The sequence below is a fragment of the Actinacidiphila sp. DG2A-62 genome (assembly GCF_035825295.1).
In the GTDB taxonomy this organism is placed as follows: Bacteria; Actinomycetota; Actinomycetes; order Streptomycetales; family Streptomycetaceae; genus Actinacidiphila.
In genome coordinates, this window is record NZ_JAYMGI010000002.1 from 3220210 (window position 1) to 3681582 (window position 461373).

At 73.5% G+C, this 461373-nt stretch carries 369 protein-coding genes, 5 tRNA genes, 20 pseudogenes and 3 riboswitches (2 of these 397 cut by a window edge); of the genes and pseudogenes, 186 read left to right on the top strand and 208 right to left on the bottom strand.

What is annotated here, in order from left to right:
- Positions 1-1289, bottom strand: the 5' portion of a protein-coding gene (locus VSR01_RS14090; RefSeq protein WP_326449559.1) for a sensor histidine kinase. 214 nt of this gene lie to the left of the window's left edge; only the first 1289 of its 1503 coding nucleotides appear in the window; the start codon lies at positions 1287-1289; the stop codon falls past the left edge of the window.
- Positions 1290-1561: 272 nt separating this feature from the next.
- Between VSR01_RS14090 and ppc the strand changes: the two are divergent.
- Together ppc and VSR01_RS14100 are read left to right on the top strand one after the other, a co-directional pair.
- Positions 1562-4290 (top strand): annotated as a pseudogene (gene ppc, locus VSR01_RS14095) (phosphoenolpyruvate carboxylase).
- A 294-nt stretch (positions 4291-4584) separates the two neighbouring features.
- Positions 4585-5565, top strand: a complete 981-nt coding sequence (locus tag VSR01_RS14100) for a response regulator transcription factor (RefSeq protein WP_326449560.1) — start codon at positions 4585-4587, stop codon at positions 5563-5565.
- Here the strand turns inward: VSR01_RS14100 and VSR01_RS14105 are convergent.
- Positions 5524-6021 carry a MarR family winged helix-turn-helix transcriptional regulator gene (locus tag VSR01_RS14105; protein ID WP_326449561.1) on the bottom strand — a complete coding sequence of 166 codons (498 nt, stop codon included), beginning with the start codon at positions 6019-6021 and terminating at the stop codon, positions 5524-5526. The two genes, VSR01_RS14100 and VSR01_RS14105, sit on opposite strands and share 42 nt — an antisense overlap.
- Before the next feature lie 110 nt (positions 6022-6131).
- Here VSR01_RS14105 and VSR01_RS14110 point away from each other — a divergent pair.
- Together VSR01_RS14110 and VSR01_RS14115 are read left to right on the top strand one after the other, a co-directional pair.
- Positions 6132-6938: pseudogene (locus VSR01_RS14110) on the top strand (trans-aconitate 2-methyltransferase); the annotation flags it as partial.
- A gap of 79 nt (positions 6939-7017) precedes the next feature.
- The gene (locus VSR01_RS14115) at positions 7018-7389 is read left to right on the top strand and encodes a VOC family protein (protein WP_326449562.1); all 372 of its coding nucleotides are present in this window, start codon (positions 7018-7020) and stop codon (positions 7387-7389) included.
- A 156-nt stretch (positions 7390-7545) separates the two neighbouring features.
- On the opposite strand, the gene VSR01_RS14120 is transcribed toward VSR01_RS14115, so the two are convergent.
- The 6 genes and pseudogenes from VSR01_RS14120 to VSR01_RS14145 all read right to left on the bottom strand — a co-directional run bounded on the left by VSR01_RS14120 (position 7546) and on the right by VSR01_RS14145 (position 12615).
- A complete protein-coding gene (locus VSR01_RS14120) occupies positions 7546-8049 on the bottom strand; it encodes a hypothetical protein (RefSeq protein ID WP_326449563.1) in 504 nt (167 codons plus the stop codon).
- Between the two features lie 133 nt (positions 8050-8182).
- On the bottom strand, positions 8183-8776 hold the full coding sequence (gene pth / locus VSR01_RS14125; RefSeq protein ID WP_326449564.1) for an aminoacyl-tRNA hydrolase: 594 nt from the start codon (positions 8774-8776) through the stop codon (positions 8183-8185).
- 142 nt (positions 8777-8918) lie between these two features.
- Positions 8919-9539, bottom strand: a complete 621-nt coding sequence (locus tag VSR01_RS14130; RefSeq protein WP_326449565.1) for a 50S ribosomal protein L25/general stress protein Ctc — start codon at positions 9537-9539, stop codon at positions 8919-8921.
- Positions 9540-9807: 268 nt separating this feature from the next.
- The gene (locus VSR01_RS14135) at positions 9808-10785 is read right to left on the bottom strand and encodes a ribose-phosphate diphosphokinase (RefSeq protein WP_326449566.1); all 978 of its coding nucleotides are present in this window, start codon (positions 10783-10785) and stop codon (positions 9808-9810) included.
- A gap of 176 nt (positions 10786-10961) precedes the next feature.
- Positions 10962-12433, bottom strand: a pseudogene (glmU, locus tag VSR01_RS14140) (bifunctional UDP-N-acetylglucosamine diphosphorylase/glucosamine-1-phosphate N-acetyltransferase GlmU).
- A 110-nt stretch (positions 12434-12543) separates the two neighbouring features.
- Positions 12544-12615 (bottom strand) — tRNA-Gln (locus tag VSR01_RS14145).
- 322 nt (positions 12616-12937) lie between these two features.
- Between VSR01_RS14145 and VSR01_RS14150 the strand changes: the two genes are divergently transcribed.
- Together VSR01_RS14150 and VSR01_RS14155 are read left to right on the top strand one after the other, a co-directional pair.
- Positions 12938-13963, top strand: coding sequence for an acyl-CoA desaturase (locus tag VSR01_RS14150; protein ID WP_326449567.1), 1026 nt, complete (start codon positions 12938-12940; stop codon positions 13961-13963).
- 85 nt (positions 13964-14048) lie between these two features.
- Positions 14049-14651: a TetR family transcriptional regulator gene (locus VSR01_RS14155; RefSeq protein ID WP_442785673.1), complete on the top strand. Its 603-nt coding sequence runs from the start codon at positions 14049-14051 to the stop codon at positions 14649-14651.
- Between the two features lie 97 nt (positions 14652-14748).
- Here the strand turns inward: VSR01_RS14155 and galK are convergent, their stop codons facing one another.
- The 11 genes from galK to rsmI form a co-directional block, all read right to left on the bottom strand.
- Positions 14749-16044, bottom strand: coding sequence for a galactokinase (gene galK, locus VSR01_RS14160; protein WP_326449569.1), 1296 nt, complete (start codon positions 16042-16044; stop codon positions 14749-14751).
- Positions 16041-17060, bottom strand: a complete 1020-nt coding sequence (gene galE / locus VSR01_RS14165; protein WP_326449570.1) for a UDP-glucose 4-epimerase GalE — start codon at positions 17058-17060, stop codon at positions 16041-16043. Before galE ends, galK begins: the two co-directional genes overlap by 4 nt.
- Positions 17057-18100 carry a galactose-1-phosphate uridylyltransferase gene (gene galT, locus VSR01_RS14170; RefSeq protein WP_326449571.1) on the bottom strand — a complete coding sequence of 348 codons (1044 nt, stop codon included), beginning with the start codon at positions 18098-18100 and terminating at the stop codon, positions 17057-17059. The genes galE and galT overlap by 4 nt, the downstream gene beginning before the upstream one ends.
- Before the next feature lie 256 nt (positions 18101-18356).
- Positions 18357-19028 (bottom strand): helix-turn-helix transcriptional regulator, encoded by a 672-nt coding sequence (locus VSR01_RS14175; RefSeq protein ID WP_326449572.1) that lies wholly within the window; start codon positions 19026-19028, stop codon positions 18357-18359.
- Between the two features lie 154 nt (positions 19029-19182).
- Entirely contained in the window at positions 19183-21036 is a 1854-nt protein-coding gene (locus tag VSR01_RS14180) for an outer membrane protein assembly factor BamB family protein (RefSeq protein WP_326449573.1), read from the bottom strand.
- 168 nt (positions 21037-21204) lie between these two features.
- A complete protein-coding gene (locus VSR01_RS14185; RefSeq protein WP_326449574.1) occupies positions 21205-22992 on the bottom strand; it encodes an ABC-F family ATP-binding cassette domain-containing protein in 1788 nt (595 codons plus the stop codon).
- A gap of 329 nt (positions 22993-23321) precedes the next feature.
- On the bottom strand, positions 23322-24227 hold the full coding sequence (locus tag VSR01_RS14190; protein WP_326449575.1) for a 4-(cytidine 5'-diphospho)-2-C-methyl-D-erythritol kinase: 906 nt from the start codon (positions 24225-24227) through the stop codon (positions 23322-23324).
- 112 nt (positions 24228-24339) lie between these two features.
- Positions 24340-25260, bottom strand: coding sequence for a 16S rRNA (adenine(1518)-N(6)/adenine(1519)-N(6))-dimethyltransferase RsmA (gene rsmA, locus VSR01_RS14195; RefSeq protein ID WP_326453654.1), 921 nt, complete (start codon positions 25258-25260; stop codon positions 24340-24342).
- 160 nt (positions 25261-25420) lie between these two features.
- Positions 25421-26311 carry a TatD family hydrolase gene (locus VSR01_RS14200; RefSeq protein WP_326449576.1) on the bottom strand — a complete coding sequence of 297 codons (891 nt, stop codon included), beginning with the start codon at positions 26309-26311 and terminating at the stop codon, positions 25421-25423.
- Positions 26312-26334: 23 nt separating this feature from the next.
- Entirely contained in the window at positions 26335-26955 is a 621-nt protein-coding gene (locus VSR01_RS14205; RefSeq protein WP_442785457.1) for a hypothetical protein, read from the bottom strand.
- Between the two features lie 420 nt (positions 26956-27375).
- Entirely contained in the window at positions 27376-28206 is an 831-nt protein-coding gene (gene rsmI / locus VSR01_RS14210; protein WP_326453656.1) for a 16S rRNA (cytidine(1402)-2'-O)-methyltransferase, read from the bottom strand.
- 397 nt (positions 28207-28603) lie between these two features.
- Between rsmI and VSR01_RS14215 the strand changes: the two genes are divergently transcribed.
- Complete coding sequence (locus VSR01_RS14215) at positions 28604-30328, top strand: dolichyl-phosphate-mannose--protein mannosyltransferase (protein WP_326449577.1); 1725 nt, start codon at positions 28604-28606, stop codon at positions 30326-30328.
- Between the two features lie 239 nt (positions 30329-30567).
- On the opposite strand, the gene VSR01_RS14220 is transcribed toward VSR01_RS14215, so the two are convergent.
- Positions 30568-31434, bottom strand: a complete 867-nt coding sequence (locus tag VSR01_RS14220; RefSeq protein WP_326449578.1) for a bifunctional 5,10-methylenetetrahydrofolate dehydrogenase/5,10-methenyltetrahydrofolate cyclohydrolase — start codon at positions 31432-31434, stop codon at positions 30568-30570.
- 23 nt (positions 31435-31457) lie between these two features.
- Positions 31458-31543: riboswitch (ZMP/ZTP riboswitch) on the bottom strand.
- Between the two features lie 264 nt (positions 31544-31807).
- On the opposite strand from VSR01_RS14220, the gene VSR01_RS14225 reads away from it, so the two are divergent.
- Positions 31808-33460, top strand: a complete 1653-nt coding sequence (locus VSR01_RS14225; protein ID WP_326449579.1) for a penicillin-binding transpeptidase domain-containing protein — start codon at positions 31808-31810, stop codon at positions 33458-33460.
- Between the two features lie 230 nt (positions 33461-33690).
- On the opposite strand, the gene VSR01_RS14230 is transcribed toward VSR01_RS14225, so the two are convergent.
- The 4 genes from VSR01_RS14230 to VSR01_RS14245 all read right to left on the bottom strand — a co-directional run bounded on the left by VSR01_RS14230 (position 33691) and on the right by VSR01_RS14245 (position 40027).
- Positions 33691-34449, bottom strand: a complete 759-nt coding sequence (locus VSR01_RS14230) for an SDR family NAD(P)-dependent oxidoreductase (RefSeq protein ID WP_326453657.1) — start codon at positions 34447-34449, stop codon at positions 33691-33693.
- A 103-nt stretch (positions 34450-34552) separates the two neighbouring features.
- Complete coding sequence (locus VSR01_RS14235; protein ID WP_326449580.1) at positions 34553-35725, bottom strand: serine hydrolase domain-containing protein; 1173 nt, start codon at positions 35723-35725, stop codon at positions 34553-34555.
- Positions 35726-36063: 338 nt separating this feature from the next.
- Positions 36064-37941, bottom strand: a complete 1878-nt coding sequence (locus VSR01_RS14240; protein ID WP_442785458.1) for a glycoside hydrolase family 6 protein — start codon at positions 37939-37941, stop codon at positions 36064-36066.
- Between the two features lie 409 nt (positions 37942-38350).
- A complete protein-coding gene (locus tag VSR01_RS14245; protein ID WP_326449581.1) occupies positions 38351-40027 on the bottom strand; it encodes an FAD-binding dehydrogenase in 1677 nt (558 codons plus the stop codon).
- A 383-nt stretch (positions 40028-40410) separates the two neighbouring features.
- Here VSR01_RS14245 and gltX point away from each other — a divergent pair, with 383 nt between their 5' ends.
- Complete coding sequence (gene gltX, locus VSR01_RS14250) at positions 40411-41793, top strand: glutamate--tRNA ligase (protein ID WP_326453659.1); 1383 nt, start codon at positions 40411-40413, stop codon at positions 41791-41793.
- Positions 41794-41959: 166 nt separating this feature from the next.
- On the opposite strand, the gene VSR01_RS14255 is transcribed toward gltX, so the two are convergent.
- On the bottom strand, positions 41960-42808 hold the full coding sequence (locus VSR01_RS14255) for an SAM-dependent methyltransferase (protein ID WP_326449582.1): 849 nt from the start codon (positions 42806-42808) through the stop codon (positions 41960-41962).
- 293 nt (positions 42809-43101) lie between these two features.
- On the opposite strand from VSR01_RS14255, the gene VSR01_RS14260 reads away from it, so the two are divergent.
- Positions 43102-46956 (top strand): S41 family peptidase, encoded by a 3855-nt coding sequence (locus VSR01_RS14260; RefSeq protein ID WP_442785459.1) that lies wholly within the window; start codon positions 43102-43104, stop codon positions 46954-46956.
- Here the strand turns inward: VSR01_RS14260 and VSR01_RS14265 are convergent.
- The 5 genes from VSR01_RS14265 to VSR01_RS14285 form a co-directional block, all read right to left on the bottom strand.
- Positions 46881-47684, bottom strand: a complete 804-nt coding sequence (locus VSR01_RS14265) for an endonuclease V (protein ID WP_326449584.1) — start codon at positions 47682-47684, stop codon at positions 46881-46883. The genes VSR01_RS14260 and VSR01_RS14265 overlap by 76 nt on opposite strands.
- Positions 47685-48325: 641 nt before the next feature.
- Positions 48326-48556 carry a hypothetical protein gene (locus VSR01_RS14270; protein ID WP_326449585.1) on the bottom strand — a complete coding sequence of 77 codons (231 nt, stop codon included), beginning with the start codon at positions 48554-48556 and terminating at the stop codon, positions 48326-48328.
- A gap of 106 nt (positions 48557-48662) precedes the next feature.
- Positions 48663-49577 (bottom strand): SDR family oxidoreductase, encoded by a 915-nt coding sequence (locus VSR01_RS14275; protein ID WP_326449586.1) that lies wholly within the window; start codon positions 49575-49577, stop codon positions 48663-48665.
- Positions 49574-50653 (bottom strand): alpha/beta fold hydrolase, encoded by a 1080-nt coding sequence (locus VSR01_RS14280; RefSeq protein WP_326449587.1) that lies wholly within the window; start codon positions 50651-50653, stop codon positions 49574-49576. Before VSR01_RS14280 ends, VSR01_RS14275 begins: the two co-directional genes overlap by 4 nt.
- Positions 50650-52155, bottom strand: coding sequence for a flavin-containing monooxygenase (locus VSR01_RS14285; RefSeq protein ID WP_326449588.1), 1506 nt, complete (start codon positions 52153-52155; stop codon positions 50650-50652). Before VSR01_RS14285 ends, VSR01_RS14280 begins: the two co-directional genes overlap by 4 nt.
- Positions 52156-52480: 325 nt before the next feature.
- Here VSR01_RS14285 and VSR01_RS14290 point away from each other — a divergent pair, with 325 nt between their 5' ends.
- From VSR01_RS14290 to VSR01_RS14310, 5 genes and pseudogenes are all read left to right on the top strand, one after another.
- Positions 52481-53437 (top strand): MerR family transcriptional regulator, encoded by a 957-nt coding sequence (locus VSR01_RS14290; RefSeq protein ID WP_326449589.1) that lies wholly within the window; start codon positions 52481-52483, stop codon positions 53435-53437.
- Between the two features lie 156 nt (positions 53438-53593).
- Complete coding sequence (locus tag VSR01_RS14295) at positions 53594-53803, top strand: DUF2630 family protein (RefSeq protein ID WP_442785674.1); 210 nt, start codon at positions 53594-53596, stop codon at positions 53801-53803.
- Entirely contained in the window at positions 53800-54114 is a 315-nt protein-coding gene (locus VSR01_RS14300; protein WP_326449591.1) for a GNAT family N-acetyltransferase, read from the top strand. Before VSR01_RS14295 ends, VSR01_RS14300 begins: the two co-directional genes overlap by 4 nt.
- 96 nt (positions 54115-54210) lie before the next feature.
- Positions 54211-55724: pseudogene (locus VSR01_RS14305) on the top strand (AlkA N-terminal domain-containing protein); the annotation flags it as partial.
- A gap of 119 nt (positions 55725-55843) precedes the next feature.
- Positions 55844-56353, top strand: a complete 510-nt coding sequence (locus VSR01_RS14310; RefSeq protein ID WP_326449592.1) for a methylated-DNA--[protein]-cysteine S-methyltransferase — start codon at positions 55844-55846, stop codon at positions 56351-56353.
- Positions 56354-56397: 44 nt separating this feature from the next.
- Here VSR01_RS14310 and VSR01_RS14315 read toward each other — a convergent pair whose 3' ends face one another.
- The 6 genes from VSR01_RS14315 to VSR01_RS14340 all read right to left on the bottom strand — a co-directional run bounded on the left by VSR01_RS14315 (position 56398) and on the right by VSR01_RS14340 (position 65470).
- On the bottom strand, positions 56398-59091 hold the full coding sequence (locus VSR01_RS14315) for a YfhO family protein (protein ID WP_326449593.1): 2694 nt from the start codon (positions 59089-59091) through the stop codon (positions 56398-56400).
- Between the two features lie 262 nt (positions 59092-59353).
- Positions 59354-61561: an MMPL family transporter gene (locus tag VSR01_RS14320; RefSeq protein ID WP_326449594.1), complete on the bottom strand. Its 2208-nt coding sequence runs from the start codon at positions 61559-61561 to the stop codon at positions 59354-59356.
- A gap of 149 nt (positions 61562-61710) precedes the next feature.
- A complete protein-coding gene (locus tag VSR01_RS14325) occupies positions 61711-62286 on the bottom strand; it encodes a TetR/AcrR family transcriptional regulator (protein ID WP_326453660.1) in 576 nt (191 codons plus the stop codon).
- 310 nt (positions 62287-62596) lie between these two features.
- On the bottom strand, positions 62597-63229 hold the full coding sequence (locus tag VSR01_RS14330) for a GTP cyclohydrolase II (protein WP_326449595.1): 633 nt from the start codon (positions 63227-63229) through the stop codon (positions 62597-62599).
- Between the two features lie 862 nt (positions 63230-64091).
- A complete protein-coding gene (locus tag VSR01_RS14335; protein ID WP_326449596.1) occupies positions 64092-64598 on the bottom strand; it encodes a nucleoside deaminase in 507 nt (168 codons plus the stop codon).
- Positions 64599-64621: 23 nt separating this feature from the next.
- Positions 64622-65470, bottom strand: coding sequence for a GntR family transcriptional regulator (locus VSR01_RS14340; protein ID WP_326449597.1), 849 nt, complete (start codon positions 65468-65470; stop codon positions 64622-64624).
- Between the two features lie 277 nt (positions 65471-65747).
- Here VSR01_RS14340 and VSR01_RS14345 point away from each other — a divergent pair, with 277 nt between their 5' ends.
- From VSR01_RS14345 to VSR01_RS14365, 5 genes are read left to right on the top strand one after another with little or no spacing between them, the layout of a single operon-like run.
- The gene (locus VSR01_RS14345; RefSeq protein ID WP_326449598.1) at positions 65748-66179 is read left to right on the top strand and encodes a hypothetical protein; all 432 of its coding nucleotides are present in this window, start codon (positions 65748-65750) and stop codon (positions 66177-66179) included.
- Complete coding sequence (locus VSR01_RS14350) at positions 66176-66370, top strand: hypothetical protein (protein WP_326449599.1); 195 nt, start codon at positions 66176-66178, stop codon at positions 66368-66370. Before VSR01_RS14345 ends, VSR01_RS14350 begins: the two co-directional genes overlap by 4 nt.
- The gene (gene repSA / locus VSR01_RS14355; protein ID WP_326449600.1) at positions 66367-67803 is read left to right on the top strand and encodes a replication initiator protein RepSA; all 1437 of its coding nucleotides are present in this window, start codon (positions 66367-66369) and stop codon (positions 67801-67803) included. The genes VSR01_RS14350 and repSA (VSR01_RS14355) overlap by 4 nt, the downstream gene beginning before the upstream one ends.
- Positions 67794-68000 carry an excisionase family DNA-binding protein gene (locus VSR01_RS14360; protein ID WP_326449601.1) on the top strand — a complete coding sequence of 69 codons (207 nt, stop codon included), beginning with the start codon at positions 67794-67796 and terminating at the stop codon, positions 67998-68000. The genes repSA (VSR01_RS14355) and VSR01_RS14360 overlap by 10 nt, the downstream gene beginning before the upstream one ends.
- Positions 67988-69217 carry a site-specific integrase gene (locus VSR01_RS14365; RefSeq protein ID WP_442785460.1) on the top strand — a complete coding sequence of 410 codons (1230 nt, stop codon included), beginning with the start codon at positions 67988-67990 and terminating at the stop codon, positions 69215-69217. The genes VSR01_RS14360 and VSR01_RS14365 overlap by 13 nt, the downstream gene beginning before the upstream one ends.
- A gap of 117 nt (positions 69218-69334) precedes the next feature.
- On the opposite strand, the gene VSR01_RS14370 is transcribed toward VSR01_RS14365, so the two are convergent.
- From VSR01_RS14370 to VSR01_RS14400, 7 genes are all read right to left on the bottom strand, one after another.
- A tRNA-Ala gene (locus VSR01_RS14370) sits at positions 69335-69408 on the bottom strand.
- Between the two features lie 101 nt (positions 69409-69509).
- Positions 69510-70865: a divisome protein SepX/GlpR gene (sepX, locus tag VSR01_RS14375; protein WP_326449603.1), complete on the bottom strand. Its 1356-nt coding sequence runs from the start codon at positions 70863-70865 to the stop codon at positions 69510-69512.
- Positions 70866-70983: 118 nt separating this feature from the next.
- Positions 70984-71610 carry a GNAT family N-acetyltransferase gene (locus tag VSR01_RS14380; protein ID WP_326453661.1) on the bottom strand — a complete coding sequence of 209 codons (627 nt, stop codon included), beginning with the start codon at positions 71608-71610 and terminating at the stop codon, positions 70984-70986.
- A complete protein-coding gene (locus tag VSR01_RS14385) occupies positions 71607-72236 on the bottom strand; it encodes a MogA/MoaB family molybdenum cofactor biosynthesis protein (protein WP_326449604.1) in 630 nt (209 codons plus the stop codon). Before VSR01_RS14385 ends, VSR01_RS14380 begins: the two co-directional genes overlap by 4 nt.
- Positions 72233-72715: a cyclic pyranopterin monophosphate synthase MoaC gene (moaC, locus tag VSR01_RS14390; protein WP_326449605.1), complete on the bottom strand. Its 483-nt coding sequence runs from the start codon at positions 72713-72715 to the stop codon at positions 72233-72235. Before moaC ends, VSR01_RS14385 begins: the two co-directional genes overlap by 4 nt.
- A 113-nt stretch (positions 72716-72828) precedes the next feature.
- The gene (gene glp / locus VSR01_RS14395; protein ID WP_442785461.1) at positions 72829-74178 is read right to left on the bottom strand and encodes a molybdotransferase-like divisome protein Glp; all 1350 of its coding nucleotides are present in this window, start codon (positions 74176-74178) and stop codon (positions 72829-72831) included.
- Positions 74150-75064 (bottom strand): UTP--glucose-1-phosphate uridylyltransferase, encoded by a 915-nt coding sequence (locus tag VSR01_RS14400; protein ID WP_326449607.1) that lies wholly within the window; start codon positions 75062-75064, stop codon positions 74150-74152. The genes glp and VSR01_RS14400 overlap by 29 nt, the downstream gene beginning before the upstream one ends.
- A gap of 81 nt (positions 75065-75145) precedes the next feature.
- Between VSR01_RS14400 and VSR01_RS14405 the strand changes: the two genes are divergently transcribed.
- Positions 75146-75760, top strand: a complete 615-nt coding sequence (locus VSR01_RS14405) for a 5-formyltetrahydrofolate cyclo-ligase (RefSeq protein WP_326449608.1) — start codon at positions 75146-75148, stop codon at positions 75758-75760.
- A 40-nt stretch (positions 75761-75800) separates the two neighbouring features.
- On the opposite strand, the pseudogene VSR01_RS14410 reads toward VSR01_RS14405, so the two are convergent.
- Positions 75801-78517: pseudogene (locus VSR01_RS14410) on the bottom strand (penicillin acylase family protein).
- A gap of 169 nt (positions 78518-78686) precedes the next feature.
- Here VSR01_RS14410 and VSR01_RS14415 point away from each other — a divergent pair.
- From VSR01_RS14415 to VSR01_RS14435, 5 genes are all read left to right on the top strand, one after another.
- Positions 78687-80195, top strand: a complete 1509-nt coding sequence (locus VSR01_RS14415) for a potassium/proton antiporter (protein WP_326453662.1) — start codon at positions 78687-78689, stop codon at positions 80193-80195.
- 390 nt (positions 80196-80585) lie between these two features.
- Positions 80586-81752 (top strand): MFS transporter, encoded by a 1167-nt coding sequence (locus VSR01_RS14420; RefSeq protein ID WP_442785462.1) that lies wholly within the window; start codon positions 80586-80588, stop codon positions 81750-81752.
- Between the two features lie 66 nt (positions 81753-81818).
- Positions 81819-82145: an FmdB family zinc ribbon protein gene (locus VSR01_RS14425; protein ID WP_326449609.1), complete on the top strand. Its 327-nt coding sequence runs from the start codon at positions 81819-81821 to the stop codon at positions 82143-82145.
- Positions 82146-82278: 133 nt separating this feature from the next.
- Positions 82279-83136: an S-methyl-5'-thioadenosine phosphorylase gene (locus VSR01_RS14430; RefSeq protein WP_326449610.1), complete on the top strand. Its 858-nt coding sequence runs from the start codon at positions 82279-82281 to the stop codon at positions 83134-83136.
- A gap of 662 nt (positions 83137-83798) precedes the next feature.
- Complete coding sequence (locus tag VSR01_RS14435) at positions 83799-84098, top strand: hypothetical protein (protein ID WP_326449611.1); 300 nt, start codon at positions 83799-83801, stop codon at positions 84096-84098.
- A 94-nt stretch (positions 84099-84192) separates the two neighbouring features.
- Here the strand turns inward: VSR01_RS14435 and VSR01_RS14440 are convergent, their stop codons facing one another.
- Positions 84193-84495, bottom strand: coding sequence for a hypothetical protein (locus VSR01_RS14440; RefSeq protein ID WP_326454013.1), 303 nt, complete (start codon positions 84493-84495; stop codon positions 84193-84195).
- Positions 84496-84608: 113 nt separating this feature from the next.
- Here VSR01_RS14440 and VSR01_RS14445 point away from each other — a divergent pair, with 113 nt between their 5' ends.
- Positions 84609-85793: a PLP-dependent cysteine synthase family protein gene (locus VSR01_RS14445; RefSeq protein WP_442785463.1), complete on the top strand. Its 1185-nt coding sequence runs from the start codon at positions 84609-84611 to the stop codon at positions 85791-85793.
- 37 nt (positions 85794-85830) lie between these two features.
- Positions 85831-87042, top strand: coding sequence for a low temperature requirement protein A (locus VSR01_RS14450; protein WP_442785464.1), 1212 nt, complete (start codon positions 85831-85833; stop codon positions 87040-87042).
- Between the two features lie 51 nt (positions 87043-87093).
- On the opposite strand, the gene VSR01_RS14455 is transcribed toward VSR01_RS14450, so the two are convergent.
- Both VSR01_RS14455 and VSR01_RS14460 read right to left on the bottom strand, forming a co-directional pair.
- On the bottom strand, positions 87094-87816 hold the full coding sequence (locus tag VSR01_RS14455) for a VIT1/CCC1 transporter family protein (RefSeq protein WP_326449614.1): 723 nt from the start codon (positions 87814-87816) through the stop codon (positions 87094-87096).
- 117 nt (positions 87817-87933) lie between these two features.
- Entirely contained in the window at positions 87934-88929 is a 996-nt protein-coding gene (locus tag VSR01_RS14460; RefSeq protein WP_326449615.1) for a sigma-70 family RNA polymerase sigma factor, read from the bottom strand.
- 216 nt (positions 88930-89145) lie between these two features.
- Between VSR01_RS14460 and VSR01_RS14465 the strand changes: the two genes are divergently transcribed.
- The 3 genes from VSR01_RS14465 (at position 89146) to VSR01_RS14475 (ending at position 91255) form a co-directional block, all read left to right on the top strand.
- Positions 89146-89655: a GNAT family N-acetyltransferase gene (locus VSR01_RS14465; RefSeq protein ID WP_326449616.1), complete on the top strand. Its 510-nt coding sequence runs from the start codon at positions 89146-89148 to the stop codon at positions 89653-89655.
- A gap of 117 nt (positions 89656-89772) precedes the next feature.
- On the top strand, positions 89773-90558 hold the full coding sequence (locus tag VSR01_RS14470; RefSeq protein ID WP_326449617.1) for a dioxygenase family protein: 786 nt from the start codon (positions 89773-89775) through the stop codon (positions 90556-90558).
- Positions 90559-90577: 19 nt separating this feature from the next.
- Positions 90578-91255 (top strand): hypothetical protein, encoded by a 678-nt coding sequence (locus VSR01_RS14475; protein WP_326449618.1) that lies wholly within the window; start codon positions 90578-90580, stop codon positions 91253-91255.
- A gap of 130 nt (positions 91256-91385) precedes the next feature.
- On the opposite strand, the gene VSR01_RS14480 is transcribed toward VSR01_RS14475, so the two are convergent.
- Entirely contained in the window at positions 91386-92891 is a 1506-nt protein-coding gene (locus VSR01_RS14480; protein ID WP_326449619.1) for an MFS transporter, read from the bottom strand.
- Between the two features lie 406 nt (positions 92892-93297).
- Positions 93298-93945, bottom strand: coding sequence for a TetR/AcrR family transcriptional regulator (locus tag VSR01_RS14485; protein WP_326449620.1), 648 nt, complete (start codon positions 93943-93945; stop codon positions 93298-93300).
- Between the two features lie 174 nt (positions 93946-94119).
- Between VSR01_RS14485 and VSR01_RS14490 the strand changes: the two genes are divergently transcribed.
- The gene (locus tag VSR01_RS14490; RefSeq protein WP_326449621.1) at positions 94120-94596 is read left to right on the top strand and encodes a MarR family winged helix-turn-helix transcriptional regulator; all 477 of its coding nucleotides are present in this window, start codon (positions 94120-94122) and stop codon (positions 94594-94596) included.
- Between the two features lie 21 nt (positions 94597-94617).
- Here the strand turns inward: VSR01_RS14490 and VSR01_RS14495 are convergent, their stop codons facing one another.
- Both VSR01_RS14495 and VSR01_RS14500 read right to left on the bottom strand, forming a co-directional pair.
- Positions 94618-95475 carry an ABC transporter ATP-binding protein gene (locus VSR01_RS14495; RefSeq protein ID WP_326449622.1) on the bottom strand — a complete coding sequence of 286 codons (858 nt, stop codon included), beginning with the start codon at positions 95473-95475 and terminating at the stop codon, positions 94618-94620.
- A 166-nt stretch (positions 95476-95641) separates the two neighbouring features.
- Entirely contained in the window at positions 95642-97174 is a 1533-nt protein-coding gene (locus VSR01_RS14500) for an MFS transporter (RefSeq protein ID WP_326449623.1), read from the bottom strand.
- A gap of 620 nt (positions 97175-97794) precedes the next feature.
- On the opposite strand from VSR01_RS14500, the gene VSR01_RS14505 reads away from it, so the two are divergent.
- Positions 97795-99096, top strand: coding sequence for a hypothetical protein (locus VSR01_RS14505; RefSeq protein ID WP_326449624.1), 1302 nt, complete (start codon positions 97795-97797; stop codon positions 99094-99096).
- Between the two features lie 245 nt (positions 99097-99341).
- Here the strand turns inward: VSR01_RS14505 and VSR01_RS14510 are convergent, their stop codons facing one another.
- Both VSR01_RS14510 and VSR01_RS14515 read right to left on the bottom strand, forming a co-directional pair.
- Positions 99342-100040: a CE1759 family FMN reductase gene (locus VSR01_RS14510; RefSeq protein ID WP_326453664.1), complete on the bottom strand. Its 699-nt coding sequence runs from the start codon at positions 100038-100040 to the stop codon at positions 99342-99344.
- Positions 100041-100153: 113 nt separating this feature from the next.
- Positions 100154-101314 (bottom strand): LLM class flavin-dependent oxidoreductase, encoded by a 1161-nt coding sequence (locus VSR01_RS14515; protein WP_326449625.1) that lies wholly within the window; start codon positions 101312-101314, stop codon positions 100154-100156.
- 134 nt (positions 101315-101448) lie between these two features.
- On the opposite strand from VSR01_RS14515, the gene VSR01_RS14520 reads away from it, so the two are divergent.
- Positions 101449-101521, top strand: a tRNA-Arg gene (locus VSR01_RS14520).
- A gap of 71 nt (positions 101522-101592) precedes the next feature.
- On the opposite strand, the gene VSR01_RS14525 is transcribed toward VSR01_RS14520, so the two are convergent.
- From VSR01_RS14525 to VSR01_RS14540, 4 genes are all read right to left on the bottom strand, one after another.
- A complete protein-coding gene (locus tag VSR01_RS14525) occupies positions 101593-102735 on the bottom strand; it encodes a tyrosine-type recombinase/integrase (RefSeq protein ID WP_326449626.1) in 1143 nt (380 codons plus the stop codon).
- Positions 102735-102938 (bottom strand): helix-turn-helix domain-containing protein, encoded by a 204-nt coding sequence (locus VSR01_RS14530; protein ID WP_326449627.1) that lies wholly within the window; start codon positions 102936-102938, stop codon positions 102735-102737. The genes VSR01_RS14525 and VSR01_RS14530 overlap by 1 nt, the downstream gene beginning before the upstream one ends.
- Positions 102939-102940: 2 nt before the next feature.
- Positions 102941-104341 (bottom strand): replication initiator protein RepSA, encoded by a 1401-nt coding sequence (gene repSA / locus VSR01_RS14535; RefSeq protein ID WP_326449628.1) that lies wholly within the window; start codon positions 104339-104341, stop codon positions 102941-102943.
- A 136-nt stretch (positions 104342-104477) separates the two neighbouring features.
- Positions 104478-104678, bottom strand: a complete 201-nt coding sequence (locus tag VSR01_RS14540; RefSeq protein WP_326449629.1) for a hypothetical protein — start codon at positions 104676-104678, stop codon at positions 104478-104480.
- Positions 104679-105273: 595 nt separating this feature from the next.
- Between VSR01_RS14540 and VSR01_RS14545 the strand changes: the two genes are divergently transcribed.
- From VSR01_RS14545 to VSR01_RS14555, 3 genes are all read left to right on the top strand, one after another.
- The gene (locus VSR01_RS14545; protein ID WP_326449630.1) at positions 105274-105933 is read left to right on the top strand and encodes a GntR family transcriptional regulator; all 660 of its coding nucleotides are present in this window, start codon (positions 105274-105276) and stop codon (positions 105931-105933) included.
- 14 nt (positions 105934-105947) lie between these two features.
- Positions 105948-106460: a GNAT family N-acetyltransferase gene (locus VSR01_RS14550; protein ID WP_326449631.1), complete on the top strand. Its 513-nt coding sequence runs from the start codon at positions 105948-105950 to the stop codon at positions 106458-106460.
- Between the two features lie 772 nt (positions 106461-107232).
- Entirely contained in the window at positions 107233-108192 is a 960-nt protein-coding gene (locus tag VSR01_RS14555) for a pseudouridine synthase (protein ID WP_326449632.1), read from the top strand.
- Between the two features lie 122 nt (positions 108193-108314).
- Here VSR01_RS14555 and VSR01_RS14560 read toward each other — a convergent pair whose 3' ends face one another.
- On the bottom strand, positions 108315-109103 hold the full coding sequence (locus VSR01_RS14560) for a VOC family protein (protein WP_326449633.1): 789 nt from the start codon (positions 109101-109103) through the stop codon (positions 108315-108317).
- Between the two features lie 215 nt (positions 109104-109318).
- On the opposite strand from VSR01_RS14560, the gene VSR01_RS14565 reads away from it, so the two are divergent.
- A complete protein-coding gene (locus tag VSR01_RS14565; protein ID WP_326449634.1) occupies positions 109319-109534 on the top strand; it encodes a hypothetical protein in 216 nt (71 codons plus the stop codon).
- A gap of 159 nt (positions 109535-109693) precedes the next feature.
- On the opposite strand, the pseudogene panD reads toward VSR01_RS14565, so the two are convergent.
- Both panD and VSR01_RS14575 read right to left on the bottom strand, forming a co-directional pair.
- Positions 109694-110115: pseudogene (panD, locus tag VSR01_RS14570) on the bottom strand (aspartate 1-decarboxylase).
- A 198-nt stretch (positions 110116-110313) separates the two neighbouring features.
- Positions 110314-112878, bottom strand: a complete 2565-nt coding sequence (locus VSR01_RS14575; RefSeq protein WP_326449635.1) for an FUSC family protein — start codon at positions 112876-112878, stop codon at positions 110314-110316.
- A 192-nt stretch (positions 112879-113070) separates the two neighbouring features.
- Between VSR01_RS14575 and VSR01_RS14580 the strand changes: the two genes are divergently transcribed.
- From VSR01_RS14580 to VSR01_RS14590, 3 genes are all read left to right on the top strand, one after another.
- Positions 113071-113505 carry a MarR family winged helix-turn-helix transcriptional regulator gene (locus tag VSR01_RS14580; protein ID WP_326449636.1) on the top strand — a complete coding sequence of 145 codons (435 nt, stop codon included), beginning with the start codon at positions 113071-113073 and terminating at the stop codon, positions 113503-113505.
- Between the two features lie 491 nt (positions 113506-113996).
- A complete protein-coding gene (locus VSR01_RS14585; protein WP_326449637.1) occupies positions 113997-114209 on the top strand; it encodes a heavy-metal-associated domain-containing protein in 213 nt (70 codons plus the stop codon).
- 121 nt (positions 114210-114330) lie between these two features.
- Complete coding sequence (locus VSR01_RS14590) at positions 114331-116826, top strand: heavy metal translocating P-type ATPase (protein ID WP_326449638.1); 2496 nt, start codon at positions 114331-114333, stop codon at positions 116824-116826.
- A 316-nt stretch (positions 116827-117142) separates the two neighbouring features.
- Here VSR01_RS14590 and VSR01_RS14595 read toward each other — a convergent pair whose 3' ends face one another.
- Complete coding sequence (locus VSR01_RS14595; protein WP_326449639.1) at positions 117143-119596, bottom strand: D-alanyl-D-alanine carboxypeptidase; 2454 nt, start codon at positions 119594-119596, stop codon at positions 117143-117145.
- A 250-nt stretch (positions 119597-119846) separates the two neighbouring features.
- Between VSR01_RS14595 and VSR01_RS14600 the strand changes: the two genes are divergently transcribed.
- The 5 genes from VSR01_RS14600 to VSR01_RS14620 all read left to right on the top strand — a co-directional run bounded on the left by VSR01_RS14600 (position 119847) and on the right by VSR01_RS14620 (position 125727).
- Complete coding sequence (locus VSR01_RS14600; protein ID WP_326449640.1) at positions 119847-120554, top strand: GOLPH3/VPS74 family protein; 708 nt, start codon at positions 119847-119849, stop codon at positions 120552-120554.
- A gap of 479 nt (positions 120555-121033) precedes the next feature.
- Positions 121034-121888 (top strand): helix-turn-helix domain-containing protein, encoded by an 855-nt coding sequence (locus tag VSR01_RS14605; protein ID WP_326449641.1) that lies wholly within the window; start codon positions 121034-121036, stop codon positions 121886-121888.
- 232 nt (positions 121889-122120) lie between these two features.
- Positions 122121-122330 carry a DUF397 domain-containing protein gene (locus VSR01_RS14610; protein WP_326449642.1) on the top strand — a complete coding sequence of 70 codons (210 nt, stop codon included), beginning with the start codon at positions 122121-122123 and terminating at the stop codon, positions 122328-122330.
- A 284-nt stretch (positions 122331-122614) separates the two neighbouring features.
- A complete protein-coding gene (locus tag VSR01_RS14615) occupies positions 122615-123805 on the top strand; it encodes an aminotransferase-like domain-containing protein (protein WP_326449643.1) in 1191 nt (396 codons plus the stop codon).
- Between the two features lie 371 nt (positions 123806-124176).
- The gene (locus VSR01_RS14620; protein ID WP_326449644.1) at positions 124177-125727 is read left to right on the top strand and encodes a sodium:solute symporter family protein; all 1551 of its coding nucleotides are present in this window, start codon (positions 124177-124179) and stop codon (positions 125725-125727) included.
- Between the two features lie 33 nt (positions 125728-125760).
- On the opposite strand, the gene VSR01_RS14625 is transcribed toward VSR01_RS14620, so the two are convergent.
- The 4 genes from VSR01_RS14625 to VSR01_RS14640 form a co-directional block, all read right to left on the bottom strand.
- A complete protein-coding gene (locus VSR01_RS14625) occupies positions 125761-126864 on the bottom strand; it encodes an ADP-ribosylglycohydrolase family protein (RefSeq protein WP_326449645.1) in 1104 nt (367 codons plus the stop codon).
- Between the two features lie 190 nt (positions 126865-127054).
- Positions 127055-129655: a bifunctional FO biosynthesis protein CofGH gene (locus tag VSR01_RS14630; protein ID WP_326449646.1), complete on the bottom strand. Its 2601-nt coding sequence runs from the start codon at positions 129653-129655 to the stop codon at positions 127055-127057.
- A gap of 132 nt (positions 129656-129787) precedes the next feature.
- Complete coding sequence (locus VSR01_RS14635) at positions 129788-130615, bottom strand: TIGR03619 family F420-dependent LLM class oxidoreductase (RefSeq protein WP_326449647.1); 828 nt, start codon at positions 130613-130615, stop codon at positions 129788-129790.
- 107 nt (positions 130616-130722) lie between these two features.
- On the bottom strand, positions 130723-131496 hold the full coding sequence (locus tag VSR01_RS14640) for an AMP-binding protein (protein ID WP_326449648.1): 774 nt from the start codon (positions 131494-131496) through the stop codon (positions 130723-130725).
- Between the two features lie 503 nt (positions 131497-131999).
- Between VSR01_RS14640 and VSR01_RS14645 the strand changes: the two genes are divergently transcribed.
- Both VSR01_RS14645 and VSR01_RS14650 read left to right on the top strand, forming a co-directional pair.
- Complete coding sequence (locus VSR01_RS14645) at positions 132000-134936, top strand: AfsR/SARP family transcriptional regulator (protein ID WP_326449649.1); 2937 nt, start codon at positions 132000-132002, stop codon at positions 134934-134936.
- Between the two features lie 195 nt (positions 134937-135131).
- Positions 135132-135305, top strand: a complete 174-nt coding sequence (locus VSR01_RS14650) for a hypothetical protein (RefSeq protein ID WP_326449650.1) — start codon at positions 135132-135134, stop codon at positions 135303-135305.
- 299 nt (positions 135306-135604) lie between these two features.
- Here VSR01_RS14650 and VSR01_RS14655 read toward each other — a convergent pair whose 3' ends face one another.
- Both VSR01_RS14655 and VSR01_RS14660 read right to left on the bottom strand, forming a co-directional pair.
- Positions 135605-138139 carry an outer membrane protein assembly factor BamB family protein gene (locus VSR01_RS14655; RefSeq protein ID WP_326449651.1) on the bottom strand — a complete coding sequence of 845 codons (2535 nt, stop codon included), beginning with the start codon at positions 138137-138139 and terminating at the stop codon, positions 135605-135607.
- A gap of 242 nt (positions 138140-138381) precedes the next feature.
- The gene (locus tag VSR01_RS14660) at positions 138382-139113 is read right to left on the bottom strand and encodes a VOC family protein (RefSeq protein WP_326453665.1); all 732 of its coding nucleotides are present in this window, start codon (positions 139111-139113) and stop codon (positions 138382-138384) included.
- 341 nt (positions 139114-139454) lie between these two features.
- On the opposite strand from VSR01_RS14660, the gene VSR01_RS14665 reads away from it, so the two are divergent.
- The 3 genes from VSR01_RS14665 (at position 139455) to VSR01_RS14675 (ending at position 142094) form a co-directional block, all read left to right on the top strand.
- Positions 139455-140102: a TetR/AcrR family transcriptional regulator gene (locus VSR01_RS14665; protein ID WP_326449652.1), complete on the top strand. Its 648-nt coding sequence runs from the start codon at positions 139455-139457 to the stop codon at positions 140100-140102.
- A gap of 277 nt (positions 140103-140379) precedes the next feature.
- Positions 140380-140631: a hypothetical protein gene (locus VSR01_RS14670; RefSeq protein ID WP_326449653.1), complete on the top strand. Its 252-nt coding sequence runs from the start codon at positions 140380-140382 to the stop codon at positions 140629-140631.
- Between the two features lie 281 nt (positions 140632-140912).
- Positions 140913-142094 (top strand): flavin-containing monooxygenase, encoded by a 1182-nt coding sequence (locus VSR01_RS14675; RefSeq protein ID WP_326449654.1) that lies wholly within the window; start codon positions 140913-140915, stop codon positions 142092-142094.
- Positions 142095-142250: 156 nt separating this feature from the next.
- On the opposite strand, the gene VSR01_RS14680 is transcribed toward VSR01_RS14675, so the two are convergent.
- The gene (locus VSR01_RS14680) at positions 142251-143666 is read right to left on the bottom strand and encodes an MFS transporter (RefSeq protein WP_326449655.1); all 1416 of its coding nucleotides are present in this window, start codon (positions 143664-143666) and stop codon (positions 142251-142253) included.
- Positions 143667-143931: 265 nt separating this feature from the next.
- On the opposite strand from VSR01_RS14680, the gene VSR01_RS14685 reads away from it, so the two are divergent.
- Entirely contained in the window at positions 143932-144876 is a 945-nt protein-coding gene (locus VSR01_RS14685) for a GlxA family transcriptional regulator (RefSeq protein WP_442785675.1), read from the top strand.
- Between the two features lie 56 nt (positions 144877-144932).
- Here VSR01_RS14685 and VSR01_RS14690 read toward each other — a convergent pair whose 3' ends face one another.
- Positions 144933-145340 carry an ATP-binding protein gene (locus tag VSR01_RS14690; protein ID WP_326449657.1) on the bottom strand — a complete coding sequence of 136 codons (408 nt, stop codon included), beginning with the start codon at positions 145338-145340 and terminating at the stop codon, positions 144933-144935.
- 464 nt (positions 145341-145804) lie between these two features.
- Positions 145805-146182, bottom strand: a complete 378-nt coding sequence (locus VSR01_RS14695; RefSeq protein ID WP_326449658.1) for an STAS domain-containing protein — start codon at positions 146180-146182, stop codon at positions 145805-145807.
- 246 nt (positions 146183-146428) lie between these two features.
- Between VSR01_RS14695 and VSR01_RS14700 the strand changes: the two genes are divergently transcribed.
- Together VSR01_RS14700 and VSR01_RS14705 are read left to right on the top strand one after the other, a co-directional pair.
- Positions 146429-147016 (top strand): sigma-70 family RNA polymerase sigma factor, encoded by a 588-nt coding sequence (locus tag VSR01_RS14700; RefSeq protein WP_326449659.1) that lies wholly within the window; start codon positions 146429-146431, stop codon positions 147014-147016.
- Positions 147013-148437 carry a maleylpyruvate isomerase N-terminal domain-containing protein gene (locus VSR01_RS14705; protein WP_326449660.1) on the top strand — a complete coding sequence of 475 codons (1425 nt, stop codon included), beginning with the start codon at positions 147013-147015 and terminating at the stop codon, positions 148435-148437. Before VSR01_RS14700 ends, VSR01_RS14705 begins: the two co-directional genes overlap by 4 nt.
- A 102-nt stretch (positions 148438-148539) precedes the next feature.
- Here VSR01_RS14705 and purU read toward each other — a convergent pair whose 3' ends face one another.
- Together purU and VSR01_RS14715 are read right to left on the bottom strand one after the other, a co-directional pair.
- Positions 148540-149439 (bottom strand): formyltetrahydrofolate deformylase, encoded by a 900-nt coding sequence (gene purU, locus VSR01_RS14710; protein ID WP_326449661.1) that lies wholly within the window; start codon positions 149437-149439, stop codon positions 148540-148542.
- Positions 149440-149531: 92 nt separating this feature from the next.
- Positions 149532-149987 (bottom strand): SCO4402 family protein, encoded by a 456-nt coding sequence (locus tag VSR01_RS14715; protein ID WP_326449662.1) that lies wholly within the window; start codon positions 149985-149987, stop codon positions 149532-149534.
- 295 nt (positions 149988-150282) lie between these two features.
- On the opposite strand from VSR01_RS14715, the gene VSR01_RS14720 reads away from it, so the two are divergent.
- Positions 150283-151416, top strand: coding sequence for an ABC transporter substrate-binding protein (locus VSR01_RS14720; protein WP_326449663.1), 1134 nt, complete (start codon positions 150283-150285; stop codon positions 151414-151416).
- Positions 151417-151538: 122 nt separating this feature from the next.
- On the opposite strand, the gene VSR01_RS14725 is transcribed toward VSR01_RS14720, so the two are convergent.
- Both VSR01_RS14725 and VSR01_RS14730 read right to left on the bottom strand, forming a co-directional pair.
- Positions 151539-152381, bottom strand: coding sequence for a hypothetical protein (locus tag VSR01_RS14725; RefSeq protein WP_326449664.1), 843 nt, complete (start codon positions 152379-152381; stop codon positions 151539-151541).
- A gap of 1275 nt (positions 152382-153656) precedes the next feature.
- The gene (locus tag VSR01_RS14730) at positions 153657-155036 is read right to left on the bottom strand and encodes a transcriptional regulator (protein ID WP_326449665.1); all 1380 of its coding nucleotides are present in this window, start codon (positions 155034-155036) and stop codon (positions 153657-153659) included.
- 367 nt (positions 155037-155403) lie between these two features.
- On the opposite strand from VSR01_RS14730, the gene VSR01_RS14735 reads away from it, so the two are divergent.
- From VSR01_RS14735 to VSR01_RS14745, 3 genes are all read left to right on the top strand, one after another.
- Positions 155404-156018, top strand: a complete 615-nt coding sequence (locus tag VSR01_RS14735) for a bifunctional DNA primase/polymerase (protein WP_326453666.1) — start codon at positions 155404-155406, stop codon at positions 156016-156018.
- 207 nt (positions 156019-156225) lie between these two features.
- Positions 156226-157107, top strand: a complete 882-nt coding sequence (locus VSR01_RS14740; RefSeq protein WP_326449666.1) for an ABC transporter ATP-binding protein — start codon at positions 156226-156228, stop codon at positions 157105-157107.
- Positions 157104-158861 (top strand): transporter, encoded by a 1758-nt coding sequence (locus VSR01_RS14745; protein WP_326449667.1) that lies wholly within the window; start codon positions 157104-157106, stop codon positions 158859-158861. Before VSR01_RS14740 ends, VSR01_RS14745 begins: the two co-directional genes overlap by 4 nt.
- A 98-nt stretch (positions 158862-158959) precedes the next feature.
- Here the strand turns inward: VSR01_RS14745 and VSR01_RS14750 are convergent, their stop codons facing one another.
- Positions 158960-160330 (bottom strand): MFS transporter, encoded by a 1371-nt coding sequence (locus tag VSR01_RS14750; protein ID WP_326449668.1) that lies wholly within the window; start codon positions 160328-160330, stop codon positions 158960-158962.
- 216 nt (positions 160331-160546) lie between these two features.
- On the opposite strand from VSR01_RS14750, the gene VSR01_RS14755 reads away from it, so the two are divergent.
- Complete coding sequence (locus tag VSR01_RS14755) at positions 160547-161164, top strand: CGNR zinc finger domain-containing protein (protein WP_326449669.1); 618 nt, start codon at positions 160547-160549, stop codon at positions 161162-161164.
- A 29-nt stretch (positions 161165-161193) separates the two neighbouring features.
- Here the strand turns inward: VSR01_RS14755 and VSR01_RS14760 are convergent, their stop codons facing one another.
- The 16 genes from VSR01_RS14760 to VSR01_RS14835 all read right to left on the bottom strand — a co-directional run bounded on the left by VSR01_RS14760 (position 161194) and on the right by VSR01_RS14835 (position 175323).
- Positions 161194-161829 carry a hypothetical protein gene (locus VSR01_RS14760; protein WP_326449670.1) on the bottom strand — a complete coding sequence of 212 codons (636 nt, stop codon included), beginning with the start codon at positions 161827-161829 and terminating at the stop codon, positions 161194-161196.
- A complete protein-coding gene (locus VSR01_RS14765; RefSeq protein WP_326449671.1) occupies positions 161826-162236 on the bottom strand; it encodes a hypothetical protein in 411 nt (136 codons plus the stop codon). The genes VSR01_RS14760 and VSR01_RS14765 overlap by 4 nt, the downstream gene beginning before the upstream one ends.
- Positions 162233-163588 carry a hypothetical protein gene (locus tag VSR01_RS14770; RefSeq protein WP_326449672.1) on the bottom strand — a complete coding sequence of 452 codons (1356 nt, stop codon included), beginning with the start codon at positions 163586-163588 and terminating at the stop codon, positions 162233-162235. The genes VSR01_RS14765 and VSR01_RS14770 overlap by 4 nt, the downstream gene beginning before the upstream one ends.
- 5 nt (positions 163589-163593) lie before the next feature.
- Positions 163594-163887, bottom strand: a complete 294-nt coding sequence (locus VSR01_RS14775; RefSeq protein ID WP_326449673.1) for a hypothetical protein — start codon at positions 163885-163887, stop codon at positions 163594-163596.
- Positions 163888-164099: 212 nt separating this feature from the next.
- Positions 164100-167174, bottom strand: a complete 3075-nt coding sequence (locus tag VSR01_RS14780) for a BTAD domain-containing putative transcriptional regulator (RefSeq protein ID WP_326449674.1) — start codon at positions 167172-167174, stop codon at positions 164100-164102.
- Between the two features lie 145 nt (positions 167175-167319).
- The gene (locus tag VSR01_RS14785) at positions 167320-167775 is read right to left on the bottom strand and encodes a pilus assembly protein TadG-related protein (RefSeq protein ID WP_326449675.1); all 456 of its coding nucleotides are present in this window, start codon (positions 167773-167775) and stop codon (positions 167320-167322) included.
- On the bottom strand, positions 167768-168178 hold the full coding sequence (locus VSR01_RS14790; RefSeq protein ID WP_326449676.1) for a TadE/TadG family type IV pilus assembly protein: 411 nt from the start codon (positions 168176-168178) through the stop codon (positions 167768-167770). The genes VSR01_RS14785 and VSR01_RS14790 overlap by 8 nt, the downstream gene beginning before the upstream one ends.
- A gap of 83 nt (positions 168179-168261) precedes the next feature.
- The gene (locus VSR01_RS14795; protein WP_326449677.1) at positions 168262-168741 is read right to left on the bottom strand and encodes a TadE family protein; all 480 of its coding nucleotides are present in this window, start codon (positions 168739-168741) and stop codon (positions 168262-168264) included.
- Positions 168742-168806: 65 nt separating this feature from the next.
- Positions 168807-169052: a Flp family type IVb pilin gene (locus VSR01_RS14800; protein ID WP_326449678.1), complete on the bottom strand. Its 246-nt coding sequence runs from the start codon at positions 169050-169052 to the stop codon at positions 168807-168809.
- Positions 169053-169105: 53 nt separating this feature from the next.
- Positions 169106-170014 carry a type II secretion system F family protein gene (locus VSR01_RS14805; protein ID WP_326449679.1) on the bottom strand — a complete coding sequence of 303 codons (909 nt, stop codon included), beginning with the start codon at positions 170012-170014 and terminating at the stop codon, positions 169106-169108.
- Positions 170011-171147, bottom strand: coding sequence for a type II secretion system F family protein (locus tag VSR01_RS14810; protein ID WP_326449680.1), 1137 nt, complete (start codon positions 171145-171147; stop codon positions 170011-170013). Before VSR01_RS14810 ends, VSR01_RS14805 begins: the two co-directional genes overlap by 4 nt.
- Positions 171147-172454 (bottom strand): CpaF family protein, encoded by a 1308-nt coding sequence (locus VSR01_RS14815; protein ID WP_326449681.1) that lies wholly within the window; start codon positions 172452-172454, stop codon positions 171147-171149. Before VSR01_RS14815 ends, VSR01_RS14810 begins: the two co-directional genes overlap by 1 nt.
- A gap of 49 nt (positions 172455-172503) precedes the next feature.
- Complete coding sequence (locus VSR01_RS14820) at positions 172504-173304, bottom strand: hypothetical protein (RefSeq protein ID WP_326449682.1); 801 nt, start codon at positions 173302-173304, stop codon at positions 172504-172506.
- A 17-nt stretch (positions 173305-173321) separates the two neighbouring features.
- The gene (locus VSR01_RS14825) at positions 173322-173990 is read right to left on the bottom strand and encodes a hypothetical protein (protein ID WP_326449683.1); all 669 of its coding nucleotides are present in this window, start codon (positions 173988-173990) and stop codon (positions 173322-173324) included.
- 787 nt (positions 173991-174777) lie between these two features.
- Entirely contained in the window at positions 174778-175044 is a 267-nt protein-coding gene (locus tag VSR01_RS14830; RefSeq protein ID WP_326454014.1) for a hypothetical protein, read from the bottom strand.
- Positions 175045-175119: 75 nt separating this feature from the next.
- The gene (locus tag VSR01_RS14835; protein ID WP_326454015.1) at positions 175120-175323 is read right to left on the bottom strand and encodes a hypothetical protein; all 204 of its coding nucleotides are present in this window, start codon (positions 175321-175323) and stop codon (positions 175120-175122) included.
- Positions 175324-175759: 436 nt separating this feature from the next.
- Between VSR01_RS14835 and VSR01_RS14840 the strand changes: the two are divergent.
- A pseudogene (locus VSR01_RS14840) lies at positions 175760-179048 on the top strand (FtsK/SpoIIIE domain-containing protein).
- An 80-nt stretch (positions 179049-179128) separates the two neighbouring features.
- Here VSR01_RS14840 and VSR01_RS14845 read toward each other — a convergent pair.
- The gene (locus tag VSR01_RS14845) at positions 179129-179611 is read right to left on the bottom strand and encodes a hypothetical protein (RefSeq protein ID WP_326449684.1); all 483 of its coding nucleotides are present in this window, start codon (positions 179609-179611) and stop codon (positions 179129-179131) included.
- A 311-nt stretch (positions 179612-179922) separates the two neighbouring features.
- Here VSR01_RS14845 and VSR01_RS14850 point away from each other — a divergent pair, with 311 nt between their 5' ends.
- The 4 genes from VSR01_RS14850 (at position 179923) to VSR01_RS14865 (ending at position 184195) form a co-directional block, all read left to right on the top strand.
- Complete coding sequence (locus tag VSR01_RS14850) at positions 179923-180216, top strand: hypothetical protein (protein ID WP_326449685.1); 294 nt, start codon at positions 179923-179925, stop codon at positions 180214-180216.
- 5 nt (positions 180217-180221) lie between these two features.
- Positions 180222-181565, top strand: a complete 1344-nt coding sequence (locus VSR01_RS14855; protein ID WP_326449686.1) for a putative T7SS-secreted protein — start codon at positions 180222-180224, stop codon at positions 181563-181565.
- An 84-nt stretch (positions 181566-181649) separates the two neighbouring features.
- Complete coding sequence (locus tag VSR01_RS14860) at positions 181650-183401, top strand: hypothetical protein (RefSeq protein ID WP_326449687.1); 1752 nt, start codon at positions 181650-181652, stop codon at positions 183399-183401.
- On the top strand, positions 183398-184195 hold the full coding sequence (locus VSR01_RS14865) for a hypothetical protein (protein ID WP_326449688.1): 798 nt from the start codon (positions 183398-183400) through the stop codon (positions 184193-184195). Before VSR01_RS14860 ends, VSR01_RS14865 begins: the two co-directional genes overlap by 4 nt.
- On the opposite strand, the gene VSR01_RS14870 is transcribed toward VSR01_RS14865, so the two are convergent.
- Both VSR01_RS14870 and VSR01_RS14875 read right to left on the bottom strand, forming a co-directional pair.
- The gene (locus tag VSR01_RS14870; RefSeq protein ID WP_326453667.1) at positions 184171-185082 is read right to left on the bottom strand and encodes an alpha/beta fold hydrolase; all 912 of its coding nucleotides are present in this window, start codon (positions 185080-185082) and stop codon (positions 184171-184173) included. The two genes, VSR01_RS14865 and VSR01_RS14870, sit on opposite strands and share 25 nt — an antisense overlap.
- 410 nt (positions 185083-185492) lie before the next feature.
- A complete protein-coding gene (locus tag VSR01_RS14875) occupies positions 185493-186194 on the bottom strand; it encodes a metal-dependent transcriptional regulator (protein ID WP_326449689.1) in 702 nt (233 codons plus the stop codon).
- Between the two features lie 141 nt (positions 186195-186335).
- On the opposite strand from VSR01_RS14875, the gene VSR01_RS14880 reads away from it, so the two are divergent.
- Entirely contained in the window at positions 186336-187112 is a 777-nt protein-coding gene (locus VSR01_RS14880) for an SIS domain-containing protein (RefSeq protein WP_326449690.1), read from the top strand.
- A 126-nt stretch (positions 187113-187238) separates the two neighbouring features.
- Here the strand turns inward: VSR01_RS14880 and VSR01_RS14885 are convergent, their stop codons facing one another.
- Positions 187239-188639, bottom strand: a complete 1401-nt coding sequence (locus VSR01_RS14885) for a PAS domain-containing protein (protein WP_326449691.1) — start codon at positions 188637-188639, stop codon at positions 187239-187241.
- 396 nt (positions 188640-189035) lie between these two features.
- Positions 189036-189675: pseudogene (gene pdxH / locus VSR01_RS14895) on the bottom strand (pyridoxamine 5'-phosphate oxidase).
- A gap of 319 nt (positions 189676-189994) precedes the next feature.
- Between pdxH and VSR01_RS14900 the strand changes: the two are divergent.
- Both VSR01_RS14900 and serC read left to right on the top strand, forming a co-directional pair.
- Positions 189995-191095 (top strand): citrate synthase 2, encoded by a 1101-nt coding sequence (locus VSR01_RS14900; protein ID WP_326449692.1) that lies wholly within the window; start codon positions 189995-189997, stop codon positions 191093-191095.
- A gap of 114 nt (positions 191096-191209) precedes the next feature.
- Positions 191210-192328, top strand: a complete 1119-nt coding sequence (gene serC, locus VSR01_RS14905; protein WP_326449693.1) for a phosphoserine transaminase — start codon at positions 191210-191212, stop codon at positions 192326-192328.
- 32 nt (positions 192329-192360) lie between these two features.
- On the opposite strand, the gene VSR01_RS14910 is transcribed toward serC, so the two are convergent.
- The gene (locus VSR01_RS14910) at positions 192361-193416 is read right to left on the bottom strand and encodes a hypothetical protein (RefSeq protein ID WP_326449694.1); all 1056 of its coding nucleotides are present in this window, start codon (positions 193414-193416) and stop codon (positions 192361-192363) included.
- A 47-nt stretch (positions 193417-193463) separates the two neighbouring features.
- Between VSR01_RS14910 and VSR01_RS14915 the strand changes: the two genes are divergently transcribed.
- Both VSR01_RS14915 and VSR01_RS14920 read left to right on the top strand, forming a co-directional pair.
- Complete coding sequence (locus tag VSR01_RS14915) at positions 193464-194147, top strand: GDSL-type esterase/lipase family protein (protein WP_326449695.1); 684 nt, start codon at positions 193464-193466, stop codon at positions 194145-194147.
- A 32-nt stretch (positions 194148-194179) separates the two neighbouring features.
- Complete coding sequence (locus VSR01_RS14920) at positions 194180-195175, top strand: aldo/keto reductase (protein ID WP_326449696.1); 996 nt, start codon at positions 194180-194182, stop codon at positions 195173-195175.
- A gap of 211 nt (positions 195176-195386) precedes the next feature.
- On the opposite strand, the gene thpR is transcribed toward VSR01_RS14920, so the two are convergent.
- From thpR to VSR01_RS14935, 3 genes are read right to left on the bottom strand one after another with little or no spacing between them, the layout of a single operon-like run.
- On the bottom strand, positions 195387-196085 hold the full coding sequence (gene thpR, locus VSR01_RS14925) for an RNA 2',3'-cyclic phosphodiesterase (protein ID WP_326449697.1): 699 nt from the start codon (positions 196083-196085) through the stop codon (positions 195387-195389).
- Positions 196086-196094: 9 nt separating this feature from the next.
- Complete coding sequence (locus tag VSR01_RS14930) at positions 196095-197546, bottom strand: MFS transporter (protein WP_326449698.1); 1452 nt, start codon at positions 197544-197546, stop codon at positions 196095-196097.
- Between the two features lie 56 nt (positions 197547-197602).
- Positions 197603-197980, bottom strand: coding sequence for a MarR family winged helix-turn-helix transcriptional regulator (locus tag VSR01_RS14935; RefSeq protein ID WP_326453668.1), 378 nt, complete (start codon positions 197978-197980; stop codon positions 197603-197605).
- Between the two features lie 242 nt (positions 197981-198222).
- On the opposite strand from VSR01_RS14935, the gene VSR01_RS14940 reads away from it, so the two are divergent.
- Positions 198223-198444 carry a ribbon-helix-helix protein, CopG family gene (locus VSR01_RS14940; RefSeq protein ID WP_326449699.1) on the top strand — a complete coding sequence of 74 codons (222 nt, stop codon included), beginning with the start codon at positions 198223-198225 and terminating at the stop codon, positions 198442-198444.
- Here the strand turns inward: VSR01_RS14940 and VSR01_RS14945 are convergent.
- Positions 198414-199868: an NCS2 family permease gene (locus VSR01_RS14945; RefSeq protein WP_326449700.1), complete on the bottom strand. Its 1455-nt coding sequence runs from the start codon at positions 199866-199868 to the stop codon at positions 198414-198416. The genes VSR01_RS14940 and VSR01_RS14945 overlap by 31 nt on opposite strands.
- Positions 199869-200056: 188 nt before the next feature.
- On the opposite strand from VSR01_RS14945, the gene VSR01_RS14950 reads away from it, so the two are divergent.
- Both VSR01_RS14950 and VSR01_RS14955 read left to right on the top strand, forming a co-directional pair.
- On the top strand, positions 200057-200353 hold the full coding sequence (locus VSR01_RS14950) for a DUF2530 domain-containing protein (RefSeq protein WP_326449701.1): 297 nt from the start codon (positions 200057-200059) through the stop codon (positions 200351-200353).
- Between the two features lie 83 nt (positions 200354-200436).
- Positions 200437-202824, top strand: coding sequence for an HAD-IC family P-type ATPase (locus VSR01_RS14955; RefSeq protein WP_326449702.1), 2388 nt, complete (start codon positions 200437-200439; stop codon positions 202822-202824).
- 102 nt (positions 202825-202926) lie between these two features.
- Here the strand turns inward: VSR01_RS14955 and VSR01_RS14960 are convergent.
- Positions 202927-206201, bottom strand: a pseudogene (locus VSR01_RS14960) (sacsin N-terminal ATP-binding-like domain-containing protein).
- A gap of 398 nt (positions 206202-206599) precedes the next feature.
- Positions 206600-207499, bottom strand: a complete 900-nt coding sequence (locus tag VSR01_RS14965) for a DUF3027 domain-containing protein (protein WP_326449703.1) — start codon at positions 207497-207499, stop codon at positions 206600-206602.
- A gap of 267 nt (positions 207500-207766) precedes the next feature.
- Here VSR01_RS14965 and VSR01_RS14970 point away from each other — a divergent pair, with 267 nt between their 5' ends.
- The 4 genes from VSR01_RS14970 (at position 207767) to VSR01_RS14985 (ending at position 211557) form a co-directional block, all read left to right on the top strand.
- A complete protein-coding gene (locus VSR01_RS14970; protein ID WP_442785465.1) occupies positions 207767-209227 on the top strand; it encodes an MFS transporter in 1461 nt (486 codons plus the stop codon).
- 87 nt (positions 209228-209314) lie between these two features.
- A complete protein-coding gene (locus tag VSR01_RS14975; protein WP_326449704.1) occupies positions 209315-209806 on the top strand; it encodes a hypothetical protein in 492 nt (163 codons plus the stop codon).
- A gap of 148 nt (positions 209807-209954) precedes the next feature.
- Complete coding sequence (locus VSR01_RS14980; RefSeq protein ID WP_326453670.1) at positions 209955-210623, top strand: futalosine hydrolase; 669 nt, start codon at positions 209955-209957, stop codon at positions 210621-210623.
- Positions 210616-211557: a 1,4-dihydroxy-6-naphthoate synthase gene (locus VSR01_RS14985; protein WP_326449705.1), complete on the top strand. Its 942-nt coding sequence runs from the start codon at positions 210616-210618 to the stop codon at positions 211555-211557. Before VSR01_RS14980 ends, VSR01_RS14985 begins: the two co-directional genes overlap by 8 nt.
- 143 nt (positions 211558-211700) lie before the next feature.
- Here the strand turns inward: VSR01_RS14985 and VSR01_RS14990 are convergent, their stop codons facing one another.
- Positions 211701-212084, bottom strand: a complete 384-nt coding sequence (locus VSR01_RS14990; RefSeq protein ID WP_033173507.1) for a cold-shock protein — start codon at positions 212082-212084, stop codon at positions 211701-211703.
- A gap of 324 nt (positions 212085-212408) precedes the next feature.
- Here VSR01_RS14990 and VSR01_RS14995 point away from each other — a divergent pair, with 324 nt between their 5' ends.
- Positions 212409-212681 (top strand): hypothetical protein, encoded by a 273-nt coding sequence (locus VSR01_RS14995; protein ID WP_326449706.1) that lies wholly within the window; start codon positions 212409-212411, stop codon positions 212679-212681.
- On the opposite strand, the gene VSR01_RS15000 is transcribed toward VSR01_RS14995, so the two are convergent.
- Entirely contained in the window at positions 212660-213265 is a 606-nt protein-coding gene (locus VSR01_RS15000) for an HAD family hydrolase (RefSeq protein WP_326453671.1), read from the bottom strand. The genes VSR01_RS14995 and VSR01_RS15000 overlap by 22 nt on opposite strands.
- Before the next feature lie 199 nt (positions 213266-213464).
- On the bottom strand, positions 213465-214757 hold the full coding sequence (locus VSR01_RS15005; protein WP_326449707.1) for a hypothetical protein: 1293 nt from the start codon (positions 214755-214757) through the stop codon (positions 213465-213467).
- Between the two features lie 147 nt (positions 214758-214904).
- On the opposite strand from VSR01_RS15005, the gene VSR01_RS15010 reads away from it, so the two are divergent.
- Positions 214905-217790: a helicase C-terminal domain-containing protein gene (locus VSR01_RS15010; RefSeq protein ID WP_326449708.1), complete on the top strand. Its 2886-nt coding sequence runs from the start codon at positions 214905-214907 to the stop codon at positions 217788-217790.
- On the opposite strand, the gene VSR01_RS37760 is transcribed toward VSR01_RS15010, so the two are convergent.
- The 4 genes from VSR01_RS37760 to VSR01_RS37765 form a co-directional block, all read right to left on the bottom strand.
- Positions 217753-218133 carry a VanZ family protein gene (locus VSR01_RS37760; RefSeq protein ID WP_442785466.1) on the bottom strand — a complete coding sequence of 127 codons (381 nt, stop codon included), beginning with the start codon at positions 218131-218133 and terminating at the stop codon, positions 217753-217755. The genes VSR01_RS15010 and VSR01_RS37760 overlap by 38 nt on opposite strands.
- Entirely contained in the window at positions 218106-218429 is a 324-nt protein-coding gene (locus VSR01_RS15015) for a hypothetical protein (protein ID WP_442785467.1), read from the bottom strand. The genes VSR01_RS37760 and VSR01_RS15015 overlap by 28 nt, the downstream gene beginning before the upstream one ends.
- Before the next feature lie 483 nt (positions 218430-218912).
- Positions 218913-219494 carry a Uma2 family endonuclease gene (locus VSR01_RS15020; protein WP_326449709.1) on the bottom strand — a complete coding sequence of 194 codons (582 nt, stop codon included), beginning with the start codon at positions 219492-219494 and terminating at the stop codon, positions 218913-218915.
- A 171-nt stretch (positions 219495-219665) separates the two neighbouring features.
- The gene (locus VSR01_RS37765; RefSeq protein WP_442785468.1) at positions 219666-220481 is read right to left on the bottom strand and encodes an LPXTG cell wall anchor domain-containing protein; all 816 of its coding nucleotides are present in this window, start codon (positions 220479-220481) and stop codon (positions 219666-219668) included.
- 210 nt (positions 220482-220691) lie between these two features.
- Here VSR01_RS37765 and VSR01_RS15025 point away from each other — a divergent pair, with 210 nt between their 5' ends.
- Entirely contained in the window at positions 220692-222350 is a 1659-nt protein-coding gene (locus VSR01_RS15025; RefSeq protein ID WP_326449710.1) for a DNA repair helicase XPB, read from the top strand.
- Between the two features lie 69 nt (positions 222351-222419).
- On the opposite strand, the gene VSR01_RS15030 is transcribed toward VSR01_RS15025, so the two are convergent.
- A complete protein-coding gene (locus VSR01_RS15030) occupies positions 222420-222839 on the bottom strand; it encodes a hypothetical protein (protein ID WP_326449711.1) in 420 nt (139 codons plus the stop codon).
- 130 nt (positions 222840-222969) lie between these two features.
- Positions 222970-223143 (bottom strand): hypothetical protein, encoded by a 174-nt coding sequence (locus VSR01_RS15035; RefSeq protein ID WP_326449712.1) that lies wholly within the window; start codon positions 223141-223143, stop codon positions 222970-222972.
- 391 nt (positions 223144-223534) lie between these two features.
- Here VSR01_RS15035 and VSR01_RS15040 point away from each other — a divergent pair, with 391 nt between their 5' ends.
- Both VSR01_RS15040 and arr read left to right on the top strand, forming a co-directional pair.
- Positions 223535-225619, top strand: a complete 2085-nt coding sequence (locus VSR01_RS15040; RefSeq protein WP_326449713.1) for a HelD family protein — start codon at positions 223535-223537, stop codon at positions 225617-225619.
- A 120-nt stretch (positions 225620-225739) separates the two neighbouring features.
- A complete protein-coding gene (arr, locus tag VSR01_RS15045; protein ID WP_326449714.1) occupies positions 225740-226168 on the top strand; it encodes an NAD(+)--rifampin ADP-ribosyltransferase in 429 nt (142 codons plus the stop codon).
- A gap of 64 nt (positions 226169-226232) precedes the next feature.
- Here arr and VSR01_RS15050 read toward each other — a convergent pair whose 3' ends face one another.
- Positions 226233-226943, bottom strand: coding sequence for a copper homeostasis protein CutC (locus tag VSR01_RS15050; protein WP_326449715.1), 711 nt, complete (start codon positions 226941-226943; stop codon positions 226233-226235).
- Positions 226944-227003: 60 nt separating this feature from the next.
- On the opposite strand from VSR01_RS15050, the gene VSR01_RS15055 reads away from it, so the two are divergent.
- Positions 227004-227777: an HD domain-containing protein gene (locus tag VSR01_RS15055; RefSeq protein WP_326449716.1), complete on the top strand. Its 774-nt coding sequence runs from the start codon at positions 227004-227006 to the stop codon at positions 227775-227777.
- Between the two features lie 167 nt (positions 227778-227944).
- Here the strand turns inward: VSR01_RS15055 and VSR01_RS15060 are convergent, their stop codons facing one another.
- The gene (locus VSR01_RS15060) at positions 227945-228826 is read right to left on the bottom strand and encodes a TIGR03620 family F420-dependent LLM class oxidoreductase (protein ID WP_326449717.1); all 882 of its coding nucleotides are present in this window, start codon (positions 228824-228826) and stop codon (positions 227945-227947) included.
- A 941-nt stretch (positions 228827-229767) separates the two neighbouring features.
- On the opposite strand from VSR01_RS15060, the gene VSR01_RS15065 reads away from it, so the two are divergent.
- Positions 229768-231084, top strand: a complete 1317-nt coding sequence (locus VSR01_RS15065) for a helix-turn-helix domain-containing protein (RefSeq protein WP_442785676.1) — start codon at positions 229768-229770, stop codon at positions 231082-231084.
- A 42-nt stretch (positions 231085-231126) separates the two neighbouring features.
- Here the strand turns inward: VSR01_RS15065 and VSR01_RS15070 are convergent, their stop codons facing one another.
- Complete coding sequence (locus VSR01_RS15070) at positions 231127-231396, bottom strand: DUF4031 domain-containing protein (protein WP_326453673.1); 270 nt, start codon at positions 231394-231396, stop codon at positions 231127-231129.
- Between the two features lie 8 nt (positions 231397-231404).
- Positions 231405-231728: a hypothetical protein gene (locus VSR01_RS15075; RefSeq protein ID WP_326453674.1), complete on the bottom strand. Its 324-nt coding sequence runs from the start codon at positions 231726-231728 to the stop codon at positions 231405-231407.
- Between the two features lie 232 nt (positions 231729-231960).
- Here VSR01_RS15075 and VSR01_RS15080 point away from each other — a divergent pair, with 232 nt between their 5' ends.
- Positions 231961-232929 (top strand): MurR/RpiR family transcriptional regulator, encoded by a 969-nt coding sequence (locus VSR01_RS15080; RefSeq protein WP_442785469.1) that lies wholly within the window; start codon positions 231961-231963, stop codon positions 232927-232929.
- A gap of 88 nt (positions 232930-233017) precedes the next feature.
- Positions 233018-233953: an N-acetylmuramic acid 6-phosphate etherase gene (gene murQ / locus VSR01_RS15085; protein WP_326449718.1), complete on the top strand. Its 936-nt coding sequence runs from the start codon at positions 233018-233020 to the stop codon at positions 233951-233953.
- Positions 233954-234112: 159 nt separating this feature from the next.
- Here murQ and groL read toward each other — a convergent pair whose 3' ends face one another.
- The 4 genes from groL to thrC form a co-directional block, all read right to left on the bottom strand.
- Positions 234113-235735: a chaperonin GroEL gene (gene groL, locus VSR01_RS15090; RefSeq protein WP_326449719.1), complete on the bottom strand. Its 1623-nt coding sequence runs from the start codon at positions 235733-235735 to the stop codon at positions 234113-234115.
- 378 nt (positions 235736-236113) lie between these two features.
- The gene (locus VSR01_RS15095) at positions 236114-236317 is read right to left on the bottom strand and encodes a cold-shock protein (protein ID WP_009339379.1); all 204 of its coding nucleotides are present in this window, start codon (positions 236315-236317) and stop codon (positions 236114-236116) included.
- A gap of 443 nt (positions 236318-236760) precedes the next feature.
- Complete coding sequence (locus VSR01_RS15100; protein ID WP_326449720.1) at positions 236761-237036, bottom strand: ubiquitin-like small modifier protein 1; 276 nt, start codon at positions 237034-237036, stop codon at positions 236761-236763.
- Positions 237033-238406 carry a threonine synthase gene (gene thrC, locus VSR01_RS15105; RefSeq protein ID WP_326449721.1) on the bottom strand — a complete coding sequence of 458 codons (1374 nt, stop codon included), beginning with the start codon at positions 238404-238406 and terminating at the stop codon, positions 237033-237035. The genes VSR01_RS15100 and thrC overlap by 4 nt, the downstream gene beginning before the upstream one ends.
- Positions 238400-238532: riboswitch (SAM riboswitch) on the bottom strand. Its footprint overlaps the gene before it by 7 nt.
- A 151-nt stretch (positions 238533-238683) precedes the next feature.
- On the opposite strand from thrC, the gene VSR01_RS15110 reads away from it, so the two are divergent.
- Both VSR01_RS15110 and VSR01_RS15115 read left to right on the top strand, forming a co-directional pair.
- A complete protein-coding gene (locus VSR01_RS15110) occupies positions 238684-239649 on the top strand; it encodes a glucosyl-3-phosphoglycerate synthase (protein WP_326449722.1) in 966 nt (321 codons plus the stop codon).
- Positions 239650-240029: 380 nt separating this feature from the next.
- Positions 240030-241480: pseudogene (locus tag VSR01_RS15115) on the top strand (alpha,alpha-trehalose-phosphate synthase (UDP-forming)).
- Between the two features lie 7 nt (positions 241481-241487).
- On the opposite strand, the gene VSR01_RS15120 reads toward VSR01_RS15115, so the two are convergent.
- From VSR01_RS15120 to VSR01_RS15140, 4 genes are all read right to left on the bottom strand, one after another.
- The gene (locus VSR01_RS15120; protein ID WP_326454016.1) at positions 241488-242642 is read right to left on the bottom strand and encodes a hypothetical protein; all 1155 of its coding nucleotides are present in this window, start codon (positions 242640-242642) and stop codon (positions 241488-241490) included.
- Between the two features lie 612 nt (positions 242643-243254).
- Positions 243255-244103, bottom strand: coding sequence for a trehalose-phosphatase (gene otsB / locus VSR01_RS15130; protein WP_326449723.1), 849 nt, complete (start codon positions 244101-244103; stop codon positions 243255-243257).
- A gap of 178 nt (positions 244104-244281) precedes the next feature.
- Positions 244282-244554, bottom strand: coding sequence for a DUF3263 domain-containing protein (locus VSR01_RS15135; RefSeq protein ID WP_326449724.1), 273 nt, complete (start codon positions 244552-244554; stop codon positions 244282-244284).
- Positions 244555-244692: 138 nt separating this feature from the next.
- Positions 244693-245967, bottom strand: a complete 1275-nt coding sequence (locus tag VSR01_RS15140) for an extracellular solute-binding protein (RefSeq protein WP_326449725.1) — start codon at positions 245965-245967, stop codon at positions 244693-244695.
- Between the two features lie 236 nt (positions 245968-246203).
- On the opposite strand from VSR01_RS15140, the gene VSR01_RS15145 reads away from it, so the two are divergent.
- The 3 genes from VSR01_RS15145 (at position 246204) to VSR01_RS15155 (ending at position 249481) form a co-directional block, all read left to right on the top strand.
- A complete protein-coding gene (locus VSR01_RS15145; RefSeq protein ID WP_326449726.1) occupies positions 246204-247136 on the top strand; it encodes an ROK family protein in 933 nt (310 codons plus the stop codon).
- Positions 247136-248368, top strand: a complete 1233-nt coding sequence (nagA, locus tag VSR01_RS15150; protein WP_326449727.1) for an N-acetylglucosamine-6-phosphate deacetylase — start codon at positions 247136-247138, stop codon at positions 248366-248368. The genes VSR01_RS15145 and nagA overlap by 1 nt, the downstream gene beginning before the upstream one ends.
- A 180-nt stretch (positions 248369-248548) precedes the next feature.
- Positions 248549-249481, top strand: coding sequence for a 1-phosphofructokinase family hexose kinase (locus VSR01_RS15155; RefSeq protein ID WP_326449728.1), 933 nt, complete (start codon positions 248549-248551; stop codon positions 249479-249481).
- 39 nt (positions 249482-249520) lie between these two features.
- On the opposite strand, the gene VSR01_RS15160 is transcribed toward VSR01_RS15155, so the two are convergent.
- The gene (locus VSR01_RS15160; RefSeq protein WP_326449729.1) at positions 249521-250561 is read right to left on the bottom strand and encodes a hypothetical protein; all 1041 of its coding nucleotides are present in this window, start codon (positions 250559-250561) and stop codon (positions 249521-249523) included.
- 134 nt (positions 250562-250695) lie between these two features.
- Here VSR01_RS15160 and VSR01_RS15165 point away from each other — a divergent pair.
- A pseudogene (locus VSR01_RS15165) lies at positions 250696-251834 on the top strand (SAM-dependent methyltransferase).
- On the opposite strand, the gene VSR01_RS15170 reads toward VSR01_RS15165, so the two are convergent.
- Positions 251779-252333 carry a Uma2 family endonuclease gene (locus VSR01_RS15170; RefSeq protein WP_326449730.1) on the bottom strand — a complete coding sequence of 185 codons (555 nt, stop codon included), beginning with the start codon at positions 252331-252333 and terminating at the stop codon, positions 251779-251781. The pseudogene VSR01_RS15165 and the gene VSR01_RS15170 overlap by 56 nt on opposite strands.
- A gap of 150 nt (positions 252334-252483) precedes the next feature.
- On the opposite strand from VSR01_RS15170, the gene VSR01_RS15175 reads away from it, so the two are divergent.
- The gene (locus VSR01_RS15175) at positions 252484-252837 is read left to right on the top strand and encodes a DUF6247 family protein (protein WP_326449731.1); all 354 of its coding nucleotides are present in this window, start codon (positions 252484-252486) and stop codon (positions 252835-252837) included.
- Between the two features lie 63 nt (positions 252838-252900).
- Positions 252901-254043 carry an NADH-quinone oxidoreductase subunit D gene (locus VSR01_RS15180; protein ID WP_326449732.1) on the top strand — a complete coding sequence of 381 codons (1143 nt, stop codon included), beginning with the start codon at positions 252901-252903 and terminating at the stop codon, positions 254041-254043.
- Between the two features lie 22 nt (positions 254044-254065).
- On the opposite strand, the gene VSR01_RS15185 is transcribed toward VSR01_RS15180, so the two are convergent.
- The 9 genes and pseudogenes from VSR01_RS15185 to VSR01_RS15225 all read right to left on the bottom strand — a co-directional run bounded on the left by VSR01_RS15185 (position 254066) and on the right by VSR01_RS15225 (position 261658).
- Positions 254066-255046, bottom strand: a complete 981-nt coding sequence (locus VSR01_RS15185) for a hypothetical protein (RefSeq protein ID WP_326449733.1) — start codon at positions 255044-255046, stop codon at positions 254066-254068.
- A gap of 156 nt (positions 255047-255202) precedes the next feature.
- Positions 255203-255643: a rhodanese-like domain-containing protein gene (locus VSR01_RS15190; RefSeq protein ID WP_326449734.1), complete on the bottom strand. Its 441-nt coding sequence runs from the start codon at positions 255641-255643 to the stop codon at positions 255203-255205.
- Complete coding sequence (locus tag VSR01_RS15195; RefSeq protein ID WP_326449735.1) at positions 255643-256215, bottom strand: cysteine dioxygenase; 573 nt, start codon at positions 256213-256215, stop codon at positions 255643-255645. Before VSR01_RS15195 ends, VSR01_RS15190 begins: the two co-directional genes overlap by 1 nt.
- A 276-nt stretch (positions 256216-256491) precedes the next feature.
- A complete protein-coding gene (locus tag VSR01_RS15200) occupies positions 256492-256986 on the bottom strand; it encodes a DUF3180 domain-containing protein (RefSeq protein ID WP_326449736.1) in 495 nt (164 codons plus the stop codon).
- A 53-nt stretch (positions 256987-257039) separates the two neighbouring features.
- Entirely contained in the window at positions 257040-257636 is a 597-nt protein-coding gene (gene folK / locus VSR01_RS15205) for a 2-amino-4-hydroxy-6-hydroxymethyldihydropteridine diphosphokinase (protein WP_326449737.1), read from the bottom strand.
- Positions 257633-257992 (bottom strand): dihydroneopterin aldolase, encoded by a 360-nt coding sequence (folB, locus tag VSR01_RS15210; protein ID WP_326449738.1) that lies wholly within the window; start codon positions 257990-257992, stop codon positions 257633-257635. Before folB ends, folK begins: the two co-directional genes overlap by 4 nt.
- A 265-nt stretch (positions 257993-258257) precedes the next feature.
- Positions 258258-258719, bottom strand: a pseudogene (locus VSR01_RS15215) (nuclear transport factor 2 family protein); the annotation flags it as partial.
- Positions 258716-259737, bottom strand: a pseudogene (folP, locus tag VSR01_RS15220) (dihydropteroate synthase). The pseudogenes VSR01_RS15215 and folP, both read right to left, overlap by 4 nt.
- 118 nt (positions 259738-259855) lie before the next feature.
- On the bottom strand, positions 259856-261658 hold the full coding sequence (locus VSR01_RS15225) for a phosphatidylglycerol lysyltransferase domain-containing protein (RefSeq protein ID WP_326453676.1): 1803 nt from the start codon (positions 261656-261658) through the stop codon (positions 259856-259858).
- A 303-nt stretch (positions 261659-261961) separates the two neighbouring features.
- Here VSR01_RS15225 and VSR01_RS15230 point away from each other — a divergent pair, with 303 nt between their 5' ends.
- Positions 261962-263206, top strand: a complete 1245-nt coding sequence (locus VSR01_RS15230) for an alpha/beta hydrolase (RefSeq protein WP_326449739.1) — start codon at positions 261962-261964, stop codon at positions 263204-263206.
- Positions 263207-263340: 134 nt separating this feature from the next.
- On the opposite strand, the gene folE is transcribed toward VSR01_RS15230, so the two are convergent.
- The 5 genes from folE to VSR01_RS15255 form a co-directional block, all read right to left on the bottom strand.
- Entirely contained in the window at positions 263341-263946 is a 606-nt protein-coding gene (folE, locus tag VSR01_RS15235; RefSeq protein WP_326449740.1) for a GTP cyclohydrolase I FolE, read from the bottom strand.
- 138 nt (positions 263947-264084) lie between these two features.
- Entirely contained in the window at positions 264085-266130 is a 2046-nt protein-coding gene (gene ftsH / locus VSR01_RS15240; RefSeq protein ID WP_326449741.1) for an ATP-dependent zinc metalloprotease FtsH, read from the bottom strand.
- A 234-nt stretch (positions 266131-266364) separates the two neighbouring features.
- A complete protein-coding gene (gene hpt, locus VSR01_RS15245; protein ID WP_431056317.1) occupies positions 266365-266919 on the bottom strand; it encodes a hypoxanthine phosphoribosyltransferase in 555 nt (184 codons plus the stop codon).
- A gap of 28 nt (positions 266920-266947) precedes the next feature.
- Positions 266948-267943, bottom strand: a complete 996-nt coding sequence (gene tilS / locus VSR01_RS15250; RefSeq protein ID WP_326449743.1) for a tRNA lysidine(34) synthetase TilS — start codon at positions 267941-267943, stop codon at positions 266948-266950.
- 195 nt (positions 267944-268138) lie between these two features.
- Positions 268139-269455: a zinc-dependent metalloprotease gene (locus VSR01_RS15255; protein ID WP_326449744.1), complete on the bottom strand. Its 1317-nt coding sequence runs from the start codon at positions 269453-269455 to the stop codon at positions 268139-268141.
- A 396-nt stretch (positions 269456-269851) separates the two neighbouring features.
- Between VSR01_RS15255 and VSR01_RS15260 the strand changes: the two genes are divergently transcribed.
- A complete protein-coding gene (locus tag VSR01_RS15260) occupies positions 269852-270385 on the top strand; it encodes a DoxX family protein (protein ID WP_326449745.1) in 534 nt (177 codons plus the stop codon).
- 172 nt (positions 270386-270557) lie between these two features.
- Here VSR01_RS15260 and dacB read toward each other — a convergent pair whose 3' ends face one another.
- Positions 270558-271955, bottom strand: a complete 1398-nt coding sequence (gene dacB / locus VSR01_RS15265) for a D-alanyl-D-alanine carboxypeptidase/D-alanyl-D-alanine endopeptidase (protein WP_326449746.1) — start codon at positions 271953-271955, stop codon at positions 270558-270560.
- Between the two features lie 87 nt (positions 271956-272042).
- Here dacB and VSR01_RS15270 point away from each other — a divergent pair, with 87 nt between their 5' ends.
- Positions 272043-272537, top strand: coding sequence for an inorganic diphosphatase (locus VSR01_RS15270; protein ID WP_326449747.1), 495 nt, complete (start codon positions 272043-272045; stop codon positions 272535-272537).
- Positions 272538-272873: 336 nt separating this feature from the next.
- Here VSR01_RS15270 and VSR01_RS15275 read toward each other — a convergent pair.
- Both VSR01_RS15275 and VSR01_RS15280 read right to left on the bottom strand, forming a co-directional pair.
- Positions 272874-274396: pseudogene (locus tag VSR01_RS15275) on the bottom strand (threonine/serine ThrE exporter family protein); the annotation flags it as partial.
- A gap of 114 nt (positions 274397-274510) precedes the next feature.
- Positions 274511-275248 carry a DedA family protein gene (locus tag VSR01_RS15280; RefSeq protein ID WP_326449748.1) on the bottom strand — a complete coding sequence of 246 codons (738 nt, stop codon included), beginning with the start codon at positions 275246-275248 and terminating at the stop codon, positions 274511-274513.
- 191 nt (positions 275249-275439) lie between these two features.
- On the opposite strand from VSR01_RS15280, the gene VSR01_RS15285 reads away from it, so the two are divergent.
- The 5 genes from VSR01_RS15285 to VSR01_RS15305 all read left to right on the top strand — a co-directional run bounded on the left by VSR01_RS15285 (position 275440) and on the right by VSR01_RS15305 (position 280540).
- Positions 275440-276936: an ATP-binding cassette domain-containing protein gene (locus VSR01_RS15285; RefSeq protein WP_326449749.1), complete on the top strand. Its 1497-nt coding sequence runs from the start codon at positions 275440-275442 to the stop codon at positions 276934-276936.
- A gap of 244 nt (positions 276937-277180) precedes the next feature.
- The gene (locus tag VSR01_RS15290; protein WP_326449750.1) at positions 277181-278581 is read left to right on the top strand and encodes a glutamate decarboxylase; all 1401 of its coding nucleotides are present in this window, start codon (positions 277181-277183) and stop codon (positions 278579-278581) included.
- Between the two features lie 17 nt (positions 278582-278598).
- On the top strand, positions 278599-278814 hold the full coding sequence (locus VSR01_RS15295; protein WP_326449751.1) for a dodecin: 216 nt from the start codon (positions 278599-278601) through the stop codon (positions 278812-278814).
- 164 nt (positions 278815-278978) lie between these two features.
- Entirely contained in the window at positions 278979-279464 is a 486-nt protein-coding gene (locus tag VSR01_RS15300; protein WP_326449752.1) for a DUF7144 family membrane protein, read from the top strand.
- A gap of 62 nt (positions 279465-279526) precedes the next feature.
- Positions 279527-280540, top strand: coding sequence for a rod shape-determining protein (locus VSR01_RS15305; protein ID WP_326453677.1), 1014 nt, complete (start codon positions 279527-279529; stop codon positions 280538-280540).
- Between the two features lie 349 nt (positions 280541-280889).
- Here the strand turns inward: VSR01_RS15305 and VSR01_RS15310 are convergent, their stop codons facing one another.
- Positions 280890-281411 carry an HD domain-containing protein gene (locus VSR01_RS15310; protein WP_442785677.1) on the bottom strand — a complete coding sequence of 174 codons (522 nt, stop codon included), beginning with the start codon at positions 281409-281411 and terminating at the stop codon, positions 280890-280892.
- Between the two features lie 73 nt (positions 281412-281484).
- A complete protein-coding gene (locus tag VSR01_RS15315; protein WP_326449754.1) occupies positions 281485-282591 on the bottom strand; it encodes a helix-turn-helix domain-containing protein in 1107 nt (368 codons plus the stop codon).
- Positions 282592-283079: 488 nt separating this feature from the next.
- Between VSR01_RS15315 and VSR01_RS15320 the strand changes: the two genes are divergently transcribed.
- The 4 genes from VSR01_RS15320 (at position 283080) to VSR01_RS15335 (ending at position 285781) form a co-directional block, all read left to right on the top strand.
- Positions 283080-283286, top strand: coding sequence for a hypothetical protein (locus VSR01_RS15320; RefSeq protein ID WP_326449755.1), 207 nt, complete (start codon positions 283080-283082; stop codon positions 283284-283286).
- The gene (locus VSR01_RS15325) at positions 283283-283669 is read left to right on the top strand and encodes a hypothetical protein (RefSeq protein WP_326449756.1); all 387 of its coding nucleotides are present in this window, start codon (positions 283283-283285) and stop codon (positions 283667-283669) included. The genes VSR01_RS15320 and VSR01_RS15325 overlap by 4 nt, the downstream gene beginning before the upstream one ends.
- Before the next feature lie 441 nt (positions 283670-284110).
- On the top strand, positions 284111-284968 hold the full coding sequence (locus VSR01_RS15330) for a radical SAM protein (RefSeq protein WP_326449757.1): 858 nt from the start codon (positions 284111-284113) through the stop codon (positions 284966-284968).
- A 12-nt stretch (positions 284969-284980) separates the two neighbouring features.
- Complete coding sequence (locus VSR01_RS15335; protein WP_326449758.1) at positions 284981-285781, top strand: hypothetical protein; 801 nt, start codon at positions 284981-284983, stop codon at positions 285779-285781.
- Between the two features lie 393 nt (positions 285782-286174).
- Here VSR01_RS15335 and VSR01_RS15340 read toward each other — a convergent pair whose 3' ends face one another.
- The gene (locus VSR01_RS15340; RefSeq protein WP_326449759.1) at positions 286175-287551 is read right to left on the bottom strand and encodes a BlaI/MecI/CopY family transcriptional regulator; all 1377 of its coding nucleotides are present in this window, start codon (positions 287549-287551) and stop codon (positions 286175-286177) included.
- Between the two features lie 114 nt (positions 287552-287665).
- On the opposite strand from VSR01_RS15340, the pseudogene VSR01_RS15345 reads away from it, so the two are divergent.
- From VSR01_RS15345 to VSR01_RS15355, 3 genes and pseudogenes are all read left to right on the top strand, one after another.
- A pseudogene (locus VSR01_RS15345) lies at positions 287666-288319 on the top strand (DedA family protein); the annotation flags it as partial.
- A 119-nt stretch (positions 288320-288438) separates the two neighbouring features.
- Positions 288439-289050, top strand: coding sequence for a phosphatase PAP2 family protein (locus VSR01_RS15350; protein ID WP_326449761.1), 612 nt, complete (start codon positions 288439-288441; stop codon positions 289048-289050).
- Positions 289051-289542: 492 nt separating this feature from the next.
- On the top strand, positions 289543-290583 hold the full coding sequence (locus VSR01_RS15355) for an ArsR/SmtB family transcription factor (protein ID WP_326449762.1): 1041 nt from the start codon (positions 289543-289545) through the stop codon (positions 290581-290583).
- Between the two features lie 157 nt (positions 290584-290740).
- Here VSR01_RS15355 and VSR01_RS15360 read toward each other — a convergent pair whose 3' ends face one another.
- On the bottom strand, positions 290741-291292 hold the full coding sequence (locus tag VSR01_RS15360) for a YceI family protein (protein ID WP_326449763.1): 552 nt from the start codon (positions 291290-291292) through the stop codon (positions 290741-290743).
- Between the two features lie 96 nt (positions 291293-291388).
- Between VSR01_RS15360 and VSR01_RS15365 the strand changes: the two genes are divergently transcribed.
- Positions 291389-291892: a MarR family winged helix-turn-helix transcriptional regulator gene (locus VSR01_RS15365; protein WP_326449764.1), complete on the top strand. Its 504-nt coding sequence runs from the start codon at positions 291389-291391 to the stop codon at positions 291890-291892.
- Positions 291893-292302: 410 nt separating this feature from the next.
- On the opposite strand, the gene VSR01_RS15370 is transcribed toward VSR01_RS15365, so the two are convergent.
- From VSR01_RS15370 to VSR01_RS15405, 8 genes are all read right to left on the bottom strand, one after another.
- Positions 292303-293463 (bottom strand): PucR family transcriptional regulator, encoded by a 1161-nt coding sequence (locus VSR01_RS15370; RefSeq protein ID WP_326449765.1) that lies wholly within the window; start codon positions 293461-293463, stop codon positions 292303-292305.
- Between the two features lie 263 nt (positions 293464-293726).
- Positions 293727-294005 (bottom strand): Sec-independent protein translocase subunit TatA, encoded by a 279-nt coding sequence (gene tatA / locus VSR01_RS15375; RefSeq protein WP_326449766.1) that lies wholly within the window; start codon positions 294003-294005, stop codon positions 293727-293729.
- Between the two features lie 195 nt (positions 294006-294200).
- Positions 294201-294797 (bottom strand): GtrA family protein, encoded by a 597-nt coding sequence (locus tag VSR01_RS15380; RefSeq protein WP_326449767.1) that lies wholly within the window; start codon positions 294795-294797, stop codon positions 294201-294203.
- Positions 294798-295186: 389 nt separating this feature from the next.
- Positions 295187-295453 (bottom strand): DUF6295 family protein, encoded by a 267-nt coding sequence (locus VSR01_RS15385; RefSeq protein ID WP_326449768.1) that lies wholly within the window; start codon positions 295451-295453, stop codon positions 295187-295189.
- 2 nt (positions 295454-295455) lie between these two features.
- On the bottom strand, positions 295456-296241 hold the full coding sequence (locus VSR01_RS15390; RefSeq protein WP_326449769.1) for a dienelactone hydrolase family protein: 786 nt from the start codon (positions 296239-296241) through the stop codon (positions 295456-295458).
- Positions 296242-296354: 113 nt separating this feature from the next.
- A complete protein-coding gene (locus tag VSR01_RS15395) occupies positions 296355-296867 on the bottom strand; it encodes an SPW repeat protein (RefSeq protein WP_326449770.1) in 513 nt (170 codons plus the stop codon).
- Positions 296868-297037: 170 nt separating this feature from the next.
- Positions 297038-297697: a TetR/AcrR family transcriptional regulator gene (locus VSR01_RS15400; RefSeq protein WP_326449771.1), complete on the bottom strand. Its 660-nt coding sequence runs from the start codon at positions 297695-297697 to the stop codon at positions 297038-297040.
- A 164-nt stretch (positions 297698-297861) separates the two neighbouring features.
- On the bottom strand, positions 297862-299250 hold the full coding sequence (locus VSR01_RS15405; protein WP_326449772.1) for an MFS transporter: 1389 nt from the start codon (positions 299248-299250) through the stop codon (positions 297862-297864).
- A 288-nt stretch (positions 299251-299538) separates the two neighbouring features.
- Between VSR01_RS15405 and VSR01_RS15410 the strand changes: the two genes are divergently transcribed.
- The 4 genes from VSR01_RS15410 (at position 299539) to VSR01_RS15425 (ending at position 304536) form a co-directional block, all read left to right on the top strand.
- Positions 299539-300216 carry a DNA polymerase ligase N-terminal domain-containing protein gene (locus VSR01_RS15410; protein WP_326449773.1) on the top strand — a complete coding sequence of 226 codons (678 nt, stop codon included), beginning with the start codon at positions 299539-299541 and terminating at the stop codon, positions 300214-300216.
- On the top strand, positions 300213-301295 hold the full coding sequence (ligD, locus tag VSR01_RS15415; protein WP_442785470.1) for a non-homologous end-joining DNA ligase: 1083 nt from the start codon (positions 300213-300215) through the stop codon (positions 301293-301295). The genes VSR01_RS15410 and ligD overlap by 4 nt, the downstream gene beginning before the upstream one ends.
- Before the next feature lie 108 nt (positions 301296-301403).
- Positions 301404-302729, top strand: coding sequence for a betaine/proline/choline family ABC transporter ATP-binding protein (locus VSR01_RS15420; RefSeq protein WP_326453679.1), 1326 nt, complete (start codon positions 301404-301406; stop codon positions 302727-302729).
- Positions 302722-304536, top strand: coding sequence for an ABC transporter permease/substrate binding protein (locus tag VSR01_RS15425; protein ID WP_326449774.1), 1815 nt, complete (start codon positions 302722-302724; stop codon positions 304534-304536). Before VSR01_RS15420 ends, VSR01_RS15425 begins: the two co-directional genes overlap by 8 nt.
- Positions 304537-304660: 124 nt before the next feature.
- On the opposite strand, the gene VSR01_RS15430 is transcribed toward VSR01_RS15425, so the two are convergent.
- From VSR01_RS15430 to VSR01_RS15440, 3 genes are all read right to left on the bottom strand, one after another.
- A complete protein-coding gene (locus VSR01_RS15430) occupies positions 304661-305821 on the bottom strand; it encodes a glycosyl hydrolase family 18 protein (RefSeq protein ID WP_326449775.1) in 1161 nt (386 codons plus the stop codon).
- Between the two features lie 114 nt (positions 305822-305935).
- Entirely contained in the window at positions 305936-306409 is a 474-nt protein-coding gene (locus tag VSR01_RS15435; protein WP_326449776.1) for a GntR family transcriptional regulator, read from the bottom strand.
- Entirely contained in the window at positions 306301-306858 is a 558-nt protein-coding gene (locus VSR01_RS15440) for a GntR family transcriptional regulator (protein ID WP_326449777.1), read from the bottom strand. The genes VSR01_RS15435 and VSR01_RS15440 overlap by 109 nt, the downstream gene beginning before the upstream one ends.
- A gap of 315 nt (positions 306859-307173) precedes the next feature.
- On the opposite strand from VSR01_RS15440, the gene VSR01_RS15445 reads away from it, so the two are divergent.
- Positions 307174-307680 carry a lamin tail domain-containing protein gene (locus VSR01_RS15445; RefSeq protein ID WP_326449778.1) on the top strand — a complete coding sequence of 169 codons (507 nt, stop codon included), beginning with the start codon at positions 307174-307176 and terminating at the stop codon, positions 307678-307680.
- Between the two features lie 76 nt (positions 307681-307756).
- On the opposite strand, the gene VSR01_RS15450 is transcribed toward VSR01_RS15445, so the two are convergent.
- From VSR01_RS15450 to VSR01_RS15460, 3 genes are all read right to left on the bottom strand, one after another.
- The gene (locus tag VSR01_RS15450) at positions 307757-308764 is read right to left on the bottom strand and encodes an SCO2400 family protein (protein ID WP_326449779.1); all 1008 of its coding nucleotides are present in this window, start codon (positions 308762-308764) and stop codon (positions 307757-307759) included.
- A 167-nt stretch (positions 308765-308931) separates the two neighbouring features.
- Positions 308932-309537, bottom strand: coding sequence for a dihydrofolate reductase family protein (locus tag VSR01_RS15455; RefSeq protein WP_326449780.1), 606 nt, complete (start codon positions 309535-309537; stop codon positions 308932-308934).
- 475 nt (positions 309538-310012) lie between these two features.
- Positions 310013-310903: an SDR family NAD(P)-dependent oxidoreductase gene (locus tag VSR01_RS15460; protein WP_326449781.1), complete on the bottom strand. Its 891-nt coding sequence runs from the start codon at positions 310901-310903 to the stop codon at positions 310013-310015.
- A 129-nt stretch (positions 310904-311032) separates the two neighbouring features.
- Between VSR01_RS15460 and VSR01_RS15465 the strand changes: the two genes are divergently transcribed.
- Positions 311033-311611 (top strand): TetR family transcriptional regulator, encoded by a 579-nt coding sequence (locus VSR01_RS15465; RefSeq protein ID WP_326449782.1) that lies wholly within the window; start codon positions 311033-311035, stop codon positions 311609-311611.
- A gap of 288 nt (positions 311612-311899) precedes the next feature.
- Complete coding sequence (locus tag VSR01_RS15470) at positions 311900-312682, top strand: DUF6008 family protein (protein WP_326449783.1); 783 nt, start codon at positions 311900-311902, stop codon at positions 312680-312682.
- 88 nt (positions 312683-312770) lie between these two features.
- Here VSR01_RS15470 and VSR01_RS15475 read toward each other — a convergent pair whose 3' ends face one another.
- Complete coding sequence (locus tag VSR01_RS15475) at positions 312771-313835, bottom strand: cobalamin-independent methionine synthase II family protein (RefSeq protein WP_326449784.1); 1065 nt, start codon at positions 313833-313835, stop codon at positions 312771-312773.
- Positions 313836-314035: 200 nt separating this feature from the next.
- Between VSR01_RS15475 and VSR01_RS15480 the strand changes: the two genes are divergently transcribed.
- From VSR01_RS15480 to VSR01_RS15495, 4 genes are all read left to right on the top strand, one after another.
- Positions 314036-314620 (top strand): MarR family winged helix-turn-helix transcriptional regulator, encoded by a 585-nt coding sequence (locus VSR01_RS15480; RefSeq protein WP_326449785.1) that lies wholly within the window; start codon positions 314036-314038, stop codon positions 314618-314620.
- Positions 314617-316089 carry an MFS transporter gene (locus VSR01_RS15485; protein WP_326449786.1) on the top strand — a complete coding sequence of 491 codons (1473 nt, stop codon included), beginning with the start codon at positions 314617-314619 and terminating at the stop codon, positions 316087-316089. Before VSR01_RS15480 ends, VSR01_RS15485 begins: the two co-directional genes overlap by 4 nt.
- Positions 316090-316201: 112 nt before the next feature.
- On the top strand, positions 316202-316759 hold the full coding sequence (locus tag VSR01_RS15490; RefSeq protein ID WP_326449787.1) for a cysteine hydrolase family protein: 558 nt from the start codon (positions 316202-316204) through the stop codon (positions 316757-316759).
- A 164-nt stretch (positions 316760-316923) separates the two neighbouring features.
- Positions 316924-318180, top strand: a complete 1257-nt coding sequence (locus VSR01_RS15495; RefSeq protein WP_326449788.1) for a cytochrome P450 — start codon at positions 316924-316926, stop codon at positions 318178-318180.
- A gap of 121 nt (positions 318181-318301) precedes the next feature.
- Here VSR01_RS15495 and VSR01_RS15500 read toward each other — a convergent pair whose 3' ends face one another.
- Positions 318302-319444, bottom strand: a complete 1143-nt coding sequence (locus VSR01_RS15500) for a DUF1996 domain-containing protein (protein WP_442785471.1) — start codon at positions 319442-319444, stop codon at positions 318302-318304.
- A 287-nt stretch (positions 319445-319731) separates the two neighbouring features.
- On the opposite strand from VSR01_RS15500, the gene VSR01_RS15505 reads away from it, so the two are divergent.
- The gene (locus tag VSR01_RS15505) at positions 319732-320664 is read left to right on the top strand and encodes a carbohydrate kinase family protein (RefSeq protein ID WP_326449789.1); all 933 of its coding nucleotides are present in this window, start codon (positions 319732-319734) and stop codon (positions 320662-320664) included.
- Between the two features lie 711 nt (positions 320665-321375).
- Here VSR01_RS15505 and VSR01_RS15510 read toward each other — a convergent pair.
- Positions 321376-324363, bottom strand: coding sequence for a tetratricopeptide repeat protein (locus tag VSR01_RS15510; protein ID WP_326449790.1), 2988 nt, complete (start codon positions 324361-324363; stop codon positions 321376-321378).
- 535 nt (positions 324364-324898) lie between these two features.
- On the opposite strand from VSR01_RS15510, the gene VSR01_RS15515 reads away from it, so the two are divergent.
- From VSR01_RS15515 to VSR01_RS15530, 4 genes are all read left to right on the top strand, one after another.
- Positions 324899-328087 carry an AfsR/SARP family transcriptional regulator gene (locus VSR01_RS15515; RefSeq protein ID WP_326449791.1) on the top strand — a complete coding sequence of 1063 codons (3189 nt, stop codon included), beginning with the start codon at positions 324899-324901 and terminating at the stop codon, positions 328085-328087.
- 410 nt (positions 328088-328497) lie between these two features.
- Positions 328498-329985, top strand: coding sequence for a hypothetical protein (locus VSR01_RS15520; protein WP_326449792.1), 1488 nt, complete (start codon positions 328498-328500; stop codon positions 329983-329985).
- A gap of 200 nt (positions 329986-330185) precedes the next feature.
- Entirely contained in the window at positions 330186-331544 is a 1359-nt protein-coding gene (locus VSR01_RS15525; RefSeq protein WP_326449793.1) for an AAA family ATPase, read from the top strand.
- Positions 331541-332944 carry a vWA domain-containing protein gene (locus VSR01_RS15530; RefSeq protein WP_326449794.1) on the top strand — a complete coding sequence of 468 codons (1404 nt, stop codon included), beginning with the start codon at positions 331541-331543 and terminating at the stop codon, positions 332942-332944. Before VSR01_RS15525 ends, VSR01_RS15530 begins: the two co-directional genes overlap by 4 nt.
- Positions 332945-333239: 295 nt before the next feature.
- Here the strand turns inward: VSR01_RS15530 and VSR01_RS15535 are convergent, their stop codons facing one another.
- Positions 333240-333572 carry a hypothetical protein gene (locus VSR01_RS15535; RefSeq protein WP_326449795.1) on the bottom strand — a complete coding sequence of 111 codons (333 nt, stop codon included), beginning with the start codon at positions 333570-333572 and terminating at the stop codon, positions 333240-333242.
- Positions 333573-333814: 242 nt separating this feature from the next.
- Between VSR01_RS15535 and VSR01_RS15540 the strand changes: the two genes are divergently transcribed.
- The 4 genes from VSR01_RS15540 to VSR01_RS15555 all read left to right on the top strand — a co-directional run bounded on the left by VSR01_RS15540 (position 333815) and on the right by VSR01_RS15555 (position 339888).
- The gene (locus tag VSR01_RS15540) at positions 333815-335086 is read left to right on the top strand and encodes a sensor histidine kinase (protein ID WP_326449796.1); all 1272 of its coding nucleotides are present in this window, start codon (positions 333815-333817) and stop codon (positions 335084-335086) included.
- Between the two features lie 147 nt (positions 335087-335233).
- Positions 335234-335986 (top strand): response regulator transcription factor, encoded by a 753-nt coding sequence (locus VSR01_RS15545; RefSeq protein ID WP_326449797.1) that lies wholly within the window; start codon positions 335234-335236, stop codon positions 335984-335986.
- A gap of 206 nt (positions 335987-336192) precedes the next feature.
- Positions 336193-337641: a DHA2 family efflux MFS transporter permease subunit gene (locus VSR01_RS15550; RefSeq protein ID WP_326449798.1), complete on the top strand. Its 1449-nt coding sequence runs from the start codon at positions 336193-336195 to the stop codon at positions 337639-337641.
- A 540-nt stretch (positions 337642-338181) separates the two neighbouring features.
- The gene (locus VSR01_RS15555) at positions 338182-339888 is read left to right on the top strand and encodes an FAD-binding oxidoreductase (protein ID WP_326449799.1); all 1707 of its coding nucleotides are present in this window, start codon (positions 338182-338184) and stop codon (positions 339886-339888) included.
- A 57-nt stretch (positions 339889-339945) separates the two neighbouring features.
- Here the strand turns inward: VSR01_RS15555 and VSR01_RS15560 are convergent, their stop codons facing one another.
- Positions 339946-340404 carry an SgcJ/EcaC family oxidoreductase gene (locus VSR01_RS15560; protein ID WP_326449800.1) on the bottom strand — a complete coding sequence of 153 codons (459 nt, stop codon included), beginning with the start codon at positions 340402-340404 and terminating at the stop codon, positions 339946-339948.
- Between the two features lie 210 nt (positions 340405-340614).
- Here VSR01_RS15560 and VSR01_RS15565 point away from each other — a divergent pair, with 210 nt between their 5' ends.
- Positions 340615-341604, top strand: coding sequence for a TIGR03557 family F420-dependent LLM class oxidoreductase (locus VSR01_RS15565; RefSeq protein WP_326449801.1), 990 nt, complete (start codon positions 340615-340617; stop codon positions 341602-341604).
- Positions 341605-341694: 90 nt separating this feature from the next.
- Here the strand turns inward: VSR01_RS15565 and VSR01_RS15570 are convergent, their stop codons facing one another.
- The 5 genes from VSR01_RS15570 to VSR01_RS15590 all read right to left on the bottom strand — a co-directional run bounded on the left by VSR01_RS15570 (position 341695) and on the right by VSR01_RS15590 (position 346512).
- A complete protein-coding gene (locus tag VSR01_RS15570) occupies positions 341695-342699 on the bottom strand; it encodes a sigma-70 family RNA polymerase sigma factor (protein ID WP_326449802.1) in 1005 nt (334 codons plus the stop codon).
- Between the two features lie 87 nt (positions 342700-342786).
- Complete coding sequence (locus tag VSR01_RS15575; RefSeq protein WP_326449803.1) at positions 342787-343734, bottom strand: LLM class F420-dependent oxidoreductase; 948 nt, start codon at positions 343732-343734, stop codon at positions 342787-342789.
- Between the two features lie 150 nt (positions 343735-343884).
- Complete coding sequence (locus VSR01_RS15580) at positions 343885-345042, bottom strand: epoxide hydrolase family protein (RefSeq protein ID WP_442785678.1); 1158 nt, start codon at positions 345040-345042, stop codon at positions 343885-343887.
- Between the two features lie 130 nt (positions 345043-345172).
- Positions 345173-346060: a hypothetical protein gene (locus VSR01_RS15585; protein WP_326449805.1), complete on the bottom strand. Its 888-nt coding sequence runs from the start codon at positions 346058-346060 to the stop codon at positions 345173-345175.
- A complete protein-coding gene (locus VSR01_RS15590) occupies positions 345970-346512 on the bottom strand; it encodes a hypothetical protein (RefSeq protein WP_326449806.1) in 543 nt (180 codons plus the stop codon). The genes VSR01_RS15585 and VSR01_RS15590 overlap by 91 nt, the downstream gene beginning before the upstream one ends.
- Positions 346513-346757: 245 nt before the next feature.
- Between VSR01_RS15590 and VSR01_RS15595 the strand changes: the two genes are divergently transcribed.
- A complete protein-coding gene (locus VSR01_RS15595) occupies positions 346758-347438 on the top strand; it encodes an NADPH-dependent F420 reductase (RefSeq protein ID WP_326449807.1) in 681 nt (226 codons plus the stop codon).
- Positions 347439-347573: 135 nt separating this feature from the next.
- On the opposite strand, the gene VSR01_RS15600 is transcribed toward VSR01_RS15595, so the two are convergent.
- On the bottom strand, positions 347574-348539 hold the full coding sequence (locus VSR01_RS15600) for an LLM class flavin-dependent oxidoreductase (RefSeq protein ID WP_326449808.1): 966 nt from the start codon (positions 348537-348539) through the stop codon (positions 347574-347576).
- 603 nt (positions 348540-349142) lie between these two features.
- On the opposite strand from VSR01_RS15600, the gene VSR01_RS15605 reads away from it, so the two are divergent.
- Together VSR01_RS15605 and VSR01_RS15610 are read left to right on the top strand one after the other, a co-directional pair.
- A complete protein-coding gene (locus tag VSR01_RS15605; RefSeq protein ID WP_326449809.1) occupies positions 349143-349682 on the top strand; it encodes a hypothetical protein in 540 nt (179 codons plus the stop codon).
- Positions 349646-351079 (top strand): cellulose binding domain-containing protein, encoded by a 1434-nt coding sequence (locus tag VSR01_RS15610; protein WP_326449810.1) that lies wholly within the window; start codon positions 349646-349648, stop codon positions 351077-351079. Before VSR01_RS15605 ends, VSR01_RS15610 begins: the two co-directional genes overlap by 37 nt.
- 115 nt (positions 351080-351194) lie before the next feature.
- Here VSR01_RS15610 and VSR01_RS15615 read toward each other — a convergent pair whose 3' ends face one another.
- The 3 genes from VSR01_RS15615 to VSR01_RS15625 form a co-directional block, all read right to left on the bottom strand.
- Entirely contained in the window at positions 351195-351812 is a 618-nt protein-coding gene (locus VSR01_RS15615; RefSeq protein ID WP_326449811.1) for an HD domain-containing protein, read from the bottom strand.
- 47 nt (positions 351813-351859) lie between these two features.
- A complete protein-coding gene (locus tag VSR01_RS15620) occupies positions 351860-352804 on the bottom strand; it encodes an NADP-dependent oxidoreductase (protein ID WP_326449812.1) in 945 nt (314 codons plus the stop codon).
- Between the two features lie 1145 nt (positions 352805-353949).
- The gene (locus VSR01_RS15625; RefSeq protein ID WP_326449813.1) at positions 353950-354351 is read right to left on the bottom strand and encodes a hypothetical protein; all 402 of its coding nucleotides are present in this window, start codon (positions 354349-354351) and stop codon (positions 353950-353952) included.
- 762 nt (positions 354352-355113) lie between these two features.
- On the opposite strand from VSR01_RS15625, the gene VSR01_RS15630 reads away from it, so the two are divergent.
- The 3 genes from VSR01_RS15630 (at position 355114) to VSR01_RS15640 (ending at position 364425) form a co-directional block, all read left to right on the top strand.
- Positions 355114-356766 (top strand): serine/threonine-protein kinase, encoded by a 1653-nt coding sequence (locus VSR01_RS15630; protein WP_326449814.1) that lies wholly within the window; start codon positions 355114-355116, stop codon positions 356764-356766.
- Between the two features lie 61 nt (positions 356767-356827).
- Positions 356828-360076, top strand: coding sequence for a DISARM system SNF2-like helicase DrmD (gene drmD / locus VSR01_RS15635; protein WP_326449815.1), 3249 nt, complete (start codon positions 356828-356830; stop codon positions 360074-360076).
- On the top strand, positions 360076-364425 hold the full coding sequence (locus VSR01_RS15640) for an Eco57I restriction-modification methylase domain-containing protein (RefSeq protein WP_326449816.1): 4350 nt from the start codon (positions 360076-360078) through the stop codon (positions 364423-364425). Before drmD ends, VSR01_RS15640 begins: the two co-directional genes overlap by 1 nt.
- Before the next feature lie 13 nt (positions 364426-364438).
- Here VSR01_RS15640 and VSR01_RS15645 read toward each other — a convergent pair whose 3' ends face one another.
- Positions 364439-365476, bottom strand: coding sequence for a type IIL restriction-modification enzyme MmeI (locus VSR01_RS15645; protein WP_326449817.1), 1038 nt, complete (start codon positions 365474-365476; stop codon positions 364439-364441).
- An 89-nt stretch (positions 365477-365565) separates the two neighbouring features.
- On the opposite strand from VSR01_RS15645, the gene VSR01_RS15650 reads away from it, so the two are divergent.
- The 7 genes from VSR01_RS15650 to VSR01_RS15680 all read left to right on the top strand — a co-directional run bounded on the left by VSR01_RS15650 (position 365566) and on the right by VSR01_RS15680 (position 376884).
- Positions 365566-366417, top strand: a complete 852-nt coding sequence (locus tag VSR01_RS15650) for a tyrosine-type recombinase/integrase (protein WP_326449818.1) — start codon at positions 365566-365568, stop codon at positions 366415-366417.
- 236 nt (positions 366418-366653) lie between these two features.
- Positions 366654-370439 carry a DISARM system helicase DrmA gene (gene drmA / locus VSR01_RS15655; RefSeq protein ID WP_326449819.1) on the top strand — a complete coding sequence of 1262 codons (3786 nt, stop codon included), beginning with the start codon at positions 366654-366656 and terminating at the stop codon, positions 370437-370439.
- Entirely contained in the window at positions 370436-372367 is a 1932-nt protein-coding gene (locus VSR01_RS15660; protein ID WP_326449820.1) for a DUF1998 domain-containing protein, read from the top strand. The genes drmA and VSR01_RS15660 overlap by 4 nt, the downstream gene beginning before the upstream one ends.
- Before the next feature lie 13 nt (positions 372368-372380).
- The gene (drmC, locus tag VSR01_RS15665; protein ID WP_326449821.1) at positions 372381-373151 is read left to right on the top strand and encodes a DISARM system phospholipase D-like protein DrmC; all 771 of its coding nucleotides are present in this window, start codon (positions 372381-372383) and stop codon (positions 373149-373151) included.
- A gap of 119 nt (positions 373152-373270) precedes the next feature.
- A complete protein-coding gene (locus VSR01_RS15670; RefSeq protein ID WP_326449822.1) occupies positions 373271-374623 on the top strand; it encodes a hypothetical protein in 1353 nt (450 codons plus the stop codon).
- 111 nt (positions 374624-374734) lie between these two features.
- Positions 374735-376345: a UvrD-helicase domain-containing protein gene (locus tag VSR01_RS15675; RefSeq protein WP_326449823.1), complete on the top strand. Its 1611-nt coding sequence runs from the start codon at positions 374735-374737 to the stop codon at positions 376343-376345.
- Positions 376240-376884, top strand: coding sequence for a 3'-5' exonuclease (locus VSR01_RS15680; RefSeq protein ID WP_326449824.1), 645 nt, complete (start codon positions 376240-376242; stop codon positions 376882-376884). The genes VSR01_RS15675 and VSR01_RS15680 overlap by 106 nt, the downstream gene beginning before the upstream one ends.
- A 105-nt stretch (positions 376885-376989) precedes the next feature.
- On the opposite strand, the gene VSR01_RS15685 is transcribed toward VSR01_RS15680, so the two are convergent.
- The 3 genes from VSR01_RS15685 to VSR01_RS15695 form a co-directional block, all read right to left on the bottom strand.
- A complete protein-coding gene (locus tag VSR01_RS15685; protein ID WP_326449825.1) occupies positions 376990-379575 on the bottom strand; it encodes a GmrSD restriction endonuclease domain-containing protein in 2586 nt (861 codons plus the stop codon).
- 165 nt (positions 379576-379740) lie between these two features.
- The gene (locus VSR01_RS15690; protein ID WP_326449826.1) at positions 379741-380706 is read right to left on the bottom strand and encodes an FAD-dependent oxidoreductase; all 966 of its coding nucleotides are present in this window, start codon (positions 380704-380706) and stop codon (positions 379741-379743) included.
- A 10-nt stretch (positions 380707-380716) separates the two neighbouring features.
- Positions 380717-382162 carry a carph-isopro domain-containing protein gene (locus VSR01_RS15695; protein WP_326449827.1) on the bottom strand — a complete coding sequence of 482 codons (1446 nt, stop codon included), beginning with the start codon at positions 382160-382162 and terminating at the stop codon, positions 380717-380719.
- A gap of 243 nt (positions 382163-382405) precedes the next feature.
- On the opposite strand from VSR01_RS15695, the gene VSR01_RS15700 reads away from it, so the two are divergent.
- The 3 genes from VSR01_RS15700 to VSR01_RS15710 are packed head-to-tail and all read left to right on the top strand — an operon-like array spanning position 382406 to position 385038.
- The gene (locus VSR01_RS15700) at positions 382406-382867 is read left to right on the top strand and encodes an ATP-binding protein (protein WP_326449828.1); all 462 of its coding nucleotides are present in this window, start codon (positions 382406-382408) and stop codon (positions 382865-382867) included.
- The gene (locus VSR01_RS15705) at positions 382864-383742 is read left to right on the top strand and encodes a phosphotransferase (protein ID WP_326449829.1); all 879 of its coding nucleotides are present in this window, start codon (positions 382864-382866) and stop codon (positions 383740-383742) included. Before VSR01_RS15700 ends, VSR01_RS15705 begins: the two co-directional genes overlap by 4 nt.
- A gap of 45 nt (positions 383743-383787) precedes the next feature.
- Positions 383788-385038 (top strand): methionine adenosyltransferase, encoded by a 1251-nt coding sequence (locus VSR01_RS15710; RefSeq protein ID WP_326449830.1) that lies wholly within the window; start codon positions 383788-383790, stop codon positions 385036-385038.
- A 68-nt stretch (positions 385039-385106) separates the two neighbouring features.
- Here the strand turns inward: VSR01_RS15710 and VSR01_RS15715 are convergent, their stop codons facing one another.
- Positions 385107-385457, bottom strand: a complete 351-nt coding sequence (locus VSR01_RS15715) for a hypothetical protein (RefSeq protein WP_326449831.1) — start codon at positions 385455-385457, stop codon at positions 385107-385109.
- A gap of 173 nt (positions 385458-385630) precedes the next feature.
- Here VSR01_RS15715 and VSR01_RS37770 point away from each other — a divergent pair.
- The 6 genes and pseudogenes from VSR01_RS37770 to VSR01_RS15735 all read left to right on the top strand — a co-directional run.
- Positions 385631-385699, top strand: a pseudogene (locus VSR01_RS37770) (hypothetical protein); the annotation flags it as partial.
- A 6-nt stretch (positions 385700-385705) separates the two neighbouring features.
- Positions 385706-385957, top strand: a complete 252-nt coding sequence (locus VSR01_RS15720; RefSeq protein WP_326449832.1) for a hypothetical protein — start codon at positions 385706-385708, stop codon at positions 385955-385957.
- Complete coding sequence (locus VSR01_RS37775) at positions 385954-386613, top strand: histidine phosphatase family protein (protein WP_442785472.1); 660 nt, start codon at positions 385954-385956, stop codon at positions 386611-386613. Before VSR01_RS15720 ends, VSR01_RS37775 begins: the two co-directional genes overlap by 4 nt.
- A gap of 41 nt (positions 386614-386654) precedes the next feature.
- Entirely contained in the window at positions 386655-387950 is a 1296-nt protein-coding gene (serS, locus tag VSR01_RS15725; RefSeq protein ID WP_326449833.1) for a serine--tRNA ligase, read from the top strand.
- On the top strand, positions 387951-388973 hold the full coding sequence (locus VSR01_RS15730; RefSeq protein WP_326449834.1) for a glycosyltransferase: 1023 nt from the start codon (positions 387951-387953) through the stop codon (positions 388971-388973). It begins immediately after the preceding gene.
- Positions 388967-389215 carry a hypothetical protein gene (locus VSR01_RS15735; protein ID WP_326449835.1) on the top strand — a complete coding sequence of 83 codons (249 nt, stop codon included), beginning with the start codon at positions 388967-388969 and terminating at the stop codon, positions 389213-389215. The genes VSR01_RS15730 and VSR01_RS15735 overlap by 7 nt, the downstream gene beginning before the upstream one ends.
- A 170-nt stretch (positions 389216-389385) precedes the next feature.
- On the opposite strand, the gene VSR01_RS15740 is transcribed toward VSR01_RS15735, so the two are convergent.
- Positions 389386-389541 carry a hypothetical protein gene (locus tag VSR01_RS15740; RefSeq protein ID WP_326449836.1) on the bottom strand — a complete coding sequence of 52 codons (156 nt, stop codon included), beginning with the start codon at positions 389539-389541 and terminating at the stop codon, positions 389386-389388.
- Between the two features lie 21 nt (positions 389542-389562).
- Between VSR01_RS15740 and VSR01_RS15745 the strand changes: the two genes are divergently transcribed.
- Both VSR01_RS15745 and VSR01_RS15750 read left to right on the top strand, forming a co-directional pair.
- Complete coding sequence (locus VSR01_RS15745; protein WP_326449837.1) at positions 389563-389994, top strand: hypothetical protein; 432 nt, start codon at positions 389563-389565, stop codon at positions 389992-389994.
- Between the two features lie 440 nt (positions 389995-390434).
- Positions 390435-391118 carry a restriction endonuclease gene (locus VSR01_RS15750; protein WP_326449838.1) on the top strand — a complete coding sequence of 228 codons (684 nt, stop codon included), beginning with the start codon at positions 390435-390437 and terminating at the stop codon, positions 391116-391118.
- Positions 391119-391171: 53 nt separating this feature from the next.
- On the opposite strand, the pseudogene VSR01_RS15755 reads toward VSR01_RS15750, so the two are convergent.
- The 4 genes and pseudogenes from VSR01_RS15755 to VSR01_RS15770 form a co-directional block, all read right to left on the bottom strand.
- Positions 391172-392862, bottom strand: a pseudogene (locus tag VSR01_RS15755) (relaxase/mobilization nuclease domain-containing protein).
- The gene (locus VSR01_RS15760) at positions 392862-393404 is read right to left on the bottom strand and encodes a MobC family plasmid mobilization relaxosome protein (protein ID WP_326449839.1); all 543 of its coding nucleotides are present in this window, start codon (positions 393402-393404) and stop codon (positions 392862-392864) included. The pseudogene VSR01_RS15755 and the gene VSR01_RS15760 overlap by 1 nt, the downstream one beginning before the upstream one ends.
- A 329-nt stretch (positions 393405-393733) precedes the next feature.
- A complete protein-coding gene (locus tag VSR01_RS15765) occupies positions 393734-395050 on the bottom strand; it encodes a DUF3631 domain-containing protein (protein ID WP_442785473.1) in 1317 nt (438 codons plus the stop codon).
- A gap of 607 nt (positions 395051-395657) precedes the next feature.
- A complete protein-coding gene (locus tag VSR01_RS15770; protein ID WP_442785474.1) occupies positions 395658-395852 on the bottom strand; it encodes a hypothetical protein in 195 nt (64 codons plus the stop codon).
- Between the two features lie 136 nt (positions 395853-395988).
- Here VSR01_RS15770 and VSR01_RS15775 point away from each other — a divergent pair, with 136 nt between their 5' ends.
- Positions 395989-396699: a helix-turn-helix domain-containing protein gene (locus VSR01_RS15775; RefSeq protein WP_326449841.1), complete on the top strand. Its 711-nt coding sequence runs from the start codon at positions 395989-395991 to the stop codon at positions 396697-396699.
- Entirely contained in the window at positions 396696-398288 is a 1593-nt protein-coding gene (locus tag VSR01_RS15780; protein WP_326449842.1) for a tyrosine-type recombinase/integrase, read from the top strand. Before VSR01_RS15775 ends, VSR01_RS15780 begins: the two co-directional genes overlap by 4 nt.
- Positions 398289-398413: 125 nt before the next feature.
- On the opposite strand, the gene VSR01_RS15785 is transcribed toward VSR01_RS15780, so the two are convergent.
- From VSR01_RS15785 to VSR01_RS15800, 4 genes are all read right to left on the bottom strand, one after another.
- Positions 398414-398490 (bottom strand) — tRNA-Thr (locus VSR01_RS15785).
- Between the two features lie 245 nt (positions 398491-398735).
- The gene (locus tag VSR01_RS15790; protein ID WP_326449843.1) at positions 398736-400385 is read right to left on the bottom strand and encodes an alpha/beta hydrolase; all 1650 of its coding nucleotides are present in this window, start codon (positions 400383-400385) and stop codon (positions 398736-398738) included.
- Between the two features lie 217 nt (positions 400386-400602).
- The gene (locus tag VSR01_RS15795; RefSeq protein WP_326449844.1) at positions 400603-401661 is read right to left on the bottom strand and encodes a hypothetical protein; all 1059 of its coding nucleotides are present in this window, start codon (positions 401659-401661) and stop codon (positions 400603-400605) included.
- 560 nt (positions 401662-402221) lie between these two features.
- Positions 402222-403553, bottom strand: a complete 1332-nt coding sequence (locus tag VSR01_RS15800; protein WP_442785475.1) for a N,N-dimethylformamidase beta subunit family domain-containing protein — start codon at positions 403551-403553, stop codon at positions 402222-402224.
- A 528-nt stretch (positions 403554-404081) separates the two neighbouring features.
- On the opposite strand from VSR01_RS15800, the pseudogene VSR01_RS15805 reads away from it, so the two are divergent.
- Positions 404082-404725: pseudogene (locus tag VSR01_RS15805) on the top strand (dihydrofolate reductase family protein).
- 89 nt (positions 404726-404814) lie between these two features.
- Here the strand turns inward: VSR01_RS15805 and VSR01_RS15810 are convergent.
- Together VSR01_RS15810 and VSR01_RS15815 are read right to left on the bottom strand one after the other, a co-directional pair.
- Positions 404815-406029, bottom strand: coding sequence for a DNA polymerase III subunit delta' (locus VSR01_RS15810; RefSeq protein WP_326453682.1), 1215 nt, complete (start codon positions 406027-406029; stop codon positions 404815-404817).
- A gap of 742 nt (positions 406030-406771) precedes the next feature.
- Complete coding sequence (locus tag VSR01_RS15815; protein ID WP_326449845.1) at positions 406772-409123, bottom strand: asparagine synthase; 2352 nt, start codon at positions 409121-409123, stop codon at positions 406772-406774.
- 839 nt (positions 409124-409962) lie between these two features.
- Here VSR01_RS15815 and VSR01_RS15820 point away from each other — a divergent pair.
- The 4 genes and pseudogenes from VSR01_RS15820 to VSR01_RS15835 all read left to right on the top strand — a co-directional run bounded on the left by VSR01_RS15820 (position 409963) and on the right by VSR01_RS15835 (position 415339).
- The gene (locus tag VSR01_RS15820) at positions 409963-411378 is read left to right on the top strand and encodes an MFS transporter (RefSeq protein ID WP_326449846.1); all 1416 of its coding nucleotides are present in this window, start codon (positions 409963-409965) and stop codon (positions 411376-411378) included.
- A 107-nt stretch (positions 411379-411485) separates the two neighbouring features.
- Positions 411486-412717 (top strand): annotated as a pseudogene (gene lhgO, locus VSR01_RS15825) (L-2-hydroxyglutarate oxidase).
- A gap of 125 nt (positions 412718-412842) precedes the next feature.
- A pseudogene (trmB, locus tag VSR01_RS15830) lies at positions 412843-413690 on the top strand (tRNA (guanosine(46)-N7)-methyltransferase TrmB).
- Between the two features lie 83 nt (positions 413691-413773).
- Positions 413774-415339, top strand: a complete 1566-nt coding sequence (locus VSR01_RS15835) for a PrsW family intramembrane metalloprotease (protein ID WP_326449847.1) — start codon at positions 413774-413776, stop codon at positions 415337-415339.
- A 56-nt stretch (positions 415340-415395) separates the two neighbouring features.
- On the opposite strand, the gene VSR01_RS15840 is transcribed toward VSR01_RS15835, so the two are convergent.
- Positions 415396-416352, bottom strand: coding sequence for a GlxA family transcriptional regulator (locus tag VSR01_RS15840; RefSeq protein WP_326449848.1), 957 nt, complete (start codon positions 416350-416352; stop codon positions 415396-415398).
- A gap of 338 nt (positions 416353-416690) precedes the next feature.
- Here VSR01_RS15840 and VSR01_RS15845 point away from each other — a divergent pair, with 338 nt between their 5' ends.
- From VSR01_RS15845 to VSR01_RS15855, 3 genes are all read left to right on the top strand, one after another.
- Positions 416691-417152, top strand: a complete 462-nt coding sequence (locus VSR01_RS15845) for a hypothetical protein (RefSeq protein WP_326449849.1) — start codon at positions 416691-416693, stop codon at positions 417150-417152.
- 5 nt (positions 417153-417157) lie between these two features.
- Positions 417158-417403, top strand: coding sequence for a DUF3817 domain-containing protein (locus VSR01_RS15850; RefSeq protein ID WP_326453683.1), 246 nt, complete (start codon positions 417158-417160; stop codon positions 417401-417403).
- 126 nt (positions 417404-417529) lie between these two features.
- Positions 417530-418015 carry a very short patch repair endonuclease gene (locus tag VSR01_RS15855; protein WP_326449850.1) on the top strand — a complete coding sequence of 162 codons (486 nt, stop codon included), beginning with the start codon at positions 417530-417532 and terminating at the stop codon, positions 418013-418015.
- On the opposite strand, the gene VSR01_RS15860 is transcribed toward VSR01_RS15855, so the two are convergent.
- The 5 genes from VSR01_RS15860 to VSR01_RS37780 form a co-directional block, all read right to left on the bottom strand.
- Positions 417935-419272 carry a DNA cytosine methyltransferase gene (locus VSR01_RS15860; RefSeq protein WP_326449851.1) on the bottom strand — a complete coding sequence of 446 codons (1338 nt, stop codon included), beginning with the start codon at positions 419270-419272 and terminating at the stop codon, positions 417935-417937. The two genes, VSR01_RS15855 and VSR01_RS15860, sit on opposite strands and share 81 nt — an antisense overlap.
- A 145-nt stretch (positions 419273-419417) precedes the next feature.
- Positions 419418-421256, bottom strand: coding sequence for a DEAD/DEAH box helicase (locus VSR01_RS15865; protein WP_326449852.1), 1839 nt, complete (start codon positions 421254-421256; stop codon positions 419418-419420).
- The gene (locus VSR01_RS15870; protein ID WP_326449853.1) at positions 421256-422674 is read right to left on the bottom strand and encodes a hypothetical protein; all 1419 of its coding nucleotides are present in this window, start codon (positions 422672-422674) and stop codon (positions 421256-421258) included. The genes VSR01_RS15865 and VSR01_RS15870 overlap by 1 nt, the downstream gene beginning before the upstream one ends.
- A gap of 45 nt (positions 422675-422719) precedes the next feature.
- Positions 422720-423415 (bottom strand): hypothetical protein, encoded by a 696-nt coding sequence (locus VSR01_RS15875; protein ID WP_326449854.1) that lies wholly within the window; start codon positions 423413-423415, stop codon positions 422720-422722.
- A gap of 729 nt (positions 423416-424144) precedes the next feature.
- Entirely contained in the window at positions 424145-425062 is a 918-nt protein-coding gene (locus VSR01_RS37780; protein ID WP_442785476.1) for an NADPH-dependent FMN reductase, read from the bottom strand.
- Positions 425063-425306: 244 nt separating this feature from the next.
- On the opposite strand from VSR01_RS37780, the gene VSR01_RS15880 reads away from it, so the two are divergent.
- On the top strand, positions 425307-425867 hold the full coding sequence (locus VSR01_RS15880) for a GNAT family N-acetyltransferase (protein WP_326449855.1): 561 nt from the start codon (positions 425307-425309) through the stop codon (positions 425865-425867).
- A gap of 105 nt (positions 425868-425972) precedes the next feature.
- Here VSR01_RS15880 and VSR01_RS15885 read toward each other — a convergent pair whose 3' ends face one another.
- Together VSR01_RS15885 and VSR01_RS15890 are read right to left on the bottom strand one after the other, a co-directional pair.
- Entirely contained in the window at positions 425973-426593 is a 621-nt protein-coding gene (locus VSR01_RS15885; protein WP_442785679.1) for a class I SAM-dependent methyltransferase, read from the bottom strand.
- Between the two features lie 191 nt (positions 426594-426784).
- On the bottom strand, positions 426785-427918 hold the full coding sequence (locus tag VSR01_RS15890; RefSeq protein WP_326453684.1) for an NAD(P)/FAD-dependent oxidoreductase: 1134 nt from the start codon (positions 427916-427918) through the stop codon (positions 426785-426787).
- A 319-nt stretch (positions 427919-428237) separates the two neighbouring features.
- On the opposite strand from VSR01_RS15890, the gene VSR01_RS15895 reads away from it, so the two are divergent.
- Complete coding sequence (locus tag VSR01_RS15895; protein ID WP_326453685.1) at positions 428238-428819, top strand: helix-turn-helix domain-containing protein; 582 nt, start codon at positions 428238-428240, stop codon at positions 428817-428819.
- 180 nt (positions 428820-428999) lie between these two features.
- Here the strand turns inward: VSR01_RS15895 and VSR01_RS15900 are convergent, their stop codons facing one another.
- Positions 429000-430793: a peptidoglycan DD-metalloendopeptidase family protein gene (locus VSR01_RS15900; protein WP_326449857.1), complete on the bottom strand. Its 1794-nt coding sequence runs from the start codon at positions 430791-430793 to the stop codon at positions 429000-429002.
- A gap of 11 nt (positions 430794-430804) precedes the next feature.
- A riboswitch (cyclic di-AMP (ydaO/yuaA leader) is annotated at positions 430805-430945 on the bottom strand.
- Positions 430946-431349: 404 nt separating this feature from the next.
- Between VSR01_RS15900 and VSR01_RS15905 the strand changes: the two genes are divergently transcribed.
- The gene (locus tag VSR01_RS15905) at positions 431350-432051 is read left to right on the top strand and encodes an N-acetylmuramoyl-L-alanine amidase (protein WP_326449858.1); all 702 of its coding nucleotides are present in this window, start codon (positions 431350-431352) and stop codon (positions 432049-432051) included.
- 93 nt (positions 432052-432144) lie between these two features.
- Here the strand turns inward: VSR01_RS15905 and VSR01_RS15910 are convergent, their stop codons facing one another.
- Complete coding sequence (locus VSR01_RS15910; RefSeq protein ID WP_326449859.1) at positions 432145-432744, bottom strand: DUF4240 domain-containing protein; 600 nt, start codon at positions 432742-432744, stop codon at positions 432145-432147.
- Between the two features lie 284 nt (positions 432745-433028).
- On the opposite strand from VSR01_RS15910, the gene VSR01_RS15915 reads away from it, so the two are divergent.
- Positions 433029-434102: a hypothetical protein gene (locus VSR01_RS15915; protein ID WP_326449860.1), complete on the top strand. Its 1074-nt coding sequence runs from the start codon at positions 433029-433031 to the stop codon at positions 434100-434102.
- Complete coding sequence (locus VSR01_RS15920; protein ID WP_326449861.1) at positions 434099-434683, top strand: helix-turn-helix domain-containing protein; 585 nt, start codon at positions 434099-434101, stop codon at positions 434681-434683. The genes VSR01_RS15915 and VSR01_RS15920 overlap by 4 nt, the downstream gene beginning before the upstream one ends.
- Here the strand turns inward: VSR01_RS15920 and VSR01_RS15925 are convergent.
- A complete protein-coding gene (locus VSR01_RS15925; protein ID WP_326449862.1) occupies positions 434631-435179 on the bottom strand; it encodes a hypothetical protein in 549 nt (182 codons plus the stop codon). The genes VSR01_RS15920 and VSR01_RS15925 overlap by 53 nt on opposite strands.
- 407 nt (positions 435180-435586) lie before the next feature.
- Here VSR01_RS15925 and VSR01_RS15930 point away from each other — a divergent pair, with 407 nt between their 5' ends.
- The 3 genes from VSR01_RS15930 (at position 435587) to VSR01_RS15940 (ending at position 438402) form a co-directional block, all read left to right on the top strand.
- Entirely contained in the window at positions 435587-436483 is an 897-nt protein-coding gene (locus VSR01_RS15930) for a YhjD/YihY/BrkB family envelope integrity protein (protein WP_326449863.1), read from the top strand.
- 229 nt (positions 436484-436712) lie between these two features.
- Positions 436713-437282 carry a TetR/AcrR family transcriptional regulator gene (locus VSR01_RS15935; RefSeq protein ID WP_326449864.1) on the top strand — a complete coding sequence of 190 codons (570 nt, stop codon included), beginning with the start codon at positions 436713-436715 and terminating at the stop codon, positions 437280-437282.
- A 262-nt stretch (positions 437283-437544) separates the two neighbouring features.
- Positions 437545-438402: an NmrA family NAD(P)-binding protein gene (locus VSR01_RS15940; protein WP_326449865.1), complete on the top strand. Its 858-nt coding sequence runs from the start codon at positions 437545-437547 to the stop codon at positions 438400-438402.
- A gap of 79 nt (positions 438403-438481) precedes the next feature.
- Here the strand turns inward: VSR01_RS15940 and VSR01_RS15945 are convergent, their stop codons facing one another.
- A complete protein-coding gene (locus VSR01_RS15945) occupies positions 438482-438997 on the bottom strand; it encodes a hypothetical protein (RefSeq protein WP_326449866.1) in 516 nt (171 codons plus the stop codon).
- A gap of 251 nt (positions 438998-439248) precedes the next feature.
- Here VSR01_RS15945 and VSR01_RS15950 point away from each other — a divergent pair, with 251 nt between their 5' ends.
- Together VSR01_RS15950 and VSR01_RS15955 are read left to right on the top strand one after the other, a co-directional pair.
- Positions 439249-440298 (top strand): zinc-binding dehydrogenase, encoded by a 1050-nt coding sequence (locus VSR01_RS15950; protein WP_326449867.1) that lies wholly within the window; start codon positions 439249-439251, stop codon positions 440296-440298.
- Between the two features lie 132 nt (positions 440299-440430).
- Entirely contained in the window at positions 440431-441666 is a 1236-nt protein-coding gene (locus VSR01_RS15955; RefSeq protein ID WP_326449868.1) for an acyltransferase family protein, read from the top strand.
- Positions 441667-441748: 82 nt separating this feature from the next.
- On the opposite strand, the gene VSR01_RS15960 is transcribed toward VSR01_RS15955, so the two are convergent.
- A complete protein-coding gene (locus VSR01_RS15960) occupies positions 441749-443497 on the bottom strand; it encodes a TIGR03767 family metallophosphoesterase (protein ID WP_326449869.1) in 1749 nt (582 codons plus the stop codon).
- Positions 443498-444036: 539 nt separating this feature from the next.
- Between VSR01_RS15960 and VSR01_RS15965 the strand changes: the two genes are divergently transcribed.
- On the top strand, positions 444037-444558 hold the full coding sequence (locus VSR01_RS15965; RefSeq protein WP_326449870.1) for a hypothetical protein: 522 nt from the start codon (positions 444037-444039) through the stop codon (positions 444556-444558).
- A 96-nt stretch (positions 444559-444654) separates the two neighbouring features.
- On the opposite strand, the gene VSR01_RS15970 is transcribed toward VSR01_RS15965, so the two are convergent.
- A complete protein-coding gene (locus VSR01_RS15970) occupies positions 444655-445413 on the bottom strand; it encodes an FHA domain-containing protein (protein WP_326449871.1) in 759 nt (252 codons plus the stop codon).
- A gap of 177 nt (positions 445414-445590) precedes the next feature.
- Positions 445591-447846 carry a serine/threonine-protein kinase gene (locus tag VSR01_RS15975; RefSeq protein ID WP_326449872.1) on the bottom strand — a complete coding sequence of 752 codons (2256 nt, stop codon included), beginning with the start codon at positions 447844-447846 and terminating at the stop codon, positions 445591-445593.
- 242 nt (positions 447847-448088) lie between these two features.
- Between VSR01_RS15975 and VSR01_RS15980 the strand changes: the two genes are divergently transcribed.
- A complete protein-coding gene (locus tag VSR01_RS15980; RefSeq protein ID WP_326449873.1) occupies positions 448089-448679 on the top strand; it encodes a hypothetical protein in 591 nt (196 codons plus the stop codon).
- Here the strand turns inward: VSR01_RS15980 and VSR01_RS15985 are convergent.
- Positions 448618-449454, bottom strand: a complete 837-nt coding sequence (locus VSR01_RS15985; protein ID WP_326449874.1) for a hypothetical protein — start codon at positions 449452-449454, stop codon at positions 448618-448620. The genes VSR01_RS15980 and VSR01_RS15985 overlap by 62 nt on opposite strands.
- 317 nt (positions 449455-449771) lie before the next feature.
- Here VSR01_RS15985 and VSR01_RS15990 point away from each other — a divergent pair, with 317 nt between their 5' ends.
- The 7 genes from VSR01_RS15990 to VSR01_RS16020 all read left to right on the top strand — a co-directional run bounded on the left by VSR01_RS15990 (position 449772) and on the right by VSR01_RS16020 (position 457503).
- Positions 449772-451010 (top strand): protein kinase domain-containing protein, encoded by a 1239-nt coding sequence (locus VSR01_RS15990; RefSeq protein ID WP_326449875.1) that lies wholly within the window; start codon positions 449772-449774, stop codon positions 451008-451010.
- Complete coding sequence (locus tag VSR01_RS15995) at positions 451007-451717, top strand: vWA domain-containing protein (RefSeq protein WP_326449876.1); 711 nt, start codon at positions 451007-451009, stop codon at positions 451715-451717. Before VSR01_RS15990 ends, VSR01_RS15995 begins: the two co-directional genes overlap by 4 nt.
- Positions 451714-452424 carry a hypothetical protein gene (locus VSR01_RS16000; RefSeq protein ID WP_326449877.1) on the top strand — a complete coding sequence of 237 codons (711 nt, stop codon included), beginning with the start codon at positions 451714-451716 and terminating at the stop codon, positions 452422-452424. The genes VSR01_RS15995 and VSR01_RS16000 overlap by 4 nt, the downstream gene beginning before the upstream one ends.
- Positions 452425-452544: 120 nt before the next feature.
- Positions 452545-453876, top strand: a complete 1332-nt coding sequence (locus VSR01_RS16005; RefSeq protein WP_326449878.1) for a hypothetical protein — start codon at positions 452545-452547, stop codon at positions 453874-453876.
- 25 nt (positions 453877-453901) lie between these two features.
- Positions 453902-454303: a TOBE domain-containing protein gene (locus VSR01_RS16010; RefSeq protein WP_326449879.1), complete on the top strand. Its 402-nt coding sequence runs from the start codon at positions 453902-453904 to the stop codon at positions 454301-454303.
- 490 nt (positions 454304-454793) lie between these two features.
- A complete protein-coding gene (locus VSR01_RS16015) occupies positions 454794-455813 on the top strand; it encodes an aldo/keto reductase (protein WP_326453686.1) in 1020 nt (339 codons plus the stop codon).
- A 493-nt stretch (positions 455814-456306) separates the two neighbouring features.
- Positions 456307-457503: an FAD-dependent oxidoreductase gene (locus VSR01_RS16020; RefSeq protein WP_326453687.1), complete on the top strand. Its 1197-nt coding sequence runs from the start codon at positions 456307-456309 to the stop codon at positions 457501-457503.
- Between the two features lie 84 nt (positions 457504-457587).
- On the opposite strand, the gene VSR01_RS16025 is transcribed toward VSR01_RS16020, so the two are convergent.
- Positions 457588-457663 (bottom strand) — tRNA-Glu (locus tag VSR01_RS16025).
- A gap of 204 nt (positions 457664-457867) precedes the next feature.
- Here VSR01_RS16025 and VSR01_RS16030 point away from each other — a divergent pair.
- The 3 genes from VSR01_RS16030 to VSR01_RS16040 all read left to right on the top strand — a co-directional run.
- Positions 457868-458218 (top strand): metallopeptidase family protein, encoded by a 351-nt coding sequence (locus VSR01_RS16030; protein ID WP_326449880.1) that lies wholly within the window; start codon positions 457868-457870, stop codon positions 458216-458218.
- 396 nt (positions 458219-458614) lie between these two features.
- Positions 458615-459250 (top strand): hypothetical protein, encoded by a 636-nt coding sequence (locus VSR01_RS16035; RefSeq protein WP_326449881.1) that lies wholly within the window; start codon positions 458615-458617, stop codon positions 459248-459250.
- A gap of 280 nt (positions 459251-459530) precedes the next feature.
- Positions 459531-461373, top strand: partial view of a DEAD/DEAH box helicase gene (locus tag VSR01_RS16040; RefSeq protein WP_326449882.1) — the 5' portion only. It continues 356 nt past the right edge of the window; only the first 1843 of its 2199 coding nucleotides appear in the window; the start codon lies at positions 459531-459533; its stop codon lies off the right edge, out of view.

The following is a 461373-nucleotide window of genomic DNA, read 5'->3' on the forward strand; positions in this document are numbered from 1 at the left end:
TTCGCGCCGGCCGCGTGCTTGTGGACGTTGGTCAGCGCCTCCTGGACGACGCGGTAGACGGTCGCCTCGATCCGCGCCCCGCACGGGCGGGACTCCCCCTCGACCGCCAGCTCGACGCCCATCCCGGCCGCCGCCGACTGCTCGACCAGGTCGGAGAGCCGGGCCAGGCACGGGCCCTCGCCCGCGGCGACCAGCGCGGCGGCCGCGTCCGCGTCCTCCGGCTCCCACCGCGCCTCCACCCCCGCTCCCGCCGTCGGCACCGCCGCGAGTGCCGCGCCCCCGGCCGTCCCGGCGGACGCCACCGCCTCGCCCGCCGCCGCGAGGCCCCCGGCGGCGGCCGTCACCGCCGTCCCCCCGGACGCCCCGGACACCGAGCCGGCCGCCGCCGATCCCGCCCCCGCCGATCCCGCCGCCGCGGCCCCCGCCGCGGACCCCGCCTCGGGCTCCGCCCGCAGCACCCCCAGCATCTGCCGCAGCTCGTTCAGCGCCTGCCGCCCCATGTCGCCGAGCAGCTCCGCGCCGGCCGACGCCTTGGCCGGGTCCTTCAGGGCGACCGCCTTGAGCGCGGCGGCGTGCACCACCATCAGGCTCACGCGGTGCGCGACCACGTCGTGCATGTCGCGCGCGATGCGGGTGCGCTCGTCCGCGCGGGCCCGCTCGGCCCGCTCCAGCGCCTTCTCCGCGAGCAGCTCCAGCTCGCGTTCCAGGCCGTCGGCGCGCTCGCGCAGACTCTCCACCAGCCGGCGCCTGGCCCGCACGTAGAGGCCGAGCAGCACCGGCGGCGCGGTCAGGCCGAGCGCGGTGAGCACCGAGACGACCAGCACCAGCGGCAGCGACATGGAGCTGTCGCTGTCGGAGTCGCGCAGGCTGCCCTGGAAGCTGAGGAAGACGACGATGCCGGTGCCGACGCCGTTCATGCCGGCCAGCAGGGCGGTGATGCGGCGCGGCACGTCGGACGCGGCGAGGGTGTACAGGCCGACCAGGGAGAGGAGGTAGCCCATCTGGGCCGGGCACACCGCGATGCCGACCAGCACCACCGCCACCGGCCGGCGCTGGCGCAGCAGCAGCACCGCGCCGACCAGCACGCCGAACAGCGCGCCCGCGCCGGCCGCCACGCCGATCTTCTGCGCGAAGGTCGCGCCCTCGAAGGCGCTCTCCACCGCCGACACCGCGGCGAGCGTGGCGTCCAGCAGGAAGCTGCGCCGCCGCGTCCACCACCACAGGCCGGTCCGGGCCCGGGGCCGTCCCCCAGCCCCGTCGTCCGGTACGTGCGCCCCCGTCGTACTCATGGCGTCCAGCCTAGGCGCTGCCCCCTACCACCTGGCCAGCCCACTCCCGCCCGCGCCACGCCCCGCCGCCGCGCCGCGGCAACCGGCCCCCCCGCCCGCGCCACGCCCCCGCCGCCCCCGTACCGCCCCGCGCGAGCGCCCCTCGTCCCGCCAGGTGGGCTGGCCGTCTCACCGGCGGGGACGCGACCTATCCTTGAGCCGTCGGACAGCGCGGTCCGCGAGCCCATTCGTCATCTGCCGTCGTCCATCCCACTGCACAAGGAGCCGCACCTGTGAGCAGCGCCGACACCGCACCTGACAGCAGCACCGCCCTGCGAGCCGACATCCGACGCCTGGGCGACCTGCTCGGCGGCACGCTCGTCCGGCAGGAGGGGCAGGAGCTGCTGGACCTGGTCGAGAAGGTCCGCGCCCTGACCCGCAGCGACGGCGAGGCCGCCGCCGCCCTGCTCGGCGAGACCGACCTGGAGACCGCGGCCAAGCTGGTCCGCGCCTTCTCCACCTACTTCCACCTGGCGAACGTCACCGAGCAGGTGCACCGCGGGCGCGACCTGCGGGCGCTGCGGGCGGCCGAGGGCGGGCTGCTGGCGCAGACCGCCGACCTGCTCAAGGAGGGCGACCCCGAGCACGTACGGGAGACCGTCCGCAACCTCAACGTGCGGCCGGTGTTCACCGCGCACCCCACCGAGGCGGCCCGCCGCTCGGTGCTGAACAAGCTGCGCCGGATCGCCGAGCTGCTGGACGAGGGCGACGCGGCCGGCGACCGCCGCCGGACCGACCTGCGGCTGGCGGAGAACATCGACCTGCTGTGGCAGACCGACGAGCTGCGGGTGGTGCGCCCGGAGCCGGCCGACGAGGCCCGCAACGCGATCTACTACCTGGACGAGCTGCACGCCGGCGCGGTCGGCGACGTGCTGGAGGACCTGGCCGCCGAGCTGGAGCGGGTCGGCTTCCCGCTGCCGCCCGGCACCCGGCCGCTGACCTTCGGCACCTGGATCGGCGGCGACCGCGACGGCAACCCGAACGTCACCCCGCAGGTCACCTGGGACGTGCTGATCCTCCAGCACGAGCACGGCATCACCGACGCGCTGGAGCTGGCGGACGACCTGCGCGGCGCGCTGTCGAACTCCATCCGCAACTCCGGCGCCAGCACCGAGCTGCTGGACTCGCTGTCCAACGACCTGGTGGCGCTGCCCGAGATCAGCCCGCGCTACAAGCGGCTGAACGCCGAGGAGCCCTACCGGCTGAAGGCCACCTGCATCCGGCAGAAGCTGGTCAACACCCGCGAGCGGCTGGCGGCCGGCTCCCGCACGTGCCGGGCCGCGACTACCTGGGCACCGCCGAGCTGCTGCAGGACCTGCGGCTGATCCAGGAGTCGCTGCGCGCCCACCGCGGCGGGCTGATCGCCGACGGGCGGATGGACCGCACCATCCGCACCCTGTCCGCGTTCGGCCTGCAACTGGCCACGATGGACGTGCGCGAGCACGCCGAGGCGCACCACCACGCGCTGGGCCAGCTGTTCGACCGGCTCGGCGAGGAGTCCTGGCGGTACGCCGACATGCCGCGCGACTACCGGCGCAAGCTGCTGGCCAAGGAGCTGCGCTCGCGCCGCCCGCTGGCCCCGACGCCGGCCCCGCTGGACGCCGCGGGCGCCAAGACCCTCGGCGTCTTCCACACCATGCGCGAGGCGTTCGAGCGGTTCGGGCCCGAGGTGATGGAGTCGTACATCATCTCGATGTGCTTCGGCTCCGACGACGTGTTCGCCGCCGCGGTGCTGGCCCGCGAGGCCGGGCTGATCGACCTGCACGCGGGCGTGGCGAAGATCGGCATCGTGCCGCTGCTGGAGACCACCGTCGAGCTGAAGATCGCCGACAAGCTGCTGGACGAGATGCTCTCCGACCCCTCCTACCGGCGGCTGGTGTCGCTGCGCGGCGACGTGCAGGAGGTCATGCTCGGCTACTCCGACTCCTCGAAGTTCGGCGGCATCACCACCTCGCAGTGGGAGATCCACCGGGCGCAGCGCCGGCTGCGCGACGTGGCGCACCGGCACGGGGTGCGGCTGCGGCTGTTCCACGGCCGCGGCGGCACCGTCGGCCGCGGCGGCGGCCCCTCGCACTCGGCGATCCTCGCCCAGCCGTGGGGCACGCTGGAGGGCGAGATCAAGGTGACCGAGCAGGGCGAGGTCATCTCCGACAAGTACCTGCTCCCGGCGCTGGCCCGGGAGAATCTGGAGCTGACGGTCGCCGCGACGCTCCAGGCGTCGGCGATGCACACCGCGCCGCGGCAGTCCGACGAGGCGCTGGCCCGCTGGGACGCGGCGATGGACATCATCTCGGACGCGGCGCACGGCGCGTACCGCGAGCTGGTGGAGGACCCGGACCTGCCGCCGTACTTCTTCGCCTCGACGCCGGTCGACCAGCTCGGCGACCTGCACCTGGGCTCGCGGCCGTCCCGTCGCCCGGACTCCGACGCGGGGCTGGACGGGCTGCGGGCCATCCCGTGGGTCTTCGGCTGGACCCAGTCCCGGCAGATCGTGCCCGGCTGGTACGGGGTCGGCACGGGTCTGAAGGCCGCGCGGGAGGCGGGCCTGGACGCGGTGATCGACGAGGCGTACGGGCAGTGGCACTTCTTCCGCAACTTCCTGTCCAACGTCGAGATGACGCTGGCCAAGACGGATCTGCGGATCGCCCGGCACTACGTCGACACGCTGGTGCCGGACGAGCTGAAGCACGTCTTCGCCACGATCGAGGCCGAGCACGAGCTGACGGTCCGCGAGGTGCTGCGGATCACCGGGGAGAGCGAGCTGCTGGCCGGCAGCCCGGCGCTGGCCCGTACGTTCCGCATCCGCGACCAGTACCTGGACCCGATCTCCTACCTCCAGGTGTCGCTGCTGGCCCGGCAGCGCGCGGCGGCGGCCGCGGGCGAGGAGCCCGACCCGCTGCTGGCACGGGCGCTGCTGCTGACCGTCAACGGCGTGGCGGCGGGCTTGCGCAACACCGGCTGACGCGACCGCGCCGGCCGCCGGTGGCCGCCCGCACGGCCGCGGGCGGCCGGTTGGTGCGGACCTTCGGCGGTCGGCCGGGTATCGGGCACGTGAAGTTCTGCCAAGACGGTTCCATTCGCGCACCGAACCCCTACGCTTTTCCCACAGCGCCGGTGGGGCCGGCGCTCATCAGGGGGCGAGACGCAAGGGGTCCGGTACCCGGCGCGGGACGGCGGTCCGGCGCCGGGTACCGGGCTCTACGCGCAGCACGCCCCGCCGCCGCCGGGGGAGCGCGCAACATCGGGAGTGGTGTCCGTGGCACGAATCCGCGTACTCGTGGTCGACGACCATCGCATCTTCGCCGAGTCCCTCGCGGCCGCGCTCGCGGCCGAGCCGGACGTCGACGTGTCGGCCGCGGGCAGCGGCCCGGCGGCGCAGCGCTGCCTGGACCGGGCCGCGGTGGACAACCGCCGCTACGACGTCGTGCTGGTGGACGCGGACCTGGGCGGCGAGCCGCGCCCGCCGGTGACGCTGGCCGCGGTGCCGCCGCTGCCGGTCGGCGCGGGGGTCGCGGGCCCGGCGGCGGGAACGGCGTCGGTCGCGGCGGCCGGGCTGTCCGCGGCGGCCAGGACCGCCGTCCCGACCAGGCCGGCCGGGACGACCGGTCCGACCAGGCCGGCCGGGATCTCCGGCGCCCCCGGCATGGCCCGCGCGCTGGAACCGCGCGACCCGGTGCTCGACGGCCTGGCGCTGGTCGAACGGGTCAGGGCCGAGCACCCCGGCACCCGTACCGTGGTGCTGGCCGAGCGGGACGACCCGGTGCGCGCGGCCCGCGCGCTGCAGGCGGGGGCCTTCGGCTGGGTCGCCAAGGACTGCTCGCTGTCGCGGCTGCTGGCCGTGGTGCGCGGTGTGCTGCGCGACGAGACGCACCTGCCGCCGGCGCTGCTGACCGGGGTGCTGCGGGAGCTGACCGCGGCGCGGCGCGACCGCACCGAGAGCGAGCGGCTGGTGGAGTCGCTGACGCCGCGCGAGCAGGAGGTGCTGCGCTGCATGGTGGCGGGGCTCGGCCGCAAGGCGGTCGCCGAGCGGCTGTTCCTGTCCCCGCACACGGTCCGCACCCACATGCAGAACGTGCTCGGCAAGCTGGGCGTGCACTCGACGCTGGCGGCGGTGGCGCTGGCCCGCAGAGCCGGGGTGGGCCCGGCGGACTCCGGCACCGGCCCGGTGCCGTCGCTGCTGCCCTCGCTCGCGCCGTCAGCCGGGGACGTTGTCGAACGGCGCGGTCAGCTGTCGTAGCAGCGCGGCCAGTTCGACGCGCTGGCGCTCGCTCAGTTCGGCCAGGATGGCTCGCTCCTGGGCGAGCAGGCCGGCCAGCGCCTCGTCGGCGCGGTCGCGGCCCTCGGCGGTGAGGCGGACCAGCACCCCGCGCCGGTCGGAGGGGTCGGGGAGCCGCTCGACCAGCTTCTTCTTGGCCAGCCGGTCGATCCGGTTGGTCATGGTGCCGGAGGTGACGAGGGTCTGGGTGAGCAGCTGGCCCGGGGAGAGCTGGTACGGCGGCCCGGCCCGGCGCAGCGAGGTGAGCACGTCGAACTCCCAGGGTTCGAGGCTGTGCTCGGCGAAGGCCAGCCGCCGGGCCCGGTCCAGATGCCGGGCGAGCCTGCTGACCCGGCTGAGCACCTCCAGCGGCTCGACGTCGAGGTCGGGGCGCTCTCGGCGCCATGCAGCGACCAGCCGGTCGACCTCGTCCTCCATGGCGTTCAGTGTAGTAGGTCTGTCGACATGAAGTCTCTTGACATCAAGATATCTCGGGGTGGAGCCTGGAAGCAGTTGCTCAGGCTCCGAGAACCCAGGGAGTACGAACGATGCAAGCAGCCCCGACGTGGGACCCGCAACAGTACCTCCGGCACTCGACCCATCGCACCCGGCCGTTTCTCGACCTGCTGACCAGGATCACCGACCTGCCCGGGGGCGACGCGCCGCGGATCGCCGACATCGGGTGCGGCCCCGGCAACGTGACGGCGCTGCTCGCCGACCGCTGGCCCGGCGCGCGGATCACCGGGTTCGACAGCTCGCGCGAGATGCTGGCCGCCGCAGAGCACTACGCGGGGCCGACCGCGGGCGGCGGCAGCCTGGACTTCCGGCGGGCCGACGCGGCGCAGTGGACGCCCGAGGAGCCCTTCGACCTGATCGTCTCCAACGCGGCGCTGCAGTGGGTGCCCGGCCACGCCGACCGCTTCCCCGACTGGCTCGCCCGGCTGACCCCCGGCGGCGTCCTGGCCTTCCAGGTGCCGGGCAACTTCACCGCGCCCAGCCACGCGCTGCTGGACGAGCTGTGCGACACCCCGCGCTGGCGGGCCCGGCTGGACGGCCACGGCCGGCGCTACGTCCACATCCTCAGCCCGGCCGGCTATCTGGAGAAGCTCACCGAGTACGGCTGCGCGGACGCCGACGTGTGGGAGACCACCTACGTCCAGCTCCTCCAGGGCGAGGACCCGGTGCTGGAGTGGACCAAGGGCACCGCTCTGCGCCCGGTGCTCACCGCGCTGGACGAGGACCGCGAGGCGATCCGCGAGTTCGTCGGCCAGTACCGCGACCTGCTCCGCAAGGCGTACCCGGCCGGTCCGCACGGCACGGTCTTCCCGTTCCGCCGGATATTCGCGGTGGCCCGCGCGCCGCTGCACGACGCGTCCCCGGCCGGCGGCGCCCGGGCCGCGGGCCCGGCGTCAGGCGCGGACGCCGGGGGCCGGCGTGATCACCGGCCTGGACCACGTGCAGCTCGCCGCGCCGCCCGGCAGCGAGGAGGCGCTGCGGGCGTACTACGGCGGTGTGCTCGGCATGACCGAGCTGGCCAAGCCGCCGGTGCTGGCCGCGCGCGGCGGCTGCTGGTTCGCCGGCGGCGACGCGGTGCTGCACCTGGGGATCGAGCAGGACTTCCGGCCCGCGCGCAAGGCCCACCCGGGCCTGCGGGTCACCGGTATCCGCGACGTCGCCGAGCGGCTGGGCGGGCACGGCGTCGCCGTGGTGTGGGACGACGACCTGCCCGGGTACAGGCGGTTCTACGCCGAGGACCCGGTCGGCAACCGGCTGGAGTTCCTGGAGCCGGCGGCCGCGGCGGGCTGACGCCCCGGTGCGTGCGGCCGGCCGGGCGCGGGGCGACCCGGCCGGCCGTGCGCCGGTCAGCCCGTGCGCCGGTCAGCCCGTGCTCAGGGTCAGCCCGTGCTCAGGGTCAGCCCGTGCTCAGGATCGGCCCGTGCGCCGGTCAGCCTGTGCTCAGGGTCAGCCCGTGCTCAGGGTCAGGAACGCCGCCCCCAGCAGCGCCGCGCCCAGGACCGCGAGGGTCCAGGCGGTGCGGCGCATCCGCAGCCCACCGGCGACGACGACCGCGGCGAGCAGCAGGGCGCCGCCGAGCGGGACCCAGGCGAAGAAGACGCCGCCCCAGCCGGAGCGGACCGCGGTGTCCGTGCCGGGCTTGATGACCACCGGGACGCGGTCGCCGACGTGGTGGCGGACCGGCAGGCCGACCGTGACCCGCGGCCGGGCGGTCGCCGACCCGTCGGGTGTGAACGGCCCGGTGCAGTCGGTGTCGCCGCAGTGGACGAGGGTGACGGTGCCGTGCTCGCGGCCCTTGGTCAGCATCACGTAGTGGGCGGTGCGCCAGGAGTCCCAGCCGCCGGAGACCACGATCAGCAGCGCGAGCAGCGCCGCGCCCACCACCCGCGCGAGCAGCACCAGCCCCCAGGCGCCCTCGGCGGCCCGCCGCGAACGGCTGCGTGTGACCATGCGGGCGATCTTTGGCCATGGCGTGCCGTCCGGTCAACCGCCGCGCGGGACGGCCACGTCCGCGCCCGGCGCCGACCGGACCGCCCTCCGGGTACGGCCCCGCGCGGGGCCCCCAGGGCGGCCCGGCGTCGGCTCAGCCGTTGTAGGCGCTCTGCGCCCGCTCCAGGCCCTCGGTGACCAGCGCCTCGACCGCGTCGGCCGCGCGGTCCACGAACCAGTCCAGGTCCTTGCGCTCGGCGGCCGAGAAGTCCTTGAGCACGAAGGCCGCCACGTCCATCCGGCCGGGCGGCCGGCCGATCCCGGCGCGCACCCGCAGGTAGTTCGCGCCGAGCGACTTGGTGATGGACTTCAGGCCGTTGTGGCCGTTGTCGCCGCCGCCGAGCTTGAGCCGCAGCGTGCCGTAGTCGAGGTCCAGCTCGTCGTGGACCGCGACGATCCGCTCGGTGGGCGCCCGGTAGAACTCCTTGAGCGCGGTCACCGGTCCGCCGGACAGGTTCATGTACGACATCGGCTTGGCGAGCACCACCCGCTGCCCGGCCGGTCCCGGCGGGCCGATCCGCCCCTCGATCACCTGGGCCTGCGCCCTGCCGGACCGCTTGAACTTCCCGCCGACGCGCTCGGCGAGCAGGTCGGCCACCATGAAGCCGATGTTGTGCCGGTTGCCCGCGTACTCGGGGCCGGGGTTGCCCAGGCCCACCACCAGCCAGGGCCCTTCGGTGTCGCTCATCGGGTCTCTCCCTCACGCGGCGGCTCGGACAGACGGCCGCCGCCGCACCCGCAGGGCACGACGGCGGCCGGCCGGTTCGTCGTGGATCGGGCCGTCCCCCGCGGTCCGGGCGGCGGCGGCCGATCGCGTCGGACCGACGGGATCAGGCCTCGGCGGGGGCCTCGGCGGCCTCGGCGGACTCGCCCTCGGCGGCCTCCTCGCCCTCGCCCTCGGCGGCGGCCTCGACCTGGGCGGCGACGACCTGGATCACCACGGCGTCCTCGTCGACGGCCAGCGTGGCGCCCTTGGGCAGCTCCACGTCCTTGGCGAGGATGGAGGCGCCCGCCTCCAGGCCCTCGACGGAGACGGTGAAGCCCTCGGGGATGTGGGTGGCCTCGACCTCGACCGGCAGCGCGGCGAGGACGTGCTCCAGCAGGTTGCCGCCGGGGGCCAGCTCGCCCTCGGAGACGACCGGGACCTCGACGGTGACCTTCTCGCCGCGCTTGACCGACAGCAGGTCGACGTGCTCCAGGAAGCCCTTCAGCGGGTCGCGCTGCACGGCCTTGGGGATGACCAGCTCGGAGGTGCCGCCGATCTCCAGCGAGATCAGGACGTTCGGCGTGCGCAGCGCGAGCAGCAGCTCGTGGCCGGGGACGGTGACGTGCTTGGGGTCCGCGCCGTGGCCGTAGATGACGGCGGGGACCTGGTTGGCGCGGCGCACCCGGCGGGCGGCGCCCTTGCCGAACTCGGTGCGCACCTCGGCGGCGATCTTGACCTCGGCCATGTCGCTCAACTCCTCGTGTGTGGAAGGGCTCGTGCGGAAGAGCACGATCGGGTCGCCCGACCCACGACAGGCCGTTCTCCTAGGAGTCTCCTGCGAGCTGTCCACGAGGAGCGCGTCGATAACGGAGATCCGCCGGACACGCGTCCGGGGCCTCCCTCGCCGAGCAACGCGGACAGCGTAACCGGCGGGCGGGCCCCGGACGAAATCGATCAGTGCGGGCCGGCCGGCGGCGGACCGGCCGACGCGGGCCCCGGACGGGCCCGCGCGGTCAGTGCGCGCCCTCGAAGAGGCTGGTGACCGAGCCGTCCTCGAAGACCTCGCGGACGGCGTTGGCGATGGTCGGCGCCATCGACAGCACGGTGATCTTGTCCAGGTCCAGCTGCCCGGGCGTGGGCAGCGTGTCGGTCAGCACGAACTCGCTGACCTTGGAGTTCTTCAGCCGGTCGGCCGCCGGGCCGGAGAGCACGCCGTGCGTGGCGGTGACGATGACGTCCTCGGCGCCGCTGGCGAACAGCGCGTCGGCGGCGGCGCAGATGGTGCCCGCGGTGTCGATCATGTCGTCCACCAGCACGCACACCCGGCCGCGCACGTCGCCGACCACCTCGTGCACCTTGACCTGGTTGGCGACGTCGGGGTCGCGGCGCTTGTGCACGATGGCCAGCGGCGCGCCGAGCCGGTCGCACCAGCGGTCGGCGACCCGGACCCGGCCGGCGTCCGGCGAGACCACGGTGAGCTTGGTGCGGTCGACCTTGGCGCCCACGTAGTCGGCGAGGATCGGCAGCGCGAACAGGTGGTCCACCGGGCCGTCGAAGAAGCCCTGGATCTGGTCGGTGTGCAGGTCGACGGTGAGGATGCGGTCGGCGCCCGCGGTCTTGAACAGGTCGGCCATCAGCCGGGCCGAGATCGGCTCGCGGCCGCGGTGCTTCTTGTCCTGCCGGGCGTAGCCGTAGAACGGCACGATCACGGTGATGCTCCGCGCGGAGGCCCGCTTCAGAGCGTCGATCATGATCAGCTGTTCCATGATCCACTGGTTGATCGGGTTGGTGTGGCTCTGGATCAGGAAGCAGTCGGCGCCGCGCGCCGACTCCTCGAACCGCACGTAGATCTCGCCGTTGGCGAAATCGAAGGCGCGGGTGGGCACCAGCTCCACGTCCAGCTCGTGGGCCACCGCCTCCGCCAGATCGGGGTGGGCGCGGCCGGAGAAGAGCATCAGCTTCTTCTCACCGGTCGTCTTGATCCCGGTCACTGCACCGTCTCCTTGGTGTTCGACTGGTGTTCGACACAGCGCCGCCCTGGGTTCGGACGAGCCGGCGGAATTGTGTGCACGGCACACGGTACGCCCGATCCGGCGCATCTGTGCACCTGGGACCGGCCGGTGAGACGCCCCTCACGTACTCCCCTCACCGGCTCCTCACGCGACCCTCACGCGTCCTGGCCGGGACCGTCCGCCGGCTGGTCCCGCCGCTCCGCGCGCTCGGCGGCCTGCGCGGCGGCGCTGCCGGGGCGCTTGCGGGCGACCCAGCCCTCGATGTTGCGCTGCTGCCCGCGGGCGACGGCCAGCGAGCGGCCGGCACGTCCTTGGTGATGACCGAGCCGGCCGCGGTGTAGGCGCCGTCGCCGACCACGACGGGGGCCACGAACATGTTGTCCGAGCCGGTCTTGCAGTAACTGCCGATGGTGGTGTGGTGCTTGGCCTCGCCGTCGTAGTTCACGAAGACGCTGGCGGCGCCGATGTTGGTGTACTCGCCGATGGTGGCGTCGCCCACGTAGCTCAGGTGCGGCACCTTGGTGCCCTCGCCGATGGCGGCGTTCTTCATCTCGACATACGTGCCGGCCTTGGCCTTCTCACCCAACCGGGTGCCGGGACGCAGGTACGCGAACGGGCCGACGCTCGCCTGCGCGCCGATCTCGGCGTGGTCGGCGACGGTGTTGGACACCTTGGCCCCGGGGCCGACCTCGGTGTCGGTGAGCGTGCAGTTGGGGCCGACCTCGGCGCCCTCGCCGACCGAGGTGGCGCCCAGCAGCTGGGTGTTGGGGTGCACCACCGCGTCGGGCGCCAGCCGCACGTCGACGTCCAGCCAGGTGGAGGCGGGGTCGACGACGGTCGCGCCGTCCAGCATGGCGCGGGTCAGCAGCCGCTCGTTGAGCACCCGGCGGGCCTCGGCGAGCTGCACCCGGTTGTTCACGCCGGCGATCTCGCGGTGGTCCGCGGCGGCGCAGGCGCCGACCCGGTGGCCGGCCGCGCGCAGGATCGCCAGGGTGTCGGTGAGGTACTCCTCGCCCTGGGAGTTGTCGGTGGTGACCTTGCCGAGCGCCTCGGCCAGCAGCCGGGCGTCGTAGGCGTAGACCCCGGAGTTGATCTCGCGGACCGCGCGCTGGGCGTCGGTGGCGTCCTTCTGCTCCACGATCGCGGTGACCTGGCCGTCGGCGGCGCGGATGATCCGGCCGTAGCCGGTCGGGTCGGGGACCTGGGCGGTGAGCACGGTCACCGCGTTGCCCTCCGCCTCGTGCGCGGCGACCAGCCCGGCCAGCGTCCCCGCCGTCAGCAGCGGCACGTCCCCGTAGGTGACCACGGCGGTGCCGTCGAGCACGACGCCGCGGGCGGTCAGCTCCTGGAGCGCGACGCGCACGGCGTGGCCGGTGCCGTTCTGCTCCTCCTGGACGGCGACCACCGCGGCCGGGTCGGCCTCGGCGAGGTGCGCGGCGACCTGCTCGCGGCCGTGTCCGACGACCACGGCGAGGTGTTCGGGGTCCAGGGCGCGGGCGGCGGCGACGGCGTGGCCGACCAGCGAGCGGCCGCAGATGGCGTGCAGGACCTTGGGGGTTGCCGACTTCATGCGTGTGCCCTCACCCGCGGCGAGGATGACGACGGCAGCCGGGCGATCGGGACTCACGGGAGGGGGCTCCTCGGCTTCGGGTGCTGGACACCCGCAGGATACCGACCGGTCGAGGGACCGGCGCCGGCCGACATCCGGCCGGGCGCGTGCCCGCGCCGCGCTTCCCGCTCCGCCGCCAGGACTCGAACCCGGACTTAAGGCACCAAAAGCCCCAGTGCTGCCAATTACACCACGGCGGATCAACTCGGCGGGTCCCATGGGCCGGTTGGACCCGCCGGACCTGCGGTTCCCATCATGCCGCACCTCGGGTGATGGATGCGACGGAGATCAGGGTAGGTATGCGGGGTAGGCAAGGCAAGCCTTTCCTACTCCAGGCGCCGTCCGCGAGGCCCTCGGCGCGCCCCGCGGCGAGGCCGGACGGACCCGGGAACCCGTGTGGTCCTGTTGCCGCCGCGAGCGCCGCTGCAATACTTACGGAGCCGTAGGTTACGGGCGCCGCCTCCACCGACCCTTCCGCACACCCCTCTCACCCCCATCCGAACCCCTCCACAAGGGACAGGTATGACCACTCAGACGGACGTGATCACAGAGTCCCGGGACCCCGGGCCCACAGGACAGCAACCCGAGACGCCGCTCGCCACCCGGGGCGGCGAGAGCAAGCGGTCGATCGAGCAGGTCGCCCTCCTGCTGTTCATCTGCATCCCCTTCGTCGCGCTGGCCGCGGCGATCCCGCTGGCCTGGGGCCGCGGGATGAGCTGGCTGGACTTCGGCCTGATGGTCGGGATGTACTTCCTGGGCTGCCACGGCATCACCATCGGCTTCCACCGGCACTTCACGCACGGCTCGTTCAAGGCGAACCGGCCGCTGAAGATCGCGCTGGCGATCGCCGGCTCGATGGCCGTCGAGGGCCCGATCGTGCGCTGGGTGGCCGACCACCGCAGGCACCACAAGTTCAGCGACGCCGAGGGCGACCCGCACAGCCCGTGGCGCTACGGCGAGACGCTGCCGGCCCTGATGAAGGGCCTGTGGTGGGCGCACATGGGCTGGCTGTTCGACGAGGAGCAGACCCCGCAGCAGAAGTACGCGCCCGACCTGATCAAGGACCCGGCGATCCGCCGCATCTCGCGCGACTTCTGGCTCTGGACGGCGATCTCGCTGCTGCTGCCCCCGCTGGTCGGCGGCCTGGCCACCATGTCGTGGTACGGCGCGTTCACCGCGTTCTTCTGGGGTTCGCTCGTTCGGGTGGCGCTGCTGCACCACGTCACCTGGTCCATCAACTCCATCTGCCACGCGGTCGGCAAGCGCCCGTTCAAGTCCCGTGACCGCTCCGGGAACGTGTGGTGGCTGGCGGTGCTCTCGTGCGGCGAGTCCTGGCACAACCTGCACCACGCCGACCCCACGGCCGCCCGGCACGGGGTGCTGCGCGGTCAGATCGACTCCAGCGCCCGGGTGATCAGGTGGTTCGAGCAGGCCGGCTGGGCCACCGACGTGCGCTGGCCGGACGCCGCCCGGATCGAGTCGCGCCGGCAGACTCCCACGAAGGCCGCGGCCGGCGCCGCCGAGGAATCGGTGCGCGAAGCGGCGTGATGACCCGGTGAGCGACGGCAGCGACGAGCGGGGGACGCCCGGCGCCGCGGCGGGCCCGGCGGCACGCCGCGGACGCCGGGTCCGCATGACCGGCAAGGAACGGCGCGAACAGCTGCTGGACGTCGGCCGGGTGCTCTTCGCCGAACGCGGCTACGACGGCACCTCGGTGGAGGAGATCGCCCACAAGGCGGGCGTGTCCAAGCCGGTGGTCTACGAGCACTTCGGCGGCAAGGAGGGGCTCTACGCGGTGGTGGTGGACCGCGAGATGCACCGGCTGCTGGACATGGTCACCGGCGCGCTGACCGGCGGCCACCCCAGGGAGCTGCTGGAGCAGGCCGCGTTCGCGCTGCTCGACTACATCGAGCAGCACACCGACGGCTTCCGCATCCTGGTGCGGGACTCGCCGGTCGCCCAGTCGACCGGCACCTTCGCCTCGCTGATCGGCGACATCGCCACCCAGGTCGAGGACATCCTCGGCCAGGAGTTCGAGCAGCGCGGCTTCGACCCGGGGCTCGCCCCGCTGTACGCGCAGGCGCTGGTGGGCATGGTGGCGCTCACCGGCCAGTGGTGGCTGGAGGTGCAGCGCCCCGGCAAGGCCGAGGTGGCCGCGCACCTGGTCAACCTGTCCTGGAACGGCCTGTCGGGCCTGGAGCCCGCGCCGCGGCTGATCGGCCACCGCAGGAGCTGAGCCCCGGCGGGCAGGGCCGCGTCGGCGGCCACAGGCATCGGCCCGCGGCCGTACGGGTACGGGCCCGCGCGGACCCGTACCGTACGAGAGGCGCCGGTCAGCCGAGCCTGCGGGCTCCGGCGCCGGGCGTGGTGGTGAACTGGCGGGCCTGCGGCAGCGCCGCGGCCAGCGCCGCGGACACCTTCTCCTCGTCGGCCGCCTCGATCAGCACGATCGCCGAGCCGCCGAAGCCGCCGCCGGTCATCCGCGCGCCGAGCGCCCCGGCGGCCAGCGCGGTGTCCACCGCGAGGTCCAACTCCTCGCAGGAGATGCGGAAGTCGTCGCGCAGCGAGACGTGGCCCGCGGTAAGCACCGGGCCGATCTCGCGGGTGCGCCCGGCGTCGAGCAGCGCGAGCACCTCCTCGACCCGGCGGTTCTCGGTGACCACGTGCTTGGTCAGCCGGCGCAGCCGCTCGTCGGGCAGCGCGGCCAGCGCCTCGTCCAGCGCGTCGAAGGCCACGTCGCGCAGCGCCGGCACGCCGAGCGCGGCGGCGGCGGCCTCGCAGCCGGACCGCAGCCGGCCGTAGGCGCCGTCGGCGTGGGCGTGCTTGACCCGGGTGTCGCACACCAGCAGCCGCAGGCCCTCGGCGGCCAGGTCGAACGGCACCTGGCGCTGGGCCAGGCCCCGCACGTCCAGGTGCAGCGCGTGGCCCTCGGTGCAGCAGGCGGACGCGGTCTGGTCCATGACGCCGACCGGCGCGCCGACGTAGGTGTTCTCCGAGGACTGGCAGAGCAGCGCGAGCTGCTGCCGGGACAGGCCGCGCACGCCGTGCAGCTCGGTCAGCGCGAGCGCGGTGACCACCTGGAGCGCGGCGGAGGAGGACAGGCCGCCGCCGACCGGCACGGTGCTGTCGTAGTGGATGTCCGCGCCGCCGATGTCGTGCCCGGCCTGCCGCAGCGTCCACAGCACGGCCGCCGGGTAGCGGCCCCAGCCCTCGGTGCCGCCGGGCGCGAGGTCGGCGACGCGCAGTTCGACCACGCCGCCGTCCATGTCGGCGGAGTGCAGCCGCAGCAGGCCGTCGTCGCGGCGGGCGACCGCGGCGCGGGTGGTGTGCGGCAGCGCGAAGGGCATCACGAAGCCGTCGTTGTAGTCGGTGTGCTCGCCGATCAGGTTGACCCGGCCGGGCGCCGCCCAGCTGCCCTCGGGGGCCCGCCCGAAGACGTCCTCGAACGCGGCCTCGAATGCGGCGAGGTCGCCCCTGGCGGTGTCGGCGCCCGCGCTGCCGGCGCTTGCGCTGCCCGCGCTGCCGGCGCTTGCGCTGCCAGTGCTCGCCGTGTCGCCTCTCGCGGTGTCGGTTCTCGCGGTCGCGGTCGTCCCCGCTCCCGCCGTCCCCGTCGCGGCGGTGTCGCTCATGCGTCGTCCTTCCCGGCCGATGTGGCGAAGGTCCATGCGTCGCGGATGATCTCCGCGAGGTCGGTGCGGCGCGGGCGCCAGCCCAGTACCGTGCGGGCGCGCTCCGCGGAGGCGACCAGCACCGCCGGGTCGCCGGGCCGGCGCGGCTCGACGGTGACCGGGATCGGGTGGCCGGTGACCTCGCGCGCGGCCTCCACGACCTGGCGCACCGAGAAGCCCTCGCCGTTGCCGAGGTTGCAGATCAGGTGGCCGCCGGATCGGGAGGGGCGGTGCGCGGCATCGCGGCCGGGGGCGGTGGCGGGCGACGGGTGGGCGTGGTCGAGGGCCAGCAGGTGGGCCTCGGCGAGGTCGGCGACGTGGATGTAGTCGCGCAGGCAGGTGCCGTCGGGCGTCGGGTAGTCGTCGCCGAAGACCGAGATCGCGGCGCGGCGGCCCTGGGCGACCTGGAGCACCAGCGGGATCAGGTGCGACTCCGGGTCGTGCCGCTCGCCGTGCCGGCCGTACGCGCCGGCCACGTTGAAGTAGCGCAGCGACACCGCGGACAGGCCGTGCGCGGCGCACTCGGCGGAGATCATGTGGTCGACGGCGAGCTTGCTCGCGCCGTAGGGGTTGGTGGGCGCGGTCGGCATGTCCTCGGTGATCGGGGTGCCGGCCGGCTCGCCGTAGGTGGCGGCGGTGGAGGAGAAGACCAGCGTGCGCACCCCGGCGTCGCGCATCGCGTCCAGCAGGTCGAGCGTGCCGGCCACGTTGTTGCGCCAGTACTTCTCCGGGCGCGCCACCGACTCGCCGACCTGCGAGGAGGCGGCGAAGTGCAGCACCGCGTCGTAGGAGCCGTCGAGCACCTTGGCGGCGTCCTGGATCCGGCCCTCGACGAAGTCCGCGCCGTCCGGCACCCCTTCGCGCACGCCGGTGGACAGGTCGTCCAGCACGGTGACGGCGTGTCCGGCCTCCAGCAGGTGGGCGGCGACCACGCCGCCCACATAGCCGGCGCCGCCGGTCACCAGCAGCTTCTTCACGGGGTTGCCACCTCTCGCAGTCGTGCGGCCGCGGACTCCGGCGGCACGTCGTTGACGAAGGCGCCCATGCCCGATTCCGAGCCCGCGAGGAACTTCAGCTTGCCGGAAGTCCGGCGGATGGTGAAAAGCTCCAGGTGGAGGGCGAAGTCCCGGCGGTCCGGCGCGGTGAAGGGCGCCTGGTGCCAGCCGGAGATGTACGGGGTCGGCGGCTGGTCGTCGCCGAAGATCCGGTCGAAGCGGCGGAGCAGTTCGAGGTAGATCCCGGGGAACTCCGCGCGCGCGTCCTCGTCCAGGCCCAGCAGGTCCGGCACCCGGCGGTTGGGGTACAGGTGCACCTCGTAGGGCCAGTGCGCGGCGTACGGCACGAAGGCGGTCCAGTGCTCGCCCGCCAGCACGATCCGGCTGCCGTCGGCGCGCTCGTCGGCGAGCACGTCGTCGAAGAGGTTGCGGCCGGTGCGCTCGCGGTGCTCGGCCAGCGAGCGGAGCATCAGCTGGGTGCGCGGGGTGGTGAACGGGTAGCCGTAGATCTGGCCGTGCGGGTGGCCGAGGGTGACGCCGATCTCCTCGCCGCGGTTCTCGAACGGGTAGACCTGGACCACGCCGGGGAGCTGGGACAGGTCCTGGGTGCGGTCGGTCCACGCGTCGAGCACCTGCCGGGCCCGCTCGGGAGTGAGGTCGGCGAAGGACGCGTCGTGGTCGGAGGTGAAGCACACCACCTCGCAGCGGCCCTTGTCGCCGGTCAGCGAGGGGAAGCGGTTCTCGAAGACCACCACCTCGTAGTCCGCCGCCGGGATCTCGCTGCGCCGGCCCTCACGCGAGGGGCACAGCGGGCACTGGTCGGCCGGCGGGTGGTAGGTGCGGCCCTGGCGGTGCGAGGCGATCGCCACGGTGTCGCCGAGCAGCCGGTCGTCCCGGGTCTGCGAGGTGGTGGCGACGGGTTCGAGTGGGCGCAGGTCGACGGCGTCTCGGACCACCGCGTCCGCGGAGTCGTAGTAGATCAGTTCGCGGCCGTCCGCGAGCCGCGTCGAAGTCTTCTTCACCCGGCAGGCACCTCACACCACAATCACAATCACCCAACAGAACCGAACACAATGAATCACAACGCAACAGTACAGTCAATGCGCCGAGCAGCGCGAAGTTGGGGGCGACAGGAAAAGGGCACCACGAGTCCCGAGAGGGCACAACTAAACAAACCCGAACAAGTGTCGGAGAGTATGCGCAGACACCGCGCGGCGGGGAGCGGGCGCGCGGCGGGGCTTCCGCCCTGGTGTCAGTGCCGGGGCTTCGGCCCTGGTGTCAGTCCTGGTCGGCGGCGCGGTCCAGGAGTCCGGTGCGGGCCGCGAGCGCCGCGGCCTCCAGCCGGGAGCCGACCCCCAGCTTCATCAGCACCCGCTGCACATGGGTGCGCGCGGTGCTCGGCGCGATCCGCATGCCGGCCGCGATCAGCCGGGTGTCCTCGCCCTCGGCGACCCGGACCAGCACCTCGACCTCGCGCGGCGTGAGCATCCCCAGCAGCCGCGCGCCCTCGTCGTCGGGCTGCCGCGCCGGGTTGAGCAGCTCGGCGAAGGCGCCCTGCAGCAGGCCGGGGGCGATGGCCGCCTCGCCCGCCCTGGCCTTGGCCATCGCCCGCTCGACGCCCTCGATCCGCTCGTCGTGCCGGACGTAGCCGCACGCGCCGGCCGCGAAGGCCGCCGCGATGCCGCGCGGGTCGGGCACCGGGCCGAGCACCACCACGGCCACCGCGGGCCGCTCCCGCCGGATGCGCGCCACCGCGTCGAAGGCGCCGGGCTCGGCCGGCGCCGCGGTCCCGAACAGGCACACCTCGGGCGACCTGGTCAGCACCAGCTCCGCCGCGCCCTGCGCGGGGGCCGCCGCGGCGAGCACCCGGTGCCCGCGCAGCTTCAGCGCCGAGGCCAGCGCCTCGGCCAGCAACCGGTGGTCGTCGACCACGACCAGCCGTACACCCATCCCGGGTCTCCCCCGTCCCCCCGGGCGAACCGCCGCCCGTGCCGATCGCCCGTTCCCGGGTCCCGTTTCCCAGTCATACCGCGGCCGGCGCGGTCCCAACCGTCCCCACGGCGAGGTCCGCGTCACTGGGCGTGAGGGTACACGCGGGTCCCGGTCATCCGTAGCAGATCAGGTACTTCTCGTCGCTGGAGGTCGAGGCGTAGATGGTGTTGTTGGCGATCAGGAACTTCCCGTCGTGCCAGACCGGGTAGGCGTGCATGCCGGCCAGGTCCAGGTGGTCGTAGGCGTCGTCGGGGAAGGTCGCGTAGGGGCTGATCGCGCCGGTCGCCGGGTCCAGGGTGACCAGCTTGCCCTTGGCGTCGTAGTCCGGCGGCTCGTAGGCGAGCACCTTGCCGTCGACCAGGTCCAGGCCGGTGATGTCCCGCTTGTCGGCGGGCTTGGCCACCCACTTCTGCTTCGCGGCGGCGGCGCTGGTGTCGAAGGCGACGATGCCGCCGAGCACCTGGCCGTTGGCGTCGCTGCGGCCGTTCAGCGACAGGTAGACGGTGCCGTCGGCGCCGACCAGCACGTTGTGCACGGACTGCTCGTCGGTGCCGTCGTCGTCGATGTCGTACTTCTCGGTGCCCAGCGAGATCCGCGACCTCATCCGGCCGTTGTCCAGGACCGCCACGTCGGTGTACGTGGTGCCCTCGGTGCCCAGCAGCACCACCACCGGGTCGGTCGAGACGATCGCGTTGACCTCGGTGCCGGCCGGCGCGGTCCAGCTCCACTTCGCCGCGCCGTTGTCGGCGGGGTCGATGACCTGCACCTTGTAGGTCTTGTAGTCGCAGTTGACGACGCCGACGAACTGCTTGCCGCCCGCGTAGCCGTCGTCCTCGCAGTCGCCGTCGCCGCCCTGCCACAGCACCTTCTGGTCGCTGAGCCGGTAGGCGATCGAGCCGGACAGCCAGTCGATGCCGACGGCGTCGCCGCTGATGGCCATCTGCGTGTAGTCGAAGTCGGACTTGTCGCCGGTGCCGCCGGGCAGATTCTTGCTCCACAGCGCGGCACCCGTGGTCAGGTTGATCGCCATGACCTTCTCGCAGTTCGCGCCGTACTGGATCGCCGCGATGTTGTTGTAGGAGTCGCGGGCGGCGGCGCACTGGCCGTTGGAGGGCGCGGCGAGCGTCCACGCCTGGGCCCCGGTGTCCAGGTCGTACGCGACGACCTTGCCGATCTCGTTCTTCACCACGTACTTGTCGGTGAACCACATGCCGAGGACGTCCTTGAGGTTGTCCTTCTCGGCCACCTTGTCGGCGTTCACGTCGTACTTGAAGCTCAGCGCGGTCGGCCCCTGCGGCTTGGGCGTCCCGGTCCCGGTCTTGTCGCCGCCGCTGGTGCCGCCCGAACTGGCCTGCGGCTTCTTGTCGTCGCCGCCGCCCTTGGTGGCCAGGTACACGCCGCCGCCGACCACCAGCACGGCGGCGACCACGGCCGCGATGATCATCACCATCTTGTTGGACGAACGCCCGCCGGCGGGGGCGCCCTGGTACGGCTGCGGGTAACCGCCGGGGGGCGGCGTCTGGCCGTAGCCGTACGGGGGCTGGCCCGGCTGACCGGGCTGGCCCGGCTGCCCGGGGTAGCCGTAGCCGGGCGGCGTCTGCCCGTACTGCGCCTGCGGGAAGGCCGGCTGGGTGGGCGCCGCGGCGTACGGGTTCTGGCCGGGCGGAGGCGGCGCGGCCGCGTACGGGTTCTGGCCCGGCGGCGGGGGCATCTGCCCGGGCGGCGGCGGGGGCGTCGGGCTCACCTGGGTGGCCGGGTAGCCGTAACCGCCGGGCGGCGGGGGCGGCGCGGGGCTGACCTGCGTGGCCGGGTAGCCGTAACCGGGCGGGGGCGCCTGGCCGGGCGGCGGGGGCGGGGTCTGCTGCTGCGGCGGCTGCGGGGGGCCCTGTGGCGCAGGCGGCGGCACGGCTCCTTCGGGCTTCCCGAACTGGGGCGGGTTGCCGGGGGGCGGGGGCGGCTGCGACATCAGCGGGTCCTTCTCGTGACGCAAAAGCGATGGTCGGGTGAGCGGTCATTCTTTCTATCACCCGGCTTACTCGACGCCGCCGGCCGCCGCCGGACCGTTACCGCCCTGCTACACGTCCTCCCCGTCCCGCCCGGTCCTCCGCGCCCGGCCCGCTCCCGCCCGGCACGGCTACGCGTCCTCCGCCAATTCCAGCCAGCGCATCTCCAGTTCCTCCCGCTCGTCGTTCAACGAGCGCAGTTCCGCGTCGAGTTCGGCGACCTTGGTGAAGTCGGTGGCGTGCTCGGCGATCTGCGCGTGCAGCTTGCCCTCGCGCTCGCCGAGCTTGTCCAACTGACGCTCCACGCGCTGGAGTTCCTTCTTCGCCGCGCGGGTGTCGCCAGGCTTCTCCCGGGCCGGCGGCGCGGGCGGCGCGGCCGCCGGGGCCGCGGCGCGGCGCCGCTCCAGATACTCGTCCACGCCGCGCGGCAGCATCCGCAAGGTCGCGTCGCCGAGCAGCGCGTAGACCCGGTCGGTGGTGCGCTCGAGGAAGTAGCGGTCGTGGCTGATCACCACCATCGAGCCCGGCCAGCCGTCGAGCAGGTCCTCCAGCTGCGTCAGCGTCTCGATGTCCAGGTCGTTGGTCGGCTCGTCCAGGAACAGCACGTTGGGCTCGTCCATCAGCAGCCGCAGCAGTTGCAGCCTGCGGCGCTCGCCGCCGGACAGGTCGCCGACCGGCGTCCACTGCTTCTCCTTGGTGAAGCCGAACTTCTCGCACAGCTGACCGGCCGTCAGCTCCCGTCCCTTGCCCAGGTCCACGCGCTGCCGCACCGACTCCACGGCCTGCAGCACCCGCTGCGCCGGATCGAGCTCCGCGACCTCCTGGGACAGGTACGCCAGCCGCACGGTCCTGCCGACGACCACCGTGCCGCGCGCCGGCTGCCGTTCGCCGTCGCTGGCCGCCGCGTCCGCGAGCGCCCGCAGGAACGAGGTCTTGCCCGCGCCGTTCACCCCGACCAGGCCGAACCGGTCGCCGGGGCCGAGCTGCCAGGTGATGTGCTTCAGCAGCTCCTTGGGGCCCGCGGTGATCGTCACGTCCTCCAGGTCGAACACCGTCTTGCCCAGGCGGGAGTTGGCGAACCGCATCAGCTCCGCGCTGTCGCGCGGCGGCGGCACGTCCTCGATCAGCGCGTTGGCCGCCTCGATCCGGAAGCGCGGCTTGGAGGTGCGGGCCGGCGCGCCGCGGCGCAGCCAGGCCAGCTCCTTGCGGACCAGGTTCTGCCGCTTGGCCTCCTCGGTCGCGGCGATCCGCTCGCGCTCGGCGCGGGCGAAGACGTAGTCGCTGTAGCCGCCCTCGTACTCGTGCACCGCGCCGCGCTGCACGTCCCACATCCGGGTGCAGACCTGGTCGAGGAACCAGCGGTCGTGGGTGACGCAGACCAGCGCGGAGCGCCGGGCCCGCAGGTGTCCGGCCAGCCACGCGATGCCCTCGACGTCGAGGTGGTTGGTCGGCTCGTCGAGCACGAGCAGGTCCTGCTCGTCGATCAGCAGCTTCGCCAGTGCGATCCGGCGGCGCTCGCCGCCGGACAGCGGGCCGATCACGGTGTCCAGGCCGTCGGGGAAGCCGGGCAGGTCCAGCGCGCCGAACAGCCCGGTCAGCACGTCGCGGACGCGGGCGTCGCCGGCCCACACGTGGTCGGGGCGGTCGCCGACGATCTCGTGCCGCACGGTGGCGGCGGGGTCGAGCGCGTCGGCCTGCGTGAGCACGCCCATGCGCAACCCGCTGCTGTGGGTGACCCGGCCCGAGTCCGGCGGCTCCAGCTTCGCCAGCACCCGGATCAGCGTGGTCTTGCCGTCCCCGTTGCGGCCCACGACGCCGATCCGGTCGCCCTCCGAGACCCCGATGCTCAGGCCCTCCAGCAGCGTCCGGGTGCCGTACGTCTTGCCGACGGCCTCGGCGTTCACGAGATTGACGGCCACGTCAGCATGTCTCCTACGATCGCCCGTTCCTTCCCCCAACCCTAGCCCGCCCCGCCGACCCACCCGGCCGTCCCGGCTGGGGCCTCGGCGGCGCTGCCGCCTGCGGCTGGGCTCCGGCCCCGGGCTCCGGCCCCGGGCCTACGGCTTCGGGCTGCGCTGCGGGCTGGGGGCTCGGCCGTCCCGGGCGGCGCCCCCGGTTGCCGTCCCACCCGCGGCGGGTGAGCCGCCGGCGGCGGGGGCGGGGCACTGGTGGGCGGAGGGGGCGCCGTCAGCGCAGACGGGTGGGCGAGTGGGGAGGGGTTGCGCCGGAGGCGCGGAGGGGGGCGCCGTCAGCGCAGACGGGTGGCGCCGGGCGCCGGGGAGGACGCCGCGCGGGCCGCGGGCCCGAACGTGAGGACGAGCTTGTCCGCGGCGTCCTCGTCGGAGACGAGGAACGCCACGGTCGGGCCCGACCCGGACACGATCCCCGCGAGCGCCCCCGCCGCCACCCCCGCGCCGAGCGTCTCCGCCAGGTCGGGCCGCAGCGACAGCGCCGCCGCCTGGAGGTCGTTCGCCAACGCCCCGGCCAGCTCCTCCGGGTCCCCGGCGCGGAGCGCCGCGAGCAGCGCCGGCGCCGCGGCCGGCGCCGGCACGTCCGCCGCCGAGTCACCGCCGCCCGCCGCGCGCCGCAGACGGTCGCACTCGCGGTAGACGGCCGGCGTCGACAGCCCCTCGTCCGAGGCCACGAACACCCAGTGGAACTCCCCGCCGACCTCCAGGGGCGTCAGCACGTCGCCGCGCCCGACCCCGAGCGCCGCCCCGCCGACCAGGCTGAACGGCACGTCGCTGCCCAACTCCGCGCAGATCTCCAGCATCTCCTCGCGGCTCGCGCCGGTCCCCCACAGCGCGTCGCACGCCACCAGCGCGCCCGCCGCGTCGGCGCTGCCGCCGGCCATGCCGCCCGCGACCGGGATGTCCTTGGCGATGTGCAGGTGCGCGTCCGGCGCCACGCCGTGCCGCCGGGCCAGCGCGAGGGCCGCCTTCGCCGCCAGGTTCGACTCGTCCAGCGGCACGGCGTCCACGCCGCGGCCCTCCGCGGTGATCCGCAGCCCCCGCGCCGGCGCCGCGGTCACCTCGTCGAACAGGCCGACCGCCAGGAAGACGTTGGCCAGGTCGTGGAACCCGTCCTCGCGCCGCCCGCCCACGGCGAGCTGGACGTTGACCTTGGCGGGGACGCGTACGGTGACGGCGGTCACGGGCGGATGCTCCTCGAAAGCGCGGACGGCGGATGCGGCGCGGACGGCAGGGACGGCGGGACGTGTGCGGACGACCCGTTCCGTACAGCCCGGTCCGCACGGGCGGCGTCGATCATACGGACGGCCTGCTCCCGGCGGGCGGCGCGGGCGGCGCGGCGGGGGCGGGCCGCTGCGACCGCGCGGACCGGCCCCGCTCGCCCGCCGGGCGGTGCTCGGCGATCGCCGCGAACTCCTCCACCGTCAGCGACTCGCCGCGCGCCTGCGGCGAGACCCCCGCCGCGGTCAGCGCGGCCTCGGCCGCCGCCGCCGAGCCCGCCCACCCCGCCAGCGCGGCGCGCAGCGTCTTGCGGCGCTGCGCGAAGGCCGCGTCGACCACCGCGAACACCTCCTCGCGCGCCGCCCGCGTCGCCGGCGGCTCGCGCCGCACCAGCGAGACCAGCCCGGAGTCCACGTTGGGCGCCGGCCAGAAGACGTTGCGGCCGATCGAGCCGGCCCGCCGGACCTCGGCGTACCAGTTGGCCTTCACCGACGGGACCCCGTAGACCTTGCTGCCCGGCCGCGCGGCCAGCCGGTCGGCGACCTCGGCCTGCACCATCACCAGCGTCCGATCGATGCCCGGGAACGTCGCCAGCATGTGCAGCAGCACCGGCACCGCCACGTTGTACGGCAGGTTCGCCACCAGCGCGGTCGGCGGCGGGCCCGGCAGCTCGCCGACGCCCATCGCGTCGGCGTGCACCAGCGCGAACCGGTCCGCGCGCTCGGGCAGCCGCGCCGCCACCGTCGCGGGCAGCGCCGCCGCCAGGACGTCGTCGATCTCGATCGCGGTGACCCGGTCGGCGGTCTCCAGCAGCGCCAGCGTGAGCGAGCCGAGCCCGGGCCCGACCTCCACGACGGTGTCCCCCGGCCCGACCTGCGCGGTGCGCACGATCCGCCGCACGGTGTTCGCGTCGATCACGAAGTTCTGGCCGCGCTGCTTGGTCGGGCGCACCCCCAGCGCCGCGGCCAGCTCCCGGACGTCGGCCGGGCCGAGCAGCGCGCCGGGCTCCGCGGGGTCGGCGGCGTCGGCCGCGGTGTCGGCGGCGTCGGCCGCGTCGTCGGCGGCGTCGGCCGCGGTGTCGGCGGGGTCCGGGGGGCCGGGGGCGTCGGGACGGTCGGGGGGCGTCGTACTCACACCGGCAAGGCTAGCGGCCCGCTCAGTACGCGAACGCCCGCGCCGTGTTCGCCGCGATCGCCGTGGCCAGCGTGTCCTCGTCGACGCCGCGCGCCGCCGCCATCGCCCGCACGGTCAGCGGGATCAGGTACGGCGCGTTCGGCCGCCCCCGGTACGGCACCGGCGGCAGGAACGGCGCGTCGGTCTCCACCAGCAGCCGGTCCAGCGGCGCGACGGCGACCGCGTCCCGCAGGTTCTGCGCGCTCTTGTAGCTGACGGTCCCCGCGAAGGAGAGGTAGTAGCCGTGCTCCGCGCACACCTTCGCCATCGCCGCGTCGCCGGAGTAGCAGTGGAAGACCACGGTGTCCGGCGCGCCCTCCTCGTCCAGGACGCGCAGCACGTCCTCGTGCGCCTCCCGGTCGTGGATCACCAGCGCCTTGTGGTGCTTCTTGGCGATCGCGATGTGGCGGCGGAAGGAGTACGCCTGCGCGTCCTTGCCCTCCGGCCCGGTGCGGAAGTAGTCCAGGCCCGTCTCGCCGACCCCGCGCACCTGCGGCAGCGCCGCCAGCGCGTCGATCTCGTCCAGCTGCGCGTCGAGCGCCGCCGTGCCGCCCGGTGCGCGCCGGTCCTCGCGGCGCGCCCAGTCGTCGCCGTCGCCGTGCACGATGCGCGGCGCCTCGTTGGGGTGCAGCGCGACGGTCGCCCAGACCGCCGGGTGGCGGGCGGCGGTCTCCGCCGCCCAGCGCGACCCGTCCAGGTCGCAGCCGACCTGGACGAGGGTGTCCACCCCGACGGCCGCGGCCCGCGCCAGTGCCTCCGGCACGGTGGTCTGCTGCATGTCGAGGTGGGTGTGCGAGTCCGCGACCGGGACCCGCAGCGGCTCCGGCGCCGGGGGTGGGGTGCGCCGGTCGTCCTCGGCGGTCTTCTTGGGCATGGCCCGATCCTAGGCGGCCGTGGTCAGCGCTCCTGCGCGCGGTGGGGGGCTTGCGCGGTGGGGGCGCCGGGCGCGGTGGAGGCGCTGGTCGGCGTGGGGCCACCGGGCGCGGCGGGGTCGCCGGGCGCGGCGGCGTCCGGGGTGTCCGGGGCGTTCAGGGCGTCCGGGTGCGCGCGCCGCCTGCGGCGCAGGAAGTGCAGCGCCGGCCAGTGCCGGGTGCGGTGCACCCCGCGGTCGGCGTGCTCCAGCGACCAGCGGTGGGCGACGGCGCCGTCCACCTGCCCCGAGCGCATGATCCGTACGTGGTGCCCGTCGCAGTTGCCGCAGTTCGGGCGGGTCAGCGGGGACGGCACGACGACGCCGTCGGCGCGGTAGGTCACGTACAGCCGGCCCGTGGTGTCGCGGTGGTGCCGGATCTCGTACGCCTGCTCCCAGCAGTGCCCGCAGTTCATGCAGGCGAAGGAGTACGCCTCCTCGACGTCGGCGGCGTCGGGGGCCGCGGCCGCTGGGGCCGTGACGGCGAGGCCGGTGACGGCGGGGGTCGCGGCGGCGGGGACGGGTATGCGGCCGGCGGCCGTGCTGTCCCCGGCGGCGTCCGGGGCGGCGGCAGCGGCCGGGCGGTCGCTTCCGACGGTGTCGCTCATGGCAGCTCCTGCGTGCCCTCCGGACACGCTGTCCGGACCGGGACTTCCACCGTCCAGCGAACGCCTCGCGGGCCCGCGCCGCAGCGGGGGCATCCGACTCTTGGACCAGATTTGGCCCGTATGTGGGAGTCGGCCGCCATTGCTTTGCCCGGTACGGGGTTTATGCCGCGGGCCGGTCGGACGCGCCCTCCCACGCGCCCCCGCCGACCGCCGTGCGAGCGCCCCCGCCGCTGGTCAGAGGCGGCGGGGACGTCGTGACGGAGGCCGGTGCCGTACCGGAGCGCGGGCGCCGTCGGGCGGTCGCGAGGTCGCAGCGGGACGCCCGGCGCCGTACGGGACGCGGGTGCCCTCGGGCGGTCGCTGGGCGGTCGCCGGGTCGTACGGGACGGGTCCGCGCGTGGCGTCCCCTCGCCCTCCCCGTCACCCTGCCGCGTGCTTGGCCGCCACCACCGCGTCGAACACGTCCCGCTTGGGCAGCCCCGCCTCCGCCGCGACCGCCGCGATCGCCTCCTTGCGGCGTTCGCCCGCCTCCTCGCGCGCCGCCACCCGGCGCACCAGCTCGGCCGGCGACAGGTCGGCCGGGTCGGGAGCGGGCGCGCCCTCGACCACCACGGTGATCTCGCCGCGCACGCCCTGCGCGGCCCACGCGGCCAGCTCGCCCAGCGGTCCCCGCCGGACCTCCTCGTACGTCTTGGTCAGCTCGCGGCACACCGCGGCGCGCCGGTTCTCCCCGAACACCCGCGCCATCGCGGCGAGCGAGTCGGCGATCCGGTGCGGCGCCTCGAAGTACACCAGCGTCCTGCGGTCGCCGGCCGCCTCGCGCAGCCGGGACAGCCGCTCCCCCGCCTTGCGCGGCAGGAACCCCTCGAAGCAGAACCGGTCCACCGGCAGCGCCGACAGCGCGAGCGCGGTCAGCACCGCGGACGGCCCCGGGACCGCGGTCACCCGCAGCCCGCGCGCGACCGCCGCGGCCACCAGCCGGTAGCCGGGGTCGGACACCGACGGCATCCCCGCGTCGGTCACCAGCACCACGCGCGCGCCGCCCGCCAGCGCCTCGACCAGCTCAGGGGTGCGCGCGCTCTCGTTGCCCTCGAAGTACGACACGACGCGACCGGGCACCTCGACGCCGAGCGCCTGCGCGAGCCGCCGCAGCCGCCGGGTGTCCTCGGCCGCGACCACGTCGGCGCCGGCCAGCTCCGCGGCGAGGCGGGGCGGCGCGTCGGCCGGGTCGCCGATGGGCGTCCCGGCCAGGACGAGGACGCCGCCGTCCGCGGCGCGCGCGGGGGGCGCGGTCGCGGGGGTGGTGCCGGGCGCCGCGGCGGGCGCGGTGTCGGGCGCGGTGTCGGGCGCGGGCGCCGGGGCTGGGTCGGGGGCTGCGCTGTTCACCACCGCATCCTCCCACCCGGCCCGGGGCGCGGGCGCCGACGCCCGCGCGACCTCACGGGAGCGCCGGGACCGTACGGGAGCGCCGGGACCGTACGAGAACCCCTGCGCGACCGCGCGCGAGCCCCGCGCGGCTGTGCCCGAGCCCCGCGCGACCGTCCGCGAGCCGCGCGCGGCCGTCCGCGAGCCGCGCGGATACCCGCCAAAACCGGCCCGGGGCCGCCAGGCACATCGCATTCTCAGACCGTTTCCCTACGATGGCCCGGTGACGAGTGAGACCGCGACGCGAGGCCGCGTCGCCGACGACGCCCAGGAGCCGCCCGTGCCCAGTGCCTGGGCTCAGCGGCTGCGCCGGTTCGGGTACGCGGAGCCGCCCCGTACCGACACCCGCGAGCGTCTTGTCCCGCCGTTCCCCGAGCCGGGGACGCGGATGTGGCAGGCGCTGGGCCTCGGCCCCTCGGCGGCGTACCGCGTCGCGAAGGCGATGGGCTGGGTCGGTCCGCTGATCGTCGCGACCCTCGCCGGCGTCATCCGCTTCTGGCGGCTGGGCAACCCGCGCGCGGTCGTCTTCGACGAGACGTACTACGCCAAGGACGCGTGGGCGCTGCTCAAGCTCGGCTACGAGGGCAGCTGGCCCGACGGCAAGATCTCCAACCCGCAGATCCTCGCCCACCCGCAGACGATCCCGCTGTCCGACGCGCCCGGGTACGTCGTGCACCCCCCGATGGGCAAGTGGGTGATCGCGCTCGGCGAGTGGATGTTCGGGCTGAACCCGTTCGGCTGGCGGTTCATGATGGCGGTGCTCGGCACGCTGTCGGTGCTGATGCTGTGCCGGATCGGCCGGCGGCTGTTCCGCTCCACCGCGCTGGGCTGCGTGGCCGGCACGCTGATGGCGGTCGACGGCCTGCAGTTCGTGATGAGCCGGATCGCGCTGCTCGACCTGGTGATCATGTTCTTCGCGCTGGCGGCGTTCGGCTGCCTGCTGGTGGACCGCGACTGGTCGCGAGCCCGGCTGGCGGCGGCGCTGCCGGTGGACGACGACGGCTTCGCCGGGCCGGACCGGCACACCGGCGATCGCGCCGGGATGGGCTGGCGGCCCTGGCGGCTGGCGGCCGGCTTCTTCCTGGGGCTCGCCGCGGCGAGCAAGTGGAACGGCCTGTACTTCCTGGCGTTCTTCATGGTGATGACGCTGCTGTGGGACGTCGGCTCGCGCCGTCTGGCCGGCGCCCGCCGCCCGTGGGTGGCGATGCTGCGCAAGGACCTGGGCTGGTCGGTGGTGTCGATCGTGCCGGTGGCGCTGGTGACGTATCTGGCGACCTGGACCGGCTGGTTCCTGTCCGACAACGGCTACGGGCGGCACTGGGCGGACGGCCGCGGCGGCACGTGGTCGTGGATCCCGGCGCCGATCCGCAGCCTGTGGCACTACGAGTACCAGGTCTACCAGTTCAACGTCGGCCTGCACACGCCGCACCCGTACCAGTCGAACCCGTGGAGCTGGATCGTCCTCGGGCGGCCGGTGTCGTACTTCTTCGAGTCGCCGAAGTACGGCGAGGCCGGCTGCCACACCAGGAGCGGCTGCTCGCGGGAGATCCTGGCGCTGGGCACGCCGCTGCTGTGGTGGTCGGCGTGCTTCGCGCTGGTCTACCTGCTCTACCGCTGGATCATGCGGCGCGACTGGCGGGCCGGCGCGATCCTGTGCGCCGCGGCGGCGGGCTGGGTCCCCTGGTTCCACTACCAGGACCGCACGATCTTCTACTTCTACGCGGTCGCCTTCGTCCCCTACCTCTGCCTCGCGGTCACCATGATGATCGGCGCCTTCCTCGGCCCCCCGGGCTCATCAGAACCCCGCCGCATGTGGGGCGCCGTGGGCGCCGGCACCCTCGTCCTCCTCATCATCTGGAACTTCATCTACTTCTTCCCGATCTACACGGGCATGACCATCCCCTACTCGGGGTGGCAGGCGAGAATGTGGTTCGACTCCTGGATCTGACCAGGTCACGAGCCTGACGTCGTACGCCGAGGGGCCCCGCGCCGGTTGATCGGGCGCGGGGCCCCTCGGGGAGTCGGACCGTGGCGGCTTCGACTCGGCGCGGCACGGGCCGCCGGCCGATCTCCTCACCGCTCCCGCGCGGCGCGGCGCGCCCGCAGCCGATCCCGGAGCGGCCTCCTCCTGGGGCGATCGTGGGTCACCGCCCCCCGGCAGCGCGAGGCGGGGCGCGCCGGGCGGGGTCAGATGTGCTGGACTCCGAGCTGGTTCGCCGCGGCGGTCACGGTCTGTTCGAGCAGGACCGCGATGGTCATCGGGCCCACGCCGCCGGGTACGGGAGTGATGAGGCGGGCGCGGGTGCGGGCGGTGTCGAAGTCCACGTCGCCGACGTTGCCCGGGTTGTATCCGGCGTCGATCACGACGGCGCCGGGCTTGATGTCCTCGCCGCGGATCAGCCGGGGGCGCCCCACGGCCGCCACGACGACGTCCGCCCGGCGGACCGTCCCCGGCACGTCGGCCGTGCGCGAGTGGCAGTACGTCACCGTCGCGTCCCGCGCGAGCAGCAGCATCCCCGCCGGTTTGCCGAGGATGGCGCTGCGGCCCACCACGACGGCGTGCTTGCCGGCGAGTTCGACGCCGTACGCGTCCAGCAGCCGCATGATCCCGCCCGGTGTGCAGGACACGAAGCCCGGCAGGCCGAAGCCCATCGCGGCGAAGGAGTGCATCGTGACCCCGTCGACGTCCTTGTCCGGCGCGATGGCCTCGAACGCCGCGCGCTCGTCGATGTGCGGACCGCAGGGGTGCTGGAGCAGGATGCCGTGCACGTCGGGGTCGGCGGACAGGCCGGCGAGGGTGTCGACCAGCTCGGCGGTCGTGGTGGCGGCGGGCAGCCCGACGTGCCGGGACCGGATGCCCGCCTTCGCGCACCGCGCCTGCTTCATGCGGACGTACGTGGCGGACGCGGGGTCCTCTCCCACCAGCACGGTCGCCAGGCACGGGACCGTGCCCGTCGCCCGTGAGATCTCCGCCGCCTTGACGGCGGCCTCCTCGACGATGCGTCCGGCGAGGCCGGTGCCGTCCATGAGCTGGGCCGTCTGCGTCTCGGACACGGCTGTCCTCCAGGGCGTTGCTGGCTGCTCGCCCAGGCGCACGGCATCGACGTCTCGTCGGACCGCTCCCCGGTGGTGCTCCACCTCAGCGCCAGTCACGGCCCGACCCGACTGTAGTCGACCCGCCGGCGGGGCGGCGCGGGGTCGGGCCACGGGAGCCTGAGCCGCACGCGGGGGCCAGGGTTCGGGGGCGCGGGGCCGGCCGCGGGTTCGCGGCCCGGTTGGGGCGACGGTCCGGCATCGGGGCGGCGGGTTCCGGTTCTTACGAAGTCGTGTGAAGCCGTGGCCTGTTCGAGACCCAGGAGGTCGTACGGGTCCCGTAGAGTCCCGAGGGCGTCGGCGTGGGGGCCGCGCTCATGGGGAGGGGGCGGCCGTGCCCGTCGCAAGGGGAGTCAAGATCGGCATCGTCGGCGCGGTGTTCGCCGGGATGCTGGGCGTCGCAGGGTTCGGCGCGTACAACATCTACACCTCGCTCGACGGGAGCGGCGGCGGAAGCGGCAGCGGGAGCGGGAGCGGCGGGTCGGACACGACGCGGGCCGCGGCCGTGAACACCGCGCCGCCCAGCGCGAAGGAGGTCGCGGACACCGCGAGCGCCTTCCTGACGGCGTGGTCGTCCGGCGACACCGCGAAGGCGGCCGCGCTGACCGACTCCGCGCCGGCCGCGACCGCCGCGCTCAACGGCTACCGCACCACGGCCCGCGTCGGCACCGTGACCGCCACCCCGGGCGTCCCGGCCGCGGCCACGCCGACGAAGGTGCCGTTCACGGTGAACGCCGTGGTCACCTACCAGGGCGTCAGCAGGACCTGGCGGTACGAGTCCTCGCTCACGGTGGCCCGCGCCGCCTCGGGCCACCCGGCGGTCGCGTGGGCCGCGTCGGTGCTCCAGCCGGCCCTGGCCGACGGCGACACGCTCGTGACCGGGCCGGCGGCGACGCCCGACCTGGAGTTCCTGGACCGCAACGACCATGTGATGACCGCCGCGCAGTACCCGTCGCTCGCCGGGATCTTCGCCAAGATGCGCACCTCGTACACCGACAAACTGACCGGCGGCACGCCGGGCGTGGACACGTACGTGCGCAAGGCCGACGGCAGCCAGGGCGCGACGCTGTTCGTGCTGAAGAAGGGCGTCGGCAGGAAGCTGCACACCACGCTGGACGCGACCGTGCAGGCAGCCGCCGAACAGGCGGTCAAGGGCAAGCCGCACGCGGGCGTCACCGCGCTGGACACCGACAGCGGTGAGATCCTCGCGATCGCCAACAGCCCGGCGGCCGGCTTCGACTACGCGATGAACTCCAGCGTCGCCCCCGGCTCGACGTTCAAGATCGTCACGGCTGCGGCGCTGCTGCACAGCGGCATGACCCGCACCTCGCCCGCACCCTGCGTCAACGGCACCGGCATGCCCAACCACCGCGCCTACCACAACGACAGCGGCGTCCCCGACAAGAAGAGCGCCGACCTGGACTGGGACTTCGCGGTCTCCTGCAACACCGGCTTCATCACCCAGGCCAGGCTCGGCGCCTCGGGACTGCGTGACACCGCCGCCGACTTCGGGCTGACGCAGCCGTGGAACGTCGGGACGCCCTGCACCGACCCCGACGTGCCCGGCGGCACCGACGACGAACTCACCTCGGAGATGATCGGGCAGGGCCAGTTGAAGATGAGCCCGCTGATCATGGCCTCGGTCGCGGCGACCGCCCGCGACGGCTCCTTCCACCAGCCGCGCATCGTGGCCAGGAGCCTGCTGAGCGGGCCGGTCGCCACCGCGCCGGGCGTCTCCCCCGGCGTCTCCTCGCAACTGCGGAAGATGATGCACAGCGTGATCGCCTACGGCACGGGCGTCGGCGTGCTGTCCGGCGCGGACGCGGGCGCGAAGACCGGCTCCGCCGAGGTCGACGGCCAGGCCGCCACCAACGGCTGGTTCACCGCCTTCCGCGGCCACGTCGCCGCGGCGGCGATCGTCGTGGACGCCGGACACGGCAACTCCTCCGCGGGCCCGATCGTCGCGTCCGTGCTGCGCGCGAGCTGACGGGGAGCAGGCGCGGGGCGCCCGGCGCGACCGGGTGGGTTGTCCGGCGGGACGCGGAAGCGCGGCGCCAGCCGGGCTGGGTGCCCGGCGGGACGCGGGAGCGCGGCGCGGGCCGCGCGGGGTGCCCGGCGGGACGCGGGGCGAAATCTGCGGCCGGGCGGGGGTGCCGGCCGGATGCCGGCAGGGGGCCGCAGCGTGTCCCGGGGGCCGGGGCCGGCTCGACGGTTCGCTCAGCCCTCCTTGAGGGCGTCGGTGAACCCCGTGTTGGCCACCAGCACGCCGCCCTCCACCGGCAGCGTCACCCCGGTGATCCACGCCGCGTCCGCCGAGGCGAGGAACGCCACCGCGGCCGCGATGTCCTCCGGCTCGCCGATCCGGCCGAGCGGATACGCCCGCGCCGCCGCCGTCAGCACCGCCTCGCGCCCGCTCCAGGCCGGGGTGCGGATCGTGCCGGGCGCGACCAGGTTGACCCGCACCCCCTGCGGCGCGGCCCGCACCGCCAGGCCCTGGGTGAACGAGACCAGGCCGGCCTTGGCCGCGCTGTAGGCGTGGTTGCCGAAGTACGACAGGCCGTTGACCGAGCCGATGTTGACGATCGCACCGCGCCGGCCGGGGGCCGCGGCCAGGTGCGACAGCGCCGCCCGCGCGCAGCGCACCGCGCCCACCAGCGTGACGTCCAGATCGAGCAGCCAGTCCTCGTCGGACTCCTCGGCGAAGTCCTCCTTGTGGTCGCTGCACGAGTAGGCGTTGTTCACCAGCACGTCCAGCGTCCCGAAGGCGTCCACAGCGGAGGCGACCGCGGCCTCCACCGAGACGCGGTCGGCGACATCGCACCGTACGGCCTCGGCGCGTCCGCCCGCGTCCCGGATCGAGCGCGCGGTGCGCTCGCCCGCGTCGCCGTCGAGGTCGGCGATCAGCACGCCCGCGCCCTCCGCGGCGAACCGGCGCGCGGTCGCCTCGCCGATGCCCCGGGCCGCGCCGGTGATCATCACGCCGTACGCCTCGAAACGCCCGGTCGCCCGCGGCCCCGCCGCGTCCCGCTCCACCGGTGCCGCCCCTGGTCCGCCTGCCGTCGCGTCAGTCGCCATCGGGTCAGCGTATGCACTCCCTGACGGCCCTGACCAGGGCCTGCGCACGCGGGTCGGCGGTGACGTTCTTCTGCAGTCCGTTGGTGACGTAGCCGAATCCGATGCCGTGCTCGGGGTCGGCGAAGGCCAGCGATCCGCCGCGGCCGGGGTGGCCGAAGGAGCCGGGGCCCAGCAGCGGCGACGCCGAGCCGTGCAGCATGTAGCCCAGGCCGAACCGGGTGTTGACCACCAGCACCCGGTCGGGGCCTTCGGAGTGCGGCGTCCGGGCCGCCTCCACCGTCGCGGGGTCCAGCAGCCGCTCCCCGTCCGGCACGTCGCCGATCAGCGCGGCGTAGAACCGGGACAGGGCCCGGGCGGTGGCGATGCCTCCGGACGCCGCCAACTCCCCCGCCCGGTACGCCGGATCGTTCTCGTCCGGCAGCGGGGTGATCGCGGCGAAAGCGCGGCGGGTCAGCGACCCCGGGTCGGCCCAGGCGTCGTGCACCGCCTGCTTGGGGCGCGCCCGCAGGCTCCCGGAGGCGGTGGGCTCGGGCGTCGGTGTGTCCCCGACCCTGCCGACCCGGTGCGCCTGGTCCTGTGGCAGCCCTATCCACAGGTCGAGGCCGAGCGGTCTGGCGATCTCCTCGGCGGTGAAGCGACCGATCCCCCGGCCGTCCACCCGCCGCACCAGTTCGCCGGCCAGCCAGCTGAAGGTCTGGGCGTGGTAGCCGTGCGCCTGTCCGGGCGGGAACAGGGGGGTCTGCGCGGCGACCGCCGCCGGTCCCGACACCCCGTCGAGCGCCTGCCGCGGCGTCAGCGGCCGGTCCAGGGCCGGCACCCCCGCCCGGTGCGCCAGCAGGTCCCGTACCGTCACGCGCTCCTTGCCCGCCGCCTTGAACTCCGGCCAGTAGTCGCCGACGGGCGCGTCCAGATCGAGCCGACCGCGCCGGTGGAGCAGGAGCAGACCGGCCGCGGCCACGCCCTTGGTCGCCGAGCGGATGATCTGCGCGGTGCCGGGCTGCCAGCGCCCCTCGCCGTCGAAGTCCCTCGCGCCCGCCCACAGGTCCACCACCGGCCGGCCGTGGTGGTGGACCGCGACGGCCGCGCCGCGGTCGCCGCGATGCGTGAAGTTCCGCGCGAACGCGTCCAGCACCGGCTGCCAGCCGTCCGCCGCCTCACCTCCGATCTCGATGTCCATCTGCGCCGCCTCCGCTTCCCGCGTGCCGTTTCCCGTGTCCGCCTGCGTCCCTGACCGCCTGCTCCTCCATGGTGCACGAACGGCCCGACGCGCCGCGCCGGGCCTGTGGATAACTCCGCGATCCGGATGGAAAGAGCAGGTCAGAGAACTTTCGGGACGACGGACGGGCGGACGGGCGGACGGGCATCGGCGGCCAGGCAGGGCGGCCGAGGTAGGGCGGCCGTGGGGCCGGCCGGGGACGCGGATCGGGCCCGAGGCGGGACCGCGGACCGGTCGAGTGACCGGCCGCAGCCCCGTCGCGGGCCCGGTGGGGGGAATCCGCTGCCAAGGTGCAGGTACTACGACAGCGGCGGGTACGCGTTCTGGATCAGCTGGTGGAACTCCGCCGAGAACCAGTGACCCGCGAGCGGCGCGTTGGGCAGGGCGCCGGTCGGGTTGTTGCCGTTGCGTGCGTTGCCGCCGTAGGTCGGGTCGCACATCTGGTCGAAGCCCTTGCCCTCGTCGTTGCTGACGGGCTGGCTCGCGCCGTCGGACTCACCCGGCGGCTTGATCCAGACGTAGGCGTCGATGTTCGCCGCGGGGGCGGCGGTCGGCCGTGCTCCGATGCCCGCGCCGGTCTGGTTGCACCAGTTGCCCGCGTGGATGCGTCGGTCGATGCGGCCGCCGTTCACGTAGGTGTCCACGCTGGTCGTGGCGCCCGGCCCGGAGGGACGCGCGGAGCCGCCCCAGCCGTTGCGGCCGGTGTCGATCAGCATGCCGATGGTGGACGGGAAGCCGTCGGAGATCAGCGTGTTGCGCAGGCCGAGCGCGTAGGACTGCTCGTCCACGTAGTTGTTCCAGTCGACCCACTTGGACTGCCGCACCGTGGTGCCGTTGACGGTGTCCGTCACCTTGAAGTTGGGCTCCACGGTGGCGCTGTAGTTCGCCGTGTTGGTGATGAAGCCCTGGACGTCGCCCAGGCTGGCGCCGTTGGTCGTGGCGACCTTGTAGAACTCCTGCGCGGACGGGCCGAGGTTGCTGTCCCAGCCGAGCCAGGCGTGGTGTCCGGCGTCGATGTAGTTGTACGTGTTCGACAGCGAGCCGAGCTGCCCCAGCGCGTAGCTGACGCCCTTCTCGTAGTTGCCGTTGGCCTTCATCGTGGCGCACGCGTCGGTGGAGCCGGCGGTGCCGCCCGCGTTGGTGACCAGGTTCGGCAGCGAGTCGGGCTCGATGATGTTCACGATCCGCAGGTTGGCGTACTTCGAGTCGCCTTCGAGCGCCTTGATCGGGTCGATGTAGTCGGTCTCGTACCGGCCGATCTCCGTCGGGCCCAGCTCGCCGTTGGACGCCAGCGCGGAGCAGTCGCGTCCGGGCAGGTCGTAGATGACGAACTCGATGGTCAGGGGCTGACCGCCGGCCTGGCTGACCGCCTCGTCGAGGTGGTCCTTGAGGCCCATGCCGCCGTTGACGCCGGCGATCGCGGCGATCCGGTCCAGCCACACCGCGGTGGACTGGTTCGCGATCGCGGAGCCGCCGTCGCCCGCGGCCTCGGCCGACCACTCGGGGTTCACGTAGCCCTTGGCGCCGACGTACGGGTTGTCGACCTTGCCGCCGGCCGGCGGAGTGGTGCCGCCCGTCGAGCCGCTGGTCGTGCCCGAGGAGGTGCCGCTGGACGTGCCCGACGACGTGCCGCTGGAGGTGCCGCTGGACGTGCCCGACGACGTGCCCGAGGAGGTGCCGGCGGACGTGCCGCTGGACGTTCCCGAGGAGGTGCCGGTCGACGTTCCCGTCGAGGTGCCTCCGTTGCTGCCCGTGCCGCCGCAGGCGACGCCGTTGAGCGTGAACGCGGTGGGCGAGGCGTTGGTGCCGCTGTAGGAGCCGTTGAAGCCGAAGCTGGCCGTGCCGCCCGTGGCGATCGCACCGTTGTAGGACAGGCTGGCGGCGGTGACCGCGGAACCCGTCTGGGAGATGTTGGCGTTCCAGCCCTGGGTGACCTTCTGGTTCCCGGCGAACGACCAGCCCAGCGTCCAGCTCGTCAGCGCCGGGCCGGTGTTGGTGACGGTCACGTTCGCGGTGAACCCGCTGTCCCAGGTGTTGGCCGTGTAGTTGACGGAACAGCCGGCCGTGGCCGCCGAAGCGGTCGAGGTGCTCATCGCCGCCGCGACGCCTGAGGCGACGACCAGTGCGCCCGCCGCGGCTATCGCGGCGGTTCTGCGCCTGACTATCGGGACTGCCATGTGCGAACAACCTCCATAGGGGGGATGTGACCCTCCGGAACTCGCCCGGGAGCCAAGGGAGGTGAAGCGATGGTGCCTTGGTGCCGTAATGCACTTGTGCGTCGATCACACCGGACGCGATGTCCGGCGGGTGCTCACTGTGGGGTTACACGCTCTTAACGTGGGAGCGCTCCCATAGTGGGCAGCGGCCCTCCCCCTGTCAATGCTTGAAGCAAGACAGGGAGCGAACCGGGCGCCCGGGCATGTCCTGAAGCGCATCCAGGGGACGCCGCCCGCGGGCGCGCGCCGGCCGCGCCGACATCCCACCGGCATCGCTCTGACGTGGGGGAACCTTCCGCGGGGCGCGGTCGTTCGACCTCGTGACCGGGTCCGCGCGACGCGCCCCGGGCGGACGGCAGGCCCCCGACCGCTACGCCGTCGCGCGCGCCGCCGCCCGCCCGGCGGCCCGCCCGGAGAACAGGCAGCCGCCCAGGAACGTCCCCTCGAGCGAGCGGTATCCGTGCATGCCCCCGCCGCCGAAACCGGCCGCCTCACCTGCGGCGTACAGACCCGGCAGCGGCGCGCCGCGCTCCTCGCTCCCCGCCGGGGCCGGGGTGAGCACCCGGGCGTCCAGGTCCGTCTCCAGACCGCCGAGCGACTTGCGCGTCAGGATGTTCAGCCGCACCGCGATCAGCGGCCCCGCCTTGGGGTCCAGCAGCCGGTGCGGCGCGGCGGTGCGGATCAGCTTGTCGCCCAGGTAGTTGCGCGTCCCTCGGATCGCCGTGACCTGCAGGTCCTTGGTGTACGCGTTGGCGATCTCCCGGTCGCGCGCCTCGATCTCGCCGCGCAGGCGTGCCTCGTCGATCAGCTGCTCGCCGGTCAGTGCGTTCATCCTCCGTACGAGGGCGGGCAGTTCGCGTTCCACGATGAAGTCGACGCCGTTGCGCATGAACGCCTCGACCGGGCCGGGGGCGCCCGGCCGCACCCGCTTGAGCACCTCGCGCACGCTCTTGCCGGTCAGGTCGGGGTTCTGCTCGGACCCGGAGAGCGCGAACTCCTTCTCGATGATCTTCTGGGTGAGCACGAACCACGTGTACTCGTGCCCCGTGCCCATGATGTGCTCCAGCGTCCCCAGGGTGTCGAAACCGGGGAAGTAGGGCACCGGCAGGCGGCGTCCGGTGGCGTCCAGCCACAGCGAGGACGGGCCGGGCAGGATGCGGATGCCGTGCCGGGCCCAGATCGGGTTCCAGTTCTCGATGCCCTCGGTGTAGTGCCACATCCGGTCGCCGTTGATGCCGGACGCGCCGGCGTCCTGCGCGATGCCCAGCATCAGGCCGTCCACATGCGCCGGCACGCCCGACAGCAGCTTCTTCGGCGGGGTGCCGAGGCGGGCGGGCCAGGCCGCCCGCACCAGGTCGTGGTTGCCGCCGATGCCGCCCGAGGTGACGATCACCGCCTGCGCCGTGAACGCGAACGCCCCCGTCACCTCGCGCGAGCTGGCCTCGCCGCGCTCGACGCCGCTGGGGGCCAGCACCTCGCCGGTGACGCCCTGCACCACGCCGTCGGTGACGGTCAGCCCGGTGACCCGGTGCCGGAATTTCAGCTGGACCCGGCCGCGCGCCGCGGCCTCCCGCACCAGCCGCTCGAACGGCGCGACCACCCCGGGGCCGGTGCCCCAGGTGATGTGGAAGCGGGGCACCGAGTTGCCCGGGCCGGTCGCCAGGAAGCCGCCGCGCTCGGCCCAGCCGACCACCGGGAAGATGCCGACGCCGTGCTCGCGCAGCCAGGCGCGCTTCTCACCGGCGGCGAAGTCGACGTAGGCGCGCGCCCACCGGCGCGGCCAGTAGTCCTCCGGCCGGTCGAAGCCGGCCGTGCCCAGCCAGTCCTGCCAGGCCAGCTCGACGCTGTCCTTGACCCGCATCCTCCGCTGCTCCGGCGAGTCCACCAGGAACAGCCCGCCGAAGGACCAGAACGCCTGCCCGCCGAGCGAGGCCTCCGGTTCCTGGTCCAGCAGGATCACCTTGCGTCCCGCCGCCGCCAGTTCCGCGGTGGCCACCAGCCCGGCCAGTCCCGCGCCCACCACCACGACGTCCGCGTCCAGCGCCATCGCCCGCTCCTGTCGTCCTGTCGTCCTGTCCACCGGTTCTCTGGATGGCCCGGCGCCGCCCGGACGGCCGCGGAGCGGTTGCGGCGGCCCCTCGCAGGGACGCCGGTTTCCACGACGCGACAGCTCCTGAACACCTCATGAGGACCCTCACGAGATTGCTCACGAGATCCTCATGAGGACATCGAGATCCTCACGAGGACATGAGGACGCGAGGTCGTCAGGACCTGCCGGCGGCCACCGGGGTTACCGGTCGGTACTCGCGTGTACGTTACGCGCGCGGCCGCGGCGAATCATTGGCGATGAGGTCACGAGATGGGGCCGATAGGCTGTGGCCCATGTCTGATGCCGCTCCCCGCGTACGCTTCGCCCCCTCGCCCACCGGCATGTTCCACGTCGGCGGCGCCCGCAGCGCCCTGTACAACTGGGCCGTCGCCCGCCGCTCCGGCGGCGCCTTCGTCCTGCGGATCGAGGACACCGACGCGGCGCGCAACAAGCCCGAGTGGATCGACGGCATCATCAGCGCGCTGTCGGCCATCGGCATCTCCGCGGCCGACCCGCACTTCGAGGGCCCGTACTTCCAGTCCGCCAACGCCGAGCGGCACCGCGAGGCGGCCCTCGGCCTGCACGCGTCCGGGCGCGCGTACTACTGCGACTGCACCCGCGAGATGCTCGCCGAGCGCACCGGCTCCCAGCAGCTCGGCTACGACGGCTTCTGCCGCGACCGCGGGCTGGCGTACGAGGAGGGCCGGGCGCTGCGCTTCCGCACCCCGGACGAGGGCGAGACGGTCGTCGTGGATCTGATCCGCGGCGAGCCGGCGTTCCCCAACAGCGCCATCGAGGACTTCGTGATCGCCCGCGGCGACGGCTCCCCGGTGTTCCTGCTCGCCAATGTGGTGGACGACCTCGACGAGGGCATCACCGAGGTGATCCGCGGCGAGGAGCACCTGTCCAACACCCCCAAGCAGCAGCTGCTGTGGGAGGCGCTCGGCGCGACGCCCCCCGTGTGGGCGCACCTGCCGGTGATCGTCAACGAGAAGCGCCAGAAGCTGTCCAAGCGCCGTGACAAGGTCGCCCTGGAGGACTACCTCGCCGAGGGCTACCTCCCCGAGGCCATGGTCAACTACCTGATGCTGCTGGGCTGGGGCCCGGGAGACGACCGCGAGATCCTGCCGTACGAGGAGCTGGAGGCGCTCTTCCGGGTCGAGGACGTCAACGGGTCGTCGGCGTTCTTCGACATCAAGAAGCTCACGGCGTTCAACGGCGAGTACATCCGCGCGCTGTCGCCGGCGGCGTTCGTCTCGGCGTGCGCGCCCTGGCTGACCGCGCCGCACGCGCCCTGGCCCGCCGACGCCTTCGACGAGGCGCTGTTCGAGTCGGTGGCCCCGCTGGCGCAGACCCGGGTCGCGGTCCTGTCCGAGATCACCTCCTACGTGGACTTCCTGTTCCTGGACGCCCCCGCCGACGACGAGGCGTCCTGGGCGAAGGCGATGAAGCCGGGCGCGCTGGAGCTGCTGCGTGACGCCCGTACGGCCTTCGAGGCGCTCCCGGCCGACGGATGGGAGCCGGAGCCGCTCAAGGCCGCCCTGGAGGGCGTCGCGGCCGGCCACGGCCTGAAGCTGGGCAAGGCGCAGGCGCCGGTCCGGGTGGCCGCGATGGGCCGCACGGTGGGGCTTCCGCTGTTCGAGTCCCTGGTGGCCCTGGGCCGCGAGCGCGCGCTGGCCCGCCTGGCGGCGGCGCAGGAGAAGCTGGCGGCGCAGCCGCAGTAGCGCGTGCGGCGCCGCGCCGGAGGGGCGCGGCGCCGGTTCGGGTGCGGCGGCGCGGGCGGTCGGCGGCGGGGACGCCGGCGCGTACACGTAGACCGCCGCAGGCATACCGGCCGCAGGCCGACGTTTCGGAGGCGTACGGGCGCGGATCCGTACGCCTCCTGCCGCCTCAGCCGGCCACGGGCACGAGCGTGAGGTACGCGATGCCGAGCACGCCCCGGTAGGCGGTGTACGCGGCGCGGTGGGCGTCGACCCTGCGCCGGGTCTCGTCGGCGAGCGGGTGGCCGGGGTGGGCGGCGAGCCACTCCTCGACGTCGGCCTGGTAGCCGGACTCGAAGTCGTCCCACTCGTCGGCGTTGGCCGTCTCGGTCCACTCGGGGCGGAAGCCGGCGTCGACCGCGAGGCCGACGAGGGCGCCGAGGTCGACGTGGTCGTCCGCGCCCGCGCCCGGCCACATCCGGGCCAGCTCGGCGGGCCGCGGCGTGCGCTCCCAGAAGCCCTCGCCGAGCAGCACCCGGCCGCCGGGCGCGACCAGCCGGCGCAGTTCGGCGAGCGCCTGCGGGGTGCGCCGCGGCGGCGGCGCCTGGCTGAGCGCCTGGCTGGCGCCCAGGCACAGCACGACGTCGGCGGGGCCTCGTGCGGTGCCGAGCGCGGACTCCTCGACGAAGGCCGCGCGGTCGTCGAGTGCGCGGTCGGCGGCGTTGCGCCGGCCGCGGTCGAGATCCTCGGCGTTCAGGTCGAGGCCGGTGCCGGTCGCGCCGGGCGCGGCGGCCAGCAGGCGCAGCATCAGCTCGCCCCAGCCGCAGCCGACGTCCAGGACGCTGCGCGGACCGGTGCGGGCCAGCCGGGCGACCATGCGGGCGGCCCGCTCGTCGGACAGCGGCCCGTGGAAGTCCAGCCGGGTCAGCCGCGGCGGCCCGTCGCCGCGCGCGGTCCCGGCGGCGTCGGGGACGGGGGTCGCCGAAATCCCGGCGGGGGTCTGCGCGGCCGTCTGCGGCGTGTGCTCGTACTCGGTCATGGGGCGCGACGATAGGCGAGGCGGGCGGTGCGACGACAACGTTTTTCCGGTGACGTCGCGGCCTATGCGCCGCCGCGACCTATGCGACGCCGCGACCTATGCGACGCCGCGATGCCTCCGGGGTCCGCGGGCTGTGCAGGGGGCGCGCAGCGGCAGGGGCGGGGCAGGCGCGGAGACGAGGCGCGACGGGGCTCGGCGGGGCAGGCGCGGAGACGAGGCGCGACGGGGCTCGGCGGGGCGCGGCGGGGCGCGGCGGGCGGGAAAAGTTGCTGGGCCCAGCGGGGCCCCGAACCATGGGAGAGGTGAGCGATGGCGCGTACCTCCGGTTCCCGCACGTGCACGGCGAGCTGCTCTGCTTCGCCGCCGAGGACGACCTCTGGGTGGCCCCGCTCGGGCCACCCGGCGGTGCGCCCGGGCGCGCGTGGCGCGTCACCGCCGACCGTACGCGGGTGGGTCCGGCGCGCTTCTCACCCGACGGTACGACGATCGCCTTCACCACCTGGCGCAGCCTGGACCCGGAGGTGTACGTCGTCCCGGTGGACGGCGGCACGTCCCGACGATTGACGTACTGGGGCAGCACCGACACCAGGGTGTGCTCGTGGACGCCGGACGGCCATGTGCTGGCCGTCTCCTCCCACGGTCAGCCGTTCGCCCACCACACCTGGGCGCACAGCGTGCCGATCGAGTGCGAGCCCGGCGCGCCGCTGCCGTGGGGGCCGGTGTCGGACATCGCCGTGCAGGACCGGCCGTCGCCCGAGGGCTGCGGCACCGGCACCGAGCGCCGCACCCTGCTGCTCACCGGTACGCCGCCGCACGAGCCGCACGCCTGGAAGCGCTACCGCGGCGGCGCGACCGGCCGACTGTGGCTGCACGGCGAGCGCCTGGTGCCCGAGCTCGACGGCCATCTGGCCTCGCCGATGTTCGTCGCCGGGCGCATCGCCTTCCTGTCCGACCACGAGGGCGTCGGCAACCTCTACTCCTGCGCACCCGACGGCTCCGACCTGCGCCGCCACACCGACCACGCCGACTTCTACGCCCGCAACGCCGCCACCGACGGCGAGCGCGTGGTCTACCAGTGCGCGGGCGAGCTGTGGCTGGTCGAGGACCTCGCCGCCCCCGACGCGGTGCCCCGGCGCCTGGACATACGCCTGGCCGGCCCGCGCAGTGGCCGCCGTCCCTACCAGGTGCCCGCGTCCTCCAACGTCGACGGCCTGGCCATGGACCGCACCGGCCGCGCGAGCGCCGTCTGCGTCCGCGGCAGCCTCTACTGGCTCACCCACCGCGACGGTCCGGCCCGCACCATCTCCGACGTGCCGGGCGCGCGCGTGCGCCTGCCGGAGATGCTCGGCGACACCGGTGTGGTCGCGTACGTCACCGACGCCGGGGGTGAGGACGGCATCGAGCTGGCGCAACTGCCGGGGCGCGCCTCGCGGGCCCTGTCCCGCGGGCCGCAGACCGCCGCGGACGTCACCGCGGACGTCACCGCCGACGACCTCGCCGCGGACCTGGCCGCAGGCGCGGCGGGCGCGGACGCCGGCGGTGCGGACGCCGTCCCCGTCGCCACCCGTACAGGTTCCACGCGCTGGCCGGACACCGCATCGTCGGACGATCACTCTTCCGACGAGCGTTCTTCGTACAGCGGCGACCGGCTCACCTCCGGCGGTGGCGGTGATATGACCGGTGACGGTGGCAGTGAGGGTGACAGCGGGGGCGGCACAGGGGGTGACGGCGGCGGCCCGGACGGCCGGGGCGGCACCGGCGGCCGGGGCGCGGGTGAGGCTTCCGCGCGCGGTGTCGACGGTGACGACGACGCGGTCGCCCGACTGGCCGTGGGCAGGCTCGGCCGCGTCCTGGAGATGGTGTCGTCACCCGACGGCGGCACCCTGGCGGTGGCCGCCCACGACGGTCGGCTGCTGCTGGTGACCACCGGTGAAGGTGACGACGCGGTCGGATCATCCGATGTGGCGAGCGACGCGGCGGACGATACGACCGGTGGGGGTGACCCGGGCGACGAGGGTGACTTCGCGGGCGCCGCCTTGACGCGGCCGGACCCCGGGCCGGGCCGCCGCGGTCACGTCCAGGAGCTGGTGCGCTCCACCAACGGCCCGGTCCGTGACCTGGCCTTCTCCCCCGACTCCGCGTGGCTGACCTGGTCACACCCGGGTGTGGGGCGTTCACTGCGCTCCATCAGGATCGCCCGACTGGCCGACCATACGATCATCGACGTCACCGATGGCCGCTTCGAGGACGAGCAGCCCGTCTTCACCCCTGACGGCCGATACCTGGCGTTCCTGTCCTGGCGCGGCTTCGACCCGGTGTACGACGTCCACACCGGCGACCTGTCGTTCCCGCTCGGCTGCCGCCCGTACCTGGTGCCGCTGAACTCCGCGACGCCCTCGCCATTCGCGCTGCGCGTCGAGGGCAGCCCGGTCGGCGCCGGCCTGGAACCGGGCGAGAGCGGCGACGGCCCGGTCGTCGTGGAGACGGAGGGTCTGCCCAGCCGGGTCGTGCCGTTCCCCGTCGCCGCCTCCAAGTACTCGTCCCTCGAACCGGTCGCCGGCGGCCTGGTGTGGCTGCGCTGGCCGATCTCCGGGGCCCTCGGCGAGACCTTCGTCAACCCCGCCGACCCCTCCGCCCGCCCGACCCTGGAGTTCTTCAGCCTCGGCAAGTCCAAGCGCGTCGAACTGGTCCGCCACATGGACTGGTACGCCGTCAGCGGCGACGGCGAGCGCCTGGCGGTCTTCGACGAGGGAGAGCTGGCGGTGCTGCCGGCCACCGAGCGCGGCGACGACGACACGACCGTGTACGTCGACATGCGCCGCATCCTGCACGAGGTCGACCCCGCCGCGGAGTGGCGCCAGTCCTACGCCGAGGCCAGGCTGATCCGCGACTACTTCTGGGCGCCCGACATGTGCGGCGTCGACTGGCCGGCGATCCTCGACCAGTACCGGCCGCTGGTGGAGCGCGTCGCCACCCCCGACGAGTACGCCGACCTGCTGCGCGAGGTGCTCGGCGAGCTGGGCACCTCCCACGCGTACGTGCAGCCCGCCCGCCGCAACGAGGGCCCGCCGCACTACCAGCGCCCCATCGGCCTGCTCGGCGCGGACTTCCGCCACGACAAGAACGACGGCACCTGGTCGGTCGCGCGCATCCTGCCGGGCGAGTCCTCCGACTCCAAGGCGCGGTCGCCGCTGGCCGGCACCGGCATTCGCGAGGGCGCGGTCCTCACCCACGTCGACGGCCGCCCGGTGCTGTCGCACGCGGGACCGTACCCGCTGCTCGCGGGCGCCGGCGGGACGACGGTCGAGCTGACGTTCCGGCCGCCGGGGGGCCGCGGCGCGCCCCGCAGGGTCGCCGTCGTGCCGCTGGTCGACGAGCGGCCGCTGCGCTACCAGCACTGGGTGGCCCGGCGCCGCAAGCTGGTGCGCCGGCTCAGCGGCGGCCGCTGCGGCTACCTGCACATCCCCGACATGGGCGGGTCGGGCTGGGCGCAGTTCAACCGCGACCTGCGCAAGGAGGTCGCCTACGACGCCCTGCTGGTCGACGTGCGCGGCAACGCCGGCGGCAACATCAGTGAACTCGTCGTCGAGAAACTCACCCGAAAGGTGCTCGGCTGGGACCTCACCCGCAACGCCCAGCCGGTGTCGTACGCCAGCGGCGCCCCGCGCGGCCCGGTCGTGGCGATCGCCGACGAGGCGACGTCCTCGGACGGCGACATGATCACCGCGGCGTTCAAGCTGCTCGGCCTCGGGCCGGTGGTGGGCCTGCGCACGTGGGGCGGAGTGGTCGGCATGACGGGCCGTCACCGCCTGGGCGACAACACGGTGATCACCGTGCCGATGAACGCCGCCTGGTTCGACGACTACGGCTGGGCGGTGGAGAACCACGGCGTCGCGCCCGACATCGAGTGCCTGCGCACGCCCCTCGACTGGGCGGAGGGCCGCCACGGGCAGCTCGCGGTGGCGGTGCGCACGGCCCTGGAGCTGCTGGAGCGCAGCCCGGCGGCGGTGCCGCCGGACCTGTCCGCGCGGCCCGACCGCGCCCGCCCGCCGCTCCCTCCGCGCCCCGGCCCTCAGCCGCCGCCCGACCAGGCGCCACCGGCCCCCGCGTCACCGGACCAGCCCCCGCCCGGACCGTCAGCCGGCTGAGCGCCGGCCGTCACCTCGCGCAACCGGGCGCGCGAGAGCCGGTCGGCCCAGCGCGTCGTCTCGGGCAGCCGGTAGCGCGGCGCGAGCCGCAGCGCGTGTACGCAGGCGCGGTCCAGCCCGATGCCGCCGCCGACGGACACGAACACCGGCTTGACGCCTTCTTGCGTCCGCAGCGCCCGACCGACGACCTCGCCGCCGTCGGCCGTCAGCGGCGCGCTGTCCCCGCGCCGCGGCCCGGGCGGTTCGTGCTCGAACACGAACGGCGCCTTCGCCACGCCGAAGCACGGCAGCCCGGTCAGCACCCCCAGATGCACGGCCAGCCCGGCCCGTCGCGGGTGCGCGATCCCGTACCCGTCGCAGACGATCAGGTCGGGTGTTGCCTTCACCCGCTCCAACGCTTCCATCACGGACGGAAGTTCCCGGAACGCCAGAAGTCCTGGAACGTATGGAAATCTGCTCACGCCTTCCACGAGCACGGTCTCCAGCGGTTCCAACGTCCCCGCGTCCAGCACCACAGCCGCGGCGACCAGCCGTTCACCCCCCTTGTCGTACGAGACGTCCACTCCCGCGACCCGCCCCACGTCCCCCACCGCGGGTCCTTCGACGTCCAGCACGGCCCGCTCGGCGAGCGCCGCCTGAACCTCCAGCGCCTCCCCCACCGTCCCCGGCCACGCCACCCGCCCCACCCCCTCGACATCCCCCGCCACTACGCGGTCTCCCCGCACCATGGCCGCACGCTACCGGTGCACCACCGCGCCTCCTGGCACGATCCACCGGCACGCGCCGCGGAGACCCCGCCACGCTTCAGCGCACCGAATGCAACCGGCAATCCCGACGGCGGCGACCTATGAACGCTCTGCGTGATTCAGATCGGCCGACTTCGCCGTCGAATAGCGTCAGACACCCAGAAGGCCGATAGAACTGAACACCAACGGCGCCTTAACAGGCATTCAGCAAGATGCATCCCATTGAGGCGAAGCACCCCGACGTTCACCCGAAAGCCAAGCCACCGCCTGGAAATCCGCAAGTCCAACGGAGCGCAGTTGTACTACTCGGCTCGTCACCAGCTCGCCCTACACGGGAGCGGACTGGAACGCGGCCGGGCCGCTGCAGATCGGGCGGAGGCTGTACCAGGGCAGCTACGGCGAGTACGCCAACGGCTGGATCAGTGACGTGGAGACGTTCGACGAAGCGCTCACGCCCGCGGGCGTCTCGGCGCTGGAGGGTGACATCCCGGTTCCGGCGCAACTGAGCTGATCTTCGTCCAGCGCGCGAAGGAGGGGCACCCCCGGCGGGGTGCCCCTCCTCGTGTCACGGGGTTCGCGTGGCCGCGGCGCGCGGGAACGCGCCGGGCAGGCGGCAGTTCAGGTCAGGCGTCCCACTCGTCCTGCTCGCGCCGGCCGTCGCGGCCCATGCGCTCGCGGGCCTGGTCGCGGGCGTCGGAGGCGCGCTCCTGCAGCTCGTCCTGCATGCCGCCGCGCTGCGGGTCCTCGGAGTTCTCCGAGCCGGGGGCGGACTTGCCGCGCCGGTTGCCGAGCTGCTCCTTGGCGTCGTCCGCGACCTCGCCGGCCTTGTCCTTGAACTGGTCGAAAGCACCCATGGTTACTCCTCCTGGAGTGTGTGGGAGTGGGGCCTCGACAAGGTTGACATGCAGGGATGACCCTCGCATCTTGGGACAATAACCCCAGGTCAGTGGGTGGCTACGCTCAGCATTGGTCACACTGTGTGATCGGCGGACGAGACGCGCGCCGCTTCGTCGGCCGCTCCTCCCCGCCCCACCAGGCCGCGCGGGCCTCCCGCGCCGCCGCCCAACGCCGTTCCCGCGCGCCGCAGCTCGCGCTGCCCGAGGGGCCGGCGATGACGGACGGCAGGTGGCCGCGCAGCGGCTGCATCCCGCGCAGCCACCACTGTCCGTACACATGAGGCGATCGTCGGATGATCCCGGTGACGAGGCGGTCGACGGCCGGCTCCAGCGGGTAGGTGCGGTTGGTCGGCCAGGGCAGGCGGGCGCGCATCTGCCGCAGCGCGTCGTCCTCGTCGGCGCCGCGCACCATGTCGGTGTCGGTCCAGCTGAGGTAGCCGACGCCCACGCCGACGCCCTGGACGCCGAGTTCCGCGCGCACGCTGTGCGCGAACGCCTCCACGCCCGACTTGCTCGCGCAGTAGGCGGCCATCAGCGGTGCCGGGGTGATCGCCGCGAGCGATGCGATCTGCAGGTAATAGCCGCGCGAGGCGACCAGCGCCGGCATGAACGCGCGCGCGGTGGCGACGCTGCCGAGGAGGTTGACCTGGATCACCCGGTCGAACGCGTCGGGGTCGGACTCCAGGAACGGGCCGCCGGTGGCGACGCCCGCGTTCGCCACGACGACGTCGACCCGGCCGAAGCGCGCGGCGATCTCCCGCGCGGCCTGCGCCATGGCGGTGCGGTCGGTGACGTCGGCGGTCCAGTGCGCGGCCTCACCCGGGAGTGACGTCGCGACGTTCATCAGCTCATCGGGCTCCAGTCCGACGAGTGCGAGCCGCGCGCCGCGCACCGCGAGCTTGCGCGCCAGCATGGCGCCCACGCCGCGGGCGGCGCCGGTGACGACGACGACCTTGCCGTGCAGCGATGTTCGGCTCATGCGCTCTTCTCCTTCTCGACGTCGTCGGCCCTGCCGGCGTCGCGGGCGTTGCTGATGTCGCTGCCGTTTCGGGCATCGCGGACGGCGCCGGCTTTCCGGACGACGCCAGCGACATCGCCGGCTTCGCCGACATCCCCGACATCCCCGACGACGGCGGCCGCGTTCGTCGCACCGTCTGCCCGCAGGTGATCGGCGACCAGCGTGCGTATCGCCCGTGCGACCGCGTCCGGGTCCTCGATGGGCGTCATGTGGCCGAGCCCGGGCAGTTCGGTGACTCCCAGGGAGTCGGGCAGTGCGGCCGCCATCGCGTGGGCGTGCACCTTGGGGGTGAGTTTGTCGTGGGTGCCGACGAGGACGGCGGTGGGCGCGGTGATCGCGGCGAGTTCCGCGTCGAGGTCGAGCACGGCCAGCACCCTGCCCCATGCCGACCGCTGCCGGGCGCGGCACGCGTGCACGATGCGCGCGGTGAAGGTCACCTGTTCGGGGGTGGGGGCGACGCCGAGGATGCCGTATGCCAGGGCGGCCTTCGACAGCGCGGTCACCGGCCCGAGTGGCATGCGCGACACGAGGAGTTGACGGTGGATCAGGTGGCGCAGGCGTCGTGCGCCGATCCGCGGCGGCAGCACCTCGGTCGCTCCGAGCAACCGACCGCTGCCGGTGCTGGCGAGCAGCACGGCGGCGGTACGGTCGGCGACCGGCGACCGACCGGACGCCGCCATGATCGTCATACCGCCCATCGAGTGGCCTGCGAGGACCGCGCGTTCACCGTCCGGTACGACCGCTTCCAGTACGGCTTGCAGATCATCGGCCAGGCGCGCCGTCGAGTAACCCGCGCGGGTGGCCGGCGCAGCGCTGCGGCCGTGGCCGCGCTGGTCGTAGGCGACGATCCGGTGATCGGCGGCCAGCAGCCGTACGACCGGCGCCCAGAACAGCGTCGAGCACGTCCACCCGTGCGACAACACGACCGTGGGACCGTCGGCGCGGCCGTACTCCGCGACGTGCAGTCGCGTCCCGTCCGCTGATACGACGGTCGTCTCGCGGCGCGCGGGCACCGCTTCGTAGGGCGTGGCGTTCACGAGACCGCCTCCACCGACCGCTGCGGCGCGGCGACCGGCGCCAGCTGTTCGTACTCCGACAGCCGCAGCTGCCGGGTGGCCCGCCGGAACTCCGCCGTGGTGCCCGGCCAGGCAGTGGTGTTGCGGCCGTTGGCGTCCAGGTACCAGCTCTGGCAGCCGCCGGTGTTCCACACGGTGCGCGAGACGCGGCGCTGCATCTCCTCGTTCCACGCCGCGACCGCCGCCGGCTTGGCGTCCAGGGCCGCGGCGCCCGTGCGTTCCAGTGTCTTCAGATAGTCGGCCATGTAGTTGAGCGATGATTCGATCATCAGGATCATCGAGCTGTTCCCGAGGCCGGTGTTGGGGCCGACGATGAACACCAGGTTGGGGAACCCGTCGACGGTGCAGCCGCGCAGCGCGGCCATGCCGTTCTTCCAGTGGTCGCTGAGCGAGCGGCCGTCCGATCCGATGATCCTGTCGCCGATCGGCATGTCGGTGACGTGGAAGCCGGTTCCGAAGATGATCGCGTCGACGTCGCGCTCGGTGCCGTCGGCGGTGACCACCGTCGAGCCGCGCACCTCGGTGAGCGCGGAGGTGACCACCTCGGTGTTGGGCTGGGCGAGCGCCGGGTAGTACGTGTTGGACAGCAGGATGCGCTTGCACCCGATCGTGTAGTCGGGGGTGAGCCGGGCCCGCAGTTCCGGGTCCTTGACCGAACGCCGAAGGTGCGTGCGCGCGACCCGTTCGGCGGCCTTCATCAGCTTCGGCTGCCGCACGAAGGCGCCCACCTGGAACTCCCGGATCAGCCACAGCAGCCCGCGCCGCGCCCTCGCGGTCCCCGGCACGTTGCCGTGCAGCCACCGCTCCACGGCGCCGATGGGGCGGTCGGCGCGCGGCAGCACCCAGGGCGGGGTGCGCTGGATGACCGTCAGCCTCCCCACCTCGGGCTGGATCGAGGGCACGATCTGGATCGCCGATGCGCCGGTGCCGACCATGGCGACCCGTTTGCCCTTCAGGTCGTAGTCGTGGTCCCAGCGCGAGGAGTGGAAGACGGCGCCGGGGAAGCTCTCGATCCCCGGGATGTCGGGGATCTTGGGGTCCGACAGGGCGCCGGTGGCGGAGACCACGACGTCCGCGGTCAGGTCGCCGGCGGCGGTCGACAGGCGCCACTGCCGCGCCTCGCCGTCCCAGCGCGCCTCGCGCACCTCCGCGCCGAACCGCAGGTGCGGCCGCAGTCCGAAGGTGTCCGTCACCCGTTCGAGGTACGCCTGGATGTGCTCTTGGCCAGAGAAGGCGCGCGGCCAGTCCGGGTTGGGCGCGAAGGAGAACGAGTACAGGTGCGAGGGCACGTCGCAGGCGCACCCGGGGTAGCTGTTGTCGCGCCAGGTGCCGCCCACCGCGTGCGCGCGCTCCAGGATCACGAAGTCGGTGATCCCCTCGCGCCGCAACCGTACGCCCACGCCCAGCCCGCCGAAACCGGAGCCGATCACCGCCACCCGTACGTGTCCGAGATCGCCGTCCATGGCACCACCCTTCGTTTCCGACTCCGCCGCCTTCGTTCCGGCCCGCCCGGCCGCCGCGGCGCCACGAGCATTGCGCCAGCAATCACTGGCACGATGGCACACTCGGACTGTAGGGCACGCGGGTTACCGGCGGTAGAGGGCGGAGGGAATTCATTACCGACCGGTAGCGCCAGGTGTCGTGCCGGGGCGATCGCCCCGGCGCGCCGAACCCGTCCGGCCGCGCACCGCACCACGCCCCACTCCACATCGCACCCGCGCACCGCACCCCGCATCTCGCACCACGCACCCCGCGGGACACGATCACGTCACCCCATAGGCTGACCGTGTGGACGACAAGGCACCCGGCGCGCGCGAATACCGAGTCGAGGAACTGGCCCGGGCAGCCGGCATCCCTGTCAGGACGCTGCGTTTCTACCGGGAGCGCCGTCTGCTGCCGCCGCCGCGCCGGGACGGCCGGATCGCGTGGTACTCCGAGGACCACCTGGCGCGGCTGCGCACCATCGCCGCGCTCCTGGACCGCGGCCACACCCTGGGGGGCATCGCCGACCTCATCGCCGCGTGGGAGAAGGGGCGCACGCTGGACGGCGTCGCCGAGCTCCTGGGGCTGGAGAGCGCCCTCACGACGCCATGGTCCGACGAGACGCCGGTAAGGCTCACCCCCCAGGAGCTCGCCGATTACTTCGGCGCCGACGTCAGCCCCGAGAACCTCACCTCCGCCCTGGAGATCGGCTACATCGCGGTCGACGGCGAGAACGTCATCCACATCAGCCGGCGCCTCCTGGACGCCTCGGCCGCGCTCGTACGCGAAGGGGTGCCGCTGTCGGCGGTGCTCGACGCGGGCCGCCAGGTCAGGGCCCACGTCGACGCGATCGCCGACCTGTTCACCCAGGTGGTCAAGACGCACGTGCTCGGTCCGGGGGCCGCGTCCGGCGTTCCCACGGAGTCCGGAGCCTCCAGCGCGCTCGGCCCGGCCGGTGCTCCCGCCGCGTCCGCCGAGGAGGGCGCGGACGCCACGGCGGCGCCCACGGGCGGCACCGGCGCCGCTCCCGACATCGCCGGGATCTCGCAGTCCCTGCAACGGCTGCGCCCCCTGGCGAAGAACATCGTCGAGGCGGAGATGTCCCTCGCCATGGACCGCCGCGTCCGCGCCGAGATCGACGCGTGGATGCGCGAAGGCGCGCCCCCAGGGGCCGCGGCCGGCCGGGGCGACACCCCCAGGGGCGGCGAGAGCGAGGGCGACGGCCTGGAGCGCGGCTCGACCCAGGGCTCCGGCGACGCCTGATCTCCCGCTGATCTCCCGCGCCCGATCGCCTGCGTTCCCGCGCGCGACCTGCAAGAGTGGAAGAGCCGGACCGACCGGCCGCGAATCGGGAGGTGTCCCGTGCAAGAGCCCCACGACACCAAGGCGGAGCAGGCCATCCTGGGCCGCATCAGCCAGATGGTCGCCGACGAGAAGATCCTGCGCGACCTGCTCGCCCAGGGCGGCATCGACGGCGGGACCGAACGCGAGCGGCTCGCCACCCTGGAACGCGAGCTGGACCAGTGCTGGGACCTGCTGCGCCAGCGCCGCGCGCTCACCGAGGCGGGTGAGGACCCCGGCGCCGCCCGCGTGCGCCCCTCCTCCACCGTCGAGGGCTACCGGTCGTGAGCGGGGACAGCCCCGTCACCGTCACCGACGACCCGCAGGCGCGGCGCTACGAAGCCCGTGTCGCCGGCAGCCTCGCCGGCGTGCTCGCTTATATGCGCACGCCCGACCTGATCGCCCTGGTGCACACCGAGGTCGACGAGGCGTACGAGGGCCAGGGCGTCGGCTCCGCCCTGGCGCGGGCCGCCCTGGACGAGGCGCGTGAGCAGTCGACGCGGGTGGTGGTGATCTGCCCGTTCGTGGAACGCTGGCTCACCCGGCACCCGGAGTACGGCGACCTGCGCTACGAACCCGCGAGCAAGGTCACCGACTGACCCCCGCGCGGAGGGCCGGCCGGTCCGGGTGACTCGTCTCCCTGGGCGCCGCGCGGCTCCGCCGCGGTCCTCCGCGGGCCCGCCTCCGCGAACTCCATGTCGGATTTCCGCCAGACCACACCCGTGACGCCGCGCGATGCTTGTCAGGTGTTCACCGACTTCGACTCCTATGTGAGAGCCGTCCAGTCGAAGGACGCCCGCTTCGACGGGTGGTTCTTCACGGCGGTGCTCACCACCCGCATCTACTGCAGGCCCAGCTGCCCGGTCGTGCCGCCCAAGGTCGAGAACATGACCTTCTACCCGAGCGCGGCGGCGGCCCAGCAGGCCGGCTTCGCGCCTGCAAGCGCTGCCGCCCCGACGCCAGCCCCGGATCGCCCCAGTGGAACGAGCGCGCCGACCTGGTCGCCCGCGCGATGCGGCTGATCGCCGACGGCGTCGTGGACCGCGACGGCGTACCGGGTCTGGCCGCGCGCCTGGGCTACAGCGAGCGCCAGATCGAGCGGCGGCTGCGCGCCGAACTCGGCGCGGGCCCGCTCGCCCTCGCCAGGGCGCAGCGCGCGCAGACCGCCCGGCTGCTGATCGAGACCAGCGCGATGCCCATGGGCGAGATCGCGTTCGCGGCCGGTTTCGCGAGCATCCGCGCCTTCAACGACACCGTGCGTGAGGTCTTCGCGCTGTCGCCCAGCGAGCTGCGCGCCCGGGTCGCCAAGGGCCGTCCGCCGGCCGCCTCGGGCACGCTGGCGCTGCGGCTGCCGTTCCGCCGTCCGCTCACTCCCGACAACCTGTTCGGACACCTGGCGGCCACCGCCGTGCCGGGCGTGGAGGAGTGGCGCGCGGGCGCGTACCGGCGGACGCTGCGGCTGCCGCACGGCCCCGGCATCGCGTCGCTGCGGCCCACCCCCGACCACATCGCCTGCCGGCTCTGGCTCACCGACTGGCGCGACCTGGGGCAGGCGATCAGCCGCTGCCGGCGGATGCTCGACCTGGACGCCGACCCGCTCGCGGTGGACGCCCTGCTGTCCGAGGACCCGGTGCTCGCGCCCCTGGTGGCCAAGGCGCCCGGGCGGCGGGTGCCGCGGGTAGCCGACGGCCCGGAGTTCGCGGTGCGCGCGGTGCTCGGCCAGCAGGTGTCGACGGCCGCCGCGCGCACGCTCGCGGGCCGCCTGGTGGCCGCCCACGGCGAACCGGTGGCCGATCCCGCGGGCGGCCTGACGCACCTGTTCCCGTCCGCCGAGGCGCTGGCCGGCCACGACCCGCAGGCGCTGGCGATGCCGCGCGCCCGCCGGGCCACGCTCGCCGCCCTGGTGCGGGCTCTGGCCGCCGGCGAGGTCGACCTCGACGTGGGCAGCGACTGGCAGCAGGCGCGCGCCGGCCTGGCCGGGCTGCCGGGCTTCGGCCCCTGGACGGTGGAGGCCGTCGCCATGCGCGCGCTGGGCGATCCCGACGCCTTCCCCGCGACCGACCTGGGCGTGCGGTACGCGGCGCGCGATCTCGGGCTGCCAACCACCCCGGCCGCGCTGACCAGGTATGCGGCGACTTGGCAGCCGTGGCGCGCGTACGCGACGCAGTACCTGTGGGCGGTGGGCGACCACCCGATCAATTTCATGCCCACCCAGACGCCGGACACACTCACTCCATCGGGTGAGACGACGCCGGCCGACGATCCGACAACCAGTCGTACGATGACCGCCGCTGCGGCGACCGCAGCCGTCACGAAAGGCATGGTCCGATGACGACCAGTGTCCACACCGTCCTCGACAGCCCCTGCGGCCCGCTGACCCTGGTCGCGCGCGAGGAGCGGCTGGCCGGACTGTACATGACCGAGCACCGCCACCAGCCGGCCCAGGAGACGTTCGGCCCGCGCGTGGCCGCCGACGACCTGCCGGTGCTCAAGGACGCGGCGCGCCAACTGGAGGCGTACTTCGCGGGTGACCTCACCGACTTCGACATCGACGTCGCGGTCACCGGCACGCCCTTCCAGCAGCGCGTCTGGGCGGCCCTGCGCGACATCCCCTACGGCGAGACCGTCTCCTACGGAGAACTCGCACGCGCCCTGGGCCAGCCGACCGCCTCGCGCGCCGTCGGCCTGGCCAACGGCCGCAACCCGGTCAGCATCATCGTCCCCTGCCACCGCGTGGTCGGCGCCGACGGCAGCCTCACCGGCTACGGCGGCGGCCTGGAGCGCAAGCGCTGGCTCCTCGGCTTCGAGAGCAGCAGCCGGCAGCCCACCCTCATCTGATCCGACGATCGGGCGCCGCTCCTACGAAGCAGGTCCGCACGACGTCAGACGACCGCCTCCGCGGGCCGTGTCCCAGGGTCCGCAGAGGTGACCGCGTCAACGTCCGTCCGCGCGCCGTCACCCCTGCGCCTGCGCCACCACGCATAGGCGGCGACCCCCAGGGTGCCGGCCAGCGACGCGGCGCCGACCGCCTCCCCCTGGTGCAGCCCGGGCGGGGTGAACGCGCAGTCCACGGTGTGCGTGCCGTCCGTGCCCACGCCCGCGCCGGCGCCGAGCGGCGCCGACACCAGGCCGAGGTAGGCGTGGGCCGGGCGGGAGGGACCGCCGTCGACCGCGCACGACCACCCGGCGATGGCCGGCGCCGCGACCACGGCGTACCCGCGGGCACCGCGCGGCAGCCGTGCCCGCACGCCGTCGGCGGTGACGTCCACGCGGGTCGCGCCGCTCGCCGCCAGGCGCCGTTCCGCGGCCGCCAGACGCGGCAGCGACAGGCAGCCGATCCCGCCCGGGTCGACGGTGAACCGCCCGTCCGCCGCGGTCAGCCGCAGCGCGAGGCGGCCGTCGGCCGGTGCGTCGCCCAGCAGTTGCACGGGCGCGCGATGGCTGGGCAGACCGCCCAGGTAGCGGACCACGGACGCGGGGCCGCCGCTGCCGCCGCCGCGCCCGTCCAGGCGGACGTCGCCCCGGAAGTCCGGCGCCCAGAAGTACACCTGGCTGTTGCCGGGGCAGGAGGACTGGACGCGGTACGTGCTGTGCCGGGCGTCCCCGGCGCGGCCGGGCGTCTCGTAGGCGCCGCCGCGGCCGGGGCGCAGGACGCGTCCGTCGCCGTCGCGCAGGGTCATCCGCGCGACGTCGTAGACGTCGCTGCCCAGCAGCAGCTCCTGGTTGCGGTAGGGCGAGTGGCCGTAGCCGGCGGTGGCCTCGGGGTGCACGGTGACCAGGGGAGGCACCGGTCGGCGCGTCACCGTGGGCGTCACCCCTGGTGCGGGCGTCCCGGGCTTGGCCGGGTTCTCCGGGGAGCGCAGGCGGGCGCCGACGGAGAAGAGGGTGTCGGTGACGGGGTTGTCCAGGCTCTGCAGCGACCGGCCGCGCGAGGTCCAGCCGCCGCCCAGCGACTCCAGGGTGCGCGTCCACACGTCGGCGGTCAGGCTGCTGTAGTACTGGGCACCCTGGCCGCCCACCGCCAGCGGGTCGTTGCCGACGGTCTGGGCGCGCCCCGGGTCGGTGCGATAGCGCGGCCAGTCGTCGGCATCCTCCAGGACGCCGCGCTGGGCGTTCTGCCGCGTCCCCCACACGGGGTAGTCGTCCATGGCGGCCAGCCGTTTGCGGTCGATCCAGGCGTTGCTCGCCGCCAACTGGCCCACCTGGGCGGCGACGAGCACACCTATGGCGACCGCGGCGGGAACCGCGGCGGCGGAGGCGCCGCCCTCCTTGAGGCGCCGCAGCCACAGCAGCATCCCCGCGGTGACCGCCACGCCGACCGCGAGCATCGGGTAGCTGCCGACCCCCGCGAGCCCGGAGTCGGCGTCCAGGGCGGCGATCGCGGCGACCAGCGCCATCACCCCCGCGCCGTAGGCCAGCGGCCGCCGGGCGGGCAGACCGTGGGAGACCGTCAGCCACGCGGCGATCACCAGGATGCCGCTGAGCACGAACGTCTGCCGGTACGGGCTGCCGTTGGGCGTGGTGAACGCGTGCCACAGCAGGTGCGTCGGCCGCCAGTCGAACGACGCGGCCACGACGACCGCCAGGACCGTCCACACCGCGCGGGTGCGCCGCGCGACGGCCGGGTGGAACGGCAGCACGAACGCCAGCAGCAGCGCCGCGGTGTCGACGTACGTGGACGGGCTGGAGAAGCCGTAGGTGCCCGGCAGGAGCCGTACGAGGAAGTCGGACCAGGGCAGGGGCCGGAAGGTGCGCTGCAGGCCCGGGTAGGCCTGCTCCGTGCCCTTGACGACGGTCAGCAGCAGCGGCGCGGTGAGGCCGATGCCGAGGGCGGTGGTCAGCGCGGCCCGCCCGAGCGCCCACGCTCGGCCCCTCGCCGGGGTGCGGCCGACCGGCGCTGGCTCGGTGATCAGCCGGGCCGCCAGCACGAGGGCCGCGCCCAGGGTGGCCATGTAGGCGGTGTAGAAGTTCGCGGTCCAGCACACCGCGGCCACCGCGACGCCCGCCACCGGCCGCCGCCCGTGCCGTGCCCACTCGCCGACCATGCACAGCAGCGGGAACGCGATGAGGCCGTCGAGCCACATCGGGTTGTACGACGCGAGCATCATCGTCCAGCCGCACAGCGCGTAGGACGCGCCGAGCATGCCGGCCGCCCACCGCGGCCCCGGGCGCAGCGCGAGCAGCAGGCACGCCATGGCCGCGGCGGCGGCGCCGAGTTTGAGGACGGTGACGACATAGACGGCCAGGTCGATGCGGTCGCGGGGGAACAGCGCCACCAGGGGCGCGAACGGGCTGCTCAGATACGTGCCGTAGTCGGGGAGGAAGCTGCTGCCGTATCCGGACTGCCAGTTGAGCAGCCAGCCGCCGTCCGCCCTGCCGTGCAGCAGGTCCCACAGGTGGGCGTGGAAGGGAACGAACTGGTTGCCGAGGTCGTTGACGTCGCGCGTCCTGCGCCCGAACGGGTACTGCCCGGCCATCGCGTCCCCGGCGCAGAAGGCGACGACCGCGATCCCGGCTGCGAGCAGTGCCGCCCGCAGCCTGTCGGCCCCCGCCACGGGGACGTGCTCGGCTGCCATGGGTTCCCCCGGTGTGCATCATTCGGTAAAAGTCAGCGCATGCTAGGCAGCCGGGCGGGGCGGAACGGTGACGTCCGCCCGACTCCGGGGTGAACGCAGCGTCCCCGGCCGGTAATTGACCGCGGCCGGGGACAGCTTTTAGGCAAAGATGAACGCGAGGCGGACAACCACCGGGGGCGTTCTCCCCTCGGCCCCTCCGCCCCAGGTGTCGCCCTTGGTGAGCCGCCACGCCCCAACCGGGCGACGCCCAAGGCGGCGGGCGCTACACGGTGACCGGTTCGCGCTCCTGCTCATCGGCGCGCGCGGCGGCCTGCGCGGCCAGCGTCCTGCGCAACTGCTCGCCCTCGACGTCCACGTTGGGCAGCGCGCGGTCCAGCCGGCGCGGCAGCCACCACGCCGCGCGTCCCAGGAGCGCGAGCACCGCCGGGACGATCGTCATCCGTACGACGAACGCGTCGAAGGCGACGGCGATCGCCAGCCCGAAGCCCATCATCTTGATCATCGATTCCGACGATCCGATGAATCCGGCGAAGACGCTGATCATGATGACCGCGGCGGCCGACACCACCCGGGCGCCGTGGGTGAATCCGGTGACGACGGCCTGACCGGGTGTCTCACCGTGGACGAACGCCTCCCTCATACGGGTGACCAGGAACACCTCGTAGTCCATGGCCAGTCCGAAGACCACGCCGACCATGAAGATCGGCATCATGCTCATGATCGGACCGGTCTGCTGAACGCCCATCAGACCGGACAGCCATCCCCACTGGAACACCGCGACGACCGCGCCGAGCGCCGCCAGCACCGACAGCAGGAAGCCGACAGCGGCCTTCAGCGGCACCAGGATCGACCGGAACACGACCATCAGCAGCAGGAACGCCAGTCCCACCACGAGCGCCAGATACGGCAGCAGGGCGTCGTTCAGCTGCTGCGAGACGTCGATGTTCATCGCGGTCGTGCCGGTGACGAGCACCTTGGCGCCGGTGGCCGTCCCGAAGGCGTCGGAGTGGTCCCTGATGACGTGCACCAGGTCCTCGGTCCGCGTGCTGCTCGGCTTGGACTCCGGCACCACGGTGAGCGTCGCCGTGTCGCCCTTGGTGTTGAACGCGGGGTCGCTCACCGTCTTGACGTCCGGGAAGCCGGCGACGGTCTTCTCGACGTCCTGGGCGGCCTGCTTCGGGTGGTCGCTGTGCGCGGTGTCCACCACGACCATGAGGGGTCCGTTGAAGCCCGGTCCGAAGCCCTCGGAGAGCATGTCGTACGCCCTGCGCTGCGTGGTGCTGACGGGCTGTGAGCCGTCGTCGGGCAGGCCCAGCTCCATCCGGCTCATCGGCACCGCGGCGAGCCCCAGCGCCACGACGGCGCCGATCAGGAACGGAACCCTGCGGCGTACCACCAGCCGGGCCCACCGGGTGCCCAGGTTCGGCCTGCGGGTGTCCTTCACCCGCCCCTTGCGGACCTTGCGGGTGAGCACCTTGGGGCCGGCGAAGCCGAGCAGCGCGGGGATCAGGGTGAGCGCGATGAGCACGGCGAGCGCGACGGTGGCCGCGGCGGCCAGTCCCATCTTGGTGAGCATCGGGATGCCGACGACGGCGAGGCCGGCGAGGGCGATCAGCACGGTGAGCCCCGCGAAGACCACCGCGGAGCCGGCGGTGCCCACCGCGCGCCCCGCGGCGTCCTCGCCGTCGCGGCCCTCCATGAGCTCGTGCCGGTGCCGGGAGACGATGAACAGCGCGTAGTCGATGCCGACCGCCAGTCCGATCATCGACGCCAGGGTGGACGAGGTGCTCGACAGCCCCAGGGTGGTGGCCAGCGCGGTGATCCCCGCGATGCCGACGCCGACGCCCATCACCGCGGTGAGCAGGGGCAGTCCGGCCGCGACCAGGGAGCCGAAGGTGAGCAGGAGCACCACCGCGGCGATGCCGATGCCGATGACCTCGCTGTCGCCGGTCTCCGGTGACGCCTCCAGGGCGGTGCCGCCCGTCTCCACGGTCAGGCCGGCGTCCCTGCCCTCCTGGGCGGCGTCCTTGATGGCCTCGTGAGTGGCGTCGGTGATCTCCGTGGACTTCGCGGTGTACGTCACCGTCGCATAGGCGGTGGTGCCGTCCTTGCTGACCGCGTCGGCGGTGAACGGGTCGGTGACGCTCGCGTGCTGCGGGCTGTTCTTCAGATCGGTGACGACGTGCTCCACTGCGGCCCTGCTCGCGCCCACGGTGATCTTCTGGCCGTCGGGCGCCTGGAAGACCATACGGGCGGTCGCCCCGTCGGCGTCGGAGGCGGGGAAGCGCTCGTGCAGCAGGTCGAACGCCCGCTGCGCCTCCGTGCCGGGCACGGTGAAGTTGTCGCTCGGCGCGGACGGCGCGCTGGCGGCCCCGACGCCGGCGAGCGCCAGCAGGGCTATCCACAGCAGGACGACGTACCGCCGTTGCCGGAAGGAGAACCGGCCGAGTCTGTACAGGAATGTGGCCATGGAGACAGGGGCTCCCGTCAGGAGGGCGTATGTGGGCGTGTGGAACCAGCCCGACGACGAGAGCGGCGTGTCAGGTGGGGCGGTGGCGCGGGTGTGGCGGCGGGCCGGGCCCGCCGGTCGTCGCGATGGTCAGGGGATGCCGGGCGGCCTTACGACAGGCCCAGCGCGGGGACGACGACGGCGTCGATGTACCGGTGGGTGTATTCCGGGTCCGGGTCGATGCCCTCGATGATCGGCCGGGCCAGGGCGCAGCCGAACAGCATGTGCGGGAGGTAGTCGCGGGCGGGGTTGTCCGCGCGCAGCTCGCCGCGGTCGACGGCGCGCTGCACCACGCCGCGGAAGCTCTCCAGCTCCGGTTCGATGAGCAGCTCGCGCAGCGCGCGGAACAGGTCCTCGTTGCGGAACGCGGCGTGCGCCAGCCCCCGCATCAGCTCCTGGTCGCGCTTGATCTCGTGCTCATCGTGACATCTGACGAGTTCGTGCAGGTCACCCGCGAGCGAGCCGGTGTCTATGTCTCCGATCGACACCGGTGCGTTGTGGCGCAGCGCGGTGGCGACCAGTTCCGGCTTGCCCTTCCACTGGCGGTAGAGGGTGGCCTTGCTCGACCGGGTGCGCGCGGCGACGGCGTCCATGGTCAACGCCTCGTAGCCGACCTCGCGCAGCAGCTCGACGACGGCGGTGTACAGCTCCCGCTCACGCTCGGGGGTCAGGCGCGTACGGCGCACGGCGGTCGTCTCCGGCGACATGACCTGTCCTCCCTCTCACCTGGGGTGTGTGCACGCACACCGTACGGGTACGGGGCGCGGCGTTGTCGAAACGATGTCGTACACATAAGACTAGACGGCGCACGAACGAAACGCCACCGTTTCGATCGTGGGCCGCATCACGTGGCCGGCGGTCAACCCTGGGGCGGCGACGCGGGCGCCTGGTGCGGCAGGCTTCGCGCGGGTGCCCCAGGCGGGCGCCTTGTGCGGGCCGACGCCTTATGCGGGGCGGACGCCTTATGCGGGCGGACGCCTTATGCGGACGGGTACCCTATGCGGGCAGCGCCAGGGTGTGGCCGGTGTGCTCGACCTTGGCGCGCAGGTAGCGGACGTTCGAGGACGAGACGTGGACGCCGGTGGGGACGCGCTCGGCGACGGTGATGCCGTGCGCGGTGAGCTGCGCGGCCTTGTCGGGGTTGTTGGTCAGCAGCCGTACGCGGTCGGCGCCCAGGGCGTGCAGCATCTGCGCGGCTGCGGTGTAGTCGCGCTCGTCCTCGCCCCGACCTAGCGCGACATTGGCCTCATAGGTGTCCAGGCCGCCGTCCTGCAGCGCATAGGCGTCGAGCTTGGCGTACAGGCCGATGCCGCGGCCTTCCTGGCGCAGGTACAGCAGGTAGCCCCCGGTGTCGGCGATGCGCTGCACGGCCTCCCGTAACTGGGGCCCGCAGTCGCAGCGTTCGGACCCGAACACGTCGCCGGTCAGGCATTCGGAGTGCGGCCGCACCAGGGGCACGTCGGCCCGCTCGTAGTCGCCCACCCCGAACGCGAGGTGCTCCTTGCCGTCGGCGAGCCCGGTGAAGGTGAACACGTCCGCGGTCGTCCCCCACCCGTCGGCGAACCGCAGCGGGACCCGCACTTTCGTACGAACAACGGCTGGGGCCACCGGACTTGCGTCTACCGACATGACGACTCCCTCGTAAGATCTTGAACCCTCAAGCTCTTACGACCAGCGGATTATTTCCGCCAGGGCGACGAGTGAGCCGGGTCACACGAAGGAGTGAGCCGGTCCGGGGCCCGCGGCACCCGCGGCACCCGCCAACGCGTGCAAGGTCCGACAACGACAAAGACCCGACCGATCGTCATGATCAGCGGGATCTCGCCAACCGTTCCCGAATCGAGAAGCGGCTCGGTGGTTGGTTGTGGACCTGAGGGGATTCGAACCCCTGACCCCCTCGATGCGAACTACGGGCAGGGCGGTTGTTGAGGTTTGTTCACGTGGTCAACGCGCTGGTGGCGGCTGCTCTGGGTCGCTGAGCGTTGATGAGGTTGCTGTACTTCGCTGCTGTACAGCAACCTTCGCCACGCACCCTCACCACCACCTTCCCCAGCTTCCATCCCGTCTGCCGTCGGCCCGCACTCCTGTGGAGCGGGCGTGGTTCCTGGCGTCCAGATGGAGCGCGCCACTGTACGAACGATCTGGACGCCAGGGGCCGCGTCTGCTCGGCTTGCCCGGGTCGATGGCAGATGGGATGGGAGCTCCCGCCGGCACTACGACGATCGCGCAGACGCTGTCGGCGATGGGCCATCTCGGAGCCGGAGCGCCCCCGCCGGAGGCATGTCGTGACCCCTGCTGTGGGCTGTCGGGTTCTCGCTCATGCCCTGGGCCTCCCCCGCCGCGGGCGCGCGCGGTGCCGGCCGGGCCGAGCGGGGCGGAGACAGGAGCGACGGCGCGGCCGAGCGCCGGACGCGCGCCCGGCGGAGCGGCAGCGACGCCGGGTGCCTTGATGAGGTAGAGAAACCTGTAACCCGTCTCTCTGGGGGCATGGTCACATCTTCGGTACGACCGGTTCCGGCAAGAGGGCAGCCCACTCCCGAAGAACGTCCGCGGCTTCCTCGTGAAGCGCACCCTCGGCAACGTCCTCGCGCATGGCTCGTTGATTGGCAGGATGGGCAAGCTCCCTGTATAGCTGCAAATCCTCGAATCCGTTCACTGCCACGTCCTCACTCGTCGCACCAAAGACAATTCGCGGCAGCCGTGCCCAATAGCACGCGACGAGACACATTGGGCACGGCTCGCTGCTTGCGTACATGACGCCATCGGGCATGAGGTGGCGTCCGAGCTTACTCCCCGCATTCCTCAGCGCCATAATTTCGGCATGAGCCGTTGGATCAGACTTTTCTACAACGCTACTATTTCCCTCGCTCACAATTTCACCATCGATAACGATGATCGCGCCGAAAGGTGTCTTCCCTTCGTCTTCGAGTGAGTGGCGAGATAGGTCGATCGCACGCTTAAGGAACCGTCGATCAGCTTCGCTCAGGGTCTCGGGCACTTGTCACTCCTCGATGCTTGGCTCTACTTCTTGGGCTGTGAGTTCCTTCGCCAGGGCTTGAGTGGGGTAACGAACCGCAGTTCAGTCCGGTCGGCCGGGTACTCGGCGTCCGAGATTTCGACGGTCCGATTGTCTGCATCGATCGAAATTCGGCGGCAGATCAACAGGGGCACGCCATCAGGTAGACCCCACTGCTGAACCTCGACGGTTGTAGGCATCCTGCCGGTTACCTGGTCGACCATGCACATGATCTCAATCCCAACTGTTGACAGTTGGTGTTGAGTTCCGCCGGGCCATGGTTCGTTACTGCCATCCAGTAGGGCTGGATTGGCACTGATGAGAGATACCGGAATGTAGGACGTGCTATATGACAGCAAGTGGCCAGTACGTTTGTCGGTCGACACAAAGCGGCGTCGGAGGATGGGTTCCTTCGGATTCACGCCGAACAATTCAGCAAGCTCCGGCGTCGCTTCGGTGATCTCATACTCCGAGCCGAATTCTTGAGCGTCGATGGACATCCCAAGGTTGGTCTCAGCCTCGCCTATGTCGGCACGCTCCCGCTCCGGCCGGCGCGCCAGATCCTTCTCGGCCTGGTGACGCTCAGAGGACCGGACAACGCGCCCGGGTGCGATGCGAACGACCGGAGCCTTACCACGCCCCGCGGTGATCAGCCCTTGAGCCTTGAGCAACGCGACTGCCGACCGTGCTGAGTTCATCGAGCATGACCAGCGCTCGGACAGGTCGGCCAGGGTGGGCAGGGAGTCACCAGGGGCGAGGTCTCCTCGCTCGATCTGCATCCGGATGTCGTCTGCGATGCGGAGGTGGATCGGGGACGGTACGGCCGTGGGCTGAGGCTCCATGCGCTCCATCATCTCAGTTCGTAGGTTTGTGGGCAAACCTCTTGCGGACCCATCCTTGCGGAGCTACCGTCATTACTAGTTCGCGGGTTTGCCCACAAACTTACGAACATCGCAGAGAGCGGCGTCCTACCGCCAAGCAGACCGCCGCTCCCGTCCCTCTCTCAAGGGAGCTTCCATCATGCCTGCTTCTGCTGTGCTCGCGCCGGTTGCCGCGTTACCTGCCCCCGCTGCCGTATCGGTTTACGAACTGTCGAACGCGGAGCGCCGGGTGGCGTTGTACGCGTCGGACATGCCGGATCGCTTCCGCTGGCACAAGGGCGACGACGCGCGGGTGAAGGCGTGGATCGTCCAGGGTGCTGAGCGTCTGGGCCTGGAAGAGCTGTACCGGGCGGCTGCCTTCGTCCAGAGCTACCGGCGCCTGTGGCTGGCCGGTCTGAACACCCCGGAGCAGGACGCGGCCCACGCCTCGCGGTTCCTGAAGGCGTCCCGGCTGGTGCGGGCCGAAGAGGCGGCCTCGGTGCTTCTGCTGGGCAACAAGGTGAGCGATGCCGCGCTGGCACGCTCCGCGCGCCCGCTGGTCGAGGGGCGTTGTAGGTGCGGGGGAACGGGCTGGCTGGGCGGCATGTTCGACCCGGACGACTCGGCCACCTGCTACCTGACGAACTGCCCTGGCCACAACCCCGAAGGCCGCGCCGTGCCCGCGCTGGGGGTGGCGGTGTGAGCAGCTTCGATCACGAGTGGGCTGATGAGGCGCTGACTGATGAGATCGCGCTCTACCTCGACGCGCAGCAGCCGAGTGTGACGGTGGAGTTCATTCGGGTGCTGGATGAGGCGTTGTGCGGTGAGTGGTGCGGGAAGCTGCGCGGTGAGTACCCGCCGGCCGGGCACGGTTACCCGCGGGAGGGTCTGTGACTGCCTTCCCCGTCCCCCCGGAGCACGTCGCCCCGGCCGCTGTCCACCTCGGCACCGACCCCGTGACCCTCGCTGATCTGCTGCGCGTCGCCGGTGATCCAGGCTTCGAGCGCTGGCAGGAGCAAGTGCGGCGTACCGGCGGTTGCTCGGACCCCATCCACCTGTCGGGCCTGACCGTGACCCGTGACCGCGCCTCGGGCAACGTCCTGTACTCGTACTCCACGGCCGGGGAGCCGGGCGGCCGGCTGCGGGTGGCGTGCGGGAACCGTCGTGCTTCGCGGTGTCCGTCGTGCGCGTGGCTGTACGCCGGGGACACCTTCCACCTGATCCGCGCCGGGCTGTCGGGGGACCCGGCCAAGGGCACGCCCCGCACCGTGCGCACGCACCCCAAGGTGTTCGCCACGCTGACGGCCCCCTCGTTCGGGCCGGTCCACAATCGTCCCGCTTCGGGCCGGTGCCGGTGCGGGGCCCAGCATGCCGACAACGCCCCCGAGCTGGGTACGGCCTTGGACCCGGACCGGTACGACTATGCGGGTGCGGTGCTGTGGAACAACCACGCGGGGGACCTGTGGCGGCGCTTCACGATCTACCTGCGCCGGGAACTGGCGCACCGTGCGGGGCTGTCGCAGTCCGCCCTGGGCGAGGTGTGCCGGGTCTCGTTCGGGAAGGTCGCGGAGTTCCAGAAGCGCGGCGCGGTCCACTTCCACGCCATCGTCCGCCTCGACGGCCCCGAAGGACCGGACACGGCTCCGCCCTCCTGGGCGAGTGCGGGCCTGCTGGATGAGGCGATCCGGGCCGCCGTGGGACGGGTCTCGGTCCCGGTGCCGGCCACGGGGAAGCGCCCCGCCGTGGTGCTGCGCTGGGGCACGCAGGTGGACGTGCAGCCGATCACGTCGGCGGTGACGGACGGCACGGAGCTGACCGAGCAGGCCGTGGCCTCCTACGTCGCCAAGTACGCCACCAAGGCGGCCGAGACCACCGGCACCGTCGACCGCAGGATCGGGGAGCTCCCGGAGCTGGACAAGCTCCCGGAACTACCCGACCACGCCCGACGCCTCATCGAAGCCTGCTTCGCCCTGGATGAGCACTACCCCGGCCGGATGCTGGCCCGCTGGGCGCACATGCTCGGCTTCCGCGGCCACTTCTCCACCAAGTCCCGCCGCTACTCCACCACGCTTGGCGCGCTGCGCCAGGTCCGAGCGGACTACCGGGCCCGCCAGGAACGACGGGAACGGGGCCTGCCCGACCCCGACGACGCCCCGGAGGGCTCCACACTGACCCTCGCGCACTGGACCTACGCCGGCCACGGACACACTCCCGGCGAATCCTGGCTCGCCCAACAGATCCACCGCGACATCACCGAGAGCCGGATCACAGCCCGTGAAGCGCTCGCCGAACTGCAAGACCCGGAAGGAGAAACGGCATGGCTGTAGCCGTGATCGAACGCAAGTGGCACACCACCGCTGAGGTTGCCGAGATGCTCGGCTTCGGCCTGTCCAAGACCAAGATGCTCGTGCTCACCGGAGAGATCCGTTCCGTCAAGATCGGACGCAACCGGCGCATCCTGCCTGCCTGGGTAGACGAGTACGTCAACCGCTGCGCTGAGCTGGCCGGGGAGTGGTTGGCGTGAGCGGGAAGCGGAGCAACGGAGAAGGCTCCATCTACCCCTACAAGAACGGCTACGCCGCGTACGTCTGGGTGACCAAGCCCGATGGCAAGCGGGCCCGGAAGTACGCGTACGGCAAGACCCGTGAAGAGGTGCACGCCAAATGGGTCAAGCTCCACGCCGAAGCGGCCCAAGGGCCAGTGGCCACCTCGACACCGACGCTCGGGCAGTACCTCACGCGCTGGTTGGCGGAGGTGGTCGAGCCGGATTTGAAGCCGAAGACGGCTGAGACGTACGCGATGCATGTCCGGCTGTACATCGCGCCGGGCCTCGGCGGGAAGCGTCTGGACAAGCTCACGGTGCGAGACGTGCGGACCTGGGTCAACGGCCTGCTGACTCAGTGCCAGTGCTGCGCTCAGGGTAAGGACGCCAAGCGGGACGAGCCTCGGTGCTGTGCGGCCAGCGACTGCTGCAAGCAGGTGGCATCACGCCGGACGGTGCAGGATGCGCGCGCGGTCCTGCGGTCGGCGTTGACGAACGCGATGACGGAAGAGGTGATCACGAAGAACGTCGCGGCTCTGGTCAAGGTTCGGTCCGGTCGAAAGGTGAAGCGTCACCCGTGGTCGGTGGAAGAGGCGCGTCAGTTCCTCGAAGCGGCGCGCGCTGCCCGTGATCCGCTGTACGCGGCTTACGTGCTCATCCTGGTTCTTGGTTTCCGGCGCGGTGAGGTGCTGGGCCTGACCTGGAACAACGTGAACCTCGACGTCGGAGAGGTGACCGTGGAACTCCAGTTGCAGCGCATCCGGCGGCAACTCGTTCACGATGAGACCAAGACCGAGGCATCGACGGCCGTGCTCCCGCTGCCTCAGATCTGCATCACCGCGTTGCAGCTCCGGCAGAAGGAGCAAGAGGCAGCCAAGCAAGCGGCCGGCGAGCTGTGGACCGCATCCGATTTCGTCTTCACCACGCGGTACGGTTCGCCGGTCGAGCCCCGCAACTTCAACCGCTCGTTCGCCTTCCGGTCCGACAAAGCGGGAGTACGGCGGATCAGGCTGCATGACACCCGGCACACCTGCGGCTCGCTCCTCGCCGCGCTCGACGTGCACCCCCGGGTCGCCATGCAGATCCTTCGCCACAGCAAGATCGCGGTCACGATGGAGGTCTACACGCACGTACCGTCCGAGGCGACCCGGAAGGCGTTGCGGAAGCTCGGCAAGCACCTTGGGCCGAGCAAGCCGTAGCGGCGCGACTTCCGCCGGCTTGTGTCGTCGCGGTTGAAGGTTCGTTGCTGTACTCCGCTGCTGTACGGCGCGGAAAAGCCCCTCCCCGATCATCTTGGGAGGGGCTTTGACCTGCTGTGGACCTGAGGGGATTCGAACCCCTGACCCCCTCGATGCGAACGAGGTGCGCTACCGGACTGCGCCACAGGCCCTTGCAACGAGGAAAACTCTAGCATCCCGGCGAGGGTGCTCGTGACGCGATATCCGCTGCGCCTGCCCGGTGTCCCCGGGGCATGAGGAGCGCGTCGACGCCCTACTCGTTGGCGGCGCGGGGGCGGTCGGGGTCGGCGTACTGGTCGAAGAGCGGGGTGCGGCTGGTGCGCGACCGGCGGCCCGGCGCCTGGGGCTTGTCGCGGCCCTCGGGCGTCTCCCGGGCGTCGCGGGGGCGGGGGTCACGCGCCTCGCGCCCGTCACGCCCGCGGGCGGCGTCACGGGACGGCGGGTGCGGCTCGGCGGGCGTCGTGCCCGAGCGCGCGGAACTCCACGTGTCGGGGGCGCCGAGGTCGATGCCCCCGGGCGTGCGGGGGGCGACCGGCGCGGTGACGTAGGTGGGCAGCGGCACGGGTACGGGGTCCCAGCCGTCGTCGGCGGCCTGCTGCGCCCGCTGCTGGTCGACCCACTCGGCGTGGTCGGTCTGCTCGACCACCGCGCGGCGGTCGGCCGTGCGGGGCGAGGCCGCGGAGCCGGAGGACGCCCTGCCGTGCGGCCTGTCGGCGGCCTGGGACGCCTGGGACGCCTCCGGCGCGGGAGACTGCGGGTGACCGTGTCCGGGACCCTGGACGGGGCCGTGAGCGTGACCCTGGCCGTGACCCGGGGCATGACTGGGGGCATGGCTGGGGGAGCGCTCCGGGGTGTGCGGGCGGGCGCGGCGGCTTGCGGGGCCGCCGGCCTTGCCCGCGGGGGCGGCAGCGCCCGCGGGGCCGGAGGACGCCTGGGGCGCGGCGGGGCGCGGGTGCTCCTCGCGCTCGTGCGGCGCGGCGGCCTGGCCTCGCGCGCGCAGCCTGCGCGCGGCCTCGGCCGCCTGCCGCTGGTCCAGGCGCACTTCGTAGCGGCGGCGCTCCTGGCGGCGCATCTGGCCGATGTAGAGCGTCAGCAGCACCGCGGGGATCGCCGGCGCCCACAGGAGCGCGACGCCGCCGACGGCAGCGGCGATCGCGCCCACGGTGAACGCGACGAACAGCAACGTGGTCGTACGGCGCCGGCGGGCCAGCACCTGGGCACGCGGGCTCTGGGTCCCCGGGGCGCCGTCGACGCCTTGGGGCGCGCGCGGGCCGTGAGCGGCGGCGCGGCCCGGGGCGGCGCGCCGGACGGGGCGCACCTCGGTCGCGGGCACGGCGAGGGCGCGGACGTCCACCGACGGGTCCGGCTCGACGGCGTCCTCGTCCTCGTCACCCTCGTCGGCGTCGGTCCCGGGCTCGGGGATCTCACCTCGGGCCCTGGCGACGCGTCGCTCCATCGCCGCACGCCCCGACAGAAGCCGGATGGCGGTGCTGAAACGTTCGGTCGGCCGCGCCTCGTTGAGTTCGTCCTGCCTACGGAGCCACATCGGCACCAGGTAGGCAGCCCAGGCCCCCACGATGACTGCATAGATGAGGCCACTACTGCTCACGCGCTACACGGTAGGGGTGATCGAGACACGCCATCCGCAATTTGGCCCGGTGTGTCGCACGATCTGGCTGATATGCCGAGAATTTTTTGCGATTGGCATTCCGCTTCGAACAATAGTCTTATTTGCGCGCCGTGTCAGTGCCCGGCCGCGCCTGCCGCCAGCGGTTCATGAGGCCGTCGGGGACCTCTTCCGCGGTCAGGGCGTAGACGAGGTGGTCGCGCCAGCCGCCGTCGATATGCAGATAGCGCGGGCGCAGACCCTCCTCCCGGAAGCCGAGCTTTTCGGCGACGCGGCGGCTGGGGCCGTTCTCCGGGCGAATGCAGACCTCCACTCGGTGCAGGCCGACACGGCGGAAGCAGTGGTCGACGGCGAGCGCGACAGAGGTGGGCATCACGCCCCGCCCGGCCACCGCCTCGTCGACCCAGTAACCGATGTGCGCGGAGCACATGGAGCCCCAGGTGATTCCCGCGACGGTGAGTTGACCCGCCAGCCGGCCCTGGTAGTCGATGACGAAGGGCAGCATGCGGCCGGCGCGCGCCTCGGCACGCAGATGGCGCACCATTTGTCGATATGTCGGTCGTTGGGCGACATGACCGGGGGGTGCGGGCGGCACGGTGGCCTCCCAGGGGCGCAACCAGTCGCGGTTGCGCCTGTTGACCTCGCGCCAGGCGCGCTGGTCGCGCATCCGGATCGGGCGGAGGGTGACGTCACCGTCGACCAGCTCGGCCGGCCAGGAACCGTTCAGCTCGGTCTCCCAGAGACGGAATCCGGATGATCACTCTTGTGGTCATCCGCGTGGACAGTGGTGTGGGCGGGCGGGTGATCGCCGCCGTTGATCTGATCGACGGCGTGTACGACGAGCGGAGCCAGTACGGCCAGGCCGTCCTTGACTCCTCCTGTGGAGCCGGGGAGGTTCACCACCAGGGTGCGTCCACTGACCCCCGCGACGCCACGGGAGAGCACGGCGGTCGGCACCTTCGCGGCGCCGGCGGCGCGGATCGCCTCGGCGATGCCGGGGATCTCGTAGTCGAGGAGGGCGCGGGTGACCTCGGGCGTCCGGTCGGTCGGCGAGATGCCGGTGCCACCGGTGGTGACCACCAGGTCGTATCCGGCGGCGACCGCCTCGCGCAGCGTCCGGCCGACCGGCTCGCCGTCCGGCACCACGCGCGGGCCGTCCACCGCGAAGCCCAGGTCGCGCAGGGCGGCGGCGATCAGCGGGCCGCCGCGGTCGTCGTAGACGCCTGCCGCGGCCCGGTTGGAGGCGGTGACGGCGAGGGCGCGGCGGGTTGTGGGGGGCGGGCCACCGGCGTGCGCGTCGGCACCGGGGCCCGGGCCGTGCCCGACCTCGGCGCCGTCCTCGGGGGCGGTCACGGCCGGTGCCAGTCGCCGGACTTCCCGCCGGTCTTCTCCTCGACGCGGACGTCGGTGATCACCGCGGCCTTGTCGACGGCCTTCACCATGTCCACGACGGTGAGCGCGGCGACGCTGACCGCGGTGAGCGCCTCCATCTCGACGCCGGTGCGGTCGGTGGTCTTCACCGTGGCGGTGATCTCGACGGCGTCGTCGGCGACGGCGAGGTCGACGGTCACCCCGGAGACGGCGAGCGGGTGGCACAGGGGGACGAGGTCGGGGGTGCGCTTGGCGCCCATGATGCCGGCGATCCGCGCGACGCCGAGCGCGTCGCCCTTGGGAACGCCGTCGCCGCGTAGCAGCTCGACGACACGCGGGGCGACCAGGACGCGGCCGGTGGCGCGGGCGGTGCGCGCGGTGACGTCCTTGCCGGAGACGTCGACCATGCGGGCCGCGCCTGCCTCGTCGATGTGGGTGAGGTGCTGGGGGGCGCTGCTCATCGTTCTCCCGGTGCGGTCTCTAGGGCAGACACCGTACCGGCCCTCCCCCTGTCGCGGTCCGCCGGGCCGCCGGGCGGTGCGGCGGTGGCGGTCGCCGCACCCGGCCGGGTGAGTCAGTCGAGCAGGACGACGTCCACCTCGGCGCCCCTGGCGACCGATGTGTCGGCTTCGGGGACGACGATCAGGCAGTCGGCGTGCGCGAGCGCGGCGACCAGGTGGGACCCGGCGCCACCCACAGGAGTGACCTTCCCGGTACGACGGTCGTACCGGCCGCGCAGAAACTGTCGTCTTCCTTCGGGTGACCTGTCGATCGCCTCGTCGCACACCGCCCGTACGACCTCCCGGTGAACGGGCTGCGCGCCCATCAGCGTGCGGATGGCCGGTCGTACGAACAGCTCGAAGGACACGTACGCGCTCACCGGGTTGCCGGGCAGCGCGAGCAGCGGCGTGCGGTCCGGGCCGATGCGGCCGAAGCCCTGCGGCTTGCCGGGCTGCATGGCCAGCTTGCGGAACTCGACGTGGCCGCCGACGTCCTGTGCGTCCTCGCCCTCCTCGAAGGAGTCGCCGATCGAGGACAGCGCCTCCTTCACCACGTCGTAGGCGCCGACGCTCACTCCCCCGCTGGTGACGACCACGTCGGCGCGGATCAGCTGGTCCTCGATGGTGGCGCGCAGCGTCTCCACCTCGTCGGCGACGCCGCCCACCCGGTACGCGATGGCGCCCGCGGCGCGCGCCGCGGCGGTGAGCGCGTAGCTGTTGGAGTCGTGGATCTGGCCGGGGCCCAGCGGCTGCCCGGGTGCCACGAGTTCGCTGCCGGTCGACAGGACGACCACCCGGGGGCGCGGGCGCACCCTGACGGTGTCCCGGCCGATCGCGGCGAGCAGGGCGATCTGCGGGGCCCCCAGGACCGTCCCGGCGGCCAGTGCGAGCTCCCCCACGGCGACGTCGTCGCCCCGCGCGCGCACGAACTGCCCCGCGCGGGCCGGCCGGTGCACCCGCACCTCGCCGCCGGCGCCGGCGGGATCGGTGCTGTGGGCGGCCATCTCGGTGGCCGGGCCGCCCCCGGTGCCGCCGTCGGTCCACTCCACCGGCACGATCGTCTCCGCGCCGGGCGGTATCGGGGCGCCCGTCATGATCCTGGCGGCTTGGCCGGGCCCGACCTCGGGGAGGTCGCCGCTGCCCGCCGCCACGTCGCCGATCACCTCCAGGACAGCAGGGTGTTCCGCGGTGGCCGCCTCGACGTCGGCGACGCGCACCGCGTAGCCGTCCATCGAGCTGTTGTCGAACGGCGGGAGCGCGGCCTGCACGGTCACGTCCTCCACCAGCACGCACCCCTGGGCGTCGAGCAGTTGCAACTCGATCGCCTCTAGGGGCTTCACCTGCGAAAGGATGCTTTCCAGATGTTCGGAGACGGACCACAGGCGGTCGGCGCCGTCACTCACTCGGGATCTCCTTGTCGACATAGCTACGAAGCCAGGTGCGGAAGTCGGGGCCGAGGTCGTCGCGTTCGCAGGCGAGGCGGACGATGGCGCGGAGGTAGTCGGCGCGGTCGCCGGTGTCGTAGCGGCGTCCGGTGAAGACGACGCCGTGGACGGGTCCGCCGGGGTGGTCGGGGGTGGCGAGGGTTTTGAGGGCGTCGGTGAGCTGGATCTCGTTGCCGCGTCCGGGTGGGGTGTGGGCCAGGACGGTGAAGACGGCGGGGTCGAGGACGTAGCGGCCGATGACGGCGTAGTGGGAGGGGGCCTGGCCGGGTTCGGGTTTTTCGACCAGGCCGGTGACGCGGACGACGTCGGGTTCGTCGGTGGGTTGTATGGCGGCGCTGCCGTAGAGGTGGATGTGGGCGGGGTCGACTTCCATGAGGGCGATGACGCTGCCGCCGTGGTGGTGCTGGACGGTGGTCATGCGGGTCAGGAGGGGGTCGCGGGGGTCGATGAGGTCGTCGCCGAGCAGGACGGCGAAGGGCTGGTCGCCGATGTGGGGTTGGGCGCACAGGACGGCGTGGCCCAGGCCGCGGGGGTCGCCCTGGCGGACGTAGTGCATGGTGGCCAGGTCGGAGGATTCGCGGACGCGGGCCAGGCGGGAGGCGTCGCCTTTGCGGGAGAGGGCTTCTTCGAGTTCGTAGTTGCGGTCGAAGTGGTCTTCCAGGGGGCGTTTGTTGCGGCCGGTGACCATGAGGACGTCGGTCAGGCCCGCGGCGACGGCTTCCTCCACGACGTACTGGATGGCCGGTTTGTCGACCACCGGCAGCATCTCCTTGGGCGTGGCCTTCGTCGCCGGCAGGAACCGGGTCCCCAACCCCGCCGCGGGAATGACCGCCTTCGAAATCCGCCCAGGGTGCGTGTGCGTCATGCGGTGCACCCTAGCGGCCTCGAATGTGTGGAAGATGAAGAACCGATGGTTGGCGGCTGATAGGCGGCGGTTGTGCATGATATGACGAGCGTCCGGGCGCTCAAGGCGGACCTGCGGACGCGGCTGCTGCGGGAGCGGCGCGGCCTGAGCGCCGAGGACCGGCAAGCGGCTGCCGCCGCCCTGGCCACGAGGGTACGCGAGCTGCCGCGGCCCGCGGCGGTCGCCACCGTCGCCGCCTATGTGTCGACGGGCACCGAACCCGGCACCCGCGAGCTGATCGACGCCCTGCGCGCCGAGGGCGTACGCGTGCTGCTGCCGGTGCTGCTCCCCGACAACGACCTCGACTGGGCGGTCTACGACGGCCCCGAGGCCCTGCAGAAGGCCTCGCGCGGGCTCGTGGAGCCCGTGGGGCCCCGGCTCGGTCCGCAGGCCGTCACACAGGCGCACACGGTCCTCCTGCCCGGACTGGCGGTGGACGGCCGCGGGGTCCGTCTGGGGCGCGGCGGCGGCTCGTACGACCGCGTCCTGGCACGCCTCGCGGACGCCGGCGCCCGCCCGGCGCTCGTCGTGGTCCTGTACGGCCACGAGGTGCTCGCGTCTGTTCCCCGGGAACCCCACGACCACCTCGTGGACGCGGCGCTGACTCCGGAGGGCGTCCGGGTCTTCCCCAGGGCGCCGGAACGGCCCGCGCGGTGAGCCGGGCCGCCGTCCGGGCGGGCCGGGGCGGCCGGGAGCGCTACGGGGTGAGCGCCATCTTCGCCTTGGCGGCCCTGTCCACCTGGTCGTCGGAGAAGTACCAGGGAAGCAGCTCGCCGTCCGCCCACTTGCGGGTCTGGTCGGTGTAGTGCGGGTTGTACGCGTGGCCGGACGCACCGGTGAGGTTGATCCAGCGTGACTTGTCGAAGTCCTGGAGGTTGACGATCATCCGCATCGACGGCACCCAGACGACGTCGTAGCCGCCCGCGGCGTTCCATCCGGTGGCGTCCACGGCGGCCTCGCCGCCGCTGAGCTGGTAGGGACCGCGGTTCAGCAGCCACTTGACGACACCGGGACCGTCGGTGCCCAGGGTCTGGTTCTTCAGGTCCAGCTTGTGCAGCCGGCCCAGCTCCAGGTGTCGATGTCCTTGCCGAGCTTGGCGGTCAGCTCGTAGCGGGCGTCCTTCATGGCCTGCGCGAGGAGTTGGTCGCGGTCGCTGCGGTGCGCCTTGTCCTGGTCGGTGCCGAAGAACGCCGGTGTCGACATGACCCACCAGGGGCTGTTCTGGTCGTCGATGATGTTGCGGACGACCTCGAACCAGCGGTCGCCGCCGTCGGGCTGCGCCTCGTCGGGGTCCCGTTCGCCGCACTCCTCCACGGTGTCGCTCTTGCCGTCGAGATTGTCCACGGGACCGGTCTGGCCGGCGGGCGGCACCCGCAGGCACTGTCCCTTGGGGCGCAGTTCCTTGGGCAGCTTGTTGCCGAAGGCGAGTTTGAGGACGTTGCGCCACACGGCGTTGAAGTACGCGGCGGCGGCGGAGTCGGAGTCCTGGTTGTAGTCCCATCCGACGAGCAGCTTCTGCGCCTTGCCGACGTAGTCGCCCTTGTCGCCGGTGAGGTGGATCTTCGTCAGCAGCGGCACCAGGAGCTTGGCGATCTCGCTGCTGTCGTCGTTCTGCATGGACTGCATGTCGTCCATGGAGATCTTGCCGCCGTCCTTGATCTTGGACGCGATGAGGTCGTTGATCCGCTGGCTGCGGGTGCCGTAGTCCCAGTCCTCCGTGAGGAGGTAGGGGTACTTGCTCTGGTCGATCACCGGCTGGTTGGCGGTGACGATGTAGCCGCGCGGGGGGTTGTACTCGTAGGGCATCGACGCGAAGGGGATGTAACCCTTCCACTTGTACGCGGAGTCCCAGCCGGGCTGCGGGTAGGTGCCGGTGTCGCCGGCGGGGCGGATGGGCACCTGGCCGGGGGCCTGGTAGCCGATGTTGCCCTTGGTGTCGGCGTAGATCAGGTTCTGCGACGGCACGGCGAAGTCCTTGGCGGCGTCGCGGAACGCGGTGAAGTCGGTCGCCCGGTCCAGCTCGAAGACCGCGTCCATGGTCTTGGACGGGCTGAGGGCGGTCCATTTGAGGGCGACCGCGTAACCGCTGTTGACGCCCCCGGGGGGGTCGCTGACGGGCGCGGTCTTCCCCACGGAGGTCAGTTCGTCGCTGCGGTCGGAGACGATCGGCAGACCTTCCTGCGTCTGCCGGACGATGATCGTACGATCTTTTCCGCCGGCGACCTTGATGGTCTCCTTGCGGGTGACGAACGGCTTCTGCCTACCGTCGTACAAGTACGTGTCGGCGGTCACCTTCTCCAGGTACAGGTCGGTGACGTCGGCGCCGAGGTTGGTCATGCCCCAGGCGATCGACTGGTTGTGTCCGATGACCACGCCGGGCATGCCGGAGAACGTGTAGCCGGCCACGTCGTACGGGCAGGCCGGGCCGACCTGGCGGCAGTGCAGCCCCATCTGGTACCAGAGCGACGGAAGCTGCGGCGCCAGGTGCGGGTCGTTGGCCAGCAGCGGCTTGCCTGTCGTCGTATAGGCGCCGGAGACGACCCAGGAGTTGGAGCCGATGCCGTTGCCGGACGGGCCGAGCAGCGCGGGCATCTGGTCGATGATCTGAGAAATGCCGGCGAGTTGCGCGTTCACGCCGGCGTTGAGGCCCTGGGGGCCGTCGGAGCCGGCCGGTTCATATGTTCCGGTGATCTGATCGACGGTGCCCGCGTCGACGATCGGACGATTGCGGTCGTACGGGTACGCCGGGTACAGCTGCTTGATCTGCGCCTGGCTGAGGCGACTGGTCATCAGCGCCCGGTCGATCTCGTCCTGCATGTTGCCGCGCAGGTCCCACGCCATGGCCTTCAGCCAGGCGACGGAGTCCACGGGCGTCCACGGCTTCGGCTTGTAGCCGTGGACCAGCGACAGCGCCTCGAATTCCACGGAGAGGGCGGCGCCGCTGTGGTCCCGCAGGTAGGCGTTGACGCCCTCGGTGTACGCCTGGAGGTACTGCTTGGTCTTGGCGTCGAGCTTGGTCTCGTACTCCTGCTGTGCGATGCCGTGCCAGTCGAGGGTGCGCAGGAAGGCGTCGGTCTCGACCTGCCCCTTGCCGAACATCTCCGACAGCCGCCCGGAGGTCAGGTGGCGGCGCACGTCCATCTCGTAGAAACGGTCCTGCGCCTGGACGTAGCCCTGTGCGCGGAAGAGGTCGTCCGGGGTGTCCGCGTAGATCTGCGGGATGCCGTTGGCGTCCCGCTTGACGTCCACCGGCCCGGTGAGCCCCTTGAGCTTCAGGGACCCGGTCGTCTGCGGGAAGGAGGCGTGCACCGTGCTGACGCCCCAGTACGACCCGTAGCCGATGCCCGCCACCAGCAGCAGCACTATCGCGATCACGATCAGGCGTAGGCGGCGGGACTTCTTCCGTGCGGGCATCGCTGTCCTTCGAGGGGCAGGTGGACCGGAGATCAAGTGCTCGTGGTGCAAGGGCAACCATAGGCGTAAGTCGTTTGGCGCAAGGACGCGGCGTCCGGGTGACCAGACCGGTGGACCATGCATCGTCAAGGGCGGGTAAAATATTAGGTAAGGCAATGAAGTTGAAAGGATCGGGCCCCTGACTGTCCACCACCTCAACGAGATCCTGCTGATCGGTGCCGCCGTGCTACTGGTCGCCGTCGTCGCCGTGCGGCTCGCCTCTCGCAGTGGGCTGCCGACCCTCCTCGTCTACCTGGGCATCGGTGTGGTCATCGGACAGGACGGCCTGTTCGGTTTCACCTTCGACGACGTCCAGCTCACCCAGGTGCTGGGCTACGCGGCACTGGTCGTGATCCTCGCCGAGGGCGGTCTGGGGACGAAGTGGCACGAGATCAAGCCGGTGGTGCCGGCGGCGGCGGTCCTGTCGACGGTGGGCCTGCTCGTGAGCGTCTTCGTGACCGGAGCCGCGGCGCACTACCTGGTGGACCTGGAGTGGCGGCAGGCGCTGATCATCGGGGCGGTGGTGTCGTCCACGGACGCGGCGGCGGTCTTCTCGGTGCTGCGCAACATCTCCCTCGCCAAGCGGGTGACCGGCGTCCTGGAGGCGGAATCGGGTTTCAACGACGCACCTGTGGTCATCCTGGTCGTCGCCTTCTCCAAGACGGGCGCGGTGGACCACTGGTACACGCTGATCGGCGAGATCGCGCTGGAGCTGGTCATCGGGGCGGCGATCGGCGCGGCGGTGGGGTTCATCGGGGCCTACGGCCTCAAGCACGTCGCGCTGCCGGCGTCGGGGCTCTACCCCATCGCCGTGATGGCGATCGCGGTGGGCGCCTACGCCCTCGGGGCGACCGAGCACGGTTCCGGCTTCCTCGCCGTCTACGTCGCGTCCCTCATACTCGGCAACGCCAAACTCCCGCATCGCCCGGCCACCAGGGGCTTCGCCGAAGGACTGGGCTGGATGGCGCAGATCGGACTCTTCGTACTGCTCGGTCTCCTGGTCACCCCGCACGAGCTCGGCGACGACATCATCCCGGCCATCGTCATCGGGCTGTTCCTCACCGTGGTCGCCAGACCGGCGTCGGTGGTGGTCAGCCTGCTGCCGTTCGGCATCCCCTGGCGCGACCAGGCGCTGATGTCGTGGGCGGGCCTGCGCGGCGCCGTCCCCATCGTGCTGGCGACCATCCCGATGGTGGCGGGAGTGGACGACAGCCGGAGGATCTTCAACATCGTCTTCGTTCTTGTGATCGTCTACACACTGGTGCAGGGCCCGACGCTGCCGTGGGTGGCCCGGCGCCTTCACCTCGCCGACGCCGACGCGAACGGAACGGATGCCGCGGACCTCGGCATCGAGTCCGCGCCGCTGGAACGCCTGCAGGGACACCTGCTGTCCGTCGCCATCCCGGAGCGCTCCAGGATGCACGGCGTGGAGGTCAACGAGCTGCGCCTGCCGACCGGCGCCGCGGTCACGCTGGTCGTCCGCAACGGCTCCAGCTTCGTGCCCCTGCCGTCGACCGTGCTGCAGCGCGGTGACGAGCTCCTCGTCGTCGCCACCGACCCGGTGCGCGACGCGGCGGAGGACCGGCTACGGGCGGTCGGACGCGGCGGCAAGCTGGCGGGCTGGCTGAAGGACGCCTGAGCCGGTGGCGGACCGTCTGGCCCGGCGGCGGCTCGACGGGGGACCGCGACGCCCGTCACCCAGGAGAGGCCGCCCCAGGCATGCCCCAGGTATTACGTATGATGAACCGGTACATGTCGAGTGCAACCTCCGTCTGACGCAGGGCCGGCGCGGACACCACCCGCGCACAGCGGACGGCCTTCGGCGTGCCGGTGTGACGAACCGCCCGCGCGCTACCAGACGGCAGAAAGTCCGGATCGTGGCATCCAAGGTGCCCACCTCCTCCCCAGCCTCCTCCCCCGTCCGGGAACGACCGTCCCAGCCCGCAGGTCCGGCTACCGGCAGCTGCTCGGCACGCCGGGCGCGTGGGCGTTCCTGGCGCCGGGGTTCGCGGCGCGCCAGCCGTTCGCGATGCTGACCATCAGCCTGGTCCTGCTCGTCGAACACACCACCGGCTCGTACGGGACGGCGGGCTCGGTGGCGGCGGTCACCGGAGTCTCGATGGCGTTCTGCGCCCCGCGCGGAGGGCGCCTCACCGACCGGTACGGCCAGCGGGCGGTCCTGTTGCCCGGCGTCGCCCTGCACGCGGCCTCGGTGACCGGCATGGTGGCGCTCGCACTCGCCCACGCTCCGGCGTGGGCGCTGCTGGCAGCCGCGGTTCCGACCGGCGCGACCGTCCCGCAGATCGGACCGATGGTGCGCTCCCGGTGGGCCGTGGCCCTCGGCGGGCAGGACGGGGCGCTGAAGGCGTCGGCGGCGGCGTTCGAGTCGGTGACGGACGAGTTCACCTTTGTCATCGGCCCGGTGCTGGCCACGGCTCTGTGCACCTCGGTGCACCCTGCGGCCGGTCTGGCCGCCGAGGCGCTGCTCACCCTCATCGGAGGCGTCCTGTTCGCGACGCAGCGCAGGTCCGCGCCCGCGCCCCGGGCGGCAGCCGGCGGTCAGGCTGTCGAGCACGCCTCCGCGCTCTCGTCTCCCGGGCTGCGTGCCCTCGCGGTCGCGTTCCTCGGCATCGGGGCGGTCTTCGGCGGCATGCAGGTGTCCCTGACCGCGTTCACCCATGACATCGGGCGCCCGGGGCTGAACGGCGTCCTGTACGGCATCTTCGCTGCCGGAAACATGCTCGCCGGGGTGATCTACGGCACGGTGTCGTGGCACCGGGGCCCGCGCCTGCGGCTCATGGCGTCCTACACGGCTCTGACCGCCGCGTGCGCGCCGTTGTGGGCCGCGCACTCGGCCCCCCTGCTGGGCGGGCTCGGCCTGGTGACGGGGCTGTGCATCGCTCCCGCACTCATCACGGGCTACACGCTGGTCGACGCCCTGGTGCCGGCGGGCGCTCGCACCGAGGCGTTCACCTGGCTCACCGGGGCGGTCGCGCTCGGCCAGGCGGTGGCGGTCACCACGGCCGGCGTGCTGACCGACCACGCCGGCTCCCACGCGGGCTTCTTCGTGCCCTTGGCGGGCACGGCGCTGGCCCTGGCGGTACTGGTCGGGCTGCGCGGCCGGCTGGTCCCGCGCCCGCACGGAGTGGTCGCCGCGGGTGCGATCGGTCACCGTGCGCCGGTCGCGGTGGACTGACGGCGGGAAATACTGCACTATTGAGCGTCGTTAGCACTCAACGAATGCGAGTGCCAGGAGGAGCAAGTGCCGACGTACCAGTACCAGTGCACCGAGTGCGGCGAAGCCCTTGAGGCGGTGCAGAAGTTCACCGATGACGCACTCACCGTGTGCCCCAACTGCGATGGACGCCTGCGCAAGGTTTTCTCGGCGGTGGGCGTGGTCTTCAAGGGTTCCGGGTTCTACCGGACCGACAGCCGCGGCTCGTCGACGAGCAGCAGCCCGGCGGCCAAGAGCAGCGGTTCGGACACCAAGTCGTCCAGCGGCTCGTCCACGTCGGAGTCGACGTCCTCGTCCTCTGGTTCCGCTTCCGCATCCTCCTCGTCGTCCTCCAGCAGCACCTCGGCGGCCTGAGAACAGCGCGAGCACGTTCGCGAGCACGCCGGCCCGCCCACGCGGCCGCGAAGCCTGACGAAGATCTTACGAACCCCCGTCGCCACCACGGCGGGGGTTCGTGCCGCCGGTTTCGCCGCATAGGGTGATCGCCATGGCGCAGAGCAGCAGCGGAGTGCAGGCAGCGGCCGAGATCGGCGTGATCGGCGGCTCGGGGTTCTACTCGTTTCTCGATTACGTGAGGGAAGTCACAGTCGAGACCCCGTACGGTCCTCCCAGCGATTCGCTGTTCCTCGGCGAGGTCGCGGGGCGGAAGGTGGCGTTCCTTCCGCGGCACGGACGTAAGCATCACCTGCCGCCACACAAGATCAACTATCGGGCGAACCTCTGGGCGCTGGCCTCGGTCGGGGCACGGCAGGTTCTCGGGCCGTGCGCCGTGGGCGGGCTGCGGGCGGAATACGGCCCCGGCACGCTTCTCGTGCCCGACCAGCTCGTGGACCGTACGAAATCGCGCGCGCAGTCGTACTTCGACGGCGAGGTGCGGCCGGACGGGCAGGTTCCGAACGTCGTCCATGTGACGTTCGCCGACCCCTATTGCCCGGTGGGGCGGCGCGCCGCGATCGACACCGCGCGGGCAAGCGGCTGGGAGGCCGTGGACGGCGGAACCTTGGTCGTCGTGGAGGGCCCGCGGTTCTCCACGCGCGCCGAGTCGGTGTGGCATGCGGCGCAGGGGTGGTCGGTGGTGGGGATGACCGGACACCCGGAGGCGGTGCTCGCCCGTGAACTCGGGCTTTGCTACACATCGTTGACGCTGGTCACCGACCTGGACGCGGGCGCTGACACGGGCGAGGGCGTGTCGCACGAAGAGGTGCTGGAGGTGTTCGCGGCGAATGTGGGGCGGATGCGCGACACGTTCTTCGACGTGATCGGCGCGCTGCCCGACAACGACACGCGGAAGTGCCTCTGCGTGAATCCGCTCGGCGGCCAGGAGCCGGGCATCAGCTTGCCGTAACCGCACTCGTCCGCCAGACATGCCGCCGGCGCGCGGCAGTGTCGCGCCGACGGGCGGCGCGGGGCGGACGGCGACCCGGCGCCCGAGCCCGCCTTGCTCGGGTCGCTCGGCTCCGCAGGACCCATTCTGCCCGTCGCCGTGCGAAGGGCCGGAAAGTTATCCACAGGCTGTGGGTTATCCACAGGCGGCTCGGCACGATGTCGGTTCGCTGAGCGAAAGTGGACGGCGTCGGCCCGGTCCGTGGTCGGCGTCCGCTCCCTGCCAGGCGGTGATCCGTCATGTCCTTCTCCAGCCGTACCCCGGTCCGTGCGCGGCCCACGCACTCGCCGTACGCGCCGTCGCGAGCGGCGAGGCCCGCTCTGCCCTGCGTCTCCCCTGCCCCGCCGGTGCCCGAGCCGCATCTGCCGCCGCGGCACGATGTCCCCCATTTCGAGCCGATCGTGCCGCCCGTCCCGGGCGTCAGCCGGCTCGCGCGCCACTTGTTCGGCCGACGCCGGGTACTCGCCGCGAGCCTCGCCGTGGCGTCAGCGGCGTTCGCGGTGTCAGCCGCCCGCGGCGACGCCCCGGCCCGTGTTTCGGCAGGCCCATCGTCGCCTCCTCCCGCACCGTCACGAACAACAGCCCACCATCCGCCACCGAGCGACGTGGTCGTGCGCGCACCCGTGAGAATCGCGGACACCGCTGTCGCCGGCATGCTGCGTCCCGGCGACAAGGTGGACGTGCTGGCAGCGTCACGGGTCGTCGCCACCGGAGCCACGGTCGTCGCCGTGCCGTCGCTCAAGTCCACGGACCCGAGCGAGGCCACAGGCAGTGCCGACTCCTCTGATTTCGCAGCGGCGCTCACCGGCCGGGCCGATGGCGTCCCCGGCGGGACCCTGGTGGTCCTGAGCGTCCCGCGCCGTACTGCGGCTGCTCTGTCCGGAGCAGCGGCCTCGTCTCCTCTGGCGGTGACACTGTGCTGAACGAACTGAGCACGGCGCTGGATCGGCTCGTGGAGAAGACGGCCGCCGCGGCGGCCCGGCTGTGGAACGGCGCGCAGTGGGTGGCCGAACGTCTTCAGAGGTGGTGGGGCGGCTTCTCGTTGATGAACCGCGTGAAGTCGTCATCGAAGCCGTCGGAGGATGAGCTTCCCCAGCCGCGGTCGGAGTCGTCGGGAGAACGGCGGTCCAGTGGATCGTCGAAGACGAGCGCGGAGCCGGCCGCGGCGGGTGACGGCGCGGCGGCGCCTCCGGCGGGGACTTCGGCACCGGATGCAGCCGCGTTGCCGGACGCCGCTCGCCGGCCGTCCGAGGATGGCGCCCCGACGCCGGAGCCGGCGGCGGCAGGTGAGGCGTCCGTGCGGTCGTCGGCTGTGCTCATGCCCCCAGGGTACGACGCGCTCTCCGCCCCTGACGCCGCCGTCCGGTCCAAGGGGGTGTACGGAGATGCTCCAAGTGTCCGTTTGAGGCGGGCCGGCGGATATACCTGGCCTCATGACGACGCCCGATCCGACGCGGTCCCCCGCCCCGCCGCACAACGCGCTCCACGCGGGGGAGGTGGACATCGACCGAAGCGACCGCCCGTACCGTCTCTGGTTGAGCGATGCTGTGGCGAAGGTCCATGCCGACGCCAACCGGTCCGCCGATACCCATTTGCTGTCAGTGCCGCTCCCGGCGGACTGGGGCGTCGACCTCTATCTGAAGGACGAGTCGACGCATCCGACCGGGTCGCTCAAGCACCGCCTGGCCCGTTCGCTGTTCCTGTACGCGCTGTGCAACGGGTGGATCCGCCCGGGACACCCGGTGATCGAGGCCTCGAGCGGGTCTACGGCCGTTTCGGAGGCGTACTTCGCCCGGCTGATCGGTGTCCCCTTTGTGGCCGTGATGGCGCGTGGGACCGTGCGCGCCAAGGTGGAGCTGATCGAGTTCCAGGGGGGCCGATGTCACCTGGTGGACGACCCGTGCGAGGTGTACGAGACGGCGGCGAGGCTGGCACGCGAGACGGGCGGCCACTACATGGACCAGTTCACGTACGCGGAGCGGGCGACCGACTGGCGGGGCAACAACAACATCGCCGAGTCGATCTTCCGGCAGATGGCGGAGGAGCGTCATCCGGTACCGGAGTGGATCGTCGCCACGGCGGGGACGGGCGGAACCTCGGCGACCTTGGCCCGCTACGTCCGCTACGCGCGGGCGACGACCGGGATCTGCGTGGCCGACCCGGAGAACTCGGCGTTCTTCCCGGGCTGGCGGGACGGCGACCCGTCCGCGACGACCGACAAAGGGTCCAGGATCGAGGGCATCGGACGGCAGCGCGTGGAGCCGAGCTTCGTGCCGGGCGCGATCGACCGGATGATGCGCGTCCCCGACGCCGCGTCGATCGCAGCCGTCCGCGTCCTGGAAAGCCTCCTCGGGCGCCGCGCCGGCGCATCGACGGGGACGGGGCTGTGGGCGGCGTTCCGGATCATCTCGGAGATGCGTGAGGCAGGTCGGCACGGCAGCGTGGTGGGGCTGATCTGCGACCCGGGAGAGAGGTACGTCGAGAAGTACTACTCGGACGCCTGGCTGGCGGAGCAGGGCATCGGCATCGGCCCCTACACGGCACGCCTGGAACGCTTCCTGGAGACCGGGCACCTGGACGGGCCCGAACCGGAACGGTCGGCCCGAGGGGCGAGTTGAGCTGCGCCGGGGCCACGGTTGCCCCATGGTGTCTTCCATGAGTGATCCCACTTCGCCGTCCGGCCCGACCGCTCCCCTCCAGCGTGCCGGCGTCTTGCACAAAATGACGGCACGGAGCCGTTCCGAGCGGCACCGGGCGTCCACGCCGCTCGAGTTGTTCTTCGATCTGTGCTTCGTCGTCGCGGTGGCGCAGGCCGGCACCCGGCTGGTGCACGCCGTCGCCGAAGGCGACACGGGGCACGGAGTGGTCGGTTATCTGATGGTCTTCTTCGCCATCTGGTGGGCGTGGATGAACTTCTCGTGGTTCGCCTCCGCCTACGACACCGACGACGTGCCGTACCGCGTGACCACACTCGTACAGATCGTGGGTGTCCTCATCCTGGCCGCAGGCGTGCCGCGGGCGTTCGACGACAGCGACTTCCGGCTGGTGGCGATCGGCTACGCGGTGATGCGGCTGGCGCTGGTGACGCAGTGGCTCCGGGCCGCCTGGGCCGCCCGGGACCATGCCGCCGCCGGGAGCAGAGTGACGGCGCTGCGGTACGCGGGCGGGGTGACGTTGTGCCAGGTCGGCTGGATGATCCTGCTCCTGCCCCACGGTGCGCCGCCGGTGTGGGCGTTCGTGCTGCTGGCTGTCGCCGAACTGGCGGTGCCGCCGCTGGCGGAGATGAGCGCGCCCACGTCGTGGCATCCCCACCACATCGCCGAACGGTACGGGCTCTTCACGATCATCGTGCTCGGGGAATCGGTGTCGGCGGCGACCGTCGCGGTGCAGTCGGCCGCCGACGAGCACGGGACGTCGGCGCAGCTGGTGCCGATCGCGGTGGGGGGTCTGCTGATCGTGTTCGCGGCGTGGTGGATCTACTTCGCGGTTCCCATCCACGACCACCTGGCCTCCAACAGGCAGGCGTTCTTGTGGGGGTACGGGCATTTCGCGGTGTTCGGTTCGGCAGCGGCGATCGGGGCGGGGGTGGAGATCGCGGTCGAGCAGGCGACGGGTAAGGCGGAGATCTCCACGCATGCCGCTTCGGCGGCGGTGACCGTGCCGACGGTGGTCTTCCTGCTGACCGTGTGGGCGCTGCACGCGCGTCATTACAAGCAGGGCCTGGCGCAGCAGTTGATCCTGCCGGTGGCGGCGGTGGGCGTTCTGGCGTGCACGGTGGCGGGGTCGCACGCGGTGTTGTGGGCGGGGCTGGTGTGCGCTGCGGCGGTGGCCGCGGGAGTGGGGCTGGAGGCACGCGGTCGGCGGTGACCGCTCCGGACGCCCGGGCTCGCTCCCGGCCGGCGGGTGCACCTGTCGGGCTCAGACGCCGCTGGCGCCGAGGAGCGTGCCGACCGCGTAGGTGATGGCCATGGCGAGGGCTCCGCCGGCGGCGTTGCGGATGACTGCCGGGCGGACGGGGGCGCCGCCGAGGCGGGCGCTCACCCAACCGCAGGCGACCAGTGCGATGAGGACCGACACCACGGTGACGGCCAGCCGCCAGTGGGCCGACGGCAGCACGATGGCCAGCAGCGGGAGGAGCGCTCCGACGGTGAAGGCCACGAAGCTGGCCCAGGCCGCGTGCCAGGGGTTGGCGAGTTCCTCGGGGTCGATGCCGAGTTCGACGCGGGCATGGGCGCCCAGGGCGTCGCGGGCGGTGAGTTGTTCGGCGACCTCGCGGGCGAGGTCGTGGCTGATGCCGCGGTCCTGGAGCAGGCCGGTGAGTTCGTCGAGTTCGGCTTGGGGGGTGGTGGCCAGTTCTTCGCGTTCCAGGGCGAGGGCTGCCTGTTCGGAGTCGCGCTGGGTGCTCACCGAGACGTATTCGCCGGCCGCCATGGACAGGGAGCCGGCCAGCAGTCCCGCCAGGCCCGCGGTGAGGAGGGCAGAGCGGGAGTCGGTCGCTCCGGCGACGCCGACGACGAGGCCGGCGGTGGACACCACGCCGTCGTTGGCGCCGAGGACGGCGGCGCGCAGCCAGTTGAGGCGGGTGCCCAGGCCGTCGTGGTGCGGCTCCTGTGGGTGGGGGCCGGCCGTGTCGTCGCTCATGGATGCAGGTTCTCACCCCGCGCCGGGTTCGGGTGTCCGGACACAGGCCGGACCCCGGCGCGGGGGGGGATGCACCGGGGTCCGGGTCTGCGGGGCCCCACGCGGGGGCCCGTCGGGTCAGGCGGCTTCGTAGTCGAGGCCGGTGGCGCGGGCCATGCGCTTGAGGTCGGCCAGCGCGTGCTTCTCGATCTGGCGGATGCGCTCGCGGGTGAGGCCGTGTTCCTTGCCGACCTCGGTGAGGGTGCGCTCGCGGCCGTCGACGATGCCGTAGCGGGCGCGGATGATGGACGCGGTGCGGTCGTCGAGCCGGTCGATGAGGCTGTCGAGCTCCTCGCGGCGGAGCATGACGAGCACGGAGTCCTCCGGCGAGGGCGCCGCTCCGTCCTCCACCAGGTCCCCGAACTCGGTCTCGCCCTCGGCGTCCACCGACATGTTGAGGGACACCGGGTCGCGGGCCCAGTCCAGAACGTCGGAGACGCGCTCGGGGGTGGAGCTGAGTTCCGCGGCGATCTCGGCGGGCTCGGCGTCGCGGCCGTTCTCCCGGTTGAACTCGCGCTGCACGCGGCGGATGCGGCCGAGCTCCTCCACCAGGTGCACGGGCAGCCGGATGGTGCGGGACTGGTCGGCGATCGACCGGGTGATGGCCTGGCGGATCCACCAGGTGGCGTAGGTGGAGAACTTGAAGCCCTTGGCGTAGTCGAACTTCTCCACGGCGCGGACCAGGCCGGCGTTGCCTTCCTGGATCAGGTCCAGGAGCGGCAGGCCGCTGCGCGGGTAGCGGCGGGCGACGGCGACCACCAGGCGCAGGTTGGAGCGGATGAAGACGTCCTTGGCGCGCTCGCCCGCGGCGACGAGCGCCTCCAGCTCCTCGCGCTCGGCCCCGCCGCCGGCGTTCGCGGGCAGGTCGACGTCGCCGGCGAGGATGCGCTCGGCGTAGACGCCGGCCTCGATGACGCGCGACAGCTCGACTTCGCGGGCGGCGTCGAGCAGCGGGGTTCGCGCGATCTCGTCCAGGTACATGCCGACGAGGTCGCGGTCGGCGACTTCCCCGCCAGCGGCGCGAACACTGCTGGTCCCGCCTGCTTGTCGACGGGCGACGGCACGGGTTGCCATGCGAGCTCCCTTACGTACGAAAGGTGCGGTCGGTATCGGTCGGACGCGGGCCACGCCATCGGCTGCTTCCGGTTCGCGGCTCTCGCTTCTGCGGTTGCCCCGTCCGATGGGGATAACGACTGGAATCCGGACACAATTCCCATGTCGTCACCTGTTTTTTATGATCATGCAGTACCCTGTCCCGCCACCCTGAGAGGTCGAACGGTGCCCGCTCGTATGGAAGTGCAGGTCAGCCCTGGTGAAGAGAGGGATCTGGCCGCGCTCACGGAGATCTACAACCACTACATCCGCGAGACCGCCATCACGTTCGACATCACTCCCGTCACCCCCGGTGAGCGCCGGCCGTGGCTGCTCTCCCACCCTGAAGACGGCCCGCACCGCCTGCTGGTTGCTCGACGGCCGGGACCGGGAGGCCAGGTGCTCGGTTACGCGACCAGCAGCGCGTTCCGACCGAAGGCCGCCTATGCGACATCGGTGGAGACGAGCATCTATCTGGCGCCGGGCGCGGGCGGCGGCGGCATCGGCACTCTCTTGTACGAGCGGCTGTTCGCGGCACTGGAGGACGAGGACGTCCACCGCGCGTACGCGGGCGTCACCTTGCCGAACGAGGCGTCGATACGCCTCCATCGCCGGTTCGGATTCGAGCAGGTCGGCGTGTACCGGGAGGTGGGCCGCAAGTTCGGCGTCTACCACGACGTCGCGTGGTTCGAGAAGCGGCTGGACTGAACGCAGCCGGCGCCCCGCGGGCACCTTCCGGCACCCCTGATCCACTGTTTGAAGTTTCAATCACTCAGGACTAGGGTCGTGACTGTCGATACGCTTGAAACTTCAAGGAGGCCCGCCATGGTCGCAGCGGTCGAGGGGCGGATGCCCGCCCTGTATCTCTCGCACGGCGCGCCGCCGCTCGCCGACGATCCGGTGTGGCCGGGCGAACTGGCCGCCTGGGCGTCCGCGCTGCCGCGCCCGAAGGCGATCCTGGTCGTCTCCGCCCACTGGGAGGAGGCGCCGCTGGCGATCGGCGCGACCACCACACTGCCGCTGGTCTACGACTTCTGGGGCTTCCCCGAGCACTACTACCGGGTCGCCTACGAGGCGCCGGGCGCCCCGGCGCTCGCCGAGGACGTGCGCAAGCTGCTGCGCGGCGCCGGACGCCCGGTGCAGGACGTGCCGGACCGCGGCCTGGACCACGGCGCGTACGTGCCGCTGGTCGAGATGTACCCGGACGCCGACGTACCGGTGCTCCAGGTGTCTCTGCCGACACTGGACCCGGCCGGGCTCTTCGACATCGGGCGGCGACTCGCGCCGCTGCGCGACGAGGGCGTGCTGATCATGGGCAGCGGCTTCTTCACCCACAACCTGGCGGCGCTGCGGCACGCCGGGGACGGGCCGCCGAGCTGGTCGGCGGAGTTCGACGACTGGGGGCGCCGCGCGCTGGCGGCGCAGGACGTCGACGCCCTGCTGGACTTCGCGCACACCGCGCCCGCCGGGCGGCTGGCGCACCCGCGGACCGAGCACTTCGCCCCGCTGTTCGTTACGCTCGGCGCGGCCGAGTCCGAACTCGGCAGTCAGCGCAGCGTCATCGACGGTTTCTGGATGGGGCTGGCCAAACGTTCCGTCCAGCTCGGCTGAAGAGGAAGACACCCACTCCATGCAGAAACGACGCATCGCGATCGGTGCGGCCGTGCTGGCCGCCGCCGTGAGCCTGGCCGCGTGCGGTTCGGACGGCTCGTCGCACTCCCAGGGCGGTTCCACGGACGCCAAGGGCGGCGGCTCGGCCTCGGCCCCCGCCTCCTCGTCCCCGTCAGGGTCCTCGGCGCCCTCGGGGTCCTCCGACGGCAAGCCCGCCGCGCCCGCCGTGTCCTGGCCCGCGCCCGCCGACGCCTCCGCACAGGTCAAGGCCGCGGGGCTGCCGATGCTCGGCCAGGAGGGCCAGGTGCTGCACATCCACACCCACCTGGACGTGTTCGTGGACGGCAAAGCCGTCACCGTCCCCGCCGAGATCGGCATCGACGAGCTGAGGCAGCAGATCAGCCCGCTGCACACGCACGACACCTCGGGCGTGGTGCACATCGAGTCCCCGGTGAAGAAGGACTTCACCCTCGGGGAGTTCATGACCGAGTGGAACGTGCCCATCTCCGCGCACTCCCTGGGCACGCTGAAGACCGGCGGCGGCAAGACGCTGCGCGTCTATGTCGACGGCAAGGAGTACGGCGGCGACCCCGCGGCGCTCAAGCTGGTCGCCCACGACGAGATCGCCATCGTGTACGGCTCGCCCGCGAACAAGGTACGCGTCCCCGCCTCGTACAACTGGCCCGAGGGCCTTTAGCCGCCGGCTCGCCCTTAAACGGCGACGCCCCGCCTCCTTCGGGTGACCGAAGGAGACGGGACATCGCCGTGGGTGCGGGCGCCGGGCCGGCTTCAGCGGAAGCGGGCCCGGCGGCGCGGGCGGCGCAGTCTCAGTGGGCGACGACCGGGATCGCGAAGTCCTCGGCGTTCTCGCCGTCCACGTGCTCGCCGGTGTTCTGGACCTCGGCGTCCACGAGGACGAAGGCCAGGACCGACGCGAGCAGCAGGATGCCGAACGCCCAGTAGATCGCCACGGAGTAGCCGTGCACGGCGCTCTGGTTGATGAAGAGCTGGTTCTTCACGTCCGACGGGCTCTTGACGTGCGACTTGATCCACGAGGTGGTGGCGCTGGCCGCCAGGGTGTTCAGCAGCGCGGTGCCGATCGAGCCGCCGACCTGCTGCGAGGTGTTCACCATGGCGGAGGCGACACCGGCGTCCTCCGGCCGCACGCCGTGCGTGGCCATGCTCATGGCCGGCATGAACGCGGTGCCCATGCCGAGGCCCATCAGGATCAGGCCGGGCAGCAGGACCGCCGCGTAGCTGGAGTCCACCTTGATCTGGGCGAGGATCACCATGCCGATGGAGGCGACCAGGAAGCCCGGCGCCATCAGCAGCCGCGGGCGGACCCGCAGCATCAACCGGGCGCCGATCTGGGTGGAGCCCACGATCATGCCGCCGACCATCGGCAGGAAGGCGAACCCGGACTTCAGCGCCGAGTAGCCCATGACCTGCTGCAGGTAGTAGGTCAGGAACAGGAAGAGGCCGAACATGCCGATGATGGCCAGGCCCAGCGAGAGGTAGACACCGCCGCGGTTGCGCTCGGTGACCACGCGCAGCGGCAGCAGCGGCGCCTTGACGCGTCCCTCGACCACCGCGAACGCCACCAGGAGGACCGCGGACGCCACGAACAGGCCGATGGTGATGCCGGCGCCCCAGCCGTCGCTCTCGGCGCGGCTGAAGCCGTAGACCAGGGCGACCAGGCCCGCGCTGGCAAGGATGACACCGGGGATGTCGAGCCTGTTGCGGTTGCGTCCGTACTCCGGCTCGCGGATGACGGTCGCGGCGCCGATGACGGCGGTGACGGCGAAGGCGATGTTGACGAACAGGGCCCAGCGCCAGTTCAGGTACTCGGTGAGGACGCCGCCCAGGATCAGGCCGACGGCCGCGCCGGCGCCGGCGATGGCGCCGTAGATACCGAACGCCTTCGCGCGCTCCTTGGCGTCGGTGAACATCACCGCGAGCAGCGACAGCGCGGCGGGCGCCAGCAGTGCGCCGAAGACGCCCTGGAGGGCGCGGGCGCCGAGCAGCATCGCGGTGTTGACCGCGGCGCCGCCGACTGCGGACGCGGCGGCGAAGCCGAGCAGGCCCACCACGAAGGTGTTCTTGCGTCCCCACAGGTCGGCCACGCGGCCGCCGAAGAGCAGGAGACCGCCGAACGCCAGGGTGTAGGCGGTGACGACCCACTGGCGGTTGCCGTCGGAGATGCCGAGGTCGGCCTGGGCGGACGGCAGGGCGATGTTCACGACGGTGGCGTCGAGAACCACCATCAGCTGGGCGATGGCGATGAATATGAGCGCTGTCCAGCGCTTCGGATCGGCTTGAGGTGTTTCTGGCATAACGGGTCTCACTAAGGATGCGGAGTGACAGGACGTGGGGACGTTTGTCAGCAAGGGTGGTGCTGGTGGTGCCGGTGAAGGCGTCCGGGCCGTGTGGCTGCTGCCCGGCGACGGCTCCGGCGCCGACGTGATGAGCGGACTTCTCTCACGTTGCCGATTGTCGGGTACGGCACTGACAATCGGGCTCCCCGGCCCCCCGGCCGGTGGTCGGTGTACGGCGATGATCTGCGATGGACGGCGTCACGGTGTCGACGGCGTCAACGGCGTCGACTGCGGTCTGCCACCACGGGCGGCGGCGCCGGCGTGCGCTCCCGCAGGACTGTGCGGCGCGCCGTGCCCGCGCGGTGTGCCGCGACGAACCCGCCAACGCTATAGCCGGACAGTCGGCGTGTGCGACTGGTTATTTTCAGGCCTTCAGGTCCTCCAAGGTCGCGGCGGAGCCCTCGAGCACCGACTGCGCCGGGGCGCGCAGCCCGTCGAGGAAGATCTGCAGGTGCCGGTGGACGAAGCGGTCCAGGCCGGCGCAGCGGGTGCCCGGCAGCGGCCGGGTGAGCTGCGTCAGCGCGATCATCAGGTCGCCGACGGCTATGTCGGCGCGCAGCCGTCCCGTGCACTGGGCGCGGTCGACGATGGCGGCGACGGAGGCCTCCATCCGCCGCGTTCCCGCGGCGATCTCGCTGTCGCGCCGGTCGAACGCTTCGGAGAGCATCGGGCACAGCGCGCCCACGCGTTCCTCCGCCGCCTCGAAGACGAAGCGGTGGAGGGCGTCGAAGGCGTCCGGCTCCTCTGCGAGGGCGGCCTCGGCCCGCTGGGCGGTGCGCGTCATCACCGACAGGGCGACCTGACGGACCAGGTCGGCGCGGTCGGTGAAGTGGCGGTAGAGGGTGGCGTTGCCGACGCCGGCCCTGCGGGCCACCTCGTCCAGCGCCACGTCGGGCCCGTGCTCGACGATCGCCTCGCGCGCCGCTGCGATGATGCGCTCGCGGTTGCGGGTGGCGTCCGCGCGCAGCCGTACTGTGCGCGGTTTGACGCTGGCGACGGCATCCGTGGTCACAGCTGGCTCCTTTCGCGGTCGCTCCCGGTGAAGCGGAGACTCAGTCCCCGTTTCCTTCCACCGTGTGCAAACGGGGAGCCCCTCCCCGGATATTTCATCGCGGTGATGTGACCTGCATCACACTCGCATGCGACATTTTATTGAACTTTCAAAGAGTGTCGGTATCATGGGCGCATGGAATGGCTGACGGCGGAGGAGCAGGCGGCGTGGCGGGCCTTCCTGCAGGCCACCTATCTGCTGGAGGACCACCTCGACCGCCAGCTGCAACGCGACGCGGGTATGCCGCATGTGTACTACGCGCTGCTGAGCACATTGTCAGAGACCCCCGGGCGCAGCATGCGGATGACCGAGCTGGCCGAGCGCGTCAAGATCACCCGGTCACGGCTGTCGCATGCCGTCTCGCGGCTGGAGGGCAACGGCTGGCTGCGCCGGGAGAGCTGCCCGTCGGACCGGCGCGGGCAGATCGCCGTGCTCACGGACGCGGGCTACGACAAGGTTGTGGAGACCGCTCCCGGTCACGTCCAGGCGGTGCGCGGCGCGATCTTCGACCGGCTCAGCGCGGAGCAGACGGCGCAGCTCGGTGAGATCGCGCGGATCATCGCCGAGGGGCTGCACGGACCGGACGGCACGGACGTCCCCTGGCTGCGCTGAGGCCGCCGCGGCCTCACGGCCTCAGCCGCGGCCGGACCTGGCCAGCCAGCGCCCCTGGTGGTTGCCGACCTCGATGGGCCGGCCGAAGCACTCGGTCAGGTGAGCCGCCGTCAGCACCTCCTGCGCCCGCCCCGAGGTGAGCACCCGGCCGTCCTTGAGCAGCAGGACGTGCCCGATGGCCGGGGACAGCTCTTCGAGGTGGTGGGTGACGGTGATCGTCGCCAGGTTGGCGCGGGTGAGCGCGAGGCGGTGCATGGCGTCGATGAGGTCCTCGCGCGACGGCAGGTCGAGTGCGTTGAAGGGCTCGTCCAGCAGCAGCAGCGACGGGTCGGCCATCAGCGCGCGGGCGACCAGGATGCGGGCGCGCTGACCGCCGGAGCACACGCCGTACGGGCGCTCGGCCAGCTCCTTGATCTCCAGCTCGGCGAGCAGCGCGTGCGCGCGTTCGCGCACCTCGGCGTCGTACTTCCGCCACAGGGGCTGCACGGTGCCGGTGTGGCCGGTCAGGACGACGGTGTGGGCGGTGGCGTCCTGGGGCACCTTCTGGGCGGAGGACACCAGGCCGATGCGGGCGCGCAGCTCGCGCATGTCGACGCTGCCCAGGCGGTGGCCGAGGACCTCGACGGAGCCGGTGGTCGGGTGCATCAGCGCGCCGATCAGCCGCAGCGCGGTGGTCTTGCCCGCGCCGTTGGGTCCCAGCAGCGCCCAGTGCTCACCGGAGCGCACCGACCAGGTGACGTCGTCGAGGATGACCTGCCCTGTGGTGTAGCGGCGCACGCTCGCGGCGTGCAGGGCGGCGACGACAGGGGAGGCGCCGCGCGCGCCGTCGGAACCATGGGTGCTGTCGGCGCCCGGGGCGCCGGTGCCGGTGGCTGCCATGACGGCACGATAGCTGTACGCGCCATCTTCCGGCCGGGGCGTTCCGCGATGTGGTCGCCGCCCCTGGAGCGTGCGCGCCGCCGATGTCGTCCCCTGGTGCCGCCGCGGGCGCAGACGGGCGCGCCGGACACGCCGTCCCCTTAACGCCGGGTCGGCGTCGGAACGGTCACATCGGCACGGACGCGGACTCCGGGCTGGGATCGGACAGGCTCTTGGGGACGCCGCGGCGGTAGAGGACGAGGGTCACCAGGAAGCCCACCGCGAAGAACGCGGCCGACCACCAGTAGGCGACCGAGTAGCTGTGCAGCTGCGCCTGTGCGGCGACACCGGGCGACGGGCGCCTGGAGCTGGCGTAGTGGGCGGCGGCGCTGGTGGCCAGGGTGTTCAGCAGGGAGGTGCCGATGGAGCCGCCGACCTGCTGCGAGGTGTTCACCATGGCGGACGCGACGCCGGCGTCACGGGCCTCCACTCCCGCGGTCGCCAGGTTCATGCCGGTGGCGAAGATCGCGCCCAGACCGAGGCCCATGATCAGCAGCGGCGGCATGACGTGCGCGGCGTAGGTGCTGTGGCCGTCCAGGGCGGTCAGCCAGGCCATGGCGCCGGCGGCCAGCAGCATCCCGGTGGGGACGATGGGCTTGGCGCCGAAGCGCGGCACCAGGGAGTTGGTGGTGGTCACCGAGGTGATCATGATGACGGCGACCATCGGCAGGAACGCCAGTCCCGTCATCACCGGCGAGTACGACAAGGTGCGCTGCAGGTAGTACGTCAGGAACAGGAACACGCCGAACATCCCGGCGCCCGAGATGAACATCGCCAGGAACGACGCGCCGCGGTCCCGGTCGCCGACCACGCGCATCGGCAGCAGCGGGTGGCGGGCGCGGCGCTGCCAGGCCACGAAGGCGATCAGCAGCAGGCAGCCGGCCACCAGGAAGCCCCAGGTGCTGGTGGCGCCCCACTGGTGGCGTTCGGCGTTGGAGAAGCCGTAGACGATGCAGAACAGGCCGCCGGAGACCAGGACCGCGCCGGGCAGGTCCAGGTCGGGGCGGTCGGCGGGGGCGCCGGACTGCAGCAGCCGCAGGCCGCCGAGGAACGCGATCAGGGCGAAGAACAGGTTGACGTACAGGCACCAGCGCCAGTCCAGGTACTCGGTGAGCAGTCCGCCGAGCAGCAGCCCGACCGCGCCGCCGGCGCCCGCGACGGCGCCGTAGATGCCGAACGCCTTCGCGCGCTCCTTGGGGTCGGTGAACGTCGTGGTCAGCAGCGACAGCGCGGCGGGCGCCAGCAGCGCGCCGAACAGGCCCTGCAGGGCGCGGGCGAGGACCAGCACCTCGAAGCTGGGCGCCGCGCCGCCGACGGCGGAGGCGACCGCGAAGCCGATCAGTCCCACCAGGAAGGTCGTCTTGCGCCCTATGAGGTCCGCGAGGCGACCGCCGAGCAGCAGCAGGGAGCCGAACGCCAGGGCGTAGGCGGTGACGATCCACTGCCGGTTGCCGTCGCTGAACCCGAGATCCTGCTGGGCGGAGGGCAACGCGATGTTCACGATGGTCGCGTCGAGGACCACCATCAACTGCGCGAGGGCGATGACGACGAGCACCCACCAGCGGTGGGACGGCGAGCCGTGGACGCCGCGTCGGCCCGATGGCCGCGGACCGACGCCTGCGGCGGTCGGTATGGAGCTGTCCTGGGTGCTACGGGCCATGACGTGGGTCTCCTCGCGGCGACAGCGCTCCCCCGCCCCTTCCACGCTAGGTGCACCCATCCGGAGCCGCCACGCGGGCCGGGAGCCCCGCGGCGCCCGGTCCCCGTACCGGTCGCCGCGGCGGCCCCCGGGCGCCCGCCGGTCTCCGGCCCGCCGGTCCGCCCTGGGGACGGGCCGGCGCACGGGAGAAACCGACCGCGACCGTCATCGGTCGACCGTCCCTGGTGGCGATGACGGTCACGGCGTGTTCGGCCGCGGACTCGACGCGGCTCGGACATGACGATGCGTAACCGCCCCTCCGATACGGCTAACTCACGGCCACCCGTTTGGCGTGACCCGATGAGCGGATCTGCGGACCGGGGTGTACACGCGCGGGTGACGTGCGCGGCGGGCGGCTGACGCCCAGGGGTGCGCCTTGCGAGCGGCCCACGGATGCGCCTGCGGGCGGCACGTACGGGTGACCGGCGACGACCCGCGCACGCCGGCGGCGGTTCGCGCGCTCGTACACCCATGCGGGCATGCGCCCGTACGCAGTAATCGCGCGCGCGGACGAGCGCTCACCGCCGTTTTCTGATGATCACAGGATCGGCTGCGACAGGACGGCGGCGAGGGGTACGCGGATGGCGACGGTCGCGGGCGGCGCGGGGCCCGGCGGGGACGACGGCTCCGGTCCCGGTCCGCTCGCCGCCGGGGAGCGGGCAGAACTCGCCGCGCTGCGCCGTCGGTTCTCGCCGCACCACGCCTGGCGCGCGCCGCTGTCCGCGCTGCTCATCACACTGGCCGCGGTGCTGGCGCCGCTGAGCGCGGTCGCCGTGTGGGTGAGCGACGAGATGGCCGACACCCACCGCTACGTGGCGACGGTGGCACCGCTCGCGCGTCAACCCGACGTGCGGGCGGCCGTCACCGAACGGGTGACCGACGCGATCACCGCGCGGATCGACCTGGACGCGCTGCTGTCCGCCGCGGCGCCCGGGCAGCGGCCGGCGCTGAAGAAGGCGCTGGGCGCGCTCGGCGGTCCGATCACGGGCGGCGTACGGGACCTCGTACGGGACGCGGTGGCGCGGTTCGTGTCGAGCGAGCAGTTCGCGCGGCTGTGGACGCAGCTCAACCGGCACGCCCACGCGGCGTTCACCGGCGCGCTGACCGGTGAGGGCGACACGGCGGTCCGGGTGACCGGTGACGAGGTCGTGCTGGACCTGGCGCCGGTCGTGGCGCAGGTCAAACGGCAGCTGGTGGACCGAGGGCTGACCGTGGCCGCGCACATCCCCGAGACCCGCACCGACTTCACGCTGGTCCAGTCACGGGACGTGCGGCGGGTCAGGACGGGGTTCCGGGCGCTGGAGCTGGCCGGGAACTGGCTGCCGGCGATCACCGTTGTACTGGCGGGTGCGGGGGTGCTGCTGGCGGCGCGGCGGCGCAGAGCCCTGGTGACGGCGGCCCTGGCGGTGGCGGCGGGCGCGGCCGTCCTGGCGGTGGGACTGTCCGTCTTCCGGATCGTCTATCGGGACCACCTGCCGGCGCGCACCGACGAGCGGGCGGCGGGCGCCGTCTACGACCAGCTCGTGCGTTTTCTGCGGATGACCGTCCGGATGGTCGTCACCCTGGGCGTGGTCGTCGCCCTGGGAGCCTGGCTCAGCGGTCACGGCCGGCGGGCGCGGCGGGTCAGGGACGTGTGGGAGTCGTCCGTCGCCGCGGCTCGCGAGGCCGCCGGGGTGACGACGGTCGGCGCCGTCGGGCCCTGGGTGCACCGGCACCGCACGGCGCTGCGGTGGGCCGTCGTGGTGGCGGCGTGCCTCGCGGTGCTGCTGTGGTCCGACCGGACCGGTCAGGTCGTCGCATGGGTCGCGGTGGCCGTGGTGGCCGCGCTGGCGGTCGTGGAGTTCCTCGACGAGCCGGGCGCCCGCGGGCCGACGACGCGCTAGCCGCCGACCGGCGCCACTCCGCCCGTACGCACCAGGACGCACGGGGCGCGGGAGGGTGTCACGGAGTGCCACGGGGTTCACGGGGTGCACGAGTTGTGCAGGGTGCCACGGGCGTGCGGCCTCCCCCGGGTGCCTCCGTCCGCGCGCGCCGTACGCACGCACACGAGCGCGCGGGGCGGACCGTCAACCGTCCGCCCCGCAGGTCACCCTCGCGCCGCGTCAACCGCGCGCCGCGCACCTCACCCTCAACCGTCGGTGACCGCGAGCGCCGCGAGCTGTTCGGCGAACGGCACGACCTGCTCCTCGGCGGCCGGCCCCACGGGACGGGCGTCGACCAGGGCGGCGAGTTCGCGGCCCGCGCGGTCGATGCGCGCGTTCAGGGCACCGTCGCCTCCCGCGGCACCAGTCGCGGCACCAGTCGCGGCACCGGTCGCGCCGTCGCCCGTGCCGCGCGCGACGGCACCGGCGGCGCCGTCCGCGCCCCAGTCCTCCGTGGCCGCGTAGACCGCGGTGGGAACGACGACGGCGCGCAGGTACGCGAACAGCGGTCGCATCGCGTGCTCCAGGACCAGCGAGTGCCGGGCCGTGCCGCCGGTGGCGGCGATCAGCACCGGTACGCCCGCCAGCGCGTCCTTGTCCACGACGTCGAAGAACGACTTGAACAGCCCGCTGTAGGAGCCCGTGAACACCGGGGTGACGGCGATGAGCCCGTCCGCGGACGCGACCGCGTCGACGGCCTCGCGAAGGCGAGGTCCGGGGAAGCCGGTCACCATGTTCTGCGCGATCTCGGTGGCGAGTTCGCGCAGCTCGACCACCCGCACGTCGGCCGCGACCCGCCCGGCGGTCGCCGCCGCCAGGCGGTCGGCGAGCAGCCGGGTGGAGGAGGGGCGGCTGAGCCCGGCGGTGACGACCACCAGGCTCCTCGCGGTGCCCGCCGTGCCCATGGCGCCCACGGTCGTGTCGGCCGCCGTGGCCGCAGCGCCCACGGTCGTGTCGGCCGCCCCGCCCGCGGTGCCCACCGTCGCGTCGGCCGTCGTGCCCGTCGTGACGTTCCTCGTCATGCGTCCGCCTCCTGCTTCTGCCGTTCGCCCGCGTCGGCCACGGTGCCGGCTCCGGCCGCCGCCTCGGCGTCGGCCCGCGCCGCCGCGTCGCGGCGCTCGACCAGCGCCCGGTGGGTGGGGCCGTCGGGCACGTTCGCCGGGCGCCCCTTGGCGAACTCCTCACGCAGCACCGGCACCACCTGCTCGCCCAGGATGTCGAGCTGCTCCAGCACGGTCTTCAGCGGCAGGCCCGCGTGGTCCATCAGGAACAGCTGGCGCTGGTAGTCGCCGAACGACTCGCGGAAGGTCAGCGTCTTGTCGATGACCTCCTGCGGGGAGCCGACGGTCAGCGGCGTCTGCTCGGTGAACTCCTTCAGCGACGGCCCGTGCCCGTAGACCGGGGCGTTGTCGAAGTACGGGCGGAACTCGCGGACCGCGTCCTGGGAGTTCTTGCGCATGAACACCTGGCCGCCGAGCCCGACGATCGCCTGCTCGGGGGCGCCGTGGCCGTAGTGGGCGAAGCGCTCGCGGTACAGGCCGATCAGGCGTTTGAAGTGCTCCTTGGGCCAGAAGATGTTGTTGGCGAAGAAGCCGTCGCCGTAGTAGGCCGCCTGCTCGGCGATCTCCGGGCTGCGGATGGAGCCGTGCCAGACGAACGGCGGCACCCCGTCGAGCGGGCGCGGGGTGGAGGTGAAGGACTGCAGCGGCGTGCGGAAGCGGCCCGCCCAGTCGACCACGTCCTCGCGCCACAGCTTGTGCAGCAGCGCGTAGTTCTCCACCGCGAGCTCGATGCCCTGCCGGATGTCCTTGCCGAACCACGGGTAGACCGGACCGGTGTTGCCCCGTCCCATCATCAGGTCGACGCGGCCGCCCGCCAGGTGCTGGAGCATCGCGAAGTCCTCGGCGATCTTCACCGGGTCGTTCGTGGTGATCAGCGTGGTGGAGGTGGACAGGATCAGACGATCGGTGCGCGCGGCGAGGTATCCGAGCATGGTCGTGGGAGACGACGGCACGAACGGCGGGTTGTGGTGCTCACCGGTCGCGAAGACGTCCAGGCCGACCTCCTCGGCCTTCTGCGCGATGGCGACCATCGACATGATCCGCTCGTGCTCGCTCGGCGTCCGTCCCGTCGTCGGGTCCGTCGTGACGTCGCCGACCGTGAAGATTCCGAACTGCATCGCTCCCACCATCCCAATTGGTTGATCGTTCAACCACCCGAACATTCCGCCGCCCGACCCTATTCCCCGCCCCGGGAGGCCCCGAGGCGCCCCCGCCCAGCCGCTACACTGTGCCGTGGCCCGGCCAGCCCGGCGCCCCAGTAGCTCAGGGGATAGAGCACGGCTCTCCTAAAGCCGGTGTCGCAGGTTCGAATCCTGCCTGGGGCACACGACAAAGGGCCAGATCAGGGGCTTGATTCCCTGGATCTGGCCCTTGCCCATGATCACGGCCGTGCCACTCACGTACCAGAAGGCCCCGGGTCGCTCTCCTCCCGGCTCTTACGGATCATCTCGCCGAGCGCACCCGCGATGTGCTGATCACGGTCACTGGTCATGTGCTGGTAGATCAGCGCGGCCCGCGCCGTGCTGTGGCCCATGCGCGCCATCAGCTCCCTGGTACTCGCCCCGGCCGAGGACGCTAGCGTGTTGCCGGTGTGCCGCAGGTCGTGAAAGTGCACACCATCGGGGACACCCGCCTTGTCGCGCGCGGTGGTCCAGTCGTCCCGGAAGTTGCTCCGCCGCAGGAGCCCACCCTGCGGCCCCTGAAAGACGTGCCCATCCTGGCCCTTGCCGGCGAAGTGCTCCAGGTGACGCAGCACATCGGGCAGCAGTTCCGCAGGGAAGGCCACCGGGCGCACGCCGGCCGCCGACTTGGGTGCCTTGTCCTTGAGTCGGCCGCGCGCCTCTGACTGGGCGCGCAGGACGTGTACCCGGCACCGGTCGGTGTCGATGTCGCGGCGGCGCAGCGCGGCCAGCTCACCAAAGCGGAGCGTGGTGAAGGCCGCCAGCAGGATCAGCAGACGATACCGGGGCCGGACGGCGTCGGCCACGGCGTAGACCTGTTCGACGGTCAACACCGGCCGTTCCGGCACGTCGTACTGATCGGCCCTCTTGATCCGGCAGGGGTTGCGGCGGATCAGCTCATCCTCAACGGCCGTGTTCAGGATCGCGCGCAGGAGTTGGTACGCCTTGACCACGGTCGGCTCACCGAGGCCACCGGCCAGCAGCCGGGTACGCCAGGCCCGCACCTTGGACGTGGTGATGTCGGCCACCGTGCCTGCTCCGAAGGTGGGCTTGATGTGCAGCCGGATCACCGACTCGTTCCGCTCCCGGGAGCTGTCGGCCAACTTGCGGTCCCGTAGCCAGGCGTCGGCAAACTCCCCGAAGTTGACCTTGCCCGCGTCAGGATCGGCCCACTGCCCGCGCGTAAGGTCGGCCTCGATCAGAGACAGCGCCACTTCGGCGTCCGTCTTGGTCGGGTACGTGCTCTCACCCGGCCGCAGCAGACCCGTACCGGGGTCCGGGTAACGGATCTGCCACCGCCCCGAACGCAGTTGCCGCACCGAGCCGAACCGACGCCGATTGCCCTTGGAGTTCGCCATCACGCCACCGACCGCAGACGACGAGTCGCCGGCAGGACCGTGTTCGCCATCACGTAAGCGTCAAGGTCACTTTCGGGAATGCGGACGTGCCGCCCCACCTTCACAAACGTGATGCGCCGCTCTTCGATCAACCGGCGCGGGAAGCGCACGGAGGTACCGAGCCGTTCCGCAACCTGCTCGACGCTCAACAATCGATCAGCCATAGTCACCAGTCCCCCTCTTCCAGGTCGGCCAGGTCGGCGAGCGCTTCGCGGGCAGTCCGCCGGTTGTCGGTGATGTCGCGGTGGATCTGTGCGGCGAGCCAGGATTCGCCGGGGGTGTGGCCGTGTCCGGCATACGTCCAGTGCGCGAGGGTCAGTGTGGAACCCTCCGGGGCGTCGTCGGGGTCGGGCAGGCCCCGGGTCTGGCGTTCCTGACGGGCCCGGTAGTCCGCGCGTACCTGCCGCAGCGCGCCCAGCGTGGTGGAGTAGCGGCGGGACTTGGTGGAGAAGTGGCCGCGGAAGCCGAGCATGTGTGCCCAGCGGGCCAGCATCCGGTCCGGATACGCCGCGTCGAGCTGGAAGCAGGCTTCGATCAGGCGTCGGGCGTGGTCGGGCAGGCCCGGGAGCTTGTCCAGCTCCGGGAGCTCCCCGATCCTGCGGTCAACGGTGCCGGTGGTCTCGGCCGCCTTGGTGGCGTACTTGGCGACGTAGGAGGCCACGGCCTGTTCGGTCAGCTCCGTGCCGTCCGTCACCGTCGAGGTGATCGGCTGGACATCGACCTGTGGGCCCCAGTGCAGCGCCACGGCGGGGCGTTCGGCTGTGGCCGGCACCGGGACCGAGACCCGAGCGGCAGCGGCGCGGATCGCCTCATCCAGCAGGCCCGTACTCGCCCAGGAGGGCGGGGGCGTGTCGGGTCCTTCGGGGCCGTCGAGGCGGACGATGGCGTGGAAGTGGACCGCGCCGCGCTTCTGGAACTCCGCGACCTTCCCGAACGAGACCCGGCACACCTCGCCCAGGGCGGACTGCGACAGCCCCGCACGGGCCGCCAGTTCCCGGCGCAGGTAGATCGTGAAACGCCGCCACAGGTCCCCGGCGTGGTTGTTCCACAGCACCGCACCCGCATAGTCGTACCGGTCCGGGTCCAAGGCCGTACCCAGCTCCGCAGCGCCTTCCGTGTGGGCGGCCCCGCAGCGGCAGCGCCCGGAGGCGGGGCGGTTGTGGACCGGCCCGAAGCTGGGGGCCGTCAGCGTGGCGAACACCTTCGGGTGCGTACGCACCGTGCGGGGAGTGCCCTTGGCCGGGTCACCCGACAGCCCGGCGCGGATCAGGTGGAAGGTGTCCCCGGCGTACAGCCACGCGCACGACGGGCACCGCGAAGCACGCCGGTTCCCGCACGCCACCCGCAGCCGGCCGCCCGGCTCCCCGGCCGTCGAGTACGAGTACAGGACGTTGCCCGAGGCGCGGTCGCGGGTGACGGTCAGGCCGGACAGGTGGATGGGGTCCGAGCAGCCGCCGGTACGGCGTACCTGCTCCCGCCACCGCTCGAAGCCCGGGGAGTTCGCCACCCGCAGCAGATCCGCCAGGGTCACGGGGTCAACCCCGACCGAGGCAGCCACCGGGGCCACCACAGCCGGGGCAACGGGCAGTAACGCGCGATCGGGCACTATAGGGGTTCCCTTCCGGATCGTAGGTCTGGGATGGAGCGAGGCACCCGGGGCGGCGGATACTTGGCGGTAGAGGCCGCCCCGGGGGCCGGATGGATCACTTCTTGCGCTTGTTGGCCAAGAAGACGCTGCGGGGCGGGACGCTCGGACCGGGCTCGATCCCGGTGGACCAGCACGGGTCGCAGCCCGCGTCGTTCACCTCGCCGGAGCCCTCGCAGTTCTGGCACGGCGGGCAGCCGCCGTACTGCTTGACCCTGGCCTGATGCGCAATCTCCTCTTCACTGCGCCTGCGGAACATGAGTCCTCCTTGTGGACCAGTCATGACGGGAATGACGCGGAGACGGTCGCGCCGACCGGCAGGGAGCAGGTCATACCTCGACGGCACCAGAGCCGACACACACCGGGCACCAGATGTCGAAGCCGCTCGTGTCGAAGCCCGAACCGCCACAGTCGGGGCAGCTCACCCACGACCGATTGGCGAAGTCGACAGCACACGCAGCGGTATTCGCGCAGCTCCGACAGGCGCACACCGGGCACGCCCGACCACCGCGCACCAGCCGAACCAGCTTGGGGCGAGTAGCAGGTAAGGCGACCACCGGCGCGAGCACAGCAGAAGCAGGCATGATGAAAGCTCCCTCTGATGGGACCGGGGGCGGCGACTGCTTGGCGGTGGGACGCTGCCCCCAACTGGCTTGAGCCACTTACTGGCTTAAGCCAGTTGAACACGTCCGCGAACCCATGTCAAGCAACTGGCTTGAGCCACCTGTATGCTGAGGTCATGACCCCGCCCGCCCCCTCCCCCAGCAGCCGCCGAGCCGACGCATCGCCGATGAACTCCGAGCCCAGATCGAGCGGGGGAGCTGGCGGCCGGCGACAAGCTGCCCTCGGAACGCGTGCTCGCGGAGCAGCACGGGGCAGCGCGGAACACCGCGCGCGAGGCGATCCGCATCCTTGCCGAGCAGGGATTGGTGACCGCGAAGCACGGGCGGGGCGTGTTCGTCCGGGAGCCTCAGCGGCTGTTCCGGTTCGGCAGTGACCGCTACTCGATCAAGAACCGGGAGACCGGACTCACGCCGTTCCGGCTGGAGACCCAGCGCCAGGGGAAGACCGCCCGGATCGAGGTGCCGAGCATCGCGCGCGAGGTGCCGCCGGCCGATGTCGCCGAGCGCCTCAAGGTGGCCGGCGATGACGCCAGCGTGGTGCACCGCGAAAACCACTACTTCGCCGATGACGAGCCGGTGCAGATCGTCTCCACCTACCTCCGGTGGGAGGAGGCGCAGGGCACGCTTCTCATGGAGAAGAAGTCCGGCCCCAACGGGATCTACGGACGCCTCGAAGAGCTGGGCCACGTGATGACCCGAGTACGCGACGAGATCAGCGCGCGCATGCCCACACCTGACGAAGCGTCAGTTCTCGACCTTCTTCCCGGCGTCCCGGTGCTGGAAGTGCTGCACACCAGCCTTGACCAGAACGGGGAGCCCTTCGAGGTGACCCGCTACGTCCATCGCGCCGACCTAACCGGTCTCCTGTACGAACTTCCCGTCGAGCAGTGACCAGCGGAGGCTCAGTGACCAAGATCGTTGTCCGACCGATCACCGACGCGGACATCCCAGGAGCAGCCACAGCGTTGGTCGAGGTTCACGCGACGGACGGTTACCCGGTCGAAGGCGTGGAGAAGCCCGAGGCGTGGGTTCGCCCCACCGGCATCATGGGCGCATGGGTGGCGGAGAGGGAAGGGAAGATCGTCGGCCACGTAGCGGTGATGCAACCGCACGATGAGGGGGCGGTCAGCCTGTGGCGAGAGAAGAGCGGGGAGGCAGTAGAGCGGATCGGGGTTCTGGCGCGACTCTTTGTGGTCCGTGAAGCGCGCCAGTACGGCACCGGGGAACGCCTGATGCGCGCAGCCATGGGCTACGCCCAGGAGAGTTCCCTCCGACTCGTACTCGACGTGATGACCAAGGACGCCGCCGCAATCCGCCTGTACGAACGTCTCGGCTGGCAGCACATCGGCGAGGTCACGCACCACTTCGGGGCCGGGCAGCAGATCCCCGCCGTGTGCTACGTCTGGCCTGCCGACTGAGACGGTTACAGGTTTCCCTACCTCATCAAGGCACCCGGCGTCGCTGCCGCTCCGCCGGGCGCGCGTCCGGCGCTCGGCCGCGCCGTCGCTCCTGTCTCCGCCCCGCTCGGCCCGGCCGGCACCGCGCGCGCCCGCGAGGGGGGAGGCCCAGGGCATGAGCGAGAACCCGACAGCCCACAACGGGGGTCACGACATGCCTCCGGCGGGGGCGCTCCGGCTCCGAGATGGACCATCGCCGACAGCGTCTGCGCGATCGTCGTAGTGCCGGCGGGAGCTCCCATCCCATCTGCCATCGACCCGGGCAAGCCGAGCAGACGCGGCCCCTGGCGTCCAGATCGTTCGTACAGTGGCGCGCTCCATCTGGACGCCAGGAACCACGCCCGCTCCACAGGAGTGCGGGCCGACGGCAGACGGGATGGAAGCTGGGGAAGGTGGTGGTTAAGGTGGGTGACGAAGGTTTCGGAGCCGTGCCACAACCGCGCCAGGTCGGGCGGGGAGCTACGGGGAACAGCGGCGAACCACGGGGAAGTGAACCGGCCTCGACCCAGCGAGCAGAAGGGCAGGTCACGGCCCCGATCGACTACCCGCTCTCCTAAAGCCGGTGTCGCAGGTTCGAATCCTGCCTGGGGCACACAGACAGATCCGCCGGACGCCGCTCGGCGCCGCTGCCGGCGGTGCGCCGCCGGGCAGAGCCCCAAAGCAGAGGCCGGACAGAGGCCGGGAGCGCGGCGGGGCGCGGTGGCTCGGGGCTGATCGAAAGGCGGCGGACACGGTGGCGCGCAGGCCCAGGCGCAGGCCCCCTCCCGCGCCGCTGGCGCAGCGCGAGGGCGTCGATCCGGTACGGGTACGGCTTCCGGGCGACGGGCGCTGGAGCACCGTGGCGCAGTTTCTGCACGAGCGCTACGACGCGGGTGGGGGCGCGGCGCGGATCGACGCGATGCTGGCCGGCGGGCGGTTCGTCGGCGTGCGCGGGCCGGTGTCGGCCGCGACGCCGTACGAGGGCGGCGGCTGGGTGTGGTACCACCGGGACCTGGCGGCCGAGCAGCCGGTGCCGTTCCCCGTCACGATCGTGCACCGCGACGAGCGGATCGTCGTCGCCGACAAGCCGCACTTCCTGGCCACCGTCCCGCGCGGGGGCCACGTCACCGAGACCGCGCTGGCCCGGCTGCGCCGCGACCTGGGACTGCCGGAGCTGTCGGCGGCGCACCGGCTGGACCGGCTGACCGCGGGCCTCGTGCTGTTCGTGGTGCGACCGCGGGACCGCGGGGCGTACCAGACGCTGTTCCGGGACCGCAGGGTGCGCAAGGAGTACGAGGCGGTCGCAGCCTACGACCCGCGGGTGGAGCTGCCGCGCACGGTGCGCAGCCGGATCGTCAAGGAGCGCGGTGTCATCCCGGCCCGCGAGGAGGCCGGGCCGCCGAACGCCGAGAGCCGCGTCGAACTGCTGGAGCACCGCGGCGGCCTCGGACGCTACCGGCTGCTGCCCACGACCGGGCGCACTCACCAGCTGCGCGTCCACATGAACGCGCTCGGGCTGCCGCTGCTGGGCGATCCGGTCTATCCGGAGCTGCTGCCGCAGGCCGCCGCGGACGACTGGACGAGCCCGCTGCAACTGCTCGCCCGGGTGCTGGAGTTCACCGACCCGCTGACCGGGCATGCGATGCGGTGGGAGAGCGCGCGGCGGCTGGCCGCCTGGCCGGACGCGGAACACGGCGACGCGGACGGGGCGTAGGTCCGCGCCGTGGGCCCGAAGGCGGGCGCTGGACGCGGACGGGGCGGGCCCGGGCGTGGCCTCCGCCGGCGCGGACCGAGGGGGCGCGGGGGCGCGGGCCGAGGGGGTGCGATGGCGCGGGGTCAGGCCATGGACTCCTCCGGGCGCAGCAGTGCGAAGAACGCGCCCTCGGGGTCGCGGAGCAGCGCGATGCGGCCGACGCCGGCCATGTCGGTGGGCGGCATGAGGGTGCTGCCGCCGTGCGCCTGGCAGGCGGCGGCCACCGCGTCGCAGTCGGCGACGGCGAAGTATGGCTGCCAGTAGGAGGCGCCGTCCGGGAGCCGGTCGGCGGCCAGTTGCATGATGCCGCCGTGCGAGCCCTCCTGGCCGCCGCCGGCGCAGGAGACCACGGTGTACGCGCCGCCGTCGGGCAGCGGCATGTCCTCGTAGTCCCAGCCGAAGACCGTGCGGTAGAACGCCTTCGCCTGGGCGGCGTCGGTCGTGTAGAGCTCGGTCCAGCACAGGGCGCCGGGGCCGACCCGGTCCAGGCCCTTGTTGGCGCCGGGCTGCCAGACCGCGAACTCGGCGCCCGCCGGGTCCGTGAAGCCGGCCAAGCGGCCCTGGTCGAAGACGTCCATCGCCGGGAAGCGGACGCCGCCGCCGGCCTGCTCGACGGTCTCGCCGGTCGCGTCGGCGTCCGCGGTGTGGAAGTACACGGTCCAGGCCGGCCTGGCGCCGTCGTCCTGGAGCGGGCCGAGGGCGGCGACGGTCTGGCCGGCGAGCTGGAAGAGGCCGTATCCGCCGGCGTCCGGGCCCGCGGAGACCCACTCCCAGCCGAACAGCTCCTTGTAGAACGCCGCGGCGGCGGCGGTGTCCCGGCTGCCCAGGTCGATCCAGTCGGGCGCGCCGGGGACGTAGTCGGTGGTGAGCATGGTGCCGTCCTCCGTACGGGGGGGTGCGAAATGTAAGGACCGCCTGATTTATACGCTGTGTCCTCCCTCACACTCAGCATGGCAGCCGGGTCGGACAATCGCCGTTCGGACGCGAGTCGGGGCAGGCGGCGGGCGGTGCCCGGCGGTGGCGGAGCGGGCACGCGCCGTGCGAAACGGATTCGGGATTGTCAGTGCCGCCGTTTAGGGTGGTTCACATGTTTGGGGGAGAACTCGATCAGGCGAACGCCGCTCTGCGCGCATACGTGCAGGAGCACGGCGACCGGCAGTGGACGGCCGAGGAGCTGTCCGAGCTGGCACGGCTGCGTGCGCAGTGGACCGCTGCGGCACGTGGCGTCCGCGTGGAGATACGCCCTGTCACCGGGTCGGGTTCCGGCCCGGTGACGGGCGCGGCGGTGGTGCGGGCTGCCTGAAAGGGCGCATGACGTGAAGGCCGCGCCCTCGTCGGGCGCGGCCTTCGTCGTTCTCGCGGGCGGTGCGCTTCCGGACGGTGCGCTTCCGGGACGGCGTCTCCGCGTGGGTCGTCCCGGTGCCCCGTGGGTTCTGCCGACGCGGTCGTTCCGGCGCCTCGTTCAGGCGTGGGCGACGGCGTGCGGGGGCCGGACGGTGTCGGTGCCCGGGCCGGCTCTGCGGCGTCGTCACCGAGTGCGGTGATGCGGTTGGCGGCGTCGACGTGGACGACCGCCGGGCGCAGGCTGCGGGCCTCCGCGTCGTCGACCTGCGCGTAGCTGATCAGGATGACCAGGTCGCCGGGGTGGACGAGGTGGGCGGCGGCGCCGTTGATGCCGATGACGCCGGAGCCGCGCTCGCCTTCGATGACGTACGTCTCCAGGCGCGCGCCGTTGGTGATGTCCACGATGTGCACGAGTTCGCCCGGCAGCAGGTCGGCGGCGTCCATGAGGGCGGCGTCGACGGTCACGGAACCCACGTAGTGCAGATCCGCCTGGGTCACGGTGGCCCGGTGGATCTTGGACTTGAACATGGTGCGCAGCACGGTGCGGCCCTCCTGCTGATCACTTGGTCGCGTCCCGGTACGGGTACGCGCCGACGGCTCCCAGGGTAGGTCCACGCGCGCGGGGTGCGGCGGCGGGGGCGGCAGGAGTGCGGAAGATCTCAGCAGGTGCTCGTGCCGGGCCGGCGCGGGCAGCAGGGGCGGACGGCGGACGCGGCGGGGCGGACGGCGGGGTCCGGGTCAGCCGGTGGCGGGTTCGGGGGCGGGCGCGACCGGCGGTGGTGGTGCGGGAGAGGTGGTGACAGGTGCGGGCAGTTGGTCGTAGAGGCGGGCGAGGACGGCGTTGAGCCGGAGCAGGTGGGCGGGGCTTCCCGCGGGCAGCGGGCGGGGCGGCTCGGCGTCCGGCCGGCGGCCGAGCCTGCGGCGTACGTGGCCGAGGTTGCGGGCGGTCAGGCCGAGGTGGCGGCGGAGGGCGGCGAGTTCGGCGGGCGCCGCGGCGGCCAGTACGCGCGCTGCCTGGGCGCACGCCGCGAGCGCGTCGGCCCAGTCGGCGGCGTGCGCGGCGCGGGGAGGGTCCGCCGGAGGCCAGGCCCCCGGCGGAGGCGTTGTCACGGGCGGGCCCGGCGGGGGTACGTCGTCGGGCCGCCGGAAGGGGATGCGGAGGGAGGGTGTGCGGAGGACGGGAACGCGGCGGGACGCGAGGCGGGGGCGGCGGCTGCTGGCGGCGCGGCGCAGGAGGGGGTGGTGGAGCAGGGCGCGGTGGGCGCGGGCCGGGGCGGCGGCCGTGGCGAGGTCGCGGACCGCGTGGTCGAGGCGGCGGGTGCGGCCGCGCAGCTCGGCCGGGTCGGGCTGGTCGGCCCGCGCCGCGCCGAGCAGGTCCTGCAACGCGGCCAGGGCGCGGCCGGTCCGGGCGCGCAGCACGGTCTCGGTGCGCAGCGGCAGCACGAAGTACGCGGCGGCGATGCCGCAGGCCGAGCCGACGAGGATGCCTTCGGGCCGTTGGAGCAGCAGCGCGGAGCCGCTTTCGCCGTCGAGGCCGTAGAGCACGGCGAGCAGGCTGGTGACGCAGAACGCCCAGGTGGCGTAGGTGACGTCGCGCAGCCAGAGGCCGACCAGAAGGTACGACAGGATGATCGCGACGGCGGCGGTGTCGTGTCCGGCGACGGCGTGCGCCACCAGGGTGCCGGTGAGCGCGCCGACGAAGGCGCCGGCGATGCGCAGGCCACTGCGGTGCACCACGTCGCCGCAGCCTCGGGCGGCGCTGCACACCACGAACGCGGTGATCACCGGCCAGCTCCAGCGGTGCGGGAACAGCACGTGCCCGAGGGCGAACGCGGCGGCCATCGCGGCGGCGAGCTGCGCCGACAGGCGGGTCTGCGGTTGCAGGGCCGGGCCGCCGGGTGGGCGCCCGCGCGGGGCGGGCGGGGGCTCGGGGGCGGGGCGCTCCCGCGAGGGTGTCCGACGGACGGCCTCCGCGTGCTCGCGGACGGACGCGAGGGCGGTGGTCAGCGCGGCGGGGGTGGTTGCCGGGTCCGCGGCGAGGACTTCGGCTCTGAGGACGGCCTCGGCGAGGTCGCTGGCCGCTGTGGCGCTGGCCGCTGTGGCGTGGGAGGTTGCTCCGGTTGCGCCGGAGGTCGCGCGAAGGCTTCCGGCTGCGTCGGTTTCGCTCTGCCCGGTCGCCGGGGGCGTGGGGGGTTGCGGGGTTCGGGCTGCCCCGGGCTCGACGTGACCGGCTGCCGGATTCGCTGGGGGGTGCGGGGTCCGGGCTGCCCCGGGCTCGCCGTGACCGGCTGACGGGTTCGTTGGGGCTGGGCGCGCAGTTCCCCGCGCCCCTGCGGGGCGCTCGGGTGCCCCGGGCTGGCCGTGGCCGGCTGGCGGGTTCGTTGGGGCTGGGCGCGCAGTTCCCCGCGCCCCTGCGGGGCGCTCGGGTGCCCCGGGCTGGCCGTGGCCGGCTGGCGGGTTCGTTGGGGCTGGGTGCGCGTTTTTTCGCGTCCCTTTGGGGGGTTGGGCGTGGGGGGTTGGGGTGGCGGCGGTGAGGCGGGTGTCGAGGGTCAGGGCGATGTGGTGGAGGGCTCGCGGGGTCGGGTGATGGGTGGCGACGTGGAGGAAGTCGCGGGCGGCGGCTGCGGCCTCGCGGGTGGGGCGGGTGGGCAGCGCGGTCTGGACGGCCAGGACGGAAGCGACCGCGATCAGGCCCGCGACGCCGCCCCAGAGCGGGCCGGTGGCCTTGGCCGCGGTGGGCGGGATGGGCGTCACCAGGACCGCGATCAGGGGGGTGAGGGCGAGCCGGCCCAGGCGGCGGGTCCGGCCGCCGAAGCGCACCAGGTAGCGGGAGGCCCAGACCGCGGACACGAAGAGCGCCGCGCCGAGCCAGGTGTGGTGCAGCATGAAGCGCCCGATGAACGCGGCGGCGACGCCGATCACGGGGACGTAGACCAGTGCGGTGAGGCGATGGGCGAGGGTGGTGGCGTGCAGCGAGCGCGAGACGAGGACGGCGACGACGGTCGCGACGACCACCATGCCGCCGGGCAGATCGGCGTATCGGCACACCGCGTCGGTGACCAGCAGCGCCGTCAGCGCGGCGATGATCGTACGGACGGCGATGTGCAGGGTCACTCGTCCGGGGTCGAGCAGTCGCAGTCGGATCGTCGCACGCACCCACCGGCTGCTCGTCGTCCGCCGGCCACCCGTACGGTCACCGTCGCCCCCGGTCGTCGCGGTCGCCGTGTCGGCCACGGTCACGGTCGCGCCCTCCCCGTCCCTCGTCGCGTCATGGGCCGCGGCGCCGGCCGCGTCAGTGGTCACGACGCCTCTCGCGTCACCCGTCGCGTCACTCGTCACGGCACAGATGCGTGTCACACCGCGCGGTTCGCTTGTCGTATCGCGCGGTCACTCGTACGCCTTGCGTATGACTATCGGCTCAACGGTCGCACAGTCACCCTTGATGATGCGGTCAGCATCTCTCAGATAGTACGCCTTACTTAGGAAATGGCAGCCATGTTTCCTCCCCCACCCACCGACCCCGCGGCGACGATCCGACGAGCGGTCAATCGGCTCGGCCGCCGGATGCGTGCCGAGCGGCCGCCTGGCGGACTGCCCAGCGGGCGGCTGGGCACGCTCGCGCATCTGTACCGGGAGGGCCCCGGCTCGCCCGGGGCGATCGCGGCGGCGCTGCACGTGCAGCCGCAGTCGCTCACCCGCACGCTCGCCGCGCTGGAGCAGGACGGGCTGGTGACCCGGGTGCGGGACGCGGCGGACGGGCGGCAGCAGCGGGTGGAGCTGACGCAGAGCGGGTTCGAGGCGCTGAGCCGCGACGTCGACCACCGCGACGCGTGGCTGCGCGCACGCATGGAGGCGGAGCTGAACGAGACCGAGCGCGAGGTGCTGCGGCTGGCGGCCGGCCTGCTCGACCGGCTCGCCGCGGACGACTGACGCTGATCGCCGACCGCTGACGGCTGACCGCTGACGGCTGACGGCTGACGGCTGACGGCCCCGAGGGAGCCCACCCGGCGTCCCGTACGGCCGCCGCGCGCCAGCGTCGCCCGCTCCGCCGCGCGTCCCGGAAGCGGCGATCCCGCACCCCCGCCGACCGGCGCCCCGCCGTACCGCGCCCCCGCCGCACCGCGCCCCCGCCGCACCGCGTCCCCGCACAGCCCGCACGCCGCGGCCCGCACCCGGCGCGCTCCTCCGTGCCGGCCGACCGGCCCGCGCCGCCGCCGCGCGCGCTCTCACCCTCCGCTGCCGCGCCACCTGCGCCCGTGCCCCGCGCTCCCGCCCGCGGGGGCGTGACGCGGGACACCTCCACCCGGGCCGACCGGAATACCCCCTAGGGGTATAGGGTTGAAGGTGAGGGAAGGGGAAGCCGCCCCTTCGTGCAGCGTGGTCCGCGCAGGACAGGACCGACCGAGTCGAGGAGAGCCACCATGACCGAGGCCGTCTACTCCGTTGCCGGCATGAGCTGCGGCCACTGCGAGGCCGCCGTGAGCCGTGAGGTGACCGCGATCCCGGGGGTGACCTCGGTGACCGCCGTCGCGAAGAGCGGACTGGTGACCGTCGCCTCCGAGCAGCCGCTCGACGAGGCCGCGGTGCGCGCGGCCGTGGACGAGGCGGGCTACGAGCTGGTCGGCCCGGCCTGATCCGGGCCGCCGGGCCCGCCCCGCCTCGGCGCCGGCGCGCGACGCCGCGGGCAGGCACGCGGGACACGCCCGGGAACGGCAGCGGGAGGAACGGGACGGCACGCGAGCGAGTGGAGGGACGATGACGATACGCAGCGGACAGGACGCCGAACAGCGGGCGGACCGGGTCGAGTTGCTGATCGGCGGCATGACGTGCGCGTCGTGCGCGGCCCGGGTCGAGAAGAAGCTCAACCGCATGGAGGGCGTGACCGCGACCGTCAACTACGCGACGGAGAAGGCGCGGGTGTCCTTCGGCGAGGGCACGGCGGTGCGCGACCTCATCGCGACCGTCGAGGCCACCGGCTACACCGCCGCGCTGCCCGCACCCCCTCCCCCGCCCGCGCCGTCTCCCGCCGCGCACGCGACCGCCGGCACCACTCCCGGCGCGGCCGCGGCCGGTGCCGACACCGCGGCCGAACTCCTCTCGCTGCGCCGGCGATTGCTCACCGCCGTCGTGCTCGCCGTGCCGGTCGTCGCGATGTCGATGGTCCCGGCCCTGCAGTTCACCGACTGGCAGTGGCTGTCGCTGACGCTCGCCTCGCCCGTGGTGGCGTACGCGGCATGGCCGTTCCACCGCGCGGCGTGGAAGAACGCGCGGCACGGAGCGGCGACGATGGACACGCTGATCTCGGTGGGCACGCTCGCCGCCTACGGCTGGTCGGTGTGGGCGCTGTTCTTCGGGACCGCCGGCATGCCGGGGATGAAGCACCCGTTCTCCCTCGCAGTCTCGCGCGGGGACGCCGGCGGCGACATCTACCTGGAGGCGGCGGCGGGCGTCACCGCCTTCATCCTGGCCGGGCGGTACGCGGAGGCGCGCGCCAAGCGGCGGGCCGGGGCGGCGCTGCGGGCGCTCCTGGAACTGGGCGCCAAGGACGTCGCCGTGCTCGGCCCGGACGGGCGGGAAGTGCGGGTGCCGGTCGGGCAGTTGGCGGTCGGCGACCGGTTCGTCGTACGGCCCGGGGAGAAGATCGCCACCGACGGGGTGGTGCGCGAGGGCGGCTCCGCGGTCGACGCGTCGCTGCTGACCGGGGAGTCGGCGCCGGTGGAGGTCGGGCCCGGCTCGCAGGTCACCGGCGCGACGGTCAACGCGGGCGGCCGGATCGTGGTCGAGGCGCTGCGGGTCGGCGCCGACACCCAACTGGCCCGGATCGCCCGGCTGGTGGAGGACGCGCAGAACGGCAAGGCCGCGGCGCAGCGGCTCGCCGACCGTGTCTCGGCGGTGTTCGTGCCGGCGGTCATCGCGATCGCGCTGGGCACGCTCGGCGTCTGGCTGGCGCTGGGCCAAGGGGCGAGCGCGGCGTTCAGCGCGGCGGTCGCGGTGCTGATCATCGCCTGCCCGTGCGCGCTCGGGCTCGCGACGCCGACCGCGCTCATGGTCGGCACCGGCCGGGGCGCCCAACTCGGCATCCTCATCAAGGGGCCCGAGGTGCTGGAGTCCACGCGGGCGGTCGACACGGTCGTGCTGGACAAGACCGGCACGGTCACCACGGGCGTCATGTCCCTCACCGAGATCCTGCTCCCGGCCCACGCGACGGCAGGCGCGGCAGGCGCGGCAGCGCTCGACGCTCCTGCCGCAGCCCACGCCACAGCCCACGCCACAGGCCACGCCGCAGCCCCCGCCACAGCCCACGACGCCCGGGCGCTCCGGGCCGCCGAGGACGACGTCCTGCGGCTGGCCGGAGCGCTGGAGCACGCCTCCGAGCATCCGATCGCCCGCGCCGTCGCCGACGCCGCGGCGCAGCGCCTCGGCCTCTCCGGGACCGCCGGGAGCCCCGACGACCCCGGCAGTCCCGGCAGCCCCCGCGAACTCCCGCCGGTCGGCGCGGACTTCACCGCCGTCCCCGGGCTCGGCGTGCGCGGCACGGTCGACGGCCACGTGGTGCTCGCCGGCCGCGAACGGCTGCTGCGCGAGGCCGGGATGCCGCTGCCCGAGGACCTGGCCGAGGCGAAGGCGGCGGCCGAGGCGCGCGGCGGCACGGCCGTCGCGGTCGGCTGGGACGGCGCGGCCCGCGCGGTCCTGGTGGTCGCCGACGCGGTGAAGGACACCAGCGCCGAGGCCGTACGGCGGCTGCGCGCCCTGGGGTTGCGGCCGGTGCTGCTCACCGGCGACAACGCCGCGGTGGCCGCCGCCGTCGCCGACGAGGTCGGCATCGCGCCGCAGGACGTGCACGCCGAGGTGCTGCCGGAGGAGAAGGTCGCGGTGGTACGGGAGTTGCAGGCGCGCGGGCGGGTCGTGGCGATGGTCGGCGACGGGGTCAACGACGCGGCGGCGCTCGCAGCGGCCGACCTGGGCCTGGCGATGGGGGCCGGCGCGGACGCGGCCATCGAGGCGGGCGACCTCACGCTGGTGCGCGGCGACCTGCGGGACGCGGCGGACGCCATCCGGCTGGCCCGGCGCACGCTCGGCACGATCAAGGCGAACCTCTTCTGGGCGTTCGCCTACAACGTCGCCGCGATTCCGCTGGCCGCGGCGGGCCTGCTCGACCCGATGATCGCGGGCGCGGCGATGGCCTTCTCGTCCGTCTTCGTCGTCGCCAACAGCCTGCGGCTGCGCGGCTTCACACCGCTCGCGCGCTGACGGCCGGCTCCGGGGCGGACGGCCCGGCGCACCGGCCGCCCCTCGCTGACGGCCGGCGCCGGGGGACGGTCCGGCGCGCCGGCCGCCGCAGGCCCGCGGCCGCCCAACGGCCCGGCGCCGTACGGACGAAGCGCCCGCGGCCGGGACGACTCCCGGCTGCGGGCGCTTCGTTGTCCCACGGCGCTTCGTTGTCCCACGGCACTTCGTTGCCGACGACAGTGCGCACGGAACCCCGTGCGAGGCGTGCGCGCCGCCGCCCGGCGCGAGGGCGCCCACGCGGGGCGCCCCCAGGGAGGCGCCCCGCGGGCCGCCGGGCTCAGCCCAGCCGGGTGAGCTTGGTGCCGAACGACGGCTTGCTCAGGTCGGACTGGAGCACCACCGGCACCGAGGTGCGGGCCGGGCCCGAGCCGAAGCTGAGCGTGCCGACCTGGGTGCCGGCCTTGGCGCTGTGCGGCACTCCGGAGGCGACCGGGTCCAGCGACAGACCGGTGCGCATGCCCGGCCAGCCGATCGCGGTCAGATCCTTGGCGGCGACCACCGGGGTGCTGCCGCCCAGTCCGTCGGAGACGTGCCCGACGACCTCGCCCTTCTTCACTATCGTCGCCGTGGTCAGGCCGTTCTGCACGGACTGCATCAGCGCGAGGCTGCGGTCCAGGGCGGTCTGCAGGCTGTCGTTGACGGTGGTGCCGCCGTGCTGCTGGAGGGTGACGCCGAGGATCAGCTGCTCCTTGCCGCCGATCCGTTTCTGCGCGGCCCACATCAGGGCGCCGCCGGCCGGGGTGCTCGACCCGGTCTTGACGCCGATGACGCCGGGGTGGACCAGGTCGTTGTTGTTGTTGAAGATGCGGCCGACGCCGGGCAGCGTGACGTTCGGCTGGGCCACGACCCAGCGGAACACGTCGTTGCGCATCACCTGGCGCTCCAGCTTGAGCAGGTCGACCGCGGTGCTCTTGGTCGTCGACTCGAAGCCGCTCGCACCGGTGTACGTGGTGTGCGTCATGCCGAGCCCGGCCGCGGTCCTCTGCATCTTGGCGACGAACGCCTCCTGCGTGCCGGCGTCCCAACGGGCCAGCAGACGGGCGATGTTGTTGCCGGACGGGATGAGCAACAGCTGCAGCATCTGCCGTTCGGTGAACTTCTGGCCCTCCTTGACCGGCGCGGTCGACTCGTCCTCGGAACCGGCCTCCTGCGCGGCCTGCTTGTCGACGGTGATCACCGGGCCGTTCTGCTTCCCGCTCAGCGGGTGGTCCCGCAGGATCACGTACGCGGTCATCACCTTGGTGACGCTCGCGATCGGCACGGGGGTCTGCGCGCCGTGCACGCCGAGCGAGCCGAGGCCCTCGACCTCGGCCGCGGTCTGGCCCTCGGCCGGCCACGGCATGCTCTGCGGCAGCGGCGCGCCCTGGAAGGTGTACGAGGTCGCGCCGGTCGACTCCAGAGCCGCCGTCGGCAGCGGGCGCAGCGCCTGCACCAGCACGAAGACGATCGCGAGCAGGACGACCAGCGGCGTCCAGATCTTGAACCTGCGGATCGTGCTGCGCAGGAAGGTCTGCGGCGGGGGCGGGGTGTTGGTCAGCTCGGCGAGGAGCTTCAGCGGCTCCTTGTCGGGCAGGGGCGGCGCGGGCATGCTGCGGGTGCCGCTGGGGCCGACCGCCTCGTCCTCCTCGGCGTCCGCGCCGGCGCTCGCGGCGGCGGCACCGGTTGCGCCGGCGGCGGGCTTCGCCGCGCTCCGCGGCGGCAGCGGCTCGGGGGCGCCCGCGGGCTTCGACGGGGCCTGCGCGGGCTCGGGCGGCGTGCCGGGACGCGCGGGAGCGCCCGCGGCGCCGGAGGCCGTCTGAGGGCCCTTCACGGCCCGCGTGGGGGTCCCTGGCGTCCCGTACGTCACGCGCGGCTCGGGGAGGTCCGAGACGAGGGGGCGCAGCACGGAGGTGCGCGCCGGCGGCTCCCCGCCGGCGGCGGCCCTCCCCGACTCCCCCGGCTCCTCCGGCTTCCCCGACTCCCCCGGCTTCTCCGCTACGTCCGGCGTCTCCTGCCTCTCCGGCTCGGAGGGCTTCACGGACGCCGCGTCCGAGGTCGCCGCGTCCTCCGCTTCCCGCCCCGGACCGGCGTCCGAGGTCGCCGTACCGTCCTGGCCGTCGGCCGTACGAGTGCCCGTCTCGGCCGTACGGGTGGCGGCGTCACGCGCGTCCGAGCCGTCCGCCCCGGACCCCTCGGCGTCCTCCTCGGCATCCTGGAGGTTGCCGGGAGCCCCTTCCGTCACCGCTGCCGGGGCGTCCGCGCGGCCCTCCGCGGGCTCCGGGTCCGCGGTGTCCGCCGCGGGCTCCGGCGCCTCCTCGGGCGCTTCCTCCTGGTCACGATTCGGTTCCGTTTTCCCGCCGCCGGAGGAGTTCGCGGGCGGCTTCGGCCCGTTCCCGGGCGTAGCGACATCGGTCTCGGCGTCCACCGCGCCTACATCATTCGGCGTAGACACCTCGGAGGACTCACCGCGCCCGTCGGCCGGACCCGGGCGGTCGGCGGGGCCGTCGGGGACGTCTGCGGGGTCCTCGACCAGCGGTTCCGCCGCCGAGGCGGCCACCGGCAGGGGGTCGGAGACACCGCGGACCGTGACGGCCTGCTCCCTGCGCACATCGGACGTCAGGCGCACCTCTGTCGCCTCACGCGTCACAGAAGCCGATCCGAACACCACCAGCCTCGGGTCCGGGGCCACACGGTCGACCACCTCCCCCGACGTCTCGTGCTGCTTCTCCCTGCCGGGGGAATCGCCCGCCACGCAGACCTCCTCCACACATCGTCAACGGTCGTGCACTCATGGTGAGGGGCAAGGCCGGATGGCGCCTCTACCCGTCCTGACGGACACTGGCAAGTGTCCCGCGACAGGCGCGCAGCCCGTCTGCGACACCCCACCCACCCCGTAGACGAGAACGACATACCACCCGGTTCCCGCCGATATGGAAAAGGCGCTCTCGACAGGCCGGTGTGAGAGGCGTCACCCTGTCATTCATCCACGCGGGGAGGCATGGATGGGCAAGAGCCGCAGAACAATTCCGGAAGAGCTGTTGCTGCTCGCCCTGGACCCGACCACCGGGACCACGGCGCAACCGCAGTCGCTCGACCTCGGCCTCGCCGGGGCGCAGCTCGTCGAGCTGGCCCTGGCCGGACGGATAGCCCCTGACGGGGATCGTATCGCCGTGGTGCACCCACGGCCGACTGGAGATCCGACACTGGACTCCGCGCTCGAACTGCTGCGCCGCCGCGGCAGCCCGGTGCGCGCCGTCCACTGGATCGGCGGGCCCCGGCTGGGGCTGCGCCAGACGTATCTCGCGCACCTGGAGCGGTGCGGCATGGTGCACGCCGTGCCGGGACAGATGTGCGGGGTGCTGCCGACGACTCGGTATCAGGCGACCGACAGCGCGGTCAGCCGGGAGATTCGGGCCCGGCTGGACAGCGCGATCCGCACCGGCGTGCCGCCGGACCCGCGGACCGCCGCGCTCGCCGCGCTCGCCCACGCCGTGGGACTCGGCAAGCACCTCTACCCGGGCAACGAGGGCCGGTCCTCGCGATCGCGCCTGCGCGACCTGATCAGGTACGACCCGATGGGCGGCCTCGTGGCGCACGCCGTGATGGACGTGCAGAACGGGGTGGCCGCGCAGCCCAAGCGCCCACCGGCCCAGGCGCAGCGTTCCGCTCCGGCGGCCCACGGGACGATGGCCCGCGCCGGCGCGCGCTGAGCACGGGCGGCGGCGCCGCACAGGAGCAGTTCCAGCAGCACCGGCACCACCGGCAGTACCGGCACTACCCGGCACCACCGGCAGTACCCGAACCGACGTACCGACCTGCCGAGCAGCAGTCGAGCAGACCGTTCCGGGAGCCGCCGCGACGCGCGGGGCGGCGGTGTGCGAGGCCTTCTCGCCCACCGGCACCCCGCGCGTCGCGCTGTCCGGTCGTGGCCCACGCGGTCCGGTCCGACGGTCCGGTCCAAAGGTCTGGTCCGCACGGCCCGGTCCGCACGGCCCGCTCGTGGCCCACGCGGTCCGGTCCGGGCGCCGCGGGCCCCGCGCCGGGCGCTTCCGGGCGCCGAACCGGGCGTCCCCGGGCTCTGCCGTCCCCGGTCCGGGCAAGCTTGTTCCGCCCATTCGCCAGCGCGGTGATGACCGGTAGTGGCAGGCTGCTGACCATCGGTACGGATCAGCGTGGAGGTGCAGTCCCAGTGGTCGCCAACGTCAACCCCACCGTCAGGCGCCGGCGGCTCGGCTCGGAGTTGCGCAAACTCCGCGAGCAGAAGGGCATGACGGCCGAGGAGGTCGCGGCCCGGCTGCTGGTCTCGCAGTCGAAGATCAGCCGGCTGGAGAACGGGCGGCGCAGCATCAGCCAGCGCGACGTGCGGGATCTGTGCGGGGTCTACGGCGTCGAGGACATGCGGATCGTCGACTCCCTGATGCAGATGGCCAAGGAGTCGCGGCAGCAGGGCTGGTGGCACGCCTTCGGGGACATCCCGTACAGCGTGTACATCGGCCTGGAGACCGAGGCGGCGAGCCTGCGGGTGTTCGAACCCCAGGTGGTGCCGGGCCTGTTGCAGACGCCGGGGTACGCCGGCGCGGTCATCGCGGGCAACCTCCCGGAGGCCACGCCGGAGCAGGTCGAGAAGCGGGTGAGCGTACGGCTGCGCCGCCAGGACCGGATCACCGACGAGGACACGCCGCTGCGGATGTGGGCGGTGATCGACGAGGCCGCGCTGTGCCGCAAGGTCGGCGACAGCCAGATCATGCGCGAACAGCTCCTGCACCTGGTGGAGTTGAGCCACCTGCCGCACGTCACCGTGCAGGTGCTGCCGTTCGAGGCGGGCGCGCACCCGGGCCTGAGCGGGCAGTTCGCGGTGCTGGAGTTCACCGACGCGACCGACGCCACGGTGGTCTACCTGGAGGGCGTGAACAGCGACCTGTACCTGGAGAAGGACACCGACGTGCAGGCGTACAGCGTGATGTACGAGCACCTGCGGGCCCAGGCGCTGAGCGCGGAGCAGAGCCGGCAGTTCATCGAGGAGGCGGCGCACCGCTACGAGTGAGGGGGTGCGCCCGGGGGCGCGGGCCGGTACGGGCGGAGCGCCGGCGGGCGCCTGGCGGGAAGCGCGCGGAGGTCTGTGCGGGCGGTAAGGTACACCGCTCCCCGGCCGACTGGGAAGGTTTGCAAGGAATATGCCATCCGGTTGGGTGAAGTCCCCCACCGGGCCCGGAGGGTGGCCGGTAGCGTCGAGACGTTCAGTCAAAAACCGCCACCAGCACAGACCGGAGCTAGAGATGGCTATCAAGCTGGGCAACACCCTCGCGTGGCAGAAGTCCACGCGGTCCACGGGGAACGGCGCCTGCGTGGAAGTGAAGTCCCCCGCCACCGAGTCGGTGGTCGTCCGCGACTCCAAGGACCCGCAGGGGCCGGTCCTGACCTTTTCCCCGGAGGCCTGGTCCTCCTTCGTCACCGACGTGGACGGCGGCGCGTTCGACCTGCACTGAGTCCGCGTGCACACCGGTAGCTGAGCGCGTCTCGGCTGGAGCCCTCTCGACTGGCCGCCGTCCTGGCCGAGGGGGCTCACCGCTGCCATGGGGCCGGTGTGCGCATGGGGCCGGTGTGCGCACGGGGCCGGTGTGCGCACGGGGCCGGTGTGCGCACGGGGCCGGTGCTCGCTGGAGGCCGGTGTGCGCACGGGGCCGGTGCTCGCTCGGGGCGCCGGTGCCCGCATTGTGGGAAGCACCGGAAAGTAGCTGGACAGTACATCGATTGTCCGTAGGCTGCGGTCATGACGACCGCCACCGCCCCGCTCTCCTCGCTCGCCGCCCGCGCCCGCGATGTCGGCGCCTCGCCGGTACGGGAGATCCTGGCGCTGACCGCGCGGCCCGAGGTGATCTCGTTCGCCGGTGGGCTGCCGGCGCCGGAGCTGTTCGACGCGGCGGGGCTGCGGGCGGCGTACGACGCGGTGCTGGCGACCGCGCCGCGCACCGCGCTGCAGTACTCGACCACCGAGGGCGATCCGGCGCTGCGCGGCGCGGTGGCCGCGCGGCTGTCCGCGCGGGGGCTGGCCACCGGCGCGGCGGACCTGCTGGTGACCGGCGGCTCGCAGCAGGGGCTCTCGCTGCTGGCGACCGCTCTGCTGGAGCCGGGCGACACCGTGCTGGTGGAGAACCCGACGTATCTGGCGGCGCTCCAGTGCTTCGGCTTCGCCGGCGCGCGGGTGGTGCCGGTGCCGACCGACGCCGACGGGGTGGACCCGGAGGCGCTGGAGCAGGCGGTGCTGCGCGAGCGGCCCAAACTCCTCTACCTGGTCCCGGACTTCCAGAACCCGACCGGGCGCACGCTGCCGGGCGAGCGGCGCGCCGCGGTGGCCGAGGTGGCCGGGCGGCACGGCCTGTGGATCGCCGAGGACGACCCGTACGGGGAGCTGCGGTTCGAGGGCGAGCGGCAGCCGTGGATCGCCGGGCTGACGCCGGCGGCGGACCGCACGGCGCTGCTGGGCAGCTTCTCGAAGGTGATGGCGCCGGGGATGCGGCTGGGCTGGCTGCGCGCGCCGGCGGCGCTGCTGCGGGCCTGCGTGATCGCCAAGCAGGCGGCGGACCTGCACACCTCGACGGTCGATCAGGCCGCCGCGGCCCGCTACCTGGTGGACAGCGACCTGGACGCGCACCTGGAGCGGGTGCGCGGCGCCTACCGGGCGCGCCGGGACGCGCTGCTGGCCGGCCTCGACTCGGCGCTGCCGCCGGGCAGTTCGTGGAGCCGGCCGCAGGGCGGCATGTTCGTCTGGGCGCGGCTGCCGCGCGGCTGCGACGCCACCGCGCTCCTGCGCGAGGCGGTCCGCCGCGACGTGGCGTACGTGCCGGGCGCGCCGTTCTTCGCGGCCGACCCCGATCCGCGCACGCTGCGGCTGTCGTTCACCACGCACACGCCCGAGGAGATCACGCGCGGCCTGTCCCGGCTGGCCGGCGTCTTCGCCTGACGCTCCCGGCGGCGTCCTGCGACGCCTCCGCCGTGCCGCGGTCCGCCTCCTTCCTCACGGCCGTACGGGACTCCCGTGTCCCGTACGGCCGTTCGCCGTGCGCCGCGTGATGCGGGCGGGGTCCAGCGAAGTGCCCGCTCATGGTGGGTGCGGTGCGACGGTCATCACAATGCCAAGGAGTGTAAAGGGACGGCAAAATCGTTCGGCGCTCTGATCTGCGTTCAGATTCTTGAACGACGAAGGTCTTGACCAGCCCCTCCCGCAGGGGTTCAATCCCGGGAAGTCCCCAACTCCCGTACGGGGGCGACCGCCCGACGCAGCGTCACAGCGAAGTGCGCTCACGTTCACAAGGCGGACCCCCTGGAGGGGACATGAATGGTCTCGACTGGACCGTGCTGATCGCGTACTTCGCCGTGATGGTCGCGATCGGCTTCTGGTCCCACAGCCGGGTCGACGACGTCGGCGACTACTTCACCGCGGGCGGCCGGATGCCGTGGTGGCTGTCCGGCATCTCGCACCACATGTCGGGCTACAGCGCGGTGATGTTCACCGGCTACGCCGGCATCTCCTACCAGTACGGCGTCACCTCCTACTTCACCTGGGCGTTCCCGATCGCGATCGGCGTCGGGCTCGGCGCCCGGTGGTTCGCGCCCCGGCTGAACCGGATGCGCTCGCGGCTGCGCGTGGCCTCGCCGCTGGAGTACCTCAAAGACCGCTACAACCTGCCCACGCAGCAGGCGCTGGCCTGGTCCGGCGTGCTGCTGAAGATCGTGGACGTGGGCGCGAAGTGGGCGGCCATCGCCACCCTGCTGTCGGTCTTCACCGGCATCACCATCACCCAGGGCATCGTGATCACCGGGGCGATCACCGCGGTCTACTGCACCGTCGGCGGCCTGTGGGCGGACGCGCTCACCGAACTCGGCCAGTTCGCCATCCAGTTGGTCGCCGGGCTGGCGATGCTGGTCGCGGCGCTGTCCAAGCTCGGCGGCGTCGACAGCGTCTGGAACGTGTGGGACGAGCCGGCGCTGCGCCACCACGGCCACCCCACCGCCGGCCCGTACACCGCGGTGTTCCTGCTGGCGTACCTGTTCATCAAGACCTTCGAGTACAACGGCGGCATGTGGAACCAGGCCCAGCGCTACATGGCGACCGGCTCGGCCCGCAAGGCCGCCCGCAGCGCGATGCTCTCCTCCGCGCTGTGGTTCGTCTGGCCGCTGGTGCTGTTCTTCCCGATGTGGATCGCGCCGCTGCTGGTGCACGCCAAGAAGCCGGACGCCTCGGACTCCTACGCGCTGCTCACCGAACGGCTGCTGCCGCACGGCCTGTTGGGCCTGGTGGTGGTCGGCTTCTTCTCGCACACCATGGCCATGTGCTCCTCCGACGCCAACGCGATCGCCGCCGTCGTCACCCGCGACATCGCGCCGGCCGTCTCGCGCACCGCGCGGGAGTGGGGCAGCCGGATCGGGCTGATCGCCGCCCGCGCCACCACGCTGCTCTTCCTCGGGCTGTCGATGGCCATCGCCACGCAGGTCGACTCGCCCGCCTTCAAGGACATCATCACGATCGTCATCAAGTGGGTGGCCGGGCTCGTCGGTCCGATCGCGATCCCGTTCCTGCTCGGGCTGATGCCGCGGTTCCGCAGGTCCGGGCCGACCGCCGCGCTGGTCAGCTGGGCGCTCGGACTGGTGGCGTTCTACCTGGTCAACTACCCGGTCAACGACGCGGTGTCGGGCGGGGTCGGCCTGGAGTACCAGATCTCCGTGCCGGTCGCGATCTCGCTGGTGCTGTACATCGCCATCGGCTGGATCAAGCCCGAGGACACCCCGGAGCGCGACGCGCTGATCGCGAAGGTCAACGCCGACGGCGACGGGGCGGCGGCAGCGGTGCTGCCCGAGCCGGAGCGGGGCTACGCGGCGGGGTAGCGGCGTACGGTCCCAGGCGCACGGACGGCGCGCCTACGCCGCCGGGTAACGGTCCAGCCAGGCCGGGCTCGCGCCGGCCGGGCCGTGCAGCGCGGGCGCCTGGGTCATCTCCATGGCGAAGTCGTCGGCGAGCTGGAGGATCGTGGCACGGCCCTCCAGCTCGGCGATCCAGGCCGGCGGCAGCGCGGTCTCGCCGTGCTGCACGCCCAGCAGGTTGCCGCAGACCGAGCCGGTGGAGTCGCTGTCCCCGGAGTGGTTGACGGCCAGCAGCAGGCCGTGCCGCACGTCCTCGGCGACCAGCGCGCAGTACACCCCGATGGCCAGCGCCTCCTCCGCGGTCCAGCCCTCGCCCAGCGCCTCCACGCGCTGCGGCGAGGGCAGGCCCTGGCGCACCGCGCCCAGCGCGCTCTGCAGCGCGTCGGTGGTCTCCTGGTGGCCGGGGCGGGCGCCGAGCAGCGCCAGGGCGTGCTGCACCGAGCCGTCCAGCGCCTCGCCGCGGGCCAGGCCGTGCACGATGACGGCGAAGGCGCCGGCCGCGAGCTGCCCGGTGGGGTGGCCGTGGGTCTGCGCGGCGCACTCCACCGCGAGTTGGAAGACCAGTTGCGGCTCCCAGCCCACCAGCAGGCCGAACGGCGCGGAGCGCATCACCGTGCCGCAGCCCTTGGAGCCGGGGTTCTTGGGCGCCTCCAGGGTGCCCATGGTGTCGTCGGCCAGGCCGCTCAGGCACGCGCCGCCGGGCGCGCGGCGGGCGTACAGCCACTCCTCCTTGGCCAGCCAGCCGGTGTCCTTGCGGCGCTCGTCCGGCCCCCACTCGGTCTGCGTGGCCGACCAGCGGCGGTAGGCGCGGTGCACGTCGGTCGGCGGGTGCCAGGCGCCGGTGTCGCGGCGCACCTGGGCGCGGATCAGGCCCTCGACGGTGAACAGGGTCATCTGGGTGTCGTCGGTGATCGCGCCGCGTCTGCCGTACGCGGGCACGTAGTCGGTGACGCCGTCCGCGCCGTGGTTGGTCCTGATCGCCTCCAGCGACTCGAACTCCACGCCCGCGCCGAGGGCGTCGCCGATCGCACCGCCGAGCAGGCAGCCGCGGACCCGGCTGCGGAAGTCCTGCTGCTGCGCGCGGCCCCAGACTGCGGTCAAAGCGGTCCCCTTCGGTCATCTCCCGGTCCGAACCCGTTCTGCGCCAGCACGATATCCGACCCGGCCAGGAGCGGAAGGGGAGCGATGGACACCAGGGGACGGGTGGGACGTACCGCCCGAGCACCCCGCACGGCCCCCCGCGAGCCCCCGGAGGGCCCCCGCGAGCGCCCCGCCGCGGCCCCCGCCGCGGTTAGGACGAGGCCGGGAGCACGGGCAGCAGGGCCGGCAGGTGGCCGTCGGAGGCGCGGCCGGCCTCGACGCGCTCGGCGGGCACCGGGCCGTAGAGGGTGGTGCGCTGGCGGGAGGGGCGGCCGGCCGCGGCGGCGATGGCCTCCAGGTCGCGGATGGAGCGGTAGGAGCCGTAGGAGGAGCCGGCCATCCGGGAGATGGTCTCCTCCATCAGCGTGCCGCCGAGGTCGTTGGCGCCCGAGCGCAGCATCTGCGCGGCGCCGTCCGCGCCGAGTTTGACCCAGCTGGTCTGGATGTTGGTGATGTGCGGGTGCAGCAGCAGGCGGGCCATCGCGGTCACCGCGCGGTTGTCGCGGGCGGTGGGGCCGGGGCGGGCGATGCCGGCCAGGTAGACCGGCGCGTTGGTGTGGATGAACGGCAGCGTGACGAACTCGGTGAACCCGCCGGTGCGCTGCTGGATCTCGGCCAGCAGCCGCAGGTGGCCGAGCCAGTGGTGCGGCTGGTCGACGTGGCCGTACATCATCGTGGAGGAGGAGCGGATGCCCAGCTCGTGCGCGGTGCTGACGACCTCCACCCAGGTGGCGGCGGGCAGTTTGCCCTTCGTCAGCACCCAGCGGACCTCGTCGTCGAGGATCTCGGCGGCGGTGCCGGGGATCGAGTCGAGCCCGGCCTCCTTCGCGGCGGTCAGCCAGTCGCGCACCGACATGCCGGTGCGGGCCGCGCCGTTGACGACCTCCATCGGCGAGAACGCGTGCACGTGCATCCCCGGCACCCGCTCCTTGACCGCGCGCGCGATGTCGAAGTACGCGGTGCCGGGCAGATCCGGGTGGATGCCGCCCTGCATGCACACCTCGGTCGCGCCGACCTGCCACGCCTGCTCCGCGCGGTCGGCGACCTGGTCCAGGGACAGGGTGTAGGCGTCGGCGTCGGTGCGGCGCTGGGCGAACGCGCAGAACCGGCAGCCGGTGTAGCAGACGTTGGTGAAGTTGATGTTGCGGGTGACGATGTACGTCACGTCGTCGCCGACGGTGTCGCGGCGCAGGTCGTCGGCGATCCGGCACAGCGCGTCCAGGGCCGGGCCGTCGGCGTGCAGCAGCGCCAGCGCCTGCGCGTCGGTCAGCCGGGTCGGGTCGTCCGCGGCGGTGCTCAGCGCCTGCTTGACGTCGGCCTCGACGCGGTCGGGCACCAGGCCGGGCGCGGCCTGCTCGCGCAGCGCCTCCCAGTCGCCGTACACGTCCTCGAAGTCCTCGCGGCGGTCGCCGGTGCGGCCGTCGGTGTCGATGGTGGCGTGCAGGTCGGTGCGCCCGGAGGCGGTCGCGGTGAAGCCCTCGTCGGGCTCCTGCCACGGGCGGCCCTCGACCACCGCGTCCTCGCGGGCCAGGCCCGTCTCCGGGTCGGCCAGCGCGGTCACGTGCGGCAGCAGCCGCGGGTCCAGCCACGGCTCGCCGCGGCGGACGAACTCCGGGTAGATCGTGAGGCGTTCGCGCAGCGTGAAGCCGGCCTGCGCGGTGCGCGCGGCCAGTTCCTCGATCTGCGGCCAGGGGCGCTCGGGGTTGACGTGGTCCGGGGTGAGCGGCGACACCCCGCCCCAGTCGTCGATGCCGGCCGCGATGAACCGGTCGTACTCGCCGTCCACCAGGTTCGGCGGCGCCTGGATGCGCGCCGAGGGGCCCAGCACGGTCCGCGCCACCGCGATCGCCGCGGCCAGTTCCTCCAGTTCCGCGTCCGGCATGCCGCGCATCGCGGTGTCCGGCTTGGCGCGGAAGTTCTGGACGATCACCTCCTGGACGCCGTGGTAGGCGCGCGCGGTGCGGCGGATGGCGAACAGCGACTCGGCGCGCTCCTCGTGGCTCTCGCCGATGCCGATCAGGATGCCGGTGGTGAAGGGCACGTTGGACCGGCCGGCGTCCTCCAGGACCCGCAGCCGGACCGCGGGCTCCTTGTCCGGCGAGCCGTGGTGCGGGCCGCCCGGCTCGGACCACAGCCGGGTCGCGGTGGTCTCCAGCATCATGCCCATGGACGGCGCGACCGGCTTCAGCCGCTGGAAGTCCGTCCAGGTCAGCACCCCGGGGTTCAGGTGCGGCAGCAGCCCGGTCTCCTCCAGCACCCGCACCGACATCGCCCGCACGTACGCCAGCGTGTCGTCGTAGCCGTGCGCGTCCAGCCACTCGCGCGCCTCGGGCCAGCGGTCCTCCGGGCGGTCGCCGAGCGTGAACAGGGCCTCCTTGCAACCCATCGCGGCGCCGCGCCGGGCGATGTCCAGCACCTCGTCGGGCGACAGGAACATCCCGTGGCCCGCGCGGCGCAGCTTGCCCGGCACGGTCACGAAGGTGCAGTAGTGGCACTTGTCCCGGCACAGCCGGGTCAGCGGGATGAACACCTTCCGCGAGTACGTCACCACGCCCGGCCGCCCCGCGGCCTCGAGCCCGGCGTCCCGCAGCCGCGCCGCGGTCCGCGAGAGTCTCTCCAGGTCCTGGCCGCGGGCCTGCAGCAGCACCGCGGCCTCGCCCACGTCCAGCGCCACCCCCGTCTCCGCGCGGTGCAGGGCGCGTCGCATCGCGCCGACGGCAGGGGCACTGGCGGGGTGCGTCTGCGAGGTCATCCTCCGAGGATATGCGGCCTTCGCCCGGCGGGCACCGGTCACCGCGACCGGCCCGGCGAACGGGCCTGTCGGCATTCTCACTGCGACGCGGGCGCCGTTGCGGGAATACGGCCGGCCGGCCGGGTCGGAGGGTCAGAGGTAGCGCGCGTACGTGTCGAGGGTGCGCAGCACCTCGTCGGGGCCGGCGGCGGGCAGGTGCAGGGCGACCTCCTCGACGCCCAGGTCGCGCAGGTGCGCGAGCTTGCCGGGGTCGGGGACGACGGAGGTGGGCAGCACGACCGGGCCCTCGGGGCCGCGGCCGGCCTCCTGCCACGCGGCGCGCAGCCTCGGCAGCGCCTGGGTCAGACCCCCGCCGCCGATGGGCATCCACCCGTCGGCGTACTCCACGACCGCGCCCAGCGTCTTGGGTCCCGCGCCCCCGCCGATCAGGGTGCGGACGCTGCCGCCGCGCGGCTTGGGCCAGGCGAGGCTGGCCTCGACGGCGACGAACTCCCCGGTGTGCGCGGTGGGTTCCGGCGCCCACAGCGCGCGCATCAGGGCGACGCTGTCGCGCACCCGGTCGCGCCTGGTGGCCCAGTCCACGCCGTGGGCGGCGGCCTCCTCGACGTTCCAGCCGAAGCCGACGCCGAGGGTGAAGCGGCCGCCGGACAGGTGGTCCAGTGTCGCGATCTGCTTGGCCAGCACGATCGGGTCGTGCTGCGCGAGGAGGGTGATGGCGGTGCCGACGCGCAGCCGCTCGGTCACCGAGGCGGCGGCGGTCAGCGCGCCGAACGCGTCCAGCGTCCTGCCGTACTCCTCGGGCAGCGGACCGCCCGCCGGGTAGGGCGTGGCCCGGGAGACGGGGATGTGGGTGTGCTCGGGCACGTAGAGGCCCGCGAAGCCCCGCTGTTCCAGTTCGCGGGCCAGGTGGGTGGGCGTGATCGTCTGATCCGTCAGGAAGATCATCACGGCAAGTCGCATGACGTGACTCTATGCGGCCCGCGGGAGGCGGCGCGGTCCCGCTCGGCGCCCCGCGGGAGTCGGCCCGGTCCGGCTCAGCGCCCCGCGTCGAGGCGCCCCGGTCCGGCTCAGCGCCCCGCGTCGAGGTGGACCGGCAGCAGGATGCGCCAGACCGCGTCCTCCACGCCGTGCACCGCGGCGATCCAGCCCACGTTCTCCTCGTCCGTGCCCAGCCGCACCGCCTGCGCCAACTCGCCCATGACGTCGGACAGGTCGCCGTGCCCCATCGCGGCCTCCAGGCGTCCGCCGACCGCGCCGTCGTCGTGGTGGCGCTGATAGGCGGGGGCGCTGCGCAGCACCCCGACCGTGCGCCAGCTCTGCGCCAGCCGCCAGACGGGCTCGCCGCCCACGCGTACCCCGTCCGCCTCGACGACCGCGGTGCGGTTGCGGTCGACCGCCAGCGGCGTCCAGGTGTCGCCGCCGGTGAGCACCAGGTCGGGCGCGCAGCGCCGGACCGCGGCCGGCACGGCCTCGGTGGCGCCGGGCGCGGGCAGCACCAGCGGGATCGCCGTCATGCCCGCGTAGAGGCAGCCGAAGAACGCGCCGGCCAGGTCCGGCCCCTGCGGGTAGACGAGCATGACCCGGCTGCCGGGCTGCAGCAGCGCGCCCAGGCGCGCGGCCACCGCCCGTGCGCGGCGGTCGAGTTCGGCGTGGCTGCGGCCCGCCGTGCCCAGGACCGCGGAGCTGGGGTAGGGCAGCAGTGGCACCGTCTGCGGGCGGCGCGCGGCGCGGTGGCGCAGCAGCGGGCCGGGCAGCCGGAGCACGTCGCCACCGCGCTTGCCGCCGCCGCGCCCGCCACGGCCCGGCCGCGGCTCGCCCCGGTGCGGTCCCTCGCCGCTCACCGCGGCCGCCTCGGCCGGGGCCGGCCGGAGCCGCCGGCCGGGCCGCAGGAGGGTCCCGGACGGCCCGGCGTACGGGCGGACCGCCGCCGACGATCCCCGTGGAAGACGAGATTCCCCGTCGGCGCGGACGGTCCGGAACGGTCGGACCTGAACCTCAGCACCGGATGGGACGGACGCGCACCAGACACACATGAGGGCCCGTTCACCAGCCCTGTCGCAGAACGCACACCGGCATGGACGATCCCCACACAGCACAACCTCCGCGCACGCACAGACGGAACCTCAAATTCAGCCCAACTTTTGCCAGGAGGCCGGATCGGGACCATGGACGGGGTGACCGCGGCGTCCCGACACGGCAAACTGGCACGGACGGGGGCCGAACTCCCGGCCCCGCGTGTCATGCGGACAACTGTTCCGTCCGGCGATGAACGATCGATATACGCGCGGAGAGACGGGCCTTCGGGGGAGGCTCCGGGCTCTCGCGGGCGGTTCAGGGGGCAGAGATGGAAACCAGGGCGGCGCCGGCACCGGGCCTGCGGTTCGCGGTCCTCGGTCCGGTACGCGCCTGGCGCGACGGCGAGCCGATCGCGACCGGGGCGCCGCAACAGCGCGCCCTGCTGGCCGCGTTGCTGCTGCGCGGTGGACGCACGGCCACCGCGTCGGAGCTGCTGGACGCGGTGTGGGGCGAGAGCCCGCCCAACACCGCGCTGGCCGCGCTGCGCTCGTACGCCTCCCGACTGCGCAAGGGGCTCGGTCCCACCGCGCTGGTCACCGACTCCGGCGGTTACGTCCTGCGGGTGGCCCCCGGCGCCCTGGACGCCGCGGTGGTCGAGCAGTTGGCCGTCGAGGCGGAGAAGCTCCGGCACAGCGACCCGGTGCGGGCCCGCGAACTGCTGGGCGAGGCGCTGGGGTTGTGGCACGGCGAGCCGCTGGCCGGGCTGCCGGGGCCGTACGCCGAGACGCAGCGCGCCCGGCTGGCCGAGTGGCGGCTGGGCCTGGTGGAGGCCCGCCTGGAGCTGGATCTGGACCTGGGCGCGCACGCCGAGGCGGTGTCCGAGCTGACCGCGCTGTCGGCCGAGCACCCGCTGCGCGAGCGGGTGCGCGCGCTGCTGATGCTGGCACTGTACCGCAGCGGACGGCAGGCCGAGGCGCTGGGCGTCTACGCCGACACGCGCCGGCTGCTGGCCGAGGAGCTGGGCATCGACCCGTCGGCCGAACTCGCCGACCTGCACCAGCGGATCCTGGAGGCCGACGCGGGACTGGCCGCACCGGCCGGCGGCTATCCGGGCGCGGCGGGCGAACCGGTGCGCCCCGCGCAACTGCCCGCGACCGTCGCGGACTTCACCGGACGCGAGACCGTGGTGCGCGAGCTGGGGCAGCAGTTGGCGCAGGCGTCGCTGGGCGGCGGGGTGATGGCGGTGTCGGCGGTGGCCGGCATCGGCGGCGTCGGCAAGACCACGCTCGCGGTGCACGTCGCGCACGAGGCCCGCGACGCGTTCCCCGACGGGCAGTTGTACGTCGACCTGCAGGGCACCGACGCGCGCCCGGCCGAACCGGAGGCAGTGCTCGGCGGGTTCCTGCGCGCGCTGGGCGTGCCCAACCCGGCGATCCCCGACTCGCTCGCCGAGCGCGCCGCGCTCTACCGCTCCACCCTGGACGGCCGCCGGGTGCTGGCGCTGCTGGACAACGCCTACGACGCGGCGCAGATCCGGCAGTTGCTGCCGGGCACGCCGGGGTGCGCGGCGCTGGTGACCAGCCGGGTGCGGATGGTGGACCTGGCGGGCGCGCACCTGGTGGACCTGGACGTGATGTCGCCGGAGGAGGCGCTGCAGCTGTTCACCCGGATCGTCGGCGAGGAGCGGGTGGCCGGCGAGCGGCAGGCGGCGCTGGACGTGGTGGGTGCGTGCGGGTTCCTGCCGCTGGCGATCCGGATCGCGGCGGCCCGGCTGGCCGCGCGGCGGACCTGGACGGTCTCGGTGCTGGCCCGCAAACTCGCCGACCACCGGCGGCGGCTGGACGAGCTGCGGGCCGGCGACCTGGCGGTGAAGGCGACCTTCGCGCTCGGTTACGGTCACCTGTCGGCCGCGCAGGCGCGGGCGTTCCGGCTGCTGTCGCTGCCCGACGGGCCGGACATCTCGCTGGGGGCGGCGGCCGCGGTGCTGGACCTGGACCCGTACACCACCGAGGAGTTGCTGGAGGCGCTGGTCGACATCAGCCTCATCGAGTCCGCGGCGCCGGCCCGTTACCGCTTCCACGACCTGCTGCGGCTGTACGCGCGCGAGTGCGCTGAGCGCGACGAACTGCCCGAGGAGCGCTGCAACGCCGTCACCCGGCTGCTGGACTACTACCTGGCCTCGGCGGCCTCCGCGTACGCGCTGGAGCGGCCGGGCGACCGGGCGCTGGGCCACCTGGCGCCGACCACCCACCCGGGGCTGCGCTTCACCGAGCGCGACGAGGCGCTGGAGTGGCTGTTCTCCGAGGCGCAGGCGCTGCTCGCGGCGATCGAGCAGGCCGCGGCCGACGGCTGCCCGAGCTCGCTGCGGCAGGCCGTCGACCTGCTGCTGGCCACCCAGGACCTGATGGAGACCGGCATCTACGCGCGGCAGTACCAGCAGGCGGCGCGCGCGGTGGTGGCCACCGCGCAGGAGCTGGGCGAGGGACTGGTCGAGGCGCGCGGCCGGATCTGGCTGGGCCAACTGCTGTGCCTGTCCGGGCGGTTCCCCGAGGCCGAGGAGGAGATCACCCGCGCGCACCTGCTGGGCGTGGCCGCCGAGGACCCGATGGCCAGCAGCTACGCGCCGAACATGCGCGGCATCATCGCGCTGCACACCCGCAGGTTCGAGGAGTCGGCGGCGTACTTCACCACCGCGCTGGAGGCGTTCCGCAGCGACGGCAGCCGCTACGGCGAGGCCGCGACGCTCAGCAACCTGTCCCGGGCGCAGCTCGAACTCGGCGACACCGAGGCGGCGTTGGACGCCTCGCGACAGGTGGTGGAGATATACCGGGACCTGGGCGCGGGCTTCCGCCCGGCCAACGGCCTGTACGCGCTGGGCATCGCGCTGACCGCGACCGGCCGGCTGGACGAGGCGCTGGAGGGGCTCACCGAGGCGCTGCACGTCTTCCGCGAGGGGCGGCAGCAGTTCTGGGAGGGCATGACGCTGTTCCGGCTGGCCAAGGTGCACCTGGCGGGCGGGAGTTGGCGGCAGGCGGCGTCGCACGCGGAGCAGGCGCTGGTCATCCTGCGGGACGTCGGCGGCGAGTGGCGGGTCGCCAACGCCCTGACGGTGCTGGGCAGCGCGCTGTTCGGGCTGGGCCAGCCGGTGCGGGCGCACGCCTGCTGGCAGGACTCGCTGGGCATCTACACCGCGCTGGGCTCGCCCGAGGCCCAGGAGGTACGGCAGTTGCTCGGCGGCGACGCGGAGACCACGGTCGCCGTCTGAGGCGGGCCGAGGCGCGGCCCGGGCACGGTCGTGTCCCGGCGGCGTCTCAAGTCATCACCAGAGCCGTTTATCGGTTGATTATCGGTGCCTGCCAGGATTCCATCACTGACATTGAGCCGCCCGCCTGGTGATGTACGGGGGTCGTCGCTGGGCGGGCTTCATGACAGCACGTCCTCGACAGCGCAGGAGAGCACCATGAGCACCGAGCCCGCTCCGACCGACGGCACGCCGGACGACCCGGACAACATCCACGCGGACGGCACGACCGACAAGCCGGTCGCCAAGCCCACCAACATCCACGCGGACGCCACGACCGACGCGACGGTCGTGAAGCCCACCAACATCCACGCGGACGGCACCAAGCTCTGACCCGGGGGGGACCACGGGGAGGGGCCCACCGGACGACGGGGGAACGACGGGGGACACGGAAAGCGCGGGGGATCACGGGGGACCAGGGGGATCACGGGGAACCACGGGGGGGACCGGGAAAAGGGGGAAGGCCCAGGGGGCCGGGAACTCGGGGGGCCGAGTGCGATTCCCGGGGGGCCGAGGACCGACCGCGGCGCGGAGGGGGCGCCGCGGTCGGTCCCTTTTCCGCGTCCGGCGCCGCCGCGGCCACGAGCGGACCCGGGTGCCCGCGACGGGCGCGTCAGGCCCGCGACGGGCCGTCAGGCCCGGCGGGAGGTGACGCCGGTGCCCTTCGCCGCGTCCAGCGCGTACACGCAGCGGTCCTTGGAGCAGGCGTAGACCACGCCGTCCGCGGCGACCGGGGAGCCGGTGATCTCCCCGCCGGTCTCCAGCCGCCAGCGCAGCATGCCGCCGGCCGCGTCGACGGTGTAGAGGCAGTGGTCCTTGGAGCCGAAGTGCACCCGGCCGCCGGCCGCCGCGGGCGACCCGACGATCTCGCCCTGCGCGGCGAACCGCCAGCGCGGGGTGCCGGCCACCGCGTCCAGCGTGTAGAGGGCGCTGCCCGCGCCGAGGTGCACCGAGCCGCCGCTGACCACGACCGGCTCGACGGACTGCCGCGGCTCGGTGGCCACCCGCCAGCGGTCCCGGCCGTCGGCCGGGTCGAGCGCGTAGACCGTGCCGAGGTGGTCCACCACGTAGACCCCGCCGCCGGAAGCGGCGGGGCCCGGGACGTGCGCGGGCGGCGCGAACATCACCGCCGGCGCGTCGAAGTGCCAGCGCTCGGCGCCGGTGCGCACGTCGAGCGCGAGCACCCGGGTGCCGGCGACGAGGTGCACCACGCCGTCCGCGACCACCGGCCGGGTCGGCACCGCGCCGGCCGCGCCGGGGTCGCCGACCGGGTGCGACCAGCGCTCGGCGCCGGTGACCGCGTCGACCGCGTGCAGCAGGCCGCCGCCCTGGTAGTAGACGACACCGTCGGTCACCACCGGGCCCGACTCGGGCGACTCGAACTCGGCCTGCGCGCCGCCGCGTTCCCAGCGCAGCGCGCCGGTCGCCGCGTCCCAGGCCTGGACGCCGCCGCCGCGGGTGGCGGTGACGACGGCGCCGCCGCCGGCCCGCACCGCGTAGACCCAGCCGTCGATGGAGGTGCGCCAGCGGTCGGTGCCGTCGGCGGCGTCGAGGGCGAAGAGGCTGGGGCCGTCGGAGGCGTGGATGCGGCCGCCCTCGACCGCCATCGTCCAGGCCACGTCACGGGTCTTGAACTGCCGCCGGCCGCTCGCGGTGTCCAGGGCGTGCACCTCGAAGGAGGTGACGTAGAGCAGGCCGCCGGCGACCGCGGGGGTGCCCCACACGTCGTTCGACATCCGGAAGCGCCAGGGGCGCCACTCCCCCGGCGCGGCGGCCGGAGACGACACCTGGGCGGGAGGCGCGGCGGAGGAGGCGGAGGCGGCGCGGTGCGCGCCCCTGCCCCCGCCGCCGCCCGGGCCGCCGGGTCCCTGCTGCCCGGTCCTGCCGTGCACCCACTCGGTGCCGGGCGCCGGGCCCGCCGCCGCCTTGCGGCCGGCCACCTCGGCGACCCGGGGGCCCGGCCCGATCGGGGCGGAGCCGGCCAGCCGGACCGAGGCGGAGGGCCAGACCGGGGGCGCGGCGCCGTCGGCGGCGGGCGCGACCCGCGGGGCCTGCGCGGGCCGGGGCGGCGACTGGGGCGCGGGCGGGGACTGCGGCGGGGGCGGCGCGTTCAGCACCGGGACCTGCGGTCCCGACGGCAGCGCGCCCTGTCCGGCGGGCGGCTGCGTCCCCGGTGACCGGGGGCCGGGCGACTGCGGGCCGGGCGGCGCGCCGACCGGCTGGGGGCGTGCGGCGTGCGCGCCCCGGCCGCTGCCGGCGGGCACGGCGGAGCGCCCGCTGCGGCGCTGCTCTATCAGCGCGACCGCGCCGGGCGGCAGCCAGGCGGAGGCGGTGCCGGTGTCGTCGCCGCCGGCGGAGAACAGGTGCGGCGCGAGCTGTGCCTGGAGGTCGGCGGGGGTGGGCCGGCGCTCGGCCTCCATCCGCATGCACGACTCGATGAGCGGACGCAGCTCGTCCGGCAGCCCGGCCAGGTCCGGGCCCTCGCGCAACAGCATGAAGACGGTCTCGACCGGGTTGGCGCCGTGGAAGGGCGCGTGTCCGGTGGCGGCGAAGACCAGCGTCGAGCCGAGCGAGAAGACGTCGCTGGCGCCGCGCACGCTGCGCGAGTCGCGGGCCTGCTCGGGCGACATGTAGGCGGGGGTGCCGACCGCGACGTTGGTCATCGTCAGGCGGGTGTTGGAGACGCCCGAGGCGATGCCGAAGTCGATCACCCGCGGGCCGTCCTCGACCACCAGCACGTTGGACGGCTTCATGTCGCGGTGGACCAGGCCGGCGGCGTGGATGGACTGCAGCGCCTCGGCGATGCCGGCGGCGAGCCAGCGCACCGCCTGCGCGGGCATCGGCCCCGACTCGTTGACGATCTCCTCCAGGGAGGGCGCCGGGACGTAGGCGGTGGCGAGCCAGGGCACCGCGGCGCGCGGGTCGGCGTCGACCACGGCGGCGGTGTAGAAGCCGGAGACCGCGCGGGCGGCCTCCACCTCGCGGGTGAAGCGGACCCGGAAGAGCTGGTCCTCGGCGAGTTCGGCGCGCACCGTCTTGATCGCCACGCGGCGGCCGGAGGCCGAGCGGGCGAGATAGACCAGCCCCATGCCGCCGGCGCCGAGCCGCCCCAGCACCTCGAAAGGGCCGATCCGTCTCGGGTCGTGCTGCGTCAGCTGCTCCACCACTGCCCTGTCACCTCCCCGTGCCCGCGCGGTCCGCGGCCGTTCCCCGTGCGGTCCGGCCCCGTGCGGCCCGTCGTCGGCTCCCGCGCCAGGGTACGGGCCTGATTCTTCCTGGGAAGGGCCCCGGTTGCGAACCCGGGGCCGCCGCGACACGCCCGCGGACCGAACTCGTTATCATCCGCGCGGTCGTCCGCGGGCGCCGTCCCCGCCGCCCGCGAGTCCCGCGGCGCGAGGCCGCGCGGCTGTCACGCCGCGCCGCTCGTGCGCAGGACGTCGATGACCGCGAAGGCCGCGCCCTGGTCGTCGGTGACGACCGCGGTGCGGCCGAACGGCGAGTCGTGCGGCTCGTGGAAGACCGTCCCGCCGAGCCTGCGCACGGTGTCGGCGGCCGTGTCGCAGTCCGCGACGACGAAGTACGTCTGGTACGCGGACGGCGCGTCGGGCGGCAGGTCGCCGCCGCGCCGCATCCGGCCGGCCACCGGGTCCTCCGGGGCCTCGGGCAGCGACCAGACCTTGTAGTCGAAGCCGACGCCGTCGCCGATCTGGCGCGTCCGGTAGCCGAACACCGCCTCGTAGAAGGGGTCGACGGCGGCGGCGTCCAGGGTGTGGTTCTCGGTCCAGCAGTACGCGCCGGGCTCGCCGACCACGTCGAAGCCGGGGCGGGCGCCGGGCTGCCAGAGGGAGAACGCCGAGCCGCCGGGGTCGAGCGCGCCGACCATCACGCCGGCGGCCCCCACCGGGTCCGGGCCGAAGAGGATGTGGCCGCCGGCGTCGGTGATCCGCACGGCGGTCCTGGCGGCGTCCGCGGTCGCGAAGTACACGCCCCAGGCGGTGGGCATCGCGGGATCGGCCTTGGGCATGAGCGCGGCGGCGGCCCTCCCGTCGCGGCGGGCGATCGTGTAGTTGCCGGCGCTCTCGCCCTGGTCCTCGAAGGTCCAGCCGAACAGCTCCCCGTAGAAGCGCGCAGGCCGCGAGATCGGGCAGCATCACGTCGGCCCAGCAGGGCGCGCCCTCGCCGAAAGCGGTCATGATCGGGTCCTCTCTGTGCTCTTCTCCCGCGTACCGCCCACCGTAGCGAGTGATCTGCGTCACCACACCGACGTTAATCGAACATATGGTCAATTCTTTTCGGCCGCCTCCGACGACCCCTCCAAACCGCCGCAAACCCCTCGTTCGACGCAATCCGAGCGGCCTCGACGGGACCCGAGGGACGTCTGAGAAACCGTGGCTGAGCTGCCGGTTCGTCAAGTGGAGTCGGGCATTCCCCGTTTGCACGCGGCCAGATCGCGCGCTGATCACGCGTCGGTAAACTGACGGCATGACAGGACAAGTTCGCACCGTTGACGGCCGCGTGGCGGGCCGCCGCGGACAGGCGACGCGGCAGAAGCTGCTCGACTGCCTCGGCGAGATGCTCAGCACGTCGCCGTACCGCGACGTCAAGGTGATCGACGTCGCCCGGATGGCGGGCACCTCCCCCGCGACCTTCTACCAGTACTTCCCCGACGTCGAAGGCGCCGTGCTGGAGCTCGCCGACGAGATGGCCAAGGAGGGCGCGGGGCTGACCTCCCTCGTCGCCGGCCGCACCTGGACCGGCCGGGCGGGCGCGCAGGCCGCCGAGGAGCTGGTCGACGGCTTCCTCTCCTTCTGGCGCAGGAACGACGCGATCCTCCGGGTGATCGACCTCGGCGCGGCCGAGGGCGACAAGCGGTTCCACCGCATCCGGATGAAGATCCTCAACGCGGTGACCGGCTCCCTCACCGAGTCCATCCGGGAGCTGCAGGAGAAGGGGCGCGTGGACAAGGAGGTCAGCGCGCCGGCCGTGGCCGGCTCGCTGGTCGCCATGCTGGCGGCCGTCGCGGCCCACCAGAAAGGTTTCAGCGGCACCGGCGTCAAGCAGGCCGACCTGAAGCCGAACCTCGCGCTGCTGGTGCACCTAGGGGTGACCGGCAAGAAACCGCCGAAGTAGGCAGCGGTTCCAGCCCGCCGCCGGCCGCCCGCCGGGCATCCGCCCGGACCCGGCCGCCCCGGGGGCTCCGGCCGCCCGCCGCTCCAGCCGTCCTGCCATACGACGCCACGTCGTCCTTCCGGCGCGGGCGCCCGCACGTGACCTCGGGGAAGTCCGCGCGGCGCCCGCGCCGTACGCGTGTCCGGCGACGCCGCCCGTACGCCCGCCGACGCCCGGTCGCCGCCCGGTCGCCGCCCGGGCGGCGACCCGCGCCGCCGCGCCCGGCATGATGGCGTCCATGACCAGCAGCCCGACGCCCGGCGGACCGCGGCGCAGCGCCCTGTCCCGGTTCCTGTCCCCCGGCGCCGACTCCTCCACCCCGCAGCTGCGCGCCTACGCGGCCGTGTGGGGCCTGTTGCTGCCGCTGTGGGTGAGCGCGCAGTGGTGGACGCATCCGGACACGCTGCGGCGGGTACTGTACGTGCTGCTGTCCGTCGTCTCCCTGACGCAGTCGCTCAGCGCCCTCGCGCTGCTGCGCAAGCGCCGCTGAGGGTACGGCCGGGGGCCGCCGAGCGCACGGGCGGGGGCCGCCGAGCGTACGGCCGAGGCCGTGACGGGCCGGGCGCGCGGCGGGCGGCAGGCGCCACCCGCACGCTGGGCGGGCGGCGCCGTCCCCGCGGCGGGCGACGGCGCCGCCCGCGAGCCGTCCCGTGTGCCGAGGCGCGCACGTGTCCGGTCCGCGCCCCCGGGGGTTACCGCGCGATACCACGACGCTTACCGTCTTCTTGGCATTTCATCGTCACGACACTTCAGGTCCCGGGAGTCCCCACCATGGCCGAACCCTCCACCGCCGCACCGGACGTGCCCGCCAGCACCGCGACGCCGGACGCGCTCGTCATCGGCGCGGGCCCGGGCGGGCTGGCCGCGGCGGCGGAGCTGCGCCGGCGGGGGCTGCGCCCGCTGGTGCTGGAGCGCGCCGAACGCCTGGGCGCCTCCTGGCGCGGCCACTACGACCGCCTGCACCTGCACACCACCCGCCGGCTGTCCGCGCTGCCGGGGCTGCCCATCCCCCGCGCGTACGGCCGCTGGGTGGGCCGCGACGACGTGGTGCGCTACCTGGAGCAGTACGCCGAGCACCACGACCTGGACGTGGCCACCGGCATAGAGGTGCGCAGGGTGGAGCGCGGCGGCGCCGGCTGGGAGCTGCCCGCGACCGGCGGCCGGGTGCTGACCTCGCCGGTGGTCGTGGTGGCGACCGGCCACAACCACACGCCGTACATCCCCGACTGGCCCGGGCGCGACGGCTTCTCCGGCGAGCTGCTGCACGCCTCGGCCTACCGCAACCCGGCGCCGTACACCGGGCGGGACGTGCTGGTCGTCGGCGTCGGCAACACCGGCGCCGAGATCGCGGTCGACCTGGCCGAGGGCGGCGCCGGCCGGGTGCGCCTGGCGGTGCGCACCGCGCCGCACATCCTGCGCCGCTCCACCGCGGGCTGGCCCGCGCAGGCCAGCGGCATCGTCTGCCGGCGGCTGCCGGTCGCCCTGGTGGACCGCATCGCGCCGTACGTGGAGCGCGCCGGCACCCCGGACCTGACGCGGTTCGGACTGCCGCGGCCCGACAGCGGGCTGTACTCGCGGGTGCGCGAGGGCGCGATCCCGGTGCAGGACGTGGGCCTGATCGACGCGGTGCGCTCGCGCCGGGTCGAACCGGTCGCCGCCGTCGAGCGGTTCGACGGCGACAAGGTCCACCTGGCCGACGGGACCGACGCCGGGCCCGAGGTCGTCATCGCCGCCACCGGCTACCGGCGCGGCCTGGAGCCGCTGGTCGGTCACCTGGGGGTGCTGGACGGCCGGGGCCGCCCGGTAGTGCACGGCCCTTACACCGACCCGGCCGCGCCCGGCCTGTACTTCACCGGCTTCACCAACCCCATCAGCGGCATGCTCCGCGAGATGGCGATCGACGCGCGGCGCATCGCCAGGGCGGTGGCCCGGCAGGCGGTGCGGAACGGGTAGCGGCACCCCGCGCCGGGCCGCGTCTTCCGCCGCCTCTTGGAGGCGACGCCGCCGCCTGGGGCTGCGTCACCGCATAAGGCGACGCCGCCGCATAAGGCGACGCCGCCGCCCAAGGACGCGCCACCGCCCAAGAACGCGGCGGCGTCCAACGTCGCGTCACGCCGCCGCCGGGACCGTCGGCGGGAGGGCCGGCGGGGCCGGGCGGGCCGCCGGGCGGTGCCGGATGACCAGCGACATCAGCGCCGCCACCGCGCACAGCGCGCCCGAGCAGTACCAGACCACGTCGTAGGAGCCGAGCGCGTCGCGGGCCACGCCGCCGAGGTACGCCACCAGCGCCGCGCCGATCTGGTGCGCGGCCAGCACCCAGCCGAAGACGATCGCGCTGTTCTCGCCGTAGTGCTCGCGGCACAGCGCGATCGTCGGCGGCACCGTGGCCACCCAGTCCAGGCCGTAGAAGACGATGAACAGCAGCATCGGCGGGTGGATCGTGTCGTCGAGCAGCATCGGCAGGAACATCAGCGACAGGCCGCGCAGCCCGTAGTAGATCGCCAGCAGCCGGCGCGGCGAGAGCCGGTCGGTGAACCAGCCCGAGGCGACCGTGCCGGCGATGTCGAAGACGCCGATCACCGCGAGCAGCGAGGCGGCGGTGGTCACCGGCATGCCGTGGTCGTGCGCGGCGGGCACGAAGTGCGTCTTGACCAGGCCGTTGGTGGAGGCGCCGCAGATCGCGAAGGTGCCGGCCAGCAGCCAGAAGGTGCCGGTGCGCGACGCGTCCGCCAGCGCCCGCAGCGCGCGCCCGGCCGCGCCGGTGACCGGCGGCGGCTTCGGCGTGAACCGCTCGGCGCCGTAGGGCGCGAGGCCGACGTCTGCGGGGTGGTCGCGCAGCAGGAACCACACGAAGGGCGTGACCGCGAGCGCCGCGCAGGCCACCGTCAGCGCGGCCGGCCGCCAGCCGTGGTGCTCGGTGATCCAGGACAGCAGCGGCAGGAACACCAGCTGCCCGGCCGCGCCGCCCGCGGTGAGGATGCCGGTCACCAGGCCGCGGCGGGCGACGAACCAGCGGTTGCTGACGGTCGCGGCGAACGCCAGCGCCATCGAGCCGCTGCCCAGGCCCACCAGGACGCCCCAGCACAGCACCAGTTGCCAGCTCTGCGTCATCCGCACGGTCAGCGCGGAGCCCAGCGCGATCACCGCGAGCGCGCAGACGACCACCCGGCGGATGCCGAACCGGTCCATCAGCGCGGCGGCGAACGGCGCGGTCAGCCCGTACAGCGCCAGGTTGACCGACACCGCGAAGCCGATCATGCCGCGGGACCAGCCGAACTCGCCGTGCAGCGGGTCGATCAGCAGTCCCGGCAGCGAGGCGAAGGCCGCGGCGCCGATGATCGTCACGAAGGTGACCGCGGCGACCGCCCAGGCGCGGTGGACGCGCGGGCGGTGGACGCGCGGGCGGCGGACACCGGGCCGGGGCGCGGGGGCGGAGGCGGAGGCAGGGCCGCGCTCGGCGCCGCCGTCGCCGTCGCCGTCGCCGGAGGTCAGGGCGGGCTCGGGAACGGGAGAGGTCTGCGTCACCCGATCAGTGTCGGAATCCGGTCGTGCCGGAACGAGTGGCCCGAGGGCCACACTGTGGAAGAATCGGGCCATGCCCGCGGACCTCGACGCCACGACAGCCGACGCCCCGACATCCGCCGCCGCGCCCCTCGGCGCCACCGCCGACGCCACCGCCGACGCCACCGCCGACGCCACCGCCGGCGCCACCGCCGGCGCTCCCGCCGACACCGGCGTCTTCCGGCACCCCGGCCGCCATCGCGTCGCGGTCTTCGCCCTCGACGGGGTCATGCCCTTCGAACTGGGCATCCCGCTGCGGATCTTCGGCCTGGCCCGCACGCCCGAGGACGGCTCGCCGCTGTACGAGGTCGTCACCTGCGGGTTGCGGCCCGGCCCGGTGGACACCGACGCCGGCTTCCCGATCGTGGTCGAGCACGGCCCCGCCGCGCTGGCCGAGGCGGACACCGTGGTGGTCCCGGCGTCGCACGAGCTGGGCCCGGTGTACGAGGAGGGGCGGCTGACCGCCCCGCTGGCCGAGGCGATGGCGGCGGTACGGCCCGGCGCCCGCGTGGTGTCGATCTGCACCGGCTCCTACGTGCTGGCCGCCGCCGGACTCCTCGACGGGCGCCCGGCGACCACCCACTGGACCAGCGCCGAGCACTTCCAGCGGATCTTCCCCCGGGTCCGGGTCGACGCCGACGTGCTCTACGTGGACGACGGCGACGTGCTGACCTCCGCGGGCGTCGCCGCGGGCCTGGACCTGTGCCTGCACATCGTGCGGCGGGACTTCGGCTCCGCGGTCGCCGCCGAGGTGGCGCGCCGCACCGTCGTACCGCCCCACCGCGAGGGCGGCCAGGCGCAGTACGTGCGCAGGCCGCTGCCCGCGCCGCGGCTGGCCGGCACCGAGCGGGCCAGGGCGTGGGCGCTGGAACGGCTCGCCGAGCCGCTGTCGCTGCGGCAGCTGGCCGAGCGGGAGTCGATGAGCGTGCGCACCTTCACCCGCCGCTTCCGGGAGGAGGTCGGGATGAGCCCGGGCCAGTGGCTGACCCAGCAGCGCGTGGAGCAGGCGAGGCATCTGCTGGAGTCGACGGGCCTCGGCGTGGACGCCGTGGCCCGCCAGTGCGGGTTCGGCACCGCCGCGTCCATGCGGCAGCACCTCCAGGCGGCGCTGGGGGTGTCCCCGAGCGCGTACCGCAGGACCTTCAGGGCGGCGCCGACGCAGCCGGTCGGCTGAGGCCGGCGGGCGTTCCGCTCCCGGCGCGGGCGCGGCCTGACCGGCCCGCGGGGCGCTCAGCTCAGGACCGCGCCGCGGTCCACCTCGCACCAGATCTGCTTGCCGCCGGCCTCGGGGCGCCAGCCCCAGCGGTCGGCGAGGCCGTCGACGAGTTCCAGGCCGCGGCCGCCGGTCTCGTCGCGCTCGGCGTGGCGCGGCGCCGGCGGCGCCTGGCTGCGGTCGGCGACCTCGACCCGTACCGGCTCGGCGGGCGCCGTCGGGAACAGCATCCGCAGCACGGCCGGACATCCGGTGTGCACGACGGCGTTGGTGACCAGCTCCGAGATCAGCAGGATCAGCGTCTCCGCGACCGGCTCGTCGGCCCCTATCCCGGAACCCGCGAGCCGCGACCTCGCCCAGCGGCGCGCCCGCCCCACCTCGGCGGGGTCGACACCGACCTCCAGCTGCACCTGAAGCACCTGCACTGCTCACACCATCCGAACCGGCGGAAACGACGCCTCACGCCTGCTCAAGATCACCGTGCGTGACCTCGACGCCACCCAGCATGATTGACCGACAGTCACCCCAACAAGCGCTTCGGGCATATTCCAACGCGACCGGGGGGTCATGCTGCATACTGTGCCGCCGATGCCGCGAGGGGTCCGCGCAGGCTCAGCGCCGCCCCGGCGGGACCGGGCGGCGACTGTGGACTCCCCTGAACGCGACGGCACCCGATGGAGCGTACCCGAGGTCGATCCCGACTCCACCGCGTCACAAGTCACGCATCGGACACAACACCGTGCGGACGCTCTGTGACCGGCGTCACGTATGCGGGGCCGCCGGAGGCCGGCCAAGGGCCGGTGGGGGGCCGGTCGGGGGCCGTCGCGGGCCCGTCACCGGCACGTCACAGGCCCGCCGAAGGTCCGCCGCGGCCCGCCGGGACGCCGGCTCAGGCGGACAGCGGGCGCGCCTGGTCGTCCACCGCGGCGTCCAGGTCGGGGAAGACCTCGAACAGGCGTCGTACGCCGAGGGCGGCGAGCACGCGGTTGACGTGCGCGTCGCCCACGGCCCCCGGGCTGCCGCCCTCGGGTAGCACGATCCGCAGCCGCCCGGCGCACGAGCGCATGAGCCGGCGCGCGCCGATGAGCACGCCCACGCCGCTGGAGTCGCAGAACCGCACCCCGGCGAGGTCCAGCACCACGCTGCGCTGCCCGTCCGCCACCGCCTCGTGCACCTTCTGCCGGACCGCGGGGGACGAGATGAGGTCCATCTCGCCGGCGACGGTGACCACCGCCCACCCGTCCCGCTCGGCCTGGGTCACCTGCACGGGTTCCCACCTCGCCTCGCCGTCGACGTCTCCTCGGTCATCCCTACGACCCTAAGCCCGAATCCGGTCGGAACCGCGCGCGGAACCGATCACACCCGGATAACGGAGCGCCGAAAACGGTCACACTCGGTGTGAGGTTGGTGCAAAGGGGCGTACGCCACGGCGCACGGCCGGTACCTTCGGGTCTGCACGCGGGAGAAAGATGGAGACGGAACGAGGCGGGGGACGAAGCGAGGGGGGCGACCCATGGCGACACCCGCACCGCCGCGCTGGGACCGCAAGATGCAGCAGCGGCTGGCGCGCGGCGAGGAGGCCGCGCTCGCCGAGCTGTACGACCGCTACGCCTCCCTGGTGCACAGCCTCGCGCACCGCGTGATGGAGGACGACGAGGCGGCCGACCTGATCACCCGCGAGGTGTTCGGCTATGTCTGGGAGAACCCGGACGCGTACGACCCCAGGGACGGCTCGCTGCGGTCGTGGATCGCCTCGCTGACGCAGCGCCACGCGGTCTCCCAGCTGCGGCAGTACGAGAACCGCGGCCGCTCCACCCCGGCGGAGGTGGAGGAGCGGGTGCGCGAGGCCAACACCGCGGCCCGCGCCGACTTCATCGTCACGTCCATGCCGACGCCGCTGCGCGCCGCCCTCGAACTCGCCTACCGCGAGCGGCTCGACTACCGCGCTGCGGCGGCGGGCCTCGGCGTCAGCGAGGACGAGGCGCGGCGCAGGCTGCGGCTCGGCCTGCAACTTCTGTCCACCGCGATGGAGCCGGGCGGCGGCCCGGACCAGGGACTCGGCCGGCCCGGCGGACGCCCCGACCCGAGAGGCCCGCGATGAGCGGACCGGCCTACCACGACGGAGGCGGCGGCCACACCCCCGGCGAGGGCGGCGACGTGCCCCGCGTGCCGTACCAGCGCACCGACGCGGGCGGCACGGGCGACGGCGGATCCGACGCGGACAACGCGGGCGACCGTGGCTGCGACGCGGGCGCGGACGGCACGGGGGACGGCGGATCCGACGCGGGCGGCGCGCCGGGCGGCGGGGGCGACGACGAGATGCGCCCGCGCGGGGACTTCGACCACCCGACGCTGAAGTCGCTGCTCGGCGCCTGGGCGCTGTCCGCGTGCTCGCGCGAGGAGGCGCTGGCCGTCGAGGTGCACCTCACCGACTGCGCGGCCTGCGCCGACGAGGCGCTGCGGCTGCGCGACGCGGTGCGGCTGCTGCACCAGGAGGAGTCGCTGGACCTCGACCCGCTGCTGCGCGCCCGGGTGCTGGAGGGCTGCCTGGGCCGGCGTCCCGCGCGCATCCCGACGCCCGAGTGGGCCGGCCCGTACGGCGCGGAGGCGGCGCGGCTCGACGCCCTGCTGCGCGACCTCGGCGACGGCTACTGGGAGGCCCCGGTGGACCTGCGCTGGTTCGACGGCGCGCCGGCCACCCGCCGGTTCACCGTCGGCCAGGTCATCGCGCACCTGTCCGCCGTGGACGGCCTGGTGACCAGGTCGCTGGGCCTGGCGGGCTCCGGCGGCGCGGGCGGCTCCCGCGACGAGGGCGGCTCGGGCGGAGCGAGTGGTTCCGGGGCCCCCGAGGGCCGCGGACCGCTGCGCCGGGCGCGGCAGGACGTCGAGCTGCCGCTCGACCCCTGGCAGCGCACCGAGGCGCACTGGTCGGCGCGCCGACATCTGCCCGGCGCGACGCTGCGCTCGCAGTGGCGCGAGCAGAGCCTGACGCTGATGCGCACGGTCTCCTTCGCCGGCCGCGGCGCGGCCGAGCTCCCGGTGGACTACGGCGCCTTCACGCTGCCGTTGCAGGACGCCTTCCTGGACCGGGCGTTCGAGTGCTGGATACACGCCGGCGACATCGCCGAGGCGGTGGACTACCCGTACGATCCCCCGCCGCCGCACGCCCTGCACGGCATGGTCGACCTGGCCGCGCGCCTGCTGCCCGGTGTGCTGGCCGAGCGCCGCAGAACCGGCCTGGCCGAGTCGCCCGCGCGGCTGCTGCCCGCCGGCCGGGCGGGGCGCTCGCTGCGGCTGGAGATCGAGGGCGCCGGCGGCGGCGACTGGTACCTGCCGCTGGACTCCCCGGGCGCCACCGCCTCGCCGGACGAGATGGTCGCCCACGTGGCGATGGACAGCGTGGAGTTCTGTCAGCTCGCCGCGGGCCACGTGGAGCCCGAGCGGGCCGCGGCGGGCCGGCTCGGCGACCGTACGGCGGTGCGGGACGTGCTCTACGCGGCGGCGTCGCTGTCCCGGCTGTAGCGCCCCGGGCCCGGCTGTAGCGCCCGGGCCCGGCAGGGCGCCCGGGCCTGGCCGAGCGAAAGGACCGGGCCGGGTGAAAGGAGCGGGCGGGGCGCCCGGGGCTCAGGCGAAGACGACCGTGCGGCGGCCGTTGAGCAGCACGCGGTGCTCGCAGTGCCACTTCACCGCGCGCGCGAGCGCCTGGCACTCCACGTCGCGGCCGATCGCCACCAGCTGCTCGGGCGTGACCTCGTGGCCGACCCGCTCGACCTCCTGCTCGATGATCGGGCCCTCGTCGAGGTCGGCGGTGACGTAGTGCGCGGTCGCGCCGATCAGCTTCACGCCCCGGGCGTGCGCCTGGTGGTACGGCTTGGCGCCCTTGAAGCTCGGCAGGAAGGAGTGGTGGATGTTGATGATCCGCCCGGACAGCTTCGCGCACAGGTCGTCGGAGAGCACCTGCATGTAGCGCGCGAGGACGACCAGCTCGACGCCCTCCTTCTCCACCAGAGCCAGCAGCTCCGCCTCGGCGTCGGCCTTGGTCTCGCGGGTGACCGGGATGTGGTGGAACGGCACCCCGTAGGAGCCGGCCAGCGCCCGGAAGTCCTCGTGGTTGGAGACGACCGCGGCGATCTCCACCGGCAGCGCGCCGATGCCCGCCCGGAACAGCAGGTCGTTCAGGCAGTGCCCGAACTTGCTGACCATGAGCACGATCCGCATGCGCTCCTCGGACGGGTGGATCGTCCAGTCCATCCGGTACGCGCCCGCGACGGCGGCGAAGCTCGCGCGCAGCTTGTCGACGGTCACCCCGGCGTCGGCGGAGAAGTGGACGCGCATGAAGAACAGGCCGGTGTCCTGGTCGCCGAACTGCCGGCTGTCGACGATGTTGCACCCGGTCATGAAGAGGTAGCTGGAGACCGCGTGCACGATCCCCTGCTTGTCCGGGCAGGACAGCGTGAGGACGTACTGCGGCGGCTCCTGCGCCGGAGGCGGCCCGGCGGGCGTCCGGCTCTGCTGTGCGTTCACACGCGCCAGCCTCGCACACCGGACCGGGCTCCGGCAGGGATGTCCGATCGGCGGAACGGTGCGCACGCGGTCGGCGGGCCGGGCCCGAGGGGTCAGGAAGCGGCGGCCGTGCGGTTGTAGATCGCCAGGATCTCCAGGGAGCGCGGCGGGGCGTCGGGGTCCTCGCCGTCGGCCCGGGCCATCCGCACGTGGGCCTCGCGGGCCGCGCGCACCGCCTCGGGCCAGGCGTGGTGGTCCAGGTACGCGGCGACCGGGGCGTCCGCGCCCACCTGGTGCAGGATCTTCAGCACCCGCAGCACCGCCACGTCGACCAGCGCGGCTTCCTGGGAGTCGCGGAAGATCGTGCCGACGTACTTCTCGGCCGACCAGTTGTCCAGCCAGGTGTCCTCCACCAGGCGGTACACGGCGTCGGTGACGTCCCCGTACCCCTCGCGCCCGGCCTGCCAGACCTCGCGCTGGAACACCGGGTCGCCGATCATGTGCAGTGCGGAGCGCACATTGCTGCGCCATCGCCACCAGGGCATGTCGTTGAGCGGCATGCCTCCCATCGTGGAGGAGGCACGGCCACGGCGGGAAGACTTCTCCGAAGCTTGCACGGTCCCCGATCGTACGCACCCGGACGCCGGTACCTGCAATTCACCCGAAAGTGACCTCCCGTTCCCCCGCGCGCACCCGGGCGTTGGCGACAGACCGGAATCTTCCGGATACATGACTGGACTGCGTGCGCGCGGATTCCGCAGGACCTCCGCCGCTTTCCTGGCCGCTTCCGCGCTGCTCACGCCGATCAGTGCATGCGGTGTGCTCCCGGGGAGCGCGGGGGGCTCCCCGGGCCCCGTCGTGGTGATGACCTGGGCGCCGGTGGGCACCCACGCCACCAACAAGCCGGGCATGCTGGCGATGGCCGAGGTCTACGAGAAGTACGTCAACGACCACGGCGGGCTCAACGGCCGCAAGCTCAAGGTGCTGACCTGCAACGAGAAGGACGACCCGAACACGGTCAGGGACTGCGCCCACCAGGCCGCGGACGCCGGCGCGGTGGCGGTCGTCGGATCGTACAGCGAGCAGGGCGACTCCTTCATCTCCTCGCTGCAGACGCTCGGCATCCCGTACGTGGGCGGCTTCGGGATCACCGAGGAGGAGTTCCAGTCGCTGATGTCGTACCCGGTCAACGGCGGCATGCCGGCGCTCCTGGCGGGCAGCGGGCGGCAGTTGGCCGACCTGTGCAAGAAGGTCACCCTGGTGCGGCCGGACTCGGCCACCGGCGACCAGTACCCGGCGTTCCTGGACGCCGGGCTGAAGACGGGCGGCGAGAAGGCGGCGGTGGACCAGCCGGCCCCCGACGACACCAGCGACTACACCGAGGCCGCGGCCCGCGCGGTGGGCTCGGACAAGGCGAGTTCGTGCGTCTCCGCGGTGCTCGGCGACCACACGCCGACGTTCTTCGACGCGCTGCGCAGGACCGGCGACAAGGTCCCCAAGGTGCGGCTGTCGTCGGTGCTCGGCAGCGTCGAGCAGTCGGTGGTGGACTCCACCGGCGGCGCCTCCAGTCCGCTGGAGAACGCCTACGTCACCGGCTGGTACCCGGTCGCCAGCGACCCCAAGTGGAACGGGATGAAGGCCGCGGTCACCAAGTACGCCTTCGACGACGACGACATCGACGTCGCGGACGTGGGCGAGCAGACCACGTGGATCGCCTACACCGTCTTCACCGAGGTGGTGCGCGCGATGGACGAGAAGACCAAGGTGACCCCGGCGAGCGTCCAGCACGCCCTGGACCACACCACCCACCTGTCCACCGGCGGCCTCACCCCCGAACTGGGCTGGACCGCCGCGGACATGAAGGGCATCCCGGACTACGCGCGGATGGTCAACTCCAAGGTCACGTACCAGGTGATCCGCAACGGCCGCCTGGTGTCGGCGCGTCCGGGCTTCATCGACCTGGCGCCGACTCTGAGGTCGACGATCTCCTGGTCCTGACGAGGAGCTGAGGAGCTGAGGAGTCGAGGACTTGAGGTGCTGAGGACGCGGGTGCCTCAGCACCTGACGTCCTGACCTCTTGAGGTGCTGACCTCTTGAGGAGCTGAGGAGCTGACCTCGGGTCAGAGCTGGCTGTACGTGCGGGTGGTGAGGCCGTACTTCTCGGCGATGGCGTTCCACAGCTTGACCGCGCGCTTCTTCTGCTCGGTCGCGGTGCCGCTCTGCCGGTTGCCTTCCTCCGCTTCCTTGGTGGTGCGCGCGTGGCCGCCCTTGCAGACGCTCTTGTTCGTGGCCGCCTGGTGCGCCCAGTTCGCGTAGTGGCCGTCCGCGGCGGCCGACGCCTGCCACGCCTTGGTCAGCGCGTCGGTCAGCGCCGCGTGGTCCTGCAGCTTGTCGACCTGGAGGCTGCCGAGCTGGGTGACCAGGCCGGTGCGCTGGGCCTGCGCGGCGCGCAGGTCGCTCGCCGCGGCGCCCAGGTCCTTGCACTCCTTGGTCGAGGCGACCGCGCCGACCACCGAACTGCGGCTGTTGCCGCTGGTCTTGAGCAGCGCGTCCAGCGACTGGGCCTGCTGCTTGGCGGGGTCGGCCGCGGCCGGTGCGTCCGAGCCGGACGCGGACGCCGAGGCGGCGGCGGACGGCGAGGTGGACGACGTGCCGCCGGCGTTGTCGGCGCTCGCGCTGCCGCCGCTGTTGAGGAGGCCGCCGACGACCAGGCCGGCGACCACGCACCCGGCCACGACGATGCCGATGAGCACCTTGGGCGACAGCTTGCGTCCGCCCGAGCCCCGGTCGCCGGTGTAGCCGTCGTCGTGGCCGGCGTACCCGTCGTAGCCGCCCTGGCCGCGCCCGTCGGGGCCGTAGCCGCCGGGGCCGTAGCCGCCGGGGGCGCCGGGGTGGCCGCCGTACGGGGGCTGGCCCTGCTGCTGGCCCGGCGGGCGGTCGGGCTGGATGATGTGCGGCCGCATGGGCGCGGGGCTCGGCACGTCCTGCCGGAACAGGTGGTCGTAGTCGCTGTCGTGCTGCGGCGGCTGCCCGGGCTGCTGGAACTGCTGGGTCCGCTGTTCGTAACCGTCGTAGGAGGCGTAGTCCTGGCCCTGGCCGCCGTAGGCCTGCTCGTACGTGGGCTGCTGCGGCTGCGACTGCGGGGGCCGCGGCGCCTGCTGACCGGGGTAGCCGTCCTGCGGCTGCCCGTACGCGTCCTGCTCCTGGAAGATCGACAGCGGCAGCGCCTGGGTCGCCTCGGCCGGCGCGGGCTCCGGGGCGGCGCCATGCCCTGCCTGCCCTGCGGCGGCTGTACCGGCTGTGCCGGCTGCGGCGGCGGGGCCTGCGGCATGGGCGGTACGGGACCGGGTGCGGCGGCCTGCTGCGGCGCCCGGTGCGGGTCGGCGCCGGGGTACGGCGGCAGCATCTGCGTCGCGTCGGCGACAGGCGCGGAGGCGGGGGCGCCGGGACCGCCGGAAGCGGGCGCGTTCCCCGGGTACGGCGGCAGCATCTGCGTGGCGTCGGCGACAGGCGCCGGGCCGGGCGCGGCGGGACCGGGAGCGTCACCCGGGTAGGGCGGCAGCATCTGCGTGGCGTCGGCCGCCTCGGGCAGGGCGCCGGCCGGGCCGTTCTCCAGCTGGCCGGTGATGATCTGCGGCTGCCCGGGGCTCCCGGGGTGCCCGGGGTATCCGGGGTACTGCGGCAGGCCGGGCGCCTGGGGGGCGCCGGGGAGCCCGGGCGCCTGCGGCTGCTCGCCCTGCGGCTGCGGCGAACCCCAGGGGGTGCCGGCGGCGGGCTGGACGTGTTCGCCGTAGCTCAGGGGCGCCTGGTCCTGCTGCGAGGGGAGCACCACGCCCCGGTACGCATCGGGCGATTCCTCGCCGCGTCCGCTGCTGTGCATCGCCGCCCACTCCCACCCTCGCCGCCCGGCCGCCCGACGGTCGTCGCACGGCTGTCGTCACAACCGTCCGCCAACGCTACCGGGTCAATCCGAGGGGCGGCCACGGCCCCGAACGAGTGAGCGCCATGCCACACCGGGTGCGTGGCGCGGCGCGCCGTGCCGCGCCTGCCCGCGGCGGGCCTGCCCAGGGGTTTGGCGGACGTGCGGAGACGGGGTGTCGGTACGGTAACGATTCGGTGCCGGCCCGCACTTGGCTGCGGTTTTCGCCGTCAGGGGCGGCGCGGACGGGCCTGGCGGTGCGGGCGCGGCGGCGGTGTGCGGCGGCCGGGCAGCGGCCCGGACGCGGCCCTCGGGCGGCTCAGGCGGCCTCCCGTTCCTCGATCCGGGCGGTGAACTCCCGCACCGCCGGCTCGTCCGCGTACGGCTCCAGGCGGTGGCGGAAGTCCTCCAGATACTCCGCGCCCCGGCTGGAGCGCAGCCCGGACAGCAGGGTGACCGCCTCGGTGCCGGTGTGGCACGCCTGTTCCAGGTCGCGCTGCTGCACCTGGGCCTCGGCGAGCAGGAACAGGTCGATCGCGCGGCGCCGGGAGCGGGTGACCGGGTGCGCGGCGAGCGCCTCCTCGGCGCGCCGGGCGGCGGGCACGGCCTGGCCCAGATCGCGGTGGCAGTGGGCGAGTTCGTCGGCGAGGTAGGCGTGGTCGAAGTGGGCGATCCAGTCCGGGTCCTGGTCGGGCTCGGAGCGCTCCATCGCCTCCACCGCCGCTCCCGCGACCGCCGCGAAGGTGCGTGCGTCGCCGAGCAGCGCGTGCCCGCGGGCCTCCGCGGCGTGGAACATCGCCTCGGCGGTCGCGGTGACGTGGCCGCGGGCGCCTTCCTGCGCGGCGCGGGCGAGTTGGGCGATCTCGCGCGGGTTGCCCAGGGCGGCGGCGAGGTGGCTCATGCTCGCGGCCAGGATGTAGCCGCCGTAGCCGCGGTCGCCGGCGGCCTGGGCGAGGCGCAGCGCCTGGATGTAGTACCGCTGGGCCAGGCCAGGTTGGCCGGTGTCGACCGCCATGTATCCGGCCAGTTCGGTCAACCGGGCGGCGGCGGAGAACAGTTCGCGGCCGACCGCCTCGCGGTAGGTGCCGGCGAGCAGGCCGGAGACCACGCTGTTGAGGTAGTGGACGACGACCGGGCGGACGTGGCCGCTGCCGAAGCGGTGGTCGAGGTCGGTGAGCGCCTGGGTGGTGGCCTTGACCGCCTCGACGTCCGACATGCCCACCCTGGCCCCGCCGTTGCGGGCCACGCCCTGGTCGGGGCGGGTGATCAGCCAGTCCCTGCTGGGCTCCACGAGCGCGGAGGCGGCGACGGTGGAGCCGCTGAGGAAGTCGCGCCTGCCGACGTCGCTGCGCCACAGCTCGCAGACCTGCTCGATGGCGCCCAGTACCGTGGGCGCGAAGTGCAGGCCGATGCCGGTGGCCAGGTTCTTGCCGTCGGCCATGCCGATCTCGTCTATCGAGACGGTGCGGCCGAGCTTGCGGCCGAGGGCCTCCGCGATGATCGCGGTGGCCCGCCCGCGCGGTTGCTGGCCGCGCAGCCAGCGCGCCACCGACGTCTTGTCGTAGCGCAGGTCCAGTCCGTGCTCGGCCCCGCAGACGTTGACCCTGCGGGCGAGCCCGGCGTTGGAGCAGCCGGCCTCCTGAATCAGCGCCTGGAGCCTTTCGTTGGGCTGCCGCGCCACGAGCGGTCGTGCCGCCATGGGTCCCCCCTTATCGTACCTCGGGTTCTTCTCTTCCCTGCTGTCCGGCGAAATATGCCTGCATTGGCGGCATTTCGGCTTTGCCCGATGGTCTCCGGCGCCGGACGCGGGCTGCCGCGGCCGGACCCGGCCGCCCCTCACGGCCGACTGCACGGGCGCCGTGGGCGCCGCGCGGCGCCGGTCGCCGACCGGCTGCTTCCTGCCTACCCCCGGGCGGAGCCCGCTGCCCGCGCGCGCCCCCGGCAGTGCATCCGTGCGCCCGGCATGAGCCGCGCGTCGACGGCCGTAACCCGGGGTGGTGCGGGCAGTTGTGCAGCGCGTGGAAGAGACCAACAGAGTTCCGCGGCAGCTCACGGGCCAACTGCTCATGGCGGCGGTGGGTTACGCGGAGGAACGCCACTGGGACGTGCTGCCCGGCTGCTGGCTGGAGACGCCCCCGGGGGGCGCACCGCGCTGCTCGTGCGCCTCACCGGTGTGCGCGTCCCCCGGCGCGCACCCGACCAGGCCGGACTGGGCCGGTCAGGCCAGCGGCAACGCGGTGGCGCTGCGCCGGATGTGGCACAAACACCCCCGTGCGTCGGTGCTGTTGCCCACGGGGCGCACGTTCGACGCGCTGGACGTGTCGGAGACCGCCGGGTTCCTGGCGCTTGCCCGGCTGGAGCGCATGGGGCTGCCGCTCGGGCCGGTGCTCTCCACCCCGGCCCGGCGGATCGTTTTCCTCGTGCTTCCGGGCGCGCGGGCCAAGGTTCCTGAGCTGCTGCGGCGGATGGGCTGGGCGCCGGGCTCGCTGGACCTGACGGCGCGCGGCGAGGGCGGCTGGGTGCCGGCCCCGCCGACCCGGATGTGCTCCGGCGGCTCCGTGCGCTGGCTGCGTCCGCCGACCGCCCTCAACCGCTGGCTGCCGGACGCGGAGGAGTTGCTCAGCCCGCTGGCGTATGCGTGCGGACGCGACCGGGAGGAGGCCGCGGCGCCCGGGCGGTGAGGGGCGGCGCTCGCCCCGGGGTGGGCCTCGGCGCTGACCTCCGGGTGGCCTCGGGGTGGGCTCGGGGTGGGCTCGGCGGTGGCCGGATCTCGGGGGTGCCGCGGAGTTGTCCACAGGCCCGGCGGGCGGGGCGGGCGGCGCCGTCGTGATCCGTTCTAGGGTGGCCCTGGCAGGCGGGACATCGGGGGTTCGGGGAGGTGACGGGCGATGGGGCGGTCGCGGGACACGACGGACGGGACGGTGCCGCAGCGGTACGGCGGACCGCTGCCGCGGTACGGGGACGGCGGCCGCCCCGGCGGGGACGGACGCCCGGCGGACGGGCCTCCGCCGGCGGTGCGGGTGCGTGGGCTGTGGAAGCGCTTCGGCGAGCAGACCGCGGTGGCGGGCATCGATCTGACGCTGCCCGCGGGCCGCTTCATCGGGCTGGTCGGGCCGAACGGCGCGGGCAAGACCACCACGCTGTCGATGGTGACCGGCCTGCTGCGGCCGGACGACGGCCTGGTGCAGGTGGGCGGGCACGACGTGTGGACGGACCCGGTGGCGGTGAAGTCGCGGATCGGCGTGCTGCCCGAGGGGCTTCGGCTGTTCGAGCGGCTGTCGGGGCGCGAACTGCTTGCCTACACCGGGCGGTTGCGCGGCCTGCCGGGCGAGGAGGTCGACAAGCGGGCGGCCCAGCTGCTCCAGGTGCTGGATCTGACCGACGCCCGGCACAAGCTGGTCGTCGACTACTCCACCGGCATGCGTAAGAAGATCGGGCTGGCGGCTGCGCTGCTGCACAACCCCGAGGTCCTCTTCCTGGACGAGCCGTTCGAGGGCGTCGACCCGGTGTCGGCGCAGGTCATCCGGGGCGTGCTGGAGCGGTACACCGCCTCGGGCGGCAGCGTGGTGTTCTCCTCCCATGTGATGGAGCTGGTGGAGAGCCTGTGCGACTGGGTCGCGGTGATGGCCGCGGGCCGGATCGTGGCGCACGGCGCGCTCGCCGAGGTGCGCGGCGCGGCGCCCACGCTCCAGGACGCCTTCCTCGCCCTGGTCGGCGCGCGGCGCGCGGGCGGCGAGGAGCTGGACTGGCTGGGCGGGGGCCCGCGATGAGCGCCGCCGGGCCGCTCCCCTCCCCCGGCGGGCCCCCGCCCGCGGGCGCGGGAGCGCTCGGGAGCGCGGGCGCGGGGCCTCTCGCCGGCCCGGGGCCCTTCGCGGGACCGGGTGCGGACCCGGGCCGCGCGCCGTCGGTCACCGGGGTCTTCGTCCGGCTCAAGCTCGCCTTGGTGCGCAACGGCCTGCGGCAGTCCCGGGGGCGGACCGTGGGCTGGGTGCTCGGCGTGGTCTTCGCGCTGCTCTACGCGCTCGGTCTGGGCGCCGGCATGATCGCCCTGCGCGGGAACGAGTACGCGCCGGTCGCCGCCGTCACCCTGGCGGTGGTGTGCGGGCTGTGCTGGGCGGTGATGCCGCTGTTCTTCTTCGGCGGCGACGACACCCTCGACCCGACCCGGCTGGCCATGCTGCCGCTGCGTCCGCGTCCGCTGATCACCGCGCTGACGGTGTCCTCGCTGATCGGCGTGGGCCCGGTGGTGACCGCCCTGGTGTCGGCGGGCGCGGTGGTCGCGGTGGCGCACAGCGCGGCGGGCGCGACGGTCGGCGTGCTCGCGGTGGCCCTGGTGGTGCTGACCTGCGTGGCGGTCGCCCGCGCGGTGGCCGCCGCCAACACCCGGCTGCTGACCAGCCGCAAAGGCCGCGACCTGGCCCTGCTCAGCGGCGTGGTGATCGCGGTGGGCGCGCAGGTGGCGAACGTCGCGGCGAGCGCGCTGTCGTCGGGCCACCGTCTGCGCCAGGCGGGTTCGCTCACCGATGTGCTGCGCTGGATCCCGCCGGCGCCCGCGGTCGACGCGGTGCGCTCGGCCTCGCGCGGCGCGTACGGCCTGGCCGTGGCCCAGCTGGTGTGGGCCGCCGTCGCCGTGGTGCTGCTGCTGCGCTGGTGGCACTCCAGCCTGCGGCGGCTGATGGTGTCCCCGGACGCCTCCACCCTCCAGGCCGCGGCCGACGGCGGTTCGCGCGCCGCTCGCGGCGGGCGGCCTCGCGGCCTGGCGGCCACGCTGCTGACCGCGCCGCTGCCGCGCCGGCTGGTCGCCGGGCGGACCGGCACGGTGATGGAGCGCCAGTTCCGCTACCTGTGGCGGGACCCGCGGTCCCGGGCGTCGCTGACCGCCGGGGTCGCGGTCGGGCTGCTGCTGCCGCTGGCCGCGGTGGTCCAGCACGGCAGCGTCTACCAGTGCCTGTGGGCGGCCGGGCTGCTCGGCCTGCAGATGTACAACCAGTTCGGCACCGACGGCTCGGCCTTCTGGACGGTGGCGGCGACGATCGCCACCAGGTCCGACGCCGCGCACGAGCTGCGCGGCCGGGCGCTGACGCTGACGCTGATCGCGGTGCCGTACGTCACGGTGGTCACCGCGGGCGCGGCGCTGCTGCTCGGCCGGCCGCAGGCGCTGCCCGAGACGCTGGGCCTGGGCCTGGCGTATCTGGGCGCCCTCATAGCCACCGGCGCCTACGCCAGCGTCCGCTACCCGTACGCGGTGCAGCAGGACCACCCGTTCCAGAACGCCGCACCCGGCCAGACCGGGCTCGTGGTGATGAACGTCCTGGGCGGCACGGTGGTCGGCGGCGCGCTCACCCTGCCGGTGCTCGCGCTCACCGTGGGCCTGCACCTGAGCGGCGAGCACGCGCTGTTGTGGACGGTGCTGCCGGTCGGCGCGGTCTACGGCGCGGCGCTCGGGGCGGCGGCGGTGCGCTTCACCGCGCCACGGCTGCTGGACCGACTGCCGGAGATCCTCGCGGTGGTCGCGCGCAGCTGACGGCACGGCGGCGGACGGGGCCGCGCGAGCCGACGCCCGAGCGAGCGCGGCCGGCGGGCGAGTCGCGGCCGGGCCGCGGGCGGGCGGCGGCCCGGAGGTCACCGGGCCGCGGGGCCCGCGCCGGCAGCCGGAGAGCGGGGGCGGCGGCGTTCGGTGGCCCAGCCGAGCAGGCCGAGCAGCGGCAGGGCGGCGCCGAAGAGCGCCGCGGCGGTCCAGCCGCCCGCGTGGTAGGCGTACGCGCCGGCCTGCGAGCCGACCGCGCCGCCGACGAAGAAGGTGGCCATGTAGGCGCTGTTCAGCCGGGCCCGGGCCCCGGCGTCGAGCTGGTAGACGACCTGCTGGCCGAGGACCAGGGTGGTCTGCACGGCCATGTCGAGCAGCACCGCGGCAGCGCCGAGCGCGAGCACGCTGTGCCGGCCCACGTCCGCCAGGCCCAGGGCGAGCGCGGCGACGACGAAGGCGGCCGCGGTCATCGGCCGCACCAGGCCGCGGTCCGCCCACCGCCCGGCCAGCGGCGCGGCGAGCGCCCCGCCGGCCCCGGCGAGCGCGAACAGGCCGACCTGCCACTGGCTGTAGTCGAAGGGAGCGGAGGTCAGCACGAAGGAGATGGTGGTCCAGAAGGCGGAGAAGGCGCCGAACATCGCCGCCTGGTACAGCGCCCTGCGGCGCAGCGCCGGATGCACCTTGAGCAGCCGGGTGGTCGAGCGCAGCAGCCGCCCGTACGAGAGGCCGGCCGCGTCCGCGCCGGGCGCGCGGCGGGGCAGCGCGGAGCGCAGCACCAGGGTCAGTACGGTCATCAGCCCGGCCGACACCAGGTAGACCGCGCGCCAGCTGGTGGCGTCGGCGACCAGGCTGCCGAAGGTCCGGGACAGCAGGATGCCGGTGAGCAGGCCGCTCATCACCTGCCCGACCACCCGGCCGCGTATCGCGTCCGGGGCCAGGTCGGCGGCGAACGGCACCAGGATCTGGACCACGACCAGCGTGGTGCCGCCGATCAGCGACGCGGCCAGCAGCACCGGGAAGTCCGGCGCGAGCCCGGAGACCACCAGCGTGCCCACGGTCAGGGTGAGCAGCACGGTCGACAGCCCGCGCTTCTCCCGCACGTCGCCGAGCGGCACGAGCAGCAGCAGGCCGAGCGCGTAGCCGAGCTGGGTCGCGGTGACGAGGCTGCCCGCGGTCACCGCGGAGATCCCGAAGGTGTGCCGCAGCTCGCTGAGCAGCGGCTGCGCGTAGTAGAGGTTGGCGACGGTCAGGCCGCAGGACACCGCGAGCAGCACGATCAGGCTGCGCGGCGGCCCCGCCGGGGAGTCCGGGTGGCCGTGCGCGGGCGCGGTGGCAACCTCGTCGCGGAGGCCGCCGGCCGGGGTGGTCGGCTCACCCGGGCCGGTCGAGCGCGCCGGCCCCGCGGGGTCGTCCGCGCCGCTCGGAGTGGCTGCGGCCTGGCGGGGCTGCGATCCGCCTGTGCTCATGGTTGCGACCGTTCCTCCGGGTCGGGTGTGCCTATCGGGCCGGGCGGCCGGGGCCGTCTCCCGCGGTCGGGACGGCCGGGCGTCCGCGGGTCACGGCGACGGGCCGCTGCGGCGCTCGGGCCCGCTGCCCGCGCGTTCGCCTCACGCGTTCCCCCGCCGTCGCTTCACCCGCCCGAAGGTACCAGTTTAACCGGTTCCATGGGTACGCTGGTCCGCATGACGAACAGCACGGTCCCCGCTCCGGCGGACGCGCCCGGCGCGACCGCCCGCGGCCCGCGGTTCCGGCAGGGCGCGGGCCGCCTGAGCCTGGACTACGTGCGCACGCTGCGCCGCCGCGGCACCGCGGACGTCGAGGAGGAACTGCCCGACGGCCGGGCGCTCGCCGCGTGGGTGCGGCAGTGCGGGCCGTGCGGTGACGCGGAGTTCGCGCCGCCCGCGGAGCCGGTCGCCGCCGAGGCCCGCGCGCTGCGCGAGGCCGTTTACGCGCTGGTCACCGCGGCACTGGACGGCGGCGGCCCGGCGGCGCTGCGCCCGGAAGACCGCGACCTGCTCAACCGCGTCGCCGCGCAGCCCGTCCCCGCTCCCCGGCTCACCGCCGCCGGCACGCTGGAGCAGCGCGCCGCGGACCCGGTCGCCGCCACCCTCTCCCTGGTCGCCCGCGACGCGCTCGACCTCGCGACCTCCCCCGCGCTGCTCGCCCGCCTGCGCCCCTGCGCCTCCCCCACCTGCGGCGCGCTCTTCCTCGACCACTCGCGCCCCGGCACCCGCCGCTGGTGCTCGATGGACGTCTGCGGCAACCGCGCCAAGAAGGCCACGCTGCGCGCCCGCGCCTGACCGCGTGCTCCGCCCCGGCGGCGTCGTGCTCAGTACGTCCAGCGGAACGTCGTCATCACCGCGTCGAACAGATCGGTCAGCGCCTGCGTGTACGGGCTGCCGAGGTCGCCGTCGCCCGGCGTCGCGTGGCTGACCGCGAGCCACCGGCCGGGGTCCTCGGGCACCGGCAGCACGTACTCCACCCGCCGCGACGCGGGCGCCCCCGTTCCCGCGCCCGGCCCCGCCGCGTCCTCGCCGTCCGCGGCCCGCCCCACGTACTCCCAGCGCACCGCGAGGCCGTCGCCCACCGACCGCAGTTCCCCGGGCGTCCCCTCCCCCGGGCCGGGCCGGTACCCGGCGGCGTACCGGGCGAGCGCCGCCTCCGGCTCCGCGTCCAGGCCGTGCGGGATCTCGGCGACCACGAAGGAGGCGGGCAGCGGGCGGGCGGCGCGGACCGGCACGTACAGGTCGAGGCCGCCGGCGCGGCGGGCGTCGCGCACCATGCGCTCGACGGTGCGGCGTACGTGGGCGCGGTACGCCATGCCCTGGTCGCGCGGCACCTGCGCGGGCAGCCGGTCGACGCGGCGGAAGACCTCCCGGTCGAGGGCTTCCCGGGTTCCCGCGCGCAGCGGCACCCGCGCCCACCCCTGCGGCAGGACCACGCTGTACCCCCGCGCCGCCGTCACCCCCGAACCTTCCGGTTACGCCACCGCGCGAAGGTGGCCCAGGTTGGCGCCGCCAACGGAATAAGGGTCAGGACTAGGACGCCGGTTGATGCGACAGCGGCCGCGCTCAGGATGCCGCTGACCCAGACGTAGAAGAGCACGCCGTCGAAGGCCCAGCCACGGCACCGCCGCAGGCCGTTCATGCCCGACCAGACCAGGAGTTGGCCGACAGCCGCGACGCAGAGCATGCAGGCCACGAACGTCCCGGTGCTCGGCCGCAGGAGCCAGCCCGTGAGGCCGGCCAGGGCAAGCCCGAGCCAGGGAAGCAGCCCTCCCCACCGAATCAGCCTGTCGCTGCGCGCGAGCACCGGGTCATCCGTCTCATTGCTGGGGAACACGCCGTCTCCGTTGTGCTCGGGGCCCGTCACCAGGACGTTCCCACTTCCTTCGTGTACCGGTCCTTGGCCCGTCCGTACGGAGCGAAGTCGGGCTTGAACCAAAGGAGGTCGCTGCCGCCGAGACCCTTGTCCAGTCCATCGACGGACGTCGCGGCAGCCCACGCCAGCCGCGAGGCGTTGTGCAAACCCTCTGCGTTGCGGCTGGCCGCGCGCACCGCCGGGCTGGCCGGGTAGGCCGCGCGGAGACGGCGGATGTCCTTGATGTGGGCGGCCTCCTCAAGGTCTCCGCCGACGGACGCCGCCTCCCAGCGGGAGGCTTGGGGGATCGGGGCGGCTGCCTCCGCCGCCTCGGCTGCGGCGGCGGCCCTGCGCGTCACCGCGTGAGCGATGTTGCGGGCGTGGCGGGCGCGCGCCCGCTCCGCCCGGGTGGCGCCGCGGCGGTTGAGCACGGCCGACGCGCGGTCGCGGACCGCGCGCCCCGCGCGCGCGGAGTTCGCCGCCGCGGTCTCCCCCGCCGCGTCCCGCGCGGCCAGCCGCGTCGCCTCGCGCACCGCGCGCAGTTCCGCGAGCGCGGCGTTGCCGACGTGCATGGTGAGCAGGCCGAAGACGTCCATGGCGACGTCCGCCCAGGAGCCGTCGCCCGCCGCGGCGAGCGCGAGGTGGCCGGCCAGGACGCCGGCGGAGAGCCACACCGCGAGGCCGGCGACCCAGCCGGCCGGCGTGGTGAGCAGCGCGGCGACGGCGATGACGGTCGCGGTCCAGCTCATCACGTCGACGGCGAGGGAGATCACGCCCTGCCAGTCGTCTGCGGTGTCTTTCAGCCGCTCCCACCAGCTGTCCTTGATCACGTCGTCGATGCCGTGGCCGATCAACCGCGCGTAGTGGTCGGCCCGTTCGTCGCGCCGGGCCTCGATCCGGGCCAGCGCGGCCCGGTGGACGGCGAGCGGGTCGGCGCCGCCCGCGTCGGTACCGCCCGCGTCCGTACCGCTCGCGGTCGAGTCGCTCGCGGTCGGGTCGCCGACGTCCCCAGCCGTACGGGACGTCTCCGCCGCCACCGCTCGCGCAGCACCCAGCACGCGGTCCGCCTCGTCCTGGAAGCCGGCCAACTCGTGGGCCCAGGCGGTGAGATGGCCGTGGACGCGTTCGTAGCGGCCGGCGGTCTGCCGCAGGTGGACCTCCAACTCGCGGGCGCCGTCGCGCAACGCGTCCGCGTACCGGCCGGTCAGGCCGTCACCCGCGCCGACCGCGCGCAGGTCGCCGGACTCGCGGCGGAGCATCGCGGCGACCAGCGTGAGATGGGCGACCTCGGCGAGGATCGCGTCGGGGTCGCCCGGCACGGGGTCGGCGGCGGCCAGCGGGCTCCAATCGCGGGGGCGGCCCACCGCGGTCAACCGGCCTTCGCCAGGCGCCGGTCGGTGGCCTGGAAGGTCTCGCGAGCCGAGCCCACCAGCGTGCCGACCGACTCGATGCGCCCGAGGAGCTTCTCGCGGTTCCAGGACCAGTTGTCGACGAACGCGCCCATCGCGCCGGCGACCTCGTCCGCGCCCCACACGTGCCGCAACTCGTCGCGGTGCGCGGCGATCGCGCCGAACTCCGCGTGCAGCCGGCCCAGCAGCCGTTCGGCGTCGGCGAGCAGCTCGTCGGTCACCCGGAGGTCGCTGCGGTCCCTGGCATCGCTCACGGGCTGACAACGGCCGCGCACGGCGGCGGCGTTACGGGCCTCGGGCATATGCCAGCCGATCGGGTCACACCCGACCGTCACGCTGACGGTCCGTCAGTCCCGTCCTGCCACGGACGTTCGCAAGGCACCGGACGCCCCGCGGGCCGGCGGTTCGGCCTCGCCGACCGGCGCTTGAGGCCCCGGAGACCCGACAACCCCCGGGCCGCCCGGCCTCAGTTCGCGATCTCCCCCCGCCACTGCGGCAGCAGCTCGTCCAGCAGCGCCTCCACCCGCGGCGGCAGGCCGCGCGCCGCGCCGCTCACCGCGTTGCTGCGGGCGATCAGCGACTGCGCCGCCGCGTCCAGGCGGCCGGGGTCGCCGGTGGCGTGGGTGGCGCGCAGCAGCTCCAGCCAGAGCCGCTCGTCGTTCGGCGCGACGCTCATGCCGGTCTCGATCGCGGCGACCGCCGCCTTCGGCTTGCCCGCGTCCAGGTGCAGCGCGCTCAGCGCCAGGGCGATCTCGGCGACCAGCACCGGGTGTTGGGCGTCGACGATCTCGTGGCTCAGCCAGCCGTAGCGGCCGGCCGCGCGGTCGACGAGCAGCGGGCCGCGGGCCAGCGAGAGCGCGTCGGTGAGCAGCCGGCGACGCGCGGTGGGGTCGGAGGCGGCGGCGCCCTCGGTGGCCTCGTGGTGCAGCGTCTGCAGCACGTCCCAGTCGGAGACCACGGAGGTGGCCAGCACGATCCGCCCGGTGTCGTCGAAGGACAGCCGGGCCGCGCCGCCGGGGTCGGTGCCGAGCCAGTCGCGCAGCCGCTCGACCAGCGCGTCCCGCACGTCCTCGGTGACGCCGCGCGGCCACAGCGCGGAGGCCAGCACCCGCGGGTGGACGCCCTCGCGGTGCAGCAGGAGCAGTGCGAGCGCCTCGTGCATCAGCGCGCCGCGCTCGGCGGCCGGCGCGTCGACGCCGATGACCTCGAACGGGCCGAGCAGCCGCGCGTACACGCCGGGGCGGCCCTGGTCGGACAGGTCGACCAGGAACGGCGGCGCGTCGGGGCCCGGCCCGTCCTCGCCGCCGGCCTCGGCGAACAGCCGCAGGACCGCCTGGTACTGGGCGGCGGGCAGCGTCTGCGCCTCCAGATCGAGGCCCAGCAGCGGCGCCAACAAGCGCCCGGCGGGGGTCACTTCGAGCTCCCAGGCGGCGCCCGGCAGGTCGGAGCGGCCGGAGGCGACGAGGTAGCCGATGCCGAGGCGGCCCGCGTCGGCGGCCAGTTCGGCGAGCCGCTCGGCCTCTTCCTCGGTGGGCTCGGCGGCCAGCAGCACCAGGTGCGGCGCCCACTGGGTGTGCTGGGTGTGGCCGGTGCGGCCGGTCAGCACGCTGTCCTGGCCGGCGCTGCGCAGCGCGCCGGAGCGCTGCGCGGTCTCGGCGGACATGATCTCGATGACCTCGGGGACGTCGGCGAGATGCCGGATGCGGGCGGGCGCCAGCGCGGTGAGGTCCTCGGCGAACCCGACCAGGGTGACCGTCATCCGGTCCGACCAGCCGTTGGTCGCCAGCTCCGCCGCCACCGAGGCGAGCACCGCGTCCCGGTCGGCTTTCGCGCCCGACAGCGAGACGATCCCGGGCACCGCTTCGAGGTTGAGCAGCAGCCGCGCGCCGTCCAGCGTGCCGAGCCCGACCAGGCCGGGGTAGGGGGCCGCGGCCGACAGGTCGTCGTCGCCGGCCAGGTCGGTGCGAGTGAGCTGCCAGAAGGTCTGGTCCTGGCCGACTTCCCAGGGCGCCGGCGGCTGGCCCTCGGGCCAGGCGAGTTGCAGGTGCAGCGCCTCGTCGGTGAGCCAGGCGGCGTAGACGGTGGGGAGCTTGCGGCCCTCGGCGGCCAGCCGCGCGGACAGCGAGCGCAGCGCGCGGTCCAGGAACGCGACGGTCTGCGGGTCGGCGCCGACCCGCAGCGCGTCCGCGGCGTCGGCCTCCGGCCCGGTCGGGGTGCGGGGGGTGCGCAGGCCGCCCGCGGTGACCGACTGCCACAGCGCGGTGCGGCGCCGGCGGCCGAGCGCGGCGAGCAGCCCCGCGGCCAGCAGCGGCGCGCCGATCAGCGCCTCGGACAGGTCGAAGCCGTGGCCGCCGAGCCCGGACATCACGGCGCTGACCGCGGAGCCGCCGTGGTCGGCGTGGGCGGCGTGGGCGCCCTGATCGGCGCGGTCGGCGTGGTCGGCGCGGCCCGCCTGCGCCTGGTCCGCTCCGGCGTGCGCCGCCGCGGCCTGCCCGCTCGTCGCCTGCCCGGCCTCGGTGGTGACGCCGGCGTGCTGACCGCCGCCTCCGCCGCCGCCCGCGCCCGTACCGCCGCCGCCCGCGCCGCCCTGCTCGGCGGCCGGCGTCTGCGTCGCGGCGTGCGCGCCCTCGGCGACGGTGTCCTTCGCGCCGCCGTGCTGCGCGTAGTGCTCGATGTCGGGCGCGGTGTGCGGCGCGGCAGCGGGCATCTCGACGAGGTCGCCGCCGTACGCGTCGCCGGGCATCTCCATCACCCAGCCGGGCCGGATCAAGCTGGCCTGCGACAGCCGCGAGCCGTCGGGCTGCACGCGGTCCTTGTTGAGCTCGTAGATCTCCTTGTAGCGGCGGCCGTCGCCGAGGTGGCGCTGGGCGATCTCCCACAGCGAGTCGTGGTGCCGGCCCTCGGGGGGCTGGATGCGGTAGAACTTCGTGTCCTTGGCGGCGTCGGCCGCCGTCCCCTGGCCCGCCGCGGCGCCCTGCCGGCCGGCCTGCTGGTGCGGCACGGCGGACGCGGGCCGCAGGTGCTGCTGGCCGGGCGTCTGCTGGGCGGTCACCGCCGGACCCTGCCGGCCCTGGTGCTCGATCTGGTGGTGCTGGCCGAGCTGCCCGATGCCGGGGATCAGTCCGGAGGCGCTGACGCCGACGAGCAGCAGCGCCGCGACCAGTTGGCGCGCGAGCAGCTGGCTGGGCCCGGAGCCCGGCACCCGGTGCGGCATGCCGACGCCGGAGACCGCGGCCTTGGCCTCCACCAGCACGCACGCGGTGAACTGCGCCCAGGCCAGCCAGACCACCACGGCGAGCGTGTTGACGAACGTCTCGGAGGTGATCGGCTGCTGGATCAGGTCGGAGTCGAGGTGGTGCGGGAACGGCGACCCGATGAAGTACAGCAGCGCGCCGGGAACGCCGACGACGAGCACCAGCAGCGCGAGGAACGCGCCGAAGGCCCGGACGATGTCGCCGAAGGTACGCCGGCGGCGCGGCGGTCGGGCCGCGGCCCCAGCCTGCTGTGCGCGGGTACGGTCCGTGGCGGTCGTGCGTGCCATGGCTGCTTCCTCTGTTTCTCTGCTTTCGCTGCGGGTCTCGGGCTCGGTCTTCGGTACGGGTCCGCGGGTCGGGTGTCGGGTGTCGGGCGTCGGGTCTCGGGCGTCGGGTGTCGGGCAATCGGGGTCGTGCGTACGGTTCCGGCGGTCAGTCGCCGCTGAGGTTGGTCGCGGACGCGGTGGCCTTGGCGGTGAAGTCCTTGTCGAACAGGAAGGCGCTGAGCATCGCGTGGTAGGTCACCTGGACGTGCACGGTGACCTCCTGGGCGTTGGGGTCGTCGCAGCCGGAGGCGCTGACGTCCCCGGTGGACAGTCCGGCGGTCTGAAGATAACGCCGGACGTCGCCGGTGCAGTTCTGGAAGTTGATGGGCGCGGTGTCCTCGGTGCCGGTGGCGTTGCGCAGCGCCTCGACGTCGATGTCCTGCGCGGCGTAGCGGGCCGCCTGTTCGGCCAGGTCGGCGGCGCGCTCGCGCTTGGAGATGGCCATGCCGCCGTCCACCACCAGAGCGGCCAGCGCCAGGAAGAGCACCGCGAAGATCAGCACGGCGATCGCGCCGGAGCCCCGCTCGTCCACGGCGTCGGTCCGCCTCCGCCCCTCAGCCACCGGTCAGCCTCCGATACGGGTCGAGCGGCGAGGAGAACGTCCCGCGCATGGTGGTCTTCGGCCCGAAGCCGACCGAGCGCAGGCCGCGCACCTCGCAGCTGACCTGCACGGCGAAGATGCCCTGCTGGGGCGTCCAGCGGGTGCCGTCGAACGTCACGTCGACGTCGTCGCCTATGCAGATGCCCTTGAGCTCGTCGGCGACCGCGTTCCTGGCCTGGCTCTCGGCGGTGCCCAGGTCGCCCTGGAGCGAGCCGGACCTGGCCGCGTCGCGGGCCGCGCCGTCCAGCGAGCTGCGGGCGTCGACCATCTGGCCCAGGCCCACCAGCACCATGATGAACAGCACCAGCAGCGGCGCGAGGATCACCACCTCGATGGTGGCGATGCCCGCGTCGCGGTCCGTCACGGCCCCGCGGCCCCGGGCGGGTACGGACCGCGCGCCCGCGCCGTCGCGTACGGCCGCACGCGGCGTCGTCCGGGCTCCCCGCGTCACGGCGCACCGTCCGGGACGAAGCGCTCGACCGGTGAGGTGGACACCGCGGTCACGTGCAGGCCGAGCCACGGGACGACCGAGGGGACGGAACCGGTGACCGTCATCGTCACGACGTTGCCGTCCACCGTGGGCACGGCGCTCGGCGAGTCCAGCATCCCGCCGCCGAGCTGGTGGATGTACCAGTCGGCCTTGGCCCTCGCCTGGTCCTGCCAGTCCGAGCTGACCTGCTCCTGCTCCGCGCCCTTGCGCGCGCCCGCGCGGGCCGCCGCCACCGCGATGTGGTCGGCGAAGTAGTACATGGCGAACTGGACCGTGACGAAGACGATCATGAAGAACAGCGGGGTGAGGAACACGAACTCGATCGCGCTCATGCCCCGGTCGTCCAGCGCGCGGGCGCGCCTGCCCACGCCGCTGTCGCCGTGGACGGCGTCCAGCCGACGGCGTACGGCGCGGCGAAGCGCGTGGTGAGTTCTCATCCCCGTTGTCTTCCGTGTGGTGCGGCGCCCGGGCCGCGCGTGACGCGACCGGCCCTAGGCAGCGCTCAGCACTTGCTGGTGTCGGCCTTGTCGATGCACGTCTGGACCTTGTCGGTCTTGGTCTGCACGGCCTGGCTGATCGCGTAGCCGACGCCGGCCACCAGCGCGGCGACGATCGCCGAGATGATGACCCACTCGACGGCCGAGGCGCCGCGGCTGCGGCCGTCCCGTGAACGCGCTTGGCCGAAGCGCCGCTTGACGAAGGAGGCGACCGAATGGGTCACCTTCCGGAAGCTGTTGGTTCCGTCCATGGTCCAGGTCCTTTCGAGACTGACGAAGCGGGTGGTGCGGTGGCGGGGCTTGCTCACGCAGCTTGGAACACGCGCATGGCCGCGGGGAACAGGAGAAAGACGAGGAAGCCCGCGCACAGCAGGAGCTGGGCGACGAGCATGGACTGCGAGTTCTCGCCGGCCTTGCCCTCGATCTCGGCGAGTTCGCGGTGCCGCATGGTCTCGGCGCGCGAGGCCAGCGACTCGCGGACCTTGGCGCCGTCGTCGGCGACCAGGCCCAGGGTGACCGACAGGTCGGTCAGTTCCTCGATGCCGAGTTCGGCGCCGAGCCGGCCGAGCGCCACCCACTGGGTGGTGCCGGTGATCCGCGCGTCGGACAGGCAGTTGCGGATGCGCAGCAGCGCCCAGCCGTCGCTGACCTCGGCGGCGGCCATCAGCGCCTCGGGCAGACCGCGCCCGCCGGCCAGGTTCATCGACACCAGGTCGAGATAGGCGCCGATGACGCGGCGCAGGTCCTTGCGCTTCTTGGCCGCGTCGCGCCGCACCTCCAGGTCGGGCAGGAAGAAGAAGACGATGGCGAACAGCAGCGCGAGCCACACCGGGATGATCGGGTTGAGTCCCAGGCCCAGTTCCAGCACCGCGGCGAACACGAACGGCCCGAAGACCAGGCCGAACGCCGACAGCATGACCTTGGTCGCCAGGAAGCTCTCCCAGCTGCGGTCGAGCACCGCCAGGTCGGAGCGCAGCGAGCGCAGCTCCCAGCCCTGTTCGAGGTAGAAGAGGGCGACGCGGTGGCCGATCCGGCCGCGCAGGTCGGTCGGCCGCGGCTCGGGGCCGCCGGCCGGTCCCGCCGCGCGCATCGCGTCGATCTCGGCGACCCGCGCGGCGGCGCTGCGGCGGCTCGGCGACAGCGCGCGGATCAGCGCGAAGACGCCGAGTCCGACGAGTGCTCCCAGCAGGCAGCTCAGCAGGATCGTGCTCACCGCGGCCTCCCGTCCTGCGTCGGCACGGCGCCTTGGGCGGCGCCGGGCGGCTGGTGCCCTGGTGCGTAGGGGCCGGCCGGGCCTGCCTGGCCGACGGCGCCCGCGTGGCCGACGGCGCCCGCGCGGCCGGGCACGTTCGCGTGGCCCGCGTGACCGGGCGCGGCCTGCGGGCCGGCCTGCGCTCCGTAGACGCCGGCCTGGGCGCCCGCGGAGGCTCCCGGCGGTACGAACCGGCCGGGCACGGCGTGCTGGTCGCCGGCCCGTTCCGGGGCGTGCACCAGGAACCGGTCCGGCGTCTCCACCTTGGACAGGCTGCGCAGCCACCAGAACCCGGCGCCGAACAGCGCGCACACCACGGCCAGCACCAACTGGCCGAGCAGCGTGCCGTAGGGCTCGACGAAGCTGCGGTTGAAGATGGCCAGCGCGAGAATCACCACGACCGACACGACGACGACGATCTGCACGCTGCGCCGGGTGCTGGCGCGTTCGGCCATCACGCGCTGGCGCATGTCGACCTCCTCGCGGGCGGACTTGGCGAGCGCGCCGAGCACCTCGCGCAGGCCGGGGCCGCGCAGCCGGGCGTTGAGGATGAGCGCGGCGATGATGATGTCGGCCGACGCGTCGTCGATCTCGTCCGCCAGGTGCTGGAGCGCCTCGGGCAGCGGGGTGCGGGCGCGCAGCCGGTCCACCAGGGAGTCCAGGTGGCCGCGGAGCGCGGGGGCCGCGGCGCGGGCCGAGGCGGGTATGGCCTGCTCCAGGCCGACGGCGCCGGCGATGGTGTCGCGCAGCGACTCCGTCCAGCCGGCCAGGGCCTCGACGCGCTTCATCGCCGCGCGCTCCTCGGCGGCGCCGCCGAACAGCCGGTCCCAGACGAAGACCAGGACCGCGGTGGCCACGCCCAGCACCGCCCAGCGGGTCAGGCCGAGCACCGCCAGGCCCACGATGACGGCGATCGAGCCGCGCTGGGACAGGAAGCGGATCAGGTCCGAGGCGCGCTCGGCGGTGGTCTCGCCGGCCTGCGGCGGTTTGGGCGCCCAGCCGCGCATGGCGACGACGAACAGCGCGACGCCGCCGCCCGCCAGGGCGCCGGCCAGCAGTCCGTAGAGCACCGACAGGGAGAAGACTCCGGTCATCACCGCCACACCCCCGTGGGCTGGTAGCCGTTGGCGAGCAGTTCGTCGAGGCAGGCGATGGGGGCGTGCGGCATGGCGACGCCCTCCCTGCCCTCGGCGAAGACCTCGCTGGAAAGGACCCGGCCGTCCACGCCGTTGACCTCGCGGATGGAGGTGACGACGCGGCGCAGGGTGCCGCCGCGCTGGAAGTCGTTGCGCCGCTGGACGAAGACGACGAAGTCGATCGCGCCGGCCACCAGCATCTGGGACGCCTCGACGGGCAGCCGCTCCTGCGCCTGGAGGGCGTAGGTGGAGATGCGGTTGAACACCTCGGAGGAGCTGTTGGCGTGGATCGTGGACAGCGAGCCGTCGTTGCCCTGGGACATCGCGTTGAGCATGGTGACGATCTCGTCGCCGAGCACCTCGCCGACGATGACCCGGGAGGGGTTCATGCGCAGCGAGCGGCGGACGAGTTCGGCCATGGAGATGGCGCCCAGGCCCTCGGAGTTGGGCAGCCGCTCCTCGAACGCCACCACGTTGGGGTGGAGTTCGGGGAACTGGTCGAGGCCCAGCTCCAGGGCGCGTTCGACGGTGATGAGCCGCTCGTGCGGCGGGATGACGTTGGCCAGCGCGCGCAGCAGCGTGGTCTTGCCGGCGTTGGTGGCGCCCGCGATCATGATGTTCTTCCTGGCCAGCACGGCCGCGGACAGGAAGGAGCCGATCTCGGGGGTCAGCGTGTAGTTGCCGACGAGGTCGGCGAGGAACACCTTGCCGAGGCGGGCGCGGCGGATGGACAGCGCGGGCCTGCGGGTGACGTCCATGACCGCGGAGAGCCGGGAGCCGTCGGGCAGCCGCAGGTCCAGCTGCGGGTTGGCGGTGTCGAAGGGGCGCGAGGACAGGCCGGAGTAGGCGCCCAGCACCTGGATCAGCTCGACGAGTTCCTCGTCGGAGTCCGCGACCGCCTCGCCCTGCACCTCGCGGCCGTCGGCGTAGCCGATGAAGACCTGGTCGCAGCCGTTGATGTCGATGTTCTCGACCTCGGGGTCGTCCAGCAGCGGCTGCAGCCGGCCGACGCCGAAGAGCGCGGCGTGCACCGCGGCGGCGTACGCCTCCTCGGCCTGCGCGTCCGGCGGGGTGCGGCCGATGGAGATCTCGGCGCGGGCGTACTCCTCCAGGATCTGGGCGATGATGGCGCGCGCGAAGTGCCGCTCGTCCTCGGCCGACATGGCGAGGCGGCCCTCGACCTGGTCGGTGCGGCGCTGTTCGGCGATGCGGTCGCCGGCCTCCTGGCGGAAGCGCTTGACGAGCTGGTGGTCGACGTCGCTCATCGCCGATCGCCGCCGCTCGGGCGTGCGGCCCCCCGCCGCGGCCGACCGCTCATCGGAAGACTCCGTAGCGCTGCGGGACGTCGGCGGCGACCTGGCGGGCGGAGCGGATCAGCAGGGACTTGTCGAGGCGGCCGCGGCGGCGGCCGTTGAGGGTCTCGGCGCCCGCGGTGTCCATGGCCAGGGTGCCGACCACCCGGGCGGAGATCTGCGAGGCCACCAGCATCTCGTTGACCTGCGCGGCGATGCGGGCGCTCGATCCGGCGTCGGCGATCAGCAGCACGCCGATCGGCGGGAAGCCGAGGGTGGCCGCGCCGCGCTGGGAGCCGTGCAGTTTGGCGGAGAGCGCGCCGGCCCGGTCGCGGACCCTGGCCAGGTGCTCGGGCTCGGTGCGGGAGACCAGCAGCACCAGGGCGGCGTGCGGGAAGAGGTCGAGGATGGCCGAGTCGGGGCCGATCCGGCCGCAGTCGGCGATGACGTCGGCGGCGCCGTTGGGCGACTCGGCGAGGGTGGCGAAGGCGCTGCCCAGGATGTTCCACAGGCCGGCGATGCCGGCGGCCTGCTCGGCGCTGCCGAGGCCGACCAGGACGTCGAGGCCGCCGGCCAGCGGCTGGGCGTGGTCCCACAACTGCTCGGCGGCCAGGCCGTGCCGGGCGGTCGCGGCGAGCGAGAGCATCCCGGAGTTGGGGTTGAGCACGCCGCCGTGCGCGCCGACCGCGCGGTAGACGAGGTCGCCGCCGGACGGGTCGGCCTCGGCGAGCAGCACCCGCCGGGGCCACACCGCGGCCAGCGCGACCGCGGTGGTGCTGACGCCGGGCGACCCCTTGTCGGCGGCGATAGCGATCAGTGCCATGTCGTGTCGCCGCTCGCTCAGTTCTTGCCGGACGGGACGACGACCAGCGCGACGCCGCCGTTGGACGCGGCGTAGGCCAGGGCGCCGGCGACCGTGGAGTCGGCGACGACGGAGACGGTGGTGTCGCCGCTCGCGCCCTGGCTGTCGGAGCCGCCGGCCAGTGTCTTGACGACCAGGCTGCTGCTGATCGGGGTGCCGGTGGCGGCGCTGTCGGCGCCGGACTTGCCGGTGTCGCTGCCGACGGCGAAGGCGGCGACGGTGTCGCCGACCTTGAGGTCGGTGGGGTACTGCCCCTCCTTCAGGGACAGTCCGACCAGCGACTTGCCCGCGGGCAGGCCGACCTGGTTCTTGGTGATCATGGAGGTGACCAGGACCGAGCCGCGGGTGAGATCGGTGGCCGCCCGGTAATGGGCGGTCAGGTCGCCGCGCTGGGCCCAGGTGACGAAGTCCACGCCGGTGTTCTCGGAGACCTCGACCTCGCGCAGCGCGGAGGACGGGATGGGCGCTCCGGCCGGCACCGGCTCGGCGATCTCCACCACGGACACCTTGTTGCCGGCGCGCATCACGACGACCGTGGCGCCGAGCGCGCCGACCAGGATGAGCAGGACGGCCAGCGCGGCGAGCGCGGGCTTGCGCTCGCGCGGCGCGGACGGCAGTCGGTCTCCGCCTACCGGCGCGCCGTGCACCGGTGCAGGAACGGACTGGCGGCTCCGGCCGCCGCCCGCAGCGGATCGTTCCCTGGTCTTCACGTCACTGCCCCCGTCGAGCCGGCGTGTGTGCGATATGGCGTCTGTGGATCGGCCGCGTGGTGAGGTCCGCCGCACTCCGGTCCGGCGACGGCCCCGCGGGCCGGTGTCAAGTCACCGCACGCTATCAGCGCCTTACAAACACCCTCAAGGCGCATTGCGTGACAACCGACTCACAGCCCTGCAACAGAACGGAACGACCTTTCGCTGACATGCCCACTTCGAGGCTGCCCGGTCAGGACGCCCGGTCCCACCCCTTTTGCGCGGTCCGGCTCCGTACCACTGTCCCACCGCTCACCGGGCCCGTGTCCAGCCCCGATTCCGGCCTGTGGACAAACATGTGCAGGTTGTCCACAGGCATCGCACCTGCCGTCCCGCGAGCCGTCCCGAGCGGTTATCGTCCTTGGACAGAACGTGGAAGAACGTGGACGGAACACAGCAGGTACCGGGGGAACGAGGACGCCGTGCGCTTGTCGTTGACCGTGGTCGACCCGCTCGGCGGGGACCGCGCCGATGTGGTGGTGGACACCGAGCCCGCCTCGACCGTGGCCGACGTCGCACGCGAGTTGGGCCGCACGGTCGGCGGCGGCGGCGCGGAGATCATCTCGATCGCCGGCGGCACCGCCCGCACGCCGGGCGCGCCCGCGGTCTACGTGGACGGGTACGCGGTCGACCCCGGCTGGTCGGTGGCCCAGTCGCCGCTGCGCGAGGGCGCGGTGGTCAGCCTCTACGACCCGGCGGGCTGCCTGCCCGGCGAGCCGGCCGGCGTGGTCGAGGTGCGGGTGGCCGGCGGTCCCGACGCGGGCGCGGTGCACCGTCTGGGCATCGGCCGGGTGGAGATCGGCCGCGGGCCGGCCGCCCGCATCCGCATCGACGACTCCGAACTGGCCGACCGCGCCGCGGTGCTGACGGTCGGCATGGGCGGCACCTGCCAGGTGACGATCGGCGGCGAGACGAGGGAGTGGCCGCTGGGCGACCAGCTGGCCCTGGGCAACAGCCTGCTGGAGCTGGGCCCCTACGTCCCGCCGAACGCCGCGCTGCACCCGGGCGAGGACGGCGCCACCTACGACTACAACCGGCCGCCGCGGCTGACGCCGCCGGAGCGCACCACCCACTTCCGGCTGCCCAGCCCGCCGCGCGAGCCCAACGCCCGCCCGCTGCCCTGGCTGATGGCGCTCATGCCGCTGGTCATGGCGGTGACCATGGCGTTCATGATGCACCGGATGATGTATCTGGTCATGGCGGTGGTCAGCCCGGTGGTGATGGTCGGCAACTACTTCATGGACCGCAAGAACGGCCGCAAGTCCTTCGCCAAGACCGTCGCGGAGTACCGCGAGCGCAAGGAGGCCATCGAGCGCGACGCGCGGACAGCGCTGGACCTGGAGCGCAAGGACCGCGCGGCCGCCTCGCCCGACCCGGCCACCGTGCTCAACACCGCGACGGGACCGCGCACCCGGCTGTGGGAGCGCCGCCGCGGCGACGCCGACCACCTGCTGCTGCGGGTGGGCACCGCCAAGCTGCCGTCCGAGGTCGTCCTGGACGACCCGGAGCAGGAGGAGCACCGCCGCAAGGTCACCTGGGAGATCGACGACGCACCGGTGGCGGTGGAGCTGCGCCGCCTCGGGGTGATCGGCTTCGCCGCGCCGGGCGAGGACGCGCGGGCGATGGGCCGCTGGGCGGTCGCCCAGATGGCCGCGCTCAGCAGCCCGATGGACGTGCAGTTCTACGTGCTCACCGAGCAGTCGGGCCGGGACAGCTGGGACTGGGTGCGGTGGCTGCCGCACTCGCGGCCGACGGACGGCCAGGACGCGGTCGCCCTGATGGGCACCGACGCCGAGACGGTCGCCGCGCGCATCGCCGAGCTGGGCTCGATCCTCGACGGCCGGCAGAAGGCCAAGCAGAAGGCGGGCAGCGCCGCCAACCACGCGGCGTTCTTCAAGGACCCGGACATCGTGGTGGTCCTGGACGGCTCGCGCCGGCTGCGCGCGATGCCCGGCGTGGTGCAGCTGCTGCGCGAGGGGCCCGGCGTCGGGATCTTCTCGATCTGCCTGGACTCCGAGGAGCGCTTCCTGCCCGGCGAGTGCCAGGCCGTGGCGAGCGCGGAGTTCGAGGCCGCGGCCGAGCCCGCGCAGGTGTCCTCGGTGCCCGGCCCGCGCGGCGGCGCGGCCCCCCAGGGCGGCTTCCCCTCGCTCAACGCCTGGTACACCGGCGCCCAGCAGACCCAGACGGTGGCCGCCGAGCCCGCGCCCGGCGCGTTCCGGCTGCGGGTGGAGCAGGCGGGCGCGGCCCGCATCCGCAAGGTCCGCCCTGACCTGGTGTCGGCCGCCTGGTGCGCCCGGCTGGCCCGCTGCCTGTCCCCGATCCGCGACATCAGCGGCGACGCGGAGGACTCGGCGATCCCCGGCTCCAGCCGGCTGCTCGACGTGCTGGAGCTGGAGCCGCCGACCGCCGACGCGATCGCCGCGCGCTGGCGGCTGAGCCCGATCTCCACCCAGGCCGTGGTCGGCGAGTCCTACGACGGCCCGTTCGCCATCGACATCCGCAAGGACGGCCCGCACGGCCTGATCGCCGGCACCACCGGTTCCGGCAAGTCGGAGCTGCTGCAGACCATCGTCGCCTCGCTCGCGGTGGCCAACACCCCCGAGGCGATGACCTTCGTCCTGGTCGACTACAAGGGCGGCTCGGCGTTCAAGGACTGCGTCCAGCTGCCGCACACCGTCGGCATGGTCACCGACCTCGACGCCCACCTGGTGGAGCGCGCGCTGGAGTCGCTCGGCGCGGAGCTGAAGCGGCGCGAGCACATCCTGGCCGAGGCCGGCGCCAAGGACATCGAGGACTACACCGACCTGATGCGGCGGCAGGGCGGCCTGACGCCCATGCCCCGGCTGCTGATCGTCATCGACGAGTTCGCCTCGATGGTCCGCGAACTGCCGGACTTCGTCACCGGCCTGGTGAACATCGCCCAGCGCGGCCGTTCGCTGGGCATCCACCTGATCCTGGCCACCCAGCGCCCCAGCGGCGTGGTCTCGCCCGAGATCCGCGCCAACACCAACCTGCGCATCGCGCTGCGCGTCACCGACGGCAGCGAGTCCTCCGACGTCATCGACGCGCCGGACGCGGGCACCATCTCCAAGTCCACGCCCGGCCGCGCCTATGTGCGTCTCGGCGCGACGTCGCTGGTGCCCTTCCAGTCCGGCCGGGTCGGCGGCCGGCGCCCCGGCGCGGTGCAGAACACCACGGTGGCGCCGTGGGTGGGCGTGGTGGAGTGGGCCCAACTGGGCCGCAGCGCACCGCGCCAGGCCTGGCGCGACGACCGAAGAGGACGAGATCACCGACCTGAAAGTGCTGGTCGAGGCGATCTGCGCGGCCAACGAACGGCTCGGCATCCCGGCCCAGCACAGCCCCTGGCTGCCGGCGCTGCCCGATTCGCTGCGGCTGGACGAGGTGCCGGTGCCGGCCGCGGCCGGCGCGCTGCCGCCGGCCCCCTACGGCGTGGAGGACCTGCCGGCGCTCCAGGCGCGGCGGCCGGTCGCCATCGACTTCCACAGCTTCGGGCACCTGCTGGCCGCGGGTGCGCCGCGCTCGGGCCGCTCGCAGCTGCTGCGGACCGTCGCCGGCTCGCTGGCCCGCACCCTGTCCACCGCCGACCTGCACCTGTACGGCATCGACTGCGGCAACGGCGCGCTGAACGCGCTGACGAAGCTGCCGCACTGCGGCGCGGTGGTCGGCCGTTCCCAGACCGAGCGGGCGATCCGGCTGATCGGCCGGCTCAAGGCGGAGCTGACCCGCCGCCAGGAGCTGCTGGCCGCCGACGGCTTCGCCGACATCGGCGAGCAGCGCGCCGCCGCGGCCACCGAGGAGGAGCGGCTGCCGCACATCGTGATCCTGCTGGACCGCTGGGAGGGCTGGACGCCCTCGCTGGGCGAGCTGGACCACGGCGCGCTGACCGACGAGCTGTTCACGTTCCTGCGCGAGGGCGCGTCCGTCGGCATCCACCTGATCATCACCGGCGACCGGACGCTGATGGCCGGCCGCATCGCCACCCTGACCGAGGACAAGATCGCCTTCCGGCTGGCCGACCGCTCGGACTTCTCGCTGATCTCGATCAACCCGCGCAAGGTGCCCGAGGAGATCCAGCCCGGCCGCGCCTACCGCGCGGAGTCCGGGATCGAGACGCAGGTCGCGCTGCTGGAGGGCGAGAGCACCGGCCAGGGCCAGGCCGCCGCGCTCACCGCGATCGGCGCCGCGGCCACCGAGCGGGACGCGGGCCTGCCGCGCTCCCGGCGGCCGTTCCGGGTGGACGTGCTGCCCTCCCGGCTGGCGTTCGCCGACGCGTGGGAGATGCGCGACACCGACGCGGCGCGGCGCCCGCTGTGGGCGCTGGTCGGCGTCGGCGGCGACGAGCTGACCGGCTACGGGCCCGACCTGTCCGACGGGCTGCCGGCGTTCGTCATCGGCGGCCCCGGCAAGTCCGGCCGCTCGACGCTTCTGCTGACCCTGGCGCGCAGCTACCAGCGGCAGGGCGTCAAGCTGGTGATCGCCGCGCCGCGCCCGTCGCCGCTGCGCGAACTGGGCGGCGACGAAGGGGTGCTGCGGCTGTTCACCGACAGCGACATACCCGCGGCAGACCTCACCGAGGCGCTGGAGGAGGCCGCGGGCGGCCCGGTGGTGGTGCTGGTCGACGACGCGGAGCTGCTGAAGGACTGCGAGGCGCGGGACGTGCTGCGGGGGATCATCGCGCGCGGCTCCGACCAGGGCAGGGCCGTGGTGATCGCCGGCGGCGAGGAGGACATCTGCACCGGGTTCTCCGGCTGGCAGGTCGACGCCAAGAAGGCCCGCCGCGGCGTGCTGCTCTCGCCGCAGCAGACCATGAGCGGCGAGCTGATCGGCACCCGGCTGTCGCGCAGCAGCGTCGGCGGCCAGGTCACGCCCGGCCGGGCGCTGCTGCACCTCGGTGACGGCGAGCCCAGGACGGTGACCGTGCCGCTGACGGTCTGAAGGCCGCGGGCCGGTCGGATGCCGGGCAGCAGCCGGTCAGTTGCCCGACAGCTGCTGGTCAGTTGCCGGTCGGTTGCCGGTCAGTTGCTGGGCAGGCCGGTGCGGGAGAAGGTGTCGGTCGGGCCGTCGGTCCACTGGACCGTCAGCGTCCTGCCGTCGGCGGCGAGCGTCCCGTGCCCGGTGGTGCGCTCCTTGCTGCCGTCCATGCAGGTGAGGTTGAGCCCGAGGCCGCCGTGCTCGGTGTAAGTGCCGCCGCACAGGCTGGTGCTGGTCAGACCCGCCTTGCCCTGGCCGAGAACGAGTTGCACCTTGGTGCCGCCGGCGGTGGCCAGCCAGACGCCCTGGACGCTGTGGTCGCCGGCGGCGGAACCGTCGGACGGGCTGTCGGTGGGCGTGCCGGTCGGGCCGTCCGTGGCGGTGGCGGCCGTCGAACCGGACGGCGTGGGCGGGGTGGTGGCGGGTCCGCTGCCGGTGACGCTCGCGGTCGGCGTCTTGTCGGCGTCACTGTGCCCGCCGCCGCTGCCGCATCCGCTCAGCGCCAGCCCCGCGGCCACCGCCAGCACGGCGACGCCCGCGCCAGGTCCGGGCGGTCGGGTGCGCCGAACGGGCCGGAAAGTGGTGTCCGAACCCGTACGCGTTCGACGTCGACTGCGCATCTGTACTCCCCCATGTGGCGACAAGGATTCAGCGGTCCGCAAGCTACCAGCAGGTCGCGCGGGGGCGCGCCGGATGAATGGGGGTGGAACGCAAGCGTCGCAGGACCGTGACGCGCGGCCCGGTGATCAGGTCCGAACCGGCCAATAGAGTGGGGGGCGCACGGCTCCGCCGACGGCAGGCGGACATTCGGGAGATGCCGGGAAAGGGTAGATTTTTCATGGGGGACCTGCAGATCAGCGGAACGGTGCTGGGCGACCTGCGCCGGACGTTCTCGACGATCGCCGACCGGATGGACACGGTCAGCCGGGCGATGGGCAATGCCAACGGCGAATCGGTCGGCGCACCGAAACTCATCGACGACGTCCACGACTTCGCCGACGACTGGCATTACGGAATAGGGCAGATAGGCAAGCACGCCGACGACGCGGTCCACATGATCGACCAGATAGGCAAGACCTTCGACGACGCGGACCTGCAACTGGCGAACTCGCTGAAGACCGGGAAGAAGTGACGGCGATGACGCGCAGCTTCCCGCATCTGGGTTTCGACCCCACCCCCGGTGACGTCGAGCGCACCCGCGCCCTGGCCCGCCAACTCGGCGACCTGCACGGCGACCTCACCACCACGGTCGGCGAACTCGACCGCATCGACTGCGGCGCCTGGAAGGGCGAGGCGGCCAAGGCGTTCGTCGCGCACATCGACGACGATGTCACCCCGCTGATCAAGAAGGCCCACGATTCCTTCGGCCGTGCCTCCGACGCCCTCGGCCGCTGGGCCGAGCAGCTGCGCGGCTTCCAGGACGAGGCCGACGCCCTCGAACGCGAGGCCGCCACCAAGCAGAGCGCGCTCGACCACGCCAAGACCGCCGCTGGCGTCACCACCGACCACACCGCGCCGCACCCGCGGCCCGAGGCCTCGCCGGACCCCGACCCGCAGGCCGCCGCGGACGCCAAGAAGAAGCAGCAGGCCGTCACCGACGCCTCCGCGGCCCTCGACGGCGTCCACCGCCGCGCCGACGAGCTCCACCACCGCTTCACCGACGCCGCCAAGGCCATCAGCCACGACCTCGACAAGGCCGGCGACATCGCCCCCGACAAGCCGGGCTTGTTCAGCCGCATCGTCCACGGCGTGGAGAGCGCGTGGAACGACACCGTCCAGTGGGTCAAGGACCACGCCGACCTGATCAAGCTCATCGGCGACCTGCTCAGCGACCTCAGCGGCCTGCTCGGCGTCCTGGCGATCATCACCGCCCCCTTCGAGCCGCTGGGCGCGATCTTCGCCACCGCCGCGGTGATCACCAGCGCCGCCGCGCTGGTCACGCATCTGGTGGCCAAACTGGCGGGGGCAGACGTGAGCTGGCTGAGCATCGGCTTCGACGCGCTGGGCGCGATCCCGGGCATCGGCGCGTTCGCCAAGGGCGCCAAGGTCGCCGACGGCGCGGTCGCCGCGGGCCGGGCCGCCGAACTCGGCGAGGGATTCCGCGGGGTCACCACCATCGGCCGCAACTTCGTGAGCAAAGCGGGCGATCTGGTCGCCGGCGGGAAGCAGGTCACCCTCTTCAACAAGGTGACACTGGAATTCGGCGGCTTGAAGGCGGCGGGCAAGGTCATATCCGACGGAAAATTCATCAACCGCGCCCAACTGGTGTCGGAACAGCTTTACCACGGCGGCCAGATCCTCGGCACGAAGGGCATCAACGCCCTCACCAAGGGCCGGGTCGCGATCGACGCGATGAGCAATGCCGGGCGGGCGATCGACGCGGGCCTGAAACTCGCGCCGAAGCTCTACTCCATTCCGCAGCACATCGGCGACGCCGTGCACCTGGGCGACCGTTTCAACCAGGCCGCGACCTCCCACTGAGCCCCCGACGAGACCTCGTCCGAGGCCCCGCCGAACCTCCCACCGACCCACGACCGAGCGACGAGCCAGCGAAGGGCGACACGAATGGACTGGTACCCGGACCCGGACGAGACCGTCCTGGCGCGCACGCCGATCCGGTTCGCCACCGGGTACGCACACCCGGTGGCCGGATCGCGCTGGTTCCGCGACACCGAACGCCGCGACATCCAGGCCGAGTTGCCCGGCTGGCCCGCCGGCCCCGCGTACACCCTGCACTCGCCGAGGCAGCAGAAGACGGACAAGGTCGCCGGGGGCTTCCTCAGCGGCGTGGTCACCGCCGTGCAACTGGCCGTGGAGGCGGTGGTCGGCGGCAACTCCGCGGGCGCGAGCGACGGCCCGCCGCGTTCCCGGCCGGCCGACCCGCCGAACGAGTCCGAGGACTTCCCGGTGATGTGGGCCGCGCCCGGCACGCTGGCCCGCACGGTGCCCTGGCAGCTGGACCCCGCGCGGCGCCCCGACCGCTACCGCGTCGACGCCGTGGTCACCGAGCGCCGGCTGCTCGTGCTCGGCGCCGGCCCCGACGTGACCGCGCCCGCCGAAGTGCTCTGGCAGTGCCCGCGCGAGGCCGTCGCCGAGGCGCGGTCGCTGCCGTTCAGCGAGCGCGGCCACGACCTGCGGCTCACCTTCGCCGACGGCTCCTGGGTACGGCTGGCGACCGGTGACGCGGTCAAGCTGGTCGGCCTCCTGACCGAGCGCCGGCGCGCGGTGCAACAGGGCGAGTTGACCCCCGGCCAGCGGGAGCGGCTGGAGCGCTTCGGCGCCGAGCTGCCGGCGGACGCCGAGCCGCCGCAGGTCTTCCGGTTGCCCAGCGGGGCCTTCCTGGTCGAGGCCCGGGTCCCGGCGAAGGCCGGCAAGGGCCTGTTCGAGACCCACACCATCGTGATGGGCGAGGCCGGCGAGCCGGCCCGCCCCAACCCGGCGATCTGTGAGCGAACCACCATGACCACCCCGCACGACACCGTCCCCCGCGCGGCATCCGAGGCCGCGCCCGGCACGCCCGGCGCCGCCTCACCGGACGCCGCGACCGACACGACCGGCGCGACCGCCGCGCCGGACACGGCCGACACGCCCGGCGCCGCCCGCGAGGAGACGCTGCAGGCCGTCGACCTGCCCGACATCCCCCCGCTGAGCTTCGTCGTCCCCGAGTCCTTCCACGCCCTGCCGATCGCCGCCACCGAGGAGGAACGCGCGGCGCTGGCCCGGGAGTTCGTCCGCGAGCTGTACCCGAACGGGGACGACGCGCTGTGGACGCCCGCCGCGCCCTACTACGCCGCGCTCGGCGAGAGCATGGGCGACCAGGGCCTGGCCTACTCCGCGCTGGGCCTGTTCGCCATCGACGAGGGCGTGGCCCACTGCTCGTTCACCGTCGCCGCGGTGGCCTCCGACCACCCTTCGGCGGAGGTCGCCGCGCTGGGCATCCGCGAGATCCTGGCCCGCGACGAGACCAACGACGTGCGCTGGCTCGACCTGCCCTGCGGCCCGGCCGTCTCCTGCGTGACGCTGCGCCGGTTCACCATCGGCGCCGAGCTGACCTCGACCGGCGAGGAGGCCACGCTGACCATGGGCCAGGTGCAGGTCTACGTGCCCTTCCCCACCGGTCCCTTCACCGCCGTCTTCACCATGGACACCGCGGCCGTCGACTACTGGGGCGAGTTCAGCGAGATGACGACGGCGGTCCTGCGCAGCATCACCTTCCCCGACCCCGCGGCGGCCCCCGCCGCCACGGCGACCACGGCGGCCACGGCGGCCACCGGCAGCGCGGACCCGGCCGGCTCCCCCGACCCCGCGGTCCGATGAGCGCCCCGCCGCCCGCCGCGCCGGAGCCGACCGCCCCGGACCCGCGCGGCCCGGACCCCGCCGGCGCCCCGCCGCGGCCCCGCGGCTTCGCCCGGGTGTGGGAGGCCGGGCGGATCGGCGCCCCCACCCGCGGCGCGGCCTGGGCGCGCTGCGCGGTCACCGTGCTGGTCACCGCGGTCGCCACGGCCGGCGTCTCGGCGGGCTGGGCGCACGCGACCTACGCGGGGGCGTTCGCGGTCGCCGGGGTGGCCGTGGTGGTGCTTGCGGCGACGGTCACGCTGCTGCTCACGGTGTACTGGCTGCACGGTTCGCTCGGTCAGGTCATGGCGGCCTTCTTCCTGGTGGTGTTCTGCATGATCGCCGGCGGCTTCGCGCTGTCCGGCGCGGTCTTCGCGGCGCGCGGCGAGGTGTCCCACGGGGTGATCGCCTCGTACACCGAGCGCACCACCCTGCGCACCACCTGGGACGCCTGCCGGGTGCGGCTGGACGACGGCTCCGAGGTGGGCCGGGAGATCCGCTGCGGCCGGCCGCACGTCGGCGAGCGGGTCACCGTCACGCAGGACCCGTCCGGGCTGGCCGCGCCGGCCTTCGGCGACCGCACCTGCGGCTCCCCGGCGCTCCCGGCGGTCGTCGGCGGCGCCTTCCTGCTGCTCGTGGCGGTCCTCGTGCGGGCCACCGCGACCGGGGAGCGGCACCGGCTGGCCGGGACGCCGAGCCCGGCCGAGGGCCCGAATCCGGGCTACTACCCGCGCCGGCTGGCCTCCCCCGACTACGGTTCGCGCCGCGCGGCCTGAGCGGGCGCGGGCAGCACCCGGTCGAGGAAGTCCTCGACGGCGGCGCAGAACGCCTCCGGCCGGTCCCACGGCAGCAGGTGGCCGGCGTCGGCGATCTCGGCGTAGTGGCCGCGCGGCAGCACCCGGACCATCTCCTGCGCCTCGGCGCGGCCCAGTTCGCCGGCCGGTCCGCGCACCACCAGGGCGGGGCAGCCGACCCGCGCCAGCTCGTCCCAGTGCGCGTCGCGTATCCAGGGGTCGCGCGAGGCCAGCAGGTGGCGCGGGGAGTACACCGGCCGCCAGCCGTCCTCCCGCTCCTCCATGACCTCGGCGAAGAAGTCGCCCCTGACCGCCCTGGCCTCCGGCGGCCCCTCCGCCCAGGGGTCCTGCGCAGCGAACCAGCGCCGTGCGTCGCCGAGCGAGGCGAACGGCACCGGCCAGCCGGCGAGCCAGTCCTCCCACTCCCGCCGCCCGGACTCGCCGACCGCCGAGGCCCGCATGTCGCAGATCACCAGCGCCGCGGCCAGGTCCGGCCGCCGCACCGCGCACTGCCAGCCGGTGAGCGCGCCCATGGCGTGGCCGACCAGGACCGCGGGGCCCAGCCCCAACTGCTCGACCGCGGCGACGGCGTCCGCGGCGTACGCCTCCGGGTCGTACGGCCCCTCGGGCTTGTCGCTGCGGCCGTGCCCACGCTGGTCGAGGGCGAGCACCCGGAACCTCGCGGACAGCCGCCGGGCGACGGGCGCCCAGTGCGAGGCACGGCCGAGCAGGCCGTGCAGCAGGAGCACGGCGGGGCGGTCGTCCCCGGCCGCGCGCCCGCCCTCCCGCACGCCCGGGTCCGCCGCGGCGAACTCCCAGGCCACGAGCCGCACGCCGCCCGCGCCCCGCACCTCGAAACGCCCGATCACCACCCGCACCTCCCTTCCGCTTCGAGATTCCGCTTGCGTCCGTTTCCGTTCACGCACCACGCTATCGAACTTTTATTCGAACAGACCGGCGGCGCGACCAACACCGCTCGTTCGAGTGACGGCGCTCAAGGATTGGCGACCGCGGCCGAGGGGAGGACTTCTGCGGGACGCGGCGCGAAGGGGAAGCGGGTCGCGGGGAGGTGCTCGGGAAGCTCGGGGTCCCGGGCGCTCCGCGGGGGCATCAGGGGAGGGGCATCGGGAGGGGAAGGCCCCGGCGCCGCGAGGCGGCGCCGGGGCCTGTGCAGGGTGCGGGTCGGTGCACGTGCAGGTCGGGGCACGTGCGGGTCGGTGCGCGTCGGGGCAGCGCCGAGCGCGGGGCGTCCCCGGGCGATCCGGGAGCGGGCCCGGGCTCAGCGCTTGGCGACGAAGACGTGCGAGGCGACCTCGGCGTCCAGCTCCGCGGCCTCGCCGCCGCTGCCCACCAGCACGCCGCCGGCACCGCCCGCGCCGCCGGTCACGCTCACCACGGCGCCCGGCTGCACGCCGGCCCGGCGCAGCGTGTACATCACCTGGGGGTCGGTCTGGATCGGCTCGCCGATCCTGCGCACCACCACGCTCGCCCCGACCTCACCGGGCCGCAGGTCGGTCAGGCTGACCATGCCCTCCTCCAGGAAGGGGTCGGCCTGGCCGCCCTCGCCCAGCTCGTCCAGGCCCGGGATGGGGTTGCCGTAGGGCGACTCGGTGGGGTGCCGCAGCAGCTCCAGCACCCGCCGCTCCACCGCCTCGCTCATCACGTGCTCCCAGCGGCAGGCCTCGGCGTGCACCTGCTCCCACTCCAGGCCGATCACGTCGACCAGCAGGCATTCGGCGATCCGGTGCTTGCGCATCACCCGGGTCGCGGTGCGACGGCCCTCGTCGGTGAGTTCCAGGTGCCGGTCGCCGGCCACGTGCAGCAGGCCGTCGCGCTCCATCCGCGCCACCGTCTGGGAGACCGTCGGGCCGCTCTGGTCGAGCCGCTCGGCGATTCGGGCGCGCATGGGGACCACACCCTCCTCCTCCAGCTCCAGGATGGTGCGGAGATACATCTCCGTCGTGTCGATCAGTCCGGACATCGCGCCCCTCGTGTCATTCGTGCGTGGCCCTGGCCCAATTCTGACGCATGCCGCCGACAACCGGCCCCCGCTCGGCCGCCCAGCACCCGGAGCGGCCGGTTTTCTTGACACCGGCCGCGTCCTGGCAGCACGGTGATCCGCATGATCGAGCCCCCCGCGGAGCGCGCGGACCAGGACCCCTCCGACCGGTTCTTCGACGCGGCGATCGCGTTGCTGCGCCGGGTGCGCGACGAGGAGGGCGCGGCGATCCGCGCCGCCGCGACGGCGGTGGCCGACGCGGTCGCCGCCGGGGGCCGGGTGTTCGTCTTCGGCGCGGGACACTCCTCGCTGCCCGCGCAGGACGTGGTGTACCGGGCCGGCGGGCTCGCGCTGGTCAACCTGCTGGCCGTGCCCGGCGTGGTGGGCGTGGACGTCATGCCCGCCACCCTGGGCAGCGCGCTGGAACGCGTCGAGGGCCTGGCGACCGCGGCGCTGGACACCAGCCCGGCCAGGGCCGGGGACGTGCTCTTCGTGATCTCGCTGTCCGGGCGCAACACGCTTCCGGTGGAGATGGCCGTGCACGCCCGCGCCCTCGGGCTCACGGTGATCGCCGTGACCTCCGTCGCGTACGCGGAGCAGACCGGCTCACGCCACTCCTCCGGCACGTTCCTGAAGGACCACGGCGACATCGTGCTGGACTCCAAGATCGCGGTCGGCGACGCCGAGCTGGCCGACGAGGCCGTGCCCGCGCCCTTCGCGCCGGCCTCCACGGTGGTCACCAGCGCGCTGATGCAGGCGGTGATGGCGACCGCCGCCACCGACCTGGCCCGCCGCGGGATCGCCCCGCCGATGATCCGCTCGGGCAACGTGGACGGCGGCCACGAGTGGAACGGCCGGGTCTTCGAGGAGCACCGCGAGCGGATCTTCTTCCGCCACTGACGCGTACGCCACCGAGCCGCCTCTTCGGCCGCTGAGCCACCGAGCCGCCGCACCCGCGCCCGCCTCGTACGGCCCCGTACGGCCCCCGTACGGCCTCGGCCCACGTCCCGCGCGGACGCCGGCCCCTCAGCGCTCCCCCGCCTGCTCCGCCAGGTCCAGCGCCATCGCGATCCGCGCCGCGACGTCCTCCGCGTACGCCGCGTCCGCCCGGTCGAACCGCCGCCGCCCCGCGCCGCGCAGGAAGGTGACCGCGCCGACCGTGCGGCCCCTGCTGCGCAGCACCGAGCAGAGGCCGTGCACGGTGCCGGCCGGCCACCGCCTGGCCGCCGCCCAGGCGTCGGCCTCCGCGCCGGTGCCCGCGCCGGTGCCCGCGGTGCCGGTGCCGGTGCCCGCGCTCGCGCCGGCGGAACCGGCCGCGCCGCCCGCCTCCCTCGCGCCGAAGGCCGCGCGGACCGTGCCGAGGCGCTTGACCGCCTGCGGCGCGGGATGGCCCTGGGGGTAGCCGACCGGGATGCCGCCGCCGGGGCCCGGCTCCGCGGGGCCGGGCTCGCGGTCCGGGGTGGCCGCCAGCCGCACCAGGCGGCCGGCGTCGTCCAGGACGTCGATCAGCGCGTGGTCGGCGAACCCGGCCAGCGCGAAGTCCAGGTGCAGCGCCGCCGCCTCCAGCGCGCTCTCGCACTCGGCGGCGGCGCGGTCGGCGCGGTGCAGCTGCTGGGACCTGAAGCGGGCCTGCACGCCCTCCTTCTCGGCGGTCCTGCCCGCGGTGACGTCGGAGAAGAGCCAGCCGACGCCCAGGGGCGCGGGCTCCTCCCCCAGCGGCGAGCCGAGCCGTACGAAACCGCTGCGCCAGCAGCGCCTGCCGCCCTCGGTGTCGCCGCTCGGAACCACCCACAGGTCGGTGACCGCGGTCGGCGCGCCCTCGGCGAGGACGTACTGGAGGGCGTTCTCCAGCTCCTCCACGCCCTGGCCCAGCAGGTCGCCGAGCGGGCGGCCGAGCACGTCGCCGCGGTCGGCCCGCAGCAGCCGCGCCGCCTCGTCGTTGGCCTGCACCGGGCGCAGGTCGGCGTCGATGACCACGACGGCCCAGGGGGCGTCGGCGAACAGCGCCTCGCCGAGCGCTATGGAGCGTTCCAGGCCGATCTGGGCGTGCACCTCGGAGAAGGCGCAGTACAGGCCCGCGGGCCGGCCGTCGGCGTCGGCGACCGCCGCGGACTGGGTGCGCACCAGCACCCGGCGGCCGTCCTTGGTGACCAGCGCGAACTCGTTGACCTGGCGGCCGGGGCCGTCCATCGCGGCCAGCAGGCGCTCCTCGATCTCCTTGGCGTCGGCGGGCCGGGCCGCCCAGCCGCCGAGGCCGGGCCTGCCCACCGCCTCGGCGGCGCTCCAGCCGAGGATGCGGGACGCCTCGGCGTTCCAGTGGGTGACCACGCCCTCGCGGTCGAAGGCGCACAGGCCCGCCTCCATGCCGTCGAGCAGCGCGGCGAGCAGCAGCTCGCCGTGTCGGGATCGCGCATCGGAAGACCGCACGTCACACCATTCAACCCTGGTGTGGGCTGAGTCACACGGGATTTCGATAAATGACTTGTCCGTGCTCCGGATCGCTTTTTAGTGTGGGGGCACACATGAAGGGAGGTGGTCTGAAGCATGAGTTGCACTCGGACACGTGAGGTGGCTGCGGGCTAGCTCCGCGCACTCGGCGTGCGTCGTGATGCTCGCCAATCCCACGCAGTTCACCCGACCCGCGGGCTCGTCGGATCTGTCCGGCCGGTGCTCGGAGCCACCCGGCTCCGGGGAGCAGCCCGCGGGTCGCTTCATGTCCGGATTCATGTCGGGATTCATGTCCGGATTCATGTCCGGATACGCGCGGACACGTCCGGGCGGGCCCGTACGTCCGTCCCGCCCCCGCCCGGCCGGCGCCCCGGCTCAGGGCGCGAGGCGCTCCACGGCCCAGCCGCCGCCGGCCGCCGGCACGTACCGCAGCCGGTCGTGCAGCCGGTTCTCGCGGGCCCTGCCAGAACTCCACGCTCACCGGCTCGACGAGGAAGCCGCCCCAGCGCGGCGGCACCGGCACGTCGGTCCCCTCGGGCCAGCGGGCGGCGGCGGCCGCGTACCGCTCCTCCAGCTCCGCGCGGGAGGCCACCACCGCCGACTGCTCGCTCGCCCACGCGCCGATCCGCGAGCCGTACGGGCGGCTGCGGAAGTACGCGGCGGTCTCCTCGGCGGGCACCCGGCGCACCGTGCCGGCGACCAGCACCTGGCGGGCCAGCGCGTGCCAGGGGAAGAGCAGCGCGGCGCGCGGGTTGGCGGTCAGCTCGCGGCCCTTGCGGGAGTCGTAGTTGGTGAAGAAGACGAAGCCGCGCCGGTCGTAGCCCTTGAGCAGCACCGTGCGGGAGCTGGGCACGCCGTCGGCGTCGGCGGTCGAGAGGACCATCGCGTTCGGCTCGGCGAGCACGCCGTCGCCCGCGGCGGCGACCGCGTCGCGGAACCAGCGGGCGAACTGCCGGTACGGATCGGCGGCCAGCTCCTGCTCGGTCAGCCCGGCCGCCCGGTACTGGCGGCGCATGGCCGCGGGGTCGGGGGCGGCGAGCGTGTCTGGGGAGTCGGCGGAGTCAGGGGAGTCGGGGAAGTCGGGGGACTCGAAGGCGTGGAGGGAGTGGAGGGAGCCGGCTCCGGCCGCCTCGGCCGTCCGGTGGCGCGTGTTCTGTGGTTCGGGCACGCCGTCATCTTGCAGGAGTCGGCCGGAATCGGGCGGCAGCAGCGCGGTGTGCGGCATCTCACCCGCTCCCGGGCGGCAGACTGCCGGGAGACTGGATCGCCACACCTTTCACGCACACGTGGTTCACACGCACCTGATCCGACGGAAACGCCAAGGGAGCCGCTTCATGTCCGACTTCGTGCCGGGACTCGAGGGAGTCGTCGCGTTCGAGACCGAGATCGCCGAGCCGGACAAGGAGGGCGGCTCGCTCCGCTACCGCGGCGTCGACATCGAGGAACTCGTCGGCCACGTCGGCTTCGGCAACGTCTGGGGGCTGCTGGTGGACGGCCGCTTCAACCCGGGCCTGCCGCCGGCCGAGCCGTTCCCGATCCCGGTGCACTCCGGGGACATCCGGGTGGACGTCCAGTCCGCGCTGGCCATGCTCGCGCCGGTGTGGGGGCTGAAGCCGCTGCTGGACATCGACGAGCACGAGGCCCGGGACAACCTCGCCCGCGCCGCGGTGATGGCGCTGTCCTACGTCGCGCAGTCCGCCCGCGGTCAGGGGCTGCCGATGGTGCCGCAGAGCGAGATCGACAAGGCGCACTCGATCACCGAGCGGTTCATGATCCGCTGGCGCGGCGAGCCCGACCCCAAGCACGTCGCGGCGGTGGACGCGTACTGGTCCTCGGCCGCCGAGCACGGCATGAACGCCTCCACCTTCACCGCCCGGGTCATCGCCTCCACCGGCGCGGACGTGGCGGCGGCGCTGTCCGGCGCGGTGGGCGCGATGTCCGGGCCGCTGCACGGCGGCGCGCCCTCCCGGGTGCTGGGCATGATCGAGGAGATCGAGCGGACCGGCGACGCCGAGGGCTACGTGAAGGCGGCGCTGGACCGCGGCGAGCGGCTGATGGGCTTCGGCCACCGGGTCTACCGGGCCGAGGACCCGCGCGCCCGGGTGCTGCGGCGCACCGCGCGCGAGCTGGGCGCGCCGCGCTTCGAGGTCGCCGAGGCGCTGGAGAAGGCCGCGCTGGCCGAGCTGCACGCGCGCCGCCCGGACCGGGTGCTGGCGACGAACGTGGAGTTCTGGGCGGCCATCGTGCTGGACTTCGCGGAGGTGCCGGCGCACATGTTCACCTCGATGTTCACGTGTGCGCGCACGGCCGGCTGGTCGGCGCACATCCTGGAGCAGAAGCGCACCGGCCGCCTGGTCCGCCCGTCCGCGCGCTACACCGGCCCGGCGACCCGCCCGGTGCGGGACATCGAGGGGTACGACCGGATCGCGCACTGAGCACCCGCCCGTCGCGCGGCCGGTCAGGCACACGGCCGGCCGCGCGCCGTCTCACGCCGTCTCATCCGGTGGAATGGTCACGGAAACATGACGGTTACGCACTACGCTGCGAGCGTGGCCGATATCCAGATTCCCGCTGACATCAAGCCCGCCGACGGACGGTTCGGGTCGGGCCCCTCCAAGGTGCGGACCGAGGCGCTCGACGCGCTGGCCGCCACCGGGACGTCCCTGCTCGGCACCTCCCACCGGCAGGCCCCGGTGAAGGACCTGGTGGGCCGGGTCCGCGAGGGCGTACGGCAGCTGTTCTCGCTCCCCGAGGGCTACGAGGTGGTGCTCGGCAACGGCGGTTCCACCGCCTTCTGGGACATCGCCACGCACGGCCTGATCGAGGCCAAGTCCCAGCACCTGTCGTTCGGCGAGTTCTCCTCGAAGTTCGCCAAGGCCGCGCAGCAGGCGCCGTGGCTGGGCGAGCCGACGATCGTGACGTCCGAGCCGGGCACGCACCCCGAGCCGGTCGCGGAGGCGGGCGTCGACGCCTACGCCTTCACCCACAACGAGACCTCCACCGGCGTCGCGGCGCCGATCCGCCGGGTGCCCGGCGCCGACGACGGCGCCCTGGTGCTGGTCGACGCCACCTCGGGGGCCGGCGGCCTGCCGGTGGACATCGCCGAGACGGACGTCTACTACTTCGCGCCGCAGAAGTCCTTCGCGGCCGACGGCGGCCTGTGGATCGCGGTGTTCTCGCCGGCCGCGCTGGAGCGCGCCGAGCGGATCGCCGCCTCCGGGCGGCACATCCCGGCGTTCTTCGACCTGCCGACCGCGATCGACAACTCGAAGAAGAACCAGACGTACAACACCCCGGCGCTGGCCACGCTCTTCCTGCTGGACCAGCAGCTGGACTGGATCAACGGCCAGGGCGGCCTGAAGTGGGCGGTGAACCGCACCGCCGACTCCTCCTCGCGGCTGTACGGCTGGGCGGAGAAGGCGTCGTACGCCGCGCCGTTCGTCGCCGACCCGGCGCAGCGCTCGCAGGTCGTCGGCACGATCGACTTCGAGGACGGCGTCGACGCCGCCGCGGTCGCCAAGGCGCTGCGGGCCAACGGGATCGTGGACACCGAGCCCTACCGCAAGCTGGGCCGCAACCAGCTGCGGGTGGCGATGTTCCCGGCCGTCGACCCGGCCGACGTGGAGGCGCTGACCGCGTGCGTCGACTACGTCATCGGCAAGCTGTGAGCTGACCCCGCTCGCGCCGCCGCTCCCGCGCCTCAGTCCCGGGGGCGGCGGCGCAGCACCCTGCGCAGCCAGTACGCCAGGCCGAAGATGCCGGCCAGGATGAAGATGCCGAGCGCCTTGCCGCCCGCCTTGTTCGTCGAGGTGGTGGAGGTGGGCGCGGTCGAGGGCGTCACCGTGCCCGAGGCGGCCGGGGCGTCGCGGCCCGCGGCGTCCTGGCCCGCACCGCCCGACGCCGCCGTGCCGCCCGCGCTGTCCGGCAGGTCCTGCCCGCTCAGCGGCACCTTCCACACCTGGCTGTCCGAGCCCTCGCTGCCGTACATCAGCGCCGTGCCGTCCGGGGTGAACGCCACCGACTCGCCCTGCGGCTGCATCGGCACGGTGACGCTGCCGATCTTCCGCGGCCGGTCGTCGGCCCAGCGGTACTCGGTGGCCCAGAAGTAGCCGCGCAGCACCAGACGGCTGCCGTCCGGGGAGAAGGAGCCGTCGGTCACCCACGGCACGTCGCCGATCGGTGTGAAGACGTTGACGCCGTGGGCGCTCAGCTTCGCCGGGCCCTGGTAGAGGTGGCCGCCGTCCTCGTTCTTGCTGGCGATGTAGAGCCGGCCGGTCCTGGGCTGGACCATCAGCGCCTCGGCGTCGCGCGGGCCGTCGGAGTAGCGGACGGTGTAGCGGGTGACGTCGACGCTCTGGTCGCGCAGCTGCTCGGGCTCGGGGAAGCGGTAGACGTACACCTGCGGCCAGGAGCCGTTCAGGTTGTCGCCGATGTCGCCGAGGTAGAGGTCGCCGTCCGGGCCGATGGAGATCGCCTCGACGTCGCGGGCGTGCACGCCGCGCATGGTCACCTTGGCGACGGTCTTCCCGGTGGCGGAGTCGACGGCGTAGACGTAGGGGCCGTCGCCGCTGTCGTTGTGCGTCCAGTAGATGCCGGGGTGGCTGCGGCTGGCGATCAGCCCGCTGGACTCACCGATCCGCGGGTCGCTGATCCGGAAGGCCGCCGACGGGCCGCTGTGGGCGGCGGCCGGCGCCGCGCAGCCGCAGGTCAGGGCGAGGGCCGCGGCAGCGGTGGCCGCGAGGGGGAACGCACGCATGCACCCCAGTGTCCATGGTCCCCCCGCGGTCGGAGATGATGCCCCGCATGCGCTACCTCTTCGTCGGCGACTCCATGACCGTCGGCTCGGCCGGCGACTTCACCTGGCGCTACCGGATGTGGCAGCACCTGTGCCGCGGCGGCGAGCCGTTCTCGGTGGTGGGCCCGCGGGTGACGCTGTACGACAAGGCGACCGACGCGGCGGACTCCGCGGACTACGCCGACCCGTCCTTCCCGCCGCACGCGCGGCGGCACCTGGCCGGCTGGGGCGAGGGCTGGCGGCACCTGGCCCCGCTGATCGGCGACGCGGCGCGCGAGCACCGGCCGGACGTGGCCCTGGTCTCGCTCGGCCTGATCGACCTGGGCTTCTTCACCGACGCGCGGGAGACCGCCGAGCACGCCGTGCACTTCATCGAGCAGGCCCGCGCGGCCCGGCCGCGGATACGGATGGTGCTGCTGCCGGTGATCCCCAACACCCGGGCCGACCTGGACCCGGACTTCGCGGTGCAGTGCGCGGAGCTGAACGAGCGGCTGGCCAAGGCGGTGGCGGACCTGGACACCCCGGCCTCGCCGCTGCTGATGGCCTCGCGCCCGGAGGGCTACGACATCCGACTGGACACCTACGACGGCACCCACCCCAACGCCGCGGGCGAGCACAAGCTCGCGGCGGCGTTCGCGGACGCGCTGCACCAGGCGTGGGGCATCGGCGGCCGGTACCAGGCGCGCCCTTGATTGGAGCGCACTCCAAGAGCTTGGCTTGACCCATGGAATACACGCAGCTCGGACGTACCGGCCTGAAGGTCAGCCGACTGGTCCTGGGGACGATGAACTTCGGCCCGCAGACCGATGAGGCGGACAGCCACGCGATCATGGACGCGGCGCTCGCGGCCGGCATCAACTACTTCGACACCGCCAACGTCTACGGCTGGGGTGACAACAAGGGCCGCACCGAGGAGATCATCGGCAGCTGGTTCGCCCAGGGCGGCGACCGCCGCGACAAGACGGTCCTGGCCACCAAGGTGTACGGCCACACGGGTCCGGACGGCCAGTCGTGGCCGAACCACGACAAGCTCAGCGCGCTCAACATCCGCCGCGCGGTCGAGGCCAGCCTGAAGCGGCTGCGCACCGACTACATCGACGTCTACCAGTTCCACCACGTGGACCGGGCGACGCCGTGGGAGGAGATCTGGCAGGCGATCGACGTCCTGGTGCAGCAGGGCAAGATCCTCTACGCCGGCTCCAGCAACTTCGCCGGCTGGCACATCGCGCAGGCCAACGAGGCGGCGGCGCGGCGGGGTTCGCTCGGCCTGATCACCGAGCAGTGCCTGTACAACCTGGTGGAGCGGCGCGCGGAGATGGAGGTCATCCCGGCGGCGCAGCACTACGGCCTCGGGGTGATCCCGTGGTCGCCGCTGCACGGCGGGCTGCTCGGCGGGGCGCTGCGCAAGCAGCGCGAGGGCGGCGGCTCCCGCTCGACCGGCGGCCGGTCCGCGGACGCGCTGAAGGACACGGCGCAGCGCGACCAGATCCAGGCGTACGAGGACCTGTGCGACAAGCACGGCCTGCAGCCGGGAGACGTGGGCCTGGCGTGGCTGCTGACCCGTCCCGGCGTGACCGGTCCGATCGTCGGCCCGCGCACGATGGACCAGCTGGACTCCGCGCTGCGGGCGGTGGAGCTGACGCTGCCGGAGGAGTTCCTGACCGCGCTGGACGAGATCTTCCCCGGCCCCGGGCCGTCCCCCGAGGCGTTCGCCTGGTGATCCCGGTGGACCGGCCGGGCCCCGCGGGCGCGGCCGGTCCCGGGGTGCGCCCCGCGGCGTGCCCGCGGCCGGCCCGGTCCTGGCCGGCGGCGCCGCGGGACATCGCCGCGGCGGTTCAGCGCACCGCAGCGGCGACGATCACCACCACGATCAGCAGGACGAAGGCGGCGGTCATCACGCGGGTGCGGGTCTTGGGGTCCACGCCCCGAGACTAACCGCCCGCGCCCGGCCCCCCGGCCGCAGGGGCGTCGCCGCCGGACACGCCCCGGGCGTCGTCGGACACGCCCCGGGTGTCGTCGGGTACGTCCCGGGCGGCACCCGCCTCGGCCGCCTCGCCCGCCGCCGCGCCCAGCGGCCACGCGGCGACCGTGTCGTAGCGGGGCTGCTCGCCGGGGACGCCGGAGCGCGGCGCGGTGCTGGAGACCAGGCAGAGGGTGTCCGCGGTCCAGGACGCGCCGCGGAATCCGGCCAGCTCCGCGGCGAACGGCCGCAGCGGTACGGGGCGGCCGCGCGCGGTACGGGCCAGCGTGAGATGGGCGCGGAAGCCGTGCTCCTCGTCCACGGGGGCGCCGGCCCGGCGGGCAGCGGCGCGTACGGACCGCGCGAGCCGCGCCAGGCCCGGCAGGTCGCCCTCGGCCGCGGCCCACAGCGCGCGGTCGCCGAACCGGCCGCCGCCGGCCAGCCGCAGGTCGTACGGGCCGTGCCGGCGGGCGGCGCGGGCCAGCCGCTCGTCCAGCTCGGGCCGCAGCGCGTCGGGCGTCTCGCCGAGGAAGGCGAGGGTGAGGTGCCAGCTCTCCGTCGGGGTCCAGCGCAGGTCCCCCGCACCGGGCAGGCGGCGCAGCGGCGCCGCGGCCCGGGCCAGCTCCGCGACGGCGGCGGGTGGCGGCAGCAGCGCCACGAACAGCCTCATGCGCCGACCCTACGCGGCCCGGGTGACACCGCCCGCCGCGGCCTTGCCTGCGCCGCCCGCCGCGCCGTCCACCACGTCGCCCGCGGCGGCCTCGCCGCCGGCCGTGGCGCCCGCCGCCTGCGCGCCTGCGCCGCCCGCCGCGCCGTCGCGGGGGACGAAGGCGATCAGCGGGCCGTCGCCGGTGCGCCGCGGGTTGAAGCGCAGCCGCAGGCCGCCCGCGCGGGCCAGCGCCAGGCCGACCCCGACCGCGGCGGCGGCGCTGACCAGGCCGCCGCTGAGGAAGCCGACGCGGGCGCCGTAGGTGTCGGTCACCCAGCCCATGACCGGGCCGCCGACCGGCGTGCCGCCGACGAAGACCATCATGTACAGGCTCATCACCCGGCCGCGCATCACCGGGTCGGTGGCCAGCTGCACGCTGGCGTTGGCGGTGGTGTTGAACGTCAGGCCGAAGACGCCGATCGGCACCAGCAGCGCGGCGAAGATCCAGAACTCCGGGGCGAGCGCGGCCACCGACTCCAGCAGCCCGAAGACCATGGCTGCGGCCACCAGCATCCGCAGCCGGGTGCGGCTGCGCCGGGCGGCCAGCAGCGCGCCGAGCAGGGAGCCCGCGGCCATCAGGGAGTTGAGCAGGCCGTAGGTGCCGGCGCCGCTGTCGAAGACCTTGTTGGCGAAGGCGGACAGCCAGATCGGGAAGTTGAAGCCGAAGGTGCCGATGAAGCCGACCAGCACGATCGGCCAGACCAGTTCCGGCCGGCCGGCCACGTAGCGCAGGCCCTCGCGGAGCTGGCCCTTGCCGCGCGGGGCGCGTTCGATCGTGTGCAGCTCCGAGGTGCGCATCAGCAGCAGGCCGGTGAGCGGTGCGAAGAAGGACAGGCCGTTGATCAGGAACGCCCAGCCGCTGCCCACGGCGGTGATCAGCACGCCGGCGACGGCGGGCCCGACCAGCCGGGCGGCCTGGAAGTTGGCGGCGTTCAGCGAGACGGCGTTGCGGACCACCGAGGGGCCGACCATCTCCACGACGAAGGTCTGCCGGGTCGGGTTGTCCACCACGGTGGCCATGCCCAGCAGGAAGGCGATGGTGTACACGTGCCAGACCCGCACCACCCCGCCGAGGGTGAGGGCGGCTAGCGTCAGCCCGAGCAGGCCCATGGCCAGCTGGGTGCACAGCAGGATCTTGCGCTTGGGGTAGCGGTCGGCGATGACCCCGCCGTAGAGGCCGAACAGCAGCATCGGCAGGAACTGCAGCGCGGTGGTGATGCCCACCGCGAAGGACGAGCCGGTGATGCTGAGCACCAGCCAGTCCTGGGCGATGCGCGACATCCAGGTGCCGGTGTTGGAGATCACGGCACCGGTCGCGAAGAGTCGGTAGTTGCGGATGCACAGGGAGCTGAAGGTGCTCGTCCTGGTCTCCGCGCCGCGGTCAGGTTCGGTTGCGGTGTGTGGTCCGGCTGCCGAACTCAATCGGTTCTCGCCTGCCCTTCGTCAGTCCTCACGTTCGGTTCTCACTGCGGCGACCGTCACAGGTGGGCCAGCTTCTCCAGCACCGGTGCGGCCCGGCGCAGGATCGCGAGCTCGTCCTCGTCCAGGCCGGACGCCAGCTCGGCCAGCCACGCGTTGCGCTTGGTGCGGCTCTCGGCGAGCATCGCCTCGGCCCGCTCGGTGCGGCTGACCACCACCTGGCGGCGGTCCTCCGGGTGCGGCTCGCGCCGGACCAGCCCCTTGGCCTCCAGCATCGCCACGATGCGGGTCATGGACGGGGGCTGCACGTGCTCCTTGCGGGCCAGCTCCCCGGGGGTCGCGGAGCCGCAGCGGGCCAGGGTGGCCAGCACCGACATCTCGGTCGGGCTGAGCGTCTCGTCGACGCGCTGGTGGCGCAGCCGGCGGGACAGTCGCATCACGGCGCCGCGCAGTTCGTTCACCGCGGCGCGGTCGGCCTCGGACAGTTCGGTCACGATCGTTAGTTTAGCTCATTACCTAGTCTAAGCAAAATCGGCCCGCGGACCTCCGCCGGCGTCCTCACCCTCGTCTTCCGGAGCGGACGCCGTTCAATCACGAAGCGACCGGATCTCACCCGTACGGGTGAGATGGCGACGGAAAGCGACACGCGCCGCCGCGTGGGCCGGGGACCGTGGGTGCCATGGCATCGAAAGTGCTCAGCCTCCGGATAGACGGAGATCTGTGGGACCGGATCCGCGGCCACGCCGCGCGACGCGGGATGAGCGCCCAGGACTACGTGGTCAGGACGCTCATCCGCGACGACTTCGACGAGCGGTTCATGGCCGCCGTGGAGGAGACCGACCGCTTCTACGGCCAGGCGCCGCCCGACCCTCAGACCAGGCCCAGCGCCGGCATCAGGTAGTAGAAGGCGAACACCGCGCCCACCGCGTAGAGCGCGAGCGGGACCTCGCGCCACCGGCCCGCCGCCGCGCGCAGCACGCAGAAGGCGATGAAGCCGATCCCGATGCCGTTGGTGATCGAGTAGGTGAACGGCATCAGCACCATGGTCAGGAAGGCCGGCACCGCGATGGTGTGGTCGCTCCAGTCGATCTCGCGGACCGAGCCGGACAGGATCAGGAAGCCCACCGCGATCAGCGCGGGCGTGGCGGCCTGCGCCGGGACCATGGTGGCCAGCGGCGTGAGGAACAGCGCGAGCACGAACAGCAGACCGGTCACCACGCTCGCCAGGCCGGTCCTGGCCCCCTCGCCGACGCCGGCGGTGGACTCCACGAAGCAGGTGTTGGCCGAGGAGGACGCGGCGCCGCCGGCGGCGGTGGCGATGCCGTCGATCATCAGCACCTTGTTCATGCCGGGCAGGTCGCCCTTGGCGTCCAGCAGCCCGGCCTCGTCGCTGACGCCGAGGATCGTGCCCATCGCGTCGAAGAAGCAGGACAGCAGCACGGTGAAGACGAAGAGGATGCCGGTGAGCACCCCGACCTCGTGGAAGCCGCCGAACAGGCTGACGTTGCCGACCAGGCCGAAGTCGGGGGTGGAGACCGGGTTGCCCGGCCACTTGGGCACCGTCAGGCCCCAGCTGCCGGCCGGCACGTCGGCGACGGAGTTCAGGACCAGCGCCAGCACCGTCATGGTGACGATGGAGATCAGGATCGCGCCCGGCACCCTGCGGATGATCAGCGCGAGCGTGAGCAGCGTGCCGAGCACGAAGACCAGCACCGGCCAGCCGTGCAGGTGGCCGTCGGCGCCGAGCTGCAGCGGCACGGTGGTGTGCGCGGCGTCCGGGACGCGGGTGACGAAGCCGGAGTCGACCAGTCCGATCAGCATGATGAACAGGCCGATGCCGATGGCGATGCCCTTGCGCAGGCCCAGCGGCACCGCGCTCATCACCCGCTCGCGCAGCCCGGTGGCGACCAGCACCATGATCGCCAGGCCGGCCAGCACCACCATGCCCATGGCGTCCGGCCAGCTCATCTTCGGCGCGAGCTGCAGGGCGACGACGGTGTTGACGCCGAGCCCCGCGGCCAGTGCGATCGGCATGTTGCCGATCACGCCCATCAGCAGGGTGGTGAAGGCGGCGGTGACGACGGTGGCGGTGACCAGCTGCCCGCCGTCCAGGTGGTGGCCGTACTTGTCGGTGCCCGCGCCGAGGATGATCGGGTTGAGCACGATGATGTACGCCATCGCGAAGAACGTCGCGAGGCCGCCGCGGATCTCGCGCGGCAGCGTCGAGCCGCGCTCGGAGATCCGGAACCAGCGGTCGGGGCCGGAGGCGGACGGTCGCCCGGTGGGCGTGGGGGCGTCGACCGGAGCGGGGGCCGAGGTGGGCATGCGGGTCCTTCGAGGAGCGGTGCGGGGACGGCGACCGCGCCAGGGGTTGGGCGATCGTACGAATGAATTCGGTCACCGGGTGACCGTTTCAGTATGAACATCCAGCAATCGGAACGCTATCTTCGCGCGTAGACCCCTGAGTCGACGGGGCAGCGCCGCCGTCCGCCGCCTAGTCATACGATGTCCGCATGACCAAGGAGCGGACCAAGGAGCGGACCCCCCTGCGCGAGGCCCCGGAGCCGCTGGAGGCCAACGACGTCGTGACAGTCACGGTCGGCACGATCGTGTGGTTCGCGCTGTTCGTCGTGCAGCTGCCGTTCTACGGCTGGTACTCCGACCACGGGCACACCTGGTTCATCTGGGCCTGTCTGGCCGGCGGCTGCCTTGGCCTGCTCGGGCTGCTCTACGTCCGGGCCCGGCGGGACGCGATCGCGCGGGCCGCGGCGGCGCGCGCCGGGCGGGAGGGCGACCCGCTCGCCGGCTGACCTCCCCCGGGGCCTGCTCCGGGTGACGCCCACCGGGTGATGCCCGCCGGGTGGACGCGGGCCCGCGCACGTACCGTCGGACCATGACCGAACGCATGGACGCCGGTGCCGCGGTCGACCGGGCCGGCGGGCTGACCTCGGCCGAGGTCGCCGAGCGGGTCGCCCGCGGCGAGGTCAACGACGTGCCGGTGCGCTCCTCGCGCTCGGCCGCCGACATCGTCCGGGCCAACGTCTTCACCCGCTTCAACGCGATCATCGGCGTGCTCTTCCTGGTCATCCTGGTGGTCGGCCCGATCCAGGACGGCCTGTTCGGCTTCGTGATCGTCGCCAACACCGCCATCGGCATCGTCCAGGAACTGCGCGCCAAGCGGACCCTGGACAGCCTCGCGGTGATCGGCGAGGCCAGGCCCACGGTGCGCAGGGACGGGGTGTCCGCCGAGATCCCCACCTCGGCGATCGTCCTGGGCGACCTGGTGGAGCTGGGCCCCGGCGACAAGGTCGTGGTGGACGGCACGACCGCCGAGGCGGACGGCCTGGAGGTCGACGAGTCGCTGCTGACCGGCGAGGCCGACCCGGTGCACAAGCGTCCCGGCGACCCGGTGATGTCCGGCAGCTTCGTGGTGGCCGGCGGCGGCGCGTTCACCGCGACCCGGGTGGGCCGCGAGGCGTACGCGGCGCAGCTCGCCGAGGAGGCGTCCCGCTTCACCCTGGTCGACTCCGAGCTGCGCGGCGGCATCAGCCGCATCCTGAAGTACGTGACGTGGATGATGGTGCCGACCGCGGTCGGGCTGATCATCAGCCAGTTCACGGTGGAGAGCAACGACGGGCGCGAGGCGGTGCGCCGCACGGTCGGCGGGATCACGCCGATGGTGCCCGAGGGGCTGGTGCTGCTGACCTCGGTGGCGTTCGCGATCGGCGTGGTGCGGCTGGGCCGCAAGCAGTGCCTGGTGCAGGAGCTGCCCGCGATCGAGGGCCTGGCCCGGGTCGACGTGGTGTGCCTGGACAAGACCGGCACGCTCACCGAGGGCGGCATGGACGTCGCGCGGGTGCGCCCGCTGGACGGCGCGCCGCCCGAGCGCGTCGCCCGGGTGCTGGCGGCGCTCGGCGCGTCCGAGCCGCGCCCCAACGCCAGCCTGCGGGCGATCGTCGAGGCCTACCCGCCGCAGGGCGCGGACGGCTGGCACGCCACCGGGACGCTGCCCTTCAGCTCCGCCCGCAAGTACAGCGGCGCGGCCCTCACCGAGCCGGACGGCGCCGCCTCGGCGTGGCTGCTCGGCGCCCCGGACGTGCTGCTGCCCGAGGGGCACGCCGCGCTCGCCGAGGTGGACCGGCTGAACGACCGCGGTCTGCGGGTGCTGCTGCTGGCCGGCACCGACCGGCCGCCGGACGACCCGCGGACGGCGGCGGCCGTGGTCCCGTACGCGCTGGTGGTGCTGGCGCAGCGGCTGCGCCCGGACGCCTCGGACACCCTGCGCTACTTCGCCGAGCAGGACGTGCGGGCGAAGGTGATCTCCGGCGACAACGCCGTGTCGGTGGGCGCGGTCGCCGCGCGGCTGGCCCTGCCCGGCGCCGAACACCCGGTGGACGCGCGGACGTTGCCGGCCGAGCGGGACGCGATGGCGGCGGCGCTGGAGGACGGCACGGTGTTCGGCCGGGTCACCCCGCGGCAGAAGCGGGACATGGTCGGCGCGCTGCAGTCCCGCGGCCACAACGTCGCGATGACCGGCGACGGCGTCAACGACGTGCTGGCGCTGAAGGACGCCGACATCGGGGTGGCCATGGGCTCGGGCTCGGAGGCCACCCGGGCGGTCGCGCAGATCGTGCTGCTGGACGACAGCTTCGCGACGCTGCCCTCGGTGGTGGCCGAGGGCCGCCGGGTGATCGGCAACATCACGCGGGTCGCCACGCTGTTCCTGACCAAGACGGTGTACTCGGTGCTGCTGGCGCTGCTGGTGGTGTTCTGGCAGATCCCGTACCCGTTCCTGCCGCGGCACCTGACGCTGCTGTCGACCCTGACGATCGGCGTCCCCGCGTTCTTCCTGGCGCTGGCGCCCAACAAGGAGCGCGCCAGGCCGCACTTCGTGCGCCGGGTGATGCGCTACGCGACGCCGGCCGGGATCGTCTGCGGCGCCGCGGCGTTCGTCGCGTACCTGGTGGCCCGGCACCACTACACCGGCGCCGGCGCGCTGGACGCCGAGACCAGCGCGGCGACGCTGACGCTGTTCCTGATGGAGGTGTGGGTGCTGGCGATCGTCGCGCGGCCCTACACCTGGTGGCGGGTGGGCCTGGTGTTCGCCATGGTCGCCGGCTTCCTGATCGTGCTGGCGACGCCCTGGCTCCAGCGGTTCTTCGCGCTGCGGCTGGTCGGCGAGCAGGTGCCGTGGACGGCGGTCGGCATCGCCGCGGCCGGCGGCGTGGTGCTGGAGCTGGCCTGGGCGCGGGCCCGCACCCGCGAGGCCCGCGCGGGCTGAGCCGGGGCGGGCCGGGGCCGGCGCGGCGGTACGGGTACGCGGCCCGCCGGTACGGGTACGGGAGCCGCCGCCGCGCCGCCGGCCGCCGCCCCGGCCGGGCGGTCAGTCGAACCAGCGGTCGCGCGCCAACTCCTCGGTGCGGGTGGGGTCCTCCAGCAGCGCGGCCAGTTCGAAGCGGCGTTCCCAGTGCCCGGCCGCCCAGGCCAGGCCCGCCGCCACGCCCTCGACGGTGGAGGCGTGCAGCACCCCGTCGGCGTACCGCCAGTCGACCTCGACGCCGCCGGTGACGAGCAGTTCCTCGTGTTCGACGTAGCCGGTCGGCGCACCGGGCAGCAGGTCGTGCACCGCGGGCAGCACCTCGTGCTCCTCGCCCTGCGACAGCACCCGCGCGGGCACCGCCTCGCTCAGCCGCCGCACCTGGAACAGGTCGGCCAACTCCGCGGCCAGCCGCGGCGGCACGGGCAGCAGCGGCAGCCCGTCGGCCAGCGGCAGCAGGTCCGGGGCGTCGGCGACCAGCGCGTCCGCCGCGGCGACCACGACGGTCTCGCCGTCCACCACGGCCCGCAACTCGTCGGGCAGCGTGACCTCGTCGGGGTCCAGCTCGGCCAGGGCTGCGTAGAGGCCGTGCAGTTGGGCCGGGCCCACCTCGCGGTCCGGGTCGGCGAGCCGGGCCAACAGCTCGGCCGCGCCGCCGGGTTCGGCGAGCAGCGCGGCGACCGTGGTCCGCACGCCGAGCGCGCGCAGCACCTGGTCGTCCACGCCCGCGCCGGTCTCCGCCTCCTCGTACAGCCCGGCCAGCAGCCGGTCGCCGCCCGCGGTGCGCAGGCCCACCGGGCTGCGGCCGTCCAGCACGGGGTGGTCCCGCAGCCACCACGCGGCGTACGGCCGTACGGACTCGGTGGTGCCGTCGGGCAGCAGCACCCGGACGGGTGCGGTGACCGCGTCGCGCAGCGGCGGCCGGGACAGCAGTGCGAGGGCCCGCGGCCAGGCGTCGTCGTCCACCAGGTCCAGGTCCCGCACGCCGACCACCTCGGTGGCCACCGGCGGCACATCGGTCTGCGGGAGCTGGTCCAGGACGTCCTCGCACCACACGTCGACGGCGTCCAGCAGGCCGACGTCGTCGGGCTCGGCCCAGTCGGTGTCGCGCGGTTCGAGGTCGTCGGGGTCGAGCACCACGTCGTCGGCGCGCACCAGCGCGAAGGTCGCGAGCACGCCGACCGCGGTCAGCGGCTGTTCCCCCAGCGCTCGGCCAACTCCGCGTCCACCGCGGCGAGTTCGCCCTCGCGCAGCACCGACTCCAGCGGGCTGCCGGGCAGCACCAGCTCGCCGGCCGGGGCGAGTTCGCCGTCCTCGTCGGGCAGCGCGAGCGCGCCGAGCCACGGCTCGTCGCCGGGCGCCAGTCCCGCGGCCGCCGCGAGGCCCAGCACGAGCTGCGCCAACTCCTCTGCGTCCAGGCCGCCTTCGTCGTCCCATGCGCCGCGGTCGTCGTCCAGCGAGGCGGCCACCGCGGCCCGCACCTGCGGGCTGGTCAGCACCGCGCGCGGCGTCGCGGGGGCGGCCCCGAGCTTCTCCAGCAGCGGGTGCGCGGCCTCGGCGTGCGCGACCCGCAGCCCCAGCCGGGCGAGCAGCGCGGGGTCGGCGGCGGAGCCGCCGTCGCGCCGCGGCCCGCCCTCGTCCCCGTACGCGTCGTGGTCGGCACGGTCGGCGCGGTCGGCGGGGACCGGCAGGAGGACCTGGCGGGGGCCGACGACGGTGCGGCCGTCGGCGAGCGGGACGGGCAGCCCGCTGAGGACGTCCGCGTCCGTGCCGGCGAGCGCGTCGTAGAGCCGCCGCCACCAGCCCGGCGGGCGCTCGGCGCCGGCCAGCCGGTCGACCGCGTCGGCCAGGGAGAGCCGCGCGACGCCCAACTGGCGCAGCGCGGGCCGCCGTTCGAGGGCGGCCGGGAGCAGGGTGGGCAGCACCTCGGCGAGGACGCGGACCGCCTCGGCGGTGGCGCCCTCGACCACCTCGGCCTCGACCGGGCGCAGCGCCTGGCCGTCGTGGGCGAGCGGGCCGGCGTCGTCCCAGGCGTCCGGGTCCGGGCCCGGCGGCTGCTCGGCGCCCGGCTCCGGCGGCGCGGCGCGCGGCAGGAAGGGCGTGCGGGGCAGCGCGGCCAGCACCCGGCGGCGCAGCTCCGCGTCGAGTTCGCCCTTGCCCAGCGGACCGGGCACCAGGTCGACCACGCCGGTGCCGGACGGCCGCCAGCCGGCCAGCAGCCGCACGTACGCCTGTGCGGCGCGGTCCAGCAGGAAGTCGGTGAGCGGCCCGGGCGCCGCGTGCCGCCGGGTCGGGTCCAGCGGGAACGACGCGAGCAGCAGCGCGGGCAGGCCCAGCGGCTCGTCGGTCGGCGTCGGCGCGTGCACGACGGGCGCGGTGCGCGGCGCGGCGGGCGCGCCCTCGGCGTCGACCGGCACCGCCCAGGTGACCGACCAGACCGGGCGCAGCCGCTCCTCCACCGGGCGGTCGGCGAGCAGTTCGGGCGCCAGCGCGCCGCCGGTGGCGTCCACCCGCCACCGGGTCGCGGCGCCGCGCGCGGAGTCCTCCACGATCACGTCGGCGCCGGTCGCGTCGTCGCCGGCCGGGCGGCGGGTCAGCGTCCGTACGCCCGCGGAGGTCTCCACGACGACCTCGGACAGGCCGGGCAGCGCGAGCAGCAGCGCGTCGTCCACGGCGTCCAGCAGGCGCCGCGCCAGGTCCTGCGCGGAGCCGTCGCGCAGCGGCAGCACCACCACCGTGTCGTAGCCCTCGGGGGCGCTGCCCTCGGCGGGGAACGGCAGCCGCAGCAGCGGCACGTGGCCCTCGCGGCGGCGCAGTTCGTCGGCCAGGCCCGGGACGCCGGCGGCCAGTGCGCGGGCCTCGGTCAGCGACCAGCGGACGCCGCCGCCGCGGCCGACGACGGCCGGTTCGTCGCTGACGGCGAGCACGGCGGCGAAGCCGACGCCGAAGCGGCCCACGGACAGCGGGCCGTCGTCGCGCTTGGCGGAGGCGCGCAGCGTGGACAGCGACTCCACGGCGGCGGCGTCCAGCGCGGCGCCGGTGTTGGCCGCGGCCAGCACGGCCTCGCCGCCGTCGGCGCCCGGCTCGGCGTCGTGCAGCGTCAGCCGGAGCCGTCCGGGGACTCCGGCGCGGACCGCCGCGTCGGCGGCGTTCTGGGCCAGCTCCACCACCAGGCGGTCGCGGTGGCCGCCGAGGGCGAGGTCCTCCTCGGCGTTGGCGTCCTCGCGGAAGCGGGCGGCCGAGGCGGTCCACGCGGTCAGCACCGCGTGGCGCAGCGAAGCCGTACGGAAGGGGTCCGGATGCCCTTCCGGAGCCGGTCGTCCCACCCTTGCGCGCGTCACGTACGCCCTCTCCTCGCCTCGCCCGGCCGTGTGCCCGGCCCGTCACCGGTGACCGTACCGCTCCGGCCGGACGTCGCGCCGACAGGGCTGCGGCTGGCGCTCCGGAGCGGTCCGCTCCGCCTCCTCGGGCCGATGACGAACCCGGCCTCCGCACCGACCCCGAGGCACGGTCGGCTGAACGCCGAGCGTCACCTCGCCATGGGCGCGGGGAACTGCGCGACCAGCCACAGCGCGGCCGGGCGTCGTCACCGGCCCGAGGGGGCTGTTCGGTTCGTTCCGGACCACCCGGCGAGTGGTGGGCTGGTCGCGCGGTTCCCCGCGCCCCTGACGTCAGCGCCCAGCGCACAGCTGGCCCCGAGGCTCTGTGCCCAAGGCCCAGCCCACGCGCACACGCCGCGTCAGTCGGTTTCCGGCGCGGCCGAAGGGCTCGGGGGGTCGCTCAGCGCGAGCGTCTCCGCGTCGTGGTACTCGTCCAGCGCCATCGGCGCCGGCTGCGGCGGGCGGGGCATCACCGCGGCCTCGGAGTGGCCCCCGCAGCCGTAGCCGAGCGAGACGAGCCGGCCGTCCGCCGGGGAGAACTCGTTCGCGCAGATGCCGAACGCCTGGCTGAGCGACCCGGCGATCGGCAGCAGGAACCCGCAGCTGACGCAGTTCGCCGGCGCGGCCTGCGCCATGGGCGTCTTCGCGCCGAACTGCTCCTCCCAGCGGTCGGCCGCCGCGTGCAGGCCGTAGCGCGAGAGCACCCGCTGCCGCCCGAACCCCAACTGCGCGGCGATCGACCCGATCGTGGCGACCGCGGGCGGCGGCGCGATGACGTCGGCCGGCTCCGTGCCGCCCGCGCCCCACTCGCCGTCCTCCGCGCCGCCGGCCTGCGCCGCCTGCGCCGCGAGCGCCTCGACCTCCGCGTCGGTGGGCGCCTGCTCCCCGGTCCAGCCGGGCTCCAGACGCAGGTCGTCCGCCTCGGTGGGCAGCAGGTCGCCCGGCCCCATGTCGCCCGGCCGCAGCCGCTCGCTCCAGGGCACCCACTCGGGCGCGAGCACCGCGTCCGGCCCGGGCACCAGGACCGTCTCGTCGATGGTCACCGCCTTCGCCCGCGACGCCCGGGTGAGCGTGGTCGCCCACTGCCAGCCGCGGTAGGCCGGTTCCTTGCAGGCGAAGAGGTGGGTGACGACACGGTCGCCCTCGGCGATGACGCCGAGGTGCTCGCCGACCGCGTGCGGCCCGGCCGCCTCCTCGGTGACGGCGAGCGCGACATCGACCGCCTCGGCGCACAGGCGGTCAGGGGTACGGCTTCGCATCGCAGGACTCACAGAAATCGTTTCTCTCTCTACGCCGTCTCACGTGTGCGCTCACGGGCGAACGGACCCGGCGGACCCGGTGCGAGCGAACGGCGGCGGAGCGGACCTGCGGACCGCGTCAACGCGTTGTTCCCTGCTTCCCCGGTCTGCCCGAGCGTCCTCGGGCGCACCTGTTCCCACCATTCTGCGCGATCGCACGCTACCTGTGCGCACCGCCGCCGCAAAGGAGGGGGTGCGCACACTTCCAATTGGGGCAGGATTGCGAACGTGGCACGAACCGTGACCGCGGGCCCAGGGCCCGTACGCCGGGCCGGACGCGCCCTCGCCAGCGTCGTGGGGCGGTCCGGTGGCGCCGTCGTGCGCCGGGTGCGCCGTTCGACGCACAAGGGCGGCGCGGGCGAGTCGGGCCTGGCGAAACTGATCGAACTGCACGCCGTGCACTCCGCGGGCGACATGCTGGTGACCGTCGCGCTGGCCAGCACGGTGTTCTTCTCGGTGCCCACCGGCCAGGCGCGCGGCCGGGTGGCGCTCTACCTGCTGATCACGATGGCGCCGTTCGCGCTCCTCGCGCCGGTGGTTGGGCCGCTGCTGGACCGGCTCGGCCACGGCCGCAGGGCCGCGATGGCCGGCTCGCTGATCGCCCGCGCGGTGCTCGCCTGGACGATGGCCGGCGTGATCAGCACCGCGGGCCTGGGGCTGTACCCGGCGGCGCTCGGCGTGCTGGTGGCCTCGAAGGCGTACGGCGTGGTGCGCAGCGCGGTGGTCCCCCGGCTGCTGCCGGAGAGAACCACCCTGGTGAAGGCGAACTCACGGGTCACCTTCGCGGGCCTGCTGACCACCGCCGTGGCCGCGCCGCTGGGCGCCGGCCTGCACGCCATCGGTGCGCCCTGGCCGCTGTACGGCGCGTTCGTGATCTACATCGCGGGCGCGCTGCTGTCGATGACGCTCGACCCCAAGGTGGATTCGGCCCGCGGCGAGAACAAGGCGCGGCTGTCGGCCAGCGAGGAGCCGTACGAGCAGGCGCGGGACCTGCCCGGCTCGGGCGACGGCGTCGGCGGCGCGGTGGGCGACCGGCTGGTCAAGGGCGGCGGCAGGGGCCGGCGCGGCGGGCGGCCCGCACAGCCGCCCGGGCTGCTCGGCGTCGGCTCCTCGGTGCTGCACGCCCTTCAGGGCAACTGCGGGCTGCGCGCGCTGTCCGGCTTCCTGACGATGTTCCTGGCGTTCATGCTGCGCGAGCACCACCTCGGCGGGCTGAGCGCGGCGATGTCGCTCGGCGTGGTGGGCGTCGCGGCGGGCGCGGGCAACGCGCTGGGCACGGCGCTCGGCGCGTGGCTGAAGGCCCGCGGCCCCGAGGTGATCATCGCCGGCGTGCTGGTGTGCGCGCTGGCCGCGGCCACGATGGCGGCCGGCTGGTTCGGCCTGGTCACGGTGGCGACGGTCGCCGCGGTGGCCGGCATCACGCAGGCGCTGGCCAAGCTGTCGCTGGACGCGCTGATCCAGCGGGACGTGCCGGAGGAGGTCCGCACCTCGGCCTTCGCCCGGTCCGAGACGACCCTCCAGCTGTCCTGGGTGATCGGCGGCGGCCTCGGCATAGTGCTGCCGCTCAACGGCTCGCTGGGGATGGCGGTCGCGGCCTCGCTGGTGCTGGTGGCGTTCCTGGTGTCGGTGCGGGGTCTGCTCGGCGCGGCGCGCAGGGGCGGCGGCACGGCCCGCGCCCGGGTGGCCTGATCCCGGCCCCGGCTCGGGGGCCCGGCCGGGATCGACACGTCGTACCCCCGCGCGGCCCGCGGGGGTGCGCCCGGTAGCCTCACCCCCATGAGCATTCGCCGCGCTGCCACCACCATCGGTGCCATCTCCCTCGGGCTGGTCGCCCTCACCGCCTGCGACAAGCCCACCGCACAGGCGACGGTGACCGTGGGCACCAGGACCGTCACGGCGGAGGCGGCCGACAAGTGCTACGCCGACGGCAAGAAGCTCCCGCAGCAGATCTTCGTGGCGTGCCTGCAGGCCAAGCCCACCCACCACATCACGGTCGGCGTCGGCGACAAGGTCCGCATCGGCGTCGACCCGTCGATCGGCAAGAAGGGCTGGCTGGTGGTCCGCAACACCTCCCTGGTGACCAGCGAGGTGCTCAAGGACAAGACGTACTGGACCGTGGACGGCGACCAGCTCTTCAGCGAGCAGGACCCGCAGACCGGTCAGACCTCGGTCGAGAAGTCCGTGACGCTCAACATCGTGGAGTCCAGCGACACCTCCGGCCAGGAGTCGTACCGCGTCATCCAGTTCACCCTCACCCGGGGGAAGTGACCCGCGGGCCGTGCCCCAGGTCGAGCCTCCCGCCGAGTCCCTGGCCGCGTCCCTGGCCGCGTCCCCGGCCGACTCCCCCGCCGAGCCCGAGGTCGAGCCTGCGCCCGCGCTCCCGGCCGCGCCGCCTTCCCGGCCCGCGCGCCGGCGGCTGCTCGTGGTGACCGCGGTCGCCGCCGAACGCGACGCCGTCGCCGCGGGGCTGGCCACGGCGTACGGGACAGCGGACGCGGCCGCGCGGGTGATCGCCGGCGGTGTCGGCCCGGCGGCGGCAGCGGCGGCCACCGCGCGCGAACTCGCCCTGGCCGAGGCGGCCGGAAACCCGTACGCGCTGGTGGTCTCCGCCGGCATCGGCGGCGGGTTCGCCCCGGCCGCGCCGGTCGGCTCGCTGGCCGTGGCGGACGCGATCGTGGCCGCCGACCTCGGCGCGCAGACCGACGCGGGCTTCGTCCCGGTCGAGGACCTCGGCTTCGGCACCGGCGCGCACCGGCCGGACCCGGCCGCCGCGCGCGCCCTCGCCCGCGCGCTGGGCGCGGCGCTCGGCCCGGTGCTGACGGTCGCCACGGTGACCGGCAGCGCGGCGCGCGCCGCGGAGCTGGCCGGCCGTCACCCGGGCGCGGTGGCGGAGGCGATGGAGGGCTTCGGCGTGGCGGAGGCCGCGGCGGCGGCCGGCGTCCCGGTCGCGGAGATCCGCGCGGTGTCCAACGCGGTGGGCCCCCGCGACCGCGCGGCCTGGCGGATCGGCGACGCGCTCGCCGCGCTGACGACGGCCTTCGGGAAGGTCCCGGCGGCCCTGGAGGTTGGACCGGAACATGACTGACGCCACGACCGAAACGACCGCCGCCGCCGGCGCGCGCACCCGCACCGACGACGCCGCCGCTCCCCGCGCCACCGGCGCCGCGGACGAGGCCCTGCGCATCGCGTACTCGCCCTGCCCGAACGACACCTTCGTCTTCCACGCCTGGGCGCACGGCCTGGTGCCCGGCGCGCCGCCGCTGGACGTCTCGTTCGCGGACATCGACATCACCAACGGCATGGCCGAGCGCGGCGAGTTCGACGTGCTGAAGGTGTCCTACGCCGTGCTGCCGTGGGTGCTCCAGGAGTACGCGCTGCTGCCGTGCGGCGGCGCGCTGGGCCGCGGCTGCGGGCCGCTGGTGCTGACCGGCGAGGGCGGCGCGCGCACCGGGGCGGAGCTGGCCGGGCGCACGGTCGCGGTGCCCAGCGAGCGGTCCACGGCGTACCTGCTGTTCCGGCTGTGGGCGGCGGCCGAGGTCCCGGGCGGGGTCGGCGAGATCGTCGTGCTGCCGTTCCACGAGATCATGCCGGCGGTGCGCGACGGGCGGGTGGACGCGGGCCTAGTGATCCACGAGGCCCGGTTCACGTACCAGAACTACGGGCTGCGCAAGCTCGCGGACATGGGCGAGCACTGGGAGGCCACCACCGGGCTGCCGATCCCGCTGGGCGCGATCATCGCCAAGCGGTCGCTGGGCAAGCAGCGGCTGCACGCGCTGGCCGAAGCGGCGCGCGCGTCGGTGCGGGCCGCCTGGGACGACCCGGCGGCCTCGCGGTCCTATGTGCTCGCGCACTCCCAGGAGATGGACCCGGCGGTCGCGGACCAGCACATCGCGCTGTACGTCAACGAGTTCACCGCGGACCTCGGCGAGGACGGCTACGCGGCGGTCCGCGGGCTGCTCACCCGGGCCGCCGCGGAGGGGCTGGTGCCGGAACTCGCCCCGGACGCGCTGGCGTTCTGACCGCCCCGGCGGCGGGCCGCAAGCCCGCGGCCGGGCGGAGCGGCCGGACGTCCAGGTCAGACTCCGAGCGGCCGGACCTCCGGCGTCAGACGCCCAGCGGCCGGACATCCGGCGTCAGACATCCGGCGGCCGGACCTCCGGCGTCAGACGTCCAACTGGTCGGCGACGACGCGCAGCACCGAGGCGATCTTGTGGCCGTGCGCCTTGTCGGGGTAGCGGCCGCGCTGGAGCGAGCGGGCCACGTCCTCCAGGAGGGTGGTGAGGTCCTGGACGATCGGCAGCAGCTCGTCCGGCTTGCGCCGTTGCGCGGCGGCGACCGAGGGCGCCGGGTCGAGCAGCGTCACCGACAGCGCCTGGTCGCCGCGCTGGCCGGCGACGACTCCGAATTCCACGCGCTGTCCGGGCTTGAGGGCCGCCACGCCGTCGGGCAGGACGGAGGAGTGGACGAAGACGTCACCGCCGTCGTCGCGGGAGAGGAAGCCGAAGCCCTTCTCGCTGTTGAACCACTTGACCTTGCCGGTAGGCACGTCCGACCTCGTCCTCGTTGCTCGAAGCTGTTGGAAGCTGCTGGAATTCACCGAACCCGCGCCGGAGGGACCACGCCGGACGGGCCGCGGGGAACGCGGAACGCCGTACGCGGGAACGCCGCACGGAACGCGCTGCACAAAAGAACGCGCTGAAACAAGACGTCAGCGGGCCTGCACGAGACCCGCCGACACCAGGCTAGTGGCCCGCCGCCGTGTGACAAGACGATTCCGGCGCGCCGCCCCCGCGCACCGCACAGCCCGCCTCCTCCTTCGCCGCCGCACCATCCGTATCACCACGTCCCGACACGGACCTACCCTTGTCGGGTGAGCAAACAAACCATGGGCGCAGGTGACGTGCTCGTCAGGGTCGGCGCGGTCCTCTTCGCGATCGGGGCGGTGGGCACGCTCGCGACGGTCGCGCCGCTGCTGCTGGGCACCGCCACGCTGCCCACGCCGGCGTACTTCGTGTCGATGCTGATGGGCGTCGGCCTGGCGGTGGCGCTGGTCGGGCTGCTGCGGTCGGCGCTGGCGCAGCGGCACGCCGCGGCGCGGGAGACGGCGGGCGGCGGTCCGGGTCAGGCCGCCGCGGACGTGTAGTCGGCGAGCCAGCCGGGGAACTCCGTCAGGTCCGCCAGCACCACGTCCGCGCCGGCCGCGCGCAGTTCGTCCGCGCCGCACGGCCCGGTGGCCACCGCCACCGACAGCGCGCCCGCGGTCCGCGCGCCCCGCACGTCGCCGACGTGGTCCCCGACGTACACCGAGGCGCCCCACTCCAGCAGCGCCTCCGCCTTCGCCTCGGCCCACAGCCAGCCGCGCAGGTCGGCCCGGATGCCGACGTGGTCCAGGTGCATCCGCGCGTTCGGCTCGTACTTGGCCGTCACCACGACCGGACGGCCGCCGGCCGCGCGCACCGCGTCGATCGCCGCGAGCGCGCCGGGCATCGCGGGCGTCGGCTCGATCGCGTGCGCCGGGTACAGCGCGCGGTAGCGCTCGCTCATCTCCGGCACCCGCTCGGCCGGGAACCAGTTCGCCAACTCCTCGTCCAGCGGCGGCCCGAGCCGCGTCACCACCAGCTCGGTGTCGATGTACACACCGGTCTCGGCGACCAGCCGGTCGTACACCGCCTTGATGCCCGGCCGCGAGTCGATCAGCGTCATGTCGAGGTCGAACCCCACGGTCAGTGGGCGGGACCCGGTGGACGCGCGGGCGTCGGCCGGCGCGGGCGTGCCGGTCCCGGCCGGGGCGGGGCGCCGGCGGGGGTACGGGCGTCTGCCGGCGTGCGGGGCTCGGTCGGGGGGCGCGGATGGTCGTCGGTCACGCCCCCCATTCTGACCTGCCGGGTCGCGCGGCCGGCGGCCGGGGCGGGCGGCGGGGAGCAGGTCAGGCGGTGCGGCGGCTGCGCCAGAGCAGGTAGAGCGCGGTCGCGACGGCGGCGACGCGGATCGCGGTCGGGTAGTCGTTCGTGAAGGCGTCGCCGACGTGGCCCTGCGCGATGGGCGAGCCCCACTTGCCCGCGTTGCGGCCCCAGACCCAGACGACCAGGCCGAGGGCCGTGGCGCCGGGCAGGAAGAGCACCGCGAACTTCGCCTGCGGGCGGCTGAGCGCACGCGAGAGGTAGGCGGTGAGCCAGCCGAGGCCGAGCGGGATCAGCGAGCCGATCACCGCGCCGACCAGCAGCAGCGCGGCGGCCAGCAGCAGGGTCGGGCTGCCCCAGCCCCTGCCGACGCTCAGCAGCCCCGGCAGCAGGCGTCGGCGCGGCCGTTTCGGGGCGGCCTCCTCCTCGGCGCCGTCCTCCTCCTCGGCGCCGTCGACGGCGGGCGCCCGCTCAGGAGCCGGCCGCGCGCGCCCCCGGAGCGGGGAGCCGTCGCCGTCGCGGACGCCGTCCAGCTCCTCGTCGTCGACGGGGATGAAGACGCCGCCGGTCATGCCGGGCAGGCCCGCGATCTCGTCGCCGGTGCGGAAACCGCCGATGCCGGGGTCGGCGCCGGCGCGCCACCAGTCGGCGTCGGAGCCGCGGCGGTCGCCGCGCGGGCGGGGGACCTGGGGGCCGTCCGCGTCGCCGCGGGCCGCGCGGGTGCGGGCCGCGGCGGAGCCGGCCGCGTCGTCGCCGCCGGCGTCCCGGTCGGGGCGGTCCGCGGGGTCCTTGCGCAGGCGTGCGCGGGTGCGGTCGCCGCGGGCGTCGTTCGCGTCGCGGCCGTCACGCGGCGCGCGGGCGTCGCGCGGCGTGCGCGGGTCGCGGGCGTCGCGGGCGTCGTCGGCGTTCCGGGAGGCGCGGGCGCGGCGTGTGCCGCCCGTGGTGTCGGCGCCGTCGTCGGGGGTCTCGCGGTCCCAGCGCGGGACGCCCAGCGGCCGGCCGTCGGCGTCCCTCCCGCGCGCATAGGGGCCGTACGAGCCGGACGGCGGCTCCCGGTACGGCTCGTCCGCGCCGGAGCCGGGGGCGCCCGCGGCGCGCGAGGAGCCCGCGGCGGCCTCGACCACCTCGTCCGGCGTGCCGTAGCGGCCGAGGATGCGGCGGACCGCGGCCGGGCTGTCGGCCGAGCCGCGCTCGCGGTCGATGTCCTGGCGCAGCTGCGCGACCAGTCGCATCCGGTCGGCCGCCGGCATCGCGGTCTGTGCCAGGTCGCCGACCCGGCTCAGGTAGTCGAAGACCAGCCGGTCGCTCTCGACGCCCACCGCGGAGCCCCCTTCCCACCCACGTCGACCGCACGGTGCGTGCGCGTCGCGTCCACGCCCACGGCTCTGTCCGGAGCCCTGCCCCGACGGTACCGCCTCGGGGCCGCCGGTCCTGGGCATCCCGGCCGGGCCGCTAATGTGGGACGGATGACGACCGGGGACATCGTGCCGCGGACACTCGCGGAGGACCTGCGCGCTCGGGACGACGCGGCGCTGGCGCTGCTGCTGCGCGCCCGTCCCGATCTGCTCGCCCCCGTCCCCGGCGACCTCACGCAACTCGCCACCCGTGCGGCGACCCGCGCGTCCGTGCTGCGCGCGCTGGACCGCCTCGACGCCTTCACCCACCAGGTCGCGGAGGCCCTGGCGGTCGCCCCGGACCCCTGCGACGTCGCCACCCTCGCGTCCCTGATGACCGGAACGCACCCGGCGCCGCCGGCCGAGCCCGGCGCCGCGGCGAGCCGGACCGATCCCCACCCCCCGGGCGCGCGGGGCACCGCTCCCGCGCCGCCGGCCGCCGAGGTCGTCGCGACCGGGAACGGCCCGGCCTCCGGGGCCGCGCCCGCTGCCTCGGCCGGCGCATCGGCCGCGGCCGGCGGCGGCGCGACGCGGGCGGCCGCGAAGGGGGCCGACGCGCGGGCCGCCGAGGTCATCGCGGGCGGCGCGGAGGGCGCGGCCGGCACGCCCGCGGGCGGCGGGGAGGGGGCTTGGGCCTCGGGGCTCGACGCCGGGGTCGCGGCGGCGGTCGCCGGCGCGCTGCCCGGGGCGGTGCGGACGCTGCGCGTGCGCGGCCTGGTGTGGGGTGCGGACGACCGGCTGCGACTGGTCAGGACCGCCCGCGACGTGCTCGCGCCGTCGCCGTCCTCCGGGTCGGGCACCGGCCTCGGGCCGAGCGTCGGCGAGGCCACCGCGGGCATGTCGCCGGCCCGGCTGCAGGAGGTCCTGGCCGACGCCGGGCTGCCGGCCACGCACGACCCGGTCAGCGCGATCACCGCGCTGACCGCGCTGTTCGCGGACGCCGAACGGCTCGGCGCGCTGCTGGCCGGCGCGCCCGAGGGCGTGGACGGCGTGCTCGCGCGGCTGGTGTGGGGCCCGCCGTACGGCGAGGTGCGGGACGCGACCGCGCCGGTACGCGCCGCGGACGCCGCGACGCCCGTGCAGTGGCTGCTGGCCCGCGGCCTGCTGCTGCCACCGCCGGCACAACGTGGTGCTGCCCCGCGAGGCCGCCCTCGCCCTGCGCGGCGGACGCGCCCACCGCTCCCCGAGCCGACCCCGCCGCCGGTGGAGCCGATCGCGCGCACCGCCCGCACCGTCGACACGACCGCGGCCGGGCAGGCGTTCACCGCGGTCGCCACGGTCACCGAGCTGCTGACCGAGTGGCACAGCGGGGGCCCGCCGGTGCTGCGCGCGGGCGGCGTCGGCGTACGCGACCTCAAGCGGCTCGCCGCCGCCCTCGACCTGTCCGAGCAGCAGACCGCGTTCTGGCTCGAACTCGCCTACGCCGCGGGCCTGGTCGCCCCCGACGGCGAGGTGGACGAGGTCTACGCGCCGACGCCGGCCGCCGACGAGTGGCGGCAGCTGCCCGCGGCGCGGCAGTGGCTGGCGCTGGCCACCGCGTGGCTGGGCACGACCCGTACCGCTCCCCTGGTCGGCACCCGCGACCCCAAGGGCCGCGCCCTGTCCGCGCTGGGCCCCGACCTCGACCGCTCGCTCGCGCCGCGGGTCCGCCTGGCAGCGCTGCGCGTGCTGGCGGCGCTGCCCCCGGGGTCCGCGGCCTCGCCCGACGACCTGCTGGCCCGGTTGCGCTGGCTGCGCCCCCTGCGCGGCTCCGCGGACGCCTTCCGCGCGGAACTGCTGCGCTGGGCCCTCGACGAGGCCGAGGTCCTCGGCGTCACCGGCCGCGGCGCCCTGGCCGCCCACGCCCGTCCCCTGGTCGGCGTCCCGCCGGGCGCCGACCAGGCCCGCGAGCCCGACGGGACGGCGACCGACGACGACGCCGCGGGCCAGGGCGGCCCGCCCGGCCGGGCGGGCGGGAAGGCGGTGTCCGCCCGCGAGGCCGGGGACCGCGCCGTCGCGCTGCTGGAGCCGCTGCTGCCCGAGCCGCTGGACCACGTCCTGTTGCAGGCCGACCTGACCGCGGTCGCGCCGGGGCCGCTGGAGGCGCCGCTCGCCGAGACGCTGGGCGTGCTCGCCGACGTGGAGTCCAAGGGCGGGGCGACGGTCTACCGGTTCACCCCCGAGTCGGTGCGGCGCGCGCTGGACGCCGGGCGCAGCGCGTCCGAGCTGCAGGAGTTCCTGACCGCGCACTCGCGCACGCCGGTGCCGCAGCCGCTCAGCTACCTGATCGACGACGTGGCCCGCCGGCACGGCGCCCTGCGGGTGGGCGCCGCGTCGGCCTATCTGCGCTGCGACGACGACGCGCTGCTGACCGAACTCCTCGCCGACCGCCGCGCGAACGGCCTGGGCCTGCGCCGGCTCGCCCCCACCGTGGTCGCCGCACAGTGCGACCCGGCGACGCTGCTGGAACGCCTGCGCGCGATGGGCCTCGCGCCCGCCGCCGAGTCCGCCGACGGCGACGTGCTGATCACCCGCGCCGACGCCCGGCGCACTCCGCCGCGCGCCGCGCCGGTACCCGTAGCCGACGGTCCGCCGGTGCCGGAGCCCGCGCTGCTCGGCGCGGCGGTGAAGGCGATCCGGGCGGGCGACCGCGCGGCCACCGCGGTACGCCGCGGCGCCGCGGCCGCCGACCCGGCCGGCTCACCCGCCCCGGGCGGCCCCGGCGGGCCGGGGACCGGCGGGCCGCCGCGGACGGCCGCCGCGGAGACCCTCGCCACGGTGCAGGCCGCGGCGCTGGCCGGCGAGTCGCTGTGGATCGGCTACGTCAACGCGGACGGCGCGGCCAGTCAGCGGGTCATCGCCCCGGTCCGGGTCGAGGGCGGCTACGTGACCGCCTACGACCACACCGCCGACGAGGTGCGGACCTTCGCGCTGCACCGCATCACCGGCGTTTCCGAGTTGGCCGACGATCCCGCCTGAACCATCCGCCGACGCCGCCCGCGCCGCCGGGGCCCGCGCCGCCGGGGCCACGGTCCGAGCCACCGCCCGGCTTTCCCGCCCCCCGGGCACGGCTCGCGGACCCCGGCCCGCCCGGCTTTCCCGCCGGGGCGGGCCGGGGCGGCGGGGTGCCGAAGCCCAGCCGGTGCCACCAGTGCGTACGCCGCGGGTGCAGCGCCCGCCCGAGCCGCCGTCCGAGCAGCAGGTAACCGATCAGCGCGCCCGAGGTGTTGAGGATCACGTCGTCGATGTCGAACGCGCGGCCCTCGACGATCGTGCCCTGGATCGCCTCGACGATCACCATGACCAGGGCGGTGACCAGCACCACCCGCACCAGGCCGCGGGCGCGGGGAAGAGCGCCGGGAGCAGCACCCCGAACGGCATCCCGAGCACGATGTTGCCGCCGATCTGCTTGACCGTGTCGCGCAGGGCGGGCTGGTCGAGGTAGGCGCGGATCGAGGCGCCCGGCCGCAGGTTGGTGTGGATCAGGTGGACCGACGCGGGCGACGGGACCAGCGTCGCCTTCGCCAGCAGCACCGCGAACGCCACCATCGCGACCAGCGCCAGCGCCATCACCACGGCCCGGGCCAGCACCGGCCCGAGGCTGTCCCGCTGCAGCAACGGCTTCGGCGTCCGCCGCGCCGCGCTCCCCGCGGACCGCGTCCTGCTTCCGCCGGCCGCCTTGGGCCGGCCGCCTTGCCTCCGGCCGCCTTGGACCCGCCGGTGGCCGCCGGCTTGCTCCCGCCCTTGACCCCGCTCTTCCCCTTGACCCCGCTCTTCGCGGCGGGCTTCGTACGCGCCTTCGCCGGCCCCTTCGCGGGCGTCCTGGCGGAACCCTTCGCCGCGCCCTCGGCCGGGGCGGCGCCGGTCGGCGACTTCCCGGTCCCGGCCCCGCGTTCCGGTAACAGCCGCTGGTACCAGCGGCCCGCTCCGGCGTCGGCGTCCGCTCGCTGTTTCGGCCCCGCGTGGAAGACCGCCACGCGTTGGACCCGCTCACCCATCGGCCGTACCCCCTCGCATGGGCGTCATGACCGACCGCTTACCCGGCCCCGCCCGGCGTACGCCCGCGGCTCCCGCCCGTGCCGCGATCCGGTCGGCCCGGGGTCAGCTCCTCGGCTGCCGCACCAGCGTGCCCGGGTCCAGCTCCACGGGGAACGGCTTCTCTATCAGCGAGGTGCGTCCGGCCTCGGCGCTGAGCCGTTCCACGTAGCGACCGGCTTCCAGCTCCGAGACCACCAGGGTGGTGGCCGGCACCAGCTCCAGCCGCCACAGGTGCTCGATGCCCGCCTCCGCGTAGTACGGCGGCTTGAGCAGTCGGTCGATGCGCCGTCCGTTCGAGGAGGGCGAGACGATCTCGACGACGAGCAGCACCGACTCCGCGTCGTACGTCACCGGGTCCTCGGCCGCCGCCGCGGCGTCGACCACGGCGATGTCCGGGATGAAGAGGCCGTCGGGCAGGACGACGTTCACGGCTTCCAGCACTTCGTACGGCGCACCGGCTGCTCGGATCGCGCTGTCGAGGAGCATGGCCAGCCGGGGCGACGCCCGCTGGTGCTTGGTGCCCGGATTCGGCGACATGATCAGTGCGTCCCCCACCAGTTCCCGCCGCTGTCCGCGGTCCTCCCCCAGCGCGAGCACTTCCTCTACGGTCCAGGGCCCGTAGTGGTTTTCGTGCGCAACGCTCATTTCGCCACCTCCTCCTCGGAAGCTGTCACTCACAGTGTGGCATGGCACACAGACACCGCGCCGGGCCTCTTCCGCACCTGTGGATAACCGCGACCGACCGCCGTACTTCGCGGCTACGCGACGTACGGCGGCCGGAAGGCCGTGGGCCTGAAGGGACGTCAGGCCGTGCGGCTACCCGTGGCGACCGCGCCTGCGGGTGAACACCACGAGCGCGCCGCCTGCGGCCAGCGCTCCGGCGGCTGCCGCCGCCGTCCACATCATCCCGTCACTGCCGGTGTGCGGCAGGTGCCCGTGCGGCGTGTGACTCGGCCACGTGTGCGTGGGCTGCGTCGGAGGGGTGTGGGTGGGGTGGGTGGGCGGCGTGTGGGTCGGATGGGTCGGCGGGGTGTGCGTCGGATGCGTCGGCGGGGTGTGCGTCGGATGCGTGGGCGGGGTGTGCGTGGGATGCGTCGGCGGAGTGTGCGTCGGGTGCGTCGGAGGCGTATGCGTCGGATGCGTGGGCGAGGTGTGCGTGGGCGGGGTGTGCGTGGGATGGGTCGGCGGAGTGTGGGTCGGGTGCGTCGGCGGAGTGTGCGTGGGATGGGTCGGCGGAGTGTGCGTCGGGTGCGTCGGAGGCGTGTGCGTGGGATGAGTCGGCGGGGTGTGCGTCGGATGGGTCGGAGGGGTGTGCGTGGGATGCGTCGGCGGGGTTTCGCTCGGGGGGCAGCTCGTGTCGCTCGCACCGGGGGACGGCCAGCCGGTGTCGGACGGGCCGGTGGAGGGCCAGCCGGTGTCGTCGGAGGGGCCGTCGGAGGGCCACCCCGCGTCGGAGTAGCCGGAGACCTGGTTCCCGTCGTCCGCGGGGGAAGCGCCCGAGGCGGAACCGGGGAGCAGCAAGCCGGCCGCGGCGATGACCGCCGCGCCGACCACGGCCGTGGACGCCGCAACGGCTCGGAACGTCCCCCGCTCGCGCGGCTCGGCGGGGGCGTGCGTCTGCTGGTGATCCATGGGGGCAGAAAACAGTACATATGACTGTTCATCCTGTATGCCCGTGCATATTCGCGCGTGATTCCCACGGATGGACTCCCGCCCCGCCCCACCACGCGGGTCCGGTCGCGGTGCCGCCGGCGTGTCGGGGGTCACCTGCGGGGAAGCCGGGCCGCCGCCTGCGGCCCGCCGGGATGTCGCCCGGTCGCAGTAGAATCGGCAGTTCGCCCGATGTCCACGACCGCCGCCGGAGGCCGCCGCGTGTCCTGCCTGATCGTCCAAAGCGACAAGACGCTCCTGCTGGAGGTCGACCACGAGCAGGCGGACGCCTGCCGCCGCGCGATCGCGCCGTTCGCGGAGTTGGAGCGCGCGCCCGAGCACATCCACACCTACCGGCTGACGCCGCTGGGCCTGTGGAACGCGCGGGCCGCCGGGCACGACGCCGAGCAGGTGGTGGACGCGCTGGTGCAGTTCTCGCGCTATCCGGTGCCGCACGCGCTGCTGGTGGACGTGGCCGAGACGATGGACCGCTACGGCCGGCTGCGGCTGAGCAAGGACCCCGCGCACGGGCTGGTGCTGACCACCACCGACCGGCCGGTGCTTGAGGAGGTGCTGCGGTCCAAGCGCGTCCAGCCGCTGGTCGGCGCGCGGATCGACGAGGACACCGTGGCCGTGCACCCCTCCGAGCGCGGCCAGATCAAGCAGGTGCTGCTCAAGCTGGGCTGGCCCGCCGAGGACTTCGCGGGCTACGTGGACGGCGAGGCGCACCCGATCCACCTGCGCGAGGACGACTGGACGCTGCGGCCGTACCAGCGACAGGCGGTGGACGGCTTCTGGCACGGCGGCTCGGGCGTGGTGGTGCTGCCGTGCGGCGCGGGCAAGACGCTGGTCGGCGCGGGCGCGATGGCCGAGGCGAAAGCGACCACGCTGATCCTGGTGACGAACACGGTCTCGGCCCGGCAGTGGAAGCACGAGCTGGTCCGGCGGACCTCGCTGACCGAGGACGAGGTCGGCGAGTACAGCGGTACGCGCAAGGAGATCCGGCCGGTCACCATCGCCACCTATCAGGTGCTGACGACCAAGCGGAAGGGCGTCTACCCGCACCTGGAGCTGTTCGACTCCCGGGACTGGGGGCTGATCGTCTACGACGAGGTGCACCTGCTGCCCGCGCCGGTGTTCAAGTTCACCGCGGACCTCCAGGCGCGGCGGCGGCTCGGCCTGACCGCGACGCTGGTGCGCGAGGACGGCCGCGAGTCGGACGTGTTCTCGCTGATCGGGCCGAAGCGGTTCGACGCGCCCTGGAAGGAGATCGAGGCGCAGGGCTACATCGCGCCGGCCGACTGCGTCGAGGTGCGGGTCAACCTCACCGACTCCGAGCGGCTCGCCTACGCCACGGCGGAGACCGAGGAGAAGTACCGCTACTGCGCGACGACCGCGAGCAAGCGCCGTGTCACCGAGGCTCTGGTGGCCAAGCACGCCGGACAGCAGACGCTGGTGATCGGGCAGTACATCGACCAGCTGGACGAGCTGGGCGAGCACCTCGGCGCCCCGGTGATCAAGGGCGAGACGACGAACGCGCAGCGCGAGAAGCTGTTCGAGGCGTTCCGGCAGGGCGAGATCTCGGTGCTGGTGGTGTCGAAGGTGGCGAACTTCTCGATCGACCTCCCCGAGGCGACGGTCGCGATCCAGGTGTCCGGGACGTTCGGTTCCCGGCAGGAGGAGGCGCAGCGGCTGGGACGGGTGCTGCGGCCCAAGGCGGACGGGCACGAGGCCCGCTTCTACTCGGTCGTGGCGCGCGACACCATCGACCAGGACTTCGCGGCGCACCGGCAGCGCTTCCTGGCCGAGCAGGGCTACGCCTACCGCATCATCGACGCCGACGACCTGTGAGGCGCGTCGCCGCGGCGCCGTTCCGTCCGCAGGAGCCCGCGGCAGCGCCCGTCGCCGCGTCCCGCGCGGTCAGCTCGCGGCCGGCAGGTTGAGGTAGACCAGCACGGTGGCCCCGGCCAGCAGCGGCGCCGCGGCGGACAGGACGATCCGCGCGGCCCGCATCCGGCGGCGCCAGGGCAGCGCCCAGGCCAGGGCGAGCGCCGCGTACCCGGCGGCGATCAGGCAGGGCGCGAGGGCGAGCGCCCAGTACAGCGCGTGGCAGCCGTGGACGGTGCAGGAGTCGGTGGCCATCGGCGAGATCAGCGCCGCCATCGAGCACAGCACGAGCACGGGACCGGCGAGCAGGGTGCCGATGAGTGGCGCGAGGTAGGCGCGCGGGTCGTGGTCGGGGTGCACGGGCCGCGGGGGCCACGGCGGAGGCGCCGCGTACCAGCGGGGCGGCTGCGGGGCCGGCCACCCCGGCCTCGGGGACCCGGAAGGCTGCGTCATGCGCCCATTGCATCCCGCGGCGCGCACCGCGGGAATCCGTGCGCGTACTCACCCGGCGCGGGGCGTACTCAGGCGGGCGACAGTCGGCCGGGCGGGCTTGGGCGGACCGTGCGGGAGCCGGACCGGCCGGTCAGTGGCGCCTGCCCTCGCTGTTGCCGAGCAGCACCACCTCCGCCGCGGTGACCGCGAACACCTTGATCGCGTGCAGCGCGTCGCCTATGAGGTGCCGCGGGTGGTGGGCGGAGGCGCCGAGCGCGGCGCCGCCGTGGGGGGCAGGACCTGGGGGAAGAGTCGTCGTCGTCATGTCTTCGACGCTACGGAATCAGCCGGGTGGGCGCGTCGGACCATCGGTGTAATTCTCACTCTGCGTGTCCGACTCCGGGCTGACACCCGACCCCGACCCCGGTATCAGGGTCACCCTGAGACCTCCGCCGCCGCGCGGCCCCGGGACCGCCGTGCCGCGCGCCGGAAAAACGGTTCGCGTCCCGCTCCCCGCCAGCGTATGCTCGCCGGTCTTGCCGCCTCCCCGGTCGCCTCGCCGGCCGGGAGTGCCGCCGCCCGGACGGAAACCGGCCGGCCTCCCCGGAACGACCACCGGGCCCGTACCGCCGGGCCCGCGCCCACCCGTGTCCGAGCACCGGCGTCCGCGCGTACGCCGCCGTGCCCGCGCACCCGTATGAGCCGGAGGCAACGCCGTGCCCTCGCACGCCCAGACCCAGGACCGCACCCCCGACCCGGCCGCCGATCCGCTGCGCCGCGAGCGCGACCACCTCGCGGCGTCCCGGGCCGCGCTGCGCGCGATGCGCCATGACGTGGAGGCGCTTGACATCTCCGACGTCACCGGGAACTGGGTCAACGCGAAGGTGCTGGCCGCGCAGATCGACGACCGGATCAAGGCGCTGGCGGACCTGGCCGACACGCCGCTGTTCTTCGGCCGGCTGGACTATCTGCACGCCCCCGGCTCGGAGCTGGCGGAGGGCGCCTCCGGGGAGAGCTTCTACATCGGGCGGCGGCACGTGCACGACGCCGAGGGCGACCCGATGGTGATCGACTGGCGCGCGCCGGTCTCGCAGCCGTTCTACCGCGCCTCCCGGAACGATCCGATGGACGTCCGGCTGCGCCGCCGGTTCGGCTACACCGGCGGCGAGCTGACGGCGTACGAGGACGAGCACCTGTCCGATCCGACGGAGGCGGAGACCTCCAGCAAGCTGCTGCAGAGCGAGATCGAGCGGCCGCGCGTCGGCCCCATGCGCGACATCGTGGCGACGATCCAGCCCGAGCAGGACGAGATCGTGCGCGCCGACATGAGCGGCACGGTGTGCGTGCAGGGGGCGCCCGGCACCGGGAAGACGGCGGTCGGCCTGCACCGGGTGGCCTACCTGCTCTACGCGCACCGTGAACGGCTGGCGCGCACCGGCACGCTGGTGGTCGGGCCGAACGCGTCCTTCCTGCGCTACATCGAGCAGGTGCTGCCCGCGCTCGGTGAACTCCAGGTCAAGCAGGCCACGGTGGACGACCTGGTGGCCCATGTCCCGGTGCGCGGGCGGGACTCGGCGCGAGCGGCGACGGTCAAGGGCGACGCGCGGATGGCCGAGGTGCTGCGGCGCGCGGTGCGTTCGGGAATCACGATGCCGACCGAGCCGGTCGTGGTGGTGCGCGGGTCCCGGCGCTGGCGCGTGCCGGCGTACGAACTGCAGGAGATCGTGCAGGAGTTGGCCCGGCGAGACATCCGCTACGGCGCGGCGCGCGAGGCGTTGCCGCAGCGGATCGCGCACGCGGTGCTGGTGCAGATGGAACGCGCGGGCGAGGCGCCGGACGACCGGGTGCAGGACGCGGTGGCCCGCAACTCCGCGGTGAAGGCGGCGGTCAAGGCGTGCTGGCCGCCGGTGGACCCGGCGAAGACGGTGCTGCGGCTGCTGTCCGACGCGGAGTTCCTCGCGTCCTGCGCAGACGGTCTGCTGGACGCGGAGGAGCAGCGGGCAGTGCTGTGGGACAAGCCGGCCCGCGGGCTGGCCTCGGCGCGCTGGTCGGCGGCCGACGCGGTGCTGGTGGACGAGGCGAACGACCTGGTGCAGCGCACGAGTTCGCTGGGGCATGTGGTGCTGGACGAGGCGCAGGACCTGTCGCCGATGCAGTATCGCGCGGTGGGCCGGCGCTGCTCGACCGGCTCGGCCACGGTGCTGGGCGACCTGGCGCAGGGCACCACGCCGTGGGCGACGTCGTCGTGGCAGGAGGCGCTGGACCACCTGGGCAAGTCCGGTGCGCGGGTGGAGGAGTTGACCCGCGGCTTCCGCGTCCCGCGTGAGGTCATCGCCTACGCGTCGCGGCTGCTGCCCGAGATCGCGCCGGGCCTGGCGCCGGCCACGTCGGTACGCGAGTCGGCCGGCGCGCTGTCCGTACGGGCCGTGGCCGAGGGGGAGTTGGACGCGGCGGTGGTACGGGCGTGCCGCGAGGCGCTGGACTTCGAGGGCTCCATCGGCCTCATCGCGGCCGACCCCCGGATCCCGGCGCTGGCCGCGGCGCTCGCCGACGCGGGCCTGGCGCACCTCGCGCCCGGCGAGGAGACCTCGGCGGCAGCGCGTCTGACCCTGGTCCCCGCGTCGCTGGCCAAGGGCCTGGAGTACGACTACGTGGTGCTCGACGACCCGGCCGCGATCGTCGCGGCCGAGCCCGACTCCCGCACCGGCCTGCGCCGCCTCTACGTCTGCCTCACCCGTGCGGTCTCCGGGCTGGCGGTCCTGCACGCCGCCCCGCTCCCGGAGGCCCTGACCTGGGCCTGACCGGACCTGACCAGGCCTGACCGGCCCCGACCGGGGGCCGCACCGCCCCGTCCCGCCGCCCCGCCGCCCGTCCGTCCCGTCGACCCGCCGCCTTCGGCGTCGTCCCAGAGGAGTAGTCCCGTGACCGACACCCCCGTCCCCTTCCAGGTGTACGAGGCCGGAACGTACCTGCACGGCACGAAGGCGGACCTGGCCCCCGGCGACCTGCTGGTTCCCGGGCGCGCATCCAACTTCGAGGAGGGGCGCGTCTCGCGCCACGTCTACTTCACCGAGACCCTCGACGCCGCCGCGTGGGGCGCGGAGCTGGCGGCCGGCGACGGGCCGGCGCGGATCTACGTGGTCGAGCCGACCGGCGACGTGGAGGACGACCCCAACGTCACCGACAAGAAGTTCCCCGGCAACCCCACGCGGTCCTTCCGCAGCCGCGAACCCGTGCGCGTGGTCTCCGAGCTGACCGGCTGGACCGGCCACTCCCCCGAGCAGATCCGGGCCATGCTCGACGGCCTGGCCGACCTCCGCCGCCGCGGCGCCGCCGAGATCCTCGACTGAGCCGCGAGGCCGAGCCCCGGGCCCGTGCCGACGGGCCCGTGCCGCCGGGGACCGGGCCGGCGGCTCACGCCACCGGGACCGGCAGGTCGAGCGCGTCGCGCCAGCGGCGCACCTCCGTGGGCGACACGGGTGCGGCCCAGCCGCCGGGGCGGACCGCGCCGCCGACGTGGAAGGCGTCGAGGCCGGCCGCGCGCAGCGCCGGGACGTGTTCCAGGAGGAGGCCGCCGCCGACGAGCAGCCGGGGCTCGTAGCCGGGCTCGCCCACCCGCGCGGCCTCGGCGCACAGCGTGTCGAGGCCCGCGCCGACGCCGTCCGCCGAGCCGGCGGTGAGATAGGTGTCGAGGCCGGGCAGCCCGGCGAGCTGGAGGCGCACCGCGTCCCGGTCGGCCGCCCGGTCGATCGCCCGGTGGAACGTCCACCGGCAGCCCTCGATGACGTCCACCAGCGCGTACACCGCGTCGAGGTCCGCCCGCCCCTGCGCGTCGAGGAAGCCGAGCACGAACTCCTCCGCGCCCTCCGCCCGCAGTCCCTGCGCGGCCTCGCACAGCGCGTCGAGGTCGGCCGCGTCGCCCGCCGCGAACCCGTCGGACAGCCGCAGCATGACCCGTAGCGGCAGGTCGACCGCGGCGCGAATGGCGGCGAAGGTCTCGCGCGACGGGGTGAGCCCGTCCGCGGCCATGTCGGTGACCAGTTCGAGGCGGTCGGCGCCGCCCGCCCGGGCCGCTACCGCGTCGTCCGCGCCGAGGGCGATCACCTCGAAGATTGGTCTAGACATATGAGCAAGGGTGCCACATGCGTCACTCGCGCGCGAGAGGGGTGGCGCACAATGGCCCGCATGCCTTCGACGCACGACGCCGCCACCGCGCACCCCCGTTACGACGCCCTGCTCGCCGAGTGGTGCGACCTGCTGGCACGCTGCCGCGCCGCCGACGAGGGCGCCCCGCGTTCCGAGCCGCGCCCCGACCCGCACACCGACCCGCACACCGACCCGCGCACCGACCCGCGCACCGGCCCGCACGCTGGCCCCCGCTCGCATCCGGACGCCCGCCCGTACGGCGAAGCCCTCCTCGCCCGCTGGGCCGAGCCGCAGCGCCGCTACCACACCCTCGACCACCTCGTGGCCGTCCTCGCCCGCGCCACCGAGCTGACCGGCTACGCGCGCGACCCGGACACCGTCGCCCTGGCCGCGTGGTTCCACGACGCGGTCTACCGCCCCGACCGCAGCGAGAACGAGGAGCGCAGCGCGCGGCTGGCCGAACGCGCCCTGCGCGAGGCGGGCGTGGCCGAGGCCCGCACCGCCGAGGTCGCCCGGCTGGTACGGCTCACGGTGACCCACGACCCCGCCGACGGCGACCGCGACGGCGAGGTGCTGTGCGACGCCGACCTCGCCGTGCTGGCCGGCGACCCCGCCGCGTACGCCGACTACGCCGCGTCCGTCCGCGCGGAGTACGCGTTCGTCCCCGACGAGGACTTCCGTGTCGGCCGCGCCCGTATCCTGCGCCAACTCCTCGATCTGCCGCGGCTGTTCCGCACGCCCTACGGCCACGACCAGTGGGAGGACGTCGCCCGCCGCAACCTGCTCACCGAGCTGGAGCTGCTCGAAGCCTGACCGCGGGGCGGCGCAGGCCGGGGCTCGCTGACGGACGATCCGGCGGCCGTGGAGGGGCGGGTGCCGGTGCGGGTGCGGGCCACCGCTGATCTCCCCGGGCGCGGCCCGGCGTTGGGGCGTCCGGGTGCGGGCCCCCGCAGGGGCCCGCGTCGCCGTGCGGAGTCGCGCTACTTCAGCGCGGCGGCCAGGCGGCGCCACTCCTCGCGGGGCAGGGAGGTCCGCGCGGCCCCCGCGGTGACGGCCTGGAGGGCGACGTGGTCCGCGCCCGCCGCGTAGAACTCGCCGACCTTGGCGACCACCGCGTCCTCCTCACCGATCGCGTAGACCGCGTCGAGCAGCCGGTCGCTGCCGCCGTCGCGCAGGTCGTCCTCGGTGAAGCCCGAACGCAGCAGGTTGCTCGTGTAGTTGGGCAGCGCGAGGTAACGGGCCAGGTAGTCGCGGGCGGTCGCGGTGGCGCGGTCGCGGTCGCCGTCGAGGACGACCTTCAGCTCGGGGGCCAACAGGGCCTCGGGGCCCAGGTGTTCACGGGCGAAGGCGGTGTGCTCGGCGGTCACCAGATACGGGTGCGCGCCGGCGCTGCGGGTCTTCGCCAGGTCGAGCATCTTCGGGCCGAGCGCGGCCAGCACGCGGTCGTCCGCCGCGACCGGGTCGGGCGCGGCGTCCAGGCCGTCGAGGTACTCGCGCATCGCCGAGTACGGCCGGGCGTACTCCTTCGCCAGCGCGCTGTGGCTCACGCCGAGGCCGAGCAGGAACCGGCCGGGGTGCGCGCGGGCGACCTCCGCGGTCTGCGCGGCGACGTCGGAGGGGCTGTGGTCCCAGATGCTCAGGATTCCGGTCGCGACGGTGATGTGCCGCGTCGCGTCCAGCACGCGGGCGGCCTGGCCGACGGACGGGTTGCTGCCGAGCCACAGCGTGCCGAAGCCCAGCTCCTCCGCCTCCGCGGCGGCCTCCTCGTACTCCGGCGTCCAGGCGTCCTCCGCCTGCGCGTACACCCACGCGCCGGTCCACAGGCCGAGCCTGCCGATGCGTTCACGCTGCCGCTGTGCCATTGCCGTACTCCTCGGTGATCGTCCGCGGGCCGTCGCGCGGGCCGTGCCGCGCGCCCTGCCCCCGTCCTAACGCACCGGGTTCCGTTTTCCGTCCCGCCACGGCCGGGCGCGCGCGTCGCGTCCGTCCGGACCGGGGACGAGGACGATCACCTGGACGATCAGGCGCACGTCGGCAGCGGCCCCGGCGGGCGTCCGGAGCGGGGCGGGTGCCGGAGCGGCAGCGGTGTCCCCCGGAGCGTCCACCGGAGCGCCGGACGCCGGCGCGGTTCGGGACGCCGACGCGGCTCCGGACGCCGGCGCGGTTCCCTGCGCGGCCTCCGCGCCCGGCGGCTCGGCCAGGTGGACGACGCCGCGGTCCCCCCGCCCGGCCCGGTCCGCGCGCCCGGCGCCCCGCGCGCCGCGCCCGTCCGCCGCGCCGCGACCGTCCCGGACGCCACGCGGGCCCTGCGTGCCCCGCGTGCGACGCGCCCCGCAGGCGGGGCACGGCGCGCCACCCTGATCCTCCCGCGCTCCCCCCACGTCGGACCCGTCCCGCGCGTGCTGCGCGTCCCGCACATCCTGCGCGTCCCGCACGTCCTGTGCGTCCAGCACGCCCCGCGCGGTCCGCGCGCCCGACGCGCCGGGCGCGTCGCAGCCCAGGCACCGCGCGCCCGGGTTCTCCCGCGCTCCCCATGCGCGTTACGCGTCCTGCGCGTCCCGCGCGGGGCTCGTGCCCGGCCGGCGGGCCGGTGCGCCGCTCCACGGTGCGACGTCTGCGTCGGTCACCTCGTGCCTCCCCTGCGTCCGGCCCCGCGGCTGCGGGGCGGTCGTTCCCAGCACAGCGCGGCGGCGGGACGCGGTGAGATCGACAGCCGGGCCGCGTAAGCGGTTTGCGCGTCGTGCAAGCGCCCTGGCCGGGCGGCGGCCACGCGCCTACCGTGGAAGCTCCGGCGTTCGGCGTGGTGGGGAGGCCGCGGTGCTCGTCGACACGTTCTGGAACAGCGCACAGCCGCGCGCTGGCCGCGCAGCGGCGTCCGGGCGCGCTGATCCGGCTGGCCCGGCTGCGGCGCGGGTGGACGCTCGCCGACCTCGGCGGCCGGATCGGCTGCTCGGCGGCCACCGTGTCCCGGCTGGAACGCAGCACCCGCATCGCCGACCTCGACCTGGTCCACCGTGCCGCCGTCGCGGCGGGCGTGCCCAGACCCGTCCTGATGACTTCCCTTGCGCCACCGCCCGAAGGCACGGCCGCGACCACTATTGTGACGGCCAGTCCGCGTGACGCCGAGGAGGACTCCATGCGCCGACGCACGCTGCTCACCGCCACTGCCGCGGCCGGAGCGGTCGGGCCGGCCGTACTGATGGCCGGGCTGGACGAAGCGCTCGCCGCGACTCCGGCGGCGACGGGGGCGGGTGGGCCGCTGGACGGCCGGCTGACGGCCGCGCGGGCGCTGTTCGACACCGGGGCGCACCGCCGGCTGCTGGCCGCGCTGCCGGGCCTGATCGCCGACGCGCACGCCGCGGCGGCGACGCGCGCGGGGCTGGACCAGGCGCGGCTGTCGGCGGTGTACAGCCTGGCCACCGCGGTGCTGAGCAAGATCGGATCGTACGACCGGGCGCGGCTGACCGCGGACCGGGCGCGTACCTGGGCCGAGGTGTCCGGCTCGCCGCTGGCCGCGGCGGCGGCCTGCCGGGAGCTGTCGATCGTGCTGCGCCACCAGGACCAGGGCCCGGCCGCCCAGCGGCTGATGGTCCGGGCCGCGGCCGACGTCGAGGCCACCGGGCTGCGCGCCGGGGCGGCCTCCGCGGCGTACGCGCAGATGCTGTGCACCCTCGCGTACACCGCGGCACGCGGCGGGCAGCGGGCGGACGCGCTGGCGATGACCGAGGAGGCGCGGCGCGCGGCCCGGCGGCTGCCCGAAGTCGCGCCCACCGGCCGGCTGTTCACCATCAGCCCGGCCGCCGTCGACCTCTACGCCGTCGGCGTGCACTGGGCGCTCGGCGACGCCGGCGCGGCCCTGGAGGCCGGCAGGAACCTGCGCGCCGAGCAGTTCCCCACCCCCGAGCGCAAGGCCCGCATGGCCACCGACATGGCGCGCGCGTGGTGGGCGTGGCAGCGCCCCGCCCAGACCGCCCAGTCCCTGCTGACCGCCTACCGGGCCAGCCCCGCCGAGGTCCGCGACCGCCCGGCGATCCGCCGCATCGCCGACGACCTCACCTCCCGCCACCCCCGCACCCCCGGAGCCCGCGAGCTGCGCACCCTGCTGCACGCCCCGGCCTGACGTGGCGCGCGCCCCGGGCCGGGGCGGCGCACGGCGTCCGCCCTAGCGGCCGGCGTCGTACTTGCGGCGGCGCAGGCCGGCCCGGGTGAGGCGGGCGACGAGTTCCTTGCTGCCGATCTCGATCGCGCCGAGGCGCACCGCGTCGGCGTAGCGCGCGGCGGGGATGTCGTAGTGGTCGCGCTCGAAGGCGCGGGGCGGCGCGCCGAGGCGGGCGGCGAAGGCGTGCAGCTCGTCGTAGGAGAGGTCGCTGACCAGGTGGGACCACAGGCGGCCGTGGCCGGGCCAGGTCGGGGGGTCGATGTAGACGGACACCGGCGGCCTCACGCCCCCAGCGAGCCGAGCGGGGCGACCGCGTCGCCGCGCGCCTCGCACACCCAGTGCGGGTCCTCGCCGAGTTCGGGCTCGACGGCCAGCGCGTGCGGCTCCTCGCAGCGCGGGCACAGCGGCCAGCGCCCGCGGGTCTCCAGCAGGGCGTCCTGCACGTCCTGGGCGAGCAGACCGGGCACGTAGGGCGCGCCGTCCGGCCACTGCCGCAGCCACCAGCGGCGGCTGCTCACCGCGTCCTCCAGCAGCGAGACGACCTCGGGCTCCGCGACGCCGCGCGCGGCGAGGTCGGCGAGGACCAGGGCGCGGGCGCCGTGCATCACCGCTTCCAGCCCGGGGCCGGCGGCTTCCGCGCCGTCGCCGGGTTCCTGGGCGTCCCCGAAGCCCCGGCTCTCACCGGAGCCCCCCGGCGCGCCGCCGGGGTCCGGGCCGCCGCCGGGGCCGTCCGCGTGGCCCCGCTCCTCGGGGCCGCTCGTTCCACCGTCCATGCGGCCCATTGTCGCAAGCGCGGCCCCTTGACGGTGGGTCCCGCCTGAAAATACCTTTCACAAGGTGACCTATAGCGTGAAGGAAACTTTCCCCCCGAGCGTCCGCGCCCTCCGCGGCGTGCCCGGCGCGCCCGTCCTCCCCGTCACGCCCCCCGACCCGGGGGCCCTGGCCGCCAAGGTCCGCACCCTCGCCCCGTCGATGACGCGCTCAATGCAGCGCGTCGCCGAAGCCGTGGCAGGCGACCCGGCCGGCTGCTCGCACCTGACCGTCACCGCGCTGGCCGTGCGCACCGGCACCAGCGAGGCCACCGTCGTCCGCACCGCGCGGCTGCTGGGCTACCCCGGCTACCGCGACCTGCGGCTCGCCCTCGCCGCGCTCGCCGCCCAGCAGGCCACCGGCGCGCCGCCCGCGGTCACCGCCGACATCGCCGTCGACGACCCGCTCGGCGACGTCGTGGCCAAGCTCGCCGTCGAGGAGCAGCAGACCCTCGCCGACACCGCGGCCCAGCTCGACACCGGCCAACTCGACGCCGCGGTGGCCGCGTTGGCCGCCGCCCGGCGCACCGACGTGTACGGGATGGCCGCCTCCGGACTGGTCGCCCAGGACCTGGCGCAGAAGCTGCTGCGCATCGGGCTGATCGCGCACGCCCACGCCGACCCGCACCTGGCGGTCACCAACGCCGTCCAACTGCGCCCTGGCGACGTCGCGTTGGCCATCACCCACTCCGGCAGCACGCACGACGTGATCGAGCCGCTGCGGGCCGCCTTCGACCGCGGCGCGACCACCATCGCGATCACCGGGCGCGCCGACGGCGCCGTGACCCAGTACGCGGACGTGGTGCTCACCACCGCCAGCTCCCGGGAGAGCGAGTTGCGGCCGGCCGCGATGTCCAGCAGGACCAGCCAACTCCTCGTGGTGGACTGCCTGTTCATAGGCGTCGCCCAGCGCACCTACGAGGACGCCGCGCCCGCGCTGTCCGCGTCGTACGAGGCGCTCGCGCACCGGCACACCCCGCGGTCCGGCCGCGCCTGACCCTGTACCGCCGACCCCGCCGACCCCGCCGACCCCCGCTGATCCCCCACCGCACCTGACCAATGCGAGAAGGATGAACGAGCCGCATATGACCCAGTACACCGAGCTGCGCCGCGAGTTGGAGTCGCTGACCACCGAGGCGTTCCGGCCCGAGTTCGCCGAGATCGACCGGCTGCCCACGCTGGAGATCGCGCGGCTCATGAACGGCGAGGACCTCACCGTGCCCGCCGCGGTGGCCGGGCAGTTGCCCGCGATCGCGGCGGCCATCGACGGCATCGCGGAGCGCATGGCGCGCGGCGGCCGGCTGGTCTACGCCGGGGCCGGCACGGCCGGGCGGCTCGGCGTCCTGGACGCCAGCGAGTGCCCGCCGACCTTCAACACCTCGCCGGGACGCGAGGTGGTCGGCCTGATCGCCGGCGGCCCCGGGGCGATGGTCACCTCGGTCGAGGGAGCCGAGGACAGCAGCGACCTGGCCGGCGCGGACCTCGCCGCGCTGGGCCTGACCGCGGCCGACAGCGTGGTCGGCATCTCGGCGTCGGGGAGGACGCCGTACGCGGTCGGCGCGGTCGGTTACGCCAAGGGGGTGGGCGCGCTGACCGTCGGGCTGTCGTGCAACGCCGGCTCGCCGCTGGGCGCTGCCGCGGACCACCGCATCGAAGTGGTGGTCGGGCCCGAACTGCTCTCCGGCTCCACCCGGTTGAAGGCCGGCACCGCGCAGAAGCTGGTGCTGAACATGCTCTCGACGATCACGATGATCCGCCTGGGCAAGACCTACGGGAACCTGATGGTGGACGTCCGCGCGTCCAACGAGAAGCTGCGGGCGCGCTCGCGGCGGATCGTCGCGCTGGCGACGGGGGCGGGGGACGCGGCGATCGAGGCGGCGCTGACCGCGACGGACGGCGAGGTGAAGCCCGCGATCCTGATCCTGCTGGCGCAGGTCGACGCGGGGGCCGCCGCGCGGCTGCTCGACGAGTCCCACGGACACCTCCGCGCCGCGATCGAGGCGGCGGCCCCCGCGGAGTGAGCGCGTGACGTCAACCCCCCTGGGGGCGGGGGGAACGGCGCCCCCGCAGCTGAAGCCCGGCGCAGCCCGGGGCTGAAGCCCGGCGCTGCCGGGACGCGGAACGGCGCCCCCTCCCTGGCGGGAGGGGGCGCCGTTCCCGGAGCTGTCCGAGCCGGAGGCTCAGAAGTCCATGTCGCCGCCGGGCATGCCGCCCGGCGCAGCCGCCGGCGCCTTCTCCGGCTTGTCCGCGATGACCGCCTCGGTGGTGAGGAAGAGCGCGGCGATGGACGCCGCGTTCTGCAGCGCGGAGCGGGTGACCTTCGCCGGGTCGATGATGCCCTCGGCGATCATGTCGACGTACTCGCCGGTGGAGGCGTTGAGGCCGTGGCCGACGGGAAGGTTGCGCACCTTCTCGACGATCACGCCGCCCTCCAGGCCGCCGTTGACCGCGATCTGCTTCAGCGGGGCCTCCAGCGCGAGCTTGACCGCGTTGGCACCGGTCGCCTCGTCGCCGTCCAGCTCCAGCTTCTCGAACACCGCGGAGGCCTGCAGCAGGGCCACGCCGCCGCCGGCGACGATGCCCTCCTCGACGGCCGCCTTGGCGTTGCGCACCGCGTCCTCGATGCGGTGCTTGCGCTCCTTGAGCTCCACCTCGGTGGCCGCGCCGGCCTTGATGACGGCCACGCCGCCGGCCAGCTTCGCCAGGCGCTCCTGGAGCTTCTCGCGGTCGTAGTCCGAGTCGCTGTTCTCGATCTCGGCGCGGATCTGGTTGACCCGCCCGGCGACCTGCTCGCTGTCGCCGGCGCCGTCCACGATGGTGGTCTCGTCCTTGCTGATGACCACGGTGCGGGCGCGGCCGAGCAGGTCCAGGCCCGCGTTCTCCAGCTTCAGGCCCACCTCCTCGGAGATGACCGTGCCGCCGGTGAGGATGGCGATGTCGCCCAGCATGGCCTTGCGGCGGTCGCCGAAGCCCGGGGCCTTGACGGCGACGGACTTGAAGGTGCCGCGGATCTTGTTGACCACCAGGGTGGACAGGGCCTCGCCCTCGACGTCCTCGGCGATGATCAGCAGCGGCTTGCCGGACTGCATGACCTTCTCCAGCAGCGGGAGCAGGTCCTTCACCGCGGAGATCTTGGAGTTGACGATCAGGATGTACGGGTCGTCGAGCGACGCCTCCATCCGCTCCAGGTCGGTCGCGAAGTACGCGGAGATGAAGCCCTTGTCGAAGCGCATGCCCTCGGTGAGCTCCAGCTCCAGCCCGAAGGTCTGCGACTCCTCGACGGTGATGACGCCTTCCTTGCCGACCTTGTCCATGGCCTCGGCGATCAGCTCGCCGATCTGGGTGTCGGCGGCGGAGATGGAGGCGGTGGAGGCGATCTGCTCCTTGGTCTCCACGTCCTTGGCCTGCTCCAGCAGGGCGGCGGAGACGGCCTCGACGGCCTTCTCGATGCCGCGCTTGAGGGCCATCGGGTTGGCGCCCGCCGCGACGTTGCGCAGGCCCTCCTTGACCAGGGCCTGGGCCAGGACGGTCGCGGTCGTCGTGCCGTCGCCGGCGACGTCGTCCGTCTTCTTCGCGACCTCCTTGACCAGCTCGGCGCCGATCTTCTCGTACGGGTCCTCGAGCTCGATCTCCTTGGCGATGGACACGCCGTCGTTGGTGATCGTGGGGGCGCCCCACTTCTTCTCGAGGACGACGTTCCGGCCCTTGGGGCCGAGGGTGACCTTGACGGCGTCGGCGAGCTGGTTCATCCCGCGCTCGAGACCGCGCCGCGCCTCCTCGTCGAACGCGATGATCTTGGCCATGTGAAGTGGTCCTCCCGGGACGGAAATTACTGCAGGACCGCGCAGTGCCCGCGACGGACGGCCGCCGGCCACCGGATCGGTCCGGCGTCCGGCGGGCCTCACGACCCGGTCCGAATGGCACTCTCATGCGTAGAGTGCTAACGCCAATGATTAGCACTCACCCCCTGGGAGTGCAAGCGCCCGCGGCATCCCCGAGGCCGCCCCGGAGGCCGCGGACCGCCGGCGCGCGGACCCGCCGAGGACCCCCGCGACACCCGCGCGCCCGCACCGGCCGGCCGCGGACGGGCCGGGCCGGGACGCACGGCGGGCCCGCACCCCGAGGGGATGCGGGCCCGCCGGCGTGAAGCGCCGCGTCGATGGCCGAACGCGCCGGGATGCTCAGCCTGCCAGTCGGACCATGTCCGCCTGCGGCCCCTTCTGACCCTGCGAGATCTCGAACTCGACTCGCTGGCCTTCCTCCAGGGTGCGGTAGCCGTCCATCTGAATCGCGCTGTAGTGGACGAAGACATCCGCACCACCGTCGACCGCGATGAAGCCGTAGCCCTTCTCCGCGTTGAACCATTTGACGGTGCCCTGAGCCATTCCTAACTCCCCTATTGCTGGCCCTATCGCGGCCCCGCACTTCGCGGGCCCGGGTCAGACCTCACCCCCCGTTGCACCCCTTACCGGCGGACCGGTGAGGACAGTGGGGGGCGTGCGCCGGAACGCGTCGACCGCGGCTGAATGTATCTGCACGGATGCCCACCGCAACAGGTCAATTGGACGAGAATTCTTGGCGTGACCGATCGGATATGCCCCGAGAAAAAACGATAATGCGGGTCAACTCGGACCGGACAGATTACCGTAAAAGGTATTTATAGAACGTGAATTTGGCGATAAATCGCCGCACTGGTTCATCGGCCCACCGCAGTCCCCCAGCAGTTGCCCGGGGCAACTGTACAGGGATTCAACCATGTGCCGAACGCGCGGGCGCCCCGCCCACCCGGGGGTGGACGGGGCACCGTCGGACGCGTGCGGAAGCCCGTTCAGCCGCCGGCCACCGCCGGAATGATCGACACGCTGGCGCCGTCGGGGACCGCCGTGGCAAGGCCGTCGGAAAAGCGGACATCGTCGTCATTGACATACACGTTCACGAAACGCCGCAGCTTTCCGGCGTCGTCGAGAACGCGCGCCGAAATGCCCGCGTGATTCTTCTCCAGCGACTCGATGACCTCGGCGAGGGTCGCGCCCTCGGCCGGGACCTCCGCCTGTCCGCCGGTGTAGGTGCGCAGGATCGTGGGGATACGTACGGAAGCACTCATGCGAGGCCAGCCTCTCGGAACGCGTCAAGGGTGGGACGGATGACAGCGGTCGGCCCGGTGGTGGGCGCCACCGCGTCGAGGGTCTTCAGACCGTCGCCGGTATTGAGCACGACGGTCTCGGTGGCCGGGTCCAGCTGCCCGGTCTCGACGAGCTTCTTCAGCACGCCGACGGTCACCCCGCCCGCGGTCTCCCCGAAGATGCCCTCGGTGCGGGCCAGCAGCTTGATCGCGTCCACGATCTGCGCGTCGTCCACGTCCTCCACCGCGCCGCCGGTGCGCCGGGCGATGTCCAGGACGTACGGCCCGTCGGCCGGGTTGCCGATCGCCAGCGACTTGGCGATGGTGTCCGGCCGGACCGGGCGGACCACGTCGTGGCCGGCCTTGAAGGCCGCCGAGACCGGGGAGCACCCCGCAGCCTGGGCGCCGAAGATCTTGTACGGCTTCTCCTCGACCAGGCCGAGCGCGATCAGCTCCTTGAGACCCTTGTCGATCTTGGTGAGCTGGGAGCCGGAGGCGATCGGCACCACCAGGTTGTCCGGCAGCCGCCAGCCGAGCTGCTCGGCGATCTCGTAGGCCAGCGTCTTGGAGCCCTCGCCGTAGTAGGGCCGCAGGTTGACGTTGACGAAGCCCCAGCCCTCGCCGATCGGGTCGCCGATCAGCTCCGAGCAGAAACGGTTCACGTCGTCGTACGAGCCCTCGATGCCGACCAGCTCGCCGCCGTAGACCGCGGCCATGACGACCTTGCCGGCCTCCAGGTCGTGCGGGATGAAGACGCAGGACCGGAAGCCCGCGCGGGCGGCGGCGGCGCCGACCGCGCCGGCCAGGTTGCCGGTGGAGGAGCAGGACAGCGTGGTCAGGCCGAAGGTGCGGGCGGCCTCCAGGGCGATGGCGACGACGCGGTCCTTGAAGGAGTGCGTCGGGTTGCCGGAGTCGTCCTTGACGTGCAGGCCGCCGGTGATGCCCAGCTCGCGGGCCAGGTTGTCGGCCCTGACCAGCTTGGTCCAGCCGGGGTTGAGGTTCGGCCGGTCGGCGACGTCGGCGGGCACCGGCAGCAGCGGGGCGTAGCGCCAGATGCTGGTGGGGCCGGCCTCGATCCGGCGGCGCAGCGCCTCGGGGTCGCCGAGCGGCAGGTCGTAGGCCACTTCGAGCGGCCCGAAACACTCCTGGCAGGCGAAGATCGGGCTGAGCGGGAAGCGGGTGCCGCACTCGCGGCAGGACAGGGCCGCGGCGGGTCCGAACGGTGCGGGGGCGGCGTCGGTGGAGGTGTGCGCGCCCGCGGCGGCGGGCTCCCCGGAAGGAGCGCCGGAGGCGGCGGCGGGAACGTGGTCGACTGTGTGCGCAGCCATGGTGGCGAGGCCCTTTCTCCTCATCTTCCTCGCGCCGCACGTCGCGTGCGCGAGCCGGAATTGGCACCTTCCCCACCGTGTGACCTCGCGGTCGGCGGGAGGGTTGCCGGGGCTTCAACGGGCCGTTCCCTCTGCCCCTCTGGATGAGCGGTATGCAGTTGTCGGCGCACGACCCCGGCATGCGGTCGCCGTACGCGTTGTTCAAGACTGTAACCGACGAACCGGGCAGCCGAGCAGGCGGGTCCGTACCGCGAGACGCCGGCCCGGCCGGGGACACCGGCCATAGCAGGGAGATGCGCACGTGCTCGATGAGGTGGAGCGTTGGCTGGAGCGCCGGTCGTGGTCGGCGGCCGACCGGCCGCTCGACGCGCTGCTGGCCGCCAAGCGCGCGGCGGGCGAGCGCGGCACCGTCAGCGTGGTGCTCCCGGCGCTGGACGAGGAGGCGACGGTCGGCGCGATCGTCGCGGCGGTGCGCCGCGACCTGATGAGTGAGCGGATGCCGCTGGTGGACGAGCTGCTGGTGGTCGACTCCGGGTCGCGCGACGGCACGGTCCGGGTCGCGGCGGACGCGGGCGCCCGGGTGGTCTCCCGCGACGAGATCCTGCCGCGGCTGCCGGCCGAACCCGGCAAGGGCGAGGTGCTGTGGCGGTCGCTGCTGGTCACCCGCGGCGAGATCGTCTGCTTCGTGGACGCGGACCTGCGCGAGTTCGACTCGCGCTTCGTGTCGGGGATCGTCGGGCCGCTGCTGACCGAGCCGTCGGTGCAGTTGGTCAAGGCGATGTACGACCGGCCGCTGGAGACCGGCGGGACGGTGGTGCCGGCCGGCGGCGGCCGGGTCACCGAGCTGGTGGCGCGGCCGCTGCTCAACCTCCACTGGCCGCGGCTGGCCGGCTTCGTGCAGCCGCTCGGCGGGGAGTACGCGGCGCGGCGCTCGCTGCTGGAGCGGCTGCCGTTCCCGGTCGGCTACGGGGTGGAGCTGGGCATGCTGATCGACGCGCTGGGCCTGGTCGGTCTGGACGCCCTCGCCCAGGTGGACGTGGGGGTGCGGCACCACCGGCACCAGGACGGGCAGGCGCTGGGGCGGATGGCGGCGGCGATCTACCGCACGGCGCAGCTGCGGATGGCCCGCGGGCACCTGGTGCGGCCCCGGCTCACGCAGTTCGCCCGTGCGGGCGGGGCGTTCGTGCCGGCCACGTACTCCGTGGACACGGAGGAGCGCCCGCCGATGCGCGAGGTCCCCGAATACCGCGACCGCCGCGCGGCATAGCTCGCCCCGCGGCGCTGCGTTTCTCCGGGCGTGGCGCCCCCGGCCGGCTCGGCGCCGGGCTTCGCCCCCCAGGGGCGCGGGGAACTGCTCCCCCAGACTCCGTCCGGGAGGTACCCCCAGCAACCCATCTGCGGCCCGCAGGTCGCCGCCGTCCCGAAGGGGCAGATCGGTCCGATCCGGACCACCGGCCGGTGGACGGTTGAGCGCGCAGTTCCCCGCGCCCCTGAACTCAGCGTCGCGCTGGCGCACGGTAGGCCGCGCCCCTGCGGGCCTGACGCCCAGCGTCCGGCTGACGCACCGCGGGGTGTGCGTGGGAAAGGTCAGCGCCCAGCGCCGAGGCGGGAGGTTTGAGGGGTGGGGCGGGTGGCTAGGCACTGGGCATGGAGGGAACGCAGCGCACCGCTGCCGTGCTGGTCGCATCGAACCGTGGTCCGGTCTCGTACACCGTGGAGCCGGACGGCCAGGTCAGCAGAAGGCGGGGCGGCGGCGGCCTGGTCTCGGGCCTGAGCGCGATCGGCCCGGAGGCCGGCGCGCTGTGGGTGTGCGCCGCGCTCTCCGACGGCGACCGCGAGGCGGTGCGCCGAGGCGTCACCGAACCCGGCTCGCGGATGATCGACGTGGCGCCGGAGGTCTTCGCCGCCGCGTACAACGGCATCGCCAACTCCGTGCTGTGGTTCGTCCACCACATGCTGTACCAGACGCCGCTGGAACCCGTCTTCGACGAGGACTTCGAGGCCCAGTGGGCGGCGTACGAGGCGTACAACACCGCGTTCGCCGACGCCCTCGCGCAGGAGGCCGCGGACGGCGCCGCGGTGCTGGTGCAGGACTACCACCTGGCGCTGGTGCCCGCGCTGCTCCGCGAGCGCCGCCCCGACCTGCGGATCGGCCACTTCTCGCACACGCCGTGGGCGCCGCCGGACTACTACCGGCTGCTGCCGGACGACGTCGCGCGGCAGGTGCTCGAAGGCATCCTGGGCGCGGACCGGGCCTGCTTCCTCACCCACCGCTGGGCCGACGCCTTCGCCGCGTGCTGCGCCGACGTGCTGGGCGCGACCGTCGCGCGGACGCCCGGCGGCGGCCGCACGGTCACGCACCGGGGCAGGACCACCGAGCTGGGCGTGCACGGCCTCGGCGCGGACGCCGACTTCCTGCGCGAACGCGCGCACCGCGACGACGTGGCCGAGCGGATGGCGGCGCTGCGGGCCGAGGCCAGCCCGGGCGCCGGCTGATCGTCCGGGTGGACCGCACCGAGCTGTCCAAGAACATCGTGCGCGGCCTGCACGCCTACCGCAGGCTGCTGCGGGACCGGCCGGGCTGGCGCGAGCGGGTGGTGCACGTCGCCTTCGCCTACCCCTCCCGGCAGGACCTGGAGCTGTACCGCGCGTACACCGCCGTGGTCTCCCGGCTCGCCGAGGAGATCAACGCCGAGTTCGGCGTCGACGGCTGGCAGCCGGTGCTGCTGAAGGTCGACGACGACTTCGCCCGCTCGCTGGCCGCCTACCGGATGGCCGACGTCGCGCTGGTCAACCCGATCCGGGACGGCATGAACCTGGTCGCCAAGGAGGTCCCGGTGCTCGCCGACAACGGTGTGGCGCTGGTGCTCTCCCGCGAGGCCGGGGCCCACGAGGAGCTGGGCGAGGCCGCGCTGACCGTCAATCCGTACGACGTCCGGGGCACCGCGGAGGCGCTGAACGAGGCGCTGACCATGCCGGAGGCCGAGCGGGCCGACCGCACCAAGCGGCTCGCCGACGCGGCCACCGCGCTGCCGCCGGCCGCCTGGTTCCTCGACCAGCTCACCGCGCTCGGCGGCGCCGCACCGCGGCCGTCGTAGCCGGCCGTCAGCCGCGGGGCGTCGCCAGGATCTCCCGGCCGCGCTCGCGCGTGATCAGCTGGGCCAGCACCGGATCGGCGAACAGGGATATCGGCGCGACGTGGTCCTCGCAGACCGGCCGCCACAGGCGTATCGCCGCGCGCAGCTCGGGCCAGGCCTCCTCGCACAGCGCGGCGCGCTCGGCCCGCGTCCGGCGCGGGTCCGCCCGATCGCTCCGGTCGGCCCGGTCCACCCGGTCAACCCGGTCCGCCCGGTCGCTCCACGTGGCGGCGGGCTCCTCGTGGCCGCGGCGCGGCCTGCGGGCGCGGGTGCGGGTGTGCGCCCGGTCGCCCGCGGCAGCCGTGGCGGTCACGGCGGTCGCGGCGGTCGCGGTGCGGGACTGGGCCTCCGGGGGACGCGGCGGCGCGCTGCCCGCGCCTATCAGGATCGCCTGGTGCGCGCTGACCCGCGGCCGGTCGGGGGTGTGGAAGGCCGGGTGCGCGGCGAGCCGGTCGGCCACCGCGTGCACCGCGGCGTCGAACTCCGGGCCGCCGCCGAAGACCAGCCGGAAGCCGGGGCGGGCGCGCCGGGCGGCGTAGTCGTCGATCAGCGCGCGGACCGGCGGCGGCGCGATCTCCCGGACCCGGTCCAGCAGCCGCAGCTCGTAGGGCTGGTGGTGGTCCTCGCGGCGAAACAGCAGCGGCATCAGCTCGGCGGCGAACAGCGGGCTGCCCAGCAGCGCGACATCTCCGCTCCTGCGCCAGAGCAGGCTGGTCAGACCCACGGTGTACCAGTCGCCGAGCATGCCCCGCAGCTGCATCCGCAGCAGCTTGGCGCGCTCGCTGCCGTACGCCTGCGCCTCGGCGAGCACGGACAGCGGCTCGTCGACCGCGCCGGCCAGCGCGGCGCGGCGGGCCCGCTCGACCTCGCCGTCCCAGTGGTCGCGGGTGGCGCCGGCCGGGCGGCGCAGCGCGTGGAAGCCGCGGTAGAGGTGCTCCATGACCGCGCGGAACGACGCGTGGCGCTGCGGGCCCTCGCCGGACCAGGAGGCCAGCCAGTAGCCGGCCCACTCGCCGTCCTCGTCCACGTCCTCCGGGTCGAGGAGGAGTATCGCCGCGTCGGCGGCCAGCGAGACGCGCAGGCAGCGCGCGAGCAGCCGCGCCTGCTCCTCCTCCCACGGCACCTCCGCCGCGTCGCCGTCCGCGCCTTCCCCCGCGCGGTCGGCGCCCTCCCCGGGCGGCCCGCTGCCGGTCCGGGCCGGGCGGCGCCGGCGCCGGCCTCCGCGTCGGCGTCCACGTCCACGTCCACATCGGCGCCCACGTCCGCGTCCGCGAGGTCGGCGTAGGCGTCGATCCAGTGCCGGTCGTCGGTGTCCTTCAGCCAGGCCAGGTCCGCCGCGCCCGCCAGCCGGTAGACGAAGCTGCCGGCGTCCCGCCAGCCGTCGGTGACGAGCAGGAACTCGCGCAGCGACGGCGGCAGCCGGCGCCCGAGCCGGTCCTCGGCCGCCGCGACCGCGGCCGGCTCCGCGGGCGCGAAGCCCAGCCAGCCGTCCCGTACCACGGCCGGGTCCAGCGGCCGGTCCTGCCCGGGGTCGTGCGCCCCGATCCACTCGCGGCTCCACCGTTGGAGGAAGGGCCGCCACGCCTCCGCTTCCGTCATCGCCCGCACCCCTCTCACCTGCGTCACGTCATGGCTCCCGGCGCACCCTTTCGGTGCGTCATGTGCCATGAGAGCACGAGGGTCTGACAATCCGTCCGCCGGGTGCGAACCCGCGGGTCACGCGGCTCCCGCGGGCTCAGCCCAGCTGGTCGGCGAGCGCGTTGAGGACCGCGACGACGCCCTCGGGGCCGGGCACGGTCAGGTCCGCGCGGGCGGCCAGCTCCTGCGGCGTCTCGGGCGTGCCGGCGCTCGCCACCAGCAGTCCGGGCAGGCCCTGTTCGCGCAGCGCGGCGACCGCGTCGAAGGCGGCGATGTCGCCGAGGTCGTCACCGCCGTAGAGCACCGCGCCCGCGTCGACCTCGCGCAGGTAGGCGGCCAGGGCGACGCCCTTGTCCATGCCGGCCGGGCGCAGCTCCAGGACGTAGCGGCCGGGCTCGACCATCAGGCCGTGCTGGTCGGCGAGTTCGCCCAGCGGGACGCGCAGCGCCTCGAAGGCGGCGTCGGGGTCCTCGGTGCGGCGGGTGTGGACGGCGACGGCGCGGCCGCCCTTGTCCTCGATCCAGGTGCCCGACCAGGCGCCGATCCGGTCGAGGAAGCCGGGCAGTTCGGCGCGCACCGCGGTGACGCCCGGGTGGGCGCCGGGGGTGCGGACCTCGCCGGTGCGCGCGTCCCAGCGCTCGGCGCCGTAGTGGCCGAGGACGACGAGGTGTTCGAGCCCCGCGACCCCGGCGAAGCCGCCGTAGCGGACGGCGACGCCCGCGGGCCGGCCGGTGACGACCGCGACGGCGGCGAGGTGCGGCGCGAGCCGGGCCAGCGCCGGGACCGCGTTGGGGTGGGCGCGGGCCTGCTCGGGGTCGGGGACGATCGGCGCGAGGGTGCCGTCGAAGTCGAGGGCGACGACCGCGCGCCCGGGGTGCGCGACCAGGGCCGCGAGGGCTTCCTTCCCCTCGGGCGTGTGGGGCGTGAGGATGTCGGCGGAGGCCATGGCTCCGACCCTACCGGTCCCGGCCCGGCGCGCGCGGGGCGTACGGGCGCACGGTCCGCGGCGGTGCGCCGGACCCGACCGGGACGGCCCGCGCCGCGCGCCCGGCTCGGCGCCGCCGGCACGCTCGGCGCCACGCCCCCCGCCGCCCGCCGCGCCCTCAGCCCACCGCGCCGCGCCCTCAGCGCGACGCGCGGTGCCGCTCGCGGACCGCGCGCAGCCGGTTGACGGTGACCGGGTCGTGGCGCAGCGCGCGGGGGTCGTCCAGCAGCGCGTTGAGCAGCTGGAAGTACGCGGCCGGGGAGATCCCGAGGCGTTCGCGGACCGCGCGCTCGCGCGGCCCCGGCCCGCTCCAGGTGCGGGCGGCGATCTCCAGCACGGCGACGTCGCGCGCGCTCAGCTCCCGCCCGGACGGCTCCGCGTCACCGGCGCCCGCCTCGTACCGCTCCTCCACGCCCGGCCACCTCCGGCGCCCACTGTACGTCGCGGGCACGACGACCGGTCCGCCGTACGTCGCGGGGAGGACGACCGGTCCGGCCACACGTCCGCGGGCACGACGACCGGTCCGCGCCGGAGGCGGCCACCGCGTGGCTCAGCTCTTGCCGCCGTCCTGCGACTCCGCGTAGATCTGCAGGTTCGACAGCACGGTCTTGGGGTCGTCGTGGACCGCCTTGCCGATGTCGGTCTTGACCTTGGCGCTGACCGGGCCCCAGGAGATCTTGTCGACCGGGTAGAAGACCGCGTCCGGCAGCAGGTCGAGGAACTGGACCAGGTCCCTGTCCTTCGGGTTCTCGCGCATCGCCTCGGACGCGGTCTGCGTCACCGGCAGCAGGCCGTACTCGTCGAGGAACTTGACCGCGTTCTTCTCCTGGTACACGAACTGCAGGAACTTGCCGTCCGCCTCCTGGTTGCCGTTCTGCTTGAACGCCATCATCCAGTCGGCGACGCCGAGGGTGTCGCTGCTCTGGCCGAGGCGGCCGGGCAGCGGCGCCACGCCCACGTCGATCTTCTTGGCCTTGGCCTGGGCGAGCAGCGTGGGGTGGCCGTTGATCATGCCGGCCTTGCCGGCCAGGAACTCGTCGAAGACGTCCTGGCGGTTGGTCTTGGCGGGGTCGCCCGGGCCGGTCAGCCCGGTGTCGACCAGGTTCTTCTTCACCCAGGAGAACGCGTCGACGTTGGCCGCCGAGTCGAAGGTGTAGTTGCCGACCGTGTCGGTCATGCCGCCGGAGTTGCCGAGCATCCACATCAGCGCCTCGGCCTGCGCCTCCTCGGTGCCCAGCGGCAGGCCGTAGGGAACCTTGACGCCGTCCTGCTTCAACAGCTTGGCGTCGTGGGCGAGTTCCTCCCACGTCTCGGGCGCCTTGCTGATGCCGGCGTCGCTGAAGAGCTTCTTGTTGTAGAAGAACATGCGGGAGCTGGACACCCACGGTATGCCGTACTGGGTGCGGTCCACCGAGCCGGCGGCGACCATCGAGGGGATGAAGTCGGCCTGCTCGCTGACGGTGAACAACTCGTCGGCGCTGTACAGCTGGTCCGCGGCGGCGTAGGCGGCGTAGGAGCCGATCTGCGCGATGTCGGGGGCCTTGTTCTCCTTGACCATCTTGGCCACGTCGTTGTCGACGTCCACCCAGTTGATCACCTGGACGTCCACCTTGATGTGCGGGTTCTGCTTCTCGAACGCCGCGACCAGGTCGTCCCAGTACTTCTGCGAGCTGTTGCCGAGCTTCGGGTCGCCGTAGTCGGCCGCCACCATGTGCAGTGTGACGTCCTTGCTCAGCGGGTTGCTGCCGCCGCACGCGCTCAGGCCGGTCATCGCCAGCGCCGACGCCGCGCCGGCCGCCGCCAATGAGAGAAGTCGTCGCCGCACCGTTCCTACCGCCCTTTTGCGTACTGCCCTAGCCGGCGGCGTGCCCTCGCGCATCGTCCGCCTGTTGAAGGGTCGAGTCTTCCGCACACCTTTAGCCAAGGTCTACACCATGCGTGATATCCGTTCCGCATCGGGTCGCCGTTCGACGCCGCCGCCCGGGGGGCGGTGACGCGGCGTTCGATCTTCCGGGCCGAATGGACTAGACCTCTACCCGTTCCAGACGCGACACTGTCCCCGTGAGACATGTCATCGCCCTCGATGTGGGCGGCACCGGGATGAAGGCCGCCCTGGTCGCCGCGGACGGCTCGCTGCTGCACCGGGCGCGCCGCCCGACCGGCCGCGAGCGCGGTCCCGACGCCGTGGTCGCCGCGATCCTCGACTTCGCCTCCGACCTGCGCGAACACGGCCTGCGCGAGTTCGGCGAGAGCGCCGCGGCGGCCGGCGTCGCCGTCCCCGGCATCGTCGACGACGCGGGCGGCGTCGCCGTCTACGCCGCCAACCTCGGCTGGAAGGACGTGCCGCTGCGGACGCTGCTGTCGCGGCGGCTGGACGGGGTGCCGGTCGCGCTCGGGCACGACGTGCGCGCCGGGGGGCTGGCCGAGGGCCGGATCGGCGCCGGAAACGGTGCCGACAGATTCCTCTTCCTGCCGCTGGGCACCGGCATCGCCGGCGCGATCGGCATCGACGGGCGGATCGAGGCGGGCGCGCACGGCTACGCGGGCGAGATCGGGCACATCGTGGTCCGCCCCGGCGGCCGGGAGTGCGGCTGCGGGCAGCGCGGCTGCCTGGAGACGTACGCGTCGGCCGGCGCGGTCTCCCGCGCCTGGGCGGCGGCCAGCGGCGATCCCGCGGCGGACGCGGCGGCCTGCGCCCGGGCCGTCGAGGAGGGCGACGAGCGCGCCGCGGAGGTCTGGCGGGAGGCGGTCGAGGCGCTGGCCGACGGCCTGCTGACCGGTCTCACGCTGCTCGACCCGCGGGTGCTGATCATCGGCGGCGGCCTCGCGGAGGCCGGCGACACGCTCTTCGGGCCGCTGCGCGCGGCGGTGGAGTCCCGCATCACCTTCCAGAAACCACCCCTGATCGTCCCCGCCGCGCTCGGGGACACCGCTGGATGCCTGGGCGCCGGCCTGCTGGCCTGGGACCTGATCTCCGTGGAGGTAACCGCCTGATGGCCCCCCTGACAACGACACAGCGCACCGTGCTGGCGGGCGCCCGTGTGGTGCTGCCGTCCGGCGTGGTGGAAGGCGGCCGGATCACGGTCGAGGGCGCCACGATCGCGGCGGACGACACGGCCGGTCCGCTCGGCGCCGGTCCGGCGGGCGCCGCGGACGGGCGGACCGACGGGGCCGGGCGGACCGACGGGGCCGGGCAGGTCACGTACGACCTGACCGGGCGCGGGTACACGATCGTCCCCGGCTTCGTGGACATCCACAACCACGGCGGCGGCGGCGCGTCCTTCACCTCGGGCAGCGCGGAGGACATCCTCACCGGCGTGCGCACCCACCGCGAGCACGGCACCACCACGGTCGTCGCCTCGACGGTCACCGAGAGCATGGAGTTCCTGGTCCGGCGGGCCGGCCTGCTGGCCGAGCTGGTCGAGCAGGGCGACCTCGCGGGCATCCACTTCGAGGGCCCGTTCATCTCGCCGTGCCGCAAGGGCGCGCACGACGAGGGCCTGCTGCGCCACCCCGACCCGGCGGACGTGCGCAAGCTGGTCGAGGCGGCGCGCGGCACCGCGCGGATGGTGACGCTGGCGGCCGAACTGCCCGGCGGCATCGAGTCGGTGCGGCTGCTGGCGGAGCTGGGCGTGATCGCCGCGATCGGCCACACCGACGCCTCCTACGAGCAGACCCGCGAGGCCATCGACGCCGGCGCGACGGTGGCCACCCACCTGTTCAACGCGATGCCGCCGCTCCAGCACCGCGAGCCCGGCCCGATCGCGGCGCTGCTGGAGGACGAGCGGATCACCGTCGAGCTGATCAACGACGGCACCCACCTGCACCCCTCGGTGCTCGAACTCGCCTTCGGCAGCGCGGGCGCGGACCGGGTCGCCTTCATCACCGACGCGATGGACGCGGCCGGCTTCGGCGACGGGATGTACGAGCTGGGTCCGATGAAGGTCGAGGTCCGCGAGGGCGTGGCGCGGCTGTTGGAGGGCGGCTCCATCGCCGGCTCCACGCTCACCCTGGACACCGCCTTCAAGCGCGCGGTGACGCTGGACGGGCTGTCGCTGCCGGACGCGGTGGCGGCGCTGTCGGTCAACCCGGCCCGGCTGCTGGGGCTGCAGGACCGGATCGGCACGCTGGAGCCCGGCAAGGACGCGGACCTGGTGCTGCTGGACCGGGCGTGGGACCTGGCGGGCGTGATGCGCAAGGGCGAATGGGTCGTCGAGCCGGCGTAGCGGGGCCGGTGCGGTGGTCGTCGGACCGCCGTACGACCCGCGTGCGGCGGTCGTCGGACCGTCGTCGACCCGCGTGGGGCGGTCGCACGCGGGACCCGGGGCCGGAATTCGTTCAACGGGTGAGTAAAAGGCGGTCGGTCCGGTCTGGGCCGACCGCCGTTGTTTTGCCATCATCGACGGGTGATCATCACCGTCACGCTCAACGCCGCACTCGATGTGACCTACCAGGTCCCCGCGCTGCGCCCGCACGCCACCCACCGGGTCACCGACATCTCGGAGCGCCCCGGCGGCAAGGGGCTGAACGTCGCCCGGGTGCTGGCCGCGCTCGGCCACCGCACCGCCGTCACCGGCTTCGCCGGCGGTCCCGCGGGCGACGAGCTGCGCCGCCTGCTGGCCGCGGTGACCCGCGCCGACCTGCTCACCGACGCGCTGGTGCCGATCGCCGGGGCGACCCGGCGCACGGTCGGCGTGGTGGACGCGGCGAGCGGCGACACCACGATGTTCAACGAGCCCGGGCCCACCGTCGCCCCGGCCGAGTGGGCGTCCTTCCTGGACGTCTACCGCGGGCTGCTGGCCTCCGGGGACTGCGAGGCGGTCGCGCTGTGCGGGAGCCTGCCGCCGGGGCTGCCGGTGGGCGCGTACGCGGAGCTGGTGCGGGAGGCGCGCGGCGCGGGCGTGTTCGTGCTGCTGGACACCAGCGGCGAGCCGCTGCGCCGGGGGCTCGCCGCCCGCCCCGACCTGATCAAGCCCAACGCCGACGAGCTGGCCTGGCTGACCGGCTTCTCCGAGCCGGCCAGGGCGACCCGGGACGCGCGGCGGCGCGGGGCGCGCGCAGTGGCCGCGTCGCTGGGCGCGCAGGGCATCCTGCTGGCCGACGAGAGCGGCAGCTGGCGGGCCGCGCCGCCGGCCCGGCTGGCCGGCAACCCCACCGGCGCCGGCGACTCGGCGGTGGCCGGGCTGCTCTCCGGGCTCGCCGAGGGGCTGCCGTGGCCGCGGCGGCTGGCCCGCGCGGTCGCGCTGTCCGCGGCGACGGTGGCCGCGCCGACGGCCGGGGAGTACGACAAGGCGGTGTACGAGGAGCTGCTGCCGCGGGTCGAGGTGACCGCGGCGTGACGCGACGCCCGGGAACCGCGCGGTCGGGCGGGGCAGGACCTAGTTCGTGACCTTGCCCTCCTTGAGCCAGAACTGGTCGAGGTTCACCCCGCAGTTGGCGTTCGGCATGCAGGTCAGGGCGAGGGTGTTGGCGCCCTTCTTCAGCGTCACCCAGGAGTAGGTGTGGTTGTCCCACGCCTTGGACCAGTCGGTGTAGCGCGGCTGGCCGTAGTTCTTCAGGTTGACCTGGTCCGAGCGGGGCTTGCCGTTCACCGACAGGCCGAGGTTGGCGTCGTCGCCGGCGTTGCCGTAGCTGATGAAGAACGTGTAGTCGTCGTCCTTCGGCACGGTGACCGTCCACACCACGGACGCGCCGACCGTGCCCATCTTGTCGACGTAACGGCCGCCCGCCGCGTCCGCGCCCGGCCACTCGGTGCTCTGCTCGGCGCCGCCGAGCAGCTGGAGGGTGGCCGCGTCGACCTTCTGGGAGTCGAAGGGCGTGGCGGTGGCGGTGGGCGTGGGGGCCTGCGAGGTGGTGGTCGGCGCCGCCGCGGACGGGGTGGGCGTGCCGCCGCCCTTGGCGTCCTTGTCGTCGCCCGAGCCGTTGGTCATCGCGAAGGCGATGCCGACCGCGACGGCCGCCACCACGGCGACCGCGGCGATCAGCAGGCCCTTGCGGTTCGGCGACTGCGGGGGCGGCCCGCCGGCCCGCCGCCCGCCCTCGCCCGGCGGCGGACCGAAGCCATCCTGGGGCTGCTGGTACGCCTGCGTGGCGCCGTTGCCGTACTGCTGCTGCGGGTAGCCGTACCCGCCCTGCGGGCTCTGCTGCTGCGGGTAGCCGTAGCCACCGCCCTGGCCGCTCTGCGGCTGGGGGTAGCCGTAGCCTCCCTGCTGCGGGGGCTGCGGGGCCTGCTGGGGGCTGCGCCGCTCGCCGACCCGCTGCACCTGGTGGTAGGAGGTGCGGGGCTGGCCGTAGGGCTGCGGGTGGGGCGCGGTCGGCTGACCACCCGCGGCCCGGTCCGGCTGTTCGCCGCCCTCGGCCCGGTAGAGATACGCGAACGGGTCGTCGTTCTCCGGGGTGCCGTCGTTTCCGGCCGTCATCCGCTGTCCACTCCCTCGTACTGCCGTGCCTTCCCGCGACCATACCGGCCGCGGGCGACACCTCGCTGCGACGTTCGACGCTTCAGCGGCCCCCTGGGGTTCCCGAAACGCCCGACCGGACGGGAACGCGACGCATGTCACGTACCGTTCACGCTGTGGACGAGGAGTGGCTGCCCTGGCGTGCGGCGATGGAGCGGGCCCTGTACGGCCCGGCGGGCTTCTTCGTGACGCAGCGGCCGGCCCGGCACTTCCGTACGTCGGTGCACGCCTCGCCGCTGTTCGCCGGGGCGGTCGCCGAACTGCTGCTGCGGGTGGACGCGGCGCTGGGCCGCCCGCCGCGGCTGGACTTCGCGGACATGGGGGCGGGCGGCGGGGAGCTGGCGGCCGGGGTGCTGGCCGCGGTGCCGCGCGAGGTCGCGGCGCGGCTGCGGGTGCACGCGGTGGAGCGGGCGCCGCGGCCGGCGGGGCTGGACCCCAGGATCGTGTGGACCCCGGAGCCGCCGGAGGGCCTGCGCGGGCTGCTCTTCGCCAACGAGTGGCTGGACAACGTGCCGCTCGACGTGGCCGCGCTGTCCCCGCGGGCCGGCCGCACTACGTGGAGGTGCACACCGCGACGGGCGAGGAGCGCCTCGGCGCGGCGGTGGACGCGGCGGACGCGGCGTGGCTGGAGCGGTGGTGGCCGCTGGGCCCCGCGGAGGCGGGCGGGGACGGCGGGGAGATCGACGGGGACGTCGGCGCAGGCATCGGCGGGTACGTCGGCGGGTGCGCGGAGATCGGGCTGGCCCGGGACCGGGTGTGGGCGCGGGCCACGGCGTGCCTGGCGGAGGGGCTCGCGGTGGCGGTGGACTACGCGCACGAGGCGGCGGCGCGGCCGGAGCGGGGGACGCTGACCGGGTACCGCGACGGGCGGCAGGTCCCGCCGGTGCCGGACGGGTCCTGCGACCTGACCGCGCACGTCGCCATGGACAGTCTGCCGGGGCTGCGGCTGACCCAGCGGGCGGCGCTGCGCGCGCTGGGCGTCGACGGCGCGCGGCCCCCGCTGACGCTGGCCGCTGCCGACCCGGCCGGCTACGTCCGCGCGCTGGCCGCGGCCTCCCAGGCGGCGGAGCTGCTCGCCCCCGCGTCCCTGGGAGCCTTCACCTGGCTCGCCACCCCCACGGGCCCCCCGAGCGCCGTTCCGGCGCTCCTCCGCACCCTGGACGCGGTCGCGGGCTCCTTCAGCGGGCGCTCGCCTCGGGCTCGGGACGCGGGAGCTCGTCGAGGTCGAGGGTGAACGTGCGGCCGTCGCCGAGCGGGATGGGCAGCTTGCCGGTGCCGTACTTGTGGGTGTGCGCGGCGATGTAGCCGGTGGCCGTCGGCTGCGTGTGCAGGACCACCTCCTCGGCGTACGGGTCCACCACCAGGTAGATCGGGATGCCGTAGCGGCCATACTTCGCGGTGCAGTCGTCGTAGTCCTTGCGCGCGGACGAGGTCGACACGACCTCCGAGATCAGCAGCACGTCCTCGAAGCCGTAGCGCTTCCCCTTCCGCCGGGCGTCCTCACGCAGGATCGCCAGATCGGGTGCGGAGTTCTCGTCCGCGGGAAAGTCGATGTACACGTCGGAGGCGGTCTTCGCATGGCGCCCGAGCGAGACGACCGTGTCGTACTGCATCGACTTGATCGTGCTGGAGTGCTCGAAGCTCTGCGGAGTCATGATCACCTTTCCGTCCGCCCCGAACAGGACCGTGTACCCCTTGGGAAACTCGGTGTGCACGATCGCGTCAACGCTCATGGCCGGCTCCTTTCCCTGTCCGCCCCACAATACGGTCGCCCGGGGCGGAGGCGGGGTCGGCGTCGGTGTCGGTGTCGGTGTCGGTGTCGGTGTCGGTGGGCTGCGGCATAGTCGGGATGCACCCGCACCGCGGAGATCTCGGAGGACACGATGGGCGCAGCCCCTCTGCACGGCGACGGCCCAGTCGCGCCGCGGCCGGAGCGCATTCCCGACGCGCTGCGCGAGGCGATCGCCGTGCTGGCGCCGCACCGGCTCGGAGAGATGGAGCAGGAGAAGAACGAGACGCTCGTGATGGCGGTGGCGCAGAACTCGCTGGGGCCCATCCGCATGTTCCTGCTGCGCTGGGCCGTCGTCGCCGAGATCGAGCGTCACCCGGAGACCGCACGCCGGCTGCGCCGCGCGGAACAGGTCGCCGCGGAGTCGGCGGACCCCGACCTGGCGCGGCGCGCCGTCCGCGAGGCCGGCGACATCATCAGGGCGGCTCACCGGGAGCTCGTCGCGTGACCGCGCCGGTCGAGAGGAGGGACCGGACCGGAGGGCGGGGCGCGGGGCTGAGAGGATGGGGGCATGACGGAGACCACGATCGGGATCGGGGGCGCGGCCGAGGGCACGGACATGGTGCTCAACATCGGGCCGCAGCATCCGGCGACGCACGGCGTGCTGCGGCTGCGGCTGGTGCTGGACGGGGAGCGCATCCGCAGCGCGGAGCCGATCGTCGGGTACATGCACCGCGGCGCGGAGAAGCTGTTCGAGGCGCGCGACTACCGGCAGATCGTGATGCTCGCCAACCGGCACGACTGGCTCTCCGCGTTCTCCAACGAGCTGGGCGTCGTGCTCGCCGTGGAGCGCATGCTCGGCATGGAGGTGCCCGAGCGCGCGGTGTGGACCAGGACCCTGCTCGCCGAGCTGAACCGGGTGCTCAACCACCTGATGTTCCTCGGCTCGTACCCGCTGGAGCTGGGCGGCATCACGCCGATCTTCTACGCGTTCACCGAGCGCGAGGAGTTGCAGCACGTGATGGAGGAGGTCTCCGGCGGCCGGATGCACTACATGTTCAACCGCGTCGGCGGCCTCAAGGAGGACCTGCCGAACGGCTGGACCGGGCGGGCCGCCGCCGCGGTGGCCGCGGTGCGCGCGGGGCTGCCGCGGTTCGAGGACCTGGTGCTCGGCAACGAGATCTTCCGCGGCCGCACCCGCGGCGTCGGCGTGCTGTCGCGCGCCGACGTGCACGGCTACGGCGTGAGCGGCCCGATCGCCCGCGCCTCGGGCGTGGACTTCGACCTGCGCCGCGACGAGCCCTACCTGGCGTACGGCGAGCTGGCCGACGTGCTGAAGGTCGCCACCCGCGCCGACGGCGACTGCCTGGCCCGCTTCGAGGTGCTGCTCGACCAGACCCGCAACGCGCTGGACCTGGCCGACGCGTGCCTGGAGCGGCTGCGCGAGCTGCCGCCCGGCCCGATCAACCAGCGGCTGCCGAAGGTGCTCAAGGCCCCCGAGGGCCACACCTACGCGTGGACCGAGAACCCGCTCGGGCTCAACGGCTACTACCTGGTCTCCAAGGGCGAGAAGACCCCGTACCGGCTGAAGCTCCGCTCGGCGTCGTACAACAACATCCAGGCGCTGGGCGTCCTGCTGCCGGGCACGCTGGTGGCCGACATGGTCGCGATCCTCGGCTCGATGTTCTTCGTCGTGGGCGACGTCGACAAGTAGCCGGCCGCGCCGGCCGCGTCCGCTACGCCTTGGTGGCGCGCAGCTCGGTGACGTCGAACTGCTCGGTGTCGTCGTGCGCGGTGAGGTCGATCACCTCGGCGGCGGATTCCTCGACCCCGACCCCCTCGGCGGCGGATTCCTCGGCGGCGGACCCCTGCGGCGCGGCGTCGGACCCGTCCGCGGGCTTGGCGCCGGCGCGCTGGGTGCCGAAGAAGTCGAAGCCGCCGGTGGCGCGGCTGTGCCCGGAGTGCCCCGCCGGGGTCTGCCCGGACGCGGACCGCTGGGCGTACGGCAGCACCGCCGCCGCGACCGCGGGCACGAGCCCGCTCCCCTGCTCGCGCACCGGCAGCGGCGCGGGGGCGCCGGACGCGTGCCGGCCCTGGGGCTCGTCCGCCGCGGCGGCCTCGCGCCTGCGGGCCTCCTCGACGGTGCGCTGGGCCTGCTGCCTGGCCGCGTTGCGCGGCAGGTCGCGCAGCGCGTGCGCGGCCTTGAGGAAGGCCGCGGGGCCGACCGGCGACGGCCCGGTGGTCAGCGCCAGCTGCTGCTGCCCGCCCTCCAGCCGGAGCTTGCGGTACGACTCCAGCGCCCGCGCCCGCTCGCTCTCCGCGGTGGCGTAGCGGCGCAGCAGGTCGGCGTGCTCGGTGCGCAGCCGGGCGAGTTCGGCGCGCTTGCCGCGCAGCTTCTTCTCCAGCCGGCCGCGGATCTCCCGGGACTCCTCCAGGTCCGTCTCGGCCTCGGCGAGCCGCTCGTCGGCGTGCCACTCGTCGCGCACCCGCGCCGCGTTCAGCTCGGCGACGCGGCGGCCGGCCGCGCGGTCCCAGGTGCGGGCGACGGCCGCGCCGGTGACGGCGGAGGCGGCCGTGGCCAGGGTGAGGACGCGGAGCACCGCGGTATCGGCGGTGCACAACGAGGCCACGGCGAGGGCCGCGGCGGAGCCCGCCACGGTCAGCGGCGGCAGCATCCGGTGCAAGGGCTGCATATGGCGGTGGCGTCCACTGGGCATGGCCAAAATTTAGCGTGCGACGGGCGTCCGTGGGGCGGCGGGGCCCTTAAATCTCGGGGGGTTTCGACCCGTTCTCCGGCCCCGGGTCCGGCCGCGCCTCCGGTGCGGCTCCGGTGCGGCTCCCGGCGGCCCGGCGGCGTCAGGTGGTCGCCGGCGTCAGGCGGCCGGCGGCGTGGGAACGGTCGGACGCCCGTCCGGCGGGGTGACGGGCAGCCCGGCGGCCCGCCACGCCTGGAACCCGCCGACCAGGTCGGTGGCCCGGCGCAGGCCCAGCGCGTGCAGCGAGACGGCGGCCAGCGACGAGGCGTAGCCCTCGTTGCAGAAGACCACGATGGGCAGGTCGTGCCCGGTGGCCTGGGGTATGCGGTGGCTGCCGTAGGGGTCCAGGCGCCACTCCAGCTCGTTGCGCTCCACGATGACCGCGCCGGGGACCGTGCCGTCGCGGTCGCGCAGCGCGGCGTAGCGGATGTCGACCAGCAGCGCGCCTTGTTCCGCGGCCCGCGCGGCCTGTTCGGGACCCACCCGGTCCAGGCCCTCGCGCACCCGCGCGAGGTAGGCGTCGATGCCGGGCGGTCCGGGCTGCGCGGGGTCCGTCATCACCACTCCTCGGGGCGTTCGACCAGTTCCAGGCGGAGCGTGCTGCCCTTGCGGCTGTAGCGGCGGATCAGCGGCAGCGGCGGGTAGTACGCGTGCACGGACACCGCGTGGGTGCTCGGGGACCGATTCTCCACCTGGTGGACGTGGTTGCGCCCGAACGCGCGGCCGACGCCCTCGGGCAGCACCCGGCGGCGGTCGAGGTTCTCGGCCAGCTCCAGCGAGCGCCAGCCCTCGGTGGGCAGCGCAGCGGCCAGCGAGGACTCGGTCAGCTCGCCCGCGGCGGTCACGAACACGCCGTAGGAGCCGCCGTGGTCGTGCCAGCCGGTCTCGGCGCCGGGGGGCCAGCCGATCAGCCATGCCTCGGCGCCGCCGGGGCCTTCCAGCCGCACCCAGGTGCGGCCCTCGGGGTCCAGGGGGAGGTCGCCGACGAGGTCGCGGTCGGCGGCGACGGAACGGGCGAAGTCCAGGAGTTCGGCGGCGGTCGGAGCGGTCCGCGCGCCGGACGCGCCGGACGCGCCGGACGCGGAGCTCGCGGAGGGGGAAACGGGCGTGCTGGAGGGTACGGCGGACATGGGTACCACCTGGTGCTCGGTGCGAACGGTTGGCCTGAGACGCGCTTCAGCGCGCGGCCGTACACACGCAGCCCGCGTAACGGAGCAGGTCCAGGTGGACCCTCCGGTGCAGGCGGAGCGTGAATGCGTTCACGCTCCGGACTGAACCACGCCCCCGGCCCCCCGGTCAAGTTCGACTCGGCGTCCGGCCCCGGCTCGTCAGCGCCGTGACGGCCTTGGGGGCAACGCCCCTGATCGCGACGCCCGGCGCGGAGCTGACGCCGGCCGCAGGGGAGGTCAGCGCCGAGCGTTCTGGTGGACGCCGGGGGGAGGCGACTGGTCCTCGGGGAGTTTGCAGACGCGTTCGAGGAAGAGGGCCGCGGCGACGACCGCGATCGCGGCCAGGACCGCGAGCCCCGCGTAGATCGCCTGCTCGCGGCGGGGCTCCATGTCGAGCTTGTACATGACCAGGAAGAGCCCGTCGCCGCCGTAGAGCCCCGCGACCAGGGCCGCGACCAGCGCGCTGGCCTGGCCGAAGACGAGCGCGCGGGCGGCGGCCAGCGGGTCGACGCCCTTGGCGCCGGGCCGCCGCTCGCGCTGCGCCCGCAGCCGGGCGCGCATCGACAGCGCCGTGGCGAAGAGCGCGACCGCGATCAGCGCGAGCACGATCGGCGCGGCCACCGGCACCCGCGGCAGCGTGCCGAGGGTGTCCCACAGCCGGGCGCCGGCCCACGCGATCACCAGCGCGACCACGAAGAGCCCCGCCAGCGTCCTGATCCTCAGCGTCCTCACCGCGTCGCCCGCCTCCACACACGAATCTCACCTGGTCCCACGCGGACCAACGTCTACTCCGGCAGTCGGAGTTCCACGTCGGCGCGCCGCCGCACGCCGCCGCGGTCCACGGAAGCGGCCAGTTCCGCCACGCTGCCGCGGCCCGGCAGCACCGCGGCCGGCTGCACGTCGTGCCACGGTACGAGCACGAAGGCCCGCTCGTGGGCCCGCGGGTGCGGCAGGGTCAGCCGGGGATCGTCGCGGACCGCGTCCTCGTACGCGACGATGTCCACGTCGATGGTCCGCGGCCCCCAGCGCTCGGAGCGCACCCGCAGGAACGCCTCCTCGATGGCGTGGCCGCGCTCCAGCAGGTCCTCGGGCGGCAGGGTGGTGCGGACCAGCACGACGGCGTTGAAGTAGTCGGGCTGGCTGCCGGCCGGCACGCCCCACGGCTCGGTCTGGTACACCGGCGAGACCGCCTTGACCCGCACGCCGGGGGTGTCCTCCAGCGCGTCGACCGCGCCCTGGAGGGTCTCCAGCCGGTTGCCGAGGTTGCTGCCCAGCGCCAGGACCGCGGTCCTGGGGTTCTGCAGTGTGCTGTCCGCGGCGTCCACCGCGGCGGTGACGGCGTGCGGCACCGGCTGCACGGTCGGGTCGTTGTGGGGGGTCACGGGCGACTCCGGGTGATGGTGACGGTCACGTCCTCGAAGGGCACGGCGATGGGCGCGTCGGGCTTGTGCACGGTCACCTCCACCTCCTGGACCACCTCGTGCTCCAGACAGGTGTCGGCGATGCGCTGGGCGAGTGTCTCGATGAGGTTGACCGGCTCGCCGGCGACGACGGCCGCGACCTGCTCGGCCAGCACACCGTAGTGCACGGTCCGCTCCAGGTCGTCGTCCGCGGCGGCGGGACGGGTGTCCAGCCCGAGCACCAGGTCGACCACGAAGGTCTGCCCGTCCTCCCGCTCGTGCTGGAAGACCCCGTGGTGCCCGCGAGCGCTCAGCCCGCGCAGCGTGACTCGGTCCACGACTCCACTCCTCCTCGCCTCGGCCCGGTCGCCGCGCCGGCCGGGCCCGGGGGACGAATCTACGTCACCGGTCCGCGCCGCCGGTCGGGGCGTCCGGGTCGTCCGGCCGGTCCGGGCCGTCCGGCCGGCCGGGACCGCCGGGGTCCCCCGGTCCGTCGGGGTCCCCCGGTCCGTCCGGCCCGTCCGGCCCGTCCAGATCGTCCAGGTCGTTCAGGTCCTTCAGGTCGTCCAGACCGTCCAGGTCGTCGAGGTCGTCGGCGTCGTCCGCCGGGACCTCGTCGTCCTCGTCCTCGTCGTCCTCGGCGAGCACCGGCGAGCCGTGGTGCGCCCACAGCCGCCAGCCCTCCGAGGTGCGGCGGAAGACGTTGGTGGCCACCACCAGGCCGCCGACCAGCGGTCCGGTGCTGCCGTCGTCCTCGGCCGGACCGCCGGTCAGGATGTTCTCGGTGCAGGTGACCAGCGCGGTGTCGCCGTCCACGGCGACCTCCACGTCGGTCAGGAAGAACTGGATGTACTCCGTGTTCGCCATGATCAGCGCGAACGAGCGCATCACCTCGCGGCGGCCGCGCAGCGCGGGCCAGCCGGGGTGGACGACGGTCACCGACTCGGCCAGCGGCCCGGTCAGCACGACCTTCTCCAGCGCGTCCAGGTCGGAGGTCTCGATCGCGTCGTAGAACGCCTGGTTGGCCCGCTCTGCGGCGCGCGCCTCGGCGGTGCGCGCCGTCACCGCGCTCCCCCGCCGGGGGCCGTACGCCCCGCCGCGCCGCCGGACTCCCCCGGACCGCCGGACTCCCCCGGACCGCCGGGCTCCCCCAGACCGCCGGAGCCCGCAGCGTCCGCGTCGTCGGCACTGTCCGCACCGCCCGCACCGCCCGCGGCCTCGATCGCGCGGGCGACCCGTACCGCGTCCGCGCTGGCGCGCACCTGGTGGACGCGGACCGCCCAGGCGCCCTCGCGGGCGGCGATCGCGGTGACCGCGGCGGTGGCAGCGTCGCGCATCCGGCAGGCGGCGGCGTGCCGGCGCCGCCGGCCAGGACGCGGCCGAGGAACCGCTTGCGGGAGGCGGCGACCAGCAGCGGCCGGCCCAGGCCGCGCAGTTCGCCCAGGTGGGCCAGGAGCGCCAGGTCGTGCTCGGCGGTCTTGGCGAAGCCCAGGCCCGGGTCGATCACGATCCGCTCGGGGTCGACGCCGCCGTCCACCGCGCGGTACAGGCCCTCGCGCAGTTCGGCCAGGACCTCGGCGAGCACGTCGGAGTAGACCGCGCGGTTGTTCATGTCGATGCTCTGGCCGCGCCAGTGCATCACCATGAACGGCACCCGCGCGGCGGCCACCACCGGGATCATGCCCGGGTCGGACAGGCCGCCGCTGACGTCGTTGACCATCGTGGCGCCGGCCGCGAGCGCCTGCTCGGCGACCTCGGCGCGCATGGTGTCGACACTCACCAGGACGCCGGCCGCGGCCAGTTCGCGGACCACCGGGACCACCCGGCGCAGCTCCTCGGCGGGCGGCACGCGGGTGGCGCCCGGCCGGGTGGACTCGCCGCCCACGTCGACCAGGTCGGCGCCCTGCGCCACCAGGTCCAGGCCGTGCTTGACGGCCAGCTCCGGGTCGAACCACTGCCCGCCGTCGGAGAACGAGTCGGGAGTGACGTTCACCACGCCCATGACCGCGCAGCGGTCCCACTCCGGCAGCCCGAGGGGCCCGGACCGGCCGGGCGGGGCGCTCCGCCCCTGTGACGTACTCATGCGCCCAGCGTACGGGGCCGCGCCCGGCGCCCGGCGTCTCCCCGGGCTCCGCGCGGGGCGCCCGGCCGGCCCGCCCGGCGCCGCCCGCCGGGCCGGTCGGGCGGCGCCGCACGGCCGGTCAGGCCACGTTGCGGCCCACCGGGGTGCGCTTGCCGGCCGCCGGCTCCGCGTAGGGCTCGGGCGCGGCGGCGTACCCGCTCTGCCGGCGGTGCGGCGGGCGCTTGGCGCGGCCGGGCAGGAACCGCTGGACCGCGGCGGGCAGCGGCAGCGCCAGCGTCACGAACCCCTCGGCCTGCATGATCGCGAAGCCGATCCGCGGCAGGTCGCGGGAGTTGCGGAAGACCAGGAACCGCGGCACCCACTCGGGCTGGAACTTGGCGTTGAACTTGTACAGCGACTCGATCTGGAACCAGCGGGACAGGAACACCAGCAGCCCGCGCCAGCCGCGCAGCACCGGGCCGGCGCCGATCCGCTCGCCGCGGGCCAGCGCCGAGCGGAACATCGCGAAGTTCAGCGACACCCGGGTCACCCCGAGCGCCGGGGCCTCCTGGAGGGCGGCGACGATCAGCAGCTCGTTCAGGCCCGGGTCGGCGGAGCGGTCGCGGCGCATCAGCTCCAGCGACATGCCGTCAGGACCCCACGGCACGAAGTGCAGCACCGCGCGCAGGTCGCCGAGTTCGGGGTGCGGGGCGCCGGGCTCGCGCTCCTTGTGGGCGGTGACCACCACGCAGTCGCCGTCGGCCTCCTCGCCGAACCGGCCGAGCGCCATGGAGAAGCCGCGCTCGGTGTCGGTGCCGCGCCAGGCGTCGGCGGCCAGCCGCACCTGCTGCCGCTCGTCCTCGGTCAGCTCGCGCACCCGGCGCACCCGGCAGACGTAGCCGGCCCGCTCGATGCGCTTGACCATCTGCCGGACGTTGCGCATCGCGCGGCCGGTGAGGGTGAAGTCGGCGGTGTGCACGATCGCCTCGTCGCCCAGCTCCAGCGCGTCCAGGCCGGTCTCGCGGGTCCACACCTCGCCGCCGGTCTCGCTGCAGCCGACCACCGCGGGCAGCCAGGCGTGCGCGCGGGCCAGCTCCATGTAGCGCTCGATGGCGCCGGGCCACGCCTCGACATCGCCGATCGGGTCGCCGCCGGCCAGCATCACGCCGGACACCACGCGGTAGCAGATCGCGGCCTTGCCGCTGGCCGAGAAGACCACCGACTTGTCGCGGCGCAGCGCGAAGTGGCCGAGCGAGTCGCGGGCGCCGTGCCGGGCCAGCAGGGCGCGCAGCCGGGCCTCGTCCTCCTCGCCCAGCTCGGCGACCGGCCGGGCCGGGCGCAGCAGCAGGTAGAGGGTGGAGCAGGCGATGAGCAGGCCGAGGCCGCCGAGCGAGTAGGCGACCAGGTCGCTGACCCGGTCGCTGGTGTACGACACCGGGCCCTCGAAGCCGAACAGGCCGTAGAGCACGTGCTGGCAGCGGTCGGCGAAGCCGGGCTCGCCGCGCTCGGAGGCCGGGTGGGCGCTGGTGATGACCAGGCCGAGGGCGAAGGCGAAGAGGCTCAGGCCGACGAAGTTGGCCGCGGCCCGCCAGCGGGTGCGCGGGTCGGACAGCGCGGTGAACTGGCCGCGGTGGCGTACCAAGAGCCCCAGCAGCACCAGGGAGACGACGGCGCCGAAGACCGAGTGGCGGTAGATCAGCTGGGTGGCAGCGCCGACCGGCAGCAGCAGCACCGCGGCCCACCAGGCGCGCCGCTTACCGCGTTTGAGCGCGTGCGCCAGCATCAGCAGCAGGATGCCGGTGACCACCGAGGTGGCCGCGGCCAGGGTGCTGACGGTGCCGGGGAAGAGGGCGGCGAGGTGGTGCATCCGCCCGTTGCGGAACGCGGGGAAGACCGCGGAGACCACGTCGAGCAGTCCGATGACGGCGGCGGCGGTGCCCATGATCCGGGGGACGGCCGAGGGGCGCAGCGGCCCCCGCCGCCACTTCGGCTCGACGCGGTCGGCCACACGGTCGCAGCTGCGGTCAGCCGACACGTCGTGCCTCCTGCGGAACCCGGACCGGGCTTTCGCCCTCTACCTGTACAGACATGGGTCACCAAACCCCAATAACACCGGGAATCACGGGACATGGCCCGCAATCTGCTCCAGTCACGAATAATATGCGCCCTCTAGGACGGGAAGCGGGGGTCTCGGGTTCCGTCCCGGTGGGCGCACTTGGCCGACACGGAAAGTACACCTGCCGACATGGGTCTCACGAGTAAGAAGGTCCTCCTCCTCGCCGCGGTGCTGGCGGTGGTGCTCTTCGGGCTGACGGTGTGGCTGTGGCCACGGCTGTCGCGCAGAGGCGTGGCCCCGGTGCTCGGCAGAGTGGGGATACTCGTGGCCACCCAACTGTCCCTGATCGCCGCGCTGGGCCTGGTCGCCAACTACAACTTCGGGTTCTACGGCTCCTGGGCGGACCTGTTCGGGCAGGAGACGGCGCCGGGCGTCGTGGTGGACCACAGCAACGGCGGGGCGGCGGAGCAGCTGCGGGTGATGCGGACGCTGGCGGTGAACACGCCCGGCGGCGGGGTGCCGCGGCTCGGCGGTCAGATCCAGAAGGTCCAGGTCAGCGGCCCGAGGTCGGGCATCAGCAGCACGGCGTACGTCTATCTGCCGCCCGAGTACTTCCGCGAGCCGCAGCGGGTCTTCCCCGCCACCTTGGTGCTGACCGGCTACCCGGGGATCGCCGAGTCGCTGTACAAGCACCTGAAGTACCCGACGATCGCGGCGCAGCAGGTCCGCAAGGGCCAGGCGCAGCCGATGGTCCTGGTGATGATGCGGCCGACGGTGGCGCCGCCGCGGGACACCGAGTGCATGAACGTGCCCGGCGGTCCGCAGACCGAGACGTTCTTCGCGAAGGACCTGCGGGCGGCGATGCTGGCGCACTACCGCATCGGCCGGGGCGGCGGCAGCTGGGGCGTGATCGGCGACTCCACCGGCGGCTACTGCGCGCTGAAGCTGACCCTGGAGGACCCGCAGGACTTCTCGGCGGGCGTCGGCCTGTCACCGGACTACGCGGCGCCGAAGGACCCGACGACCGGCGACCTGTTCGGCGGCAGCAAGGCGGTGCGCCGGGAGAACGACCTGGCCTGGCGGCTGCAACACCTGCCGCAGCCGCCGGTGAGCCTGCTGGTGACCACCAGCCGGCACGGCGAGAAGAACTACCGGGCCACGATGCGCTTCATCAGCCTGGTGAAGGGGCCGACCCGGATCTCCTCGATCATCCTGGCCAGCGGCGGGCACAACTTCACCACCTGGTCGCGGGAGATCCCGCCGGCGCTGCGCTGGCTCTCCTCGCGGCTGGTGCCGGACGCCCGCCCGGTCACGGTGCCGGCCGGGCCGGCCGCGGCGCGGCCCACCACGGCGGTCACGGCGGCGCCCGCCACGCCCCGCCGCACGGGACACACACCCCGCCGCCGGTGCTGCCGGGCGGCACGCAGCCGGTGACGCGGGCGGCCGGGCGGTGAGGGGCAGCCGCCAAGGGCGGCGCGGAGCGGCAGTCAGCGGCGGCGCGGGGCGGCCCGGCGGCCCGGGGCGGCTCAGTGGCGGCGCAGGGCGGCCCGGTGCCGGCGCGGGGCGGCTCAGTGGCCGATGATCAGGCTCATCGCCTCGGAGCGGGTCGCGGGGTCGCGCAGCTGCCCGCGCACCGCGGAGGTGATGGTCTTGGCGCCGGGCTTGCGCACCCCGCGCATCGTCATGCACATGTGCTCGCACTCGACCACGACGATGACCCCGCGCGGCTCCAGGATGCGCATCAGCGCGTCCGCGACCTGCGTGGTGAGACGCTCCTGCACCTGCGGCCTGCGGGCGTACACGTCGACCAGGCGGGCCAGCTTGGACAGGCCGGTGATCTTGCCGCTGGTGGACGGGATGTAGCCGATGTGCGCGACGCCGACGAACGGCACCAGGTGGTGCTCGCAGGAGGACATCACCTCGATGTCCTTCACCAGCACCATCTCGTCGTGTCCCAGGTCGAAGGTGGTGGTCAGGACGTCCTCCGGCTGCTGCCAGAGCCCGGCGAATATCTCCCGGTAGGCGCGGGCCACCCGCGAGGGCGTCTCGCGCAGCCCCTCGCGGTCGGGGTCCTCGCCCACCGCGATCAGCAGCTCGCGGATCGCGGCCTCGGCCCGCTTCTCGTCGAACTCGCCGGGCGTGATCTCCCCGTCGAGCGTCACGGGATCGGTCATGAGTGCCTCGTTTCGTGTCCTGCCATGGCCGTCGGTCACCGCCATGGAACGCCGTGCGCCTGCCACGGTCGGGCCATGGCCGAAAAGCAGCGGCCCCGAGGTCATAACCCCGGGGCCGCTGACCGCATTCCGATGGGCTCAGCTGTCGGCTGTGCCCTCCTCCGGCAGCTCCACCGGCTTGGCGGTGGAGACGGCCGAGGGTCCGCTGCCGTTGGCCTGCTGGGTGCCGTTGGTCAGCGCCAGCTCCTTCTCCTTGGGGGAGAGCACCGGCGGGCGGGTGGAGGGGGTGCGCCGTGCGGAGCCGGTCCACGCCGGGCGGGCCGGACGCTTGATGATCGGGGCGAAGATCTCGGCGATCTCCTCCTTGTTCAGCGTCTCCTTCTCCAGCAGCGCCATCACCAGGTTGTCCAGGACGTCGCGGTTCTCAACCAGGATCTCCCAGGCCTCGTTGTGCGCCGTCTCGATGAGCTTCTTGACCTCCTCGTCGACCAGCCCGGCGACCTCCTCGGAGTAGTCGCGCTGGTGACCCATCTCACGGCCGAGGAACGGCTCGGAGTTGTCCGAGCCGAACTTGATCGCGCCGAGCCGCTCGGTCATGCCGTACTGCGTGACCATGGCGCGGGCGGTGGCGGTGGCCTTCTCGATGTCGTTGGACGCGCCGGTGGTCGGGTCGTGGAAGACCAGCTCCTCCGCGGCCCGGCCGCCCATCATGTACGCGAGCTGGTCGAGCATCTCGTTGCGCGTCGTGGAGTACTTGTCCTCGTCGGGCAGCACCATCGTGTAGCCCAGCGCCCGGCCGCGGGACAGGATCGTCACCTTGTGGACCGGGTCGGAGCTGGGAGAGGCCGCCGCGACCAGGGCGTGTCCGCCCTCGTGGTACGCGGTGATCTTCTTCTCCTTGTCCGACATGATCCGGGTGCGCTTCTGCGGGCCGGCCACCACGCGGTCGATGGCCTCGTCCAGCGTGCTGTTGTCGATCAGCTTCTTGTCGCTGCGGGCGGTCAGCAGCGCCGCCTCGTTGAGCACGTTGCTCAGGTCGGCGCCGGTGAAGCCGGGGGTGCGGCGGGCGACGGCCTTGAGGTCGACGTCCGGCGCGATCGGCTTGCCCTTCTGGTGCACGGTGAGGATCTCCACCCGGCCCTGCAGGTCCGGCGGGTCCACCGCGATCTGCCGGTCGAACCGGCCCGGGCGCAGCAGCGCCGGGTCCAGGATGTCCGGGCGGTTGGTGGCGGCGATCAGGATGACGCCGCCCTTGACGTCGAAGCCGTCCATCTCGACGAGCAGCTGGTTCAGGGTCTGCTCGCGCTCGTCGTGGCCGCCGCCGAGGCCCGCGCCGCGGTGCCGGCCGACGGCGTCGATCTCGTCGACGAAGACGATCGCCGGGGCGTTCGCCTTGGCCTGCTCGAACAGGTCGCGCACCCGGGAGGCGCCGACGCCGACGAACATCTCGACGAAGTCCGAGCCAGAGATCGAGTAGAAGGGCACGCCCGCCTCGCCGGCCACGGCCCTGGCGAGCAGGGTCTTGCCGGTGCCGGGGCGGCCGTAGAGCAGCACGCCCTTGGGGATCTTGGCGCCGACCGCCTGGAACTTCGCCGGCTCCTGCAGGAACTCCTTGATCTCCTGGAGCTCCTCCACGGCCTCGTCGCAGCCCGCGACGTCGGCGAAGGTCGTCTTGGGGGTGTCCTTGGTGATCAGCTTGGCCTTGGACTTCCCGAACTGCATGACGCGCGAGCCGCCGCCCTGCATCTGGTTCATCAGGAAGAGGAAGACCACCACGATCAGCACGAACGGCAGCAGCGACAGCAGGATGCCGACGAAGGCGTTCTGCTTGGACTGGGTGACCGTGTACTTGTCCTGGAGCTGGACCCCGGGCACCTTGCCGTCGACGATCCGCTGGAGGTCGCCGGCGATGTCGGCGCCCTGGTCGCCGATGTAGCTGGCGCGGACCTTGCTGCTGCCCTCGATCTTCACGCCGTCTTTGAGCTGGACCTTGATGGAGTTGTCGTCCCCGGTGGTCAGCTCCGCTGATTTGGCCTGGTTGGTGTCGATCGCGTGCAGTACCGCGCCGGTGTCCACCGTCTTGTAGCCGCCGCCGGACCCGACGACCTGCATCAACACGACCACGGCGAGGACAGCCAGCACGATCCACATCACTGGCCCACGGAAATAGCGCTTCACGTCCATCCATGCGGGGCGGTCACGCCCCGTCCCTCCTGCCACAGTGAGGCACGGCCGCCCGTTGGCGACCGGTGCATCCGGTGTATTGACCCGACTGTATTGACCCGACCTTCGGACGGTACCTCAGCATTGTCACCCGAGGCTGCCGCAGACCGTTAACAATCCCGCTTTCCCCTGCTCCAACGGCGGAAAACCGGTCCTGGTTCCCCGCCTGCGCCGGCGCGGGGTCCGGAGGGCGGGTCAGCCGCCGTAGACGTGCGGCGCGAGGGTGCCGACGAACGGGAGATTGCGGTACTTCTCGGCGTAGTCCAGGCCGTATCCGACGACGAACTCGCTCGGGATGTCGAAGCCAGTGTATTTGACATCGATCCGGACCTTGGCGGCCTCGGGCTTGCGCAGCAGGGTGCACACCTCCAGCGAGGCGGGGCCGCGCGAGCCGAGGTTGCTGATGAGCCAGGAGAGGGTCAGCCCGGAGTCGATGATGTCCTCGACGATGAGCACGTGACGGCCGGCGATGTCGGTGTCCAGGTCCTTCAGGATGCGCACCACGCCGGAGGACTTGGTGCCGGCGCCGTAGGAGGACACCGCCATCCAGTCCATCGTGACGTTGCTCGACAGGGCGCGGGCCAGGTCGGCCATCACCATGACGGCGCCCTTGAGCACGCCGACGATCAGCAGGTCCTTCCCCGCGTAGTCCCGGTCGATCTCGGCGGCCAGCTGCACCAGCTTCGCGTCGATCTCTGCCTTGGAGATGAGCACCTTCTCGAGGTCGGCGCCCATGTCGTTCTCGTTCACTACGCGGTACGTCCCTAGGTCTGCGGCTCTACGACGGCGAGAAGACCAGTCTGCCATCCGACCTGCGGACGCTGACTCCGCCCGGCAGGTTGAGCGCTTTCTGCCCGTGCCAGTCGGTGACCAGGCGATCGACCTCCTCGATGTGGCGGGCGAACAGGAAGCCGGGGGGCGAGCCGGCGGCGACCGCGGCGCGGCGCAGCACCCGGCGGCGGACCGCGGCGGGCAGGCCGTACAGCCGCAGCGCGTCCAGGCTGCCGTCGTCGGCCAGCGCGTCGCGCTCGGCGTCGGCGGCCCACTGGTCGAGCGCGTCGGCGTCGTCCCTGGACAGCTGGGCGGTCCTGGCCAGCGCCTCGACGACGCCCTTGCCGAGGGACTTCTCCAGCACCGGCAGCGCCTCGTGGCGGACCCGGGAGCGGGTGTACGCGGGGTCGTGGTTGTGCGGGTCCTCCCACACGGTGATGCCCTGGGCCAGGCAGCCCTGGCGGACGGTGTCGCGGTCCAGCAGCAGGAAGGGGCGGCGGTAACGGCCGCCGACGCCGGAGACGGCGGCCATGCCGGACAGCGAGCGGGTGCCGGAGCCGCGGGCGAGCGCGAGCAGCACGGTCTCGGCCTGGTCGTCGCGGGTGTGGCCGAGCAGGACCGCGGCGGCGCCGCGGCGTTCGGCGGTGGCGTCCAGCGCGGCGTAGCGGGCCTCGCGGGCGGCGGCCTCGGGGCCGCCCTGGCGGCCGACGGTCACGCCGACGGCGTCGACCGGGTCGAGCCCGAGGGCGCGCAGCCGGGCAGCGACCTCCTCGGCGCGGACGTCGGAGCCGGCCTGCAGGCCGTGGTCGACGGTGACGGCTCCGGCGCGCACGCCGAGCCGGGGGGCCTCGAAGGCGAGGGCGGCGCCCAGGGCCATCGAGTCGGCGCCGCCGCTGCACGCGGCGAGCACCAGGGGGTGGAGTTCGGTGGTCGCGGTCAGCACGTCGTGCAGCACGCGGCGGACCGCCAGGCGTATCGCCGCGACCGTGGGGTGCGGTCCCATGTCCGGTTCCCTCCTGAGGAGGCCGAGCGGGGGCTCGGAGAGGAGTTCGGTGCAAACAGTGGAAGGTGACGCAGGGTGTTCAGATGGTGACAGAAGTCCGGGCATTACCCGAGCATCGCACGCGCCACCCCACCGCAACGGTCCCTCGGACGGGTGAACCGGGTCCCCGGGAGGGCGGAAAGAGGGGCGCGCGGGTCAGGACCCGCCCTTGCCGTGCACCCGCGCGACCCACTCCGCGGGTTTGGCGATCTCCGTCTTGGTCGGGAGGGTGTTGGGCGAGGTCCACACCCGGTTGAAGCCGTCCATGCCGACCTCGTCCACCACGGCCCGCACGAAGCGCTCGCCGTCGCGGTACTGGCGCAGCTTGGCGTCCAGGCCGAGCAGCTTGCGCAGCGCCAGGTCGAGGCGGCCGGCGCCGCTGGCCCTGCGCTGAGAGAACTTCTCGCGGATCTCCGTGACGGACGGCACGACCTGGGGGCCGACGCCGTCCATCACGTAGTCGGCGTGGCCCTCCAGCAGCGACATCACGGCGGTCAGCCGGCCGAGGATCTCGCGCTGGGTGGGGGTCTGCACCAGGTCGACCAGGCTGCGGCCGTCGGCGTCCGCGGGCTTGTCGGCGGGCTTGTCGGCGGGCTTCTCGGCGCGCTTGTCGGCGGCCTCCGCGTCCCCGGCGCCCTCGGCGTCCCCCGCGTCCCCGGACCGGCCCGCCTCCTGCGCCGCTCCGGCGTCCTTGGCGTCCTTGGCATCCTTGGCGTCGCGCGCCTCCTTCGCGTCCCTGCCGCCCGCGAAGGACTGCACGGCCTCGCGGACGCGCTCGATCACCGTCGAGGCGTCGAGCTCGGTCTCGCCCAGGAAGGACTGGATCTCGCCCTCGATGTGGTCGCGCAGCCACGGCACCGCGGAGAACTGGGTGCGGTGGGTCTCCTCGTGCAGGCACACCCACAGCCGGAAGTCGTGCGGGTCCACGTCGAGTTCGCGCTCCACGTGGACGATGTTCGGGGCCACCAGCAGCAGCCGGCCGGCCCGTGACCGGCCGGGGCCGGGCTTGACCGGCCCGGCCGGCAGCTCGCGGGTCGGCGGCGCGAAGGTCTCGTACTGGCCGAGCACCCGCGAGGACAGGAAGCTCAGCAGCATCCCGACCTCGACGCCGGTGACCTTGCCGCCCACCGTGCCGAGCACCGCGCCGCCTGGTCCGCCGGGTCGGCGCTCCTGCATCTTGCCGAGCAGCGGCTTGAGCACCTCGCGGAAGCCCGCGACGTTCGCCCTGACCCAGCCGGGGCGGTCCACGATCAGCACCGGGGTGCCGTGGCCGCCCTCGGGCGCCTCGGCGTCGCCGTACATCCGGGTGAAGGCGCGCACGTGCGCCTCGGACTCGCGCGCGTGCGCGCGCAGCTCGGCGACGATGGCGCGCGCCTCGTCCCGGCTGACCTCGGGTCCCGGCCGGGTCAGCCGCTGGGCGGTCGCCACGGCGAGGTTCCAGTCGACCATCTCGCTTGCACCGATGCTCGTCATGTCTTCACCGTACGTTGCCGGTCCCGCTTTGGGGGTACGACCGCTGCGGTTCGCGTCCCGGCCGGGAGCCCGCCGGGTCCCCGCCGCGGACCCCCCGCGCGCACGCGGGGTGCCCGCGGCGGGGACCCGGCGGGGACCCGGCAGGCGTCCGGCGGGCACCCGGCAGGCACTCGGCGGACACGCGGCGGACACCCGGTGGGGCGGCGGCCGGACGTTGCCGCGGCGTGTCGGGCGCGTGAAGCCTCGAAGTTCCGGACACGGTGGCGGAAAAGGAGCCCTTGCAGCAACCCGTTGGCCTCAGGCATACCTTCCGTCAGCTCCTGCACGTCCCGGCACGTTCCCCCCACACCCGTCCCCACGGCTTGCGGGACCGACCCCACTTGGAGTTGACACACCATGCGGCAGTTATTTGACGCGCGCGGCGCCATCGGTGACGCGCGCCGGATCGACGCGGACCGCGCGCGTCCGGTCGTCATCGGCCTGTTCCGGATCGTCGTCGCGTTCCTGTTCACCTGCCACGGCGCCGCCACGATCTTCGGCGTCTTCGGCGGCGCGTCCGACGGCGGCCCCGGCCCGGCCGCCTTCACCTGGCCGGGCTGGTACGCCTCGGTCATCGAACTGGTCGGCGGCATCGCGGTGTTCCTGGGCCTGGGCACCCGGCTGGCGGCGCTGATCTGCTCCGGCTCGATGGCCTACGCGTACTTCGACGTGCACCAGAAGCAGTCGCTGCTGCCGATCCAGAACCACGGTGAGCCGGCGGCGATGTTCTGCTGGGCGTTCCTGCTCATCACGGTGCTCGGCGCGGGCGCGTTCTCGCTCGACGCGCTGCTGCAGCGGGCCCGGCCGGCCGCGGGACCACCGGAGCGGTCCGGCCCCGGTGAACGCTCCGCCGAGCAGGCGCCCGCGGTGGCGCTGACCTCGGAGAGCTGAGCCGGCTCACACCGCGCGGGGCCCGGCCGACCGTCCCACCCCCACATGGGGACGGCCCGGCCGGGCCCCGTCGCGTACGGACCGCCGCCGGACCCGGACCGCCGACCCGGACCGCCGCGTACGCACCGCCGTCGGACCGCCCGTACGGACCGCCGTCGCACCGCCCGCCCGCTCAGGACCGGGCGAGGGCCGTCGCCAGGGCGTCCAGCGCGGCCTGCGCGTCGGCGGGCGAGGAGGCGTCGTCGGCCATGAAGGAGAACGCCAGCAGCCGGCCCGAGCGCGTCAGCACGGTGCCCGCGACGGTGTTGACGCCGGTGAGCGTCCCGGTCTTGGCGCGCACCAGGCCCGCGCCGGGCCCGCCGGTGAAGCGCGAGGTGAGCGTCCCGGTGAACGCGGCGACCGGCAGCCCGGTCAGCACCGGCCGCAGCTGCGGGTGGGCCGGCGAGGCGGCGAGCGCGAGCAGCGCGGCCAGGGTGCGCGGCGACAGCCGGTCGGCGCGCGCCAGGCCGCTGCCGTCGGTGAACACCGCGCCGGTCAACGGCACGCCGTAGCGGGCGAGTTCGGCGCGGACCGCGGCGGCGCCGCCGGCGAAGGTGGCGGGCCGGCCGGTGGCCAGCGCGGTCTGCCGGACCAGCGCCTCGGCCAGGTCGTTGTCGCTGTTGGTCAGCATCCGCTCGACCAGGTCGGCCAGCGGCGCCGAGCCGTGCGCGGCGAGCCGGGCGCCGCCCTTGCCGGAACCGGGCGCCGGGGTGCCGCGCACGGTCACGCCGTGCCGCCGCAGCAGCGCCGCGAACCGGACGGCCGCCGCCTTCGCCGGGTCGTCGGCGCGGGTCGCGGGCCCGCTGGAGGAGCCGTCGAGCCGGCCCTCGCGGACCATCAGCGCGGTGACCAGCGCGAGGTTCTCGTTCGGCCCGATGGGGTGCTGGGCGGGCCCGGCGAAGTACGAGGTGTCGTACGCCAGCGTCACCGAGGTCGTGCCGGCGGCCTTGAGCGCGGCGGCGGTGTCGGCGGCCAGGCCGGTCAGTTCCAGCGTGGGGTCGCCGCCGCCGACCAGCACGACGCGGTCCGGCGCGGTACGCACCACGGTGGTGGTCAGCCGGTGCTCGGGGCCGAGGGCGGTGAGGGCGGCGACGGCGGTGGCGAGCTTGGTGACCGAGGCGGGCGTGCCGGGGGTGTCGGCGCCGTGCCCGTACAGCAGCCGCCCGGAGGCGACGTCGGTCACCGCGCCGGTGGGCGCGTGGCCGAGGCCGGGAGCGGCCATCAGCTGGTCGAGCCGGGCGGTGAGCGCGGCGGGCAGCGCGGCCGAGGGCCCGGAGCCGCCGGTCGCGGGGGCCGCCGCGGCGGGCACGGGGGCGAGGACCTGAGCGGCGAGCGGGGGCGGCGGCGCGGCGGTGGCCGCGGGGGCGGCGGGCGCGGGGTGGCGCTGCCGGTCCAGGGCGGCGGCGCGGGTGCGTTCCGCCGTGCGTCGGCCCGACTCCCAGGGCCCGGCGGCGACGGCCGTCCCGGCCGCCACCGCCAGACCTATCGCGGCCGAACCCGCCGCGACCTGCCACGTCCTGCCGAGCGGCACTGCCGACCAGCCCCTTTCGCGACCACCCCGATGCGTGGGGGACACTTAATCACCCGCACTGTGCGCCGATGATGGAGGAGTAGGGCCTTGGAGTTCGACGTCACGATCGAGATCCCGAAGGGTTCGCGGAACAAGTACGAGGTGGACCACGAGACCGGTCGTATCCGCCTGGACCGCAGGCTCTTCACCTCGACCAGCTACCCCGCCGACTACGGGTTCATCGAGAACACGCTCGGCCAGGACGGCGACCCGCTGGACGCGCTGGTCCTGCTGGACGAGCCGACCTTCCCGGGCTGCCTGATCACCTGCCGGGCGATCGGCATGTTCCGGATGACCGACGAGGCCGGCGGCGACGACAAGGTGCTGTGCGTGCCGGCGTCGGACCCGCGGGTGGAGCACCTGCGCGACATCCACCACGTCAGCGAGTTCGACCGGCTGGAGATCCAGCACTTCTTCGAGGTCTACAAGGACCTGGAGCCCGGGAAGTCGGTGGAGGGCGCGAACTGGGTCGGCCGCGCGGAGGCGGAGGCGGAGATCGAGGAGTCCTTCCGCCGCCTCAAGGAATCCGGCAACGGCCACTGAACGCCGGGCGCTGAGCCTGTAGGGGTTACGGGGTCGCGCCGTCCGCCCGGTCACGCCGCGCGGGCGTGCGCTCCCCGTCCCCCTGACGCCGGACGTCGCCGATCAGGGGCGCGGGGAACTGCGCGCTCAGGTATCTGCGGCCCGCAGGTCGTCACCGTCCGAAAGGGGCCGTTCGGATCGCTCCGGACCGCCCGCCGGTGGACGGCTGAGCGCGCAGTTCCCCGCGCCCCTGAGGGGCTGACGCCCCGCGCGAACGCAGCCCCGCGCCCCTGTCGGGCTGACGTCCAGCGCGGACGGGAACCCGGGCCCGTGTCGGGCTCAGCGCCCAGCGTCATCTCAGAAGCCACGGGTGCGCTTCGCCGCGCGGCGAGGCGTGGGAGGCGGGGTGCGCAGCGCCAGACGCGCGATCTCGTTGCCGAGGTTGACGCCGATCGCCAGCGCGAGCGCCAGCGCCGCGGCCGTGGTGAGCCGGCTCAGCGCCTGGTCGGGGTGGTGCTGGGTGAGCGCCAGCAGCCCGAAGTACGTCGCGGAGCCGGGCAGCAGCGGCCCGATCGCCGCGGTCACGTAGGGCAGCACCGAGACGTAGCGGTAGCGCGCCATCAGCTGGCCGAAGAGGCCGACGAGGCCGGCCGCCGCAGCGGTGGAGGCGACCTGGTTGCCGCCGGCGTCCTGGTGGAGCACCCCGAAGACGCTCCACGCGATCCCGCCGTTGAGCGTCGCCAGCGGCAGCACCCCCCGCTCGCACTGGAGCAGCACCGCGAACGCCAGCGTGAGCACCATCGCTGCCAGCACCTGCACCCACGGATGGTCGTAGGCGCGCGGCGCCTGGTCGGGGTCGAGGTCCGCGCCGAGCGACACCCCCGCGTACAGCACGAGCGTGACGCCGACGACGATGCCGACCACCAGGTAGACCACCTCCAGCAGGCGCGCCGACGCGGTGATGTAGAAGCCGGTCAGGCCGTCCTGGACCGCGGCGACCAGCGCGCGGCCGGGCAGCAGCGCGAAGAGCCCGCCGGTGATCACCGCGGAGGACTGCACCCCGCTCGCGCCCGGTATCCAGTGCGCGTAGCGGTCCACCACCACGCCCGCCGCGGCGGCCGGCATCGCGGCGGCGGCGAACTGGTAGAACTCCGGCAGCCCGCGCCCGGCCAGCAGCCAGGCCAGCCGGTCGCCGAGCATCGCGGCCAGCGCCGCCGCCAGGAAGATGATCATGTTGCCGCCGACCAGGACGCTGGCCGCGCCGGCCAGCAGCCCGGCCGCGCCGGTGAGCACCCAGGTGTTGTACGGGTGCCGGTTGCGCCGGATGTCGGCGAGCCGCCGGTACGCGTCCTCCGGCGACACCTCGTGCGCGGTGATCCCGTCGACCAGGTGGAAGACGGCGGCGAGCCGGGTGTAGTCGGTGCCGCGGCGGCGGACCGTACGGCTCATGGTGACCGGCGGCTCGGTCAGCGCGGGCTGGTACGAGATGCCGAGCAGCGTGAAGGTGACGGTCGGCTCGACCCGCGCCAGCCCGTAGGCGTAGGCGACGCCGAACATCGCCGCCTCCACGTCCTCCGCCCCCTCGCCGCCGGCCAGCAGCAGCTCGCCGATGCGCAGCGTCAGGTCGAGCACGCGCGGCACCGAGACTCCGCCGGCGGGCGCGACGCCTCCGGCGGCCGGGCCGGCACCGGCCGCTCGGTGGCCGGCAGCCGGATCATCGCCCGCATCCGGTCCTGCCACAGCGCGCCCTCGGGCGGCAGCACCGGAATGCCCTCCGGCGGTGTGAACGCCGAGCGGAAACCGTTCTGCCCGTACGGGTCGCCGGCGGCGGGCGGGCCGCCGGGGACGGACTGGCCGCCGGACCCGGGTGGGCCGCCGGCGCGGCGCCGGGCGTGCCGCCGCCGGGCCGGGCGCCGCCCTCCGCCGGGGAGCGGCCGGCGCCGGGCCCTTCGGGGGGCGGCGCCGTGCCGCGGTCGTGCTCGCCGCTCAAGGCGTCAGCGCTTCTGCGCCCGGTGCCGGCCGCCGCGCGGGGCGGCGACGACCTCGGGCTCGGCGGGGGCGGGCGCGGCGCCGGCCGCGGTCGGCCCGGCGCCGGGCGCCGCGGCCGCCGGGGCCTTGCCGCGCGAGCGCAGGTACTCGATGCCGATGGGCACCAGCGAGACCAGCACCACGAGCACGAGCATGGCCTCGATGTTGTCGCGGACCACCGAGATCTGTCCGAGCCAGTAGCCGAGGAGGGTGACGCCGGCGCCCCACAGGGTGCCGCCGATCACGTTGAAGGTGGCGAAGGTGCGGTAGTTCATCCGGCTGACGCCGGCCACGATCGGGGTGAAGGTCCGCACGATCGGCACGAAGCAGGCCATCACGATCGCCTTGGGCCCGTGGTGCTCGAAGAAGCCGTGCGCCTTCTCGATGTTCTCCATCTTGAACAGCCGCGAGTCCGGCCGCCGGAACAGCGAGGGGCCGACCTTGCGGCCGAACCAGTAGCCGGTCTGCTCGCCCAGCACCGCGGCGCAGGCGATCAGCGCCGCGACCAGCGCGAGCGGCTGGTGCAGCGTCCCGGACGCCACCAGCAGCCCGGTGGTGAACAGCAGCGAGTCGCCCGGCAGGAAGAAGCCGATCAGCAGCCCGGACTCGGCGAACACGATCAGCAGCACGCCCCACAGGCCGTACGTGTTGATCAGGTGATCGGGGTCGAGCCAGCTGGGGCCCAGAGCGATGGTGGTGGTCACCGTCCAAAAGTATCAATCCAGTGTTGATACAAGCGTTCCGCAACCTACGGGTGGTGCACTACGGTCTGCGCAGCGTCACCGCGCACCGTGGCAAGCCCGGCAAGTCACACAGGTTTCACAAAGACCGTTCCGACACGCAAGTCCCCCCACGTGCCCCGACATCGCGTTCGATATATCTGGCGGCTCCGCTTATGACTCGCGCCATCACCTTGCACGAAGTATCCAAGTACTACCCGAAACAGCCGTCCCCGGCCGTGGACCGTTTCTCGCTCGACATCGCGCCCGGTGAGTTCCTGGTGCTGCTGGGCCCCTCGGGCTGCGGGAAGTCCACCGTGCTGCGGATGATCGCCGGCCTGGAGGACATCACCACCGGCGAGCTGCTGCTGGACGGCGAGTACTCCAACGACCTCGCCCCGGGCGACCGCAAGATGGCGATGGTCTTCCAGAACTTCGCCCTCTACCCGAGCATGACCAGCCGGGAGAACATCGGCTTCCCGCTGCGGTTCGAGATGCCCGGCGAGGAGCACGGCCCGCGGGTCGACGAGACCGCCCGCATCCTCGGCATCGAGGAGATCCTCGACCGCTATCCGGGGCAGCTGTCCGGCGGCGAGCGGCAGCGCGTGGCGATGGGCCGGGCGATCTCCCGGCACCCCTCGGTCTTCCTGATGGACGAGCCGCTGTCCAACCTCGACGCCAAGCTCCGCGCCCACCTGCGCGCCGAGATCGCCCGGCTCACCCACGGCATGGGCGTCACCACCGTGTACGTGACGCACGACCAGGCCGAGGCGATGTCGCTCGGCGACCGGGTGGCGATCATGCGCAGCGGCGTGCTGCAGCAGATCAGCACCCCGCGCGAGGCGTACCACCTGCCCGAGAACGTCTTCGTCGCCGCCTTCGTCGGCACCCCGCGGATCAACCTGCTGCAGGCCACCGTGATCGCTCCACTCAGCGGAGGGATGTGGATCGATTTCGGTCGCCAGCGCCTGGGTCTGCCGGAGCCGCTCAGCTACGACCACCAGATGCTGCGCATCCAGCAGGGCCGGCCGATCATCGTCGGGCTGCGCTCGGAGGCGGTGCGGATCGCCCAGCCGAGCGCGGCGCACGCGGGCGAGGTGGTGATCAGCGGGATCGTGGAGCACGTGGAGTACCAGGGCCACGAGTCGCTGGTGCACCTGAACACCGGATCGCGCCCGGCGATCGTGCCGGAGCTGGAGGCGCCGCGCCCGGCCGGTCCCGGCGCGCGCTCCGGCAGCCGGCGCGCGGGCGGCACGGTGGGCCTCGGCAAGCTCGCGCAGAAGGCCGCGCGGCGGCTCCAGGCGTCGGTGCTGGACCGGGACGGGTCCGGCTCGGGCAGCCACGCCGCGGGCTCCGGCTCCCGCGCCGACGGGGGCGGCCCCGAGCGCTCCGGCGGCCCCGGCGGCGAGCGCTCCGGCGGCTCCGAGCGGTCCGAGGGCGTGCCGGCCAAGCCCGGGTACGCGCCCGGCGGCACGCCGGTGTCGGTGATGGACCGCCCGGCCGCCCCGCCGGAGACGCAGACCGGCGACCTGGTGGTGCGCACCGGCCCGGACATCCGGGTGCGGCGCGGCGACCGCGTGCCGCTGCTGGTGGACCTGGCGCACCTGTACGTCTTCGACCACGAGGGCCGGCGGATCTGCCCGGCCCCGGCGCAGCAGCCGCGCCTGGAGTAGCCGCGCGAGGGGGCAGCCCCACGAGGGGGCGGCCCCGCGAGGAGAGCAGCCCCACGAGGGAGCGGCCCCGCGAGGAGAGCAGCCGCGCGGATGGCGTCGTCGCGGGTGCGGGCGGGGCCCGCGCCTGGCGTAGTCGCGGGTGCGGGCCGGCCGAAGCGGGGAAGGCTGCCGTCATGGGCATCGACGCGCGTGGCGGCGGCCGGACACGCCGGGCAGGCCGTGGCGTCGGGCGAGGAGAGACGTCATGGCGTTGCACAAGGGCTCCGGCGAGGAGCCGGAGGTCGCGGTCAACCCGTTCTTCGGAGCCGCCGATCCGGTGGGCGGCATGGAGACCGCGCCGCCCAAGCACCGGCTGGCGCGGCGCCCGATGCTGCCCTCGGCCGCGTACCAGCTGGTGCACGACGAGCTGATGCTCGACGGCAACGCGCGGCTGAACCTGGCGACGTTCGTCACCACGTGGATGGAACCGCAGGCCGCGGTGCTGATGAACGAGTGCGCCGACAAGAACATGATCGACAAGGACGAGTACCCGCGCACCGCGGAGCTGGAGCGGCGCTGCGTGTCGATCCTGGCCGACCTGTGGAACGCGCCGGACCCGTCCGCGGCCGTCGGCTGCTCGACCACCGGCTCGTCCGAGGCGTGCATGCTGGCCGGCATGGCGCTCAAGCGCCGCTGGTCCCGGCGCACCCCCGGCTATCCGGCGACCGCCCGGCCGAATCTGGTGATGGGCGCGAACGTGCAGGTGTGCTGGGAGAAGTTCTGCACGTTCTGGGAGGTCGAGCCGCGGCTCGCGCCGATGACCGGGGACCGGCTGCACCTGGACGCCGAGGCGGCGCTCGCGCTGTGCGACGAGAACACCATCGGTGTGGTCGCGGTGCTCGGCTCGACCTTCGACGGGTCCTACGAGCCGGTCGCGGAGATCTGCGCGGCGCTGGACGACTACGAGTCGCGTACCGGCGTGCACATCCCGGTGCACGTGGACGGCGCGTCCGGCGGCATGATCGCGCCCTTCCTCGACCCGGACCTGGTGTGGGACTTCCGGCTGCCGCGGGTGGCCTCGATCAACACCTCGGGCCACAAGTACGGCCTGGTCTACCCCGGGGTGGGCTGGGCGCTGTGGCGGGACGCCGAGGCGCTGCCCGAGGAGCTGGTCTTCCGGGTCAACTACCTGGGCGGCGACATGCCGACCTTCGCGCTGAACTTCTCCCGGCCGGGCGCGCAGGTGGTCGCGCAGTACTACACCTTCGTGCGGCTGGGGTTCGACGGCTACCGCGAGGTGCAGCAGGCCGCGCGCGACGTGGCCGGGTCGCTGGCCGGGCGCTTCGCCGGGTACGACGACTTCCGGCTGGTCACCCGCGGCGACCAGTTGCCGGTGTTCGCCGTCACCACCGCGCCGGACGTGGGGAGCTTCGACGTCTTCGACGTGTCCCGGCGGCTGCGCGAGCACGGCTGGCTGGTGCCCGCCTACACCTACCCGGCCGACCGGAAGGACCTCGCGGTGCTGCGCGTGGTGTGCCGCAACGGCTTCTCCTCCGACCTCGCCGACCTGCTGATGGACGACCTGGACCGGCTGCTGCCGGAACTGCGCCGCCAGCCGCACCCGCTGAACCGGCCGGAGAGCGTCAAGACCGCCTTCCACCACTGATGATCGGAGTCCACGTCATGGCCGAGCACACCTACCGCGTCACCGAGATCGTCGGCACCTCGCACGAGGGCGTCGACGCAGCCGTGCGCAACGGCATCCGCCGCGCCTCGCAGACCCTGCGGGGCCTGGACTGGTTCGAGATCACCCAGGTCCGCGGGCACATCGTGGACGGCGAGGTCGAGCACTACCAGGTCGGCCTGAAGGTCGGCTTCCGCCTGGAGGAGACGGAGTAGTCGCGGTAGCGGGACCGGACTGTGGGCCGTACGGGGGCGTTTCCCCGTACGGCCGCTCCCCGTACGGCCCAATCCGAGTGGCCAAATCGGACAATCCGTCAAAACTTCTGTCGTTAAGGCGGATCACGCCGGAAACGTTCCAGGGAGTCCAGGGAGAGCCCGACATGAGCCATGAGCAGCAGTCCCCCACCGCCTCAAGCTCCCCGAGATCGGCGCACCCCCGCCCGCCGGAACACGACAGCCGCGGCGCCTGGGCGGCCGGCGGCACCGTCTTCGCCGGCATGCTGCTGCTGATCGCCGGCGTGATGGCGATCCTCGAAGGCATCGTGGGCATCGCCAAGGACTCGGTGTACGTGGTCACCCGCGGCGACTACACCTACAAGTTCGACGTGTCGGCCTGGGGCTGGATCCACCTGGTCCTCGGCGTGATCGCGGTCCTGGTCGGCTACGGGGTGCTCACCGGCGCCGCGTGGGCGCGGCTGGCCGGTATGGCGATCGCCGGACTGAGCATGATCGCGAACTTCATGTTCCTGCCGTACCAGCCGGTCTGGTCGGTGATCATGATCGCGATCGACGTGTTCGTGATCTGGGCGCTGGCCGCCTACCCGCACTACGCGCGCGCCGCGCGCTCCGGGGGTGCCGGGCTGTGATCGTCACCGCCCCGGACGAGGGCACCCTCACACCGAGCCTGGAACACCTGCGCCGCTGCTCGATGGCGGTCGACATGGGCGCCGCGCGGACCCGCGTGTACCTGCGCAACGGCGGTCTGGTCGTGGACGAGCCGAGCGTCGCGGCGGTCGACGGGCGGACCGGCGCGCTGATCGCGGTCGGCGCGCGGGCCGAGATGATGGCCGGGCGCACCCCGGACCACATCCGGGTGGTCCGGCCGATCTCCAGCGGCGCGGTGGTCGACGTGGCGATGGCCCAGCGGATGCTGCGGCACGTACTGGGCGACAAGCTGGGCCGCCGCTGGCTGCGGATGTCCGTGGTCCGCGGCATGCCGGTGATGCGGGCCGCGGTGTGCCTGCCGCACGGCGCCGAGCCGATCGCCCGGCGCGCGGCGGTCGAGACGATGTACGGGCTCGGGGCGCGCCGGGTGGAGCTGGTGGACACGCTGATCGCGGCGGCGGTGGGCTGCGGGCTGCCGGTGGAGCAGCCCGAGGCGACGATGATCGTGGTGTGCGGGGCCGGCACCACGCACGTCGCGGTGCTCTCGCTCGGCTCGATCGTCGCGGCGCAGACCGTGCCGGTGGGGGGCGACGCGATCGACCGCGCGGTGGTGGAGCACCTGCGCAGCCGGCACGAGCTGCTGCTGCCGAGCCAGTCGGTGCGGCCGCTGCACCAGGTGCTCGGCGGCCCGCTGAACGGCGGGACGGCGTCCACGGAGGTGCACGGGCGCGATGTGATCAGCGGGCTGGCGCGGACCGTGCGGGTGGAGACGGAGGACGTCCGGCAGGCGATGCGGACGCCGCTGACCGGGGTGCTCGACGCGATCACCGGGGTGCTGCGGCGCTGCCCGCCGGACCTGGTCGCGGACCTGGCCGACCGGGGCATCATGCTGGCCGGCGGCAGCGCGCGGATGCCGGGCCTGGACCCGATGCTCCGCCAGGCGACGGGCATGCCGGTGCACATCGCGCCCAACCCGGACACGGTCGCGGTCCGCGGTCTGGGTTCCATGATCGAGGCCCGCGTCCGCCCCACCCCGCACGACCCCCTCGCTCCCTGAGAAACGCCGGGCGCTGAGCCGCTGGGCGCTGAGCCGAAAGCGGGAGTGCGTCGCCATGACGCCGGACGCTGGGCCGCTCGGCCCCTGTACGCCGATTCGGCGCTGGACGCTGACCTCAGATCAGGGGCGCGGGGAGCTGAGGACTCGATGGCGGCGGCAAGGCCGGCGGCGGTCGACGCCGGGCAGGTCTGTCCACCGGTGGCTCCGCAGAGTTGGCCGGTAGTTCCGCCCCCACGCGGAGCGGAATCGGCCACTCCCGCACCTACAGTAACCGAGCTGCACCCAACGAACCCCCCGCGCCCTGATGGGCAGCGGGGGCTTTCGTCGTTTAAACAGCCTCGCGGCGAGGCTACCGAAGGTAGGTCTGCTGCCACTCCACCGAAGTCATCTTTAGTGCTGCGTTGGCGAGTTGGTGGGCGGAAGCCGTCTTCAGCGCGGCCAGGCTGGTGTCAATCCAGTTCTGAACGTTGCTGTGCCCCTGCTCCCGGTACTCGACCGCCTGAAGGAGACATTCGAGCTTGTCGGCGTCGTGCGCCACGATCACTTCGAGGCTGTCGCCGGTCTCGTACTCCTCTACGACGCGGTTGATCCCGGCGGCTACGGCCGGGTGAGCCGCTGACACCTGGTCCGCAGTGACGGTCTGGTTCGAGGAGGCCGTGAGGTAGCGGCGGCCGATGTGCGGAATATCGCCGATACGAGTCTCTTGTGTGTCGTGGAAGGTGCACATCAGGGCAACCTTCGCCGGGTCCGCCCCCTCCATCAGCGCCAGCACCGACCCGACCACTGCCGTGCGGAACGAGTGCTCGGCGATGGTCTCGGGGTCCTTGACTCCGGCAATCCACCATCCAGAGCGCTTCGCACGCTTGAGCATGCCAACTTCGAGCAGGTATCCGGCTGTTCCGGCCGCTTCGGTCTCTTCGCTCACGGCTGCTGCCTTCCGGTGATCAGGTGCGTTGTTCGATGAGAAGGTGTTGCACGGTTCCGAGGTCGCGGCGGGACCGCGACGACAGCTCTTGCGCTTCGAGGGCGTAGGTTGCGCGTTTGCCGAGCTTAGCGGCGGTCGCCGGGTCAGCTGCGAGCAGCCAAGGTTGAGCGACCAGCAGTGCCCACAGGGAGTGGGCATAGAGGTCGACAAAGGTCGGCGCTTCCTGCATGCCTTGCGTCAACCGTCGCAAGAGGGTCACGGGGTCGAAGCCCGAGAGGTGGCGATCCTCCATGAAGTGATCGTCTGGTTCGGTATGGGGCGCTGCGCCGAGCCAGTAGGCCCAGTAGTTCAGGTTCGCCGCTTCGCCCGTGTCGTCGTCCGCCATCGACCGCTCGATGAAGTCTCGCAACGGTTGCGGGTCGCCCTGACGGGCCAGCGCCGCAGCGATGGAGCGGGCTTCGGCCCAGTGGTCGGTCCACCCGCGTTGGGACAGCACGCCCCGGCGGGAGTGAAGGGTGTGCGCGGTCCAGGAAGGCGCGCTGGCACTGCGGTCGTAGCTCGCGAGGTAGAGGGCCTGGCGCCGCAGCAACTTGCTTTCAGCGCTGTGTGTCAGGGCGACTTCGGCCATGGTGCGCAAGTGCCCTAGAAGTTCGTCGCGCTCTCCGGCCGGTAGGTACGGCGCGGTGGCCACGGGGCCGCGGCGGGTCGAGTGTTGGCGCGCACCGATAGCCGGCGGGGCGGCGCCGTTGACGGCCCAAGCGATCATGTGCGCGGTTTGGCGGTCGTGCACCCACCCGGCAAGGGGGTGCTCTTCGAGCCGCGCCGGGGGGTCGAGGGCGGCGTCAATGATGCGGTCCGCGTCCATGGCCGCGTCGAGTAAGCGCACAACGGCCTGTTCCGCCCCCAATCCCGGTAGGCGACGCTTCAGGGCGAGCAGGGCACCGGCCTTGACGTTGGCCAGCGGGCGACGCCCCGTCTCCCATCCCTGCACGGTGGCCAGGTCGACGTTCATCGCCTCGGCGAAGGCCGGCTGAACCATCGGGATGCTCTCTCGGGCAAGGCGAAGCACATAGCCGGTGATCGTGCCCGTTCGGGCACGGCGCTGGTTCCGAGATGCCGCAGTCATCGTGTCTCCGAACGACCTTCAGCGATTCGTCTTGCGAAACCCGTACTGGCAGTCAGTCCAACCAAGCGCGGGCCAGCCATACGTTCAGTCCAAGCGGTCGTAGGGCCCGAAGTAGAGCTATCAAGCCGACCCTACCGAGATGCAGCCCGTTCCGTGGTCGGTCGGCAACCCTGCGCTACGACCATTGCTTAGCTTCGCCCAGGGCACAGAGGAGGAGACGTGACCGGCTTCGAACAGCCGCTAACCGGCCGGTGCGATCTGCCGTCGACCCCCGAGGCTGTTGGGATAGGCCGGGAGCACGCGGAAACGGTGCTCGACAAGTGGGGCGTGCCCGAGGGCGTTCGGTATTACGCGTTGGTGGTGCTCTCCGAGTTGCTGACCAACGCCGTGCAGCACGTCTCGCCTTCCCACCTCCCGGTGGAGGGGCCCGACGCGTCCCCGGGTTGCAGCCTGATTATGCGGCTCACGGACCGCGCCTCACGGTGTGCGTGTACGACCTGGACCGGAATCCCCCGGTGCTCAAGTCGCCCGGGTTCGAGGACAGGCGGGGCCGGGGCCTGTTGCTGGTTGAAGCGCTCAGCGAAAACTGGGGTTACACCTATCCCGCCCCGGGTACTGGAAAGCTGGTGTGGGCGCGCCTGGCCGTGCCGAGCCTCGCGCGGTTAGAGCTACCGGCGTTGGCGGTGAGCGCATGAATGCCGCCCTCGCCGCGGCGACGAACGACACGGAGACGTTGGTTCGCGTCAGAGGCGGGCTTCGTCTCGACCAGACCGGAGCTGTGACCCTTCCGGCGCCGCTCCTTGACGACTTGTCCGCAGTGCTCGACAGCGACCGCCCCCTGACCTCGGAGCAGATTCAGGAGTTGACGCGCCGCTTGAAGGGCCTCCTCCGCGTTCTCCTTCGCATCGCGCCGCCGGGCAACGCCTTGGATGCGCCCGCGCGCCGGCTGGTCACCGAACGGGCTCCCGCGACGGGCGTTGCGGCGCTGGGGCACCTTCGCCGATCGGCCGTGTGCGTTCTTGACATCGCCGAGTACGTCACGGCGGCCCCGCCGCGCGACTCCCCCGACTCCGGTTGACGCCGCCGTCACCCATGACTCCCACTTCGGCGGCCCCCAGTGGTAGGGAACCGTTTCGGTCGCGCCGCCGGGGTGGGTTTAAACAGCCCGTTTCGCCCTGCCCCTTTTGGGACGGGCAGGCCCGCCCCGGTGGCCCCATGGGCCGCGAGGACGAACCGGGGCGGGTTCCTCACACCACACACGAATCCGACCGTCTGATTCGGGCGACCGTTCGCAACGAGCCCGACCTTTACCCGTCGGACGACGACTAGCGAGCCGCGAACACCGCCTCAGCGGCCTCGGCCGACTGACTCCCGCCCCCGCGAACGTCCACTACGGCTCTCCCCCACGGTTCGTAGCGATCTTGCGGGGGCAGGGCACTCCCCGGTCCGGTCCCCCGCTCTTTGGGGGGCCGGGCCGGGTTCAACCGGAAGTCACACCTCTCGATTTGGAGGAACGCGCATGACCACTGCATTACCGAAGGCCGACAGCCGCACGCGGCTGTTGTGGCTGGACCTCACGAGGACCTGCCAGCTCCACTGCGATCACTGCTACAACGACTCGGGGCCGCAGGGCGGCCACGGCACCATGACCCGCGAGAACTGGTTCAGCGTGCTGGACCAGGCGGCCGGGCACGGCATCACCAACGTTCAGTTCATCGGCGGCGAGCCGACCATGCACCCCGACTTCCCCGAGCTGGTCGAGTGCGCCTTGGATCTCGGCCTGCAAGTCGAGGTCTACAGCAACCTCGTCCACGTCTCGGAGCGGTGCTGGACATTGTTCCAGCGGGACCGGGTGAGCCTGGCGACCTCCTACTACTCGGACCAGGCCGCGGAGCACAACACCAGGACCGGGCGCGCGTCGCACCGCAGGACCCGGGCGAACATCCAGCAGGCGGTCAGCCTCGGCGTGCCGCCGCGAGTGGGCGTCATCGGCGACTCGAAACACGCGGAAGCCGCGCGACGGGACCTTACGACCCTCGGGGTCACGCGCATCGGCACGGACTACGTACGCCCCTTCGGGCGGGGCTCAGCCGGCCACGCCCCGGACATGTCGGGCCTGTGCGGAGGCTGCGGCGACGGCACGGCTGCCATCGGGCCGGACGGCAAGGTCTCGCCGTGCGTCTTCTCGGCGTGGATCGACACGGGCAACGTCAAGGAGACGCCACTGGCCGATATCCTCGGCGGCGCGCAGATGCAATCGGCCAGTACGGCGATCCGGTCCGTGACCGTGGGAAAGGACCCCTGCGGCCCCGACGACGACAACGACGACGAGTGCTCTCCCGGCTACCCGGGAAGCGAGTGCACCCCCAGGAACTGAGAAGCGAGATTCATGACCGACAGCCTTCCCGGGCCGGAGTTCTGGACCGTGGTCCACCCGTACACCGGTGAGGTGAGCAACGCGGAGCGCACCGCCCGGGGCTTCAGCTCCGACGTGACAGCTCTGGTCGACTGCGAGAAGGGGCCGTTCTTCGTCAAGGCCATGCGCAACCGGCCCGGCGGCCGGCGTGACTCGCTCATGCGGGAACGGCTGATCAATCCGTTCGTCCGGTCCGTGTCGCCCGCGCTGTGCTGGGAGGCCGAAAGCGAAGAGTGGACGGTGCTTGGCTTCGAAGTGGTCGAGGGGCGGTCGTCCACGTTCGACTTCGGCTCTCCCGACCTTCCGGCGGTCGCCTCTGTGGTGAGGCGCATCGGGGAGATCCCGCTACCCCCGGTCGCGCAGGCGTGGGCGGAAACACGGTGGAACCGGTTCGCTGCCGACGAACGGGAGGCCGGGCTGTTCGCCGGTGACTCGTTGCTCTACACCGACATCAACCCGAGCAACCTGCTGATCGGCGGCGGGGCAACGTGGGCCGTCGACTGGTCGTGGCCCACCCGTGGGGCCGGGTTCATCGACCCCGCGTGCCTGGTTCTCCAACTGATCGCGGCCGGGCACGATGCGAAGTCGGCGGAGTCGTGGGCCCAGTGGTGCCCGGCATGGGTGAGCGCGGGCCCTCGGGCGATCAACGCGTTCGTACTGGCGAACGTCCGCATGTACGAGACGTTCTCCAAGCGCAAACCCGAGGCGCCATGGCTGGCGACCATGGCGACAGCCGCGCGGTCGTGGTCGGACCATCGCAATCTGGCGAAGTAAGTCTGCGAGTACGACGACGGGGCACCCGCAGGGGTGCCCCGTCCTCTTGCGTTCCCGGTTACTGACCTTGAACGCGTGATGGTGCATCGCAGGACGGACCAGACACGGTCACAGCCGCATCGCTGACAGGAAGCCCTGCCCCGCACGCTGCCTCTCCTCGCGGCGACTGGCTCCAACCGACCACCAGTCCGCACCATTTCTCGCAAGTCGTGACAGGACGGTTTCGTGGGGGCAGCAGGACATCACATCGTGCCGCTGTGCGCGGGCTGGTAAGTGGCCCCCGGGAGGGGGACCGCTATTCGCCCTGGGCCACCTCGATGGAGCCGTGGAGGTCGGACGCGGCCTCCAGGGCGCAGCCGGCGGAGAGGGCGAGGCAGGCGAGCAGGACCGCCGCTATGGCGCGCGGCGTCCGGGCGCGCAGGAGGGGCCGGCGCCGGGCGCGGGCGCGGCGCCGAGGAGGGCGGCGACGCGGCGCGGCACGGGCCCGGCCGTCGCCGACAGGACCGTCGCCGGCCGGGGTCCTGGCCGCGCGGCCAGCGCCGCCCGGCCGATCGCCCGCGCGGCCAGCCGCCGGTCGCCGACGTGCGCGGCGGCTTCCTCGTCGGCCCAGCGTTCCAGCGCGTAGGACAGCGGCGCCCGCAGCCCGCGCAGCACCGGGTGGCAGGCCACCGCCACCGCGAGCACCACGAGGAAGGCGTGGTGCCGCCCGGCCAGGTGCGCCCGCTCGTGCGCGAGCAGCGCCTCCCGTTCGCGCGGGTCGAGCGCGGCCAGCATCCCGGAGGTGACCACGATCCGTCCGGGCCGCCCGGGCAGCGCGTACGCGTCCGGCCCGGGATCGTCCAGCACGGTGAGGTCGCCCGCCGCCTGGCCGGAGCGCGCGGCGGCCCGCCGGGCCCGTGCCGGCAGCAGCAGGTGCCGCCGCCCGGCCCGTACCAGCGCGACCAGCACCGCGGCCAGCAGCACCGAGGCCAGGACCGCGGCCGGCACGGTCTCCTGGTCGCCGACCACCGGCAGCACCAGGTGGCCGAGCGCCGCGACCGGCGGCAGCCGCAGCGCGCCCGCGCCGGCCAGCAGCACGAGGGCGGCGGTGCTGCACGCCGCGAGCACCGCGGCGGACCCGGCGAGCAGCCAGGCGGCGGCGCGCGGCGGCAGCACCTCGGCCAGGCGCCGCGCCGCGGGCACGGCGAGCAGCGGGAGCAGCAGCGGGAGCCAGACGGCGATGTTCACGCGCCGCCTCCCCTGCGCGTCCCGCCGGCCCCGCCGGCGCTCGGGGCCGCTCCCGCCGGCCTGCGGACCCGCCGTGCCCCGGTCACCGGCGGCGTCGGCGGCGTGCGCGGCCTCGGCGGCGTGAGCGGCGTCGTCGGCGGCCTCGGCGGCGTCCTCCGCGCCCGACGCGAGCAGACTGCGCAGCAGCGCCTCGTCGTCCGGGCCCAGCTCGGAGACGAAGCGGGCCAGCACCACCCCGCGGTCGTCGCGCGCGGACTTGTCCAGCTCGGTGCGCATCCGGCGCGCGGCCAGACCGGGCGAGTCCTGGACCGGCAGGTACGCGTAGCCGCGGCCCGAGCGGGTGCGGCTGACCGAGCCCTTCTCGTGCAGGCGGGCCAGGATGGTGGTGACCGTGGTGCGCGCCAGGTTCGCGTTGAGCGCCGCGTCGAGGTCGCGCTGCACGTCGGCGGGGGTGAGCGGGCGGCCGCCCGCGGCCCACAGCGCCGCCAGCACGCTGGCCTCCAGCTCGCCCGCAGGGCGGCGACCCGCAGTGGCGTCCGGCATCGGTCGCCCCCTTCCCGCTCGTTCGTCTACAGTTCAGTAGACTGTCTACATGACTGTAGTCAGTCGAGGCGCCGTTCCGCGCCCCCGGACCCATTATGGGAGGGCTCCATCGTCATGCCCCTGCCCGTGCTCGACCAGGCCGTGAACGTGCTGGACGCGACCTCGCTGCTGTCCTCCTTCGGGGCGGTCGGCATCGCGGTGGTGATGTTCGCCGAAACCGGCCTGCTGATCGGCTTCTTCCTGCCCGGCGACTCGCTGCTGTTCACCGCCGGCCTGCTGTGCGTGTCCGGCGGGTCGAAGGCGGTGCACCTGTCCCTGTGGCAGGTGCTGATCGCCGCGCTCGCGGGGGCGCTGCTGGGCGCGCAGACCGGCTATGTGCTCGGCCGCCGCGGCGGCCCGGCGCTGCTGGCCAGGACGCGCAGCCGCAAGCTGCACGAGGGCGCGGTCAGAGCGGCGGAGCTGCTGGACCGCTACGGGCACGCCAAGGCGGTGGTGCTGGCCCGCTTCGTCCCCGTGGTCCGCACGGTGCTGAACCCGCTGGCCGGCGCGCTCGGCGTTTCCGCGCGGACGTTCACGCTGTGGCAGGTCGTGGGCGGCACGGTCTGGTCGGTCGGGCTGGTGCTCGGCGGGTACGCGCTCGGGTCGTCGATCCCGCACGTGGACACGTACCTGCTGCCGCTGGTCGCGCTCATCGTGCTGCTGTCGCTGCTGCCGCTGGCGCTGGAGCTGCGCCGCGGCCGGGCGGCGGCCCGGCGCACGGGCGCGCGGCACGCCGGGCCGGGCCGCGCGGCGACGGCGCGGCCCGAGGAGACCGCCGCCCCCGGGGGCGGCGGCACAGCGGCCCACGGCGACGCCGCCGGGGCCCACCACGACGAAGCGGAGGCGCTGTGAACTCGCGCGTGGACGCCGGCCTCTACCGGTGGGTGGTCGACCTCAGCCTGCGCACGCCGCAGCCCGTGGACGACGTGATCCGCTTCTTCAGCGACTACGGCCTCGCCCTCTTCGCCGTGCTGATGCTGCTCGCCTGGTGGCGGGCGCGGCCCGCGGACGGCGCGCGGATGGCCGCCGCGCTGGCGGTGCCGCTCGCGGTGGTCGCGGCCTTCCTGGCGAACGACGGGGTGAAGTCGCTGGTCGACGAGCAGCGACCGTGCCGCACGCTGCACACCGCGACGGTCGAGGCCTGCCCGGCGCTGGGCGACTGGTCGTTCCCGAGCAACCACACCGCGATCGCCTTCGCCGCCGCGGCGGCCCTGCTGGTCGCGCACCGCCGGCTCGGCCTGGTCGCGCTGCCGCTGGCGGTGCTGATGGGCCTGTCGCGGGTGTGGATCGGCGCGCACTACCCGCACGACGTGCTGGCCGGCGCGGTTCTCGGCGCCCTGGTCGGCTGGGCGCTGACCGCCCTGGCCGCACGGCGCGCCGCCCCGGCGGTACGGCGGCTGCGCGGCTCGCGGCTGTTCGGCCCGGCGCTCGCGGTGGGCGGTGCGCCGCCGGTCAGGTGAGCGGCCCTTCGGGTGAACGGCTCATGGGGGCCGCCCTTCGGGTGAACGTCGTCACGACGAGCCGCCCCCGGGTGCGCGGCGTCACGGCGAGCCGCCCGCGGGTGCGCCGCGCCGCGGCGAGCGGGCCGGCGACCCGGCCGCGCCGACGCCGCTGACAGCGCTTACCTCGCCCGGCCGCCGCGGGCCCCGCGGCCGGTCCTTCCGGCCGGCCCGGGCCTTCCCCGGCCTCCTCCCCCGGCCGCCCCTCGCGCCCTCACCGCCAGGGGAACCGCTTTCCCGCGGCCCGCGTCGTAGTCGTGCGACCCTCGGGCAGCGCGTCGGCCGGCGCCGACGCGCGAAGGCGGCGGACATCGCGTCCGCCGCCTTCGCGCCCCCCGTTGGGCCCTGCCGGAGTCCGGCAGGGCGTCCAGCATCGGGGCTCGCGGCCCGGCCGGGCCAGTAGTTTGCACCCCAGCGAAAACACCAGGTCATGTCTGTGAGGGACTGGTCGACTTGCCGTTAAGGATTCACTTCACCAGCGACGACCTCGCCCGTGTGACGGTGGCCCCGTGCGCCGACATGCTGTGGGAACTGGCGCTCAGCCTCACCGTGTTGCAGACCCCGCAGGCGCCGTCGGCGTTCCGGCCGTGGCGCGGCGCGGCGGTCACCGCGCTGGCCGCCCCCGCCGCCCGCGGCCCGGTCCGGCTGCTGACCACGCTGGTCGCGGCGCAGGGCTCCTTCCCCGACTTCCTCACCCCCGACCAGGCGGTCCGCCGCCGCGACGGCTTCGCGGCCGGCGTCGACACGGTGCGGGCCACATCCGCCGCGATGCTGCGCAGCGACCTGCCCGCGGTCTTCCAGGACCGCCGGCCGCCCACCTGGGTACGGGAGCTGGCCGCCGGCGAGCCGCGCCGGCTGACCTCGGTGGCGGACGCCCTGCAGACGTACGGCGAGAGCGTGGTGCTGCCGTACGAGGCCGCGATCGAGTCCGCGGTGCAGGCCGACCGCACCCTGCGCAGCCGCGACCTGCTGGAGGGCGGCGTGGACCGGATGCTGGGCCGGCTGCCGCCGCCGCTGCGCTGGCGGCCGCCGGTGCTGGAGACCGCGTACCCGTCCGACCGCGACCTGCACCTCAGCGGGCGCGGGCTGACCCTCGTGCCCTCCTACTTCTGCTGGGGCACGCCGGTCACGCTGATCGACCCCGAGCTGCCGCCGGTGCTGGTGTACCCGGCCGTCGACGGCGGCCGGCCGGTCCCCGGCGGCGGGCGGCTGACCGAGCTGCTGGGCCACACCCGGGCGGAGGCGCTGCGCGCGCTGCGGGTCCCGCAGTCCACCAGCGAGCTGGCCCGGCGCGTCGGCACCTCGGTGGCGTCCGCGAGCCGGCACACCGCGGTGCTGCGGGACTCCGGGCTGATCCGCAGCACCCGGCACGCCAACACCGTCATCCACGTCGTCACCGGCCTCGGCCTGCGGCTGCTGGAGTGCGAGGACCGGGCCAGGGAGCGGGCGGCGGCGCGGCCCTCGCCGGAGGCGCGGACCGCGGCAGGAGCGTGACCGGGGGCGTCGGGCGGGGGCGTCGGGCGGTGGGCCGGGGCATCGGGCAGGGGCCGGGGGCGGACACGCGACCGGCCGCCGCCCGCGGGGTGCGGACGGCGGCCGGTAGGGCACGCGGCGCGCCGGGCGGCGGCCCGGGCGCCCACGGGCCGGTGGCTCAGGCCTTGGCCTGCGCGGCCTCGATCTCCAGGGCGATGCGGATCTTGTCGCTGACCGCCGCGCCGGCGGCGCCGCCGGTGATGCCGAAGTCGCTGCGGCTGATCTCGGTGGACGCGGAGAAGCCGGCGATCGGGTGGCCCTCGTAGTGGGTGCCGAAGCCGTTCAGCTCCAGCTGGAGGGTGACGGTCTTGGTCACGCCGTGCAGGGTCAGCTCGCCGTCGACCTCGAACAGCTCGGACGTCTTGGGACGGATCGCGCCGGAGACGAAGGTCAGCTCCGGGTACGTCTCGACGTCCAGGAAGTCGGCGTTGCGCACGTGGTTGTCGCGCATCTCGTTGTTGGTGCTGACCGAGTTGGTCTTGATCACGGCCTCGACCTTGGACTCCAGCGGGTTCTCCGCGGTCACGATGGTGCCGGAGAACTCCGCGAAGTGCCCGCGGACCTTGGAAACCCCCAGGTGACGGACGTAGAAGGAGACGTCGGAGTGCACCGCGTCGATGGTCCAGGTGCCGGCGACGTAACCGTCGATCACATCGGTCTGCGTGGTCATGGGGAGGCTCCTCAGGGGACTGCTGGAAGAAATGATTGAGCTTTCACCGACCATAGACCCGATCCATTGAGAGTTCAACCACCGTATGCTGGACCCATGAGCGACGTGCGGTGGCTGAGCAGCGAGGAGCAGGAGATCTGGCGGGCGTACCTGACGTCCACCGTCGAGTTCACGTCGTACATCGACCGCCAGCTGCGCCGGGACTCCGGGATGCCGATGGCGTACTACGAGATCCTGGTCCGGCTCTCCGACGCGGAGGGGCGCTGCCTGCGGATGAGCGACCTGGCCGACGCGTCGCTGTCCTCGCGCAGCCGGCTCAGCCACGCGGTGGCCGCGCTGGAGAAGAACGGCTGGGTGGTGCGCAGGCCCGCGGACGGGGACCGTCGCGGGTGGGTCTGCGAGCTGACCGACGAGGGCTTCGCGGCGCTCGCCGAGGCGGCGCCGGGGCATGTCACGGCGGTCCGCGAGAAGCTCTTCGACGTGCTCACGCCGGAGCAGCTGGCCACGCTGCGGGACGTGGGGCGGGCGATCTCGGCGGGGTTGCGGGAGGAGTGCGACGCCGCTCGCGCGGAGGCGGTCTGCGACGAGTCGCCCTGCTGACGTCCCCCCTGACGCTCCCGGCCGCCCGTCCGCCCACGGCATCAGCTCCGCGCTGACGCTTCTCCCCGGCTGCGTGGGAGTGCGTGCGGTGTGCGCTGGGCGCCCGCTCGTTTTTCAGGGGCGCGGGGAACTGCGCGACAAGCCACACCGCGGCCCGCAGGTCGTCATCGGCCCGAAGGGGCAGATCAATCCTCCCCCAGAGCTTCGCCTGGGAGGTACCCCCACCCAGAGCTTCGCCTGGGAGGTACTTCCACCCAGAGCTTCGCCTGGGAGGTACTTCCACCCAGAGCTTCGCTTGGGAGGTACCCCCAGGACCACCGGCCCGGTGGGGGGTTGCTGGGGGTACCTCCCGGACGGAGTCTGGGGGAGCAGTTCCTCGCGCCCCTGATGGGCTCAGCGCCCAGCGCAAATCAGAGGGGGGCGTCGGGCCAGTTGAGGAGGCGCGCGCCGAGCGCCGCCGTCTCCAGGGTGTAGCGCTGCAACGCGTCGTCCGGGTCGAACCCCGTCAACGCCGCGATCCGCTCCAGCCGGTACGACAGCGCCCGCACGCTGAGCCCGAGCCGCCGGGCGGCCTCCGCGTTGACGTAACCCGCTGCCGCGTACGCGGTGATGGTCTCCACCAGCGGCTGCGCGCCGCCCCGCGCCCCGACCAGCGGTCCCAGCACCGTCCGCACCAGATCCGCCATCGCCGCGCGGTCCCGCATCAGCACCGGGAAGACCAGCAGGTCCGTCGCCTCGAGCACGTGCGCCTCCAGCCCGAGCCGTTCCGCGAGGTCCAGCGCGCTGAGCGCCTCCTCGTAGGAGCGGACGACGCCGACCGCGCCGCTGTGCGGCCGGCCGACCGCGACCCGCGCGCCGCCCGCGGCCGACAGCTTCACGAACGCGTCGAGCAGCGGGCCGTATGCCGCCGGCGCGACGCAGACCGCCCGGCCGTCCTTCGCCGCGATCAGCGCGTCGTGGTCGCCGAACCGCCCGGCCAGCTCGCGCTCGATCCGCAGCAGCAGCGGATGGCGGTCGTCGAAGCCGGTCAGAGCGCGGTCGCCGCCGCCGGCCGCCGGGCCCTGGGAGCCGGCCGCCGGGGCGGCCCCGGGCGTCGCGTCCACGGCCGCCTCGGGGGCCGGCGCGGCGACCGCGACGGTGTGCCGGTCGGCCAGCCGCAGCCCGAAGCGCTCGGCCTGCTCGGCGATCCGGCCGGGGTCGCTGCGCCCGTAGAGCAGGTCGTCGACGAACGCGCGGCGCGCGGCGACGACCTCGGCGACGGCGGACCGCCGGGCCCGCTCGTGCCCCTCGGCCAGCGCGGCGACGCCGGTCTCCAGCGCGGCGAGCACCGCGGCGCCCACCCGGCGCAGCTCGCCGGCGTCGCCGGCCCGGGCCACGCCGGGCAGCCCGGCCCAGGCGCGACGCACGGCGGTCAGGTGGGCGGCGGTCAGCTCGCGCAGCCCGTAGCCGGCGTCGGCGGCGTGCTCGCCGGCGGCGCGGCGCGCCTCCCGCTCCGCGCGGGTCAGCACGCGGCAGCTGACCGATATCTCGGCGAGCGACTCGGAGAAGCCCGCGACGAATTCAGGAGGCACGGCTCCGCCGGTCCCGCCCGTCCCGTCGGTCCCGCCCGCAACCGACGCCGCCACCACGAGGCCCCCACCTGATCCGTCCGGCGCGCCGGAGACTTCCCGGGCGCCGCGTTCCTTCCGACGTCCGGACAGCTGAACGTATCAAGACTGCCGGAACCAGGAAGCGGGGAGTGCGCTGCGGCGGCGCCCGCGGCGCGCGAACGCCCCGGCGGTCGGCCGGGGGCCGGTCGCCGGGGCGGGGTGCGGCCGTGGTCCGGCCGCCGGTGCTACTTCGTGGTGCTGGCGGCCGGCTGCTCGGCGGCCTCGTTCGCGGTCACCACGTCGCTGGGGGTGATGGCCTCGGGCGTCGGGGTCGGCGTGGCGGTCGGCGCGCTGCTCGCGGGCGTCGCGTCGTCCGTCTTCATCGCCTTGGCCTCGGACTTCAGGATGCGCATGGACTTGCCCAGCCCGCGCGCGGCGTCCGGCAGCTTCTTCGAACCGAACAGCACGATGACGACGATCGCCACCACGATCAGGTGCCACGGCTCCAGCCCGTTTCGCAACATGGGGACCATCCTCATCTCGTCAAAAGGTCCGGCCGAGGCCGGCGGTCACGCTTCCAGTCGGTTCCACCCGTTGGTTCCAACTGTCGCATTGTCACCCCGGAGCGGCCGCACGCAGCACCCGGGTACTCAAAGCATGCGCAAAAAGCTCGTGAACGCCAAGCCCCCGCCCAGCTGCCAAGACGGTCCCGGCGGGGTTCACGCGGCGACGGCGATGCTGCCGCGGTCCAGCCGGGAGCCGGCCCGGCGGGCCGGGCGGCGGGCGAAGACGACCAGGCGCAGCACCAGGAAGCGGCCGGTTCCGGCCAGTCCCGAGGCGCCCAGGTAGACGGCCTGGGTGAGCAGCGGACCGGTGTGCGGGTCGGCCGCGTCGAGCACCAGCACCGCGGCCGTGGTCATGAGATACGCCACCGCGAGGGTCAGGGCGGACTTGGCGTGGATACGCCAGCCGGCCAGCCCGGCCCCGCGCCAGCCGCCCTTGCCGGCCGCGCCGAAGGTGAAGCGGTGGTGCAGCTCGGTGGCCAGCAGCGTGGAGGCGACGGTCACGACGGCGTTGGCCAGCGCGAAGGGCGCCCAGCCGGCGGTGAGCAGCAGCACACCGCTGCTGAGCACGCTGACGCCGCCGCCGAACACCACGAAGCGGACGAACGCCCCGATGATCCCGTGCTGCGCGGGCTCGCCGGCGGGCTCGCCCACGGCTTCGTCGGCGGGCGCGTCCGCCGGTCCGTCAGCGTGGCCGCTCGCGGGCTCGCAGTCGCCGACGCCGTCGTCGGCCACCGCCTCCTCGACCTCCATGGCCGTCCCCGTCCCCAATCCCGTCGTCCCCGACGTCCCTGTCCTCGCCGTGGTCCCGCTCGTCCGCCTCATGCCGCAACTGTCGCGGCAGCCGCTGACACGGCGCCGACACGCACCGCACCGCTGATGTCAGCGCCGCGTCGGCGCGATCTATGCCCGCCGCGGCGGGTGAATGCCGAGTGGATATCGATCAGTTGCCGATCCGTTGCCGAACGCGCCGGACGTGCCGGCCCCGCGGGGAAGGCACCGGGAATGCATGCCCGCGCCCGCGGCCGTCCATCCGCAGGGACGCGGTGCGCCCCCGCCGTGCCTGACGGCGGGGGCGATCTTTCCCGGCGCTCCCGGACGGCGCCCTGCCGCCCGCCCCCGGGGCCGGTGTGCGAGCGGCCTCAGACCTGCATCTCCGCCGGCACCGCGGCCAGCGCCTCCTGGATCGCGGCGACCAGGGCCCGCGCGGAGGCGGCGGTCAGCTCCAGGGCGACGCGGGCGGCGGGCCCCTTGGACGGGTCGGCGAAGTCGATGTTCAGCGTGTGCTCGGCGAGCGCGTGCACGGGGTGGTCGAAGTAGACCGTGACGTCGCTGACCCGGAACCAGGAGCCGCCCGGGCCCTTGGCGCTGCCCTCCACCCGGTCCTTGACGGTGAGGTAGGTGCACATGGTCAGCTCCCGGGGTCCGCGAGGTGCTTGCCGTAGAACTCGGTGATCCGCTCCCAGCCGTCCAGCGCGGCGGCCACGTTGTAGCTCGGGCGGTTCACCGCGAAGAAGGCGTGGCCGGCGCCCTCGTAGGTGTGGAAGTCGAAGTCCTTGCCGTGCTCGGTGAGGATGCGCTCCAGCTCGGCGACCTGCTCGGGGCCGGGGTAGGAGTCGTCGGCACCGAACAGGCCGAGCAGCGGCGCGCGCAGGTCCGGCAGTCGGTCGACCAGCGGGGTGACCTTCAGCGGCATGCCCTCGGGCACGGTGCCGGTGACGAAGGCGCCGTAGCAGTCGACCGCCGCGTCCACGTCGAGGCTGCACGCGGCCAGCACGCTCTGCCGGCCGCCGGAGCAGTAACCGATCACGCCGACCCGGCCGTTGGAGGTGGGCAGCGCCCGCAGGTAGGCGGCGGCGCCCGCCACGTCGCCGACCAGGCGGTCGTCGGGCACGCCGCCGGCCGCGCGGGAGACCGCCGCGGCGTCGTCGGGGGAGGCGCCGGGCGCCTCGCGGTAGTACAGGTTCACGCAGATCGCGTCGTAGCCCAGCTCGGCGAACCGGCGGACGATCTCCTTGGACTCCCGGTCGTAGCCGGGCATGTGGTGGATCACGACCACTCCGCCGCGGCGCGCGGCGCCCTCCGGGCGCGCGAGGTACGCCTCGACGGTGTCGCCGCCGTGGCCCGCGACGGCGACGGTGCTCGCGGTCAGCCCGGCCGCGGGGGCGGTGGGCGTGGTGATGGGGGATTCGCTCATGGAGCCATCTCTACCATAAGCCTGGACTGATCAGTTTGTGCTGTGCACCGGGACGACGACGCGGACGGGGTCCCCCCGCTGAGGGGACGCCGTCCGCGCGGTGATCGGGCGGGTCAGCGGCGGGCGCCGCCGGCCTCCTGCTTGCGGCCCATGCGCTTGGCCATCGGGCCCATGCCCAGGGTGGCCAGGGCGAGCAGGCAGATGATGCCGCCGAGGATCACGTTGTTGATGATTGTCTTGTGGGTGTCGTAGTTCCCGGACACAACCCACGGCGCGATGATCGTCCACACGCCGATCGCCAGTGCGCCCCAGCCCAGATTGTGGGTGCGCTCCAGCGCGGAGCCGAACCCCAGGCCGAGGACCGCGAGCGCGAGCCCGGTCACGAGGTTGCTGACCCGCAGGCCGGTGAATCCGGCGAAGCCCGCCACCCAGGGCGAGATCGCCAGGTAGAGGCCGGCCAGCATCAGGAGGCTCTCCAGCATGCCGGTCGCCGCGTTGTCACCGACCTTCGCGTAACGGTCGCGGAGGGACATGATGTCCGGGTGGTGATCGATGTGGTGCGCCGACGTGCTGGTTCCGGTCGGTGCGTTCCGCGGAGCCGTCGGCTGGGTCGAATCGGTGGCCATGCAAGCCACCCCCTTCGCAGTGCAGTCGCTTATTGCCACCGGATGTCCTTCGGGTCTCCGCCCCGAAGCTGCCGCATCCTCATTCAGCGTAAAACTTCCATAAGCGATGCGGCCACCCAAAGCGGAGCGACATGTCGCGAAGGGCGCGCACGACCGCGAGACCGGGCCTTTCAGGCGCGGCGCGCCGCCACCGGGCCGGGCGTGGCGGGCGCGCGGCCGGGCGCCGCGTCCGCGCGCTCGGGCGGCAGCACCGCGTCGAGCAGGGCCGCGGCGGCGGCCCGGGCGGCAGCCGCGGCGGTGCGGTCGCGGTCCATCCGGGCGGAGAGCGTCGAGCCGTCGTAGAGCAGGTGCAGTTGGCGCCCGAGCGTCTCGGGGTCGGGCGCGCCGGCCTCGGCGGCCAGCGAGGTGAACAGCCCGCGCAGCCAGCCGCGGTACGCGTCCGACGCCTGCTCGACCGCGCCGCCGTGCGGGGCCTCCGCGGACGCCGCGACGAACGCGCAGCCGTTGAACTCCGGGTCGTGGAAGGACTCGTCCTGCGCGTCGAAGATCCCCAGCAGCCGTTCGCGCGCGGTGCCGTAACGCGGCATCACCCGCAGGATGCGCGCGCTGTTGCGCTCGTGCCGAGACTCCAGATAGGCCTGGACCAGGCCCTCCTTGCTGCCGAAGCAGTTGTACAGCGATGCCTTGGCGACCCCGGCGTGCTCGATGACCCGGTCGATGCCGACCGACTGCACGCCCTCCCGGTAGAACAGCTCGTTCGCCGCCGCGAGCAGCCGCTCGCGCGCCGACGGCCGCTCGCCGCGTCCGGCTTCCTTCGCCGTCGCCGTCATCCGAACCACCTTCTCCAGACAGGTCTGTCTATCGTAGTCGCGCGGCCCCCGCCGCGTCAGCTCTCGACCGGCCATCGACCGGCTCCCGACCGGCTCTCGACCGGCTCTCGATCAGCCCCCGGTCAGCCCCCGGTCAGCCCCCCGGTCCCCCCGGCGGCTCCCGGTCAGCTCTCGCGCACGGCCTGCGGGGTGCGCAGGCCGGCGGTGAGCAGCCCCACCAGCGCGACCGCGGCGAGCAGGATCACCGCGGCGCCGTACTCGCGGGCGGTGTCGAGCAGGCCGCCGCCGTGCACCACCAGGAAGCCGGCGACCACCGCGGGCACGCCCATGCCCAGGTAGGACACGACGTAGAGCAGTGAGAGCACGCCCGCCCGCTCGTGCGGCGCGACCAGCGGGACGACCAGCCGGATGCCGCCCTGGAAGCCGGCGCCGAAGCCGAATCCGGCGATCGCGCTGCCGGCGAAGAAGCCGGTGGAGGCGGCCGCGCCGCCGCCGCCCGAGCCGAGCGAGAGCAGCGTCAGTCCGACGCCGACGATGAGGGTGACCACGCCGGTGACCATGACCGCGCGGGTCCCGGCGGCCCGCAGCAGCGGCACCGACAGCGCCGCGGAGCCGGCCAGCACGAACAGGCTCAGGCCGCCGTAGACCACGGAGTCGGAGTGCACCAGGCCGCGGGTGATCGCCGGGCCCAGCGAGCCGTAGAAGCCGGCCAGCGCCCAGACCGAGAACAGCACCGGCGCGGCGATCGCGACCGGGCCGCGGGCGGCGCGCGGCAGACGGATGTCCGGGCTCATGCTGGACAGCGCGCCGGGCTTGCGGGTCACGGTCTCCGGCAGCGCGGCCACGCCCAGCGCCTGGAGCACGAACACACCGAGCAGCAGCAGGTAGACCAGGTGCGTCGGGGACGGCAGGAACTGCACGACGAAGCCGGAGGCCAGCGCGCCGGTCGCGGTGCCGATGGGCGGCGCGAAGGAGTTCGCGAGCGCGCCCCTGGCCCGGTCGACGTCGAGCATCCCGGCGCCTATCGCGCCGATCGCCGCGCCGGTGGCCACACCCTGGACGACCCGGGCGACGAGCAGGGTGCTCACGCTTCCCGCCTCGGCGAAGACGACCATGGCCGCGGCCTGTCCGGCCAGCGCGGTCACGAGCACCGGCCGGCGGCCGACGTGGTCGGAGATCCGGCCGAAGACCAGCAGCGCGGCGAGCACCGCGACGGCGTAGACGCCGAAGACGACCGTGGTGGTGATCGGGGAGAAGCCCCATTCGTGCTGGTAGACCGCGTAGAGCGGGGTCGGGGCGCTGGAGGCGGCGAGCAGGGTGACGATGATCGAGGCGAGCAGCACGAGGGAGCCGGTGGGCCCCCATCGCAGCCGTCGTCGCCGTGTCGCCTCCGGGCTCCGCGGGCTCGGCTCGGCGCCGGGCGCGCCGGGCGCGCCGGGGGTCCGCGGCGCGGGTGCGGTGGCCGCGGCGGTCCTGCCGGGCCGGGTGGCGCGGGTGGCCGGCGCGGCGGTCGCCGCGTTCGCCGCAGTGCTGCTGGTGGCCGTGTGGGTCATTCGGGACTCCCCGGGGTCGCCGGACGGTGTCTGCGTCCGCATCACGTCTCCTAGACAGATCTGTCTAGGCACGGCCTCACTGTAGACAGACCTGTCTGTGCACGTCAAGCGATCCCCGTCACACCCGCCGCGCCGTTCCGCGGCTCACCGGCGTTTACGTGGGGCTTCTCCGGATAGCCGCAGGACAGCGCCCGCACGGGCGCGGACGGCAGCCCGCGCCCGTTCCGTATTCCGGAACCACCCCGTACTCCGACCTCACCCCGATCTCCGGCCCCGAGGGAGGCAGCCGTGGCCGAGCACCGCACCCGCCAGGACCGCACCCGGCGCGACCGGGAGGCGCTGGCCGACTACCGCCGCAAGCGCGACTTCGCCCGGACCCGCGAGCCGCGCGGCGCGGACCGGGAGGCGGCCGGCGACGCGCCCGTCTTCGTCGTCCAGATCCACGACGCGAGCGCGATGCACTTCGACTTCCGGCTGGAGGTCGACGGCGTGCTGAAGTCGTGGGCGGTGCCCAAGGGGCCCTCGGACGACCCGGGGACCAAGCGGCTGGCGATGCCGACCGAGGACCACCCGATGGAGTACCAGGACTACGAGGGCGTCATCGCGGCCGGCGAGTACGGCGGCGGGACGGTCATCGTGTGGGACCGGGGCACGTACCGCAATCTCAGCCGGGACCGGCGCTCGGGGAAGGAGATCCCGTTCGCGCAGGCCCTGGAGCGCGGCCACGTCTCGTTCCGGCTGGACGGCTCCAAGCTGCACGGCGGCTACGCGCTCACCCGCATCCCGCCGCGCGACGGCCGGGGCGAGCCGTGGCTGCTGGTCAAGGAGGCCGACGGCCGCGCCGAGCACCACGGCACCCCGGTGCCGCGCCGGGCGCGCTCGGTGCTCACCGGGCGGACGCTCCGCCAGGTCGCGCACGACGAGCGGGAGTCCCCCGGGTCCCAGGACGGGGGCGGGTCCGCGTGAGCGCGCCGGTCCGGCCCGCCGGCCGGGGCGCGGCGCAGCCGGCGGACCCCGGCCACCGGCTGCTCGCCCGGCTGCCGGAGGCCCGGCGCGCGCTGCTGCGGCCGGTGCGGGACGGCGAGCCGGCGCCGCGCGGCCCGATGCTCGCCACGCTCAGCTCCCGCCGCGACTTCGACGCCGCGTGGCTCTTCGAGCGCAAGCTCGACGGCGTGCGGGCGATCGCGGTGTACGACGACGCCGGCCCGCACCTGCTCTCGCGCACCGGGCGGACCACCGACACGACGTACCCCGAGGTCATCGCGGCGCTGGCGGAACAAGGCTCCCCCGGCCTCACCCTCGACGGCGAGATCGTCGCCCTCAACCGGGCCGGCCGCACCGACTTCTCCCTGCTCCAGCAGCGGATGGGCCTGACCGACCCGCGGGCGGTGCGGGCCAGCCGCGTCGCCGTCACCTACTACGTCTTCGACCTGCTCACCCTGGACGGCTGGGACCTGACCCGGCTCCCGCTGCGCACCCGCAAGGCGCTGCTGCGCGCGGCGGTCGACTTCACCGGCCCGCTGCGGTTCACCCCGCACCGCAACCACGACGACGCGCACCCGGCCGCCGACCAGCTCGCCCAGGCGTGCGGCCGCGGCTGGGAGGGGCTGATCGCCAAGCGGGCGAACGCGCCGTACCAGGCCAGGCGGTCCGGGGACTGGCTGAAGCTCAAGTGCGCGAGCGGCCAGGAGTTCGTGGTCGGCGGGTTCACCGAGCCGGCCGGCGCGCGGGTGGGCTTCGGCGCGCTGCTGCTCGGCTACCACGACGCGTCCGGCGCGCTGCGCTTCGCCGGCAAGGTCGGCACCGGCTGGTCGGACCGGCAGCTGCGGGCGCTGCGCGAGCGGCTCGACGGGCTGGAGCGGCCCCGCACGCCCTTCGCCGCGGGCTCCCCGCGCGAGCGCGGCGCGCACTGGGTCGAGCCCGCGCTGGTGGCGCAGATCGGCTTCAGCGAGTGGACCAGGGACGGGCTGCTGCGGCACCCCCGCTTCCTGGGGCTGCGCGACGACAAGGCGCCCGAGGAGGTGGTGCGGGAGCGGCCCGCGTAGGGCCCTCGCGCTGCACGACGCGTTCGTCACCTGATAGTGATGTTTGCTCTTCCGGCCGTGGGTAAGGCGCGCCTCGTTTGTGCCATGCCCCCGACCGGAAAGGCAGTCGTGTCGAAGCTCGCTGTAGAGCATGTGTTCAAGGTCTTCGGAAGAAGGCAGAAGGAAGGCGTCCGCCGGCTGGAGGCCGGCGCCACCCGTGAGGACCTGCGCGAAGGGGGGACCACGGCCGCGGTGATCGACGCCTCGTTCGAGGTCGAGCCCGGCGAGATCTTCGTGGTCATGGGCCTGTCCGGGTCCGGCAAGTCGACGCTGCTGAGAATGCTGAACGGACTGTTGGAGCCCACCTCGGGCAGGGTGCTGTTCGACGGCCAGGACCTCACGTCCCTGGCCCCGAAGGCCCTGCGCGACCTGCGCTCCCGCAGGATCAGCATGGTCTTCCAGCACTTCGCGCTCTTCCCGCACCGCAGCGTGCTGGCCAACGCCGGCTACGGCCTAGAGGTGCAGGGCGTGCCCCGCGCCGAACGGGAGCGGCGCGCGACGCGGGCGCTGGAGCTGGTGGGCCTGGCCGACTGGGCGCGGTCCTGGCCGGACGAGCTGTCCGGCGGGATGCAGCAGCGCGTGGGCCTGGCCCGTGCGCTGGCCACCGACGCCGACGTGCTGCTGATGGACGAGTCGTTCTCCGCGCTCGACCCGCTGATCCGCCGCGACATGCAGGACCAGCTGATCGAGCTGCAGCACGAGCTGCGCAAGACCGTGGTCTTCATCACCCACGACCTGAACGAGGCGATGCGGCTCGGCGACCGGATCGCGGTCATGCGCGACGGCCGGATCGTGCAGACCGGCACCGCGCAGGAGATCCTCACCGCGCCGGCCGACGACTACGTGGCCGGCTTCGTCCAGGACGTGGACCGCTCGCGGGTGCTCACCGCCGCGTCGATCATGAAGGACCCGCTGGTCACCGTGCCGGCCACGTGCGACGCCGCGGCCGCCCGGCAGGCGATCAGCACCGAGCAGGACGCGCACGCCGCGTTCGTCGTCGGACCGCACGGCGAGCTGGTCGGGGCGGTCACCGAGGAACAGGTCAGCGCGGACGGCGACGGCGGGCGCGGGGTACGGGACCTGGTGGACACCGGCGCGCAGGAGCTGGTGACCACGCCGGCGGACGCCCCGCTGGCCGGGCTGCTGGCCGACGCCGCGCGCACCACGCTGCCGCTCGCGGTGGTCGACGAGGCCGGGCGGCTGACCGGGGTGATCTCGACGGGCACGCTGCTCGCGGCCCTGGGCGAGGACCACGGCCGGCCGGACGCGGTCGCGCACGCGGCGAGGGACGCGGAGCGGGCGACCTCGGCGGGGGACGCCGCGCGGACGACCTCGGCGGTGACCGCGGCCCCGGATGACGGCGCCGCCGGCCGGAAGGAGGCCGCGGATGCCTAGGCTGCGCCTCGGCGACGGCGCCGAACACGTCGTCAACTGGCTGACCCACCACCTGTCCTGGCTGTTCGACGCGATCAGCACGGTCGTCAACGGCATGTACGACGGCGTCGAGTGGGTGCTCGGCGGACCGCCGCCGCTGCTCATGGCCGGCATCCTCGCGGTGGTCGCGCTGTGGATGCGCGGCGTGCTCGCGGGCGTGCTGGCCTTCGCCGGCTTCGCGCTGATCGACTCGGTCGCGCAGTGGGACGAGGCCATGCAGTCGCTGTCGCTGGTCGTCGTCTCGGCCGCGGTCGCGGTGGTGCTCGCGGTGCCGCTGGGCATCTGGGCGGCGCGGCGGCGGACCGTCGGGCTGATCGTCCGGCCGGTGCTGGACGTGATGCAGACCCTGCCGGCGTTCGTCTACCTGATCCCGGCGATCATCTTCTTCAGCCTCGGCACGGTCCCCGCGGTGATCGCCACGATCGTCTTCGCGATGCCGGTCGGGGTGCGGATGACCGAGCTGGGCATCCGCCAGGTCGACCCCGAACTGGTCGAGGCCGCCGACGCGTTCGGCACTCCCCCGCTGGGCACGCTGCTGCGCGTGCAGCTGCCGCTGGCCCTGCCGACGGTGATGGCGGGCGTCAACCAGGTCATCATGCTCGCGCTGTCGATGGTCGTCATCGGCGGCATGGTCGGCGCGGAGGGCCTGGGCTCCACGGTCTTCGGCGCGATCAGCCAGGTCGACATCGGCCTGGGCTTCGAGGGCGGCGTCTCCGTCGTGGTGCTCGCGGTGTACCTGGACCGGATCACCGGCGCGCTGGGCGAGCAGGTCTCGCCGCTGGGCCGGCGGGCACTGGCCCGGCTGCGCGCCTCCTCCACGCACGGCCTGCGGGTGCTGCGCTACCGGCCGCGCCCGGCGGTGGGCGTGGCCTGCGTCGCGGCGCTCGCGCTGGTCGCGGGCGGCATCGGGGTGTTCGGCGACGACTCGGACTCCTCCGCAACCGCCGTGGCCGGCAAGGACGTCGGCCACGGCAGGACGGTACGGATCGGCTCGTTCAACTGGGACGAGTCGGTCGCCTCGGCCAATTTGTGGAAGGCGGTGCTGGACCAGCGCGGCTTCACGGCACGGGTCGACACCTACGACCCGGGCGCCGCGTTCACCGGGCTGGCCTCCGGCTCGCTGGACTACCTCACCGACGCCTGGCTGCCGACCACGCACGCCTCGTACATGAAGCAGTACGGCAAGAGCTACACGAACCTCGGCCCCTGGTACGGCCGCACCTCGCTGGAGGTGGCGGTGCCGTCGTACGTCGAGGGCGTGCACTCGATGGCCGATCTGAAGGGCAGAAGCGGCGAGTTCGGCGGCCGGATCATCGGCATCGAGCCGGGCGCCGGCGAGATGAAGCTGCTGTCGTCGAAGGTGCTGCCGGGGTACGGGCTGGACAAGGAGTACAAGCTCGTGGCGAGTTCGACGTCGGCGATGCTCGCGGAGCTGGCGCGCGACTACGCGGCGCACAAGCCGGTCGCGGTCGTGCTGTGGTCGCCGCACTGGGCGTACAGCACGTACAAGCTGACGAAGCTGAGCGATCCGAAGGGGCTGTGGGGCCCGGGCGACTCGATCAACGACATCGCCAACAGGTCCAGCGCCGCGAAGCTGCCGCAAGTGACCGCGTGGATGCGGCACTTCAGGATGTCCGAGGCGCAACTCGGCTCGCTGGAGGCCGCGATCCAGAAGGCCGGCGAGGGCCACACGGCGGACGGGGTCGCCGCGTGGATGAAGGCGAACCCGGGGATCGCCGACACGATGGCGCCGGTCGGCGGCAGGTGACCGGGTGAGCGCGTGAGGTCGCGCGCGCGTCCGCGTGCGCGCGGGCTCGTGTCGGCGTGAACGGCGCGGCGCCGGCCGGGAGTCGTCCCGGCCGGCGCCGCGCCGTTCATGCCAGCGCCTGGCGTCAGCGGGTGAACCAGGGGTTGCCGCCGCCGAGGGACCACACCGAGACCCGGGTCACGCCGAGCGAGGTGAGCACCGCGAGCTTGCGGTCGAGCGCGGTGGTGTCCACGTAGTCGTACAGCCGGCCGCCAGAGACCCAGCGGATCTCGCCGGAGGAGGCGTCGCGGCGGGCGGCGACGGTGGCCGGGTCGGTGGAGAAGCCGGGGCTCTTGGCCATGTCGCTGTACTGGATGTTGCCGGTGACGTCGTCCAGGTCGCACGGGTCGGGGGCGCTGATCCCGTACGACGGCAGCGCGATGACCAGCCGGTTGTGGTCGGGCACCTTGCTCTGGGCGTAACGCGTCACGTCGCCCAGCCAGTTCAGCGGGGTGATCGGCAGGCAGCGGGCGCCGGGCGCGGTGTCGAACTCCTCGTCGTACGCCATGATCTCCAGCTCGTCCACGCCCTGCGCGCTGACCGCCGCGTAGTCGTAGAAGTCGGCGTCCTCGGTCATCGCGGGGGCGTCGACCAGGAGCTTCTTGCCCTGCGCGTGCAGGGAGGTCGCCAACTGCTTGAGGAACTTCTCGTAGTTGGTCAGGTCCGCGGCCGACCAGGACCAGTAGTCCTCCATGTCGACGTCCACGCCGTCCACGTCGTGCTGCACGGTGAAGTCGGTGAGCTGCGTGACGGCCGCGGTGCGCTTGGAGCTGCTGGAGACCAGGGCGTGCACGTCGGCGGTGGTCATGGCCGAGACGGTCGGGTACTGGTACGCGGAGTGCGCCTTGAGGTCGGCGAGCCCGGCCGCGCTGTAGGTGTTGCAGACGCCGCCCGCGGTGGTCTCCAAGGTGACGGCGCCGGAGCCGTCGACGCTCCAGTACTCCGGCTTCAGCGCGCCGTTGGCCACCCGGCCGTCCGCGTACTCGCTCGCGGCGGTGCAGGTGGAGTCGCCTGCGCCGCCGGGGTAGAGCCAGGTCTCCAGCTGTACGCCGGAGGCGGCCGACCGGTGCGCGGGGGTCCGGTGCGGGGCGACCGGCTGCGTGCGGGCGCGGCCGGCGGTCGCGCTGTCGGCCGCTCGGCCGGTCGCGCCGTGGTGGTCGGGTGTCACGGCGCCCGCCGCCATGGCGCCGGCGAGCGCGGCGGTACACGCGGCGGCGGTGGCGAGGACGAGGGTGCGACGAAGCATGTTCCGTCCCTTCGAGGGGGAGGGGTCCGTACGGTCGGAGGATCGGACGGTCGGGGTCGGACGGGTCGGACGGGTCGGACGGGCTGCGGCCGTGCGGCCGGAGGACCGTGCGGGTCAGGGGTGGTCGGTCCAGTACGGGTCGAGCATCAGGGTGTCGGCGCCCGGCACGGTCCTGGCGGCGGACCAGGAGCCGGCCAGCACGCGGCCGGCCTCGGGGCTCGCGGTCAGGGAGAGCCGGGTGCTGATCCGGTAGCGGTCGCCGCGGTAGACGGAGTGCGTGAACTCCACGACCCGGCCGTCCGCGTCGCGCGTCTCGCGTTCGAAGAGCAGCGCGGGGGTGTGCGCCGGCACGCCGAGGAGTTCGGCCTCGGCGGCGTCGACCACGGTCGGTTCGATGATCTGCGCGGCGTCGGCGAGGCGGATCCCGAAGCGGCGGCCGAGCAGGCCGTAGAAGGAGTGCGTCTCCAGGTCGCGCGCGGTCAGGCCCGGCACCAGCGCCTGCGGTACGTGCACGGTCTCCAGCGACATCGGGTCGCCGTCGACGCTGCGCAGCCGGGTGATGCGCAGCACCTGCTCGTCGGGCGGCACCCGCAGCCGGCGGCTGATCCGGGGCCGGCCGGCACCACCCGGAAGTCGACGGTGCGACTGGTCCAGGTGCCGTCCACACCGCCGACGCCGAGCGCCGCGGCCCGGTCGTCGCCGGCGGTCGGCGCGAGCCGCTGGTCGACCTTGGCGCGGGCCACGAACACGCCGCGCCCGTGCTCGCGGACCAACAGGCCGTCACGGACCAGGCCGTCCACGACGGAGCGCAGGGTGGGCCGGGAGACGCCGAGATCGGCGCACAACTGCCGTTCGCCCGGCAGGGGTTGGCCCGGCTGGGCGATCTCCGTGAGGTCCAGCAGGTGGGCGCGGATGCGCTGCCGCTTCTCCCAGCGGCTCTCGCCGCGGGGCTCGGGGCCGGTCTCGGGGCCGGTCTCGGGGCCGGTCTCGGGGCCACCGCCGCCGTCGCCGCTGCCGCCGCTCTGACTCTCGGGCATGAGCGGATGATGGCGCGTCGTTGACCACTGGTCAAGAAGTGGTCAGCGTTTCGGGACCTGCGGGCCGCCGGGCCGACGGGAAAAGGGCCGGCGCGGCGGCCCGTGCGGGGCCGCGCCGGGGGATGCGCGGAGGGCGCGCGGGGGTCGCGCGGGGTCGGCGCGGGGCGGAAACAGCGGCGCGCCGGGCGGAAACGGCGGCGCGCGGAGGGATGTGCGGGATTACGGTCCGACCGTAGGACGATCGCCCCTAGTCTGTGGCTCTCGCCGGGTTGTCAGGGGAACGCCCGGTCCGTGACTCATGCCCAGGGGGGGCTCATGTTCCGTACCATCCGTGACGTCCGCATACCCGCGGTCCCGCGCCGCCGTACCACCGCACGCGGGGCCGTCGCCGCGGTCGCGGTGACCGCCTCGGCCGCCGCGGTACTGCTGCCGGCCCAGTCGGCCGGGGCCGCGACCGGCTCCGTGCACCTGTACAAGATCTACTACAACAGCCCCGGCACCGACACCCGTTCGAACGCGAGCCTGAACGCGGAGTACGTGCAGATCACCAACTCCACGTCCAAGGCGGTGAGTCTGAAGGGCTGGACGCTGTCCGACGCGTCGCGGCACGTGTACTCCTTCGGCACGTACACGCTCGGCGCGCACAAGACCGTGACGGTGCACACCGGCAAGGGCGGCAACACCGCGGCGCACCGCTACCAGGGCCGCGCCGCGTACGTGTGGAACAACGACAAGGACACGGCGACGCTGCGGCGTTCGGGCGGCGGCGTGGTGGACACGTGCGCGTACAACTCGACGCGGGTCGCGTACAAGATGTGCTGAGCGCCGTCCCGCCCGCCCGCGGGTGCGCCGCGAGCCCCGGAGCCGCGCCGGCTCCGGGGCTTCGGCGGTCCCGGTGTCAGCCCAGGCAGATGATGAGCAGGCAGAGCTGCTGCTGCGGGGGCGTGGCCGGCGCGGTGGCGGCCGGCGGGGTGCTGGGGTCGCCGGTGGCCGGCGGCGTGGTGGCCGTCGAGCCGCTGCCGGTGTCCGAGCCGGTGCTGGTCGTGGCGCCGCCGGAGCCGGTCGAGCCGGTGCTGCCGGTGTCGGCCGGCGGGGTGGTGACCGAGGCCTGCGGCACCGAGGCCGAGTCGCCGGCCTGGTGGCCGCTGTCGGTCGTGGCGGTCGTGCCGGTGGAGCCGTTCGGGCTGCCGCCGATCAGGGTGCGGCCGGCGTCGTCGGTGCCGGCCTGCGTGGTCCGCACGTCCGGGGCGGCGTGGGCGCCGGTGCGCTGCCGCGGCAGCGCGACCTTGTGCGAGGTCGGGGCGTGGCCGGCGGCCGTGCCGTTGCCGGCCGGGCCGGTGCCGTCCGGCAGGGCGACCGATCCGGGGACCGAGTTGGTGTTGAGCGTCACCGGCGCGATGTCGTCGCGGGTCGACGCGGAGGCGGTGTCGCCCTTGCCGCCGTGCGAGGCGGACATCGAGGCGACGGTCACGCCGCCGCCGAAGAGCGCGACGGCGGTCGCGACGCCGGCGCGGCGGCGGGTCTTCTTCCACCGGGCGAGCTGCCGGCGGCGGGCGGCGCGGCCGCGGTGCAGCGTCGGGGCGATCGCGGCGGAGCCCAGCACGGACGCCTCGCCGTCGCCGCCGTCGTCGGTCCCGTCCGCGCCGGGGCCGTCGGCCCGCGCGTCGAACGCCGCCGGAGCGTCGTACCCGGCGCGCGGCTTCGGCACGGGGGCGGCGGCGGGCATCGGCTCGGGCATCGACCCGTGCGGGCGCTGCGCCGGTATCGCGCCGGGAGCCGCGTACGACCCCTCGAAGCGCGCGCCCGGCCGGGCGGCCTGCGGATCGATGTCCGGTGCGTACGCACCGCAACCGGGGCACACCAGCGCCCCGTTGAGGGTCCGGCGGCACGTGTAGCAGTAGTCCATTCGCGGTCTTCCTGTGCTGGCTGCACGCCCGGGAGCCACGTCGGCGCCCGGGTGCTGGCATGTTCACGTACACCCGCGACGGGGCAGGGCCCGAACCTAACAGGAGTTCCGTCAGACAATGCGATCACCTTGTGCGCCTCCTGTGAAGGTCCCACCCCTCCCACCCCTTACACGGGGCACGCGTGTCCCCTCCTTTCCTTCGCACACGGCGGGGAGCTACCGGGTGCGGGGGCCCAGGACTTCGTAGTGGGCGCAGAGGAAGGCGCGGTTGCGGGCCGTGGCGGTGAGGCGGAGGTCGAAGGGGCGGGGAAGAGGGGGCGGCCGGCGCCAAGGGTGACCGGGGCGATGGACACGGTGAGGTCGTCCAGCAGCCCGGCCAGCGCGAACTGGGCGGCGAGGTCGCCGCCGCCGACCACCCACACGTCCCGGTCGCCCGCGGCCTCGGTCAGCGCGGCGTGCACCGCGCGGACGTCGCCGGCCGCGAACCGGACGTCGGCGCCCGGCACGTCGGCGAATGATCCCGGGTCGCGGTGCGTCATCACCCACGCCGGGATCTCGTACGGCCACGGCTCGCCCTTGCCGATGTGGTTCGTCAGCACCCAGTCGTACGTGGTCGCGCCCATCACCATCGCGCCCACCCCGGCGATGAACTCCTTGTAGCCGAAGGGGCCTTCGTCGTCCACGTCCTGGCTCAGCAGCCAGTCCAGCGAGTCGTTCGCATCCGCGAGGAAGCCGTCCAACGAGGTCGCCGTGTAGTAATGCGTACGGGTCATACCAGCGCACCCTATTCTCCCGCTGCGGCTGGTCGCGCCCCCTGAAACCGGCACCCCGTCTGCCCCGAACAGACCGTACCCGCACACCGGTCCGCTGTGGCTGGTCGCGCAGTTCCCCGCGCCCCTGAAAAACCGGCACCCCGTCTGCCCCGAACGGACCGTACCCGCCCACCGGTCCGCTGTAGCTGGTCGCGCAGTTCCCCGCGCCCCTGACTACTCGACCCGCAGCGCACATGCCACCCGAGGGGGCGGTCCGGGGGTGTCCCCGCAGGACTTCGAAAACAACACCGGCAGAAACCAGGCAACGAAACCCGCCACTTTCGAAGTCCGAGGAGATACCCCCGGGACGACCCCGACCCACACCGCAACGCAGCGCACCCGGCCAGGCCAGCGCCCAGCGCCCAGCGCCCAGCGCCCAGCGCCCAGCGTCACCGCAACGCAGCCGCACCCGGCCAGGGCAACGCAGCGCGCAGCGTCAGCTTGCCTGGGACAGGGGGTCGAGCTGGGCCGGCGTCGCGTCGTCCGCCGCCGTGGACTCGCTCAGCTCCCGCCACCGCTCGTCGCTCGCGAGCAGCTCCCGCCCCGCCGCCGTCGCATACGCATACGCCTCCGGCCCGACCAGAAGCCGCAGCGGCGGCTCCTCCAGCCCCACCACCTCGAGAACCAGCCGCGCGACCTTCACCGGATCATTCGCCGCCGTCGACTCCGGCGCGTGCATCGCCGCACTCGCCCCCACCGTCCCCGCGTACTCCTCCCGCACCGGCTCCACCCGCATCGACGCCCCCGCCCAGTCCGTCCGCATCCCCCCGGGCTCCAGCACCGTGACCTTGACCCCCAGCGGCCCGACCTCCCGCGCCAGCACCGACGAGAACCCGCCGACCCCCCACTTCGCCGTCTGGTACGCCGACAGACCCGGCGTGGCCAGCCGGCCGCCGACCGACGACACCTGCACGACGTGCCCCGCGCGCTGCTCGCGCAGCACCGGCAGCGCGGCCCGGGTGAGGTGGACGACCCCGAAGAGATTGGTCTCGACCTGCGCGCGGAAGTCCTCGTCGGTCATGTCCTCGACGGACGCCAGCGTGGCGTAACCCGCGTTGTTGACCAGCACGTCCAGGCGGCCGAAGCGGTCGACGGCGGTCGCGACGGCCGCGCGCGCGGCGGCCGGGTCGGTCACGTCCAGGGGGACGACGACGAGCCGGTCGCCGCCGTCCGCCGCCGCCAGGTCGTCCAGCGAGGAGAGATCGCGCACACCGGCGACGACACGGTGCCCGGCCGCCAGCGCGGCCCGCACGATCTCCCGGCCGAGCCCGCGCGACGCCCCGCTGACCAGGAAGACAGAACCATTCGTACCCACATCTGCGGACATGACCGCTCCTCCGCTCCCGGGCCGCCCACCCGGACTCGCTTCTTACTAACCAGTTGATTAGCAACACCTCCATGGAACCTCGCCCCGCGACAACTGTCAACTGTCCGGTTAGTTGATACGGTGGGAGCCATGACCACCAGGGACGCCGAAGCCACCCGCCGCCGGCTGCTCGACGCGGCGACGCAGGAGTTCGCCGCGTACGGCATCGCGGGCGCCCGGGTCGACCGGATCGCGGCGGCGGCCAGGAGCAACAAGGCGCAGATCTACCACTACTTCGGCAGCAAGGACGGCCTGTTCGACGCGGTCTTCGACGCCATGTGCCGGGAGACCGTGGACGCCGTGCCGATCGACCCGGCGAACCTGCCGGAGTACGCGGGACGGCTGCACGACTCGTACCGCGCGCGGCCGTACGTGCAGCGGCTGGCGACCTGGTACCGGCTGGAGCGGGCGGGCAGCGGCACCCTGCTGCCGGTGGTCATGGAGAGCAACGCGGCCAAGGTCCGCGCCATCGCCGCCGCCCAGGAGGCCGGCCTGATTCCGGCCCGCTTCTCGCCCGTCGACCTGCTCGGCCTGGTGCTGCACCTGTCGGGCTTCTGGAGCTCCAACGTGCCGGAGTACGACGCGATCGCCACCGGCGCGGGGGGTGCGGACGACGCGGACCACCAGCGCGCGGTGGTGGTCGCCGCCGTCGAGGCGCTGCTGCGCTGAGCGCACCCGCGGCCGTACCCTCCGCCGCGCCGCCGGCCGACCCCCGAGCGGCGTCCCGGCCGCACCGCCGACCACACCCGCCACACCGTCGGCCACGAAACGTCAGGGCACGTCACCCTACGGGCAAGCGGAATGCCCCGGCGGCGGAAACCCGCATGAAGGGCAGTCTCGAAGAAACGCAGGTCCCACGGGCCGCCCTACCTTGTTGGCGTATGCCGCCGGGCGCACACGGCGTGACTTCCTGAACTCACCCTGGTGACGACGTATTGGGGGACGCTTATGCTCCGGATGCCAGCAATGCCCGGCATGCCGGCCGGACATGCCGCTCACGCCGACGGCTGGGACAAACTCGGCGCGATACTCCTGCTGCTGTGGGCGGTGGTGATGTGGGCCGCGGTGTTCGGCCTGTGGTGGGCCAACCGCGGGCCGGTCCGCAGGCCGTGGGTCTTCCGCGCCAGCGCGGCGACCATCGTGATCGGCGTGATCGGCCAGATCGGCCACCTGCAGGAGCACGTGGCGCAGGCCGGCTACTGGATCGGCCACCCCAACGACCCGGCGTGGATGACACCTTGGGGCACCGGCCTGGCCAACGGCTACAACGTGGTGGACACCTCCAAGCCCACCCTGGGCATGGAGATCCTGCACCTGACGGGGAACTTCATCTTCCTCGCCGGCATGGCCGCGGTCATGGTGATCACCACCCACACCCGCCATCTCAGGTCGCGGCGCTGGGGCACGATGGGCGTGTGGATGCAGGGCATCCACGGCCTGGAGCACCTGTCGCTGACGCTGTCGGTGTGGTTCGGCGCGACCCGCGCGATCGGCCTGTCCACCTGGTTCGGCCAGCTCGACCCGGGCCCCGGCCTGGTCACGTACCGCGTGTGGTGGCACTTCATCGCCAATGTGCTGGGCTCGTACATCTTCGCCCGCGCGCTGTACGACCTGTGGCGCGAGCGGTCGGTGGTGGCCGCCGCGTACGACGTCCAACTGCCGGCCGCCGAGCCGCGGCCCGCCCACGTACCGGCGCGGCGTCCGGGCCAGGCCCCGGAGCCGCAGACCGGCGCGGCATAGCGGCGGAGCCGCCCTGGGCGTCCCGCGGTTCGGCCGGTATGGCACGGGGGTCGGTACTGGCCGGACCGCGGGACGTTCCGTTCTGCGATCAGACCCCGAGCGCCTCGGCGGCGAGCGCGGTGCCGCGCAGCCGGGCCTCGATCTTGGCGAAGGCGAGGTCGCGCGAGGTGGAGGTGTCGTCGGCGAACGGCGAGAACCCGCAGTCGTCGCAGGTGCCGAGCCGCTCCACCGGGAGGTGCCGGGCCGCGGCGAGCACCCGGTCGCGCACCTCCTCCGCGGTCTCCACCCGGGGGTCGATCGGGTCGATCACGCCGACGAACACCCGGGCGTCGGACGGCAGATGCTGGGCGATGACGGCCAGCACCCGATCGGGGTCGGCCTCGCTGGCCAACTGCACGTAGAAGTTGCCGGCCTTGAGCTGGAAGAGCTTCGGCAGCAGATCGGCGTAGTCGACGTCGGCGCTGTGCGTGCTGTCCTGGTCGCCGCCGGGGCAGGTGTGCACGCCGATCCGGGACCGCTCGTCGGCAGAGAAGCGTTCCAGCACCTGGTTGTTGAGCGCCACGAAGTCGTCCAGCAGACCGCCGCTGGGGTCGAGCTTGAGGCTGAGGCGGCCCTCGGTGAAGTCGAGTTGGACATCGTGGGCGCCGCCGTCGAGCGCGCCGCGGATGTCGGCCTCCGCCTCGTCGACCAGATCGGCGATGAACTGCTCGCGCGGGTAGCCGTCGATGCCGGCCGCCGGGTAGAGCAGGCTCAGCGCGGACGGCGCGATCACCGCCTGCTTGACCGGAAGCGTGGTGTGCCGCTTCGCCGCGGCCAGGTAGCTGTCGGCGTGCACCTGGTAGCGGAACGGGCCCTGGGTCAGGGCGGGCAGCTGGCGGGTGTGGCCGTCGGCGAACGGGATCACCGCGCCCTCGGGGTCGAGGGTGGTCAGCCCTGCGAGGGGGTAGGTCGCGAAGCTCGGCTTGGACTGCTCGCCGTCGACCAGGACGGGCGCGCCGAGCGCTTCGAGCCGGCTCAGCGTGTCGATCACGGCCTGCTCCTGGAGCTTGGCCAGGTCGGCATCTCCTAACGCGCCGCCGGCGTGGTCGGCAAGCGCTTTCAGCAGGGCCGGGGGCCGCGGAATGCTGCCGATGTTCTCGGTGGGAATCGTCATGGACGGACGATAGGGAGTCGGCCGGAGCCCACACAAGCACCCCTGGGGTGGGTTCCGTGAACAACCACGGACGCTGCGTGACCGGTTGCCACGCACCCGGTCGTACACGCAGTGCACCTGGGCGTATGCGGCACGTGCATCAGCAGGCAAACTACTAAGGTTCATTTGCACAGTCTGGGCTGGCGATCTACCGTGGACGCATGGAACAGACCACCGGAACCCTGCCGGACGCCGCGGGCGGGCCCGACGCCGTACCCGGACCGGACGCCACGCCGGAACCCGAGGCGCCGGGTTCTGCCGCGCCGGACCTGGACGCGCCGGGGCCCGAGGCGCCGGGTTCTGCCGCGCCGAGCGGGCCCTCCGCCTCCGCGCTGCGGGCCGCGCAGGACGTCCGCGTGGTCTTCAGCCGGCTGCGGGTCAGGCTGCGCCAGGAGTACGACCAGCGCGAACTGACCCCCTCCCAGCGGTCGGTGCTCGCCCGGCTGCTCGCCATCGGCGACGCGTCCACCAGCGCGCTGGCCGCGACCGAGCACGTCAGACCGCAGTCCATGGCGGCCACCGTCGCCGCGTTGGAGGAGCGCGGGATGGTCGCCCGCCGACCCGACCCGGCCGACGGCCGCCGGCAGCTGGTGTCGCTGACGGCCGAGGGCCGCGGTTACGTCGAGGGCCGGCGGCGCTCGGACGAGGAGTGGATCACCCGCACCCTCGACGCGCGCTTCACCGAGGACGAACGGCAGGCGCTGCTCACCGGGTTGGCGCTGCTGGAGAGGCTGGCGCGGGCGTGACCGCGCAGACGGCCGCGCGGCACAGCGGGGACACCACGGCCGACCGGTTCGACCGGCGGCTGCTGCCGCCGATGATGCTCGGCTCGGTGCTCAACCCGATCAACTCCTCGATCATCGCCGTGTCGCTGGTGCCGATCGGCGCCGCGTTCGGCGCGCCGCCCTCGCAGACGGCGTGGCTGGTCTCGGCGCTGTACCTGGCGACCTCGATAGGCCAGCCGGTGGTCGGCCGGCTGATCGACCTGTACGGACCGCGCCGGCTGTTCCTGACCGGCACCGCGCTGGCCGGCGTGGCCGGCGTCCTCGGCGTGCTGGCGCCGAACCTCGGCGTGCTGGTCGCGGCCCGGGTGGTGCTCGGCTTCGGCACCTGCGCGGGCTACCCCGCGGCGATGTACCTGATCCGCAGCGAGGCCGCGCGCACCGGGCACAAGAGCCCGACCGGCGTGCTGACCGCGCTGGCGGTCACCACCCAGACCATCTCGGTGATCGGGCCGTCGCTCGGCGGCCTGCTCATCAGCATCGGCGGCTGGCGGGCGACCTTCGCGGTCAACATCCCGCTGGCACTGGCCGGCCTCTACCTCGGCGCCCGCCGGCTGCCCGCCACCCCGGGCAGGGCCGAGGCGGCGGACGGCGGCGCGGCCCCGGACCGGCGGGCGGCGGACGGCCGGGCGCGTGCCGGGTCCCGGCCGCGGATACGGGTGCCGGCCGGGCTCGACCTGCCGGGGATGGCCCTGTTCGCCGCCACGCTGGTCACGCTGCTGCTGTTCCTGATGGACCCGCGGCTGTCGCACGGCTACCTGCTGCTGCTCACCGCCGCCGCGGGCGCCGGCTTCTGGATACGCGAACTGCGCGTGTCCACTCAGCCGTTCATCGATCTGCGGGTGCTCGCGGGCAACCGCCCGCTGGTCACCACCTACGTCCGCGCGCTACTGGCCTACGTGGTCTCGTACGCCTACCTCTACGGCTACACGCAGTGGATGGAGGACGGCCGCGGGCTGTCCGCCTCCCAGGCCGGCCTCGCCCAACTCCCGCTGTTCGCCGTGGCCATCGCGATCTCCACGACCACCGGGCGGCGGCCGGAGATCCGCCGCAAGCTGCTGGTCGGCTCGGCGTTCCAGGTCGTCGCGTGCGCGATGCTGCTGCTCCTGGGCGGTCACAGCCCGGTGTGGCTGCTGATCGCGGTGGCCGTCGTCTTCGGCGTCCCGCAGGGCCTGAACAGCCTCGCGCTGCAGAACTCGGTCTACTTCCAGGCCGATCCGGAGCGCATCGGCTCCTCCGCGGGACTGCTGCGCACCTTCGGCTATCTGGGCGCGATCGTCGCCTCCGCGGCGAGCGGCGCCTTCTTCACCGACCGCGCCGACACCGGCGGGCTGCACCACCTGGCCTGGTTCCTGGTGGTCGTCGCGGCGGGCTTCCTCGCGGTCACCGCGGCTGACCGGTCGCTGTCCCGCGTACGCACCGAGGAGTCCTGAACTCCCCAGGAGCTCGGCCCGCTTGACCTGTCAGCCCGCCTGACCTGTCAGCCCGCCTGACCTCTCAGTCCACCCGAACCCCAGCTCACCTGATCCGAAAGGCCGCACGACCATGACCTCCAAGACCGCACTGCTCGTGATGGACGTACAGAAAGGCATCGTCGGCCGCGTCGAGGACGCCGGCTACACCAAGCGGCTGGCCACGGCGGTGGACGCCGCGCGCGCCGCGGGCGTGCCGGTGGTCCACGTGCTGATCGGCTTCCGCCCCGGACACCCCGAGATCAGCCCCGCCAACAAGAACTTCAGCGCGCTGGCCGTCGGCGACGCCTTCACCCCCGCCGACCCCAACGCCGACCCGCACCCCGATGTCGCGCCGCGCGACGGCGAGGTGGTGGTGACCAAGAAGCGGGTCAGCGCGTTCACCGGCAGCGGCCTGGAGACGGTGCTGCGGGCCCGCGGCTACGAGCACCTGGTGCTCGCCGGCGTCGCCACCAGCGGCGTGGTGCTCTCCACCCTGCGCCAGGCCGCCGACCTGGACTACGCGCTGACCGTGCTGTCCGACGGCTGCGCCGACGCGGACGAGGAGGTGCACCGGGTGCTCACCGAGAAGGTGTTCCCGCGGCAGGCCGACGTCGTCACGATCGAGCAGTGGGCGGCCTCCCTGGCCTGACGCCGCGGGCGACGGCCGGATCGCGCCCTTGCGGGCGGGCCGGACCTGGACGGCGGTGGGGCGGTGCCCTAGCGTCTGCCGGGCTCCGGCCCGCCCGCCCGTCTGCCGTCTGCCTGCCTGCCCGCCCGTCAGTCCGTCCGCGTCCGCCCGCCAGGAGGCGCACCGTGACCGTGCACGCGACCCGCGCGACCCCGCCACCGCCGCCGCCCGACATCCTGTCGCCGGAGTTCGCCGCGGACCCGTACCCCGCCTACCGCGTGCTGCGCGCGCACTACCCGCTGCACTACCACGAGGGCACCGGCAGCTGGCTGCTGTCGCGCTACGACGACGTCGAACGGGCCTTCCGCGACCCGGTGTTCACCACCGACAACTACGGCTGGCAGCTGGAGCCGGTGCACGGCGGCCGGACCATCGCGCAGATGAGCGGCCACGAGCACGCGGTGCGCCGGGCGCTGGTCGCCCCCGCCTTCCGCGGCCGGGAGCTGCGCGAGCGCTTCCTGCCGGTGATCGAGCGCAACGCCCGGGAGCTGATCGACGCCTTCCGCGGCCACGAACGCGCCGAGCTGGTCGACCAGTTCGCGACGCGCTTCCCGGTCAACGTCATCGTCGACATGCTCGGCCTGGACCGCTCCGACCACGACCGCTTCCACGCGTGGTACGAGGCGGTGGTGGGGTTCTTCGCCAACCTCACCCAGGACCCGGCGGTCGCCGAGGCGGGCCTGCGCGCGGGCGCCGAACTACGCGCCTACCTGCTGCCGTTGATCGCCGAGCGGCGCGCGCGTCCCGGCGACGACCTGCTGTCCAGCCTGTGCACCGCCGAGGTCGACGGCACCCGGATGACCGACCAGGACATCACGTCGTTCGTCAGCCTGCTGCTGTCGGCCGGCGGCGAGACCACCGACAAGGCGATCGCCGGGATGTTCCGCAACCTGCTGGCGAATCCGGACCAGTTGGCGGCGGTGCGCGCGGACCGCACGCTGGTGCCCGCGGCCTTCGCCGAGTCCCTGCGGCACAGCCCGCCACTGCAGATGATCATGCGGCAGCCGGCCGAGGACGTCGAGGTGAGCGGCGGCACGATCCCGGCGGGCGCCACGGTCACCTGCCTGATCGGCGCGGCCAACCGCGACGAGACACACTTCGCGGACCCCGACGCGTATGACGTCTTCCGCACCGACCTGACCACCGCGAACGCCTTCAGCGCGGCGGCCGACCACCTCGCCTTCGCGCTCGGCCGGCACTTCTGCGTCGGCGCCCTGCTCGCCAAGGCCGAGGTGGAGGTCGGCGCCAACCAGCTCCTGGACGCCTTCGCCGAGATCGACTTCGCCGAGGGCCACGCCCCGCCGGAGACCGGCGTGTTCGTCCGCGGCCCGCTGACCCTGCCGCTGCACCTGACGCCGGCGGCGCCCGAGCCCCGCAGCTGAGCCGGCGGCTGAGCCCGGCGGCTGAGCCCGGCGGCTGAGCCCGGCGGCTGAACCCGGCAGGCGAGGGAGAGCGCTCTCCCGGACGGGCCGAAGAACCCGCCCGGGAGAGACGCCGGGCGGGTCAGTGGATCAGCTGGTAGTTGCTGTCGAGCACCGCGCCCTTGCCGGGCTGCGACTGGTCGTAGCCGTGGTCGTCGCACTGCAGACCGCCGTTGATGCAGTGGGTGACCATGGCGGACTGGGTGGCGGTGTCCCAGTCGGCGAAGAAGTCGTAGTGGAAGGAGAAGCCGGCGCCGCTGGACAGGTGCACCTGCGACATGTCGCCGTTGACCGGCCACGCCATCTTGAACTCGATCATCGGCAGGGCCACCGGGTGGTCGGCCGGGCAGACGTTCTGGTTCGCCCCGGTCGCGATCGGGTACGCCATGTGGCTCTTGTGGTCCGGCACGTCCAGGTGGATGCCGTCCCAGCAACTCGGGGCCTGGAGGCGGATGTTGAGCTGCGTGTCAGGGGTGCTGGGACAACTGGCCGGGAAGTCGTAGTTCTTGTAGCTGGTGCCGCACTCCCAGCCCTCGACGGTCCCCTTGAGGTTTTTGAACTCGTCCTCGCTCTGCATGGGGTTGCCGACCACGAAGCGCAGGCCCTTGGGGAACGGGCGCACACTGGTGTAGTCGTTGACGCCCGACTTGTAGTAGATGGTCTGCGGGCCGATGGGCAGGATCTTCTGGCTGCCGTTGTACAGACTCGGCATCCAGTAGGCCGACTTGTCGCCGGGCGCCAGGCACGCGGTGCCGCTCGCCGCCTCCAGGGACGCGGTGGTCGAGTTGGCGTTGGTGCTGACGTTGCCCATGAAGGTGTGGTCGTGCGAGGCGCCGGGCTGGCCGGGGAAGACGATCGGGTCGTCCGGCGCGGTGTGGTGGGGCGCGCACTTGGCCTGGAACTCGTGGAAGTACGCGTGCGGCGGGTCGTAGGTGGACGGGGTGACGCCGGTGACCGGCGGATTGGCGTAGATGTAGCCGTCGCCGTCGGGGTCGTCGCCGGAGGCGTGCGGGGCGACCGCGGCCATGTTCATCGACGTCATCGCCGAGGAGCCGGCCCCGCCCTTCGCGTCGGCCGAACCCTTCGACACGGCGGCCGACTTCGCCGCCGTGCCCGAACCCGGCGTGCTCGCCGAGGCGTTGGCGGTCAGCAGTGCGCCGCCTCCGCCGGTGACGAGCGCCAGGGCGACGAGCAGTCCGGGGATCTTTCCCCGTGTGCGTGCCATGGGACCTCCTTCTGCAACTCATACGTGGGGGGAGTCGGGAAAGTGCCCCGGGAGAGCGCTCTCCCGGGGCGCATACTGCGCTGTTGTCACGGCAGTGTCAACGGTTACGGCCGAACGGGAGCGCGACGGCCGTGCGGCGCGGGGCGTGGAGGGGCCCGCGGGGAGACGGGGCGTCAAGGGGGCCGCAGGGAAGCTGCAAGCGTTCCGTCCAGCCCCTCCTCGCACACTCGTTGATTGCGGGAGTACGCCCGCACGCTGGTGACTGCTGGGGGAGGCAGGGGCAGATCATGCCGCAGATCATGGTCGTCGGGACGACGCGCCTGGCGATGACGGTGCCGGTCGACGGCTTTCCGATGGAGTACAACCCGTTCCGGCGAACGCCGTGGATGCGATGCGCCGTGGTCGGCGGCGCCTACAACGTCGCGAGCGCGCTGGCGAGTCTGGGCAGCGCGGCGGGGTTGTGCACGCTTGTCGGGCGGGACGACGCGGGCGAGGTGATCAGGACGACGCTGGGCCGGCGCGGGCTGGACGGCCGGGGCGTGGTGACGGTCGAGGCGGAGGAGTCGGGCAAGACGGTGATCTTCGTGGAGCCGGACGGCCGGGTGGCGCGCACCTCGTTCACCGCGGAGTACGCGTTCGACTACCCGATGGAGCGGTACATCGAGCAGGCGGTGACCGCGGACCTCGCCGTGGTGACCAGCCATCCGTTCGGCGAGCCGTTCCTGAGCGTGTCGAAGGAGCTGCTGCGGCTGCCGGTCGCGGTGGACATGCACATGGCCGCGGACATGGACGACGAGGAGCAGCGGCCGTGGTTCGAGGCGGCCGACGTGCTCTTCCGCAGCCACGAGCGGCTGGCGGGCCGGCCGGAGGACTGGATCGCGGAGGTCCTGCGGCGGTATCCCGGCTGCCGGGTGGCCGCGGTGGGGCGCGGCGCGGACGGCTGCGTCATGGGGCTGCGGGACGGCCGCCTGGTGGGGATCGAGGCGGTCACCCCGCGTCCGATCCGCAGCACCGACGGCGCGGGCGACGCGCTCTTCGCGTCCTTCCTGCACGTCTGGCTGACCTCCGGCGAGCCGGTCGAGGCGCTGGAGTCCGCGGTGCTCTTCGCCGGCTGGAAGATCGGCGTCGACTCCGCTTCCGAAGGCTTCGTCTCCGGCCCCGAACTGGCCGCGCTGCGCCACGTGTACCCGATGCGCACGCACATCGGCACGTGGCGGTAGCCCTCGCGCCGGCCCTCGCGGGCGACGGCAGACCCACGGGCGCCGGCGCGCGGGGCCGGCGCGGAGCCGGAAACGGGCGCGGCGCGCGTGGGCCCGGGTGCGATGGGTGCGCCACGGGCGCGGAACCGGCTAGGGATGCTGTTCCGCGAACGGGGAGCGGTCAGGAGCCGGAAACGAGCGCGGCAGGCGCGGGCCCGGTGCGGCGGGCGGGCCGTGAGCGCGGAAGCCGGTCCCGCTGATGCCCCGCGGGCGGAGGGCGCGCCGTGAGCGCGGGCGGTCGCCGCGTGTGGGGAGCGGGCGGCGGGGGCGGTCTGCGTCCCGCCACCGGGGCGGCCCGGACTCGGGAGCGGGCGCGGGTGCGCGGCAGGCGCGGGCCCGGTGCGGCGGGCGGGCCGTGAGCGCGGAAGCCGGTCCCGCTGATGCCCCGCGGGCGGGGGCCGTCCGGAGCCGGAAACGCGTGCGGGTGCACGGCAGACGCGGAGACAGGGGGCGGCGGGCGCGCCGTGAGTGCGGGCGGTCGCCGCGTGTGGAGAGCGGGCGGCGGGGGCGGTCTCTGCCCTGCCGCCGGCCGTGGTGACGGTGCGCCGCAGGCGCGGAGTCGGGTCCCGAGGGAAGCTCCCGCAGGCTGGTTGTCGGCGGTGGCCCCGGGTATGCGCGGCTCGGGCCGGGGGCGGAGCCGGGCCGAGGGCGGCGGCGACGGCGCCGAGGCGGTCAGGCGGGGGGCGGGGTGCGGGACCGGGTGGCGGCGCGGGCCGCGGCGTCGAGGGCGCCGAGGCGGCGGTAGAGGGCTGCGGCGCGGGCGTAGTGGTCGCGGGCGGCGGCGGGGTCGGCGGCGCGTTCCGCCAGCGCGGCGAGGTCCTCGTGGACGAGCGCTTCCTCGTACGCGGAACCGGCCGCGGCCTCCTGTTCCAGCGCCGCGCGCAGGTGCGGGAGCGCCGCGGCGTCGTCGCCGGCCCGCACGTACGCCTCGCCGAGCAGCCGCTCGATCAGCGAGGCGTGCCGGTCGCCGGGCGGGCGTCCCGCGTCCCGCGCTGGCCCGGCCGCGTCGACGCCCTCGGCCGACCCGTCCGGCCGGACCGCACCGCCTGCGGCGTCCGCAATGCCCGCGTCCCCCTCGTCGACGTCCCCCGGGTCCACCTCCGCCTCCGCCTCCGCCTCCGCCTCCGCCTCCGGCGCACCCTCGCGCGGTACCTCCGCGTCCGCGCCCGACGCGCCTACCTCCGCCTCCCCCACGCCGATCCGCCGTCCCTCCGCGTCCTCCGCAGCCTCTCGCGCATCCGCGCCCGACGCGCCCGACGCGCCAACGCCCGACGCGCCTGCGTCCCGTGAGCCCACGCCCGCATCCGCCTCGCCCGCGCCCTCGCGCGGCACGTCCGCGCCCCGCGCGGCCCTCTCCCGCGGGTTCGCGGGGGCGTCGTCCGGGCCCGCCGGCCGAGCGGAAGCGGCGCCGGGCGCAGGGGCGCCGGGCGCGGGGGCGCCGGGCGCGGGGGCGCCGGGCGCGGGGGCGGTGGGCGCCGACCGGCGTACGTGCGGCTGCGGCGGGTCGGTCGGGGGGACCGCCGGGGCCGGGGTGGTGATCAGCGCGTGGGCCGTCGTGAGGTGGGCGAGGGCGTCGGCGTGGGCGCCGCTGAGGCTGGCGATCTCGCCGAGGGCCGCGTGGGCGCGGGCCCGGTCACGGGGCGCGCCGGCCTCGTCCTGGAGGGCGAGGGCGGTCCGCAGCACGTCGCCGGCCCGCCCGAGGTCGCCCAGCGCGCGATGGGCTTGCGCGGCGTGGTGCAGGGTCACGGCCTCCCCGCGGCGGTCGCCGATCGCCCGGCGCAGCTCGACCGCCCGGTCGAACGCGGTGAGCGCCTCCCGGTGCCGGCCCGCCTCGCGCAGGGCGGCGCCCAGGCCCGTGCGCAGCCGCGCCTCGCCGAGGACGTGGCCGCAGGCGTGGGCCGCGGCGGCGCCGACCTCGTGCGTGGTGATCCAGTCGGGAAGGTGCCGCCGCGAGGTGAAGAAGACCCACATGGCGTCGGCGAGCTGCCAGGCGACGGTGTCGAGACCCTGGTCGACGGCCAACTGCTGCGCCGCGACCAGGTTTCCGCGTTCGGCGTCGAACCACGCGAGCGCCGCCGCGCCGTCCGGCAGCGCGGGCCCGGCGTCCGGCGCCCCCGAGCCGCCGGCCCACGGCGTCTCCTCTGCGAACTCCGGTGCCGGCCGGTGGCGTTGTGGCGCGAGCACGCGATCGGCGCGGTCCGCGGTCGCCATGTAGTGGTCGAGCAGCCGCCGTACGGTCTCGGCGCGTACCGCCTCCGGGTCGTCGGCGAACGCCCGGCCGAGGGCGTGGCGTTGGATCAGGTCGTGGAAGCGGTAGCGGCCGGGCCGCGGGCTGCTGAGCAGGTTCGCGTCCACGAGCGCCGCCAGCGCGGGCGCCGCGCCGCGCGGTCCGGGCGCCCCGCCGGTCGTGCCGAGCGCCCCGGCGACGGGCGGCCGCGCGGCGGCGACGGCCTGCGCGACGGCCCCGGCGAACTCGGGTCCCGGGTGGAGCCCGAGCCTGCGGTAGAGCCGGGCGGCGTCCGGCGGCAGCGCGGCGTACGCCTGGTCCAGGCTCGCGGTCATGGAGAACTCCTCGGTGCCGGTGCCGTGTTCGTCGTCCAGGGCGGCGTCGTAGGCGGCGCCGCGGCCGGAAGCGCCACCTGCGACGGCGCCGCGCACGGCCGCGGCGCCGCGGCCGTCGGCGGGAGCGTTGCCGGCACCGCCGGCCGCGCCGTTCGCGGAGCCGGTCACCGACCCCTCCGCGCGGCCGGCCGCCGCGTCCGCGCCCGTACCCGCGGCACCACCCGCGCCCGTCCCGGCGGCCAGCAGATCGGCCGTGACGTCGGCGACCGTCCATCCCGGCCGGGCGGACAGCAGCGCCGCGCCGACGCACACCGCCAGCGGGAACCGGCCGCAGGTGGCCACGAAGCGGTACGCCGCGGCCTCGTCGCCGGCGATCCGCTCGGGCCCGGCGATCCGACCGAGCAACTCCACGGCCGCGTCGGCGTCGAGGGGCTCCAGCGGCACCATGACCGCGCCGTCCAGCAGCAGCGAGGTGAGCTGCCACCGGCTGGTGACCACGCAGACGCTGCCGCCGCCGGCCGGCGCGAGCGCCCGGACCTGCGCGGCGGACAGCGCGTTGTCGCAGAGCACCGCGATGCGCAGGTCGGCGGTGACGGTACGGAACAGCGCGGTCTGCTCGGCGAGTTCGGCCGGCACATGCTCGGGCGGCACGCCGAGGGCGTGCAGGAAGCGCGGCAGCACCGTGCTGGGCGCGACCGGCGGCAGGCCGGCGACGTTGCCGCGCAGATCGACGTACAACTGGCCGTCGGGGAAGTCCTCCCGGCGCCGCCGCAGCCAGGTCAGCGCGAGCGAGGTCTTGCCCACCCCGGGCGGTCCGCTGACCAGCGCGAGCGCGGGGGCGTCGGACGGGTCCGCGGCCCCGCCGAGCGCCGCGTCCCCCGCGTGGGCCGCGTCGAGCGCGGCCAGCGCGTCCGCCCTGCCGGTGAAGTGCCTCGGGGCAGCCGGGAGTTGGCGCGGCACGCGGTGCGTGCCGCGGTCCTGCGCGCCGGGCGGTGGTCCGGCGACGCCGCCGAAGTACACGTCCCCGTGGATCGCGCCCGCCTGCACGGTGGGCCCGTGCACCGTCCCCGACAGGTCGTTCCCCACCTCACGGGTCACGCAGCCCCCCAACGCTCCCCCGGACCCGCGCCGCCCGCCTGCCGCGGCGCCCCGGTCGGTCCGCCGCGCGGTGCCGTGTCCGCAGCGCGCCGCGTCCGTGCCTCGATTCGGTCTCCCCGCGATCGGCCGCGGACAAACAGGCGCACTCGTGGACACGAACGAACATTGGCCGATTGGCGATGCGCCGGGGGGGCGCACAACTCCCTTGCGGGAAGCGGTCGTCGGCGAAGGGCCGCTGGGCCCCCCGCCCCTCGGGGCGCGGCACCTGCGCGGTCGGTGGGGCGTACACGGGTCGCGCACGCAAGCGGAATGCGCGCCGCCCGGGGCGTCCTTCGGACAGGCCGTCGCCGAATGGCCGAAACGCCCCGCTCCGGGCCTTCCCGCCGCCTCCTCGTCCTCTGCCGTACGTGGTAAAGCGCGTGCCACACTGCTGACTCGGGCGGCACCCGCAGGCCGCCGGGCCGCGTCGGGGGCGGGCGGATCGGGCACGATCGGCACGGGGAGACCGCAGGTGGAACTACGGATGCTCGGGCCCTTGGAGCTCTGGGCGCAAGGCCGGGCGCACCGGCTCGGTTCCCCGCAGGAACGGCGCGTTCTGGCCGTGCTGTTGATGGCCGAGGGTCGCGCGGTGCCGGTGGACCGGCTCATCGACCACGTGTGGGACGGCGCCCCGCCGCGAAGTGCCGTGGAGACGCTGCAGAGTTACATCTCGCGGCTGCGCGGGCGGCTGCGCGGCGCGGGCGGCGACGCCCCGCAGCTCGACGCCTCCTCCCCGCGCATGTACACGCTCCGGGTCGCCCCGGACTCGGTGGACCTGCTGGAGTTCCGCAGGCTGTGCCGGCAGGCCCGGCAGGCCGTGGAGCGCGGCGACACCGAGTACGCGGTACGCCTGTTCCGACAGGCGGAGGCGCTGCGCCGGGCCGAACCGCTGGCCGATGTCACGGGGTTGTGGGCGGCGTCGGTGCGCGAACGCCTGCGCGAGGAACTGCGCGAGGCGACCGAGACCCGCATCCGGCTGGAGCTGTCGCTGGGCCGCCACGCCCACCTCATCAGCGAGCTGAAGGAGTTGGCCGAGAGCAGCCCGGTGGTGGAGCCGGTGGTCGCGGACCTGATGATCGCGCTCTACCGGTGCGGCAGACCCGGCGAGGCGCTCGCCGCGTACCGGACCGCGCGACGCCGCCTGCTGGACGAACTCGGCCTGGAGCCCGGCCGCGCCCTCCAGGCGGTGCACGAACGGGTGTTGCGCGGCGACCAGGAGCTGTTGCGGCCCACCGCGCCGGCCCGTCCGCGCCTGGCGCCGCTGGACAATCTGCTGCGCGACATCTCCGACTTCACCGGCCGCGAGGAGGAGATCCGGCTGCTGGTGGCGGAGTTGGACAGTCCGGGCACGCCCACGGCGTTACCGCTGGCGGTCGTGCACGGCATGCCCGGGGTCGGCAAGACCCAGTTGGCCGTCCGCGTCGCCAATCTGCTGCGCGAGCGCCATCCCGACCGGCTCTACCTCAACCTGCGCGCACACGGTCCGCAGGGACCGCTCGGCCCGGGGGCCGCGCTGTCCGGGCTGCTGACGGCGCTCGGCCTCGCGCCGGACAAACTGCCCGCCGGGCTGGAGGAACGCGCCGCGCTGTGGCGGGAGTCGATGGCCAGACGGCGGGCCGTCGTGGTCCTCGACGACGCCGCCGACGCCGCGCAGGTGCGCCCGCTGCTGCCCGGCTCGCCCGGCTGCTCGGTCCTGGTGACCAGCCGCCACCGGCTGACCGACCTGGAGGGCGCGCTGTCGCTGCCGCTGGACGTGCCGTCGCCCGCGCAGGCCGCGCAGTTGTTCACCCGGATCGTCGGCCGGGGCCGGATCACAAACCAGGCGGCGCTGCGCCGCACGGTCGACCTGTGCGGCTGCCACCCCCTGGGGCTGCGCATGATCGCCGCCCGGCTGCACCACCGCGTCGGCTGGGACATCGAGGACCTCGCGGACCGGCTGAAACAGGCGGGTTCGGTGCTGGACGAGATCGACGGCCCGGCCGGCGCACCGACCGGCATCGGCGCGGCGTTCCGGCTCTGCTACGCCGAGTTGGAGCCCGACCAGCAGCACCTCTTCCGCCGCCTCGCGCTGCACCCCGGCCCCGATCTGGCCGTCGACGTCGCCGCGGCGCTGGCCGGCGGTCCCGGCGGGCTGCCCGAGGACCGCGTACGGCGCGGCGTAGACGCCTTGTTGGACGCGCATCTGGTCGAGGAGAGCGGGCGCGACCGCATCCGCGCCCACGACCTCGTCCGCGAGTTCGCACTGCGCACCGCCGAGCGCGAGGACTCCCCCGCGGAGCGCGACGCGGCGCTGCGGCGGATGCTCGACCACTACCTCGCGCAGGCCCACCGCGCCGACCGGCTCGCCCACCCGCACCACCCCCGCCTGGACCAACTCCCGGTGCACACCGCCGTGGTGGCCGCGCAGACGGCCGCCGCACCGAGGGCGCCCGCGCGGGACGGCACGCCGCCGGGCGCGGGCCTGCGCACCGCCGACGAGGGCGAGGCATGGCTGGACCTGGAGCGTACGAACCTGCTGGCCGCGGCGCGGCTCGCGGCGGCCCGCTCCCCCGACCACGCCGTGCTCTTCCCGCACGTCCTCGCGCAGTCCTTCCTGGCCTGGGGCGCGTGGGAGGCGGGCGCGGAGCTGTACGCCACCGCCCTCACCTTCGCGCAGGACCGCGGCGACGACGCGACCACCGGCCAACTCACCGTCGAGATGGCGTCGTTGCTGTGGAACCAGGGCGCCCACGACGACGCCCTGCGGCACGCGCGGCGCGCGCTGGACATCGGCGAGCGGCACCGCCGTGAGGACATCCAGGCGCAGGCGCTGTTCGAGATGGGCCGGTGCCATCTGATCTCCGGCCGCCGCGCCGAGGCGACGGCGTGCTTCGACCGGGCGCTCGCCCTGCACCGGGCGGGCGGCAGCCGCAAGGGCGAGGGCGACACCCTCCGCCTCCTCGGCATCGCCCTCTCCCACGCCGGCCGCAACCAGGAGGCGGCCGACCGCTTCCGCGCGGCGCTGGAGATCCAGACGGCGATCGGCGACAAGCAGGGACAGGTGCGGGCGCTCAACAACATCGGCGAGATCGCTTCCCAGATGGGACGCCCCGACGAGGCGCGCGGCTATTTCGAGCGCTCCCTCTCCATCGTCCGGGTGATCGGCGGCAAGCCCGAACTGTCCAATCTCTACGCCAACTTCGGGACGACGTTCCGCGCGGACGGCGACACGGAGCGGGCACTGGGCTTCTACCGGCGCGCCCTGGACACGTACCGGGAGACCGGCGACCCCAGGGGCGAGGCCGACGTCCTGATCTCCCTCGGGACGACCTACCTGGAAGCGGGGAGCCCGGCCGAGGCCCGGCTCAACTTCCAGATGGCCGAGCATGTCTCCGAGCGCATCGGAGATCACTACGCGCGTCAACAGGCGCTCGTGGGAACGGCGTACACGCAGTTGGCTTCGCGTCAGTACGGGCTCGCGACGGCGACGTTCGAGGCGGCGCTGCGGGTGGGCGAGGAGATCGACATCCCGCTGGCGATCGGGCGGGCGCTTGAGGGCCTGGGTCAGGTCACGGAGGCCACGCAGGGCGCGGCCGCGGCCCGCGAGTATTTCGCGCGGGCGTTCGACGTGTACCGCACGCTCGGATTGCCCGAGGCTGAGGCGATGCGCGCCCGGCTGGAAGCGCCGGGGGCCGCCGGATCCTGAACGGCCACCCGTCGTTCAGCTCAGAACGGCCAGATCCACATGAAGATCCGGTCCTTCGCGTCAGCACCCATCGGGCTTTGCATCTGTTACGTGCTCCTCATCGAACACACCTCCCACGGAACAGGGGAGGACTCGCGGGGATCATGGCACACGAGGAAGGCGTAGCGCCAGCCACAACCTGTGCTGGTCAGACGGTAGACCACTATGATGCGCACTACGCGCTAGTATCAACACATCGTTCGCTACTGCAAACTTGCCCCGGCGCACAACCGGGCGCGACCGGGCGTCCGCACGGCGGCGCGGGCTCCGAGCCAAAGGGCTGGCGCACAGCCGCACGGCGGGGCTACGGTGGCCGCGATGACTGACTCCTCTCGCAGAATGGGGGTCCCGTCCGCGCAAGGTGAACGGTGATGACAGCCGTTCGGACCTCGCGCGGGGAGACCCGCACCTCGTACTGGTTGCGCGTGCGACAGTTCGCTGTGCCGCCGCGTGTGATCGAGACCGCCACGGACCGCCGCGAGGTGGGCGACTGGGCGGGGGCGTGTGCCGCCGCGGGCGTCGATGTCGAGCTGAACCTCCGCGCTGTCACGCGGACGTGGGGCTCCGACGTGGCCGCGGCCCTACGCGCCGATCTTCGGGCGCTGGCTCCGCATCTGCTGCGCTGGCACATGCCGCGCATCGCGCCGGACGGGCTGCTGCGGCCCGGGCTGACGATCGAACTCGCGCGGTACGGCGCGGGTGGCCCGGCTCCACTCCCCTCCCCGCTGCGGCTGGTGGTCAGGACGCCGCCCGCGTGGGCGGACGCCGGCCAGCGGATCACCCTCGCGCTGTGGGACGCCGCGCGCCCCGACGCCGCCGCGCGCCGCCACCCGCATCCCCATCCGAACCGCCGCTTCCGCCTCGACCTGCACCGGCATCTGTGGGACGCGCGGCGGGCCGGTGAGCTGCGGTCCCGCTCAGGGGCCGATCTGCCCGCGCCCGAACTCCCCGGCAGGCCCGGCGACTTCGACGACGGGCTCGCCGTCGACCGGTGGGCGGCCGAGGCGGCGATCCTGCTGCGCGCCGATGGACGGCCCGCGGGCCCGGTGGCCGTACGGGCCGGTCGTCGGCGGCTGCTGATGGAGCCGTACGGGCCAGGCGAGGGCCGCGGGGACGGTGATCGCGGGGACGGTGATGCCGAAGCCGAACGCCCCGGCGGCGTACGGATCTTCGAGGCGACGACGCGGCGCGCCGTACGCGGCCTGCCGGTGCTGCCGGACGCCGCGACGTGGACGCCGCCCGATCTCGTGCTGCTGCGGGCCGGCGTGATCGATGCCGCGGCCCTCCACCCGCTGGTGGCCGCGGCGTTGGCGCCCGACCGCTCGCCGGCGCGCAGGGCCGCGCCCGACCGCTCCCCGGACTCGACGCGGCTGGTGGAGTGCGGCGGCGCGCTGCACCGGATCGGACCGGTCGATGGCGTGCTGACCGCGCTCGACCACGATCCGGACGAACTGCGGTGCGAGGAACTCCTGGTCGCGCTCACCGGCACCCCGCTGGCCTGCCTGCGCGCGATCGACGAGGCGCACCGCACGCCGGACTGCCTCTCCGACGTCCGCGCGCGCCTGGACCACGGCGACACCTCCGGCGCGATCGCCTTCGTGCAGGCGCTGCTGGGCCCCGACGCGGTGTTGCGCGGCGGCGCGCTGCGGGACGAACTGGAGACGGACGCCCAACGGCGGCTGGTCCGGGAGCTGTTCCGCACGGACCTGTTCTGGCCCGCATGGGGTCCGCTGCCCGTGGCGTCGTTCCCCGTGCCGCCCGGCGCACCGGCGCGGCGCCGGCACGGTCACGAGCACGGGCGGCAGAAACGCCGCCCGCGCCTGAGCCTGTCGCACCCGCGCCACGCCCTCTTCCGCTGACCTGGACCGTCCCCCCGGTCCGATCCGGCAACGCGCCGCGCCCGGCGCCTCCGCACCCCTCCGTCCGCCCGCACGACGCCCGCCCGCACGACGCGCTCCCGCGCCACACACGCCCGTCCCCCCGTACGGCACCTGCTCCCCGGTGCCCGCGCGCCACGCCCCCCTGTCCGTCGTCCGCCACGAAACCCGAGGTGATGCCCATGACTCCGCCTGCCGCCCCCGCCCCCGCGCTCGCCGCCGACCCGACGCCCCCGCCCACGCCCGCGCCCGCGCCCGCGCCCACGTCAGCGGCTGCGCCCACACCCGCGCCCGCCAGCCACGCCGACCCCACATCCCCATCCCCCGCCGGTCAACTCGACCTCGCCGACCGGCTGTCCGCGCTGCTCGGCGCGGCCACGACCGAACCGCGCCCGCACGACGTGCAGGTGGAGGCGCTGACGCTGGCCGTCGCCGCCGATCTGCCGGTGCTGCTGTGGGGCGAGCCGGGAATCGGCAAGACCGCGGCGCTGCGGCAGCTCGCCGCGGGCCTGGACCTGCCGCTGACCACGGTGATCGCGAGTGTGCACGAGCCGTCCGACTTCGCCGGGCTGCCGGTGGTCGGCGACGACCCGGCCGAGCAGGGCGTGCCGATGGCGCCGCCGGACTGGGCGGTGCGGCTGGTGCGGGCCGGGCGCGGGCTGCTGTTCCTGGACGAGCTGTCCACCGCGCCGCCCGCCGTGCAGGCCGCGTTGCTCCGGCTGGTGCTCGAACGCCGGGTCGGCGCACTGCGGTTGCCGCGCGGCGTGCGGATCGTCGCGGCGGCGAACCCGCGCGCGTCGGCCGCCGACGGCTGGGAGTTGAGCCCGCCGCTGGCCAACCGCTTCGTGCACCTGCGGTGGACGCACGACCACGACGTGGTGGTGCGCGGCCTCGGCGGCGTCTGGCCGCAGGTCACGCTGCCGCGGCTCGACGCCCGGCGGCTGCCGGAAGCGGTCGCCCTCGCCCGCCGCGCGGTGTGCGAACTGCTGGCCGCACGGCCGGCGCTGGTGCACCGGATGCCGGACGGCGAGACGCGCAGGGGCGGTGCGTGGCCGTCGCCGCGCAGTTGGGAGGCGGCGCTGCGACTGACCGCGTTCGCGACCGCGGCCGGCTCCGACCGGGACGTGCTGTCGCTGCTGGTGCGGGGCACGGTGGGCGACGGCCCCGGGCTGGAACTGCTGGCGGCCCTGGACCGGATGGACCTGCCCGACCCCGAGGCGGTGCTCGCCGACCCCGCCGGAGCGGTGCTGCCCGAGCGCGGCGATTTGCGGCAGGCCGTGCTCGACGGCGTGGTCGAGGCGGTCCGCGCGCGCCCCGACGCCTCCCGCTGGGACGCGGCGTGGACGGTGATGGCCCGCGCGGTGGAGACCGGCCCGCCGGACCTGGTCGTCGTCCCCGCGAGCACCCTCGCCGCGCTGCGCCGCGACGGCTGGACCGTCCCGCCGGTCATCGAACGCCTCGCGGGGGCCGTGCAGGTGGTGCGCCGCGTCGGCGAGAGCGTCAAGGCCGCGACCGCCGACGGCGCCGGACCGCGCCGATGACCGCCACAGAGCCGACCGCGTCCGCCCCGGCCCCCGGCCCGAACCCGCCCGTCCCGAACCCCGTCCCGACCCCCGTCCCGAACCCGCCCGTCACGGCCGTCCCCGTACCGCCGTCCTCTCCCGAGCCGGCCGCGTCCGTCGCCCTCACCTTCGTACCGCCGTCCCCGGGTTTTCGTCTGGACACGGCGAAGGTGTACGCCGCGCGGCTGCACGCGGTGCGGGTGCGGCCGTATCTGGCGACGGCCCTGTTCGCGCTGCACGTGGTGGCGTCGCCCGAGGTCCCGACGATGGGCGTGGACCGGCACTGGCGGGTCTACGTCTCGCCGGGGTTCGTGGACCGCACACCGGTCGAGGAGTTGGCCGGGGTGTGGGTGCACGAGGTCTCCCACCTGCTGCGCGACCACCACGGGCGCGGCGACCGGGTGGCGCGTGACCGGGGGCTGACCGGACCGGCCGAGCGGCTGCGGATGAACATCGCCGCGGACTGCGAGATCAACGACGACGTCTACGGCGACGGTCTGCCGCGGCCCGAGGGCGCCGTGCGGCCCGAGGACCTGCGGCTGCCGCCGGGCCGGCGCATGGAGGACTATCTGCGCGGGTTCCGGCTCGGCCCGTTCACCTCGCACCTGGCCTGGCTGGACTGCGGCAGCGGCGCGGACGGCCTCGAACGCCCGTGGGAGCTGGGCCCGGACGGCGCGCACGGGCTCAGCGAACAGGAGCGCGACGCGGTGCGGTTCCGGGTGGCGCGGGCGATCGACGGACGGCCGGGCGACGCTCCCCGCGGCTGGCGGCGGTGGGCCGATGAGGCGTTCCAACCACCGCAGCCCTGGCGGCAGTTGCTCGGCGCCGCGGTGCGCTCCGCGGTGTCAGGGCCGGGCGCGGGCGAGGACTACTCCTACGGCCTGCCGGCGCGCCGCTCGGCGTCGGTGCCCGGCGCGATGCTGCCGAGCCTGCGCCGCCGGCCGCCGCGGGTGTGCGTGATCGTCGACACCTCGGGCTCGGTCAGCGACGCCGAGCTGGGCGTCGCGCTGCGCGAGGTCGCCGCGATCTCCCGCGCGGTGGGCGGCCGGCGCGACCTGGTCCGCGTGGTGTCGTGCGACGCCCAGGCGCACGGCGTGCGGGCGGTGTGCGCAGCCGAGGGCGTCGAGCTGGTCGGCGGCGGCGGCACCGACCTGCGGGCGGGCTTCGCCCGGGCGCTGCGCGACCGTCCCCGGCCGGACGCCCTCGTCGTCCTCACCGACGGCCAGACGCCCTGGCCGTCCGCGTCGCCGCCCTGCCGTACGGTCGTCGGCCTCTTCCCCCGCCGTCCCGTCGGCCCGACCGCCCACTCCCCCGCGTACGCCCGCGAGCCCGCCCCCGCGTGGGCCCGCGTCGTCGCGCTCGACGCGGCGGGCACGTGACGCTCAACGCGGCAGGCACGTGAAGTACGCGAGGCACGTCGGCCCGGAGGGTGGGGACCGGGCCCCGGCGGGTGGAGACCGGGGGCGGAGCCCGTCCCCCGGAGTTCCACCCGCCTTCCACCGCTGGGTTGAGGGAACCGGGCGCGCCGGAGCGGATGCTCGATGCCATGACCACCACCGACTGGATCATCGACATCGCGCTCGTCCTCATCGTCTTCCGGCAGATGCGCGAGGAGCGGCTCACCACCCGCACGATCGTGCTCCCGCTGGCCATCATCGGCTGGGCGGCGGCCACCTACCTGCACCACATCCCGACCGCCGGCAACGACCTGGTGCTGGCCGCCGCGGGAGCCGGCGCGGGCATCGTCTTCGGCCTCTTCGGCGGCTTGCTCACCCGGGTCCGCCTCGGCGAGGGCCGGCAGCTGTACGTCAGGGCCTCGCTGGGCGCCGCCGCCCTGTGGGTGATCAGCATGGGCTTCCGGCTCGGCTTCGCCGTATGGTCCTCGCACGCCTCCGGCGGCGCGCACGTCGCGCACTTCTCCCAGCGCCACGACATCACCAGCGCCCAGGCGTGGGTGGTGGCGCTGATCCTGATGGCGTTCGGCGAGGTCGTCGTCCGGCTGGGCACGATCGTGCTGCGCGGCCGGCTGCTGCTGGCCCGGGCCGACCGCGGGGCCGCGCCCGCCGTCGCCCCGGCCGGCCCCGCCCCGGCGCGTACGTCTGACGGGCGCGCCGCCGGTGCGTACGAGCGGAGCTGGCACCCTGGTGACCGGCGGCGGGCTCTCCCCACGGCGGGAGGGCCCGCCCGCCGTCGCCGGGACGGCCCACGGGGCCCGGCGGATGTGGGCGAGGGTGAACGGAGCGCGGGACATGGTGAACACGTGGACGGCGACCGGGCCGGCCCGCTGGCGGTTCGAGCGCCGGGACCTGCTCGGCATGACCGCCATGGTGATCTGCCTGGCGGTGTCGGTGGCCGCGGCGCCGGGCACGGCGGCGAAGGTGGCCGTGGCGGCCCTCGGCGTGTGCGCGGAGGCCGGCATGCTGCTCGGCCGCCGGATGCTGCCGCCGGACTGGGCGGTCGCCGGGGTCGCGCTGACTGTCTGCGCGGGTTTCGCCATCACGCTGCTCGCGCCGAACGGGCTCGGGGAGATCCCGGTGCTGGTCGCGGCGTCGGTGCTGCCGCGCTGCCTGGCCGAGGGGCGGATGCGCACCGCGGCCCTGGCGGTCGTCAGCGTGGGGTTCGGTGTCTCGATCATGGTGATCTCCGGCAGCGTGGCCGGACTGCTGGCCGGCCTCGGCGCGTGGTTCATAGCCGAGCGGTCGGTGGAGCACGCCGCGCTGCTGGCGGAACGCGACCGCGCGGTGGCGCTGCTCGCGGAGGTGGAGGCGTCCCGGCAGGCCCAGCAGGAGGCGGCGGCCGTCGAGGAGCGCGGCCGGATCGCCCAGGAGATGCACGACGTGCTCGCGCACAGCCTGGCGGGCCTGTCGGTGCAGCTCCAGGCGGTCCGCGCGGTCGCCGCGCGCGAGGGCGCGCCCGCGACGCTGACCGGGCCGCTGGACCGGGCCGCGGAGCTGGCCCGCGACGGGGTGCAGGAGGCCCGCGCGGCGGTGGGGGCGCTGCGGGCCGCGCCGGTGCGGGGCGTGGCCGATCTCGCGGGCCTGGTCGGGGGCTTCCCCGGCGAGGCGCGGCTGCGGGTCACCGGCCGGCCGGGCCGGCTCGCGCCGGACGCGGGCCACGCGGTGTACCGGGCGGTGCAGGAGGCGCTGACCAACGCCGCGCGTTACGCCACCGGCAGCCCGATCGACGTGAACGTGGCGTGGGAGGCCGACGAGGTCCGCGTCGCCGTCCGCGACCACGGCCTGCCCGCGGGCCGCGGCCCCTCGGGCGTCAAGGGCAGCGGCTCGGGCCTGCGCGGCATGTCCGAGCGCATCGAGTCCGCCGGCGGCACGATGACCGCGGGTCCCGTCCCCGGCGAGCCCGGCTGGCGCATCACCCTGCGGCTCCCGGCCACCCCGCAACCACCGCAGCCGCCCGCGGCGACCGCCACGCCGCCCCCGCCCCCGCCGCCGACCCGGCCGAACCCGCCCGGACCCGCCACGCCCCCGCCGGACGGCGGCGCCCCGCCCGCTGCCGGGGCGTAGGGCGGCGTCGGCGGGCTCGGCGCGGCGGGGGCGCGGGCCGTGCCGGAGTGGGGCGGTGACCGTTCGGCGGGGGGCGGGACGGCAAGATGGGGGCGTGGCAGGCCGCGGCGGCCGCGGGGCGCCGGGCTCGGGCGAGGAGGCGGACGCGTGACGATTCGGGTGCTGGTCGCCGACGACCAGGCGGTGGTGCGCGACGGCGTCGTGCTGCTGCTGGGCTCCGCGCCGGACGTCGAGGTGGTGGGCCAGGCCGGCGACGGCCACGAGGCGGTGCGGCTGGCCGCCGAGACGCGGCCCGACGTCGCCCTGGTCGACCTGCGGATGCCCGGCCTGGACGGCGTCCAGGTGACCGCCGAGCTGCTGGCCGCGGACCCGGGCGCCCGGGTGCTGATCCTTACCACGTACGCCGACGACGACGCGGTGATACCGGCGCTGCGGGCCGGCGCGGCCGGCTACCTGACCAAGGACGCCACCGGCGAGGCGGTGCTCGCCGCGGTCCGCGACGTGGCGGCGGGCCGTACGGTCCTCGACCCCGCGGTGCAGCGCCGGCTGGTCCAGCTGGTCGTCTCCGACCCCGCGCCGGCCGCCCCGCCGTCCCCCGCGGCCGTCCCCGCCGGGACGCCGGCGACGGACCCCGCCGCGGAGAGCGCGGACTCCGAGGGGAGCGCGGACCCCGCCGCGCTGCCGCCGGAGGCCGAGGGGCTGACCCGCCGCGAGGTCGACGTCGTCCGCCTGGTCGCACAGGGGCTCAACAACCGCCAGGTCGCCCGCGAGATGGTGGTCAGCCAGGCCACCGTGAAGACCCACCTCAACCACGTGCTGTCCAAGCTCGCTCTGGAGGACCGGGGCGCCCTCATCGCCTGGGCGTGGCGCCACGGCCTGGTCACCACCACGGACCGGTGATCGCCGCCCGGTGATCGCCGCCCGGTGATCCCCGCCCGGTGAGTCCCGCCCGGTGAGTCCCGCCCGGCGGCTCCCGCCCGGCGGCTCCCGGCCGCGGGTCTCGCCCGGGTGAACCCGTACCGCGGGCCCCGAACGAACAGTGTTCCACATCACAACGAACGTCGTTCGCCTTGTGACGAACACTGATCGCTAGTAGAACAGTGTTCGTGACTACTGACCAGCTCCCCACCGCCCGCACGCCCACCGCCGCCGACGCGCGGCCGACCCGCACCGCCTGGCTCGTCCTCGTCGTCGTGGTCCTCGCCGACCTCATGGACCTGATCGACTCCAGCATCGCCAACCTCGCCGGCCCCTCCATCCGCGCCGACCTCGGCGGCGGCGAGGTGACCGTGCAGTGGGTGCTCAGCGCCTACACCGCGGCCTTCGCCCTCGGCCTGGTCACCTCCGGCCGGCTCGGCGACCTGCTCGGCCAGCGCCGGCTGTTCCTGCTCGGCATGACCGGCTTCACGCTGGCCTCGCTGGCCTGCGGCCTCGCGCCCAGCGCCGGCTTCCTGATCGTCGCCCGCACCCTCCAGGGCCTGTCCGGGTCGGTGATGATCCCGCAGGGCCTGGCCCTGGTGAAGGTCGTCTTCCCGCCGCGGCACCTGCGCAAGGCGCTGACCCCGGTCGGTCCGCTGATGGGCATGACCATGGTCGCCGGGCCGATCCTGGCCGGCTGGCTGCTGCACCTGGACCTGTTCGGCAGCCAGTGGCGCTCGATCTTCCTGATCAACGTCCCCTTCGGCGTCGCCGCCGCGCTGCTCGGCCGGCGCGTGCTGCCGCGCGAGGGCGGCGAGGACCGGGCCGCCCGTCTCGACCTCGTCGGGGTCGGCCTGCTCACCGCGGCCTCGGCGCTGCTCGTCGTCCCGCTCATCCAGGGCCGCGAGCTGGGCTGGCCCGCCTGGACGTACGCGATGCTCGCCGCCTCGGTCGCCCTGCTCGCGCTCTTCGTGGTCTCCCAGCGGCGCACCGCGCACCCGGTCATCGCGCCGACCCTGTTCCGCAAGCGCAGCTTCGTCGTGGGCCTGGCGGTCGTCGCCGGGTTCTACGCGTCACTGAGCGCGTTCGTCCTGGTGATCAACCTGCTGCTGCAGCAGGGCATGCACTGGACGCCGCTGCGCACCGGCCTCACGCTCATCCCGTGGGCGCTGGGCACGGCGGTGGCCGTGCTGCTCGCCGGCGCGGTGCTCGCCGAGCGGCTCGGCCGCGCCACCCTGCACCTGGGGCTCTTCCTCGCCGTCGCCGGCCTGCTGGCCCTGTGGTGGTCCGTCGCGCACTGGGCCGACGCGATCACCGTCTGGAAGCTGGCCCCCGCGCTGCTGCTCACCGGATTCGGCTCCGGTCTGGTCTTCGTGCCGCTGGTCGACTTCATCATCGGCGACGCCACGCCCGAGGAGGTCGGCACCGGCGCGGGGCTGCTCAACGCGGTCCAGCAGTTCGCCGGAGCGATCGGCGTCGCGGCCCTCGGCACGGTCTTCTTCGCCCGCGCCGGCCACCCCTCGGCGCACTCCTACCGGTCAGCCGCGGAGCTGGTCTTCGCGATCACCGCGGGGCTCAACGTCCTCACGCTGCTGCTGGTCGGCCTTCTGCCCCGGCACGCGCAGCAGGCGCACTGAGGCCGCGGAATTATCCCGCTCGGGCCCGCCGTACGCTTCTCCTGAATTGCCCTCACCATTTCTCCACCCTCGCAACGAAAAGGCAAAAATTACCGGCGGAACTCCTCGCCGCATTTTTCACCGCGCCGCCGCGAGCCGCCGTCCACGCCTTTCCCGGTGGCCACACGCTGAACACCGACGACATCCGCCCCGCTGTCATCAGGTGCGTTCCGGAGTCTGCACACAGCGCAGTCCACCCAGGTGATCGGCGCTTTCCGGCGGCATCGGAATGCCGCGGCACGCTCGGCGGAAGCTGTGCGTTCCCGGACCGTCGCACAGCGTCGCAGCCCGCTTCCGCGGCCGTAACGGAATGCCCCGTACCGCGGCCGGCCGCCGATTACTGAATCCTTGACACGGCTCTCCGCCGCAGTGGTAATTTTCGCAGCAGAATCGCCGCGGTCGAATCCACGCATTCCGGCGGCGACCAAGCGGAACAGGGGGAGTCTGTCGTGGAACTCGAAGTGCGGGAGCGGGTCCGGGCGGCACGAGGGGGACGCGCGGATGACGCGGGACAGCAGCGGGGTGAACCGCCGGAGTTTCCTGGCCGGGTGCACGGCGGGGGTCGGCGCCGCCGCCGTGCTCGGCGCCGTGGGCGACACACCGGCGTTCGCCGACGCGCGGGGAACGGCCGACGCGCAGGGGTCGGCCGGCGCCCGCACCGCGACGCCCGCGTCCGCCGTCACCGCGGCCGACCAGCAGTATCCGGACCTGGTGCGAGCGCTCAACGCCCGCTACGTCGCCGCCCCCGACCTGGTCGAGGTGGTCGACACCCCGTCCCAGATACCCGCGATCGTCGCCTCGGCGGTCAAGGCGGGCAAGCAGCTGTCGGTGCGCAGCGGCGGCCACTGCCTGGAGGACTTCGTCTACAACCCGGACGTCAAGGTCGTCATCGACCTGACGAACATGAACCACATCTGCTACGACAGCACCTACAACGCGATCTCCGTGGAGTCCGGGGCGACCCTGCTGGACGTCTACACCAAGCTCTACCAGACCTGGGGGATCACCCTGCCCGGCGGCATCTGCTACTCCGTGGGCATGGGCGGCCACGTCAGCGGCGGCGGCTGGGGCTGGCTGACCCGGCGCAACGGCCTGATCGTCGACCATCTGCACGGCGTCGAAGTGGTGCTGGTCGACGCCACCGGCTCGGTCCGCACGGTGGTCGCCACCCGGGACCCCGCCGACCCCAACCGCGACCTGTGGTGGGCGCACACCGGGGGCGGCGGCGGCAACTTCGGCGTCGTCACCCGCTACCTGTTCCGCTCGCCCGGCGTCACCTCCACCGACCCGCGCAAGCTGCTGCCGCCGCCCCCGGCGCAGGTGCTGTTCAACGTGATCGGGTGGGCCTGGGACGAGCTGACCGAGGACGAGTTCGTGCGGCTGGTGCACAACTACTCGCAATGGCACGCGGACAACATCTCGCCGACCAGCCCCACCCGGTTCCTGGCCAGCTTCCTGGTGATGAACCACGCCTCCAACGGCCAGATCGGCCTGCTCACCCAGGTCGACGCGGGCGCGCCGAACGCCGAGCAGATCCTCGACGACTACCTGGCCTTCATCAACGACGGCGTCAGCACGCAGGCCGGCGCGGTCTCCCGGCGGATGGGCGACTTCGCGGCGCTCCCCGAGGCCGTCACCCCGCTGCGGCTGCCGTGGCTGCAGGCCACCCGGATGACCAGCACCACCAACCCGCTGCTCAACGACCCGACCCTGCGCGCCGAGTACAAGTCGGCGTACGTCAAGACCGCCTTCCGGCCCGAGCAGGCGCAGGCGATGTACCGGCAGTTGACCCGTACCGACATCCACAACCCGGACATCAGCATCCAGTTGACCTCGTACGGCGGCGTGGCCAGCGGTGTCGCGGCGGACGCCACCGCGGCGCCGCACCGCTCGGCGGCGTTCAAGATGCTGTGGTCGGTGCAGTGGAACGACCCGGCGGACGACGCCACCTACATCGGCTGGGCCCGCGACAGCTACCGCGACGTGTGGGCGGCCACCGGCGGGGTGCCGGTGCCCGACGACGTCACCGACGGCTGCTACGTGAACTACGCGGACGCCGATCTGAGCGACCCGGCCTTCAACACCAGCGGCGTCCCGTGGTCGACGCTCTACTACAAGGACGCCTACCCGCGGCTGCAGCGGATCAAGAAGAAGTACGACCCGCGCAACGTCTTCCGGCACCGCCAGTCCATCGAACTGCCCTCCTGATCAGCCGATCCGCGGGCCGGCCCGGGCGCCCGGGGCCGGCCCGCGCAGTCGCCCCCGCTACTTCTCCCCCTCGCCCTTCAGCGCGCCGTCCGCGCGCCGGCCGTTCTGGTAGGCGGCGACGAGATATCCGCCGTCCTCCTGCCGGGCCGCGACCCAGGTGGCGCGCAGCGCGCGGTCCCAGACGAAGGTGTCCTCGCCCGGCGCCACCACGCCGCCCTCGGTGACGATCGCCGCGAGCCCCGGCGCGATCCAGTGGAAGCTGACCACGTCCGCGATCAGCCGCGTCCCCTTGTGCGGGCCGGCGAACGACAGCGCGAGTTCCCTGGCGATGTGCTCGCGGCCCTCGAAGAACCGGTCGCCCGACAGGATCAGGGTGGCGTCCTCCGTATAGACGGCAGCGAACTCCTCGGCGTCGTTCCGGTCCCACGCGGCGTTGACCCTGGACACCACCTGGACCGCTGCCGCGGCCTCGGAATCCAGGTTTTCGACGCTCGACGTGAGCGTACTCGTCGTCATGAACATCTCCTCTTCCCCGTTGCCCTCAACTCTTCCTGAGATCCCCCGAACGACCGGCCGGCGAAGAACTCCGGCGGCGGGCGCAATCAAAGGGCTGGGTGCAATATCCAGCGTCCGTTGGGGGTGTGACCCAGGCCTCTTCCATATTGCTTTCGTCCACTATTGGGGACATGCCGCGCAGGATGAGAACTCCGCCGTATCATTGTTCTCATGAGTAACATTCAGATCGGTATTGCGGCTGCACTCGAGCAGTTCTCGCCCCGGGAGTCGATCCGCCTCGCGGCGCTCGCGGAGCAGCACGGATTTTCCGGGCAGATGGCCGCCGACCACTTCCAGCCGTGGGTCCCGGCGCAGGGCGAGGCGTCGTTCGTGTGGAGCGTGCTCGCCTCGCTCGCCGAGAACACCGGCGGCGACCTCGGCCCCGGAGTGACCTGTCCCTCGTTCCGCCTGCACCCGGCGATGGTCGCGCAGGCGGCGGCCACCCTGGAGGCGACGTACCCGGGCCGCACCTGGCTGGGCATCGGCTCCGGCGAAGCGCTCAACGAGCATGTGATCGGCGGCTACTGGCCGGAGGCGCCCGAGCGGGTGCGGCGGATGCTGGAGGCGCTGGAGGTGATCAGGAAGCTGTTCAGCGGCAAGGACGTCAAGCACCAGGGCGAGTTCTTCAAGCTGCACACCACCCGGCTGTGGACGCTGCCCGACACCCCGCCGCCGGTGTACATCGCCTCCGCCGCCCCGTACACCTCGCGCAAGACCGGCGAGCTGGCCGACGGGCTGATCACGCCCGGCGCGTCGCTGGACAAGCTCGCCATGGTGCTGGAGAACTTCGGCATCGGCGCCCGCAAGGCCGGCAAGGACCCCGACACCATGCCCAAGCTCCTCCAGGTGCACCTGTCGTGGGCGCCCACCGACGAGGAGGCGTGGACCAACGCGATGGAGCAGTGGCCCAACGGCGGCATGAAGTTCCCCAAGGCCGACGTGCGGTCGCCGTTCGACTTCGCGCAGATGGCCAAGCTGGTGCGGCGCGAGGACTTCGAGGGCCGCATGGTCGTCAGCTCCGACCCGGACGTCCACCGCGCCTCCCTCCAGAAGTACGTCGACGCCGGCTTCAACCGGATCTACATCCACAACGTCGGCCGCAACCAGGACGAGTTCCTGGAGGTCTTCGGCCGCGAGGTGCTGCCCAAGCTCACCGCCTGACCCGTCCCCGTCCGCCGCTCACCCGGTCCGCGCCGGTCACCGCCGGTCAGCGCCGGTCAGCGCCGGTCACCGCCGGTCAGGGGACCGGCCTCACGCTTCGGCCTCCCGCGTCTGCGGGAGGCCGAACGCGTCGAACAGCGAGGCGTCGCCGAAGACGGTGATCCGCGCGATCGCGCCGTCCGCCACCGTCAGCACCGCGATCCCGTACGCCCGGTACGTGCCGTCCGCCCCGCGGTAGTAAGCGCCCGCGGCCGGCTGGCCGTTGGCGCGGGTCGGCGTCATCAGCCAGTCGCCGGGCCGGCCCATCACCTTGGCCAGGTAGGCGGTGCAGGTGACCAGTCCGGAGAACCAGGTGCGCGACGGCGTCATCTCCAGCACCGCGTCCTGCCGCAGCACCTTTTCGAGACCGGAGATGTCGGCCTGCTCGAAGGCCGACATGTACTTCTCCAGCAGCGCCCGCTGCTCCGGCTCGGTGGGCTCGGTGACCTGGTCGGCGTCGGGGGCGGCCTCGGCGATCCGGCCGCGGGCGCGCTGCAGCGCGCTCTTGACCGCCGCCTCCGACATGTCCAGCACCTGCCCCACCTCCGAGGTCGGCAGATCGAGTACGTCCCGCAGGATGAGCACCGCGCGCTGCCGCGGCGGCAGGTACTGCAGGCTGGCCACCACCGCCAGCCGCAGGCTCTCGCGCGCCGCGACGACCGCCGCGGGGTCCGCGGTGTCGGGCGAGCCGCCGGCCACGAAGGCGTCCGGCAGCGGCTGCAGCCAGGACACGTCCGACCCCGCCATCGCCAGCGGCGCCTCGGCGTCCTCGCTGGGCGCGCCGAGACCCGACGGCAGCGGGCGCCGGCCGCGCCGCTCCAGCGCCGTCAGGCAGGCGTTGGTGGCGATGCGGTAGAGCCACACCCGCACCGAGGAGCGCCCCTGGAAGCCGTCGTACGAGCGCCAGGCCCGCAGATACGTCTCCTGGACGAGGTCCTCGACCTCGTCCACCGAGCCGAGCATGCGGTAGCAGTGGGCGAGGAGCTCCGTGCGGAACATCTCGGTGGCGCGGACGAACCCTCCCGAGTCGGGCGGCGAGTCCGGTGACTGCGGCATCGGGCCAGTCTAACGAGAGGACGGGTTCCCGCCGGGCACGCGTGGAGATCCGGGGTGGCGTGCCCGGCGGGAGACTTGGATCGGCCGTCAGCCGATGAACTCCTCGGCGAACTGCCGCAGCAGGTCCGTCTGGAGCGTGTCGGGGAAGCTGATGACGAACTCCTGCACCCCGGCCTCCTCGTAGCCGGCGATCCGTTCGCGGATCGTGTCGACCGTGCCGACCAGGCCGTAGGTGCTGATGTCGCCGGGGAAGACGGCGGGCGCCCACTGCGGGACCCGCGCGGCCGCCTTCTCGTCGGTCTCGTCGATCACCGAGTGCATCAGCACGCTGCGACGGATGCTGTCGTAGTCGCGCCCGGCGTCCTCGCAGTGCTGCCGGAGGATGCCGAACTTCCGTCCGACCTCGGCGGCGTCACCGATCACGTTGCAGTAGTCGCCGTACTGCGCGACCAGCTTCAGCGTGACCTTCTCGCCGCCGCCGGCGATCATCATCGGGATGTGCGGCTGCTGGATGCCCTTGGGCTGGTTGACCGCTCCGCGCACGGTGTAGTGCTTGCCCTCGAAGGTGACCTCGTCCTCGGTCCACATCCGGCGGATGATCTGCACGGCCTCCTCCAGCTGCCGCAGCCGCTCGCCGGCGGCGGGGAACTCGAAGCCGTAGCCGTGGTAGTCCGCCTCGTACCAGCCGGCGCCGATGCCGAAGGTGAAGCGGCCGCCGCCGAGCACGTCGGCGGTCGAGGCCATCTTCGCCTGGAGCGCCGGGTTGTGGTAGTTGTTGCATGTCGCGAGCTGTCCGATGCGGATGCGCTCGGTCTCCCGCAGCAGTGCGACGGTGGTGGTCCAGCACTCGAAGAGCATTTCCTGCGAGGGCGGGACCGTCATCATGTGGTCAGCCACCCAGATGGTGTCGTATCCGTACTCCTCGGCGGCCTTCGTCCACCGGAGCAGGGCGTCGAGCGCCTCGGCCGGGTCGCGCCGGCCCACGAGCTCCCAGACGAACCCCTGGGGGAGTCCGACGCTGTACTTGATCGCCATAGCCGGTCGGTGTCCTTTCACATGTGCTGCTGTGCCTGCCGTCGGTATAGAGACCAGGCGGACCGCGCAAAGGAATCGCGATCCGCCGAGATCTTTTTCGGAATGTCCCGCTCCGCCCCCGCGCCGGCACGGGCCGGGCCCGGCCGGTGCTCAGAGCTTGCGCAGCACCTGGCCGAAGGACTGCAGGTCGGAGACGAACTGCTCGGGTTCCTCCATGGCGGCGAAGTGCCCGCCCCGCTCGTAGTAGGTCCAGTGCACGATCGAGGAGAAGTCCCGCTCGGCGAACCGGCGCACCGGCAGGAACAGCGACTTCTCGTACTGCGCGACGCCCAGCGGCACGCTGATCGGCGGGTAGCGGCCGATGATCGAGGTGATCGGCAGCCCGGCGCGGTTCTCGACGTAGGTCTGCGCCGAGGAGCCGGCCGTCGCGGTCAGCCAGTAGATCGAGATGAGCGTCAGCATCCGGTCGCGGTCCACCGCGTCCTCGGGGACGTCGGTGGCGCCCGCCCAGTCCCGGAACTTCTCCGCGATCCAGGCGAGCTGCCCGACCGGCGAGTCGGTGAGGCCGTAGGCGACCGTGTGCGGCCGGGTGGCCTGCTGCTTCATCGAGCCGGCCAGCATCTCCAGGAAGTGGTCGGTGCGGGCCATCCGCGCCCGGTCGTCCTCACTGAGGCCCTCCAGCTCCGCGGGGTCGCCGCTGTGCATGGTCAGCATCAGGTTCAGGTGGATCGCCCGCACGTGCTCGGGGTCGACCAGGCCGAGCAGCACCGAGACCACCGCGCCGAAGTCCGCGCCCTGGGCCACGTAGCGGTCGTAGCCCAGGCTGCTCATCAGCTGGGCCCACAGGCCCGCGACCCAGGCCAGGTCGCCGCCGCGCTTCTTCAGCGGGCCGGAGAAGCCGTAGCCGGGCATCGAGGGGATGACCAGGTCGTAGGCGACCTCGGCGTCCAGGCCGTGCGCCCGCGGGTCGGTCAGCGGGCCGATGACGTCGAGGAACTCCACCACCGAGCCGGGCCAGCCGTGCGTGACGATCATCGGGATCGCGTCCGGCTCCGGCGACTTGATGTGCAGGAAGTGCACCTGGTGGCCGTCGAGCTCGGTGCGGAACTGCGGGTAGCGGTTGAGCTCGGCCTCGGCGGCGCGCCAGTCGTAGGTGGTGCGCCAGTAGTCGGCCAGCTCCTTCAGGTACGCGGTGGGCACACCGCGCTCCCATCCGTCCTCGATCAGCTCCGGCCAGCGGGTGTCGGCCAGCCGGCGGCGCAGGTCGTCGAGGTCGGCCTGCGGTATGTCCACGCGGAACGGTTCCATGTCGGGTGCCCCTTCCTTCTCGTCCTTCTCGTCCTTCTCGTCCTTCTCGTGCAATGGCTCGGGGAGCGGCTCGTGGAGCTGTTCGGGGAGCGGCTCCGGAAGCGGCTCGTGCAGCGGCTCGTACCGCGGGTCATGAAGCGGGTCGCGGCGCGGCCGGCGACGCGGCGCTCGCGGCGGTCGGCGGCGCGGGCGGGCGCGGCGCGGGCAGCGGCCGGGCCGGCCGCAGGAACCCGCTGACCAGCACCCGCAGCAGCGTCCTGGGCAGCATCAGCGCCTGCGGCGGGTCCAGCAGTCCGGCGACCCGCATGAGCGCCGCGGTGACCTGGGAGTCCAGCGACGCGGCACGCTGCAGGCGGGCGGTGTACGCGTTCAGCAGCCGCACCTTGCGGGTGCGCGGGCCCGGGACCTGCGGGTAGGCGAGGTCGCTGCCGGCCGCCATCTCCCACGGCGTGTCCACCACCGCGGCCACGTCCCGCAGGAAGCGCATCCCCGACGGCCGCCCCGGCGCGGCCAGGTGCTCGCGCAGCGTCAGTGCCTCCAGCGCCGCCACGCTCATCCCCTGTCCGTAGACCGGGTTGAAGCTGCACACCGCGTCGCCCATCACCAGCAGCCCGCCGGGGAAGGCCGGCAGCCGCTCGTAGCGCCGCCGCACGCTGGCCGGGAAGGTGAACCTCACCGGGTCGTCCAGCGGCTCCGCGTCGCGCAGCGCCCGCGCGATGTCGGGCACGGCGAGCGAGTGCAGGAACGCCTCGAACCCCTCGGGGTCGGTCGGCGGGTGGTCCCCCAGCATGCCGTTGAGGGTCAGGATGTACGTGTCGGGGCCGACCGGTGCGAAGAACGCGCCGCGGTGGTGCTCGGCGAACGGGATCACGTTGATCGCCGGGGCGCCGCGCGGCATCCGGTAGTGCCGGGTGGCGTAGGCCAGCCCTATGCGTATGCGCTCTTCCTCGGGGCGCTCGTAGCCCAGCGCCTCCAGCCAGGCCGGGGTGCGCGAGCCGCGGCCGGTGGCGTCCACCACCAGGTCCGCCTCCAGCGTGCGGACCTCCGGCCCGCCGGCCCCGCCGGCGGGCGGACCTTCACCCCGGTGACGCGGGTGCCGTCCGCGGTGGCGGTCGGCTCCAGGATGTCGTGCTCCTCCAGGAAGACCACGTTCGCCCGCGCGGCCACCCTCGCGCGCAAGTGCGCCTCCAGCACCGGGCGGCGCGAGGCGACGCTCAGCAGGCCGGTGTCCGCCAGACGCACCCGGCGGTTGGTGAAGTACCAGTGGATCTCGCCGATGTCGTAGGTCGGCACACCGGTACGGCTCAGCTCGTCGGTGATCCCCGGGAACAGCTCCTCCATGATCATGTGCCCGCGGGCCAGCAGGCCGTGCGCGTGCACGTTGTGCGGAGCGCCGGTGCGCGGCTCGCGCACGCCCAGCAGCCTGTCCCTGTCGACGACGACGACTTCCTGATAGGAATCGGCGAGCACGCGGGCCGCGAGCGTCCCCGCGATGCTCCCCCCAGAACGATGGCGCGGTGCTTGCTCTCAGTCATGGCCTCAGTCTCGGATCGGGCAGATGGCTCAAACCTCTCCCTGCTTGCGCCGTCCGGCGCCCGGAAGGGGCGGTTTCGCGTCACTGTGCGCGGACGCGGTGTTACGTTCGTAGGGAAGCTGCCGCGCCGGGGTCGGCCTTCACCCACCCACTCCACTTCCATCGGGAGCAGAGGATCATCATGAAGATCGCAGTCGTGGGCACGGGATTCGCCGGCCGGACACTCGCGGGGGGCCTCGCCGAGCTGGGGCACCAGGTCGTCATCGGCACGCGTGACGTGGCCCAGACGCTGGCCAGGACCAAGCCCGACGTGATGGGGAACGTCGCCTATCCGGTCTGGGCGCAGACGCACGGACACATCGGCCTGGCCCCCTTCGCGGAGGCCGCCGAGGGCGCCGACTTCTTCGTCAACGCGACCTCCGGCGCGCACTCCGTGGAGGCGCTGACCGCCGCGGGAGCGCGGAACCTGGCGGGCAAGGTGTTGCTGGACGTCTCCAATCCGCTGGACTTCCAGAACGGTTTTCCGCCGAACCTGTTCGTCAAGGACACCGACTCGCTCGGCGAGCAGATCCAGCGCGCCTTCCCCGAGGCCCGCGTGGTCAAGTCGCTCAACACCATGGTCGGCAACCTCTTCGTGACGCCGAAGGCGGTGGCCGACGGCGACACGACGGTCTGGGTCTCCGGGGACGACGCGGAGGCCAAGCGGACCGTCACCGAGCTGCTGACGCAGTTCGGCTGGAGCGACGTCATCGACCTCGGCGGCATCGCGACCGCGCGCGCCACCGAGATGATGGTGCAGGTCAGGCTGTTGACGATGACCAGCATCGGCACGCCGATGTTCAACTTCAAGATCGCGCGCTGAGCCGTCCGACGGAGCAGGCGGTGCTGCGGAGCCCCCGTCAGAATCCGCAGCACCGCCGCATCGGCGGGCGGAAGGGAAACGCCCGCGCCCTGGGTATGGCCTCATGGTCGGGGTCGACATCCGGCCGGCGTCCGGTCAGTCCACGGCCAGCTCGTGGAGCGCGGGCACCACGTCGTCGGCGATGGCCCGCAGGTGCCGCTCGTAGTCGTCGAACGCGCCGATCCGCAGCACGATCTGCCGGGCGCCGGCGTCGACGTACCGCCTGAGCCAGTCCACGAACGCCGAGGTCGAGCCGCCGAAGTAGAGCTGGAATCCGGACATCGTGTCGACCGGCAGGTTGTTGTAGCGGTGGGTGTAGTCCTCCAGGCCCGCCCGCGCCTGGTCGCGGTCGTCGTTGATGTTGACGGTGGTGTACAGGCACCTCGTCAGCGACTGCGGGTCCCGCCCGGCCTCGTGCAGCAGGGTGTCGATGGCCAGGCGGTTGGCGGCGTACTCCTCGGGCGTGACGCGGATCGGCATCCAGCCGTCGTAGTGCCGGGCGATCCGCCGGGCAGCGCGCGGCTTGCCGTTGCCCGACAGCCACAGCGCCGGGCCGCCCTTCTGCAGCGGCAGCGGCTGGTCCCGCAGCGGGCGCAGGTCGTAGTACTTGCCGACCAGGTCGCCGTCCTCCTCGTTCCAGGCGATCTGCCAGCCGGCGACCATCTCGTCCATCCGCTCCAGGCGTTCGCCGAACGTCATCACCTCGGCGTCCAACTCCGCCTTGACCGGCAGCGGGAACCCCGCGCCCAGGCCCATCCGCAGGCGTCCGCCGCTGAGTTGGTCCAGCGTGACGATGACGTGGGCGAGCGCGACCGGGTTGCGCGGCGGCACGATCAGCGCGCCGGTTCCGATGGTGACGCGCTCGGTCATCGTGGCGACCGCCGCCAGCAGCGTCATCGGCTCCAGCCGGTGCCGGGCGACGTACGCGTCGCCGGCGTAGACCGCGTCGAAGCCCAACTCCTCGATCTGGCGGGCGATCTTGAGCAGCGGGCTCGCGTCGGCCGCGCCCAGGATGGCCACTTCGCGCGTGGGCAGGGCGACGCCGACCTTGACCCCAGACATCTCTACCTCCATCGACGTGGCGGTTCGGCGCAGGGCCGCACGCGGGTCCGCGCCAGCGCGGCTTGATCCCGACGGCAGCAAGGCCGTTTTTCAGCCATCTGTCAGCCTCTCCATTCCATCGTCGCCTCGCCCTCCGGCGCCAACCTCTTCTGAATTGCCCTGGAATGCCGGAAAACGGAGGCACCCAGTCCAGAAGCGCCAGGGCCTGCGGCATCGCACACCGGGCGGGCCCTCACTCCATCCGGTCACTCTGAGCAACTGTCACCCCACCCGCACCTGGCACCTCCCGAGCCTCCTGGGTGCGTGCCGAGCACCTCCCGGCACGGGCGGCGCGCCGAACGCCTCCCGGCGCGGGCCGAGTCGGGGCGAGCGCCTCCCGGCCCGGGCCGAGTCGGGGCGAGCGCCTCCCGGGCCAGGCCGAGTCGGGGCGAGCGCGCGCCGCGGCGGTCCCTCCGCCGGGGCGACGTCCCCCGAACCACCCCTCCTTGACGCTGGACGCGGGCGTGGCAGACCCTTGGGGGGCAGTTATGGGAGCGCTCCCATACACGACCACCCGGCCGCCCTCCCCACAGGACCCCGGGCAACGGCAACAAGGAGATCCCGATGCTCAATCCCCCCACACCCTCGGCCAGACGGCTGCGCCGCGCGGCGACCGCGGTGCTCGCCGTACCGGCCGCGCTGCTGCTCGCCGGGCTGCCGGCGGCCGCGGCGGCGCCCGCCGGCACCGCACCGCAGGCCACCGCCGGCGCGGCGACCGTGAGCGTGGACGCCGGCACCGCGACCGCGACCGTGCCCTCGACCGCGATCGGCCTGAACGCCTCGACGTACGACAGCAAGCTGACGGACGCTTCGGTGCCGGGCCTGGTCAAGGACGCCGGGGTCGGCGTGATGCGCTTCCCGGGCGGCACGCAGTCCGACACGTACGACTGGAAGACCAACACCGATGTGATCGGCGGCTGGAACCAGGCCACCGACTTCGACCACTTCATGACGATGGTGGGCCAGGCCGGCAGCACTCCGATGATCACCGTCGACTACGGCACCGGCGACACGGTCGGCAGGACCCGCTCCCCCAGGAGACCGGGGCGCAGGTCGCCGCCGACTGGGTGCGGTACGCCAACGTCACCCACGGCGACAAGGTGACGTACTGGGAGATCGGCAACGAGGTGTACGGCAACGGCACCTACGGCGCGTACTGGGAGCCGGACGAGCACTGCGGCGCCGTCCCGCCCGCCACCTCCCAGCCCACCACCTGCGGGCCCGAGGTGTACGCGACGAACGCCGCGCAGTACATCACCGCGATGAAGGCCGTGGACCCGACCATCAAGGTGGGCGTCGTCCTGACCGCGCCCGGCAGCTGGCCCGACGGCCAGACCGCGCCCGGCAGTCCGCAACCGTGGAACCAGACGGTCTTGAGCACCCTCAAGAGCCTGGGTGTCACGCCCGACTTCGCCGACGTCCACTGGTACCCGCAGAACCCCAGCACCGTCACCCCGCCCGGCCCGACCGACGCCGGGCTGCTCGGCGACACGGCGCAGATCCCGGACATCACGTCCGGGCTGCGCGCGCAGTTCAGCCAGTACGCGGGCGCCGACCTGCCGGTCATGATCACCGAGACGAACTCGGTGTCGTCCAACCCCGGCAAGCAGACCGTCGGCCAGGTCAACGCCCTGTTCCTGCTGCAGAACTACGCGAGCTGGATCGGCAGCGGCGTGGCCAACGTCGACTGGTGGCAGCTGCACAACGGCATCGTCACCAGCGGCGACAACGGCTCCGACCTGTACGGGACGGCCGCGTACGGGGACTACGGCGTCCTCGCCGACGGCTCCTGCGGCACGGCGGGCGGCCAGCAGGTGTGCGAGCCCACGGCCGATACGCCCTTCCCCGCGTACTACGGCCTGAAGCTGGCCGGCGCGTTCCTGCGGCCGGGTGACACCGTCGTGAAGGCGACGTCCAGCCAGCCGCTGCTCCAGTCCTACGCGGTGAAGTCCGCCGACGGCTCGGTCAAGGTCCTGCTCGTCAACGACGACCCGGGCACGTCGTACACCGTGAGCCTGGGCTACGCCGGGTTCACGCCCGCGTCCGGCGCCCCGGTCACCTCCGTGCTGGAGCCGCCCGGCAGCGGGATCAGCACGGCGGCGCGCGGGACGGCCACCACGCAGACGCTGGCGCCGTACAGCGCCGCGCTGGTCACGGTGAAGGCCGCCGGCAGCACGCCCACGGGCGCCTGCAAGGTCGTCTACAAGGCGAACGACTGGGGCACCGGCTTCACCGCGAACGTCGACCTCACCAACACCGGCGCCACCCCGGTGTCCGGCTGGACCCTGGCCTTCGCCTGGCCCGGCAACCAGAGGATCACGGGCGGCTGGAGCGCGGCCTGGACCCAGACCGGCAACCAGGTGACCGCGACCAACCTCTCCTGGAACGCCACGCTCCAGCCCGGCGCCACCGCGAACCTCGGCTTCCAGGCCACGTACACCGGCGCCAACCCCCCGCCCACGGCCTTCACCCTGAACGGCGCCACCTGCACCACCGGCTGAACCGGCGCCCGCGCGCGGCGGGCGCGAGCACGCGTCGTCCGCGACGGAACGAGCCCCAGGTCACCCGCGAGGTGACCTGGGGTTCGCCGCCGCGCCCCAGCGCCTGGGTCCGGGCCTATTCGGCGGGGGCGTCCAGCGGGTTGGAGGCGACCCTGCCGGCCAGGCCCGCTCGCACCGCCACGTCGGCCGAACTGCCGGGTTTGCGCGTCGCCTGGTCCTGGAAGCACGCGAGGAACTGCCGCGCGAGGTCCAGCCGGGGGTAACGCTCCAGCAGCTCGGCCCGGAACGCCCCCGGATAGTCCTCCGCGTCCGTGCCGACGATCTCGGTGACGGTGGCGCGGGCCAGCAGGTGACCCTCCGGGTCCTCGGAGACGTCCACCTCGCGCCACATGTGCCGGATGATCACCTGCGACAGGCGCTCCCGGCGCTCCGCCGGCCACCCCGCGCCGGCCGCGAAGACCTGGGCGACGTGGCCCGCGGCCTCCTCGAACGCCACGGTGTGGCTGTCGAACTGCGGCACCAGCCCGAGGTCGTGGAACAGCGCGGCGACGTAGAGCAGCTCCGCGTCGAACGCGATGCCCTCCGCCGTACCGCGGGCAGCCGCCCAGAGGTAGACGCGCAGCGAGTGGTTGAGCAGCGCCGGGGACAGATAGGCCGATGCCACCTCCAGCGCGGCGACCGCGTCCGCGCCGTCCGGCACGGGAAGGGCGCCGAGTGACACGTGCCGCGTCACGCGGCCGCGCGACCCGTGCTGCGTCCCGCGGCCGAGTGACCCGTGGTTCACCGCGCGGCCGCGTGCGTAGTGTCGGCGGGCGTGACGCGGATGATCGTCCTGCCGCGGCTGCGCCGGCCGGGCGCGAAGACCGCTGGGACATCGGCGAGCGCGCGCACCTCGCCGACGATCGGCGCGAGCCGGCCGTCCCTCACCCGCTGTACGAGATCGGCGAGGCGGGCCCGGTCGGGTTCGACGACGAAGAAGACCGCGCGTCCCCCTTCGGGGATGACCGTGGGCGGCGCCGTGATGGTGACGAGAGTGCCTCCGGGGCGTACCAGCGCGGCCGAGCGGTCGAGGATCTCACCGCCGATCGCGTCGAACACCACGTCGGCCTCCCCGATGTCCTCCAGCCGGTCCGACTCCAGGTCCAGGAACGTCTCGGAGCCCAGGCCGACAGCGGTGTCCCGGTCGGCGGCGCGGCCGGTGGCGACCACCCGCGCTCCCGCCTCGCGGGCGAGCTGCACCGCGAGCGAGCCGACGCTTCCGGCGGCGCCGTGGATCACGACCGTCTGGCCCGCGGCGAGGCGTCCGTGGTCGAACAGGCCCTGCCAGGCGGTCAGCCCCGAGATCGGCAGCGCGGCGGCCACCGTGTGGTCGACGTCGGCGGGAAGCGGGGCCAGGTTGCGGGCCTCCACCGCGGTGTACTCGGCCAGCGCCCCGTCGCGTGCCCAGTCGGCCAGGCCGAAGACGCGCTGGCCCACGGTCAGGCCCGTCGTGCCGTATCCCAGTCCCGCGACGACCCCCGACAGCTCGTGTCCGGGCACGCTCGGCGTCCGGTCACGCCCGGCCCGGTCGGTCCACGTCCCGGGCCAGTCGAGTTCCCCGCGGGTGAAGCCCGCGGCGTGCACCCGCACGACCACGTCGTTCTCGGCCGCGTGCGGGTAGGGCAGCTCCGACAGGGCGAGGCCGCCGGCGCCGGCCTGCCGGTCCTGGACAGTGATGGCTTGCATGAGTCTTCCTTCGTGGACTGGGCCGCAGTGATCGAGCACACCGATGCCCGCTGCGGGCGGACAGGGCTCCTGCCCCGGCATGATTCGACCGTATGACCCGACCAGCCCGTCCGCGTGGACCACTTCCCAGGCAAAACATTGGGCCATTTGCCGCGGAGTCGGCGCCACGACCGCACAGTGCGCGTGCTCCGCTTCGGCGAGGATCGCCGCGCGAGCCCGGCCGGCCCGCGCCGCCAGGGAGGCGGACCGGTCATGCGTCTGATCGAGGCTGAGGAGATGGGACCGCGCCCGTGGGTTCCCCCGTGCGGAATGGACAGCGGCGACCCGCATCCGTCCGCCTTCGTCGAGGCGCCCACCGGGGGCTGAGACTTCGAGCGGGGCCATACGGTTCGGTCGTGGGTACTGACAACGTCGTGGACGGGCGGGCCATCGGCGACTTCACCGCGGCCTGGCGCCGCGTGGAGAACTGGCTGCGAGCCCACGCGCCGGAGGACTTCGCCGCGCTGCGGGGGCCCGCTTCCGCGCGGGACATCGCCGCGGTCACCGAGGCCTTCCCTCCGCACCCCTTCCTCGTCGCGCTGCTGTCCGCCCACGATGGCAGCGAATGGACGTCCGGCGCTGAACTGCTGCCGAGGTTCGGGCTGCTGCCCGCCGCTCGGATAGCCGACTGGCGCGCCGCAGGCGCCGGGGGCCCCGAAGCCGAGTGGTGGGTCCCGTTCGCCGCCACCTCTACCGGCGAGTACCTGGTGGTCGACCACCGTCAGGGGCCGGGCTACGGAGCGGTGCTGCGGTTCGACTCCGAGTCCGGCGCCCCGTCGAGGGTACGCACGGCTACGGCGAGGCGTCCTCGTCCCCGGCGGACCTTCCTCCCATCCCCACGTCATGGCTGCCTTTCGCAGTCTCGCGGGAGGGCGCAGAACTCCTGCTGTGCCAGGAGCAGGGGGAGTCGTACGGCGCGGTCCTGGCCTGGGACCCGGTCGCGCGGGACTACCGGACGGTCCAGCCCGACCTGGCCGCCCTGTGCGAGCGCGTGGGGAGGTAGGCGGGCGGGCTCGGATTCCCGCCGGCGGCTCCCCGGCAGCCGCGGTGCTCCGCGGCCGGGCTCCGCCACCGTGGTCGACGGCGGAGCCCGGCGCGTCAGCGGATCATGAAATGGTGCGGTGATCGTCCGGGTCGCAACCGGCCAGCTCAGGGATGTCGATGGAGAACGGATCGTTGTCCTGGAGCCTCAGCGCGTCGACGAATCCCGACAGCGAGCTGCCTGCGTTCTGGTTCTGTTGGCCCGGCATGGACGCGCGACCGCAGACCTCCGTCCACAGGGGGATGCCGAACCGCTCGTCCGAGTAGATGTGCCAGCCGTCCGACTGATCGATGGCGCACGGCGTGGCTGCCGGGTACCTCTTGACGTTCATCTCCAACGTCGGCGTGTACCTCCAGATGACGCAGCCCGTGGTGTCCTCCGGGTACTTGGAGTCGCAGCGCACCTCCTGCGAGAAGTTGAACCCGATGGGCGCTCTCTGAGCCTTGGGCGAGACGCCGCTCCGCACGAAAGCCGTCCGCGCTCCGGGCTCAGCCGGGCGAACGGTCGAGAGCGTCGGGCGCCGTCGCCGGACCACCGCGCCGGGAGCCCAGGACCGAACTTCTGCGGCGCGCAGCAGGCGCGCCCCGGGAGCAGCTCCATGTCCTTCGCCTGTCCGAATGCGCTCCCCTCGCGCTCCCCTTGGCCTCCGCGAGCGTCACTTGCCGCGCGGGAGAACCGGCCCGGCGCGGAGAAAAAGCAAAAACCCCAGGTCAGCGACTGTCTGACCTGGGGCTTCTCGGAGCCGCCTTCGGGATTCGAACCCGAGACCTACGCATTACGAGGGCCGACGAGGGCGTGCCGGTTGGTGGTAGCGGGTTGCGGGCCGTCCTAAACCTGCAGGTCAGCGGGTTCGCGGTTGCCGCGTCGTCCGGCGAGGAATGCCGGATGCTGCCCCGTCCGCTCACGCAGCGCTCACGCATTCGGCGGACAGGGCGCCTTGACCCAGCCTGCGGTCGCCCGCGATCTCGGACCAGTTCCAGGCAAGGTCACCTGTAATCGCGCATTCTCGCTCTTACCCGCCCGTTTCATGACTACTCTTGATCCCCGACCGTGCTGTCTCGGCGGGTACCCAGAGTGCTGGCCAAGTCCGACGGGTCGTGGTGACTGGACTATCCCCACGTCGCAACCGTGCACAACGCTGTGGAGTGTCCATGGCGCGGCCATTCCGATTCTCGGCCTCTCCGTGACCACCGGCGACCTGGGTAGACAAATGGGTGCAGGAGAGACGATGAGGGACCATCACCTGACCACGGGCGAACTGGTCGACGGCCGCTACGAGCTGGCGGAGATGCTCGGCCGGGGTGGCATGGGCGAGGTATGGGCGGCGTACGACCAACGGCTGGATCGGTCTGTGGCGGTGAAACTGCTGACGCCACGGACGGCTGTCTCTAAAATGCCACGCAGGCTCGATTCGCAGGACCCCGCCGTCGTCCGCTTCATCAGAGAAGCACGACTGATGGCCAAGCTCGAGCATCCGTACGTACCGGTCATCCATGATGCCGGCACCCATCGAGCAAGTCGGCTCTACCTGGTCATGCAGCGCGTGTACGGACACACGCTGGACCGACTGGTGGCCCAGCGCGGACCCTTTCCCGTGGAATGGGCCGCCGCGGTGGGCGCGCAGGTATGCTCCGTGCTGGTCCAGGCTCACGGACGCGGCTTCGTCCACAGGGATCTGACGCCCCGCAACGTGATGCTCACAGCAGACGGCACGGTGCGCGTACTCGACTTCGGTATCGCCACGGCCCTGCAAGCACCGGACGGGCCACGGTTGACCGACGCGGGCATGGTGGCCGGCACTCCGGGCTTCATCTCTCCAGAGCAAGGCAAGGGGCAGGCGGCCACTCCCCTCAGCGATCTGTACGCACTGGGCTGTGTGTTGTACGAGATACTGGGCGGCCGACCGCCGTTCACGGCCGACGAGCCGCTGGCCCTGGTGGTCCAGCACATCGCCGGTACTCCGGTACCACTGGATCGGCTGCGCCACGACGCGCCAGCCGAACTGTGCGACCTGGTCGCCCGATTACTCGCAAAGCGCCCGGAGGACCGTCCGGCGGAGGCAGCCGAAGTCCGGGAGATCCTCGCCCCCTGGGCCGAGCAGGCGGTGCCGAAGGCCACCCGCGCCGGAACTCCGAAACCAGGCAAAGCCACCGCGCGCCTGTCACACGAGGGCACCGACCTTCCGAACGATCATCCTCCGGCCCATGCACAGGCACCCGCTCCGGAGCACGCTCCAGCCCTGCTCGCAACTGCAGAACCTCCCGTGCGGTCGGGGCAATCTGCGTCCGCCTCCGGAGCCGGGTCACCCGCAGAATCGGCGGACCCGCGCGAGCGCGCGCAACGCCTTGCGGCTGAGGGACGGTTGTCCCAGGCCCTGGAGCTGCTGGGCAAGGATCTCAACGACGTGCTGCCCCGTTTCGGCTCCTCGCATCCTGAGGTCGTCTCCCGCCGGCTGGCCATCCTCCGCTTGCAGTTCGAAGCGCAGGAACTGCAAGCCGCACGCGAGGGCTGTCTGAAGCTCGCAGAGACTCTCGAGTTGACCCGCTCCGCGCCGGACGCGGACCTCGCCGTATGCCGCGCGATGGCAGCCCGTTGCCTCGGTCGGCTCGGACACAGCTCCGCGGCTCTCCGGGAGCTTCGCCAGGCACTCGATCTCCAGAAGAAGGTGCTGTCCCCTCTGCATGTGGAGGTGCTGGAGACCCGGCGGGAGATCGCCATGCTCCTGGCGGCCTCGGGCTCGGCCGGTGAAGCACTGGACGCTCTGCATTGCCTCGCCGAGGATCAACAGACCGTGCTGCCTCCAGACCATCCCGCCCATGCCGAGGTGGCACGGCTGGTCAACCGCCTTGGAAAACTGACCCGCACCCTCCACCTCCCGTAGTAACCCGCCGACAGTCCGTAACAATCGAAGAAGAACCTCGTCGAAAGTGGAGGATGTCCGCATGCCCGGAACCACCCGTACTCCCGAAGCCGCCGCAATCGTCGCGCCGCCGAAGGAGAACGCTCTCGTCCAGGTACGCGGCCAGAACTGGGTGGTGTCCGGCGTCGAAGCAGCCCCGGCCGGCGATGTCACCGTGGTGCATCTACAGTCCGTCGCCGACGGCCGCTACGGCGACACCCTCTCCGTGATATGGGAGGTCGAGCCGGGGCGCCGCGTCCTCCCCGCAGGCTCCCTCCCCGACGCCTCCACCGGAACGTTCGACCCGCCGGAGCAACTCGCGGCCTTCCTCGATGCCGTCCGCTGGTCGGCCGTCGCTTCCGCCGACGTGAAGACGCTCCAGGCTCCCTTCCGGTCAGGTGTCGCCATCGAGCCGTACCAGCTAGAGCCGGTCGCACGTGCTGTCGGTGCCCCCCGCGTCAATCTGCTGCTCGCCGACGACGTCGGTCTCGGGAAGACCGTGGAGGCTGGACTGGTCGCTGAGGAGCTGCGGCTGCGAGGCCGGGCCCACCGCGTCATGGTCGTCTGCCCAGCGGGGCTCACCTTCAAGTGGCGCGATGAGATGACTGACAAGTTCGGTCTTGACTTCACCGTGGTCGACTCAGCCTGTTGCGCCGAGCTGCGCCGCACGCACAGCAGCGCCGCCAATCCGTTCCGCGTGTTTCCGCTGACCATCGTCAGCCTTCCCTGGCTGCGCACGCCCAAGGCGCAGCGGCTCATCGACGAGGTGCTGCCTCCGGGCGGGTCGACGGAGCTGCCGGGCCGCCCCGGACGCCGCACCTTCGATTTGTTGATCCTGGACGAGGCGCACCATGTGGCGCCGAGCGCGCCTAAGCAGATCTACGCCGTCGACTCGCAGCAGACGAAGCTGATCCGGCGCCTCGCCCCCCACTTCGAGCACCGGCTCTTCCTCTCCGCAACCCCGCACAACGGCTATCAGGAGTCGTACACGGCCCTGCTGGAACTGATCGACAACCAGCGCTTCTTCCGCGGCGGTGAGCCGGACAAGGCCGCCCTCGACGACACCGTTGTACGACGTCTGAAGAGCTCCGTCACAAACGAGGACGGCAGCCCCCGCTTCCACATCCGCGAATCGAAGGCGCTGCCCGTCGAGTACCCCGACACCGAGCGCGAGATCCACGCTCTCCTCACTCGCTACGCCGAGCTGCGCAAGAAGCGCGTCACACCCGACCGGCGCGGCGGCCGGAAGGCCGTCGACCTGGTCACCCTGCTGCTGAAGAAGCGGCTGTTCTCCTCTCCCGCAGCTTTCACGCACACCGTCGGCGTCCACCTCGAATCGGTGCGTGCCAAGGCCAGGTCCGGCGGGAACAAGGAGGCTCCGGCCCCGGTCGAGACCCCGCTGTGGATCACACAGTATGAGGACTACGCTGCCGAGCTCGACGACGAGGAACTAGCCGAAGCCGAGCACGACGCGATCACCCGCGCTGCCACGGTCACCCCGGGAACGTCCGAGGAAGAGACCGAGCTGCTCGTGCGGATGGCCCGCTGGGGCCAGGCCCATCAGGCGTCCCCCGACGCCAAGGCCAAGGAGCTCGTCAAGACCCTCAAGGCCATCTGCCTTATCGGTGGGACCTGGGGGAACGAGCGCGTCGTCGTGTTCACCGAGTACCGCGACACCCAGGACTGGCTGCTGAACCTGCTCCAGCAGGAGGGGCTTGCCCAAGAAGGCCGCGTCCTCACGCTCCACGGCGGAAAGAACGCTGAGGAGCGCGAGCAGATAAGGCTGGCCTTCCAGGAACAGCCCATGAGCCCCGAGGGCACGGTCCGTATCCTCATCGCCACCGACGCCGCCAGCGAAGGCATCGACCTTCAGGACCACTGCCGGTACCTGATCAACTACGACATCCCGTTCAACCCCAACAAGCTCGAACAGCGCATCGGCCGCATCGACCGCTACGGCCAGCGCCACAACCCGCAGATCATGCACTTCGTCGGTGCGTCCTGGGACAAGGCGAGGACGGATGTGTACGAGGCCGACCTGGAGTTCCTCGCCCGTATCGCGAGGAAGGTCGCGCAGATGGAGGAAGACCTCGGCGAGGTGAACGCCGTGCTCGCCGAGAAGGTTCAGCTGCGGATGACGGGCCAACTCAGCGACTTCGACATCGAGCACGCCCGCGCGAAAAAGATCAACGGCCGTCCCACGGGCGGCAAGGTGGACGCCGAACAGAACGTCACGGATCAGGTTCGACGGCTCAGCGCCCAGTTGAAGCAGACGACCGTAGAACTCGGCATTACTCCGGACCGGGTCGCCCGCGTGGTGAACACCGCTCTGAGCCTGGCCCGCCAGCAGCCCCTCGTGCCATGCCTCGACGAGAACGCACCGTCCGAGGACGACTTCCGGCAGGGCCTGTACACCGTGCCGCCGCTCACCGGCTCCTGGGAGCGCGCTACGCGCGGCCTGTCCGACAAGCTCCGCCCCGACATCCTGCGCCCGGTCACCTTCGACGCGCAGGAAGCTTCGGGGCGCCCCGACATCGTGCTGGCCCATTTGAACCATCCGCTGGTCGCCATGTCGACGCGGCTGCTGCGCGCGGCCGTGTGGAACGCGGACAACGTCGACCTGCGCCGGATCACAGCAGTTGTGAGCGACGATCCGGCCCTGGAGACCACGTTCGTCGGCGCATTCGCCCGTTTCGTGTTGGTCGGCACGGACGGGCAGCGCCTCCACGAGGAGGTCCTGCACGCGGGCGGCTGGCTCGGCGACAACGGGTGGCAGCGCCGGCTGCGCGGTGTGGAAGCGGTCGCCTCGATCCTGGACCGCGCGCTCGCCGAGGGCCGCCCCGCCAAGGAACGCCTGCTCCATCGGCTCCAGCAGACCTGGCCGAAGACGTACGAGGGCCTCACCCAGTCCGTCGACGCACGGGGCAAGGAGCGCAAGGCGTCCCTGATGGACCGGCTGGCCGAGCGTCAGGCCGACGAGGTGCAGCGCATCAATGCCACTCTCGACCGGCTCCAGCGCACCCTCCGGAACCGACTCGGCGAGACCGCCTTCGCCGCAGCCGGCTCCCCGACGGGCGGGGTGGATACGCTCTTCGGCCTGGACGAGCTGAAGGATCCTGATGAACGCCGCCAGCTCGCCGACGACCGCAAACGCTGGCGGGCCCGGCTCGACGGCATTGAGGACGAGCGTCAGCGCGAAATCGCCGCGATCGCCGCCCGTTACCACGACCCGCAGGACCACCTGTTCCCAGTGGCCGTCGTCTTCGTCATCCCCGCCAAGGAGGCCTACTGATGAGCTCCGCGCCGCGTTCCGGAAGCCGCCGCCCCTCCGCCGCCGCGATCCGGGCCGCGAAGGCTTCCGACGGAAAGCAGCAGCACCTGGACTGGCTGAACCTCGTCGAGGTGTCCGGCCCGTTCCTGACTCTGCCGGTCCTGCTGCGCACCTGGCCACAGCTGGAAGGCGTTCCCAGCGGGCGCCGCGGCGACATCCGCCTCCACCACGGCATCTGGCAGGACGACCGTAAAGGGGCCGGCCGCCTGGACTGGATCGGCTTCCAGCTGCGCACCTTGCTGGAATGGGACGACGCCCTGCATATGCGGGAGGGTGCTGGACAGTTCGGCGACGGCGGCGAGAGCCTGGCCGAGGACGACACGCTGCTGGACCGGTTCGCCGTCAGCCCGCCCGGGTCCGACACCACCGTCCGCCCCGACTTCGCTCTCGTCCGCCCTGGAACCGACCTCACCGCGGAACCGAACACGGCTGCCGCCTCTGCCATCGCCGAGCACGTACCCATCCTCGGCCTGGTTCTCCCACCCGACACCGTGCCGACCCGCCGGATCAGGGACGACTCCTGGGCAGCGAGCGGAGTCGACCGCCTCGCCCACGTCCTGCGCCACCATGGCGTCGAGCTGGGCCTGGTCACTGACGGCCGTTGGTGGTCCCTGGTCTGGGCACCGCCCGGCGGCGTCACGACGAGCGCGACCTTCGACACCATCGCCTGGAACGAGGCGGCCGACTTGGTGGCAGTCCGTGCATGGGTGTCCCTCCTTCGCCGTGGCCGGTTCTTCGGACGGCCGGCGGACGAACTCCTCCCGGCGCTGCTGCGCGAGAGCCTGGACGGCCAGGAAGACGTCACCGAAGCGCTCGGCATCCAGGTCCGGCAAGCCGTCGAACTTCTGGTGGACTCCATCGGCCGCGCCGAAGCCCGGATGGTAAAGCGCGGCGGCAAGGGCCTCTCCGGCGTACCGGCGAGCGAGGTCTACCGGGGCGCCATCGCGGTCATGATGCGCGTCGTCTTCCTCCTCTTCGCAGAGGAACGAGGTCTGCTGCCCGCTGACAACGAGCTTTACGCGGAGGCGTACTCGGTCGGCCGACTCTACGAGACACTGGACAAACGCCGCCGCGCGGACGGTGAAGACTCCCTGGAACACACGACCGCGGCCTGGCACCGGCTGATCGCCCTCTTCCACGCCGTACACGGAGGAGTCGACCATCCACTGCTCACGCTGCCCGCGTACGACGGTTCGATCTTCGACCCTACTCGCTTCCCATGGCTGGAGGCTGTCCCGGAGGGCGCGGACGGTATGGGGGACGACCCCGCACGTGCGTCCGACGGCCAAACCTCCCTCCTCCCGATCGATGACCGCACCGTCCTGCACGTCCTCGACTCGGTGCAGTTCGTCGTCGTCAACAGGGAGCGGCGGCGGCTGACCTTTCGCGCCCTTGACGTCGAGCAGATCGGCTACGTTTATGAGGGCCTCCTTTCGTACGACGGCAAGCGCGCCCAGGACACCGTGCTCGGGCTCATCGGCAAGCCCGGCCTGGAGCACGAGGTGAGGCTGACCGACTTGGAGGAACTGGCCGCCCCGTTCGGAGTGGGCGCACGCGCGGTCTCCGGTCAGAAGCCCAATCTCCCGGGCCTGTCGAAGAAGCTGTACGAGCACTTGAAAGACCCCAAGCCGCCGGCCGCGGTGTCGAAGATGGAGAAGCTGCTCGCCCCCGGCGACGACCAGGCGCAGGGCAAGGCCGTCCACCGCCTGCTCGCGGTCACCGAGAACGACCGCGACCTGGCCGAGCGCATCCTCCCCTTCCACGGCCTCCTCCGAGACGACCTTCGCGGTCTGCCGGTGGTGATCCCGGAGGACGGCCTGTACGTCACGGAGTCTCGCCTCCGCAAGAACAGCGGCACCCACTACACGCCGCGTGACCTGGCTCAGAAGGTCGCCGTGGGAGCCCTGGAGCCGCTGGTCTACCGTCCAGGCCCGCTCCAGACGGCGGACGACAAGCAGTGGAAGCTCATCAAGGCGGAAGACATCCTGAAACTCAAGGTCGCCGACATCGCGATGGGTTCGGCCGCCTTCTTGGTCGCCGCCTGCCGCTACCTGGCAGACCGGCTGGTCGACGCCTGGGTCGAGGCAGAGGACGAGGAGGCCCTGGCCTTCCGCGGCAGCCACCGCGACCAGACGGGCGCGATGACGGCGGCGGACGCGGAGAGCGACCCGGTGATGGTCCGCGCCCGGCGTCTGATCATCGAGCACTGCCTGTACGGGGTGGACATCAACCCCATGGCCGTGGAGATGGCCAAGTTGTCGCTTTGGCTCATCTCCATGGACCCCGAGCGGCCCTTCACGTTCCTGGACGACCGGTTGGTGGCTGGGGACTCGTTGCTGGGTATCGCCAACCTGGAGCAGATCGAGAGCGTGCATCTCGATCCGAAAGCGGGCCGCAAACTGCACCGGGGCGCCTTCGAGGAGGGGTGGACCGAGCGGGCGCGAGCTCGTGTCCACGGCGCGGCAGACAATCGGCAGGCCATCGCCGGAATCAACAGCGACACCATTGCCGATCTGGAAGAGAAGCGGCGCCTGCTCGCGGCGACCAACGAGCACCTGCAACGCCTGCGGCTGATCGGAGACCTCACGACGGGAGCTGGCCTCGCCTCTGCGGGTGGCGGCGACTCGCTGCAAAACGCTACCTACATCCAGGCTGCGGAACTGGCCGGCATGGTCGCCTCCGAGGCGGTCCGGGACTCCGACCCCGTGATCCACAACGCCCGAACGCGGGCTCTCGACTGGCTGAGCAAGGACCTTCCCTCGGACGGATTCGTGCGTCTGCCCGTGCACTGGCCTCTCGTGTTCCCCGAGGTCTTCGAGCCTGAGCAGGGCGGCTTCGATGCGATCATCGGCAACCCTCCTTTCCTGGGTGGTCAGAAACTGACGGGGACTTTGGGACAGGCGTACCGCGAGTACCTCGTGCTCGGACTGGGGCGTGGGCAGCGGGGTAGCGCGGACCTCGTCGCCTACTTCGAGCTCCGGGCCCACCAGCTGCTCAGCGAGCGCGGCCAGACGGGCCTGATCGCTACCAACACCCTTGCTCAGGGCGATACCAGGGAGGTCGGACTCGATCAGCTGCTCGATGACGGCATCGAGGTACGCCGAGCGGTGAAGAGCGCGCGCTGGCCTTCGAAGTCTGCAGCGCTGGAGTACTGCGCGGTGTGGACCACCAGGCCGAGCTTGGGCGCTGAGGCGAGTCGAGTGCTGGACGATGTCGTGGTTCGGGGTATCACTTCGTCGCTTGATCCACGGTCGCGGGTCTCGGGACGGCCATACCGTCTGGTATCAGCGTGGGCGCCAGGTGAGCCTGGCAGCGGGGTGGCCAATAGGTCGCCAGCGTTCATCGGTTCGTACGTCCTGGGCAAGGGGTTCATCCTCACCCCCGAACAGGCAGACGACCTGATCCAGCGCGACCCCCGCAACAAGGACGTCCTGTTCCCCTACCTCAACGGCGAGGACCTCAACTCCCGCCCGGACTGCTCCGCCAGCCGCTGGGTGATCAACTTCCACGACTGGAGCGAGGAGCGTGCCCGCAGCTACCCCGACGTCTTCGCCATCGTCGAACGGGACGTAAAGCCCGAACGACTCAAGAACAACCGCAAAGTACGACGTGAGAGGTGGTGGCAGTACGCGGAGCGAGCTCCCAAGTTGTACCAGGCCATCAAAGGGCTTGACTGTGTCCTGGTGGTAGCCCGCGTCAGCAAGACGGGGATGCCGCTGCTCATCCCTACCGGACAAGTGATGAGCGAGCAGACGGTAGTATTCGCCACCGACCGGACGTCGGATCTGGCATTGCTCAGCAGCGGAATCCATTTTGAGTGGGCAATTAGTCGTGCATCGACTCTCGAGACGCGCGTGCGTTATACGCCCTCGGATGTGTACGAAACGTTTCCTGAACCAGCCTCCACTCCAGCCATGGAGGAAGCTGGTCTAAATTTGCATGAGATCCGGCGCAGTATCATGGGCGAGAGAAGCACGGGCCTGACAAAGGTCTACAACCTGTACCACGATCCACGTAATTCTGAGCAGGATATTGTGCGACTTCGAGCAGCTCACGAGAGCGCTAATCAATCGGTGCTGCAAGCCTACGGTTGGACGGATCTCGACATCGAATGCGGATTTCACCAAACCCCGCGAGGGCTGCGATACACTTTCAGCCCCGCCGTGCAGGCAGAAATTTTGGACCGCATCCTGGAACTGAACCATGATCGGCACCACATGGAGCCCGCTAACGCCCAGGATAAGGGCAATGAGCGAGCGATGGGAAGTGGGGAAAGGGGGTCACCATCTGAAGATGACACCCTCTTCTGAGCTGTGACTTCTCCTAAAAGAGAAAATTGTCGACAGGGGTGAGAATATCTGAAGATCTCGCGGAACCTTTGTTTCGGCTCTCCAGCTTCCCCCTATCCTCCACATTCGAAGTGATATTACCAAGTTCGAGGCTGCGTTGGTCGTGATTGAGTTCGAGCAAGCGGTCTAGGATCTCAATTTGCATAACTGGATCTACGGTGTAACGGATTCCTTGCCGCGTCGGGTGGAATCCGTGATTGAGGTTGAGATCATCCCATCCATAGGCACCTGCAACTTCTTGATCAATTTCTCTGTGGAGGTTTCTCAGTTCCAAAACTCCACTATCGGTGACGGTTTCATCGTGGATCAGATTATAGAGTTTCGTGAGGCCGAGTTGTCGATTTTCCATAATCGGCCTGCGCACATTTTCGAGAGCCTGTCCCGCAGTGGTCAATTCGACGATGCTCTCGGGCCAGGGCAACGTCTCGTACACGTCGGACGGCGAGTAGTTTAGATCTGCCTTCATTGTTGACGAATTGCGCCATGCCCAAATCGAGTGGAATGAACTCGACAGTAGGGTCAGGTCGCCATCCTCGGCCGTAGCGAAGACTCCCAACTTGTGAGAGAGGACTTGCTGGCTAGGTACGCGAGCTGGCATGACCGTGCGACTGACGAGTGCTACCACCAGGACACAGTCAAGCCCTTTGATGGATTTGATCATAGCTGGGCGCTTTTCTGCATATTGCCACCAATAGTCCCGATATACCTTCCGATTGTTCTTGAGTCGTTCGGGCTTTACGTCCCGTTCGACGATGGCGAAGACGTCGGGGTAGCTGCGGGCACGCTCCTCGCTCCAGTCGTGGAAGTTGATCACCCAGCGGCTGGCGGAGCAGTCCGGGCGGGAGTTGAGGTCCTCGCCGTTGAGGTAGGGGAACAGGACGTCCTTGTTGCGGGGGTCGCGCTGGATCAGGTCGTCTGCCTGTTCGGGGGTGAGGATGAACCCCTTCCCCAGCACGTTGGACCCCTGGAACGACTTGCCCTTGTTGGCTACCAGACGATTGCCGGTTGCCAAGGGCGCAGGTCAGGACGTTTTAGGGACAGATCACGCCAAACTTATCGCGCCACGGTAGGGGCCCCGAGGCCGGGCACATGACATCCCTCATGACACTCGACAAGTTCACTGAGGCTCAGCGAGCGGACGGCTACTCGGCCAACACCATTGGAGCCCGAGTACGTTGCATCAAGGCCATAGCCCGCTCCGCCGGCGTGACCGCAGGCCAGCTCAAGGTCGAGCATGTCATCGCGTACTTCGCCGCACGCCCCCTGCGCCCGTGGTCGCGCAGGACCTACCTGAACCATCTGCAGGCATTCGGGAAGTGGCTGGGAGTAGACCTCGTCGAGGGCATACGCAAGCCCGCAGCGCCCAGGTCAACACCGCATCCGCTTGCGGAAGATGAACTCAAGCAGCTCACCGCAGCCACACGTGGAGCGCACAGAACCTGGGTCCTGCTGGGCGCCTTCTGCGGCCTCCGCGCGCACGAAACGGCCAAGCTTGCCAGGGAGGATCTGTCCACTCTCGATGACGGCACAGTGATACTCCGCGTCACAGGAAAGGGTGGACGTACAGACACCATCCCTGTGCCACCGGTTGTCATGAAGGCACTCGACCTCACTGGGAGCGGCAGATTCTGGGAAGGAACACGTGCCGAATCGGTCTCGCGAACTGTCGCCGGTATCGCTGCGAAGATCGGCATCCGTATGCGCTACCACCAGCTCAGACACCGATACGGCACGATGGTGTATCGCTCTTCCGGCAGGGACCTGCTCATGACGCAACGCCTGATGCGCCACGCATCTCCAGCGACTACAGCTGGGTACGCGGCCGTCGCAGACGACCGCGTACACGTGGTTGTGCTTGATCTTCCGGGAGCTGATCCCGAGGCGTCACGGCCAATGGAACAGAGAGCAACCTCGCACCGGTGCCCGTCGTGCCGCCAGGAAGCCCGAGCCTGAAGAAGTGTCTCCTCTCCGAGGTTCGTGGTAACTCGGCGGATCCAAGAAGCCGGCACGGTCTTCGAGCAGCTATTGCCGACCGAACACTGCCGGGTACGGCTCACCGCGCGACCCACCTATGTCAGTGGCCCCCCCTATCGTTGAGCGTGGGTGCTGGTTCGCGCCCAGGGAGGGATACGCGCATGCCGTCGTCACCACAGAACGCCTCCGCTCCGCAGCCCGGCGTTCGCCACCCCGTGGACGAGGTCCCCCAGACCTTCCGGACCGGGACGTCCTACGACGTCCGGGAGGAACTGGGCGATCTGATCACACGCGACCTGCTCGGCCCGTGGGCGGGCGAGACCGAGGCACTCGCGCCGCACAGCGCGGGACCCCGTGACCGCTACCTCGTCGGGCTTCTCGGACCCCGGCCCGCGCCGACCGACGCGCCCGTGAAGGTCGCGGCGGGCCAGGCCGAGATCGACGTCAGCGCTGAGGGGGACGGGCGGGACCCGGAGCTCGCGGACCGGCTCACGCCGCAGGCCGCCGGGCGACTGTGGGCGTCGTCGATGGGGCTGAGTTTCCTGGTGCCGGCCGATGTGGGCATGCTCAGCGTCGTCGCTTCCTGGGGCCGGTACCGGCAGAGCGACAGCAAGGCAGACGACGGCCGGACGGTGCGCACGTGGTCGCGGGAGCCCGTCCGGTACGAGGTGGACATTCCCGTCGACTCGTCGGGCACCGTCCGCAGGGTTCTGGAGGGCGTAGACGACACCGACCCGGACCTTCCCTGTATCCGGCTCGACGTGCACGTGCGGGAGCGCCCTGGCACGGTCGACGGCGCGGACAACCTGCGCTTCGTGGACGTGTCGCTGATCAATGCGCTGGAGGAGTCCCGTGAACTGCGGGACGGGCAGTGGCTGTTCCAGACGAAGCTGGAAGTCACCTCCTTCGACGGGCGGTCCAGCGTGTTCCTGCCGATCGACGATCCGCTGTCCGATGAGCCCAACCGCATCCTGGAGAGCCCTGAGGACAAGCATCTGCGGCTGCTGTACCGGCAGGAGTTGAAGTACGCTCACGGACGGAATGTCGCCGTGCACGCCAGAGTCCTGCCGCAGGGACGCCGGGCCGTCAAGCTGGAGACGACCTGGCTGCCGGTGAAGGACGTACCGGCCACAGTCGCGCCGAACACAGCGCGGCAGCCGTTGCTGGCCGGTCTTGAAGTAAGCATGGACAAGCTCGCCGAACTCGCGGTCTGGGAGCGGCGGGACGAGCTACTGAAGGCCCTGCAGCCACTGGCTGACGGATACGATGGATGGTTGCAACAGCAGGCCGCCAAGGCGGAGACATTGTCGGGCGAGTTGCGGACCACTGCGCTGCGGGCGGTCGACGAGGCCCGCGACGCGTGCAGCCGGATCGCCCTCGGCATCGAGCTGCTGCACACCGACCGCGACGCGCTGCGGGCCTTCCGTTTCGCCAACCGGGCCATGGCCATGCAGCGTCGAGCCACGGCGACGGCCGCGCTGCGGGCCGAGGGCGGTGACGAGCCGCCCACGTACACTGCGGCCTACGCCGAGGTCGACGGACGCGGCGCCGTGGCCGCGAGCTGGTACCCCTTCCAGCTGGCGTTCGTGCTGCTCAACCTGTGCTCCCTTACCGACCCCGCGCACAAGGAGTGCAGAGCCGACAGCACCGCCACCGTAGACCTGCTGTTCTTCCCGACCGGTGGCGGCAAGACGGAGGCGTACCTCGGTCTCACGGCCTATACGTTCGCCATTCGGCGCTTGCAGAAGGTCGTCGGGGAGGGCGAGGACGCCCGCGAAGGACGGGACGGCGTCGCCGTGCTGATGCGGTACACGCTACGGCTGTTGACGGCCCAGCAGTTCCAGCGAGCCTCCGCTCTGGTGTGTGCGACGGAGGTGCTCCGCAGGGAGGACGAGGAGGTCTGGGGCCGCAGGCCGTTCCGTATCGGGCTATGGGTTGGTGCCGGTGTCTCACCGAACTGGTACGGGGACGCGGCGCAGCAGATCGCCGAAGCCAACGAGTCCGCCTCGGGGCGCCATGCGAATGTCCTCCAGGTGCTGTCCTGCCCGTGGTGCGGCGAGGAACTGCGCGCGTGGCGTGATGTGGCACCGGACGATGTACGGCGGCGAGTCATCGTGTACTGCCCGCGTGGGGAGGACGCGGAGCCCTGCCCGTTCTCCCGGATGCGAGCGCGGGGTGAAGGGCTGCCGATCCTCACAGTCGACGAGGAGATCTACCGGCTGGTGCCGAGCCTGCTGATCGCGACCGTGGACAAGCTTGCCCAGCTCCCGTGGCGCGGCTACGCGGGAATGTTGTTCGGGCGCGTGAGTGCCTACTGCGATCGGCATGGCTACCGCCACGACGACCTCGACGAGGAGATCGGCTGCGGGTCCCGGCACAACGCCAAGGATCGGCACAAGGCTGTGACCAGTCGGCCGATGCCGCGGCGGCTGCGACCGCCGGACCTCATCATCCAGGACGAGCTGCACCTGATCTCCGGGGCGCTGGGCACGACGGTGGGACTCTTCGAGTCGGCCGTCGACCAGCTGTGCACCTGGCGAGCGAAGGACTCCCAGGGGCAGCTCCGGGACACTGGGCCGAAGATCGTCGCGTCGACGGCCACCACCCGCAACGCCCGTGCCCAGGTGCTCGGAGTGTTCGCCCGGGACCTGGCGATCTTCCCGCCGCAGGTGGTCGACGTCGGCGACACCTTCTTTTCCCAGCAGGTCGACGTCACGCGTGACAACCCCGGGCGGCGTTATTACGGCGTCTGCGCGCACGGGGTGCGTATGAAGGCCGCCGAGATCCGTGTCGCGGAGATCCTGTTGCTCGCCGGGCAGCACATGTTCGACCTCTACGGTGCTCCCGCCGATCCGTACATGACGGTGGTCGGGTACTTCAACGCGACCAAGGAACTCGCCGGTATGCGGCGAGTCCTGGATGACGACGTGCCGAGCCGGCTGCGTGCCAACGGAAGCCGCCGAGGCATCGCCAACCGGCTGCTGCGCGACACCGACATGCTCAATCTTCAAGAGTTGACTTCCCGTATTTCATCGGCGGAGATCAGCGCCACCCTCAAGCGGCTGGAAATCGGGTTCAACCCGGAGCACGACACGTCAATGCGAAAGAAGGCAATCGTCGACGAGCTCCGAGACGCTGGGAGGGCCCGTGAGCCGCGGGTCCTGCCCGCCCCGCTGCACCGCAGGCCGGTCGACCACGTGCTGGCCACGTCGATGCTCCAGGTAGGCGTGGACGTCTCCCGATTCGGCCTGATGGTGGTCACCGGGCAGCCGAAGAACACCGCCGAATACATTCAGGCATCCTCCCGTGTCGGACGTCAGGCCAAGCGTCCGGGCATCGTGATCACGCTCTACAACTGGGCGCGGCCCCGGGATCTCGCCCACTTCGAGGACTTCGAGCACTACCATGCGACGTTCTACCGGCAGGTCGAGGCACTGTCCGTGACTCCGTTCACGCGGCGGGCACTCGATCGGGGCACCACCGCCACCTATGTCTCCGCCGTGCGGCAGGCGAGTGACGAGTTCTCCGACAACGTGGACGCGGAGGGAGTGGACCTCGACGACCAGCGTGTGCGGGACGTCGAGCGGCGACTGCTGGCGCGCGCGGAGGCCGTGGACGGGGACCGGGCGCGCGGCTACCTCGCCGAGCGCATCGACGCCCTGCGTGACGCCTGGGCAGCCAAGAAGGGCGAGCAGGGCCGGCTCGGCTACCGGGGCCAGACCCGGCATAAGCAGACGGTGCTTGGCCTGCTGCACAACGCGGACGGCAGTGGATGGGACGTGCTCACCGTCCCGCAGTCGATGCGCGAGACGGAGAACGAGATCAACATGCTGTTGCCTGCCGACACGGTGCTGTCGGCCCCGGCCGGCAACGCCTGGGAGTTCGGTCCACCCTCCGAGAACGGCGACGGCCCGGATACGGCGAGCGGCGACGAACTCGGCGAGGTGCCGGACCCGGACGGAAACAGCGACGACAACGGCACGGCCAGGGGGCGGTCATGAGCGGCGGATACTTCAGGCGGGTGGGGGCGGTACGGCCGAGCCACCTCATGTTCACCGGCGGTGTCGGCGCCCTCGTCGACCTGCCCAACTTCTCCGTCATGGTCAAGGGCCTCGACCACTGGAGTTACGCCGGCGTGCCCGATCCGGTGATTGAGGAGCCCCGGCTTCGCGGTGCCGTTAATCGGGCCTTGCGACGCTACGGCCCGAACCAGGTGGGCGAACTGCGCGCTGCACCGTGGATCCCTGGCACCGACACAGACCCAAAGGGGAACGCGGCACGGATCGGCGTGCCCGTGACCCCGTTCCCGCAGTGGTTGCGCTGTACGGCGTGCAATGAGCTGGCCTCCCTAGGCTCGGGCAAGTGGGGGTTCGAGAACAACAACGCTCGCCGCCCTGACGAGGCGCGGTTCTACCACGAGAACTGCTACCGGAAGAAGAAGGGCCGCAAACCACTCGCCGTGGCCGCCCGCTTCGCGCTCGCCTGTGTCAAGGGTCACCTCGACGAATTCCCGTACACGGAGTTCGTGCACGAGGGTCGCGCCTGCCCTGACACGACATACCCGACGCTGCGGATGCGCGACAACGGCGGCAACCTTGCGGCCAATGTTTCCCTGGAATGCCTCGTGTGCAAGAAGGCCAAGCGGAACATCCGGGACGCGATGGGCGACAAAGGCCGCGATAACCTGCCCCGCTGCCGTGGTCGGCACCCGCAATGGGACGGTGTCTACGACACTTGCGACGAGACGCCGTATCTGCTGGTCGTGGGCGCGTCTAACCAGTGGTTCCCCGTGACACTCAGCGCACTGGCACTGCCCGATACCGGGACCGACTCGCTGCGCAAGCTCGTTGAGGAACGCTGGCCGGACCTGGCGGACTTCGAGGGCGAGGCAGAGATCGCCATGTTCGCCAAGAAGTCGAAGCATCACCGCTACCTTCGCGACTACGAGCCCGCACAGGTCTGGCAAGCCATCTCCGCCTACCGCGCGGCCCTGTCGGGTGATGAGGGCGAGACCGAGCAGCCGCCGGGCCCTCCGGACCTGCTGACCCCCGAGTGGCAGGTGCTGTCCGCGGCAAAGACCGCCGACTCGACCGAGGACTTCGCGCTCGTGGACGCCTCGCTCAGTGGCCCGCTGTCCACCGTCTTCTCCCAAGTGCGGCAGGTAGAGCGGCTACGCGAGGTGCGGGCGCTCATCGGATTCACCCGGCTGGACGCCCCAGATCCCGAGGACCCCGGCCTGGTCACCCGCGTCGACCTGGGGCGGCGCGAACGTGGCTGGGTGCCGGCCAGCGAGGTGCGCGGCGAGGGACTATTCCTGCGGGTTGACGATCACCTGATCGAACACTGGGAGCAGCGCGTCGCGTCGAGCGACGCCCTCGCCGCACACGCCGCGGCTTTCGGCCGGTTCCGTGAACACCGCAGGTCGGAACGGATCCAGGACGGCTCCGACCTGATGCAAGGCTGGCCGGGCAGTCGCTACATCGCCCTTCACACGCTCTCCCATCTACTCATCCGCACCATCGCGATGGAGTGCGGATACAACTCTGCGAGTCTGGCCGAGCGGATCTACAGCGGTGACGCCGATGAACGGCGGACCGGCATTCTCATCTACACGGCCGTCCCGGACTCGGAGGGCACGCTCGGCGGGCTAGTCTCCCTCGCCGATGAGGACCCGAGTACTGGAGAGAACCGGCTGGCCAGGATCGTACGGACGGCGCTGTACAAGGCGGGGCGGTGCTCCTCGGACCCGCTGTGCGGTGAGCGTCTTCCCAAGGCGCCCGAGGATTTCCTGCACGGTGCCGCCTGCCACTCCTGCCTGTTCGTGTCCGAAACGACGTGCGAGCGCGGCAACCGGTTCCTGGACCGGCGGTTCATCGCCCACCTGGCAGGCGACCCGAAAACGCTGGCCCTCATCCCGAACTTCGGGTGAGCGGATCAGCCTGGTGAGCCGCAGACGCTTCGAGGCGGCGGCAGCGACGGCCGCCGCCTCGCTCGGCCCCACCCGGACCAAGGCGCTGGCCACGCTCCTCTCCCAGGGCCGTTCCCCGGCGTACATCCTCGCCAGGCTCCAGGTGCCGGCCGCGCTGGAAGCCGTATCGGCGTTGCTTGCGTCGATGACGGAAGACGACGTCCCCTCGGCGGAGACGGCGGCGTATCTGCGGGGGTACGTGGCGGCCTGGACCCGGCGACGTGAGGAAACCGAGGCCCGTGCAGTCTGGAGCGGTCCGTCCACGCCTGGGACACCCGGACGCTCCACCGCGCAGGTGCTGACGGAGGTGGTCGGCGCCGCACAGCACCGGCTCGTCGCCGTGACCTACTCGGCCCGCTCGTACGCACCGCTGACCGCAGCACTGGCCAAGGCCGTGGCCCGGGGCGTCACAGTGGACATTGTCGTGGAGACGATCGAAGGCGCGGGCGGGCTACTCTCCGGGCGTGAGCCAGCCGATGCCTTCTCCCGCGTACCGGGCCTGCGGCTCTGGCACTGGGCGATGGGTCAACGCTCAGCTCCCGGCAGCCGGTTGCACGCGAAGCTGGCGGTGGCTGACGACCGTATCCTCTTCCTGTCCAGCGCCAACCTCACTTCGGCCGGCGCCGAGCGCAACATCGAGGCCGGCGTCCTGCTGAGTGGCGGTCCCATGCCGGGACGGATGGCGGACCACATACGGGAGCTGCAGCGTCGGGGGGTGCTCGCTCGGTGGCCAGGAGCTTCTTGAGGTTCCGCCACCATCGAATGATCGCCAATCACGTGACCGATTGATGGCCACTGTGTACTGACAGCCTCGACCTGACCAACAATGAACCTTCACCTTTCACGAAAAGCAGGAGGTCGTTGATGGTCGCCGTCGCTCTGGTGCACAGCACCGCGCTGATGATGGAGCGGCTCCCTGAGAGGCCTCCGGCATGGCTGACCCGTGGTGAGCGGACCTTTGCGTACCCGTACAAGGACTGGAGAAAGCCGCGTGTGTGGTGTCTCGCCTTCTTCACGGACGGTCACACGCGCTATGAGCAGCGCAGGATCATCGGGGTGGGTGGCGTCTTCCCGGGCAGGCGGTCAGGCACCTACGAACGCGCCCTGCTCGCACGCGACTTCACGGCTCTCCAGGTTCCGCTGCCGATTGTCGACCTTGAGGGCGCGATGGGGGCCAGCCGCCGATTCCTCAAGGACGACGGTCGTTTGTCTCCCGCGGCCGGCGACAACTTGCTCACAGCCATCCGGCATCTTCGACCGGAACTGAACGAGACACTGGACGACCTGGAGGACAGCCTGGGGGCCCATCCTCCGACAGGTCAGGAGGGAGAGCAGCGGAGCTTTGAGAAGGATGCCGTGGGGATCCTCATGGAGACGTTCGGCGCGGACCGCGATCCGCTCGAAGCGTGGCAACAACCACTCGGCGGAGATGATCCCCGATCCCGGTCCGTCCCCTTCGTCGAAGGGCTCCCCGCACTTCGGCAGATCGAGGATCAGCAGATCGTCCACGACTACCTGCGCTTCCCCGGCATGGAAGGCGAGGACGCCGTGCAGGTCGGCTGGCGGATCTACCGCCGCAGTTCCGAATCCAGTCATCGGCTGTTCGTGTACAACGCCAACCGCACGAACGCCGAAACCGTCATGGGCGTCGACATGATCTACGTGAACGAGCACGCTCGCAGCGTGGCGATGGTCCAGTACAAGCGCATGCGCCAGAGCGGGCCCGGCTGGGTGTACTGGCACGACACGACCGGTGAGCGGGAGCTGAAGCGGATGGAGACAGTCGACGACGAGTGCAGAGTGGAAGATCAGAGGGCTCGAAGCGGCCGGGGAGGCCCGACGACGTTGGGAGATCTGCGCCTGATCTCTACGCCCAGTATGGTCAAACTGAGCCGGACCACTCCTTTTCTGATGAACTCCGCCGCCCTCATCCCCGGCATGTACCTCGCGCGAGAACACTTCCAAGAACTGCTTCAACGCCCCCAGGCCGAGGGACCGTCCGGCGGGAAACGCATCACCGAGCACTCGGTTCCTCGGTACCTGAACAACACCACCTTCACCACGCTACTCAGGGACGGATGGATCGGCACGCGCGGCACCAGCTGGGATTACGTCATCGGCCTGATCCGCGAGAGCCTGTCCGCCAGCGGACCGGGCTCCGTCGTCGTGGGGATGCACCGAAGCGAGGTTCCACCCGGCAACCGCCGTGTCAACTGACCTGCGCCGTGGAGGGCGATCGAGGCGATCCAGCTGCCCTGCCACATACGGACCGGTCTCGCGAGTCGGAGCCGGTCAGTAAAGTAATCGTAGTCTTCTGGAGGGGCGCGGATGGCGACGCTGGGGATGCACCGGGACTTCCTGCTGGAGTTCGCGGCGTTGGAGAAACCAGTCCAGAAACGCGTCTTCGAGGTGTTCGAGAAGTTCGCGGCAGCTACGCACGCCGGGCTGCACCTGGAGAAGCTGACTCACCAGAAGGACCCGCGGCTGCGGACCATCCGCATCACCGGATTCTGGCGCGGGGTCGTTCTCAAGGGAGAGTCGGGCGACAGCTATCTGCTGCTCAAGGTGCTCCCCCATGACAAGGCTAACGACTGGGCCGCCAACCACCGAGCCTCGGTGAACGAGGTGACGCAGGGCATCGAGATACGAAACGACGTGGCCCTGGAACGCGCCACCGCAGGTTTGCGGGCGCTCGCCGCCGACGAACCGGCCCGTCTGTTCCCCACTTCCGAGTATCCGGACAAGGTACTGCGCAACCTCGGCGTGGACGAGGAAATACTTCCCATCATCCGGCTGATTCCGGACGAGGATCATCTGGAGGCATTGCACAAGGTGATGCCGGAGCATCAGTACGACGTTCTGCTGGGGCTCGCGAGCGGTATGAAGCCCGAGGCGGTCGACCGGGAACTGGTGCAGGTGTACGCCCGGGCCGCCACGCGGACTCCCGAAGCCGATGACGGTGATGAGCTGGGAACTGCGATGGTGCGTTCCGGCGGTCGGGTCGCGCTCGTGTCGGGACCCGTCGAGCTGCAAGGAATCCTGGAGCGGCCGTTCGACGCCTGGCGAGTCTTCCTACACCCGAGCCAGTACCGGGTGGCGTACCACGAGGGCTACGCCGGCCCGGCCCGGGTCACCGGCGGGCCCGGCACGGGAAAGACAGTGGTCGCTCTGCACCGGGCGTACCACCTGGCCCGGCAGCTGCCCGAGGACGCCGCTGACGGATGCGTCCTGCTCACCACCTTCACCAGGGATCTCGCGGCCGAACTGGAACGCTGTCTGACGCTGCTGGTCGAGGAGGAGGCGGTCCGCGCGAGGATACGGGTGGTCAACGTCGATGCTCTGGCCAACGAGATCGTACGAGCGGAGCGCGGCGGCGCCCCGCTGAAGCTGGTGTTCGACCAGAAGGAGATCACCGCCCGCTGGACGCGTATCACGCGGCAGCTGGGGATCGACTTCACGGACGTCTTCCTCGACCAGGAGTGGCGTCAGATCGTCCTGGCGCAGGCCCTGACCGAACCGGAGGAGTACCTGAAAGCGCCACGCACTGGCCGCGGCACCGCGCTCCCACCGCTGAAACGCCTCCAGGTGTGGCGTGCAGTCTCCGCTTTCGAGGAGCAGTTGCGCCAAGCCGGCGAGTGGACATTCCTTCAAGTGTGCGCAGAGGCGGCACGGGTCCTGGACAGCCGGGGGAACCGGCCGTACCGCCATGTCGTGATCGACGAAGCACAGGACCTGCACCCCGCGCAGTGGCGGTTTCTGCGGGCCTTGGTCCCCCCGGCCAGGACGATCTGTTCCTCGCCGGGGATACCTACCAGCGCATCTACGGAAACCGGGTGTCGCTGCGCTCGCTCGGCGTCCAGGTCGTCGGCCGCTCGCACCGCCTGCGGATCAACTACCGCACCACCCATGAGATCTTGGCCTGGTCGGCCTCACTGCTGACCGGCGAGGAGCCTGACGACATGGACGGCGGGCACGAGACGCTGGCGGGATACCGCTCGACCATGCACGGGAAGCGGCCGGAAACGGCCGGGTACGCCACGAAGCATGAGGAGATCGAGGCGCTGGTGGCCCGGGTGCGGGACTGGACCGACGCAGGGGTGCAGGCGGAGGACATCGGGGTGGCGGTGCGCTTCGTCCAGCTGGGGCGGGACATCGCCCAGGCTCTGGAGCAGGCTGGAGTCGCGGCGTGCGTGCTCGGCGCCGGACATAGTGGCCCCGGTATCCGGATCGGCACCATGCACCGGATGAAGGGGCTGGAGTTCCGCTGCGTCGTCGTGGCCGGAGTGAACGACGGTACCGTGCCGATGAAGTCGGCCGTCACCGCGGTCGAGGTCGACGCCCAGCAGCACCAGGAGGACTTGAACGGCGAGCTGAACCTGCTGTTCGTGGCGTGCACACGGGCACGTGAGGCGCTGCGGGTGTCCTGGCACGGGACGCCGAGTCCCTTCCTGGTGCCGGTCGCCAACCGACACCCGTAGTGCTCGTAGGCCCCGCGCGCCATTGCTTCGGTCCCATCCGTGACGTGCGTGGAGAACGCAGGATGACGTCGCCCCCACACTCCGCAGGGAGGCGCACGGAAGGCGTCAAGGAGTACCGGGATCCTCGTCCGCCATACGGCGTGCCTCCGCAAGGGCCACCGTATGCGCGAACCACTCCAGCACCGCACAGATCTCCTCGCTGTGCGCTGCGAAGGCCTCCACCGCAAAGGACGGGCGCAGGTCCAGTTTCGCCTCGGCCAGGTCGATGCCATCGATCCCGTTCAGGCTGTTCATCAACTCGCGCCGTAGTGGCTCATCATCGAAAGGGGGACGCCTCTTCAGATACTGGAAGACGACCTCGACGGTGCCGGAAACCGGGTAGAGAGCCAAGGGCCACAGCTCTCGGGAAGCGGGCGCATTACCAAAACGCACTGTGGGGAAGCAACTGGTTTCGCTCGCCCGGCCGTAGGCGAGATGACCGCCCTGCTGCTCCCAGAAGCGCAGGGCGCTCAGGACGCCGTCGACCGTCTCCTCGGTCTGGTTGTCGCGCAGCTGCGTTTCGAACCGGCTGGCCGCCGACTGCTGCTCATCGCCGTCGGCCCGCAGTGCCGACTCGGCCTCATCGGCGACATCCCTGCCCAGCAGGGCCGCCAGGTCGGAGGTGGTCAGCCGGTGCGATCGGCGGGCCCGGCCCGCCTCGTCGAATGAGACACCCTCGGCCTCCAGACGGGTTCGCACATCACCGAGATCCTGGCCGTCCGGCCACCTGAAGCCGGCCGAGACGCGGCCGTCCGCCGTCAGCACCCGGTAGGCGCCGTGCAGGCCCACCTTGGATGCCAGATGCTGGCCGACCGGGACGGCGTGGGTGCCGATCAGCGCCGCGACATCGCCGTACGTCGTCCACGTCCCGGCCGGCATGGCGAGAAGCGCTGCCCGCAGCTCCTTCCAGCCGGACCACTCGTCATCCGCCGGAACCGTGCCCGCGACGGGGCCGGGCCACAGCCGTACCGCCCGGTCGGCCAGCGCGGCGGCGCGGTCGAGGATCTCCGCCTTCCCCCAGCGCTCCCGTCCTGCGATCTCCTGGTTCATCCGCAAGGAGCTGAAGTCCAGGATCTCCTGCTTGCGACGGAAGGGATGGTTCGAGAGCTTCGCGTTGTCAGCCGAGAGAGTCAGGTTGCCCAGCGTGTGGACCAGCAGGGCATGGAGTTCCTCGGCGCTCTGTCCGTCCTCGGTCTCTTCTGCCAGCAGGTCCAGCCACTGGTGGGCGGGATTCTGCGGCAGCACGTGTTCGACGGTCAGGTGCGCCTTGGCGTAGTCGACCGGTTCGCTGCCTCCGTAGCTCTCCTCCAGCCTGCGCAGCACCTGGAACCGCTGGTTGCTGCGGCCCGCCTTGTAGAAGGGACGGGTGCGGATCGCCTCGCAAACGGCGTCGTCGTCGGGCCAGACACGGGCTCCCGTCCTGCTCTTCGACAGGAAGCGGCTTACGGCCTCGGCCGGGTCGTCGTCCTTCTCCATCTCCCTGACCATTTCCATGAACACGCGGTTGCTGCCCGTGGTGGAGTGTCCGGTGAACAGGCGCCGCACCATGTAGCTCTCGGCGTACGCCAGTGCCCGGGCGGCCTGGTGAGGTGTGGCCTGCCCGTCGTCCATGCGGTCTAGCAGATGGAGTGCCAGCGGGTAGTGAGTCTGGCCGCCCCACCGGGAGAGCCTCTCCAACACCTCACGCAACTCCAAGTCAGGCTCCCTCTCGGGTTCCAGGATCCGCATCAGACGTTCCGCCCGGCGGGCCAGGGAGGCGATCTCGCCCTCCAGAGCCGCTTCGTTAGAGCTCAGAGACTCGAGGCGATTCTTCTGGTCCCGGTAGATCTCGCTCTGCTTCGCCCTGCTGTTGCCGGCTACCACCAGGTCGAGCCAGACGAGGAGTTCGAGGTTGGCGGGGCCCAGCCGTTCCTGCATGGGGAGCCAAAGATTCTGGTAGACGGACTCTCCCCGAGTGGGCAGGCACATGAAGAGGTAGTTGCGAAGCAGGTCGCTCTGGCTGAGTCCGACACCCGTGTTGTTGATCGACTCGAAGATCCGGTAGACGTTGTCGCCCTCCGACGCGGTGATCTCCACGATCGACAGCAGACCGCTCAGCACCGTCTCCACTGCGTCCGTCCACACCTCACCGCCGTTTTCCTCGCCCTCGGCGAGGGCACCCAGGAAGTACCGGTAGGCGGCGCCCACATTGCCAGCGCCACCGGCTCTGGGAGAGCTCTCGACGCAGGCGGTGAAGGCGTCGCGGTCGGCTTGCGTCGGTAGGAGGCGGTAGTGATCGTCGCCGCTGCGGTACTTGTTGACGAGTACGAGATCGTGGATGCGCTCGGCCTTCTGCTCCGCGCCGCGTTCCCGGTGGCGGTCGCGCAGCGCGGTAAAGGCGAGCATGAGGGTGGTGAGCCGCTGCTGACCATCGACGACTAGCCAGCGCTGCATGCCGCCAGCAGTGATCCGGCCGGGGGCCAGCACCACGGAGCCAAGGAAGTGCGCCGCAGGAGGTCGTCCTTCCAACTGCTCCTCGACCAATTCCTGCACATCGTCCCAGAGTTGCCGCAGCTCGTCACGCTGCCAGCTATAGGTGCGCTGATACAGCGGCACTTGATACTGCTTCTCGCCCTGGACGAGTTCGTTGAACGTGGTCTCCTGAGCATGCACGCGCGTCTTTCCCCCTACTGAGTCCCGGACGACCCATATTCCACCATCGAGGTGGCGGTATCTCGTCCTCGACTAAATCGGTAGCGGTGAGGTGTCTTTCAGGAGCCGAGTCTCACGGCTGTACGGGAAGGCGCACAAGGGTGCGCTACCACACGTCGTGGCTAGTCAACAGTCCGCGATGTTGGCGTTCAAATTGCTGCCGACCTGGCGTGCGCAGCCCCAGGAGAGGGTGACGCCGGCGCCGCCGTGGCCGTAGTTGTGGATGACCAGGCGGCCGTTGGGGCGGTGTTCGGGTTCGACGCGGACTGTTGCCCGGGTGGGGCGGGTGCCGATGCGGTGGGCCAGGACCTGAGCTTGTGCGAGGCGGGGTTCGACTGCGGTGCAGCGGTGGAGGATCGCGTCGGCGGCGGCCGGGTCGGGGTTGAGGTCGCCCTGGCCGTCGATGGCGGTGCCTCCGAGGACGACGGTGTTGCCGTGGGGGTAGATGCACAGCAGGTCGGGGGAGGTGCCGGTGTCTTCGGAGAAGAAGTCGGTGAGGCCGGGGTTGGTGACGACGACGTGCTGGCCCCGGATGGGGCGGAGGCCGGTATCGGCGGCGAGCGTGCGTGCGCCGAGGCCGGTGCAGTTGACGACGGTGCGGCCGAGGACGGGGTCGTCCAGGTCGGTGACCGTGCCCTGCTCGATGGTCGCGCCTGTCGCGAGGAGACGGGTCCGCAGGTGGGCGAGGTAGACCGGCATGTCGATCAGGGGGACCTCGAACCGGTAGCCGGCGGTGAAGCCGGGCGGGAGTGCACTCACGGGACAAGGCTGGAAGCCCGGCAGCGTGGTGGCCCACTCCGGCGGCACGTCGGCGTGGCGGGAGGCTTCGATGCCGGAGGCGATGCGTACGCCGGTCGTCGGATCGCCGGCGAGCGAGCGGAAGACCTCCAGCGAGTGTCGGCTCCACTCGTCGACCTTGTCCTTGGGCTCGACCAGGTACGGCCCCCACATGGCCCCCGCGGCCAGCGACGTACGCCCGGGGATGTCCTCGGCGATCACCCGCACCCGCAGTCCGGACTCAGCGAGGACGACGGCAGTGGTGAGGCCGGAGACACCGGCCCCGATGACGGTCACCTGCTCGGTTGCAGCCACGGGAGCGACCCTAGCGTCCAGCGATCGCACCCGCCGGGTGCTCGGCGAGGCGGTTTTCAAGTTCGGGGAGGAAGCTGCGCACGTGCGGGTTGCGCTGCCGACGCCGCAGATCCCCGGCGAGTTGCTGGAGGACCGCGGTGCTGCGCGGTGAGCGGACGGTGGCCAGCCGCTGGGTGGCCGCTGCTGCGATCCGGCAGGCCAGCTCGGTCTCGCCGGAGCTGGTGTAGCCGAGGGCGAGCCATGCTCCTTCGAACAGGGCCCGCCGCTGGCTCGGGTCGTTGAGGGGGACTTCGTGCGCGCCGGTGGCCAGCAGCGCCGTTCCGCGGGTGACGAACCGGCGGCCCTGTGCGGTGGCGCCTTCGCCGTGTCGCACGCGACCGAGGTGGATGAGGGCGTAACCGGCTTGGCAGTCCAGGTGGTTGCCGGTCAGGTAGTACATCCAGCGGGGTTCGGAGCCGTCCGGGGCGGAGGATTCGACCAGTTCGCGGGCGGTCTCCCGGGTACGGTCGAAGTCGGTTGTGCGGCCGGCGGTGGCATAGGCATAGGCGAGCCGGGACAGGACCGATGCACGCACGCCGTTCGGCGCGCCTTCGCTCGTCCGCGCAGCAGCCTCGCCCAAAGTGACGGCATCGGCCGGGTGTTCGCGGCCGGCGGCCTGGAAGGCAAGGTCGGCGAGGATGTGCGCGGCCAGCGGGCGGTCGTTGACCTGGTGCGCGGCGCGCAGGGCGGTGACGAGGTAGCGCTGGGCCAAGCCGTGGTCTCCGGCGTCGAAGGCCATCCACCCGGCCAACTGCCCTACCTCGCCCAGCGCGTGGAAGAGCCTGGTGGTGGCGTACGCCGAGTGTCCGCCTTCGTGCAGCAGAAGCGCTACGGCGCGGAACTGCGCGCCCACGTAGGCCAGATGCCGTGCACCGCCGTGCTCGTCGTCGAGGAGTTGCAGCAGGGGAAGGTTCTGCTCGACCTGGTCGATCAGCGGGTCCGAGCCGGTGGGCTGCGAGACACGACCGGTGAGCCCGCCCCGGCCGGCCGAACCGTCCACGTATTGCGAAACGAGCGCGAGGAGCGCGGAACCGGAAGCGGCGAGGAAGCGGCGGCGGTCACGTAAGCCGCTGGCCACCCAGTCCTCCACGATGCCTCCCAGCTCACGTGCGGTCCATGGCCGCGCCAACTCGCTGTCGGCCGGCACGAGGACCGGCGAGGGCGTCGACCGCGCCTGCCACAGCCACTCGACGGTCACCGTCCGGCCCAGCTCCTGTGACAGCACGTGCGCCACGGCGGTCGGCAGCGGAGACCGGGGAAGTGCGCCCTGGTCACGCCAATGGTAGGGCGCGCTCTCGGAGACGGTGCCGTCGCCGAACGTCCGGTTGATCTTCCGTGCGAGGACTTTGGGACTCCAGCCCAATTCGTCCAGGCACGCCGCGAGCTGAAGGTTAGGTCCCTCGGGCCGTCGGCTCATGCAGCGGTCCACCCCCGCGTTGCTGTGCGCCTTCGCCCATCCCATGATGCCGCCGCGAAAGGGCTGGTGGTCAATGCGGCAGCGAAGTTGACCGAGTTGACCGCTCGATGGGCTCCTGCGGTCCGCACGCTATCGGGTGTGCTGGGACAGTGACAGAGGGCAACCAGACCGACGGCCGGTGCCTGCCTCCCCCGTCAGGCATCGGCCGTCACCTCCCACCCGCAGGCTGAGGAGAGGCTCCCCATGAACCACCAGCAGCTCCCGGCCCCGGACGAGTTCCACGTCCAGGCCGACACCGATGCCATCGGCGAAGCCCGGCAGAGAATCGTCCGGACTGCGCAGCGCTGGAGCGTCCCCCTCTCGGACTCGGCGCTGTCCGACGTCGAGTTGTGTGCGAGCGAAGTGATCACCAACGCCCTCACGCACGCGGGTGACGAGTGCTGGGTGCGTACGCGATGGACGGGCCGGTTCCTTCAAATCGAGGTCACCGACCGTTCCCCGCGACCGCCCGTGCTGTCCGCCGCGCTGCCCGACGCCACCGGCGGCAGGGGTCTCGCTCTGGTCGAGTGCTTGTCCCATGACTGGGGCTGGGTTCCGCGGGACCTCGGTAAGACCGTCTTCTTCCTCGTGGCTGACGACGATGTCCCTAAAGGGCCGGCGACTGTCGACGCCGAACTTCTCGCCTGCGCCGGGCGGTTGGCGTGACGGCGACCGTCGGCGAAGCGTTGCGCCACCGCTTCGGGCCTCTCGTGCCCCTTCACGACAAGCCCCTGTCCGCGATGTGGCGCGCGTGCGGCGACAAGGCCGTGCTGAAGGTCTACCGAGGCATCGCGCCTGCCGAGCGGCGCACCCGGGAGGCCCAGGCGCTCGCCCTGGCCCGCGGCTGGGGCCTGCCCGCGCCGGCGGTACGGGACAGCGGTGACGAAGACGGGTGCTGCTGGCTGTTGCTCGACGCCGTCGGCACGGCCGGGTCCACGGCGCCCCCCGACGACCCGGTAGGCGCCTTCGTCCAGCGAACCCTCACGCTGACGGAAGCCCTCCAGCGGCGTCCCGCACCGATCAACCCCGGGCCCGGGTGGCTGCCGAGCGGCAGCAGCTTCCCGACCAACAGCCACGCGCTTCTCGCCCAACTCTCCGCACGGTGTGCGCAACGGCCGTGGTGGCATCGGCTGTCGAACGCCCTGACTTCCCTGAACGGCGAACCGATTGCCTACCTGCACGGCGACATCAAGCCTGAGCACTTCGTGGACGACGGCAGCGCCGTCCACGTCGTCGACTGGGAGGCAGCCGCGCGCGGCCCCGCCGTGTCGGACACCGCGGACGCCGCCTTCCACCTGATCCGCGACCTGATCTACGCAGACAGGCCGCTGCATCTCGACTCCATGAGCCGGTTACCGGTCAACGGCCCGATCGCCGCTTGGCGCCTCGTCCTCTGGCTGGACCGCCGCCGACCGGACGACCTCTGCCTCCTCACCACAGCCGACGTGAACCGCCTGATCCGCGCCGCCAGCACCGCCGACGTCCTTCGTCGCCTCAGCCGCTTGGTCACCGTCGCGCGTGAAGCGGGAGTTCCGCGGTAGCGCCACTACCACCCCTGCCCGTAGCCCTGACTTCAAGGAGTCCACGTGAACCGCACCGTCAGCACGTCCGGACGCAGTCGAATCGTCATCGAGACCGGTACACCGCGCCCCGAAGCGACCACCATCGTCGAGCGCAAGGGCCTCGGCCACCCGGACACCCTCGCCGACCACCTGGCCGAACGGCTCTCACAGGCGTACAGCCGCTACACCCAGGAGACCTTCGGGGCCGTGCTCCACCACAACTTCGACAAGCTCGCGCTGCTGGGCGGCGCGAGCCGGGTCGAGTACGGCGCCGGCGAGATGAAGGCGCCCGTCCGCGTGCTCGTGAACGGACGGGCCGCCCGAACCTGTGGGGACAGCGAGATCCCCGTGCAGGAACTGGCCGAGCAGACGGTGCGAGCCTTCTTCGCCGAGAGGCTGCCGGAGTTGGCCGACCATCTCGACCTCCGCTTCCACATCACCGCCAACTCCAGCCCCGGCGCGGTCATCACCGACGCCGACGCGCCCGAACGCACGCGTTGGTTCGCGCCGCGGTCGGTGGAGGACTTACGGGAGCGGCGGGCACTGATCGCCAACGACACCTCGATAGGGACCGGTTGGGCTCCTCACAGTCCCTTCGAGGCGTTCGTCCGCGAGGTGGCCGATGCCTTCTCCGGCGTCACGCCCTTCACGCGGGAGCACCCGTGGTGCGGCAGCGACGTGAAGGTCATGGGTTACTACGACGGCGAGCACGCCGACGTCGTCCTGTGCGTCCCGCAGAAGAGCAGGTTCGTACCCGACCGGGCTGCCTACCTCGCCAACAAGGAGGCAGTGCTCGCCGAGTGCCGCCGGATCGTGGTCGACCATCTGCCGGGCACTCCCGTCGACTTCCGGCTCAACGTGCGCGACGTGCCGCAGAAGGACGAGCTGTACCTGACCTACACCGGCAGCTCCATCGAGTCCGGCGACGAGGGTGTGGTCGGCCGCGGCAACAGGGTCAACGGCCTGATCACGCCGTTGCGGCCGATGAACATGGAGGGCGCCAGCGGCAAGAACCCCGTCTACCACGTCGGCAAGCTCTACAACCTGGCCGCCGCCCGCTTGGCCCACCGCCTGCACGAGGAGACCGGCGGTCACGCCGAGGTGCACATGGTCAGCGCGACGGGCGAGCCGCTGGACCAGCCGTGGCGCGTCCTCGTACGCCTCTCGCGACCCGACGCCCACGTCGAGACGGTGCACTCCCTCGTCCTGGAGACCCTGGCCGGATTCCCGGCGCTCACCCAGGAGTTGGTGCAGGAGGGGGTGCTGCTCAGTTGACGACGACCTGCCATGCTCTGCCACCCCTCCCGGAGACGTGCCGCAGACGCCTGCTCGCCCACTACGGTTCAGCGGCGACGACGTGGCTCAACGGAGTTCCGGTCCTGCTCACGACCGCCGGTCGCCGGTGGAACCTGAATCTCACCGGCTACCACGACGCCGGCCACGCCAGCGTTCTCGCCACGGCTCACGACCGCGAGGGCAGCCCCGTCCTGGTGAAGATGTGGTTCGACCCCGACCGTTACGCCCGCGAGACCGCTGCCCTGCGCCTTTGGCACCCGGGACCGGAACGCGTGCTCCTGGCGGCGGATGACGAACACCGCGTGGCGGTCCTGCGCATGATCGCCGGACGACCGGGCGGTGACAAGCCACCGTCCGACGAGACAGCCCGTGTCGCGGAAGCAGTGCAGCAGGCCCACGGCATCGGCCGGAACGTCCGCCCCGGCACGTTCCCCCGCTCACCGACCACATCCGCAACGACATCGAGCCCCGTATCCGGGAGCGCGGACGCACCAGCCGCTACGGCCGGCACATCGCGCAGATCACCCCGTATCTGGTCGGGCTTTCCGGCGATGCGGCCCGCCGTACGGTACTGCACGCCGACCTCTACCGGGAGAACGTCGCCTTCACCCGCCAAGGCCGCCCGATGCTGCTCGACCCGCTGCCCATGCAGGGCGACGCCCTCTTCGACTGGGCGTTCTGGACGCTCTACTACCGGCTCGGCAACGGCACGCACGACCGGCTCCGCGAAGCCGCTCGCCGCTCGGGCGTCGCACGAACCAGCATCCTGCCCTGGTGCCTGCTCATCGGGCTGCACGGCCTCCTCTACTACGAAGACACCCGAGACCCTCGCCACCAGCAGATGGCCGACGTCCTGACGGTCCTGCGCTCGTACGCCGAGAAGGAGACGACACCGTGACGACGATCCTGCTCCGGCACGCGAGCACCTCCTACAGCGCTCGCTACCTGGTCAACGGGGACCCGGGCGTTCGGCTGCCGCTCGACGCCGAGGGCGTCGCCGCGTGCCACGTCCTGCGCGCCTCCGGCTCCCTGCGGCACCCCCACACCTGGGTCACCAGCGCGTTCCTGCGGGCGCAGCAGACCACGATCCTCCTCGCCGGTCCGGCCCAGCTGGAACCGCGCATCGACGCCCGCCTCAACGAACTCGACTACGGCGACTTCGAGGGCGGGCCATTCCTCGACTACGCCGACTGGCTCGGCCTGGCACGGTCCGTACATCCGCCCGCCAGGGGCCGCCGAGTCCCAGCACGAAGCCGTCATCCGCATGCTCACCGCCGTCAGGGACGCCTTGCGGCATCCCGGCCCCCGGGTCGTCGTGGCCCATGGTTTGTTGCTGTCCCTGCTCACCTGGACGATGGCCGGGCCGTCCGACGAGCCGCTCCCGCTCTTCTTCCCGGAAGCGCCGTGCCTGGATCCTCTGGTCATCGCCGATACCCGCCTGCACCGTCTCACCAGCCGGTGGATCGACAGACTCACCAGCGAGGGGGTTCACGCACCGCCGACCGGGGGTGGCCCGGCGGAATCGCTGCAAGCGGGGGTCCCCATCCTTGCTAACTTCGATCCTCTACGGACCCCGCCCGAGGAGAGATCCCCTCATGCATGATGCACGCGCTCTGATCGACATGGGAGACGAGGCGGTACGCCGTCTCGCCCGTCGCGGCTACGCCCTGGACCTCTCCTCCGTTGAGTCCCTCCAGTCCCGCCGCAACCAGAGCATTCGCATCGCCGACGAGCTGCGCGCCGAGTCCAAGACGGTCGCGACCGAGGTGCAGAAGGCCGCCAAGTCCGGCGGGGACACGTCCGCGCTGAAGGACCAGGCACGCAAGCTGAAGGAGCAGATCCGCGAGGCGGAGGCCGAGCAGGAACGGGCTCAGGAGGAGTTGACCCAGTTCCTGCTCATCATCCCGAACCTGCCTGCCGACGAGGCCCCCGACGGTGACTCGGAGGACTTCGCCGTCGAGCAGCGGCGCGTCGGCACCCCGCCGTCCTTCTCCTTCGAGGCGAAGGATCACGTGGACCTCGGCGAGTCCATGGGCATCCTCGACTTCGGCCGCGCCACCAAGCTGTCCGGCCCGCGCTTCAGCGTTCTGCGGGGCGTCGGTGCGGCTCTGGAACGGGCCCTGGTCACGCTCTTCCTGGACCTGCACACCCGCCGCCACGGCTACACCGAACACTCCGTGCCGTTCCTGGTCACACGCAAGACCATGACCGGCACCGGCCAGCTTCCCAAGTTCGAGGAAGACCTGTTCGCCACAGGGGTCGCGGACCGCGAGCTGTTCCTCATCCCGACGGCCGAGGTTCCGCTCACGAACCTGTACGCCGACGAGATCATCCCGCCCGCCGAGCTGCCGATCGCCCTTACCGCGCAGACGCCCTGCTTCCGCTCCGAGGCCGGCTCGTACGGCCGCGACACCCGTGGGCTGATCCGCCAGCACCAGTTCTCCAAGGTGGAGATGGTCCGCATCTGCGCGCCCGGTGACTCCCGGGCCGAGATGGAGAGGATGACCGGTCACGCCGAGGCGTGCCTGAAGGAACTCGACCTCGCCTACCGCGTCGTCACCCTGGCCGCCGGTGACACCGGCTTCTCCGCTCAGCTCACGTACGACATCGAGGTCTGGCTGCCCAGCCAGAACACCTACCGCGAGATCTCCTCGGTCTCCGACTTCGGCACCTTCCAGGGCCGCCGCGCCGGCATCCGCACCCGTGACGAACACGGCAAGTCCACCCCGGCCGCCACCGTCAACGGCTCCGGCCTGCCCGTCGGCCGCACCCTGGCCGCTGTCCTGGAACAGCACCAGCAGCCCGACGGCTCCGTCCTGCTCCCGCAGTCCCTCGTTCCGTACCTCGGCTTCCGCCGCATCACGGCGGACGGCAAACCCTCGGAGGCATAGGTGTTAGTCGGCGTCTGCGACTTCCCCGGCAGCTACGCATTCCCCCCGACAGGCTACGGCGGGATCGAACGCTGGCTGTGGGCCGTAGCAGTAGGGGCGGAAGCCGCAGGCGCCGACGTACACCTCCTCGGGCCGGCCTGGCGCGACGACCTCGGCCCGGAGTGGGTCCGCAAGCCCGTCAGGCTGGAGGACATCAAGCCAGGGTCGGCTGCCGCCCGCGACCTCGCCGCTGTTGGGTACGACCTGCTGGTCGTCGGCCACGAATACCCCACTCTGCCGGCCTGGCGCCGCATACGGGACACGCTGGACTGCGACGTCGCCACCTTCCAGCACAACCCCGACTTCCGCCACGCCCCTGATGCCTTCGACGGCAAACGCAACCGCCTGTACTGCTACTCGCCGGAGATGATCGAGCGGTACGAGGCTTGGCGGCCCCGCCAGGAACTGGCCGTCCACCTCGGCCTGGACGAAGCCGAACCGCCTGCCGTCAAGGGCAGCGATCTGGTGTGGCTCGGCCGTATCGACGCCGAGAAGGCCCCCCACCTGGCCGTACGCGCCGCCCAGATCCTCGGCCGCCGCATACGCCTGGTCGGCCCGGTCTTCGACCGCGAGTACGTCCGGCGGCACGAGCGGCTGCTCACCGCCGACCACGTCGAGTGGGCCGGCGAACTCGGCGGCCCCGCCAAAACCGCCGCCATCCACAGCGCCGGCACCTTCGTCTACACCTACGCCCGCGACTACGTGGAGGCCGGCGCGGCCGTCTTCGGCGAAGCGCTACGCGCCGGCACACCCGTGGCTGCCCTGAGCTGGCGCGAAGGCACCTGCGCCGAAGCGGCACTCTGCCCGGACACCGGTGCCGTCACCGTCCTCGGGGCCGAGGCTGACGACGAGACGGCAGCGCAGGCACTCGCCGAAGCGATCCGCCGCACAGAAGACCTCGACCCGGCCACGATCCAGGCCTTCGGCCAGGACCGTTTCGACCCGCAACGTCACTTCAACGCCCTGGCGAGCCGGTCATGCTGACCACCGCCGACCCGGCCGAGATACCGGGCCTGCTCCGCAAGGCCCTCGGCCCCCGCTGGAACTTCACTATCGACGGCACGCATCTCGACATCCGCCACCGGGACCACGGAACGCCCTACCACTCACCCCGCCGCACGCTGCCCTGGCCAGACCTGCTCGCGCTCCTGGAGTCCGCCTTCGCCGACCAGGGCGTCCCCGAGCCCCCTGCCTACCCCTTCGCTGGGGCCGGGAGACCGAACTGACCATCTCCGCCATCCAAGCCTTCGACCCCGTCCTCAAAGACGGCGGCACCATCCCCTACCGCCAGGGCTTCCTCCCCCAGCCCGTCGTACGCCTCACCGCCAAACGCGGTGCTGACGGCGCCCTCCAGGACGGCTTCCTGACGTCCTTCGTCAACACTTCCCGCGTCGAGTTACTCCCTGACCTGCCCGCCTACACCACCGCCTTCGATCAGCTCCTCACGGTCCTGTCCCGCCTGAGCCTCCACGCCCGCCACATCACCTTCCGCGGCAACCTCACCGTCTGGCACCGCCGCCAAGTCGAAGGCATCACCCTGCGCTTCGACCACGCCAGCCTCCCCCTCGGCGACGTGGTCCTCCTCTGGAACGCCGCCCACCCCGACCGCCTCGTCCTCGACCTGGGCACATCCCTCGAACGCCTCGCCTGGACCCGTAGCCGAACCTCCTGGACCCATCTGGTCTTCGGCGCCCTGGCCGACGCAGCACCCCTCGGCGTTCTCGACGCGCTTCGCACGGCCACGCTCCTGCTTGGCAGTGGCATCGCCCCTTCGGCGCGCGGCCCGGGCAACATCACGCGCCGGATCTTGCAGCACATTCCCTCGGAAGCGGCCGCCCTTGGGGTGAGCCGAGCCGTCCGCCATTTCCATCAGTACTGGCGACACACCAGCGATGTAGCCGTCAACTGGCCAGAGATCGCAGCGCAGTTGGACGACTTCCTCGGGGCCGGAACCCGGGTCTCAAGAGGTAGTCGGCGAGCGATCGCCCTGGCGACCGGAGAGTGACGTCGGCGCCAAGCCCCGGTCCGCTGGTATGCCAGGTCGGAGGCACCCCGCACCCCTGTTGATCACTTCCCGTGACCTTGCCGGGACTGATTGTCAGTGGTGGGTGCGAGCATGAAGTGCGCGCGGGGGCGGGCGACAAGACAAGGGGGGCGCATGCCCTGGGTACAGGAGTACGTGAAAGCAGATGGGACGCAGGTGCGGGCGCACTGGCGTTCTGCGGCAGGTTCCGGGACCGGGGTGCTGGTTTTTGGCCTGATCTTATTAGCGGCGGCGGGCTACCACGGCCACACTCCCGCGGACGCGGGACAGACCGGGCCTACCCCAGCGCGCAGGGTGCACTATCCGATCACCTTTGCGCCCGTGGCGGGACACCCGCAGCATGCTGTGCCGCGGTCGACTGTCTCCTATCCGATCGGGTTCCCCTCCAAGGGGAGCGAGCGATGAGCCGCAGGCAGCCGGCCAGGCGCCGGCGCACGCGCAAGAAGAACAACGACGCACTGATCCTCGCCCTCTTAGTCGCCGTCGTGGCGATCGCGCTCGTCGTGACGGTGGTCAGTTGGCTGTTCAGCCACGTGTGGATACTCGTACTCCTGCTGCTCCTGGCAGGTGCCGCAGGCGGAGCGTGGGGGTACCAGCGCGTCCAGCAGACCCGATGGGAGGCCGTGCGCGCTCAAGGCCTGCGGTACGCCCTCTCGCAGCTCGACACCCTGCATCACCGGCAGTTCGAGCACGCCGTACGCGACCTGATGCGCAGGGACGGGTGCCGCGATGCAGTGCAGGTAGGCGGCGCGGGCGACAACGGCGCAGACGTGAAGGCCACCGACCCCTTCGGGCGACGGTGGGTGATCCAGTGCAAGCATCGCCGTGACGGCAACCGCGGATCTGCCGTTGGGACGCCGGACTTGCACGTCCTGAACGGCACCGCCCGCCAGTTGCACGGCGCGGATGTCGTCGTCCTGGTCACCAACGGCCGCTTCTCCGCCAACTGCCGCCCGCTGGCAAAGTCCCAGAGGTTGCACCTGGTCGACCGGCGCCTGCTGGGAATGTGGGCCTCGGGATCACAGCCGATATGGGAAGTGCTGCGCGAGCTTCCGCCTCCTCGGAAGGCATCGACGCTCTCCTGACAGCAGCCGGGCCGGCCGCAGCCATGCACGGCCCGCGGCCATCGCCGCCTCTCTTACCGGTGACGCTGCGACCCCATATCGGGCGAAGCGTTCACCGGGGATGCCGCCGCAGGGCTGGGGCCGGAGGGTGCCGCTCCGGTGGTCGTGCGGGCTCGGGCTGCGGTGGCTCGGTGGTTGGGGGTGGTGGTGATGCGCCAGGTGAGGGTTTGGGCGAGTGAGTGGGCGGTGTTGAGCTCGCGTTCGGTGGCGGTCTGGTGGAGGAGGGTGGGGAGGTGGTGGCCGGCGGTTTCGGCTTGGGCGAGGGTGGTGGCCAGGGCGGGCCAGGCGGGGTCGGTGAGGATGCGGTCGGCGTGCTCGGGGATGGCTTGGCGGACGGCGGCTTCGAAGCGCTGAGTGGTCTGGGGGTGTGGGGTGCGGCGGGCCAGGTCGGCCAGGACGGGAGCGGCGGCGTGGCGGTAGCCGGCGTGGAGGTGGGCGAGGGCCTGGCGGGCGGCGGCTGCCTGCTGCTGGTAGCCGCGTTGCTCGTACCAGCGGATGGCGGCGACGGCCAGGTGGACGAGGGTGGCGATCACCGCGACGGGCAGGCCGCTGGCGTCGTGCGAGGCGTGGATGAGGTTTTTCGCCGCTTGGCGTAGGGCGGTTGCTTTCTGGTGGTCGGCACGGATCGCGGAGCGGCGGGCGCGGTTGAAAGCGGTGGCTGCGGCGCGCAGTTCGGCGCGGTAGGCGGGCGGGGCGTTGAGGGCGGTGTTGTGGAGCATGGTGCTGTAGGCGGCCAGGTGGGCCTGGACTGCGGCGTCATCGTCGCCGTCGAGGGTCTGGGCGGCGTGGCGCAGAGCGGTGTCGGCGTGCTGCCAGGTCTCTCGGGGGTGGGGCAGGGTGCGGCGGGCGCGGGCTTGTCCGGGGTGGGTGAGGGTTTCGCGGATGCGGGTGACGGACAGGTCGGGGGCGAGTTTGGAGCCGCCGTAGAAGACCGGTTCACCGCTGGTGTTGGTGTCGCCGGGGGCGGCGAGGCTGTAGCCGGTGACCTCTCCGCTCTTGGGTCCGAGGCGCTTGTTGACGGTGATGCCCAGGCTGCCCAGGACGTCGAAGAACTCCTGCTCGCTGCCGACCGCGGCCAGTACGGCGTACGCCTGCTCCCGCAGCCACTCCCGGCTGGTCACCGGCCGGCCCAGGCGTTCGGCCTTGGCGCGTTCGGCGCTGGTGGGGGTCTTCGGCGCGGTCATGTCGCCGGACTTGAGCTGCCGCAGCCCGAACTCGGCTTCGATGAGGCGGCATTCGGCTTGGGCGCGCCGGCCGTCGCGGTGGGTGCGGGCGCGGCGGCCGTCGGCGCGCACCGAGACGGCGGCGATGTGGATGTGGTCGTCGGCGTGCCGGACCGCGATCCACCGGCAGGCCAGGTCGTCGCCTTCGGGGGCGATGCCGGTGGCTGCGACGATGCGGCGGGCGACCTCGGCCCACTCGGTGTCGGTGAGGTAGCGGTCGCCGGGCGCGGTGCGGACGGGGCAGTGGCAGACGTGCTTGGCCGGCATCGTCCCGGTCTCCTTCGCCCGCAGCCGCGCGTGCAGGTCGAGACGGTCGGCGAGCCGGCCGATGGTGGCGGTCGGGTCGCGGCCGGGGTCGGGGGCGCCGGCCATGTCCCAGGCAGCGACGATGTGCGCATCGGTGTGCTCGTCACGCCAGCCGGGCCGAACAGGTAGTAGAGCAGGCCGGCGGTGTGAGAGCCGGTGGAGACGTCAGGGACCATCAGCTCGCCTGCTGCTTGCCGACGAACCCGTCGAGGAGCGTGAACGCGTTCTCCACCGTCTGCTCGACCCGGGCCAGGACCTGCTCGGCGTGGTCGGGGACGATGCCCGAGTTGAGGGCGTGGGTGATCTGGTTGAGGTTGTTGCCCGTCCGCCGCAGCTGCGCGATCAGCCGCTCGACCACCTCCACGAGCGGGCGTGCCGGGTCGTCCTCCGGACTCCCGGCACCGGTGCCGGTCCGACCGAGGGCGTGGGCATAGGCGACATCGCCGACGTACCCGGCGAAGAACTGACCCCGGGCTTGAGCGGCGGCCTCGATCACCGCCTCCGCGGTCGGAGTGAAGCGGACGCTGCGCACCCGGTCGCGGGTCTCCCGGGTGCGCTTGCGGTACAGCGGTGCGAGCAGCGGCGGATCAGCGGGATCGCGCGCAGACAACGGCTCCTCGGCCGGGGCGGTGGGCAGTTGCTGGCCGCAGGACGGGCAGACCCCGCCGACCGACGGGCGCGCGGCGTCCTGGTTGAGGCCGCGCTCAGCCTCAACCATCTCGTCCGGCGCCCCCTGGCGCCGGGCCCCCTGCCGCCCGCCGGGGCGGAGGCAAGCGCGGACGAAACCCCAAAGGGGTGTCGACCGCTCCAGCTTGCTCCCACTCGGGCAGGGATCTGCGGCTGGTTCTTCTCTTTCGTGATGTTTCCTTAGGGCTGGGCGATCCGGCTGCCGTGAAGGATCAGCAACCCGTCCCACTCGTTGCGTGGCTGGTCAGAGCAGGTACGGGTTGCCGTCGTGGTACGGGTCGACCCGTCACGGCCCCGCCACCCGTCCCGCGCTGACCTGCGACGGGACGGGTGATGCGGGTTGATGAGGGTCCGCGTCGATCAGCGGCGCGGACCCGTACCAGGCACCAGGGGCGCCGGCGGCAGACCCGAACCCGGTCCCGTGCGCTGGGTCGCCTCTGGCGGAGACGGCCGGGACCGAGCCTCAGATTCGCTGCGTTCAGCCCCTACCGGCGGTGCAGCTGGGTGGACGCCTGAAGCCGTCGAGGCGACGGACTCAGGCGCGGGGCAGTACCGGTTCCAGGCGTCGGTGAAGTCCGCCCGGGCGTAGCCGCGGCGCTGCGTGCTCTCGGAGAAACGGCGGTTGGCGGAGTGGATCTCGTAGTCCGCCAGCAGCATCTGCAGCTTGCGGGCGGTCAGTCCGACCGGGCCGTGTTCGTGCCAGGGCGCTTCCGGGTCGGAGTTCAGAGCGTGCAGCAGCGTCTCGGTGGCCATGAGCCTCGGATCTCCGTTACGGGCGAACGCGGCCCGGATGTCGACCAGGATCCGGATTTTGGCGCCCCGATCGTGTTCGTTGCCCTTCTCCCGGTCTGTCATCGTCCGGCACGCCGTCCGGGCACGCTGCGGCCAGGCACCTCCCGCCAGATCGGCGACGGCGACCAGCGGCTCCCACGTGTCAGCGGCCCGGTCCCGGACCGGCATGGCCGGCACCAGGTCCGAAGCCGCCTCCAGCTGCGGGCCCAGCCAGTCGGCCAGCCGGGCCCGCACCGCCTGCAGGAACGGCACGTCGGTACGCGTGCGGAAGTCGTCGACGTGCTCGCTCTCCAGACGCTTGCGCATCCGGATCACCACCGCCCGGTCCATGATAGTGTCCGGCAGGTCACCGATCCCGGCGATGGCGGCCATGGCGAAGGTGGGGAACTTCACCGGCTTGTGCTCCGGCCCCACCACCCGCGTCGTCGGGCGGTTGCGCTGATGCCCCGCGTTGAGCAGACCCCGCATCTCCTCGTTCTTCTCCGCCACCTTCGCGCTGCCGAAGATGGTGTCGGCCTCGTCCACCAGCAGCGTCGGCGGTTGTTCGGTGATCGACCGGAAGATCGCCGCAGGGGTCGAGTTGACCGTGATGAACGGGTCGTGGACGGTCTCGTGCAGCACGTCCAGCAGCCGGGACTTCCCGCACGCCTTCGTCGGCGCGACGATCGCCAGCCTTGGCGCGTGCTGCCACGCCGGTTGCAGATGGGTCGCCGCGATCCACAACGTGATCGCATCCAGGGCCTCCGTACTGGGAGCGACCACGTACCGGCCCACTGCCGCACGCAGCTCGTCCAGCAATCCGGAACCCACAGCCTGTGGATGGTCCACCGATGGCCGCTCTGGTCCGCGCGGACCAGACGGCGGTTGGTCCGCGGTACCAGTCACCGCGGTGCGTGGTCCGCCGGTCCGCTCGGCTGGTCCGCGGTCCGGTCCGCCAGCGGCGCCGGCATGGTCCGCGGCCGCCGGGTGCGGACCCTCGGGTTCCCCGCCATCAGCCTCGCTGGTTCGCCGACCGGAACTGTTGGTCAGCGAGCCGGCCGTCGCATCACCGTGGTCCGCCAGATCTAGCCCCCTGGCCTGTGAGGACCAAAACTGGTCGTCGCCCTGGTCCGGGTGGGCCACTGGTCCGGGGACCATCCGCTCAGCCTCGGCCCGATCCTCAGCCTCCGGGCTTACGGTTCGGTCTGCCGCTGGACCGACTGGCTGTTCGGCGGACCGGACGTTGCGGGTCCGCTCGATCGCTCCCGCTGTGGTCCTCTGGTCCACGGACGGCTTGAAGACCGGTACTTGTGCGTGGGCCGTTGGTCCGCCGACCGCCTGGCCGCGGCCGCCCGGTACCGCCACCGGCGGCCATGCTGGGATCGGGGATGCGCCATCGGCGCCTGGGTTCATACGGGGCATGCATCACTCCTCGAACGGCAGGCTCCAGGCTGATACGCCTGTCCCACCGGGGTGGATGTTGAGAGCGTCTTGGAGAAGCACCAGAACGGGCTCACGCCACCAGGCCCAGCAGGGCCTGCAGTTCGGCGGTCACCACCCGGTAGGCATTGCCCAGCCGCAGCACCCGGCACGGGTACTCGCCACGCTTGGCCAACGCGTAACCCTTGCTCCGGCCCAGGCCCAGCGCCCTGTTCGCCGTCTCCAAGTCCACCGCTGCCGGCAGCGCCAGCAGTTCCTCCCGGCTCATACCCCTCATCGTCGGACGGGCCGTCTCGGCCACACCCATACACGACTCCGCTCGTTCCGTGGAGCTCTCGGCGAACACCGTCTGGTGTTCGTCCTCCCAGCTCACGAAACAATCCTGACGAAGCTATTGTGTCTTCATGACACAATCTAATCCCGATGATGGAACCACAGACGACGAGGACTACGACGACGGCTACGAGGACGAGGAGGACTACGACGTACCGGAGTGGACCGACCAAGTCATGGCAACCGTCGCGGCCGAAGTTCGGCGGCGACGGAAGAAGCGGGGAATCAGCGCCCAGGAGCTCGCTGACGCGTGCGCCGCGATCGGCCACCCGATCCCCCGTAACGTCATCGCCAACATGGAATCCGGGCGCCGCTCGGTCCTCCCGCTCGTCGACGTCATCGTGCTCGCCGAGGCACTCGACACGCACCCCGCACTTCTGATCTACCCCTTGGGGCATGTCAGCGAAGTCCAGCGTCTGCCCCTACAGCACCCAACCCCCACCTGGCACGCCATGAGCTGGTTCACCGGGGAATCCGGCTACGACCTGGACGCGGCCCTCGTCAAAGCATTCCGCACGCAGGGCCATCAGGAAAGCATTGCTCTCAGCGCCTGGCGTGAGATGCGGTCCCATCAGGACGCCGCAAGGAGAGCCACGGACTCCGCGAAGCGCGAAGAAGCCGAGCGGGAAACGGACCAAGCCGTCAAGCGCCTCAAAGCAGCGGCGGCCCAGCTGCGAACAGTGCGCTCCCGGATTCAGAGAATCCTCGGCCCAACAGTGAGTATGCCACCAGGGATCGAAACGCTCATTAATGATATCCCCGAAGAAAAGGACAGCATTTGAAGGGCTCCACCCACCGCCGCTGCTACTGCCGCGACCTCAAAACCGGCAGACCCCTCGGCAAGAACTGCCCCAAGCTCGCCACCCGGAAGCACGGCTCGTACTCCATACGCCAGGAGTTCCCTCCCCGCGAAGACGGCACCCGCCGCTCCTTCAGCCGCGCCGGCTACGAGACGCTCAAGGCCGCCCAGGCGGACCTCGACCACGTCCGTGCCCTTCTCGGCCTGGCGGAGCCGAACGACCCCGAGGGCATCGCGCTGATCGCGGCCATGCTGGCGGAGGTCGGCGAAGAGAAGGCCCCACTCCCCGATGTCGAGGAGACCAGGCGGCGACTGAAGTCCGGGCAGGACCTCATCGGCCGGATCACCGTGGGAGAGTGGTTGGACCAGTGGCTCGCCTCGAAGCGCATACGCAAGTCGGGAATCAGCCGGTACGAAACCGACGTTCGCGTGCACCTCAAGCCGCGCATCGGGCACCACCGCCTCGACCGGCTTCGGGTCAGCCACCTCAGCGACATGTTCGCCGCCATCGCCGACGCCAACGCCGAGGTCCTGGAACAGAACGCCCAGCGGAAGGCAGCGGTCGCGGAACTGACCACCGTTCCGTGGAAGGGTGCCGAGCACCGTGCGCGCCGCAAGGCGATGAAGGCAGCCATCGACGCCATGCCGCCGATCCGACGGGTGACCGGTCCGGCGACGCGGCTGCATATCAAGGCCACCCTGCGGGCCGCCCTCAACGACGCCATCGGCCAACAGATCATCACCTTCAACCCCGCGGCCCACGTCGAGATCGACCCTGTACGCAAGCCCAAGGCCCTGGTGTGGACCGACGAGCGGGTCGAGAAGTGGCTCACCACCGGCGAGAAGCCTTCCCCGGTCATGGTCTGGACCCCGGAGCAGACCGGCGCGTTTCTCGACTTCGTCGCCGAGGACCGGCTGTACGCGATGTGGCATCTCATCGCCTTCCGCGGCCTGCGACGCGGTGAAGCGTGCGGTCAGCCCTGGTCGGAGACCAACCTCGACGCCCACTCCCTTACCGTCTCCGCCCAACTCGTCCAGCACGGCTGGCAGGTGGAAACGTCCGAGCCCAAGACGGACAGCGGCTTCCGTGTGATCGCCCTCGACGACGACACCATCGAGGTGTTGAAGAGGCACCGCGAGCGGCAGGACGCGGACCGGGAGGAGTGGGCCTCGGCTTGGGTGGACACCGGCCTCGTCTTCACCCAGGAGGACGGCTCCTGGCTGCACCCCGGCAAGGTCACCGACCTGTTCGAGCGGCTCGTCGCCGCCTCCGGCCTGCCACCGATACGGCTGCATGACCTCCGCCACGGCGCAGCCACCCTCATGCTCGCCGCCGGCGTCGACGTGAAGGTCGTGTCCGACACCCTCGGCCACAGCGACACCCGGATCACGCGGGACATCTACCAGAGCGTCCTCCCCCAGGTCGGCAAGAACGCCGCCGAGGCCACCGCGAGGCTCGTCCCCCTCCAACGCAAAGCCGAGGCGGAACAAGCCCGCAAGGCTGCGAAGAAGGACAAGGAAGCGCAGGCCCGAGCGAAGAAGAAGGGCAAGCGCAAGAAGCCCAAGAAATAGGTCCCGAGCGGCTCCGCTCACGCATCGCTCACGCAAGCCGTTCACCGCGATCCGAGCGCCCGGACGCACTATGCCCCGAGAAGCACAAAAGGCCAGGTCACGGGCTATGTGACCTGGCCTTTTGGTGGAGCCGCCTTCGGGATTCGAACCCGAGACCTACGCATTACGAGTGCGTTGCTCTGGCCAACTGAGCTAAGGCGGCTGGTGGTGCGGGCCGCTGCGGGCCGCTTCCGGTGGTGGGAAGGGTGGCAGCAGCAGCGGGTGAGAGTCTACAGGGTTTCGCGGAGTGCTCCGCACCGCGGGTGGATCTTCGCGACCCGGTCGGCCGACGGCTCGCCCCGGGCCAGCCGGCCAGGCCCGCCCGGTCACCGCCGCGACCGAGGCCAGGCCCCGGTCAGGCTCGGCCCCCCGAGGGCCCCCGAAGGCCCGCCCGGCCCCCAAAGGCCCTCACCCGCACCGCTTCCCCTCCCCCGGCACCCTCCCCCGCAGCAGATACGCGTTCACCGCCGTGTCGATGCAGTCGGAGCCCCGCGCGTACGCCGTGTGGCCGTCGCCGACGTACGTCAGCAAGTGGCCGGACGAGAGCTGGGACGCCAGCGAGACCGCCCAGGCGTAGGGGGTCGCCGGGTCGCGGGTGGTGCCCACCACCAGGATCGGGGCCGCGCCCGGCGCGGTGATGCGGTGCGCCTGGCCGGTGCTGTGCACCGGCCAGTACGCGCAGACCAGCGAGGACCACGCCAGCGCCGTGCCGAAGTGCGGCGACGCCTTGTCGAAGGACGGCAGCGCGCGCTCCACGTCGGCCGGGGAGCGCAGCGCCGGCGGCAGGTCGAGGCAGTTCACGGCCGCGTTGGCGTACATCAGATTGCTGTACTTACCCGACTCGTCACGCTCGTAGTAGCTGTCGGACAGCTTCAGCAGCGGGCCGCCGTCGCCCTTGTTCGCGCTGGTCAGGGCATCGCGCAGGCTCGGCCACGCACCCTGGTCGTACATCGCGGCGATCACCCCGGTGGTGCCGAGCGCCTCGGTCAGCTTCCGCGCGCCGCCGGTCGGCAGCGGGTGTGCGTCGAGCTTCTTGAACAGCGCGTCCAGCCTGCTGCCGGCGTCCGCGACCGACGAGGAGCCCAGCGGGCAGTCCGCGCGCTTCACGCAGTCCTTCGCGAATGCCCCGAACGCCACCTCGAAGCCGCCCGCCTGCGCCCTGCTGCCCTCCAGCGCGCTCACCGACGGGTCCATCGCGCCGTCCAGCACCATCCGCCCGACCCGCTTGGGGAACAGGCCCGCGTAAGTCGCGCCGAGGAAGGTGCCGTAGGACTTGCCGACGTAGTTCAGCCGGTCGTCGCCGAGCAGCGCGCGCAGCACGTCCATGTCGCGCGCGGAGTCGACGGTCGAGACGTGCCCGAGCAGCTTCGCCGACTTCTTCTCGCAGGCCGCCGCGAAGCTCTTGTCGGCGGTGTCGAGGGCCTTGATCTCGGCGCTGTCGTCGGGGGTGGTGTCGACGGCGGTGTAGGCGTCCATCTGCTTGTCGGACAGACAGCCCACCGGCGCGCTGCGCGCCACGCCGCGCGGGTCGACGGCCACCATGTCGTAGCGCGCGGTGACCGGCGCGGGGTAGCCGAGCGCCGCGTACTGCAGGTAGTCGATCGCCGAGCCGCCGGGTCCACCGGGGTTGACCAGCAGCGACCCGAGTTTCTTGCCGGGCCCGGCGGCCTTCTTGCGGGCCACCGCGAGCTTGAGGTCGTCCGAGCCGGACGGGTGCGCGTAGTCCAGCGGGACCTTCATCGTCGCGCAGTCGAACCCGGCCACGCCGCAGTCGTGCCAGCTCAGCTTCTGGTCGTAGTAGCGGGAGAGGTCCGGGCTCGGCGAGGCCGCGGCGCCGCCGGACGCGTTGCCCGAGACGGCGGCGTCCGACGCGGACGCGGAGGCGGACGGCCGCGACCCGTCCCCGCCCGAACTGCACGCGGTCAGCACCAGCAGCCCGGCCGCCGCCAGCACGGCGGCGGGCACGCGCAGCCGCCGCCCCCGCGGGGCACGCGGGCTCGGCGCGCCGGGGACATGCGGGGTCACGCTCAGCGAGGTCATGCGCTTCAGGTGCGGCATCGGCGGCTCGGGTCCTCCCGTCGGGTGACTGCGAGCGTATCGGCCGCGAGCCCCCGATGATCGGCGCTGCTGTCGCCTTTTGAGTGATTCGCGGATTTCGCGGAACTTCTCGTACGGAGGGGTCCGTTGCTGCTGACGGGTCCACGGGGCTTCTCGGGACGGTCGCGCCGGGCGTCCGCCGCCGGTCGCCGCGCGGGCCGGTCCGGACGGGAGGCGGTCAGCGCGGCTGGAGGAGGGAGTACGGACGACGGGTCGGAGTGGGTGCGGGCTCGGGCGGCACGGGGCGGACGGCCGCGGCGGCCGACACCCTGCTCGGTCCCGCGAGTTTCTCGGTCATGAAGGCGGCGACCTGCGGGAAGACATCCCGCCTGGTCAGCGCGTCCAGCACCCGCACGGCGTCGCGCCGACCGCCGTCGGGGCCGGCCGCGACCGCCGCCTTCAGCCGCAGCGCGGAGGCGCGCGAGCCGCCCTCCCCGGCCGCGCTGGCCAGCAGCACGGTCGGGTGCGCGCCGGGCGTCGCGGTGATCCCGCGGTACGTCCCGGAGGTGCCGGCCGCCGCGCCGAACCGGCCGTCGGAGGTCAGCGCCTCCCGCACCGCGCAGGGCGCCTGGCCGCCGACGCCGAGCAGGCCGCTGGCCGCCGGGCCGGTCAGTGTGCGGTAGCGGCGCGCGACCTCCGCGAGCACCACGGCGTCGTCCCGTGTGCAGTCGGCGGGGACGGCGACCACGAACAGGTCCGCGCGCTTCTTCTGCGCGGCCCGCGCGAAGCCCTCGAACACCTCCTCGGCGTCGCCCGCGACCCGGGCCACGACCACGGGGTAGGCGAGGGTGGCGGCGCGCCGGGAGTCGTACAACGGCGGCAGCCACACCCGGGTGCCGTCGCTCAGCTGCTGCAGCGTGCCGCCGGCCGGGTGCCCGATCGTGTGCACCTCGGGCGCGGGCGGCGCGGGTTCGGGCGTGCGGGGCGGGGGCGGCGGCACGCTCGGCGTCGCCACCGGCGCGGCTGCCGCGGGCACCAGGCCGGCCGCGTCGGCGCTTCCCCGGCTCCCGCTCCCGCCTCCGCCTCCGCCGTGCAGCAGCGACACGCCGAGCGCCGCGGCGACCACCGCGGCGGCTCCCGCGGCGCCCGCGCGGGCCGCGGTGCCCCTGCGGTCCACCGGGAGCTCGTACACGCGGCCGGCGCGTTCGGTCCGCCAGTGACGTACGGCGCGGTGCGCGAGCAGTGCGGTCGCCGCGGCGGCCGCCAGGAGCAGGGCGGTGAGGATCGTGTCGGCCACGGCGGGACCCCTCGGGCGGGCGGCATGGTTCTCCCTGCACCATGCCTTCCGCGTCCCCGCGTTGTGTGCTCGCGCTCGCCGCGCGCCCCCACGCTCACCCGTTCGGCTCCCCCTCGGGTCCCCCCGCCCCCGACGCTGCCCCGTCTCCGCCGTCCCGGCTCTCCTTCCCAGCCCGACGCTGCCCCGTCTCCGCCGCGCCCGGCCCCGCCTCGACGGTGTCTCGCGCCCCTGAAAAACCGGTCACCCGTCTGCCCCGGTCGCGCCATGGCCGTCCACCGGTCCGCTGTGGCTGGTCGCGCAGTTCCCCGCGCCCCTGACTACTCGACCCGCAGCGCACATGCCACCCGAGGGGGCGGTCCGGGGGTGTCCCCGCAGGACTTCGAAAACAACACCGGCAGAAACCAGGCAACGAAACCCGCCACTTTCGAAGTCCGAGGAGATACCCCCGGGACGACCCCGACCCGTACACGCAACGCCGCGCACCCGGCCAGGCACAGCGCCCAGCGCCCAGCGTCACCGCAACGCAGCCGCACCCGGACAGGGCAACGCCCGGCGCGGGCTCAGCGGTGAGCGGCGTGCTCGGCGGGGCCCCCGGCGAAGGTCCGCAGGACGTTCTCGGTGGTCCGGGTCACGAACTCCCGCGTCCCCACCCCGATCCCGTGATCGCGCCCGCCCTCCCCCGTCCCCGCCATGAGCCCCTCGACCCACCGCATCGTCCCCGTCGCGAAAACGCCCGCCCCGCTCGCCACGGAGTAGTACGCCGCGTCGGAGAAGCTCGCCCGCCCCGCGCAGACCACCGGCGACCGCGCGACCACCTCGATCCCCGGCGGCGTGTGCGGCCCGGGCACGACCCGGTCGTACTCGACCCCGACCAGGTGCGGGAACGCCTGCCCCGCGCGTACGCCGGTCCCCGCGAACACCCAGTGATCGGGCCGGGTCACGACGAACGGCGCGTCCACCGGGAAGCCGTCGTAGAGCACGCCGGTCAGGGACGACTCGGGATCGGGCGCCGGGTGCACCCGGAAGTCGGTCGTGGGCATGTCGGGATGCTCCGCGAGGTAGGGATCGGCGCCGTAGTCGGTCTTGTAGCAGACGACGGTGCGGGCCGGCCCGCCACCGCCCTCGCCCTCGCCGCTACCGCCCTCGCCACCACCGCCCTCGCCGCCACCGCCCTCGCCACCGCCGCCCTCGCCACCGCCGTCACGGCCGCCGTCATCGCCGCCCCCGCCTGGTTCGAGGCGCACGCGCCGAAAGCAGGTGTTGGCGCCGAGGAACGCGAGGTTGGTCCCGGCGTCGCGCGCCGCGGTGACGTGCCGGCGCTGCTCGGGCGTCCAGTACTCGTCGTGCCCGAGGACGACGAGCGCGTGCGCGCCGCGCAGCACCGACGGCGCGAGGTGCACGTCGATGCCGGTGGTGTACGCGAGCGGGATGCCGAGCCGCTCGGCGAGGACGACCAGCGCGCGCTCGTACACCAGGAACTTCTCCGCGCCGCTGCCGTCGTAGGGCCGGTCGAAGCTGACCGCGAGCGCGCGGTGCGCGTAGGAGCCGTCGCGGCCCTCGTAGAGGCTGTAGCCGCCCCACTTGTTGTACGCCTGCCAGGTGGCGGGCGCGTGCATGATCAGGGTGCGGCCGGCCGCACTGGTGGAGCGGACGACCATCGGGACGTATCGGCGGCAGCCGTTCTCGGCGTCCAGGCGCAGCAGGTACGCGCCCTCGGGCCAGCCGTCGGTGGGCACGCTCAGGCTGCGCGGCCAGCCGGCCCGTACCGTCCTGGTGGCCACGGCCATGTCGACCGGGTACGGTCGTGGCCGGTGCCGCCCCGGCACCCGCGCCGACCGCCACACCAGGCGCGCCTGCGCGCCGCCGTACCAGCCGACGCGGAACGCCGACACGCGGAAGCCGGGGGGTCGTGGAGACGTGGAGCCCGAACTCCTCGCCGGGCACGACGCTCACCTTGTCGGCGTAACCCTCGACCGCGTCGGGAGGCCCGACCGCGCCGAGCCGCCAGTCCCGGCCGGCGGCGGGCCCGACGCCGGGGAGGCGGCGGCCGGGGCCGGACGACCCGGCGTCGCAGCCGGCGAGGGCGCCCGCGGCTCCGGCGGCGCCGGCCGCCGCGGCGCCCAGGAAGCGCCGCCGGCCCAGCCCGCCGGGCCCGCGCCGCGCGCCTGCGTCCTCCATGCGGTCCTCGCTCACATCCGTTTCCGCGCCCGCGGCAGCATCGTCGGACGGCGGGCCGCATCCGGCGATCCGGGAGCGGCCGTACGGCCGAACGACCGGCCGCGGACCGGTTGTCAGTGGGTGGGGGTACGGTCGGGCACAGAGCTTGAGGACGAGTCACAACAGAACACCAGAAACTCCGGATAACCATTAGATCCGACGCAAGCAGACATATGCCACAGACCGGCGAAGGAGCGGGGACCATGTCACGGGTGAGGGTGCACAACTTGGCGGTGTCGCTCGACGGGTACGCGACCGGCGAGGGACAGAGCATGGAAGCGCCGTTCGGGCACGCGGGGGAGCGCCTGATGAGCTGGTTCTTCTCGACGCACGCCTTCCGGGCGATGCACGGGAAGGCGGGGGGCGGCGCTGGCGTGGACGACGCGATGGCGGCGGCGTGGGGGCCGGGGATCGGCGCGGAGATCATGGGGCGCAACAAGTTCGGCCCGCAGCGCGGCCCGTGGCAGGACCACGAGTGGAAGGGCTGGTGGGGGAGAATCCCGTCTTCCACACACCGGTCTTCGTGCTGACCCACCACCCGCGGCCCTCGATAGAGATGGAGGGCGGCACCACCTTCCACTTCCTCGACGCCACCCCCGAGGAGGCGCTGCGCCGGGCGCAGGAGGCCGCGGGCGGCCTGGACGTACGGATCGGCGGCGGCCCGACGACGGTCCGGCAGTTCCTGGCCGCGGACCTGGTCGACCACCTGCACATCGTGCTGGTGCCGATCGTGCTGGGCCGGGGCGTCCGGCTGTGGGACGGCCTGGAGAGCCTGGAGGAGCGGTTCACGCACGAGTCGGTGACGTCGCCGAGCGGGGTGACGCACATGACGTTCACAAGGCGGTAGCGGCGGGCGGCGCGGTCCGGCCCCCGCAAGACCTGACCGGGAGAGGGCGCGCCGCCCGGACGAGGGACGAGTCAGCCGGCGCGCAGGGGTCAGCCGGCGCGCAGGGCCAGCGCCATGGCCTCGACGGCCAGCAGCGGGGCGACGTTGCGGTCCAGTGCCTCGCGGCAGGCGAGCACGGCCTCGATCCGGCGCAGGCTCTGCTCGGGACGGGAGGAGGAGGCGATGCGGGCGATGCCGTCGGCGGCCTCGGCGTTGGCGACGCGCTCGGGGGGACCGCCGAGCTGTACGGCCAGCACGTCGCGGTAGAAGCCGGCGAGGTCGGTCAGGGCGAGGTCGAGGGTGTCGCGCTGGGTCCTGGTGGAACGCCGCTTCTGCCGGTCCGCCAGCTCCTTCATGGCGCCCGCGGTGCCGCGCGGCATCCGGCTGCCGGCGCCAGCCGCGGCGCCGAGCGCGGCGCGCAGCTCCTCGGTCTCCTTGGCGTCGACCTCCTCGGCGACCGCCTTGGCGTCCTCGGCGGCCGCGTCGACCAGTTCCTGGGCGGCCCGCAGGCAGTCGCCGACGTCGGCGACGCGCAGCGGCAGCCGCAGCACGGTGGCGCGGCGGGCGCGCGCGGCCTCGTCGGTGGCCAGCCGCCGGGCCCGTCCGATGTGGCCCTGGGTGGCGCGGGCGGCCTGTGCCGCCAGCGCGGGGTCGATGCCGTCGCGCCGCATCAGCACGTCGGCGACCGCGTCGACCGAGGGCGTCCGCAGCGTCAGCAGCCGGCAGCGCGAGCGGATCGTCGGCAGCGCGTCCTCCACGGACGGCGCGCACAGCAGCCACACGGTGCGCGGGGCGGGCTCCTCGACGGCCTTCAGCAGGACGTTGGCGGCGCCCTCGGTCAGCCGGTCGGCGTCCTCCATGAGGATCACCTGCCAGCGGCCTCCGGCCGGGGAGAGGGAGGCGCGGCGGACCAGGTCGCGCGTCTCCTTCACGCCGATGGACAGCAGGTCGGTGCGGACCGTCTCCACGTCGGCATGGGTGCCGATCAGGGTGGTGTGGCAGCCGTCGCAGAACCCGCAGCCGGGGGCGGCGCCCAGGGCCTTGTCCGGGCTCGTGCACTGCAGCGCGGCGGCGAAGGCGCGGGCGGCCGTGGCCCGGCCCGAGCCGGGGGGGCCGGTGAACAGCCACGCGTGCGTCATCCGCGACGCCGCGCGCTGCTCCTCGCCGGCCGCTTCCGCGGCCACGATGCGGTCGGCGTCCGCGGCGGCTGCCGCCAGTTCCTCCACGACGCGTGGCTGACCCACGACGTCCTCCCACACCGCCACGTCCACGTCCCCTCTCGTCCGCCCGCCCCCATTCTGCGCGCTCCCCCCGACATCCCCGCACTCTCCTCCAACGCTGCCCCCGTCCCGCCGTACCCGTCCGCCGGCCCGCTGTGGCTGGTGGGGGTACCCCCCCGGACGGAGTTCTGGGAGAGCAGTCCCCGCGCCCCTTTCGGGTCACGCCCTGCCCCGATCCAGCCGTTGCCGTCCCACTCGCCGTCGTGGTTGGTGGGGGTACCTCCCGGACGGAGTCTGGGGGAGCAGTTCCCCGCGCCCCTTCCGGGTCACGCCCTGCCCCCGTCCCGCCGTTGCCGTCCCACTCGCCATCGTGGCTGGTGGGGGTACCTCCCGGACGGAGTCTGGGGGAGCAGTCCCCGCGGCCCCCCCGGGTCACGCCCTGCCCCGGTCCCCCCATTGCCGTCCCACTCGCCGTCGTGGTTGCTCGCGCAGTTCCCCGCGCCCCTGGAACGCAGCGTCCAGCGCACAGGCGGGCACAAGCCCCGCAGCCCCGCGCCCCAGGGGAACTCGGCCCGCAGCGCACGTGCCACCCGAGGGGGCGGTCCGGGGGTGTCCCCGCAGGACTTCGAAAACAACACCGGCAGAAAGCAGGCAACGAAACCCGCCACTTTCGAAGTCCGAGGAGTCACCCCCGGACGACCCCGACCGCACAACGCAACCCAGCGCACCCGGCCACGGCAACGCCCAGCGCCAAGCCGGCGCGGCGTGCGGCATCGTGGGGCTCGGGTCAGAGGGTGAGGCGCTGGACGCCGGAGGCCACCGCGCGCTGCTCGGGAGCGTCCGCACCGGTCCAGCAGGAGCCGCGCCGCGCCAGAAGCCGCCGCAACCACAGCTCCGTGGCCACGACCTCCCCGAGCCCGTCCAGCGCCCCGCCCCCGACCCCGCCCTCCCCCGTCGCCGCCGCGCGCAGCGCACCCCGCACGACCCGCCCCTCCACCAACCCCGCATCCGCGAGCAGCGGCGCCTCGAACACCTCCATCAACGGCTCCAGCGCCGCCCGCAGCCCCACCCGCATCGCCCCGCCGCCCGACGCCGAGGGCGACGACGCCCCCCATCCGGCCGGCAACTCCCGCACGCCCGCCCCCGCGAGAACCTCCCGCAGGACGTCCGCCCGCGCCCCCGGCCGCACCCGCAGCGCCCCCGGCAGGGCCCTGCACGCCCGTACCACCTGGTTGTCCAGGAACGGCGCGTGCAGCCGCTGGCTGTAGACGGCCGCCGCCTGCTCCAGCACGCGGTAGTCCGCCGCGTGCCGGGCCAGCGCGGCGCGGGCGCGCCGCTCGCCGGGCCGGTCCAGCGGCCAGGGCCGGCGCGCCGCGTCCTGGAGGCGGACCGCGATCTCGGCGCGCGCCTCGCCGGTGAGCCAGCGCGCCGCGGGTCCCGAGCGCACCCACGCCATCGCGGCCAGCGACGCGCCGAGCGGCCCGCCGCCGTCGGGGCCGGCGGCGAGCGCGGCGTCCGGCGGGGCGAGCAGCGCGTTCGCCGCGTCCTCCAGGCCGCGTTGGTACGGGGTGCGGGCCAGCCGCCGGGCCGAGCGGTAGACGGTGAAGGGGACGGTGAACGGCACCAGGACCGCCGAGTGCCCGGCCGCGGCGACGTCGGCGCGGGTGAGGGCGGCGACGGGCCGGACCAGGTGCCGGCGGCGGCGGTCCATCAGCAGGTCGGCCAGCCGCGCGGGGTGCGCGTCGAGCACCTGGCGGGCGCCGAAGCCGATCAGGTGGTCGGCGCCGCCCGCGGACAGCCGCCTGCGGTGGCGTTCGGCGAGGATCAGCGAGGGCCCGGGCTCGTCGGTGAGCGGGATGCCGCCGAGGTTGCCGCCGACCAGGTCGGCGTAGGGCAGGGCCTCGGCGCCGCCGGGGACGACGACGTGCCGCAGCCGGGGGTCGGCGCCCATCGCGCGGGCCCGTTCCAGCTCGGCCTCCCGGCCGCCGGCGCCGCCCGGGCCGCCGGGTCCGTCGCCGACGAGGTCGTTGAAGGTGACCGCCAGCAGGCGTTCGCCGGCCAGCGAGCCGGGGGCGCCGGGGAGAGTGCCGGGCATGCCGGGCAGGCCCGCGGCGAGCAGCGCGAGGGTCGCGGAGGCGGCGCCGCCGGAGAGGTCCGCGCCGATGCCGGGGGCCGGCGCCTCGTCGGGGTCGGGCACGAACCGCGGCTGGGCGAGCCGGGCGCGCACCGCGTCGAGCAGCGCGTCGCGCACGCCCTCGACGGCGGCCTCCGCCTCGGCCGCGCCGGCCGGCTGGTGGCCGACGGCGAGCGAGGCGGTCGGCTCGTAGCCGGTGATCTCGGGGGCGCCGTCGCGCAGGATGAGCGCGTGGCCCGGCGGCACCCGGCGCACGCCCAGGTACGGGGTGCCGTCGCCGAGCGCCTCGGGCGCGTCGGGGCAGGCGAGGGTCGCGGCGAGGTGGGTGACGTCGAGGCCGGCCTCGACGAGGTCGGCCAGCGGGAGCGCGGCGGTGGCGTAGGCGGTGCCGCCGGCCCAGGGAGTGTGGAAGACCGGGAGCGCGCCGGCCAGGTCGCCCAACACGGTGATGCGGCGGCCCAGTTGGAGCACCGCGGTGTAGCTGCCCGGCCAGGCGGTCACATGGCGCAGGGCGCCGCCGCGCGCGGCGACCAGTCCCAGCCGCAGTTCCGCGTCGGTGGCGCCGCAGCGGCCGAGGACGGCGAGCCGCGCGACGCCCTGCCCGTTGCCGTAGCCGCCGCCGTTGCCGTAACCGCCGTAACCGCCGCGACCGCCGTTGCCGCCGTGCCCGTCGAAGCCCGGGTAACCGCCGTACGCACTGCCGTCGTAGCCGCCGTACCCGTCACCGTAGGCGCCGGAGGCGCCCGAGGAGCCGGAGGCGGTGTGGAACGAGCTCGGGGAGCCGTAGGACGAGCCCATGCCGTAGGTGGTGCCGCCCGACGGGCCGCTGTCGGCGTGCACGACGCGGATCTCGTCCGGCCGCCAGTCGCCGACCGCCCACAGCGGGTCGGGTTCCTGCCACAGCAGCCGGGCGCCGACCGGAAGGAGCCGGCGTGTCCTGGACCCGCCCCCGCCGCCCGGACCGGGGCCCGCGGCGGCACTGCTCCACCCCACCAACCACCGCATCGCCGCCTCCACGGGGTGTGGACAGCGCGGACGGGGGTGCATTGCCGGTTTCGCCCCGCCTTGCCGCCACGTCTGACGTCCGAAACACCATGCTGCCACGTGGAAGCGCGCAAGGAGGCGCACGGGCGCACCGAGGGGCGCGGGTCGCGGTCGGCGGCGGCGCCGTGGGACCGCTCCCGGGCGGGGCCTCCCGGGCGGGCGGACGCGACCGCGGCGAAACGTCGGTATCGCGCCAAAGTCCGCGGCACATGCCGCAGTTGATATGCCGGAGTACCGGTCCGCGGCGGGCCGCCCGAGGTGCCGCGGGGCCGGGAGCCGGCCGTGCTTCGTTACGTCGTGGGCGATCGGCGGGCGACGGCCCGGGAGGGGCGGTGGCACCTCCCGGGCCGGTCCGCCACCCGCGGGGAATTGTGGCAGCGGAACCCCTTGGCCCGCCCCACCCCGTCATAGCCGCGTGCCGGGGGCCGCGGGCCGACCCACGCCACCATGCAAGCGCCGCGCCCGCGAACGGCACAGAGCGCACGGCCGGGCGCACGGCCACATATACCGGGAGCACACGCCGGATCACGCGCGTACCGCTCCGGGGCCGCCGCCGACCGGGGGGCCGGATTCCGGCCATCCGGCACAAGCCTCTTAACGGTCGGGATGCGGCGAACTACGCTGGGTGTACCCGGTTCGCACACGTACGCGCGAGTCGGGTATCCGGCACATGCGCCGGGCGGGTCCCAACGGGGTCCGCACGGTGGCCGAATCGGTTCCAGGGGAGGGCGACCCCCGTGCCCCAACGACATCACCAGGCCGACCGGCCTGCCCCCAGCGGCATCACGAGGTGAACCGCAGTGAACAGAGAACACCGCGGGCCGAACGAGAAGCTCGGCACCCTTCTCGCCATGGCGGGCATCAGCAACGCCGGACTCGCCCGCAGGGTCAACGACCTCGGCGCGCAACGCGGCCTGACGCTGCGTTATGACAAGACCTCGGTGGCCCGCTGGGTCACCAAGGGCATGGTGCCGCAGGGCGCGGCGCCGCACCTGATCGCGGCGGCCATCGCCGGCAAGCTCGGCAGGCCCGTGCCGCTGCACGAGATAGGCCTGGCCGACGCCGACCCGGCGCCCGAGGTCGGCCTGGCCTTCCCCAGGGACGTCGGCGAGGCGGTGAAATCGGCCACCGACCTGTGGCGATTGGATCTTGCCGGGCGGCGCGGGCCGGGCGGCGGCGGCATCTGGCAGAGCTTGGCCGGATCTTTCGCAGTGAGCGCTTACGTGACGCCCGCTTCGCGGTGGTTGATCACCCCCGCGGACGCCACGGTGGCCCGCGACGCCCCCGCGCCCGGCATGGCGCACGTCGGCCACGCCGACGTCACGAAGCTGCGCGAGGCGGCCGAGGACGCGCGCCGCTGGGACTCCAAGTACGGCGGCGGCGACTGGCGTTCCGGCATGGTGCCGGAGTGCCTGCGGGTCGAGGCGGCGCCGCTGCTGCTCGGCTCGTACAGCGACGACGTGGGCCGCGCGCTGTTCGGCGCGACCGCCGAACTCACCAGGCTGGCCGGGTGGATGGCCTTCGACACCGGCCAGCAGGAGGCGGCGCAGCGCTACTACATCCAGGCGCTGCGGCTGGCCCGCGCGGCGGCCGACGTCCCGCTCGGCGGCTATGTCCTGGCATCGATGTCGCTGCAGGCGGTCTACCGCAACTTCGCGGACGAGGGCGTCGACCTGGCGCAGGCCGCGCTGGAGCGCAACCGCGGCCTGGCGACCTCCCGCACCATGAGCTTCTTCCACCTGGTGGAGGCGCGCGCGCACGCCAAGGCCGGCGACGCGGCGGCCTGCGGGGCGTCCCTCGCGGCGGCCGAGGCGCTGCTGGAACGCTCCCGCGAGGGCGACGCGGACCCCAGCTGGCTCGGCTTCTACTCCTACGACCGGCTCGCCGCCGACGCCGCGGAGTGCTACCGCGACCTGAAGATCCCGCGGCAGGTCCAGCGGTTCACCGAGCAGGCGCTGGCGCGGCCCACCGAGGAGTTCGTCCGCTCGCACGGGCTGCGGCTGGTCGTCTCGGCGGTCGCGGAGCTGGAGTCGGGCAATCTCGACGCGTGCTGCGCGGCGGGCGTCAAGGCGGTCGAGGTCGCCAACCGCATCTCCTCCGCGCGGACCACGGAGTACGTCCGCGATCTGCTGCACCGGCTGGAGCCCTACAACGACGAGCCGCGCGTGCTGGAACTGCGCGAACGGGCACGGCCGTTGCTGGCGGCTCCCGCGTAGCGGGCCGGTCCCGCGGTCGGGGCGCAGCCACCGGCCGGCGCACGCGGCCTGGAGGCGCTCATGCGCGAAGTCGCCCGGCGCTGAGGCGGCGGCGATAGGCTCCGCGCATGGGGGACACGCGGGACACGGCGGACGTGACGGTGGTCGGCGCGGGGATCGTCGGCCTGGCCACGGCCTACGCGCTGACGCGGCGGACGCCGGCCCCCGGGTGCGGGTGGTGGAGAAGGAGCCCGCGCCGGCGCTCCACCAGACCGGCCGCAACAGCGGCGTGATCCACAGCGGCGTGTACTACCGCCCCGGCAGCCTCAAAGCACGGTACGCGCGGGCGGGTTCGGCCGAGATCCCGCAGTTCTGCGCGGCGCACGGCATCCCGTACGCGATCACCGGCAAGCTGATCGTCGCGACGTCGCCGGACGAACTCCCGCGGCTGGCCGCGCTGGTGGCCCGGGGGCGGGAGAACGGCCTGGACGTCACGGAGTTGGGCCCCGCGCAGATCGCCGAGCGCGAGCCCGCGGTGGCCGGCCTCGCGGCCGCGCACGTCGCCTCCACCGGCATCGCCGACTTCGGCGCGGTCGCCGCGGCGCTGGCCGACGAGGTGGTGCGGGCCGGCGGCGAGGTGCTGTACGGCCAGCGGCTCGCCGCGGTGGACCGCGAGGACGACGGCACGGTGGTGCTGCGCATGGCGGCCGGGAGCACGCTGCGCACCCGCGTGCTGGTCAACTGCGCGGGCCTGCACAGCGACCGCGTCGCGCGGCTGGCCGGCGCGGACCCGGGGATGCGGATCGTCCCCTTCCGCGGGGAGTTCTACGAGCTGGCCGCGGCGCGGCGCGGGCTGGTGAACGGGCTGGTGTACCCGGTGCCCGATCCGCAGTTCCCGTTCCTGGGCGTGCACGCGACGAAGGACGTGCACGGCGGGGTGCACCTGGGGCCGAACGCCGTGCCCGCGCTGGCCCGCGAGGGCTACCGGTGGCGCACCGTGCGGCTGCGCGACGTCGCGGACACCGCGGCGTTCGCGGGCACGTGGCGGATCGCGCGGCGGCACTGGCGGCACGAGGTCGGCGAGGTGCGGCGGTCGCTGTCGCGGCGGGCGTTCGCGGCGCAGGCGCGACGGCTGCTGCCGGCGCTGCGGGCGCAGGACCTCCTCCCGGCGCCGGCCGGGGTGCGGGCGCAGGCGGTCCTGCCGGACGGGACGCTCGTCGACGACTTCCTCTTCGGGGGCGAGGCCCCCTTCGTCCACGTCCTGAACGCCCCGTCCCCCGCGGCGACGGCCGCGCTCCCCATCGGCCGCGAGGTCGCCTCCCGCACCCTGACCGCCCTGGCGGCGGACGACGTCCCGTAGCAGCACGGGGAACGGGGCGACGAGCGCACCCCCGGCGGGAAATCCGGAAGCGGGCGGGGCGGTCCCTCCGGGGGCGGTGGGCGCATTACGGCACAGCGCGGCGTCCCCGTAGACTCGGACATATTGTGAGCAGCTCTCCCTCCACCACACACCGCGCGGCGACCGGGGGCGGGGCCGGGGCCGGGAAATTCCCGGCGGGTCCCGCCGCGGACCCCGCCGGCTCCGCGCTGAACACCGCATCCGCTCGTTCCACGCCCGCCGCGGCCGTATCACCCCCGCCCAGGCCGCGGCGATCACCCGGCACTGGCCCGCGTGGGGCGTGGAGCTGGACGGCACCCCGCTGGACCTGCGGAAGCTCTTCGGCGCGCGGGACGCGGGGACGGGTGCGGGCACCAGCACCAGCACCAGCACCGTATCGAGCTCAGCCGAAGGCGCCCCCGCCGACCTGCCCGTCGTCGTGGAGATCGGCTTCGGCATGGGCGACGCCACCGCCGAGATGGCCGCCGCCGACCCGGACACCGGCATCCTCGCGGTGGACGTGCACACCCCCGGCCAGGGCAATCTGCTGATGCTCGCCGACCGCCTCGGCCTGACCAACCTCCGGGTCGCCAACGGCGACGCCGTGGTGCTGCTGCGCGACATGCTGCCCCCGGCCTCCCTCGCCGGCCTGCGCGTGTACTTCCCCGACCCCTGGCCCAAGCCCCGCCACCACAAGCGCCGGCTGATCCAGCCCGCGTTCCTGGACCTGGCCCTGCCGCTGCTGCGCCCCGGCGCGACCGTGCACTGCGCGACGGACTGGGAGCCGTACGCCGAGCAGATGCTGGAGGTCCTGAGCGCCGCGCCGGAGCTGGTCAACCAGGACCCGTCCGGCGGTTTCGCCGCGCGCCCGGCGTTCCGGCCGATGACCAAGTTCGAACGGCAGGGCCTGGCCAAGGGCCACGTCGTGCGCGATCTGCTGTTCACCCGCCGCTGAGGCGGACCGTGGCGACGATTCCGTACGATCCGGGCACCCCGCACCCTCGCGGAGCGACACCCCGCACCCGTACTGTCGACAAGGTGTCAACGTACCCGTTCGCGTCCCCTCCTCCGTCCCCCTCCGACTCCCCGCCGCAGCCGCCCGCCCGGGCCGCCGCCGCGCCCCGGCCCGAGGACGTGCCCGCGACCGGGACCCCGCCCGGTGTCGGCGTCGAGCCGCCCGCGCCCGGCGGGCCGCTGCTGTACGCGCCGCGACGCGCGTTCTGGGAGAGCAAGGCGGTTCGCACCGGCGCCCTCTTCACCGCCCTCGCCGTCTGCGGTGTGGTCATCCTCGCGGTGGTGCGCCAGCACATAGGCACCGAACCGTTCCTGGTCGGCATGGCCCTCGCGGTCCTGCCGGTGCCGCTGCTGCTGTGGGCGTTCCTGTGGCTCGACCACGTCGCCCCCGCGCCCTGGCAGAACGTCGTCTTCGCGTTCTCCTGGGGCTCGTGCGCCGCGACGCTCGTCGCGATCTTCGCCAACGAGTACGGCGCGAAGCTGCTCTCCTCGACCTTCTCCGGCACCGCGACGCAGACCGACCAGTGGGGCGCCACGTTCGTCGCGCCGCTGGTGGAGGAGACCGCCAAGGGCACGGCGATCCTGCTGCTCTTCCTCTTCCGCCGCCGGCACTTCGAGTCCGTGCTCGACGGCATCGTGATCGCCGGACTCGCCGCGACCGGCTTCGCGTTCACCGAGAACATCCTCTACCTCGGCACCGCCTTCAGCGAGGACCAGCAGCTCGGCTCGCACGGCGCGACCACGTTCGCGACGTTCTTCGTGCGGGTGCTGATGACGCCGTTCGCGCACCCGCTGTTCACCTCGATGACCGGCATCGGCTTCGCGATCGCCGCGGTCGCCAGGCCGGGCCGCCGCTGGCGGTGGCGGTGGGCGCCGCCGGTGCTGGGCTGGATGCTGGCGATGACCCTGCACGGCACCTGGAACGGCACCGGCACGATGTCCCCGCTCGCCTTCCTGACGGTGTACGTCGCGGTGATGATCCCGGCGTTCGGCCTCGTGGTGGTGCTCGCGTTCTGGGCGCGCTCCAACGAACTGCGCACGGTCCGCACCCACTTGGCCTCCTACGCCGCGGCCGGCTGGCTCGCGCCGGCCGAGCCGGGGGCGCTCGGCTCGATGGCGGTGCGCGCCGAGGCGCGGCGGCTGGCCCGGCGCACCCAGGGCGAGGCCGCGGCGCGCGCGGTCCGCGACTACGCGGTCTTCGCCACGCACCTGGCCTTCCTGCGCTCGGCGGCGACGCGTGGCCGGCCGACGCCCGACTTCCCCGCCCGTGAGGGCGAGTTGCTGCACCACCTGTGGTCGCGCAAGGCGTGGGCGCAGCCGGCGCTGCTCCAGGCCGCGCACCCGCCGGCGCCGATGTGGCCGGGAGCCTGGCCGCCGCCTCCGCCACCGCCGTACGCACAGCAGCCGTACGGACAACGGCCGTACGGGCAGCAGCCCTACGCGCAGCAGCCGTACGAGCAGCCGCCGTACACGCAGCAGTCGTACGAGCGGCAGCCCTACGCGCAGCCGCAGCACGGGCAATCCCCGTACGGGCAGGCGTGGGAGACGCCGGCGTGGGGGCAGGGCGACTCCGGGGGCGAGCACGTGTAGGCGGGAGCGAACCGGGGGCGGCTGCCGTGCGGGGCCGGGCCGGCGCGCGTCCGGGATCAGCGGAACGCGCGGCGGTAGGCGTTGGGGCTGACGCCCGTGGTGCGCTTGAAGCGGTCGCGGAAGGCGGCCGGCGAGCCGAACCCGACCTGGGCGCCGATGCGTTCGACCGGGTGGTCGGTGGTCTCCAGCAGGTGCTGGGCACGGCGGACCCGGGCGCGGTGCAGCCACTGCAGCGGTGTGCTCCCGGTCTGTTCGCGGAAGCGGCGGATCAGCGTGCGGGTGCTGGTGCCCGATCGCGCGGCGATGTCGGCCAGCGCCAGGTCCTCGCGGCCGAGGTTGTCCTCCAGCCAGGCCAGCAGCGGTTCGAGCGCGGAGCCGCGCGGGGCCGGCCGGTGCGGGTACGGCTGCACGATGAACTGCGCCTGGCCGCCCTCGCGTTCGAGCGGCATCACGGACAGGCGCGCGGCGTCGGCGGCGACCGCGGAGCCGTAGTCGCGGCGGATCATGTGCAGGCACAGGTCGAGTCCCGCGGCGGCTCCGGCCGACGTGAGGATCTGGCCGTTGTCGACGTAGAGGACGTCGGGGTCGACGGCGACGTCCGGGTACGCGGCGGCGAGCGCCGCCGCCCCGGCCCAGTGCGTGGTGGCGCGCAGCCCGGCGAGCAGGCCGGCGGCGGCGAGCGTGAAGGTGCCCACGCAGATCGAGGCGATGCGGGTGCCGCGCGCGGCGGCGGCCTTGAGCGCGTCGAGGACCTCGGGCGCGGGCGGCGCGTCCGGCTCGTGGACGCCCGGCACGATCACGGTGTCGGCGGCGTCCAGCACGTCGAGGCCGTGGCGGGCGCGCACCGTGAACGCGCCGGCGTCCACCTCGGCGCCGGGGCCGCCGGGGGCGGCGACGCGCACGCGGTAGCCGGGCCGGCCGTCGGGCAGCCGGGTGCGTCTGAAGACCTCGATCGGGGTGGCGAGGTCGAACGGGATGACCCGGTCGAGCGCCAGGATCACGACGGTGTGCATGGCGGGAATGTAGCCGGACGCAGGGGTGCCGCCGAAGGGCACGCGCACCGCTGAGTGGGCATTCTCACAGTTCAGCGGCCACAGGGGGGCCTCCGGCCCGGGGCTGTCATTTTTCTGGCGTCACCTGGCGTTCTTGCCACTGGGAGGCGGCCCGTCGGCTGGCTACGGTCGCAACCGGACGCGCCCTGGACCGGGTCCGGACCCGCACCGGCACCGGACTCGGCACGGCACCGGAACCGGCCTGCATGTGCATCCGCACCCCCCGGTGAATCCGCATCCGCCTGTGAATCCGCACCGCTGTGACTCCGCACCCGCACCTGAACGAAGGCACTGCTCCCGTGACGAAACTCCTGCTGTCCCTGCACGTCCTGGCCGCGATCCTGGCGGTCGGCCCGGTGGCGGTGGCCGCCAGCATGTTCCCCGCGGCGCTGCGGCGCCTGGGCGCGGACGATCCCGGCGGGGACCGGACCGACCCGGCGGGGCTCGGCGCCCTGCGCACGCTGCACCGGGTCTGCCGGGTGTACGCGGGCGTGGCGGTGGCGGTCCCGGTGCTCGGCTTCGCGACGGCGAGCGAGATGGGGGTGCTCCACTCCGCCTGGCTGATCACGTCGATCGTGCTGACCGCGGTCGCGGCCGGCGTGCTCGCGCTGCTGCTGCTCCCGGCGCAGGAGGCGGCGCTGGAGACGTTCTCCGTGGCCGCGGCGCCGCGCCTGGCGATGCTGGCCGGCGTCTTCAACCTGCTGTGGGCGACGGTCACCGTCCTCATGGTGGTCCGCCCCGGCTCGACCACCGGGGCGTGACCGCGATGCGCCTGCTGCGTGCCGCCGCCGCGGTCGAACTCGTCACCCTCATCGCCCTGTTCACCAACCTGGCGACCTACCACCAGCCCACCGTGGCCGCCCTCCTCGGCCCGCTCCACGGCTGCGCCTATCTCTACGTCGCCATCGCGGTGGCCCGCGCCAAGCCCTCCCCCACCACCCGCACCAAGCTCACCGCGGTCATCCCCGCGGTGGGCGGCCTCCTCGCCCTCCGCCACCTCCCCGCCCCCTGACGGCGAGGCCGCGGCGCTCGGTTTGAGCCCTTCGCCGATACGCGGCCCCGGGACATCAGGCCGACGACCCCTCGATAGGCTTGGGCAAGGGCAGCAAACCCCAGCCGAACCCAACCGAGTAGGCCCGTGAACGCTCAAGAGAAACCAGCGTGGACGCCCCCGCAGGGATCGTGGGCGTCTTCAGCAGCGCGGCGGCGCAACATGCAGGCCATCAAAAGCAGGGATACCAAGCCGGAGAAGCGCATCCGCCAGCTGCTCCACGCCAAGGGGCTGCGCTACCGAGTAAGCAAACGGCCTTTGAAAGACCTGCGTCGAACGGCTGACGTGGTGTTCGGCCCCGTGAAGGTAGCCGTCTTCATCGATGGATGTTACTGGCACGGCTGTCCCGACCACTACGTTCCGCCGAGGACGAACGAGGGCTACTGGTCGACCAAAGTTGCGGGCAACATGGCGAGGGACCGCGACACCGACGAGCGCCTCACAGAGGCTGGGTGGACCATTCTCCGATTCTGGGAGCACGAGCCGCCAGAGCTATGCGCTGACATAATTGCGGCTACGGTCATCGCCCACCGGCAAAAGCTCAGGAACGCCGCCGAGCGCGAAAGCAGCTAGCTGCTCCTGGTCCCGGTTTTCGGCCGGAGCACCTTCATTCTCCATCACATAGTTCCGCAGATTGGCCTCCCGGCTCTGCGGCCGGAGGACGGCCGCGATCGCCCGCCCCACCGCCTCGGCCACGGGTGGTGGGAAAGCATTTCCCACTTGCCGGTACCTCGCGGTCTTTCCGCCCTGGAACTTCCACGATTTCGGGAAACCCTGGATCAGCGCCGCCTGCTCGACCGTCAGCATAGGGCCGTCCGGGCGGAACAGGTCTCGTTCAGGTACGACCTCGCTGGCATCATTTGCAACGCCCATAGCGTCGATTCCGAGGCTTAGCCAGGCCTTCTTGGCCCGACTCGGCCCGAGGTCCGCTCCTCCGTGTTTCCTGGACCCCCCTACGAGCGTGGGAGCAACCCCGCTGAACCCGTCCGCAGACCTCGACGCCGCGGCGGCGGCGAGCCGCTCCCACCGCTGAAAAGCTTCCTTGCCCGTCATCACGACCTGACCGACTTGAAACTTCTGGTTCCAGAAGGGCTTGAACCGCTTTCGCATACTGTCCTGAAGCGCATCATGAACAGTGACGAAGCCGCTGGCAGTGCCTTGAGGCCAGACGAACTCCGCATCCGCCAGAACATCGTCCCGGATAGCCACAAGGATCGCCCGGGGACGCAGTTGCGGAACACCAAAATTACCGGCGTCGATCCGTCGCCACACCTTCCCCATGGCAGCATTCTGCGTCTCAACGGACCACGTGGCTTTGATCTCAGGAACCCGATAGCCAAAATCATGGAGAATATTGATGATTTTACGCCGATAGGCGACAAAAACATGAGGAGGCTCTAGGATTCCCCGGACATTCTCGATCATCAGCGCTTTGGGCCGGAGCCGTTCGACAATCTCTAGCATCGCAGGGAAGAGATCACGCTCATCGTCCTCTCCAAGCCTTTTCCCAGCAAGGGAAAATGGCGGGCAAGGGACTCCGCCGGCCAGTAGATCAAGCTCTCCCTGCTCAAGCTTGAGTTCTTTCAGCTCGCGCGAATCGGGATAGTCCCTGACATCGAAAGGCTTGAGATCTCCAGCGCGCTTTGGCCCCCAGCCGGGCCAACCTTTCACATTTTCACTCAATGTCCTGACGGCATGGGAGTCCCACTCGACTAGCGCACGGTGGACGTAGCCAGCGTTGTGCAAGCCCAGTGCTTGTCCCCCAGCCCCGGCACAGATTTCGAGCGAGGTGAGCGGCGGGATCGCCTGCCCGGCCTGTCCGCCGCCCATTGATTCGCTCCTCGTGCTGTGCATCACTGCAGTCGGCCAAGTGTCGCAGACTGAACGTCCCGGCGCCGGTGTCCGCGCTGGATCTTCACGCCAGCGCACGACCGGGCACAGCGATCTTAGCCAAACCCACAGCGGGAGAGGGCGCCTACCCCTCCTGGCGTCTCAGATGCCGGAGCAGCTCAGCGACATCGCTCGGGGCCAGGCCAGCTGCAACAGACGGTTCCTCCTGCAGGTCTCCCAACTGCTGCACGGACGGGTCATCAAGGATGCGCCCCATGAACTCAAGCTTCTGGTCGAGCCGCATCGCCACCACTTCATCGACCGTGTTCCTCGCAGCCAGAACCGTCACGTGGGTGTCGGTGTCAGGATCCAGGCCGAGACGGTGGATGCGGTCAAGGCTCTGCAGGAATCGGCCGGCCATGAAGTCACGGTCGACGTACACCGCATCGTGGCAGACCTGGTGCAGGCTGATTCCCTCGCCGAGGGTCGCGGGGTTGGACACGAGGACCATGCACCCGGGGTCCTCGCGGAACCGCCGCAGCTGCTCGTCCCGGTCCAGGGTTCCGCCGTGGACTACAGCAGGGCTGTACTCGTGCAGGAGACCTTCGAGGGTCGTGATGCTGCGGACAAACGTCGTCCAGATCAGGGTCTTGCGGCCCTGGGCCGCATTGCGGGCCACGATGGACACCGCTTCCTGATATTTCGGTGACAGCTCGTAATCGGGCAACTGCTGCAGAAGAGCGTACAGGGAACTTCCCGGAGGAATGTCGAGGGGAGGCAGCTGGTAAACCAGCGGCTCGTATCGGCTGGTTCCCGTGACGAGGAGCGAGGGGCTGGTCGCCGCCATGAGCAGCCTGAGGGCGGTCTTGCCAAGGGCGCTGAGGTCCTCCCGGGCACCGCCGGCGCCTATGCCGCCGACGAGCGAGCTGTAAATCTCGTTGTGCAGCGGCGGAAGGTCGACGTACCGCAGCTTCAGCTCAACGGGCGGAAGACCGAGTTCGTGTTTCGTCGTACGTGTGAACAGTGGTCTCAGAACGGAACTTGCATAGGCAAGGTCGCCCCCGGCGACCGCCTGTGTGACTGACCTCTGTCCCTGTCCCGGCCAGACGAAGCCGAGCAGGTTTTCCAGGTCCTTCGAGCCGTTGGGCGCGGGTGTCCCCGTCAGGATCAGCCTTCGCCGGGCGAGAGGCCCCAGAGCCATGCACGCGGCACCGTAGGTGCCGCGCGCGCCAAGCTTCATACGGTGGGCCTCATCCAGGACGATCATCGACGGACCGTCCTGCAACCAGCCGGCGAGCGCCGGCAGCGAGCGGTCGAGCTTCTCGTAGTTCACGATGAGAACCTCCGCCCACTGGTCGAAGGACCGCCCGAGGATGTGGGTGCGCAACGGGCGCCGGAAGGACACACCCGTCTCGTACTGCCAGGACTCATAAGCAGATTTGGGACACACCACGAGCAGTCTCGATACTGCACCCTGTGCCCGCTGGGCCGCATAGACCGCAAGGGCGACTCGTGTCTTCCCAGCTCCCGGCACACTGAAGTTGGCGCCGTGCTGCAAGGAAAGCAGCTTGGCGATGTCGCGCCGCTGGAACTCGTTGAGCGGTGCCTCCCACTCGTCACCAAGGCTGGCCGCGAGGTCTTCGTTGCGCGGCGGGACCGTCTCCGTCCGCTCGACTGGCTGAGCCGGACCGCTCAGCTGCTTCTTGACTGTTTCGGCGTCGCGGAGCACATCGAGGACAAGCGCGCGCAGCTCGGGAGCCCACTGGACCCCGGCGTGATGAGGCCAGCTGTTCACGGTGCTAAGCCCCACCAGCAGGTCATCGAGATCAACTGATGCGGTGAGGGTGCCGAGTTGGCCGCCCGTACGGAAACGGGCGGCCAGCTGCACCAGATCGTCGCGGTACTGCTCGGTCGTACGAAACAGCACCCTTGTGCGTGATTCGTCGAACCCGAGGTACAGCGAAACCTCCGCGTCCTCTGTCATCAGCCACCTTCCACGGCCGCTGCGGCCAGCAGCCACGAGACGCCGTCGCCGGGGTGGGCAATACCGCGGCCGGCCTGTTCGGCCAGTTTCCGGATACTCTCACGGAAGAGCACGACGGCCTCGTCGAATGACTCCTCGTCCAGGGACCGGGCAGCCCTCGCCTGGACAAGGTCCACCACGCACTGATCGATGTCAGCACAGGCATCCGCAAGCCGTGCAGGTGCCAACTGCTTGCGCCGACGCACCCGGGCGTCACGGCCAGCCGCGTCGATCGCCTTGTCGAAGGCCTCCCGTGCCTGGTCAACGACGCCTTGGGCTTCTCGCTTAACATGGTCCGGTTCACTGCTGGGGGCTGTCACGGCAGCTTTCGCCTTCAGGATGCGGTCGTTGAGCGCACGCGCCGCAGACACCGCGGTGGACTCCGCCGGAACTTCGATACCGAGGCCAGGCACAAGAGCCGGACCCGCGTCGTCGGCTGCCCCGTCCAGGCCGGCAGGCAGTGTCGAATTGAGGTACTTGTTCCTGAAGTCTCCCTCGATGTAGCGGACGTCCGTCTTGGCAAATCCCAGAAGGATGGCGGCGAGCCTCATTTCCCTCAGGACGTCAGCCTGATCCGGATCCGCGGCCGCCAGGGTCTCGTAGGCGCGGTGCAGTTCCTTCAGCTTCTCCTGGTCCCCTTCGAAGTCCACAAGCCGCAACTTCGCGCCGCCGGCGGTCTGGCTCCTGCCGATCAGGTCGCGGATCATGCCGAGGATCCACCGCTCCTGGTGGTAGGTGCTCTTCCTGATGCGGAACTCCTTCGCAATCGAGTCTGGAGTCCTTCCCAGGGACGCCTGCTCTTCCATGGCAAGCAGCCTGTTGATGTATGAGTAGTCGCGGCGATGGTCCTTCCGCAGCTGAAGGGAAAGCTCAACCGAGTAGATGTCCGCCCAGGTGAAAGACTCGGGGAGGACTCCCACTCGCATGGACCGGGCACCGATCTCCCGGAGTGCCGCCGCCCGAGTGTTGCCGTTTACCAGTACGCCGTGATGCGTAATCAGGCCCGGGTCGGTCTGCCCAAAATCCTTCAGGCTCTCCTTGAGCTTGTCGAACTCGGTGTCGCGGCGGTTGGGGTCGGCAGGTTCCGCCTGGAGAAGGTACTGCAGGTATCCCTGGCTCTCAGCGTTCCAGGGATCACGCTCCAGTTGCTGGTCGCGGGCCGAGTCATGACTCCGCTGGGCCCGGATGCGATGGGTGCCCGGGTTGTAGTAGAGCCCCTCAAGAGGAAGGTCGATCACCTCCACGTGCAGGGGCTGATCATTCCAGTCAACGGTCACAGTTTCACGGGTGCCGCCCGCGCTCTTCGCCTCCTCCAGCCGCTTCCTGATCAATTCGCCGAACTCCGCGGCGCGTGGTGGCAGCGGAAACTCGCGTGCCATGGCCACCCTTCCCTTCGTCCTCTGATGACTTCGCCTGGTCCGTCGCTATTCCTCGTCGTTGGCCACGGCCAACTGGATGAGAAGCCGACTCTCCTCCGGCAACGTACGGAAGACCCCCCACAACTGCTCCAACCCGCTCATCGTCCTGCGGTCCGCCTCCATCCAGCCCGCCAAGACCCTCCGCTCCAGCGGAGTAAGCCGCCGAACCGTCGCGAGCAAGCCGTCAAGATCGACCTCCCGGTCGCTGCCAGCAGCACACCGGTTGCACTCGGTGACATACTGAATCTCCACCTGACCGGTGGGCTTGCGCACCTTGCGCCGGGTCACGTTCAGCTTCGAACGTTCATATCCCGCCTCGTCGTACAGTTCGCCGGCCCCGATGCCGCACGTCCGGCACAGGAAACCGTCTGCTTGCCACACCTTCGTACGCTGCGCCGCCGTGAGCCGACTCTCCTGGCTGCCCGGCTTCGCCTGCCCCGGAATCCAGATTTCGGCCCCCTTGTTCACGTACCGCTGCTCCTCCTGGCGAAGTCCGGGATCGTCACGGCTCGTGTCGATGCGCCATCCGTGCGCGCGCAGCTCACGAACGCGGCGGTCGATCTGGGTGTCGTGCGGAAACGCCTGCCTCAGCTGGGTCTTGGTGAAGATGTTTCCCTCACCGACCTCCGTCTCAAGCCACAGCGCGGCGCGGATCTTACTACCGAAATTCTTGTCCTGCCAGGACGGCAGATTCGTGGCCATCGAGAACCTCCGTGGACGCAGCGCACGACACCCCGGCGTATGCAGCACCGGGCTACGTCAATCAATACACATCTCCCCGCACGCAAGTCCAGCTCGTTCTTTTCTTGCCAGCCAACCGGCAACAAGAGAGCGAGCGGCAGTGTTGCCAGTCGACTGGCAACAGAAAAGCGCTTCCCGCGAGACGGTCCCCGTGGTTTGCTGTGAAGGTTCAGGATGGCCCCGCTTGGGTAAAGCCCGGCGCCAAAGCAAGGGGGAATTTTGCCCGGAAAATGGCAGATTCAGCCGCTTCCTGCGGATTCAACGCCCGAGTTGCGGCATTTTGTGTCGGTACTCCGCCGTATGACACTCCTCCTGGGAAGCTCCATGACAGCGGCGGCACGGGCAGGCAGCACCACCCCTTCCGTCCTGAGCCGCTACCTGAGCGGTGCGAGGAAGCCCACGGTGGAAACGCTGAAAGGTCTGCACACCGCAGCACAGGAGGCTGCCCAGAGCACCGGCGCAGCGTGCCCCACGTGGGCTGAGCTCGAGGAGGTGCTCCATAGGGCGTGGGCAGGCTCCACCCGCTGCGACAACCCGCTCTGCGAGGAACTGCAGCACCGGTACGACGCCCTTCTCTCTGAGCGCAGGCGGCGCCGGACGCAGGCGGGTCTGCGAAGGCGCCTCAGGATGCGTTCACTTGCACGAGCCGGCTCGGTCGCCTCGGCGGCAGCTTTCGAGCGCTCGCCGTCGTCAACAAGGCGCAAGACTGCGCTGCCGGTCCCCCCTGCGGCACGGGACCGGCAGCACGCCGCGTTTCAAGTGCCCGCCGCACTGGGCCTCGCGAAAGATGTCGCAGCACTCGCAGACGGCGAACGAGAAGCCGGAGCACCGGGGGCAGAGACGTCCGCGCTGGCGCTGCTCCGGCAGGGCGCCGAGGTGCTTACGCCACTGGAGAGCGCCGCATCGGCAGTGTTGCTGCACCGGCAGGACCCGCACCTCGCCACGTCGTACCTCGGAATACTGGGGCGGGACAGACCGGAGAAGGACGTCATCCGTATTGCGGTGGCCCTCAGCGACTTCGGCTTTACGCCTGGGGCTGAAGCTATCCTTCGCACAGCTGCCGGCGCCAGAACGTCTGCGTGACCTTTCACTCGCTGTGTGTACACGTGGGTAATGCCCCTGGCCAGACTGAACAGCGCGAACGGTAAACCTGGTCAGAGGTTGGTGAGAAGGATGCGGGCGGGCGTGATGAGGTTGCGCACAGGGTGGGTCGGCAATCAGGTTGGTAGCAGGATCGGTGAGCCGCGCGAGAGGCGGGAACGTGGGCGCAGGCAGCGTCGACAACGCCGGTCCGGTGTAGCCGAGGACCGTGCGCAGCGCCGCGTGAGAGCGTGCGGCGGTGGGTGGCGCAGTGGAGACGTTGATCCAGGCTGATTGCTTGTCGCTGATCTCGGCGCCTCCGACCGTCCAGTCGAGCAGGTTCCTGAACGAGCCCGGCAATTCACCCGTGTACCCCGGGACATAGATCAGTAGCGCATCCGCCGTCCCGATCAGGATGCGCAGCCGGGTGACTTCCGCAGGCAGCGGTTCGTGGTCATCGTCAGGGTAAGTGGTGCAGTCGCGCGACGTCGAAGTACGGCAACGGGCGGACCGCCGCGTTGAGTTCATCGGCGACAGTACGCAGCGCCGCCGTGTTGGTCGACGTGGCGCGGGTAGTGCCGCTGATCAGCGCGAGCGCAGTGACCCGAGGGGACGGGAGTTGCGCGGGGCCGGAAGTCGGACACGTCTACGACGTTACGTGCCCGCACCATGGCTCCCAATTGGCCGGCCGGGCGGTTTGCGGGCCTTTTCGGGGCCTTCGGCGGCACGGAAATGCGTTGTGGGGGCGGTGGGGATCGGGTAGGCAGGGTGGGTGATTCGACAAGGCTCCATCGTGCTGCGCGCCCGCGAGGCGGAAGACGTCGAGGTTCTGCACCGGGAGCTCTACGAGGACGTCCAGGGGCGGGCGCGCTCGGACCGGCGGCCCTGGCGGCCGCTGCCGCTCGGGACCGCCTCGCCGTACACCTTCTCCTTCGACCCGGAGAACGACGACCGGCCGGTGTTCTCCGTCGTCGAGGCCGCGTCCGGCGAGCTGGCCGGGATCGCCGCGCTGTGGGGCCTGGACCCGCACAACCGCTCGGCGCACCTGGGGATGTCGCTGCGGCCGGCCTTCCGCGGACGCGGCCTGGGCACCGACGTGGTCCGCGCGCTGTGCGTGTACGGCTTCACCGTGCGCAACCTGTTCCGGCTCCAGGTCGACACCCTCGGCGACAACGCCGCGATGATCGCCGCGGCCCGGCGCAACGGCTTCACCGTGGAGGGCACGATGCGCAAGGCCGCCTGGGTGTACGGCCGTTACCTCGACGAGGTCGTCCTCGGACTGCTCCTGGACGAGTGGACCCCGCCGGCGCCGGAACCGGCGGCGCACCCGTGATCCGAACCGCCACGGCCCGCGACCGCCGTTCCCGGCACGGAATCCCGCGATCGCCGGTCCCGCCGCGGGGCACGCGGCCCGCGGCGGCCCGCGTGCCCCGCGGCCTCACATCGACAGGCGGCGCAGCTTGAGCACGTTGTCGCGCCGCACCGCGGGCTGTCCCTCCCGGTCGGTGTACTCCTGCTCGTGCTCCTCGGCGGTCAGCAACTCCCACGCCTCGGCGCGTAGTTCGAGCTGGTCGTAGACCTGCTGCGGGGTCGGCAGCTCGGCGTCGGCGTGCGGGTGGCCCTGCGGGAACGCCGCGTGGCCGACGACCAGCAGCACACCGCCGGGCGCGACCGCCGACGCCGCCTGCCGCAGGATGCGCTCGCGCGGCATCTCGAACGGCGAGTGGAAGAAGTGCGCCGAGACGAGGTCGAAGGACCCGGAGGGGAACGTCTCGGTCAGGTCGTGCCGCTGCCAGTGGATCGCCCCGCCGAGCCCCGCCTCCCGCGCGTGCTCCTCCGCGCGCTCCAGCGCGACCTGCGAGATGTCCGCGGCCACGACCGACCAGCCGCGCGCCGCCAGCCACACCGCGTCCGCGCCCTCCCCGCAGCCGAGGTCCAGCGCGCGGCCCGGCCTCAGCTCGGCGGCCTCGCGCACCAGCACCGCGTTCGGCCGCCCGCTCCACATGCGCTCGCTGCCCGCGTAGCGCCCGTCCCAGTACTCCGCGGCCGACTCCGGCAGCGCGTCCCCGCCGTCCGGCGCGCCCTCCTCCGGCGCGCCCTCGTCCGGCCCACCGCTGCCCGCGGGCCCGCCGCTGCCCGCGGGCCCGCTCCCGCCCGCCGGCGCGTCCCCGCCCGGTCCCTTCCCGTCGACGGGCCCGACATCGCCCGCCGCCGCGCCGCCGCGCACCGCCCGGTCCTCGTGCTCCCCGCTCACCGTCCACCGTTCCCTTCCGCCGCCGTCGCGCTTCCGAGGGCCGCCGGGGCAGTCCCGGCCGCCGCGGCCGAGGCGGCCGGCCGGTCCGCCGGGTCCGCCTCGGCCGCCGGGTCCGGTCCCGGCCCCGCGGCACCATCCTGCCGCCGGACCGCGACCGCCTCGCGGACCTCGGCCTCGATCAGGTCCATGTTGATCGCCGCGCCGGCCCGTACGCCCGCCGCCGCGGAGCCGATGACCTGCTCGGTGAGGTTGGTGACGTTGCCCGCCACCCACACGCCCGGCACGTCGGTCGCGCCGGTCACCGGGTCCGCGGGGATACGCGTACCCACCGCGTACGCGCCCATGAGCAGGTCCGCGGGCCGCAGGCCGAGGCCCTCCAGGACGCCGGAACGGGCGGTCAGGCGCGTGCCGACGGCCAGGCCGCGGACCGGGACCGTACGGCCCGACGCCAGGACTACGCCGTCGAGCCGTCCGTCCGCCACCGCCAGCCGGGTGACCTCGCCGTCGACCACCGCGACGCCGCGCGCGGCCAGCTTCTCCCAGCCGTCCTCGTCCGGCTCCACCCCGCTGGTGTGCAGGAACAGCGTGACGTCGGCGCTCCACTGCCGCCACAGCAGCGCCTGGTGCACGGCGAGCGCGGCGTCGCCGACCGCGAGCACGCCGATCGGCTGGTCGCGGACCTCCCAGCCGTGGCAGTACGGGCAGTGCAGCACGTCGCGGCCCCAGCACTCGGCGAGGCCGGGCACGTCCGGCAGCTCGTCGGTCAGGCCGGTGGTGACCAGCAGGCGGGCGGCGTGCAGCGCGGAGCCGTCGTCCAGCTCGACGCGGAACCGCTCCCCGTCGCGCACCGCCGTCACCGCGCGGCCCTCGCGCACCTCGCCGCCGTAGCCGGCCAGCTCGGCGCGGCCCGCGGCCAGCAGCTCGCGCGGCGGCGTGCCCTCGCGGCCCAGATACATGTGCACGCCGTCCGCGGGCGCGTTGCGCGGCTCGCCCGCGTCGACCACGAGCACGCGGCGCCGCGCCCGGGCCAGGGTGAGCGCGCCGCTCAGCCCGGCGGTCCCGCCGCCGATCACGATCACGTCCCACGGGTCCCCGTCCGCTCCACCGCGCCCGTGCAGGGTTTCGTACATCACGCCGCGACCTCCGCTTCCGCTGTCGTCCTGCGGCTCTTCTCCTGCCTCGCAGCCTCGCCCCGGACTCGCCAGGTTGACAAACTTTGTTGCCGTGACGGCAAATGGAAGGGTGACGTCGAAACGAGCGAAGCGGGTGCACCCGGGGGCGGCGGACCGCACGGGCGGCGCGGCGAGCGGCGCGGGCGCGGCGAGCGGCGCGGCGTCCGGCGGGAACGGCTGGGCCGACGGCGCCGAGAACGCCGGGACCGGGGGAAGCGGCGGGACCGGGAGGAGCGGCGGGAGCGAAACGAGCGGCGGGAGCGGCGACGACCTCGGAATCGCCGGCGTCCTCACCGCCGTGGGACCGCGGCTGCGCGCCCTGCGCGGCGAGAGCCGGATGACCCTCGCCCAGCTCAGCGAGGCCACCGGCATCTCGGTGAGCACGCTCTCCCGGCTGGAGTCCGGCGGTCGCCGCCCCACGCTGGAGCTGCTGCTGCCGCTCGCGCGGGCGTACCACGTGCCGCTGGACGAGCTGGTCGGCGCGCCGCCGACCGGCGACCCGCGGGTGTACGCACGGCCGTTCGTCCGCGGCGGCCAGACCATCGTGCCGCTGACCCGCCACCTCGGCGGCCTCAACGCCTACAAGCAGATCATGCCCGCGCGCCAGGAGTCCGGCCCGCCCAAGCGCCCCGAGCAGCGCACCCACGAGGGCTACGACTGGGTCTACGTGCTCTCCGGCAAGCTCTGGCTGGCGCTCGGCGAACACGACCTGATCCTGACGGCGGGCGAGGCCGCGGAGTTCGACACCCGCACGCCGCACGGCTTCGCCAACGCGGGCGACACGCCCGTGGAGATCCTCAGCCTGTTCGGCTCGCAAGGCGAGCGCGTCCACGTACGGGCGCGCCCGACCCGTCGCTGACAGCCGACCCGCCCGACCCCACGCGGGGGCCCGGCGGCCCCCGCGGGTCGCCGGGCCGCCGGGCCGCCGGCACGTTGGGCCCGTACGCAGGTTTCACGGGTGCGCCGCGTACGGGGGTCGGGTCACGGAGCCGGCGTTCGGGAACGCGGAGCCCGGGCGGACGGTCGCGGCGCCGGCCGCTCAGACGGCGACGTCGTGGGAGCGCAGCCACGGCAGCGGGTCGACGGGGGCGCCGCCGCCGGGACGTACCTCCAGGTGCAGGTGCGGCGCGGGGACGTTGCCCGTCGCGCCGATCCTGCCGATGGTGTCACCGGTGGTCACGCGGCCCTCGGTGGCGACCATCGTGGACAGGTGGCAGTACCAGAGCTGTGTGCCGTCGTCGAGGGTGAGCACGACGCGGTAGCCGTAGGCGCCCGCCCAGCCGGCGGAGGTGACCGTGCCGCCGTGGACGGCGTGCACCGGGGTGCCGGTGGGGGCGCTGAAGTCCTGGCCGGTGTGCACGTTGGACCACGGGTCGGCCTGGCCGAAGCCGTCGGTGAGGGTCGCGGAGGCGACCGGCTTGATGTACGAGGCGGCGAGCTGCGCGAGGCGCTCGGCCTCGGCGCGCGCGGCGGCCTCCGCCTCGGCCCGCGCCTTCGCCTCGGCGGCTGCCTTCGCCGCGGCGGCCTGCTCGCGCACCTTGGCCGCGGCGGACTCCCGCGCGGCCCGGTCGGCGGCGATCTTGGCGGCGGCGTCGCGCTCCGCCTGGGCCGCGGCCTCGCGCTGGGCGACGGCCTGGCCGATGATCCGGGTGCGCAGCGCCTCGCCGGGGTCGGTGGGCGCGGGCGCCGCGGCCTGCGGGGGCTCCGTGGCGGCGTCCTCGGCGGGGGCGTCGGAGCCGGCGGGCGCGGGCGCGGCGGCGGGCGTGGTCGCGGCGGCGGGAGCGGCCGCGGGCAGCGGTTCCGCGGTACGCGCCTGGTCGGGCGCGGCGGTGAGGTCCTCCGCGGCCGGGGCTGGCGCCTCCGCCGCGGTCGCGGTGTGCGCGGCGGCCGGGCCGGTGTCGGCGGCCGGGCCCTCGGCGTTCTGCGGCTCCGGGGTCTGCTCGGGCGTGATGTCGGGCGTGACGTCGGGCACGGACACGGGCGCGGGCCCGGCGGCCGGCGCGGCCCCGGCCGGGGCCGCCGCGGCGACGCCCGCGGCTCCGACGGCGGCCATCGCGGCTATGCCGAGGACGGCGCCGCCGCGCGAGAGATTGCGCCGCTGCGGTCGCTGCTGCGCCTCGGCGGCGGGAGCGGCTTCCGGCACGGGTTCGGGCTCCGGGGCCAGGGCGGGCAGCGGGGTCGGCGCGAGCGCGGGGAGCGGCTCGGGCAGCTGCCCGGGGGTCGCGGCCGGCAGCGGCGCGGGCTCCGCGGAGGGGGCGGGGGCGGCGTAGGGCGCGGGAGCCTCGGCGTACCCGGCGCGGGGGCCGTACGGGTCCGTGTAAGGGTCGGCGTAGGGCGCGCGGTCGGCGTACGGGCCGGCGGCGTAGGCGTCGGCCGGCCCGCCGGCGTAGGCGCCGTTGACGTCGCCGGTGTCGGTGTACTCGCCGTATTCGCCGTCCCGGGTCCGGGCGTGCGGCGCGGACTCGGTGTACGGACCGGACTCGGTGTACGGGCCGGACTCGGCGTACGGACCGGGTTCGGGGTACGCGACCGGGCCGGCGTACGGCGCGGGTCCGGCGTACGCGACGGCGTCGACGGGCGCGCCGGGCCGGGAGGGGACCTGCGGCACCAGGGACCGGGAGGAGGCGGCGGACTGCGGCTGCGACTGCGGCTGCGGCTGCGGTGCGAACTGCTGCTGCGGGAGCGGGGGTTGGGCCGCCTGCCGGGGCAGCGGCTCGGGCTCCGTGCGCGCCGACGGGACCGAGGGGGTCGAGGGGGCCGACGCCTGCGCGTCGGTCGTCTCCGCCTCGGGACGGGCGGGCGAGGGTGCGTAGGCAGACTGGTTCGACGCCACGGCGGGCGCACTCCTTCCTTCCCTCTCGCCTACCGGGTTAGCTGACGGGTTCGGAGCAGGAAGGTCTCCTACGGACGGCCTCGCGGCCGGCCGATTCACCCCACGTTCTCGGGTCCCCGGTTCCCGCGGACGGGATTCGGCAAGCGCACGGTGCCGCCTCTGACGGCGGTGGTGACGACCGCGCTGCGTTATCGAACGTTAATAGAGCCGGGGGCGTTTTCCAAGCCGAACCCGGGAGTTGGCAACGGGAACCAAACGGTCACACCATCCGTAGAAGGGGTAAAGCGGGCACCTCGCGTGGCCTGCCGGTGATGTGAGCGTGTGTCATACGTGATGCGGAGGGGGTAGGGACGGCTACCGTCGGTGAGCGGGCGGAAACGGTTTCCGCCGGTCGGCGCGCAGGCGTGCGCGGCGGTGCGCGGGACGGCTTCCAGGGGTATGGACCTCTGCCATTTCGCGAACCGCTTGGCAGGTCGCGGGCGTCGGCCCCACGATGGGCGAGCCCCACATTTTTGTCATGCACTCGCCCGCACTCTGCCTCCAGAGGGAGCCCGCCATGGCACGCCGGAACCGACCCCAACTCCCGCCGCAGCCCGCCGGATTCGGCCAGTCACCGGACCCCGCGGAGCCGGCGGACCCGGCCGGCTCCGCCGCGCCCGGCACGTCCTCCCGCCGGGCGCTGCTGCGCGGCGGGCTGGCGCTGGGCGCCGCGGCGACCGCGGGACTGGCCGGCGAGCTGTGGTCCGGGCACGGCACCGCGACCGCGGCGACCGTCGACTACCCGTCCGCCACCTGGGCCCCGGCCAGCACCAGCAACTACACGGCGTCCAACCGGCCGTCGACGTACCCGATCAACCTCGTCGTCATCCACGTCACCCAGGAGACCTTCGCCGACACGATCAGCCTCTTCCAGAACCCCAGCCACGCCGCGGCCGCGCACTACGTGGTGCGTTCGTCCGACGGCGCGATCGACCAGTGCGTCCGCGAGCACGACATCGCCTGGCACGCGGGCAACTGGGACTACAACACGCGCAGCATCGGCATCGAGCACGAGGGCTGGGTCGACGACGCCTCGTGGTTCACCACCGCGATGTACCACGCGTCGGCCGCGCTGACCGCCGAGATCTGCACGAAGTACGGCATCCCCAAGGACCGCGACCACATCATCGGGCACGTCGAGGTCCCGGGCACCGACCACACCGACCCCGGTCCGAACTGGGACTGGGTCCGCTACATGCGCCTGGTCAACGGCACCTGAGCCGCGGACAGGACGACCCCCGCCCCGGGGCCGCCTCGGCAGGGAGGCAGGAGGTGGGCCCGGGGCGGGGGGTCAGGGGGGATGGCATCGTTGTCAGAGGAGCGTACGGGACGCGCTGGGCGGGGGCAGCGGAAAGAGGGCGGTGAGCCGCGGCAGGCGCCGCGCGGCCTCGGGCTCGTCGAGCGCGCTCCACCGGTGGCCGCGGGGGGCAGCGGCGGGCGGCGCGGGGGTGCGCAGCAGCGCCACGGCGGCGTGGAACGCGTCCTCCGGCGCACCGGTCAGCCGCGCGTGGACCGCGGGGGCGAGGTCCGGCAGCGCCGGCCACTGCGGCGCGTCCCCGCCCCAGCCGTCCCGGGGCCGACCGGACAGCCGGCGGATCTCCGGGACGTAGGCGAGGGCGTCGGGGTCGGCGACGGCCGCCTCGAAGACGGGGCGGCCGAGGCCGACCATCCATCGCTGGAAGTAGGCGAAGGTGTCGTCCGAGCACCAGCCGCCGAAGACGCGGTCGGCCGCGCCCCACAAATTCCAGGTGAACGCCTCGGCCATGGCGTTCTCCAGTTCCGCCTGGAACCGCACGAGTTCCTGCGGGGTCTGCGCGGCGAGGGTGTCCCGTACCCACTCGTCGCGCTTCTCCGCAGCCAGGCCCAGGCGGCGGAGTTCGGTCATCAGAGTCCAGAGGGGGTCTGTCTCCATGCGCCGACTATGCCAGGGGCTCATCGCCTCCGACGTCACTTTCCAGCCACCCGGCTGCGCCGCGCTCCCCTCCCCAACGCCCGAGGTTGCGCCGTACTCGCCGTACCCGGCCGCAGATCCGTCGTGGCTCGTCGCGCAGTTCCCCGCGCCCCTGGGTTGCTGACCTCCGGCGCCGTCGGGACGTAGGAAGAAAACCGCAGCGCACCCGGCCGGGGCAACGCGCGGCGTCGAGGCGATCGGGAGGCGGGGCGGGCTCGGCGCGGGCGTCGCGCTAGGTTCGGGGGGTGGCCCGGACAGCGGACAGCGGGGGCGAGACCCGCGACACCCTCGCCGCGATCCTGCGCGCCATGATCACCGACCCCGCCGTCCTCACCGAGGTCGCCACCGCCGCCCGCACCTCCCCCGAAGTCGCCCGCCTCCCCATCGCCGAGAACCTCCGCCACATCCAGGTCCTCCTCGCCTCCGGCCTGGCCGGTTTCGAACGCCCCGACGTTCCCGACACCCCCGGCACGCCCGACGCCCCGGAGGACGACCCCACCGCCACCCGCCTCGGCGCCGACCGCGCCGAACAGGGCGTCCCCCTGACCGCCCTCCTCCACGGCGTCCACGCCGGCCGCATCCGCGCCCTCCAGATCGGCGTCGAACGCGGCCGCGCCGCCGGCGTCCCCGACGCCGTGCTGCTCGACGCGCTCCTGCTGTTCGACCGTCACGCCGGCGCGATGGAGCGCCAGGTGATCGCCGGCTACCACGCGGCCGAGCTAGAACGCGCCCGCACCTCGCGCGACGAGCGCACGCAGGTGCTGCGCCGGCTGCTGCACGCGGAGCCGGGCCCGGCGCCGGGCCCGGAGGAGCTGCGGCGGGCAGGGCTGCGCCCGGAGGCGGCGTACCGGTGCGTGCTGGCGGACGTCGCGGACCCGGTGCGCGCCCGCGCGCTGGAGCGCCGGCTCACCGCGCCGGACGCGGTGTTCGGCCTGGTCGACGGGAGGTTCGCGGGCCTGCTCCCGGAGTCGGCCGGAACCCCGCCGACCCATCCCCGCGCGCCGTGGGCCGGGAGCGGCCCCGCCGGAGGGACGGACAAGCCGGCACGGCCGACACAGCGGTCACAACCGACGCGACCGACAGGACCGACGCAACCGGAACGGCCGACGGAGCCACGGAGCCGGCGGGCTCCACGAACCCCGTGGCCCCGGAAAACCCCACGCACCCCACACGTGCCGCAGACTCTCCGAGCCCCACACGGCTCACGAACGCCGCGCACCCCACGGAATCCACCTCCTCCTCCGCGGACTCCACACACCCCACCGACGCCACCGACGCCACCGACCCCACCGACCCCACCGACCCCACCGACCTGGTGATCATCGGCCCCGCCGTCCCGCTCGCCGCGCTGCCGGACACGCACCGGCTGTGCGCGGACGCGCTGGAGGCGGCCCGGGCCGCGGGGGCGACCGGCCCGCACCTGCTGACGGACCTCGCCGCCGAGACCGCGCTGGCCGCGCGCCCCGACCTCGCCGCGACGCTCGCCGGGGAACTGCTCGGCCGGCTCGATCCCGCGGACGCCTTCCACCGCGAACTGGCCCGTACCGCGCTGACGTTCCTCGACCTCGGCCACCGGCTGGACCTGACCGCGGCGGCGCTGCACCTGCACCCCAACACCGTGCGCTACCGCCTCGCGAAGCTGTCCCGGCTGGCCTCGCCCCCGCCCGCCACGCGCCCGGCGCGCACACCGCGACCGGCCCCGGCACCGGCACCGGCACCCGCGCAGCCGCCGGCAGCCCCCTCGCCGGCCCAGGAGTGGGACGACCCCCGGCTGCTCCCCACCCTGCGCTGGTGGTGGGCCCTGCGCACCTGGCTGGCCACAGCGACGCCGACCGCCCCCGGCGCCCTCACCCCAGACTCGCCGCCGCGTCCTGATAGTCCTGCGTCTGGTCGGGCGTGAGGATGCGGGAGACGCGGACCAGCGACGCGCCGACGTAGAAGTGGTACTCGGCCGCGTCCAGGCCCTGCAGCGACGCCTGGAGGTGCGAGGCGCGGGCCCGCGCCTCGCTCGGGGTGGAGAACGTCTCGATGACGCCGCCGAGGTCGACCGGCGACGGGTCGGTGCCGGACACCGAGCCGGGCGGCACCCGCGAGTCGGTGAAGGCGATCTTCGACCGGTAGCCGTCTCTCTTGCCGAGCAGGTGCTCGGGGTCGGTCGCCGCGGTGTAGACGGTGGTGGTGGACATCGTGGAGATCCGCTGCTCCAGGTACGCGGCGACCTGCTCGGCCGAGCCGAGGCCCACCACCGGCTGCTGCTCCGCCACCGGGGTGCTCGCGTCGGCCGTGCCGGAACCGCCCGAGGAGCACCCGGTGAGCAGGGCGCCGGCGACGAGCAGCGCGACGGTGAAACCTGTGGCAGATGTGACAGACGCGGCAGAGGCGGTACGGATGGGCATGATCCCCCCAGACGGGCATGTGAGGGGCACACGGTAACGCCGCCTCCGCCGGGCCGGGAGCCCTACCCGGCAGTCCGTTGTCATACCTTGGCCGTACGGTGTCCGTCCGATGACTGGCGGATGACGGCGCGGGCCCCGCTCCCGCTCGCGAGCCGCGTACGTCCAGGCGGCGTACATCCGCGCGGCCTCCTTACGCCCACGCATCCGCGTACATCCGCACGGCGGCGTACATCCGGGCGACGCGCCCGCACGGCCCGGTTTCCGGCCCCGCGCGAACGCGGGTGCAACCGCGGGCCGTTCGGACGTCGTCCTGACAACCGCGTCCGGTGGGACCGGAGTTGCGTTCGAGGGACCTCGCCGGGTATCCACAGCGGATACGCCGAATGCGCGCTGGGAAAGGTGACTCCATGTCCTCGCTGTCGGACGCCTGGCACCGCTCCGCGATCGGGCGGCTGACGAAGCAGGCGTCGCACATCGAGCTGATGCACCGCTCGATGGGTTTCGCCGCGCTCGGCTTCGTCACGCTGATGCCGCTGCTGGTGGTGGTCGCGGCGGCGACGCCGTGGGAGCACCGGCCCGGTTTCGCGCAGTGGGTGGTGGACGGCATGGGCCTGGACGCGACCGGCTCGCACGGCGTCCGCAGCCTGTTCGCCGCGCCGAACAACGTGCTCAGCGCCACCAGCGCGTGGAGCCTGGCGTCGCTGGCGTACTTCGGGCTGTCGTTCGTGGCCAGCGTGGAGACCGGCTACCGCAAGATCTGGGACCTGCCGTCCGGGCCGTGGCACCGCGACCTGCGGCGCCTGGTGTGGCTCGCGGTGCTGACCGGGTACCTGTTCTGCGAGTCGCAGAGCGCGGCGGTGCTGGGCAGCGGCCCGGCGCCGGCGGCCGTGCGGCTGGTGCTCACCTTCGTCCTGGGCGTCGTCTTCTTCGCGTGGGGGCAGTGGTTCCTGCTCGGCGGCGGCGTCGACGTGCGCACGGCGCTGCCCGGCGCGGTCTTCACCATGCTGGGCCTGGCCGGCCTGCGGGTCTTCTCGCACTTCTTCTTCGCGCAGCTCCTGGTCAGCAACGCCGGTACGTACGGCCCGGTCGGCACGGTGCTGACGGTGGTGACCTGGCTGGTCGGCGTGGGCTTCGTGGTCTTCGGCGGCGCCCTGCTCGGCCGGCACCTGCGGGACGGCCGGATGCTGCGGCAGGGCGGCGAGATACCGCAGCCGCGGCGGCCGCAGGAGTGGTACGAGATGCCGGAGGAGACCGCGCCGGGCGTGCGCTGGCGCTCGGACGGCGCGGGCGGGGCGATCGACTAGGGCGTGCCAGGCGTCGCGGGGCAGGCACGACGTTGCGGACACGCCCTGGCGGCGCGGGCCGCCGGCGCGCGAAGCAACCGTGGTTTGACCGTCGTCCCGGCACAAGTTACTTTCGATACGCAACCGTAGCGTAGCGAAAGTGGGAAACGGCGTGGCAGACGTACCGAGCGGTCCGCGCTCCTCGGCCGGCGGGGCGGCGCGGCCACCCGTGCCCGGGCGGGCGCCGGCCATGGGTCGGCCCCGCGACACCGGCCGCGACCTGGCCATCCTCGACGCGACGCTGTCGCTGCTGACGGAGGTCGGCTACGAGCAGCTGTCGATGGAGGCGGTCGCGGGACGTTCCGGCGCGGCGAAGACCACGATCTACCGGCGCTACCGGGACAAGGCCGCGCTGGTGGCCGCCGCGGTCGAGCACCGCGCGCACGCCGCTCCCCCGGAGCCCGCCGCGGACGACCTGCGCGGCGACCTGCTCGTGCTCGTCGGGTGGCTGGCCCGGGAGATCGCCGAGCAGGAGATCGGGCTGCTCGGAGCGGTGTTCACCGGCATGCGCGGCGATCCGCGGCTGGCCGAGGAGATGCGCCGCATCCTGCGCAGGGACCAGGCGGCGATGACCGACGAGCCGCTGCGCAGGGCGGCCCGGCGCGGCGAACGGCTCGCGCCCGGCGCGGCCGCGCTGTTCGCGGAGGTCGCCCCGGCCGTGATCGTGCACCGCGTCGTGGTCGCGGGCGAGCCGTGCGACGTGCCCTTCGTGACCCATCTCGTCGACGACATCCTGCTGCCGCTCCTGCGCGAACGCTGAGCGACGACCGCGCGCGTACGCGACGCGCCGAGACCGGCCCCGGACCGCCCGGACCACCGCAGCCCGCCACAGCCCGCCCCGAACCGCCGCAGTCCGCCGCAGCCCACCGCGACCCGGCGCCCCGGCCGCCCGCGCGCCCTCCCGGCCGCCGCACGCGCCGCGACCGTCGCATCCCGGCAGACCGCACCCAGGCCCCCTGCCCGAGCCCGCCGCCCGTGACCCGCACCGGAGCGGGCCGCCCGGACCCCCGAAAGGAATCCTCATGATCATCGTCACCGGCGCCACCGGCGCCCTCAACGGCGCCACCGTCGAGCACCTCCTCGCCCGCGTCCCCGCGGACCGCGTCGGCGTCAGCGTCCGCGACCCCGCCAAGGCGCGGCACCTCGCCGAGCGGGGCGTCCGGGTGCGGCAGGGCTCGTACGAGGACCCGGCCGCGCTGCGGCACTCCTTCGAGGGCGCCGAGCAGGTCCTGCTGGTGTCCACCAACGACCCGCACGCCGACGCGGCGGCCCTGCACCGCGTGGGGATCGAGGCCGCGGTCGCCGCGGGCGCCGGGCGCATCCTGTACACCAGCCACCAGGCCGCCGCTCCGGACAGCCCCTTCGCCGCCGCGCCCGGCCACGCCGCGACCGAGCGGCTCCTCGCCGAGTCGGGAGTCGCCTGGACCGCGCTGCGCAACGGCTTCTACGCCCACAGCCTCGGCTGGCTGCTCGGCCCCTGGCGGCAGACCGGCACGATCGCGGTTCCCGAGGACGGGCCGGTGTCCTGGACCGACCGCGCGGACGCCGCGGAAGCCGCGGCGGCCGTCCTGGCCGGCGACCGCGTCGTCGACGGACCTCTCACGCTCACCGCGCGCGAGGCCGTCACGTTCGCCGACATCGCGGCCGTGGCGTCCCGCGTGGCCGGCCGCCCGGTCCGCCGGGTCGTCGTGGCGGACGAGGACTGGGTCGCCGACAAGGTGCGGACCGGGACCCCGGAGCCGATGGCCCGGATGCTGCTCGGCTTCTTCCACGCCGCCCGCGCGCACTGCTTCGCCGCGACGGACCCCGCGCTGGCCGAGCTGCTGGGCCGCGAACCCCGTGGCGTCGCCGACCAGTTGGCGCCCGCCACGGACGCGTGAGGCGGCGCCCGGTCGGCGCGACGGCCTCATCCGGTCCCCGTGTGAGCCCCACCGGGCGCCCAAGCGGCAGGCGCGCCCGCTACGGCGGGTCGCCGACGTCGAACGCGACGCCCCCCGGGCCCACGCTGATCCGGCGGATGCGGCTCAGGCCGTCGACCAGCCGCCGGAAGACCGAACGGTGCGCGCACGAGGGGCAGGTGACGGCCGCGGTGAAGCGGAAGCGGCCTTCGTAGGTCCACACGCAGTCGAGCGCGACCTCGTAGGTGACGGTCCTGCGGCACCGCGTGCACGGCAGCCCTTGGAGCTCCAACGGGACGCGGTACGTAATGAGTTCGGACAGTCTGCCGCACCGCCCGCAGTACCCGGCGCCGCCGCCGTCCGCGATCCAGCCGTCGCCGCGCGCGTTGACGCGGACCTCCGCGACGTAGAGCTCGCCGCCGTCCGGGCCGACCGGCTCGCCGCCGCGGCAGCTCACGCACAGGGTCGTGCAGCGCAGCTCGACGTGGGCGCCCGCGCCCGCGGGCGCCTGCGCCTCCCCGCCCGCGGGCGCCTGCGCCTCCCCGCGCGCGCCCGCGCCCGGCTCGACCTCCGCCATGGACCGCTCCCGTCCTCCGACGACCGTGTCCGGCACCGGTGCCGCTTTCCGCCAGTCTAGGAACGCCGCGCCCGTTCCGGGGGCCGTCGGGGCGCGCGGGTGCCGGAGTCCTCCCCCGGGCCGTCCGAGGCGCCGCTGAGACAAAGCGGCGCGCGGCGCTCTCACTTCCGGCGGGGCGCGCCGCCCGGTGACCTAGCGTCGCGGTGAGGCGGCCGTGGGCCGCGTGGACGCCGGGCGAGGGGACGACGACGGTGAAGGCAGTGGTGATTCGGGAGTTCGGGCCGCCGGAGGGCCTGGAGGTGGTCGACCTGCCCGATCCGGCGCCCGCCGCGGGGCAGGTGCTGATCGCGGTCGAGGCGATCGGCGTCGGCGGCGTGGACGCCGTGATCCGCAGCGGGGCGCTGGCCGGGTACGGCTTCACGCCGGGCCACGTCCCCGGCAGCGAGGTGGCCGGCACGGTGACCGCGGTCGGCGCGGGCGTGGACGCGTCGTGGGTCGGCCGGCGGGTGTGGGCGTTCACCGGCACCGGCGGCGGCTACGTCGAGCAGGCGGTCGCGGCGGTCCAGGACGTGCAGCCGCTGCCCGAGGAGCTGTCGGCGGCCGACGCCGTGACGCTCGGCGGCTCCGGCATCGTCGCCCACTTCGCCCTCGCGCACGCGCACTTCGCCGCCGGCGAGTCCGTTCTCGTGCGCGGCGCGTCCGGCGGCATCGGCGTCTGCGCCGTCCAACTCGCCGCGCGGGCGGGGGCGTCCGCGGTCGCCGTCACCACCTCCTCGGCCGCGCGCGGCGAACGGCTGCGCGCGCTCGGCGCGACCCACGTGCTGGACCGGGACGGCGGGAACGGCGGTACCGGCGGGGGCGGCGATACGGGCGGCGGCGGGACGGGCGAGGGCGCCGGGCCGGGCGACGGCGGCTCGGGCGCGAGCGGCGGCCCCGACGCGACCGCGGCCTACGACGTCGTCGTCGACATCGTCGGCGGCCCGCACCTGCCCGCGTTCTTCGACCGGCTGCGGCCGAACGGCCGACTGGTCGCCGTCGGCATCGTGGCCGGACCGCCGCCCGCCGACTTCGGCATGAAGCTGATGGCCGACTTCCGACGATCCCTGTCCTTCGCCACCTTCAGCTCGGACACCGTGCCGCCGGCCGACCGCGCGGCCGTCCGGGCCGCCCAGTTCATCGCCGCCACGCACGGCACGCTCACGTCCGTCGTCCACGGCGTCCTCCCCCTCGCCGACGCCGCCCGCGCCCACCGCGCGATGGCGGACGGCGAGGTCTTCGGCCGGATCGTCCTGACGCCGTAGCGCGGGCGGCGCGCGCGGACGGGGACTACGCCGCGTCGACTACGTCAGGATGCGTGTCCGCACCGATCGCTTCAGGGGTTGTTTCCCCCGCGGCCCGGTGGCGCCCCTACCATCTGCGCCAAGGGGGCACACATGGACACAGCGGGCACGGGCGCCGCCGCGGACGCGGTGGTCGCGACGGCGGGAAGCGCCGCCACCGCGGACGCCGCGGCGGGGACCACCGCCGCGGGGACCGCGACCGCGCGGACCACCCCCGCGTGGGCCGGCCGGGAGCGGGCCGGCGCGGCACGGGCCGCCGGCGAACACGCCGCCACCGAGCGCGCCCGCGGCGAGCGGCTGCCCTCGCTGACCGGGCTGCGCTTCGCCGCCGCGCTCCTGGTGTTCTGCGTGCACGTCTCGATCTCCGGCGCGCTGGGCCCCTCGCAGGCGCAGCGCGCGTTCCACCGGGCGGTGGGCGCGGGAGCGGTCGGCGTGTCGTTCTTCTTCGTCCTGAGCGGCTTCGTGATGACGTGGTCGGCGCGCCCGACCGACACCGCGGCGCGCTTCTGGCGCCGGCGGGCGGTGAAGATCTACCCCAACTACCTGGTCGCGCTGGTGTTCACGCTGGTGAGCCTGGCCGTCACGGCGCACGCGGCCGGGTGGTCCGTGGTGGTGCCCAACGTCCTTTTGGTGCAGTCCTGGTGGTGGGACCCGGGGGTGCATTTCGGTGCCAACTCGGTGAGTTGGTCGCTGGCCTGCGAGGCGTTCTTCTACCTGCTGTTCCCCTGGCTGCTGCCGCTGCTCTCGCGGATCAGGCCAGAACGGCTGTGGGCCGCCGCGGCGTCGTGCGCGGTCGCGGTGTTCTGCGTGCCGGCGGTGGCGACCGCGCTGCCGGCCGACCGCCGGTACTGGTTCGTCTACGTCTTCCCGCCGGTCCGGCTGCTGGAGTTCGTCCTCGGCATCGTCATGGCGCTGGTCGTCAGGGCCTGGCTGCCGCGGCTGCCGGTGTGGCCGGTGGCCGGGCTGCTGGTCCTGGCGTACGCGGTCACGCCCTACGCCCCGGCCGACGCGGAGACCTCGGCGGTCACCCTGGTGCCGTTCGCGCTGCTCATCGCCGTGGTCGCCGCGGCCGACACGGCAGGGCGCGGCGGCTTCTGGCGCTCGCGGACCGCGGTGTGGCTGGGCGAGATCTCGTTCGCCTTCTACCTCGTCCACCAGACCGTCGTCCTGGACCTGATGAAGGCGCTGGACGCGCGGAACTCCTCCCCGGCCGCCGGGGCGGCCTTCACCCTCGCCGCGCTCGCGCTGTCCGTCGCGCTGGCCGCCGCGATGCACCGCTGGCTGGAGACTCCGCTGATGCGCCGCTTCAGCCGCCCCCGTCCGCGCTGACGTACGCGGGCGAGCGCGACGGCACGCGCGGGCGGGCCGCCGGGCGGGACTGCCGCGCGGGGCCGACCGACGGCCCGGCGGGTCAGGCGAACGGGCGGACCAGCAGCAGCTCGGTGTTGTGGTCGCCGGCCGCGCCGAGCTTGGCCGCCGGGGTGGCGTAGGGGTCGTTGAACGACAACTCGCGGTAGAGCGCGGCCAGTCCGGCGTCCGAGGTGTCGCCGACGTCGGTGCCGTAGCGGGCCGCGGACTCCACCAGCGTGGTGAACAGCGACAGCGTGCCGTCCCCGTTGTCGGCGATCTCGATCAGCCGCGCGTGCTGCGGGAAGTCCACGTGCGAGGCGGTGGTGATCTCCCAGAACGCCCGCTCGGGCACGGCGTGGCCGTGCGCGACGATCTGGTTGGCGTGGGTGTGTCCGTTCACCCAGGCGACCACGTTGGGGTAGCGCTGGACGAGCGCGACCAGTTCGTCACCGCTGTGCCGGCCGTCCAGGAGGTTGTACGGGTCCGGCAGCGTGTTGCCCATCGTGCCGCTGGTGTGGTGGCTGAAGAGCACCACCAACTGGTCCTGGGAGCCGCGCCGGACGACGTGGCCGTCGCTGTCGTACCAGTGCGTGCTGTACGTCTGCAGCACCGACTCCAGCCACGCCAGCTGCGCCCCGCCGATCGAACCGTCCGCCCAGCCCGCCCTGTTGGTGGTGTCGAGGCTGACGCCGAGGACGCCGGGCGCGATCGGGAAGGTGTAGTACAGCTTGCCGCTGGAGGCCGCGGCCGGGGTGAAGCCGTGGCCGACCGGGCCCGGGCCGGTGTACGCGGGGTCGAGGTGCGCCCGCGCGAACTGCTGGGGGGTGAAGGGCGCGCGCCGCGCGTCCGGCGTGACCTTGCGCACCGGGCCGCCGCCGTCGAGGAGTCGGAGCAGGAGCAGCACCGCGGAGGCGGGGTCGTGCCGGATCGCGTCGGCGAGCTTGGCGGCGGTCGCGTCGTCGACGCCCTCGATCTTGCCGTCGCCGGTGTAGAGGGAGCCCAGCAGCCCGAGGTCGGGCAGCGTGCCCTCGATGCTGTCGTCGTGGTTGCCGACCGTGGTGTACCACGGCACCCGCAGCCCCGGCGCGGTGAACGGGCGGCCCGCGGCGGTCAGGAACCCCGGCACCTGCGGGAAGCCGGCCTGCTTGTACGTGTCCTGGAAGGACGACTCGGGGTTCCAGTAGCCCGCGCCGCCGGAGTTCTGCACGCCCTCGTAGCGCGTCAGGTCGCCGGTGGCCGGGGTCACCGCGCCGCCGCTCATCACCGTCAGGTACCAGTCCAGCTCGACCAGTTCGTGGTTGTCGGTGTTGTCGCCCGTGGCCATCACCAGCGACAGCGGGAGCCCGGTGTACGGGCCGCCGGACAGCGCGTTGATCCGTTCCACGAGCGAGGAGGCGCCGCGCACGGTCAGCGCCTCCTGCGGGCGGTGCGCGGAGTCGATGGACCGGGCGAGGTACTCGAACCGCACCGGCGACTCGGTGTCCGCCAGGTGCAGGTCGGTGAACTGGGCGAAGGAGGCCACGCCGGTGCGGCGGTCGTCGCGGCCCGGGCCCGCGGCGGCCAGGTCGGTCCGCACCACCAGCGGCCAGCCCGGGCCGGCGGTCAGCCGGCGGTACGGGCCGTCGCCGGTCGCGGCGGCGACCTGCTCCAGCGTGGTCCCGGCGGTGCTGACCGCCCGCGCGGCGCTCGCGGCGACCGCGCGGTCCCGGGCGGCGGCCGAGGCGTAGGGGCCGTCCAGCAGGCCGAGCGCGGCGGTCGCCGCGGTCGCGGACGCTCCGGTGAGGAACAGACGTCGGCTGTAGGGGCGCATGGTTCTCCTGCCTGGGGCCGTGAGAGGCGGACGGGACGTGCGGGCGGGACCGGTACGGCGGGTGCGGGCGGACGGCGGGCGGGGCGTGCGGAGCGGGTCGGGGCGCGGCTCTGTATTACCAGCCGGTAATCGGCAACCGCCAGGGTGGCGACGGCGGTTGGACGGCGGGACGACCGCGGCTGGACGGCCGGTGAATTCCCCCGGGAGCTTCGCGGCGGCCCACCGCGCGGCCCCCGTCGCGCGGACCTCGCGCGGACCTCGCGCGACCGTCGCGCGGCGGCGCGCCGCCTCGCCGCGCCGGGTCTGCCCCGCGTCGCGCGGCAGGTCTTCCGGCACCGCGCCGGGGCGCGCGCTCCGGGGCACGCGGGAGGCGACCTGGGGATACGTGTCCCCTACACGCGCGGGGGCGCACGACGCCGCGCCCCGCGCTCCGGCAGCCGGTCGTCACGCGCTGCTGCCCGGCCCCCGGTCTCCCGTATCCTCGGACCGACCCCCACAGACCGCTCGGTTACCCGCTCGGAGAGGTGCTTCCGTTGTCCATGGCTGAGGCGGAGTCGGCCGACACGGTCCGCGGTCCCGCGGACCGGGTGCGCGACCTGCTGGGCATCGGCTACATAGATGCCAAGCGCGCCCGTGCGATCGAGCTCGCCGTGCCGGAGGCGCGGGAGCAGGTCATCGGCTGGCTGGCGGACTTCGCGCGGGCCGGGGCGTGGCGCGACTTCGAGGCGTTCGCGAACCTGGCGCTGCACCTGCGGCCGGAGGCGGTCGGCGCGGCGGTCGCGCCCGTCGTCGGCGCGGCGCCCGCGGGGGCGAACGTCGAGGACCTGGTGGAGCTGCTCGCCGACGCGGGCCCCGGCGCGGCGCCCGCGGTCCCCGCGCTGCTCGCCCTCCTGGAAGCCCGCGCGCCGCACGACGGCCCCTACTACGGGCTCTCCCTCAAGATCATCGCCGCGCTCTCGGCGATCGCCACGCCGCCCGCCCGCGCGGCGCTCCACGCCCTCGCCGCCGACGCCGCCGCCACCCCGCTGCGCGCCGCGGCGGCGCTGGGCGCGAAGTCGTAGGGGCCGCGGGCCTGATGTCCCCGCCGCGTCGCGCGCGAGCCGGCGCGGCGGCCCCGCGGCGCCGCGATCGACGGTCCCACGGCCCGACGCCCGGCGTCATTCGAGGAGTTCGAGGTCCGGCGGGACCAGGGTCGTGGACTCGACCAGCCCGCGCAGCAGGTTGTGCAGGAGGTTGTTGTCCCACGGCGCGCCCCCGTCGCCCTCGTGCAGCAGCGCGTAGGGGAACCCGGCGTCGTGCAGACGGCGCCGCAGCCCCGCCAGCTTGTACTCGATGCGCCGCTCGCTCCACTTCACCCCCGGCGCCAGCTCCACGAGCTGCTCGGCGGTCTGACGGTACGTCAGGGGGCGCGGCCCGTCCTCGTACAGCAGGTACCGCTGGCCCATGACGACCAGCAGCAGCCGTTCGTCGTCGTCCAGCGGCCACACCTTGGGCGGCAGGGTGTCCGCGCCGCGCCGCGGCGACGGTCCCGGCGCCTCGTGGCCGCTGACGAACAGCTCGACCAGGTGCTCGCGGTAACCGGAGCCGCGCACGAACACCGGCGTGTAGCCGACCGCGAGCGGCACCGGCTCGGAGCTGACGTGCATCAGCCGGCCGTGCGGCAGCCGCACCAGCTGCTGACCGGTGTTGCGCAGCCACCACTGCCGGCGGCGGAAGGTCAACTCGCCGTGCGCCCGGCTCACCCGCAGGTCGTCCTCGCCGACCGCGAGGTCGACCTCGGGACGCTCGCCGCGGCCGAACCGCACGGTCCTGCCGGTCTGCGGCGGCACCTGGATGCCGCCTGCCACGCTGCGCGCGTGCAGCGTTCCGGGCCGCGCGGGTCCGGTGCCGCGGGCCAGGCTGTCGGGACGGTTCACCAGGTGCCTCCTTGTCCTGCAGGTGCCTCCTGTCCTGCATGGGCGTCACGTGCCTGCCCGCCCACTGTGCCCCGGGCCGCTCGGGACCCCTCCGCACGACGGGCCGCACGACGGGCCGCACGGCGTCCGCCGGGACCGGCCCGGGAGGCGCCCAGGCGAGCCGGCGGCCCCTCGGCCTCAGCCCGCCGCACCGCCCGCCGCACCGCCCGCCGGGGACAGGGCGCCGGCCGCGGCGGTCGCCAACTCCACGGCCATGGACCGCAGTTCGGCGTCCGTACGGGTCTCCCCGCCGACCACCACGCGCACCGTCTCGGCGCCGTCGGTGCCGTCCGCAGCGGTGAACGCACGGCCCGGCAGCATCACCAGCGCGGTGTGGTCGCCCTCCTCGTCCGGCGGCGCGACGAAGGCCGTACGGCCGTGCAGCCGCGTCGCCGTGCCGTCGTCCGCGGTCGGCGGCTCCCCGCGGTCGAAGAACACCTGCACGTAGGTGTCGCTGGTCGTGCTGCGCCACGAGCACCGCCAGTTGCCGAAGCCGATGTCCGGGTCGTCGGCGTCCACGCCGGGCACCACCCCCAGCGCGTGCGCGTCCAGCAGCGTGCACGCGTCCTGGTGGGCCAGCGAGTCGGCCGGCGGCACGGGCGAACGGCGCGGCAGCGTGCCCTTTGCCGGCACCGCCGCGAGCGTCGCCGCGGCGGACCGCGCCGCGGTGTCGGCCATCCGGCACAGCAGCGCGCCGGACGGCGTGTTGTCGCCCTGCGGCTTGGCCGTGACGGTCACGTACGCGCCGTCCCGCCCGTCGCCGGAGACCGACAGCTCGCGGTCGCACTCGTCGCCGTCCAACTGCTCGCGCACGGTCCGCACGCTGCGGCCGCCGCCGGCCGCGCCGGGCGCCGACCCGGTGGTGCTCGTCGTCCCCTCGACCTCGCGCTGCGGGCCGGCCTCCAACTCCACCTCGACGTCGACCGGTCCCTCCTTCGCCACGCCGACGATCACGTCGCAGCGGTCGAAGTTGCCGTAGGCCGGGTCGAGTCGGGTGCTGCCGTACGTCCGCAGGGCCGCCGGCGCGAGCAGGGAGCACGGGTCGACGGTGCGGTGGTCGCCGAAGACGCTGCCGGCGGCGGAGGCGTCGGCGCCGGCAGCGGTGCCGGTCGGTCCTGCCGGTCCGGTTCGGCCGGTCGGTCCGGCGGTACGCGGGGCGGCGTGCGCCGAGGCGCCGGTCGCGGGCGGCGCGGCGCTGCCGCCGTCGTCCCCCGAACTCCTGGTCAGCGCCCAGGAGATGACCGCGGCGGCGAGGACGACGAGGGCCGCGGCGGCGGCGATCAGCGGCGTCCGGCCGGGGCGGCGGAACCGGCCGGCGCGGTACGGGCGCGCGCCGTCCGCCGGCGTCCCGGCCGCGGGGGCGGCAGCGACGGCCGAACCGGCCGCATGGCCACGGCGGTTCGGGCGGGCCGGGGCGCCGGCGCCGGTCGCCGGGCGGCGCTGCGGGGGCAGCGGCGGCAGGTCGGAGGTGTCCCCCGCGATCTCGCGCAGCAGCTCCCGCGCCTCGGCCGCGGTCGGGCGCCGGTGCGGCATGCGCTGGAGCATCGCGGTGAGCGGTTCGAGCAGCGGTCCGACGTCCGCAGACAGGTCGACGTCGCCCCGGGCGGCCCGGCGGGCCGCGAGGAACGCCTCGGTCTCCGCGGCCTGTCGGGGGTCGGGGTCGCGGTCGGCGTCCGCCTCGGCCCGGCCGGGCTCCGCCGCTCCGGCCCCGCGGCGGGGCGGGTGGCCGGCGGCCAGGGCGTAGACCGTCGCGGCCAGCGAGAACACGTCCGAGGCGGGCTCGGGTTGGCCCCTGACCACCTCGGGCGAGGCGTAGTCGGGGGTGTAACTCACCGCGCTGTTCGGGGTGATCGTCTCCTTGCCGTCGACGCGGTACGCGGCGCCGAAGTCGGCGAGCTTCGCGGTGAGGGGCCCGGAAGGGGTGGCGGCGGCGCCGGGGGTCGGCGCGGTCGGCCCGGTCGGCGCCGGGGTCTGCGTGACCACGACGTTGCCCGGTTTGATGTCGCCGTGGACGATGCCGGCGGCGTGCAGGGCGACCAGGCCGTCGGCGATCTGGGCGCCGAGGTGGGCGGCGAGGCGCGGCGGGAGCGGCGGGCGGTCGTCGAGGCTGCCGCCGGGGACGTACTCCATGACCAGCCAGGTGGTGGCGCGGGAGCCTTTGCCGAGGTGGACGGTGTCATGGAGGGTGACGACGTGGGGGTGGGTGAAGCGGGCGAGGACGCGGGCTTCGGATTTCAGGCGGTCGAAGCGGGGGGTGGGGGTGGGGGTGAGGCGTTTGAGGATGACGTCGCGGCCGAGGGTTTCGTCGTGGGCGAGCCAGACTTCGGCGGTGCCTCCGGGGAGGGGGCCTTGCTTGAGGCGGTAGCGTCCGCTGACTCGGGTGCCCAGTCGCACGGGGTGTCTCCCTTGGCCTCTCGCATCACGCGTCCCACATCCGAACCTAGCGGCTCCGCGCCGCGCCCACCCCCACGTCCACCAGGTCTTCACGCCGAGGCGGCCGGCCGCCTCGACGCTGGGCGCCGGCCCGGCCGGGTGCGCTGCGTCGCGTGCACGTATGGCGTTGCCCCGGCCGGGTGCGCTGCGTCGCGTTGTGGGGACGGGAGGGGTCCCGGTGGGGGGCGCGTAGGAAAGGGGGCGTGGACGAGGAGCTGACGTACGACCCCGTGCTCGCGGCGCAGCCGCCCCCCGCGCAGGCGGCCGGAGCGGTGGCGCCGGGCACCGCCCTGGTACTCGTGCCGGAGGACGGCCCCCTGCGCACGGTCCGCCGGGGCGAGCTCGTCCCCGAGAGCGGGGCGTGGCAGGCCGTGTTCACCGTGGACGTCACGGAACACCGCCTGGTCCTGCCCGTCCGCCTCGCGGACCACCACGTCCGCGTCGTCGTGCGCTGCCGCGTCGCCGACCCCGCGCTGATCGTCGCCCGCGGCGTCCGCGACGTCGGCTCGGTGCTGTACGGGCAGGTACGCGACCTGGTCGCCGCCGCCGTGGCGGGCGCCGCCGGCCGGTACGCCGCCGGGGCCGCCGTCGACGCCGCGCTGGAGGGCCTCACCGGCGACGCCGCGGTGCGGGTCCGCGACGCCCGCGCCGTGCTGGAGCCGGTAGGCGAGGGGTCCGGCAAGGTGGTCAGGGGCGAGGTCGTGCGCGGCGCGGCGGCGCCCGGCCCACGCGTCAGCCGGGTCCGCGGTGTTCCCGCCCGGCCGCGGCGCGACGCGGACGGGGGCCCGCGATGACCGGGCGCGGCGTGGCCGCCGAGGTGTGGGCCGCGGACACCGCGGACGTGCGCCTGCTCACCGTGTGGAGCGAGCGCCGCGCGGGCCGCGGCGAGGACGCCGAACCGCTGGCGCTCCTGCACCGCCCCACCGGCCGGGGCCTCCTCGCGGTCTTCGACGGCGCGGGCGGCGCCGGGGCGGCGTCGGCGTGGGGCGCGTACACCGGCGCCTGGGTGGGCGCCCGCGTCGCCCGCCTGGCCACCGAGGCGTGGTTCCGCCACGCCGTCGGAATCGCCGGCCGGGTCCCCGAGTCGGGCCCGGGCGGCGGGAGTACGCCCGCGGGGGCCGCGCCCCCGGCCGGGGACGCGTTGGCGCGGGTGGTGCGGCACGCGTTGCGGGCCGCCTCGCCGGCGAGCCGGAGCAAGCTGACCGGTTCGATGCGCCGCGCGCTCCCCACCACGCTCGCGGCCGTCTCGTACCGCGCCGCGGAGGGGGCGGTGCGGTGCCAGGCGCTGTGGGCGGGGGACTCGCGGGCGTACGTCCTGCTGCCCCGCACCGGACTGCACGCGCTGACGCGGGACCACACCGCCGAGGACGACGCGCTGGACCAGCTCCGGCAGGACCCGCCGATGACGAACCTGCTGAGCGCCGACCGGCCGTTCACCGTCGCGGCCCATCCGGCGCGCGGTCCGGGCGCGTTCCCGCTGCCGTGCGTGCTGCTCGCGGCGACCGACGGCTTCTCGGGGTACGTGCGGACGCCCGCGCACTTCGAGTGGGTGCTGCTCGACGCGCTCATGAGGGCGCGGGACACGGCCGGTTGGGCCGCGGGGCTGCGGGAGGCGGTGCGCGGCTACACCGCGGACGACGCCTCGCTGTCGCTGGCGGCGTTCGGGTTCGCGGACTTCCCGCGGCTGCGCGAGGCGTACCGGGGGCGCCACGAGAGCGTACGGAGGCGGTACATGACCGGTGCGCCGCAGGACGACCGCGGGTGGCAGGACGACGCCTGGGCGGCGTACCGGCCGGGCTACGAGCGGTACATGCCGCCCCCGGACGGGGACGGGGACGGGGCGGGCGGCGGCACGGCCGCGCGGGTGCCGGCCGGCGGGGGCGGGCGTGAAGGCGGGCGACGTCGTGCACGGCTACCGGGTGGTCACCGACCCCACCAACGCGGGCGGCGGCAAGTGCGTGTGGGCGTTCGCGGAGAAGGACGGCGCGCAGTTCTTCCTGAAGCAGTTCCTGGAGCCGAAGCGGCCGCGGGAGGGCTCGGGCAGCGCGGAGAGCCGGCGCATCCGGCTGGAGACGTGCCGGCGCTTCGAGGAGCGGCACCGCGCCGTCATGGACCGGCTGCCGCCCGACGCGCCGGGCGCCGGCAACCTCGTGCTGGCCACCGACTTCTTCCACGAGGGCAGCACCTACTACAAGGTCACCGAGCGGATCGACACCGCCGGCCTGGCCGAGCCGCACACCCTCGACGCGCCCGCGAAAGCGGTGCTGTTGCGGACGCTGGGCGCGAGCCTGCGGCTGCTGCACGCGATCGGCGTGGTGCACGGCGACCTCAAGCCGGCCAACGTGCTGGTCCAGCGCCGCGGCGAAGCCGCTTTCCACACCGCGAAGTTGATCGACTTCGACGACGCGTACGTGGCGGGCGACCCGCCGGACCGCGCCGAGATCGCCGGCGACTCCCTCTACGGCGCGCCGGAGTGGCGCCGCTACGTCCAGGGCGACGAGACCGTCCAGGGCTCTCGACTCACCACGGCCGCCGACGTGTTCGCGCTCGGGCTGATGACGCACCTGTGGCTCACCGGGGAGCTTCCCGGCTACGACCGCGACCGGTTCGGCTCGCCCGCGGACGTCGTCGACGCCGGGGTGCCGCTGCGGCTGGACCCGCGGCTGAGCGACCCGGCCCACGCGCTGCTGCGGGCGATGACCGCGGCCGCCCCGGAGCGCCGGCCGGATGCCGCGGGCTTCCTCGCGGCGTTCAGGGACCCGCGGTCGTGCGCGCTGGGCGAGCCGCGCGAGCGCCCCGAGCCGGTGGAACCGGCCGGTCCGGCCGACGAAGACGACGCGAAGCCCCGGGCCGGCGGGGACGCCCGGCCCGGCGAGGACGCCCGGCCCGGCGGAGACGCGGGCCCGGACGCGGCGGCGCCGCGGGCCAGCCGGCTGCGGGTCAACCTGCCGGGGTCGCGCGCCGCTTCGCCGCCCGCCGACCGGCCGACGGCCTCCCGGGTGCGGATCAACCTCGGCGGCCGGGCGAGCCCGCGGCACGACGCCGCCGCCCCCGGTTCCGGGCCCGGCCCGCGGCCCCGTTCCGAAGAACTGCCCGAGCACGAACGCGAGGAGACGACGCCATGAGCGCCGACATCGAGAAGTACCGCGGCAACCTGCGGTACGCCGTGGACATCGTGATGTGCATCGACGTCACCGGCAGCATGAACCCGGTTCTGGACGCGGTGAAGGACAGCTCGCTCCGCTTCCACCAGCGGCTCGACGAGATGATGGCCGCCAAGGGCAAGGAGATCAGCCAACTGCGGCTGCGTGTCGTGGCGTTCCGCGACTTCGGCGACAACCCGGCCGACGCGGTCGAGCAGACCGGCTTCCTGCGGCTGCCCGAACAGGCCCCGGAATTCGAGCGGTTCGTCCGGGGGCTGCGCGCCACCGGCGGCGGCGACATCCCCGAGTCGGGCCTCGAAGCGCTCGCCCTGGCCGTCAACTCCCCCTGGGAGACCGGCCTGGACCGGCGGCGCCACGTCATCGTGATGTTCACCGACGCACCCGCGCACCCGCTCGGCACGGTCGGCGCGTCCGCGCAGAACTACCCCAAGGACATCCCGCGGACGATGGACGAGCTGTTCGAGCAGTGGGGGTACGCGCGCAGCCAGCGGGCCGTCATGGAGCAGTCCGCCAAGCGGCTGGTGCTGTTCGCGCCGGAGACCGAGCCGTGGCAGGAGGCCATCGGCGAGGAGTGGGACCTCACGCTGCACTTCCCCTCCAAGGCCGGTGAGGGGCTGGAGGAGTTCGAGATGGACGAGATCATCGAGACGATCGCGAACAGCCTGTGAGGCGGCCCGGCGGCCAAGACCACGGCGACGGCGACGGCGACGGGGCCTGGCTGGAGTGCCTGGGCGCGGTGGTCGGCCCGGAGCCCTTCGGGCCCGGCGGGCTGCTGGAGTTCCGCTGGGCGAACGGCTCACGGTTCGCCGTGCCACCGCAGCGCTGCGTCTCGGTGACGGCGACCCCGGTGGCCGCGGGGCCGCGCGGGGCCGGCAGGACGAGCGGGGACGGCCCGACGGGCAGGACGGGCGCGCCGCGCGGGGACGGCGACGCGCGCGGGCACGGCGAGGTGCCCCGGACCGGCGGGACCGGCGGAGGCGGCGGGGACGGCAGGACCGACGGGTCCGGCGGGGACGGCGGGGAAGGCGGGTCCGGCGGGGAAGGCGGGGACGCGGACGGCCGTGCGGGCCTGCGGCTGACGTTCCGCTTCGAGCCGGGCGGCGGTCCCGAGCACGTCACCGGCCATGTCGCCGTCGTCCTGTTCGTCGCGCCCCGACACGCGGCGCGCGCACGGGAGTTCGTCAAGCGGCTGACCGCCGGCCACGGCATCCGCGGCGTCGTGGACGCCGCTCCCCCGGCTCCGCGGGCGCCGGCGCCGGCGCCCGCCACGCCGGCGCCGGCGGACAGCGGGCCGTGGCTCAGCTCGCCCGCCTCGCACGAGACGGAGGCGCTTTTCGCCTGGGTGGCACGGCGGCTGGCGGACACGGACGCCTGAGCCGTACCGGAGGCGGCGGGACCGGAAGCCGCGGGACCGGAGGCGGCGGGACCGGAGGCGGCGGCGCGAAGGACCGGCCGCGGACCGTGGAAGAGGGAGCGGAAGAGGGAGGGGAGCGGGGTGGCCGAGGCGACATGGCGGTGTCCGGCGTGCGACACGTACAACGGCGTCGCCCTCGGCGCGTGCGACATCTGCGGTACGGCCAGGCCGGCCACGCCCGCGCCCGGCGGGAAGCACCCGGACCGCGCGGACCGCGCGTCCGCGGCCGACGCGCCCGGACCCGCCGCCGAGCCGAAGCCCGCGCATACGGCCTCCTCGGCACCGAAGCCGAAGCCCACGCCGAAGCCGGCGTCCACGCCGAAGTCCAAGCCTGCGCCCAAGCCCAAGTCCCCGCGTCCGCCCGGGTTCGCGCCCGTGCCCGCGCCGACCTCGCGCGAGCTGCTGGAAGGGCTGATCCGCGACCCGGCCGCCTTCGGCGGGGTGCGGGCCACGCCCGAACTCGCCGCGGTGCTCCCGGAGTTGTTCCATCCCGACGGGCGGGTGCGGCGGGAGATCAGCGGCCTGGACGGCCTGCTGCCGCCGCCCGGCTCCGGCGCGACCGGGAGGAGGACGCCGCCGAAGCCGCCGGCGAGGAGGACGCCCGCCGAGAAGGCGCCCGCGACGCCCGCTCCCGCGCGGACCGTCCCGATGCGGACCGTGCCGAAGCGCAAGACCGCGGCCGAGCGGCGCGCAGCAGCAGCGTCGACCGGTTCCACCGGCTCCGCCGCTTCGACCGCTTCGGCCGCGCCGGCCGCCGGGACCGCCTCCAGGACGTCCCGAGCCGCCGCCCCGCCCAGAACCGGCGCGCGCGGCGGCGCCCCCGGCGGGGCGCCCGGGTACACCACCGCCGACACGGTCATCGGCTGCTGCTGCGCGCTGCTGCTGCTCGCCGCCGTCGTCACCGGCATCGTCGCGCTGGTGCTGAACGCCGGCGCCGTCGCCCACTTCTTCTCCCACCTCGGGCACGCCTCGCACGCCTCGCACGCCGCGTCCCCGCCCGCCGCGCCGACGCCCGGCGGGACCGTCGCGCCCGGCACGCCCTGCCCGGCCGCGCTCACCGCGCTCATCGACGCCGACCCGATCGACGGCGCCCTGGGCCACACCGGCAAGGGCGCCACCCTCGCCGCGGTCTACCAGCGCCACGACGGCCAGGAGGAGTACGCCTTCTGCCGGACCTCCGACGGCACCCTGCTCTACTTCGGGCGGACGGTCGGCAAGCCGTACGAGGGCACGCCCGCCGGCGCCAAGGCGATCAGCGGCGGCTACGAGGTCGACTACCCGCGCGACGGTACGAGTTTCCGCTTCACCGGCGGCAAGGTGACCGCGTACAAGAAGGACGCGAAGCAGTGGGACCGGGTGATCGTCCCCGAGCCGGGGCTCGCCGCGGGGGCCGCGCCGTCGGGCGCCTCGTGAGGGCCGCCGCGCCTATTGTCGTGCCATGCAGTCCTACACCATCGGCCAGGCCGCGCGGCTCCTCGGCGTGAGCCCCGACACCGTACGGCGCTGGGCGGACGGCGGGCGGGTCGCCACCCACCGCGACGACGCCGGCCGGCGGCTCATCGAGGGGCGCGATCTTGCCGCGTTCTGTGTCGAAATGGCGCAGAACGAACCACAATCCGACGAGGACGGCGCTCCCCGCACCTCGGTCCGCAACGCCTTCCCGGGCATCGTCACGGCCGTGAAGCTCGGCGACGTGGCCGCGCAGGTCGAGATCCAGTCCGGCCCGCACCGGCTGGTATCGCTGCTGACCAGGGAGGCAGTGGAGGAACTCGGCCTGGAAGTCGGGATGCGGGCGACGGCGCGGGTGAAGTCCACGAATGTGCACATCGACCGCACCTGAGTCACACCCGTATCTTGCTGCTCGTTGATCTCTCCAATGCCGTCAGTTTCTGTTGAAACGCTGCTTCTTTGCGGCTGGATTGCTTCGTAAATATGTCGACGGAATGGCCAGGTCGGGCCGCGTACGGGCGGTCAACGACGGCAAATTGGAAGAAGTGCTTCCCCGCCCGGCGGCGAAAAATGAGCGTTCCGGGTGTCCGGGCGCCCTGGGGAGGGAACTTTTTCGCACCGTCACCCGCGCACGCGGCGGGAACCGGAGGGGACCATGGCATTTGTTCCATATCATTGCCGACGTCATGGGCGACGATCCGCGGCCTCGACCCGCGCGATTGGTCGCTCATTTTCTGCCCGTGCCACCCGACGCCCGGCGGGGAGGTGCGACCGTGAGCACACGGTACGCACGCTTCGGTGAGCGCCCGCTGCGCGACCGCCGGTCGGTCCACGCCGTAGCGGCGCTCGCTCCGCAGGCCCCGCAGACGCCGCGGGCCACCGTGCGCGACCCGCTGCCGATCGTGCCGCTCGGCTCCAACGGCCCGCTGGTCGGGGCGCAGGGGCTGGGCTGCATGGGGATGACCGAGATGTACGGGCCGAGCGACCGCACCGAGTCGCTCGCCACCCTCGAACTGGCCCTGGACTGCGGGGTCACCCTCTTCGACACCTCCGACGCGTACGGCATCGGCGCCAACGAGGAGCTGCTCCGGCCGTTCCTGCGCCGGCACCGCCGCTCCGCGCTGATCTCCACCAAGTTCGGCCTGGTCCGCAGGCCCGGCGATCCGTTCCACCAGGGGATCGACAACTCCCCGGGCAATCTGCGGCGTTCGGTCGAGGCGAGCCTGCGCCGGCTCGGCGTCGACTGCATCGACCTGTACTTCGTGCACCGGCTCGACCCGCTGACGCCGGTGGAGGAGACGGTCGCCGCGATGGCGCGGATGGTCAACGAGGGCAAGGTCTGCCACCTGGGCCTGTCGGAGGTGACCGGCGCGCAGTTACGGGCCGCGCACGAGGTGCACCCGATCGCCGCCGTGCAGTCGGAGTGGTCGCTGTTCTCGCGCGATGTGGAGGCCGACGTGGTGCCGGTCGCCGTCGACCTCGGCGTGGCGCTGATGCCGTCCGCGCCGCTCGGACGCGGCTTCCTGGCGGGCGCGTTCACCGACGCGGGCACGCTGCACGACGACGACTTCCGCCGCCAGACCGAGCGCTTCACCGGCGCCAACGCCCGGCGCAACGCCGAACTCCTCGCGCCGTTACGGGAGATCGCGGCCGCCCGCGGCGCCACCCCGGCGCAGATCGCGCTCGCCTGGCTGCACGACCGGACGCGGGTGCACGGCGCCGCGGTGGTTCCGGTGCCCGGCACCCGCAGCGGGGTCCGGCTGCTGGAGAACATCGCCGCCGTCCGTATGCACCTGACGCCGGCCGAGCTGGCCCGGCTCGACGGCATCGGCCCGCAGGTGGCCGGCCGCCGCGAGGTCGGCCTGGCCTTCGAACGCGCGGGCCGGGCGGGATACCACTAGCCGCGCCCGCGCCCGATCCCGCAACCCCCGTCCCCGACGCACAGCTGCACCCGGGTCGCACCGCCGAGGCGGCGGCCCCCGTGCAGCGCGGCGGGGGCGTCGCCGTGTCGGGCCCCGCCACGCCGGGAGAGCGGCGAAGCAGGTGGCGCGGGGCGCTGACGGGCCGCTCACCGGCCCAGCGACGGGTGGGCCGGACGCCCCGCGCGGGTCCTGCGCGGGGCGTTTCCTTTTGACAGCTCTGGAATGCTGTTCCACCATGGGAATGGAACGACATTCCAGAAGCGGCGTCCGGGCGGCCCGGACCGCCCCGACCCCGCCGGAGGCACCCCATGACCACCCCCACCCCGCACAGCCAGCGGCCCACCCCGCAGAACCACCGGCCCACCTCGCAGGACCAGCGGCCCACCTCGCAGGACCAGCGGCCCACCCCGCAGGACCAGCGACCCACCCCGCACCCGCGGGCCTCGCGGAGCACCCCCACCCGCACGTCACGATCATCGGCGCCGGCCTCGGGGGCCTCATGCTCGCCCGCGTCCTGCACGTCCACGGCATCCCGGCCACGGTCTACGAGGCCGAGGCGTCATCGACCGCGCGCTCGCAGGGCGGAATGCTCGACATCCACGAGCACAACGGCCAGGCCGCCCTCGCCGCGGCCGGCCTGACCGAGGGCTTCCGCGCCCTGGTCCTGGAGGGCCGCGAGGCGACCCGGGCGCTGGCCCCGGACGGCAGCGTGCTGCTCGACCAGCCGGACGACGGCGGGCACGGCCGCCCCGAGGTGCAGCGCGGCGCACTGCGGCAGCTCCTGCTCGACTCGCTGCCGGACGGCACGGTCCGATGGGGGCACAAGGTCCGCGGCGTCCGGCCGCTGGGCGAGGGCGACGCGGCCGGGTCCGGCGGGTCCGGCGAGGCTGGCAGGTCCCGTGAGGCTGGCGGGTCCGGTGAGGGCCGCTACGAAGTGGTCTTCGCCGACGGCGCGACCGTCGTCACCGAGCTGCTGGTCGGCGCGGACGGCGCCTGGTCGCGGGTCCGCCCGCTGCTGTCGGACGCCACACCCCGCTACACCGGCGTGTCCTACGTGGAGACGTACCTCTACGACGCCGACACCCGGCACCCGGCCGCCGCGAAGGCCGTCGGCGGCGGCGCGATGTTCGCACTCGTGCCGGGCAAGGGCATCCTGGCCCACCGGGAGAGCGGCGGCGCCCTGCACACCTACGTGGCGCTGGCCAGGCCGCAGGGGTGGTTCGACGCCGTCGACTTCACCGACGCGGCCGCCGCGGCGGCGTACGTGGCCGGGGAGTTCGAGGGCTGGGCGCCCGAACTCACCGCGCTGATCACCGACGGTGAGACCGCGCCCGTACTGCGTCCGCTCAACACGCTCCCGGCGGACCACCATTGGGACCGCGTCCCGGGCGTCACGCTGATCGGCGACGCCGCGCACCTGATGATCCCCTCGGGGGAGGGCGCCAACCTGGCGATGTACGACGGCGCCCAGCTCGCGCTGTCCCTGGCCGCGCACCCCGGCGACCCCGAGGCGGCGCTGGCCGCCTACGAGCGGGACCTGTTCCCCCGCAGCGCCGCCGAGGCCGCCGACGCGAGCGAGCTGAACACCCTGATGCTGGGCCCCGACTCCCCCCACGGCCTGATCGCCATGTTTGTCGGCGCCGCGCAGGCGGACCCGGCCGAGCACTGACCCGGGCGGGCGGGGATTCGGAGACGGCCGGACGGACGCGGCGCGCGAGCGGGGGGACGGCCCCTGGGGCTCGCCGGAATTCGGTGGTGCCCCCAACGGGATTCGAACCCGTGCTACCGCCTTGAAAGGGCGGCGTCCTGGGCCACTAGACGATGAGGGCTCGTGGGCCGGCCGAGGGGCCTGCTACGGCGCTTCGGGGACGTTGCGCAGCATAGGGGACGGCCAGGGCATTGGGCAAAACGTATGCGGGCCGGCGGGGCGCGGCTGGCGGCGGGCGGGGGCGGGTCCGCAGGAGGTCCACGGCGAGATCCACGGCGAGGTCCACGGCGGGTACGGCGCGGGGCCGGCGGGACACAATGGGCGGGTGCTGGAGATGACCCGCGAGGAGTTCGAGGAACTGGTCGGCGAGGCGCTCGACCGTATCCCCGCCGAGCTGACGCGCCTGATGGACAACGTGGCGGTCTTCGTCGAGGACGAGCCCGACCCGGCCGACCCGGACCTGCTCGGCCTCTACGAGGGCACGCCGCTGACCGAGCGCGGCGAGTGGTACGCGGGCGTGCTGCCCGACCGGATCACCGTCTACCGCGGCCCCACCCTGCGGATGTGCCGCTCCCGCGAGGAGGTCGTCGAGGAGACGGAGATCACGGTCGTCCACGAGATCGCGCACCACTTCGGCATCGACGACGCGAGGCTGCACGCGCTCGGCTACGGCTGAGGGACCGGCCCCCGCGGCGCCCCTGCGGCCGAGGCGGGGGCGGAGGCGGGCGGGCGCTGCGCCGAACGCGGCCCGGGCATGTGCGGGTGCGCGCCGGACGCGGCCCGGGGCGCCGGACGTGGCGCGGGGCGCGGGGCGCGGGCGAATGTTCTGCCGGACGCGTCCCGCCGGGCGGGCCGGGCGTTGCGCCGGTCGTGGTCCGCGCGGGGCGGGAGCGTGTCCTGGCGGGAGCCGTCGCGTTGGACACGGCGGGTCCGTCCCCGCTCGCCGGCGCCGTACGCGCTCGCGGTCCGGGGCGCGTACCGCAGCACCCCGCACCGCCCGCACCGCCCGCACCGCCCGCACACCCCGCACCGGCCGCGCCGGCCGCCGTACCGAGCCCGAGGTCGCCTCCCCATGCCCGCACCCCAAGCCCGCGTCAGCCCAGGTCCCGGCGCCCGGCCCGCTCCCGACGGCGAGAACGGCGCCGGGCGCGACGCCGGGAACAACGGCGGGGGCGGCGGCGAGCACGGCGGCCCGGGCCTCGCCGCCGGGGTCAGAGCCGCGCTCCTGGTCACGGTGGTGGCCGCGAGCGTGGCCGCCTGCGTCAGCGCCGGCAGCCAGTCCGACCCGAAGGCGCCGGGCCCGGCCGCCTCGGCCGCCGCGGGGGGCGTCGGCGGCGGCCGGCACGCCGGGAGCGGCCACGGCGGCCCGGCCGCGCCCGCGGGCAAGGACCGCATGTCGCCGTCGCCCACCGTCTCCGGCACCGGGACGGCCTCCGTCGACCCGTCCGCCTCCGCGGCGCACGGCGCGTCCGGCAAGCCGACCGGCCGTTCGTCCTCGCCGGCCCCGGGCGGCCAGGACACCCCGCGGCCCACCGCCCAGTCCTCCCCGCCCGACACCGGCACGACCGAGGCACCGCCGACCTCCGACGCGCCGCCCACCGGCCCGACCGCGCCGGCCGACCCGCCCTCCGGCTCGGACTCGCCGGACCCGGGCGCGGGCTCCCCGGGGTCCGGCGGCTCAGGCGGTGCGGGCGGCTCCGGCGGCTGACCGCGAGCGCCGCACGCAGCCCCGACCGGCTGCCCCCTCAGACCTGTGCGCTGTCCCCCACAGCCCTGTCCGCTGCCCCGCACGCTGGTGATTGGCGCAACGGCCCCTCGATGCGTATGCTGGTAGATCGTTTGATCCCACTTCCATTGCCTGGCGCCTGATCCTATGCGCGCCGAGTGGCGCGTTCCTTTTCTCCTGTGGCTGACCGCATCGAGGCGGTTGTAAGCAACCCTCTGGAGCTGGCGCGTGCCGTAAGTCTTCCGAGAGGTTCACCTTCAGCATGTCCCTTGACAGTGCCGACCGCTCCGTCGTGCTCGCGACCGAGACCGACGTCGCCCTCGACCGCCACGTAGACACCCCCGACGACGCCGCCGCCGGCGCCCGGGCCGACGCCACGGACGCCGCCGCGGACGACGCCGCGCGCGAGGTCACCGGCGAACTCTCCGTCGGGACCGCCGACGCCGCAACCGACTCCGCCGCCGACGCCGCCGCCGACGCCGCCCTCGACGAGACCCCCGGCGGCACCTTCGCCGACCTGGGCCTGCCCGAGGCCATCGTCCGCAAGCTCACCCAGAACGGCGTCGTCACCCCGTTCCCGATCCAGGCCGCGACGATCCCGGACGCGCTGGCCGGCCAGGACATCCTGGGCCGCGGCCGCACCGGCTCCGGCAAGACGCTCTCCTTCGGCCTGCCGCTGCTGACCCAGTTGTCCGGCGGCCGCACCGAGCGCAAGCGCCCGCGCGGCGTCATCCTCACCCCGACCCGCGAGTTGGCGATGCAGGTCGCCGACGCGCTCCAGCCGTACGGCGACGTGCTCGGGCTGAAGATGAAGGTCGTCTGCGGCGGCACCTCGATGCAGAACCAGATCTACGCGCTGGAGCGCGGCGTCGACATCCTGGTCGCCACCCCCGGCCGGCTGCGCGACCTGATCAACCGCGGCGCCGCGGCCCTGGACCAGGTGCGGATCGCGGTCCTGGACGAAGCCGACCAGATGGCCGACATGGGCTTCCTGCCCGAGGTCACCGAGATCCTCGACCTGATCCCGGCCGGCGGCCAGCGGCTGCTGTTCTCCGCCACGCTGGAGAACGAGATCGACACCCTGGTCAAGCGCTACCTGGTCGACCCGGTCACCCACGAGGTGGACGCGGCGCAGGGCGCGGTCACCACGATGAGCCACCACGTGCTGGTCGTGAAGCCGAAGGACAAGGCGCCGGTGACCGCGGCGATCGCCGCCCGCAAGGGCCGCACGATCATCTTCGTGCGCACCCAGATGGGCGCCGACCGCGTCGCCGAGCAGCTCATCGAGGCCGGCGTGCGGGCCGACGCGCTGCACGGCGGCATGACGCAGGGCGCGCGCACCCGCACCCTGGAGGACTTCAAGGCCGGGCAGGTCAACGTCCTGGTGGCCACCGACGTCGCGGCCCGCGGCATCCACGTCGACGACATCGACCTGGTGCTGAACGTGGACCCGGCCGGCGACCACAAGGACTACCTGCACCGCTCCGGCCGCACCGCGCGCGCCGGCCGCTCCGGCACGGTCGTCTCGCTGGCGCTGCCGCACCAGCGCAAGCAGATCTTCCGGCTGATGGAGGACGCCGGCGTGGACGCCTCGCGCCATGTCATCGGCGGCGCGGGGGTGTTCGACGAGGACGTGGCCCGGATCACCGGCGCGCGGTCGCTCACCGATGTGCAGGCCGACGCGGTGCAGAACGCCGCCGTCCAGGCCGAGCGCGAAGTGGCCGAGGCCACGCGGCAGTTGGAACGGCTGCAGAAGCGCGCCGCCGAACTGCGCGAAGAGGCCGACCGGTTGACCGCGCGGTCGGCGCGCGAGCGCGGCGAGGACCCGCAGGAGGCGGTGGCGGCGCGGACCGCCGAGGCCGCCGCCGCGGTGGAGGCCGCGGCAACGCCGGTGGTGCCCGAGCCGCGCGAGGAGCGGGCGCCGTACCAGCGCCGCGACGACCGGCGGGACGAACGCCGCGACGAGCGCGGCAACTTCGACCGCCGCCGGGACGAGCGGCGGGACGACCGGCGGGACAGCCGCCCGTCCTACCACCGCGACCGGGACCGCGACGACCGCCGCGACACCCGCCCGTCGTACGGCAACCGCGACGACCGCCGGCCCG

What these genes read in the sequence shown, in the direction of transcription:
- VSR01_RS14105 (WP_326449561.1), bottom strand. Translation starts at nt 6,021, where the DNA reads ATGGAGGACGAGGTCGACCGGCTGGTCGCTGCATGGCGCCGAGAGCGC.
- VSR01_RS14120 (WP_326449563.1), bottom strand. Translation starts at nt 8,049, where the DNA reads ATGGTCACACGCAGCCGTTCGCGGCGGGCCGCCGAGGGCGCCTGGGGG.
- pth (WP_326449564.1), bottom strand. Translation starts at nt 8,776, where the DNA reads ATGAGCGACACCGAAGGGCCCTGGCTGGTGGTGGGCCTGGGCAACCCC.
- VSR01_RS14130 (WP_326449565.1), bottom strand. Translation starts at nt 9,539, where the DNA reads ATGGCCGAGGTCAAGATCGCCGCCGAGGTGCGCACCGAGTTCGGCAAG.
- VSR01_RS14150 (WP_326449567.1), top strand. Translation starts at nt 12,938, where the DNA reads ATGACCACTCAGACGGACGTGATCACAGAGTCCCGGGACCCCGGGCCC.
- VSR01_RS14155 (WP_442785673.1), top strand. Translation starts at nt 14,049, where the DNA reads ATGACCGGCAAGGAACGGCGCGAACAGCTGCTGGACGTCGGCCGGGTG.
- galK (WP_326449569.1), bottom strand. Translation starts at nt 16,044, where the DNA reads ATGAGCGACACCGCCGCGACGGGGACGGCGGGAGCGGGGACGACCGCG.
- VSR01_RS14175 (WP_326449572.1), bottom strand. Translation starts at nt 19,028, where the DNA reads ATGGGTGTACGGCTGGTCGTGGTCGACGACCACCGGTTGCTGGCCGAG.
- VSR01_RS14180 (WP_326449573.1), bottom strand. Translation starts at nt 21,036, where the DNA reads ATGTCGCAGCCGCCCCCGCCCCCCGGCAACCCGCCCCAGTTCGGGAAG.
- VSR01_RS14200 (WP_326449576.1), bottom strand. Translation starts at nt 26,311, where the DNA reads ATGCCCAAGAAGACCGCCGAGGACGACCGGCGCACCCCACCCCCGGCG.
- VSR01_RS14205 (WP_442785457.1), bottom strand. Translation starts at nt 26,955, where the DNA reads ATGAGCGACACCGTCGGAAGCGACCGCCCGGCCGCTGCCGCCGCCCCG.
- VSR01_RS14230 (WP_326453657.1), bottom strand. Translation starts at nt 34,449, where the DNA reads ATGATCACCGGCGCGGCCCGGGGCATCGGCGAGGCGACCGCGCGCCGG.
- VSR01_RS14235 (WP_326449580.1), bottom strand. Translation starts at nt 35,725, where the DNA reads ATGGACATCGAGATCGGAGGTGAGGCGGCGGACGGCTGGCAGCCGGTG.
- VSR01_RS14240 (WP_442785458.1), bottom strand. Translation starts at nt 37,941, where the DNA reads ATGGCAGTCCCGATAGTCAGGCGCAGAACCGCCGCGATAGCCGCGGCG.
- VSR01_RS14245 (WP_326449581.1), bottom strand. Translation starts at nt 40,027, where the DNA reads ATGGCGCTGGACGCGGACGTCGTGGTGGTGGGCGCGGGACTGGCCGGG.
- gltX (WP_326453659.1), top strand. Translation starts at nt 40,411, where the DNA reads ATGTTCCACGTCGGCGGCGCCCGCAGCGCCCTGTACAACTGGGCCGTC.
- VSR01_RS14255 (WP_326449582.1), bottom strand. Translation starts at nt 42,808, where the DNA reads ATGACCGAGTACGAGCACACGCCGCAGACGGCCGCGCAGACCCCCGCC.
- VSR01_RS14260 (WP_442785459.1), top strand. Translation starts at nt 43,102, where the DNA reads ATGGGAGAGGTGAGCGATGGCGCGTACCTCCGGTTCCCGCACGTGCAC.
- VSR01_RS14265 (WP_326449584.1), bottom strand. Translation starts at nt 47,684, where the DNA reads ATGGTGCGGGGAGACCGCGTAGTGGCGGGGGATGTCGAGGGGGTGGGG.
- VSR01_RS14270 (WP_326449585.1), bottom strand. Translation starts at nt 48,556, where the DNA reads ATGGGTGCTTTCGACCAGTTCAAGGACAAGGCCGGCGAGGTCGCGGAC.
- VSR01_RS14275 (WP_326449586.1), bottom strand. Translation starts at nt 49,577, where the DNA reads ATGAGCCGAACATCGCTGCACGGCAAGGTCGTCGTCGTCACCGGCGCC.
- VSR01_RS14285 (WP_326449588.1), bottom strand. Translation starts at nt 52,155, where the DNA reads ATGGACGGCGATCTCGGACACGTACGGGTGGCGGTGATCGGCTCCGGT.
- VSR01_RS14295 (WP_442785674.1), top strand. Translation starts at nt 53,594, where the DNA reads ATGGTCGCCGACGAGAAGATCCTGCGCGACCTGCTCGCCCAGGGCGGC.
- VSR01_RS14310 (WP_326449592.1), top strand. Translation starts at nt 55,844, where the DNA reads ATGACGACCAGTGTCCACACCGTCCTCGACAGCCCCTGCGGCCCGCTG.
- VSR01_RS14315 (WP_326449593.1), bottom strand. Translation starts at nt 59,091, where the DNA reads ATGGCAGCCGAGCACGTCCCCGTGGCGGGGGCCGACAGGCTGCGGGCG.
- VSR01_RS14320 (WP_326449594.1), bottom strand. Translation starts at nt 61,561, where the DNA reads ATGGCCACATTCCTGTACAGACTCGGCCGGTTCTCCTTCCGGCAACGG.
- VSR01_RS14330 (WP_326449595.1), bottom strand. Translation starts at nt 63,229, where the DNA reads ATGTCGGTAGACGCAAGTCCGGTGGCCCCAGCCGTTGTTCGTACGAAA.
- VSR01_RS14340 (WP_326449597.1), bottom strand. Translation starts at nt 65,470, where the DNA reads ATGATGGAGCGCATGGAGCCTCAGCCCACGGCCGTACCGTCCCCGATC.
- VSR01_RS14345 (WP_326449598.1), top strand. Translation starts at nt 65,748, where the DNA reads ATGCCGGATCGCTTCCGCTGGCACAAGGGCGACGACGCGCGGGTGAAG.
- VSR01_RS14360 (WP_326449601.1), top strand. Translation starts at nt 67,794, where the DNA reads ATGGCTGTAGCCGTGATCGAACGCAAGTGGCACACCACCGCTGAGGTT.
- moaC (WP_326449605.1), bottom strand. Translation starts at nt 72,715, where the DNA reads ATGAGCAGCGCCCCCCAGCACCTCACCCACATCGACGAGGCAGGCGCG.
- glp (WP_442785461.1), bottom strand. Translation starts at nt 74,178, where the DNA reads ATGTCGACAAGGAGATCCCGAGTGAGTGACGGCGCCGACCGCCTGTGG.
- VSR01_RS14400 (WP_326449607.1), bottom strand. Translation starts at nt 75,064, where the DNA reads ATGACGCACACGCACCCTGGGCGGATTTCGAAGGCGGTCATTCCCGCG.
- VSR01_RS14405 (WP_326449608.1), top strand. Translation starts at nt 75,146, where the DNA reads ATGACGAGCGTCCGGGCGCTCAAGGCGGACCTGCGGACGCGGCTGCTG.
- VSR01_RS14420 (WP_442785462.1), top strand. Translation starts at nt 80,586, where the DNA reads ATGCTGACCATCAGCCTGGTCCTGCTCGTCGAACACACCACCGGCTCG.
- VSR01_RS14430 (WP_326449610.1), top strand. Translation starts at nt 82,279, where the DNA reads ATGGCGCAGAGCAGCAGCGGAGTGCAGGCAGCGGCCGAGATCGGCGTG.
- VSR01_RS14440 (WP_326454013.1), bottom strand. Translation starts at nt 84,495, where the DNA reads ATGAGCACAGCCGACGACCGCACGGACGCCTCACCTGCCGCCGCCGGC.
- VSR01_RS14445 (WP_442785463.1), top strand. Translation starts at nt 84,609, where the DNA reads ATGACGACGCCCGATCCGACGCGGTCCCCCGCCCCGCCGCACAACGCG.
- VSR01_RS14450 (WP_442785464.1), top strand. Translation starts at nt 85,831, where the DNA reads ATGAGTGATCCCACTTCGCCGTCCGGCCCGACCGCTCCCCTCCAGCGT.
- VSR01_RS14455 (WP_326449614.1), bottom strand. Translation starts at nt 87,816, where the DNA reads ATGAGCGACGACACGGCCGGCCCCCACCCACAGGAGCCGCACCACGAC.
- VSR01_RS14460 (WP_326449615.1), bottom strand. Translation starts at nt 88,929, where the DNA reads ATGGCAACCCGTGCCGTCGCCCGTCGACAAGCAGGCGGGACCAGCAGT.
- VSR01_RS14465 (WP_326449616.1), top strand. Translation starts at nt 89,146, where the DNA reads ATGGAAGTGCAGGTCAGCCCTGGTGAAGAGAGGGATCTGGCCGCGCTC.
- VSR01_RS14470 (WP_326449617.1), top strand. Translation starts at nt 89,773, where the DNA reads ATGGTCGCAGCGGTCGAGGGGCGGATGCCCGCCCTGTATCTCTCGCAC.
- VSR01_RS14475 (WP_326449618.1), top strand. Translation starts at nt 90,578, where the DNA reads ATGCAGAAACGACGCATCGCGATCGGTGCGGCCGTGCTGGCCGCCGCC.
- VSR01_RS14480 (WP_326449619.1), bottom strand. Translation starts at nt 92,891, where the DNA reads ATGCCAGAAACACCTCAAGCCGATCCGAAGCGCTGGACAGCGCTCATA.
- VSR01_RS14490 (WP_326449621.1), top strand. Translation starts at nt 94,120, where the DNA reads ATGGAATGGCTGACGGCGGAGGAGCAGGCGGCGTGGCGGGCCTTCCTG.
- VSR01_RS14495 (WP_326449622.1), bottom strand. Translation starts at nt 95,475, where the DNA reads ATGGCAGCCACCGGCACCGGCGCCCCGGGCGCCGACAGCACCCATGGT.
- VSR01_RS14500 (WP_326449623.1), bottom strand. Translation starts at nt 97,174, where the DNA reads ATGGCCCGTAGCACCCAGGACAGCTCCATACCGACCGCCGCAGGCGTC.
- VSR01_RS14505 (WP_326449624.1), top strand. Translation starts at nt 97,795, where the DNA reads ATGGCGACGGTCGCGGGCGGCGCGGGGCCCGGCGGGGACGACGGCTCC.
- VSR01_RS14510 (WP_326453664.1), bottom strand. Translation starts at nt 100,040, where the DNA reads ATGGGCACGGCGGGCACCGCGAGGAGCCTGGTGGTCGTCACCGCCGGG.
- VSR01_RS14515 (WP_326449625.1), bottom strand. Translation starts at nt 101,314, where the DNA reads ATGCAGTTCGGAATCTTCACGGTCGGCGACGTCACGACGGACCCGACG.
- VSR01_RS14525 (WP_326449626.1), bottom strand. Translation starts at nt 102,735, where the DNA reads ATGGCGAACTCCAAGGGCAATCGGCGTCGGTTCGGCTCGGTGCGGCAA.
- VSR01_RS14530 (WP_326449627.1), bottom strand. Translation starts at nt 102,938, where the DNA reads ATGGCTGATCGATTGTTGAGCGTCGAGCAGGTTGCGGAACGGCTCGGT.
- VSR01_RS14540 (WP_326449629.1), bottom strand. Translation starts at nt 104,678, where the DNA reads ATGTTCCGCAGGCGCAGTGAAGAGGAGATTGCGCATCAGGCCAGGGTC.
- VSR01_RS14560 (WP_326449633.1), bottom strand. Translation starts at nt 109,103, where the DNA reads ATGCTCACCACCGACTACGTCCCCGGCGCGCCCGACTGGATCGACCTG.
- VSR01_RS14565 (WP_326449634.1), top strand. Translation starts at nt 109,319, where the DNA reads ATGTTTGGGGGAGAACTCGATCAGGCGAACGCCGCTCTGCGCGCATAC.
- VSR01_RS14580 (WP_326449636.1), top strand. Translation starts at nt 113,071, where the DNA reads ATGTTTCCTCCCCCACCCACCGACCCCGCGGCGACGATCCGACGAGCG.
- VSR01_RS14585 (WP_326449637.1), top strand. Translation starts at nt 113,997, where the DNA reads ATGACCGAGGCCGTCTACTCCGTTGCCGGCATGAGCTGCGGCCACTGC.
- VSR01_RS14590 (WP_326449638.1), top strand. Translation starts at nt 114,331, where the DNA reads ATGACGATACGCAGCGGACAGGACGCCGAACAGCGGGCGGACCGGGTC.
- VSR01_RS14600 (WP_326449640.1), top strand. Translation starts at nt 119,847, where the DNA reads ATGGGCAAGAGCCGCAGAACAATTCCGGAAGAGCTGTTGCTGCTCGCC.
- VSR01_RS14610 (WP_326449642.1), top strand. Translation starts at nt 122,121, where the DNA reads ATGGCTATCAAGCTGGGCAACACCCTCGCGTGGCAGAAGTCCACGCGG.
- VSR01_RS14615 (WP_326449643.1), top strand. Translation starts at nt 122,615, where the DNA reads ATGACGACCGCCACCGCCCCGCTCTCCTCGCTCGCCGCCCGCGCCCGC.
- VSR01_RS14620 (WP_326449644.1), top strand. Translation starts at nt 124,177, where the DNA reads ATGAATGGTCTCGACTGGACCGTGCTGATCGCGTACTTCGCCGTGATG.
- VSR01_RS14630 (WP_326449646.1), bottom strand. Translation starts at nt 129,655, where the DNA reads ATGACCTCGCAGACGCACCCCGCCAGTGCCCCTGCCGTCGGCGCGATG.
- VSR01_RS14635 (WP_326449647.1), bottom strand. Translation starts at nt 130,615, where the DNA reads ATGCGACTTGCCGTGATGATCTTCCTGACGGATCAGACGATCACGCCC.
- VSR01_RS14645 (WP_326449649.1), top strand. Translation starts at nt 132,000, where the DNA reads ATGGAAACCAGGGCGGCGCCGGCACCGGGCCTGCGGTTCGCGGTCCTC.
- VSR01_RS14650 (WP_326449650.1), top strand. Translation starts at nt 135,132, where the DNA reads ATGAGCACCGAGCCCGCTCCGACCGACGGCACGCCGGACGACCCGGAC.
- VSR01_RS14665 (WP_326449652.1), top strand. Translation starts at nt 139,455, where the DNA reads ATGACAGGACAAGTTCGCACCGTTGACGGCCGCGTGGCGGGCCGCCGC.
- VSR01_RS14670 (WP_326449653.1), top strand. Translation starts at nt 140,380, where the DNA reads ATGACCAGCAGCCCGACGCCCGGCGGACCGCGGCGCAGCGCCCTGTCC.
- VSR01_RS14675 (WP_326449654.1), top strand. Translation starts at nt 140,913, where the DNA reads ATGGCCGAACCCTCCACCGCCGCACCGGACGTGCCCGCCAGCACCGCG.
- VSR01_RS14685 (WP_442785675.1), top strand. Translation starts at nt 143,932, where the DNA reads ATGCCCTTCGAACTGGGCATCCCGCTGCGGATCTTCGGCCTGGCCCGC.
- VSR01_RS14700 (WP_326449659.1), top strand. Translation starts at nt 146,429, where the DNA reads ATGGCGACACCCGCACCGCCGCGCTGGGACCGCAAGATGCAGCAGCGG.
- VSR01_RS14705 (WP_326449660.1), top strand. Translation starts at nt 147,013, where the DNA reads ATGAGCGGACCGGCCTACCACGACGGAGGCGGCGGCCACACCCCCGGC.
- VSR01_RS14715 (WP_326449662.1), bottom strand. Translation starts at nt 149,987, where the DNA reads ATGGGAGGCATGCCGCTCAACGACATGCCCTGGTGGCGATGGCGCAGC.
- VSR01_RS14720 (WP_326449663.1), top strand. Translation starts at nt 150,283, where the DNA reads ATGACCTGGGCGCCGGTGGGCACCCACGCCACCAACAAGCCGGGCATG.
- VSR01_RS14725 (WP_326449664.1), bottom strand. Translation starts at nt 152,381, where the DNA reads ATGCGGCCGCACATCATCCAGCCCGACCGCCCGCCGGGCCAGCAGCAG.
- VSR01_RS14730 (WP_326449665.1), bottom strand. Translation starts at nt 155,036, where the DNA reads ATGGCGGCACGACCGCTCGTGGCGCGGCAGCCCAACGAAAGGCTCCAG.
- VSR01_RS14735 (WP_326453666.1), top strand. Translation starts at nt 155,404, where the DNA reads ATGGCGGCGGTGGGTTACGCGGAGGAACGCCACTGGGACGTGCTGCCC.
- VSR01_RS14740 (WP_326449666.1), top strand. Translation starts at nt 156,226, where the DNA reads ATGGGGCGGTCGCGGGACACGACGGACGGGACGGTGCCGCAGCGGTAC.
- VSR01_RS14745 (WP_326449667.1), top strand. Translation starts at nt 157,104, where the DNA reads ATGAGCGCCGCCGGGCCGCTCCCCTCCCCCGGCGGGCCCCCGCCCGCG.
- VSR01_RS14750 (WP_326449668.1), bottom strand. Translation starts at nt 160,330, where the DNA reads ATGAGCACAGGCGGATCGCAGCCCCGCCAGGCCGCAGCCACTCCGAGC.
- VSR01_RS14755 (WP_326449669.1), top strand. Translation starts at nt 160,547, where the DNA reads ATGACGAACAGCACGGTCCCCGCTCCGGCGGACGCGCCCGGCGCGACC.
- VSR01_RS14780 (WP_326449674.1), bottom strand. Translation starts at nt 167,174, where the DNA reads ATGGCACGCACGACCGCCACGGACCGTACCCGCGCACAGCAGGCTGGG.
- VSR01_RS14795 (WP_326449677.1), bottom strand. Translation starts at nt 168,741, where the DNA reads ATGAGAACTCACCACGCGCTTCGCCGCGCCGTACGCCGTCGGCTGGAC.
- VSR01_RS14800 (WP_326449678.1), bottom strand. Translation starts at nt 169,052, where the DNA reads ATGGACGGAACCAACAGCTTCCGGAAGGTGACCCATTCGGTCGCCTCC.
- VSR01_RS14810 (WP_326449680.1), bottom strand. Translation starts at nt 171,147, where the DNA reads ATGACCGGAGTCTTCTCCCTGTCGGTGCTCTACGGACTGCTGGCCGGC.
- VSR01_RS14815 (WP_326449681.1), bottom strand. Translation starts at nt 172,454, where the DNA reads ATGAGCGACGTCGACCACCAGCTCGTCAAGCGCTTCCGCCAGGAGGCC.
- VSR01_RS14820 (WP_326449682.1), bottom strand. Translation starts at nt 173,304, where the DNA reads ATGGCACTGATCGCTATCGCCGCCGACAAGGGGTCGCCCGGCGTCAGC.
- VSR01_RS14850 (WP_326449685.1), top strand. Translation starts at nt 179,923, where the DNA reads ATGGGGGACCTGCAGATCAGCGGAACGGTGCTGGGCGACCTGCGCCGG.
- VSR01_RS14855 (WP_326449686.1), top strand. Translation starts at nt 180,222, where the DNA reads ATGACGCGCAGCTTCCCGCATCTGGGTTTCGACCCCACCCCCGGTGAC.
- VSR01_RS14860 (WP_326449687.1), top strand. Translation starts at nt 181,650, where the DNA reads ATGGACTGGTACCCGGACCCGGACGAGACCGTCCTGGCGCGCACGCCG.
- VSR01_RS14865 (WP_326449688.1), top strand. Translation starts at nt 183,398, where the DNA reads ATGAGCGCCCCGCCGCCCGCCGCGCCGGAGCCGACCGCCCCGGACCCG.
- VSR01_RS14875 (WP_326449689.1), bottom strand. Translation starts at nt 186,194, where the DNA reads ATGTCCGGACTGATCGACACGACGGAGATGTATCTCCGCACCATCCTG.
- VSR01_RS14880 (WP_326449690.1), top strand. Translation starts at nt 186,336, where the DNA reads ATGATCGAGCCCCCCGCGGAGCGCGCGGACCAGGACCCCTCCGACCGG.
- VSR01_RS14900 (WP_326449692.1), top strand. Translation starts at nt 189,995, where the DNA reads ATGTCCGACTTCGTGCCGGGACTCGAGGGAGTCGTCGCGTTCGAGACC.
- VSR01_RS14910 (WP_326449694.1), bottom strand. Translation starts at nt 193,416, where the DNA reads ATGCGTGCGTTCCCCCTCGCGGCCACCGCTGCCGCGGCCCTCGCCCTG.
- VSR01_RS14915 (WP_326449695.1), top strand. Translation starts at nt 193,464, where the DNA reads ATGCGCTACCTCTTCGTCGGCGACTCCATGACCGTCGGCTCGGCCGGC.
- VSR01_RS14920 (WP_326449696.1), top strand. Translation starts at nt 194,180, where the DNA reads ATGGAATACACGCAGCTCGGACGTACCGGCCTGAAGGTCAGCCGACTG.
- thpR (WP_326449697.1), bottom strand. Translation starts at nt 196,085, where the DNA reads ATGAGGCTGTTCGTGGCGCTGCTGCCGCCACCCGCCGCCGTCGCGGAG.
- VSR01_RS14935 (WP_326453668.1), bottom strand. Translation starts at nt 197,980, where the DNA reads ATGCGACTGTCCCGCCGGCTGCGCCACCAGCGCGTCGACGAGACGCTC.
- VSR01_RS14940 (WP_326449699.1), top strand. Translation starts at nt 198,223, where the DNA reads ATGGCATCGAAAGTGCTCAGCCTCCGGATAGACGGAGATCTGTGGGAC.
- VSR01_RS14945 (WP_326449700.1), bottom strand. Translation starts at nt 199,868, where the DNA reads ATGCCCACCTCGGCCCCCGCTCCGGTCGACGCCCCCACGCCCACCGGG.
- VSR01_RS14950 (WP_326449701.1), top strand. Translation starts at nt 200,057, where the DNA reads ATGACCAAGGAGCGGACCAAGGAGCGGACCCCCCTGCGCGAGGCCCCG.
- VSR01_RS14955 (WP_326449702.1), top strand. Translation starts at nt 200,437, where the DNA reads ATGACCGAACGCATGGACGCCGGTGCCGCGGTCGACCGGGCCGGCGGG.
- VSR01_RS14965 (WP_326449703.1), bottom strand. Translation starts at nt 207,499, where the DNA reads ATGCGAAGCCGTACCCCTGACCGCCTGTGCGCCGAGGCGGTCGATGTC.
- VSR01_RS14975 (WP_326449704.1), top strand. Translation starts at nt 209,315, where the DNA reads ATGAGCATTCGCCGCGCTGCCACCACCATCGGTGCCATCTCCCTCGGG.
- VSR01_RS14985 (WP_326449705.1), top strand. Translation starts at nt 210,616, where the DNA reads ATGACTGACGCCACGACCGAAACGACCGCCGCCGCCGGCGCGCGCACC.
- VSR01_RS15010 (WP_326449708.1), top strand. Translation starts at nt 214,905, where the DNA reads ATGACGACCGGGGACATCGTGCCGCGGACACTCGCGGAGGACCTGCGC.
- VSR01_RS15020 (WP_326449709.1), bottom strand. Translation starts at nt 219,494, where the DNA reads ATGAGCGTTGCGCACGAAAACCACTACGGGCCCTGGACCGTAGAGGAA.
- VSR01_RS37765 (WP_442785468.1), bottom strand. Translation starts at nt 220,481, where the DNA reads ATGGATCACCAGCAGACGCACGCCCCCGCCGAGCCGCGCGAGCGGGGG.
- VSR01_RS15025 (WP_326449710.1), top strand. Translation starts at nt 220,692, where the DNA reads ATGTCCACGACCGCCGCCGGAGGCCGCCGCGTGTCCTGCCTGATCGTC.
- VSR01_RS15030 (WP_326449711.1), bottom strand. Translation starts at nt 222,839, where the DNA reads ATGACGCAGCCTTCCGGGTCCCCGAGGCCGGGGTGGCCGGCCCCGCAG.
- VSR01_RS15035 (WP_326449712.1), bottom strand. Translation starts at nt 223,143, where the DNA reads ATGACGACGACGACTCTTCCCCCAGGTCCTGCCCCCCACGGCGGCGCC.
- VSR01_RS15050 (WP_326449715.1), bottom strand. Translation starts at nt 226,943, where the DNA reads ATGTCTAGACCAATCTTCGAGGTGATCGCCCTCGGCGCGGACGACGCG.
- VSR01_RS15055 (WP_326449716.1), top strand. Translation starts at nt 227,004, where the DNA reads ATGCCTTCGACGCACGACGCCGCCACCGCGCACCCCCGTTACGACGCC.
- VSR01_RS15060 (WP_326449717.1), bottom strand. Translation starts at nt 228,826, where the DNA reads ATGGCACAGCGGCAGCGTGAACGCATCGGCAGGCTCGGCCTGTGGACC.
- VSR01_RS15075 (WP_326453674.1), bottom strand. Translation starts at nt 231,728, where the DNA reads ATGCACGGCGCCCGCGCCCTGGTCCTCGCCGACCTCGCCGCGCGCGGC.
- murQ (WP_326449718.1), top strand. Translation starts at nt 233,018, where the DNA reads ATGACCCAGTACACCGAGCTGCGCCGCGAGTTGGAGTCGCTGACCACC.
- groL (WP_326449719.1), bottom strand. Translation starts at nt 235,735, where the DNA reads ATGGCCAAGATCATCGCGTTCGACGAGGAGGCGCGGCGCGGTCTCGAG.
- VSR01_RS15095 (WP_009339379.1), bottom strand. Translation starts at nt 236,317, where the DNA reads ATGGCTCAGGGCACCGTCAAATGGTTCAACGCGGAGAAGGGCTACGGC.
- VSR01_RS15100 (WP_326449720.1), bottom strand. Translation starts at nt 237,036, where the DNA reads ATGAGTGCTTCCGTACGTATCCCCACGATCCTGCGCACCTACACCGGC.
- thrC (WP_326449721.1), bottom strand. Translation starts at nt 238,406, where the DNA reads ATGAGGAGAAAGGGCCTCGCCACCATGGCTGCGCACACAGTCGACCAC.
- otsB (WP_326449723.1), bottom strand. Translation starts at nt 244,103, where the DNA reads ATGGCCTCCGCCGACATCCTCACGCCCCACACGCCCGAGGGGAAGGAA.
- nagA (WP_326449727.1), top strand. Translation starts at nt 247,136, where the DNA reads ATGGCCCCCCTGACAACGACACAGCGCACCGTGCTGGCGGGCGCCCGT.
- VSR01_RS15160 (WP_326449729.1), bottom strand. Translation starts at nt 250,561, where the DNA reads ATGACGGCCGGAAACGACGGCACCCCGGAGAACGACGACCCGTTCGCG.
- VSR01_RS15170 (WP_326449730.1), bottom strand. Translation starts at nt 252,333, where the DNA reads ATGAGCGTTGACGCGATCGTGCACACCGAGTTTCCCAAGGGGTACACG.
- VSR01_RS15175 (WP_326449731.1), top strand. Translation starts at nt 252,484, where the DNA reads ATGGGCGCAGCCCCTCTGCACGGCGACGGCCCAGTCGCGCCGCGGCCG.
- VSR01_RS15180 (WP_326449732.1), top strand. Translation starts at nt 252,901, where the DNA reads ATGACGGAGACCACGATCGGGATCGGGGGCGCGGCCGAGGGCACGGAC.
- VSR01_RS15185 (WP_326449733.1), bottom strand. Translation starts at nt 255,046, where the DNA reads ATGCCCAGTGGACGCCACCGCCATATGCAGCCCTTGCACCGGATGCTG.
- VSR01_RS15190 (WP_326449734.1), bottom strand. Translation starts at nt 255,643, where the DNA reads ATGACGGACCCCGCGCAGCCCGGACCGCCCGGCATCGACGCCTACCTC.
- VSR01_RS15195 (WP_326449735.1), bottom strand. Translation starts at nt 256,215, where the DNA reads ATGTCCGCCGTACCCTCCAGCACGCCCGTTTCCCCCTCCGCGAGCTCC.
- VSR01_RS15225 (WP_326453676.1), bottom strand. Translation starts at nt 261,658, where the DNA reads ATGGGCACCGCCGCCGCCGTCATCGGACTGCTCGACGTGGTCTCCGCG.
- VSR01_RS15230 (WP_326449739.1), top strand. Translation starts at nt 261,962, where the DNA reads ATGGGTCTCACGAGTAAGAAGGTCCTCCTCCTCGCCGCGGTGCTGGCG.
- folE (WP_326449740.1), bottom strand. Translation starts at nt 263,946, where the DNA reads ATGACCGATCCCGTGACGCTCGACGGGGAGATCACGCCCGGCGAGTTC.
- ftsH (WP_326449741.1), bottom strand. Translation starts at nt 266,130, where the DNA reads ATGGACGTGAAGCGCTATTTCCGTGGGCCAGTGATGTGGATCGTGCTG.
- tilS (WP_326449743.1), bottom strand. Translation starts at nt 267,943, where the DNA reads ATGGGACCGCACCCCACGGTCGCGGCGATACGCCTGGCGGTCCGCCGC.
- VSR01_RS15255 (WP_326449744.1), bottom strand. Translation starts at nt 269,455, where the DNA reads ATGACGAGCATCGGTGCAAGCGAGATGGTCGACTGGAACCTCGCCGTG.
- VSR01_RS15260 (WP_326449745.1), top strand. Translation starts at nt 269,852, where the DNA reads ATGCGGCAGTTATTTGACGCGCGCGGCGCCATCGGTGACGCGCGCCGG.
- VSR01_RS15285 (WP_326449749.1), top strand. Translation starts at nt 275,440, where the DNA reads ATGACTCGCGCCATCACCTTGCACGAAGTATCCAAGTACTACCCGAAA.
- VSR01_RS15290 (WP_326449750.1), top strand. Translation starts at nt 277,181, where the DNA reads ATGGCGTTGCACAAGGGCTCCGGCGAGGAGCCGGAGGTCGCGGTCAAC.
- VSR01_RS15295 (WP_326449751.1), top strand. Translation starts at nt 278,599, where the DNA reads ATGGCCGAGCACACCTACCGCGTCACCGAGATCGTCGGCACCTCGCAC.
- VSR01_RS15300 (WP_326449752.1), top strand. Translation starts at nt 278,979, where the DNA reads ATGAGCCATGAGCAGCAGTCCCCCACCGCCTCAAGCTCCCCGAGATCG.
- VSR01_RS15305 (WP_326453677.1), top strand. Translation starts at nt 279,527, where the DNA reads ATGGCGGTCGACATGGGCGCCGCGCGGACCCGCGTGTACCTGCGCAAC.
- VSR01_RS15310 (WP_442785677.1), bottom strand. Translation starts at nt 281,411, where the DNA reads ATGCTCAAGCGTGCGAAGCGCTCTGGATGGTGGATTGCCGGAGTCAAG.
- VSR01_RS15315 (WP_326449754.1), bottom strand. Translation starts at nt 282,591, where the DNA reads ATGACTGCGGCATCTCGGAACCAGCGCCGTGCCCGAACGGGCACGATC.
- VSR01_RS15325 (WP_326449756.1), top strand. Translation starts at nt 283,283, where the DNA reads ATGAATGCCGCCCTCGCCGCGGCGACGAACGACACGGAGACGTTGGTT.
- VSR01_RS15330 (WP_326449757.1), top strand. Translation starts at nt 284,111, where the DNA reads ATGACCACTGCATTACCGAAGGCCGACAGCCGCACGCGGCTGTTGTGG.
- VSR01_RS15335 (WP_326449758.1), top strand. Translation starts at nt 284,981, where the DNA reads ATGACCGACAGCCTTCCCGGGCCGGAGTTCTGGACCGTGGTCCACCCG.
- VSR01_RS15340 (WP_326449759.1), bottom strand. Translation starts at nt 287,551, where the DNA reads ATGCCGGACGCCACTGCGGGTCGCCGCCCTGCGGGCGAGCTGGAGGCC.
- VSR01_RS15360 (WP_326449763.1), bottom strand. Translation starts at nt 291,292, where the DNA reads ATGACCACGCAGACCGATGTGATCGACGGTTACGTCGCCGGCACCTGG.
- VSR01_RS15365 (WP_326449764.1), top strand. Translation starts at nt 291,389, where the DNA reads ATGAGCGACGTGCGGTGGCTGAGCAGCGAGGAGCAGGAGATCTGGCGG.
- tatA (WP_326449766.1), bottom strand. Translation starts at nt 294,005, where the DNA reads ATGTTGCGAAACGGGCTGGAGCCGTGGCACCTGATCGTGGTGGCGATC.
- VSR01_RS15380 (WP_326449767.1), bottom strand. Translation starts at nt 294,797, where the DNA reads ATGGAGGTCGAGGAGGCGGTGGCCGACGACGGCGTCGGCGACTGCGAG.
- VSR01_RS15385 (WP_326449768.1), bottom strand. Translation starts at nt 295,453, where the DNA reads ATGTGCACCTACCTCACCGTCAAGGACCGGGTGGAGGGCAGCGCCAAG.
- VSR01_RS15390 (WP_326449769.1), bottom strand. Translation starts at nt 296,241, where the DNA reads ATGAGCGAATCCCCCATCACCACGCCCACCGCCCCCGCGGCCGGGCTG.
- VSR01_RS15395 (WP_326449770.1), bottom strand. Translation starts at nt 296,867, where the DNA reads ATGGCCACCGATTCGACCCAGCCGACGGCTCCGCGGAACGCACCGACC.
- VSR01_RS15400 (WP_326449771.1), bottom strand. Translation starts at nt 297,697, where the DNA reads ATGACGGCGACGGCGAAGGAAGCCGGACGCGGCGAGCGGCCGTCGGCG.
- VSR01_RS15405 (WP_326449772.1), bottom strand. Translation starts at nt 299,250, where the DNA reads ATGACCCACACGGCCACCAGCAGCACTGCGGCGAACGCGGCGACCGCC.
- VSR01_RS15425 (WP_326449774.1), top strand. Translation starts at nt 302,722, where the DNA reads ATGCCTAGGCTGCGCCTCGGCGACGGCGCCGAACACGTCGTCAACTGG.
- VSR01_RS15430 (WP_326449775.1), bottom strand. Translation starts at nt 305,821, where the DNA reads ATGCTTCGTCGCACCCTCGTCCTCGCCACCGCCGCCGCGTGTACCGCC.
- VSR01_RS15440 (WP_326449777.1), bottom strand. Translation starts at nt 306,858, where the DNA reads ATGCCCGAGAGTCAGAGCGGCGGCAGCGGCGACGGCGGCGGTGGCCCC.
- VSR01_RS15445 (WP_326449778.1), top strand. Translation starts at nt 307,174, where the DNA reads ATGTTCCGTACCATCCGTGACGTCCGCATACCCGCGGTCCCGCGCCGC.
- VSR01_RS15450 (WP_326449779.1), bottom strand. Translation starts at nt 308,764, where the DNA reads ATGGACTACTGCTACACGTGCCGCCGGACCCTCAACGGGGCGCTGGTG.
- VSR01_RS15455 (WP_326449780.1), bottom strand. Translation starts at nt 309,537, where the DNA reads ATGACCCGTACGCATTACTACACGGCGACCTCGTTGGACGGCTTCCTC.
- VSR01_RS15460 (WP_326449781.1), bottom strand. Translation starts at nt 310,903, where the DNA reads ATGTCCGCAGATGTGGGTACGAATGGTTCTGTCTTCCTGGTCAGCGGG.
- VSR01_RS15465 (WP_326449782.1), top strand. Translation starts at nt 311,033, where the DNA reads ATGACCACCAGGGACGCCGAAGCCACCCGCCGCCGGCTGCTCGACGCG.
- VSR01_RS15470 (WP_326449783.1), top strand. Translation starts at nt 311,900, where the DNA reads ATGCCAGCAATGCCCGGCATGCCGGCCGGACATGCCGCTCACGCCGAC.
- VSR01_RS15475 (WP_326449784.1), bottom strand. Translation starts at nt 313,835, where the DNA reads ATGACGATTCCCACCGAGAACATCGGCAGCATTCCGCGGCCCCCGGCC.
- VSR01_RS15480 (WP_326449785.1), top strand. Translation starts at nt 314,036, where the DNA reads ATGGAACAGACCACCGGAACCCTGCCGGACGCCGCGGGCGGGCCCGAC.
- VSR01_RS15490 (WP_326449787.1), top strand. Translation starts at nt 316,202, where the DNA reads ATGACCTCCAAGACCGCACTGCTCGTGATGGACGTACAGAAAGGCATC.
- VSR01_RS15500 (WP_442785471.1), bottom strand. Translation starts at nt 319,444, where the DNA reads ATGGCACGCACACGGGGAAAGATCCCCGGACTGCTCGTCGCCCTGGCG.
- VSR01_RS15505 (WP_326449789.1), top strand. Translation starts at nt 319,732, where the DNA reads ATGCCGCAGATCATGGTCGTCGGGACGACGCGCCTGGCGATGACGGTG.
- VSR01_RS15520 (WP_326449792.1), top strand. Translation starts at nt 328,498, where the DNA reads ATGACAGCCGTTCGGACCTCGCGCGGGGAGACCCGCACCTCGTACTGG.
- VSR01_RS15525 (WP_326449793.1), top strand. Translation starts at nt 330,186, where the DNA reads ATGACTCCGCCTGCCGCCCCCGCCCCCGCGCTCGCCGCCGACCCGACG.
- VSR01_RS15530 (WP_326449794.1), top strand. Translation starts at nt 331,541, where the DNA reads ATGACCGCCACAGAGCCGACCGCGTCCGCCCCGGCCCCCGGCCCGAAC.
- VSR01_RS15540 (WP_326449796.1), top strand. Translation starts at nt 333,815, where the DNA reads ATGGTGAACACGTGGACGGCGACCGGGCCGGCCCGCTGGCGGTTCGAG.
- VSR01_RS15555 (WP_326449799.1), top strand. Translation starts at nt 338,182, where the DNA reads ATGACGCGGGACAGCAGCGGGGTGAACCGCCGGAGTTTCCTGGCCGGG.
- VSR01_RS15560 (WP_326449800.1), bottom strand. Translation starts at nt 340,404, where the DNA reads ATGACGACGAGTACGCTCACGTCGAGCGTCGAAAACCTGGATTCCGAG.
- VSR01_RS15565 (WP_326449801.1), top strand. Translation starts at nt 340,615, where the DNA reads ATGAGTAACATTCAGATCGGTATTGCGGCTGCACTCGAGCAGTTCTCG.
- VSR01_RS15570 (WP_326449802.1), bottom strand. Translation starts at nt 342,699, where the DNA reads ATGCCGCAGTCACCGGACTCGCCGCCCGACTCGGGAGGGTTCGTCCGC.
- VSR01_RS15575 (WP_326449803.1), bottom strand. Translation starts at nt 343,734, where the DNA reads ATGGCGATCAAGTACAGCGTCGGACTCCCCCAGGGGTTCGTCTGGGAG.
- VSR01_RS15580 (WP_442785678.1), bottom strand. Translation starts at nt 345,042, where the DNA reads ATGGAACCGTTCCGCGTGGACATACCGCAGGCCGACCTCGACGACCTG.
- VSR01_RS15595 (WP_326449807.1), top strand. Translation starts at nt 346,758, where the DNA reads ATGAAGATCGCAGTCGTGGGCACGGGATTCGCCGGCCGGACACTCGCG.
- VSR01_RS15600 (WP_326449808.1), bottom strand. Translation starts at nt 348,539, where the DNA reads ATGTCTGGGGTCAAGGTCGGCGTCGCCCTGCCCACGCGCGAAGTGGCC.
- VSR01_RS15605 (WP_326449809.1), top strand. Translation starts at nt 349,143, where the DNA reads ATGCTCAATCCCCCCACACCCTCGGCCAGACGGCTGCGCCGCGCGGCG.
- VSR01_RS15620 (WP_326449812.1), bottom strand. Translation starts at nt 352,804, where the DNA reads ATGCAAGCCATCACTGTCCAGGACCGGCAGGCCGGCGCCGGCGGCCTC.
- VSR01_RS15630 (WP_326449814.1), top strand. Translation starts at nt 355,114, where the DNA reads ATGAGGGACCATCACCTGACCACGGGCGAACTGGTCGACGGCCGCTAC.
- drmD (WP_326449815.1), top strand. Translation starts at nt 356,828, where the DNA reads ATGCCCGGAACCACCCGTACTCCCGAAGCCGCCGCAATCGTCGCGCCG.
- VSR01_RS15640 (WP_326449816.1), top strand. Translation starts at nt 360,076, where the DNA reads ATGAGCTCCGCGCCGCGTTCCGGAAGCCGCCGCCCCTCCGCCGCCGCG.
- VSR01_RS15650 (WP_326449818.1), top strand. Translation starts at nt 365,566, where the DNA reads ATGACACTCGACAAGTTCACTGAGGCTCAGCGAGCGGACGGCTACTCG.
- VSR01_RS15660 (WP_326449820.1), top strand. Translation starts at nt 370,436, where the DNA reads ATGAGCGGCGGATACTTCAGGCGGGTGGGGGCGGTACGGCCGAGCCAC.
- VSR01_RS15670 (WP_326449822.1), top strand. Translation starts at nt 373,271, where the DNA reads ATGGTCGCCGTCGCTCTGGTGCACAGCACCGCGCTGATGATGGAGCGG.
- VSR01_RS15675 (WP_326449823.1), top strand. Translation starts at nt 374,735, where the DNA reads ATGGCGACGCTGGGGATGCACCGGGACTTCCTGCTGGAGTTCGCGGCG.
- VSR01_RS15695 (WP_326449827.1), bottom strand. Translation starts at nt 382,162, where the DNA reads ATGAGCCGACGGCCCGAGGGACCTAACCTTCAGCTCGCGGCGTGCCTG.
- VSR01_RS15700 (WP_326449828.1), top strand. Translation starts at nt 382,406, where the DNA reads ATGAACCACCAGCAGCTCCCGGCCCCGGACGAGTTCCACGTCCAGGCC.
- VSR01_RS15720 (WP_326449832.1), top strand. Translation starts at nt 385,706, where the DNA reads ATGCAGGGCGACGCCCTCTTCGACTGGGCGTTCTGGACGCTCTACTAC.
- serS (WP_326449833.1), top strand. Translation starts at nt 386,655, where the DNA reads ATGCATGATGCACGCGCTCTGATCGACATGGGAGACGAGGCGGTACGC.
- VSR01_RS15735 (WP_326449835.1), top strand. Translation starts at nt 388,967, where the DNA reads ATGCTGACCACCGCCGACCCGGCCGAGATACCGGGCCTGCTCCGCAAG.
- VSR01_RS15750 (WP_326449838.1), top strand. Translation starts at nt 390,435, where the DNA reads ATGAGCCGCAGGCAGCCGGCCAGGCGCCGGCGCACGCGCAAGAAGAAC.
- VSR01_RS15760 (WP_326449839.1), bottom strand. Translation starts at nt 393,404, where the DNA reads ATGGTTGAGGCTGAGCGCGGCCTCAACCAGGACGCCGCGCGCCCGTCG.
- VSR01_RS15770 (WP_442785474.1), bottom strand. Translation starts at nt 395,852, where the DNA reads ATGAGCCGGGAGGAACTGCTGGCGCTGCCGGCAGCGGTGGACTTGGAG.
- VSR01_RS15775 (WP_326449841.1), top strand. Translation starts at nt 395,989, where the DNA reads ATGACACAATCTAATCCCGATGATGGAACCACAGACGACGAGGACTAC.
- VSR01_RS15790 (WP_326449843.1), bottom strand. Translation starts at nt 400,385, where the DNA reads ATGCCGCACCTGAAGCGCATGACCTCGCTGAGCGTGACCCCGCATGTC.
- VSR01_RS15815 (WP_326449845.1), bottom strand. Translation starts at nt 409,123, where the DNA reads ATGCGGTGGTTGGTGGGGTGGAGCAGTGCCGCCGCGGGCCCCGGTCCG.
- VSR01_RS15840 (WP_326449848.1), bottom strand. Translation starts at nt 416,352, where the DNA reads ATGCACACCGTCGTGATCCTGGCGCTCGACCGGGTCATCCCGTTCGAC.
- VSR01_RS15850 (WP_326453683.1), top strand. Translation starts at nt 417,158, where the DNA reads ATGCGCCTGCTGCGTGCCGCCGCCGCGGTCGAACTCGTCACCCTCATC.
- VSR01_RS15860 (WP_326449851.1), bottom strand. Translation starts at nt 419,272, where the DNA reads ATGGGCGGCGGACAGGCCGGGCAGGCGATCCCGCCGCTCACCTCGCTC.
- VSR01_RS15865 (WP_326449852.1), bottom strand. Translation starts at nt 421,256, where the DNA reads ATGACAGAGGACGCGGAGGTTTCGCTGTACCTCGGGTTCGACGAATCA.
- VSR01_RS15870 (WP_326449853.1), bottom strand. Translation starts at nt 422,674, where the DNA reads ATGGCACGCGAGTTTCCGCTGCCACCACGCGCCGCGGAGTTCGGCGAA.
- VSR01_RS15875 (WP_326449854.1), bottom strand. Translation starts at nt 423,415, where the DNA reads ATGGCCACGAATCTGCCGTCCTGGCAGGACAAGAATTTCGGTAGTAAG.
- VSR01_RS37780 (WP_442785476.1), bottom strand. Translation starts at nt 425,062, where the DNA reads ATGAACTCAACGCGGCGGTCCGCCCGTTGCCGTACTTCGACGTCGCGC.
- VSR01_RS15890 (WP_326453684.1), bottom strand. Translation starts at nt 427,918, where the DNA reads ATGTACGAAACCCTGCACGGGCGCGGTGGAGCGGACGGGGACCCGTGG.
- VSR01_RS15905 (WP_326449858.1), top strand. Translation starts at nt 431,350, where the DNA reads ATGGCACGCCGGAACCGACCCCAACTCCCGCCGCAGCCCGCCGGATTC.
- VSR01_RS15910 (WP_326449859.1), bottom strand. Translation starts at nt 432,744, where the DNA reads ATGGAGACAGACCCCCTCTGGACTCTGATGACCGAACTCCGCCGCCTG.
- VSR01_RS15925 (WP_326449862.1), bottom strand. Translation starts at nt 435,179, where the DNA reads ATGCCCATCCGTACCGCCTCTGCCGCGTCTGTCACATCTGCCACAGGT.
- VSR01_RS15930 (WP_326449863.1), top strand. Translation starts at nt 435,587, where the DNA reads ATGTCCTCGCTGTCGGACGCCTGGCACCGCTCCGCGATCGGGCGGCTG.
- VSR01_RS15935 (WP_326449864.1), top strand. Translation starts at nt 436,713, where the DNA reads ATGGGTCGGCCCCGCGACACCGGCCGCGACCTGGCCATCCTCGACGCG.
- VSR01_RS15940 (WP_326449865.1), top strand. Translation starts at nt 437,545, where the DNA reads ATGATCATCGTCACCGGCGCCACCGGCGCCCTCAACGGCGCCACCGTC.
- VSR01_RS15945 (WP_326449866.1), bottom strand. Translation starts at nt 438,997, where the DNA reads ATGGCGGAGGTCGAGCCGGGCGCGGGCGCGCGCGGGGAGGCGCAGGCG.
- VSR01_RS15955 (WP_326449868.1), top strand. Translation starts at nt 440,431, where the DNA reads ATGGACACAGCGGGCACGGGCGCCGCCGCGGACGCGGTGGTCGCGACG.
- VSR01_RS15960 (WP_326449869.1), bottom strand. Translation starts at nt 443,497, where the DNA reads ATGCGCCCCTACAGCCGACGTCTGTTCCTCACCGGAGCGTCCGCGACC.
- VSR01_RS15965 (WP_326449870.1), top strand. Translation starts at nt 444,037, where the DNA reads ATGGCTGAGGCGGAGTCGGCCGACACGGTCCGCGGTCCCGCGGACCGG.
- VSR01_RS15985 (WP_326449874.1), bottom strand. Translation starts at nt 449,454, where the DNA reads ATGAGCGCGTCGAGCAGCACCCACTCGAAGTGCGCGGGCGTCCGCACG.
- VSR01_RS15995 (WP_326449876.1), top strand. Translation starts at nt 451,007, where the DNA reads ATGAGCGCCGACATCGAGAAGTACCGCGGCAACCTGCGGTACGCCGTG.
- VSR01_RS16010 (WP_326449879.1), top strand. Translation starts at nt 453,902, where the DNA reads ATGCAGTCCTACACCATCGGCCAGGCCGCGCGGCTCCTCGGCGTGAGC.
- VSR01_RS16035 (WP_326449881.1), top strand. Translation starts at nt 458,615, where the DNA reads ATGCCCGCACCCCAAGCCCGCGTCAGCCCAGGTCCCGGCGCCCGGCCC.